The organism is Rubripirellula lacrimiformis (assembly GCF_007741535.1).
GTDB classification, from domain to species: Bacteria; Planctomycetota; Planctomycetia; order Pirellulales; family Pirellulaceae; genus Rubripirellula; species Rubripirellula lacrimiformis.
On record NZ_CP036525.1, the window covers coordinates 1326444 to 1787816 of the forward strand.

Genomic DNA, 461373 nt, shown 5'->3' on the forward strand with positions numbered 1-461373 from the left:
GCCAATTGTTGGCTGGCCCCGACCTGATCGGCATCCAGCCCAACATCGGTTCGCTGCTGAACGATGGCACGGAACTGAACGTTTCGCCACGCGAACTGGTTTTCCGGTTCGATGACAACGCGGACATTGATCCCAGCACGCTGTCGGCCATTCGGATCACGCGAGCCGGCGAAGACGGCGTGTTCGAATCGGCAAGCACGACTTCGGATCTGGGAACCAACGGTGCCGCGCTGGTTGAATTCCGTGCAGTGCAGACCGGCAGCCTGGGCAACGGCTTGCAGCTTATCTTCACGTCCAGTTCGCGGACCGGATCCAGTTTGCCGATCATCTCGGTCAGCGATCAGGTGGTATCGGTCAACGTCAACAGCAACCCGAATCAGCCGACCCGCATGGGCGATTTGATTTCGGCACTGAACAACAATGCTGCGTCGTCGTCATTGATCGAAGCGATTCAAGTCAGTGGCGCGTCCCAGACCAGTGTCGCTGGTGTGCCCAACAACCTGACGCTGACATTAGTCGGTGCCAATTCGGCCGAAGCGGTGACGGACTTTGGCACCAATGGCGCCGTTCGCGTGCGTTTGGTTTCGCAGTTGCCCGGCGTCGATGGCCTCGGCACGCAGGTGATGGTCGAACGACGCGACTTTGGTGGTCAAGCCAACCCGGTCGTCGTGGTCACCGGTCAAGAAATTCGAGTTCAACTGAACAGCAACTCGCAGTTTCCGTCAACGACTGCTGATTTCATCAACGCGATCAACGCCAACCCCGATTCGTCGGCGCTGGTTTTGGCTGTTTTGCAAGAAGGCAATGTCAGTACCGTCATCGGGGCCGGCACCACGCCGCTGCCCAATCTGTCGCTTAGCGGCGTGACGGACGTCGTCGTCGAACCTGGCTATGTCGGTTTGGGCGATTCACCACGCGAAGTGGTGTTCCGATTTGCCGAACCGTTGCCCGACGATTCGTACCAGATCGATATCCTGGGGACCGGATCGGTGGCGCTTCGAAATGCGGACGGCGAACTGTTCCAGGACGGAGAGGATCTGACCCGTCGTTTCCAAATCAATTTGGGGCCGAAGGTCGTCGCAGTTGTGCCTGAACCGGTACGACGCAATGCCATCACCGGCGCGTTGACCCCCGACGTGGGCAAGATCGAAGTTCATTTCAACGAAGATGATCTGAACAAGGCGTCAGCCGAAAATGCAAGTTTTTATCAGCTGGTCTTCACCCGTGACACGGCGTCGAATCTTGACGACGTGATCGTGCCGTTGACCAACAAACCGGTCTACAACAGCATCACCAATATCGTCACGTTGGATTACGGTCGGCCGCTGTCGCGATTGCCCGACACGGCCAACCCCGGTCAGTTCTTGACCGGAGCCGCTCGACTGCGTGTGGGCACCAGCGAAGGCTTGGCCGTCGCGCCAACGGTCATTCCGTTGGTTGCCGGTGTCGATGAAGCGGGTGCGACCTTCGATTCCGCGTTCAACTTGGACAGCCAGTGGTCGGTCAGTGGGACCACCACGTCGTCGGCTCGATTGAGTGGCGAGATTTTCAATTCCACCCCATTTGATCTGACCTTGCCCGGTCCGGATCTGCCCGGGACTCGCCAGATTCGTCCGGACGATCCTTCGCGTTTGACGCGAACGGTCCCATTGGACTACCTGCGAAATGGTGCGGATACCGTCGACGGTATCTCGGTGATCCAGTACGACTTTGTGTCGTCTTACTTGGGGGATGATCCGACATCGCCAGGGATCAACGAAGACAAAACGTACTTCAACATCATCAGCGAACAGCAGAAACAACGCGTTCGCGAAGTGATGCAGCTGTACAGCGAATATTTGGGCATCAGTTTCGTCGAAGTCGAAGGCGGCCCGACCAGCCAGGCATCCATTTCGATTGCCGTGGGTGATTTGTACGGCACCGTCACGACGCTTGATAACGCTGGCACGGTCAGCGAGCAAGGCGGATTGGCTGTGGCCACACGCGACCGCAATGGCGACGGCATCGCGGATCTAGGCGTGATGGATTTCCAAGACTTTGACGAGTCGACCGACGATCAATTTGGTGGCGAATTCTTTCGCGGTGGAATGTTCGTTGTCGGCCAGTTGCTGGGCTATGGATATGCCGACGATCTGCCTCAACCAGTGACGCAAAGCACCAGCTTTATCTTCGCACCGGGCACTGACAACGAACCCGCATTCCCTAGCGTTGCGGACATCGTTCACGGTCAATACTTGTACCGTCCCGACAGCACCGACATCGACTTGTACAAGTTCACCTTGGCCAGTCGTGGTTCGTTGTCGATCGAAGCGTTCGCCGAACGTTTGGCCGACCCGAGTTTGTTGGATACGACGCTGCGTCTGTACCGCCTTGGCGACGACGGCAGCTACGTCGAAATTGCTCAGAACGATGACTACTTCAGCAACGATTCGGCCATCGATATCGATAACCTATCGGCTGGTTCCTACATGGTGGGCGTCAGCGCGCGTGGGAACAACGACTACGATCCAAGCATCGAAAATTCAGGCTTCGGTGGTCTGACCGAAGGCGAGTACGAACTGGCGTTGAAGTTCACTCCGGCAGCGACCAGCGGTATCCGTGACGCGGGTGTCGGATCCACATCGCAGGTTCTCGATGGTGACGGCGACAATCGTGCCGGTGGCGTATTTGACTTCTGGTTCGTCCCCAACGACAGCAACAACACGCTGTACGTCGACAAGGCCGCATCGGCAACCAGTGGCGCCACGGGCACCGTGGGTAGCCCTTACCGCGAGATCGATCAAGCGATTGCCGCGGCCCGGCCTGGCGATACGATTCGCGTTGTCGGCAACGGTGGTGTCGATGGTCGCATCGAAACGGTACAGGACAACTATGCCTACAAGGTTGGTTTCTCGAGCAACGGTTTGCCGTTGGAAGACGGTTCGTCGCTGAACCTGCCCAAAGACGTGCGGATGATCATCGACTCGGGAGCGATCCTGAAACTCTCCGGTGCCCGAATTGGCGTCGGCAGTGTTTCGCCGTTGATCGATGCCAGCAATTCTTCGCTGCAAGTGCTCGGTACCCCGACGTTGATCGGATCAAACGGACTGCCGGCACGGGACGCTACCAACAGCCTGATCCCGGGCAGTGTTTACTTCACCAGTTTGAACGACAGTTCGATTGGCATGGGGGCTTCGACCACAACGGGGCCCGCGGCGCGGCCTGGCGATTGGGGCGGGATCGATTTCCGCGGCGATTTGGACAGTGCAGATGAATCACGTCGCAACCGCGAAGAAGAAGGCGTGTTCCTGAACCATATTCAGTTCGCTGATATGCGTTACGGCGGTGGTGCGGTTTCGGTCGGTGGGCTTCAGGTACCGATTTCGCCGGTCGACATGGCGGTCACTCGAGCAACGATCATCAATTCGCGAATCAGTGACAGTTCCGATGCGGCCATCGCAGCGACGCCTGACACGTTCGCCGAAACTCGATTTACCGAATCGAAATATCAGTCCGGCGGCGCCTTCACCCCGGATGTTTCACGCGTCGGGCCCGAGATTCACGGCAACGTCGTGATCGACAACAGCATCAACGGTTTGTTCGTTCGGGTCGGTACCCGCACCGGCGATGTGGTCGAAAAAGTAACTCAGGCAGCCCGCTTTGATGACACCGACATCACGCACATCCTGACTGAAAACTTGATCATTCAGGGAACGCCTGGTGGTCCACTGTTGCAGTCATCGGCTCCATCGTCACTGTTGGTGCGATTGCAATCGACCACCACAGGCAACGTGCCGGCGGCGACTTACGCCTATCGGATCACGAACGTGGACAGCCAGGGGCTGGAATCTGCGTCTAGCCAAACGACCGTTTCGGTGACGACAACGGCCACCGGCGGCATTGCTTTGACTCAGTTGCCAACCACGGGTGCTGGGTCGGACTTCGTGTCGCGTCGTTTGTATCGTGCATCGGTGGATCCGATCACGGGTTTGCCAGGCGAATTCCGACTGGTCAAACAGTTGAACGCTAGCGATACATCCGCGACCGATACCGCAGCGGCCGGGACAACGTTGCTTTCGACCGCGACGCAGGTGCTGCGTAGCCGCTTGGATGCCAGTTTGGTGATTGATCCGGGAACGGTCGTGAAGATCGATGGTGCCCGTATCGAAGCTCGCTTTGGCGGCAACCTGATTGCCGAAGGTTCGGCCAGTTTGCCGGTCGTATTCACGTCCTTGGAAGACCAGCGATACGGTGCTGGTGGAACGTTCGACACCAACGATCGTGGCGATTCGGGCGAACTGAATCCTGGCGATTGGGGCGGGATCTATATCGGTGCTGCATCATCCGCCAATATCGACCAAGCGGTCATCGCTGGTGCCGGTGGCACGACTCGCGTCGAAGGTGGTTTTGCTTCGTTCAACGCCATCGAAGTCCAGCAAGGCCAGTTGCGATTGGCGAACACTCGTCTGGAACAGAATGCCGACGGACGTGGTCAGTTGAATGGGGATCGCGAAGGTCGTAGCGACAATGCATCGGCCACCGTGTTCGTGCGTGCGGCTGCCCCCACGATCATCAATAACCTGTTCATTGACAACGAAGCCAGCGCGTTGTCGTTCGACATCAATTCCTTGTCCAGCGTCGAAGTGAATGATGCCGGGCGAGCATCCGGTTTGATCGACAGTTCCGAGGTTGTTGGCAACTATGGTCCGTTGGTCCAAGGCAATGTGCTCAGCAATAATGCGATCAATGGGATGGTGGTTCGTGGTGGTCAGCTAGCCACCGCGGGTGTTTGGGACGATATCGACATTGTCCACGTCGTGACGGATTCGATCGAGATTCCGAATCAACACATCTACGGCGGACTGCGGCTGCAAAGCGATGCACGCGGTTCGTTGGTCGTGAAGTTCCAAAGTGCCGCTGGCGAAACCGCTGGCATCGTTGTGGGCGGATCCTTGGCGACCGCGTCAGATCAATTCCGTGACATCGCCGACCGCATTGGTGGATCGCTGCAGGTGGTCGGGCACCCTGACTTCCCTGTCATCCTGACGGCTCTGGCCGATGACACCGCCGGCGCTGGATTCACGCCGTCGGGCTTTGCTCAGATGGATACGAATAACGACGGTATTTCGGGCGTCGATTTGTCGAACCAAGACGGTCGACTGCCGACCGGTCCCGAAGTCGATCAGGGCACGTTGATCGACAATGACGTCGATCCAACGATCGCCGGATCCTTCTCGTATCAGCCTGGTCCCGGTGGACAAGTCCAGACTGCCACGACAAGCGTTCAAGGCTTGACGCAGTTGTTCCAGTCCCAGTTTTCGTTGTTCGATTACGGGAACTTCATTGACGTGGGTGCCGATGGCGCCGCGATTGGATTGGGAACGACCACCGTGACCCAGCAACCGACCCTGATCGGAGACGACCGGGTCGCTAGCGAAGGGAATTTCCAGGGCGCCAACGGGTTGGTCAACTGGCGAATCGAACAGTACTTCAATGACGGTGGCGTCGATCTGGTTTCGGAAATCAGTTTCACCAGCGATACACCGCTGGGTGATATCCGATTCATCAACTACTACGATCCCGTTATCGGAACCGATGCTGGCGACGTGCTGTTCACCGAAGGAACGCCGGGCACCAATGATTTCCGGGTCACCATCTTGGACGGCCCCGAGGAAATCGGATTCCGCCAATACGGCGTCTTCGAGCCAGGACCAGGTTTGCAAGGTGCGACCTACGAAGGTTGGATTGCGGACGACTTCCCCATCTTGATCACCGCGCCTGAATTCAACTTGGCGTTCACACCGGCCGGTACGGTCAACGCTGCCAACGTGCCCGTATTGAATGACCCACGTTTCCCCGCACCGAACTACGGTCCTGGGATCCTGACATCCGCGATGGGATGGTTGGTGGACCCCAATGCGACCTCGGCGACGATCACGACCAATTTGCAAGTGATCGCAGAGGTCTTCGGGACTCAGCCCAATCAAGTCGAATCTGGACTTTGGAACGGCATCGTCATTCGCGAAGCGGCATCGGATCGCAACGTGTCGGCAATCGCCGAACAGGAACCTGTGCGTTCGGGATTCATCGATTCGAATTCGATCCCCAGCCAGTCACAATTCTTGGGTGAACTAGCCCCCAACGAACAATCCGGTGACGAGAACCGACGCTTAGGATTCTCGGTCGCTGGCGCGGTTACCGAAAAGAGTGATTTGGATGTCTATTCCTTCGTCGGTCAAAGCGGCACCGAAGTGTGGTTTGATATCGATCGCACCGGAGCCCAATTGGACTCGGTTGTCGAATTGATTGATGCCAATGGACGCGTTTTGGCTTCGTCGAACGATTCCTTGTTGGCCGAAACCAACCCGTTGGCGTTGTTCACCGCAACCGGTGTGAACCCCGATGCGGCTCAACCTTTGTCGGTTGTTAGCGAGCGATTGGAAGCACAACAGATTCGAATTTCCGAATCGATTGTGGACGCCACCAGTGGAAACTTGGCCCTGTCGATTGCTGGCGTCAGTTCGCCGGTCCTGGTCTCGCTGGAATCGTTCTTGCAAGATCCCGCAGCGGCCATTGGCGGTGCGTTGGAAACCGCTTACCCGACTCAGTTGGGTGAAATCTCTGCCACCCTGCTGCGTCGTGCACCACGGACTGTGGACCCGAACAATCCTTCGGTGATCACTCGCCCAGGCGACGATTTCGTCATCCAGTTGGTATTTGATGGATCGAAATTCGCTGGACGCCAAGTGCCAGCGATTAGCGTCACGACACCGTTGGTCGTGGGCGCCACCGTGACTGCGTCGGTCGATAGCGTGCTGCTCAATTCGCAGTTGCAGGATGCCTACAGCAGCAATTCCAAAGACGCTGGCATGCGAATCATTCTGCCGGGCGAAGCAGGAACGCGAAATCTGTATCACATTCGGGTACGCAGCAGTAACACGGTCAACCCGTTGGATTTCAATGCTCTGAACGACCCAAACAACGTCAAGGGTGGTTTGTCGACGGGCAGTTACGAGTTGCAAATCCGATTGCAGGAAGCCGACGAACACGCTGGGACGCAAATGCGTTTGGCCGACGTTCGCTATGCCGTGGATGGTTTGCAGATCATCGGTCAACCATTGCATTCGCCGCTGTTGGGTGAAGACTACGAAGTGGCCGGCGACAACGATTCGTCAGCCACCGCCCAACCGCTTGGATACTACGGTGCCGGCAGTGTTGGCGAAGCAGGTCCGCTGCAGAGCGATCGCTTGGCCAAGTCGTTTGCTGGTGAACTTTCCTCGGCGACCGATGTGGACTGGTACAGTTTTGACATCAACTACGAGAACCTGACACGCGGACCAAACGATCCGCCGTTGTATTTGTCGACCGTGTTCGATTTGGACTACGCCGACGGATTCGCTCGTGCCGACATGGCGATCTACGTCTTCAATTCGGCCGGGGAACTGATCTTTGTCGGTGGCGACAGCAACATCGCTGACGATTTGCCGGGTGTTGCCAGCGGCAACAATACCGACGACCTGTCACGCGGCAGTGCCGGTACTTTGGACCCGTACATCGGTGCCGCCGAATTGGTCGAAGGATCGTACTTCATCGCGGTCGCCAACCAGGGATCGGTGCCACTTCCGATCGACCAGTTCTTCAATCCAAACAGCGCCAACCCGCTGCTGCGTTTGGAACCGATCGATTCGGTCACTCGGATCGCCGAAGACCGTATCTATCGATCGACCCCATTGGGGATGGTTGATGACACCGGCAACTTTGGTATCGACAATACCGGCCAAGCGTTCTTGTTAAGTTCGTCTGGTACGACGTTGATCAACCAACAGCCGATCACTCGTTCCAACGGAACGACCATCGCGGCTGGAACTCTATTGGCCATCAATTCGTCGACCGGCGGATTGTTGCTGGATGCCCAGGGCGATCCGATTGTGGTCGGCAACGCTGGTGGCGGAACGGCATCGGCGCCGACGGTTCCCGTCCTGTTCGATGGCAACTCGATCGTGCCAAACACGTTCGACGATGCTTTGTTGTACGTGAACACTGCCAACGGCTTGATGCTGGTCAACCCATTCACCGGTGCTAGCTATGGCACGGTCGGTACGTTTGGTGACGAGATTCGGGACATCGCGTTCCGCAGCAACGGCGAACTGTTCGGTTACAGCGATAACGGCAACCCTGCGATCGGCGATGATTCGTGGTTCTATCACCGCATCGATACCGGCACAGCGACGTTGAGCGCACCGCTTAGCGTGGGCGCCGGGATCGATACGTACAATGACTTGGTCGGCGACCTGATCCTGGAACAAGCTAGCGACGATGGTTTGGAAGTCGAAGCGATCACGATTCGCGAGTTCCAAGGTAGCGAAATCGGATATTTCGTCGGCAACCGGCCCGTCAATCGCCAAGGGCTCAGTTACTTTACCAACATGCTGTACCGGTTCGATGAAGAGACTGGTTTGGCGACCGGGCCTCCCTTCGACTTGAATGAAGCGGACGCAGGTGCGGGAACGACCCCACGTGAAAACGGTCAAATCAACACTGCCCCGTTGGCCGCTAATGGCAACCGATTGGGTATCACCGCGGCAACGGAATTCAATGCCGCAGGGGTAAATGTGGCTAGCTTGGTGGATGGCGATACGTTCGTCGTTTCCAATGGTGCCGAACGAGTGACGTTCGAACTGGACCAATCGTTCACGTTCACACCCAACAGTGGCGTGCCGGTCCGCGACGGCGATACCTTCACGATCGATGGCGTGACGTTCGAGTTTGATTCCGGACAACGCGTCGTATTGGACAACGTTTCCCCGGCTGGAACACTGACCGCAGGTTCAACCGTTCGGGTCACCGGTGCCAATGGCCAAGTCAAGACGTTCCAGTTCGTTCGCTTGGGGCAAGCCAGCACTGGCAACGTGCCTGTGTCGCTGGTCACCGCGCAAGGTGCCTCGCGAACGACCGCACAAATCGCATCCAGTTTGGCGTCGGCGATCAACGCCAACATCAGCGGCGCAGGAGCCTTGGCCAGCAACGGCGAAGTCTTCTTCACCGGCACCAATGATGTGACCCTGACTTCGGGTGGCAGCGGTGTTTCAGTGGCTGGTGGATCGGGCACTACCGTCGGCAACATTCCGGTCACCGTATCGGACAATGCAGGTCCGGAACAATTGATCGCTGCGATGGCCGAAGCTATCCGCGAGGCCGGTATTTCGGTGTCGTCCAAGGGAACTCAGTTGTCCTTGCCAGCGGCAACCGTGGCCAGTGTCGGTGTTTCTTCGCCTGTCACTTTGACCGGGTCGCCCGGCGTGACCAGCGGCAATATCGCGATCTTGCTGTTGCCAACCGATGATCCGGATACTTTGGCCCAGCGAATTTCGTTGGCTGTCGAAGATGCCAGCGACAGCAACGCGTTGCCCAACGTTTCCGCAGTACCCGATGGCCGTTCGATTCTGTTCGAAGGGGGAATCGTCGAAGCTGCGTCAGGCAATCTGACCGCCGGCGGTGTCGCTCCGGTCGGAAACGCACCCGAGGGTGGCGGTATCGTTACCGGCATCGAATTGGTCAACAACGTTCTCTATGCGGTCACTGATAATGGTGGTCTGTTCCGTGTCGAATCGGCCGAACTCAATAGCTTCGGGAACCGCCAAATCGGTTCCTACGTGTCGACAGCGACGGACCTGGTCGGTTTGAACTTCACTGGCTTGCGAGCCGGACCTGTGACCTCGGTAGGTGCCGACGGTCAGGCCCTCAGCAATCTGTTGTTCGGTATCACCGCGTCGGGTGATCTGTACGCGTTCAACACACGCGGTGAACTGCAGCCGATCTTTGCCGGCGGCCGTACCAGTATCAATACTGGCATCGGTGGCGCACTAGGCCTTGATTTCGGCGTGGTCGACTACAACCTGTGGCACGTCACCGGAACCCGCGGCAACGATGCCGGCCACGGTATCAACGCTCTGGATGGCGGAACACGAGCCGGTACGGTTGGTGGATCCAGTTTGGTCTTCAACTACGAAACCAACGCCTTCGCAGGGAACTACCCGTCTTTGGCCGAACAGCCTGTCATTCGCGATGCGAATGGTGGAATCGTGAACCCGCGTCAAGACGGTGCCAGCTTCGATCGCACCTACAACGTACCGGGCGGCGCCAAAGGCGTCGTGCAAAGCAATCCGTTTTCGTTGGATGGCGTCGCATCGGCAGATCAACCGACGATGTACTTCAACTACTTTGCCGATACGCCGGATGAAACGGATCGTTTGCGAGTGTTTGTGGTCACCGCCGATGGTGTCGAACACTTGGTCGCATCGAATAGCTTGGCCCGCGGTACGGGGCTTGCTGATGACGAGTTTGACGATCCATCCACCGGCATCTACGACGATGACATTGATGTCGACGTTCAACAATTGTTCAATGCAACGGACACTTGGCGTCAAGCTCGTGTGCCGTTGGGCGAATTCGCCGGGCAAGATGGACTGAGTCTGCGGATCGAGTTTTCGACCAGTGGGACTTCGCGTACCAGTTCGCAATCACTGCGTGTGACGGCTGGCGATCTGTTGCTGGAAGGCCAGACCTTGGTGGTCAACGGCGAGACATTCGGTATCGATTTGGCTTCGGCCGTTTCGACTCCGTCGGGCAACGATTTGGCTGCGTTCTACGCAGACCCAGCGGCTCGGGCAACGGTCACCATCGATGGCCAAGTCTATGTTCTCAACGATGGCGTGCGTACGGTCACTGCGGATGAGATTTCGGTTCCTTTGACGCTGCCTGTTTCGTCGTTGACGTCGGATCAGATCGCCGCGTCGCTTGCCGAAGCGATTCGCGTGACACCGCCGGCCGGTCCTGTGGTCAATGGGGTCAACCTATCGGATGGTTCGGATACATCGCCGACCGACGTGTCCCGCAATGACTTGATCTTCGAAGCAACGCCGCTGCCATACAACGGCGGTGCGATGACGATCAATGGTGTCGGACGACTGGGCAATGTTGATGGAACCGGTGTTCCAACCAACATCGAAGACGTCGATCTGTTGCAACTAGATGTGACCGCGGGCACGACGATCAGTGTCGATGTGGATCTGGATTTTGATCCAAACCTGAATGCTGCGATTCGCTTCTTTGATTCCAGCGGCAACGCTTTGGATTCTCAGGTCATCAACAACACTGTCCGCGACACCGTCGAATACACCGCCGCCTTTGACGGCACCGTCTACATCGGAATCAGCGGTCGTGGAAACGAAACGTACGATATCCGTGTACCGGGAACCACTCAGACCGGTCAGATCGATAGCTATATCGCGACGATTGAAGTGACGCCTGCGTTGAGCGTTCAAACCCAAGGGAACTTGGTCGAAACGGTTGGCCTGCAGTCGATTTCGGCTTCGCCGGCATCGCTGTTCAGCGTCAGCGGACAATCGGGCATCGAAGGGATTCCCGTCCGTATCAGCCGGTTCATGTCGCCTGCCGAAGTCGCTGGCGAAGTGCAACGTGTCATCGCCGATCAATTCTTTGACGGCAACGTCGGCGCCATTCCAGTCAGTGGAGCCACGTTGCAGTTGGCATCGCTAAGCGTGAACGATTCGGGCCCATTCGTAAGTGCGACGGACCGTTACGCCGATGGATCGCTAGCCGGTGTGATTGATGGCACTCGGAACAATGAATCCGAGGGCATCTATCTGGATGACTTTGTGATCGGTTTTGCCGAACGTGGCGAGATCGCGACCAGTTCGAACGTGGTCGATTCGGCCTTCGTGACGGATACTCGTTCGCAGTTCCCGAACCCCGACGATCCCGTTAGCGCCCTCAACACAGGGTCCTATCAGGTCGAAATTCGTAGTGCCAGCGAATACATCAACTCGGCACTCGAAATCGCTCCTGCCAACCCTGGCAATCTGCTGAAGCATTTCCGCACGTTCGACACCAACGATCGATTGAGCGATTCGCGAACGATCCAGGCGTTGTCGGCTGACCAACTTCGCGATGGGCTGACGTTCTCGATCAACGACGGTCGGTCGACCGTGACGTTCGAGTTCAATCAAACCGAATCGGCGGGCGGAGTCACGCCTGGCCGAGTCGAAGTGCCGTTCACCCTGGAAATGATCCAGCCTGGAACCGAAGAAATCGATCCTGTCACCGGGTTGGTGATTCCGGGCACGGGAACATTGCGTCCACAGACCGCGTCGGAAGTGGCCGCCAACATCATCGCGGCGATCAATCGTGCCGATGTGCAGTCGATCCTGGACGTACCAGCTCTCAGCGCCGCGGGTGTCGATGGCGGGTCGAGTTCGGTGATCAACCTGTTCGGCGAAGTGGTGGTGGATAACCAGTCGGGCGCTCTTGCCTCGGTCACGCACACGCAGCTCAGCGGTGATGACAACCGCGATCGCGATGGACAAGGCATCATCCTGATCGAAAGCAGCCGGTTCTTGTACAACCAGGAACACGGCATCAAGATCTCGCATGGTTTGACGGCTAACGTCGACGGCACCGATACGCCATCGATCGTTCGCTACCCGCGTAACTTGGTCGAATTGAACAGCCAAAGTTTGACGCCGGGTGTCATCATCCAAAGCAACATCTTGGCGTTCAACGACCTGGGTGGGCTGCAGATCGATGGCATCGGTATTGGTGCCAACGATACGGCAAGTGATCCCGTTGCGTTTGATCGAATCGTCAACAACACGATCATCGGAGGTGACATCCGTGCTGGATTCGAGTCGCCACCGCAAACGTTCAGCGGAACCTTATTCCCACAGGGCGTGATTTCCTTTGCGGATACGGTGGTCAGTTATGTTCCCGATCTAGGTGGCAATCCACCTGCGACGGTCTATCGCGATCCATCGCAAGCACTCGGAGCCCCTGATGGCAACGGCCGGGGACCTGAACCCGTCGACGGCCAATCGACGGTGTCGCTAGGTGCCGGCGGATCGCTGACCCTCGGGTTCCGTGACAACCTGTTGACCGGCAGCGGTGACTCGCGTCCTGACCTGATCGTTTACGAAACCGGCGCGATCGAATCGGTTCGCGTGGAAATCAGCCGCGATGGTATTCAGTTCGAATTGCTTGGCCAGTTGGGCGGCTTGACCAACCAGATCGACATCGATGCGTTGGGATACGGCACTCAAGATCGATTCGCCTTTGTGCGATTGACTGACATGCGTCAAGGCGACACCACCGGTGCTGCGTTGGGTGCTGACATCGATGCTGTGGGTGCGATCAGTACCGTTCCTGTTGAACGTTTCACCGCTGGTGGAACCGGGATCGAATTGGTCGGCAATGCCGCACCGGTATTGTTGAACAACGTGATCGCCAATACCGTCGACGCGATCACGCTGGATCCGACCAACACGCTGCCTGTGTTGGGTGGGAACACGTACTATCGCAACACGTCCAACGTTCCGACCGGTGTTTCGATCGGTCAGTTTGCACAACAGATCGCTGATTCCGAAGTGATCTTTGTGGGGGCATCGGATCTGATCTTTGCACCGGCCGCCGGTGCTCGGATCATCGATAGTTCGATCGATTCGTTGGAAGACCGATCTAGCTTGACCGCGGTCAAGAACCCATTGGGACTGCCACCATCACCGATCTTGGCTCCGCGTTTGGACGTCAACGGCCAGCTTCGAATTGACGACCCAGCTGTCGAAACCCCCAGCGGTTTGGGCGAACGAGTGTTCAAGGATCGTGGGGCATCGGACCGTGGCGACCTGGTTGGACCACGCGTCGTGTTGCTTTCGCCACAGGCTCCTAGCCTGGGACTGAATTCTGGCAACGTCAGCGTCTTTGGCGACAACGTGCCAAGGTTCTTCGAGATCCAGTTGATCGACGGCATCGCGCCGGCCGATGTGACACCGGGTACGGGCATCGACGACCGCAGTGTGTCGAACCAATCGGTGCTGTTGTTGAAGGACAATGTTGCCTTGGTCGAAGGCGTGGACTATCGATTTGGTTACAACCCGACAACCAACGTGATTCGGTTGACGCCGATCGCGGGTGTGTGGGAACCGAATTCGACTTACGTCATTCGAATGATCGATTCCAGCGATGCGATTGTGGCTGCGTCCAACGGTGTGTCGTATGTGGACGGTGGTGTGCTTAGCGTTCGCGACTTGGCGGGTGGTTCGACTGATTTTGAATATGAATCCGGCATCCGACTGCGAATTCCTACCGGCACGATCGAAAACGGTGCCGGCGACGGAGTCGAGTTCGAAGTCTTTGACGGTGTCAACACAATCACGTTCGAACTGGACGATGACGGGCTCAGCGATACGGCGAATGTTGCAGTCGCGATTCCGCTTGCCGGAAACGACTCGCAGATCGCCGAGGCGCTTGCAGCAGCAGTCAATGATTCGATCTTGAACCTGACCGCCAATACCAACGCCAACATCGTTCAATTCCTCGGTTCCAATCCGTTGTCCTCGGTCACCGCTGACAACAATACCTATGCGATCAGCGGAGCCATTGGCACCCAGATCGGGTTCGGATTGCAGGTGCCTTTCGATGGTTCCGCGGTAGCCGATTCGATGGAAGACGGCCAAACGTTCGTGATCCGACGCGGAGCGGATACCGAAGTGGTGTTTGAATTCGATTCCAACGGGTCGTTGGAAAACGAGGATGCCAAGGGTGTGACAATCAGCGCCGGTGCATCGTTGGATCAAATCGCGGATGCCATCGTGCGTGCCGTCGGCGGTGCCGGATTGGGGCTTAGCCCCATGAACGCAGGATTTGGACGTGTCTTCCTAGGTGGCGACGCCAACTATTCGTTTGACGCAGCCGATTCGGTACTGACTCAGTTGGGAATCCCTGGTCAGGACGCGACGCTTCCGATCATCATTCCGATCGATCAAACCGACGATCAAATCGCTGGTATCATCGCCGCGGCAATCAACGCAGCCGGCTTGCCGGGTGTCACCACATCGGTGGTTGATTCGCGAATCTTTGTCGAAGGTACGGCGGGAATCAGCGGTGTGGGGTCTGTCGACACCGTCACGATTCGGGATGAAGTTGGCAACCTGTTGCAAAGCAACCAGTCCAATGGACGCACCGAGTTGACGATCTTCGTCGGCGGCGGGTTCGATTACGGCGATGCTCCTGCACCGTACTTGACCCTGGATGTGGACGGAGGCCCACGTCATGCGGTCGATAACACTTTGACGCTTGGATCAGCCATCTCGGCCGATTCGGATGGCAAGTTGCCCAACGGCGATGATGACGATGGTGTCCAGATCGGATCGGTTCGCGGTGGGTTCGCCACGAACGTTTCGGTTTCGATCAACAACACCGATGCCAATCGAACAAACTTCTATCTGGATGCTTGGTTCGACTGGAACGACAACGGCGTATTCGAAATCAGCGAAGTGCAGCGATTTGGTTCCGTCGGAACCGGTCGGTCCGTGGTCGGTGTCGGCGTCAATAACTTGTCGATCGACGTACCGGCTGGTGCATCGGTTGGCGAAATTTACGCTCGCTTCCGTTTAAGCGACCAAGACAACTTGGGATCCACCGGAGATGCATCGGCTGGGGAAGTCGAAGACTACAGCGTCTTGGTTTCCAACAATCCGTTCCAGAACCCGGCGTCACGTTACGATGTCAACGCTAGCGGGGTGGTGACACCTTTGGACGCGTTGCAGATCATCAATGCGATCGATCGCTATGGAAGCCAAAGCATCCCATTGGATGTGCTGCCGCTGCCAATCAACCTGCCACAGTTCCCCGATGTCAACGGTGACGGCAGGGTTTCAGCGTTCGATGCACTGCAAGTGATCAACCAGTTGTCACGACTGCCCAACACAACCGGTGGGTCGGGTGAACTGGTCGGCGAAGGTGAATTGGCCGGCTACTCGGCTGTGGCTAGCGGCGTGCTAGCGTCGGGTGCCACTTTGGTGGGCGATGAAATGATCTCCCGAGCCACCGTGGAGCCGGATGTCGCAGCGGTTGATCCCGCTGTGACCAAGACCAGCGTGTTCGACAATCCGGCGGTTTCGCAGTTGGATTCGATCGTGGATGCGTTGGCCGAAGACACGCACGCATCGCGGTCCACCGGCGACGAGGATCCGATCAGCGCCTTGGATCAACTGTTCGCATCGCTGTAGTCATCGTTGGTTGCGGACCGTGCTCGATACGGACCGTGCTCGATACGGACCGTGTCAGCCGACATTATCGATTTTTCTCCCGTCTTTCAGTCGCCGGTGATTTGCATCACCGGTGACTTCGGGTTGGGGGGGATCGGTGCGGCGAACGGTTCCCCGTGCTGAAAATCGGCGGTGCTGAAAATCGGCGATGTTGGAAATTGGGACGCCCAAATTTCGCATTTGGGTTTTGCCGTTGGTCGGTCGTTGGTGCATGCCGCTGGCTAGCGGCGGCCATGTCGACGAAAAAAAAGAGGGTCGAAAATTTGGCAGCAGATTAGAATGGGCGTGTGCCAGCGGTCGACGTGAGTTTGCCGATTGCGAAAACTCCATCGATTGACCGTGATATTTCGGTTGATCGCGAGTCTAACGCAGGGAAGCACACCGATGTACCGATAAAGGTGATGGCCTGATGTGGCCTTTGCCCCTGTGACGCCGATTGGGTGTTGGATCGCCACTGCTGACTTTTCTTACGCTTTTCCCCTGATGTGCTGATGCCGCGAAGGTGCTCGCCAAAACGACGACAACCGGTGCGTAGAGGTCGGCTGGAAAAGCTGGAATCACGCCGCATGATGGCTGCCGATTCGATCGGAGTGACGCCATTGGATACCGGTGAATTCTTGCTCGGCACAGTGACCGTGACACCGGTCTTCTTTGAAAGCAACGGTGAGATTGATCCCGAGAGCCAGGATTGGACGACTGCCGAAATCGATGAAGTGTTGGCGAAGGTTGGCGAGGGTGTGAATTGGTGGAGCGATATGCTCGATACGATGGACACCGTTCATACGCTGGATTTCGTGATCGATGAAACCTTCGCACGCGATCCGTTCGAATCGCCCTACGAACCGATTGATCGAAATACGAACGCGCTGAACGAATACATCGGTGATTTTGTGACTCGCCAAGGCTATGGCGATTCGCGATCCATCGAAGAGGCCGTGCAGCGATTCAATCACGATCAACGGATCAAGCACGACACCGACTGGGCTTTTACCATTTTCGTGGTCGATTCGTCCGATGACCCGGATGGATTGTTCGCATCCGGTGGCAACTTTTCGGCGGCATTTGCCTACGCCGGCGGTCTGTTTGTTGTGACCCCTTCGACGCGCCCTGCATCCACCATTGCGCACGAAATGGGGCATATCTTTTGGGCTCGCGATGAATACCAAAACGCGAGTTCCTGGACCGACCAACGGGGATACTACGACGCCCAAAACTTGAACGCCGCTGACAATCCAACGCCTGGATTTTCGCAACAAGACAGCATCATGCGGGGCGGCGTTCCACTGACGGCGGCGTTCGAATCGCTTACCACTCCGGCGTCGACGCTAGCGATGGTCGGATGGCAGGACAGCGATGGTGACGGCGTCTTTGATGTTGCCGATGTGCCATTGGATTTGGATGGCATCGGATACTGGGATGCCGAACAGTCGCTTTACGTTTTCAGCGGAAATGCATCGGTCGCGGCGCTTCGAAATCAGAATTCCTCGGGCCCGCAAAGTGACATCTCGTTGGCGGAAATCAGCGAACTGCAGTACCGATTGGATGACGGTTCGTGGTTGGTCGCAGACACGCCCCATTCGCAGACGGCGATGTTTGATCTGACGATCTCGATTGCTGATTCTTTTGATTCGATCCAGTTTCGGGTGATCGATACGTCGACCGGAATTGCCAGCCCGATCATCGGCGGCACGGCCGCTGTGCCCGCGATCACAGCGGCGGGGATCACCGGGGTCGCTTTCATGGACGAAAACCAGAACGGCGAAAAAGACCTAGGCGAACCGGCATTGGCCGCCACCGGCGTCCGCGTGCTGCACGCGGATGGTTCGCCATTGTTGGTCGGCAACGTGGATGCGGCCGACTTTAGTGATGGGGCGATCCCCGAGGAATCGTTCGTGGGCGTCACCCTGGCAGCCGACGGATTGGTCTCCTCTGCGGAAGTTGCGGCGTTTTTGCAGGATGACGCTGCCACCGATCGGGTTTTTCATTCTTACGATCTACAGCGGTCCGCATGGATCCAGCGGTGGTCGTCCAAGGTTGCGTTGAATGCAAGCTTTGACGAACCCGTCGGCGAGGTAACGGTGTCGTTGATTGGTGTCGGAGATGCCAGTTACGGGCGTGTGGAAGCCTATGACGCATCGGGCACCTTGATCACGCGTCAGACGTCGGCTGTGATCGGCGACGGCGAATCGATGACTGTGCAGGTGACTGACCCGCGTGGTCAGATCGCCAGCGTGCGTATCTTTGGTCACGCCGACACGTCGGTTGCCATCAAGTCCATCGATTTCGGGTTTCAAGCCCAATCCATGACGGAGCTGTCGGGTGGATTTCGTTTGCCCAATTTGCCTGATGGCGATTATCAGGTGGTTTTGGATCCCGAGCGGGCGATCCATTCCTTTGGTTCCCAACCGTTGAACGTGTCGGTAGTCGCCGGCACCAGTTCGATCCTGATCGCTGCGGCCCAACGCGTCGACAGCCCCCGTCACAATCTAGCGATCGCCGAGGATGCGAATCAGGATGGCGAGATCAACGCCACCGATGCGTTGGTGATCATCAACGATTTAGCCCGGTCTTCACCGCGCCTGTTGGCCGTCGACGATACCGAAGGGTTCGATGTCGATGTCAACAACGACGGCGCTGTTTCGGCCTTGGACGCCTTGGTCGTGATCAACGCTCTGGCACGTCAACGCAATCAGGCGGGAAATGGCGAATCAGAGGCAAACGGGGGGCCCGACAGTGCCTTGATGACCGATTTGGCGTTTCGCGATTTCGAAGCTCGTTCCGCCACCACGACACCCGATCCGTCGACGCAGCTAAGAACAACGGATTCAGGAGGGATTCCCCTTCTTGGCCCGTTTGCCCAGGCGGAAAGGATTGCCAATCCGCTGGCTATGTTCAACTTTGACGATGGTATCGCCGTTAATGAAAGTGTGGGAACGCGCGAATCCGATACCGCTGATGGGGGCAAGTCGTCGGCGGCTCGTCGGCAACGCACTGCGATCGCACACCATGCCGATGTCCCGGTCGAGACGTCGGATCGAGTCCAAACGTCGAAAGTTGACGAGTTGGACAAACGAACACTTCGGCCACAGGATTGGTTCTTTCGGGGCATTGAGCCAAATATATTGGAACCTGAGACCGATTGGATGGTCTAAGGGCCATGCGCAAACCCTGTTGACGAAGAAACCAAACTGTTTGTTGATAAACGGGGGAGACCAGGTAAGATGGGTCCACTAATCGCTTTTTTCGGACGAACCCCGTCCCTAGTTGAATTACGCTGGCGCCCTGGCCGGGTCTAGCTCAAAGTCCGACACCGCGTCGGCGTTCAATTCCCCACGATTCCACTGCATCTTCCCGAGAAAACAGATGAGAAATCTGCGTCACTTGCTTAGCCGCTCCGGATTGCTTTCAAACGAGAAGCGGCACCGACGCTCCGAGAAACCTCGCCGGAGCGACGTGACCCAGAGACGCCTTGGGAACGAGCTCCTGGAGAAGCGGGAGCTCCTAGCTGGCGATATTCTTGCCAGCCAGCACAACTATTGGAACGGCTACGACGTCAACGACGATCACCAGATCACGTCGCGTGATGCGTTGGCGATCATCAACCAATTGGGACGTCAGAATTCTGGCGAATCCGAAGTGGCCGGCGCTGATGGCCCACAGATGTTCTATGACGTCAACGCTGACAACGCGGTCACCGCGGCTGACGCATTGTCGGTGATCAACGCGCTTGGACGCGGTGAGGAAGCTGGCGAACTTGTCGAACTGATGCTGAACGCACGTACGACCGGTGACGAAGCGATCGCGACGGATGCGGGTGGCGCGATCAACGTCAACGTCGGCGAAGCATTTGACCTGGAAATCACTTACGACGATTTGCGGCTGTTCAACAACCGCTTGGGATCCTTCCAGCTGTTCACGGACATCGAAGCTTTCGATTCCAATGGCGATCCAGTGGCTGGCGTGATTTCGCCAGTCCTGAACGAGACTCAGCGGCTGATCATCGACGAAGACATCAATACCGTCGCATCGACTGCAGTCGTCTTTTCGATCCCCGAGCTGCCGCCGGGAGCTCAGGCTGGTGCTACGCTGACGTACACCGCGTCGATCACGGACTTCGCCAACAACACGACTGACGAAGTTTCGAGCGCGTTGCAGGCGTTTGGATACACCACTTCTCAGTTCGAGATCTCGTCGCTGACCTTCGACAATGCCGATCTCGGTTTTGAAATTCACTTCACCGGTGACGAGTTTGGCAACATCGACTTGCCGAACATTTCGGTCGATGTGATCGAAAGCAACGCTGCCGATACGATCAATACGCAGACCGTCGAATTTGCGCCGTTCTTGCCCGACGGCGTCACGCCCAACAGCGCTGCGGTCCAGTTCAACATCAACTCATTCAGCCGCACCTACAACGACAACGAAGAATATTACTCGTCGTTGAACCGCGGCGGTTTCTCGGTCGACACTGGGTTCACTGACATTGGCGGCTTGGCCAATAAGGTTCCGTTGGAAGGCGGCGGTATCCCCGACGTGACCGACGATGGCAGCTTCATCGAACCCTTCGACGCGTTCAGCGTTCGTGTGTTCATCAATCAACCGATCAACGGACTGCGTCTGCAGTTGACGCCTGGTGAAGATCGCGAAGCGACTTTGCTGTACGGTCGTGACGATTTTGTTCCGCAAGACTTGGTCTTGATCGAGGACACCGATACCAACAACAACGGCACCGCTCAACTGATCGTCAACGCGATCGGCACTGTCGTCAGCGAAGGTGCTTTCTCGATCGATCCGGCTTCCGTCACCGTCAGCGAAGCGGATGGTACGGCGACCTTCACGGTCAATCGTACGGGCGGAACATCCGGTGCCGTAACGGTGGACTTTGCGACCGCCAACGGAACGGCTACCGCCGGTTCGGACTACACCGCCAACAGCGGCACGCTGAACTTTGCCGACGGCGAATCGAGCAAGACGGTGACTGTTTCGATCACCGACGATTCGGACGTGGAAGGCGACGAGAACTTTACCGTCACGATCAGCAATGCGACCGGTGGTGCAACACTGGGAACCGTGCTGACATCGACCGTGACGATCTCCGACAACGACGTCGCAGTTCCCGGGACGTTTGCAATCGCACCAGCGACCACCACGGTCAATGAAAATGCGAACACGGTGACCTTCACTGTCACTCGATCCGGGGGCACCGATGGTACGGTGACCGTGGATTTCGCAACCGCTGATGGAACCGCCACAGCCGGTTCGGACTACGCCGCCAACAACGGTACCTTGACGTTTGCCGATGGCGAATCGTCCAAGACGATTACGGTTTCGATTACCGACGACAGCACCGCTGACGAACCCAACGAAACGTTCACGGTCACCCTTAGCAACGCCACCGGCGGTGCGGCCCTCGGCGGTGTGACTGCTTCGACCGTAACGATTGTTGATAACGACAACACCGTGCCGGTTCCCGGCGTGTTCTCGATCGCTCCGGAAACCGTCTCGGTCAACGAAAGTGATGGCACCGCAACTTTCACCATCAATCGCTCGACCGGCAGCGACGGCGCTGTCACGGTGAACTTTGCGACCGCCAACGGAACCGCCACCGCAGGTTCGGATTACACCGCCAACAGCGGCACGCTCAACTTTGCTGACGGTGAATTGTCAAAGACCGTCACCGTCGCGATCACCGACGACGCCGATGACGAACCGAACGAAACATTCACGGTCAGCATCAGCAGTGCCACCGGCGGTGCGACTCTTGGGGCCGTGACCACATCGACGGCCACGATTGTCGACAACGACGCAACTCCGGTTCCCGGTGTATTGTCGATCAGTCCGGAAACGGTTTCGGTGAATGAAGACGTTGGCACAGCAACCTTCACCGTGAATCGAACCGGCGGCAGCGATGGCGCGGTGACCGTCAACTTCGCGACCGCCAACGGATCGGCAACGGCTGGTTCGGACTATACGTCCAACAGCGGCACGCTAAGCTTTGCCGATGGCGAAACATCCAAGACCGTCACGGTTGCGATCACGGACGATTCGGACGTTGAATCCAACGAAACCTTCACTGTTTCGATCAGCGGTGCCTCCGGTGGTGCAACCCTAGGGTCTGTGACAACGTCGACTGCCACGATTGTGGATAATGACGCTGTCGTCGTTCCGGGCGTGCTTTCGCTTTCGCCAGCTACCGTTTCGGTCAACGAAGACGCTGGCACGGTGGTCTTCACCGTCAATCGGACCGGTGGCAGCGATGGTGCTGTGACCGTCAACTTCGCCACCAGCAACGGATCGGCGACTGCCGGTTCGGACTACACGTCCAACAGCGGCACGCTAAGCTTTGCCGACGGTGAAACATCCAAGACCGTATCGGTTTCGATCATCGATGATTCGGCTGATGAAGCCGCCGAAGACTTTACGATTTCGATCGGCGGCCCAACCGGTGGTGCAACTCTGGGGACCGTAACCACGGCGACCGCGACGATCGTCGACAACGATGATCCCGTCAACAATCCGCCCACCAGCGCCCCTGTGACGGTGACGGGTGTGGAAGACACCGCATCGACCTTCACGTCATCGACATTGCTGGCGAACGCATCGCCGGGAACTGGCGAATCGGGTTCACAATCGGTCAGCATCAGCAGTGTTGCTGCAGCGTCCACCGAAGGTGGGCAGGTCGTTCTGAACTCAGGCGGCAATGTCAGCTACACGCCGGCAGCCGATTTCTTCGGGTCGGACACATTCAACGTGACCATCACGGACACGGGATCGCCAGCCAAGTCGGCCACATTTATCGTCACGGTGGTTGTCGCATCGGTCAACGATGCACCGACCGCGGTTGGTGAATCGGCGTCCGTGTTCTCGGGCACCACGACGAACATCTCGGTGCTGGGCAACGACAGTGCTGGACCAGCCAACGAACCGCAAGGTTTGACGCTTGTTTCGGCCACTTCGACCGGCGGAACCACATCGGTCAACGGTGACGGAACGATCGCCTTCACACCGAACGCCGGTGTGACCAGCACGACGATCAGCTACACCATCCGTGACACCGAAGGGGCGACTGCGACCGCCACGGTCGATGTGACGGTTCAAGATTTCATTCCTGCGGTGATCACCGGCTCGGTCTTCATCGACAGTGCGTCCAACTTGGATGCGGTGATCAACCAAGGTGCTGCACCGGTTCTAAACGGTGTCAAAGACGACGGCGAGCAAGGGTTGGCTGGGATCGTGGTCCGTTTGACGGATTCGACCGGAGCCACCGTGGCCGCAGTCCAGACGGGTGCCGATGGTCAATACCGATTCGAAAACGTCGCACCGGGCGACTACACGGTTGTCTACGATCTGCCGAACACCTTGTTGCCGATTGGCGAAACCTTCGCTCCGATCAGCGTCGCATCCGATGGAACGACATCGGGAAGCGGACCGAACATGTCTCTGCTGGGAACCCAGGGTTCGGCGATCGAAAATTCCGACATCTTGGCATCCAGCTATCTGCGAACTCACCAAAACATCGCTGAAATCAGCCAGGGGGGACGCGAAGGTGGCTTGGCATCCCTGGACGGACTTGGCGGACAAGAGTTCTTGATTCTTGGCGCTGGCTACGACGGTGTGGAATCCGCGGAATTCGTCCTGTCGGACTCTGGTGACACCGCCTTGCTGGTCATCGTCGAAGAAGGCGAGTCGACACCTTCGGTGGCACGTTTGTCAGCCGAATACTTTGTCGTCACCCCTGACGGTCGCGGAGTTCAATTCTTTGGCGGCCTAGACGATTTCGATTTCGTCCCATCGTCGAACGAAGCGATTAGCGAAGAATTTTCGAACTTCCGCAGTGCGATCGACCGCGCCATGGCGGACATGTAACAGACGATGGGGTGTCGCAGATTTTGCGGCAGACGTCCCTGATACAGCATTTCCTGATAAAACAATGACCCCGGGCCCGGTTGGATTCACTCTCCGCCGGCCCGGGGTTTTCTTTTTATCCTGGATCCTCGGTTGATCGACGACACCATGCACGTGATTCGATTGCGAAAGCCTTGGCAGAAAACGGCCGCCGATGGCATTGTGTTGCGGGTGGATGTCCCCGAGCCACCGCACGACTTCGATGTCACCAGAGACGACGAGAGCGTTGGCGTGGTGGATTACGAGCGGCGGTTCAATTCGCCCACCGGTTTGGATGCAACCGTCCGCGTTTATCTGCGCATCGATGGTTGGGAAGGCGAGTTAGTGGACGTGCACTTGAACGATCGGTCGCTTGTATCCGACGTGGACTCGCTACAATTGCGGATCGATATCACCGATTGGGTGCTTTCCGCCAACCGATTGGTGATCCGGTTGAATGCAAATGACCAGATCACCGATCCGCGATTGTCCGGGGAAGTCACGCTAGCGATCGAGTGATCGGAGCACCGATCACCAGCCCCGCTACACCTGGTGTCGACAAACCAGCCCGCCCTGCCCTGCCCCCTTGGGGACGCATGTATCCACATCACTGACGATCCTTGATGAAATCAGAATCCGTTCCGCTGGCGATCGTTACCGGAGGTTCGGCAGGACTGGGAACCTACATCGCCGCCGCGCTGTTAAGAAACCGATACCGCGTTGTGATCGTGGGTCGCGACGCCGATCGTTTGGATCAGGCTAGCCGGCATTTGATTTCGTTGATGGGCACCGTGGTTGGGACCGGGGCCACGCCGACCGATTCGGGCCAACCTGGCCTCGGTCAGGTGTCCGCCGAATCGATGCTGGTCGCCGAGATCGCCGATGTGGGTGACGCGGACCAGGTCGCCGCACTTTTTCGGCGAGTTCAGGATCGATTTGGCCGCCTGGATGCATTGATCAACACGGTCGGCGCCAGTGACCGCGGGTTGATCGAAAATCTTTCGACCGATCGTTTGCAGGACTTATGGCGCCGGAACGTCGTGACCGCCTTGTTGTGTTCTCAGGCGGCGATTCCTGCACTTGAATCATCCGGTGGTGTCATCGTCAACATCGGATCATTGGCGTCCAAGGTGGGCGCTCGTTACATCGGCGGCTATGCGATCGCCAAGCATGGGTTGGCCGGATTGACCGGCCAATTGCGTCTGGAATTGAAGTCGCGGGGCGTTCATGTTGCGTTGGTGAGCCCCGGACCCATCCGCCGCGACGACGCGGGGGCACGTTACCAACAACAGTTGGACGATCGTCTGCCTAGCCAAGCGGCCCAGCCGGGCGGCGGTGCACGCCTGAAAGGTCTGCCGCCGGAAAAAGTGGCTCAGGCCGTGGTTCGATGCATCCAGAATCGGAAGCCAGACGTCGTCATGCCAGGCTATTTGCGGCCTTTGATCGCCGTCGGACACGCGTTTCCCCGCTTGGGCGATTGGTTGCTGTTGAAGTTCACGTCGTCCAAGTCGGAACGGTAGCGCGGCATCGTGAAACGGGGCACGCACGGCGGGTTGTCGCCGATCGTGAAGCTGTCGATACTAAGGTCCTTCTTTAACACCTTATTGTGCTTCTCTTGCTTAGATGGAATCGTCTGATGAGTGCCTTTTCTGATATTCCCCAGATCCAATACGAAGGTCCCCAAAGCGACAATCCGCTGGCATTTCGTTGGTACAACCCCGATGAAATGATCGAGGGGAAATCGATGAAGGAACACCTTCGATTCTCCATCGTCTATTGGCACACATTCCGTGGTACCGGAGCGGATCCGTTCGGTCCAGGAACAGCCGTGCGTCCTTGGGATGACGGCACCGATTCGGTTGAAAATGCTCAGAACCGGGCTCGCGTTGCATTCGAGTTGTTTGAAAAGCTGCAGGCACCCTACTACGCCTTCCATGACCGGGACGTTGCACCCGAAGGTTCGTCATTGGCGGAATCCAACAAGATCTTTGACGCCGTCGCCGACGTCTTGGAAGAAGAACAAAAACGCAGCGGTGTCAAACTGTTGTGGGGCACGGCCAACATGTTCTCCAATCCCCGCTTTATGCACGGGGCTGCCACGACCTGCAACGCCGATGTGTTCGCCTATGCCGGCGCACAAGTCAAAAAGGCGATGGAAGTAACGCACCGTTTGGGAGGCGAAAACTACGTCTTCTGGGGCGGCCGCGAAGGCTACCAAAACCTTTACAACACCGACATGAAACGAGAACTAGACCACTTGGGCAAGTTCTTCCACATGGCGGTGGATTACGCCAAGCAGATTGGCTTCACCGGCCAATTCTTGATCGAACCCAAACCGAAAGAACCGACCAAGCACCAGTACGACAGTGACGCCGCCGCGTGCATGAACTTCCTGCGGTCCTACGGACTGGAAAACCACTTCAAATTGAACCTGGAAACCAACCATGCGACGTTGGCCGGGCACACGATGATGCACGAAATCGATTATGCCGGAATGCAAAACGCATTGGGCAGTATCGATGCCAACACCGGCGACATGTTGCTGGGCTGGGACACCGACCAGTTTGGAACCGACTATTACCTGACCACGCAAACGATGTACTACATCCTAAAGCATGGCGGTTTGGGCAGCGGCGGCGTGAACTTCGATGCGAAGGTGCGTCGTGAATCGTTCGAACCAATCGATCTTTTCTACGCTCATATCGGCAGCATGGATGCCTATGCGAAGGGCTTGAAGATTGCCGCGGCGATTCGTGCGGACAACGCAATCGACGGGTTCATCAGCAAGCGATACTCGTCGTTTGATGAAGGCATCGGTGCCAAGATCGAAGCCGGTTCGGTTGGCTTGGCCGATCTGGAAACCTACATGCTAGAAAAGGGCGAGGTCTCGCCGAACGTCAGTGGACGTCAAGAGATGCTCGAAAACTTGGTCAACAAGTATATCGACCGAGTCTAGTTGTCTGTCGCTGGCAACAGCATCCGTACCGCCCAAAAGGGCTCGGTGGATTGGTGGATCGAAGCGGGCCTTCGATTCATCAAGCTGTTTCTTTCCCCGTCGAAGCTATCCTTCTCGATTGCCCGGGCGGGGATCCTACGGAAATTGCCTGGCAAATGGATGCCGTTTGCGATGGTTTCTGGTCTGCATGCGGTCCAGTCTGCAGACCTGCATCGGGATAGGTTCCCAGCGTGGCCTGAACAGGTTACGCCCGTTCGTCGAATCCGGCCCAGTGAATGTCTGGCCCAGTGAATTTCTGGCCAAGTGAATTTCTGGCCCAGTGAATTTCCGGATCGAAGTGGAAGGTCCGGTATCGATGGACCCCGTTTCCGTGTTTGAAAAACGTGCCGACTGTCCGATCGTCGACTGCAATCACGATTCGCCAGGTTAGATGACCACGCTCGATCATCCGGTTGATCTGAAACAAGTGCGATTTTGATCTCACCGCCGATCACTCAGGTTGACGTTCGGGAGATCTCCGGTCGACGTCGCTAGGATCGGGGCGCAAATCGCGTTGCCATCGGCATTCTCAGCCACGGCAGTTTGCCTAGCAAAGTTGGTTTGTCCGCGAGCGTCTAGGATTGGCGGAATTGCGTAGCTGGCTTAGTGTGTCACGTCCCGCGTGGTTGCCGATCCTAGTCGCGGAGAATTTTTAGCAGCGTTTGGGCGATCGTCGATTTTCGCGTTTGAACCTTGCTTGACGCCCGCTGGCCGTGGGCACGATCGGCGTGCGTGTCTGTGAATTTGTGGGCAAAGGTGAACTTTGACGATCAAAAATAAACGTTTCCTGTTCCTGATCGAAGCCGCCATGGTGCTGCACCGGTACGGCACCCCATCGCATCGATTGGAGCGATCGATGTGGAAGGTCGCGACTTCGATGGGCATCACCAGCGTGTTCCTGTACACGCCGACGGCGCTGGTGATCTCGTTGGAAGACGACGAATCGGAATGCACGGTCGTGCGTCGCGCGGACTCAGGCCAAGTGGATGTCGACAAGTTGATTTCGTTGGACGATCTGTTGACGAAGGTCGAAGCCGGGACGGTGTCAATCGACAGGGCCCGCAAGGAAATGGTTCGGATCGACGAAGCCGCTAGTCAGTTTGCAGGGTGGGTCTACGGGTTGGCCAATTCGGTTGCCTGCATGGTGGTCGCCGTTTTCTTTCAAGGGTCCGCTGACGAAATTGTCATGTCGGGCGTGGTTGGATTGTTTGTTGTTGCCCTCGAATCGATTCATCGACGGTGGCAACTGGAACCTGGGTTGTTGGAACCTGTCTCTGGGATGGTTGCGGCGGTGACGGGATTGATGGCCGCTCATTTCCTGTGGCCGATGGACGATCGGTTGGTCGCCTTGGCGGGGCTGATCGTTCTGATTCCCGGTTTGCGTGTCACGATCGGTTTGACCGAATTGGCGGTCGGGCACCTGTCGGCTGGCGTGGCGCGGTTGGCCGGGGCGCTCGTTTCGCTTGCGACGATGTTCGTGGGGGTCGCGCTGGTCTGGCGGGTGGCGGGTGGATGGCGATGGATCCCGGACCCGCACATTCCGGTTCCATTGTGGTGGTCCTGGATTGCGTTGGCGGTGTCGCCTATCGCATTTGCAATCGTGTTTCGCGCTGGGTACCGGCAATGGCCCATCATCGCCGCGGTATCGATCTGTGGGGTCGCGACCAGTTGGACGGTGGCACCGATCTGGGGCGCCGAAATTGCTTCGTTTCTGGCATCGTTGGCGGTCGGCTGTGGCAGCAATCTGTATGCCCGAATCGCCGACCGACCAGCCATGGTGGCGCTGACTCCTAGTATGCTGATCCTGGTGCCTGGATCGCTTGGCTATCGTTCGCTAGCGGCGTTGTCGGATCAACAAACGATCGAAGGGATCCAGTTTGGCTTCGCCATGTTGGTTGTTGGTCTGTCGATCGTCGGCGGGCTGTTGATGGCCAACCTGGTCGTGCCACCGCGACGGATCCTTTAGCCGTGATCTGCGTTGGTCGATGCGAAACACGGGACCACCATGCCTGGCTATTCCGCAGTGTCTTCGTAGATCGGTAGGTGCCGGTAATACACTTCTAAGTTCAATAAGTTCATCGTCGTCACGTACAGGCGGCCAGCGTGAACGCTCCATCGATCCGGCACGGGACTGACCGGGTCCCAACTGCCGATGGCGGGGCCGTCGTCCAGTTGGCTCTTTAGCAGGACCGGGTTCAGCGATTGGTTCCAACGTTCCCAGTGGCTGCCGCCCATATGGAACATCACTTGGGTTGCGTAGTACCAGTAATAGGCGTCCCGCTGCGGTGACACAGCGGTGCCCATTTGCGGTGGGTATTCCAGCAGGTAATCCGCAGCCGACCGCATCGCCGGGGTGTCTCGTTGCCAACCGGCGTACATCCGCATCAGCATGCCAACCGCTGTCATCGTTGGCGTGGCGAATCGGCCATGGCGCTGGGTTGGCGTGTCGGGAGCGAACGGGTTGTACCGATAGCGATCATCCCGATCGGGGCTTTGTGCCATGTCCAGCCAGGTTTCGATTCCATCATAGGTTTTCGGTGATACCTCCAAACCAGACAATTGGCCGCTTTTGAGCGCCATCATCATCCATCCGGTGACGCTGGTGTCGGAACTGACTTGCGGCGAATAGCGCCAACCACCACGGCTAAGGTGCTGAGTCGCCGCGATGTAGTCGAGGCACATCTGGGCGGGTTCGCGGAGCGATTCGTCTTGCGTCATTCCATAGGCTTCGCAAAGCGCCAACGCGGCAATGCCATGCGAATAGAACGCGACATTGCGGTTGCTAAGCGGGTCTTCGGATCGATACAGATCACCATTGGTGCGTTGATTGTCGATCAGGAATTTCAGGCCACGGCTGACCGAGTCGGCGTACTGGTGTTCGCGGTGGGTGTAGCCGGCACCTTGGAATGCAAGCAGGCACAGTCCGGTCGCGGCGGTATCGCTGCGCAGAACCACATCGGTTCCATGTCCTTGCAGCGACCAACTTCCGTCTTCGTTTTGGATGCGAGACAGGAACGCCAATCCTTTTTCGATTGCTTCTTCGGTGGCAGGTCCGACCATTCCGGCCGGCGTGGGGCTGGCGCCGCCTTCGGTTCGCATCACACGTCGGCTGAACGATTCCACCGCAGCGACTTTGTTTCCAAAGGGTGTGATGGGCCCGCCCACATCGCGTCGACGTCGTGTGCCGGTCGTCAAATCCATCGCTGCAATTTCGGGTGGTTCGATCGACGGCACAACGCCTGTGTTGCGATTGGGAAGATCTGCTAACCCGATGGGACCGGTTTCCATTGGAAGATCGAAGTTGGGGCCGGCCATCGACAAAACGGCCAATGACGATACGTCGGGGGAAACCGATGGGCGTGTGGGCGACGAAGCCAACGGTCGCTCGGCGATCTCTGAACTAGCCGAACTTGGATTGGCGGCGGTGGCAACCGATTCGCCGCTGGCGGTGGGTGGGCCGGCCGGTGAAAAGCCCATTCCGGCGGACGTTCGATTGGCTCGGCCCGGGACGCGCATCTCGCGACCAGCGGTGATCTCGGGGGATCCGGCTGCCGCGGTCGGATTGCGGCTGGTTCGATCGCCCGATGATAGATCAGCCGAACGTGAATCACTTTGTTGGGCGCCTGGTGCATCGCCCAACGAAAGAACGGCACCGGTGGACTTGTTGTCCCGTGACATCGGTGTTTCGATCGGTGTCATCATGCGATCCGCGTCGGGGGTTAGCCGTGCGATCGCAACGGCCGGCGGCGCCGGCGCTGAACCCGCCGGTTTCGGCCGCTGAGCCGTGGATGGGTCGCGGCGCGTTCGCTGCAGGCCTGCGTCACCGACCATCGGCATCGCCTCGCTGCGCTGCCGCGATCCGGCGCGTGACGGTTCGCGGTTTGCATTGGTGCTAACCGTGTCTGGCGACGGCAGTTGGAACTGATTGGGCGACTTCGCCGAGTTGCGTGAATGATCGGTGGGGCGATCGACCAGACGTTCTTGCACGTTCGCAGTCACGGCGACGTCGGGTGCCACGGGCGGTCGTTCGGACGTGGGCATGGAATCCGAGAATGCGGCTTGCCGCCGCGCCAGTTTGGCTGGTGCATCGCTGGGTTGTGGCAATGACTCGGACAGGTCTTCGCGTTTGATCAAGTGGTCTCGGCTCGGCCGTGCGATGGGATCGCGCGGCATCGGCATCTCTAGCTGCGGCGCGGTATGGGCGACCGGTGGAAGCTGACGTTGCTGGCGCGGTGTGACAGGCGACGCTGTTTCTGTTTCGGCAGGTTGGGACCAGTCGGGCTGAGTCGATCGTTGGTCCGGTTTCTTGAACAGGTACTCGGGGACGGTACGCTTGACGGGAAGACGTTCTGGTTTGACCCCGGTAAATGCGTCCGGGAAATAGTGGCTGAAAATGATGACGTTGATGGCCAACATCAACAGGACCAAGTGCACCAGGACGCTCATCAGGAAGCCCAGTTGCAGCGATTTCTGGACGTACTTGGATGCGAATCTTCGCACCACAACATCCAACCCAAACGCGGTCAGGGGCACCGCAACGATGTAGGTCCGGGCATTCCATTGCCACCGTGCGTCATCGAACGACAACTGCGTCGCGATCAGGTACGTCACGACGGACGCCAGCACCGCAATCGACAGGTCCAACGGCCACATCCGGTCGGAAGTGTTGTCGGCGGATTCAGAGGAGTAAGCGTCAGAGGTCACGAAAAACTGTTGTCCCAAGGAATGCGATTTCTAAGTGCCCGGGCCCTCTTGGGTCGTCACGGCATAGTCGCTGACGCCGGTTCGGTTGCAGGCATCCATCACGCTGACCACGGGTTGGAATGACGTTTCCCGGTCCGCCCGAATCACGACGGATTGGTTGGTGGGATTGTTGGCGACCGCGGTTTCCAGGACCCCCCTCAGTTCATCCAATGTGGTGGCTTGCCCGCCAACATAAAACGTACCTGTGGCGTCAATGTCAACGATGACTTCCCGTGGTTTGCCAGTCATCGGCACCGCGCTGGTTGCCGACGGCAAAACGATGTCCAGTCGCCGTTCTTCGTCCTCGAATTCGCTGGTCACCAGGAAAAAAATCAGCAACAAAAAGACCACATCGATCAGTGGGGTCAGGCTAAGCGTGCTGGCGACGGAGGATCGCTTGATTTTTACAGCCATGCATCAACCCGTCTTGGCTTGGTCGCGAGACTTGCCGGTTTGTTTGGGCAGTGGTGGAGCCGGTGGGGCCTCGTTCAGGGTGTCGTGCATTCGCAGAGTCCCATCCGAATTCATTTGGCGTCGTCCAGTGAATCGGGCCAATCCGGGCGCGACATCGAATGACAATTGTTCAATGCGGTGGAACAGTTTGATCAGTCGGTTTTCCAAATACAGTGCCAACATGGCCGCGGGAATCGCCACCACCAACCCGGCCAACGTCGTCACCAGGGCGGTGTAGATCCCTTCGGAAAGTTGCTCGCTACGGCTTCGGTCGGCGGTCAATGTGGTGGATTCATGAAATGCCACGATCATTCCCCACACCGTTCCTAGCAATCCCATTAGCGGCGTCGCAGCAGCAGCTAGCGTCAGCCATCGAATCGGCGATGCCTGGTGGTCAGCTTCGCGTTCGATGGTCTCGCTAGCCGCACGCTCGATGTCCGCCAACGGTTGGCCGGTGCGCCGCAGCATTGCCATGATGACCCGGCTCGCCGGCGATGGCGATTCGATGCATGCGTGGTAGGCGGCGGTCGGATCAAATTTTGAAATCGGATCCAACATGGCCGCCAACTGTTTCCGCAGCTTCATCGGGATGATCCGGCGACGGCGCAGACTGGCAAACCGTTCCACTGCCAAAGCGACCACCAAGAAACTCATGATCCCGATCGGAATCATGAAAGCGCCCCCGCGGGAGATCAGCGTCAGCAGATCGATTCCCGACGGTGCCGCACCGGGCGGTGTCGGGTCGGGTTGATCTGTCATGATCGATTGGATCTCTGACGCATCGATGGGCACGTTGGCATCGATCGACCGAGGGTCACGAATCACCGGGCCGGTCGGGCCACCGTTTTGTGCCACGGACACTGTCGCATTCGCAGCCATCATCACGACGACGACGCCAGCTGTAACCAGGACGGTCCAGCTAGTCGGGCGGCAAAAGCGATGGGTTTCGGTCTTAGATCGCATCACTTGGTTAAGGCCTCTAGCCGCTGGCTCGATTTTTCGGCGAGTTCGTGTTGAGGGTGGTTTTCGGCGACGTACTGGTAGAATCCTTCGGCCAGTTTTGTTGCCTTCTGTTTCGCCGCCTGGGTCTGTGCTGACTGTATCAGCAGTTCGCTGCAGCGACCGGCTTCGAAGCCGCTTTTGGCCTGCCAGTTCTTGATCGATGCGGGAGCCTTCTGGGCGCCGAACCCAAACATCACTCGCTGGAACTCGGGAATCGCTTGATCGAACTTGCGATCCGCAAAATGGATTTCGCCCATCATGAAGCGAGCCCTAGCGGCTAGTTCGCTGCGATAGTTTTCCGCGACTTCGCCATAGAATTTCAGGGCGCGGTCATTTTCTTGTTTTTGTTGATACGCAAATCCCGATTCGTAGAACACCTGCGGCAGGTAGTCCGACGCAGGGAATCGCTCGCGAAGTTCGTTGTACCACTGAATGGCTTCGTCCCAATCTTTCAACTGAGCGGCGCTTTGCCCACCATGCAACAACGTCAGCTCGCGGACTTGGCGTTCTGCGTTTCCACGAACCGATTGCGATGTGTCGTTGTTCTTGCGGATCCGTTGCTTCGCTTGGCGATACCCTTCCAACGCGTTTGGGTAGTCGCCTTCTTTGAACCTAGATTCCGCAACCATCATCAAGGCATCAAAGCTAAGCCTGCCATCGGGGTGCCGCTGGGCTTGTTTGGCAAACGCTTCTTCAGCAGCATCAAAGTCGTCGACTTTGAAATGCGACCAGCCGAGGCGATAGAGTGCTTTTTCGGAAAGTTCAGGGCTGTCGGCACGTTCCGAAGCAATCAGGAATTGGTCGGCAGCCTTCTTCCATTGACCTTCGACGTAGTGACGTTGTCCAAGGAAATAGGATGATTCGGCAACCAACGGGCTGTCCGGGTAGTCCACGGTCAGTTGGCGAAAGTGGTCGGCTGCGGCGGTGTCGTCGCCAACTTCTTGCATGGACCAACCCAGTTCGTAAAGCACTTTGTCCATCGACGGGTACTGGGGAACTTCACTAACCAAACGTTGCAAATTTTTAGCGGCCTGGGCGGGCAGCTTTTCGGTTTGGTCGATGAGCGCTAGTTCGTACAAAGCATGTCCAAGGTTGACGCCGCTTGGTTGTTTGGCCAAGTACTTCTCTAGATCTGCCCTGCCCTCTTTGTACTGCTTGCTGTTTCGGTGCGCGATCCCGCGAGTCAGCAGGGCATCGTTGGCCAATGGATGATTGGGATAGCGATCAATCATTTGGTTGACCGCCTTCATCGCCTGTTCGTAATCGCCCGCCTGAAGCAACGAGAATGCTTTGCCGTATTGGGCGTACGGAAGCAGGCCGGGGTCGCGTGTCGCCCCCAGGATCTGGTCAAAGTAAGTGTTGGCGTCCGAGTGGTTGCCGGCGGTGCTAGCCGATTGGGCCAGCTTGTAACGCGCTTGGTCGGCCATCCGTGTGTCCGGCGCGGCGGTGACCATTTCTTTCCAGGTCGCGATCGCCGCATCGCTTTGGCCGGCAGCCATCTGGGCCTGGCCAACCATCAATCGGGCTTCGGCCGCACGCGGCCCTTGGGGATCGATCTCGGATGCGGCAGCAAACGCGATTGCGGCTTCGGCGGGCCGTTTCAACATCAGTTCGGCCTGGCCGATCAACAGGTTGGCATCCGCCTTTTGCGCTGGCTGGGGAAACGATCCCAGTTCCGTCTGCAACATCCGAATCGTGTCGGCATACGTTCCCGAGGCGTTGGATGTCGTCGCCGCACGCAAAACCCAAACGGGGCGTTGCACGTTGTCTTTGGGAGTCGAGGCAATCAGGTTCTCGTACGCCTGCGCCGCTTGCTTGGTGTTGCCGGTCTGCAGGTGCCCTTCGGCGGCAACAAAACGGACATCCGAAATCAGCATGTCGTTTGGGAATTTTTGGACAAACTCGTCCGCCAGTTCGATCGCTTTCTTGGGCTGGTTGATCTGTAACGCCGAGAAGGCCGCGTTGTAGAGGGCCCGCGGTGCCAACTTGCCATCCGGCGATTCACGATACGCCTGTTCGAACAATTCCAACGACTGCTGGATGGTTTGCGGGTCCATCGAAAGCGATTCAGCCAAGTCCAGTCGCACCTCGGTCGCGAAATCGCCTTCCAGTCCTTTGTCGATCTGCTGTTGGGCGATCTTTGCCGCTTCGCTCGGTTTGCCCTGGTCGATCGCGATTCGGGCTAACCAGTGACTCGCTTCGGTAGCCGCAGCAGGGTTGGTTTGCTGCAGTACTTTCGCGAAACGTTTGGCGGCTTCATCGATGTCGCCGCTGCGATAGATGCTTTGGGCCGACGCTAAGGTGGCCGATGCCGCGTATTCCGATTCAGGAAATTGGCTTAGCAGTTGCTCGTATTTCGCGGCGGCCTCGGCTGCCTGGTCCGCTTGCGCTAATGCAAAGGCTTGGCGAAAGATCGCGTAGGCTTGGTCTTCGGGCGAATCGGTGGATTCAATCGCTTGCTGCAGCGACTTCACTGCGGCGAGGTGTTCCCCACGCAGAATTGCCAAGTCGCCCAACCGCAAATGGACATCGGTCACCAGTTCGCCCTGGTCGCAACTGCTAAGCAGCTGTTGGTACGACGAGATCGCATCCTCCGGTTGGTTCAGTTCTTCCTGGGCGACGCCTCGAGCGTACAGTGTGTCGCACCGGAGCGGCGAATCTTTGGCCTCCGGAAGGGCTAGCAGTTCATCGTAATAAGCGATCGCACGGGGGATTTGTCCCAGTCCGTAGGATGCTTCGCCACAGTAGAAAATCGCACGATCAGAGAACCTCGATTTCGGGAACTCTTTGCGTAGCAGTTGGAACGTCGCCAAGGACTGTTTCAGCCGATCCATGTCGCGTTGGGCGCCGTCACCCGCGGACGCATACAGGCACCAACCGTAGTTCGCCAAGCTTTCTTCGCGCAGGTCGTAGGTCTTGTCCTGAATCGCTTGGGCAAACGCTTTGGACGCTGCCGCATAGTCCGGCGGCGCCGTTTGCATGTGGCAGACCCCTAGATAGTGAGCCGCTTTGGACGCCATCGGATGATTCGGGTAGGCAGCCAGGAACTTATCCCAACCCTGGATAGCCAGTTCCAGTGCACCGCCGGTTTGGAAGTTTGCCGCGTCGGCGTAAGCCGCCATCGACGCCTCGTCCGACGCCGTCGTGGAATCCGCTGCGCCGTTTGGCGATGGATCCTGCGCGATCACATCGTTGGCCGACGGAATCATCCATAGGGCTGCGATGGCGACCAAACCCGCTCGGATCACGAATGATCCGCCAATCGATCGACGGCCATCACGGGAATGAAGCGTCTTCGGTTCGAATGCGGCGCTGTCGCGTCCGTCGTTCCACTGCTTGCTAGGAATCGCAGCGACCGGGGGCATGACTGACGGCCTGATCACAAACTCTCTCCGATACCATAGCAGTGACAAGAATCCAGACCGCAGCAAGCCATGCGTACCGCGTCAGGGAATCAACGTGCGATCGCTGGAATGGGTCTCCCCACCGCATCGCCTTTGTATTCTAGCGGCCTAGCAAATGGTTCGATAGTTCGACGGCGCCGCTTGCCTAGTCCGAAAAGGTCGCCAATTGCCGTGTTTTGCCTATCTGGCCAACCTTCGCCGATCGGATCATGAACCGATTGGGCTGCCGGTCCGTATGGTGTTTTTCCAGCGGTATGTGAATTCGGCTAGTTGCGACGCCCTGTCCGTCGCTGCGGGTTCCCACCGGCAGGATGCAGCCCGTTGGGGGCTGCTTAGACGCTGGGGACTGTCGGGCTTTTGTTCCTGTTTTGGCGGTGTGGGAACCGTTCTTTGGCCGAAGTAAATTTTGGTATCCGAGTGAACTTGGTCCCCGAGTGAAACGGGACCCCAGTGGTTGCGGGCCCCAAGTGGATCCTGTCCCCGGGTGAAACTGGGGCGACGCGCCTATCGACTCGGGGCCGCCTATCGACTCGGGGCCGCCGATCGGATCGGATGGGTCAGCGGATTCCCGCAAATGCCTATGGGCTGCCGAATCGCGATTTTGTTTTTTTTGCCACCTCTTAGTTACTCAAGACGCAACATGTCGAACCTTCACTGTCTGATCACCGGCGGCGCCGGATTCATTGGGTCTCACCTTGCCGAGTCCCTGCTGGGACAGGGGCATCGTGTGACGGTCGTCGATGATCTTTCCACCGGACGGGCAACCAACCTCAGTGGCATCATCGATCATCCCGGGCTGACCTATGTCGAAGGCACTGTCGAAGACGAAGCGTTGGTGGCGCGGTTGGTCGATAAGGCGGACCGCGTCTACCACTTGGCCGCGGCGGTCGGTGTCGCGCTGATCGCAAGCCAGCCGATCCAAACCATCGAACGAAACATCTACCCGACCCAATTGATTCTGAAACGCTTGGGCGAGCGAGCGTCGCGGGGTGACTTTGCGCCCTGCTTCATCGCCAGTACCAGCGAAGTCTACGGTAAGAATCCGAAAGAGGTTTGGACCGAAGAGGACGATTTGGTGTTCGGTTCGACAACCAAGCCGCGATGGAGCTACGGGGTGTCCAAGGCGATCGATGAATTCTTAGCACTGGCGTTCCACAAAGAGAACAAATTGCCGGTCGTCGTGGGGCGGTTCTTTAACGTCGTCGGCCCGCGTCAGACGGGCGCCTATGGCATGGTGCTGCCACGATTTGTGGACGCAGCGCTGCGTGGCGATCCCTTGGTCGTGCATGACGACGGGAAACAGATCCGCTGTTTTGCACACGTGGGCGATGTCATCGGCGCGGTCACCAAATTGGTGGATACGCCGTCGGCAGCCGGGCGTGTGTACAACATCGGCAGCGACGTGCCAGTGTCGATCCTGGAACTGGCACAGCGTGTGATCGCGCGAGTGAATCCGGAATCGAAGATCGATTTTCAATCGTACTCAGACGCCTACGACGAGTCGTTCGAGGACATCCGCCGTCGTGTTCCCGATCTGACGCGAATCAGCGACACCATCGGCTATGCCCCGACAAAAGATCTGGATGCCATCATCGATTCGGTGGCCGAGCACCAGCGAACACTATTGGGCTGATAAGGTCTAATGGAAATCGCCTGCCGTCACGGCGTTTTCCAGCAGCCGATCGGTTGCGCCTCGTTCACACTTGCGACCCTGAGAAAGAAATATGGATCCGAAAGCTCTGATTCGCCAAACGATTGCATCGACCGAATTCGTCTGCAATGCCTATCTGAATGACCTTACCGACGATGAACTGATGCATCGCCCGGTCGAGGGAGCCAACCACATCAATTGGCAGTGGGGGCACCTGATCGCTTCAGAGCACATGTTGGGACAGATGATTCCGGGGGTGACGATGCCATCGCTTCCAGAGGGGTTCGCCGATAAGTACAGCAAGGAAGCGGCCGCTAGCGATGATGCGTCCGCATTCGAAGACAAGGCGACACTGTTGTCGGTTCAACAGCAACAGCGGCAAGGCTTGCTGGCTGTCTTGGATGGGATCAGCGACGAAGCTCTTTCCGACCCGGCGCCCGAAGCGGTCGCAACCATCTTTCCTAATTCGGCTGCGATCATCTTGTCGGCCGATAGTCACTGGATGATGCACGCCGGCCAGTGGGCGATTGTGCGTCGGTCGTTGGGCAAACCTGCGTTGTTTTGATCCGCGATTTTGGTCACACGATTTCTTCGTTATCGTCGGCCAAGGCGGACAGAGTGGCTTCGGACCGTTTTTGCAGCCGTTTGATCTTTCGCTGAATCTGGCGGGCTTCGGATTGCACGTCCGAAAGCCGCCGCTGCAGTTTTTGGATGGATCGATCGGGATCGCGATGCAGGAAGCGTTGGAACATGTCCAATAGTGTCAGTGCCCGCAGCGCTTTGACGGCGGTGCCGCGAAGCCGATAGACGCGGGCCAGTTGCGTCAGTTGCTGAAGTTTCAGCAGCTTGGTTGCACGCATCCACTGCAGCGTTCGCATGAACGAAAACACTGGCAGCGAAATGATCGCCAAGTCGATCCAATGTTTCTTGCAATACGCCAGTTTCTTGTCGGCCACCGACAGCATCAGGATGAATTCCAGTGCGAATGCAAACCAGATGACCCCGGTGCCGACATGCAAGATCAGACGCAGCCAGGTGTGCTGTGCCACTTGGGCTTTCAAGAAAAATTCGATCACCAGAACAGGCAAAATCAGCATCGCGATTGCGATCATCGGGATGCTGAAGGTGCGCTCGAGTCGCTCGCGAAGGCGGCGGTTGGTCTGTCGCCATCCCAACCCGGGCAGCCACAGTCGGCCATTCATTTCCGGGCTTCGTGCGCCAATCCTTAGCGATGGGCATAGGCAGATCAGCAACGCAAAGGCCTGCGATTTCCAGGTCGACGACGTCCACGGTCGGGTCGTCCAGTGCCAGACTGATTCGGCGATCACCACGGGCCAGGAAATCGCCATGATCAGCCCTGCCAGTTCGATGATGCGGTGACTGACCACTTCGTTGGTGATCATCGATCGCAATCGCGTCGTTTCTGGATTGCTGGGGTCCAGCGACGTCAGTGCGTTTTCGCTGAGGTTGGGGATGTCGACCCAGACCACGACCAGGATCGCCTGGGCAACCAAGAAGCTTAGCGATAGCCCAAACATCACCGGCGCAATGCGTCCGGCGATTTTGAGGCGAATATCGGTTCGGTGGAGTCGGTTCATTCTACTTTCTCCAGGCCGAAACGGTCTGCAACAGGGGCGCAGAAGGTCAGTCGGCCTTCGGCGGTGCTTTGACGCTGACATAGGCCATTCGCAGCGCGTGCAGAGCTTCCGAGAGCATCTTTGCTTCGTCGTCGGAAAGGTTGCCCTTGGTCTTCACGCCCAACATCTCCATCGTATCGATGTAGTGTTTAGCATAGGGCTTGTTGATCGTGGGTTGGCCCGTGTTGGGGTCAGGGAACTGCCCCAGCGTCGCCATCGCCTGGGTGAAAAGCATCGAAATCAGAACTTCGAACGATGCCGGTGGTGGTGGCGGGATTTCGTCGGTCGCAGGTTCGGAAACTTGAGCAGACGGCTCTCTGGCTGCCGTTTCCGTCTCCGGCGGCGCCGCTACTTCAGCGGGCTCGCTTGCGTCGGCCGCAGCCTTTTCCTTCGCGACTTGTTCTTTCCAATCGTCGTCGACGATGATCTTCGGTTCTTCGTTGTTCTCGGATTCAGTCATCTGAAAGTCTCCAGGAAGTTAAGGCGGATCAATGAATTGGGTTGCCACCGATGCAGCCCCGCGGCGGGTGGCTGCCGGCGGGTCACGGAAATTGGCGGCGGTGATCGCCGTGCAGGGGGCGTCACAGAGTGGTTGTCCTGCGGCGGTCGAGTTCGCCGTTGCCGGTTGTTCGCAACGATTGGGTTCGCATCGCCGACGGTTCACGCGGACTACGCGTTCGCACAGGGAACGGTTCACGGGGGGGCCCGATTGAAATCGAGCCCCATATCCCAGTGTCCCGGTGACCCATCTCCAAGCGAACGGTGTCTTAGCGAACGGTGTCTCAGCGAACGGTGTCTCAGCGAACGGTGTCTCAGCGAACGGCACTCTGGTGGCAAACAATCTAGCTGCCGATCACGCACTGCGTGTCGGCGAAGCGAATGCTGGCCTTACGAGTTTTCTTGCGACGAACGGTCCGACGCTGGCTGTTCGCTCTGGTTCGATGTCCCGGCTTCTTTGGCGGCCCGGCTTCGTTGTCGTTCGATCGCCGCTTCGATGAATCCTGCAAACAAGGGGTGAGCCTTGAGCGGTTTGCTCTTGAATTCCGGGTGGAACTGAACCGCGACGAACCACGGGTGGTTGGGGATTTCAACGATTTCGACCAAGCCACCGTCGGGGCTGGTGCCGGCGAATCGCATACCGCCCGCTTCGAATTGTTGGCGATACAGATTGTTGAACTCGTACCGATGGCGATGTCGTTCGTCGACCGTGTCGGCGTCGTAGGCTTTTCCGGATCGGCTGTGGCGATCCAGTTTGGCTCTCTGGCTGCCCAATCGCATCGTGCCGCCCATCTGTGTAACGTTTTGCTGTTCGTCCAACAGGCAGATCACCGGATGCTTGGTGTCTTTGTCGAATTCGCTGCTATGGGCACCGTCCAGGTTCATCACGTGACGCCCGTACTCGATGACGGCGCACTGCATGCCCAAGCAGATTCCAAAGAACGGGATGCCGCGTTCGCGAGCGAACTTGATCGCTTGCACTTTGCCTTCGATCCCGCGTTCCCCAAATCCACCGGGCACCAAGATGCCTTGGTAACCGCTAAGCAGTCGTTCGGCGCCTTCGCGTTCGATATCCGAACTTTGGATGCGTCCGATCCGGATCTGCGTCTGGTGCTGCATCCCGGCGTGGTCAATCGATTCGTAGATCGATTTGTACGCATCCTTGTGTTCGGCGTACTTGCCGACCACAGCGATCGAAATTTCGTGACGTGGATTGCGAAGTCGGTGCAGCAGTTCCGTCCACGGCGAAATGTCTAGTGACTGAGCCGTGTGCAGTCCAAGTTTTTGGACGATCAGTTCGTCCATCTTGTTTTCGACCAGCGACAACGGAACTTCGTAGATCGAAAAATCCTTGTCCTTTTCCTCGATGACCGCTTCCACGGGCACGTTGCAGAACAGTGCGATCTTTTCGCGATCGTCGCGGCTGATCGAGTGCTCGCATCGACACACCAAGATGTCTGGCTGGATCCCGATTTCGCGAAGCTGGCCGACGCTGTGCTGGGTAGGCTTCGTCTTCAGTTCGTCGGCTGCTTTCAAGTACGGCACCAACGTCAGGTGCATGTACAGGCAGTTTTCGCGGCCGATGTCCAGCGAAAATTGGCGAATGGCTTCTAGGAACGGCAGACTTTCGATGTCGCCCACCGTGCCACCGATTTCGGTGATCACGACGTCGACGTCATCGCCGCCCATCCGCTTGATCACCGATTTGATTTCATTGGTGATGTGCGGGATGACCTGAACGGTTTTGCCCAGGAACTGGCCTTTGCGTTCTTTTTCAATGACCGACAGATAGATCTGCCCGGTCGTGTAATTGCAATCTCGCGTCAGCAATCCCGACGTGAATCGCTCGTAGTGGCCCAGGTCCAGGTCGGTTTCGGATCCGTCGTCTAAGACGTAGACCTCGCCGTGCTGATAGGGGCTCATCGTGCCAGGATCGACGTTGATGTACGGATCCAGCTTCTGCATGCGGACCCGCAAACCCCGCTGTTCAAGCAGCATTCCGATCGAGGCACTGGTTAGCCCCTTGCCGAGAGAACTGACCACGCCGCCGGTTACAAAGATGTGTTTCGTCATGGAACGAGATCATAGCGAACCGAGTCCGATTTGTGACGGGGTTTCCGGCCCAGGTTTTGACGGATTGATTCGATCCGCCGCAGGTCCCCCCCGCAAAACCCGAATTTTACTTGCTCTGGGCTATCCATTCGGGTTCGTCCCCCTGAATCGCTTGGCCGCACGCTGGAATGCGTCGGGGGCGGGCTGTCGGCCGGGTGATCCGCTGGGTGATCCGCTGGGTGATCCGCCGGGTGATCCGCTGGGTGATCCGCTGGGTGATCCGCTGGGTGATCCGCTGGGCGGGGGAAGGACGCGAGCCAATCGGTCCCGTGTCGCCCCTTACCGGTCGGATCACGCCCCGTGCCGCCGATGCCATCCAGTCCGATGCCATCCAGTCCGATGCCATCGAGTCCGATGGTCCCCGACCCGATGATGTGCAAACCCTTGGATTCTTCGAAGCAGTCGAACCCTATGATGCAGTGGAGGACCAGGGAAAGACAGCAAGGGGCGCGGTGAATGGGGGATACCCGGCGTCGGCCGGTGTGGCCAATCGGTGGCTAGCGGGCCGCCAGTCTGGCGGCGAAGGCTTCTAGGTCGGCTGCGGTGTCGATGCCGGCGGTCGCCGATGGGACGCGAGTGACCAGGATTTTTTTGCCTGCCTCGATCGCTCGCAGTTGCTCTAGCTTTTCGGTGGTTTCCAACAGACTGGCCGGTTGGGATTCGAACCAGCCCAAGAATTCACGTCGATAGGCGTACAGTCCCAGGTGGTGCCAGTAGATCGGCGGCTCGTCGTGGATGCGGTCCGCTGGATCGCAGTCGCGAACAAATGGTACGGCGGCCCGGCTGAAGTACACCGCCCTGCCCCGCCCCGCCCCGCCGGGCAGCAAATCGCTATCGGCCCGATAGCCGCCCATCACGATTTTTACACAGTTCGGTGTGCTCAGTTGGTCGAGGCTGCGAATCGGCGTGCCCGCGGTAGCCATGTCAGCCGACGGGTCGTCCATCAGTAGCCCCGCGACCGAATCGATCGTCGCCGGGCTGATCTCCGGTTCATCGCCTTGAACGTTCACAAAGACGTCGACCTCCGGCATCTGCCTGGCAACCTCGGCGATCCGGTCAGTGCCGCTGGTGTGGTCGACGCTGGTCATGATCCAGCGGCCGCCGAAGGACTCGACCTCCTCGGCCATCTGGGGGGCGTCGACGGCGACGACCACGCCGTCGCAGCGTTGGGACCGCATCGCCGCGTCATAGGTATGGTGCAGCACGGATTTGCCGCCCGCCCTGCGAAGCAGCTTTTCGGGCAGCCGTGTCGATGCGAGACGAGCAGGAATGACAATGTGGCAACGGGCCTGGGACATGACAGGGGACCATTCGGAAGCAAAGTGGCAAGTGAACCGGCTGTGAATTTAGAGGGATTCGAGGAATCAAGGCACGGCAGATTCGACAAAATCAATGGTTTGACACCCCGGCTGCTCGTCGATACATTCCGACTTCAACGATGGACGGTGATGCTTTCGGTGTTTTGCCAAAGCATGACAGGGAACTTCGGTGCAATTCCGAGACGGCCCGGCCGCTGTAATCGATGGGAGAAAACGCGTGTTTTGCGTATTTTTTCGCCGCCACTTCAATCTGATTGCCATTGCGAATCTTGCCCACGCTCTTCACCGAAGATTGTGGGAAAGGACGCGAGAAGGCGAAGTCATGGCGGGGCATCGAGTAGTCAGAAGACCTACCGACCATCGGGCGCGACGTGACTTTCTTGGGTGAAGTCCGTGCCGAGAGCTGAGCCGTCATGATGCCGGCGAACGATGTCGTTGGAATTCCCGATCGCGGGTGCCAGCCCATCGAACAGGCTTGCGTACCGTTCAACCTATTTTGCCGTTTTGCAGATCCGCTGCGTTTCGAGATCCGTCGATTCCTGTGGGTGATCGCGTGCGCCGTGACGACTGATGCATGGGGTGTCTAGATGACTGGACCGAAGTTTGCCGGAGAGGCACGCGGATTCACGTTGGTCGAACTTCTGGTGGTGATCGCAATCATCGGCGTTTTGGTCGGGTTGCTGTTGCCAGCGGTGCAGTTTGCTCGTGAATCCGCCCGGCAAACCAGTTGCCGCAACAACCAGCACCAAATCGGACTGGCTTTGCACGCCTATCACAACATGCATCGATCGCTGCCGATCGGGTGCCTGGGATGGCGCCCTTGGCGGGGACCGATGACGAAAAAAAATCTGGCCTGGTCCGCGTTCCTGTTGCCGTTCGTCGAACAGCAATCACTGTATCAGTCGATCGATTTTGATCTTGCCTTTGACCATCCCGACAACGCTGTGGCTGCGGCAACCCCGGTCCAGACCTATTTGTGCCCCACCGCGATCCCGCGTGGCGGACCCCGTGGCGAAACCAGCTATGGCGGTCTGTATGGGGAATTGATGGTCGACCGTCGCAGCGATGATGGCATGTTCCTGTATGACCGAGTGATCGCGTTTCGTGATTGCCTCGATGGGCTCTCCAACACCATCGCCACCGGCGAAGACATGTTGGGACCCGACAGTGAATGGATCAACGGTGGCAACGTGTTTGTGCAGTCGCATCCGATCAACGATCCAACCGTCTGGATCGGCGATAACGAAATTCGATCGCTGCATCCGGCCGGCGCGATGGTTTTGTTCGTCGATGGTTCCGTCCATCTGCTCAACCAATCGATCGACGAGGTGCTATTGGGCCAGTTGATCACGCGAGCCGGAAGAGAAGTCTTGACGTCTGAGTTCTAAACATCCTGTCACTTGCTTTCTAGAAGAACTGATCCGATGAAATTTCATATGTGCCTGATGGCCTGCCTGGCCTTCGCCACAACTGCAACCGCCGACACCGTCACCTTCGAAGGTCTGCTAACCAGCCCGGACTCGTTTTACAACGGTGAACCTGCTCTCCCAGGTTGGACCGCGGGTGAGGTGTTTTTCAATAATGAGAAATCGACTGCTTTCGAGTACTGGGAAGGGTGGAGCTATTCCAATGTTATCGATGTAGCGACTCCTGGTTTTGAGAACCAATATGCATCGGCCGCAGGGGGCGGATCGAATGGATCGGGCGGCACCGTGGGGGGGCAAACCTATGCTGTCGCTTTTGAAAATGGTGCTTACTTCAATCTTCCCGAAATGACCGTGGTTCGTTCGGCGGATGTCACCAATGCGACTTATGCGAAATTGTCGATGGAAAACGGCGATGGTTTTGCCAAAAAATTTGGCGGCGATACCGGAAACGATCCCGACTTTTTTACCGTCACCTTCGAAGGATTTTCGCAGGTCGACAAGGCGGGTACGTCCACCGGAACGGTCGAGTTAGCGTTGGCTGATTTTCGGTTCGCGGACAACGCCCAGGACTTTATCTTATCGTCCTGGCAGAACTTAGATTTGACCGGACTTGGCAGTGCCCGTTCAGTAGCTCTTTCATTTGCGTCGTCGGATGTCGGCAGTTTCGGGGTCAACACACCGAAGTATCTGGCCTTGGACAATTTGACGATCGTCGCGGTGCCTGAACCTTCGACCGGACTAGCAATCGCCGGACTGGCGATCGGCGGATGGGTACTTCGTCGCCGCCAACAAAGGGACCAACAAAGGCAACAAAGGGACAGCCACCAGGCCGGGACCAACAAAGGGACAGCCACCAAGCCTAATCGGCCGCCTCCCAAAAGGGCCACCCACTTTCCGGTTCCCAGAAGTTCCCTCTCAAAAAGGGCCACCCACAAACTGGAATCCGTTGGGAGTGGGGGCGTCCTGATTTTCGACGTTGTTTAGCCTCTTTCTCTCGCTTGCGGAGGCGTCGGGAAGGGCTCGATAGCGTAAAGGCAACAAAGGGACAGCCACCAAGCCTAATCGGCCGCCTCCCAAAAGGGCCACCCACTTTCCGGTTCCCAGAAGTTCCCTCTCAAAAAGGGCCACCCATAAACTGGAATCCGTTGGGAGTGGGGGCGTCCTGATTTTCGACGTTGTTTAGCCTCTTTCTCTCGCTTTTGGAGGCGTCGGGAGGGGCTCGATAGCGTAACCACCTTTCACTGCTGCCGACCGCGCAGCAGCGAACCCCAATGACGCCAGAGAGGCTTTTTTAGAGAGACTTTTAGGGCGAAGAGATGCCCAGCGGGTTCTCTCGGGCGCACAGCCAACCCTGGCCGCGACGAGATGCCTCGCTAGCGAGGCTATCAGGCGTGCCGGCTGCACGTTTGAAGATGCGGCCAAACCGCCGGACCGCATCACACCATCCGGGTGCATCCGTGCCGATCCGCTTTAAAATCGGTCGCAGATGATTTGGGATGCTGCCGATCTTGTCCGCACGCAGTTGGCGGCCCGTCCAATCCAGCAGTTCTAGATAGTGCGGCATTGACACTTTCAGGAACCCCTTGCAGCTAGCCCGGCGTCCCGATTCATCCAGGTCTGGTCCAGGTTCATCCACCCGTTCGTCGATCTCGACCGGGCTGATCCAACCGCTGTGACGTCGGTGACGGCTTCGTTCCCACTGATGCATGCTCAGTCGGCGTCGATCGTGTTGTTCTTTCCAGTCATCGATCCGTTCCTTGACGCCGGTGTATTTGCTGGACTCCGGTGTTTCGGCAATGGCTGCTCGGACAGGGTTCAAGTCGACGTAGGCGGCGCATGCCAGCAAACTTGCTTCGTCCAGTAGAACTTGTGCCTTGAAGCGACCTTCCCAGAAGTGGCCGGTGACATCGTCCTCCGCGTTGCTGCGTCGAGCAATGTTTTCGGACGTGCAACGCATCCACCAGCTGATGTCAGATAGACGCTGGCGTCGTTCCGCCAGTACGTCCGGTTGATTGAGAATCGTGTCCAGTTCGGGCTGGCTTGGCTCAGCAGGCGAACCATCCTTGTCTCGCCGTTTGGGGAACAAACGTAACCACCGGCGAGCGACCTCGTCGTCCGACCAGGCTGCCGTGATATCGGGCCGACTTCGAAGCACAAGGTGAACGTGATTGTGCATGATCGAAAACGTCAAGCAATCGATCGCAAATACCGATGCCAATAACTCTAGGCGGTCGCGAATCCAGCCTCGGCGATGCTCATAGGACTGGCCACTGAGGGGATCTTCGCCACACAAAAAAGCACGCCGGACGCACCGCTGGGTGCAATGCACCACCTGCACTTCGTGTGGATTAATCACCTTACCACGGGCTAGGCGAGGCATCACATCGACTCCGCAAGACGAGGAACCAGGGAAGAAATGCATCAACAATTGAGATTGTCAACGATTTCGACCCACCCTGTCAAGAAAATTTTGCTTATGTCCCATTGGTCTCGAAAGAGAGACTAGGTGCCTGTCCCTTTCTTGTTGCTGCCTGTCCCTTTCTTGGAGAGAGACTCGGTGCCTGTCCCCTTTTGGGGGCGGGGAAGAAGGACTTAATGCCTGTCCCTTTTTGGGGGGCGGTTAGACCCAGTGTGAGTTTTCTTCGGCGGGGACCTCGTCGGCGTCTAGGAATGCTAGGTGGTCGCGTTTGAAGAACCGGTTTAGCAGAGATCGCAGTGGCACTAGCAGGACGATGAAGACGGGGAACATGATCTGGATCGGACCGTACGGGATCACGTTGACGATGCACAGCACGACGAGGGCGACCAGTTGCACCAGTGTGAATAGGTGGATGGTTCGCGTCGGCACTCGGCGGGTGTAGTGATTGATCGGGTAGAGCGCCGAGTCCATGAACAGGTAACCCAGTCGTTCGATAAACTGGATGCCACGTAACGACGCAAAACCCATGAACAAAAAGATCCCGTACAGGGCCGCCATCGGGACGTATTCCAGGAGCGGCAGCGCCAACAGCGTGCCTGCGATCAACGCATGAATGGCAACACCCGTCACTCGGTTCTCTTGCACATGAATGATCTCTTGCCGCTTGTCGCCACCGCTAGCGACTTCCTCCACCGATGCTAGTGCTCGCATATGAGCTAGCGTGCGAACGGTCGCTGCAACCATCCATGGCCAACCAAAGAGTGAACAGAAACCGATCAGCCCGCCGACAACCGCTAGGTCCAGGTGATACGTGTCACCCTTGGTCAGCTTGTTTTCGGGGCTGTTGAGCAATCGGACGGTGATGTTCTGCGATAGAAAAACCAACACGGTTGCCAACGCCGCCGGCAACGCCGCTGCAAACTTGATCCATGTCGGGACGGCGCCCAAATTTACGAAGATCGATCCGCTAGCGGCTTGTGAGTCCCCACCGCTGACCGTCAATGTTTCTAATGTCGACGCGTCACCCAATGTCCACGCGACTGCGATCATGCACACCAACGCGATCGAAGGCCCAAAGTCCGCCAGGAACTCTCGGATCCAAGGCAGCAGATAGCGGCTGGTGCGAATGCTGGCTAGCGTCATGGCGATGTAGAAAGTGCCGACGGCCAGAACCAGTGCCAACAGAGCCTTTTCGTGCGACACCGCTTCGTCGGCGCGGAACTCGAAAAACAAAGCTTGGATGGCTTTGTAGATATAAATCAACGACATCAAGACCGAGAAAATCTCGTCGGTGAACCGCGTAAAGAATCGCATCATGTTGCTGACGTTGAACACCGCCAACAGCATCGTCATCAGCGCCGTCCATAGACCGACCCATCCGTAAACGCCCAGGAACTGGTCGCCATATCCCATGTCCCCGCAAAGTTCGTACAGGATGATCGTGAAGACCAGCAGCGGTCCGATACCGCCCAAAATGATCAACGGTTGACCCGCGAACAACGCGTAAACGAGCCCACAGAACGCCGTCGACATCAGCATCTCGGGGGCGCCGATCGAACCGCCCGTTTCCAGCCCCATCAGTCCGCCGAAAGTCACCGCCGGTGCCAGACAGGCAAAGAACATAAAAACGATCGACGCGATCGATTTGACTTGGAATCCGGATTTGAAATCGTCGATGTAATGTGGCAGCCGACGACGGATATCGGAGATCAATCCCGCAAACGGCCACCCACCGGCACGCAGACCCGCAGGCACTTCACGCGGTCGCGGCGGCGCTGCCAACACTGTGCGATTGATATGCCGTTCGATTGCATCCAGCACGTCCTGCTGAGACGTCGCATAGGTCGTTTCAAAGTGGAAAACGTTATCCGACATCAATCGCGCGATCGACGAAAGCGTATCCAAATGCTGGGTCGTCTGATCCATCGACCCGATCATCAAAAAGATGTAACGCGTCGCGATGCCGTCGGGGGCACCCAGGTTGACGGCGTTCTTAAGTCGGACGAACACCAATGACGATCCGCTAATCGCTTCGTCATAGAAATGGGGGACTGCACAGGCGTGACCGATCACGGTGGGGACCGCGCGTTCGCGCTGTAGGATCCCGTCGGACACCATCTGCCGTTGCTGTTCAGGCAGTCGTCCGGTTTGGACCAGAAAGTTCACCGCCGACTCGACGATCTCTTCCATGTTGCGCGCTTCGAGGTTCAGCAGGCAGCTGCCCTCGGAGATCGATTGAAAAAGAAATTTCACGGAACGGTGATCTTTTCTGCGGGATGCGGACGAAGTTTGGACGCTAGGCAACCTAGCAAGTCGCTGGGGCCGGTGTTGGCGATGCCGAGATCATCGAGACGTGCCGAGGCGAATGTGGTCGACCAGTTGCTGGATCGTGGACTCCAACAACGACGTTCCTGAAAACGTCACGCCCAAGCGGCGAATCTTGGCTGTGTCGATCTCGTGTTTGGATTGTTTTGCAGTCCCGGTGATCGCGGAATCGCTGCCTGAGAGTCGACGGGCAATCGTGGCCACTTCGTGAGTGCTGATCAGGCGGTCGCTGCACAGAAAGGTTTCGCCGGCAACCGTTTCGTCGGTCTGAATCAGAGTGTCGATCGCTGTGGCAACGTCGTCGACGTGCACCGACTTGCTGCCTCCGCTAGCGTCCACCGATCGGCCGGCAACGATGTCGCGGATGATCGCATACCACTTGGACGATTCCACGGGATCAGCGACTCCGTAGATAGCGGTCGGACGCAAAGTGCAGACGTTCAGCTTGCCCGAAAACCCATAGGCATGAACGATCGTTTCAACCGATGCTTTGTAGGCACCGTACAGAGACGATGGCCACAAGGGATGTGTTTCATCAATCGAATCCCCTGGCAGGATGCGATCGTGGACGGTGCCGGACGAAACAAAGACAAATTTTTGGACCTTTGCAGCGGCAGCCGCCTCGATCAATTGCAGCGATCCAATCACATTGCTTTGGAAGTACTCCACGGGATCGTCGGGGGCATCGACGAACGATGCGCCACTTCGTTTCAGGCCCGCGTGGATGATCACATCGCTTTCGGCGGCCAGTTGATCCGCTGCATCACGGTCGCCTAATCGGCCTTCGATCCACCGGATGGCTGACGGATTGGTCGGGTCGTTGGGGGATTCCCAAAGTGGACGCTCGGTATCCGGACGCCGCCATGCGACGACTTGATGCCCAGCAGCGAACATGTGTTTCGAAATCGATCGGCCCAAGAATCCGGTGGCGCCGGTCAGTCCTATTTTCATCCTTAAGGTCAGCCCATGAGTCGGGAGCGAAGGCAGTCGGCTATGACTTTCGATCGCTAGTATGGCGAATCAGGCCTAGGCTGTGAGTCTGGCCGGATCGAAGGGGGAAATATCTTCCCGGCAGCACCGATCAGGGTCGGTCGATGGTTGCTGTGCCGCCGCGAAGGCGATTTTAGCTGCCGACGGTGGCCAAGAAGTCCTCGGCATCCGCATCGGTGCTGAGGGCTGATTCGATTTCCGCAGCACGGTCTTCGTCGGACATTTCACGGACCTGTTTCGATGGAACACCCTCGGCCAAAACGCGCTGGGCATCGATTTTCAGCTCGCGTAGTTCGATCACTTCTTGTCGTAAATCGTTGAACACGTCAGCGAAATCGGTCCAATAGTCACCCTCGCGGAAGCTGAGTGGTGACTCGCTTTCGTCGTCCACTAGTCGCTGCATTTCGCGGCGCAGACGGAAGATTGGGCCTGCGAATCGATTCGTCAATCGAAGCATGTCGTAGGCCACCAACGGCGTCAGCAAGATCAAGCCCGGCGCCCAATAGATGGATTCGTCGAGACATCGGAAAATCGCCTCGCTGATCGTCGTGTCCTGGCGGGACATCGATTCGGTGAACAGCAGGATGACTGCAAAATATACCGTGCATCCGATGCTATAGAGACCGGTTCGACGCAGCAAAGAACCCTGCACGTGGTGGTCAATCAGCAGTTGTTGACGCCGAAACTTTGGACGCGGTTCTGATGTCATCTGGTCAATGTCTCTTGGTCGTCGATTACGATGGAAAACGCTGGAACCGCAACTTGGCGGATACTTCCGGATCAGTTGCCAATTGCGCCGGCAATCGCGTCACCCGACGAATCGAAACTATCGCGTGTGGCGTCCGCTAGAAAGGTAACGGAGGTCATGCAGACCGCGATGATCAGAGCCAGCATGACGGCGTACTCGACAGCGGTCGCTGCGTCTTCCTCGACCATGAATTCGAAGAAGGTGTTTTGAAGTTTGCCCAAAGACATGGTCTGACCATTAAGACAGGTTCGAAGCAGTTGGATGGGAAGGCGTCTGCGCCCCGCGGGACGCCTTGAACATGTTGCTATGGAAACCCTAGTGCGCGCCGCTGCGTAAGGAGAGGTAACGCTGGTGATCAGAGCAGTGAAGGTGCCGAATATAGACGGTTTTGAGTGGTTTTAACGGTCTTGACGGTTCTACGGCTCCCCGGCGGTGTAACCTGTCGAAAGGGCGTCCATTTGCTAGTCTATGGGGGGCTAGGCTGGAACGAACGATCCGTCCGATTGAACCGGTCCGCATCGTTGGTGGGTCGGCCGGTCGGGGGCATCTTGAATGCTCCTTCCCCCCTCTGATGTCGGTTCGTTGACGTTTTACGATTCTAGTTTTCGCTCACTTTGCAACCTTTTTGACATGCTCGGACCGATCTTTTCTCGCGAAGCGACCGTCATTCCCAAACGGCCAAAGACCTATTTGGTGCGAGCGGTGTACGTTTTGTCGCTGTTTCTGCTGCTGTGCACCGGCTATCTGGTCCTAGACGGATCTCGGTCACTATCGGGCAGCGGTGATGCCGCTCGATTCGGCGGTTGGATGTTCACCTTGTTGGCACCGCTGCAGTTGCTGGTGTTGGCCAGCATTGCCGCGGTCGGTGCCGCCAGCAGCGTGGCCCAGGAAAAAGACCGACGAACATTGATCCTATTGCTGCTAACCCGGCTGTCTGGCTTCGAAGTGGTGGCCGGAAAGTTGGCCGCGACTCTGTTGACGCCGTTTTCGATGTTGATCTGCAGTTTGCCTCTGTTTTTGTGTCTGCCACTGCTCGGTGGGGTATCGCCCCAGCAGGTGATCAGCGTTTTTGCGGTCACGGCTGCCAGTATTTTGTTGGCCGGATGTGTCGGCACGGTGGTTGGGATGTGGCGGGAGAAAACGTTCCAGGCGATCGCATTGACCGTGCTGGGACTGCTGATGTACGTCGGATTGGGCGAAATCGTTTCCGAGTCGCTACCGCGATTGGCCGAGTCGGCAAAGCTAGCGATCAGCCCGCCGCGAGCGCTCGCCGCGGCCGCATCCCCGATGTCCAGCCTGTCCAGCGAAACCGCTTTCGGAATCCTTGGGTTCGTCGTCGTCGCCTGCACGTTGTCATTGATTGTGCTGACGATCGGCGTGATCAAGGTTCGAGTCTGGAATCCGTCCCGCGAAGTCCGAATGCGGGCTCCGGAACCGGAGTCGTCGGCCGAAGCAATGTCGCAGTCCGTCGACGCGGTCGGCACCGCCGATGCGACCCCCACCAGTTGGAAGGTCCGTGCGCCTCGCCCGGTCTGGGACAACCCGATCCTGTGGCGAGAAGTTCGCACCTGGGCCTACGGACGAAAGGTCCTGGTGATCCGCATCGCGTTTGTGCTGCTGTTCCTGCTAACCGCGGCGGTTCTGCATCTGCAGATCGAAAGCGGTGTGGCGATGGAGATGGGCGGACGTATCGGTCGCGCGCTGCCATCGGTCACCCTGCCACTGGTCGCGTTGGGAGTCATCAGTTTGGTGTTGGTCAACGCGTTGGCAGTCACATCGGTCACGGGCGAACGCGATGGGCTAGCCCTCGACCTGTTGTTGGTGACGGATCTTAGCCCCGGTGAATTCGTGTTCGGGAAACTGTTGGGCGTCATGTACGTCGCCAAAGAAATGATCCTGCTGCCGATCGCGCTGGTGATCTACTTGGCCGTCAACGGCGTCGTAACATACGAAAACATGGTGTATCTGATCTTGGGCGCGGTCGTTCTGTATGTATTCGTGGCCATGCTGGGGATTCATTCGGGCCTGAATTATGTGGCCGGTCGCAGCGCCACTCTGGCCAGTCTGGGGACCGTGTTCTTTCTTTGCGTCGGGATCGCTGTATGCATGACGATCATGGTCAGTTTCCGGGGCGCGTTCCAGCTGCAACTGGCACCATTCTTGGTCATGATCTTGGGTGGCGGTGCGGCGTTGTTCGCTTCGTTGGGGTGGCGTAACCCGTCGTCGGCCATCTTCATGGCATCCTTCGGTTTGCCCTTGGTGACGTTTTATGCGATCACTCAGTTCCTGTTGCAGACCGACCACCTGTACGTGTTCTTTGCAATGTTGGTCGGTTACTGCTTCACGACGGCGGCGATGATGATTCCGGCGCTTAGCGAATTCGATGTTTCGTTAGAACGGGATCGCGGCGCGGCCGGAGATTCAGCTTGAACGCGATCGTTACGGTTTGGCCTTGGCTAGCCGCCATGGCGGTCTTGATTCTATTTAGCGCTCTGTTCAGTGGCAGCGAAGCGGCCCTGTTCTCGTTGACGCCACGCAATCGCAAAAGTTTGAACCGTACCGGCATTGGTGGCCGAATTGCCGCCGCTTTGTTGGAGGATCCCGAACGCTTGCTTTCTGCGGTGTTGTTCTGGAACCTGTTGATCAACATGACCTACTTTGCGATCGCAGCGATCGTCGGTGGCAAGTTGGAACACGATCCCGAGGGTGGCAATTCGGTCGCGATCGCGTTCACGATCGCCGCCTTGATGACGATCATCTTTTTCAGCGAAATGCTGCCGAAGAGCTTGGCCGTGCTGGCTCCGCTTCGCATTTCAACCTGGATAGCGCCGCCGCTGTTGTTGGCTGTCCGAATCGTCAGCCCTGCCCTGCCCTTGGTCGCGGTCACCAACCAAGCCGCGAGTCGATTGATCTGGCCATCGTTCCAACCCGAGCCAGAGATCGACTTGACGGACATCGAACGAGCGATCGAATTGGGCACCGACGATGCGGCGCTCCTGCAACGCGAACGGATGGCTTTGCGAGGGTTGGTCGAAATCGCCGAAACCCGAGTGAACGAACTGATGCGTCCGCGTAGTCGTTTGTGGCTGTGCAATGATCTGCATGACCGCAACGCGATTGTCGACGGACCGTTCCGCAGCAGTTACCTGATGGTGATGGATGAAGCTCAGGAGATGATCGTTCAGGCGGTCGGTGTTCGCATGCTGCGGCCCAGTCATATGGACGATTTGGCGAGTGTCGCTGAACCGGTGATCTATGTTCCCTGGTCGGCTTACGTGTCCCAAGTGTTGGACCAGTTGAACGAAGAAGACCGCAGTGTGGCGGTGGTGGTCAATGAGTTTGGCGAATTGGTGGGGGCGGTTTCCATTGACGAAATCATGCACCGCGTTCTAGCCCCATCCCATGATGAAGATTTTTTGGGCGAAGCGTCGATCCAAGAAATTGAGACCGGTCGTTTTCGCGTTTGGGGGTCGGTCAGCGTTCGCTCGCTGGCCAAACGTTTGAACATCGACGTCGACGGGGAAGGCGTCACCACGGTCGCGGGTTTCATCGGGCGATTCAATGAGCGATTGCCCAGATTGGGTGACAACGCACCGATGGGCGCATTCCATTTGACGGTGATCGAACAAGAAGACGAAGGTGTGTGGATCGAAGCGTTGGCGCACGACTATCCAGGAAATCGCGAGGTGACGTCGTGATCTTGGCTTGCCTGCTGTTTCTGATCGGTTTGCTGCTGAGCGCCTTTTTCAGCGGAAGTGAAACCGGGCTGTACCGCGTTTCGCGGACTCGGTTGGTGTTGGACGGACTAAGCGGATCGCGAGCCGCCCAGGGGATCATTTGGTTGTTGAACCATCCCGCCATGTTTGTGGCGACGACGTTGGTGGGCAACAACCTGGCAAACTACTTAACTTCGCTAGCGATCGTGATGGGCGTCGCATCGATGTTCGGTGCCGGTTCGAACGCTGAATTGATCGGGCCGATGTTGATGACCCCGATCGTGTTTGTGTTTGGTGAACTGTTGCCAAAGTATCTGTTCTATCACGCTCCCTATCGTCTGATCACCGCGACGCGTCCGTTGTTGCTGGGGACGGCGGTGTTGTTTTCGCCCGTGTCAATTTTGCTAGGGTTGTTGGGGCGAGCGCTGCAGTCGATCACGGGGCAGACACCCTTCCGTCTGCGTTTGGCGATGGCGCGTGGCGAGCTGGATCAAATCCTTCGCGACGGTCACGAGGCCGGGATTTTGGCCGCCGGTCAACGGTCATTGGCCCAGCGATTGTTCGAGGTGGGAAACCAGAATGCTGTTTCGTTTGGTGTCCCAGTCGATCGCTTGGCGATCGTGCCGGCACCGGTCGATGTGGTCGAGGCTCGCTATCAAGCCCGCCGGCGAAATCATCCCATCGTGCTGGTCAAACACAGTACCCGCATCATTGGATTCCTGTGGTATGCGGATCTATGCGTGCGACAGCCACAGCTTGATCTGGGGCCGGTGATCCGCGGCAAAGTCAGCGATCGCCATCTGAAGATATTGCTGCGTCTATACGATGCGGGCAGCGATGTGGCGGTGTTGTACGACGACCAGAACGAAGTGCGTGCGGTTGTCACGCGTCGGCAATTGCTGCAGCCGCTGATCAAATGACCGAGGCATCGTTTTCTCTGTCTGATCTTTTGCGGGCAGGATACTGCTAGGACCGCGTCCTAGGCAATTAGCCGTCGGACCCAAGCTTGGCGTATCCCAAGCTGGTCATCACTTGCAGCATCTCGTCACACGTCAAATAGCGACGATGGTGTTCGACTTTGTACTGATCGATTGCCAAAGCCAATTCGCGGCCCTGTTCCGATAGTCCAAGGTGCGCACTGCCGAATTGACGACGCTCGCTGCGAGCGGAAACGTTGGAACTCGAAGATCGGCGATCAACGAAGCCGTCTGTTGATTCAGCGTTTGATTCGTGGCTTGGGGCGCCGACCACAAATGGAAACGATGATTCAGCATCCCTGCTGGAAAGGTTTTGTAGTGACATAAATTAGCTCGGCGCAAAGAAATAGCGTCAGTTTCAACCCGTGCATAGACTTTCACTCAAAACACTACGTCACAAATCCGGATCGGAACGAGCAATTTCATAACCTTCACCGGTTTCACACGCCCAGATACTGGTTGACGGTTCCGTTTATTCCCATCAAATACGACGTTGCGGGGCTCGCAGGATTCCCGTGAAATCTTTCTGGCCGACCAGCGATTTTCCGTTCGGCTGCGGCGGACCCAGACGCCTTGGCTGCCTCTGAATTGGCGGCCATCAGGGATGCCAATCCTTCCAATCGATATCAGACGGATATTCGTTGTCTTCTGACCGGCTGCGCATCGATCGGATTCAGCGGCGGCAGTGTGTCGTGTGTGTCTGCCGATGACTTGGCGGTCGCGTCAACTTGTTGGCGGAAGGCTTGACGCAGCGCATCCCCCTTCCAGTACGCCGCTTTGTTCGCAGATCCATAGATCGATTGGTGCAGCGATGCGACCGCGTTCGCCAGATCCTTGGGTGCACGGAAATGGGGCGGCTGTGTGTTTTGCCACGCCATCCAGGCGACCTCGGCCGCAGCAGCGTCGTTGCGTTTGCAGGCGCCGACCAGATTGCGGGCGGTCACTCGCGACGGTGGATTGCATCGTTTCCAAAACGCACGCAGGAAACTTTCAATGCGGCGGAATTGCCAACCGGCCAAGGCGGCGATCCCTACAGCGATGATCCACCCATACGACCAGTGAACCGTTCGTTGTGCAGGTTGGTCGGGGTTTGAGACCGGAGTCGTTGGGGTGACTTCAAGGGTGACCGCAGGCAGCGTTTGCGAGCCAAATTCTTCGGTGGTGGGATTCCACCATATGAATTTCATTTTTGGAATCGAAAGCGTTCCGCTGTCCTGGATCATGTACGTGATCGTGTCTCGACGGGTTCCGGTAAATAGGCCGCGTTCGGTCTGGTCGTCGACCACCGGCGGATCGGTGTAGACACGGATTCCCTCCGATGCACTCTTCGACGCGGGGGCGAACGCCATCCCGGATATCTGGTCGGCCGTTTGCGTGATGGTCCGATGAAAGACGTCCCCTGGATGGACCGGAGGCGGCTTCGGAAGATCGGCGGAAGATCGATTGGGTTGGGGGTCCCAAGATTCCGTCACCGTCATTTTCGCGGTCGTTACCAGGAAGACGGATTCATCGTGGCCGGGTGGTCGTTTGATATTGAACTCGGTCGCGGGGGTCTGTTCGACATGGTCGACTTCCGGACCTGTGAACCCATCCCGATTGGTGAATCGAACTTCGAAGCTGGGGATTGAAACCTTTCCATCGGCCTGTGCGAACAATGCGAACTGATGGGTTTGAACGAACCATGATTCATCTCCGATGTCTTCGGATGAAACCACCGGCGATCCAATCTTGATCAGCAATGCGCGGGGGATGCGAGGGATCGAAAAACTAGCCGAGTTGGCAAAGGGGCCTTTGCCGCGCAGCTTGACGAAAAACGGGATCCGTTGGCCGACCCATGCTTCGGTCTCCGGTGCATCGACGACTACTCGGTCGACGTCCGCAGCAGTAGCGACCCCAATGGGGGTTCCGGTGACAAGTCCGGTGGTCAGTGCGGTCAAAATTAGGATGGTCCGTGACCGCGATGCGATGCGGTGAATTTGGGTCCGTGGCGTATTCACTGGTCAGCACCCTCGCCTTTTTGAGCTTGCTGATACGCAAATTTGGATCGCAGGAAATCGGCGGGATTGGTTTGGACCTGACGCAACCAGACCGCTTGCACCGATGCATCCGTGCTGGCTTGGTCGCCATTCACATTGGTGTCCTGGCCCTGCTTGGATTTGTCTTTGTCAAAGACGATCTTGTCAGCTCCCAGGGTTTGTTCACCCATGTCACCACCTTTGCCGTCGATCAGTTTAGATCGTGCTTCGGCGAGGTCGCGATTGTCGATTGCCTCCTGCCAATCCGGCCGAAGTTTCAGCGCATGTTGGTAGCTTGCGATCGCTTTGTCGTATTTGCCCAGCATCAGCCAGGAATTGCCGAGGTTGTATAGCGAATCGGGTGACGAACTTCTCGCGAACGCCTGGGTCGCCTTGTCGAATTCGCCGGCACGATACCAGGCAACTCCCTGACGCATCGGATCGTCAAAGACCTTGGCGGCCTCGGCAAATTTTTCCGCTCGCATCAATCGCTCGCCTTGTTGGTTGGGTGTCGACCATAAACCAACCCACGTCAACGCAATGATCATCATGCTAATTCGGATCATGGAGCACTCCCGGCCGGTACATTCGATTCGTCGGTTGTCGTCACTTTTCGCCGAAATGAAATCGCCACGATTGCGGCGATCAACGGTGTCAGCCAATAACCGGATTCTTGCCAACGGACGCTTTCGCCGGCGATCCCTGCGGCCCCCCAGGTCTGTGTGAATTCAATCATCTGTTGGATGTCGGTGTCGTCGACCGTCCACGGTTGGACGGTACCGCCAACGGCTTTGGCGACCGCAGCGATCAATTTCGTTTCGGGCGATTCTTCCAAGCCCAGTGCAAGAAACTGGATCGGCGGGGATCCGACTTTTCGATAAGCCGCGGTGACCTGTTTCGGATCGATTTGCACCGTGTCGGCGACGACCAGGATGGACCCGCCGGATGATTGCTGTTGCAACAAATCGCCGGCTGCGGCAATGGCCAGGTCCAGTCGGTCGCCAGCGACGGGCATCACCTGAGGGCTGATTTCGGCGGCCATCTGTGCGACCACCGCGGTGTCATGGGTGGGCGGCAAAACCAAGTGAGCCGAACCGGCGTACGCGTACAGCCCCAGCGGATCAGCCTTTCGGGCCTGAGCCAAATCGCTGATCTTTCGCTGTGCTCGTTGCAGCGCGGTGGATGACAGGTCGGATTGTTGCATGCTGTCATCTGCCTTCAAGACAATGACAATCGGCTGGGCATCTTTCGCAAACGGGTTGGGTTCTAGCATCCAACTGGGGCCTGCGATCGCAATCACCGCTAGGATCCAGCCAGCCAGGGTCGCGTAGGGTGTTAGGTCGCGGCTGGTATGTTGGCGGACGATTAGGGCTTCCAGTAGGTCGCCGTCGATCTGCTGGCGCCACCCCCGCAGCGGATCAGAGAGTCGCTGCCAAGCCCACCACAACAGAATCGCAAGCGGAGCCATCAGCAGCCACAGTGGGCGGATGAAATGGAATTCGCTGAGAGCATCGATCACGAATCCACCCCCAATTTTCCGGTGACCGGATCGACGTAGACGGTGGCGCTGCTGCGACCCGGTGGCATCGGTTTCGGTCGCCGGCAGGTTGCAATCAGTTTGCTAATCAACGAAAGAGCCAGTGCCAGCGATAACGGCAAGTAGTAGATGTCTTTGCGAGGGCGGAGGCTGATCGTTTTGATTTGACGAGTTTCGATCTCGTCTAGCTGGTCGTAGATTTTGATCAGGTTCGAACGGTCGGCGGCAAAAAAGTAGGATCCACCTGCCGCGCTGGCGACGTCGCGTAGCGTTTGTTCGTCTAGTTTGTCTTCGCCAACCGTGGTCGCATCCCCGATCGCAATGGTATGGATGTGGATATCGCGTTGGGCGGCGACGCGAGCCGCTTCGATCGGTGGGGCTTTGCTTTTCGTGTCGTTGCCATCGGTCAGTGCGATGATGGTCTTGGCCGGCGCGTCGCTGCTATCGAATAAGTTGACGCCCAGTCCGATGGCATCGCCGATCGCTGTGCGTGGTCCCGCCATGCCGACCTCGCATTCGTCCAGCAATTGGCGACAGAGTTGCAAGTCAGTCGAAAAGGGTGCCTGCAGATAGGCGGCGTCTCCGAACACGACCAGCCCGACGCGGTCGCCTTCACGCTTCACCAAGAATTCCCCGAGCACCTGTTTGACGGCCGTCAATCGATCGACCTTTTTCCCCGTGTTGTCGGTAAAGTCCTGTTGCTGCATCGATCCCGATAAATCGACCAATAGCAGCATGTCACGCGTTGGTAAAGTTTTGGAGATGGGTGGTTCGATCCATTGCGGCCGCGCGAGCGACACCAGAACCAAAACCCACAACGTTCCAGGTAGGATTCCCCATCCGGTGGACCGGGACGCGCCGTCGGGGCTTCCGCTGGTGGCGATCGCTTCGGCTAATCTTTCACCGAATGGGACCTGAACGGAAACCTGTTTGCGATGCCGCGGCGGCAACACCGCGCGCAGTATCCACGGCAACGGCAGGAGTACAAAAATCCATACGTAGTGAAACGTCAGCATCCGTCATCCCTCCTTGTCGGCGATGCCGGATGGTTGTGGCAACCGGTGGTGCGCAATCCAGTCCGCTGCGTACCGCCTAAGCGGTTCGATGTCCTCGGTTTGGCCCGTTGGTCGATAGATAGCACCGATCAGCTGTTCGCGGATCGATGGTGTTAACTCCGCAGGCGACGTGGCGGCCAGCCATTGCGACCAACTTGTGTCGTGAAGTTCTGCGACCACCCTGCGTGGGGCGATCGCTAGCGCGGTCCGTCGCAGGATTTCGGAAATGTCGGCTATCGTTTGGGCACTTTCCAGTTCCTGCTTGGCAGCACGTCGATACGCATTGGCCTGCCACGCAACCCAGGATCGGTAGGTGGCTGCCATCACTGCGACAAGGATGACCGCAAACACCAAGTACCATCCGGGTGCCGGAGGCCACCAACTGGCGTCGGGCGGAACAACGATATCGTGCAACCGATCTAGGTTGGTGGCATTGTCCATCGTTACCCTGGCCGGTGGCCTAGCAAGTTACGTATTTGTTCAGCGGCCGGCAGGTGCGTTGATAGTGGCAGCACTGGGACACGCAGCGATTGGAAGATCGTTTTCCAGTGGTCCAAGCGGCGTTGAAATGTGTCTTCGAAGTGTTGGGGGAATCCGCCCGATTCCGGGATGTGCCACGTTCGCCCACGGTCGCTGGCAACCATGCCAGGGGAACCCGACAGTGAGTATCCCAGTGGATCGTAGACCGCGATGATCAGGACGTCGTTGTGAGCGGACAGGTTGGTTGCCAATTTTTGAGTCTGCGAATCCGCACCATCCAGGTCGCTGATCACGACGACCAAGTGGTCGTGTTTGGCAATCCGGACGACGTGTTCCAGGACGTCGTTGAGCCCCACTTTGGTCGGCGGTTGATCGGTGTCTGGTGACGGGGCTGTGTTCGATGTCCGGGCTGTGTCGGGTGACGGCAGGACGGCGGATGCTTGGCTGGTGCGGGAACGTTGGTTGGCGCCGGCGGTTGGAACACGGGTGATTGGAACACGGGTGATTGGAACACGGGTGATTGGAACATCGGCGAGTTGATGATTCAGTTGAACGGTCTGGTGCAACAATCTCAGTACACCGCTTCGTCCGCGTTGGGGGCGGACCTCGGTGATACCGGATTCGTTGAACACCAATCCGCCGACGCGGTCGCCGCCGTCTTGGGCACGCCACGCGCTGAGGGCGGCAACCTCTGCGGCGGCTACTGACTTCATCACACGCTGGCTGCCGAAGAACATCGGCGTTCTTTGATCGACAACCATCAGCACCGGTCGTTCGCGTTCCCCGCTGTAGACACGAACGTGTGGCTTGCGCAGTCGGGCGGTCGCTTTCCAGTCCATCGTGCGGATGTCGTCACCCGGATGGTATTGCCGCAGTTCCTCGAACGCCAAGCCGCGGCCGCGCAGCCGGGACGTATGACGCCCAGCCAATAGCGAATGGACCGGTTGCCGTGGCAGAAACGAAAACCCGCGCGCATCGCCTTTAGAAGCAGCAGTTCGTCAAAGCTAATCGTGACACGCGCTTTCATCGGGCACCTTTAAACGGGAACCACGTTCTGCAGCAGTTCGTCGATCACGTCGGACCGCGTCACGCCTGCGGCTTCCGCTTCGTAGGTGAGGTGCACCCGGTGCGCCAAGCAGGCGGGGGCGACGGCGCGGATGTTGTCAGGCGAAACAAAGTCCTGGCCAGCCAACCAAGCGTGGGCACGCGCGGCGGCATCCAGTGCCAATGTGCCGCGTGGGCTGGATCCCAGTCGAATCCACTTGGGCAAATTGCCTTCGTACTGCTGGGGATTTCGAGTGGCCAGCACCAGGTCGACCATGTACCGTTCGGCCGCCTCGGCGACATGGATCGCATGGACTTCTTGGCGAGCTTGGAAAATCACTTCCTGAGACGTTTGCGCGACCGCGTCGGAATGCTGTCCTGATTTTTCGCCACGGACAAGTCGCAGAATCGCAGCCTCGTGATCGGCCGCCGGATAGTCGACGCGAACATACAGCAGGAATCGGTCCATCTGGGCTTCGGGAAGCGGGTACGTTCCCTCTTGCTCGATGGGGTTCTGTGTGGCCAACACCAAGAACAATTCGGGCAACTTGTGAGTCTGTGACGCGACGGTCACCTGACGTTCCTCCATCGCCTCTAGCAGAGCCGCCTGGACCTTCGCCGGCGCCCGGTTGATTTCATCGGCCAAAATCAAGTTGCCGAAGATCGGGCCCTGCTGAAATTCGAAGGTGCCGTTTTGCTCGCGATAGATCTCGGACCCCGTCACGTCCGATGGCAACAGGTCGGGCGTGAATTGGATCCGGCCGAAGTCGCTTTCGACCAAATTCGACAACGTCTTCACGCTGCGAGTTTTCGCCGTTCCGGGAAGCCCTTCCATCAACACGTGACCATCGGCCAACAATGCAATCAGAATCCGCTCGACGACGTCTTGCTGGCCAATGACGGCGGCATTCATCGCATCGGAAATTTTGCGTATCGATTCACGCAAGTCCATGGAAACCTCTTGTGGCTGCGCCGATGGGTGACGTCAAAAATGCAGATGGATCGCCCCCAATGCCGCGCCGTCTTTCGAAAGCTGATCTTGGCTGGAACCATTTCGTATCATTTGGCCGCACCATCTTGGCCGATCACGATGTCTTTGCACAGACGTATGCACGCGAAGTTTAAACCTGCATTTGTGGGTGGAAACGCTCAGTCCTAAGCACCGCCCGTTAGCGGATCGATGACGTGGGCGTTGGTTCGCTGGCCATCCGCTGTTGAACGTCTTGCAGTTGATCGAGCTGTTGGATCTGTTCCAACGACGACGTTCCCAGTCGGTTGGCGGCAGCCAGTGATCGGCGGGCCAGTTCTGCGTCGCCACTTTCGATCGCCAACGACGCGATCTCTAGGTGAGGTGCGGCGTCGTCGGGGTTTTTTTGGATCGCGCGGACAAAGCAGCGGCGGGCTTCGTCTGTGCGGCCAAGTTTTCGCATCGCGATCCCCTGCAACATATCGACCTGTGCTGGGGCGCCGTCGATCCCTACCCCGTCCTGCAATCGGTCCAGCGTTGCCAACAGCCGATCGTAGCGTCGTTGGCCCAAGTAGATCTCGGCCGCGTGCAGTTGGACCTCGGGATAGTCGGGCTGCAGAGCCAGAGCGCGATGATAGGCGGCAAGCGCCTCTTCGTCCTTTCCGCCGGCGCGAAGGCAGTCGCCGCGAAGGCACCATGCTTCCGGCGAATCTCGCTTGGATTGTAACGCCAACACACTGTGGGCGTCCGCGTCGGCGTCACGCCCAACGTCAAGGTACATGCGTCCCAGTCGTTCGACGAACTTGGGATCACGAGCGGAGAGGCGGACGGCTTGTTCCATCTGTTGGACGGCCAATTCGCGTTCGCCACGATTCCAATAGGCTTCGGCCAACCCCCAGTGGGCCCGGTCATCCGCTTTGGAAACCTGCAGCGCGTCGATGAACAGTGACTCGGCGATGTCCCAGCGACCTTGGTGGATGGCTTGGAACCCCTGACCGGATAGTCGGCGAGCGGCGATCGATTGCCGACTCTCGCCAAATCTTGCGATCGCGCGGCATCCGGGAAGGCAAAATACCCCCGCCACGACAATCGCCAAGCAGATTCGAAGAGGCAGCGGTTTCATCGGGCAGCCGAAAAGAGGAACAGATACAAGGTCGGTACCAAAATTCAGCGCCAGACGGCAAGATGGGTGGATCGACGCCGGTGTTTGCTCACCGGCGATTCCCGTGCCCCGAAACCCGGTTTGATGTTCACCCATGCCCGCGACGTTTGAAGCTTTGGGATTGAAGTTCTTGTATCCCGACAACTGGAAGATCGCCGAACGTGCATCCGACGAAGGCATTGAAGGGACGACCTTTGACCTGCCGACCGGCGGTTTCTTTAGCATCGAACGGGCGCGAGGATTGGCGTCCAACGACGAACTGATCGAAAACATCCAAGCGGCGATCGCCAAAGAATACGGCGAGGTGGAAGTAGACCCCGTCGAAATGGACGACGCCCTTCCCGGGGAACAGACGGTCGATTTCAGGTTCTATTACCTGGACCTTGTCATCGTTTCGCGGCTGATGATCGCGCGCATCGACGACTGGAAATTCGTCATCCAGATGCAGGCCGAAAGCCGTGATTTCGAGGCCAACGAATTGGTGATGGCCGCGATCCTGAAACAAATCCGCGGCTAGCTGCCTATGGGTAGGCTGAGAAAACGGCGGGCCGGTTAGACCAGGTCGTGTTTGCGTTTTTTGCGGCGGTTCTTGCTGCATTCGCGACAGACGCCTTGAATGATCATCCGGTGGCTGGCGACGCGGAAACCCAGGTCGGCTGCCACATCGTCGCGGATCTGCATCAGCGTTTCGCTCTGGAATTCCAGCAGCTTGCGACAACGGGTGCAATAAAGATGGTCATGCTGGGGATAGCCATAATCCAGTTCAAAGACCGTTCGGCCGTCCAACTGGAAACTGTTCAGCAGCCCCGCATCGACAAATTCACGTAGCGTTCGATACACGGTCGCAGGGCTGACATAGTTGTCTTCCCCACGACGCGGCAGCCGGTCGATCAATTCGTCGGCGTCGAAATGGTCGTGTTCGCTAAAAACGCGGTCGATCAAAAATTTCCGCTGGCTTGTCTGCCGGAGCCCACGCGTCTGCAGGTATTCTTCGAATCGCTCTTGAGGTGAGAGCGAGACGTCTAGTGGTTGCAGGGATTCGGGCGAAGCAGACACAGCGGATTCATCAGTTCTCGAGACGCGGATGGAACGGCAACGTTACCAGCATACAGGACTGGAGCCAAAATCGGCGTGCTTTTCACGAAAAGCACGTTTCCAGGGCAATGTGGTTCTTGTCGGCCGTCCCGCTAGGCAGGCCGCCGGATCAGGCGAACTGGTCCAACATTCGGTCGAGGGCGGCATCCATCTTTTCGGGGGTCTCGTAGCTGCCGTCGGCGATCTGTCGCCTCAGTTCAGCCACTCGATCGATCCGAATTTCGCCGCCACCGGCCACTTGGCTGGTGCCGTCCAGGCGATTGATGCCTGTCGATGCGGCCGCGCTGGTGCTGGAAATGTCCAACTGATCCACCGGGGTGGCCGTTGGCTTACCCGTCGGTGCGGGCGGAGCCTGAGCCGGAGTGCGTTGGGCGCCGGAGGTCTGTTGGGTCGTAGAAACCCGAAAAGGGCCGTAAATCTGCATCGTGGAATTGCTCCCATCTGGGACTGGAACCTCCACCCACACGTTTCTTCCGCCCACCACAGGGGTGGACGTGTTTCCTTAACGTGCAAGATGGATGCGAAAGCGCAAGGGGCGACCGGGTCAGCACCAATCAAACCATCCTGGCTTGATTGCCGTCTAGACCGTTTCCGCATCGGTCACAAGCGCCGCTATCCTTGTCCCAGGATGCAATCCGTCAGCGAAAAGAGACTTTTCAGCGCGAAGCGGGCGGAAACAATGATCTCATCGTCGCCGTCACCACCACGCCTCCAGCTCTTTTTCTAAAAAGCATCACTCCCTGGGACACCGCAGAGAGTATCAGAGCCGTGAAACAGCAAGCAAGGTCAATAAATGACGCTGCAGAACGGACTTTGACGTGTTTTTGCCTTGCTAGCAAAATAAATGCCGTTGCTCCAAAGTTTTTTTTGGAAACGACCTGGCGGCCAAATGCTAGCGGATCGGCCCCGCCTCGGCCCAGTCCCGGCGATCTCACGGCCGAACGGTTGGTTTCGTCCGCCGCCGCGGCCCGGGTCTACCGGCCGGTTACCAAAGCCGTAGGACGCTGACCAAGTTGTGTCGTTGGTCGGTCCACAGGGGAGCATCGGCCAATGCGGAGACGTCGGCTGGCTGCCCCGTTTCTAGTTCGGGGGCACCCCAGATCGGGTCGTCTCGATCGCCCAGCAGCATCCAGGTGGCGTGCTGAGTGGACAGACGGGCGTCGCCCTCGCTGATGACGGCGCGGCTTTCGAGCCCCGCGTCGTGTGCCAGATGGTGGACCAGCGGTACCAGATCTAGGTGGTTGTTGGATACGTGGATGGCCAACACGCCGTTGGGGGCAAGCCGGTCGCGGTACAGTGCGATCGCTTCGCGAGTCAGCAGGTGGGCGGGGATCGCATCGCTGCTGAACGCGTCTAGCACCAACAGGTCGAATCGCTGGTCAGTCATTCGTTCCAACACCAGCCGGCCGTCCCCCAGATGAATCCGGCTGATGGCAGGGCTATGCGATAGAAACGAAAAGTGTTGGTTTGCGATCTCGACGACGTCGGGGTTGATTTCGATCATGTCGAATTGATCGGTTTCCCGACCGTACGATGCCAGCACGCCACATCCCAGGCCCACGACTCCCATGTGCATCGATGGTTGGGATTGCTGCATCGCCGCGATCAAACGTCCAATTCCGCTTTGACGTCCGTAGTAGGTGGTCGGTTCGTGGGCGCCTTCGCCGCTCCGCTGCATTCCGTGGATCGTGCTGCCGTGAACCAGCCGAATGCCAACATCGTCTCGAAGGACTTCCAAGGTGCCAAAGAAGTTGCGTTTGGACGTGATGGTTTCATCGCCGGGGGCCATTGCCATGCTGATCATCGGCAATGCCATCAACGCGACCGCACCAAAACGCAATCGATAGGCAACGGACCAGTCATAGTCGGTCCGCGACCAACCACGACAGGCGAAGAACAGCAGGAACGACAACGACGTGACCAGCGACAACATGAACGGCAATTCGATCGCGGTATTCAGCAGCATCGGGCAGGCTACCGCAACGATCAGCCCGCCGACGGCGCCGCCGGCCGATAGCAACGCGTAGTATTGGGTTAGGTCCGATGCGCTGGGTTTGGATCCGGCAACCTCGCCATGGCACAGCAGGCATACGCCAAGCAGCATCGTCATGTACATCGTGACTTCGACGACCAATTGCAAAGATCCCGGCAACATCGTTTTCGCCTGGATGCCCAAAATGGCAATCAAAGTCATCGCGGCGATCCACTTGGGTTTGTACCACTGTGGCGAATCGAAACAGATGATGAAACTGACCAGGTACAGACTTAGCGGCAGCACCCACAGGAATGGAATCACGGCCACGTCCTGGCAAACGTGATTGGTGACCACCAATAGCATCGTTGATGCCAACGCGGGCAGCGCGATCCAGATCAATCGCCGTTGCCAGCCGATGGCGGGGGATCGCTCGCCGCCGGTGTCTGATTGTGAACCGTTTTGCGTGTCGGTAACGGATTTTTGTTGTGCCGTGGAAACTCGAAACAATCCGATCGCGACGACGCCTTGCACCAGCACAAATCCACAGAACATCAGCGACCAAACCATCGATTGATTGGAAACCGACAAGACGGGTTCGACCAAGAATGGATAGCTAAGCAGCGCGACCAACGATCCGGCATTGGACAGTGCATACAAGCGATACACGCGGTCCGAATTGTCTTGATAGCTGAGCCACGCTTGGATCAGCGGGCCGGTGCTGGAAAGGACAAAGTACGGCAGTCCGACTTGCACCGTTAGCATCCACAGCAGATGCAGGATGGGAGATTCGTTGCCCATCGGTTTCCAGGCATCGGAGGGTTCGATCGGCAGAGTGAATGCGGCTGCGCACAACAACGACAGGTGAATGCAACCTTGCAGCCACGGTCGAAAGCAACTGCGCAGCACGTGCGCGTACAGGTAACCGCCGAACAGCAGAATCTGAAAAAACAGCATGCAGGTCGTCCACACCGCCGGGGTTCCACCGAACCAGGGCAGCACACACTTGCTGATCACCGGTTGGACTTGAAAAACCAGAAAGGCGCCCAGTAGCGTTGTGATCGCGAACCAGACGATCGAGATCGGTTGGCGTGTGATCGGTTGTGACGATAGCGAATGCCCGCAAACTGGTTGCCCGAATTCCGGTTTGGGGGGTGATGCTGGAAGTGACGATTCGGAGGTCATGAATAATCCCGTGCAAAGGTTGGACAGCGGTAAAATCTAGGTTACGAAGTGGGCTTGGGAACGTCGTCGCCACAATTCGGTCCGCCGGATGACCGATCGTGGGGCAGCCTGCTAGACTCTCTGCCCCCACCGCCTTCCCCTCGGCATCACCGCCTTCCGATCACGAGTATCTGATTTGTCGATTCAGTCCCCCCGCGACGAAGCCTCGATCAGGGTCCGGCAACGGGTCTACGTGGATGCCGGTCGGGCGGCCGTTTGGGGGTTGGGCGTCAACATGGTGCTGGTGGTTTTGAAGCTAGCCGGCGGAATTGTTTTGGGGTCCGCTGCGTTGATCGCGGATTCCGTCAACTCGATCGGCGATGTGGCCAGTGCGATTGCGGTGCGCGGTGCCCTTAGCGTTGCCCAGCGGGAAGAAGACGACGACCATCCCTATGGCCATACCAAAGCCGAATCGATCGCGGGGCTGTGCGTCGCGTTGTTGGTGACCTTTAGCGCGGGGCTGCTGGGGCTGGAAACGTTGAAGCGTTTCGGCGGCGAACTGCGAGTTCCCTCGGCCGCGGCCGGCGTGATCGCTGCGATCTGTGCGTTGGTCAAAGAGGTCATTTATCGGTACACGCAGCGTGTGGCCAAGCGATTGGATTCGTCGGCGTTGCGGGCAGCCGCCTGGGACCATCGCAGCGATGCCTGGGCATCTGCCGCCGTCGCGGTGTCGCTATTTTCGGCACCCTACGTCGGTACCGCGGCGCCGTATGTCGACCCGATCGCGGCGGTGTGCGTCTGCGTTCTTTTGGTCGTGACCGGAATCCGGATCTTTTCGTCGACGGCCCGCGAATTGATGGACCAGCAAGCCGGGGACGAGATTGTCGATCGGGTGCGTGAGATCGGCGGGCGAGTCGACGGTGTCCAAGACGTCGAAAAGCTAAGAGTTCGCAAAAGTGGTCTCGAGTATTTCATCGAGATCCACGTGCAGGTCGAAGGGCACATCACGGTTGCCGAAGGCCATCGGATCGGACACGATGTGAAAGATCATCTGTTGATCGAAATGCCACGGGTGCGAGACGTCCACGTCCACATCGAACCCTACGATCCCCGCCGGGGCTGACCCGGTGCCGCCTGCTTTGTAGCCATGGTCGATGGGGGATGGCGGACCGGGGAATCGAATCTCGGCCGCTTGTGATGCGGCCCGGTCGATCGTCGGCTGCATCGTGCAGTCTGTCTGTGCAGGCGAACTGTCTGTGCAGGCGAACTGTGGGGGGCGGCTATTTAGCGTTGGCCATCGCGGCCAATTGGACGGTCGCCCTGCCCTGCTCTTTTTCCAAATACGGACGCCCGAACTTCACGTTCACGTGATCCCAGGGCAATTTGTCCATCAATTCGTACTTTTCGTGGATGTGTTTGTCGGCATCGATACCGGCGTCGCTGATCGCATCCCACCAACGCTGTGGATCCATATGTTCGGTCCATCCGTCCATGCGGGCACCGCGCTGCCACGCCAACCGAATCGCTTTGCCCATCCGCCGATCACCACGGCTGAGCACGCCTTCCAGTAGGCTGGTTTCGATGTCGTGGCACTTGATCGCGACGCTGCGGATACGACGACGGGCACGCATGTATTGGTGTGCCCATTTGAAGTACTCGCGTCGCTGCATTCCGTTCCACTGGTAAGGCGTGTGCGCCTTGGGAACAAAGTTCGACACGCTGGCGGTGACTCGAGCAAAACGGCCGTTGACTTCTTTGCCGACGGTGGCGATCTGTTCGGCCAAGTCGACGATGCCTTCCAGGTCGACCGGGCGTTCCCCCGGCAATCCACACATGAAGTACAGTTTGACGCTGTCGAATCCGTTGGCAAAGGCAACGCGGCAACCTTCGATCAGGTCCGTGTTCTTGATCTTTTTGCGGATCTGTTCACGCATGTCATCGCGAGCCACCTCGGGAGCCAAGGTCATGCTGCGGCGTCGATCGCTGCCAAGCAGGATGGGGAGCGTCCGCAACTGATCGTTGACTCGCAGGCTGGGAACGCTGATGTTGACATTGTGCGGTTTGAAAACTTCGTGCATCCGATTGACCAGATGTTCGAAGTGCGGATAGTCGCTGCTGGACAGCGACAGGATGCTGATCTCGTTGTACCCGGTGTTCTGATAACTTTCCCAAGCGGCGTCGACAATCGTTTCGACTTCGCGGGTACGTAGCGGTCGTTTGATGACCGTGCTTTGACAGAATCGGCACAGGTGTGGACAGCCCCGCATGATCTCGACCGCGATCCGATCGTGCACGCATTCGATGTAGGGGACGATCGGTTGGGTTGGCAGCGGCATTCCGTCTAGGTCGCTGATCGTGCTAGGTGCAATCGTCTCGGGCACGTCATCCCGGTTGCGATGCAGGGCAACGATCCGGTCGTTGGCGTATTCGGGTTCATAGAAACGCGGGACGTAGGCACTGTCGATGGATTTCGCCACTACGGCCAGGGCTTCGGTGCGTTGGTCGCGGCCCTCTTGGCCGGTCGCGTAGGTTCCGTCGCTGCGGCGGTAGCTTTCTTTGAGGTCCATCCACAGATCGCAAACCGTCGGCAAAGTGGGTTCGCCGTCACCGATGATCAGGACGTCAAAGTAATCGGCCACGGGTTCAGGGTTCTGGCAGCAAGGGCCGCCGGCCAACAGCAGCGGATCGCCGATGCAGCGATCGGTGGATTCCAGCGGGATCCCACCTAGGTCGATCATCGTCAACACGTTTGGCGAACTGATTTCGTACTGCAACGACAGCCCGATCACATCAAATTCGGATAACGCGGTGAATGTTTCCAAGCTATACAGGGGAATGTCGTGCTTCCGCAGCAGCGATTCCATGTCTGGCCAGGGCGTGAAAACTCGCTCCGCACACCAGTCGTCGCGGCGGTTCATCAGAGAATACAGAACTTGCAGCCCATGGTGGCTCATCCCGATCGTGTACGCGTCGGGGAACCCCAGACACAGTTTGCCACGAACCTGGCGATGGTCTTTGACGACCGTGTTTCGTTCGCCGCCGACATACTGTGCGGGGGTTTGGACGTGAGGCCAAACGCGAGCTTCGAGTCGTTTTCGTCGTGAATGGTTGATCATGGCTAGTCAGGCACTCGGAGGCAGGTCGCGGGCGAATGGCGTTCTGGGCGTTAGTCGTTGGCGAGATTACATTAGAGTGTGTGCGACAAACGGCACTTGATGCAAGGCAAACTTACAAAGGACGGATGACGGTGAGTGAATTTGAAGTGGTCGGAAAAGTCGCTGATTTCGAAGACAACGTAGGCCAAGCGGTCCCGGTGGATGGACGGATGGTCGCGGTATTTCGCAAAGGCGACCAGTGGTACGCGATCGACGACCTGTGCCCCCACATGGGTGCATCATTGGCCGAAGGGCATGTCGAAGATCACAGCGTGACCTGCCCCTGGCATGCTTGGCGGTTTTGCATCAAAGACGGCACCTGGGAAGACAACCCGCGTGTCAAAGTCGACTCATTCGAGGTCAAGATCGACGGGGACGATGTGCTGGTGCGAGAAATTCCTAAGGTGGACGCGAAAGAAGACGAGAACGAGGACTGATCCAGCCCGCTGTGACGGCGGCGATTACCAGGTTTCGCCGCGCAGGCGTGCGATTTCCATCGCGTCCTTGTCGCCGCGTCCGGACAGGCAAACGACCAGGTGTTCTTTCGGCGACATATCGGCCGCCAAGGTCATGGCCCGAGCGATCGCGTGCGACGATTCTAGGGCCGCGATGATTCCTTCGCTGCGTGCCAATTTGTCGAACGCGTCCATGGCTGCGGAGTCATCGCATTCCAGATAGTCGACTCGGCCGGTGTCTTTCCAATAGCTGTGTTCGGGGCCCACACCGGGGTAGTCCAATCCAGCGCTCATGGAATGAACGTCGCAGGTTTGCCCGTCTTCGTCCTGCATCACATAGCTGTAACTGCCGTGCAGCACGCCGGGGCTGCCGAAAGTCAGCGGGGATGCATGGTCGCCGGGGTGGTGGCCGCGACCGCCTGCTTCGACACCCACCAACCGGACGCCCTCGTCTTCAATGAACGGATAGAACATGCCCGCCGCGTTCGATCCGCCGCCAACACAGGCAACAACACAATCGGGCAACCGGTCGAACGTGTCACAGCATTGTTCGCGAGTTTCGCGACCAATGATCGCTTGGAAATCGCGGACCATCATCGGGAACGGGTGCGGGCCGATCACGCTGCCGATGATGTAGTGCGTGTTTTCGACCGACGACATCCAGTCACGCATCGCTTCGTTGACCGCATCGCGAAGCGTCTTTGATCCACTTTCGACCGGGCAGATATTGGCCCCCATCAGCTTCATGCTGAAGACGTTCGGCTTTTGCCGGCGGATGTCTTCGGCACCCATGTAAACGGTGCATGGCAGGCCGAAGTGGGCGCATGCGGTGGCGCTGGCCACGCCATGCTGGCCGGCGCCGGTTTCGGCGATCACGCGGTTCTTTCCCATCCGCAGGGTCAGCAGTGCCTGGCCCAGGGTGTTGTTGATCTTGTGAGCCCCGGTGTGATTGAGGTCTTCGCGTTTGAGCCAGATTTGGGCGCCGCCAACCGCTTCGGTCATTCGTTTTGCGTGGTACAGCGGGCTGGGGCGACCGACAAAAGTCTTCAGCAGACCGCTCAATTCACGTTGGAATTCCGGGTCTTTTTTGGCTTTGTCATATTCCTCGGTCAACTGGTCCAGCGCCCGAGTCAAGGTTTCGGGGACGAAGCGACCGCCGAAATCGCCGAAGCGTCCGCGAGAGTCGGGGACGGCGGCCGAAGCGTGGGCGGTGGGGTTGGTCATGATGGGGGGCCGTGTCGGAGGGCAAATGGATCGGCAAACGAATCTTAGGCTGGGCAAGCCGAAATGGCTTCGAAACGCAACCTGCAATCACTGAACCTCGATTCTCGCTTGGACTTAACATTCGGTCAACGCGACGCCCCGCCAATCGGATCCCGCTTCCTGTGATTCGTTGGTCCGCCGTGGTGTCAATTGCTGCGGCACCCTCATTCGCGGTTTACCGGAGCGGGCGATTTGAAATTTGGCATTTCGGGGCATCCGACTTCCTCGAAGTCAGCCCACTAAGTGTCCGGCCCGGCATCCCTCGATTGCAGGCTGAGTGTATGGTGAGGATGCGTCGAAGGAGGTCCCGCGTTGCCTCCGCCTATCCGTCCATTCAAGCCGTCCTGAATACTTGTGCCTGAGCTTCCTGAAGTCGAAACGATGCGTCGCGGAGTCTTGCCGATCGTCGGTAGCCGCATTGAATCGGTCGAACGTCCGCCCTGTCTGCGGCGACCGATTTTGATGAAGCCGCGAATCGATGCGATCGATCGCCGTTTGCAGGGGAAACAGATCACCGATATCGGCCGCCGAGGCAAGCGGGTGATGGTCGGGATCGAGGACGGTCAGGTGATCGTGATCGAGCCGCGCATGACCGGATTGGTGCTGTTGGCCGATCCGCCGACGACCGATCACTTGCGTCTGCGGGTGACCCTGTCGGGTGGGCCCAGCGAGCAACTGTTGTTCTGGGACCGCCGCGGGTTGGGGACGGTGCGACTGCTGCGAGCCAACGAAATTGCCACGGTGGTCGATGCCAGGTTGGGCGTCGATGCGCTGCAGATCACGGCCGATCAGCTGCAAACCAAACTGCGTGCTAGTCGCCGACCGATCAAGGTTGCCCTGTTGGACCAATCCGCCGTGGCGGGCATTGGGAACTTGTACGCAGCCGAAATTCTGTACCTGGCCGGTGTCGATCCGCGGGCACGCTGCGACCGGTTGACCAAACCGCAGTGGAAGCGGATCCAGCAAGCGACCGGCGAAGTGCTGGAATTAGCCATCCAACACGAAGGCAGTACGCTTAGTGACGGGACCTATCGCAACGCTTTGAACGATGCCGGCGGGTACCAAAACTATCACCGTGTCTACGATCGGGCCGGCAAACCCTGCCGACGCTGCGATTCGGGCGACATCCAGCGGATTGTTCAGGGCCAACGGAGTACGTTTTTCTGCCCCGTTTGCCAGCGAAAAAGCGGACTTCACCCGAGCGTCCACGCCTAGCAAACCGCTTGTTTGGGTGGCGATACCGGGATTGCCGTTCGCATCGTTGCCGGCGGTCGATAGAATACGGGCACTCGATTTCGGGCGATCGCCCCCATGCCTTAGAGGATCCGATGACGTTACCACAGAACCGCCGCGACTGGCTGCGAACCGCCACGATGCTATCGGTAGCCGGGATCTCGGGATCATCGGCGATGGCAGCATCCGACGACCGACGCGGTCGTTGGGACGATTCGATCACCAAGGGGCTCGATTGGCTCAGCCGTACCCAGTCCTCACGCGGGCAATGGAACACGCAGGTTTATCCGACCGCGATGGCGTCGCTTGCCGGCACCGCGATGATCGCCAGTGGCAGCACCACCACGCAGGGGCCCTACGCCAAAGAACTGGCACGGGCATCCGACTTTCTGATCAGCAAGGCTCGTGGCAATGGATTGATCGGCGACCCGCAAACCGATTCTCGCTATACCTACGGTCACGGTTTTTCGATGCTGTTCCTGTCCCAGATTTTGGGCGAAGAGGGACTGCTGGACCGCCGTGAAGAATTGGTGGATGTGTTGACCAAGGCTGCGGAGTTCAGCGGGAACGCACAGACTGCTGCCGGTGGATGGGGATATGTTTCGGCTCGGGAAGGCAACGATTTCGACGAAGGGTCCACCACCATCACCCAAGTCCAAGGGTTGCGGGGATGTCGAAACGCCGGGATTCCGGTCAGCGCCAAAATCATCGACTCGGCCAAAGACTACATCTATGGCTGCAAGAATCCCGACGGTGGTATCAGCTATAGCAGTCGCCAAAAAGGCAGCAGTCGGCCCGCGATCACCGCCGCCGCATTGGCTGCGCTTTACAACGCCGGTGACTACGACAGCGAACATGTTCCCGAAATGCTGGAATACACCAAGGGCCAGCTCCACGACATCAGCGACGGTACCCGTGCGTTCGGGCACTGGCACTACACCTATCTGTACTACAGCCAAGTCGTCTATCGCCAAGGCGACGAACTTTGGAAACCTTTCCGCGATCGGCTATACGATCGGATCGTCAGCGAACAGCGTCCTGACGGGTTCTGGGAAGGCCAGATTCATCCGGTCTATGTGACCGCCTGCAACCTGATCATGATGCAGTTGGATCGCGGATACCTGCCGATCTACCAACGCTAAAGTCAGCCGACATCGGTCGGACGCTTAGCAGGCGATGACGATGACGGGAATCCAAAAAGGGACGGATCTTCGGCGAGATCCGATCCCCGACGTCTCCAACGGGGCAGAGCCCGAGACAAAGCCTTAGCGGGCAATGTCGTAGGCGAATACCAAGTCCTGGTCGCGGATGATCAGCATCCCATCGGCGATCACCGGATGCGCCCAGATGGCGCCCTTGTTTCGTTCCAGGCTGGTTTTTCGCGGCAATTCAAGTTTGCCATTGGGTTGCCAGCCTTGGCGGCTAGGAGTCACCAAGAAAAGGCTGCCGTCTTCGTCGTTGTAGCAATACAGTCGGCCGTCGGCGAACGCGATCGATCCGCTTCGATTGGGTCGGATCTTTTCTTCCCACAAGGTTTCGCCGGACTGCAGGTCTTGGGCCATCCAAACGCCGCCGTTGGCTTTGGTGAACCCATAGATCACACCATCGACCAGCACCACGCCGCCGTGATGATTCCGCATCGTTTTGTCAGCCAAGTGGTAGACGGTTTCGACATCCACGCTGCCCTGCCCTGCATCGGTCAGGTTCAACAGTGTATTGCCGGCACCATAATCGCTGGTGTGGTAGATCTGGTTGCCCTGTACGATGGGCGTCGGAATCACAGCGACCGAGTTGCCGGTCGATGCATCGGAGAACGCTTGGCGGCCCGATTCGACGTCGAACGCGTACATGCCAGGCTTGCTGGCAGTGACATAGAAAGTGCTGCTGCCGACGGTGGCTTTGATGGCTGAAACGTACTGCGCCGGTGCGTTGACCGCTTGGCTGGCCCAGACCTTTTCTCCGCTGTTGCGATCCAGTCCGACCATGAAATTGGATTCGCCCGGAGTCACGATGACCCGTTGGCCATCGACAAGTGCCGATTCGCTGTAACCCCAAGCCGGAATTCGCCCGCCGTAGGTTTCGACCAGATCGACCTTCCACTGAACGGTCCCGCTGGATTTTTCGATCGCGGCCACGACGCCGACATCCGACAAGCAAAAGATTTGGTCACCATCGACCGTTGGCGTGCCGCGCGGGCCTCCGCCCCAACCGTGATTGTAGTCATCCCCGTTGCTGGCCCGCGAAATGGGCGTCTTCCAAATCTTCGTTCCGCTGGCGGCGTCTAGGCAGATCGCAAAGCAACCGGTTTCGTCCGAACCCAGCGTGTACAGGCGACCGTCGACGACTGCGGCGGTGGAGTAGCCGCGACCAAGTTCATTGGACTGCCACTTCAGCTTGGGGCCATCATCGGGCCACGTCTGCATCAGTTGCTGAGGGGCGGCGTGTCCGTCTCGGTGAAGTCCACGCCACTGAGGCCAATCGCGTTCGCCGGCGGACGCACGGCCTGCCACGGCTAACGAGAGTCCGATGCAGCCTAAGAAACAGTGACGCAACAAACCGGCACGCAGGGGGGAAACGTTCCGCGAATTCATGGGCGGTGATGCATTCAAAGGAAGGTGGGAAGGTTCAGGAGGGGCATGCAGTATAGCAGCAACCCATGTGCGGGGGCGAATTCTCGCTGGGAAGCCGAGAGTCATCGATGCTGCCGAACCTGGCGTCGAACGGATCGCCGGATTTCGAATTTCAGCGTCCTGTTCGGGACGGATCCCCCATCAATGGGCCGTGGAGGTTGCAGTGTTGGTCTGCAGCATCACCATGTCCCGATACCAGCCGCCTTGCCGAATCAGTTCGTCATGGTTTCCGATTTCGACCAATTCGCCGTTTTCCAAAACGACAATCTTGTCGGCGCTGGTGATCGTGCTGAGACGGTGGGCGATGACGAACGCGGTGCGGTCCTGCAACAGTTCGGCAAGGCTGGCTTGGATCAGCCGCTCGCTTTCGCTATCCAGGTTGCTGGTCGCTTCGTCCAGGATCAAGATTTTGGGGTCGGCCAACACGGCTCGGGCAATCGCCAATCGCTGGCGCTGGCCACCGGACAGTTTGACTCCCCGTTCACCGATGATCGTGTCGTATCCCTCGGGCATCTTGCGGATGAATTCATCGGCCGCGGCGGCGGTTGCTGCCGCGATCACTTCGTCCGTCGTCGCTCGTCGGCGAGCATAGGCGATGTTGTCACGGACCGTTCCGTCAAACAGGAACACGTCTTGTTCGACGATTCCAAGCAGGCTGCGATAGCTGGACAATTCGATCTGACGCAGGTCTTGGCCGTCCAAGCAAATCGTACCGGCGGTGGGGTCATAGAACCGAGCGATCAGATTGGTCAGCGTCGTTTTTCCGGCTCCGCTGCGGCCGACCAACGCCACGGTTTGTCCGGCTTCGACTTCGAAGGAAACATCGCGAAGCACCGTTGGTTTGGTATCGGGGTACGCAAAGCTGACGCTGCGGATCGAGATCGCACCACGAACTTCGGCTCGTTTCAGCGTGGTCGCCTCGCCAAGTGTCGGCAATTCGTCTTCGATCTCTAGCACATCTAGCACGCGATCCAGTCCGGCAAGATTGTTTTGGAACGTCACGGCGCTGCCCGCGATGGTCGCCAACGGATCTAGCAACATGGTCAGGTAAACCAGAAACATCATCAGGTCCCCCAGCGTCAGATCGCCCTCGATGATCTGGTAGCCGCCGTACAGCAGCAGTCCGGTAGATGCCAATGGAATGATCACTTCCCAAATGGTTTCGATGATTCGCGTCCACCACCAAGTGAATAGCTGCTGGCGGACCAAGAAGTCGCCTTCGCGAACAAAACGGGACGATTCACTTCGGCTGCGGGAAAAGGTTCGGACTACACGGATGCCGCCAAAGGTTTCGGTGGCTCCCGCGTCGATCTTCTGTCGCTGTTTCCGGATGTCGCGGTACAGCGGGCGAATTCGATTGATCCAAGTGCGGTGCGTTACCCAAACGATCGGCAGCAGCAGTAGCCCACCGACCATCAGTTTCCAGTCGACCAGCATCAGAATGACCAGGCTGCCGACGAACTGGATGATCGCTCGCCACGGGTTGTACAGCATGCTGAAGATCAACTCGGCAACACCGCCGGCGTCCTCGCGGATCAGGCTGGCCACGCCACCACTTTTCATGTCGTAGACCTGGTGCAGCGGCAACTTGATGGCGTGATCGAACACGCGTCGCCGAATCGCGACCTGGGTTTGGTTCACCGCTTTGGTCGCCGTCCAGCGGCTGATCAGCGATACCACAGTGCCCAGTCCGGTAACGACGACCACGACGCCGGCGATCGCAAACAGCAAACCCATTTGAGATTCGGGGTGCGGCAGCACTTCGATCCAGGGTGGCAGCGGTTTCGGTGGCGTCGACAGTGCCGAGTCGATGGCCAGTTTGGTTCCAAAGGGCGGGATCAACCGCAACGCGATTCCGATGGTCAAAAACGACAGCGCCGTAACGATCTGGCGACGATGCCCGCTGACGAGCCCCAGGAATGACTTGAAAAGTTCCCAAAACTTACGTTCACGCGTGCCCAATTTCTTGGGGTTTCGGTCGCTGTGCGGGTTGGCGCTGGGGCGTTCCTTCGCCGCGATTCGTCGGCGAACGGTGTCACGATACTGTGCAAAACGGCTGCGGCTGGGGTCGGTAGGCATAGGTTAGTAGTAGTACCGATTCGATGATTCGACAAGGCGCCGAATCGGTTTCATGTCCCTCTTGGCGATCGAATCGGATGGGGGGAACCTGGATGCCAAAGGCACTGGGAGTGCGAAGCTGCGGTGTGGGAATGACGGCGCTCCAACGCGGGCGGGCGCCACGCTAAGATTGTGGGCTCGCAAAACTCGTTACAGTGTCGAGTTCTCCCCCCCCAAAAAAACATCCGCCCTCCCCACCTGCCTCGCGATCCTTCCATGACTTTGATCGATTATCTCGTTCTTGCGATCTACTTTGCTGTGATGATTGGCATCGGCCTGTGGGCGATGCGAGGCGTCAAAGACCAAGAAGACTATTTCATGGGGGGACGTGGCTTCGGCAAGTTGCTGCAAACCTTCGCCGCCTTCGGCGCCGGTACCGGCGCCCACGAACCGGTCACGGTCGGCCGCACGGGGTGGACCAGCGGATTGAGCGGAGTTTGGTCGGCATTGATGTGGTTGTTCGTGACGCCGGTCTATTGGATCACGGCAGTCTGGTACCGACGCATGCGACACCTGACGCTGGGGGATTGGTTCGTCGAACGGTATCAGTCGAAATCTCTAGGGGCTGCCTACACGTTGTTCGCCATCGTGTTCTACATGTTCTATCTGTCGACGATGTTTTCGGCCGTCGCCAAGTTTGCCGTGCCGCTGTTGGGTGTGGAAACCGGATGGTTCGGGTACGACCTGAAGTACACCTTGGTTCCGGCCATCGCGGTCGTCGTGATCCTGTACGGGGTGTTGGGCGGTTTGGCGGCCGCCTACATCACCGACCTGATTCAAGGGTTGTTCATTATTCTGTTGTCGGTGTTGTTGATCCCGTACGGATTGTGGGCGATCGCGGCACGTTTTGGCGGTCCCGGCGAAGACGGTCTGATGGACGGTTTTCGGATCATGCACGAACGTGTTTCGGGCGACTACTTCAGCTTGTTTGCTGGGCCTAGCAGCGGCGAGTTTCCCGTTCAATACATCTTGTCGTTGTCCGTCTTGGCTTTGGTCGGCATCGTCGTCCAACCGCACTTCATCGCCACCGGTGGTGGTACCGCCAAGACCGAAGACGAGGCTCGGATTGGCTTGGTCGTGGGCAACTTCCTGAAACGGCTTTGTACCGTTGGCTGGGCGCTGACGGCGTTGATTGCCTTGGCCCTCCTAGCCGGCAACGCAGAGATCGCGGCCGACCCTGATCGTGTTTGGGGTGTCGCGGCGCGAGAAATTCTAGGGCCGCTGAATCTAGGTTTGGTCGGTTTGATGTTGGCATGCTTGTTGGCTGCGATGATGAGCTCGGCCGACTGCTACATGATCGTGACTTCGGCATTGGTGGTCCGGAACGTCTATGCCCCTTACATCAATCCAGGCGCTGATGAAAAACGTTACGTGTTGGTCGGGCGGTTGACCGGCCTGATCATCATCGTGGGGGCGGCCGTGGTGGCGATGCGGTTTTCGGATGTCTTTGGCCAGTTCAAGATGGCAATGGAATTGCCGATTTTGTTTGCCGCACCTTTTTGGGTTGGCATGTATTGGCGGCGAGCCAACCGCACCGCGGTGTGGGGCACGATGGCGTTTTCGTTGGTGTTCTTTTTTGTGTTGCCCTATGCCCTGCCGCGTTTAGCACCCGCGATGCATCAGTGGCCATCGTTGTCGGCGACCACGGAAATCGTGACCACGACCGTCCAACGCACCGCTACCGAATCGGACGTTGCCCGGCACGAAGCGTTTTTAGAAGCCGGTGAAAATATTCGTGCCAATGGCGGTGACCCCACAACACTGGGGGCCGCGCCCCCGGTCGCTGTCCTGGGCCAGCCGATCACGATTGTCACCCAGACCGGCGGGAAACCGATCTATTGGGCTGACGGATCCGACCCCGTCGGTGAACCGGAAATCGAAACGGTTTCGCAAACGAGCAACGGCAACATCGATGTCTTGATCCAACGCCAAATCGGCCAACGAGTCGGTCGCGGCTCATTGAACTTGGATTTCTTGCTGTACGACGCGGTCGGAATCGATCTGGGCGGTGCGTCCAAAGCAACCCTGGAAACTCTGCGGCTGCCGACCCGAGTGTTGCTGCCCTTTGCTGTCCTGATCATGCTAAGTCTGTTCACCCGTCGCGATGATTCTGTGGCGCTGGATCGTTACTTCGCCAAGATGAATACGCCGGTGCTGGCCGATCCGGTGGCCGACCACGCACGCTTGGAAGCTGCCTATGCGGCCAATTCCAATCCACGAAAAGTGTTCCCCGGAACCGACTTGGAATTCGTTTGGCCCACGGGCAAAGAAGTCTTGGGGTTTGTTGCCGCGTGTGGTGTCTGTGGCCTAATCATCGGTTTGTTGATTTGGTTGGCTGGCATCGGTGCATGATCGGATGACCTCGCTGTGCCCGTTCGTCCTTCCTCTGTTTGAAAGTGTCTTGTGATGCGTAGCCGATCCGGCGTCTTGCTTGTTTTTGCGGTGTCGCTGATTTTGGGCTCGGTGCGATCCCATGTCGCCGCACAGGCCCCCACGTTTCCGTTCAACGCAAAGCGGATTTTGTTCTTGGGGGATTCCATCACCTATGCCGGCCACTACGTCGATGACATCGACGCGGCGCTGCGGGTCAACGGATATTCGCCAGAGATCATCAACCTAGCACTGCCCAGTGAGACCTGTTCCGGACTGACTGAACCTGATCATCCGTTTCCGCGGCCGGACGTTCACACTCGCATCGATCGTGCGTTGGCCGTCATCAAGCCGGATTTGGTCGTTGCCTGTTATGGGATGAACGACGGGATTTATCATCCGCTAAGCGACGGACGTTTGGATGCCTACAAGAATGGCATTGGAGGAATCATCGATAAGGTTGCCGCCAGTGGTGCGAAACTGATTCTGCTGTCGCCGCCGCCATTCGACCCCGAACCACTACGCGGCAGCGGAAAATTGGTGCCGGTTGATGCCAAAGAATTTGGGTACAAGGCGGTCTATGAAGACTATGACCACGTGATGGAAACCTATGCCGGATGGTTGATGGATCAATCCGATCGAGTCGCGATGGTCATCGATCTTCGCAAACCGATCTTGGACTACGTTGCGGGCAACCGAGCGGTGGATCCGAAATTTGCGATGTCATCCGACGGTGTCCATCTGAACAAAGAGGGGCATCAGGTGATCGCCGATGCCGTTCTGGACGCATGGGGATTGTCGCAGCGAGAGACGGCGGATGCATCGCTGCTGGCTCAGGTGGCCAAACAACAATCGATCATGAAAGCCGCCTGGCTTAGCGAAGTCGGGCACGATCGACCGGGGATCAAAGCCGGGCTGCCGCTGGACGAAGCAAGGTTGAAAGCCGACGCGGTCCAAAAATCACCCTGAAGTCGGCTGCCCGCAGCTAAATCGTCTAACCGCGTGGGCAACGCCCCGTGCGCGCGTGCTGGAGACGCGCGGCCCGCTGGGCACGCGGCTAAACGACGGTGGTCGATGCATCGCTTGTGTCCGCTCCGCTGCTGAATCGTTTAACCGCGTGGGCAACGCCCCTCGCGCGTATGTTAGAAACGCGCGGCCCGCTGGGCACGCGGCTAAACGACGGTGGTCGATGCATCGCTTGTGTTCGTTCCGCTGCTGAGTCGTTTAACCGCGTGGGCAACGCCCCGTGCGCGTGCGCACGCTAGAGACGCGCGGCCCGCTGGGCACGCGGCTAAACGACGGTGGTCGATGCATCGCTTGTGTTCGTTCCGCTGCTGAGTCGTTTAACCGCGTGGGCAACGCCCCGCGTGTGCTAGAAACGCGCGGCCCGCTGGGCACGCGGTGAAACGACGGTGGTCGATGCAACGCATGCGTCCGCTCCGCTGCTGAATCGTTTAACCGCGTGGGCAACGCCCCCGCGCGCGTATGCTAGAGACGCGCGGCCCGCTGGGCACGCGGTGAAACGACGGTGGTCGATGCATCGCTTGCGTCCGTCCCGCTGCTGAATCGTTTCACCGCGTGGGCAACGCCCCGCGCGCGAGCGTGTGTTGAGACGCGCGGCCCGCTGGGCACGCGGCTAAACGACGGTGGTCGATGCATCGCTTGTGTCTCGTCCCGCTGCTGAATCGTTTAGCCGCGTGGGCAACGCCCCGCGAGCGTATGTTGGAAACGCGCGGCCCGCTGGGCACGCGGCTAAACGACGGTGGTCGATGCAACGCTTGCGTTCGTCCCGCTGCTGAATCGTTTAGCCGCGTGGGCAACGCCCCGTGCGCGTGCGCACGCTAGAGACGCGCGGCCCGCTGGGCACGCGGTGAAACGACGGTGGACGATGCATCGCTTGCGTCCGCTCCGCTGCTGAATCGTTTAACCGCGTGGGCAACGCCCCGCGCGCGTATGCTAGAGACGCGCGGCCCGCTGGGCACGCGGTGAAACGACGGGATACTAGGAGCTGGCGCTACGGTAACTCAGCAGGGCTTGTCGAAAGACCCAGCGGCTGGCCAGCAGACTTAGCATGGTTGCGACCAGCGCCCATCCGGCCATCATCCATTCTTCTTGGGTTCGTGGGCTGATCGGTTGTGCCAGCAATCGGGCGGGAACGTTGACCACCAACAGAACGGGGATCACGAACGTGAAAAAACCGTACAGTGGTGTGCCCCACCCTCGGTTGTACATCTCCATCGGGTAGCGGCTGAAATTGGTGATGTAGAACCAAAAATTGTACAGTGTTTGGTTTCGGCCTAGCCAGATGCTGGTTGCGCTAAGACAGATCATCAGGCTGTACATCATCGCGACGCCACAGCCCAAAAAGAAGATGTACAGCACGATCGATACCAGCGATGGGACCATCGGATCGACTTCGCGAGTGGCCAGTTCGAACAACGATACCCCGGCGATCAGCAATCCGGCGGCAAAGTTCGACAGCGCGCTCCAGTCAACGCGGCGAAACGAGACCAGGAACTGAGTGTCGATCGGTTTCAGCAGGGCGAAGTCGAGCCCACCGGTGCGAATCAATTCGCTGAACTCTTCGGCGTTGGGCATGAAGAACGCTTGGACGATGCTGTTGATGAACCAGGTCGTGGCAATGAACAGAAAGAACTTGGGGGCGTCCCAACCACTGTCTTGGCCAATCGATTCGGTGTGCTGGAACAGAATCAGATAGAAACCGACGTTCATCGCCGTCCAACCAATGCTGCTGACGCATTGGAGGAAAAAGTTGGTTCGAAACGTCATGTCACGCACCAGGCTGTTGCGCGCGAACGTCAGAAATACTTTGCGGTAACTCGGTTGGACACCTTTCATGGATCTAACCTCCGAATCCGCTGTAACGCCGGATGCCACGTGCGTAGGCAACACGGCAAACGATGATGAAGAACGTCATCCATGCAGCCTCGACGGCCATTTCCAACGGAAGTTCTTCTTCCGGGACTTTGCCCAAGAAGACCGCGGCTGGGAAGTAAGCCAAGTACTTGAATGGCAGGAAATTGACGAAGCTTTCGATCCCCGGCGGCAACATGGTCAGCGGGAACATGTGTCCCGACAGAAAGAAACTGAACAGCATGAACACGAACAGCAGCGACGAAACTTCCAGAAACCAAAATCCGATCATGCCAATCGCGGCTTCCATGAAGAACCCGATCAGGAACCCCATGATCAGGGAAGCGACAAAGGAAGTAATGACCATCGCCGATGGCCAACCGTCCACGAAATAGCCGCGGCATAAAAAGAAGACCAATGCGAATGGCAGCGTCGCGACGGCGTAGTAAGCCAATTTGTGGGCGACACGCGTCAGCAACAGAAACCCGATCAGATCGACCGGCTGGATCAGGTACCGCTTGATCTCGCCTTCGCGAATCTCTTTGGCAATTCCCGATGCCAATCCCGGCATGCTGGAAAACGCTCGTGCGATCATGGTCAGCAGATAGTAGGCGACGATTTCACGGAATCCAAATCCGCCTATCTCGGCCGCGTTTTCGCCTTCGGCTTCGCCGATCGAATCGAACACCGCGTACCACAGGAAAATTTGTGTGATGATCGGCAGGAACCGCATCAGGGTGCCCAACGCGAAATCGCCCCGGTACACCAGACGTTCGCCCAGCGCCGTCGCCAGAATGGTCTTCCACATCGATAGACGCTGGCGCAGCCCAAATCGAAACGGCAGTGGTGTGGTGACGGTCGATGGCGAGTTCACGGTCAACTGGCTCTCTTCGGAAGCGAACTGAGGCTTTGGTGATACTCGCTAAGTCTGTTTTTGGCGAGGGCACCGGTAAACACGTCTGCCGGGTGGTCGCCGGCGGCGGAGGGCGTCCAGGCGAGGGATAGGCAAGGCAAACCAGATGCTGGCAATGTATACTCTTCGATCGATTGCCCGCCCTGCCCTGCCCCGAATCTCCCCCAGGTACCCCCATGATTTCGATGATCCGTTCCGGCGCCAGCCTTTTTTGCTTGGCTTTGTTGCTGACCCCCGCATTGGCTAGCGATCCGACGACGATGCGGTTGTGGGAAAACGGTGCGCCGGGCGTCACGGCCCAGGCCGATGGCGATACCCCCGAATTGATCGTGACCCGTGTCGATTCGGACAAGCCAACAGCCGGTGTCATCATTTTGCCAGGCGGTGGATACGGCGGTCACGCGATCGATCACGAGGGGCATCAGTTTGCCGAATGGTTCCAATCAATGGGTGTGACGTCGGCGATTTGCACCTATCGCCTGCGTGGCAAAGGGAACGATGGGAAAGGCTATGGCCACCCGGTCCCCATGATGGACGCCCAGCGTGCGATCCAGACGATGCGGGCGATGGCCAAGCAGTGGAATGTCGATCCCAACCGAATCGGCGTGATTGGTTTCTCGGCCGGTGGTCACCTCTGTTCGACCGTGTCGACCAAATTTCATGACGCAGACCCGGATGCGGTGGATCCGATCGATCGAGTTTCTTCGCGTCCCGATTTTTCGATTCTGTGCTATCCCGTCATCACGATGGATTCGTCCTTCACCCACGCCGGCAGTCGCCGGAATTTGTTAGGCAGCGATCCTGAACCGGCCTTGGTGGAATTGATGAGCAACGAAAAGCAAATCACGGACAACACACCACCGACTTTTCTGTTCCATACCGTGGCCGACCAAGCGGTACCGGTCCGAAACTCGCTGGCCTATTTCAATGCTTGTGTCGACGCAGGCGTGGTTTGCGAGATGCATGTGTTCCCCAACGGACGCCACGGTCTTGGGTTGGCCAAGGGTGTACCGGGCGCATCGCAGTGGCCAGCGCTGTGCGAAACTTGGTTGCGACAACTGGGCATGGTCACGAAGTAGGCCGTCGCTGGTCGGCTGCTGCTGTCGATACGGCGGCCAATGCGATGACCGTTCCAAATCTCTAAACGCTGGTGAATCTCTAAGCGCTGGCGAACAAACGTCCGCGCGGACGTGGTGCTTCGGCGCCGGGATGATCGGCGGGATTCCCAGCGAAACCCGTCGACGGTCGTTCCTTTTCGATACTTTGCAGAGTCGACGCAAAATTGCGTTTGGAATCACCCAGGCAGGCGGCGGTTAGCCGGCGGACTTCTTCGGGGTCAGTGATCTCGGACAGCGGACGGACCTCGGATGCGGTCTGGGAAAGCACCAGAATGCGGCCGCCTAAGCGGATCATGGTCAGGCGAGTCCTCGCGTCGATCGCGGAACTCCCCAAGTGTTCCATCACTTCGTTGGGGATCGCGCCGGGAGCGATCGATCGGGATCCAAATTTCCGAGTCAGCCAGATCATCGCCGCAAACAACCCCAGCACCACTGCCAGGCTGGATGTGACGGTCACGGCGGGAATGGCAAATTGATTCTGCTTGGCTTTCGCCGGTTGGTCAGCGGTGTCGGCAGACTGCGGCTTGGCGTTGAATGTCGGAAACTGGGATCGCGACGCCGAGGCGGTCACGATCGAATCCGATTCGGGATGATCCAGATGCGAAACCTGGGCAATGGAACCCGATGCCAGCGAGCTGGGTGTTGCCGGACCCAATGTGCCTGCCCCAGTCGTTGCCACCTCGGACGTTACCGGGCCACGCGCGTAGACCGATGGGTGTGTGGTTTCTTGGGCAACCGCGCCGGTGGCGAGGTTCGCGGCGGCAAAGATGATGCCGGCGATCGAGTACCAGCGAATTTGGGCAAACATGAACAAGTCCCTTCGGTCACAGATGTAGGCCGAAAGCGGCGAATCCATTTCGCTAGGCGCCGACCAGTTCTGTTACTCGTATACAGAAATTGTCGTTCATCACCAAGACTTCTCCGCGAGCGATCAAGCGACCGTTGACAAAAATGTCGACGGGGTCGCCGGCTAGCTTGTCCAAGGCGACGACGGAACCGCTGCGAAGTTGCAGGACTTCTTCGAGTCGCATTTGGGTGCGGCCCAGTTCGACCCGCAAGTCCATTTCGACTTCGCCCAACAAATCGATCGGTTGACGTTCGTGCGGAGCGTCGTCCTGAGTCAGATCGCCGAGTGCAAACGGTTGGGGGTTGGCATCGGCGGATACCTTTCCGCCGACCGCTTCGTCGAGTGAATCGGATGCCTGATCGAGAAGTTTCTCGATATTCTCCGTGTTCAGTTTCTCGTTTTCGCCGGCCGCCTGTTCAGGCGCAGCCTGTTTCGCATCGGGATCGGCTGCTGCGGTGGGGGCAGAGTCGGGTTTGTTTTCGTCGTTCGGATCAGCCACTTGGGTGTCCTTCCCTGGACGATTGGTGGATTAGCGGTCGGAAATCAGAATCGGTGATCCGATTCTGTTTCACGCGTGAAACCAGATCCGCTTGGAAAGTGCGTCTGTGGTTACTGTTCCATCAACTGGAACGATTTGAAACCGACGCCAAGCAGCAGGTCTTCTTCGAGCAAGTGGTTACATTTCGTCAAAATGCCACGTTCTAGCAAGCCCAAATTGTTTTCGCCCAGTTCTTCCATCGAACTGTTGCGGATCTTCATTCGGATCGCATTACGCAGTCGGCCCTCTTTTTCGCTGAACTCGGAATCCATTTTGCTTTCGTTTTTATTCCGGATCAAACCATAGAGATCCAGTTCGACGCGGTAAGTGCGTTCGGTATCGTGCGGGCTGAAGATTTCGCCATACCTTCCCAATTGGAATTCGACGACTTTGTCTTCGTCGGACGCCTGTTCTTCCGCCTGAACCTCACCTTCCTGGACCGATTTGATCAGTTTGGCTTCGGCAAGGGCGCTGACGTCTTCGGCGCTGGGCACAAAGAAAAAGAACATGGCGGTTTCCAGCAGGACCACCACGGCAACAAACGCGATGATCATCACGCGGCTGCCACCACCGGCTGCCGGAGCATCCGGGGCTGGTGATTCTTCCGAATCTTCGGTTTGGGTTGTGTCATCGGCCATTATGGATTCTCCGAGCTTGATTCGCCAACTTGAATGGTTGCCGCATTTCGTTCATCGGCAGTTCCCGCTAAATCCTCAACCGTTTCATCCAGCATGAAGACTTCGACACGGGGATTTCGTGCGATGGACGGTCCCTGTCCGCTGCGGGTCATCGGTTCGCTGTCGGCGGCCGATGAGATCCGGAAGCGATGGGGGTTCAGTCCCGACTTTTTGATCAGGTATCTCTGCACACCAGCGGCTCGGCGGATGCCCAGCATGACGGCTTCGTCGGTGCCTTCGGTGCGTGCGGCAAACTCTGCCGAAACGTGTCCGCGGACTTCGATCTTTTGTGGTTTGCCACGTAGTTGAGTTGCTAAATTGTCCAGAATCGACATGGCGGTCTTGGACAAAACATCCGATCCGATCTCGAAGAACACCACCGATCCAACGGCGGTAATCTGACCGGGGCGGATGATTCGAACCATGGGTTCTTCGCCGGTAGGTGCCTTTTCGGGCACGCCGCCGGTCGCCGTGTCTTTCTTCTTGGCGCGGCCGGTCGTCGCTAGCGGTGTGAACGCGGTGGTGCGAGGACGCGAATCGCCGGGTGCCAGCGAATCACGTGTCTTGGAGTAGCCAAATTCTTGCTGCATCGCGTCGACCATCGCCTGATACGATTCTTCTTCTTTGATCTCGCTAAGCGACACCAACATGATGAAGAACGTCAGCAACAGACTCATCATGTCGCCGAACGTGACCACCCATTCGGGAATCCCGATGACATCTTCTTCTTGGTCCATGATTATTCCGCGTTGCGTTGTTTAGGAGGCAAGAAGGTTCGCAGTTTCTGGTCAATCGCTCGCGGGCTTTCGCCGGATTGGATTGCCATCACACCACGAATCGCGATCTCTAGGCTGACCATTTCGTTGCGGCTGATCAGTCCCAGTTTCTCGGCAAAGGGGCTGAAGAATACGTTGGCCACGATGGCCCCGTACAAGGTCGTGATCAACGCGACCGCCATCCCAGCACCAATCCCGGACGGATCCGACATGTCTTGAAGCATCATGATCAGACCCATCAGGGTTCCGATCATTCCGTAGGCGGGAGCAAATCGGCCCAGTTGGTCCATGATGCTTTTGCCTTCGCGGTGCCGCGTCTGGATCGCTTCGACTTCGGTGCGAAGCACTTCTTCGACGACTTCCGGTGTGCTGCCGTCGACGGCCATCTGGATGCCGGTCTTGACCAATGGGTTTGCGATCTCTGCCACTTTGGATTCCAACGCCAACAGTCCATCGCGACGGGCCGTTTCGGCCAATTCGACGATCTGTTTGATCAGTGATAGGCGGTCTTCGCCCTTATTCAAAATCACCTTCAACGCGATCAGCGGCGACTTCAGCATGCTGCCCAGTGGGAAACAAATCAGAGCCGCTGCTACCGCACCACCGACAACGACCAAGAACGACGGGATGTCGATGAAGGCTGAAAACGGTGCGTTACCAAGCGCAATCGAGGCGATGATCAAACCGATGGCTAGGATCAGACCGATGAGGCTTGCGATGTCCATGATGAGTGCTTTTCGCGATCAACGCGGGAACAGTGTAGGAATCAAGAGAGAGCGGACCGGCGAAGTTGCCAACGCTACGGTGTCTGTCGCTGGGGCATCGGCATGAAGTGTTTTTTTTGTTGGTAGTCGACCGCACGTTCCACCACATCATCCATCGATTCAGAGACCACGATTTTGTCGCCCGTGGTCAGTGTGATGAACGTGTCGGGACGCCGTTCGACATATCGAATCAGTTCGGCATTCAGCACGAATGCCTCGCCATCAAGACGAGTCAGCTTGATCATGAACAGTACCCCAGTGCGTGATCGTTGGACGCTTGTATCAGGCGAAGCCAGTCCAGCGAGGAAAGAGTGCCTCGTTGTTTAGTCGCCACTGAAAGCTAGATCACGTTGAGCGCACGAGACGGGTGTGGCGAAAAAGAAACGCCATCTTCCCTGGTTCAACCGATCGTCCCCACTGGCACAATCGATAGGACCCGAAGATCAAGAGCCAATGCCGTCTGGTCTGGCACGAGCGCGCACGAGAGTGCGGCCGCTAGAAAGCCGTGGTTTTCGGGAGTGCGACTCGGATCCGAGTCGCGCGTGGGAGATTACGCCCAAGTCCGTTGGTCGTCTGAAACGCAGATTTCGCGAGCGATCGAAAGTTCGAGTTCGAGTGGAAGTTCGAGTGGAAGTTTAAGTTCGAGTTTAAGTTCGAGTTCGAGTTCGAGTTCGAGTTTAAGTTCAACACCGCAGCGCGATTGGAAAGCACTTCGTCGAACTTGAACTCCGCCGCCACAATCCCAAGAATCTCGCCCTGCCCCCCGCCAGCCAACCGGGCAGAACCGATCCGCAGCAGAAGTTGTCCGCAGCGGTCGTCTAACTTCGTTTCGGTCGATAAAGGTCCAAATCGGCACGACCGGCCAATGCCGCATAACCGGCTACGATCTCTTTCAAGCCTGTGAAGAATGTCAGTTCGGATAATTCTTGGTCCGCCATCGATTCGCCGATTTGAAACAGATACGGGACGGGCAGTTCAAAGCCCAACTGGATCCCACCGTTGGCATCCGCACCGCCGGAGCCGCCGGAGCCGTCGGAGCCGTCGGAGCCGTCGGGGGTAGCTGGATTGCCGGTTGCCAAGATCACCGCTTCGACGTCCAGGGTTTCGACTTCACCATCTTCGCTGCGCAGCGTCAGTCGGAAATCAGGCGGGATGTCGCTGATGTCTTCGTCCGGTTCATCGGCGACCACGTCAACGGTTTCGATCTTTGTCACGGTCGCCGGGCAACGCAGGCGGCCGCGTAGCAGATCGGTTTCCAACAACGGCATCAGACCTTGTTGGATCCATTGATCGTAGGTCATCGGCAGCGTTTGGATCGAATCGACGTCCTGTGCTTGCAGTGCCGAAATCGCTAGCGGCGAAAGTGACCGGTCGGGCAGCATGGGCAGCGGTTGGTCACCCATTTGCCGAAACGAGGATGCAACATCAACGGCTTCGATGATCGTGACGTCATAGCCCATGAACCGGCCGTAGAGAGCGGCTTCGATTCCCAGTGGCCCGGCGCCGATCACTGCAATCGATCCCGGCGGGTCAAGCGTCATCGCATCGTCGGCGTCATCGATTTGGTGATCGTCGGGTGTCGATTCGGAAGCGGAATCTTGCGTCGGCAATTCGTCGGTGGGGCCGTGGTCGGCTTGGTCGGATGGATGCTGCGGCTGGTCGGGATCGTTCATCGGTGGGTCAGGTTATCGCTGTGGAGTGTGAGATTGCTGTTTGCCGACTCGAAAGGTCGACAGATCGATCGCTGGTTTTTGTTGGGTGATCACATCGGCTAAGGCGACTGCGGTCCCGGGCGAAAGGTGCAGTCCGCTACGGAAGTGACCCGAGGCAACATACAGGTTGGGGTGATCGGGAACTTTTCCGATCATGGGAAACCCATCAAAGGTCAATGGACGATACCCCGACCAAGCTTTGACGAAGGTGGCCGATTCCAATTCGGGGACCAGATCGATGGCGAATGAACGCAGCATGTCCAGTGTTGCTTCGTCGGTGCCGGGTTGGAACCCGACTTCTTCCTCGCACGAACCGATCAATGTCGACCCATCGTCACGGCACATCACATATCGATGTCCGACATTGACGATGCTAGAGAGTCGTGGTTTGTCCGTCTTCAACAACACGATTTGTCCGCGAATGGGGACGATCGACTGTTGCAATTGCAACATCTCGGCAACCCGGCCGGTCCAGGATCCGCCACACACCACGATCGCATCGGCTTCCAGCCATTGCCCATTGCACCGAGCGGCGCTGGACTGGTCGGAGCTTCGCAAATCGTCGACCGTCGAATCTTCGACAAAGGTGACGCCGCATTGCTGACAGGCTTTCGCCAACGCTTGCAGGTAGTGCGGTGCACGCACTTGGTGTTCGTCGGGAACCCACCACGCGGCTGCCGCCGGACGACCGGCGTCGGTTTGGCGCCCGATCCAACGGGCGATCGCAGGTTCACGCCGGGCGACTTCCTGGGGATCGACCGGTTCGCAGCGGATATCTAGCCCGTCCCAGTATCCGGTCATCCCGACCATGGACGCACGCTCCCCCGGTGTGTCGGCAAGGTACCACCCGCCGCAGCGTCGGAAACCAGGATCGATTCCCGTGATGGATTCCAATCGCCGCGCCCATTGGGGGAACAATTGATGGGACAGGCCACGCAGTTGGTCGATGGGATCGGTTGCTTTGGCCAGGTTGGCCGGTGGCAGAATTCCAGCCGCCGCCCATGACGTGGCTTTGCCAACTTTGTCACGTTCAACAAGCGTGACCGATTGGCCTCGTTGGGCCAGTTCCCATGCCAAACTGAGTCCGACGACGCCGCCGCCGACGATCAGGATGCGATGATTCATGATGGGTGTCCTGGGGGGGATCCGGTTGGCAGCACCGATTCAATCGATTTCAAAAGCAGGTCCGTCGACGCATCGGCGTGGGATTGCTGGGACCGAAGCTGCTGGCAAAGCCGTGTCAGTTCGTCGATTGTGTCGATGTCTTCGCGAGGTTCAAGCAGGACCACCTTGTGTCCGGATTGTCGAATGCGTTGCAGTGTGATGGGAAGCACACGATCGGTGCTCCACGGGACATCCGAAAACCAGGTGTGGATCGCCGGCAACGTTTCGCTGCTACCGCGAATGCCGATCAGGTAATAGCCACCATCCACGGCGGGGCCTAAGACGACATCGGCGTGTTCCAGCGTCCGCCATGCAGCGTCGATGGAAGATTGGTTTAGCAGTGGGCAATCGGCACCGATCAGGATCGCCGAATGGGGATGATCGGTTGCGGCAGTGGATGGATCGGTTGAATCCGCCGTCAAATGGGTGCGAAACCAAGCTTCCATTCGGTTGCCAAGGTCACCCGGGCATTGGAATTCGACGTCCCATTGGTTGCCAACCTGCCATGCTTGGATAGCCTGCTGCAGTGCATCGGCATCGCTTCGGTCAGCGAGGACCAGAGACCGGGCGGATCCGCATTTGGGCAGGGCATCGCAGAGTTGACGAACGAAAAAACGATGAAGATTGGCAGCTTGTTCATAGCCGATGGTTGCACCCAATCGCGTCTTCACTTTGCCCGGGTGCCAGTACTTCATCATCAGGCCCAACCGCTGGTTCCCTAGCGGGATAGCGGCGGTGTCAGAACAATCGGCGTCGTTTGACAACGCAAAGCCTCGATTTTGCGGATCACGGATGGGCAGGAATACGTCGCAACCGGACGGAATTATGACTAGACTGCAGAAAGGGCGTGTTGGGAAGTCTTGGGGAATGCGTTGATTCGCTAAACTTGCCCTGCCAAACCTGTTATCTTGTCACACCATCGCATAACTCTCCATGGGGTCACGGCCGGCAGCCCATGTCGCAGCAACAGCTCACTTCGCAACGATTTCTCGAGATCGTCGCTAAAAGCGGCCTCGTTGATTCTAAAGCCACCGATCGGCTGATCGCGAAGGTGCGCGAAAAATTAGAGGGTGGTCTGCCTTCGAGTCCCAAGAAGCTTGCCGGGCTGTTCAAGAAAGAAGGACTGCTGACGGCTTGGCACATCGAAAAGTTGTTGGCCGGAAAATACAAAGGCTTCTTCCTAGGCAAGTACAAGCTGCTCGGTCACCTGGGCACCGGCGGGATGAGCAGCGTTTATGTTGCCGAACACATCCAGATGGGTGACAAGCGGGCGATCAAGGTCCTGCCCAAGAGCCGTGTCAAAGATGCGACGTATTTGGCCCGATTTCAACTGGAAGCCAAAGCGATCGCGTCGCTGAACCACCCCAACATCGTGATGGCCTACGACATCGATAATGTGGACGACGTCCATTACATCGTGATGGAGTACGTCGACGGTTTGGATCTGCACCAATTGGTCAAACGGGATGGTGCCATGGGATTTGCCTTCGCTGCCCAAATCACGGCCCAAGCGGCGCGGGGCTTGGAACATGCCCATAGCAAAGGCGTCATCCATCGTGACGTCAAACCGGCCAACTTGCTGATCGATCCCGAAGGCAAAGTACGCTTGCTAGACATGGGGTTGGCATTGGTTGCCGCCGGCGATGACGAATCGTTGACGGTTGCCAACAACGAAAATGTGCTGGGGACCGCCGACTACCTGGCTCCCGAACAGGCGCTCAATTCGCACGGCGTCGACCACCGCGCCGATATCTATGGACTCGGCTGTACGCTTTATTATCTGTTGACCGGAAAGCCACCCTTCAGTGATGGCACGCTGGCACAGCGGATCGCCAAACACCAGACCGAGATGCCGACTCCGGTTCGCCAAATTCGCCCGGACTGTCCCGGCGAACTCGAAGGCATCTGTACCAAGATGATCCAAAAGGATCCAAAGTACCGCTATCAGTCAGCCGGCGATGTCGCCGAAGTGCTAGAGAAGTTCGCGGTCGCTGTTCCCGAAAAAGTCCGAATCGCAGCTGGCATCGCCCAACGTGCGAACCTGGACGGATCAGGGTCGTCTTCGATCTCGCTGGAAGATTTGGAACGGTCGGGCATCGGCAACGGCGATACCATCACCAACAAAAACGACGATACCTTAGCCGCCGCGCGAAGCGAGTTGCTTCGTGGCAAGGGCCTCAGCGCAAGCGACAGCGGTCGATTGGTCAACGTGAACCAACGGCCGGATTTGATCGATGGCAGTTTCTTGGACCTTCAGCTGGAATCGGGGTACCGCCCGGACAGCCGCGTCGGGGCCCGCACTGGTTCGCGCTCGGGCGGCGCAGGTTCTAGCCGAAGCGGTGGTTCGAAATCTGGCGCTCGGCCACTGGATAGCAGTAATTCGGACGTCCACCAGGATCGTGGTTTCGGTGACCCGTCACGATCCAGCAGCGGTCGACGTCCCAATCTAGCGGGCAAATCCGGGATGGACCCGATGTTGGTCGGCGCGTTGGTGACGGCGCTGTTCATCATCGCGCTGGCGATCGGATTCTTTTTGGCCCGGGTGACAAGCTAGCCGCCGATGACTGTTGTTCTTGATCGGCCTTACCAATTTGTGCCGCCCCATCGCGGCAATGCGTGGCCTTCGTTCATCCAGACCTTTCGCATTGTCGATCTGTACCTGGCTCGCAAAGAAGGCGTGGTCCAACACGAATGTCGTGGGCTGGATCATTGGCGTGCGTCGAAGCAGCGCGGGGACGGTATCCTGCTGGCCCCCAACCATTGTCGTTACGCCGACCCGTTGGTGATCGGTTGGCCGGCCCGCCAACTGGGAAGCCATGTGTTCGCGATGGCGTCCTGGCATCTTTTCAATGTGGGGGCATTCGATTCGTTCGCGATCCGAAAAATGGGTGGCTTCAGCATCAATCGCGAAGGCAGTGACCGCGCGTCGCTGGAGATGGCGATCGAAGTTTTGGCGGCAGCCGAACGTCCGCTGATCCTGTTCCCCGAGGGGACCACTAACCGCACCAACGACGTGCTGAAGCCGCTGTTGGAAGGCGTTGCCTTCATCGCCCGCGCGGCCGCGCGTCGCCGCGATAAGGAATGTGGTGGCCAATTGGTGATGCACCCCATCGCGATCAAATATTTGTGTGTCGGAAAGATCAACGATTGGGCTCAGACGCAACTGTCCCAACTGGAAACGCATCTGGGTTGGCGTCGCCCCGTCGGCGCTTCCATCTTGGATCGTACGATCCGGTTGGCCGAAGGATTGTTGGCTCTGAAAGAAATCGAGTACTTCGGCACCTCTCAAACAGGCGATCTGCGAACGCGGCGCGACCGCCTGATCCTGCACATCCTGCAGCAAAGTGAATTGCGATTGGGACTGTTCCCTGCCGCCGACACCCACGCAGACGGTGCCCGTTTGGGTGATTCTGTTTCGAGCGATTCCGTGAAGGGTCACCTCGCTTCGGCCGGGCCTTCGGGTTTGACCGTCGAAAGTTTCGCGACGCGAGCCGAGTTCGATTCGGACATTCGCAGTCGTGTGCGTGTGATTCGAACCGAGACGGTGACACAGTATTTTCGCTGCATCGGTGAGGGAGCTGCCGATCAATTGCAGGAACGATATCAGCGTGAATCACGAGCCGCCAATCTTGCCCAAGACCTGATGTCGTACCCGGATTGTTATCTGGATGCCGACCAAGTGACCGACACCCGAATCGTCGAAACCATCCAACGGATGCAGGAAACGTTCTTCGGCCGGGCGGATGTTCGTGTGCCGCTGAAAGCGGTGATCCAGTGCGACGAGGCGATCGTGGTCCCGCCCCAACGGGCACCGCGCGGTCAAACGGACCCGATCATGGACCAGCTCGGTTCCCGGCTAACGTCGCTGGTGGATGCGTTATCGCACGAGGCGCGAAGTGCAAAAGACGCGGGTCTGATCTAGCGAATTTGGATCTTGCGATCTCCCCCGCTTGGGTAGTGTCGGGTTCGATGATTGTCGGAATGAAAAGTCTCGAGGAAGCCACGCCATCCTTGGATTCGCCGCTCGTCAACGCCCGGAATCGTCATCAAGCAGTGCGATTCCAGGTGCCAGTGTCCGTCCCCTCGAATCTTGGCACGCGGTATTCAGGTTCGATACCGGGATTGGCCCGCTGCGTCCGTGGTGGCCAGGCGCTATCCGGGCAAGGCACTTGTCGGGCCTTGCCGGGATGTCGACGCGTCGCTGCTGTGATGCGACTTCCTAGATCTGCCATATGCCGTTTCGTACTCGAATGATTTCATCTTTTGAGGGTGTTTCCTCGGATTTGGGTTTGTCGGGGAATAATTATGCTGTTTTTGCCCTCTACGGCGGGGTAGATTCCCTTTGACGCGGTTCGTGGAATCCTGCTAGCCGCATTTTCGTCGGCAATCACCATTCTTTTCTTTCATTGCTAGGAGTTGCGATGCGTAGGTTCGTTCATTGGGTTTTGTTGGGGGCATTTGTCGTGGTCATGGTCGGTTGTGGTGCGTCTAGCACTAGCAGCAACGCAGCGGCTGATCCGAACGAGATGACACCCGAGCAGAAAGCGGAGTCAGATCAGTACACCGAAGAATTTTGAATCGTCTTGGGGGCAAGCCAGCAGCGACTGTTGGACTGTGATTTTGCGCCGATGCAATCGTCGGCATTATTCTTAGTTTGATTGGGGTGTTTTCTTATGAAACGGGTTTCCAGAGAAGGTTTCACGTTGGTGGAACTGTTGGTGGTGATCGCCATCATTGGCGTGTTGGTTGGATTGTTGTTGCCAGCGGTCCAGGCGGCTCGCGAAGCCGCACGACGGATGAGCTGCAGTAACAATTTCAAACAGATGGGGTTGGGGCTGCACAACTATCACTCGGCGTTCAATGCGCTGCCGCAGCAATTGGGTGGAACGACGGCTCAGTATGCCGGCGCACCGAACATCATCAATCGGAATTATCTAAGCGGTTTGGTTCCCCTGACGCCGTTCATCGAACAGCAGGGTTTGTGGGAAGTGATTTCGAATCCTTACGATTCCGACAAAGACGGAACGGTTGACTTTCCAGCCATGGGGCCAGGCGGTTGGTTCACACAGTACGAACCCTGGATGACCAACATTCCGACGTTACGTTGTCCAAGCGACCCTGGTGTCGGTTTGCCCGCGCTGGGGCGGTCGAACTTTGCGTTCTGTCTGGGCGACGGAATGAACCTGGTTCACTCCGGCGGACGCAACGAGGCGGGGCACTATCAGCAGCACTCGGACATCTTCAATCCCGAGGCCAACATCAAGGCGCGTGGACTGACTGACAACACGGGTTGGGCCACCAGCGCCCGCGCTCGTAATCGCGGTATGTTCTGGTCACGTCACACCACTCGTTTTCGTGACGTGTTGGATGGTTTGTCAAACACCGTGGCGATGGGCGAAGTGGCCACCACCATCGGTGCACGCGAATTGATCGCAGAGTTCCAGTTGAACGCGGGAACGGACATCATCACCAACCCCTCGTTCTGTGACGCCGGGATTGATCCGCTGCGGCCACAGTTCTGGCAAACCGATGCGAACCTGCCAGGGAATCTAGGTACAGGGAATCAGATTCGTGGAGGTCGTTGGGCCGACGGTCGAATCCAATACACGTCGTTCATGACGATCAAACCACCGAATGGTTTGAATTGTTTTTCAGGTAACGACGCAACGCAGGGAATTTCGACGGCTAGCAGTCGACATCAAGGCGGAGCTCATATCTTGATGGGTGACGGTTCGGTGCAATTCATTACCGAAAGCATTGATGCCGGAACCCAAACCGCTGCGCCAGCCACCAATGGTGAAGGAAGCCCCTATGGGATTTGGGGAGCAATGGGAACACGCGGTGCGAAGGAAGTCGTCGACCTAGGCAGTGTTCTGTAGGGCAGAATGTCCTGGAATCAAAATTGAACTTAGGTTCATCTAGAAACCTTCGCACTGGTTTGACAGTGCGAAGGTTTTTTCGTGGTTGCTGGGCGGCCTAAACTGTAGCTGCACCTGTTGCGTCACCCATCCCGAAACGTTCTTTCGAAAGTCAACACAAATGATCATTGGCGTGCCCCGCGAAATCAAATCAGACGAGTATCGAGTAGCCATGCTGCCGGTGGCGGTGGAGGAAGCCATTGCACGAGGACATCGTGTATTGGTCGAAGCAAACGCAGGCTTGGGCAGCGGGATCGCCGACCACGACTACCTTCGCTCGGGCGCCGAAATGGTTGGCGAAGGGGCGGACGTTTTCGCACAAGCGGATTTGATCGTCAAAGTCAAAGAGCCGTTACCGGTGGAGTTTCCGTTGGTCCGCAGCGGACAAATGATCTTTACCTATTTCCATTTTGCCGCCAACCGAGCTCTGACCGATGCGATGGTCGACAGTGGTGCAACCTGTTTGGCCTACGAAACGCTTCGCGATCAACACGGGCGATTGCCGTTGCTGACACCCATGAGCGAGGTGGCGGGGCGGATGAGCATCCAGGAAGGCGCCAAGTATCTCGAGAAACCACAGATGGGTCGGGGCATTCTGCTGGGCGGCGTGCCTGGGGTTGCGCCGGCACACATCACGATTTTGGGGGGCGGTGTCGTGGGCGCCAATGCGGCGCGGATTGCGGCCGGGTTCCAAGCGGATGTTGCCATTCTGGACGTGGATCTGGATCGTCTGCGATACCTGGACGATGTGATGCCGGCCAACGTGAATACGTTGTACAGCGATCGACACAACATTCTGGAACAACTCGAACGTGCCGATTTGGTGATCGGGTCGGTGCTGATTCCCGGTGCCAAGGCGCCGCGATTGGTCCGAGCCGAAGATCTAAAACGGATGAAATCCGGCAGCGTTGTGATCGATGTCGCCGTTGACCAAGGCGGGTGCATTGAAACCAGCCGACCGACAACTCACAGCGAACCTACCTACGTGATCGATGAAGTGGTTCACTACTGTGTCGCCAATATGCCTGGTGCCGTGGGGCGGACCAGTACATTCGCGCTGTGCAACGCAACCAAGCCCTGGCTGTTGCGTTTAGCGGACGGTGGGATCGCATCGGTGATCCAGTCGGATAGTCCGCTGCGAGGATCGATCAACGTGCATGCGGGAAAAATCGTGCACCCAGCGGTTGCGTCTGCGTTTGATCTGACCTGCCATTCACTGTGAACGCGTTTGGATCCGATCCGGATTGTCGCGGATCAGGTGATCTGAAATCAGGATCGCCTGATGGTCAGTGCCTGGGGCCTTGATTCGGATTTGGCGACGAACGTGGTCGGCCTTTGAATTGCAATTTCCCCCAGCTGGTGATTTGCTGATCCACCACAAAGTGTTCATGGAAAACAGGCATCAGTTTGTCGGGCATATCGAGCCATTGTTCGTACGTTTCGCGTTCGTGGTCGATCATCTGGGCCAATGCGTCACCTTTGTCCCAGCACCGCCGCACCCAGCGGTTGGCGACGACTTTGTGCACGAAAGCAAGGAACGGTGTTAGCCACGGTTCGACGACATACAGATGTCCGCTAGGACTCAGCACGCGGCGAACCTCGGACAACGTGGATTCAAGATCCGCGGGCAAATTTGGCAAATGGTGCAATCCGCCCTGGATGATCACGGCGTCCAAAGATGCATCGGCAAACGGCAGACTGCGGCAATCCGCCAGATGTAGTTCGGCTGGTTCTTTGCGGTCTGCGCCCCAGTACTGTTCCAGCAGTGTCAGTGACAGGTCCACCCCGGTTAGGTTGGTGAACCCCAGATCGGCAAGTGCGATCAAGCCCCCGCCACGACCACAGAAAAGTTCCGCTAGCCGGGCGTCGGTCGGGTGATCGTCGGTGATGCCGAACTTCTTCAACCGACTTTGGAACTTGCTGATTTCCTGCTCGGGAGTTTCGAAGCGACGGTAGGCTTCTTCCCAAAGCGGATCACAGCAGGTCACGCCGGCATCGACGTGTCGATGGATGGTGGGGGCAACGGTCATCGGTCGGACTTCGCGGTGGATTTGACGGTTGGGGGGCCAGACGGTTTCGTGTTCAGGCTGGCAACAAAGTGCAAACCCCGTTCGAACAGCCAGCTGAGTGGTGGTGGGTAGAGTCCGAGTTTCTGTCGCGATTCGGTGATCTCCAGCTGGGCTTGGTCATACAACGCCGTCCAGTCATCCGGGGTGAGGTAGTTGCAAGGAATCTCTACGCCGTGCCGTGAATTGCCGATCTGGTCCATGAAGGCCAGCGTTTGCTGGGCAGCGATGCCACGCAGGAAATGGTCCTTGATCACCACTCGGTCGCGGGCCACACGCGCCGCTTCGACCAGCACTCTGGCTGGATCGTGGGTGTGGTGAAGTACGTCCACCAAAATCGCAACATCGACGCTGTTGGTGGGCAGTGGGATCGTGGCCCCATCGAACTCGGTGACGTCGATCAGAGTGTCGGGGCGGACAAGCACGTCCATTCCGCAGATCGAAACATCTGGACGCGCCTTCACGATTTCCGACGATAGCCAACCGTCCCCACACCCGATGTCCAGGACGCGGGCGCCGTCGGGAATCAGTTCGCAGAAATGTCGTCGTAACACGTCGACCCGTCGCCGGTGAACGTATTTTCCATGGTACCAAGCGATCGGTCCATTCATCGCGTGGTCGACTCCCGTGCATCGGCAACCGTGATTGGTTCGGCGGATGATGCAGGTGCAAAGTCGGCATCCAGTTCGCTGGCAGGACGTTGTCGTCGATGCATCCGCAGCACACCGGCCATCAATGCCGACATCGCTGTTTGAAAACCGATTGCAACAAAGGTGACTCCGGGGACGACCAACCGCATCGTCTGTGGATAATCCAGTCGTCCAAAGTCGACCTTCCACCACTGGACGATCACCGCCACGATCATTGCGATCCCGGCCGTCATGGTGATCAAGCCGAACCCCAGGCCGCGCTCGACGGTCAACGTTTCTAGCCGATCCAGCGGTGGCATCATCCCTTCACGGGCAGCAAAAATCCTGGCCAGTGTGGCCAGCATGACGCACTGCCATCCCAACAGGCCCGCCAGACTAGCGACCAGCAAGGTATGCACGTCCAAGGCCGCGCCGGCGATGCGAATTTGAGGGATCGCCAAGGCGTATCCGACAAACGCGATCAAGATCAGCAGAAGGCCCGGAAAGAAGAACGTCCATTTGGGACTGAAAACGAGAAACAGTCGAAGCGTTCGCCATCCGTCACGAAACGTTCGCAGATGGGGGCCGTGTTCTTGGCGTCCATCGGGGTGCAGAGTGATGGGCACCTGCGACATCGATGCGCCGTAGAGTCCACTTTTGATGATCATTTCGGTCGCGAACTCCATCCCCGGCGAACGCAGGTCCAGTCGGTCATACCACTGGCGAGTGAACCCGCGCATGCCGCAATAGACATCGTTGATGGGGATGCGGAACATGATCCGCACCAACCAAGACAGCGCGGGGTTGCCGATCCAGCGATGCAAAAACGGCATCGCGCCGGGCAGGACTCGCCCGCCGCCGCGTGGCAGTCGACAACCTTGCACCAAGTCAAACCCTTCACGTAGTCGGTCGACGAAAGCAGGGATTTCAAGGAAATCGTAGCTGTCGTCGGCGTCGCCCATGATGACGAAACGACCGCGGGCCGATTCGATGCCTTGCATCAACGCCGCACCATATCCTCGCTCGGCCACGTCGACCGTGCGGGCACCGAGGGATTGGGCAATCGATTTGGACGCGTCGGTGCTGCCATTGTCGGCAATCACAACTTCGCCGCAGATCCCAGCCTGCTGCATGGCGCTGGTCGCCTTTTGGATGCAAACCCCGATGGTATCGGCTTCGTTCAAGCACGGCATGACGACCGAAACTTCAATTTTTTCGCTCACGTTCCTACCTTCTGGCACATTCCAACGTCTTTGCTGCATCGCGACTCAGGATCTGCCCCTGCGACAAGGTCGGGGACAGGGCCCGCTGGCTCTGTCTCTGGGGTTCCGATCCTAGTCGAACGTCCACCCGTTCGTCGCCGCCATGCACGATCCGAGCGATCGCCAGAAGAAATTAGACAGGCGGGATAAGGAAAATTCTTTGCAAGCGGTATTGTCGACGGCGCTCTGCAATTGGTAAATCCCCCACGGTGACCCCCCCGTTCTGGAGAGCTGTTGATGCGATTTCCCTATCATGATCTTTCGATCGTCATTCCAACCTATCGGGAATCGGGCAATCTGACAGCGTTGTTTCAGCGTATCGAGAGTGCACTGGCGACGACGGATCTGAATTCTGAAATTCTGGTCGTCGATGACAATAGCAATGATGGGACCGAGCAGTTGTGTCGGGAACATCCCTCCTCGATTCCCATTGAATTGATTGTTCGGCAGCAGGAACGAGGCCTATCGAGCGCCGTTTTGCGAGGTTTCGAATCGGCACGTGGCGAGGTCCTATTGGTGATGGATGCCGATTTATCGCATCCACCCGAGTGCATTCCTGCGATGGTGGACACGTTGTTGGCGTCATCTACCGAGTGCCCTCGCGTCGACATGGTGATCGGCAGTCGCTATGTCCAAGGCGGGTCCACTACCGAAAATTGGGGCTGGGCCCGGTGGGTCAATTCGAAGATTGCCACGGCTCTTGCCCGCCCGTTCACATCCGCCAACGATCCGATGGCTGGCTTCTTTGCGATGCGAAGAACCGCGTTCGAAGAGGCGTCCGGACGCTTGGATCCGATCGGTTACAAAATTGGACTCGAACTGATCGTCAAGTGTCACTTCGATGTGGTGAAGGAAGTACCGATTCGGTTTACCAACCGGACCGTCGGCGAAAGCAAGCTGTCGCTAAGAGAACAACTGAACTATTTGACTCATCTGAAACGGCTTGCCAGCTACCAGATGGGGCGATCGGGCGGCGGCCAGCAGGAATCGGATTCCACGAGCGATGAATGTCCATCGGTGGCCGGAACGATTCGTCCAGCAGAACTGAAAATCACCAACGAAGAAGTTCGTCGCGATTTTGGTTCGAGGGCGGCGTGATGATGGCACCGTCCTCGGATTGCGATGGCAGGGTGACCGATCTTCCCGATCAGTCGTCAAGTCGTTGGTGGCGAGAAGCCACGCTTTGGATTCTGGTCGCTGTTGCTGCGGTAGCCTACCTAAGCAGGATGACCGATCGGCCACTGCGGGGCGAGGAAACACGGCGTGGTTTGGTCGCTATCGAAATGATGGAAAGTGGCGACTGGATCGTGCCGCGAGAACAGCAACGCGAGTTCCTGAGTCGGCCACCGCTGCAGAACTGGATCATCGCCGGTGTCGCGATGCTGCGAGGCGAGGTCGACGCATGGTCGGTCCGTTTCCCCAGCGTGCTATCGCTGCTGCTGATGATTGTGTTGCTGTACGGCTACACCCGCCAATTTTTGTCGCCCTTGGGGGCGTCGTCGGCTGCCTTGTGCTACGCGACATTCGGGCAAGTTCTGGAGATGGGTTGGCTTGGCGAGACCGAGTCGATGTACGTCACCATCGTCGGTGGATCGCTGATCCTGTGGCATTGGGGATGGACGTATCGTTGGAATGTCACGCTGACTTGGTCGATCGGGTACGCGCTGGCGGCCGCCGGGATGTTGGCCAAGGGGCCGCAGGCGCCGGTGTACTTTGTGGTTTCGGTCGTTGGGTTTTTGTTGTGGCAACGCCAATGGCGACAGCTCTTCACATGGTCGCACGCCGCGGGGATCGCCGTCTTTTTGTTGATCTGGAATGCATGGAACATTCCGTTTTGGATGCATGTCGGCACCGAGTCGATGATTCAAATGTACCGAAACGATATTTCGCTTCGCTTCAACGACAACAGCTGGACTCCACTGCTGGTTCACGTCGCAACCTACCCCTTGGAAATCGGGGTCTGCCTGTTGCCTTGGTCGCTGATTTTGTTCGCATTTGTCATGCCCGGATTCTGGAAAGATTCGCGACGGTTTCAATCACACTTTGCATTTCACATCCTCGCGATCTCGTTGACCTTTTTGTCGGTGTGGTGGGTGGTCGGTGCCAAGTCTCGCTACTTCATGCCGATGTACCCATGCTTTGCCGTATTGGTGGCCATCACCATTCAGCGATGCATGGATTGGCAGCAGGCATGCTCCGCGAATCGTCGGCCGCTATGGATTGGCAGTTATCATCGATTCAAGCTGGGGTCGTTTGCCGTCATGATGATCGCAATGATCGGATTGGTGGTCGTCATGATCCGGCCACAAGTTTTTGCTTTGTCCGTTGATGCGACGCATTTGGTATCCATGTTTGGGGCCACGGCGATCTGTGCAGTGTTCTTGTTTCGGGCACTGAAATGCGAACCAATCGAGCCAACCGCGCCATCGAATCAACGCACCATGGGGATGGCCGCCGGCCGCGAATTCCAAGGTCTGGTTGCGATGGGGGCGTTCGTGTGGATCGGTTACTTTGGCATTGCGATCGACCCGATCATTCATAGTACGCTGGCCATCGGCGACCAAGTTGCCAAGATCCGATCAGAGGTTCCGCCGCAGCAGACACTGCGAAGTGCTGGGACGATCGCACACGTCTTCACCTACCACTATGGGCAGACGATACCGGTCGTCGCCACGGAAGCAGAGTCGTGGTCGCAAGATGTCCAATACGTTTGCTATTTCAAAGATCGCCGACCGGCGGATCTTCGCAGCGAACAGTGGGTACAGGTTGCCGAAGTGCCTGTGGAAAATGACAAGGAAGACCCTCGGTCCATCGTCGTTGCACGACGCGTGAACACGAGGCTTGCCGAAGTTCCGGTTCAACAGGATCGGATCCAACGCTGAGTTCGACATTCGTTTCGAAGATGAGGAAATGATGGATCAATCGAGCCATGTTCCGCGTGACGCGAAGAACCGTTCGGCCTTGAATAAGCCGACGACGGAACCGTCCATGACGATCCCGATGATTCGCGATGCAGTGCCAGTCCGATCGACTGATTCTGTATTCGGAAGCCTGCGTCTATTGACGTTGCTGTGGGGATCCATGGTGGCGGTGTTGATGATCCCGTTGACCACATTGATCGATGTGCCCATCGCGACGTGGGTCAGCGAGAACCCGATGCCGGGCTGGGGACAAAACGTTCTGGGTGTCGCCGCATTGTATTCCCAAGGGCTGGGCGTGCTGTTGATCATCGGGTTGGTGGTCTTTGCAATGCCCAGTCGCCGGCGCGGCGTCGCCCGATTGGCGGTCCTGGGGTTGGGGGCGGGTTTGTGGGCAAACCTGGCAAAAGTGTTTGTGATGCGTCCGCGTCCGGGAAGCTTGCAATTCGATGCACTCAACAACGAGTTCGCCTGGATCTGGAACTTCGATTGGACGCTCGTTCATTTAGCCACGTTCGATCCGGGGACGCGTGCATTCCCCAGTGCATCCCTGGCCACCGCCACTGCGTTGACCGTTGGGTTGTGGGGACTGACGCCCAAGGTTCGCCCCATCGCGGTCTTCTTGTGTATCGGCACGATGTTGCAGCGGGTTCTGTGCGGGGCTCACTTCGCAAGCGACCTGTTCGGGTCGGCTGCGGTGGCGCTTGCGTGGGCGTTCATCTGTGGCCACCCAAGATTGCTTGGATCCGTGTTTGACCGAATCGAAGGTCGAGTCCGATTCTCGCCTCAGACGGCTGTAGCAACCGTTCCAGCCGGCGCCGAAGCGACAACCGACTCAGCCTCCTCTGCCGACCAGGCACGTGCTGCTTAGGACAAGTTGCGAGTTGCGAGTTGCGCGGCGGATTACCGTTCGAAAACTTAAACTCGAACTCGAACTCGAACTCGAACTCGAACTCGAACTCGAACTCGAACTTAAACTCGAACTCGAACTCGAACTCGAACTCGAACTCGAACTCGAACTCGAACCATTTTCGCTACCCGGACTTCTGCGATAGAAACGGCACGAACGAACTGCCCTGCCCCATTCGTTATGCCCGGATCGCTGGCTTGGTCCGTTTGGAAAGCAGAATCGCGGCGGCCGATCCGATCACGCATGCCGATAACGGTTCGATGACCATGCGGTATCGATAGGCTGGGATTTCGAACACGCCTGTGATGACCGAAAAGTAGGCCATCATCAACAGGATCCAGATGCCTGCCGGTCGTGTCGGCGAATGGACCACCAATACGACGATGCCTGCGGCGATCACGAACATCATCAGCGTGTTGGCCCACAAAATGTTGCTGGCCCGAAAGCGAACCAGTTGGTCGATCAGGGGTAGGTCGTACTGCCAGACGTGTTGTCCGAAAAACTGGCCACGATTCCCTTGCTGTGGTAACTCCGTCGCACGAGTCCGCCAGAAATTCAGCACCCGGCTAAGCGTCGGTACGACGAAATCGGTTGGCGCCTGACGGATGGCATCGATGGCAACACGCTTCATCAATTGGTCGGCCTGTGGGTCCGACAATCCCGACTTGATCAACCCGCCCGATACGGTCCACGTCAATTCGCGATCGTCGGTGACGCCGACACGATCCAGCCGCCGGGTCAGTGTCTGGCCCGCATCGGTGTTGGGGATGGGAAGTCCCGCACAGGACCCGTCTTGGAACGTAACGATCCATAGGTTGCGGCCAACGAACTCGGTCAGGAACGGCTTGCCAAACATGACTTGGTTCCGAATCAGCCAGGGCGACACCGACGAAAGCACCACCGCACCGATGATCAACAGGTGCATCAGACGGGCTGAGTGGGACACTCGCTGCAGAGCGATTCGTGGATTGTGCTGACGATGCCTCAGCCGACTTCGACGCCAATGGATCAAAGCGATGAACATTACGTGAGGGATCCATAGCAACAACACGATCGGGCGTGTCAACAATGTCAACGCAAAGGTCACTCCCAACCAGATCGTCGACCCAACGGATTCTCGATCAACGTATCGCTGAACCGCCGATAGATTCATCATCAACAGAAACACGAAAAGCGTCTCTGACAAGATAGCCGCGTTGAACACGAGCGCCGAAACACAAGGAAGGGAGACCAGCAATGTGATCGGCAACGCTCGCGGAAGCCTCGTGATCCGCACGCTCAATCGGGCCGCGATCCAAGTCGACAACAGCGATAGAATTCCTTGGATTGCCGCCGTCCAGAACAACGCATCGGCGCCGGCGGCCGAGCGAATCGACGCTAGGAACCAGGGGTAACCCGGCGTTCGAAATGCAATCCGATCGCCCATCAACAGCAGGTCGCCGGACATCACGCTGGCGCTAAGTCGCCAATACTGGGCCGCATCCATTTCGATCGATACCGGTCCACGTGCCACGATGGCTGCCGTCTTGGCGGCTAGCAACAATAACAGCAGTGTAGTGATCAGGGGACGCAAAGCGATACCATCGTGGTGGAAGAGTCCGACCGGATCGAATCGTCCGGCCGGACGATGTTTACTGTGCCGCTTCGATCGATGTCGCACTCATGCCGGGGAAGTTCCGGATATCGATCCGTGATCGCAGTACTGCCGCACCGGGGATGACCGGCGTCGCCAACGCAGACGGCGAAAGGTACGAGTCACGCCGTGCCGAAGGTCGGTCCAGACGTCGGACGGAATTGGTGTGACCGGGGTTCTCGACATGCAACACGAACTCTTCCATGAAGTAGTCTTGGGCCAGCAGGACTCGATTCCAATGACCAATCAATTCGTGATGCGGCGTGTACTTTCCAAAGATCCTGGCTTCGGTCTGTGCCTGCAGCGATTCGACCTTCTTCCATTGGTGGAACAGCCGATTGAAATGCCTTGGGTTCTTTGCCGGCACCAATAGCCGACCTGTCTCGTCATCCCAGCGGTCGACCAATCGTTCGTCAAAACGATCGATTCCCCGCACGTGCAGAACCGCTCGTTCGAATGCCTTGACTTCGTTTCGGTATTGCTGGGCCAGCAGATAAAGCGGCGCGTTATCGTCAGCCAACGCACTGGATGGAGACGTCATCAACGTGCTCAGCAGCACTATCACAGTAGCAATTCGGATCATGGTCAGGACTCTCGGAACTTTCAGGGCAATCGGAGGGATGATCGACGATGCCTGCATCGCGTGTGCCAATCAAAAAACACGGGGGTTCTAGCTTGATCCTGACCCTCGTGTTGTCAAGTTGATTTCGGGTGTGGCGAGATCGATCACGCCCTCGCGAAAGTCGTAGTGGGTTTGCCGATTGAGTGAGCCGTGATCGCATTCGCGGCCGGGAATCCCCCGCGAATGCCCGTGGCCTGACGGCCAGCGGCTGACCATTGCCGTTGAAAGTTCGACTTAATCGACAAACTGACAAGACTTTCGTGAATCACAGCGAAGCACTAGTGCTTCTTGCGTTTCTTCTTTTCGCGTCGATCCCTTAGTCGCTTGGCCTTGTACTTGGCCTTGGACGAGATCGGTTTGGGACCGGCTGTGGCTTCGCCGCGGGCGGTATGGTTTTTGACCGCTTCGAAGTACAGCTGCCGATCTTGGAGGTCGACTTTGGTGATTCGCACGGTCAGTTGGTCACCGAGCCGAAAGCGGTTGCCCTGCTTGTGACCGCTGAGGATGTTCCCGCGTTTTTCGAAACGGTACTTGTCATCGGGCAGGGTCGTCACAGGAATGAATCCGTCGACGGGCAGCTTGACACAGCGGGCGTGGATACCGTCGGCAAACACGCGGCTGATGACCGCTTCCATCGTTTCGCCGATATGCTTTTTCAAGAAGTGCAGCAATTTCAGCTCGATCAAGTCGCGTTCGGCTTGGGCGGCGTTGCGTTCCATGTCGCTGCAATGATGTCCCAGTTTCAGCAGCGTCGGGAACGGATCGTCCGGCGTCTTGTGACCATCTAGCAGCTTCTGCACCAAGCGGTGGACCGTCAAATCGGGATAGCGACGGATGGGGCTGGTGAAGTGGCAGTAGTGTTCCATATCGAGCGCGTAGTGGCCGTCGGTTTGGGGACCGTAGACCGCTTTGTTCATGCTTTTCAGCACTGCAAAGTTCACTGCGTCTTCCAAGGGAGTGCCGGCGACCATGTCCAGGACCGCTTGAATTTCGAAGCGGCTTTCGACGTTTTCGACCTTCAGCCCCAGATCTTTGCAGAACATGCCCAGCTGTCGCAGCTTTCGTCGTTCGGGCGATGGGTGGATCCGATGCAGGTAGCCCAACCCCAGATCGTCCAGCCATGTTGCGACGGCTTGATTTCCGGCCAACATGAACTCTTCGATCATTTGGTGGCTTTCGGTATTCTCGGTACGGAAAGCACCCTTCACTTTTCCGGACTTGTCGAATTCCAACTTGATGTCGGGCATGTCCATCGAAAGTGCACCGCGTTTGAAGCGAGCCTTTCGCATCTGCATGGCCAATTGGTGCATCCGCGTCAGCAGATCGCAGACCGGTTGCCCCCACTTCTCGGTGTACGATTCCGGCGACGCCAAGAACTGATCCACCTGTTCATAGTTCAGCCGCATGTCGCTGTGGATCGCGGCGTTATGAGCTTCGGTGTGCGTGATCGTCAGGTCGTCCAGCATCTCGATCTCGACTGTCTTGACCAGTCGGACTTTATCGGGCTGCAGGCTGGCCAAGTGATTGCTGATGATTTCGGGGATCATCGGGATCACACGATCGGGCAGATAAACGCTGGTCGCGCGAGCCTTGGCTTCTTCGTCCAAAGCACCGCCCACGGGAACAAAGTGGCTGACATCGGCGATATGCACCCACAGCCGCCATCGCCCTTCTTCACGTTCCAGCGAGATCGCGTCATCGAAGTCACGAGCATCGAAGGGGTCGATCGTGATCGTCAACAATTGGGTCAGATCTTTGCGGCCTTCAGGGACCACACCGTCGTCGAATGCGTCGGCTTGTTGGCGGGCTTCGTTCAGCACCGCTTCGGGGAACTCGTCCGGCAGCGCGTATTGCCGCATGATCGACAAGGTGTCGATGGCCGGATTGTTGCTGCTGCCCAATCGTTCCAGGATGACCGCTTCGCCACCGGTGCCATCGTCGGCGGGGTATTCCACCATTTCGACGAACACTTTGTCGTCGTCGGACAGTGGCAGTCCCCGGACATCGCCGACCGAAACGGGTTGTTCGTAGGGCGTGCCGTCTAGGAACACGAACGGCTTGCCGCTGATGAACCGGAATGTGCCGGTGAATTGACGGCGGGCTCGCTGCAGCACTTCGGTGACGACGGCTTCGTTGCCACCTTTGCGGCTGGGACGCACTTTGACTTCGACCAAGTCGCCTTCGAGCGCGCCGGCGGTCGATCCCGGTGGAACGAATAGGTCTTCGGACAGCTCTGACTTCGAATCTTCGGCGTGGTTGGGCCGGACGAATCCAAAGCCGCCGCCCATGGCGCGGCGAAACGTTCCGCGAACCGTGTCGCTAGGGCCGCCGATGCTGCCGGCACTAAACACCAGGTGGTTGGATCCGTAGACCAGTCTGCCTTCTAAGACCAGTTGTTTGACGACGCGTCGCAGTTCGCGATAACCGTCGCCGTCTAGATCCAGTTGCGAGGCCATCTGTTTGGGTTTGCAAGGCCGGTAGTCGGCCGAGACGACCAATCGCATCACGCGATCGGCCAATTCATTTGATATATCCATTGCCCAAGGATATCCGAAATCTTTCCGGTGAAAACAACCAAACGCACCGTCATGGCAAACCAGCCGCTGAAACGAAGTCGCGTTCGGGGCGTTTGCATCCATGCATGGGGACCGTCTTGATCGGGACAATCCTCGCAAACCGGCCCATCGGTTGGCGTTCGCGGGGTCGGCTGGCTACGTGCACAGCCGGATCACAGTGACATTCGCAAGGAAAGAACGGTTTTTACGGTTTCGTGCGCCAGGTGAAGCTAGGTTTTAGGGCCTTGTATCTAGAGGGGGGGATCGCAGGATCGCCCCAGCAATGAGTTACTTTCACCGTATCGAGCGATTCCATGTCGGCAGATTTTGAAGATTCACGTCAAGCAGAGGCGTTGGCGAAGCTGCGCCGCCTTGGCGGATTCGGCGCACTTGGTTTTCTGGGGGCCGCTGCCATCGGCGGTCTCGCAGTTTGGGTGTTCCTGTTCTGCCGGATCGAGGTCCCCAGCGGCAAGATCGCTGTGTTGACCAAGAAGACCGGGCAAGAGATCAGCAACGAGATGGAGACGGTTCCGGCGAGCCAATCCGGGGAGTTCAAAGGCATCGAGGAAAAGGTGCTGACCGAAGGACGCTATTTCTACAATCCTTGGAAATGGGATTGGGATGTGGTCGACCAAGTCGAAGTTCCCGAAAACCGACTGGGCGTGCGGATCCGCTTGTACGGCGAAGACCTGGGCTATGGAAATCTGATCGCCGAGACTGAAAACCAGAAAGGCATCTTTGCCGAAGTGCTACGCCCCGGTCGTTACCCGCACAACGCGATCGTCTACGAGTCAGGTACCGAACCGAAACCCAATCGAAACAACTTCATCGAATTGGTCGAACTGCATCAGCCCGTCGTGATTCCCGCGGGGTTCATCGGCGTGGTGACGTTGTTGTCGGCTCCACCAGCCGATGATCCCAATCAATTGATCGTCGAGGCTGGTAAACGAGGAACACAGAAGGCGACGTTGGATCCCGGGGTTTACTACATCAACCCCTACGTGAAACGTGTCAATCTGGTGGATTGCCGTAGCCAACGATTCAATCTTTCCACCGGTGGCGAAATGGGTTTCCCCAGTCGCGACGGGTTCTGGGTCAAATTGGACGGCCGGATCGAATTCCGTGTCGACCCCGAACGGGCCGCCGAAGTGTTCGTGACTTACAACGATGGATTCAACGACCGGGGCAACGATGCCGTGGTCGAAGAAGAGATCATTCAAAAGATCATTCTGCCCAATGCACGCTCGTTTTGCCGATTGCGTGGCGGCGACAACTCGGGCCGGGATTTCATCCTGGGCGAAAAACGACTGGAGTTCCAGGAAGACTTTCAACAGACCTTGGAAAACACCTGCGAAAGCCAAGGAATCGAAATCATCCAGGCGTTGATCACACGGATATCACCGCCGCAGCAAATCGCTTTGCCGGTCCGGCAACGCCAGATCGCAGTCCAAGAATCGGAACAGTACATCAAGCAAATCGAACAGCAACTGAGCGAACAGCAGTTGAAGGTCGAACAGGAACTGGTCAAGCAAAAGCAAGTTCTGATCGCCGTGGAACAAGAGGTCGTCAAGCTGACGGTGGAAGCACAGCGTCGCCAAGAAGTCGCGGTCATCGAAGCCCAGCAACGCAAAGCGGTGTCGGAGGTTGAATTGGCAGCGGCAGCCGATCAAGCCGAAGCGATCACGGCAACCGGAAATGCTGCTGCCGAGGTGATCAATTTTGAAAACGAAGCCCAAGCCGCGGGATGGAAACGGTCCGTCGAAGCGTACGGCAATAGCGGTGATGAATTTGCCCGCTGGGTGATGCTCAAGAAATTGGCGCCCAGCTATCGACAGTTGATGGTCAATACGGCCGACAGCCCGCTGATGGACATCTTCAGCGAATTCAACAACATACCGTCCGGCGACAACCCATCCGGTCCTCCCGCCGACGCGGCCATCGACCAATCCAACGAATCACAAGCGGGAGAAGACGAATGAGTTTACGACGAGGCAAGTCCTTAGCCGCATTGGCGTTCAGTTCATTGTGGATGTTGGTCGCATTGTACGTTGGGTTTCTGTGGTTCATGTGCCGCGTGTACGTGCCCGACGGACACAGCCTGCTGTTGCGTTACAAAGGCCCGCTGATTTTCAATACAGCCGGCGTGCCGGAACCGGGCCGATTGGCTCGCGCCGGTGAAATCGGTGTGCTGGAAGAAATGCGCGGACCAGGCCGTCACTTCTACAACCCGGTCTACTGGGAACGCACGATCGTTCCCGATCAAATCGTCTTTCCCGGACAGATCGCAGTGGTGACCAGCAAAGTGGGGACTCCGCTTCCGGCGGGCGATTTTTTAGTCGACGGTGATCTCGATGGCGACGATCGAGCGAACCAGAAAGGCATCCTGCGGAAAGTCTTCGGTCCGGGACGTTACCGTGCGAATCCGTACGCGTTTGAGTTCAAAATCGTTGGCCGCGAAGTCACCAACGTGGGACGCCAAGAGAAAACCAGCGGATGGGTCGAAATCCCTACCGGCTATGTCGGGGTGGTCACGATGCAGACCGACAATCCCAAGATGGGGCTGGCGGCCGGGACCCAAAATGATGTCATGCAACCGGGTCTGTATCCGGTCAATCCGAAAGAACAGCAGATCGACATCATCAAAGTCGGGTATCGCGAAACCAGCATTCAGGTTTCTGAACAAAAGGATTCGCAGGAACGGCTGACGTATGACGAACACGGCGAACCGATGGCGATCGCCAACACCGGGATTAATTTCCCCAGCAATGATGGCTTCGATATCCAATTGGACTTTTCAGCGATTTGGGGCGTCCTGCCCGTCAACGCTGCGGATATCGTTCGGACGTTTGGCAATATCCAAGCGGTCGAAGAAAAAGTGATCGAGCCACAAAGCGAAAGCATCTGCCGCAACAACGGGTCCAAAATGGGAGCCGTCGAACTGTTGATCGGCGAGTCGCGTGAAGAGTTTCAAACCTCGGTCAGCGACGAATTCAAAGCGGTCTTGGCCAGCAAGAATATCTCGCTGCTTTACGGTTTGGTTCGGCACATCTATATCCCCAAGGAAGTGCGTGAACCGATTCAAAAGGGGTATGTCGCCGACGAACTGCGTTTGACTCGCGATGAAGAAACCAAGACCGCTCGAATCGAGGCCGATTTGCGTGAAGCCGAGAGCCGGGTCGAATTGGAAGCCGAACGGACGCGTGTCGACACCGATCGGCTGCGCGCCAGTGTGTTGGCCGAAGGCGAAAAGAAGGCCAAGGAAATCGAAGCCGGCACCGGGAAATTGGTCGCCGCGATCGATCGCGAAACCGCCGAACTGGACGCCAAAAAAACGGTTCTGCTGGGACGCGCTGAATCGTCGGCGAAACAGATCAGTGCCGAAGCGACCGCGGATAAATTCCGATTGGCCGTGGAAGCCTTCGGGTCGCCGGCTGCTTTCAATAAATGGGAATTCGCCGAACAGTTGCCTCAGGATCTAGAACTGAAACTGTTCTACGCCGGCGAAGGAACCTTGTGGACGGATCTGGACAAGATTCAACCCACCTTGCCGCTGAAGAAATGATTCGGTTGCTGAATCGGCGTGGCGATCGTCTTTCAATCGCCACGTCGTTTCGGAAACACCACCGCAACCAGGGTCATTCCGGTTCGTAAGCCAAGTTGGATGCCAGCCATCGTTCGACTTCTTTGATCGGTAAGCCTTTGCGTTGGGCATACGATTCCATTTGATCCTTGGTCATACGGTCGACGCTAAAGTAGCGAGACTCGGGATGCCCAAAGTACAGCCCGCTAACCGATGCACCGGGATACATCGCATAGCTGGACGTCAATTCGATGCCCGTGTTCTTCTCGGCATCCAACAGGTCAAACAGAGTTCGTTTTTCAGTATGGTCCGGACAGGCTGGGTAACCGGCCGCGGGGCGGATGCCGCGATACTTTTCATCGATCAGTTCGTCGGTCGACAGATCTTCTTTGCTGCCAAATCCCCAATCGGTTCGAGCGCGTTGGTGAAGCATTTCAGCGAGTGCTTCGGCCATTCGATCGGCCACCGCTTGGACGATGATCGACGATTCGTCGTCGAGTTCATCTTTGTATTGCTTGGACAATGCCTCGGCACCGATCCCGGCGGTCACGGCAAAGCCGCCCAAATAGTCTTCGCGGCCACTGTCGACCGGTGCGATATAGTCAGCCAGTGATCGGTAGTCGGTGGTTCCCTTTCGTTCCCATTGTTGTCGCAGACAATGGAATCGTTTTGCTTCGGTCGTGCGTGACTGGTCGGTGTAGACGATGATGTCGTCGCCATCGGAGGCGGCTGGCCAGAACCCATAGACGGCTTTGGCGGTCAGCAACTTTCCAGCGATGATCCGGTCGATCATCAGGTTGGCTTTTTCGTAGACCTCTTTGGCGATTTCACCCACCGTTTCGTCCTTGAAAATCTTGGGGTACTTGCCCTTCAATTCCCAGGTCGAAAAGTACGGGGACCAATCGATGTAGGGGCGGATCTCGGCCAACGGCACGTCATCGAGCACACGCGTGCCGACGAACGATGGCTTGTCGATGGCGACGGTGTCCCAATCGGTTGCGAATCGTTTTTCGAGCGCCTCGGCGTAGGGGACCAATTTTTGTTGACGGTCGCGATAACTGGCTGCCAATTTTGCTTGTTCCACCACGTTGGCGGCAAGGTAGCCTTCGCGGTGATCTTTGCTGAGCAATCGTTCGACAACGTTGACACTGCGGCTGGCGTCCATGACGTGCAGCACAGGTCCATCGTAGGCTGGGGCGATTCGGACCGCGGTGTGTTTCGCGCTGGTCGTTGCACCACCTACCAACAGCGGCATGGTCATCTTGGCGCGTTTCATTTCGCGTGCAACATGGGCCATTTCGTCCAAGCTTGGTGTGATCAGTCCCGACAGCCCGATCATGTCGACTTTGTGTTCAACGGCGGCCGCTAGGATCTTTTCCGACGAAACCATCACGCCCAAATCGATGACTTGATAGTTGTTGCATTGCAGCACCACGCCGACGATGTTTTTGCCGATGTCATGGACATCGCCTTTGACGGTGGCGATCAGGAATTTCCCGCGTGCGTCGTCATCGATCGTGCCGTCGATGCGTTTTTCTTCTTCCATGAACGGTTCCAGGTAGGCGACCGCTTTCTTCATCACGCGCGCCGACTTGACCACTTGTGGCAAGAACATTTTGCCTTGGCCGAACAGGTCGCCAACCACGCTCATGCCAGCCATCAGCGGGCCTTCGATCACATGCAGGCAACGATCGTAGTGCTGGCGAGCTTCTTCGGTGTCCTCGACGATGTACTTGTCGATCCCCTTGATCAAGGCATGCTTCATCCGTCCGGCGATCGGTTGATCACGCCAGGCTAGGTCTTCGCCCGATTTCTTTTTGCCGCCGACGCCTTTGACGGATTCGGCAAAATCAAGCATCCGGTCGGTGGCATCTGGGCGTCGGTTCCAGAGCACATCTTCGACGTGTTCCAACAGGTCTTTGGGGATCTCTTCGTAGACTTCCAATTGCCCCGCGTTGACGATGCCCATGTCCAAGCCGGCTTTGATGGCGCGGTACAGGAACGCACTGTGGATCGCTTCGCGGACAACGTCGTTGCCTCGGAAACTGAAACTGATGTTGCTGACCCCGCCGCTGGTTTTGACGCCCGGGCATTCCTTTTTGATTCGCGAGATCGCGTTGACGAAATCGTTGGCGTAATTGTTGTGTTCTTCCATGCCCGTCGCGACGGTCAGGATGTTGGGGTCAAAAATGATGTCTTCGGGCGGGAAGTCCGCTTGGTGGACCAACAGGTCGTAGGCGCGTTTGCAGATGCGAACCTTGTTGTCTTCATCGGCAGCCTGTCCGTCCTCGTCGAACGCCATCACGACGGCGGCAGCACCGTACTTGCGAACCAATTTGGCACGCCGAATGAATTCTTCTTCGCCGTCTTTGAGCGAAATCGAATTGACGATCGATTTGCCCTGAACATTGCGCAGTCCGGCTTCTAAGACTTCCCACTTGCTGCTGTCGATCATGACAGGGACCGACGCGGCTACGTCGTCGCCCGAGATCAGCCGCAGGAACCGTGTCATCGCTTCGGCCCCGTCCAGCAGCGCATCGTCGAAGTTGATGTCGATGATGGTCGCACCGTTTTGGACTTGTTCCCGCGCTACTTCGACGGCTTCTTCGTACTTTTCGCCGCGAATCAGGTTGGCAAATTTCCGGCTACCGGTGACGTTGGTTCGTTCGCCGACCATCGTGAACGGGATTTCCGGACGCATGGTCATGGGAAGCTGACCCGACAACCGGGTGTAGACCGGGCCCGGTGTTTCCTGCTTGGGTTTCATGCCGGCGACCTTGGCCGCCATCGCTGCGATGTGGTCCGGGGTGGTTCCACAGCAACCGCCCAACACGTTCAACCAGCCGTTGGCAGCATATTCGCCGACCTTTTCGGCCATCGCCGCAGGGCCGAGGTCGAACTGGCCCATCTCGTTTGGCAAACCAGCGTTGGGGTGACAGCTGATCGGAATGCCGGCGACCTGAGAGAGTTCTTCGATGTGAGGACGCATCACGTCGGGACCGAGGGCGCAGTTCATCCCGACCGACAAGAGCGGGAAGTGGTTGATCGCGGTCCAAAACGCTTCGACGCTTTGTGCACTGACGAAGGTACGGCCACCGTCGGCAAAGGTGCCCGACGCCATCACGGGGACCCTGCGCCCACCGGCGTCAAAGTAGTCCTGGATCGCAAACAGACAGGCTTTCAGGTTCAGGGTGTCGATCGCCGTTTCGGGCATCAGAATATCGACGCCAGCTTCGCAGAGCGATTTGACCTGGGCGCGATAGCTATCGGCCATTTCCATGAACGTGGTTTCACGGTGCGCCGGGTCGTCCTTGGTGCTGATGGCCAGTTGGCGGGTGGTTGGGCCGATCGATCCGGCGACGAAGCGAGGCTTGTCAGGGGTCCGCTCGGTCCACTGGTCCGCTGCTTTGCGGGCACAGGCGACCGCCGCGCGGTTGATTTCGTCGACCAGTTCTAGCGGCAGGTTGAATTCGATCATCCCGACCGGCGATGCACCAAACGAATTGGTCTCGACGATGTCGCTGCCGGCTTCGTAGTAGGCCGAGTGGATGGCCGTGATCTTTTCCGGATGGGTCAAACAAAGAATGTCGGAAAAATTCTTCAGGTCCCGATCGTGTTCGGCGAACCGATCCGATCGGACGGCCGCTTCATCCAGCCCCAAACGCTGAATCATGGTCCCCATCGCTCCGTCAAGAAGCAGGATGCGTTGGCGGAGCAGATCGTTTAGCAGGGCGCTGGTGGGGTCGGCTGAAATCATGGCTGACGCTGTTTCACGGAAGGATCGGAGAGCACATCTGGAAGTGACTAACGGGACTAATCTTCGTTCTGAAACGGTTTGATCACAACCCAAGCCTAGGGGGAATTGCTGTTTCGTCTTGCTTGATCGTTCAACTTTCGCTATTCCGCAGAACCCTAAAGATCCGGAAGCAACGTTCCGATGATAAAGAACAGGGCCGTAAGGTCCGGGTTCATGGCATTTCAGCGAACATCCGAATGATGCTGCTCGGCGACCTAAAAGCGAGTTAGCGGCATTTTTGTTCACCCTCGACCACCAGGAAGCATCGTATGACCGTCTCGCCAAAGCGGCCTCTAGACGGCAATCGCCAATCCAAAACTGATCGAAATCAGGAAGCAACTGGCTTCGCGAGTGATGCTTCGGCACTGCCGCCTGTCCTGTTCAAGCTTCCGAATGTCGCATCAGAAACGAAGCCGGCTGTCTCTGCCCAACCAAACAATCAGTCGCCTTCGATGCCATTGCCAGGTTCGACAGGTGTGCAATCGACCCCATTGGGGGCGTCTGACGCCGTTGCCGGCGCTGTCCCCCCCTCCAACAACGTGCCGCCCAACGGCACGTCGGTCAGCAGCGCACCGGTCAACAGCGCACCGGCCAATGCCGGTGCTCCCGCCAATCGGCAATTTGCACCGCGTGATCCCATGGCCGGGATCCAGGTCACTGCCCCTGATCCGGCACCCGTGCGACAAGCCGCCATTGCACCCGCACCGCAAATCGCAGCGCAGCAAACCGCAGCGCAGCAAGCCACAGCACAGCAAGCCACAGCACAGGCGATCGCCGCACGACCAGCCCCCGCGCCGTATGGCGCAGGGCAGCACGTCGCAGGGCATCAAGATGTCGCTTATCCGACAGCGGGCCAATCCGAAATCGGTCAGCCATCGGCGACCGCGCCAGCGTCCGACTCTGGACCGAACAATCCACCGCACGACGCACCTGGTGCCGAGCCGCAGCGGCGGGCTTTTGCCGGCCGATCGTCGGCGGACATGGACGTTCGCCCCGCAGGACGAACTTGGGCCGAAGCCGTGATGGCACACCGGGCCGTGTTGAGCCTGTTGGCCGTCGTGATCGCGGTTGCCCTTTGGACCAGTCGTGGGACATCCGATTCGACGGACGTCGATTCGATGGCCGAAGTCGACGAAGCGTTCGAGATCGAAACGGGTGACTTGGCGACCAGTTTCCCATCGGCGGATTCGTTTGCGACTTCGTCCGCAGCGGCTGGTTCGTCAGCCGGTTTGCCACGTGCGGCGAATTCATCGTCCGCAGCCATCGACGACAGCAGCGAAGAACATGCATCGGTGGCGCTGAACGCACCGGAGCCTACCACCGCGGACGCCGATACCGTTTCCCGCAGCATCAGCGATCGTGACCGTGCCGATGCAACTCCATCGTTCGGTCAGTCCAGTGTGCCAGCATCGACGGTCTCTAGCCGAACCCCCAGTGGTTTGCCTTCGCTAGAAGATCTGGTTTCCGGCCCAGATGGCACTGACTGGGAAACGCCAGCCAGCACCGCCGCACCGACCAACGCGGCCCCACCGGTCCGTCAAGGCGAAGCGGAATTCACGGGCCCAGAGCCGTCGCGAACTCCGGCACCGGTTCAAGACTGGTTGAAGTATTTGCCACAGACGGCGCCTCCCGTCAGCAGCGTTGAGTAGTTTCCTGCTGCGTCCCCCCTATCCATTCGTTCTCTACTTAGACGTGTTGTCATCATGAGCTTGACTGACCAGGCTTTCGTAAAAGCGTTCGCACGACGCAATCGAAACACCGACGCATCGCCCCAACAAGCCGCAACATCCAAGCCGTCATCGGATGAGTTGACTCTAGACGAACGAGTCGCTGATTCGGCCACGTTGTGGGTCGACCCGACGGAAAACAAGCTGGCCCGAGGCGACTCGCCCGCTCCGGCAGTGCCGCGGCCTCATATCGATCCGTCGCCCGTCGTCGCTCGTCCCGAGCCGGCCTGGGTGATCCCCGCGGATTCTGTCGCATCGCCATCACCGGTCCCGACGCCAGTTCAACCACAGGCACAGGCGCTGCAACCTTCACCGCCGGCACCCGAAGTGGCCGCAAACGCAGCGGTCGACAATATCGCCGAACTGGTGTCATCGTTGCAGCAAATTCATACCGCCTATGGCACGATTGATTCGTCCGAAGAACTGATGTGGGTCGAATCGACGACCATGCCTGCGACCAAGGTCCGGCCAACGGAAGACGCCCCCGCAGAAATCGCTCAGCGGGCTGCCGCAGCGCCTGCCGAGATGCCAACGACTGAGTATCCAGCGACTGAGTATCCAGCAACTGAGTATCCAGCAACTGAGTATCCGGCCACTGAATCGCCAGCACCCATAACGCCAGCACCCGCGGCTTCCGTTGGCGTTGCCACCGGTGCACCGGCTAGTGAACGCGATTTGTATCCCAGCAAAGCTGCCGCGGCGAAGACCGTTGTCGATCCGCAGCCAGCGGCCAAACCAGAACCGCTGGCCGAACGTCCGTCGTTCCAGGCCGCCTGGGAAGTCGATGTATTTGACATCCCTAAAACCGTTGCCGATCTGTTCTTTGACGAAAGCCTGTTTCAGAACCTGTCCGATCGGATGGGGGAAGCCGTTGCGGGTGGACTTCGCACGATGTTGGTGACCAGCGTTCAACGTGGCGAAGGACGAAGCAGCGTCGCCATCGGAATCGCCTTGGCCGCCGCCGCGTCGGGAGTCCGTGTGGCGCTTGTCGATGCTGATATCGATGAGCCAACCTTGGCCGACGATTTGCGATTGGATCTCGAATTTGGTTGGCTGGATACGGTTCGCTGTGGTCTGCCCATCCGCGAAGTCGCCGTGCATGCCGTCGAAGATTCGTTGACATTGATCCCATTGGTCGATGTCGAACGGGCCCAAACGGCCAGCGCCGAAGAAATCAGTCTGTTGGTGGAAGACCTTCGCGATCGATTCGATCTGGTCGTCATCGATGGACCCGCTGGGGATTCCAGCCGGCTGCGTCCGTTCACAACAGCGATCGACAGTGCGATCATCGTTCGTGATGGGAAGCGGACCAACCAAGCCGCCGTCGAATCCTTTGCTTCGCGTTTGACTCGGTCTGGCGTCCAGGGCGTGGGCATGGTCGAAAACTTTATCTAATGCAACCTAGCTGCATGTCGGCTAGCAGCAGCCATCGGACCCGCAACAATCATCGCCGATGATGTTCAATCCGATGACGGTGCTCGGGCGTTGGGTGGCTTTTGCGGACGGGGCTGTGTCCGTTTCCGCTGGTGTTTCGCCGGCGGCATCGGACTCTGTCGCGGACATCAATCCGATGAACGATGATGCGTAGGGTTCTGCGATCATCCGCATTCGAGTCCCACGCGTGGTTGGCGATCGTTGGCCGCGCAGGAAACGTTGCCCTTGATCGTCGACGACTTCACTGAACGGGCCTCGATAGATGACCGCATCTTCGCAGGGGCCATCGGTGATGGGGGATCCCTTGTAAGCGATCACCGTGGCGGATCGGAATTCGATTCCTTGGACTTTCTGCCACGCCTCTTTCTGCAGCACGGGCATCTCGATGCCATGAAAGCCTGCGTCTGCGAACGCGTCCATGAACTGACGTTCTTCCAACGCGCCGGAGATGCAACCGCTCCACAGTACCGGATCCCGCTGCATTTGAATCGGGACCGGTTGGTCGCTGACGATGTCGCTGATGACCGCTCGGCCGCCCGGTTTCAGAACACGAAAGATCTCGGCGAACAAGGCTGCCTTCTCGGCTGAATCGACCAGGTTCAACACACAGTTACTGACGACCACGTCGACGGAATTGTCCGCAATCATGGGCCGCTGCGTCCGCATTTCGGCGATGAATGATTCCAGACGCTGGAGTCCGGCTTCGTCGCTAACCGGTTGTTCCTTCAAGTAAGCGTCGACGGCATCGCGGTCGATCGCCATGTCCTGGATCTTGCCTTTGCAGAAATGCACGTTGTCATAGCCCACTGCCGCCGCGACGGCGGTTTGGCTGCGGCGGGCCAGTTCCAGCATGACGTCATTCATGTCGACGCCGATGACTTTGCCGGCGGCGCCGACCACTTGGGATGCGATGAAACAGATCTTTCCGCCACCGCTGCCCAAGTCCAAAACCGTCTCGCCCGCGCGGACGTATTTCGATGGATCACCGCAGCCGTAGTCACGGTCGATCACTTCCTGAGGGATCACCTTCAAGTACTTTGCGTCATAATCCACCGGGCAACACAGTTCGGCTTCACGAGCTTCGGCAGCGGCAGAGTATCGTTGGCGGACGGCTTGTTCGGTGTTCATCTGGCAGTCGCGAATTTTGAGGGGGGGAATAGAGAGTCACGTCGCTGTGGGATGCGATGCATCATTGGGACAGAACCCACCGCGGTGATGCGGTGACAGTCCGTCTTTACGTGATCACAGCGCCGCCGCAACTACTGCCCGCACCGGCGGTGCATCCGTAACAGTGGTCGGCGATGGCGATCGGGCGGTCGACAAAGTCTTGGATCGATTCGACATCCCAGATCGTGGTTGGTGTGCCGCCACTGATGGGGATCTCTAGCATTTGGTTGAAATCACAGTCGAAGATCTGGCCATCCCAACTGATCGAAACCAGTGATCGGCACATCACTTGTTCGGCCGCCGCCGGATTGAAGTTGTCCGCCAACAGTCGCATGTAATCGTCCAGCTTGCCGCGTTTGGCTAAGTAGGTCGCGTAACGTTTGATCGGGATGTTGGTGATGCACAACAGATGATCAAAGTCGATGTCGAAACGTTGCTTCAGTTCGCGTTTGTAATCCGTTTCTAGCGAATGTTGGTCGGGCGGCAGCGAGGGACCGGTGGGGTTGAAGACCAGGTCTAGTCTGCGCTGGGGATCGCCTTTGCCGTAGCCGAGTGCATTGAGTTGATGCAGCCCAGCGATGCTTTTCAAAAACACACCATCCCCGCGTTGGCCGTCCACGTTGTCTTCGAGGTAACAGGGCAACGACGCGACGACATCCACGTTGTGTTGAGCCAAGAAATCAGCGGCCCACTCGTAACCCGGTTGCGACAGGATCGTCAGATTGCAGCGATCGATCACCCGGATGCCGCGGCTGCGAAACGATTCGACCAGCCTGCGGAAGTGAGGGTTCATCTCGGGGGCGCCGCCGGTCAAGTCGACCGTGTTCAGCGATTGGCATGATCGGGAAAGTTCGATGATTCGATCTGCCGTTTCGGCCCCCATGTTTTCGCGTTTTTTGGTGGGGCCGGCTTCGACATGGCAGTGCGTGCAGGTCTGATTGCACAGTTTGCCAAGGTTGATCTGTAGTTCCGTGATCGCACGCCGGGTCAGCGGCGGGCCGACCGTTGCCATGGTTTGTTGGAACGGCGGGACCACTCCGGTCGGCAAACCGGCGTCAATGATGGGTAACAGTGAACGCATAAGGCCCGCGGGAAATGAATGCTTGCGAAGATGAAGGTGCCGTTAACATGGTACCACTAGGATTCAATAATCAATGGGGGCCGCCATCCGCATCCACACCATCGTTCTCCGGTCCGGAATCGCTGGGGGCGGCCGAAACCGTTTGGGCGATCAGTGCGATGACGGCATAGACGCGGTGCCCCATCTGCCATCGCCACGGACCGTGGAACTGGGAACCGGCGATGCGGTCACACACCGCTGGTGATAGTCGGTGCATCAAAACGGCAGCGTTCAGTCCGGTAAAAAAATTCCGTGCTTCGATCGCAGTTCGAACCAACATCGGCAGTTGGGCCGGCGATACGCGTGCGAGGTCGGGCAACGTGTCGGATGAAACCACGTCGGTGATCAGGACGATCGTGCCGCCCGGCCGAGTCAACCGAGCCAGCAGATTCAAATGCCCATCACGGATCGCCAACACCGCGTCGGCAAATCGGGGATGCGACGCAGGAACACGTCCAACGACGGTGTCGATCAACTGCGATACCAAGCAGGCGGAAACGACGACATCACAGGGTTCGATCGAATCGACTTTGGGATTCGCCGCGATCTGAATGAATCGATCCCAATCGGCATCCGACGCGGTCGCCGCGTCGCGGGGCAAACTGTGTAACGCTCCGCTAAGATCCACCGGGCACTTGACCGTGATGCGCTGCGCCAGGGGATGCGGCAATCGAGACATGCAGCGCGTGATCGCGTCCGGATCGATGTCGGCCACCGTGATGGACCAATACGCTGCATCCAGGGTAGGCAAATCGATGTCGTTGCCGTTCCCCACGCCCAGGATCAGCAGGCTGTCAGAATCTACGCGGCCGGAGTCCTTCTTGTCAGCGTCCTGATATCCCGCCACTTCGTTGGCTGCACGTCTTTGGCCGGCGACTTGGGTTAGCAGATGGGTGACTTGTTGGCGATGCTGCGCAAACTGGTCCCAATCGTCTCGAGTCCGTTCGTTGCGTTGGCGTTGGATTCGGGCGGATGACGTGATCGATTCAGATCCTGTCAACGGACTCGCCCTCGTTCGGCGTTGTTGCAGCGTTTGACGATCTGACGTCCCATCCACCCGGGTGCGGGTTGGATTTTTACCGATCGGAAGCGACGAGGCGAATTCGACATCGGTGGGCTCTTGGGGGGGGATGTTGGAATTCTAAATGTCGCCGGCGGATTGCGCCGCGGCGACGGTTTGGATGATGTGCGACGTAACTGTCACGCCAGCCCGATCGCATGCCGACAACCGCATGCACAGCCAGCGCCGGTCGGTACAGCTTATCGGGTTCGATGGCCGGGTGGGCCTACGGCGCCCCGGATGTCGGAAAGATCGCATATCGGTAAACTTGGGCCTGGTTTGTTCGATTCCATCGAGAACGTCGCCGCGTTTTCACTGATCTCACCACCGGCTTGCTTCGCATGACAGATTCGCTCCAGTTCACTCCCTTGGATACTTGGCACCGTCAGGCCGGGGCCAAAATGGTGCCCTTCGCCGGGTACGAGATGCCGATCCAGTATTCGTCGATCGTGACCGAACACCACGCCTGTCGAAATTCAGCGGCGCTCTTCGACGTGTCGCACATGGGGCGGCTGCGGTTCGACGGTGATGGCAGCGAATTATTGTTGGACCGACTGCTGACGCGACGCGTTTCCGATTTGAAGCTCGGTCGGGTTCGCTATGGTTTGATCTGCAACGATGAAGGCGGCATCCTGGACGATGTGCTGGTTTCGAATCTAGAAACCCCGTCACAGCGGCGTTTCCATCTGATGGTGGTCAACGCATCGAACCGGCAAAAGATCATCGATTGGATCACGCCGATTCTGGATGATTTCCCGACCGTGACGATGTCGGACCGGACGCCCCTGACGGCCATGATCGCAGTCCAAGGTCCCAAGGCGATCGACGTTTGCAAACGGTTGTTCAAGTTTGATCCCAGTCGGCTGAAGTACTATCAGGCAGCCATCACCGACCAGTTCGCCAAGCCTGCGATCATCAGCCGGACCGGATACACCGGCGAAGACGGGTTCGAATTGGTGGTCCGCGCCGAGGAAGCCACGCGAGTTTGGGAAAACCTGATGCTGGTCGGACGCGACGAGGGCTTTGTCGCCGCCGGGTTGGGTGCCCGCGATACGCTGCGGATGGAAGCCGCGATGCCGCTGTACGGACACGAACTGAACGAAACGATCGATCCGATCACCGCAGGATTGTCGTTCGCCTGTACGCTAGAAAACCATAGTTTTATCGGCGAAGAGGCGATCCGAAAGGTTGCCGCCGATGGTCCCGCCCAGGTGCGCATCGGACTGTTGCCTGAAGGAAAGCGTCCCGCCCGCGAGGGGTCGGATGTGTTGACCGCCGAGGGTCAGAAGATCGGGACGGTCACCAGCGGTGGTCCATCGCCGACTTTGGGACACCCGATCGCGATGGCTTACGTTGACGCACAGCACGCGGCATTGTCGAATTACCAGATCGACATTCGTGGCAAGGTGGTCGCGGCCAAGCCCACTGCCCTGCCCTTTTATCGCCGGCCCGCTGCTGCGTCCTAATGCGGCGACCAAGCCACCGCCTTTACCGAACACGCCTCTCTTTTTGATCCGTCCCAAGGAACCCACTGATCATGTCTCGTGACCCATCCCAATTGTTGTATGCCGAAACCCACGAGTGGGCGGACTTGGTGACGGATGCAGATCAGTCGATCGCCACGGTCGGTATTTCGGCGTTTGCTATCGAACAGCTGAACGATTTGGTTTACATGGATTTGCCCGAGGTCGGCAAAGCCGTGGTTGCCGGCGAAGAATTCGGCGAGGTTGAATCGGTCAAAGCGGTCAGCCCGCTGTACAGCCCGGTGACGGGGGAAGTGATCGAAGTCCACGCCGATCTGCCGGATCAATTGGACCAGCTGAACGACGATCCCTACAACTTCGGTTGGATTCTGAAGGTCAAATTGGCTGATAACGATGGACGTGATCGTTTGATGGACCACGCTGCCTACGAAAAACAATGTGCGGATGCGGGCTAGTCGATTGCGAAACCTTCGACGCGTTCAAAACTGTCTCCGCCGGGGCGGTGTGTTTCGGACACTCGCCCGGCTTCTAACCCTGGTGGCTGTGCCGTATCGGCCGGCGGCTGATGCGATCTGCGTATCCGGAGGTCGGCACTGATGTCGTTGGACGAGGGTCGACTGATCGATTTAGCGGCTGGCGATGCGGCCGAGAATATGTCGCTGGATCAGGCCATGTTGGAATCCGTCGATCAGGGTGGACCGCCGACATTGCGTTTGTACCGATGGCGAAAACCGACGTTGTCGCTGGGTTATTTCCAGCGATACGCCGACCGGAAACAACACTCGGAAAGCAGCCAGTGTGTTTGCGTGCGTCGAGGGTCGGGCGGCGGTGCGATCCTTCACGATTCCGAATTGACCTACAGTTTGGCTTGGCCGATTGACCCTCGGCAAACCGGTGCCAATACGCGGCTGTATCGTCTGACCCACGATGCGATTGCCCGTGCGATCGCTGAATTTGGGCTGCGAGCGGTGCCCCACTCGGTTGCCGGAAGAAACGACATTTCGTCTGGATTGGCAGCGTCCGCGGAGTCGGGCCAAGCCGATCGGGATGACAATCCGGCACGATCAGTGGCCGAAAAACGCCCCGATCCGTTTCTTTGTTTCCAGCGGCGTACGGCTGATGACCTGATTGTCAGCGGGTACAAAGTGCTGGGCAGCGCCCAGCGAAAAGGCAAACGGGCGGTGTTGCAGCATGGCAGTCTGTTGGTTCGGGCCAGTCCTTTTGCCCCTGAATTGCCGGGGATCTGGGATTTAGGTGGGGCAACCGATTCGGTCCAGCAAATCGCCGCGTGCGTGGCCAGCAATCTGTCGCAGACTCTGCAGATCGCTTGGAACAAGGCTCCGTTTAGCCGGGCTGAAGTCGTCGCGGCCCAAAAGATCGCACAGGATCGTTACGATAATCCGGATTGGCTTGCCCGTCGTTAGGTGGGTCATGTTCACCTAATGTGGGCGGGTCTTGTCCGCCGATTACTATGTAACGTTGTGTCGATTTGCCGTGTTTGTGCCTAACCGGGATATTCTCCGCCTTGAAAGCGCTTAGAATAGAAATGATCTCGGGGCCCAGCGGCGTGAATTCCTTCGATGATGGTGGCCAAATTGACATCCATTGTCATCGACAAGTGTGTCCCGAGAATGAGTCGACGACCTTGCTGATACCAGCTGCCGATTCGACTGATGTCGTTTCTAGGCCTCGGAAAATTTTCTTAGCCATTGCCGAGCTTGGGTCGTTGTTAACTGTGCCAACAGAGGGTGATCGATGCAGGTGAAGCTGAAGGTCCTAACCGGGAGTCACGAAGGCAAGGAAATTGCCGTCTCTAGCGAGAAATTTCTGGTTGGACGTAGCGAAGTATGCCAATTGCGCCCTAAGAGCGAATCGGTCAGTCGCAAGCACTGCATCATCGTCTTGAAGGACAATCGCGTTCTGGTTCAAGACTTGAAGAGTCGCAATGGGACGTTCGTCAACGACAAACGTTTGCCCGTCGACAAAGCCAAAGTACTCAAAGGTGGCGACGAACTTCGAATCGGCAAATTGCTATTCGAGGTTGTCATCGAACATGGCCTGCAAGCGGCCAAGAAACCCGAAGTCGCGGACGTCGGTGATGCCGCTGCTCGTACCGTCGAAGCCGGATCGCAAGACAGTCGGTTCGAAGCCGTCGATGTTGGCGATTGGTTGGACGAAGCCGATCAGATTGACCGTGTCCGCAAATTGTCCGATCCCGAAACCCGACAATTCCATTTGGATCAGAGCGTCGATTCGGCGGACTCTGGGGATCCAAGTTCGGACAACAAAGATTCCGATGGTGACAGCACGGACCTGTCCGTCAGCGAGTCAACGACGGCAAAGAAACGGCCCGACAAAAAGAAAAAACAAGCACCGGGCAAACTGCCTGCCGATATGAAGAAGGCGATGACGGACAATTCACGTGATGCCGCCGACAACGCGTTGAAGCGGTTCTTCAGCGGTCGCTAATGCTGCGTTCGCACCAGAGGTGCGGTATCGGCGGCAAGCGAATGTTCGCTCGGGGGCCGTCGTGGAATTTGCCCGAATTCCCTGTGATTCATTTGATCGCGATCGAGGTTTTTTCGATGGACGAGTCCAACGCCGCCTTGGTCGAACAGTTCTTTGCCTGTGACGAACAAGCGTTTGACAAGTTGGTCGGACGCCATCATTCGTTGGTGTTCCGCGTTTGTCTGCGGATGCTAGGTCATCGACAAGATGCCGAAGACGCCACTCAAGAAACGTTTTCGCGGATGGCCAGGTATTTAAGCCGGTGGGACCAGCGGCGTCCCTTGGAACCGTGGTTGGTGACGATCGCTGGGAATCGTTGCCGTTCTTTGATCGCTGGAAAACAGCGACGTCATGTTTTCCCGCTTGCCGACGATCCGGCAACCACGTCCGCCGCTGAACAGCAAAATGCTGATCAGTTGGCCGAAGAAGTGGGGCTGGCGCTGGCACAACTGCCGGCCGAACAGCGGATGGCGTTTGAACTGTTCCACCAGCAGTCGATGGGGTACGCCGACATTGCAGCGAAGATGGGACGGCCCGTCGGCACGATCAAAACGTGGGTCCATCGTACTCGCAACCACCTGATCGAATCGCTTTGTCAGCGAGAGGTTCTTTCGGCCAACGGAGGTGTATCGTGAACTCGAGGCCGGAAGATTCCCCACGCGAATCGATCGACGGTTCGCCGTGCGATGCGTTTGAAGATTCGGTGCAACGATGTCTGGACCAACGGCAATCGCCGCTGGCCGATGAACGTTTGGTGCAGCATGCGCAGCTGTGTTCGCGTTGCCATCAGCGGCTGCAGGCTTGGACGCAGGTCCAGTCTTACGTGACGCGATCGGAAACCGGGTTGGATAGCGTGGCGGGCGGCACGGCACTGCACGCACCCATCGGTCGCACCGGCGGGCTATCGCGTCGATTCGGTGGGCTGATGACTGCTGCGGTCGTCGCCGGGCTGACGTTGACCGGATGGTCCTACTATCGCAGTCATTCCGCGGATCAGTCCGTCGCCGACGCATCGATGTTGGGCGATGCTCGTTTGATGTCTGTGGCCGATGGTTCCGATATCCATTTGGCAGGCGACGATCTTTTGTTTTGGTGGCAGGGGGTTCAACAGCGAGATTGGATTCAGCAGACGATGCCTGCCGTTCGCTCGGTCCGCGAGGGCGTCGCACCGGTGGGGCGATCGCTGCGTCGAGCTGTCACGATTTTGGCCACTGGCAGCCAGGGGCAAACCTCATGATCACTTTGCGAACGGCATTCGGTGGGCTCGTCGCTTCGGTGCTGCGATCGCCGTGGGCGTGGTGGATGCTGTTGGTGACTGGAACTGCATTCGGTGGTCCCGTGGCACGGGCGGAACAGATTTTTCAGCTTCGAAACGGGATGGTGCTGCGCGGTTTGATGGCCGAGGTTCCAACCCTGAAGGAAGGTTTTGGGGCCGCCGCGGCGGGCCAGGCCAATGTGTCGCCGATCTGGTTGATCGATGACGGACTGCGTCGTGTCTACATTCACGGCAAAGGAATGACGCAGGGGAATCCGATCGATGTCGCCGATCCAACGCAGGGGATCGACCTTTGGCAACCGACTCCGCTGGGCGGGAAAGCTGTCGCGGGTTTGGGGTCGATCTTGGCGGTCTCGCCGTTCAACGAATACGGGCGCCGACTGTTGACGATGCGTGGCCCCGAAGGCCCGGTGAACGTGGTCCAAGGGATCAAAGAACTGAATTCTCGCTACACCAAGTTGAGCGCGCTGAAGGGAAATCCGTCGTTGTTGTGGGATATGCGAGTCGCGACCGCGTCGATCGATTCAGCAACGCTGAAGCGGATCTTTGACAGACGCATCCCAGCCGATGATCTTGACGCGAAACTGCAGACAGTGCGTTTCTTCCAGGACGCGAAACGTTTTGATGACGCGAAAGAGGCTCTGTCTGCAATCGAGCCGTTCCCGGCGGACATCGATCGTGACGCGATGCTGATCGCGTTGACCGAACAACAGGCTGGCCAATTGTTGGACGAAGCCAAAGTTCGTGCGGCCGCCGGTCAGTACCAGTTGGCTCGCGGGATCCTTTCAAATTTCCCGACACAGGCCGTGGGGCGAATCACTCGTATCCAGGTCCAAGACGAACTGAAGAAACTGGACGATTCTGCTGGCGAAGCGGCCGCGTTGAGCCAGTTGCTGCGTGATCATGTTGCCAAGTTAGTGCCGGCCCAAGCCGAACCTCTGGCTGGCATCGTTGACGAAATCAGCCAGGGCCTGTCGCCTGACACGTTGTCTCGGCTGAGCGATTTTTCACGGTTGGGGAAATCCGAAGATGTCGCCTTGGATGATCGGGTGGCGTTGGCGATTGCGGGTTGGTTGTTGGGCAGTGGTTCGGGGGAACAGAATCTAAGCGTGGCTACCGCACTGATCAAAGTACGCGATTTGGTCGCCGAGTATCTGGGACCGGCCGATCCGCTTCGCCGCCAAGCGATCTTGGAAACTTTGGCGACCCTGGAAGGTGCCCAACCGGAATACGTTGATCGGATGCTGCCGTTGTTGGCGCCGCCGCTGGATTGGCCCGCAGGATCGGCTGTCGAAGGTGTTGACGGTTTTTACAGCGTCGATACCGAACGTGCACGGTACGCGATCCAGTTGCCGCCCGAATACAACCCACTGCGTTCCTATCCGTGCGTGTTGGCATTGCACGGTGCAGGCGGCTATGCCGAGGACGAAATCGATTGGTGGGCCGGCGCGGTTCGCCCGGACCAAGTGGCTAGCCAGCCAGCGCAGCAAAACGGCGAACCGGTCCTTCAAGATCGCCAACCCACCAAGTCACGACTGGGGCACGCTTCGCGCAACGGTTTCATCGTGGTCGCCCCGGTCTGGAGCCGCACCGGTCAGGCAGTCTACGAGTACACGCCGCAGGAACATGAACGAGTGTTGGCGGCGATGCGGGACGCGATGCGGCGGGCGTCGATCGATTCCGATCGGATCTACATCTCTGGCCATGGCGAAGGGGGAACGGCAGCGTGGGACATGGCGCTGGCGCACCCGGATCTATGGGCCGGCATGATTCCGATCAGCGGATCGCCGTCAAAGACCGTGCATCACTTTGAATTGAACGCTCGTTACCTGCCGATGTACATCGTGATGGGCGAATTGGACGCGGTTCGTGCCGACGGATCGATCATGGACGACTACATGTCTTTCAACCACGATGCGATGGTTGTGATGTATCGTGGCCGTGGCCGCGAACCATTCTTTGACGAAATCCCGAGACTGTTTGAATGGATGCAGTCGCCTGCCCATCGTCGTCGTGATCCGCCCCAAGAAATCGCGGTTTCGACGATGCGAGCCGGGGACCAATTCTTTTGGTGGTTAGAACTGAACGATCTGAAGCCCGACGTGCAAATCGATCCGATCCTGTGGTCGACCGCATCACGAATTCGATCCGGCAAAGTCAACGCTTCGATTGGAACGGGCAATCAAGTTCGTATCAGCGGGCCGGCGGAACGGTTCACCGTGATGTTCCGACCCCAGCCGGGAATCGACATGGCTGACGAGATCGTGGTTCGCGCGGGCAATCGGCCCTATCGGTTCCAGTTTGATGGATCGTTGGAAGTATTGCTGGAAGATGCGCGTCGCCGGGCGGATCGAAAGCGGGCATTTTGGTTTCGAGCCACCATTCCCTAGCGTCGTTCGCCCAACGAACCACTGTCCGGTTTGCTACTGAATCCCCTTTTCGCACCATCTGAATCTGTGCCATGAAACGTCGTGAATTTTTGCAAGGCCCGGCCTTGGGAGCTTGCTCTGCTGCACTGGTGGCCGGCGCCGCGTGTGCCGATGAAACGTCCCCCGATTCGGCGGCCCGCGATGACGCTGGATCGGCTGGAACTTCGCGTCGGCGTGTCCGGCAATCCGTGATGGGGTGGTGTTTCAAAGATACGCCACCGGTTGAACTCGCCAAGCACTGCCAGCGAATCGGGCTCGAGGCCATCGAAGGGATTGGTTCGGCCGACTACGACGCGGTGACCAAAATGGGGGTCAAGATTTCGCTGGTCAGCAGTCATGGATTTGCCAAAGGCCCACTGGATCCCGAAAACCACGCGATGGTCGAGGCGAAGCTGCGCGATGGGATCGATTTGGCAGTCCGCTATGGGGCCCCCAACGTGATCACGTTCACCGGCATGGCCAAAGCAGGGATTTCGGACGCCGCGGCTCGCAAAAATTGCCTGGCGGCATGGAAACGCGTCATTCCCTATGCCGAACAAAAGGGGATTGGGATTGTCTTGGAACATCTGAACAGCAAGGACGATTCGCACCCTATGAAGGGGCACCCCGGTTACTGGGGTGACGACCTCCATTTGTGTGCCGATTTGGTCCAGGCTGTCGGTTCGCCAAGATTCCAGTTGCTATTTGATATCTATCATGTGCAAATCATGAACGGTGATTTGATCCGGAATGTGAACCGCTATCACGAGATTGTGGGGCATTATCACACCGCCGGGAATCCTGGCCGCGGAGAACTAGACGATTCTCAAGAAATCCAATATCCAGCAGTGATTCGTGCGATAATGAACACGGGATACGATGGCTACATCGCCCAAGAGTTCATTCCGACTTCCGCGGATCCGATCGCCTCGCTAGAGCAAGCATTCACGGTATGTGACGTTTGATCTTGGCTGGGGCAATGGCGGATGGAAGATGGGATGGGTCATGGGACAGTGGAACCTAATCGTCTGTGGTCGTGTCCTAAAACGGATCCGTGACGCCCCGCCGCCCTACCCTGCCCTGCTGTGAAACTTCTCTTGTCGAAGTCGAAGTTTTCACGCGATGACAACCATGACGATCACCCCTACTGAATCCACCGGACTTGATGTCGAAGATTTTCGACGATTGGGGGTCCGCCCCAATGAGTTACGGTTGTCGGTGATCCGTCGTGCCGCGGCACGGACCACGCGCGCTCTGGCACGCCAACAACTGCGTCAGCCCAGCCAACAGCATTCGATTCAATTAACTCGGGTGGCGGTGTCGGCCTATCGGTTGTTGGACCCGAGGCTGCGTCCCAATGCCTACCAACGCGCTCATGTGGGCCGGATCCTGCCGAACACGCTAAGCGGTGCTGGGAAGACCCATTTTCTGGACCAGCCCAGCAGCATCGGCCAGACGACGCAGGCTTTTGATTTGGCGGCTCAACAATCTTCGGTGTCCGAAGAGGTCGCGGAATTGGCTTCGCAGTGGTCCTTGGCAGGGAATGATTTCAACGTCACTGCCCTGCCCTCGTCCGTGGATGACAAGGTTTGGATCAGCAAGGTCGGCGACCACGACTTGCTGCAAACCAGCCCACGGTCCAGGCAAATACGACGGTTGAAGAAGCGGGCTCTGCATCCGTGGGTGTGGTTCTCTGCGGCGGGTTTAGTGGTCGGAACCGTATTGGGGTTCGTGACGCTGGCGCCCCAGTGGAATCCGGTGTCGTTCCGAATCGAAGAACCGGGGCCAGCCGCGGTGGTGGATGCCGTTGTGGCGGGCGCCGAAGCGGCGACCGGAGCCCTGCCCGTACCCAGCGTTCCTGCAGTGGCCGGCGTTCCTGCAGTGGCTGGTGTGCCTGCGGTAGCCAGTGTTCCTGCGGAAGCTGGGGCAAAGGATGCGACCTTGCCAAACGTCGCTGGCGTCATGCCTGGTGTGGGCGGATCGGATACCGGTAGTTCCGCAGGTCTGCTTGCGGATCCGTTTGTCGCAGCGGTCGAAAGAGTGGCTGCCGAACGAGCGGCAGCGGCAACGTCGGTCTCGGGGGCTGGCGCTACGGGAATGTCGGTGCCACCAACCGCCGATTCATTGTTGCAGTCCGCGGACATGGTTCCCGATTCGCCGCAGGGGGCTGCCGCCATCGAAACGCCGAGCGCCGTTGGCCCCACAGCTAAAAATACAAAAAGCGTCCCGTCCGTCTTGCCGCCCAAGCCGCCCGTTTTGCAGGCTGTTCCGCCACAGCCGCTGATCGCCGAAGCCATGCTTCGGCTGGTCGGACTGTATCCAGGTTTGGAAATGGATGTTGTCGGTGGGCCGGATGGTTCGCTGACGCCCGAATTGTGGCAACTGTCCAAAAAGCTGACCCCCGGTTCGCCCGATCACTGGGTCTGTCTATGGTCGATCGCGCGACTGGAATGGGCGACCAAGTCGCGACGCCAGATCGCGGTGCTGTTGGAACCGCTAAGCCGATCTTACCGATTTGATGAACTCGATTTTATGGCGGAAACCTTCGACGCATCGCTGCCCGTTTCCGATTTTCAAATGATCGATGACCATCGCTGGACCGAAGGTGTCGCGCTTTGCGATGAACTGTTGGTAGGCGAACGGATTCTGCGTGGTGATCAATTGGCCAAGCGGTTGACCGCCTTTGCCGCCGAAGGCGACAGCGATAGCCGGTTGCAGTTGGCGAAACAGTTGTCGGCGTCGGCCAAACAGATGAGCCGGCTTCGCGAAACGATCCAGCGCAGCCAGCCAGACCAGACCGCAGACTATCTTGCTGCGATTGGTCGCTACGATGGGCTCTTGCGTCGGCAATGGACCGCCGAATCGATCGCCGGTTTGGTTGAGGCGTCGGATGTGCGCGTCGCCGCTGCGGCGCGTCGTGAACGCGACTTGATCAAGCCGCCGGCTGGCTTGGGGCGTGACGGTCAAGTCGAATCAGCCGTCAAGGATCCGGACGCGATGGTTGACGTCGCCCAGTTGTGGTTTCGTGCTGCCGAGCGTTCGACCGGTCGTGCCGCTGATTCGATGCGAATGCATGCGATCGATTGGATGCAGGATGCGACGGTGCATAGTTCCGGTCTGCAACAGTTAGAGTGGCGGCGGGCGATCGAAGAACACGTGCTCAGTTTGCCGGTGCATCTGCAGCGGCGATTTGCCGTCGACCATTCGCAAGATGCCGATTCGTCGATGAAGCCAAGTTCCGGCATAGGGACGAATCCGAGTCTGGGGGATTCGATTGCTGGTGGGAATGATGCGGCTGGATCATTAGCGGCTGGCACGAAAGCAAACGGTGCTAATCTGCGTGGTCGGATTCTGTCTGCCGATGGTACCGATCTTGGCGTTCAAGTCGACTACCAACTTGGGGTAGCGATCACGCCCAACATGATGGCCACTTTGCAGGAACGTTCGGCGGTTCCCGCGGCCGGAGCGACCATTCGATTGGTAGGCGAGCTGGTCATTGAACGGGACAGCGCGGTCGTTGTTTCGGTTGCCCCAGACTCCGATCAATCGGTGATGGTGGACGGGCAGATGGTGGATGTGGATCCGCTGGACGGCAAAGCCGAATTGGAACTGTCGCTTGGACGCCACCGAATCCTATGGTCGGTGAATACCGATCGGGTGACACGGCCACAGGCATTGGGCGTTCACTACCTGACCGATGGGGGCCGCGTCGCCGTGCAGCCGGCCGACGATGACGGTGCGAAACCTGCAACGACGCGGTTGACGGTTAGCGTCTTGCGCAGCAACGGCTAAAGGAAACCTTTGGGGTTTGCTTGTTCCGCTATTCTTTTTTTGGCCCTCGCTGCGCGGGGCAGCAATGGCTCGACAGGGCACCTATCGTACAAGGGTGTCTGCTGGGATGGGCACCGCCCTACAATCAGTCAACGTGGTTTCGGAAACTCAACTTAGGATAGATGCGGTATGAACGCCATCATGGCTCCCCCCCAAGCAACCACACTCGCAGAACTGCTCGAAAGCGGCTGGGAATCCAAGTCGGTCAAGCAAGAGATCCGTGACAACTTCACTCGCATGTTGGCCGCTGGCGAAGAACTGTTTCCCGGAATGATCGGCTATGAAGACACGGTCATCCCCGAAATCAATCTGGCGTTGTTGGCCGGCCACGACATGCTGTTCCTGGGCGAGAAGGGGCAAGGCAAGAGCCGCATGATGAGGATGTTGACGCGGTTCTTGGATCCCTGGATTCCGTACATCGACCATCCGGATTTGCCGATTCACGAGGACCCGACGAAGCCAATCACTTCGAGGGGCAAACGTTTGATCGCCGAACTGGATCCATCAGACATCAAGATCGCTTGGTGGAACCGCGACCAACGTTATGCCGAACGTCTTAGCCCCGGAACCAAGTTCGCAGATATCATTGGCGAGATCGATCCGGCGAAGCTGACGGGCGGTGTCAGTATGAGTGCGGAAGAGGCTTTGTCGTTCGGGTTGATCCCGCGAATGCATCGCGGCATCTTTGCGATGAACGAGCTGCCCGAACTGGATGAATTGGTTCAGGTGGGGTTGTTCAATATTTTGGAGGAACGCGACGTCCAGATCCGCGGCTATCCAATCCAATTTGATATCGACGTCGTGATCTTATTCTCGGCCAACCCTTCGACCTACAACCGCAGCGGCAAGGTGATCCCGCAATTGAAAGACCGTATCGGCACGATCGTGCAGACGCACTATCCAGCCGAACGGGACCAAGGGATCGAAATCCTGCAGCAAGAGGTCGGGCAACAGCTTGACGGCGACTATCCGGTGTCGGTGCCTTACTTCATGTACCAAGTGGTCGAAGAGATCACCAACCAGGCACGCAAAAGTAAGTACATCGATCAGGCTTCGGGTGTGTCCGCTCGGTTTTCCCTGGCGAACTTTCGCACCATCGTTGCATCAGCTCGTCAGCGTGGAATTGTCCACAACGAAAAACCGGCAGTGCCACGCATCAGCGATCTTGGGCATCTGTATGCCAGTTCGCTGGGCAAGTTGGAATTGGATTTGATGGGGACGCATCAGATGAGCGAACGGCAGGTGCTGGACGCCGTCGTTGCCGAAGCAATTCGAGTCGTCTTTGGCGAGTACGTCGAAGAGCACGGGTTGGCGGACATCGCTGAAATCTTTCGTGGCGGTGTCCGTATCGAAGTCGGTGACATGTTGCCCAGCAGCGACTATGCCCAGCGGCTGAAAAGTGTTCCGCCGGCTTGGGACAAGGCGTTCGAAGTGAACGCGGGCGAGAACGAGGCTGTGCGGGCAGCCTGTGTCGAATTTGTGTTGGCTGGTTTGTATAGCTTGGACAAAATCAGTCGCAGCCAGCGGCATGGCAAAATCCAGTACGACGTCTGATCCGGTTCGACGTTTCGCGTTGTCCGCCGTTCCCCGTCAATCGCACCGTTCCAAACACCCCGTTCCAAATCACACCGATCGGCTGTTCCCGATTCACCGTCGCCTACCCGCATCCGCGGCCACAGGCGGCTCGGTGGCCGCAGCCGCAACCTCCTGTCAGGTCATCTCATGAAGTCTCGTGTCGGTGGTGTCATCCATGCGTACCAAAAGTACGATCCGGTATCGTTCCCGTCACCGACCAGCGAGCCGCCGGATCTGGTTTCGCCGGCGTTCGAACAGGCCATGATGTATGGGAACTATCGTGAACTGACACCCGAGGAACTAGCCAGGGCTGTTCGTTTGGACCCCAGCCAGATTGCTGGCTTGGGCCCAAGTTTGGATCAACTGCGAGCGATGTTGGAAGAACGTCGTCGCAAAATATTGGAAACCTACGAGGCTCGGACGGTCCAAAAGAAGGCGCGGCGGGCGTTCCTGAAATCAACCAAGAATGTGCGCGTGCCCAAGACGCAGGAAAAGGCATTTCGGCAAGCGATCAACTACGAACAGCCCTACATCATCGAACAGATCTGGTACCGCGCCGATGGTGAAAATCCATCCTTGGCCAACGACCTGATGAACATCTCGGCTCGGATGAGCGACAAGCACCATCTGGAAGAATTGGAATCGAATTACGATTTCACAGGGAACGAGTCGATGTCGATTCCCAAGGCGCTGCAGATCAAGGAAGAACTGGAAAAGATCGACGAACTGTTGCGGCAGCTTCAGCAGGCAGCCAAGGACGCACAAATTGGCATCATCGATCTAGAGATGTTGTCCGAGTTTGCTGATAAAGGCGACATGCAGAAGTTGGAAGAGATGCAGCAGCAACTCGAAAACATGATGCGCGAACAAGCCGAGCGTCAGGGGTTGGAAAAGAATCCGGACGGCAGCGGAACATTTCGGCTGACACCACAGGCTTATAAGATTTTTCAGGGACGCCTGTTGCAGCGAATCTTTAGCGAACTGGCTCCGTCGCGAACCGGGCGTCACCAAGGGGACGTCGTGGGCGAAGGTGCCGTCGAACTACAGCAGACCAAGCCCTACGAATTCGGTGACAGTGTCGCCAACATCGACCTGCCGCAGACCGTCATCAATGCGCTGCTGCGTCAAGGCGACGAACGTCCGATCCGTTTGCGCAGCGATGATATCGAAGTCCACAAGACTCGCAATCATCCCAAGTGCGCGACCGCCGTCATCATGGATATGAGCGGTTCGATGCGTTACGAAGGGCAATACATCAACGTCAAGCGAATGGCACTTGCGCTGCAAGGGTTGATCGCGACGGAGTATCCCGGTGACTTTCTGAAGTTCATCGAAATGTTTACGTTCGCGAAACTTCGAACGCCCGGCGAAATCATCGAACTGATGCCCAAACCGGTGACGATCCATGATCCCATTGTCCAGCTTCGCGCCGACATGAGCGATCCTGATATCGGTGAATCCATGGTGCATCCGCACTTCACCAATATCCAGCACGCTTTGCAGTTGGCTCGCCGTAACCTTGCCACCTGCGATACGCCCAATCGCCAGATCGTTCTGATCACCGATGGGTTGCCGACGGCGCACTTCGAAGAAGAACAGCTTTATATGCTGTACCCACCACATCCTCGCACCGAAGAAGCGACAATGCGAGAGGCAGCGATGTGCAACAAAGAGGGGATCACCATCAATATATTTTTGATTCCCAGTTGGTCGCAAAGTCAGGAAGACGTCCAGTTTGCCCAGCGTATGGCCCAGTCGACCAACGGCCGCGTCTTCTTTACCAGCGGCAATGACCTGGATCGATTTGTGCTGTGGGATTACGTCCAGAACCGACGAGAGATCATCGGCTAGCGGCCCTCGGAGCAATGCGTGGCGGACTTTGGAATGGGGTTCGCCAGTTTTCGTTCACGTGCAAGGATGTCTGCCGAAATCCACGACGTCCGTTCTTGTTCCAGCGACCCAGAGGCGAGTGGGCGTCAAGCGATCCGCACGATCGCTACAAGCCGCAGGGTTGGGAAGGTCTCCGCGATGTCAGCGCCGTGTTTGCACGCGTCGCGACCGGATCACGTTCGGCTATGAGCTAGTTTTGCGAAATGGAAGTCTGTGGTTCAATTTTGCTTACGAGTTCACTATGTCTAGTTTGCGTGTGGTTGCGGTCTGTGTGTTTGGAATGGGTGTCCTGTACAGCAGCGGGTTCAATCCCTTTGGTGAAACTGCGGTTGTCGAGCCCGCGAAAACCTTCCAGCAGGATCTGGCCGAAGTGTGCGAGGGGTTGCCGCGATCGGTGTCACCGGGCACGCAGTTGCAAGAGATCAACTTGGTCAACGATCAACGTCTGGAGATGCGTTACGTGATGGACGATGACGCGGTGGTGGCGTTCAAGAATTCGAACGGCCAGAAAGCCAGAGATTGCGTTGAAAGCTTCGTTGATTCCGACCCGCTTAACGAGCTTGCGACGACCGAAGGCATCGAAGTCGAACACATTTTTGTCGATCAATCGGGCAGCCTATTGCTGGCGATGAAGTCCAGTGGCGGTCACGATGGCCTGAACCTTCCCGCCCAAGTAACGACTCAAAAAACGCTGGAAACCCCCACCGGTTTGCAAGCCAACCCGTTCATCAAGTAGCGGCGCCCCAAGACACATGCTGGTTACGGGAAGCGAGGGGGGGGGCAAGCCGTGCGAGGCTACGTGCATTCGGCGACTGCCTGGAAAGGCCGTCCTGCTTAAGATTGTCGTTGCCCTGCAGACATCTTGTCGCCATGCACACTGAGCCGCCGCTAACGCGTGATCGTCAGCAAGTCGTCTTCGAGTAGGTGGCAGTACGCGTCGTAGCGACGGGCATCGATGCGGCCATCGGCGACTGCGTCTTTGACGGCACAGTCGTCCTCGCTGAGGTGCAGGCAGTTGGGGTACCGGCAGGCGCTGACATAGGGGCGTACATCTGGCATCAGCCCTGCGACTTCGCCGGCGGAGATGTCCCAGAGTTGAAATTGGCGGATCCCCGGCGTGTCAAAGACCGCGCCGCCACCGGCTAGTGGGATCAACTGGGATGATGTGGTGGTATGGCGTCCTTTGTCGTTGTCGGTGCTGACGCGGCCGATCGCCAATCCCAGTCCGGGCTGGACGACATTCAGGAGGCTGCTCTTGCCGACGCCGCTTTGGCCTGCCAACGCAGTTTGTTTGCCGTGCAGAAGTTCACGCAGATAGTCGACGCCCATTCCCGATTCAGCGGACGTCATCAGGACTCGGTAACCCAATGCGGCATATGCACCGATGATCGGCTGCAGAGGCGCCGTATCAACCAAGTCGACTTTGTTGATCACGATCACCGGTTCGACATCGCACTGTTTTGCGGTCAACAGGAAGCGGTCGATCAAGACCGGTTTCAGCCCTGGTTGCGCGGCACTCGCGATGATCAACAAGTAGTCGATGTTGGCGACGATGACGTGTTGTTGTCCGCGACTGGTCCGGCAAATGATCCCGTGTCGATCACCGACGCGTTCGATCATGCCATCCTGAGGCGACTGAGCGCGAAACCAGACATGGTCGCCGGCGACCACGGCCGATCGGCCATCGATGCTAAGCGACTTCAGAACTTGGCGGATCGCACATTCGTACATCGTGCCATCATCGGTCATCACCTTGCTTTTCAGACCATGGGCACTGATCACGCGGCCGGTCATCAGTTCCGCTTCGGCAATCGCGGCGTCTGCTTCGCTTTCGGCGATCACCGTTCGTTTGCGAGTCAGGTCTCCCTTGCCGCTGACTCGCTCGCCATGCGATAGATCGGCCAGTTCTTTCCCGCCGGCAAAGTCCCGAGTCAGATCGCCTTGGCGAACACGACCTTGGTGGTGTTTGCGAAAGTCGGTGCGCTGCTTCGAGCTTTTCTTTTTCTTTGCCATGCGGAAAGGGGCCTACTGAACGGCCGGTCCGGGGCTGTGTTCGGCGGCACTTTCGGGGGCCATCGTTTGTGCCACCCCGTCGGTTTTCCGCGTTCGCACTTGGATCGATTCACCGATCAGTTCGGTCAATTCGGCTTCGCCGAGTTCTTCGTGTTCCAGCAGCGCCCGAGTGATCTTTTCCAGTTCGGCGCGGTGTTCACGTAGCAACTGCTCGGCTTTCTGGTCCGCTTCCATCAGGAGGCGAGCGACTTCTTCGTCGACCAATTCTTGCGTATGTTCGCTGAACTGACGGGTTTGGTGGATTTCGCGTCCCAAGAATGGATCTTCATCGCTGGTCTTGTAGCTGACCGGTCCGATCTTGGCGCTCATGCCCCAGTGCGTGACCATCCGGCGGGCGATGCTGGTCGCGCGTTCGAGATCGTTTTCGGCACCCACACAGGTCTCGTTGTAGATGATTTTCTCTGCTGCGCGGCCGCCCAGCAACACGATCAACTGGTGATCGAGTTCGCGTTTGCTGATGCTAAGACGGTCTTCGTTGGGAACGTACTGGGTCACACCCAGTGCTCGACCACGCGGGATGATCGTGACCTTGTGCACCACGTTGGCGCCGTCCAGATGCCAGGCTGTCAGGGTGTGGCCGGCTTCGTGATAAGCGGTCTTTTCCTTCTCGCTATCCAGCAGCACTTCTTCCCGTTTGGCACCCATCAGGATTTTGTCGCGGGCGTTGTCAAAGTCCGCCATGTCGACCACTTTTTTGTCGTGGCGGGCGGCCCAAAGGGCAGCTTCGTTGACCATGTTGCGGATGTCCGCGCCGGTCAGGCCCACCGTGCCAGCAGCCAAGCGATGCAAATCGACATCGTCGGCTAGCGGAACATCACGGACGTGGACCTTAAAGATTTCTTCGCGGCCCTTCATCGTGGGACGCCCGACAGTGATGTGTCGGTCAAATCGGCCGGGACGCAGCAATGCAGGGTCCAGCACGTCGGGTCGGTTGGTGGCGGCAATGACAATCACAGCCTGGGTGCCACCGAAGCCGTCCATCTCGCCTAGGATCTGGTTCAGCGTTTGTTCGCGTTCGTCATGTCCGCCACCCAAGCCAGCGCCACGTTGACGACCGACCGCATCGATTTCGTCGATGAAGATGATCGCCGGGCTGTTTTCTTTGGCCGTCTTGAAGAGGTCCCGCACACGGCTGGCCCCCACACCGACGAACATTTGGATGAATTCGCTACCGTTGACGCTGTAGAACGGGACACCGGCTTCGCCCGCCACGGCGCGTGCCAGCAAGGTTTTGCCGGTACCGGGAGGCCCGTTTAGCAGCACTCCTTTGGGCACCCGGCCGCCTAGTTTTTGGAACTTTTCAGGGGTCTTTAGGAAGTCCACGATTTCTTGCAGGTCGGCTTTCACGCCGTCCAACCCGGCCACCTCTTTGAACGTGACCATTTTGTCACTGGCTTCGAAGCGTTTCGCCGGACTCTTGCTGAATCCCGATAGAAAGCCACCGCCCATCATGTCGCTGCGACCACGCCGCAGCATCATGAACAGGAAGAACAGCACGCCCAAAGGCAACCCAACCATCAACAGGAAGTAGACGATCTGTTCGGTGTTGTCTTTGGATAGGTACCCGTATTCGACGTTGGCTTTTTCAAGTTGGTCCTGCAACTGGACCACCCAACCGGCGTCGGTCGAACGGTTGAAAGCGAACTTCTCTAGGTACTTCTCTGGTTCGCCGTCTTCGTCCTTGCGAATCTCTTTTTCCCCGTCCACTTCGACCGCAGGTGCTTCGGGGCGGATCTTGAAGGTCCCGTAGACCTGGTTTTCGCCAATGCGAATGTTTTCGACGTTGTCTTTGGCCAATTGCGTTTGGAAAAAGCTGGCCGAAACCAAGGACCGCTCTTCTTCGCGGTTGTAGAACAGCATCACCACCAATGCGGCCAGGATCAGCGCGATCAGCAGCGAATTGTTTCCACGGCGATTCTGCTGGGGATCCTGGTTGGCGTTATCGCGGCCCGAGTTGTCTGGGCCCGAACTTGGTTTGCCCGAATCAGGTCGGCCAGAGTTTGGTCGGCCAGAGTTTGGTCGGTCGGGGGTCGGCCGATTGGGGGCGCCATTGTCGTCTGACTTCTTGTCCATTACTTGCCTTCGGGCCTGCTCTGTTTATTCGATATCGAGTGGAGACCCGATATTATTCACGTGCGAAAAGACTACTCAAACTGAGGTTCGCCCCAATTGTAGTGGTTCGTGTCAAAAGTGACTAACCGACGATGGTGTCGGAGGACACGGCGCGGCGGATTCGCTGGGATCCCTGGGGGGAATCCGCCCAGTTGGGGTCCACAGTGTGGCCGGTTAACGCAGCCTTCACCAGATCATTGATGACCGCTTCTTTGTCACATCGACGGATTTCGGCAACTTGGTGGGCAGAATAGCCGTCGCGGAACAGTCGCCACGTCCAGTAAGCGTCGCCAACGTCCGGGGCGTCCGCCAGTTGGGCCGATTCGGCGCCCGACGTGGGGGATGCATCCGGGGTGTCCGCCGCGATGATCCCAGATGGGGCCGTTGGTGTCGCGGGGGTGCCGGCCCCGGTCGTTGCCGGTACAGAATCGCTGGTCGCAGAACCAGCGGACTCAGGCACGGGGGGCGGATCCGCTGGTGACGGTGTTGCCGCGGCCGATGTTGCCTGTGCCGATATTGCCGCGGCCGATGTTGCTGGGGCCGCGTCCGAATCTTTCGATCCCCCATCCTGATCCCCGTCCAGCGATGGAGATTCCAGTTCGACACAGGGGCTGCCCTCGATTTCGTCCAAGGCGGTGCTGATCAGCTGAATCAGGTCGTAGCCGAATTGTTCGATCGTCGCCGAACCGACGCCGGCGATGTTTTCCAATTGAGCGGAATTTCGAGGTGATGCCTGTGCGACTCGCTGCATGGTCGAGTTGGTCAAAACACGGAATGCCGGGATCCCCAGCGCCGCGGCTGTCTTGCGACGCCATCGTTTCAGAGTTTCCAGGACTTCGGCCGTCGTGGCTTCGGAAGCGTCGGGCGGCGCAGCGTCGGCGTCCGGGGTGGTCGATTCGGAATCGGTGCCGGCCGATTCGGTTTGCACGTCCCCCGATTCGATCTCGCGTGATGCCCGCGACAATCGCTTGGCCAACGGCGGTGATAGGCGGACCGATGGCGGCAGCGGCGCGTTGCCCAACATCACCTGTTTTCCAGCTTCGGTCATGTGGATCGTTGGTCGCCGTTCGTCGACTTCTTTTTGTTCTAGCAATCCCGATTCGGTCAACGCGTCCATCACCGCCACCACTTCGGACTGTTTCAGTTCTGACAACAGCCCGTAGGTGCTGAGCCGGTTCAGTCGCCACTGTTGCAGTTTTTTGCTTTTGGATCCGCACAGCATCTGGGCGACCAAGATTTTTCCGAACCGTCCGTGCATCCGTGTCACGCCGCTAAGCACTACTCGGATGCCGCGCAGCAGCGAAACCGGGTCGACGCCTTTCATGGCGATCGTCAGCGAGACATCGGATCCGCGTCCGACGCTGCCATCGTTGGGGGCACATCGGTCACAGGTGCCACAGTTGTCGGCTTCGGTTTCGCCGAAGTAGCTCAGGATGACTCGTTGGCGGCAACCCGACGTGCGAGCAAACTGGATGACCGATTCAAGTTTTTCGGTTTCCGCAGCTTTCCGCTGTGCGAGTTCGGCGAAGTCGATCTGCAGTTCGTCAAAGCTGCGGTCACGGTCGGTGAAATGCACCGCTCGGCCCCGGAACGGCGGCACATAGTCAAACGCTTTCAGGCGTCGCAGTTCCCGCAGCGTCCGTGTCAGTTGGTCCTTTTTGACGTCGGCCATTTCTTGCAGTCGAGCTGGGCGAACGAAGACGTCTTCGTGTCGCCGACGGCCAACGATTTTTTCAATCGCCAACATGACCTTGCGACGAATCTTGGCTTCTTTGGGTAAATAGTCCAGCATCGATGGTGCATCGCTGTCGATCCGCAGCATCGCGTAGTTGGCGTTCGGATCGAGTCGCCGCAGCACACCGGATTTCGCCAGCAGAGTTTGCGCGGTTCCAATCGATTCGCTGCCGTCTTTGACGTCGATGGCTTCGCGAACTTGGTCCAAAGTCAATTCGATCGGGTCTTCTTCGCGTGTCAGCAGGAATTCGTAAACCTTGCGGACGGTTTCTTTGGACGGATAGCGGTTGTCGATAAAGAATTCTTGGATGTATCGATCGCTGTACGAAAACAGCAAACGGCATTCACTGTTCAATCCGTCTCGCCCTGCCCTGCCCGCCTCTTGGTAATACGCTTCCAAGCTGCCTGGCATGTTGTAATGGACGACATACCGGATGTCCGACTTGTCGATGCCCATGCCAAACGCGTTGGTGGCAACGATCGCGGACAGTTTGCCCGACATGAAGTCGTCTTGGACTTTGCGGCGTTGCCCAGGGTCCAGTCCGGCATGATAGACACCGATCGGGCGGCGCACCTTTTCCGGCAACCAGTCGGCCAGTTCCTCGCATCGTTTGCGTGTGGCGGCATAGATGATGCCGGACCCGGTTTGTGATTGCAGGTAAGCCAGCAGTGTGTCGTTCTTTTCCTGATCCGTCTTCGCGGGCGAAACACTAAACCGAAGATTGGTACGGGCGAACCCGGTCACAAAGGTTTGGGGGTGATCCAAACCCAAGATTTCGATCACGTCGTCGCGGACCAGTGGCGTGGCCGTCGCGGTCAACGCGATCGTTTGGACGTTGTTCAAGTAACGTCGCCGGAACCGACCCAAACGCGAATAATCGGGCCGGAAATCGTGCCCCCATTCGCTGACGCAGTGGGCTTCGTCGATCGCCAACAACGTGATGCCAGCCGATTCGGTCGCTTCTAGAAAACGGCTGTTGCGAAGTCGTTCGGGAGCGACGTAGACCAGGTCCAATTTGCCCGCCGCCATCTCGTTCATCACATCGGTCTGCTGCGAGGCCGACAAAGTGCTGTTGATCAATCGGGCCGCGATGCCCAGGTTCTGAAGCGCGTCGACCTGGTCCTTCATCAGCGCGATCAGCGGCGAAACGACGATGGTCGTACCGGATCTAGCCAAGCTGGGCAGCTGGTAACACAGGCTCTTGCCCCCGCCGGTGGGCATCACACACATCACATCTTTGCCGCTGGCGACGGCATCGACGACTTCTCGCTGGCCAGGCCGGAAACTGGTCAGTCCAAAACGGCCTAGCAGTGCAGTTGGATCCGAGGTGTCAGCCATGACGATCAAGGTTTTTGAGCAGGGATGGAGCGAAACCGATGATTCAGGCGTGTTTTGCTGGATGATCACATCCCAGCCAGGCCCCAATCGCCGCAAACCACAAGTATAGGGCGTCAAGACGATCGCCACGAGACAAGCCAGAGGACGAAATGCAGCAGATCGCAATCACCGGCATGGAGAGCCCCGAAATCGTATCGCCGCCCGGCCAACGCCCAGCACGCTGGTTTTGGGACGCGCGGCCCGTTGGGCACGCGGTTAAACGATTGGTGGTGGCGGTTTTGGTGTCGGGTTGTTAGGTGTTGTTCGTTTAACCGCTTGGGCACCGCCCAGCGCGCTGGGTTTGAAACGCGCGGCCCGCTGGGCACGCGGTTAAACGATTGGTGGTGGCTTTGGTGTCGGGTTGTTGGGGGCTGTTCGTTGAACCGCTTGGGCACCGCCCAGCGCGCTGGGTTTGAAACGCGCGGCCCGCTGGGCACGCGGTTAAACGATTGGTGTGGCTTTGGTGTCGGGTTGTTGGGGGTTGTTCGTTTAACCGCTTGGGCACCGCCCAGCGCGCTGGTTTTGGAAACACGCGGCCCGTTGGGCACGCGGTTAAACGATTGGTGGTGGCTTTGGTGTCGGGTTGTTGGGTGTTGTTCGTTTAACCGCTTGGGCATCGCCCAGCGCGCTGGGTTTGAGACGCGCGGCCCGCTGGGCACGCGGTGAAACGATTGGTGGTGGCTTTGGTTTCGGGTTGTTGGGTGTTGTTCGTTTAACCGCTTGGGTATCGCCCAGCGCGTTGGTTTTGGAAACGCGCGGCCCGTTGGGCACGCGGTTAAACGATTGGTGGTGGCTTTGGTGTCGGGTTTTTTGGGTGTTGTTCGTTTAACCGCTTGGGCATCGCCCAGCGCGTTGGTTTTGGGACGCGCGGCCCGTTGGGCACGCGGTTAAACGATTGGCGGTGGTTTTGGTGTCGGGTTGTTAGGTGTTGTTCGTTTAACCGCTTGGGCACCGCCCAGCACGCTGGTTTTGGGACGCGCGGCCCGTTGGGCACGCGGTTAAACGATTGGTGGTGGAGGTTTGGTGTCGGGTTGTTGGGTGTCGGGTTTTTTGGGTGCTGTTCGTTTAACCGCTTGGGCATCGCCCAGCGCGTTGGGTTTGAAACGCGCGGCCCGCTGGGCACGCGGTTAAACGATTGGTGGTTGGGTTTTGGTGTCGGGTTTTTTGGGGGTTGTTCGTTTAACCGCTTGGGCATCGCCCAGCGCGCTGGTTTTGGGACGCGCGGCCCGCTGGGCACGCGGTTAAACGATTGGTGGTGGCTTTGGTGTCGGGTTGTTGGGTGTTGTTCGTTTAACCGCTTGGGCACCGCTCAGCGCGCTGGTTTTGGAAACGCGCGGCCCGTTGGGCACGCGGTTAAACGATTGGTGGTGGCTTTGGTGTCGGGTTGTTGGGGGCTGTTCGTTTAACCGCTTGGGCACCGCCCAGCGCGCTGGTTTTTGGGACGCGCGGCCCGTTGGGCACGCGGTTAAACGATTGGTGTTGGAGGTTTGGTTTCGGGTTTTTTGGGGGCTGTTCGTTGAACCGCTTGGGCACCGCCCAGCGCGCTGGTTTTGGGACGCGCGGCCCGCTGGGCACGCGGTTAAACGATTGGCGGTGGTGGTTTTGGTGTCGGGTTGTTGGGGGTTGTTCGTTTAACCGCTTGGGCACCGCCCAGCGCGTTGGTTTTGGGACGCGCGGCCCGCTGGGCACGCGGTTAAACAATTGGTGGTGGCTTTGGTGTCGGGTTGTTGGGTGTTGTTCGTTTAACCGCTTGGGCATCGCCCAGCGCGCTGGGTTTGAGACGCGCGGCCCGTTGGGCACGCGGTTAAACGATTGGTGGTGGAGGTTTGGTGTCGGGTTGTTGGGTGTTGTTCGTTTAACCGCTTGGGCATCGCCCAGCGCGCTGGTTTTGGGACGCGCGGCCCGCTGGGCACGCGGTTAAACGATTGGTGGTGGCTTTGGTGTCGGGTTGTTGGGGGTTGTTCGTTTAACCGCTTGGGCATCGCCCAGCGCGCTGGTTTTGGGACGCGCGGCCCGTTGAGGCACGCGGTTAAACGATTGGTGGAGGTTTTGGTTTCGGGTTGTTGGGGGGGCGTTTAACCGCGCGGCCCGTTGACGCCATCGCCTCAGGTGGGACTTTGGCACTAAGATGGGATCGGTGGTTCGACCGTGTGCACCACCATTTGCAACGGATGCTGTTCCGCTTAACCAGGACGTCTGATGGACAACGAAGGAACTTACATTTGCGATAGCTGCGGCGAAGAGATTGTGATTCCGCTGGATCCTGTCGAAGGTCGGTCGCAGCAGTATGTCGAGGACTGTCCGGTGTGCTGCAACCCCAGCGTGATTCACGTCGACTGGGTCGACGACGAACCGCGGGTGTGGGCCGAGGCCGAACAGGACCACTAAGCAGGACCACCGAATCGGGCCCCTGGCCCGGACCCCTGGCCCGGGATCAACTTCGTCCCAATCCGTGGCTGCGGATCGGATCGTTGATTCCAACCGATTCGCTACCTTCGGATCTGGCAGGCGTTCAGAATCGATTTTCGTTTTGCTTCGGTTTTGCTACTCAACGGACCTGTCATCTGGTTCAAGGTCGCTGTCGCAACCACGGGGTCGCCCTGATGGAACAATTGGATCTTGGCGATCTGCAAACATGCCGCGTTGGATCGGGCGCTGTCGCGGCGCACCAGTTGTTGCAGAGGCTGGATTGATTCGTCGAACAGGCGGCGTTTGGTCAGCAGTCCGATCAGTCGAACCAGCAGTTCTTCGTGCAGGATATGCCATCCGATCGTTCCACCTGCTTTCTGGAAGATGGACCAGGCCGCAGATTCCTGTTCATTGGCAATCGCCTCGCTGAGCGATCGGATCAAGATTGCGGCATTGTGTGGCGTGCTGGCCGTCGCGTTTCTTGCCACCGCAGCGCGTACGGATGGGGTTGGATGGGAATACAAATGCGGGTTGGCTCGGATTTGACGTAGTGCCGAGTCATCCTGATACGCCTTGCGATTCTGTAGCGTCATTTCGGCATCGGCCAAAGCATGGCGAGTGCGAAACAGAGAGCCGACGATCAGCAGTGGATTGAAAGACCATCGGAGCTGGCCAATGGTGCCGTAGCGTGAAAACAGATCCCAGCCTTCGCAGTCCACTTTTCCGCTGCGAAGCATGTACACGCCGAACGGGATCCCGACGATCACGCCCAGCAGATGCAGAACGGGTGTCGACACACTGAAGTGATTGAAATAGGCGCCTAGAAAGTCGCAAGCGATGTAAAAGAGGCCGACCTGAACGATCTTGAAATCGATCTCTCGTACAAATACGTAATAGATGAACAGGAAGTGCATATCGTTCATCGGCGCCCAGATGATGGCGATCACCATCAACGCAAAGATCACTCCCGATGCACCCAGGGCGCCGCCGGCCGATACGGTGAAGTAACCGGCTAGCTGCGTGATCATTCCATCGAAAAACGCCAGTTGGAAATACAGGATCGCGAACCGACGCCAGCCGATCTTTCCTTCGACCACCTGGCCAAAGCACCACAAGAAAATCATGTTGCCGACTAGGTGCAACCAGGACGCGTGCATGAAAACACCGCTGATCCATTGCAACGGGTGGATCCAATGGAATTGGATGATCAACCAATCGTAGTGCAACGTATCGCCCATGCCGGTCGCCAAAAATAACGCGACATTCAAAACCATCACGATCCCGGTTGTGATGGGAAGGTACGGCGTGGGCGCATCGGTGCCGTAGGGCATCAACAGCATTTCAGGTCCGCAGCGTCGAAAGGATGCAACGTGAAGGACCGGTCACATGCTTTCGCGGCGAGACGGATCCACATCACCGGGGTGGTTGGGAACCATCCCCATCCATTCAGGCTCGGTCAGAGCGCCGGCAGGGCGGAAAAACGTGGAACGATTTTTTAGGCCGCAATCAGCGGGCGGCTATTTCAGCTGCCGCATCACGCTTTGCACGATCTGCTGGATCGTGTCGGCGGGCATGCCCAAGGGTTGATCATCGTCCAGCGATGACGAATCGTTGACCAAGGCATCGATTTGACGCTGGGTCCGCTGGATGTCTTCGCGCTGAGCCGCTGAGATCGGTACGCGTCCGGGGCCCAAATCCCAGCCACGTGATCGTGCACCCGCACGGAAACCTTCGGGGAATTCGCCCAGGCTGATCATGGCGTCAAACAGAGGCAGCAGTTGGTACTGCAGTCGCATGGCTCGTTCGATTTCGCCCGCTTTGACACTGCGGTAAATCGCGCCCGTCAATTCGGGCACAACTCCGCTGGTCGCATTGGTGCCGCCATCACAGCCGGCAATCAACATCGGCACCAAGGCCGCGTCCCAACCGGTCAGGAACGTGAATTCTTCTCGCATGGGGCGAATCGCGGCAATCATTCGCATCATGTTGGGCAGGTCGCCGGAACTGTCTTTGATGCCGACCACGCGGGGGCATTCCGATGCCAGTCGGATCACCGTGGGGACATCGATCGGCGATGCAAACAACGGGATGTTGTACAGCGTGACATCGATCGAAACGTTATCGGCGATCTCGCGAAAGTAGGCGTAGACGCCTTCGCTGGACAACCGATAGTAAAACGGTGCAACGATGGCGACGGCGCGGGCGCCCATCGCGCCGTAGGCGTCACAGGCTGCGATCGTTTCGCGTGCGTTGGCTTCGGCGGCACCCGCCAATACGGGCACACGGCCGGCGGCCTGTTGGATCACCACTTCGGCGATTCGGCGGCGTTCGGCGGGAGTGAATCGAACAAATTCGCCGGTGCTGCCGTTGGGGTACAAGCCATCGACACCGCTTTCGATTAGCCAGTCGACATAGCCGCACAGCTTGTCTTCGTCGACACGACCGGACGCATCCACTGGGGTGATGTTGGGTGTCAAAATTCCAGAAATGCGTTCAGCCATGTTTGGTCGCAACGAGGTCAGACAGAGGAAGTGAGGTGGGCCGGGTTGGTCCTGGGGCGGACGCAGGGTCAGGCACCTGTGGGGGGGCGACGCCGAATCTTCGCTGTCCCGGTGAGGGAATCGCTGGGGGGGGGGGCAGCGGTCAATCGGCGGACGTTTAGAACCAGCCGATCGCGACAAGTGAGTATCGGACGACAAGGCCAGCGACAACGACGCTGACCATGCTCATCAGTTTAATCAAGATATTCAGGCTTGGCCCGCTGGTGTCCTTAAAAGGATCGCCCACGGTATCACCGACCACGGCGGCCTTGTGCGCTTCGCTGTTCTTTCCACCGTAATTTCCCGCTTCGATGTGCTTTTTGGCGTTGTCCCACGCGCCTCCGCTGTTGGCCATAAAAACGGCCAAGCAAAATCCACTGGTCAGACAACCGGTCAACAGACCGATCACACCACCGACGCCCAGCACCAATCCGGTTGCGATCGGCAACCACAGACCCAGCAAACTGGGCAGGATCATTTCACGCTGCGCTGCTTGCGTGCTGATCGCGACGGGCCGTTGATAATCAGGTTTGACCGTCCCGTCCAAGATGCCAGGGTTTTCGGAAAATTGGCGACGGACCTCGATCACCATTCCTTGTGCGGCGCGGCCGACGGATTTCATCGTCATCGCGCAAAACACAAACGTGCTCATGGCGCCTAGAAAGACTCCGATCAACACGCGTGGGTTCATCAGAGTTGCGTCGTAATAGACCAAAAAGTCGTGCAAATCCGCCTTCAACAACGGCACCCGTCGACCCGCCACGGATGGGGCAACGGCATCTGCCACCGGTTGAACCGCCGCAGGCCTAGTCGCAGCAAGGGCCGCAGGATCGTTCGAATCGTTTTGTTCGGAAGTATCCAACGATGCGGGCACGGGCTGCGGCGCAAAATTGGTCGAATAAGACGGCATCAGCAGAAACACATCGTTCTGGTCGCCCGTTCGCTGGACGGCAAGCGTGTCGTTGATCATGTGATAGCCATCGCCCAATTGTTCGCTGACCACGTGGTCGTCGCCCCAACGTTGGAATCCATCTCGCACACTTTCGACATAAGCGGCCAGCAGGGCCAGGGCCGTCAGGGCTGCCGACCCGATCGCGAACCCTTTGCCCGTCGCTGCGGTCGTGTTGCCAAGGCTGTCCAGTGCGTCGGTTCGATCGCGAACCACGTCCGGCAACCCGGCCATCGAAGCGTTTCCGCCGGCGTTGTCGGCGATCGGGCCGTAGGCATCGGTGGCCAACGTGATCCCCAGCGTGCTTAGCATGCCAACCGCTGCGATGCCGATTCCGTAGAGTCCCAGCGAAAACCGGGTGGAGTCGCTGAAGTCGCCACCATTGGCAAACCCAAACGCCAGCAGCATTGCCGTGCACACGATCACGACGGGCGCCCAGGTGCTTAGCATCCCGTCGGCGACGCCACTGATGATCAGCGTTGCAGGTCCAGTCTCGGCCTGCTTGGCCAAGTTTTGAGTGGTGGCGTACTCGTCACTGGTGACTCGCTCGGTCCATTGCCCGATCGCCCAGCCGGCGACCAATCCGACCACGATGCTGACCGAGATCCCCGGAACCACCCCCAACACCAAGGTGCCTGGGACCGCGGGCATCAACGCCCAGGTCACCGCAACGGCGGCCACGGATACCAACACAGCCGACAGGTTGATCCCTTTGGCTAATGCTTTCAGAAGTGACTTCTGTGACAGTTCTTCACCGGTCTTCACTGCATAGATGCCGACAATCGAAAGCAGGATCCCGGTGGCTGCGATCGCGATCGGCAACAGCATCGCGTGCAACTGCGCGGTGGTGGTGTCGGTTCCTGCGGGTAACAGTTCGCTGCTGCGAAACGCCGCCACGCCCAGCGCCGATGCCGCAAGGATCGATCCGCAATAGGATTCGTACAGGTCGGCTCCCATGCCGGCAACGTCCCCCACGTTATCGCCGACGTTGTCAGCGATGGTGGCTGGATTTCGTGGCGAGTCTTCTTTCAGGCTTTGTTCGACTTTACCCACCAAGTCGGCGCCCACGTCCGCGGCCTTGGTGAAGATGCCACCACCGACACGAGCGAACAGTGCTTGCACACTGGCGCCCATTCCGAACGACAGCATCGCAACCGAAATCTGTTGCAGGTTCATGGCCGCATCCTGGCCAGCCACCATCGGGATGCCCCAGTACATGATGGCGAACCAGCCACAGACATACAGCAGCCCCATGCCGACCACGGTTAGGCCCATCACGGCGCCGCTGCGAAAGGCGATTTGGAGCCCATCGTTGAGCGAATGTTGGGCTGCCGCGGCGGTTCGGCTGCTGGCCCGGGTTGCGGTTTTCATGCCGAACCATCCGCACAGCCCGCTGAACAAACCGCCCGAAAGAAATGCGACGGCAGCGAATTCGTGTTGGACTCTTAGCCCGAACGAAGCGATCGCCAGCAGCAGCGCAACGACGCCGAATACGATCGCAACCCATTTGAATTGCTGTCGCAGGTAGGCATCGGCTCCGCTGCGCACACTTTCGGCGATCTCGCGCATCGCATCGTTGCCTTCGTCGGCCCGCATCATCTCGGCATAGAAACGCCAAGCCCAGGCTAAGCCTGCGATCGATGATGCGGTCGCAAAACACCAAACGGAAAACGCAAACATTGCTCCGCCCTTTTGTGGATGTCCAACATGGTCAGCAGAACTCGTGGCATCAGAACTCAGAACATCAACGCGACCGAGCGCGCCGAAGCCCATCCCTTGAACCTTAGCGTTGACAACCACCGCTTGCCACAGCTTGGCGATGGAAATGTCGCATCCACCGCGCGCCCCTTCGCGGTCGGGAATCGGCCTCACTGGATAGCCATCCAAAGTGGCGCTGCTCAGCTAAATCCACCGAGACCGGCGACAAGCAAGGTGATAGGAATTGAACTTCATCGTGAAAGTGAAAAATGATTCAGTGTGCCCCGCAAGGAATATGTTCTCGGAACTACTGGCTGACGACGGCAGGTCATCATGCATCGGCCGAATTCAATTGGTGTACCGAACAGGGAACGTTGACGATCGATGGGACGCAGTACCAGGTCTGTAAACAGGGGATGTTCAGCGGAAAGTGGGCTTTGGAATCCGGCGGCGAAGTGGTGATGCACGCCAACAAACGAAGTGTCCTGACGCGCAGTTTCGACATTTTTGTCGGCCAGCAGGTTTACCTGATGTCAGCCGCTTCGATCTTTTCGCGGAAAATGGTCATCACCGGCAACGGGGCCGACGGAATGATCGCAAAGGTTCATGCCTGGACCCGCCGCGCCAAAATCACCGGCGTTGTTCCTGATTTTCGGGTGGCGTGCTTTGGTTTTTGGCTGACCGCGTTGATGTGGCGACGCGAAGAAAAGAGCGCCTCCGGCTAGGCATCGGACCGTTCCCACCCGCTGCCCCCTGTGGGCGGGTTGGGGGTTTGGCCGCGGATTGGCGATTCTGCCCCCCCCATTTCCGTGCCGATGCGGACTGGATCCAGGCAATTCGTGCGTATTGCGATGATCGTACCGGTTACGGGCTTTGTGGCGACTGGAAGAACGCCTTATCCTTAGGGAACGCGGCAGCGTTTCGTTGACCATCCCGAACCCGACATTAGTCTGAATCAAACTCTGCCGACAGCGCTGGCGATACCCGCGATACTGAGTTGGCGAGGTGTGGATTGCGACGGATTCGGGAACGCTGTTTTTTTCTTCGATTTGACTCTTGATGGCTGCGAGATTGAATGCCCGCTGATGATTCGATTCGAACCGATGCATCGACGGTGCACCGATCCAATCGATCGGCAGCAACGGCTGATTCTGAACCCGCCGCGTCCAGCGAATCCAATGCGTCCGATTTAGGTCCCAACCCGGCCATTGAAGCGATCGCAGAAGCCAATACGGTGATCCGTGGGACACCGCGTGAAGCGTCCGGGATTGGCGAACCGATCGATCGCACGCCGACGTCGGTGGCGAAGGTCTTGTTGGGGCAACGGCTGAATCACTTCTTGTTGGAAGCGATGATCGGCGGCGGCGGCATGGGAGCCGTCTTCAAGGCCCATGACGAACAGCTCGATCGTACCGTCGCCATCAAGGTGATCCCGTTTGTCGGCGAAGATCCCGACCTGCAGCGACGGTTCCGAAACGAATCCCAAAGTGCCGCCAAGCTGGATCACCCGCGGATTGCCAAGGTGTTCGACGCGGGCAGCCATGGGCGTTGGCACTACATCGTTTTCGAATACGTCGAAGGCACCAACATCCGCGACTGGGTCCAGACCAATGGCCCGTTGTCGATTGACGAAGCCGTTCTGTACACGGTTCAATTGGCAGATGCGTTGCAGCACGCATCGGAGCGAGGGATCGTTCACCGCGACATCAAGCCATCCAACGTGCTGATCGCTAGCGATGGCAAGATCAAACTGGTCGACATGGGATTGGCCAGATCGGACAACCTGGATGTCAGCGAGGACATGACAGCCAGCGGTGTGACGTTGGGAACCTTCGATTACATTTCGCCGGAACAGGCGCATGATCCTCGCGATGCTGATTTGCGCAGCGATATCTATTCGCTTGGTTGTACCCTGCACTTCATGTTGACCGGTGCCCCGCCCTACCCCGGCGGCACGATGTTGCAAAAACTGCTTAGCCACGGCAACGCTCCCCCGCCGGATACTCGCGCACTGCGTCCCGAAGTCAGCGGGAACTTGGTGGCGGTGATCCAGAAGATGTTGGCCAAGAAACCAATCGATCGTTATCAGAACGCGCACGATCTGATTGCCGATCTGCATGTCGTTGCAGCCCGTGACGGACTGACGCGATCGCGGCAGGCGGGATCGGTTGTCGACATCGTTCCCAACGCGATGGTGGGCTGGTTAGAACGCAACCTGCCTTGGATCGCCGCAGCCGCGCTGCTGGTCGCGACCGCTGGATGGCTGCATCTGGAATCTGCTGCGACGCGTGACGACGTGGTCATCCCCAGTTCGGCGACCCTGCCCCAGCGAATCAGTGCGCCGCCGATTGGCGGCACCGGGGGCGACGGTGCGGGCCGCGATGGCGCGGGCAGTGATCCTGCGACCGGTCGATCGGTCGGCACCACGACCACTGGCACAGGCACCAACGGGGCGTCGGCGCCTGCGTCGGATGTCGGACCCACACCCGCCAATCCGCCGGAAACCCCATCGGGGGCAACTCCGTCGCCGGCCACCAACCCACCCAAGGACCGTGCCGGTTCCCCGACGACCAGTGACGCGGCCCGCCAGATGATCGAAGGGCTAGCCAGGACCGGGCCGAACGGGCTGACCGATTTTCCGATCCCCAGCGAATTTCTGGTTCCCACGATGACGCCGCCAACGGTGCGTATCGAATCGTTGCCCGATCGATTGATCGATGGGTCAGTGGTTCGTGACCAGGCGTCCAGCCCGAACGGGAAAAGCTTAGACGGCGATGGGGCGTCATCCGATCGGATGGCCGCTCGTCCCGACGAAGACGCGGTGGTGGTCGATCCGTCGATGAACTTGTCCACACCCACGTTGGTGCGAGTAGTCGGTCCGGACCTGGATCCGGCGATCGATCGGGACAGCAGCGGGGCGGCGCTGGCGCCATCGTTGGCACGGGCGATCGAGTTGGCCAATCAGTTTCAGATCACGCATGTCGAAATCGCGGTTCCGGTCCTGTACACCCCGCCGGTTCGAATCGATATCGATGATCTGTGGATCACGTCCTCTGTTGGCGGTGGCAGCGTGGTCGTGTTCCAGTCGCCCAAACGGGTGACCATGCAATCGGCAAAAATGATCTCGGTTGGATCGCATCCGATCGAGTTCAATGATCTGCATTTTGTTTGGAACGTTCCCAGCGACGAAATCGATGGCGGCGCGGTATTTGAAGTCAACGACAATCAGTCGATCGAATTGACCGACTGCAGCATCACGGTCAACAACCCGGCGTTTCGTGACGAGGTTTATGCGTTCGACATCGTGACCGATCCGGAAAAATTAAGCTCGCGGCGATCACGCAGCTCAGCGGGGGATTCATCCACCGGCACGTCCAACAACGCGTCGGCGACCGAGGATGCAGCCGATGATTTTCCATTGGTCGATATGAAACTTTACAACGTCGTTATCCGCGGACAGATGACGATGGTGCACATGGACTATGCCGCCAAACTTTGGCTAGATTGGGACAACGGGCTGTTGGCCGTGACCGATCGGATGATCGATACCGCCGGGGCTCGCGTGTCGCCCCCGTTCGGGGCTGGCGGTATCAAACTGTCGTTGATGCGGTTGACCGCGCACACACCCAAGGGCGTGATGCGGACCCGGTTGGGAGTCAGCGGAGCATTTCCGTTTGGTGTCACGCGGCAAGCGCGAAAGAGTCTGTTCATCGTCGATCCCGCATCTCCGCATTTCGAGGTCACGGGGTTGCCCGACGCCGACCTGGATATGGACTGGCTGCGTCTGGACGGGTCCGGGAACGCCTACGTCGTCGACCCCTCGCTGAGCGATCCGATGCTGCGGGTGTCAACTTCCGACGGTCAGGTCCAGACGACGCGGATGAGCGAACTGTCTACTGCCCCTCCATCGTGGGCTGATGAACACCGCCCTAGGTGGTCGGTCCAATGGATGACGACGAGATTGACGGATAAATCGATGAGCCAGCGGCGTCCTGCCGATTATCGTCAAGATGATACGGCCTCGCCGCCGGGATTTGACGAGAAATCCTTACCGACACTGCCTTTGATCGAGAGCGTGTCGTTTTTTCGGCCAGACCATCCCATTTCGACCCTATTTGCCGAGTCTGATCGCGATCGAGACACATTTTCGGTTTCCGCCGATTTGACTTTTCACCGCCCGTAATACTTAATGTGGGTGCCGGTACTGCCGCGGATTCCTTGCGGATGGCTGCCGATTCCTACCTTACGAAGCCCACCTGACTACGACCCACACCCTTCGGAGTGAATGCATGAAACGATTGGCAATGATGTTTGGATGTTTGATGATGCTTGCGACGCCAGCGATGGCGATCAGCGAGTTCGGCAAACAATGGAAGAACGAATACCTTGGCGACGGTGTCGACGACGAGTTCAAGTCGGCTGGCCGCAAAGCTGGCTGCTACGTCTGCCACGTCAAAGGCGAAGATAAAAAGAAAGTCCGCAACGAGTACGGCAAGGCTTTGGGCGAATTCTTGGACGCCAAAGACTTCCCCAAAGACTACCTGAAGGATAACCCCGAAGAAGCCAAAGCCAAGATCTTGGAAGGCTTCAAGAAAGTCGGCGAAAAGAAAAGCTCGGACGGCAAGACCTTTGCCGAGAAGATCAAGGCCAACGAACTGCCTGCAACCGACGCCGGTCTGTAGTCGAACCAACGGTTTTCTTCGCAAACTGCGACTGAAAATTTGATTTTTAAGTCCGCTTGCCGAGATCGCCGGCAAGCGGGCTTTTTTTATGCGCCCCCCCCCCGCGTCCGGCCGACCATCAGGATCCGTTCCAACGCTGTGAAGCGTTTCGTAGCGGAAGTCGCCAAGACTTTCGGTGATCCCACATGCTAGTGCCGCGCGGGCGAATGGACCTGGTTTGGAAAGCCGACGCGTTCGCCAGCGCGTCGACGTGGAATCCCTCGCCAGCGCGTCGGGTACCATTTTGCCACGCAACCCTCATTCGTCGCGGTCTGCCTGTTTCCCTCCCCCACCTTCTTTCGCTTTTGATAAGAGTATTTGTGATGCATCTGCGTGTTTTGTTGACTTGTTTGTTCGTCGGTTCGCTCGCTGGCGGATTGGTGGCTGCTGATTCACCTGTGTCTGAATCTGGCGATGGCTATGTGTCGTTGTTCGACGGAAAGTCTTTCGATGGATGGAAGAAAGCGGACGAAAATCCGGACAGCTGGAAGGTCGAAGACGGCAAATTGGTGTGCCAGGGGGATCGCTGTCACCTGTTCTATGTTGGACAAGAATCACCCTGGAAGAATTTCCACTTCAGCGCCGAAGTGATGACCACGCCTGGCAGTAATGCCGGAATCTACTTTCACACCCAGTATCAGTCACAGGGTTGGCCGAAAGCTGGATTTGAATGCCAGGTCAACGTGTCGCACAAGGATCCGAAAAAATCCAGCAGCCTGTACGCGGTCGAAAATGTTGCCGACCCAGGAGTCCAGGACAACGAGTGGTACACCCAGGAAATTATCGTCCGGGGCAACCATGTTGTACTGAAGATCAACGGTCGAACGCTGGTCGATTACACCCAACCGGCCGACAAACAGGCTTTCGACAACAACTTTGACCGGTTGCTGGGCGAAGGCACTTTTGCTCTGCAGGCGCACGATCCGGAAAGCAAGGTTTACTTCCGAAACCTGAAGGTCAAACGGCTACCGTAGGTCGGCAGCCCACCGAGGGAGACGGGAACGTTGGGGCAGCGGAAATCGCCTGTCCCACCCGCCTTACCCCGCGTGATTCGCCGGTAGTGCCCCAGTCGCGAACTACTGCCACACCGATTGGTCGTAGACTTCGCGATTGCCGCGGGAACCGATGGCGTGACGAATCGACGCGTCCAGGCTGTCGGTCATGAACTGGACCGATCCGTCGCACATCAATGCATGCACGCCGCCGGTGTGGAAACTGCCGACCGACGATTCCAGCACTTCTTTGGGGACGTCTTGCAGATTGATGCCGTGTTTCAGCGACATCAGCACTTCGGAAAAATCGGTGCCCGTGCCTCGATCAAAGTCGGGGTGGTACAGCGAAAAATGGTCACAGATGCCACACTCGTTGAGGTCGATGTAACGAGTTTCGGAAATCATCACCGTGTGGCTCAGCCCGTCTAGGATTCCTTGGAACCGGATCGTCGGTGGCCACGGTGCTTGGCTGGGATTGGTGACACAGTCGGTGACTCGCAGAACTCCGTTTCCGGCTTCCATCCCCAAGTAGGTGGACGTCGAATACGTATCACGATCGATATTGCTGCCGGCGTTGCCCAGATAGCTGTTCATGGCTCGCGATTCGATCAGACCACCATCTTCGGACAGATAATCGGGGCCCGGTTGGCTGGGGCAGCGATAGGTGGGAACCAAGGTCTGCGACAGTTCCCGCAATCGTTGGCTTTCGGGGGTGTTGGACGTTGCCCAGCCCTCTTCGCCCTGTGGGGTTCGATCCCACAGCGCGGTTTGCTCGATGAATGGCAACAGGTCCGTCGTCCAGCTTTGGCCCCATCCGCCCTTGGCGCCCCAAGGCAGTGACCGGTAGGTGGATTCGTAGTTGTGCATGCCCAGACCGATCTGGCGCAGATGGTTCTGGCACTGGACTCGTCTAGCGGCTGCGCGTGCGGCCTGTACCGCAGGCAGCAACAGGCCCACCAAAATGCCGATGATGGCGATCACGACCAACAATTCGACCAACGTGAACGCCGTGCGCGGGCGGATACGTCGGCTTGGTTGACCGCTGAGGCGTTTCGAATGGAAAGTGAGCTCTTGCAAGCTGGTGGCCTAGTCACACGCACGGGGGCAATCTGCGAACGATTGGCCGCCTAAATGCGGTTGAAGGGAGTCTTCCGTCGATAGGAAACCAGATCGTGTTCCATTCGGTCTGGCACAGCCCCATTTTTACCAGCCTGGAAGGCCGAGGGAACCTTCAATCCCCCGAAAAATGCGGATCGCGTCCGCCATCACCCGGGGGAAACGCTTTCGCGGGCAGGCACTTTGTCGATGATGATCGCTTCGGGGTGGTTTGCATTCCGCACACCGTGGGGGGTGGGTTGTCGGGTGGGCTACATCCCTAGCATTGCGTTGACGAACCCTTGGATGGCAGGGTGGGTGGCTTTTTTGACTCGAAGCCGGTCACCGGGCTGCAGGGCGTAGTCAAATTCGGGGCGCACCGAATAGGCGTCATCGTCCATTTTGCATTCCAGCGGGATGCCCGCGATGGACGTTGCGGAATGGCGGAACAGGGTTGCTTCGATCGTACCGAGCTTCTTTTGAACGCCGGTTTGCTTCAGCAGGTTGCTGATATAGACACTTCGTCCGTCGGTCGGCAGCGGCAAAACACGCGTCGGCGGCGAATCGCCGGGCACGTGCAACACGATCCCGCCCTGGGATCTGGCTTGGCGGACCGCGTTGTAGACTTCCTCGGCTTCGGTCGACGGCAGCTGTGGGACGCCTTCCATGCCCGCGTAGCCATCCAATTCCGATGACGGGTGGGAAAACGGGCTGCTTGGGATGTGAATCGTCGAGCAGCCGGTTGTCAGCATGACCAAGCTAGCCCATGCGACGATGGCCCCGGTTCGGCCCAGGACAGCCGCCCCAAGGGTGGTGGAAGACTCGTGGCGGCGTGCTAGATGGAATGTCATGGGGAGTGACTGGAGGGTTGAGGTTTCTGGTCCGAATTCGGCTTCGGCAATTTTGGCAGACTTTGTCGGTGAGGAGGTCTGTTCGGTCGATCGGCAATTTTCAGACTGGCCGTGAATGAAATTCGATCAAACGTCCAAAAAGATCCCAAATCGCCTCAAGTGGGCCCCCGTCTGGTGTATTCCCGTTCTGTTTTCGGATCCAACGGAATCCTGCTTCACGAAAATCGAAACAGACTGTATAGTGCTGGGCTTCTCGAAACACCAATCCATCGATCATCCATAGCAAATCAAGAGAACCGTAATGGCACGGCAATGTGAAGCGTGCGGCAAGAAAGTCCAAATGGGCAACCGCATCGAAACCCGCGGTAAGGCTAAGTACTTGGGCGGTGTCGGTACGAAAATCACCGGAATCACGCGACGAAAGTTCGTCCCGAACCTCCAAAAAGTCCACGTAACGACGCCTAACGGCGAGAACAAGACTTTGCGAGTGTGCGTTCAGTGCATCCGCAGTGGTGTGGTTCGTAAGACGGTCAAGACCAAGCCGTTTGACGTTGGTAATTCGGGCAAAAAGTAGCCTGCGTGGCAGGCTTTGGCCTGCCTCTTTTCCCGCAATCAACGCTTGAAAAGGCCTGCTTCGTGTCACTTACCGATGACGACGTCCGCAAACTAGCACTCCTGGCGCGGCTGGAATTGTCAGCCGCCGAGGTCGAAAAGGTGCGTCCACAATTGGACAGCATCCTGGGGTTTGTGCGCAAGTTGTCTCAGTTGGATACCGAAGGTGTCGAACCGATGACGACGGCGCTGGACGTCGATAATCGGTGGCGTGAAGACGTGCCGGTTGAAAGTCTGCGCCGCGATCAGGCGCTCGCCAACTCGCCATCGCACGATGACGAGTGTTTTCTGGTGCCGCCTGTGCTCGGTTCGGTCGGCTCGCGGAAGTAATCGGCCGTGGCTGAAAGGTTCTGATGGACATCGCCGCAGGACCCGAGTCGCTGTTGCCGCCGTTGGTCGCCATCTCGCTGGCGATTGCATCACGCCGCGTCGTGTTGCCCTTGGCCGCCGGTGTCTTTGTCGGAGCGGTATTGCTCTCCAGACGTGTTGCTGACGGCAGTTGGGCACCGATCCCCTCTTTGCGGCTCGCCGACGGTCACGTGCTGCTTTCTTGGCGACCGCCGGATGGCAGTTGGTGGGAATCACCGGTCATTTTCATCCAGTCGATGTACCATTCCGTGGTCTCGCTGTCGCACTTTCAGGTTCTGGTTTTCAGCTTGCTGCTGGGGGCGATGGTCGGCGTGCTGGAAAAAGGCGGTGGAATGCGAGCATTGATCCAGCGTCTGTCGCAGCGTGTTCGGACCCGCTGTGGTGCGCAGGCGATGGTGGCAACCTCGGGGCTGGCGATCTTCTTTGACGACTATTCCAACACATTGCTGGTCGGCGGGACGATGCGGACCACTGTCGATCGGTTCGGCGTATCGCGAGAAAAACTTGCTTATTTGGTCGATTCTACGGCGGCGCCGGTCGCGGGTTTGTCGGTCGTCAGCACCTGGGCGGCGATCGAAATCAGTTACATGGCCGACGGTTTGACGGCCGCCGGGATCGAGGGCAATTCGGCTGCGTTCGAGATGTTCATTCAGTCGATCCCGTACCGGTTCTATCCCTGGTTGGCGCTGGTGATGGTCTACCTGGTTTCGCTGACAGGCCGCGACTTGGGGCCGATGAAGCGGTTCGAATCGGATGCGGCCCAGTCGATCGGTCACGCCTGTTCCGCAAAGTCCGACGTGCTGTCGGCTGACACGAAATCGGACGGCTGGTTGTGGATGGCGGCGGTCGTTCCAGTCATCGCGTGCGTGATCGCCGTGGGAATCGTTCTGGTCATGACCGGAGTCCGTGCCTTGGGACCGGATGCAATGGGAACGGATGACGGTTGGTTGCGTTTGGCCGGGCAGGTGCTCGGAAACGGCGACTCCTACGTCGCGCTGATGGTGGGCGGTGGCGTGGGGTTGGTGATGGCTGTCGTGATGCATCTAGGGATGGGGGGCTGTGATGCTAGCACGGCCGGTTGGGCTGCGCTTGCAGGCGCAGCTCAGATGTTGCCTGCGATGCTGATCTTGTGGTTCGCTTGGGCGCTCTCGGCGATGACCGAACCCGACAATCTGGACACGGGCGGCTACTTGGCCAGCGTGTTGTCCGACCGGCTGGATCCACGATTTCTGCCGACGGTGGTGTTTCTGTTAGCCGGTGCGATCGCGTTTTCGACCGGCACCAGCTGGGGCACGATGGCGATTCTGACTCCGCTTTCGATCGCGCTGGCTTTGAAACTAGATCCGGCTGCTGGCCAGCATGGTGCCGTTGCGTTGTCGACCTGTGGGGCGGTATTGGCCGGAGCCATCTTTGGCGACCATTGTTCGCCGATATCCGACACCACCGTCTTGTCCAGTCGAGCCAGTGGATGTGACCACCTTTCTCACGTTCGAACTCAGATGCCGTACGCCATCGTGGTCGGTCTCGTTTGTATCGTGACCGGTACTTTGCCATCGGCACTGGGCGTGTCGCCATGGATCTGTTTGACCGCCGGCAGCATCATTTTGACGGCGATCGTGTTTCGCTTTGGCCGAATTCCCGAAGTTGACTGCGGCGAATAGACGGCGGGCGGCCAGATTCACCCGTGCATCCTTTACATCGGATTGAATGATCTACCACGGATCGCCGATAGAAGACGTTCGAGAGGGATTGTCGAAAACCATCGCATTTTCGGCAGCCGGGTGACGAATCGATGATATTTTTGATTCGATTTTTGGAATATTGGACGACATGGCATCGGTCTTGCACTATTCGGCCAGGAAGACATAGGGAAGTAAGATGTCGTCATGCCAACGACAGATTTCGAATTCAAAGGACGGATGATGAAACGATACCACTGGGTCGCCTTGACGGCCGCGAACTTCGCCTTCCTGATATGGGCCTCCCTGGTATGGGTAGGATCGGCGACGTCCCAAGACTTCGATACACCGCAGACCCGTTTGCGTCCCATCGGGGCACCCAGTGCCGTGGATCAGTACATCGGTCAGCCCGCCGATCGTTACGCCGGCCGGGCCGACCAGCAGACCCCACCGTCGGCATCCTTTGCCATCCGACCTGCGGTCCAGTACCGTGAAACTGCCTACAACGCTTCGCCGGGATCTTATGCGGCCAGCCCGATCGGGACTGCGTCCTACGGTTCAGGTGGCGGCTACGATTCCAGCGTCCGTCAAACCGCGATGCAGCAGATGACGTTGCCGTCCGGTGCCACCACGGGCCCCGGCGGGCCGGTTGCCGGGACATCGCCTGGTTTCACGTCGCCGCCGTCGACTGGGTTTCCGGTGACGCCACCGCCCGCGATGACCGCTTCGCCTGGGGCACCCCAGTTCACGCCGCCAACGACTTCCCAGCTGGGGGCAGCGCCCAATAACGGGGCCCCTATGAACGGATCGCAACCACGAAGTCTGCCTTCGTTCCCGTCACAGTCCGTGCCGTTGGCCCAGCAGTCGATCGGATCCAGCAGCGATTTGACGCCAATTCCACAGCCGCAGATGTCCGGTGGTGGATTCGCAACCATTTACAACTGCCCCAACGTCAGCGCCCCAAGCAGCTATTCGGCCGCCAGCGGGATTGGCTGTGGACAAGTCGGGTACCAAGCGCCCACAGGGTACGCGCCATCCACTTTGGTGCCGATGACGAACGGGACTCTACCACCGGGAACGATCCCACCGCCGGGACAAGTGGCAGCCCCGATTGCCGTCGCGCCGGCCAACTCAGCACCCGTTGGCCCACTGTTGAACTTCGGCCAGTCGGTCAACCCTGTCCAGGTCGGACCTGGTCTGCTGGGGCAACCGACCGCCTATGTTCCCGGCCAATACGTTCGCAACTGGTTGCGTTACTTGACGCCTTAGATCTCGGTCGATTCTGTGTGCGATTGACCGACGAAACCAGCGTCCCGTGTATCGCACGAAGCCTGGTGAAGCGTTTCTTCAAGAGTTGTTCTGTTGCAAATTCATACGTCATTGAGCCCTGCGGATCCCATTCCATCGGCCGCTGCCGACGTGGCGATTGTGATCGATGTTCTACGCGCCACCTCCGTTGCGACGACGGCATTGCAATCGGGGGCAAAGCAGATATTGGCTTGCCGCGAAATCGATGCGGCTCGCGCGTTGGCTGCATCGCTGGGGCCACAGACTTTGTTGTGTGGCGAACGTGGCTGTCGCCCGATCGAAGGTTTTGATTGCGGAAATTCGCCTGCCGAATACACGGCCGACCGAGTGGCAGATCGGACGTTGATCCTGACAACTACCAACGGAACCCGCGCGATTCAATCCGCGTCATCGGCTCGCACCATGGTGTTGGCTAGCTTCTTGAATCTGTCGGCAGTCGTTCAGCACGTTCATCGCTTCGAAAGCCTGCACGTGGTGTGCGCCGGTACGGACGGTCAAGTCACCGGCGAAGACGTATTGCTTGCCGGCGCAATCATTGACGGGGTTCTGCTGCACAGGACCGATGCGACCGATTCCGATGCCCCTTCCCCGCTCTGTGACGCATCCCGAATTGCACGCCAGTTTTGGTGTGGATCGCTGCCGAATCCAGATCCGGATACGCTGCGGAAATGCTTGGAAAACACGTTGGGTGGACGAAACCTGATTCGTGTTGGATACGCCGACGACCTATCGCGATGCGCTGCCATCGATTCCGGTCCCATCATCCCCTACCGAACGCAGCTAGAACCGGCCACGTTCCAGGTGATGTAGGTCATTGGCCCAGTGGTTGGCCGCGAACGTAGAACTGTCGACGGCGAAGGTGCACGTGACCGAGACATTTATCAAAGCTTCTCCGAATCACTGGAAGCCTGACGATTTTGATTTGTCCAGTGTCCGCCTTGACGCTTCTTTGCTGCATATCACCAAGACCATCTGCTTGCTGGAATCTCGATGCGACGATTACGCCGAGTACCTGCAGGCGATCTTTCGCGATCGCGACGCCAGTTGGACTTCGGCGATTGAACGTTGGAACGTCGAAGAATGCCAACACGGGTTCACACTGCGCACTGTCTGCGAATCCACGGATCCCAATTTTCAGTTCGACGAATCAATGTCGGCGTACGAATCGTTGGTTTCCTATCACGAACCGACGGGCGAATCCGTCCGCGGTTGTGTCGCTGCCGAAATGGTTTCTCGATGCGTCGTCGAGGCGCTAGCGAGTGCCCTGTACCGTGTGCTTGCCGATGCGGCGACGGATCGGAATGTGGGCGCGGTATACACCGCGCTTGCACAGGACGAGGCGAGGCACTACGGCATGTTCATGAAGATGCTCAGTGCCGAAGCGAGGGCCGATCCCAGCATCGGGTTCTGGACGCGTTGTTCGTTCGCCCTGAAACGGATGCTGGAACTAGAGGACGGGCAAATCATGTTTGCATCTTGCATCGTCGCGGGGCGGTCCCAGCAGCCGATCCGAAGACGCCGCGAAGCCAACTGGTACCTGGCGAAACTCTATCGTCTTTACCGTTGGAAACATCTACGATACGCGGTGCGAATGTTGTTGCCGGTCATCGGTGTCCGCGCGAATCGATGGCTGGTGTGGCCAGCGACGGCGCTGATTTGGACTGCGGTCAAGGTTCGTCTGTGGTTGGCCCAGATCGCAAACCGTGTTTCCTTTCTTCCCGCTGACGCCGATTGATCTATGCCTGACTCGCTAGACCGACTGCAACAGTGGTACCAGTCGCACTGCAACGGACAATGGGAACATTCCAATGGGGTGTCGATTGAAACGCTGGACAACCCGGGATGGTCGCTGCGAATTGATTTGTCCGGTACCGAATACTCCGGCCGCAAATTGGACAGGATCGACAACGGCATTTCGAGTGCAAAGCGGACGTGGACGGCGCGCTGGATTGAAAACGATCAGTTCTGCGCAGCCGGAGGTCCGTCTACTTTGCCATCGCTGATCGAAAGCTTTTTCGAATGGGCGGATTCGCAGTGAAATGAAGTCAGTGAAGTCATCTGGATCAAGGCGCAGAGCAACGTCGATCGGGAGACCGCGGGCTGCGTGCACTGCCTACTGACCTACTGACCTACCGGCCCGCGATTCGATTTCGCTCTTGTGGGTGGCACCGGGGGTTTGGTACGCCTTGGGTTTCACGCACACGCCCGATTCCCCATGGCAGATCCGAAACCTAACGACCAAGCGAAGGCCGGTTCACCGAAACGGAGTGATACGGTCACGACCGCTTTGATGGCGGCAGCTGCCCTGGTAGCCGTCGGCGGGTTCGCCATGTTGTTTTCGCTGTGGTGGCGGTCCGGGGTTACCGATTCGTACGAAGTGTTGCGAGTGGCGGCCCAGGAATTCGTGGCCGGCCGACCCATCCTGGCTGGTGAACTGGCGCAAACCGTTCGTTTCGAAGGCGAGCCAGAGCCGCTGAAGACGGACCCCGATACGGGGGATCCGATCGAGCTGCCGCCGCCGGAGGAAGAGGTGCCGCAGATTGCCGACCCCGACGTCGAGCTGACTGCCGAGGAAATTGAGGCTCAGGCCGCAGCCGATATCCATCAAGAATGGATTCGACTGAGAGATTTCCTGATTGGCGCCGGAAGGGTCGCTCAGGTTGAACAAGTCGAAGATATCCGTGAACGTCGTCAACTGCTGATCGATGCGATCAAACCGCTGGAAGCTGCACGCAACAACGGGTTTCCTGTGGGGCGGCAGACCGAAGGCTATCAAATACTGGGGATGGCACAGTACCGACTGGGACGATTTTCTGACGCTGCCGATTCGCTGCTCGCTGCGGTAGAACGGGATCCAACGCTGCGGCGCCAACTTCGTCCGATCATCGCTGAGGTTCAGCTACGATCCGGTGGGGTGGCGGTAGCCGCGGCACTGGACACCATCAACGAACACTTGCGTGACGGATCGCTGACCCATCGCCAGCGGTGGGCGGCCACGTTGATCCAATTGCGGTCGCTGGTCGAATTGAAGCGGTTCGGCGAGGCCAACACCCGGATCACGGAATTGCTAGCGATCCCGTTTGTTTCGGACGTGACTCTGCAGGCCGAACAGGTTGAATTTCGTAACGAGGTTTCCTTGGTAGCAGCCATCATCGAAGTGATGAAGGCGACCGGGCGGTATGGACCATTCCCGGCGACGGAATTCGAGGACCGTAGCGACGCGATCAAGGATTTAGCGCAAACCGACGAAGAACTGGGACGATTGCAGCGAGAATCGGGACCACAGACTTCTGCCAAGGCACGGTTGTGGCTAGCCCGCAGCCTATTGGTGCAGGGAAGACAAGACGAAAGCCTCAGCCATCTGACCGCCGTTCGCAGTCAGCGACCGTTCGGCGCCATGGCAATTTTAGGCGGCTTGGAAGAAATCGAATTGCTGGCGCGGCTGCGGCGCGGTGACGAAGTCTTGCAAACGACGCGGTACATGATGCGAGAAATCGCGGATCCCAGCGGCTTCGATGCCGATGCGGTCACCTTCAAAGCTTTCAAACGCAGGCTGTCTTCGGCGATCGAAAACCTGCGTCGGGGCGGCGACTATCCCAACGCCATCGACACCGCTCGCAGTCTGCCACCGGTGATCGATGTGGCGGATGCGTTGAGCGAGGAAGCGATCGGGTATGGCGAGTGGGCAGAGGCAACGATTCGTGATGGGACCGATGTATCGGGGGAACTAGCCCGCTCGGCCTCGATCCTAGCCCGTTCACGATTTCGGGCCTCCGGCGATGCGTATGCCCAATCGGCACAGCTGAATTTTGATACCAAGAAATACCTGCCGGCTCAGTGGTCGGCGATCGATGCGTACCAAAAGGGCCGACATTTCCGGCGCAGTATCCGCTTGCTGGAACCCTACCTGCGGTACGAAGAACGACAGAAATTGCCACGCGGTTTGGTCGCCTACGGTCGTGCTCTGTTGGCCGAAGGGGCCGAAGACAAAGCGATCCAGGCAGTGGAGACATGCATCGTCGAATATCCACGAGATCCGCTTCGGTATGACGCCCGATTGCTGGCTGCCGAAGCGCATGCCGAACGCCAAGAACTGGACAAGGCGCGTCAATATTTGATGGATAACCTGCAGGACGGGGAACTGACGCCGCAAAGTCCGGCGTGGCGTGACTCGTTGTTGCGGCTGGGCGAACTGGTCTACGAACAGGCCTACCAGGGCCATCTGGCCGCGGAACAGGCCACCGGCGAACAGGCGATTCAATTGATGCGAGAGAATCAACCGGTTCTGGAGGAAGCGATTCGGTATCTCGAAGAAGCGGTCGAACGCTACGAAAAGCCCGCGACCTTGAATGCCGCTTACCTAGCGGCCAGATGTCATGTGTTGGCAGCCAACTGGCCGCGTATCGAAGCCGAGTCGCCCGAAATTTTAGAAGCTGCCAAGCGTTCCCTGCGAACCCGTGCCGATCAAGAACTGCAAATTGCCTTGGACAGCTTTACCAACCTGCGAAGCGAATTGGTGATGCGGGAAGAAGAAGTCCAATTGCCACCCAACGAAGAAGCGATGCTGCGAAACTGTTATCTAGCAGAGGCCAGTACGATGCGTCAGATGGACCGGTTGGAAGATGCTAGCACAGCCTATCGAACCGTCGAACTTCGCTACATGAACGAACCGACTGCGTTGGAGGCGATCTTGGGGCGAGTCGCCTGTGCCAAGGATTTGGGCCGCACCAAGGAAGCCGATCTGTTGATCCGCCAAGCGTACATCGTGTTGGGACGAATCCCACCGGACTACGATGATCGCTTCGCCGACACGACCCGTTTCGACCGCAAAGGGTGGGAACAGTACCTGACATGGATGAATAATCGAATCACCGAGGGCGGCGTTTAGCGATGCAAAACCGCGGTTTGTCGATTTTCGTGAGCCGTTACGCGATAGCGTCACCCGGAAAACCGGGGCGATCGCCCAAACGGCTGACATGAAATTTGAAACTCGATTCGATCGACGAGCCGCTAGCCCCAGTATTACGAAGGAATCGGACAATGAAGGCTGATGAACTAACCTCGCTGGTCCAGCAACGTTTCGAAGCGTTGATGGAACTGTTGGACATGGGGCAGTTGCAAATCACCGCGATCAACGAAAATCGGATGACGGATCTGATGCGGATCCTGAGCGACAAACAGCCTGCGATCGCTCGCTTGACCGAAATCGCTCGTCAACTGGCGACGGCCGTCGACGATGATCCTGAACAGCGTCGATGGTCCTCGGATGCGGCTCGCCAGCATTGCCGAACCATGCAACAGCAGTGCGAATTGATGCACCAGGAACTGTTGGCGATCGAAGCCGACTGTGAAACTCGGCTCACCGAAACTCGGGATTCGGTTCAAGAAAAGCTAACGCGTTTTGAAAGCGGCCGCGTCGCTGCCAACAGTTACGCCCGGTCGCAAACGATCGATCAATCGGGCGGCAGCTTGGATTTGTCGAGCGACTGAACGGTTTCAAACCATTTCGGTCAAACTCGTTACGACCGACAAAGAACTTTTTGAAGGGGCGTGCGAGCAAAAAGTGCCCGCTGAAACCTAAACCGCTCTTGCGTCGGATGTCCGCTGCAAGGTATCAGCCAAGATGAAGTTTTTGTGGGTCATGGATTGACCCAGACGACAGACGAATTCGTCACCGAAGGAATCGGAAACCTACCATGACAAATCATTGGATCGACCCGAAGACGAGCCATTCTTTAGCCGTTCTGGTGGAATCGGTCACGGTTCCTTTACTGATCGAACACGCGGGACCCGTTTGCCTAGAACTGGACATCGACACGCAAATGAAAGTGCCTGCCGATCCGGGACGCACGGTCGATTTGGTGCGAGCCCTGGTTGGCCAATCACTGGCCGAAATGTCCGACGGTGGCGATCTGACGATCACCGCCTGCGAAACCGCTGATGGGGTCGAACTGGAATTCGCCGATACCGGCAGCGATGTGGGGCGACGCCCCCAAAGCCGTCCGATGGCGGTCGCCGCGATCGGTGCCAGCGTCGAATGGCAGAATTGCCCTCAGGGTGGTGGCAGTGTGACCGTCAAGTTCCCTCGCGCCGTCGCTGCGATGCCTCGTCGCCGGGCAGCCTAGAAGGAAACGATCGTCATGCAGGGCATCTTTGGCGGAACGCCGATCCAAGCACTCGAGCACACGTTGACCTTTGCTCAGCGACGGCACGAACTGCTGGCGGGCAACCTGGCCAATATGGATACGCCCGGCTACCGATCGCGTGACTTGGACACGAACGAGTTTCAGAACGCGCTGGCTGAATCGATCGACAACGCCAACCGTCCTGTTTCGCATTCATCCGGTCCATACACTCGCGATGACCTGTATTCAGGCCCGCGTGCAGCGACCGAACAAGTGGTGTTCCATGACGGCAGCGATGTATCACTGGAACAACAAGTGACCGAATTGGCAAAAAACCAACACTTGCACGGTTTAGCGATCACGACCATGCGAAGCCAGTTCGCCCTGCTTCGCGCCGCGATCACTGAACGCGCATAGGACTGAGCGATCAAAAGGTGTCTGACCCCTTTTGATCGCACGATCCCTAGGCCCTCCGCCGAGGGCCACAGCGAACGAAAACCCGATCTCTACGACGTCGTCCCCAACCACTGGTTGTTCCATGTTAAAAGCACTCGACATCAGCACATCGGCTCTGATTGCCCAGCGGACACGGTTGAACGCCGTTTCGGGCAACATCGCCAACATGTCCTCGCTGACCGACGAAACAGGAAAACCGAATCCGTACAAGGCTCGCGAAGTGGTTTTCCAAACCGACGACTCGCTTTCGATTTCCGGTGCGGCAGGTGTCAAAGTCTCCAAAATCCAAACCGGCGATGCCGAACCGCTTTACAAGTACCAACCGAATCATCCGTTGGCGATCAAAGACGGCAAGCATGCCGGGTACGTGGCCTATCCCAATATCGATTTGACCACCCAGATGGTCGACGCGCTGGAATCAACGCGTGCCTACGAGGCCAACGTTGGGGTGATGGAAATCACCAAGAACCTAAGCCGCGAAACGCTGACGATCCTGGCTTAAGCCCCTGCCCCGCTGATCGGGGCGAAAGAAATCGATGAGACCGATCGCCGGAATCCAACCGCCACAACGTCCTCAGTCGCCATTCGGGAATCAATCACCCTACGGCGCTGTGAACAAAGGCGGTATGCCGGGATCGATCGGTGCCGCGGGCGGTGCCGGTGCTGCGACGGGGCCGGATTCGTTCGCCAAACTGTTGACCAACGAAGTCAAAAACGTCAACTCGATGCAAGTCGACGCCAACGACATGGTGCATACGATGCTGACCGGCGGCAACGTCAACGAAGCCGAAGTGCTGACCGCCGTTCAAAAGGCTGACTTGGCGTTCCGAATGCTGCTGCAAGTACGCAACAAGTTGGTCGAAGCGTATCGCGAAGTGCAACAAATTCAAATCTGATTCATCACCACTGCATCTGTTCCTGAATGAACTTTCTGAAGCAATCTACCGATCAAGCTCGCCAAGTATTCGCATCGATGCCGGTGCAATCGCGCGTGATTACCGGCATGTTGGTCGTTGCCATCGCTATCGGTTTGGCGTTTCTGGTCCGAGGTGACGCAACCGCCGGACGCGAATACCTGTTTGGCGGCAAAGTGTTTAGCGATCAAGAACTGGCCGCGATGGAGATGTCGTTCAGCCGCGCCGGACTGAATGATTGGAAACGTGATGGCACCCGGATGATGATTCCGGCCAGTTCGAAAGACATCTACGTCGCCGCCATGGGCGAATCGACCACGCTGCCGATGTCCTTGAATACCCATGTTCAAGAAGCGATCAAAGCGACCACCGTTTTTGATTCCAGCGAACTGCACAACGCGCGTTTTGATGCCGGACGCGAAATGGACCTTAGCCGCAGCATCGCGTCGATGGCCGATATCAAAGCGGCGACGGTCGTGCATGACCGCGGTGAACGACAAGGGTTGGGACGCGAAATTTCGCAGACCGCCAGCGTGTTTATCCAGCCCGAAGGCACCGCACCGCTTTCCAAACACCGCCGAATGGCGATTCAAGAACTGGTCAAAGGCGCCTATGCCGGCATGAAGGTCGAAGATGTAGTGGTCACCGATGCCAACGACCTTTCGGGATCATCGATCGCGGATGATGACGATCCGGTGCTGCGTAAGAAGCGAGAATATGAATCGGAAACCGAGAAAAAAGTTCGCAATCTGTTGATTGGGTTTCCAGCCCAGATCGCGGTTTCGGCCGAGGTGGATCCGACCATGGACGTCGAGAAGACGACGTTGAAATACGACGCCGAACCAACCAATCTGTCCAACAAGCAACGCAAGATTGAAACGACCAACACCAAGCAACCACCCCAAGGCGTTCCCGGTGCACAGCCCAACGCCATCGGGAATCGGTCAGCCAGTTTGGCCGATAATGTCGAAACGATGAAATCGAAAGAAGACGAACGAGAGACGCGCGGAGTGGCCGGACAACAATACGAAAATTCTCGCGTCGCGTCGCTGCAGATCACCCGCGTGCGAGTGTCCATCGGATTGCCACGTAGCTACTACGTCGCCCTGCATACTCAGAAATTCTTGGCCAAAGAACCGGACAAGACCATCGACGATGTGCCGCCAATGGATGAGACGACGTACGAGACCTTGAAGTCGGAAACGACCACCAAAATCCAAAGCGCTGTCGCTCCGCTGTTGCCCGAGGTTTCAGCCGGTGCCGATCGTTTTCCTTTGGTCGAAGTATTCGACTACTACGATCTGCCTGGGCCACCGGCCATCGAACCGGACACCACCAAGATCGCATTGGCGTGGTTGGCAGAGTCCTGGCAAACGATCGCGTTGGTGTTCTTAGGTTTGGCTGCTCTGCTGGTTGCCCGTTCTGCCGCCAGCGGTGCTGCTGATTCGACCCCGCCAGAGTTCCGCGAAGGATTCGGTCTGGATCTGCCCGCACCGGCGCCCGAAGTCGAAACCCCCAAAGACGACCCGGACACGATGACGATCACCGGCGGATCGCTGAAAGACGAACTTCTGCAGTTGGTCGAGGGGAATCCCGAAGTGGCCGCCAACGTGATCCGCGGCTGGGTCGGCGAAGCTGCCTAGCAAAGCCGCACCGCCCGGTACCCCGTCGCTCCGCCACGGGTACGCACGGGGCGTTGCCCCATCGTTTAACCGCGTGCCCATCGGGCCGCGCGTCTCGCTACGGTACGCACGGGGCGTTGCCCACGCGGTTAAACGATTTGTCTCGGGCGGTGCGTTTCCCCGATCGTTTCACCGCGTGCCCATCGGGCCGCGCGTTTCGCTGCTGCTACGCACGGGGCGTTGCCCACGCGGTTAAACGATTGATCTAGAGCGGGGCGTTTCCCCAATCGTTTAACCGCGTGCCCATCGGGCCGCGCGTCTCGCCGCTGCTACGCACGGGGCGTTGCCCACGCGGTGAAACGATTTGTCTCGGGCGGCGCGTATCCCCATCGTTTAACCGCGTGCCCATCGGGCCGCGCGTCTCGCCGCTGCTACGCACGGGGTGTTGCCCACGCGGTGAAACGATTTGTCTAGAGCGGTGCGTTTCCCCAATCGTTTCACCGCGTGCCCATCGGGCCGCGCGTTTCGCTACGTGTACGCACGAGGCGTTGCCCACGCGGTGAAACGAATTGATCTAGAGCGGTGCGTATCCCCAATCGTTTAACCGCGTGCCCATCGGGCCGCGCGTTTCGCTGCTGCTACGCACGGGGCGTTGCCCACGCGGTGAAACGATTTGTCTACAGCGGTGCGTATCCCGATCGTTTCACCGCGTGCCCATCGGGCCGCGAGTCTCGCTACGGGTACGCACGGGGCGTTGCCCACGCGGTGAAACGAATTGTCTACAGCGGTGCGTATCCCGATCGTTTAACCGCGTGCCCATCGGGCCGCGAGTTTCGCTGCGTGTACGCACGGGGCGTTGCCCACGCGGTGAAACGATTGATCTAGAGCGGTGCGTTTCCCCGATCGTTTCACCGCGTGCCCATCGGGCCGCGCGTTTCGCTGCGTGTACGCACGGGGCGTTGCCCACGCGGTGAAACGATTGATCTAGAGCGGTGCGTATCCCGATCGTTTAACCGCGTGCCCATCGGGCCGCGCGTTTCGCTGCTGGTACGCACGGGGCGTTGCCCACGCGGTTAAACGAATTGTCTCGGGCGGCGCGTATCCCGATCGTTTAACCGCGTGCCCATCGGGCCGCGCGTTTCGCTGCTGCTACGCACGGGGCGTTGCCCACGTGGTGAAACGATTTGTCTCGGGCGGTGCGTTTCCCCGATCGTTTCACCGCGTGCCCATCGGGCCGCGCGTTTCGCTGCTGGTACGCACGGGGCGTTGCCCACGCGGTGAAACGAATTGTCTAGAGCGGTGCGTATCCCCGATCGTTTAACCGCGTGCCCATCGGGCCGCGCGTCTCGCCGCTGCTACGCACGGGGCGTTGCCCACGCGGTGAAACGATTGATCTAGAGCGGGGCGTTTCCCCAATCGTTTAACCGCGTGCCCATCGGGCCGCGCGTTTCGCCGCTGATACGCACGGGGCGTTGCCCACGCGGTGAAACGAATTGTCTCAGGCCGCGCGTTTCCCGATCGTTTCACCGCGTGCCCATCGGGCCGCGCGTTTCGCTGCTGGTACGCACGGGGCGTTGCCCACGCGGTGAAACGATTTGTCTAGAGCGGTGCGTTTCCCCAATCGTTTCACCGCGTGCCCATCGGGCCGCGCGCCTCGCCGCGTGTACGCACGGGGCGTTGCCCACGCGGTTAAACGATTTGTCTCAGGCCGCGAGTTTCGCTGCGTGTACGCACGGGGCGTTGCCCGCGTGGTGAAACGATTTGTCTCAGGCCTCGCGTTTCGCCGCTCCGGCTTGCATCGCGGTAGCTAGCATTCGCTTTTGCCGGATCTGCGTCGCTGCGCTCCTTGTTCCGGCCTACCTTGCTGCTCACGCCATCCGGTATCAGCGTGTTCGCAGCGCGTCCGCAAAACGCTTCGGTCGTCTCGTGGTTGGATTCGCTTCCACCACCGGGCGGAACTTTTTGTTTCGCTCTTTCCATTTTCGCTCAAGTTTGTCTAGAAGATAGTTGTCGATGGAAATCGGCGGCGTTGGCAAACCGTATCTGAGGAAAATGGCTTGATGGCAGGCTCAACACAAATCGATGCGACGAACCGCGATGCCGCGCTGCGCCGCGTCGCGATCGTGTTGAGCAGTTTGCCCGCGTCGGTTGCGGCAAAGTTGATGGGAACCATTGACCAAAATTCCAAACAAACCATTCGCCGCACCATGGCGACCCTGGCCGATGTGGATCCATTGGAACGGCATCGCGCGTTGCAGGCTTTCAAGGTATCCGTGCAGAAGCAACCCAGCGGCGGAGATGAACTGGGGATATCGGGTGATGCCAGCGGTGGGCAACAGGACGATGCCTTTTTCAGCCAGGGTCCAGAGACGATGCAGCGGCCCGCCATTTTGAAGAATCAACAGGTCCAGCGGCCAGCCGACCCGTCCTCTCCCTTGGCATTTTTGGGTGACGTCGAAGACGACCGCCTGGTCGAACTGCTATCCGGTGAACACGCGCAAGCCGTGGCGCTGGTCTTGGCCTCCATCGCACCATCGCATGCCGCGCGAGTCCTGCCGCGGCTAAGCCCTGCCCTGCGATCCGAAACGTTAAGCCGGCTAGGACGTTTGGCCGAAGTTCCTGAAACCGCGGCATCGGAAATCGCGAGCCACTTTCGATCGCGGTTGAGCCAGATTCAGTCGTCGCCGTCGCCGGGGTCCACCGGCAAGCGAGCTTTGGATGCGATTTTAGCCGCCATGCCAGGCATGCCAGAGAATCAACGCAGCGTCGATCCACAGCGATCCGTTTCCGCCCACAACGCGATGTCGGAAGCATCACGATACGCTGGACATGCCGGTCGTCAGTCGATGGTCGATCCCGCCGGTGCGGGTCGCCCGGGTGCATCCGGTGGCTATCGCGGTGCGGTCCATGCCGAAGCCGTCGATTCGGCTCTGAGCATTCAACTGGCTCAGCACACGATGGGTGCCCAGTCGCCCGCCGGACGCGTGCCCAGCGATCAGGTGGGGGCGAGTGCAGTCCCATCCCACAGCACTCCTGCCCATGCGGCCCCGTCTCACGCAACCACTTCGCACACAGCCCCATCGAATGTGACCCCATCGAATCGCCCGCCAACCGCGGTGGGAAATTCAGACGCGGCGACCCCGTTTCGGACGACCGACGAAATCCATGATCACTTGTTGACGTTGTCGGCCAAGGAACTGTGCGGAGCGCTTGGGCGAGTCGAGACACGCGACGCGATGTTGGCGCTATGTGGATTGCCCAACGCGAAAGCAGAATCGGTGCTCAGCGTGTTGCCGCGTGATCAAGCAAAGACGGTACGAGGCCAAATGAATTCGTTGAACTCCCTGAACCTGCGGGATATCGACAAAGCCAAAGAACGAGTCGCGATCGCATCCCTGCCCTCGAACGTTCCCGGAAACGTAATGCAGGCTGCGACTTCGCACCAAGTTGCCGCCGCCGCGGCCTGATCCGAGATGGTTTGTGATTCCGCAATTCCAATCCGTTGAAACTGCGACGCGTCGGCGGCCTACCGTCACCAAGCTGATCCGAAACACGCTTCATTCCATTCACCATCCTTTCGCCTGATCCACTATGGCCAATGTCCTGAAGTCCACGTCGGTTCCCGAACGAACAAAAGCGGCGCACGATATCTCGGGTTTGGCTGGATTCAATCTCAGTGATTTGGCGGACGAGGGCCGGTCGCGGTTGGATCAGTGTCGAACGCAGGTTCGGAAGATGCTGGACGACGCCAAGGTCGAAGCCGAAAAGCTGCGTCTTGAAGCGGAAGAACGCGGCTACCAAGAAGGTCTAAAACGGGCCGATGCCGATATCGAAAAGCGAGTCCAGAAGGAATCCGAAGCACGTGCAAAGGAAAGCCTGTCGTTGATCAATCAGGCCGTCCAAAAGATGCACTTGACCTACGACGGTTGGATGAACCGGTACAGCCAGTCCTTGCAATCGATTTCGTTGGCGGTCGCCGAACGGATCGTGCGACGAAAACTGGTGGACGAGCCAGAGATTCTGGTCCAGTGGGCCGAAGAGGCGCTGACCAGCACACGGACTGCGACCAAGTTGACGTTGGCCGTGCACCCCGAAACACTGGCGCAGCTTGGCGATTCGTTGGACCAAATGCTGGCCTCGCCCAGTCTTCCTGAACAGACTCACGTCGAACCCGACGAATCCTTAGCACGTGATTCGGTCGCCGTTCGCCAACTCGGTGGCGAAATTCAAGCCGGCTTGGACGCCCAGTTGTCACGATTACAGGAACTGTTGTCATGACGTCGGCTATCACCGCGAAATACCGTTTGAATCCACCGGTGTTGCCGGGGATCGAGTCCACGGCGGAGATGATCAGCAAGGCGACGACTCATCAAGTTCGCGGCCGCGTGTCGGCTGTGATCGGCGAGACGCTAGAGATCGAGGGCATGACGGCGCCGATCGGCGCCATCTGCGAACTCAGCACCAGCGAAGGTTCCACCATCCGTGGTCGGGTGATCGGTTTTCGTGGGGTGCATCCCGTGTTGGCACCGATGGAACGCCTTTCAGCGGTTTCCGCCGGTGACCCGGTGCGATTGATCGACCGGACGGCCAAGCTTCGTGTCGGGCCCTCGCTATGCGGACGAGTCATCGATGCCTTCGGTGATCCGATTGATGGGAAACCGCTGCCCAACGATCTGGTCGTCGTGGATGCTGATCGTAGTCCACCGGATTCGCTGGACCGTCCTCCGATCGACGAAATCCTGCAGACCGGCGTGCGCGCGATCGACACGATGTTGACCTGCGGCCAGGGGCAACGCCTCGGGATCTTTGCCGGGTCCGGTGTCGGGAAAAGTACTTTGTTGGGGATGTTGGCCCGGGGCACCACGGCGGACAAAATCGTGATCGGTATGATCGGCGAACGAGGTCGCGAGGTGCAAGAGTTCATCAATCGATGTTTGGGCGACGCTGGCTTGAAACGCAGCGTGGTCGTTGTCGCCACGAGCGATCGACCGGCCGCCCAACGAGTTTCGGCCGCTTGGACAGCCACTGCGATTGCCGAAACGTTTCGCGATCAAGGGGACAATGTCCTGTTGTTGCTGGATTCCGTCACTCGGTTTGCAATGGCACAACGCGAACTGGGACTGGCCGCGGGCGAACCGCCGACCACGCGTGGTTATCCCCCCAGCGTCTTCAATATGCTGCCCCGTTTGGTGGAACGAACCGGACGGACCACGAAGGGATCGATCACAGCGTTCTACACCGTGCTGGTCGAAGGCGACGACAACAACGAACCCATTGCCGATACGCTTCGCGGATTGTTGGACGGACACATCATGTTGAGCCGTGAACTGACATCCGAGGCACATTGGCCGCCGATCGACGTGCTGGAAAGTCTCAGCCGGTTGCAGGCACACCTGATCACGCCGGAACTATCGTCCGCGGTATCGACCGCGCGGCGTCACCTGGCCCTGTACCGGCGCAACGCCGACTTGATCTCCATTGGTGCCTACCGCGCCGGCAGCGACGTCGATATCGATGCTGCGATTGCGATGCGTGAACCGATGAAGATGCTGCTGACGCAGCAAGCCGACGAAAACGCACCGCTCCAACAGTCGCATGTCCAGCTAACGCAATTGATGCAAATGCCGATCGCTGCGCTCAATGCCGCCATGGCCGGTAAACCAGCACCTGCCCCCCATCCCGCATCCGCCAACCCCGCATCCGCCAACCCCGCTGCCGGAAATCCCGCTGCCGGAAATGCCGAAGCTGGAAAAACAGCCGCAACCTAACCACCGTCGGAACCATCCGTGACGGCTTTCGTCGTGGGATTCGCCAGAATTCGTCGCCAGACTTCCTTCACATGCAAGGGTTTCTGACGAAGTCCACTGTGTTTGTGATTGTTCCGACGTTCCTAAATCGATCCCTGTCCACCTGGGCCTAACAACGTTTCGCCAAAACTTGGTTGGACGGCTGTCCCTGGACGACATCGCCGATCCCGCCATTTCGTTTCCTTGCTATCGAGTTTTCTTGTGTCGTTCCAATTCCGATTTGCATCGATCATGGATCTTCGTCGTCGCCAACGCGACGAAGCCGGTGCGGCGGTGGGGAAAGCGAATCAGGCGATCGCAAAAATTGACCAGCAGTCGGACGAGGTTCGCAGGCTTCAACAGGAAATTCGCGACCAGACCGCCAGCGGACGAGTGGGGGAAGTTGCGGTCGAACGTTTGCTTTCCACCGGACGCTACGAAATGCAACTGCAAGCCGATTTGGTCCAGTTGCAAGAAACTCGAAACGAATTGGTTCGCGAACGTGACCGCCGACAAGCGGCTTTGGTCGAAGCCGAAGCCGAGGTCAAGCGATTCGAACGGTTGGAATCCAATGAACGGGATTTCTATCAATCTGAAATGCGTCGTCACGAACAGGCCGATGCCGACGAACGCAGCAATCAAGCCTACATTCTGGCACGACGGAAACCGGCAACATGATCCAAAAACTACTCAACGCCTTTGTCGCTTTCAGTGTCGCGACGGTGATTACCCAGTTGATCCTGTTTGGCTATATCCTCACTCGCGGTCATTTCAGCAGTGAAACGGTGACCAAGGTCATCGCGTTGGTCAACGGAATTGATATCACCGGGAACCGGCTGCAGCAGATCCTTCGCCAAAGTGAAGATCGTGAACAGCCGGACTTTGACGAGATTTTGGAAGCTCGAAAGTTGGAAGGCTACGACTCGGATATTCGAATTCAAAGTCAGCAGACGTTTCGCGACGAGCTAAGCACCAAGTTGGCCGATTTGCGGACCGAACAAGATCGATTCGACGAACGCCGCACGTCGTTCAAGGCAGAACTTCAACAAATCCGCGAAGGTTCACAGAAAAAAGGCCTGCAAGATGTGCAACGTACGCTTCAGGCGCTTGATCCGGTTCAGGCAAAAGAGCAGCTCTTGATCATGTATGACGATGAAAGAATCGATGACGTCGTCACAATCATTCAAGCTATGTCCGGAGAAAAACGAAAAGACATACTGGCGGAGTTTGTTTCGAAGGACGAAACGGAAAAACTTGCCGAGATCCTTCGTCAGATTGGCGAGGGAATGCCAACCACATCACTGATCAATCAGGCAGTCGACGGGCTCTGATCGCACAAGCCAGGAATTTTTCCCCGGCAGGTACGGTTCAGCCACGTCGCCGTGCCGCGATCCCGGGGGGGAATTCGATCATGAGTGATCTAACATCCAATGCTGCGCGCTCATCCGCGTCATCATCGATCACGTCCGTTGCGAATCAAAATCTGCAGAACCTTGCTCGCGGCGGTGTCATCCGTGGTGGCGGTATGGTCGATGCATTTGCGGAATTGTTTGCGACGATGGGTGCATCGACGGCGCCTGTGGCACCTGCGACGCCCACAACCCCGACCGTCACGAACAACGATTCGGGCACCCTGGGCCGCGAACCGGTCGATGGTCAGCAACAAGAGGAATCCGATGACGAAATCGATTCGGATGCACCTCTGCTGGACGACGCATCCTTCTTGATTGACACGGTTTCCGAGTCCAATGTGCCCGTTGCTGCGGTGCAGGCCGCCGATGGAAACAAACAGCCAAACGCTGCGGACGAAGATTCCCAGGACACGTCGCAACTGGAAACTGCCATCGCCGTGACGACCGATCAAGTATCGGCCAATACCAACTGGCAAGATCCGTCCGCCGCCGCACCCGAACCGGCCGCCGCGAATGAACGCCGCGTTGCTTCGCGAACCGATCAGAACACCGATCAGGCGACGATCGGCGATGGGAATGGTTCGTTGCTAGCGGACCAAGCCACGACGGATCCATCGATCGCACCGACGATTTCCAATGATCTTGCCGGTGCATCGGGGGCCGAAGCATCCGCCCTGGATGGTGGAGCGGTTCAAGAGGATGGGAAACACGAATCACGGCGCGATCGGCGGGGACGGGGTGGGGACGCCCAGAAAACCGAATCGAACCATGGTTTGTCCAACCCGTCGTCGGCCAACGGGGCGGCGCGGAACGAATCCAATTCGATTCCGCCCGTCTCTGCATCCACCGATGTTCAGCCCGAAAACGCCATGCCGGATGCACCCGAATCGGTAAAGCCGTCGGACATTGCCCATCGCGCCGCATCGTCCGCGGTGACAGCCGCAGCGGCGACAGCACAGCAAAACAATGCATCGTCCTCGGCGATGCGCCGCGGCGCAGGCAACGATGCGATCGGAGCATCATCACGCAGCGAATCAATGATGGTTCCTCCGCCCGTTGGATCCCGCGCCGATGCGGCTGCCAACAGCAAATCGGCTGGGGACGCCAAAACGAACCAGGCCGATACTTTGAATCGCATCAAATTGATTCAGCGAGTCAGCAAGGCGTTCCAGCATCTAGGGCCCGAAGGTGGGGTCGTCCGGTTGCGATTGGCTCCATCCGAAATGGGGACCGTCCGGGTCGAAATGCGGATCCAACAGCGCAAGGTCGAAGCACGCGTGGTTGCGGATACCGAAGCGGCAAGTGCAGCCCTCCGCGAACATTTGCCGGAACTGCGCAGTCGCCTGGAATCGCTGGGCATGAACGTCGAAAGCATCGAAGTCGAAACCGATGCGTCGGCCGGTCAACATGATCCGTCGTCGTCCTTTCATGATCAACAAGCCCCTTGGCAGCGTCAGCCGCGTCCATCTCGACAAGCACCGACAAATGAAACACAAGTTTCACGGCCCGCGTCGCCCATCCTGGCGACCGCTAGCGCGGGAATTGGTACCGGGGTGGCGTCGGGAGTCGATGTACGGCTTTAGAACGTTCACGCCGAGACAGGCTTTCATCGGCGGGGGGGATAAATTGACCTCGCTTCCATCGCTGATGAAGCCGTAAAACGCATGCGACTACTTTTCTGCTGCCATCCACCCTCATTCGAATCCAATCCGAGAATCTCATGTCGCAGATCGGGCAAACCGGCGCAGCCAGCTTCACTTCGCAAGAATCTGTCGGAGCCGTCGCCGAACAAAATCCCTACGGCGATCTGGATATCGATTCGTTCATGCAGCTGCTGATCAGCGAAATGCAGAACCAGGATCCGTTGGAGCCGATGAAAAACAGCGAAATGGTTCAACAGATTGGCCAGATTCGCGAAATCGGTGCGACCGATGCGTTGACCAGCACCCTCAGTGCGCTCTCGTCCAGCCAAGAATTGGTGACCGCTAGCGGTCTGATTGGCAAGCAAGTCACGGGGCTTGCCGACGATTCGTCCGCAGTCGACGGAATGGTCGATCGCATCACTGTCGAAACCAACTCGGAAAACGATTCACGTTCGATCAAAGTTCACGTGGGTGGAAAGACGATGAACATAAAGAATATCCGGGAAATTCAAACTGGGTAATATTTGCGGGTTTCCGATTTGGGCTCCTGCGGATGAATCGTTCGACACGCCACGGGGAGACCGAAGTCCATGGGACTGACATCAGCACTGACGACCGCGCTTACAGGCCTTGCAGCGGCAGAAACTCAGATCGATGTGATCGGTAACAACCTCGCCAACTCACAAACCGTTGGCTTCAAGTCATCGAACGTTGTGTTCGCAACCCAGTTTCTGCAAACGCTCTCTCTGGGCGCTGCACCCACCGCCAACAACGGCGGTACGAACCCTCGCCAATACGGCCTAGGCGTTCAGGTGGCCGAAATCGCGGCCAACCACAACCAGGGCACGATCGAAATCAGCAGCAGCCCTTCGGACTTGGCCATCCAAGGCGATGGATTCTTCATCGTCGAAGGCGCCGATGGCGAACGGCTGTATTCGCGAAACGGGATCTTCAAACTCAATAGCGATGCAGAACTGGTCAACAGCACCGGGCAACGTTTGCTTGGCTACGGCATTGACGAACAATTTCGATTGGACTCATCCTCGCTGGTGCCGCTGTCCGTTCCACTGGGAACCGAAAGTGTTGCCAAAGCAACCGAGAACGTGACCTTCGAAGGCAGCCTGACTCCCGAAGGAGATCTGGCCACGGTATCGCAGGTGATCGAGTCGGTGAAGCTTGGAACCGCACAGGTGCCGCAACCCGATGCATCGGGTATCTCGATCGGTACCGCTCCGCTTTCGGACTCTACCAGCATCACCACTGACATCAGTGGCGTCGGAACCCTAGCCGCCGGTACCTACCAATATCGCGTTGCGTTGGTGGATTCCAGCGGGAACGAGTCGACGGTCAGTTCGCCGATCAGCGCCACCGTCGGCACCGGTGGGGCGATCTCGCTAGGGGACCTGCCAAACGATCCATCGGGTGATTACCCCAACGTCAATATCTATCGCACCGGTCCCAACGGAACCGAATTTTTCAAACTGGGATCGGCAACGGCGGGTGGAACGTTCAACGACAACGGTTCGACAGCGCTAAGTGCGGATGCCGTCAGCGATGGAACTCTGACGGGGAACTACACCTACATGGTGACCTATTCGCGTCCCGGCGAAACCGAGAGTCGCCCCAGCGTGCTGATCGGTCCACAGAATGTCGTCAACGGCCGCATCACGCTATCCGATTTTCCAACGCCGCCGGTGCCAGGCGTGGACGATACTTTCCCTGCCTTTACCGAAATCAATATCTATCGAAACTTGTCGGGTGACCAGAATAACTTCTACTTGGTCGATACCGTTGCACCCGGTGACGTCTATACAGACAGCAGGTCGGATGCCGAAATCGCCGACCTGACCGTCGCCGAGAATCAATTGATTGATTTGGATGGACCCACCATCAACAGCAGCACGTTGTTGACCAGTGTGCTGAAACGGGATGGGCTGACCTACCAAAATGCGTTTGAACTGGGCACGCTTAGCTATAGCGGCCGCAAGGGTGGACGTGCGCTGGGCACGAAAGAGTTCGAAGTGACTGACACATCCACGATTCAAGACTTCATCGATTTCGTAGAGGCTGCTTCTGGGATTCAGACACTGCAGATCGATTCCCAAAATCCAATCGTTAAGTCAGAGAATCAGATCGCTGGTGAATCAGGCGAATTGGTGCCGGGCGGATATATCGATGACGGCACCCTGCGTTTCGTCAGCAACACTGGCGAACTGAACGCGTTAGAAATCGACTTGGCCGCGTTTCGGATCAAAACGACCGATGGTGGCGTCGCCACACCCAACCTTGGCTTCGGCACCATCCAAGAAGCCGTCGGTCAGAGTGCGGCTAGTGACTTTATCGTTTACGATTCGCTAGGCGTTCCGATCAATGTGCGTGTGACGGCGACATTGGAATCCAGAACCGACGAACAGACCGTCTATCGATGGTATGCCGACAGTCCCGAAAATCAGCCCCTTTCTGGTAACAGTGTGACCGTGGGGACGGGGTTGTTGCGATTTGATGGAAATGGCAGTTTCATTTCGGCGACCAACGACCGAATCGCCATCGAACGAAACGGGATTCCAAGCCTTTCGCCGTTGCAGTTTAACCTGGATTTCGATCTGGTCTCTGGTCTGGCTACCCAAAACGCGACGCTGGCGGCGACTCGCCAAGACGGTAGCGAACCGGGCGTGCTGAACAGCTATGTTGTCGGCGAAGACGGAAACATCCGAGGCGTCTTTAGCAACGGCGTGACACGTGACTTGGGACAGGTCCAGTTGGCACGATTCGCCAACCCGGTCGGTTTGGAAGCACGTGGTTTGAACCTGTTCGCCAAAGGCGTCAACACCGGTTTGCCGGTCCAAGGGGCACCAGGCGAAAACGGTATCGGCAGCGTCATCGGTGGTGCCTTGGAACTTAGCAACACCGACATCGGCAAGGACTTGATCGAATTGGTGTTGGCCAGTACCCAGTACCGCGGAAATAGCCGGGTGATCACCACTAGCCAGCAGTTGTTGGACGAATTGTTGAACCTGAAACGATAGCCGGATCGTTGATCTGTGCGTGGGAATCTTGCTGGAAGGCGAGCTTCCTGTGACGGAACTCCGGAATCTAAGATTCTTTTTTTCCAGCGGCGTGAGATTCTGTCACCCGGGTGGACTACAACCATTAGAAGGTAATTCTTTGGGTTGATAGGACACGCCGGATGTTGAATCCCGAGACACGACCGAGTTTGATCGTCCGCTTGTCGGACCAACAGGATCAGTCTGCTTGGTGGTCGTTCGTCGAACTGTACGAACCCTTTCTAAAGCACCTGGTCGCTCGTCAGGGTGTTCCGCCGGCGCACCAAGGGGATGTCGTTCAACAGGTGTTGGTCGCCATCGCCGGTTCGGTGTCCGGATGGAAGGATGATGGCGGCGATGCCTCGTTCCGCCGCTGGGTCAATCGTGTTGCCCGCAATGTCGTGATCAAATTCATGACTCGCCAACGACGGCAAATCTCTGGGCAGGGTGGCAGCGACGCTTTGGCCCGGATGGACCAGCATCCCGACCGAATCGATCCCGCCATCGAAAGTCAGTATCGCCACGAATTGATCGTGTGGGCGTCGGGGCGGGTGCGAGCCGAGTTTGCCGAAACCAGTTGGATCGCATTTTGGGCGACCATGATCGAAGGCCGCGATGTTGCCGAAGTGGCGGAGTCGATCGGAGTATCGACCGGCAGCATCTACATGTCGCGCTCGCGAATCGTTCGTCGGATCCGCGAAACGATCGACGAGGTGTTGCAATGAAATCGGATCACCCAAGCGAAGCGATGTTGGCCGCGTCGATCTGCCAACAGGCAGACCAAGCGACCGAGGACGCGGTCGCAGCCCACCTTACGCAGTGCCCGCAGTGCCGAATTCGATTGGATGCGATGGCCGTCGGTGACGATGCCGGCCAGGAAATTTTTGAAGTCCTGCGCCGCGAATCCGATGCGGCCAAGTCCAGCGGCACGATCGACCAAGTGCGTCGATTGGAACATGAATCGATCGTTGACTTTGCAGTCGCCTTTCTAGAACCCTCGACACGATCTGATGCACTGGGACGCTTGGGGGAATTTGAAATATTGTCCGTGATTGGTCACGGCGGCATGGGAATCGTGCTGAAGGGGTTCCAAGAGGAACTGAACCGGCCTGTGGCGGTGAAGGTGATGTCGCCACATCTAGCGACCGTGGCCGTCGCTCGCAAACGGTTCTTGCGAGAGGCTCAGGCCACGGCTGCCGTGGTGCATCCCAACGTGATGCCCATCTTGTCGGTCAGCGAGTCGTCGTCGCTGCCGTTCTTGGTGATGCCGTTTGTGGCCTGTCATTCGCTGCAGCAGCGGTTGGATGCCGACGGCGCAATGCCGCTTGTGGATACGCTGCGGATCGCTGTGCAGGTGGCGCACGGCTTGGCAGCCGCGCATGCCCAGGGGTTGGTTCACCGCGATGTGAAACCCGCCAACATCCTGCTGGAACGAAGTGTCGATCGCGCGATGTTGACGGACTTTGGATTGGCACGCGCCGCTGACGATGTCACCGTGACGCGTTCGGGGGTGATCGCGGGAACGCCGCAGTACATGTCTCCCGAACAAGCCCGCGGTTCAGCCATCGATGCCCGTAGCGACCTGTTTTCGTTCGGCAGCGTGATTCACGCGATGGCGATCGGCCGGCCCCCGTTTCGAGCCGAAACCAGCTATGGAATCTTGCGGAAGATTACCGACGACGATGTCCAACCAATGCGCGACCAATCAGCGGATGTTCCCCAGTGGTTGGATCGTTTGGTTCAGCGTTTGCTTTCCAAGGATCCCGCCGATCGTCCGCAAAGCGCGGCCGAGCTTGCCGAAACGTTGGAGACCTGTTTGGCGCATGTCCAACAGCCCACGCTGAACCGGCTTCCCGATTCCCTCGTTCTGCCAAGGAAACCCCGACCCATGAATCGAAACACCGTGGTGATCTTGGCCGCCACGCTGGCGATTGCCATATCGCTGCTGTCGATGTGGTTTCGGATGCCCACGCGAAACGTGCTTCCCGCACCCCAACCATCATTCGTCACCATGCCAACGGTCCCTGTACCAATCGTCCCCGTGCCAACGGTCAGGCCAATGGAACCAGAACCGTCGATCGACCAACAGATCCAATCGTTGCAGAACGAAATCGATCAAATGCAGTCGCAGCTTGATTCCTAGCACGCGATCTGTCGTCGTGGGATTCGCTAGAACTTCCTGATCCGAGTGTTGCTTGGAAAGGAATCCTGGCGAGTCCCACAACACGATTTTGATGGCCCTCCGTCACCCTTTTCTCACCACTGGTTCGAGGATGATCCCGATGAAACGTTTTTTGAAACTGGCTTGCCCACTCCTTTGCGTGTTCTCACTCGGTGGTTTCGCACACGCCCAGGGTGGCGGCATGGGTGGCGGCATGGGCGGGTTTGGTGGGATGCAGCCGATGGAGGTCGTGGTTCTGCTAGGGGATAACTACGACTTTCAGTCACAGCCATTCGTCAACGCTCAGGAAATCGTGCGAGCGTTCGGGCCAGATGACAATGGCATGCTTCTGCAGGGTGCGCCGACGCTGGAGAGTGTCCGCGTGGACGTCACCAGCCCCATTCCTGAGTCAGCACAGCGGTCGCTGGTGGCGGAATACTTCCCAAGCAAGTTGGAAGGGCCGGCGTTGGATGAATTCAAGAAGAACACCAAACTGTTGGCGCTGCGGTTCGGGATCAACCAGGTCGACTTTGTTCCAGTCGATGGTGAGCAAGACAGCGACCGCGTCGCGGGGACGTGGCTGCGAGAACCGTATTTTTCGGAAGTTCAGTTGGCCAAAGAGTCGAGGATGCTCTATTCGATCTCGACGGTGATCGCGTCCGCGGGGGACAACGAATCGCCATCTAGGGTGAGGCTGGATTTATATGCCGTCAAGAAGAATTCGCAGGCCAACGGCGCTGATCCACTTGCCGAAATGCCGGGGATGGATTCGATGATGGATGGAATGTATGGCGACACGATGGGCATGGATTCGGGCATGGGCGGTATGGATATGGGGATGGGGATGGATATGGGCATGGATATGGGCATGAGTGAGATGAGTGGGGGCATGGGCATGGGCATGGGAGGTAGGAGGACGCCTAGCCTCGAAGATTTGTCGAGCAAAGTCGCCAAAAATGAGTCGCAGCGGGGGCACTTGAAGAAACGAATCAACGCGATCGTTGCGGAAGTTGCCCATCTAGCAGATGAGGATTCCGGAGCCCTGCGTCAACAGTTGACTGAGGTCGTACGAGCCGACTTCCAATTGGAAAACGAGAACCAAATGTTGAAGTACCGCGAACTGGAACTAAAGCTGAACCGACTGCGAGGCAGCATCTCGAAGCAGATGCAGCGGATCGACCAAACGGTCCAGCAGCGAGTGGAATCGTTGTTATCCCAGCCCTAGTGCAGGTAGGCTGCAAAAGAGGCCGCAGCAGCTCACTCCGTCTTGCCCCTTCTCCCCCCCGCGATGAATGCGAGTTCTGCTCGCATTCAACATGGGGTAGAGGGACGGCACGAACAGGACCGATTGCAAATTGAACAATGCAAATTGACCATCGAAAAAAACACCGCAGTCCTGTCGTCACGCGGAAAATTTGCATTTTGAAATGTCCATTTTGCAATTTGCAATCTTTACCCCCGGTTGAGCGTGGGAACCGTGGCAAGGCCGCCGTTGCCTATTCGTGTGATTCGTGATTTGGCTTTTTACAGGCTCACCACATCGCCGCCCAGTTCGAACTAGGGGCGATGGATTCCGTCACGTTGGCATGTCGCGGAACTAGTGGCCGGCGGGTTTGGATTGGCGAATGAAGTGAATCAGGTCACTGAGTTGCTCGGGTGACATCACTTCGCCAAAGTTATTGGGCATCAAAGACAGCCCGCCATCACGCCGCTGCTCGATCGCGTCGACATCGATGGAAATTGGTTTGCCCGTCGCATCGACGATGGTGACTGAATCGTCGGTTTCCGAACGGATCAAACCGACGATCACCCGCCCGTCGTCGATCAACACACTGGTGGTTCGAAACGCCTGGTCCACATTCAGGTTGGGCACCACGATGTCTTCCAGCAATCGGGCGACGCTTCGCGCGGCGGCGCCGTCTAGCTGAGGACCGACGACGGCACCGACCCCTTGGATTTGGTGACAGGCGACACAGTGTTTCTGGAACATTTGTTGACCCGGTTCCAATTGGCCAGAGAGCTTCGGTACCGATACGTACAGTTCCGCCAAAAGCTTGCTGCTAGCAGAATCCATGTCGACGCCGTCCGTGATCGCGGCGATTCTGGTCTGTTGGTCAGGCGTGGCTTTGGCCAGTAACGGTTGACTGACACCGGGGTCGGCCAGCACGGCTGCGCCGATCCAACCGGCTTCTGACATCGCGACCAATCGTTCCACGTCGGCGCCGCTGGAAACCCATGCGGTGGCAAACTGGATCTGCTGTGCGACCGACAGTCGCTTGCAAACGGACTGCGTGACCTTTGCAATGGCATCGGTATCCCCCGATCGGACGGCGGCGATCGCTTCGCGGATCGATGATCGGGCGGGTTGCCAGCGGCAGACGGACTGAAGGGTCAACGCGTCGCCTGGTCTACCCTGGACGCTGGCAATCGCACTGGCAATGGATGCTTGGGCGATCGGTCCGTCGATTCCACGATCCATCCGCTGCTGCAGCGGCGGGATTAGTTCTGTCATCCCCAGCCGCTTCATCCATTCCACGACGGTGGCGACGGATGAATCTTGATTGGCAAAGGACAGTGATTTTGGCGTCGCCGGATCAAACGCTATCCATGCATAGGCGGAACCCGAATCGCCGTCGATGACCCTTAGTCGAACATGGGTCCCCTGGATGTCAGTGGTGTCCCACTGGATCCACTTGGCGATGTCGCTGCGCGGTGGAAACGCTTCGCGAATCACTTCGCCATTTTCCGCGGTGACCAATTGGACGCGGTTCTTTTGATGGTCGTCGTTTTCGGGATGGCTGTTATGCCCGGCCAGCCAAAACGAGATTGAATCGGACGCCACAAAGTAATCGCTGGACATATCGCCGGTGTACTGCTCGGACCGTGACAAACTGCTGCGCAGTCGCCGTGTTTGTTGGTCGTCGCTGGTTCGATCTTCGAAAGACCAAGCGGCTCCGTCGCTTGTGGATCCATCGTCCCTGGTCGACCACTGCACCATTGGGGCGGCGTCGTTCATCCGGCGAACTTGGTCCATCAACAGTTCGATCGCCCAGTCGTGGATCGCGGGGGAAACGTGTCCGGGACGGGCGCCATCCGCCTTGCAGATCAGATCCAGTAGCCGCCACCTTTGTCGGGACGTTCCATCGGTCATTCGACGTGCGATGGCGACACACGATGGCAAAGAATCCCGACCCGAATACGTGGCTGCGTGCATCAAGTATCGTTCGGCATCCGCATCATCGGGATGTTCATCCAAGTATCGAAGCAGGATCTGAGCCGACGTTTCGTTAGGGATCGTCAACAGGATCGGCAACCAGGCGGGATCGATTTCACCGGCCCATACCGGCGAATCGATGGGCTCTCGCATCATCAAGGAACGCAGGGCGATACGAATGCTGTACTGCAGAACGGGATCGGTGTCGGGGACCTCGGCTAACAATCCAGTCAACGGTTCGACGTTGCCGAAGCCGCCATGCAAACCAGCAAACTCCGCCGCAGCCCGTTTCACGTGCGCGTTGCGATCACGCAGCGCGGTCGGCAGCAAAGATATAAATTTCGTAGGGGCGTCCGTTTCGCACGCCTGATGCCAAGCCGCCACGCGTACCAGCGGTGACGAATCGCCGATGTCGGCAAGAATCTGTTCGGCGGACATGGCCACATTCGCCGCATCGGTGGCACCCGAATGGTTGGGCAGCGTGACGCTGTTGTTGGTGGCATGGTCGGTTGCCGCACTGCTTTGCGAACCACCCGTGTATCGAATCTGCCAAATGCGTCCGCTGCTGCGGTCGCGTCCCGGGTGTTCCAACGGGACTTCGTAGTGACCGATGATCTTGTTGTAAAAGTCGGCGACATAGATGTGACCATCGGGCCCCATCTGTAAATCCACTGGTCGAAACCACGGGTCGTCGCTGGTCATGAAATCCGGTTGCTCGATTCCGCGCGCGGTTGCACCCTGGAACGACAGCGCGTTGCGATTCAGTCGCGATGTCATCACGTTGCCGCTGATGAACTGTTTGCGTAGCGGTTCGATGGGGGAATTCGGGGCGACATACACCAGGCCGGAAATCGCCGTGCTGCCGTGCAAATGGTCGATCATCGGGGGCAGGAACCCCAATCCGTTGTCGGGGCGACCAAAGCTGGGATAGCAGGCTCCGCGGATCAACTGGGACACCGGCTTGCTGTGGCAATCGGCCGAATACAGATAGCCCCAATGGTCCCGGGTCATGCCAAACGGATTGACCTGGCCTTGGGTGTAAAGTTCTACACGGCTGCCGTCGGGGCGGAATCGGAACGTATTGCCCGAATGCAGGGCGACGGTGTTTCCATCGGTCCCGGCGACACTGCTTTGATTGTTGAATCCATGGCAGGCATAGATCCAGCCATCGCCACCGTCACGCAGCGAATTGACCAGCCCATGCGTATCGCGAGTGGTGTCAAAGGGGCCAAGGACGACGTCGCGACGATCGCAAACCCCATCGCCATCGGTGTCTTGCAAATACCACAGGTTCGGGATGCTGAAACACAGGCAACCGTTGCCATAGGGCAAGATTCCGATCGGGATACTCAACTTGTCAGCAAACTTCGTGAATTGATCGGCCCGTCCGTCCCCGTCGGAATCTTCCAGGATCATGATCGCGTCCGACGGTTCGGTACCCGCCGCTGCTGGGTAGGGGTAATCGACGCTTTGCGTGACCCACATCCGGCCGCGGTCATCGATCGCCATGTTCAGGGGTTTGGCAATGTCGGGTTCGGCGGCAAATAGCCTGATTTCGAAGCCTGGTGGCAGATGGAAACCGAGTCGCTCGTCTTCGGGAGATCGCCAATCGGTCGGACGCACGCCTTCGCCGTAAACCTCCGCGGCGGTGGCCGGTTCATCCACCACCAAAGAAGCGACCTGAAGATCCGCGGCATTGGTTGTGCCCAGAAGAACGCACAAAACGAGAACGCACAAAACGGGAACGCTTAGCACGGGAACGCTTAGCACGGTGGCGATCGCCAACTGGCAATGAATACGACACAGGATCATGGGCAGTCTCGTTGCGAATCAACGGATTCCCCGCGACGATCGATTGCCAGTTTCAGCAGGCCATCGAAAGGGGGAAGGTTGTGGGGTGGGCGGTCCGCTTTGTCGGCTGAAACCGTCGTTTTGGTGGGGAATCCGTGCTCTGCAGGTCGTCGGAGGGTTGGTTCGGCAGGCCCACCGTGTCTGGGCAGCGGATGTGGGATCGAGTCGTTCCCACACGCCTAGGATAACCGCTGGGATGGGGCATCGGGGGCGGTAACGACGGCGTATCTGGCGGCCCGACCCAGGTCGTCTCTGGTCGCTCCACCCAGGTATCCAAACGGGCGTCCACACGGGGGGCATGCCGGTCCAGTGGATGGCCCCCAAGCCCGTCACGGATGGCCGCTTTGCCTCGTCACTTTTAATGGGCTGTTCAGATAGGCTTGGGGAAGCGAAATTCAGGGATCAACGAGTTTTCCGATTCCCGATGTTCCCGAAGTTTCCGTGATGGCAAAAGCACCTAAGACCGCGATCCAACCCACTCGCGCCGACGACTACCCCGAGTGGTACCAGCAGGTGATCAAGGCTTCGGATTTGGCTGAAAACTCGCCAGTTCGTGGGTGCATGGTGATCAAGCCTTGGGGGTATCGATTGTGGGAGAACATGCAGCGGGCGCTGGATGACATGTTCAAGGCCACCGGGCACCAGAACGCGTATTTCCCGCTGTTTATCCCGATGAGCTTTCTGGAGAAGGAGGCCGAGCACGTCGAAGGATTCGCCAAAGAGTGTGCCGTCGTCACTCACCACCGCTTGGAAGCGGACCCCAATGGCGGATTGCGTCCGGCCGGGAAATTGGACGAACCGCTGATCGTGCGGCCAACCAGCGAAACCATCATCGGTGCGACGTACGCCAAATGGGTCCAGAGCTACCGGGATCTGCCCATCCTGATCAACCAGTGGGCTAATGTCGTCCGCTGGGAAATGCGGACTCGGATGTTCCTGCGGACCGCAGAATTTCTATGGCAAGAGGGGCACACCGTTCACGCCACCGCCCAGGAAGCCATCGAAGAGACCGAGCGGATGGTCGATGTCTATCAAGACTTTGCCGAAAACTGGATGGCCATGCCCGTCGTGGTCGGATCCAAAACGGCTCACGAACGGTTCCCCGGCGCCGTCGACACGCTTTCGATCGAAGCGATGATGCAAGATCGCAAGGCACTGCAGGCCGGTACCAGTCACTTCCTAGGCCAGAACTTCGCCAAGGCACAGGAAATCGTCTTCCAGTCGGAAAGCGGCGAACGTGAATTTGCGTGGACGACATCTTGGGGCGTATCGACTCGTCTGATCGGTGCCTTGATCATGACCCACAGCGACGATGACGGGTTGGTCCTGCCACCGCGTTTGGCGCCGGCTCAAGTGGTCATCCTGCCAATCTATCGGGACGATGAACAACGCGCCGACATCTTGCAGTACGTCGAATCACTGAAGACTGAATTGATGGCCCAAACCTACGCCGGTGCCCCGATCCGAGTCGAGATTGACGATCGTGATATCCGCGGTGGCGAAAAGAAATGGCACCACGTCAAACGCGGTGTGCCGATTCGATTGGAAGTTGGCCCAAAAGATATGGAGAAGGGCGCCGTCTTCTTTGCACGTCGCGACCAACCCAAGTCGGCCGGGATGGATCGGACCGAATTGGTTTCGTCGATCGGCGATATCTTGGCCCAGATGCAACAATCGTTATTCGATGCGGCCCTGAAATTGCGTGAAGACAATTCACGTGTGATCACCAACGAAGCAGACTTTCGTGCCTTCTTTGAATCCGATGACGAAGACGCGATCGACGGTGGATTCGCCTACTGTCACTTCGCCAGTGAAGACGAAGTCGAACCGCTGCTAAAAGAACTGAAGGTCACGATCCGCTGCGTGCCGCGGGAAGACAATGACGAACCGGGAACCTGTTTCCTGACCGGCAAGCCAGCGGCCAAGCAAGCGATTTTTGCCAAGGCCTATTAAACCAACCAAGCGATTTCTATCGGCGGTTGATGATCAGATGCTTGGCTTCGCGTAGCAAGCTTTTCATCGCCGCGGCTGGTTGGTATCCCTGGCGGGAGGCAATGATTTTGCCTTCCGGAACCCCGATCAATGTCGTTGGATAGGCATCGATTTTGATGCGGTGCAGGGTCGACGAATTCTGTTCGGGCGACAACTCGATCGCGACAAAGTCGCCCGCTAAATCCTGCTGGACCGAACGATCACGCCACGTGTCGTTCTTCATCGCATTGCAATACTTGCAGGGGTCCGTGGTGATGTAGATCACCATCGGTACATTTCGACGACGCGATTCGGCCCAACCCGATTCCAGCGACGTATGCCAACTGATCGTGGGGCGGATTTCACTCTGCTGGGTTGGATAGCGTGCGACCGTGGTCGACGCACGCTGGGGCATCTCTGCCCAACCGGCCTGCGCAGACGCAAGCGAAATGACGATTCCCAATCCCACAATGACCATGAATCTTTTCACGGCAGAACTCCGGTGACTAGGCGGACTCGGTAAACAAGTCCGCAGCGGATGGTTGTTCGAACGACGGCGAAAAACTAAGTGCTTCGGAGCCGCGCAACAACCGCCTCTAAAGGGTGGGATCCAGCGATTAACCCGTCCTTGTCACCGGTACCTGATCGTGCGATCAGTGAGATCTTTGGTAGATCGCGGTCAGCAGCGACTCGGTATCCTTGAACTTTTTGCCGCTGGCGATCGTTTCGTCGATCAATTTGCGAGCGTCGGTTTCGCTGTGACCCAATGAGATCAGGGCATCGAAAGTTTCTGCGGTAATCTGTGATCCGCCTTCGATTGCCTCGCCCGCCGCGTCGCGATCGACCATCAATGCGAAGCGTGGCATCTTGCGTCGCAGCTTGGCAATGATCCGTTCGCTGGTGGCCGGGCCCACGCCGGGCAGCGCCGATAGCTGTTTGGTGTCCTGCTGTTCGATCACGGTGGCCAGTTCTTTCACCGGCCGGACCATGGCTCGAAGTGCTTTCTTGACGCCGACTCCGTCAACGCTGCAGAACAGATCAAAGAATTGCCGTTCGGGTTCGGTCAGGAATCCGATCAGTCGAGGAGTCATGCGGCCGCCCTGCAGGCCGCCTTCGATGTAATCCAGCGTGTGGAAACGGACTTCTTGTCCGATCTTGCCCTGCAATTGCCGTCGGGTGTAGTCGGCGACCAGCACCTCGTATTCGAATGGAGCCGCTTCGATTGCGACAGAGGTTTCGCCAACGCGAGCGAGTTTGCCTGAGATTGCAATGATCAAGTTTAGTTTTCCTTGGGAGGCACCGTGTTCCTATGGAAAATCGCGTCCACAGCTTCACGGTGTTGGCAGTTGGGTGACGGCCTGTTGATTGAATCCAGTTTCAAATTTGAATGTTAGCCGCCAGCCCCGGTTCTTGGCTGACGAAACCTAGGCGAGTGCCTAAGCTGCTAACGAAATCGACAAACCGTTGACCGGCGCCGCTAAGCGCCGGTCAGTTTTTCCATCATGGAACCTTGTCCCAAGTGGTGGCCACAGATTGCGATCGCCAAGGCGTCAGCAACGTCGGCTGGTTCGGGAATGGTGGTCAAATGCAGGTGGGCTTTGACGGCCAACTGCATTTGTCCTTTCGATGCCCGTCCGTTGCCCGTCATCACTTTCTTGACTCGCGTGGGCTCAAAGTGAGCCACCTGGATTCCACACTTGGCGGCAGCCAAGCAGATGACGCCGCGGGCATGTCCCATCAAAATGGCGGTGCGAGGACGTTCATAGTGCGAGAACAATTGTTCCAATGCCATGCTGGTCGGGCGATGCAATTGGATGACTTCCAGCACCCCCGAATAGATCTCGTCCAGTCGGGATTCGATGCTGGATTTGGCTTTGCTACGCACGATGCCGGCTTCGATCAGGCGGGGTTTCAGGCCATCGAATTCGATGACACCGTAGCCGGTCGTGTTCAGGCCAGGGTCGATCCCCAGGATGCGGCGCGGCGTTTCGGCCGGAGGTTTCCCAGCGTCCGGTTTGCCAGCGTCCGGGTTGCCAGCGTCCGGGTTGCCAGCGTCCGGGGTCGAGGCCTGGGAACTCACGAAGTCCGTTCCCAACTGGTGCCTTCTTTCTTGTCCAACAATGCGACGCCCAGCTCGGTCAATCGATTTCGAATGGCGTCACCGGTCGCATAATCCTTGCGCTCGCGAGCCTCTTTGCGAAGATCGATCAGCAGGTGCATCACGTCATCAAGCAATTGTGCGTCGGCTTCGTTGCCGCCGCCGGCTGCGATCGGAGGCTTGGCGAACAGGCCCAAGGTGCCGGCCAATTCGCGGATCACCGTGGCTGCCTTGACCAGCGATGTGGTGGCCGCTTGGGCGGGATCGGACGCAGCGGTCAGTTGGTGGGCGTCGATGTGACGGTTCAGAACTCGGATCGAATCAAACAGAGCGCTGATCGCCAGTCCGGTGTTGAAGTCGTCGTCCATCGCGGCCAAAAAACGTTGGCGGATGCCATGGATTTCGGTCAGCAATTCGTCGCCGGCGGGATCGAATTCGCCAGCCACGCGGCTGGTGGCCGGTTGCAATTCGTAAAACGAAACGCCTGGGATCGACGATGTGATTTCGTCAAATCGGTCAAACAGACGATAGAACGCTTCCAGGGACGTGCCGGCTTCTTCCAGGCCTTCTTCCCCGTACACGATGGTCGAACGGTAGTGGGTTCGCAGCAAAAAGAACCGAATCCGTTCGCCCGTGTGGTGGCGGATCAACGTGGACAGTCCGCCGGCACCTTTGCTGCGGCTGATCTTTCCAGCAGCGGCTTCTTCGGCGGACGTTTCCGCGGTGGCTTCGCGATCGCTCTTGCCGCCAACTTTGCCTTTCTCGCCGGCCCGCATCAGGCCGTTGTGCATCCAGTACTTCACCATCGGTGCCCCGTGGCAGCAACTGCTTTGGGCGCGTTCGTTTTCATGGTGCGGGAACATCAAATCCAGTCCGCCGCCATGGATGTCGAACGTGTCGCCCAGAATCTCGTGGCTCATAGCCGAGCATTCGATGTGCCAACCGGGGCGTCCTTTGCCCCACGGGCTGTCCCAAGCAATTTCGTCGCCTTTGGCACTCTTCCAGAGGGCGAAATCGCCGGGCGATCGTTTTTTGGCCGCCGCACCGCCGCCTTCGCCTTGTTGGGCGTCGACCGATCGGTTCGACAACTGGCCGTAATTGGGGTCCTTCATCACGTCAAAGAACACGTCGCCATCGACGGCGTAGGCGTGGCCTTTTTCTTCCAGGGTCTGGATGAAGCTGACGATCTGCGGCATGTGATCGGTGGCACGCGGCAGATAATCGATCTGATTGACGCCCAGTTCTTTCAAATTGGCCAAGTAGTCCGCAGTCATTTCGACCGCAATTTGGCTCATCGGGATACCGCGTTCGACGCTTTTATTGATCAGCTTGTCGTCCACGTCGGTGATGTTGACGACCAGGGTGACGTCGAAACCGCTGTAACGCAGGTAGCGTTTGACGGTGTCGAAAATGACCGGGCCGACCATGTGGCCGATGTGGGATTCGGCGTAAACCGTCGGTCCGCACAAATAGATGCCAACTTTGGGCGCCCGCAGCGGGATGAACGGTTCTTTGGTCTTGGACAGCGTGTTGTAGACGCGAATTTCCGGCTTGGTCTGGCTTTCGGGCATGGTCGTTTGGGCAGCAGGTGCGGTGCTCATGGTCAGATATCGCCGGCGGGGGCGCAGGTCAGTTCAACATAGCGGATGGGTCAAACCGCGGATTATAGGGAACTTGCCCCGATCGGCAGAGACCGTTTTTTTTCGCGGCGGTGGATTGGCGGATTGAGATCCGAAGCGCTGCCGCAGCCCCCCCCAATCCTCGCTTTGGGGGGCGTTTTCGGCGGCCACGATCAGCGGCGTGGTTCAAGCACGACGATTCAGCATCACGATCACGCGGGCGGCGATCGCGGCTGCGGTGCCGATTTCACCGATCCCTTCCCCGGTCTTGGCTTTGATGCTGATCTGGCCGATTTCGATGTCCAACGCCTCGGCAATTCGCGTCCGCATCGCGTCGATGTGCGGCGCCATCTTGGGGCGTTCGGCCAAGATGATGCAGTCCAGATTGACGATTTCCATCCCGCGATGATGGACTCGGCGGATCGCTTCGTGAAGGAAATCCATGCTATCGCGGCCCTTGTTCTCGGGGGCGTGGTCGGGGAACAGTCGCCCGATGTCCTCTTCGGCGATGGCCCCCAGCAGGCTGTCGGTGATCGCATGCAGCAGCACATCGGCATCGCTGTGGCCGATCGAATGAATTTCGGCGGGCACGTCGATTCCGCCGATCCGAAGCGGACCGCCGTTGCCCAGTCGGTGCGAATCGTAGCCAAGGCCAACTCGAAATGGGGGGGGCGTTGCAGTCATCAAGATTCTCTGGGCCTATGGGCATGGGGCATGACGTCTACAATGATGCCGCTTCCGTCATCCAAGAACCAGCACCCCTCACGCACTCGCCATTCGCATGTCATTGATCGAAGTCCGCAATTTGACGAAGGCTTACCGCGTCTTCAAAAAAAAGGAAGGTTTGGGCGGCAGCGTCCGTGGTCTCTTTAAACGGGAATACAAAGAGGTCGAAGCGGTCAAAGGCATCGACTTGGATGTCCAGCAAGGTGAATTCGTCGCGTTCCTGGGGCCCAACGGAGCCGGCAAGACGACGACGCTGAAACTGTTGTCGGGCGTGATCAACCCGACCAGCGGAACCGCATCGGTGATGGGGTATGTCCCCTGGCAACGCAAAAATGAATACCGCCGCCGTTTTGCATTGGTGATGGGCCAAAAGAATCAATTGTGGTGGGACCTTCCAGCCAACGAATCCTACCGCCTGCATCAACAGATCTATGGCGTGCCGGACGACCAGTTCAAAACGACGCTCGACGAATTGACGGATCTGTTGGACGTGCGACGACTGCTTCGCCAACCGGTGCGTGAATTGTCGTTGGGCGAACGGATGAAGATGGAACTGATCGCCGCGATGTTGCATAGTCCCGAAGTGCTGTTCCTGGACGAACCGACGATCGGTCTGGATGTGATCGCCCAACACAACATTCAGAATTTCCTGAAGTACTACCAGGAAAAACGCAAAATCACGATTCTGTTGACCAGCCACTACATGAAAGACATCGCCGCGCTGTGCAAACGCGTCGTGATCATTGCCGGTGGGCGGATCGAGTACGACGGATCGCTGTCAGGGATCATCGACCAGTTCAGTGGGTTCAAAATCTTGACGCTGCAGTTCGCCGAGGGGCATCGGCCGGATCTGTCGGGGATCGGCGAAGTCCTGGACGAAACTTGGCCCAAGGCAAAAGTCCGGGTCGCCCGCGCCGACGTGCCACGCGTCTTGGCCGATGTGCTTCGAGACAATCCGATCGAAGATGTTGCCGTCGAAGACCTGCCGCTCGAAGACGTGATCGCCAAACTGTTTCGTGCCAGCAGCGAAAAAGCGTCGGCGCAGGAAGCCGCCGAAAGCCAATAGCATCCCCACGCCGATGATTGCCCCGCCCTCCCCTGCCCTGCACCGGTACACAAGTCTGCCAAACGCTCCCGTCGTCGTGGGGGCTGCGCCGCTTAGTTTCCGGAGCTGTCACTTGGCCCGCCCAACAAGGCTTCGCCCGGCCCGCGGATGTCGCTGTTGGGAAGCCCGTCCGGGAAACGCTTCTTGATCGATTCGATCGCCGTGACCGCGATGTCGATGTGTTTCCGTTTGCTGTCGTCATAGAACGCTTTTGCCGCGCCGGGCAGTTTCGGTTGCCCGTGCAGCGGTTTGTCGGAAACACACAGCAGCGTTGCACTGGGAATTCGATAGCGAAAACCGTTGGCTGCGACGGTGGCCGATTCCATGTCGACCGCGATCGAACGACTCGCCCGCAGATCATCCATCGTCCGTTTCAGCGTCAGTTCCCAATTGCGATCTGCCGTGGTGTAGACCGCACCGATGCGATATCGCTGGCCCGATTCATCCAACACGGCCGCCAATGCACGGTTCAGTTGAAAACTGGGGCTGATGGGCACCGATGGCGGCAGGGCCACGTCTAGGATGTGGTCCCCTCGCATGTATCCGGACGCCAGCACGAAGTCGCCGATGTCCTGGTGATTTCGCACGCCCGCACAGTGACCCACCATCAGCATGGCGTCGGGACGCAGCACGGCCAAATGGTCGGTAAAGTTCTTGGCATTGGACGGTCCCACGCCGATATTGACGATGCTGATGCCGCGGTTTCGAGTGTCCTTGTGATGGTAGGTCGGCATCTGGACGTCGTCGCGAAACGGACGCACGCAGTCGGGAAATCTTGCCGCGAAGGCTTCCATGTGCATGTTGTAGTTGGTCAGCAGGACGTACCGCTGAAAATCTTCGGCCCGTGTCCCGGTGTAGTGTTCCAACCGAGCGATGGAAAGTTCAGACCGTTCGGGACCGAACAAGAAGACTTTCTTGCGAGTCAAATCGAAGTCGGTTTCGTCCAGCAATTCCAACAGCTTGGGCGAACTGAGGTCGATCCGGCGACGTGAGCACTCGATCGTGATCTCGGCCCCGCGGCGAGCCAATTTGAATAGTTCGCGGCGCAGGTACCAACGGTAGGCGCTGGGTCTGGCGATCTTGCCCGACAATTCGGGGTTGTGCTTGGACCAATGGCGAAACACGGTGATCTTGGAATAGAAGCCGTCGCTGAAGTTCTGTTCCATCTGTTTGCACGACGCTTCAATTTGTAGGCGAAGTGCGTCGTCGGCAAGGCTGGCGTCAATCTTGATGGTGTTGCTCATGCCCCAATTGTGAACGATCGATCGTGGTCTGAACACTCGCCCAAGATGGCGATATACGGTACACCATGGTCTCTTGAAATCGCTTGGCCCGGTTCCACCAGTCGCCGTTTCCAAGCGTCCTTTCACCGATACGATTTTTTCCACTGAATTTGATTTACGACATGAAGTTGGTTTCCTGGAACGTCAATGGCATCCGCGCGGCGATGGACAAAGGGTTGCGGCAGTATGTCGAAACCGATCATCCCGACATCCTGTGTCTGCAGGAAGTCAAGGCACAGCAAGAACAAGTGGAACTGCAGTGGGCCGACGATTTGGGCTATTACCAGATTTGGAATTCAGCGCAAAAACGGGGCTACAGCGGTACGTCGATCTGGAGCAAGGTAAAGCCCAAGAAAGAAGTTCTGGGGATCGGGATCGACGATCACGACAGCGAAGGACGAGTGATCACGGCAACCTTTGACGATTTCCATCTGGTGAATGTCTACACCCCCAACGCCCAACGGGGATTGGCCCGGTTGGACTATCGGATGCAGTGGGATCACGATTTCTTAGAGTACGTGAAAAAACTGAATCGGCGCCGCCCGGTCATCTTCTGTGGCGATGTGAATTGTGCTCACCAAGAAATCGACTTGGCCAACCCCAAAGCGAATCGCAAGAACGCGGGTTTTTCAGACCAAGAGCGGGCTGGATTGAATCGAGTGGTCGAGGCTGGTTTTGTGGATTCGTTTCGGCATTTCGATCCTAGCCCTGAAAAGTACAGTTGGTGGACCTACCGCATGAACGCTCGCGCCCGGAACATCGGGTGGCGTTTGGATTACTTCTGGGTCGCTGACAAGCTCATGCCGCGAGTCAAGGCGGCGGCGATTCGAGATGACATTCACGGTTCCGACCACTGCCCGGTCGAACTGGTCCTCCAGCCAGCTTCGCCCTCGGCCTAACAGCAAACAGGGCAGGTCCTTTTTGCGGCGGCGGGGCGGAAAAGAGTCCTGACACCTTTTCGGGCTAGGGTTTGTCGTGCGGAGTCCATCCCGGACGGCCTCGGCGGTTCTTGCGAACGGTCTGTTCCCATGCCGCGAATTGGTCTCGCATCCGTTCCAGTTTGTCGGGCCGTTGTTGGCTCAAGTCATGCTTCTCGGAGAGATCGTCACCGAGGTCAAAGATCCATTCTCGCGTCGACGTCTTCCCGCCTGCGGATGATTTGTGTTGACGAACGTATTTCCAATCCCCGTCGCGAACACCGCTCCATACCAACGGATCACGCGGCTTTCGCCAATACAAAGTGCGCGCCAGCGGCGGTTGTTTCGATGCAGCCAGAGCGAAGACGTCGATTCCATCCAGCTTGTCGGAATCCATTTGCGTGGGACCCGCTGCGGCCAGGATCGATGCCGTCAAATCAAACGTGATCGTGACCTGATCGCTGACCGTCTTGGCCGGCAGATGCCCGGGCCACCGCGCGATCAGCGGAACCCGAATGCCGCCTTCGAATGCTTGCCCTTTGGAACCGCGCAGCGGGGCATTGCGGCTGGCGGCGGTTCCCCCGTTATCACTGGCAAAGATCACCAGGGTGCGATTGGTCAGCCCGGATTCGTCCAGCGCGTCCAACACACGCCCGATGCCTGTATCCATCTGTCGAACCATCGACCGATAGACGCCTGGTGGATCATCGCCCTGGTTCCACAGTGGAGAATCCGGTGGCAATGGATCCTGCGGTGCGAGGCCCGGCGGTTGATACGGCGTGTGAGGCGCCGTGTACGGCAGATACAAAAAGAATGGTCGTTCGGCCTCGCTTCGTTGACGAACATACTGCACCGCTTGGTCGGTGATCATGTCGGTAAAGTAGCCCTGGCGTTCGACGGGCTGGCCGTTGTGAAATAGGTTGTAATCCGCGGCCGAATCGATGTAGTGGTAATAGTCCATCAAACCGCCAATGCAGTACAACGCTTCGTCAAATCCGTGCATCTGCGGCGAAAACTGCGATTCATATCCCAGGTGCCACTTGCCAAATAGGGCCGTGTCATAGCCGCGTGTGGACAGCCGGTTGGCCAACGTCGGTTGATCCGCCGGCAATCCCAATTGGGACACCATCTGCAATCGCACGGCATCGTCGTAGCGGCCAACATTGCCGACCCCGATGGCGCACTCCATCCCACCGACGCGTTGTTGATATCGGCCCGTCAGCAGTGCGACGCGTGTGGGCGAACATTCCGGTCCGTTGGCGTAGGCCTGCGTCCAACGAACGCCTTGCCGTGCCAATCGATCCAGTACCGGACTGGCCTTGGGATCATTGCCGTAACAACCCAGGTCGCCATAACCCAGGTCATCGGCAAGGATCAAGACGATGTTCGGCGGTGTGGCGTTGTCAGGCGCTGCCGCCGACACCACGGCGCTGCCGATACCGATTGCAAGGATCTGCAACAGAAACCCAAATTTCATGACGGGTGCCTTCAAGGGATAGTCGTTCGGTACGCAAAATCGGTCGCAGACGCACGTGTCACTAGGGGTTTTTGTCCTGGCTGCGCGTTGCATCAAGCAGGAATTGGTCTCGCAATTCGATCCAGCGATCCTGCATGGCTTTTACTTTTTCGGGATGCGCAGAGGCGAGGTCGTTTTGTTCGGCGCGGTCATTGGCAAGATCGTACAGGGACCAGTTCGCCTTGTCCGTCTCGTTAGCAGCCTCCTTGGATTGTCCCCACGGAAACTCTCGCGAAGCATTGGAGTGAATGATCTTCCAATCCCCTTGTCGCAAGGCGCGATTGCCTTCGTGATAGAACCAGACATCTTCATGCAGCGTCGTGTCGTCGCTCTGCAATGCGGACTTCAGACTCTTGCCGCTGATCGGTGGTGCGTCGTTGTCGGGAAGTTCAACACCCGCCAAATCCAAGATCGTTGGTGCAATGTCAATGACGTGCGCGATCGTGGAACGAAGCTCGTTTTTCGCAGCAATGCCGTTGGGCCAATGGGCGATAAAAGGAGTGGAGATGCCGCCTTCATGAACCCAGGTCTTGTGTCGGCGAAAAGGAGTATTGGCGGCGCTGGAAAACCCTGGCCCCAAGCACAAGTACGTGGCAGCGGACCCGGGCGCGGCCGACGGATCATGGCCTTCGCCACGCACCATCATTTCGGCGCTTGCACCATTGTCGGACAGGAACAAGATCAACGTGTCCTGCATCGCTTTCATCGAACGCAATTGCCCGAGGATACGACCGATTTCTCGGTCCATCCGATCAATCATCGCGGCATGGATGGCCATCTTGGTGGCTTGAAACCGTTGCTGCTGGGCGGTCAGTTGGTCCCATGGCAACGGACGATTGATCTCCCCGGGACCCAGCAACGCAATCTGATCGGGGAACGCGTAGGGTGGCCCCACGTTCGGTTCCACCGCAGATAGTTCCGCATTCGTGATGCCCAAGTTTCGTTGGCGATCGTGTCGTTCTTTCCGTAGTGCATCCCAGCCTTGGATATAGCGATCTCGATAACGATCGATATCTTCGGGCAACGCATGCAGCGGGAAATGGGGCGCATGGAAGGCGACGTATTGAAAGAACGGACGGTCGGAAAATTCCGTCTCGTGCTGCTGCAAGCATTCAATCGCGTGGTCCGCCGTCGCAATCGTGCGATAGAAATCCGGATCACGATCCTGTCGCTTGATCGAATCAAAGAATCCCGGGCTGCGAGTCGCTTCATTGGAAAGGTCGAATCCGTTGGCCGTCGGTTTGCCATCGACATGCCATTTCCCCGAGTGATAGCTGCGGTAACCCGCCGGATGCAGATATTCGGCAATCGTTTGAGCCCACTCGGGGCGTTTGCCGCCGCCGCCAAAGCCTCGGGGAGCACCGGGCATCGCGTCCCTGCGGATCTGTTGCGGGTAGTACCCGGTCAGCAGCGATGAACGTGTCGGCCAGCAACGAGCGGTGTTGTAGAACTGTGTGAATTTCAAGCCACCGGCGGCCAGGCCGTCCAGGTTCGGTGTGGCAATTTCGCCGCCATAGCAGCCCGCGTCCGAGAAGCCCATGTCGTCAGCAATGATGACCAGGAAATTGGGGGACCCCGCGGATAAGTGAGCGGCCGACATCGTGGCGATCGCGATGGCCAGAATCCAAGACGGCATCAGAACGTACGGACTGCTTGACTTCATTTTCTTTTCAGTCGATGGAGTGGTGGGTTAGCCGGCCTAGTCTAGACCGGTTCGGAATCGATACTAGGAATCCCTGCCATACAGCGGGCCGGCCAATTTGCCGCCGATTTTAATCCATACTGAGTCGAGGAGTGCGTCACGACGGTAACCAGTCCTCTGGTCGGGATCGCGATTTCGTGCTAAACCGCGCTCCTGAAATGCACTTCGTTCCCCATCCTTTCGATCCAACATGCCGCTCGTATCGCTTGACGACCTTTCCATCGGATTTCGTGGTCCATTACTGCTAGACGGCGTTTCGGCGGTGATCGAACGAGGCGAAAAGATCGGTCTGCTTGGTCGTAACGGGGCCGGAAAGACCACATTGCTGCGGATGTTCGACGGCGAAGTCGTGCCGGACCATGGTGGGATCACCTTCGCCCCCCACGCCAAGGTGGCTCGGCTGACCCAGGATGTGCCGCGGGATTGGACCGGCACGGTGACATCCATCGTGATGGCGGGCCAACCCGGCCGCGATGATCCAGAAACTCATTGGCAGGTCGAACACGCGGTCGAATCGACGCTTTCGAAGATGGAATTGGACGGAGACGCCTTGTTCGAAACCTTGTCCAGCGGGATGAAGCGACGCGTCCTTTTGGCCCGTGCGATCGCCATGGAACCAGACGTCCTGCTGTTGGACGAACCCACCAACCACCTGGACATCGAATCCATCCTGTGGATCGAAAATTTCCTGAAGCGGTTTCGTCAAACCCTGGTCTTCATCACTCACGACCGTTCGTTCCTGCAGAGTCTGGCGACGCGGATTTGGGAGATCGATCGTGGACGTTTGTTCGATTGGACTTGTGACTACACCACGTTCTTGCAGCGGAAAGAAGCAGCGTTGCAGGCCGAGGAAAAACAGAACGCTCTGTTTGACAAAAAGTTGGCTCAAGAAGAAGTCTGGATCCGCCAAGGCATCAAGGCTCGCCGGACCCGTAACGAAGGACGTGTGCGGGCGCTAAAACAGTTGCGGCTGCAGCGTGGTGATCGACGCAGCGTCGAAGGCAAGGCGAAGTTGAACTTGCAAGAAGCGGCCCGCAGCGGTGCGCTGGTTGCCGACGTCAAAGAGATCTCGTTCAGCTATGGCGATCGAGTCATCTTGAACGACTTCTCGACCACGTTGATGCGTGGGGACCGGGTCGGAATTATGGGACCCAACGGTGCCGGGAAGACGACCTTACTAAAACTGTTATTGGGACAACTCGAACCCGACCAAGGCACGGTCAAGTTGGGAACCAACCTACAGATTTCTTACTTCGATCAACTTCGCGATACGCTGGATCCGGAAAAGACGGTCCAAGAAAATGTCGGCGAAGGCAGCGACAAGGTGCTGGTCGGCGACAAGTCGAAACACATCGTCGGCTACCTACAGGATTTCTTGTTCACACCCGAGCGGGCCCGGACGCCGGTGAAGTATCTGTCCGGCGGGGAACGGAACCGGGCTCTGTTGGCCAAGCTGATGACCAAGCCCGCCAACGTCATCGTATTGGACGAACCGACGAACGATTTGGACAGTGAAACGTTGGACCTGTTGGAAGAACAACTGATCGATTTCAGCGGCACGGTGCTGATGGTCAGTCACGACCGGACGTTCTTGAACAACGTCGTCACCAGCACGATCGTGTACGAAGAAGGCGGCGTGAAAGAATACGACGGCGGCTACGACGATTGGAAAGCAGCCGTCGCTCGACAAGCTGAATTCGCCAAGAACGAACCAACATCGAAGCCCAAACAAGCGGCGTCATCCGCCGACAAGCCAAAATCCAAACCAGCCAAGAAATTGTCGTTCAAAGACAAGCATGAACTGGACAAAATGCCCCAGCGAATCGAGCAGCTGGAGTCGGACATCGCCACGATCAACTCGGTGATGGCAGAACCGGATTACTACCAAAAAGGCGGCGACAAGATCGCATCGGACGCGGCGAAGTTGAAAGAGCTGCAACAGGAGCTGGCCACAGCCTACGCCCGTTGGGAAGAACTGGAAAACCACTAGGGTTCTGTCTTTGGACGGAATTCAGGCGTTCGTGGGTTCGGTGAACCTTGCCGGTGCTGCAAACCGAATACGCGGTTTGCACGTCCGTCCGGTTTGGCTCTTTGTGCACTACTTGGCCAGTGCGTTGGACGCGCCTTCGATGGCTGGCTTTTCGATCGCTGGCTTCCCGATCGCTGGGGGCCCGGCGGCCGAAACGGCCGTTGGTGTTTCCGTTGGGGGTGCAATCTTATCGCGGATGTCGATGAAGATGCGGAATAGCGTCGGCACAAACACCAGCGTGAAGATCGTCGATACCAACAATCCACCCAGCAACACGCTTCCTAACCCGCGGTACAACTCGCTGCCCGATCCGGGGAACAGAACCAGCGGCAGCAGTCCTAGGACCGTGGTGGCGGTTGTCATCAGGATCGGTCGGACCCGAGTTCGCACGCTTTCCAAAATCGCATCGTGAGATGGGTATCCCTCGTCGCGGATCAGATTCAATGCTTGGTGCACGATCAGGATCGCGTTGTTGACGACGGTGCCGATCAGGATCACAAACCCTAGCATCGTTAAGACATCCAACGACTGCGGTGTTCGGCCTTGCCAATCCAGGTACACGCCCAGCGCCCGCAGTCCCACAATTCCGCCGACCGCTCCCAACGGCACGCTCATGATGATCACCAGCGGATAGACCCAGCTTTCGAACAAGGCGGCCATCAACAGGTACGTGATCAGCAACGCCAACAAGACATTCCAACGCAGCGCCAGCCAGGTGTCGCGAAGTTTGTCCGCCGTACCGCTTAGCGCGATCCGGTAACCACCATCGAGGACGCCACTTTCGCGGATCGGCGTTAGCACTTGGTCTTCGATCAGCGAGAGAGCTTCCTCCAGCGGCACGTCCGCGGGCGGCGATACTTCGATCGTGATCGCTCGCTGACGTTCGCGGTGATTGATCTGTTCAGGACCGCTGGAAATTTGGATGTCGGCTAGCGCTGAAAGCGGAACCAACTGACCACCGGGAGTCACGATCGGCAGCCCGTCCAGGTCTTGCGAAAATCGGATCGAATTTGGATCGCCCATGATGGTCAGGTCAATCTTGTCGCCACCGATGAAGTAGTCGCTGGCCAATGCTCCGTCGACCAATGCATTGATGGTGTACCCCAGCGTGGTTGCGTCGACACCCATCTGTTCGGTTTTCAGCAGTCGCGGAATGATGTGGACTTCGGGATTGCTGAGGTCCAGGCTGGGGACGGGCCGGGCCTGGGTCTCGGGGATCAATGGCTCGCCTGCGTTGCCCGCCATGATGGTGCCCATGATTTGGCCACCGATGCCGACTAACTTTTCCAGTTCGGGACCCGTGATTTCGATGTCGATCGTTCGTCCGGCGGTCAAACCCTGTTCGAACAAACTCGATTGCTTGGCGATCACGAACGTGCCGGGCAATTTGGCACCGGCCTGTTGGATCAACGGAATCAGTTCGCCGCTGCGTGTCGGATCAACGCTTCGCACACCCATGAACACCGATCGACCGCGGGCGACAAAGAAAAAGTCATAGATCGCCGGGAAGTCTAGTTCGGCCGCCTCGGGACTATCGGGATCGATGTCCCAGTACGGTTCCAGCACCGTTTCCACGGTCTCGCCCATCCGAGTCAGTTCGTCCAGGTTGTAACCCGGGGGCGGCAGCACGATTCCAAAGACCAGGTTACGGTTGCCCATCGGCAAATATTCGACCTTGGGCCAAAGCGAATAACTGACCACACCGGTCGTGATCAACAGCGCCATCACCAATCCGATCTGGCGAATTCGGCTGGCCTGCGTCCAACGGTTCAATGCAACCACGGCGTTGACGAAACCGCCAGAGATTCCCATTAGCGGGGCGATGATTCGCGACGCAAATGTCTTGGTCCCCGTCGATGATGCCCCGGCGGTTTCCATGTCTTGTCCACGCAGCAGCCGCGCCGTCAGTGTCGGGATCAACGTGATGCTGACGATCAACGACAATCCCACCGCTGCGCTAATCGCAAGGGCGATGTCGCGGAACAATTGCCCGGCTTCCTCTTCGACAAACAGAACCGGCAAGAACACTGCCAAGGTGGTTAACGTCGATGCCAGCACAGCCCCCCAAACTTCTTTGGTTCCACGGACCGCGGCGACTCGCGGTGGATCTCCGTTTTGGTAGTGCCGATAAATGTTTTCCAGAACCACTACCGCATTGTCGACCAACATTCCGACCGCGAACGCCATCCCGGCCAAACTGATCACGTTCAGCGATCTGCCCCACAGGTTCAACATCAAAAATGTGCCGACGATACTGATCGGAATGGCTAATCCAACGACCAAGGCACCGCGAGCAAACGCGAATCCGCTGTAGATGACCAGGACCAGCGTGACGGCAAAGAAGCCGGGGTGTACGAATGCCGCTGCGATCGAGGCCGCTGCGATCAGCGGCACCATCAGCAAGGTGCGCACATTCAGATGCAGAAACAGCATCAGCACCAGCATCGTCAGGGTGCCACCCACGATGATGTTCTGGTTGACCAGTTGAACCGATGCGGTGATGTATTCGGATTCGTCGTAGACCTGGGTCAGTTGCAACTGTTTGGGGGCCAAGACGTCGTTGTTCAATTCGTCCAACGCGACCTGCAGATCGGCCATGATGTCCATCACGTTGCTGCCGGTTTCGCGGATCACGTTGATGGCGATCGATGTATCACCGAACCGTCGCACGACGCCGTCGGGTTTCTTGAACCCCAAACGGATCTCGGCCACGTCGGCGATCACCACTGGTGCATCGTTTCGTGTTGCCAACACCTGTTGGCCAACTTGTTCGGGCGATCGAAACTGATTCAGCGTGCGGACGACATAACGGCGTTTGTCTTCCCAGAAATCGCCGGCCGATGTGTCTTGGTTTTGCGTCCGTAGGACACGTCGGACGTCGTCGATCGTCAGCTGGCGAGCGGCTAGTTTTTGCGGATCGATGATGACCTGCAGTTCTTCTTCTAGACCACCCAACACGTTCGAGTTTGATACGCCGGAGACGCGTTCGAAACGGGCCTCGATGATGTCCTCGGCGAATCGACGCATGCCCGGGACGTTCAAATCAGGCGGTAACAACTCGCCGATTTCGGGGTGATCTTTGGACGCTTTTCGTAATCGCGCCAAACGCAGTCCGGGATTGTCGGTTTTCAGCACCGATTCCAATGCCGGTTTGCTGTCGGGATGCTGGGCGACGAAGGTTTCGACGTCTTGCCGTGTGGGCTGGATCGCGCTCAGGATGAACCACGCGATCGGCCGATCGGATGCATTGCTGGTCGAAATGACCGGTTCGTCCGCCTCTTCGGGATACTCCGGAACCTGCTGTAGGCGGCTGTTGACCTTCAACAGTGCCTCTTCCATGTTCGTGCCGACAATGAATTCCAACTTGATGCTGCCGCTGGAATCCATCGCCTCGCTGGTCATCTTGCGAACGCCTTCGACCGATTGCAGTTGTTCCTCTTGTTCTTGGATGATTTCGCGTTCGACTTCCTGTGGGCTGGCACCGGGCCATCGTGTTTCGACGGTCAACGTCGGGACCTGGACCTCCGGCGTCAGTTGCATCGGCATCCGAACGACGGCGATCAAACCAAACAGGATCAGCAACAGTGCGCCGACGGCGACCTTGACCGGGTTGTCGACGAAGGCTTGGATCAAGTTCATGGGTTTCGCGGGGGCGGGGGAACGATGGGCGGGGACGACGCAGGCGGGGGCGGGGACGACGCAGGCAGGGAACGATGCAAGACTGGAACGATGCAAGACTGGAACGATGCAGGGCGACGGGACGCTGACCTTGTTTCGCTCGATCGCGAATGGTGATCCAGCAAGTTTTTCAAGACCTAGGGGGCCGATTGTGTTTCGCTGATCACAACGCTTTGTCCTGGGCGAAGTCGTTCGTTGCCGCGCGTGACCACCAAGTCGTCGACTGCCAAGGATCCCGGCGCTATCGGCTGGATCGATATCCAGCTGCCGATCGATGGCCCCGTGCGAACAGGCACCAGGGTTGGGGTGGATCCGACGACTTTGAACACGGCTGCCTTGTCGCCATCGAGACGCAGCGCGTCCTTGGCGACCAGCATCCGCGATTCGGATTTACCCGTCGGCATCGTTACCCGCGCCAACATGCCCGGCAGCAACCGATGGCCGGTATCGTTGGGCGGGTTCTTGACCAAAACGCGAACTGGGAACGTGCGCGATCGGTTGTCTGCCAGCGGAATGATTTGGTCGATGGTGCCGGGGAACGATTCGTCCGGGAACGCATCCACCACCACTTCACAATCGGCACCACGGCGAATGAACTGGATGCTGGATTCCGGCACGAAGACTTCGACTTCGATCGGATCGATCTCGACGACTTCGGCGACAGGATCCCCTTGCCGTGCCCATGCCCCCGCTTCGGTCAATTCGCTGGTGACATACCCGTCGAAGGGCGAACGGATGGTGTATTTTTTGATTCGGTCCTTCAACCCGGCCACGACTTGTTCTTGCATCGCGACCCGGGCTGCGGCTTGATCAATCTTTTCCTGCCGCGGGCCTTTGCGGACCAGGTCCAGCGAACTGGCCGCTTCGGAAAGGCGCGCTGCAGCGGTCAATGATTCGGCGCGAGCGGCTTCGAATTCATCTTGAGAAAGTCCGGCGCTGTTGGAAAACAATTGTTGGGCGCGGGCCAGTTTGGCTTGCGTGTATTGGCTGCCCGCTTCCGAGGCTCGCATGGTGGCTTCGGCCAAAGCAATCTCTTCGGGACGCGATCCGTTTTTTAGCTCCAGCAGCTCCGCACGACGCAGGTCCAATTCGGCTTCGGCGCCCGCCAATTCGATATTGATCGTGTTGGTCAGCAATTGGGCCAGCGGTTGTTTGGCTTTCACCGCCTGGCCGGCATCCACCATGAACGCTTCGACACGCCCGTCGACGGCGCTGCCGATGATCGCTTGCCGGCGAGGCCGGATGTTGGCGACGAACGACTGGCTGGATGCGACATCTCGCCGGATCACCGGGGCGACCACCACGTTGGCCGGTCCCCCCTGAGCCGATGCCTGGGCAGCCCCTAGTGTTTGGCCGGCGACCCAAACGATCAATAGAGCGGTGGCCGGAAGGTGTCGATGGTGGGAATCGGCAGGCATGGCGAATCGTGGGTGGGGCGGAAGCGGAGGACAAGTCAAACAGTCTGGTTGGTTCCCCTTGCCACGTCTAGTTACATCGGGCGTGGTTCCCGCCGCGGTCGCGCTGCCCGTTTTTGTCGGGAATGCGACAATCGCCGATGGATGGGCCGGCGACAACTGGACCACCAGAAACTGGTCCAAAAGAAAACGGAAACCTGGCCCCGGTCGCTGGGCGACAAGATGCGGGCGAACCGCGACGAACCGATCGACTATTCCTCTTCGTCTCGCGCTGCTTTCTTAGCTGCACGGCGGGCCAGGTGTTCGGCAGCCAGATCTTCCATCGTTTTGACTTCGTCCGGTTGGGCTTTGTCAAAACGTGCGAAGTACAGTTTTTCGATGTACTTGTTCAGCGGCAAGCGACCCGGCATGTTCGGGTCTGGCTTGGCGGGTTGGCGAATCCGTTTGACGTCCATGCCTAGTTCACGTGCCATTTGCACGTGAGCGTGAGAGAGGCCGAACTTTTTGCGGATCGTGATCCACGGTTTGAATTTGTTCGGGATGCGTTTGGGGTTTGCCATCGGTCGTTTCAAATTTTGCCCGCCACATCCGGGCGAACATCGTGAAGAAGGATTTACGGACAAACTACCACATCGTCGAATTTTATTCGTCCGTAACGCAGCCTTCACTGGCGCTTTTGACGGTCTTGATGTACCGGTACAGCGTGCCGCGAGTGACCTTCAGCGGTGGTGCTGTCCAGGCGGCTTTGCGTTTGGCCATTTCCGCTTCGTCGACATCCACATCCAAGCGATTGGTTTCGGCATCGATGGTGCAGATGTCGCCGTCCTGCAGCAGCCCGATCGGGCCACCGACTTGAGCTTCGGGGGTGATGTGGCCGACGATGAAACCGTGGCTTCCGCCGCTGAATCGTCCATCGGTCAACATCGCCACGTCGCTGCCGAGTCCCGCCCCCATGATTGCGCTGGTGGGCGTCAACATTTCGGGCATGCCGGGGCCGCCTTGGGGGCCTTCGTATCGGATCACGACCACATCGCCCTTTGCGATTTTCTTTTCTTCCAGGGCATGCAGCATGTCTTCTTCGCTGTCGAAACAGCGGGCTGGGCCGGTAAAGGTCAGGCCTTCTTTGCCGGTGATCTTGGCAACTGCGCCTTCGGGGGCCAGCGAACCGCGCAGGATGCGGATGTGCCCGCTTTCCTTGATCGGTTTCTCCACGGGCATGATGATCGTTTGACCTTCTTTCAGGCCGGGCAGGTCGGCGACGTTCTCGGCCAGCGTTTTGCCGGTCACCGTCATGCACGAACCGTCCATCAATCCCTTTTCCAGCAAGTATTTCATCACGGCGGGGGTGCCGCCGATCGAGTGCAGGTCTTCTTGCACGAACTTTCCGCTGGGCTTCAGGTCGGCCAGCAACGGAATTCGGTCGCTGACCGATTGGAAGTCATCGATGGTCAACGGGACGTCGACGCTGCGTGCCATCGCGATCAGGTGCAGCACTGCATTCGTGCTGCCACCCAGGGCCATGACGGTGACCATCGCATTTTCGAAGGCCGCACGGGTCATGATGTCACGCGGCTTGATGTCTTTCTTTAGCAGTTCCAGCATCGCTTCGCCTGCTCGCCGGCACTCGTCTTTCTTTTCGGGATCGACGGCCGGGATGCTGGCCGAATAGGGCAGCGACATGCCCATCGCTTCGATCGCGGTTGCCATCGTGTTGGCGGTGTACATGCCGCCACAGGCACCGGCGCCAGGGCAGCTGCGGCGGATGATTTCGGCCCGTTCTTCTTCGGTGATCGTGCCAGCGACGTATTCGCCGTAGGCTTGAAACGCCGACACGATGTCTAGTTTTTTGGTTCCGCAGAGCCCTGGTTTGATGGTTCCGCCGTAGACCATGATCGAGGGGCGGTTCAGGCGACCCATCGCGATCAGGCATCCCGGCATGTTCTTGTCGCAACCGGGCAGCGCGATCAGGCCGTCGTACCACTGGGCGCCCATGATCGTTTCGATCGAATCGGCGATCAGGTCGCGGGATTGCAGGCTGTAGCTCATCCCGTCGGTGCCCATCGAGATTCCGTCAGACACGCCAATCGTGTTGAAACGCATGCCCACCATGCCGGAATCGACCACCGACTTTTTGACATCCGCGGCCAGGTCCAACAGGTGCATATTGCACGAATTGCCCTCGTACCAAACGCTGGCGATGCCGACCTGCGGCTTATTCATGTCCTCGCTGGTCATCCCGGTGGCGTACAGCATCGCCTGGGACGCACCCTGACTCTTGGGTTGAGTGATTTTGGCGCTGAATTTGTTGAGCGATTGATTCATCGGGCAAGCGAGGTTCAAGAGGATGCGGAGGTTGGACGGCTAGAATATGATTGCCCTAAGTTATGGTTGTCCAGGGCGATTCCGGCAAGGAACCGCCCCATCCGATGCATTTCGGATCAGCCAAACGGCCTCGAAACTCGGGGTATTGCTGATTTTTAATCCCCGGGGCTGTGTTTGATCGCTCCCGCACGAAGACCGATTGAGGCGAAATCATGTTCGGACCAGGATTGTTTCCAATGACCGGAACCCCGCTGAAGAACCATCGACCGCTTTTGCCGCTGGTGTTGGTTTTGTGTGCGGCTTTTACCGCCACGGCCGACGACGATTGGCAGTCCCGATCGCTGCCGCTGTTCGACGAGCATTCGTTGGCCGGTTGGGAAGGCAACGCCTATTGGTTTCGAATCGAAAACGACGAATCCGGCACGGCGGCCGTCGTGGCTGGACGTTTGGACCAAAAAATTCCACACAACGAATTCCTGTGCACGACCCAGAACTACGACAACTTTGAACTCCGCTATGAGGTCAAGTTGGTCGGCAAGGGGCAGAACGCAGGCGTCCAGTTTCGGTCCAAGCGTGTGAAGGGGACCACCGAGGTTTCCGGGTACCAGGCCGACGCCGGCCAGGTGGGCGATCGCCCGGTGTGGGGAGCTCTGTATGACGAGTCTCGCCGCCGAAAAATGCTTGCCGAAGGAAACGCCGACGAAGTTCGCCAATGGGTCAAACAGGACGATTGGAATCAGCTTCGCGTCGTCTGCCGCGATCGACACATCCAGATTTTTCTGAACGGTGAAAAATCAATCGACTACACCGAAACCGATGATTCGATCCCCGGCTACGGTGTGATCGGGTTGCAAATCCACAGCGGTCCGCCGACCGAAGCCTGGTACCGAAACATTCGCGTTCAACAATTCCAAGTGACGAAATGAGTGACGACGGCAGGATCCGATTTGTGTACTTCGACCTTGGCAATGTTTTACTTTCCTTTGACGAAGCCATCGCGCACGCCAATCTGGCGAAACTGTTTGGTGTTTCCGCTTCGCATGCGAAGACCGCCGTCTACGACAGCGGGCTAGAGAATCGTTTCGAACAGGGCGTCTATTCGCCGGGCCAATTCGCCACCGAGGTCTGCTTGGCGATCGGGGCAACCGGGAATCCGCCGACGCCCGCCCAGATCTGTGATGCGATCAGCGACATGTTTACGCCGATCGATGGGATGCAGGGCGTGATGGCGGCGGTCAGGGGGTTGGGGTTCGGCGTCGGGATTTTGTCGAACACTTGCCACGCACACTGGGATTGGGTCGTTCGTCACGATTACGACGTGGTGCTAAGACGCCCGGACGCGACGATCCTGAGCTACGAAATCGAATCGATGAAACCTGACGGGCGTATCTACGAAGCGGCCGAAGCGGCTGCGGCAGTCGATCCGTCGGAAATTCTGTTCATCGATGACAAGCCAGAGAACGTCGCCGCGGCAGCCCAACGCGGGTGGCAAGCAAAACAGTGCTTCGGCGGCCGCGAAGCGGTGGGGGTGTTGGGCGAAATGGGCGTTTTGGCTTGATCGGCCACGCTATGGGCTTGGGGTGGGGGATGCCGGTATGATGACGGTTGGATCCTCTTCCCCGCTCTATGATTCGCCGATTCATGACTCAGCCGATCGCAACTTCGCCCTTCGAAAACGCTTCCGTCACGGCCGCTGACGCTTCGCCCCGGACCGTTGCGGTCATCGACATTGGGGCGACCAGTATTCGCATGGCGATTGCTGAAATCTACCCCGATGGCCAGTCGCGGACGCTTGAAACATTGGTCCAGTCGGTCGAATTGGGCCACGAAGCCTTCGACAATCGGCGGCTTTCGCGGCGCAGTATCGAAAAATCCGCCTCAGTGTTGAAACGGTACAAACGAGTGTTGCGCGAGTACGGCGTCACGTCGCCCAAGGACGTGCGAGTGGTCGCAACCACGGCGGTCCGCGAGGCGTTGAACCGTTTGGCGTTTGCCGACCGGATCTTTGTGGCCACTGGATTCAACGTCGATTCGATCGACGAAGCCGAGGTCAATCGAATCACCTACATGGGCGTCATGCCGCATTTGCGCGCCCATCCCGATCTGGCCGACGGCAAATCGATCGTTGTCGAAGTCGGTGGGGGCAACACCGAAATGTTGATCGTCCGCGGCGGGAATGTGCTGCACAGTCAATCGTTTCGCTTGGGGTCGCTGCGGCTGCTGAAAACGTTGGAAGGTGTGCGGGCAAGCGCCGTGCGACGCCGTGCGATGTTGGAAAGCCATATCCGGCGTACTCTTTCGCAGATCACCGACGCGATCAAACGCGACACCGCCATTCACCTGATCGCCCTCGGTGGCGACATGCGTTTTGCAGCGCACCAATTGTTGGACGATTGGGATGGCAATTCGTTGGCAGAGGTCCCGACCGCGCGGTTGGCCAAGCTGACGGAAAAGCTGATGTCGCTTAGCGAAGACAAAATCGTCAAACGTTATGACGCTAGCTTCATCGAGGCCGAAACGGTGGGACCGGCGCTGTTGGCCTACACCCTGTTGGCCAAGCACTTTGACCTTCCGCACGTCTACGTTTGTGATACCAATTTGCGGGATGGTTTGATTCACGACATGGCGGTCGGCGGCAGTTGGACGGCCGACTTTCGAAATCAAATCGTGCGTTCGGCGATCTCGTTGGGCCGAAAATTCGACTTCGATGAAACGCATGCTCGAAATGTGGCAGAGCTCTCTCGCAAACTGTTCGACCAATTGCAGGACGAACATCAATTGGATAGCCGCCACGAAGTGGTCTTGTTTGTGGCGGCCCTGCTTCACGAAATTGGCATGATGGTCAACGTGCGCAGCAATCATAAGCACGCCCTGTACCTCATCCGTTACAGCGAACTGTTTGGGTTGTCGCGCGACGAGTTGTTGCAGGTCGGTTTGGTTGCACGCTATCAGCGTCGTGCCTATCCCCAGCCGTCGCACGAAGGGTATGGAACGCTGCCCCAACAGGAACGCGTCGTGGTATCCAAATTGGCTGCGATCCTGCGGTTGGCGATCGCGTTGGATGACACTCGCAGCGGCCGAGTGCGGGAAATCAACTGTGTGGCCGATGCCAAGCACCTGGTCATCAACGTGCCCGGCTTGGATGATGTTTCGTTGGAACAGATGGCGATGCGAGAAAATTCAGGAATGTTCCGCGACGTGTTCGGGCTGCCTGTAATCCTTCGTGCTGGAAAATTGGAGTAGGCGACGATGTCGACATTCTTCATTCACCCGTCTGTTGTGACCGCTGGCAATGTTTCGCTCTGCGAACCCTGTCGGTTGGTCGCCTTGTGTTTATTCAAAGGACTTCTTTTGACTTGGTTGATCTTGCCGGGTGATGCGGCCGCAGCGGACCCCTACGCGGCGGCGCGAGACCGATTGGTGCGCGAGCGAGTCGCAAGCGCCGGGGTGACCGATGCCCGGGTTCTGGATTCGATTCGAACCACTCCGCGTCACGAATTCGTGCCCGTCAGCCAGCGGGAGAGAGCCTATTTCGATATGGCCTTGCCGATCGGCAGTTCGCAAACCATCAGCAGTCCGTTCATCGTGGCATCGATGACCGAAGCCCTGGATCCGCAGGCGACCGACAAGGTGCTGGAAATCGGTACCGGCAGTGGCTACCAGGCTGCCGTGCTAAGCCCCTTGGTGGAACACGTCTATTCAATCGAAATTGTGCAGGAACTCGGGGAACAAGCAAAACAAACGCTGACGCGGTTGGGATACCCGAACGTCTCGACGCGTATCGGTGACGGATTTTTGGGTTGGCCCGATGCGGCACCGTTCGACAAAATCATCGTCACCTGTAGCCCCGAATCGGTGCCCCAACCGTTGGTGGACCAGCTTCGCGAAGGTGGGCAGATGATCATCCCGGTGGGCGAGCGGTATCAACAAACGCTGTACCGGATGACGAAACAGGACGGCAAATTGGTGCGGCAGCCGCTGCGCCCCACGCTGTTCGTGCCGATGACCGGCGAAGCCGAAGACGAACGACAACTGAAACCCGATCCGGCAAACCCAACGGTCATCAATGGCGACTTTCAGCAAGCCGCCCAAGGGGACCAGAAGGACCTGGTCGACTACGTGCCCGGTTGGTACTACGGTCGACAGGTCCAACGAGTGTCCGAGAATGGGGCGGATGGCACAGAAGAGAATTCGGCAGCCGGGGACCAGGCGTTTGCTCGGTTCACCAACCAAACTCCCGGGTTAAGTTCGCACCTGTTGCAGGGGATCGCGATCAGCGGGTTGGATGTGTCGATGATCCGATTGGCGGGCAAGTGTCGCACGTCGGATGTGCAAAAGGGACCGACTTCCGAGGCCATGCCGATGGTGGCGATCACCTTCTATGACAAACTAAGGCAGGATCTAGGCACGTTTTGGATCGGGCCTTTCCGAGGTTCGCGGCCTTGGCGATCCAGCAGTCGCTTGGTCCGTGTTCCACCGCAAACCAAAGAAGCCATCCTGCGGGTGGGGTTGTTCGGCGCCACCGGTACGGCAGATTTTGACGAAGTATCGATCCAAAAAGTGGATTGATAACGGCGGGGGCTGACCCCGCATTGGCAGGGGCTTAGCCCTTGCGGACTTCCTATCTCCCCAGGGCTGCCTGGACGGCAAAATTTACCAGGGCTGCTTGTTTGCGCCATTGGGGTCTGTATCCTTTGGTTACAGCCGGCTCGATCGAAGGGGGGGACGGCAGAGTGTCGGTGATCGCCCCTTGGAGCAAACCGTAGGAGAATTTGTACAACCATGAAGTTTTCGCATTTCTTGGCAGTCGCGGTTACCACGACAGCCCTGGTAGGGATGCCCACGGCGCAAGCCGGTGGGTCTTGGGGAGGTTCTTCGGGAGGCGGTTACGCTTCATCCGGAGGCGCTTCCGCAAGTTCGGGCGGCTCAGCTAGTTCAGGCGGATACGCCAGTTCAGGTGGCGCACGCACCGGATTTTTCGCACGGCTAAAAGCCCGTCACGCATCGATGGCATCCCATGGTGGATCCTCGGGCGGTTCGGCATCTTCCGGCGGTTCGGCCTCTTCGGGCGGACGCACCGTTGCCTACGCATCGTCGTATTCCAGCAGCAGTGGTGGATCGTCCGGTGGCATCAGCGCCGGATCATCCGGTGGCAGTAGCGGCGGATCACACGTGGGTCCTCTGCGCCGATTGATGGCCAAAATTCACGCTCGCAAAGCAGCGCGTCACAGCGCCAGCAGCGGCGGGTCCTCGGGCGGCGTCAGCTACGTCGGTTACTCGTCGAACTCGTCCGGCGGATCAGCTTCCTCGGGTGGTTCAGCATCATCCGGCGGCAGCAGTGGTGGGTACGCGTCTTATGGCGGATACGCACAACCGGTCGTCAACTCTGTCTCGCTGGATTCTGGCTACGGATACGAATCACCTGTGATCGAATCGGCCTACCAGTCGTATTCGCCCGTCGGTGAAACGATCATCGGCGAAACCATCATTGGTGAACGGGTCATCGAAAGCGGATCGTCCGACGATGACGCGACCAGCCAACCGGCACCACAAGCCGACGAGGCTCCTAACAGCGAATCCACCGACACCGACAGCGATTCGGCGCGTTACGAATCAGCCAAGCCTGCCGTCGATTCAGACGCAGCCCTGCTGACCGTCTCGGTTCCTGAAAGTGCGATTGTCACGGTCAATGGACACGCGACCACCAGCGACGGAAACGTTCGCCAGTTCATGTCACGTGGACTCAAGGAAGGCTTCGTTTACACCTACGTCGTCGACGTGAAGTACGAAGTCGATGGATCCGAAAAGTCGGAATCGAAGTCGGTTCAATTGCGTCCCGGCGACATCGAAACCGTCGAGTTCGAAACGCCTGAAACGGCTGCCGTCGCAACGGAAGATCTGGCCGGTACCGAACAAGAAGTCATCACGACCGTGAAGCTTTACGTTCCTGCCGACGCCGAAGTTTCGCTGGCCGGTAACCCAACCGATGGCGAAGGCGACGTGCGAACTTTCCGCACCAAGCAACTGAAGCCTGGACAGCAGTGGTCGGACTACACCGTCGTTGTGACATCCGTCGTTGATGGCCAAAAGGTCAGCAAAGAACGAACGGTCAATGTCCACGCCGGTTCGGTGACGGAACTGCGGTTCGATTTCAACGGTGGCGAACTGGTCAGCCGTTAATTCGGCTGGCGGGCAACCGTTCGAAGTTCTCAATCAAGCCGCGTCCCTCGATATCACGGGGGCCGCGGTTTTTTCATGGCCGCCCATCGATGGCCAAAACGATGACTTCGATCATTGCCCTGGGGCGCACCACACCGCCCTGCCCTGCACCGCTGACTGCCCCGCCCGGTCCCATTTGGAACCATCCTGGCAAACTGGCCGCCGTCGACCACTGGCTGTACAACCCAGCGCTTCGAGTTAACGTGGGGGGGGGGGGCGGTTGGACGCTCCGTGAAAGCTTTCGGACCGTTGGCACACTGGTTTTAGGATCCACTGGTTTCTTGCTCCGCTGTTCCCGTGTTCCGCTCGTATCGTGATCCTCGCAAACATTGTGGCTCTATGACGCCCCGCCGTCGTTTGATTCTAAGCGTGCTACTGGTTGGCCATCTGTTGGCGGTTGTGTTGCCGCCGTTGTCTTTTCAGACGCGCGGACCGATCGGTCTGTCGCCGGTGATTGCAACTCTGTTTGCACCATTGGAAGGTTACAGCCAAGCACTTTACATGGACCGGGGATATGCGTTCTTTGCTCCCGATCCAGGGCCCAGCCATTTGGTCCAGGCTGCGATCACAGGCAAGGATGGCAATCGTGTCGAACAGATGATCCCTGACCTTGAACAGCAGTGGCCACGGTTGCTGTATCACCGGCACTTCATGCTGTCGGAGTTTCTGACAGAGATTTATCAGCCGCCGGGGCCGCCGCCCGAGTTGGTTGAATTGGATCGGCAGGAAGCCGAAAACTGGGTTCGCGCTCGGGCACGCTACGAACATTTTCGTCAATCGATGGTCGATCATCTGGAATCCAAAAACCCGGGCCATCAGGTCGCGATTCGGCGGATCGAGCACGTGATTCCCGACCGCGAACAATACCTCGAAAACCCGATCCCGTTGGACGACCCGCAGCTGTACCGTGTGCTGTTGGATCGACCCATCCTATTGGATGATCCCGCGATGCAGGGGCGCGTTGGCGATCTGACGGCACCCGACCGGCCACCCGAAACGGTGCCTCCGCCCGCCGCTGCCACCCGCGATAAATCGAATGGGCAGCAACCGGTCGATGGAAACATTGACGATGCCTCGGATCTGGATACCTCGGCTTTGGATACCCCGGGGGTGGATACCCCGGGGGTGGATACCTCGGGGGTGGATGCGAGGGCGGACGATCCTGCAAAAGAACCATCCGATTCGCTCTCTGTTGCCTGGCCCAACCGGACTTCGGTGGCTTGTGAAATCAATCGGTCAACCATCCCGTTCGACCGAAAATCGCTGCGGCCCATCCATCGATGGGATGACGCGAGTGGGTTGTCGGGGGCGAGTTCGGCCCATAGGTTGGGCGGAGGGATTGCGTGATGAACGATTCTGATTCATCGGTCGCCGCCAACGTCGATTCGGGGTTGGTTTCGAGGGTTGCCGGATCGATCCGCGGCTGGGCAATGGGCAGCATTGCCGCCTGGGACCAGTTTTGGTTCACGCCGCGTCTGCCGCACATGGCTGCCGTGTTGCGATTGCTGACGGGCCTGATGCTGTTGTATGGCCACTTGGTGTTGGCGACGGATCTGATGTCCTTCGTTGGTGACGACGCCTGGGTCAACAATCAGACGGCGCGGGAATTCCACGACGGTGCCTTCGGGTATTCGGATTGGGGACGCAGTTATCTGTGGTACCTCAGCAACCCGTTGGTGTTGTGGTTGCACCAGGTGTTTGCGATCGTCGTTACCGCATGTTTTGCCGCCGGATTGTTCACCCGTCTGACCGGCCCCTTGGCTTGGTTCGTCCAGTTGATGTTCTTGCATCGTTTGACGGGGGCGTTGTTCGGCCTAGACCAAATCGTGACCTACGCGGCGATGTACTTGATGCTGACACCCTGCGGCAGCTGGCTCAGCGTTGACGCTTGGATTCGTCGTCGCTTTGCTGATCGGATCACAACCAGCCCGCGATTGGCGTGGATGTTTCCCGCTGCGACGGCGTCCATCGCGGTCAATGTGGCGACCCGGTTGTTGCAACTGCATCTGTGTGTGATCTATCTGTTTGGCGGGTTGGCCAAGGCACGTGGCACGACGTGGTGGGACGGGACGGCGATGTGGTACGCCGCCGGCAACTATGAATACCAGTCCTTGGATCTGACTTGGATCGCAAATTTCCCCAGGTTGGCAGCCGCACTTTCGCACCTGACGGTGTTTTGGGAACTGAGCTACGTGGCGCTCGTGTGGCCACGCATCACCCGTCCGATCGTCCTGGGCATCGCGTTCGCGGTCCATGGTGGCATCGCGATCTTTTTGGGGATGATCACGTTTGGATCGATGATGATCGCGGCCAACCTGATCTTTGTGCGTCCCGAGTTTCTATTGCGGATGATCGGTCGGCCGGTTACCGATGATCGCTCGTCATCCGATTGGGACGACATCGATGCCGAATCGGACGAAGTCTGGTCAGACGAAGACTTGGGCCTCGATGAACTGGCGGAAAAGTCATCCATTGGCCTCGGTTCGTCATTGGATCTGGGGTCGTCGCTGTCGGCGCTGGATCAGTCCGGGTTAGATCCGTCCGGTCTAGACATCGGTAGCGAGTTGGCGCCGGATCAGGGGTCCGGAATGGATGGACCCGCCGGAACCGACAGCGGATCGTTGGCGGAGCGGACTGCGAAACTGGATCGTTATGAACGCAAGCTGCGGCGTGCTGCGAACAAGTTGCAATCCAAAAGCAATCGGATCAAAGGTTTGGAAGAGAAGTATCGCCAGCGGGTTGCCAAGCTGAAACAACGCGAAGCAAAGATCAAAGGACTGGTCGATCGCAAGCGTGGCAAAAATCAGGACGGTTCACCGGAGTGATGCCTGACTCCCGATAAGAAAATCGTCGCCCGCGGACACCGGTCGCCCGCGGACACCGGCAATAAGCTATCTCCACCGCGTGGCTGTCATGCGTCCAGTCCGAGAGGCATGACAGCCTCGTGCCGGTGGCCATCGGCCACCGGTGGGATGATTGTCTTTCGACGCAGGCCCTAAGCCAAGTCGATCAGGCTTTCGCCTGTCATCTCCGCTGGTTTGGGCAGTCCCATCAGTGCCAGCAGAGTGGGGGCGATGTCGGCCAAGCGTCCACCTTGTCGCAGTGTTTTGCCTTCCAGGCCTGGTTCGACCACGATCAGCGGGACGTCAAAAGTGGTGTGGGCGGTGTGCGGACCACCGGTTTCTGGATCAACCATTTGTTCGCAGTTGCCGTGGTCGGCGGTGACAACCAACGATCCACCCTTGGCCAGTGTGGCCTCGACGACTTTGCCGACACAGGCATCGACGGTTTCGACGGCGGAGACCGCAGCGGCCAGGACACCGGTGTGTCCGACCATGTCGCCATTGGCAAAGTTAACGACGATCAGATCCGCTTCGCCCGTTTCGATCTCGGCCAGTACCTTCGACGCGACTTCTTCGGCCGACATCTCGGGTTTCTGGTCGTAGGTGGAAACATCGCGAGGCGATTGGGCCATCCCGCGGTCTTCTTCGTTGAACGGTTCGTCGCGATAGTCGTTGAAGAAGAACGTGACGTGCGGATACTTTTCCGTCTCGGCACATCGGAATTGGTGCAGCCCCAAGGAACTGATGTATTCGCCAAGGATGTGAGGCATCTTCGCTGGTTTTTCGAAGATCACGTGGACGGGCAATCCGGTTTCGTAGCCAGCCATGGTGGCGAAGTACAGGTTGTCGATCTTCTGACCGCGATCGAAGCCACCGCCTTGGATGTTGGACCACTGGGCATCGTCGTAAACGAATGCCTTGGTCAATTCGCGCGGACGGTCGCCGCGGTAGTTCATGAACACGACTGCGTCGCCAGCTTGCACCAGGGCGGGGCTGCCGGTGGCCGGGATGATCGTGGTGGGTTCGACAAATTCGTCGCCGGTGACCGACGGGGTGGTCGGGTTGTCGTAATAGTTTTGCACCGCCTCGGTGCCCGATTGGGCGGTGCGATCGGATCCCTTGGTCAACAGGTCATAGGCTTTCTGGACACGGTCCCAGCGGAAGTCACGGTCCATGGCAAAGAAGCGACCGATGACACTAGCGACATGCCCGGCGCCGATCTCTTCGCATTTCTTTTCGACTTCGCCCACGAACTTCACGCCGCTGGTGGGCGACGTATCGCGTCCATCGGTGATCGCGTGGATGGCAAGGCGGTCACGGCCTAGCCCGGCGTCCTTGGCGACTTGGATGAACGCAAAGGCGTGCTGGATGTCGCTGTGCACGCGTCCGTCGGACATCAGCCCCAAGACGTGCAGTTTGCCGCCGCTGGCTTGGACGTGCTGTACCGCGGCGGTGATGGTCGGGTTGGTGAAGAACGCGCCGCTGCGGATCGCCCGCGTGATCCGCATGACTTCTTGATCGACAATTCGTCCCGCACCGATGTTCTGGTGGCCGACTTCGCTGTTGCCCATCACTCCGGCGGGCAGCCCGACGTCTTCGCCGGACGTCTTGACCAACGCATGGGGGTATTCGTTCATCAACCGGTCGGAAACCGGCGTGTTGGCTTGCACGATGGCGTTGGTGGCATCGGCATCGCGATTCGGATTCTCACCCCAGCCGTCGCGGACGATTAGGACGACAGGTTTTCGGCGAACTTGCACGGATCGATTCCTCTGGTGGAGCCGCGGCGAAGGACCGCGGCGCGGGTGATAGATTTGCTCGTTCAAGTTAGCCCATCGATGGCAATTTCGGAACTCCCGGGTTGGTTGGGGGGGCAGGACGACAGACGGACAGTCGGCGGCTTCGTGCAGCGGTGGAGATGGATTAGGCTGGCGGGCGATTTGCCGTTTTCCACCATCCCGCTGGATGCACCCTGTCCATGGCCTCGCTTCGTTTCGATGTTTCCGCAGCTAGTAGCGGACCGACTAGGCTGTCCGCGGACCGGATCCAATCGATCGCCGGTCAGCTGGATCGGACCCGCGCAGATTTTCTTGCCTCGGCTCGGGACGATGCCGATCCGGCGGGGTTCTTTGGATTGCCCGAGCAGCAGTTGGCGGCGTACCTTCGCGATCGCCAACAATCGCCCTTGGGACGCATCTTTCACGTTGCCAATGGGCTGCATCACCACTTCGACGCCGTGGTGGTGTTGGGGCTTGATGACGTGACGTTGGGCGCTCGGGCGCTCCGCGATGCCTGCTGTGACCCGTACCACAATGAACGTTCGCGAGCCGCTCGGGGCAGCAAGCCACGGATGTACTTTGGCGGCGACGCATTTGACAACGACGCCGCGGCGTCGCTGATCGAGCGGATTTTGGAGGGGGGATACGGCGACACGCCGGCCGAACGGCGATGGGCCATCGTGGTGGTCGATCGCAGTGGCGAATCGTTGCCCACCGCGGTGGCGCTGCGGCAGTTCTTGGCGGCGCTGGAAATGTCGCTGGGGGCCGAAGCGGCCCAGTGGCTGGGGCGACTGGTGATCCCGATCACTGGCGGCGATGGTCGGCTGCGTTTGTTGGCGACCGAAATGGGCTGTGAAGAGGTCTACACCATCCCGGCTGGGTTGCCGTCGGGGTTCGATGTTCTGTCGCCAATCAGTTTGATGCCGGCTGCGATGCTGGGTCTGGATTGCATCAAGCTGCTGGAGGGGGCTGCGGTGATGAACGAACATTTTCGTGCCGCCGAGCCTGCCGACAACATGGCCATCCAGCATGCCGCGGTGCAGCTTGCATGCGGGGATGCCGGTGCCCGACCACGTTCGCAGGCGATCGTTTGGTCCGAAGCATTGCGGACCGTCGCCAGATGGTGTCAGTCGATCGGCGATCACGGGAACGATCACGGGGGACATCCACCCAGTCCGGCTGCCTGCGAAACCTATCGGGGATCGGGAATCCACCATATCATGGTCGACAGCGATCGCCACGACGTTTTGGGCGTGGGCCGCCTGGGGGTGGGAAACAGCCTGCGTGACCAAGACGGTCTGAACGCGATCGCCGACCAAACGTTGACCGAACTGATGCAGTCCGCCGCTGGTAACCACCGCGACCGCAGTGCCCAGTCCGGCGAATTGACCACCATCACGACCCTGCCCACAATCGACACCTTTGTGCTGGGCCAATTGTTCCAGATGTGCATGATCTCGGCTCACCTGCAACGTCAGTTCATTGGCGAACCTAGTTCGCCCGGTCCTGATTCTGGTTCGGCCTAGCGTGATTGTTTTCCCCATTGTCCGACCCGTCCATCGTCTCCCCGTTCCCTGCCACCCGTTTCGTAGTGATCCATGTCTTCAGTCGACCAGCTCTTTGCCGATCTCCGCCAGCAAGGCCGCAAGGCGTTGATGCCATTCATCACCGCAGGCGATCCTGATATCGAAACAACGGCTGCGATTCTGCGAGCGGTCGGTGCGGCCGGAGCCGATTTGTGCGAAGTCGGTGTTCCCTATAGCGACCCGGTGGCCGACGGTCCGGTCATCCAGGCTTCCTATCAACGTGCCTTGGATAAAAAGTTCAAACTCGCACAAGTCTTTGACATGGGCGATTCGCTGGTCGGTCAGATTCAGACGCCGTTGGTCACGATGGTCAGCTACGCGATCATTCATCGGGTTGGATTGGCCAAGTACGTCCAGCGGGCCAAAGCGGCTGGATACGCCGGCGCGATCGTGCCGGACTTGTTGGTCGAAGAAGCCGCTGAGTTGTCGACCATTTGCAAAGCTGCCGATTTCAGTCTGATCCAATTGGTCACCCCCACGACTCCGCGCCATCGTCAGGTGGCGATCGCCAACTCTTCGTCCGGGTTCCTGTACTACGTCTCGGTCACCGGGATCACGGGCGAACGGACGGCCCTGCCCGAAGATCTGACCAGCAATGTCCAGTGGCTGCGCGGCGAAACCGATCTGCCGATCTGCATTGGGTTCGGAATCAGCAGCCCCGAAACGGCGGCCAAGCTGGCCCCGGTCGCGGACGGGCTGATCGTCGGGTCCGCCGTCGTCCGGCGAATCGCAGCGGCGGCTGATTCAGCGTCGGCGGTCACGGACGTCGCCGATTTCGTCAAACAGCTGCGGACGGCAATCGACGCAGCCTAGCTGCTCTGCCCGAGAATTCTGTTAGCCGTTTGGGCGACAGCGGCCTGCTGATTGAGTGAGCCGCGAAGCGTGAGCGGCCGGGAATGCCCATTGGCCTCATCGCAAAGGCCCCCGTGGTTTTCGTGATCTACTGCGCCGCGACGCCGTCACTTCTTTTTCCCACCCCCGCGCAAGCCCCCTTCATCGCAGCCTAATGCGATCAACCGGCACAACCGGTCCTCTTCTCTAGCTCGCATAGCTTTTCTAACCGGCAAAGTGGCCGGAATTGCTCAAGTTGACCCAATCTGCGTGCTAGGTTTTTTTGCACACCTTCCTCAACTGGGTCGAGTCAAGCAGCCGGGGGGGCAGCTTGGCAGCCACTGACCCACTCGCCTACTACCAACATCGAATTTTCGGGGATCTTCATAGCATGGCCGTTTCCAACGCAGCACCGACCACTGAAGAAAACATCATCACCTTGGACCGTCGCGGCGACGAACGACGCTCGGGGGACGCCGATGCCATCGATACCGGAGTGATGAAGTCGCCTCGCCGCAAAAAGCAACGTCGACGTCACATCGACCCCACGACTTGCGAACGCGATTACAGCGGACAAGAGATCGAGTTCATGAAGGCCATGGACGACTACAAGCGTGACTCGGGCCGCATGTTCCCGACCTGCAGCGAAGTACTGGAAGTGATCCGAGGATTGGGATACTGCCAACTCAGCGATGACCAAGCCGAACAACTTGGTCTGGTCGTCGACGAACCTTCGGATATCGCGACGGAAGAAGACGTCTGCGAAGACGAAGTCTGATCCAAACCGATTCCCACTCTGTGTCAATCTCGCCTTTTCGGTGACTGAATGTTGACAGAGCTTTGAATAGTGAACAGCCTAGGTCTCTGAGGCGCGTCTTAACCGCGACCGGGTCTTGGGCTGTTCTCGTTTTTGTCTTGCAGAGCACTTGTCGTTGTCAAAGCTGATTCCCCTAAGTCGTCGTATCTTGGCCTACATCTGGGCGTCTCCCTACACCCTGTTGGGGGTGACGATCGGATTGTTGTTAGGCGGCCAGTTTCGATGGTTCGAAGGCGTGATCGAGATTCACAGCCGGCGGATCGCGAATCTGTTGGAAGGCCTGTGGGTGCCCGCCATGGCACTCACACTCGGCCACGTCGTGTTCGGCCATGACGGCGACGCGCTGGAAATGACTCGCGTCCACGAACGCGTCCACGTCCGCCAATACGAGCGTTGGGGACCAGCATTCGTCCCAGCCTATCTGATCTACTGGTGGCTGCTGCAAAGACGCGGGCAAGACGGATACCGCGAAAACCCATTCGAAATCGAAGCCTACGAAGCCGATACGCCCCAGTGGCACTGAGCCTTTCCAAAACTTCAACTCGAACTCGAACTTAAACTCGAACTTCCTTCCACCGCCCTGGATCCCGAACACGAGACCATGGGAGGGTGGAGGAAATAGTTCGAGTTCGAGTTCGAGTTTAAGTTCGAGTTAAAGTTTTTTGATGCGAGTGGGGGTTGATTGGCAGCGTGTGTGGCGACATCGCTCATCAATCGAAATGGCGAACGGTTATTGGCTGGATCGATCACCAGCTTTCGACGGGCAGTTCGTCTTTAAGGTGGGTCATCGAATCGGTTAGTTCGGCCATCAGTTCTTTTTTGCCCAGGCCTAGCGTCAGTGGCTGGCCGACGAACATGTCACAAAAGAATGGCACCAATAACGCTTCGCCCTTGGGAAGAGCTTTCCCTAGCCCATGCATGAACACGGGCGTGATGGGAACGTCGGGGTGTCGTTTGGCTAGGTGTGCGACACCGCTTTGGAAGGCTGCGAGTTTCTCTGGCTCGCCGCGACTGCCCTCGGGAAACAACAGCACGATGGCGTCCTGACGCAGCGCTTCGGAAATCGCTTCCAAGGGATGTTTGCCGTCTTCGCGTCTGGCCTTGGTGCGATCGATCGGAATGATGCCGACGATACGAGTGGAGAACCAACGACGCAGCGGCCGTGTCAAGAAATAGTCGGCTGCCGCGACAGGGCGTACCATGCCCAGGCGTCCGAGTCCCAGCACGTTCATCAATGCGAACACGTCCAAGTGGCTGTTGTGGTTGGCGACGATGATGGCCGGACCATGCTGGGGCAATTGGTCCACTCGCCGGACATTCGTGCCCAGCACGATCATCATCAACGGTCGAACAATCAAAGCAAAGAATGCATATCGAAGCGGACGATTCATCAGCCGTAACAGTAATAAACAAAGTGCAGGAATAGTGGTGCGGTGAAGATCAACGAGTCTACGCGATCCAAGATCCCTCCGTGGCCGGGCAGCGTTGCGCCGAAGTCTTTGATTTTCAGGTCTCGCTTGAGCGCCGAAAGACATAGGTCACCGGCGAATCCGGCCAACCCAATGATGATGCCTGCCAGGACGGATCGTGGCAGGTCCATGATCGTCAACCGCGGTCCCAGCCATGCCGCCAGTGCAACCGTCGTCGCGACGCCTCCGATCAAACCGGCCCAGGTCTTGCCGGGGCTGACCAACGGCGCGACCTTGCGGGTCAGCAGCGTTCGCCCCAAAGATTTCCCCCACATGTACTGAAAGATATCGTTCAGTTCGGTGACCAGAATCAAGAACATCAACAGCCCCGGGCCAGCGCTCGTCATCGAGATCTCTGATGGATAGGCCGCCGGGAATCGGGCACCCTCGGCTGGCTGGATCGCCAATAGGTAGGCCGCATGCGACAGGCTGAACACCGTGATCATCAAAGCCCAGTGCAGCGATCCGGCGGCTCTTAAGAAACCGTCGGTTTGACCGATCATCCACATCCGCGTCGGCAACCACACGAACATCAACACCGGGATGAAAACGATGAACATGCCGTACCAAGCCGATGCGGCAAAGTAGTACTGAATCGGTACCGCCAAGTAGGCATAGAACAGCACGCGTCGATCGGCTCGCCGCGTCGGCGTCATCGACAGGAACTCTTTCAGACCCAGGAAGCTGACAAATCCCAAGAACGCCACCGTTGCCGTTGGCGACCAAACCAGTGTCACCGAGAACAGTCCCACGATCGTCCACCAAGTTCGGACGCGGCTGCGAAGTTCGCGATAGTCGCGATCCGGTTTGACCCGCTGGATCAGCAGCGTCAGGACGCTGGAAACCGCCAGTGCTGCAAACAGGCACAGGATCGTGGTGCGGACTTCGGGGGCCAGGTGGTTCATCGCGATGGGTTCCAGAAAGATGGTACTTCATGAACATAGATCCCCTGCACTGAAAAATCTGCGCCGCGCCAGGACGAAAACAGGCACTGGAACGATTCAGCCCACCCACATGTGTCGCCGCATGGCAGATTTGACGCGACACAGCAGGCTGGGATTTGTCCCGAACATTCTTTCAGTGCAAAGCGGCAAGCCATGATGGATCATCCCAACTCGGTTGCGTCCAAATCGTGGATGCTGCGTCCATGCCGGCACCGCGTGTCTTTCGTGAATGCGTTGGGCGTCTCCGTGACCGGTTGTCTGCTGTTTCTGGTTCTGTACGGGGGCGCATCCTATTTGACGAGTTTGCGCACGGACGTTGGGACGTGGCGGTATTCTTGGGAACAGTACATTCCGCTGGTGCCGATCATGGTCGTGCCGTACATGTCGATCGATGTCTTTTTTGCGATTTCGCCGTTCCTGTGTCGGGATCAGAAAGAGCTTCGGGTCTTGGCTTTCCGGTTGGCTGCGGTGATCGCCGGAGCTGCGTTCTGTTTTGTTGTGTTTCCGTTGCAATTGGCGGTCGAACGTCCTGTCGCAAGTGGCTTCTTTGGCGGCATCTACAATGCGTTCACTGCGCTGGATCGGCCCTACAACCTCTGCCCGTCGATGCACATTGGGCTGCGGACCGTTTTAGCGGCTCACTTCGTCAGACATTGTCGGCGCCGCTCGACGAAAGCGGTGACCCATGTGTGGTTCTTTTTGATCGGGTGTTCCACGCTGTTGCTATGGCAACATCACGTGATTGATGTGGTGGGTGGATTCGTGTTGGCATTGATGGTGATGTACGCGATCGATGGCAAGCCATGGATTCGACAGCGCGGCGGTGACGCATTGGCAAATTGGCAGGGCGCGATCTGGTATGGATCGGCTGCGATGTTGTCTGTGTTGCCGGTGTTGGTGTGGCCGAAGATCGCTTGGCTTACTCTGTGGCCGGCCACCGCGTGTGGGTGCATCGCGCTGGGGTATGCCTGGATAGGTCCCGCGGTGTATCGCCGATCGAAGGGACGCATCAGTATGCCTGCCAAGATTCTGTTAACGCCTGTTCTGTTGGGGCAATGGTTGTCGTGGCGTCACTATGCCAAACAAGCAGAGATGATGAATTATGTTTGTGACGGAGTTTGGATTGGCCGTCAGCTAACGGATGTCGAAGCACGCTTGGCCGCGGGACATGGCATTGCGGCCGTCATCGATGTCTGCAACGCCTTCGACGAACCCGCATCGCTGCTTGCCATGAACCGCCTGGAAGTTCCTGTGATGGATTTGACCGCGCCTAGCGACGAACAGTTGCAGGCGTGTTTTGAATTCATTCAGCGTCATCGGGACCGGGGTGTGTTGGTGCATTGCAAGGCCGGATATTCTCGAAGTGCGGCTATCGTTGCATACTGGATGGTCCGTACCGGCCGCGCCGAGGTGGCCGAAGATGCGTTTGCAGCACTGCGGCAAATTCGCCCCGCCGTGGTGATTCGGCCGGAAATTCGCCGCGTCTTGCGCCCAACTTGTTCCCCATCCTTTGTCGCAACGGCCTGATCATGCCCAGCATCTATGACCTGAAACCACGTTTTCAGAACCTGCTGCGCCCGTGCACCGCTTGGTTGGCCCGCCACGGAGTCACCGCCAACCAGGTCACCATCGCGGCGGTGATTTTGTCCGCCATCGGCGGCGGTCTGATCGCTGCGTATCCGACTCGCCCTTGGGCACTGTTGTCGACGCCGGTGGTGTTGTTGGTGCGGATGGCGCTGAACGCAGTGGACGGGATGTTGGCTAGAGAGTTCGGCATGAAGAGCCGCTTGGGGGCGGTGCTGAATGAACTGGGCGACGTGATCAGCGATGTGGTGCTGTATTTGCCATTGGCGCTGGTGCCAATCGTTCCGGCGTGGGCCGTCGTCGCTTTCGTGTTGCAAGCGGTGATCGTCGAATTCGCGGGAGTCGTGGCCATCCAAATTGGCAGCCCACGCGGCTATCAGGGGCCGCTGGGTAAAAGCGATCGAGCGTTCTGGATGGGAGCCATGGCAACCTTGTTGGCTTTCGACATCCTGAGTCCCCGCTTGGCCATGATCGCCTTGGTTTTGTTGACGACGCTGGGCCTGGTAACCATGGTCAAACGCGTTTCGGTGGCGCTTCGGAATCAGCAAGAAACCGTTTGATAGGCCAGGGGACGAACCCTCTCTGATCTTTGTTGGCGAGTTTGCGCGTGATCGATCGCTGGGAAGAGGCACTGATGAAATGGCGACGGCAAGTGACCGTTCGCGGAGTTTGTTTCAGCAGTGTTCTTTCATTCGAGGATCTCGGTCATGCGAACGTCGATTGAGTCGTCTTTTCTAGCCAGCGACGGTCAGGAAATTTTCTATCGTGTGTGGGAACCCAGCGCCGCGAGCGATCGATCGGTGTTGCTGTTTCATCGTGGTCACGAACACTCGGGCCGTTGGCAGGAATTCGTCGACACCTGTGGCATGGATGATGCGTGGTGCTTTGCTTGGGATGCCCGCGGTCATGGTCGAACGGTTGGCCCGCGTGGCGCAGCGGAAAGCTTTGCACGGATGGTTCAGGACGCCGAAGATTTTGCTCGGCACATCGAACAGTTCTATGGACTGAAAATGAATCGAATGGCAGTCGTCGGGCAAAGTGTCGGAGCGGTGGTGGCGGCGACTTGGATCCACGACTACGCGGCACCCGTGCGAGCCATGGTGTTGGCGACACCAGCATTGCGGATCAAACTGTACGTGCCCTTCGCGATTGAGGCACTGCGGATTTGGAACAAGTTACGCCCAGGCGGATTCATTCGCAGCTACGTTCGTCCGGGCATGCTGACCCATGATGCCGCCCAGGCGGATGCCTATGCGAACGATCCCTTGATTTCGCCACAGATCGCAACCAATGTTCTGTTGGATCTGCACGACGCGTCGCAAAGATTGGTGGATGACGCAGCCGCGATTCACACACCCACGATGGTTTGGGTGTCGGGAAAGGACTATGTGGTTGACCAGAGTCTGCAGCACCGGTTCTATGATCGGCTGGCATCGGCGGACAAACGAATCGAGGTTCTAGATGATTTTTATCACAGCACGTTTTGGGAGGCAGGCCGAGACGATGTGATTCGTCGCACGGGCGATTTTCTTCGGCAGCGATTGGACGGCGGTGCGGATGTCGTCCCCAACGAAACCGCATCCAGTGAACCTGTCTTTGGCGAAACCTTGTCCAGCGAAACCTTGTCCGGCGAAACACCGCCCAGCGAAACACTTTCCCGCGGGTCACGGCATCGGTTTCAGCAATGCGAACAACCGACGTCGCTGCTTCGGCAAGCTTGGTTTGGAATTCAGAAGTTGTCGCTCGCGACCTTGGGGCGGCTCAGCCGCGGAGTGCGAATCGGATGGCAAAGCGGTTTTGACTCGGGGCAGTCTCTGGACCACGTCTATCGAAACCGTGCCGAAGGGATCACGCCGTTGGGCCGGTTGATCGATCGGTGCTATTTGAATTCCATCGGTTGGCAGGGCATCCGTCAGCGAAAGGTGAACATGGAATCTTTGTTGGACGAAGCGATCGCTGAACAATTCCGGCTTCACGGCAGCGTTACGATCTTGGATATCGCCGCCGGTCCGGGACGATATGTGTTGGACACGATGCGTCGAAATTCATCGATCCCGATTCGAGCCATCCTGTGTGATCGTGACGCGGATGGAATTGCCCAAGGGCGTCAGTTGGCCAAAGAAATGTCGTTGGCCGATCGTGTCGAATTTCGCCAAAGCGATGCCTTTGACCCCGGCATGATTGCCGCCGCTGTGGGGGATGATCCGATCCACATCGCGATCGTGTCCGGATTGTACGAACTGTTCCCCGAAAACGATCCGGTTCGACGATCGTTGGCTGGCATCACCGACACCTTGGTGGATGGCGGACGGTTGTTGTACACCGACCAGCCTTGGCATCCCCAGCAGGAAATGATCGCCCGTGTGCTGCCCAATCGTGACGGCAATCCGTGGGTGATGAGATGCCGAAGCCAGGCCGAAATGGACGCCTTGGTCGTCGAAACCGGATGCTGGCGCGACCGGATGCGAATCGATCGCTGGGGCATTTTTAGCGTTGCACTAGCGACCAAAGAAAACATCGGTGGGCGGACTTCGGATTCGCCTGTTCCAAACGAATCCGATCACGCAGCCTGTGCTTGATCGACCACCGTGGGCAGACCCATCACTTGCAGGGTGTTCGCAGCGTGATGATGCCGAGCGACTTTCTGGGCGTGGGCGATCGAACGGGCTTGGATGTCGGCACGGTGCTTAACGAACTGTTGGATCAGTTCGGGAATCTCGGCCCGGTCTTGGTAAATGAAACCGATCGAACGGTGGCCACCGGCCAATCGCACTTGGTCGGCCAGCCAACAACCGTCTGGAACGATCACTGGCACGCCGCGGACAAGCATTTCCAACAGCACGCCACTGCAGCGGGCGACATAACGCTGGGGATCGTAGAGGAATAAACCCAGGTCCGCAGTGTCCAGCCATCGATGGTAGTCGGTCGTGGACAGGTTGGATGTCATGATTTCCAAGGGGCCTGTGACCGGTCCGCCTTGGTCGGTTGCGGCGACCGCTTGATGGTAGTGGCGGTGCATGGACGCGGGGATCATCGATTCCCATCGATCGGCTGGCATCTGCATCGAAAGTTGGATTCGTCCCGATTTCAACAGGGTGGATTCAATTCCGCTGATCAACGATGAAATCGACCCACGCCCTTTCTCGGCTCGCGGCAATCCTGCAAAGACCGCTTTGACGCTTGGGTGAGTCGATGGAACGGCGACCCGGCGCTGACGTGTTGGATAGGGGATCGAAAGCACAGGGCAACCGCAATCGGTTTCTCGTAATTGCGAGGCCAAGGCGGTGGTGGTCGCGTGCAGGTGGACTTGGTGCGGTTGGATTCGTTGGATCGTGTCGCGAAGTTGGCGACCGATCGATTGCAAAATGGATTTTCGGTCGGCCGTGTCGTTTTCGTAGGCGGCAAAGTGAAAGATCACATCGATTCGCATCGCCGGAAGATCGATCTTTGATACCGCGTCGGCAAGCGCCAACATCGCGAAGTCGTCACAGGTATTGATGACCAATGAATCCGCCGATGTCGGTTGGATCTGTTGCATCAATCGCACAAAATCGGACGACCATTGGGCGATCATGTTGGCCGGTCGTTTGGTCGGTGGGTTGATCCAGTCGGCCAAACTGGTTTGCAGGTTCTGAAGACGACTGCCGCCGATGGGCTTTCCGGAGACGTTTCGCTGGACCTTGCTTTGGCCATCGACGCCCAGCGACCAGCGAACCATTCGTCGCGTCTGGAAAATCGGCACGGTCTGGCACGATGGTGGAACCGACTTGGTTTCCTGGAATGAATGGTGCGTGGCCAGGACGCACTGATAACCCATCGATTGGGCTCCGTCGATCAACAGCGTCGCCAGTTCGAAAAAATGCCCGCCGATGCTGCGGATATTGTCGTCGACCAGAATCAACCGTGGCGCACCGGACGTGACCGAAGCGTCTGACCCACGACCATGGGGTGCGGTACCGCTGGTTCCCGCGCCGCTGGTACCGGTACCGCCGCCGTCGTTCGACGGGGCCGAATCGGGCCGCCTTGTCGCGGATCGTTGGCGGGAATGGGGGAGCGAAGAAGTCACGTGGCGTCCTTTCCGTCATGCTTCCATCGGGCAATCTGATCGTCTCGGATCGTACTCGAATCCCATCGTTTTCACCAAGATCATCATGGCGGTTGGATGGTTTTCACATTGACGTTGTCAGGTGGCGGCGGATTTTCGTACGTTTCGCCGCAGGTGGATTGACTCCGTCGGTCCATTTGCCCCTTCGACCTGCCAGCCGTGCGTCATCGCGAATGTGACGCGGCCAGGGTCGCTACGAAAACGATGAATTGCGAGGCACGGATGCACGCCCCCGGAAACCGCTGGACGATTTTGCTCGTCGTCGTCGCTGTTTTGACGACATTCGGATGCCGAGGTTCGAAGCCGTTTGGACGCTTTGTTCAAGTGACGCAAGAGCCACAGAATGGCGATATGTCTGTTGATCCGCCCCGCCAACGCCTGGCAACCTCCAAATCTAGCGGTGATGTCGAAGTCACCGTGACGACTCGGGATGACGGAACTTTGCCGACCGATCGTTATGTCGCCGACCGTTCACGGACCCGGAATTCGGCCGATGGATCGGCACGCGATCAAATCGCCCGCACTGAAACCAGTCGCCAAGGGCAAAACGGTCGACTGGCATCGAGCCAACAGATGCAGTCCGAGGCAAGCGAGATGCGAGTGCCGACCATGGACACAGGCAAAAATCCGGTCGCCGATCGAGTCGCCGCTGCGTCCCCCCCAGCCAAGCAAAACTCCGACGGCAAACCCGGTTCCCCATCGACGGATGCCCAAATCAGCGATCAAACCAAACAGGTCGCCTACCAACTGGACAGTGGCAAACAGCCAAAGTCGGAACCGTCCAACCGGGCTGCGATCGAATCTGCTGCGCAGGATCATTCGGATCTGATGGCCGCCTTTAGCGACTATCCCCCCGAGGTCCAACGCGAAGCATTGCGGCGGCTCGTCGCCGCAACCGCTCGCACCGCCCAAGAAACTTCGCAGCCCGATTCACTGCACTCTGCACTGACTCGAAAACTGGACAGCCTTCCAGTGCTGCCCGCGGCGCTGACCGAGCGTCCCGAAGAAGTGCCCGTTCGATTGGCTTCATCCGACCAGCGTGCCGGACGACAAACGGACGCCCATCAACCCACATCGATGTCCCTGTCAGACGAACCGAGTTCCGCTGGCAAGACGGCACCGGTTGCGTCAGTGGCCGCCATCGTTGCGGACGACGATCACGATCATCCCGCCGGTGGTCATCCCGTCACCGACGGTGAAGCGGCGAAGCCAGAATCAGGCGTGGTGCAATCGATCGCCGACGCCCCGGCGAAGACTCAGGAGCCTGTGCAGACGGTTTCTGCGTCAAGCCAAGCCAGCGAAGGCAGTCAAATCGCACAGGCATCGGTGCCCGCGGATACCGAAAATTCGGATCCCGCGTCCAAGGACGCCCACGCGACCGCCGCTACGCCGACGCCTGCGGCTTCCTCGGCTAGCCAGGGAACCGATTCGATGTACGCCACGTTGGTCAAACGACTGTCGCAGGCACCGCCGGGCGAAACCGAATCTCAGCGATCCAGTCGGATGATCAAACTGCGCCACTTGATGGTGCTGTCCGGGGACCTCGATTCGGCCGTCCAGAAGATCGAAGGCATGTCGGAATCCGAGCAAGAATTTTTGCGTCACCAATTGTTGGGATTGTGGACCATGGTCGATCCCGATGGGCATCCGGTTCCCAGTCGCCGGATCACCACTGCCCTGCCCCAACTTCGCGAAGCCACCAAATTCGCGGCCGCAGCAACCGATTCGTTGGAAGTCCGGTCGCTGGCGTTCTGTACCGAAATCGAATCCTACGGCCAAATCAAACGCTTCCAAAGCAATCGTTTTTCCGCGGGCCAGCAGGTCATTCTGTACTGCGAAATCGAAAACTTTTCGGTCAACAAGAACAGCGACGGATTCGAAACTCACCTACAGGGCAGCTATGACGTCTACAACGCGGCCAACGAAAAGGTGGTCAGCCAGCTGTTGCCGGCTGATAAACAGGTTTCGGCAAACTACTTGCGAGACTATTTCATCGCCTACCAAATGCACCTGCCAAACCAGTTGGCCACCGGCGCCTATCGGTTGCAGTTGACGATGGAAGATGTCAACGGCAAGAAATACGGCCAAACCAGCATCCAGTTCGAAATCAAGCAATAGCCGCGGTCTGGCCCAAGCGACGCGGTGATTTCGTTCGCCGTTGCGACGCAAGGTTCCCCCACGATTCCGAACGTTTTCGTCGATTGAATGAGCCGCCAGGCGATAGCCACGGTTTCGTCGCGCATGAACCGGGGCTATCGCCCAAACGGCTCACACTCAGATTTGTGAGCCGCGACGCGTGAGCGGCCGGGAATCCCCGTGAATGCCCATTGCCTCACGGCCAACGGCTTACCATTGCCGTTGAAAGTTCGACTGACTCAACAAACCGTTGACGACGTCCGCTACGAAAGCTGCCCGGGGATACTGCTAGCCGAGGTCGATCGTGTCCAGGACGTGATAGCTGGGGCCTTTCTTGTCCAGAAAACTGCCGATCAAGTGGACTTCGTCGATTCCCATCATGCCCAATTGGGTCGTTTCATGATCGCGGATACGCTGGACGACCGCCTCGCTAGCCCGACGGCTGCCGCCTTTGGTGCGTCCCAGGGTAAGGTGGGGGACGTAGTCGCGTGGTTCGCGTTTGAATCCCAATTCGGCCAGGTCCAGTTCCAAGGTTTCGACGATTTTGGTCAGCGATCCGCTGGGGTCTTCGATGCCGCTGACGATCGCACGTGGACGATCCATCGATGGCAGAGCGGTGGTCCCACCAAAATGCAAGTCGAATGGCTCGAATTCCTCGACCACGCCTCGGATGGCGTCGCAAATGCGTGGGACTTCCACATTTTCCACTTCACCGAGAAACTTAAGCGTCAGGTGAAGATTGTCGGTGGGCACCCACTTGATCCCGTCGTCGGGTTCTTTGAGCCGACCGATCAATCGGATAGCAGCTTTGGAAACTTCGCGGTTAAGCGGGATGGCGATAAATGAACGTATGGTTTGCATGGTGATGATCGTACACAAAAATCAGTCAACTTTTGATCCGCCATCCTTTCGTCCGCACCGATTTTTTCGAGGCGGGCATTTGCAGACGATCGCTACGATCGGGCGCGATCCAAGTATTCAGTTAACGCCGACGGCGATCCGGGTTTCGGTTTCCGATGGCGACTGGATCGTCTTGCACGAGGATCTGCCGGTGGTGGATCCCTCGAAAAACGATCTGCCGCAGGCGGCGACCGACGGACAGCCATCGGTATTGTTGGTGCACGGGCTGACCGGATGCCATCAAGCCCCGTACATGATCCGATTAGCCGATCGGTACACCCGGATGGGGATGCGAGTGTTCCGGATGGACATGCGTGGGTTTGGTTCGGCGGTTGATTGGAGCGCAAATTTATCGCATGCCGGCCGCAGCGACGATTGTCGGGCGGCGCTCGATGCGATCGCCCAACGTGTGACCGGCGGGCCGATGTACGCCGTCGGGGTGTCGCTGGGGGCCGGACAATTGCTTCGCATGGCGGGCCGAATCGGGGCGGGACTGGATTCGCGTCCGGATTGGGGCGATCGGTTTGCCGGGCTGGCCGCGGTTTCGCCTCCCTTGGATCTAGCGCGATGCAGCCAGAACATGCAGCGATGGTCGCGGCGAATCTACAACCGATACTTCATCCGGTCGTTGCTAGCACGGATACCGCCGGGAGTCCGCCGGCGTGAGGATTTTGCCCTCTGCAACGCTGGCCGCCGCCCACGAACCCTGCGGGAACTGGACGATCGCTTCACCGCTCCGCTGAGCGGATTCAGCGGTGTGGACGACTACTATGCCCAGTCATCTTCGCTGGGCGTGGTCGGGCGGATCGAGGTGCCAACCCTGGTTTTGACGGCCGCCGATGATCCCATCGTGCCGGTGGAATGTTTCACCGATGACCTTGGCATTTGGTCGCCGTCGACGCAATTGATCGTCACCCCACGTGGCGGACACGTGGGGTTCATTGATCAAGGCGGATCCAGTTGGATGGACGATGTGCTGGCCGGGTGGCTTGGTCACCTAAACGCAGGCAAAGTGTCCGGCTAAGTGTTACTTAGTGGTCCAAACCGGGGTGGGTTCGATCTCGTCGGCGACGGGGGACCCCATATCGGCTCGGCCGCTGCCTTCCAGTCGGCTGATGATTTCGACGGTCATGTCGCTATCGCAGGTCAATTGGCAGCTCAGGCGAACACCCGGATCGCTGATTTCACGAACTCGCAACGTTTCTTTTTCGGCTTCGGTGATCTTGTCCGGTTCGCCTTCGACAAACTTGACTCGGCACGATGTGCAGCGAGAGTGACCTCCGCAGGCGTGCAGTTGATCGGTGCCGGCGTCTTCGGTCAGAGCTTTGACGAGCCGCTTTCCGGCGGGAACATCGAACGATCCGATACCTTGAACAGTCAGTTTGGGCATGAATGAATTCCTGTGGGGGAGTACTAAGGGAAGCTATTTCGGTTTCCCATCCTAGCGACGAATTGAAAAGGGCAAAGTGCCATCGAGGTTCGCATCGGACAGTGGTAGACTAGCGAATTGGCCCCGAACGCTAGCGTTCACTTCGGGCAAAATTTCCCGCAATCGACGCTCCCGACTTCGCAGGGGGGGTGATCGTTTCTGCGGTCATGACGACAAAATAGTTTTCTCACGGTGGAATTTCACGGTATGGATTTGATGTCCGACGACGCGATCAGTGCCTTCGGTTTGTTGGTGACTGAAGCGATCGAAAACCTCGTCGATTCGCACGATGGATCCTTGGACAAACGTGCCGCGATGCTGACGGTGGATTCGCCGACGTTTAGCAAAGACGGCGGGCAAATGGTTTTTGCCTTCAAGGTCAGTGGCAATCGCCAACCCCCGGTGGCCGCTTCGATCGAGATTCAGCGGCAAGGTGCTGAAGAAGACGATCAAGAATTTGATTTTTCGCCGCTCGGCACGGCGCTCGACGCCCTGCCCCGCTGTCAATGCGATGGATTCAAAGCCGACCGGCACTGTTCTCACACGCTGGCGATTGCTTGGTGGCTGCAGGAGCAGATGGCTCGCCGCAGTGTGGCGGATGTGTTTGAATTCTTGGGCGAATTGGAAGTCGATTCCGAGGCTGCTGGCCGCGAATTGGTCGGCGAATTGATGAAGATCGCCCGCGAGTCGGCGGTGACCGACCAGGGCAGCGAGGCGACGCGAATTCAGTGGCGGATCGGTCTGCCACAATCGCGTTACTATTGCCCGATCTCGATCACGCCCTACGAACAGCGGCCCAGGAAGAACGGAAAGGGATGGACCAAGGGTAAGGAAACCCGCAGCTATGACCTGCTTCGCCGTGATTTCTCCGGTGATCCGATCGATGGCCGCGTCACCGCCCTGGTTGCCAAACCTAGCTATTCGTTCGAAGAAGACCACTTTGGCGAATTTCGTGCTCTGCAAACCTTGGTCGGACACGACAGCGTTGCCTGGGACGATGGCGATGCGATGGCGGTCGCCGTCATGTCGGCCGAACTGTCGTTGACCCTAGACCCCGTCGAAATCGAAGACGACGGCGATGACGACAACGAAGCGCCAACAGAAAAAAAGACCAAGTTTCGCCCCAAACTGGTCGTGTCGGGGATCAAGATCGACCCCGAGGAATGTCAGGTGGTCTTTGGACATGCCAGCCCGGTCGATCCGATCGTTGTCCTGGCGGACCAGAAATACAACCGGTTGGTGATCTGTACGCTGCGGGACCCTCGCGCGACCCGTTTGATTCAGTTTCTGCTGCGTGCCGATTTTTCGGAAACCCTGCTGGACGCCGAAGAGGCCGCCAAGTTTTCCGTCGGCAGCACGGTGGTCGATTCGTTGGTGCGAGTCGAATTGCCGCCGCAATTGGCCGGACCGATCGTTCCTGTCCACGCCGAACTGGTCCTGGAACTGCGTCCCCGTCCGGGCGCCGGACTGTGTTTGGCGCTGGCGATGTACGAGCCGCGTTTCCGCGAACTGGCCGTGCCGGGCAACCCGCCCGCCATCGTGTCCTGTTTGACCGAAGAAGGCCCCGTGCGGCTGGAACGGGATCTGGTCATGGAGAAACAGTCGGCCGACGCGGTGGTCGAACACTTTGAATTGAATCTGTTGTCCAGCGATGGCAACTATCGATGGGTCGCCACATCGGACGAAGCCGCCCTGGATCTGTTGGCATCGTTGTACCAAGGCGGCGAATTGACGCCGCGACTGATTTGGCCCGAAGGCGAATCGATCCGCGTCCGTGGCGAGATCACTCCGTCGGCGCTGCGAGTCCAGATCGACGACCGTCGTGACTGGTTCGGCCTGACCGGATCGGTCCAGTTGGATGGACGCGAAGTGCCGTTGGCTGAATTGTTGGCCGCCGTGCGAGACAACCGATCGTTGGTCCAAGTCGGCGATCGCGAATTCGCCAAAATCAGCGAAGCATTCCGCAAACGGTTGCAACAGTTGGGCGACACGGTCGTGGCCGAACGCGGTGCACTGAAGGTTGCCGATGCGGCCGTGCCGGCCGTCCAAGAATTGATCGGCGACGATGTGCCGATCGAAGCGACCGCGCGATGGCACGATTCGATTCGCCGGCTAGAGTCGTTGTCGGATTGGACTCCGGAAAAGCCCGTCGGATTGGACGCAACGCTGCGTGATTATCAATTGGAAGGTTATCAGTGGTTGGCACGGTTGGCGTCTTGGGGCGTCGGTGGTGTGCTGGCCGATGACATGGGGTTGGGGAAAACGGTCCAAACCTTGGGCGTGCTGTTGGACCGCGGTCCAGGCGGGCCGGCGTTGGTTGTTGCCCCGACCAGTGTGGGGGACAACTGGGTTCGCGAAACCGAGCGATTTTCGCCCGATTTGACGGCCCATCTGTATCGTGACAGCGACCGTGACAAACTGATCGAAGCGGCCACCGAAAACGATCTGATCGTTGTCAGTTACCAGTTGTTGCAGCGGGATGCCAAACGTTTTGCCAAACGAAGCTGGCACACGTTGGTGTTGGATGAGGCTCAGTTCATCAAAAACTCGCAAACCAAGACCTCGCAAGCGGTCCGGATGATCGACGCCGATTGGCGAATCGGATTGTCGGGAACCCCGCTGGAAAATCACCTCGGTGAATTGTGGAGTCTGTTTCGGACGCTTAGCCCCGGATTGTTGGGGTCTTGGGACCGGTTCCGCAACCGATTCGCCGATCCGATTGAACGGCACAAAGATGACGAACGACGATTGTCATTGTCGCGGTTGGTTCGTCCATTCATCCTGCGTCGGACCAAGAACACGGTGTTGACGGAATTGCCGCCACGCACCGAAGTCACGTTGCAAGCCGAATTGAGCAAGCCCGAACGGCGCTTGTACGAAGACGCTCGCGTGGCCGCCTTGGCCGAACTGAGCAACACCGGTGGCGAAGATGGCCAAGCCGGTCAGCAACGCATTCGTACCTTGGCATGGCTGACTCGACTGCGGCAACTTTCCTGTCACCCGCGCTTGGTCGATAAAACCTGGAAGAAGGGGTCTGCCAAATTGGACCTGTTCACGACGCTGGTGGACGAACTTCGCGAAGGCGATCACCGCGCCCTCGTGTTCAGCCAATTCGTCAAACACTTGGGATTGGTCCGCGATGCGCTCGACGAACGGGGCATCACGTATCAATACCTCGATGGCGCCACGCCGGCCAAGGAACGACAACGACGTGTCGATGCGTTCCAAAATGGTGAGGGGGATCTGTTCCTGATTTCGCTGAAAGCCGGTGGTACCGGATTGAACCTGACCGCGGCCGACTATGTCATCCACTTGGATCCATGGTGGAACCCCGCGGTGGAAGATCAGGCAACCGACCGTGCTCACCGTATCGGTCAAGAACGCCCGGTCACCGTGTACCGTTTGGTCGCCGAAAATACGATCGAAGAACAGATCCTGGAACTGCACGCGGACAAGCGAGAGTTGGTGGCCGGAGTCCTGGATGGGACCGACCACGCAGCCCGTATGGAAACCAAGGAACTGATCGAACTGATCCGCGAAGGCGTGTCAGGCTGATCGGCAAGATGATTGTGCGTTTTGTTTGTAGTACCGGCTGTAGCCGGAGTTTGTTGGCTGCCTGTGCTCGATTCGCCAGCCCGACACCGCCTAAAGGCGGTACTACGAACGGAGCGAAATAGGGTTAAGGCAATCGGCGGCTTCGTCTAATTTGACTTTTTCGGTTCTTTCAGCGCGCACCTCGGGTCGTTCATCGCACTACCGTAGTAGATGCCATGAATACCGAACCAATCACTCTACTGCCGCAAACGCCCACCGCCGAAATGGATCTTTCGTCGTTGACCGATGGCGATTTGCTGGACGCCTGGATCCGCGACCAGCATGCCGCCGCGCTGACCGAAATCATCCGTCGCTATGGGCGGATGGTGCTATCGGTTTGTCGCCGCCGCTGTATCTGCGATGCGGACGCCGACGATGCATTCCAGGCGACGTTTCTGTACCTGGCCAAAAATGCCAGTTCCATCCGTCTGGCCGCGGCACTGCCCGGTTGGCTGCAACGAGTGGCCCAGCGTTCGGCATCGGCCACGCTGCCCTGTCCGTACAAGGTCATCACCCCGATGTCAGGAACCAGTCAGTCCGACGTGGATCCCCCCAGTCGTGACGAAGATCCGATGGTCAAGCTGTCACGGCGACACGATGCCATCGCCTTGGACGAAGAAATGGCCGATCTGCCGGCCCGCTATCGTTCGGCATTGGTGCTGCATATCTATCAAGGCAAGTCGCTAGAACAGTCGGCGGCCTTGTTGCAGACCACCGTGGGGGCCGTGCGAGGATACGTCCAGCGTGGCAAGAAGATGCTAGGCGTGCGGCTTCGTCGACGCGGCATCGTGCCCGCGGTTGCGATCGCTTCGGCCGCCTCGTGGACGATTTCAGATGCCGCCCTGGCTGCTGCGTCCGCGCCGTTTGTCGATTTGGATCCATCACAGAAATTGCCGGATTCACCTGTCGACTCGGCGACCCTGGATTCTCTTCTCTCGACCTCTCCTCTCGCTAAAGGGTTCACTTCGATGTCCTACGCAATAGCCTCGATCGGCTTGTTAATCGCTGTTTTGATAGGCGGTGCTGTCCCGCTGATGGGCGATCAGGACGACACTGCCGCAGATGGTTCCACTGTCGTTTCGATTCCTCCCTCCGATACCGGTCAGCAACCGTTGGCCCAGTTTGACGCTGCAGCCGTGACGGAAGAATCATCCGGCGGAACCATGGGGGCTGAATCGGCCGGCATGGGCTTTAGCGGTGGAGGTATGGAGATCGGTGGTGGTGAAAACACGCCGGCTGCTGCACCCACGACTGCACAGGCCGGTGACGGCTACCGCTGGAAGACGCAGTACCAAGTTCCCAAGGCCGAAAGTCGATTGGCGCAGCGTTGGCGTGATGCGTTGGACAAAGAGGTCACTTTGGATACCGAGACGACATTGGACCAGTTGCCGATGCGGTTGCAGGAACAAACCGGACTGCCCGTCCGGCTTGACCGCCGCGCGATCGCATTCGCAAAGTTGAACGCCGATGAGGTCAAGCTATCGGTCAGCGGCAAGGCGATTCCGCTGCGTTCGATCCTGCGAAATGCACTGAACCCGGTGGGCTTGAAAGTGATGGTCGAAGACGACTCGCTAGTGGTCACCGCCGATACCTTAGAACTCGCTCGCCAAGGAATCGGGGTTCATCAGTGGGTGAACGTCGACAACGAAGCGATGGACAAGACCATGGCGGCACTCGCCAAGAAAGTCAGCGTCAACTTCGTCGAAACTCCGCTAGAAGAGGCCGTAAAATCGATCAGTGATCAGGTCGGATTGCCGATCATGATCGATCACCGTGCTTTGGATGAGATCGGCCTGACTGGACAAGAGCCGGTGACCTTGGCGGTTGAAGAACAAACGGCATCCGCCGCCCTGCGTTTGATCCTGGACGATCAGGATTTGACGATCATGGGGACGTCGAGCTACCCGATGATCACGACCGAAGAAACTGCTGAGCAACGTTTGCTGTCGCGTGTCTATTGGCTCGAGGGCATCGGCGGATCGGAGGACGACTTTGATACGGTCATCGACCTAGTCCAAACCATCATCACGCCGGATACATGGGACCTGCTTGGTGGCCCGTCGACGATGAAAGAATTTGCCGGTACTCGCCCTGCGATTGTTGTCTCGACCACTTATAGGCAGCATCAGCAGATCGAAAAGCTGTTGGATGTGTTTCGCGCACACCATCTGGGCCCCAATCCGGTCGCAACTCCCATCCGAGTTCCAGATCCATACCAATCGATGTCAGGCGGCGGAGGTGGCGGCGGTGGCGGCGGTGGTTTTTTCTAAGCCGCGTACGCGGACCCTCGACCGATAGATCTTTCGTTATGCTAAGCAGGTCGTCAGGAACCATTCCTGGCAATCATTCAACTGCACCGCACATGCGGTTGTGACTGCGAACGCCTAGACGAGATGCCAGCGATGTCCAACGCATTCCCATCCCCCACGATTCTGATGCTAGGGGTGATGACGGTGCTGTCAACGACGTTTTCAGTCGCTCGCGGTGCGGGGGGCGATCGAGCCCGCAGCGACGGGGATGCCCGATACCTGCACCACATCGACCTGTACGACATCAACAATCGCAAGATCACCAGCGAATCGACCCTGCCCTATTCGCCTCTGAATACCTGTGGTCGTTGCCACGATTACCAGTCGATTTCGCACGGTTGGCACTTCAACGCATTCGACGTTTCCGCTCTGCCGGGCCGCGACGGTGAACCGTGGATCTGGACCGACGCCCGCACGGGGACTCAGCTGCCGCTGACCTATCGCGATTGGTCCCATTCGTTTGACCCACGCGACGTCGGGATTTCGGCCTGGGCGATGACCCATAAATTTGGTGGCCGACTTCCGGGCGGCGGAGTTGGCGAAGCGGAGCGGCAACTGGCTTCTGCGCAACCGCCCTCCACTGCTGCCGACGACGCAGACGACGCTTCCGCGCAGCCAACCGATACGGCGGCCACGATCGGTGATCGCTGGGCATTTTCGGGGGCCTTGGAAATTGATTGTCTGGCCTGTCATGCCATGCCCGGCGTGTACGACATCAGTGCTCGCCGTGCACAAATCGAAGACGAAAACTTTGCGTGGGCACCGACCGCCGCGCTGCGTTTGGGCGAAATAAAAGGATCTGTATCGCGGATCAAAGATGGATCGGACCCCGACGACGAAGCCATCCAATCCAAGCTGCCCGTGGTCACCTACGACCCACGCAACTTTGCCATGGACGGGACGGTGTTTGTTGATCTGGTTCGTCAGCCAACATCCAACGCCTGTTATCAATGCCACAGTCAACGGACGGTGGGGGACGACGGGATCGAGCAACGTTGGATCCATGACGAAGACGTCCACCTGCGTGCAGGGATGGACTGTGCCGATTGTCACCGCAACGGAATCGACCACGACATCAGCCGCGGATTCGTGGGCCAAGATCACTCGCAGCCCTGGGCAATCCAGACGCTGTCCTGCCAAGGCTGTCACTTGGGGGCCCCGGAATCCGAACTGGAATCGAAATCCGAACTGGATTCGGACTTCGCTGGCACGGCGTTGATGCGATCCGGGCGACTGGGGGCACCGAAACCGTTGCACGAAGGGTTGCCACCGATTCACTTCGAAAAACTCGCCTGCACAGCCTGTCACAGTGGACCGGCGACGCGTGAAGAAGCCGTTCGGATGATGACCTCGCTGGCTCACGGGCTGGGTGAAAAAGGACATCGCACGGGAAGCGAACTGCCAGCCATCGTCGGCAACGTGTTCACTCGCCGGGATGACGGGCGAGTCTATCCGCACAAAGCGATGTGGCCTGCCTACTGGGGAACCCTGCAGGAAGACCAGTCGATCGTGCCGCTGAATCCCGAAGATGTCTATCAATGGACTCGCAAGTCGCTGCGTGTGCGAAGCGACTTTGTCGAAGAAATCCTGCAGCCCAAGTTAAAGTCGTCTGAGTTGACCGAGTTGTTGGGCGCCGATCGAGCGAAGGTAAAGCCCGATCAGTGGGACGAGGACGAACAAGCCAAGGTGCAGCAGCGGCAGGCCGAATTGGGGGAAGCCGAGTTTCAAGAGAAGGTTGCCACGGCCTTGATGGCCATCGAGTCCGAGCTAAGCGAAAAGCCCGCCGCGGCCGAATCCGGCCCTGTCACGGTCGTCTACGTTTCCAGCGGCCGTGTCTACGCTCTGGAATCCGAGGCAGCTGAAAAGGGATCGGATGATGCGGATGATGCGGCTGATGAGAAGGGCCCACCGAAGCTGCGCCAGTTGGATGATGTCGATGACGCATCGACGGGAATGGTTGCTTGGCCGATGGCTCACAACGTGCGGCCAGCCGGTTGGTCCTTGGGGACCCAGGGCTGTACCGAATGTCATTCCGACGGCGGGATGATTTTTGCTTCGACCGTCACCGCAATCGGCCCCGTCGCCGGTGACGGGACCAAGATCACGATGGCGTCGCTGCAAGGAGTGGATCCGGTGCAACGGCAAGCTTGGAACCAAATGTTCGGTGGTCGCAAGACGTTCAAGTACTTCGTTGCCGGGTCGTTGGCGACCCTGTTGGCCGTCATCATCGTCGGGCTGGGGATGCTTGGCAGTCGTTTGTTCTATCGGCAACCCACCAGCGGAGGACCCCAGGCATGATGCTGTTACTGAATCGAATTTTGGCTTTGGCTCTATTGGTGATCGTCGTCGTGCTGACCCTGACGGCGCTGCCATCACTGGGCGGGCATCCGTTGGGCGCAGAAGTGTTGCTGGCGCACATGGCGGCCAGCGGCGCGATGGTGTTCGTCTTGCCCGCCTATGCCGTGGTGGGATTGATCGGCATGGCCCAGCACCCATCGTCCAATCGACTGCGGTCCTTTGGTTTTTGGGGGTTGGTCGTCACCGGCCTGTTGACCATCGCGACCGTGTTTGTCTGCATGTTGCCATTCCCATCGACCGACCAAATGCACCAGTTGATCTTCTGGCACTCATTGGCCGGCTATTCGATGGCCGTGGTAGCAGTCGTCTGGGTAACCGGCTGGTTCACCAAAACCCGTACGGTTTAAATGTGCGAAACGGACGCGTCGTACCCGTGATTCGCTGGACGTTCGGCCAATGCCGCCTACTTTGTCACCGTGACAGGTAGTTGGCTCGATCAGTTGATCGCTTGTTCAAGTTTGATTTTTCCAGCCACGTAGTGGCGACAGCCTTTTGCCGGCGGCCCCCGGCCCCCGGTGTCTGCAGACACTGGTCTTTTTCCCTGCCTAGATCGCCGCCAACGGCGGCGATCTAGGCAGGGGAAAAAGGATGCGTTTCTATCGAGTGGCTCCGGTGGCCACCGGCAAAAGGCTGTCGCTGCTTCGCAGCTAGGGATCCGGCGTTGGCCCGTGTGCTCACGTGCCGCGGCTCACTCAATCAACAACCCGCTGATGCATCGACGTCAGCCGCGACCTTTGCTGCACGATCGCGTTCAAAAAGACGCGGCGGATCGCATCGTAGCCGCGGTCGTTTGGGTCTTCGATATTGCTATAGAACCAATAATGCGGGTCGTCGGCGTCGTAGTTCGATCGCCAGAATTGGCGACAGTGGGATCCGTGTCCCAGGAATGTCTGGTGCAGCCCAACGACGTGAACATGATCGTGTCGGTCGGCAACTTCGCGAATGACATCGTTGTACTTGGCATGGATGTCCAATCCGTCCGGCCATGGCGGCAAGAAAATGCTGGGGGCATCACCGACGCCATCGGTCGGGTCATAGATATCAGCCAGAAAGATCTCGCATCCGGCCGGAAACTTTTCGGTGATACCAACCATCATCGTTTCCAGCCGTGTGCGGAAACTTTTGATCCAAGACTCGGCCTGCTCGGTTGTCGCCCCGTACATGGCACCTTCCGCAGGCGGCCGGCGACCATAGCTGTGGATCAGGTCATTGCCACCGGTGGTCATCACGACCAATCCGAAAGTGTCGCCGGAGTGTGTGGGCAATTGGTTGGCGATCACGTCGGCGTGGTCCAGAGATGTGGATCCCGAGACGGCAAAGTTTTCAGCACTCAGGTTAGGCAGGACTGACGACAACGATTTGCCGACCATGTCCTGATATTCGTCCGGCGGATTGGTACGCAGCCGCTGAAAGAACGTGTGGCTGGTGTTCTTAGCGCCCAGGCCTCTTGTGATGCTGTCGCCAATCCCGACCAGTTTTATCGAACGCTCGGTCCACGGGGCATCGAATTCAGCGGCATCGACGCTGGGGCCGGCCGGGCCCGAGCCGATCGGGCGACGAAAGGTCAGTTCGATATAGACCGGCACGCCGACGATGAACATCACGCCGGCTAGCAGCATCAGTCGCCGACGCAGACTCGGTCGGGGTTTCTTGACTGTCGGTGCATCGGATTCTAAATCAGGCATCACGCTGGCCAACAAACGGGGCAATCGAAACAAAGTGCCGTACGGATCGTCGACGTCCAGTTTAGCCCAGACGGCGGTGGGTTTCCGTCAGACCGACCGAGTACAAAGAGACCGCTGCGTTTTAGCGAAACCCTGTTCGATGCAATCGACGTCGCCAGATGCCGCGTGTTCGTTCACGCTCGCTAAAACGAAAGGGGAACAGTGATTCCGGACGCGTCGCCTAGGGCGCCGAAGGACCGGGGCGAGAATCGTGTGGAACGATACCGCATCAAACGTCGGCGCACTTCGGCGTGCGATTCATGATTGGCGATGCTGCCGAAACCCGAATCGCTGTGCTGGGTTGCTGATTCGCGGTGGCAGCGGTACCGGACCAGAACTTCGTTGGAAACGATGATCGACGCACCGCCGTAGTGGGCGCGCAATTGAAAATCCGTATCGACGCCAGTTCGATTCCGTTTCCCTTCGCCAAAATCACCGTAACCGCCCAGTCGACGAAACGCCTCGGTGCGGACCACCAGCGTTGGGTTCTCTAGAAAGTAACCGCTGGCATCGTGGCGAGGATATCGCGATGTGCGCAGGTAGCGTGTTCGGCCTTTCGAATCGGTGTTGGTCTTGTTCGATGCGCCGATGACGATCGTAGGGTCGCCAAACAGTTCGGTGGCGGATCCGACCATGTCGGCTTGCGCCAAAGTCAGCAGTCGACAGCTTTTCGCAATTCGCTCGGGCAGACTGATGTCGTCGGCATCCTGAACGGCGATGAATTCGGCGTCGGAGTTTGCGGCGATGTTATTGAACGTCGCAAAGGGGCCGAGGTTACGAGAGTTTCGATAGAACCGGATGTTGGGATAGTCGCTGAGGCTGCGAAAGAAATCGTTCGTTGATCCTTGGCTATCGTCATCGACCAGATGGATGGTGATTTCGGCACCAGTTTGACGCAGCAGGCCAACCACCGATTCAGTGACATAGTCCAGCGAATCACGAAACGGCAGCACGACGTCGCAGCGATGACGAGGCTGCAGCTGGGGAACCGCATTGCGATGGATGGTGGCAAGTTGGGGGCCATCGCTGTCGCGAAGTCCCAAACTGGTCCGGTCCGTACTCTTTTCGCCCGGATCCATCACTCGATCCTCGGCCGAAAATCGAGCGATCAGTTCCAGGTCGGCGCGAGGGTGGTAGCGGTCCAGCCCGCCGCTTTCCAACAGCGAGAATCTGCGGACGACCACGCAGCATTCGTCTTCGGTCGTTTCCGTCAGCAGTTCGCCGCCATGTTCCTGCATCCGCGAAATGAGTGCCGTCAAATCGCGTGGGTAGCGGCCGGTCAGGGTATCCGCAAAGGCGACGTAGTTGCACTTCAACGAAGGCAGCAGCTGGTCGATCTGTTGCCAGGGCGCGGCGGAGGTTTCGGCCGGATGCTGTTTCACCCGCCAATGATGATCGAAGTCAGAGAGCCGATCGAGCGTGGCGCTCGGGCCCACCAAGTGGATCCAAGACTGCACGTCGGATTGATCGAGGATGCCGTGGACCGTGGCTGCGATGTCAGCATTCGAATCTTGCTGGCTGCAGACTAGGATGACGTCGCAGGTCATCGTCGTTGGGACAACGCGGTCGAAGCCTTCGTTTTCGATTGCCTTGGCGGCCCAGTGCTTTAGCAGTCCCGCCGGTTGGTTGGTTTCGGCGGTTGGGAAGTCGATTTCGCATGCGGATAGGACAAGCGAAGCGATGACCGGGTTGGACTCGGGGGCAGAAAGTGGTGACCGACGGACGCAGATCTCACAGGCGGATTGATCCACCTGGCATGCAGCCGCCGATGCACCGGTCAACCGGCGAACGAAGTCGCAGGTCGCTGATTCCGATTGCCCGTGTCGACGAACGTCGATTCGAAACGGGCATCTTTCGACGGCATTGTTCAAGCCAGGGCCGGTTCAACACACGGGGTGGCGCGTAGTTGGCCTTTGAACTTTCCAGCGACGCTAGGACACTCTCCCGCGACCCCGCCATTTTCTGCACGCAAAAACTTCAGTTCCCAACCACTGCCATCGTATTCCCAGATCGCAGTCCCCATTGGGGCGGCGCGATTTCCGCTACTGCCCAGAATGATCTCTCGGTTTGTATCCCACATCGGTCGGCCTCGTTGAATGAAATGAAAATCGTGTCATGGCCCCTGCTTGGGTGATGGTACGCTGGCCGGATGGGCGGTGCAACGTTCATGACAGAGCTTCTGCGAATATCAGCCACGGTTTTTTGTCGTGGCGACCACACAACCGATCGGCCGTGTCTAAGGAATTGACCGGGCAACACGGAAACCGATCGAGTAGTAGCGAATCCCGGGGGCCGAGTCACCCTCGCGCAACAACCGCACCACGCGTTCCAAACTCGCGTCCCATTCAGGGCCGCGAAGTCCGAATCCTTTCTGGTCATTGGTCGGGCCGACGCACCATTCGCTGACATTGCCAACCATGTCGAATAGTCCGTTTCGATTTGGTTTTTGGCCGGCGACCACCTGGGCATGTTGTAGGTTCAGATCGTCGACTCGGGCATATTCATTGGCCAGTTCATAATCGTGCCCATAGTCGAAACGAGTCTTGGCGTCACCGAAATAGGCGGTCTCCCATTCGTCTGCGGTCGGCAAACGATAGCCTTTGCGCGAACGGTAGTCGTCGTACAGCAAGACGGTTTCTTGCTCCTCTTTGGTTGGCGGGTGGCATTGATCCTCTTCACCCATCCCTGCTTCGGTCGTTAGCCATCGGCAGTAATCCGCAGCGTCGAACCACCTTGCCTGGATCATCGGGCAATTGGGGTCCGGAGCCATCGTCGGGTTCACATGGTCCGGATGACGCCACAATTTGAACTGTTCCAGCGTGACTTCGGTCATCGAGATTTCGAACGGATGGTCCCCGTTATCGATGCGGATCATGGTCTGCCCCTTCGGATTGATCGACCAACGCAACGATTCATCTTTGGGCTGTTCGGCAATGCGAAGTTCTTGTTCTTTGATCCAATCCCTTGCGGTCTGGCCATCGTCTAATCGCGTCAGCAACCAGCGCGATGTTGAATGTTGTTCTGGATCCGCGGCCGACAGGAAGGTTTCGCGTGCAAGTTTTCTGCAGCGGTTGATGAGGTCAGCATCCGGTAGGTCGATGTTTCCCTTGGGCAGCGATTCGCCTTGATGGTCGGCCGACCAAGCCGAAGTTCCCAGCATTTGCAGGAGCGCCGTCTGCACATGGACGTCGTCCTGTTGATCATACAATTTCAGAATCGCCGCTGGAGAAACACCCATTTTGACCGCCCGGTGAATGATACCGCTGCGTGTGTTGGCGTGATCGCTTTGGCGAAGCAGCGGCAAACAGGGTTCAATGATCCCGAGTCGGCATAGGTAGGCGGCCGCGTTGGATTGGCGGTTGGATGCCGCCTGCCAACTTCGTGGTGTCGAATCTGGATGGATCGGTGTGTCGATCACGGCCCGCATTCGGGGTTCCAGCAAAGTGGCTGAATAGCGATCAACCAGCGGCAGGAAAGATTCGACTTGGTTGGTGTTGGCATCCAAGAAAAGGTCGACCAACGCGTCGCAGTCATCGGCGACCAAATCCTGCAGCATGTTCAGAGATTCTTGTCGCGTTTGACTCGGTTTGTCCTGGCGATAGATTTTCGCTAACTCGGGGACCGCAACATTGCTGGCGCTGGCCAACGCCGAAACCACCGCGTTGTAGTCTCGTGGTTGCTCGATCGCATGACGAATCGACTGTTCAATATAGAAAGTCTGTATCGGCTGCCATCGCTCACGCGACTTAGGACCGATGGGCGGGTCCAAAGTCGCTAGCGCCATTGCCGAACGTAGTCGTTGCAAATCGGGTTGGCTTTCGTCGCCCAGGAATTGCCAAAGCTGTTCGTTGATCTCGGAAAGCTTGGGATTCTGTTGCAACTCACTTCTCAAGAACGACAATTGCTGAATGTCGATCGAACGAATATGGTCTTTCAGTTCGTCAAGTGTTTCTTGATCATCGGGATGATGCCGAAGAAGCGCAGCCCGGGCGTGCAGTCCCTCGTTCGTGTCGACCGGCGAATCCTCGGCGATTCTTTCCAACGCCGGCGTGCTGTAGCGCTGGTAGTCCTGCAGGCTGTTTAGGATCTCCGGTGCATTGGTCGTATCGGCGGTCGCCAATTGTTCGACCAAAGCATTTGCCTTGGCGTTGCCATAGGCTTCAAAACCGACCAGCCCAGCGATCGCCGCTGCCAGACAAAACGCGGTCGATCCGATGGTGTGGCGTCGGGTCGAAACGGCCATCATCCGCTGTTCATTCGCGGTTCGATGCGACTTCGAGGTCAGGAACAAGTACGACATCCATTCCCACCAATTGGGAAGGTTGCGTTTTTCGGGGCGAGAAATCCAAACGTCCGTTTGATTCGATAGCCGTTGGGCTGCGCGTCCCTGGATCGTTTGCTGCTGACGCCGTTCCAGCCAGCGCCGAACTGCTGGCACCAAAAAGTCATGCGTCAGTTGGTAGTAGCGTTCTTTCGATGATTGATCGTCGATCGAGTCGCCTAGCGGGTCGGTCGGTGTGATCAGTCGCAGATCGCCATCAAGGATCGAGATGACTTGGTCAAAGTTGCGCGACTCCGATGAGTGTCCGGTCACCGAACGTAGATCGGATTCGGAACGCATGGCTCCTTTGATGTTCGTCCCTGCCTCGGGCAAGAGGGCCATCAAAATGGACTCCGCCGCACCCAAATGGGCTCGGATCCCGGGGGCTGCTGATTCGCCAAGGGATTCTTCTAGGAATCGAATCCCGACGCCTTCGGTGCCTCCCATTTGGGTCAGCGTTTTGAGGTCCCAATCACGACTCTTCATGATTTCGGCAAAGGTGGCCAACTGAACGGGGACGATTTTTTCTTTCTCTGCCAGCCCGTCGATCGCTTTGTCCAAAAACGCTTTTTGGCTGGACGTCAGATCTTCCAGTCGAGCGGGCAATCGTGAGTAGCCACATCCGTATTCGGCCAAGACTCGCCGTGCATGCCGACGGTCAAACAAATCGACCATCGCTAGGTTGTGTCGTCGCACGAGGTCGATTTCCAACTGGTCGGCCAGTCGGCTAACGCCAATCCAGTAGTCATCGCGGACCAGCAAGATGCACTGCAGATTGTTTCCGTCGCACTGACGAAGCGCCAGCATCAGTTCGGCCCGTTCTTCGTCGCCCCGCGCGTGCAGCCATTGTTCAAACTGGTCCAAAATGATCAGTACTTTTTGGCGATCGGTGTGGGAGTCATCGCGGCGGAGCCACGAAAGACTGGCGACTAGATCCAAGTCCGTCGGCATCTCGGCACAGCGAATTCGCAGCATGCGAAGCAGTTGTTGTTCGGTCCGGTCTCCCGAGCATTCGATCATCACGGTGGTGACTGATCGAACCAGGATCGGCAATAGGCCCGCCTGGACGAACGACGATTTTCCCGATCCTGATGTTCCGTAGATCACACCAACACGGAAACTTTCGGCGGGATCCGTCGATTCGATTCGGCGACGCCAAAACTGGATGCTGTCGGGTACGCCATCGCGGCCGTAGGGGCCTGGCAACAGTTTGTGGAAAAATGCTGCGTCTTCGAATTCAAACGAACGAAGGCCCCGTGGAACGATGCCGACGAATGCGTCGAAGGTCGACGTGGATGATTCGCCCGGGCGAATCTCTGCCCGATCAGGGGTCACGGACGAAAGAGAATCCGTGTTGGACTGGTGCTGGATGAAGTGTTCGAGATCGTTGGCGAAATCCTGCGCGATCAGATAGCGTTCGGTGGCCCGCTTGGACAACAAACGCAGACACATGCGTTCGAGTTCTTTGGGAATGTTTGGATTGCGTTGACGCAGCGGTTTCGGATCGGCATGGCAAATCAGGTCGATGACTTGTTGCGCTTCGCTGGCAACGAAGGGGCGTCTGCCGGTCAAGATTTCGTACATCACCACGCCCAGGCTGTACAGGTCGCTGCGGCCATCCACCAAGTGGCTTTCACCGCGCGCTTGCTCGGGACTCATGTACGAAATCGTGCCGACCCGCCCGACGTATCCTTCCCACCGATCTTCCCGCAGCGCCAAACCGAAATCGTTGACAAAGCACTGTTCATCCCGGTCGATCAATAGGTTTGCCGGTTTGATATCACGATGAACCACGCCGGCGCTGTGGATGCCGGCCAACGTTTCGGTAACCGATTTGATCAATGCGATCGATTCGGTGATCGACAGTGGTGATCGTTTGATCCGTTCGGAAAGCGTTTCCCCGTTGATGTACTTGGTGACGACGTACAGTTGTCCATCGGTGTTGCTGACGTCATAGATCGGCACCACGTTGGGATGGTCCAAACTGGCCAGGGTCCGGGCCTCGGCCATGAATCGGATCACATCAATTTCACGTCGCGACCGGTGCGCGTGGATGACTTTGATGGCGACTTTGCGTTCCAGGCTATTGTCGATCGCCAGGTAGACTCGCGCGAATCCACCAGCCCCCAGTTCTTCGATGATCGTGTATCGGTTGGCGGGGCCGAAGTTCTTCTCTAGCCCGTTGGTCTCGAAACTGGACGACCCATCATTGGCGACCCCATCGGGACCGATGGATCGTGTTTGGGAATGTTGACGCAGCAGATGGTCGCCATCCAGATCGCTATCGGGAGGCGCTTCGGTGTCGGCCGACGTCGCGTTCACTTGCGTTGGTTCTTCGGCATCCGAACCGACGCTCATTTTGGGGCGCTCGCTAAGTCCGGAGACAAAGGACGGGTCGGTGGGATCGGAAGCATCATCGGGTGCAGGCATGATGCGGCTATTGTATCCGAGTTCAAAAGGCTAGATCGCGTGCGGGCATCCGATGCTCCGGCATTTGCTGTTCGTCGTTCGCGTACGACATCCATTACTGTACAGAAGGCACTCTGCGGATTGGTGTCGTGCCCCCCGGCAAGGTAGAGTCTAGCTGCTGAGAGTTCTACCACTCAATGACCAGTGCAGCACACCACTGCAGCCACCCGACTTGCCGACCGTTCCATGGCAGCCCAACGTTCCGCGTCAGCCTAGGCCGTTGGATGGGGGGATGCCCAAAAGTGGGTGTCGTGCTGTGGATTCTATTGCAATCCTTCGGTCGTTGGGCAACCGGATCGTGGTTTTGGGTGGAATGGTTCAGGCACCGACGGACCACCCAATCCGAAGTGGTCAACATTCACCTAGCGGAATCGTAGCTCATGCCAAGTTTGTCTCCCCTGTTTGCGTTGATCATTGGGATCGATGACTGGCTTTGGCCGAAGATGCCTGGGTTGCGAGGCTGTGTGAACGACGTCGAACTGATGCGCCGGGTGTTGCAGGATCGTTTTGGCGTTCCCGATGAAAACGTTCTGACGTTGACCAATCAGGCGGCCACTCGCGACGCCATCACGAATGCCTTTCGAACACAGTTCATTGATCGTGCGAAGCAGTGGCGGCAATCGGGCGGCAAGGATCCTGAGCCGGCGTTTGTGTTTCACTATTCTGGTCATGGCAGCCGAGCACGTGATGCCTCCGGCACCCAACCCGATGGTTTGGACGAAACCATTGTTCCCTACGACAGTCGGGTCGGTGACGTCTATGACATCAAGGACTGGGAACTGGCTCAGTGGCTAGGTGAACTGACGTCCTATACCGAGAACGTCACGATCATTCTGGACTGCTGTCATTCGGGCAGCGGCACCCGCAGCATTGATTCGCTGGGAACACGCCGGTTGGGGCCCGTCGATTTGCGGAACCAGCCACAAATTCGCCCCCCCGGCCAGACCGGTTTGCCGGTTGGCCCCGGTCATGATTGGAACGCCCATCGTTTGAAGGGCGCGAATTGGAACAGCGGGAATCAGATTGACTTGAATTCCACCGCAACCCGTAGCGCCCACGATGACCAGGATTCGGTCTCGGGAAATTGCAAGTACGTGTTGTTGGCGGCCTGCCGAAACTTCGAATTCGCCGAAGAGTACACGATCAACGTTTCGCCGCCGGTCGACTGCGATGTCCCAGCATCGACCACCGAAACCGATTCGCCGACGGCGACCAAGAATGCAGGGAACGCCGAACCCGCAGCGGATGCGAACTCGCTCGCCAAGGCTGTCAAAAAGCACGGGGCGTTCACCTGGTTCTTAGCCAAAGAATTGATGAGCCTTTCGGATGGTCAAACGACCACCTATCGCGATTTGCAGCAGCGCGTGCAGTATGAAGTTCTCAATCGCTATCCAAGTCAATCGCCGCAATGCGAAGGGGATCGTGATCGAATCCTGTTCGGCGGCGTCAGGCCGCGACGTGATACGTCGTTGTTGATCAGCCGAGTGGATCAGGATCGCGTTTGGGTCGACGGGGGGGCGGTGCATGGATTGGTGGTCGGGCAATCGATGGATGTGTATTCGCCCGATGCAAAGACATTCGCCAACAGCGTCCCCATCGGTCGTCTGCGCGTGATCAATGTGGGATCGGTTCACAGTGTCTGTAGGGTCGAAACCGGTGAAGCCGTCTTGCACGGCCGCGTCCCCATGCCCATTCCTAGCAGTTCGCCACGCCGGCATCAGGTTGCTGTCGCGGTCTCTGATTCGGCAGTCCGGGCGGCGTTGATCCGGCGACTGGGGGCAAACGATATTGATCCCTACATCGAGGTTGCACAGTCGGTCGACCAGCTGCCCAATTCCCATCACACAGACGGCGCCGATTTCTGTATCGTCGAATCGGGATCGCAATTGCAGCTGCGAGGTGCCGACGGTCGATCGCTAGTGGAACCAAGTGACATCGCCGACGTATCCAAGGTCGTCCAAAACCTGGCTGCGATCTGCCGATTCAACAACGCCCTGGGCCTATCGAATGCATCGCCCGATTCGGCGCTGGATGGCAAAATATCGGTGCAGTTCTTTCTCGCTGGCGAAGCCGACCCCGCCAGCGACGACAAACGGCGACGTGTTCGATCAGTGCGACCGGTGCCAACCACGGCCGAGGGACTGCCGATCGTGGAAATCGATACACCCATCGCGATCGAGGTGGTCAACCACAGTGATCAGCCGGTGTTCGTCGAAGCGATCAGTTTCGGACACGACTACGCCATCATTCCGTTGACTGCCGAATTAACGGCACCCGGGAATCGCAAACGCGTCGGGCCGGGATCCGCGTTATGGTTTGGCCGCGATATGTCGGACCTCGAGATTGTGTTTATGTTGCCTCAGGATGCGGACCAGGCCAACTGCTTTGTCGAGGTTCGTGAATCCTTGAAGGTCATCGCCACGGTCGAGGAAACCGACTTTGACGTGCTGAAACAGGATGGGTTGGCAATCCCAACGAATACGGCGACACGCTCTAGCATGGCGCCCGGTTCGGCACTGGACCACCTATTGAATCAGGCGATGGCGGGTTCACGGGCGCTGGGAGCTCGCAGGAAACAAGACGCCACCAGCGACTGGACAGCCGTGGTCCAGCAGTATGTGGTCGCCAAGCCGGATTCGCAGTGCGCCCAGACATTGGCAGGCGGCAGCAGCGTTTGGATCGACGCCTACGACACGTCCGTTACCGCGCCCGAGGGATTCGATTGCCAGGTGCAGGTGGTGTCCAGCCACTCGGCGGCTCGTTCGGTCCACGATGATCCCGCGCAGCACAACGGCGCCGGCCAGGACGCAATGCCCAGCCAGCGACGGGATCGACCCAGCGGTCCGCTGTGGGAATCCGGTGCGCTGCGACCGTTCGCCTTTGCCGCCAAACGATGCGCAACCCCGGTCGGTGATGCGATTGAAATCACGGCGGATCCGGATGCGATGGAATTGATCTCGGATGATCGACCGATTCAGATTTCCATCGCCGGATCCAGTGGTGTCGACCAGCCTGTTGCCGGCCAAGCGACGCAAGGCCGTGGACGATGGATGGCGATCGCGTGGGACGCGGGCTGTGCTTACCCGGTCGGACAGGGAGATTCGCTGGCCGACATTTCGGTGTCTTGGTTGCCGCCCGCCGCGAATGGGGAACCGGCTGGGGATCACGAACCGGTGCAAGCGGTCCGGCGTGGTCTGCTAAGAACGATCCGCTTGTATCTGTATCAGGTTTGCGACTGGGAATCGCCCGAGCTGGGGCTGCATGCGGTTCGCTTGGTCCCCGCCGACGACGTTGGAACAGATCGGCTGCTGCGTGGTGAACGCACGGTCGATTCACCGCATGGGCAACTTCGGTACCGGACTTGGACGGCCGCTGACAATCCGAACGCTGGCCCCAGCGATGGTCGACGGGTCTTGTTGGTCGTCCATGGTTTCTCGTCATCCAGTCAGGCGGCGCTGGACGATCTTCAGGAAATCGTTGGCGACGAAATGTCGGACTACGAAGTTGTGTTGGTTTTCGATTTCGAAACATTTCATACGCCGATTGCCGAGTCGGCCAAGCAGTTGGCCAAGGCCTTGGTGGATGCCGGGATCGCTGCCGATGACGGAATGAAGTTGGACGTGTTGGCGACGGGGATGGGAGCGATCTTGGCCCGGTCGTTGATCGAGCAGTTTGGTGGCCACGCGTGGGTGGATCGTTGTTTTCTAGCGGGAGTCCCCAATGATGGGACGGCGCTGATGAAGGCAAAGTCAGCATTGCCTTGGATCGGCACCGCGATCTTGAACTTGGGCGGGCCCCATCCAGCCGCGTTGTTCTTCAGCGCGGCACTGAAAAAATTGGAAAGTGACGCAGCCGCGCTGGCTGACTTGGTTCCAGGTTCCGGATTTTTGCGAGGTCTCGAAGCCGCCGCCGGTGCGGTCGATCCAAAGTTGCCCTACGAAGTGATCGCCGGACTGTATCAAGTGGCAGATCCCAATCAGGCATCCGCCGACGACTGGTCCAGTCGATGGATCGCGGCCGGGCTTGTCGGGGTCGGTCTCGGCGCTCGGGTCTTGTTTGCCGATGGCCACGACTTGATAGTCAACTCGTCCAGTGTCACGTCAGTGCCGGTGAAAGATCTTCGGATCCATACCGTGGATTGTCACCATTTTGCTTACTTTCGATCGGATGCTGTTGGACAAGTCCTTTCCCAATGGATGGATAGAACATGAACCGATCGACCCGACCTATCGTGTTGTTGGCGTTTGCCGATCCCCGCCGCGATCTTGATAACCTCAAGAAGGAATCCAGCGGTATACGTGACTTGTTTTGGCGGTTCGATGATGTTGTGGAGGTGATCATTTTGGACCACCCCACGCTGATGCAGATCACGCAAACTTTTCAACGATATCGAAATCGCATCGTCGCGTTCCACTACGGGGGGCACGCCAACGGAATGGAACTGCTGTTGGAAGACGTTCAGGGCGATACCCAAGTGGCTGGTGCATTGGGGTTCGCCCAGTTGTTGGGGCATCAGTCGGGTTTGAAGCTTGTCTTTTTGAATGGGTGTTCCACCGAGGGGCAGGCCGAAGGATTGCGGGCGGCCGATGTACCCTGCGTGATCGCGACCAGTCGTGCGATCAACGACGAAGTGGCGACTCAGTTTGCGATCGTGTTTTATGGCGCACTGGCCAGCGGCGCCGACATCCAAGCCGCCTTTGGCGAAGCGTCGGCGACCACGCAAAGTGCACATGGGGATCAAACACGCGGGTTGTACGCTCGCAAATTTCTGGATCAACAGCCGGCGGGCATCGTATTGCCCTTGCCTTGGAATCTGCACTCGCACCAAGACCGAATCAACGATTGGACTTTTGACCTGGAATCGCGACGACGCCGGCGCGGCGCCAAAGGTGACACCGCTGCCGAAACGGCGATGGTTCGCCATCTGCAAACCCTGTTGGATCGTGTCAAACAGTTCTGGGTCACGGGTTTGTTGGACAGTTCGCTGCAGCGATCCGAGCGGATCGAGTTAGCGATGGCGGACTGCAGCGATGTGGTCGCCGATTCGTGGAATTCGGTCGATGTTGGTGCGTTGCCGACAACCGATTTTGTCGAATCGGGAGATCGTATCATGGACGTTTTTCAGCGGACTCGCCAATCGTTGATGATCCTGGGGCATCCCGGCGCCGGCAAAACGACCGCCTTGTTGGAATTGACCGCAGGCCTAGTCGATTGGTGTGAAACGGAATCCGATCAGCCTGTGCCAGTGGTGTTGCACCTTTCCACTTGGAACTCCAAATTCGGTTCGCTGGTCGACTGGATCGAAGATGAAATGAGCCGCAAGTATCACGTCGCCAGCAAGCACGGTCGGCGATTCGTTGATACCGAACAACTGATCCTGATGCTGGATGGTCTGGACGAGACTGCCGAAAATCTGCGTGACGGATGCGTCGAGGCGATCAACGACTTTTTGGACCACCAGGGTGTGCCCGGAATCGTCGTGTGCTGTCGTGTTGACGAATTCAATCAACTGGTTCAACCGGTTCGATTGGCCGGGGCGATTTGTCTGCAACCGCTCAGTGAAGAACAGATTCATTTGGCGTTGTCGGATGGTGGGCCAGCCAGCGTGACACTTTCGAAACAACTGGAGCAACATCCCGACCTTCTGAACCTGGCCCGTTCACCGCTGATCTTTGGCATCATGCGGGAGGCGTTCAATGAAGTGGATGCGCAGGAATCGATGCACTTTGAATCCCAACATCAATGTCAGGCGATGGTCTTCGATCGATACATCGATCGAATGATTCGGACTCGATCCAAGGAAACGGACAGCTACACGCCCCAGGAATGTTTGGCGGGACTGCATCGTTTGGCCAAAATCGTTCAATCCAAGCGAGAGTCGATCTTCATGATCGAAAATCTGCAGCCGACGGACCTGACATCGACCTGGTCTCGCTTTGCGTACAGCGTGTCGGTGTCGCTGATTTTTGGAACCCTATCGGGCTTGGTCACCACGATCTTTTTCTGGACGCTGGCCGGCATCAGCGACGATTCCTTCGACGCATTGGAGCACGGGCTGGGATGGTGTGTGACGCCGATGTTGATGGTCTGGTTTGTGGGGGTGGGCCTGTTAGAGCCTTGCTTTGAAGTCCCCAAGGCGGAATTGGCATCGCGGATGGCGGTCGCAGCGCATGGAGTGAAAAAGGCGTTGCTGTTTTTGGCTTTCTGGCTGTTGATGACGCTGGCTGCCTATTCGATCACGCAGCATGTCCCCATGTTTCTGTTGCTGGTGTTCACCGGCGTATTGGCATCGGCGATGGTCGGTGCGTATGGGCGATCCCAAGAAGTGTTTGCCGCGGTTCGTCCGGTCGAGGCCGTCGGGATGTCCATGGGAAACTCGGCGCGTGGCATGTTCGTGGGCATGCTAGTCGGGGTGGGAGTTTGGTTGATTCATGGATTTTGGAACAAAACCAATTTGCACTTTTGGTACCAACCGGAGTGCGCGCCGTCGGTCGGACGCTGGATTTACCTGATCGTGCTAACGACATTGGGGATCGAAGGCGGCGGGATCACCGGCGGTATTGTGCCGGCAACGATCGAAGGCAAAACACGATTGAATCAGGGGATGCGTTTGTCGCTGATCAGCGCCCTGAAAGTGGGCTCCGCGGCCGCGTTGACTCTTGGCGTCACGGTGTACCTGATCTCGATGTTGATTCGCGAGCGGACGACCGCCGATGCCGTATCGCTCGGGTTGTCGATTGGGCTGCTGGCGTTTTTCTGTGTGGGCAGTTGGTTCGGTGGTTTCGAATGGTTGAAACATGTTGTGCTGCGAACCGTGATGCGGTTCAGCGGTCAATTGCCACCTGGGTTGCCGCAATTTCTGCAACAGGCGCGACGCTATCGATTGATGCACCGAGTCGGCGGCGGGTTCATGTTCCTGCACCGTACCTTGCAGGAGCATTTCGCCGCTAGCACGCCCGTGTTCATTGACCGGTCGCGTCCTTCGGACCCGACGCAAGTTCGTCCATGATGAACCGGTCGGCCCGACGCAGTCCAACCGCTCGCGAATGGTTCCACACGCTGCTGACCTGTCCGATGTGTTGAACCAGACTGGGCGACGGATGCCAGATCGGTATATCGTTTTGGATGGCCCAGTACCCGATACGTGTATCGATACCGGCGTTCCCATCGACAACATTCAGTTCGCCCCGATCGGCCGCGTTTAGTAGTTGCCGTGCGACCACCGTTGGGAAGATCATTGCCAGCGCGCCGTATTGCCAAAGGCCGGGATGGGGCCGCCAATGGTTCGTGGATTGCATATCTTCGGTGGATGTGTACAGCGACACGATGCCGGCGCTGTCCTGGGGCCACAGCACCATTTCCACGTATTCGCGGATGCTGGAAACGGCGGGAAACAGCACATCGTCCTGGACGATCATCACCGCGTCGGCGTCGGCATCGGCGTCGGCATCGGGGGCATCGCTTAGCATCGTGCGGAGTGTTTCGCACCAGGCTGGCCAGGCGCCGATCGGGCGGGGGCGTTGGATTCGGACTTGGGATTGTTCGTCCATTGTAAGTTCGACCTCGCCGTCGACGAACAGCATCGGGGCCTGCCAACCGCTGGCGGTGATGCTTTGGATGCACCGCGTCAGTGTCGGTTGGCGTCGCGGTGCCGTGGTCATTCCGACGGTCCACCGGATTCCGCGTGTTGGATCGGCGGGAGGCTTGGTCTGGATGGGAATTGGCAGCGCGGCCGCCAATTCGTCGACCGAAACGTGAACGGGTGAGTGTTCGATTTGGGCGTCATCCACACAGTCGTCTTCGTCGGGATAGACGATGGGCAACTGGTCGATCGCTTGGCGGCACAGCCGGCGAGCCTGGTCTGCGATCGGCCCATCGGGCGACGACTGCAGCAACGTTTCGCCGATCGAGTGGATGATCGACGCGATCACGGGATTCCAGTCCTGGGGGCTGGGCACAAACGACTGGCAACATGCGTGGCAGGTTTCGCGATCGACGGTGGCCGATTCCCCGCTGGCGAAGTCGGCTACGGTCGCGATCAACCCGCAGTGGGCTGTTTCGGAACTTCGATCGTTCGGATCAACGGATTCAATTCGACTGCGATGCGGACAGTCGTCGGCGTGGCGTGGCATGGCTATTCCCACTGGTCAATCGATTGGCCCATGAATTCAAACAGTGCTTCGTTGTGAGGGCGATATCGCTGGCGCAGGATCTCCGCCGTGGGCGAATCCAGTGGTGGGACCGTGTAGGGCCGCATGTGCGATACGATCGTCGGCAACCGCTGTGGTTCCAAGCCCAGGAACTGCAACATCGTATCGAAATGCTGCTGTGGATCCGCATTCCACTGCTCCATCACCATCAGATGGATTTGGGATCGCGGGAAGTGTCGCAGCAGAGAATCGATCTGTTGAAGATACATTCCTCGGTTCAAAATCCCGTACCAACTGGCGCGGGTGGTTTCGAATTCGGCCTGGATGTTGTCTGCGAACGATGCGCCGGGCAGCAGCCAGTCCCAGTCGCGGGATTCGTCAAGTTCCTGCGTGTAATGGTTGAACTGGCTGAAGGCGCGGGCAACAGGGTCTCGAAGCGTCACGATGATCCGTGCATCGGGGATCAACGCAGCCATCCGGGAATGTGCCAGCGGTGAACAGATCATATTGGGGGTGGCGTCGATCCCTTTTCGATCCGGATCGGTGAAATGGCTCTGGTACCAATCGATGCCCCGCGACCAGTGGTCCATGAAAAAGTCGATTTCTTTGACTTCTTTGCCAGTGTCGGGGCTGATCGCCGCTTGCACATCCGGGTGGGCGGTCAGGCAGGCGTGCAGCGTCGAGGTTCCACATTTCTGGGCGCCGGCGATCAATAGACTGGGCATCGGCATGGCGAGTGGAGGTGTCAGGGGATTCGTCCGACTGGACGCAGGTCGGTCGGCAGCGGGGATGGGAGTGCTGGCCGGGTCGGGTGGCAGCATCTTTCTGGCCGGGTGGCCGCCGTATCATAGCCGCCGCGAATCGCGTCTTGGTCGCCGGGAATGGTGGTCGGCGAGAGTCGGGAAAAATGGTAGAGTCGGTGCTTCGAACTGGATTTCTTCCGACCCCCTTTGGCCAACTTCCCTGATGACCGTCGATACCTACGCGATTTGCCCCTGTGGAAGCGGCAAAAAGATCAAATTCTGCAAGTGTAAAGATTCTGTCCACGAGCTTGACGAAGTCATGAACATGATCGAGGGGGGGCAGGTTGTCCCGTCACTCGATCGCTTGTCGAGCATCCTTGCCGAAAACCCCGATGCAGCTTGGGCGTTGGCGGTCCGCGGGCGGTTGTTGTTGGATCTTCGCGAGTACGATTCGTTGGCCGAGAATGCCGAGCGATTCATTCGGTTGCAGCCCAGCAACCCGTTGGCGCTGACGCAGTTTGCCGCCGCACTGCTGTTCAAGGGGCAGCCCGAAAAAGCAACCGCAAAGATGCTGGAGGCGCTGACCGAAAGTGGCCGCGACGTAGACGCCTTTGTGTTGGACGTGTCGTCGGTCCTGGCCTATTCGCTAGCCCAGGGCGGCCTGTTCCTGACCGCGCGTGTCTACGCCACCTTGGCCATGATGGCGTCTGGCTACCAGGGCGGCCAAACCGCGATGACCGTGCTGCGACAATTGAATTCGGCACCGTCGATCAGCCAGTTGATGAAGGCGGTTCCCGAACCGATCCAGCGTCCCGAAGATGCGGAATGGGGCGAACGGTTCGACGAAGCATCCACGTTGCTGCGAAGCAATAAAGTGATTCTGGCAGAATCCAAGTTCGAATCTTTGCGTCGAAGCGTGCCGCAGCAGCCTGCGATTTTGCTTGGACTGCTGACCTGTGCCATTTGGCGAGGCGATGCCGACGCACAGTCCGATCTGCTGAAGAAATTGTCCACCTGCGAATCGTTGGACTTCGAACAACGAGCTCGATTCTTGGCGATGTCGGCATTGGCCAAGCCAGGTGCCCCGGACGCTTCGGTCGAAACGTTGACGTTGTCAGCCGACATCGACCAAGCCGACGAAGTCGAAATGGCTCTGATGTCCAACGCTCGCTTCGTGGCACTGCCCGCCGACCTGTTGCAGGGCATGCGAACCAGCGAAGACGATGTGCCGCCCAAGTCAGGGTTCCAAATTTTGGATCGCGACAAACCGGAATCCTTGGACAAGTTGCCGGCCGTTGATGATGTGCCCGAAGCCATCGCAATGGTCTTTGTCTATGGTCGCCAAACCGATCGCGCCGCCCGAATCGAAGCGGTCGAAGTTCGCCGCGATATCGTCGACGAAGTACGATCACGCATCGATGCCGAAGTCAGCGGATTGACCTGGACCGAAAACCAAGGCGATCCATTGCCGCTGTTGGTCGCCTGCCAGCCAGCGATCGCGATGCTGCGTTTCCAAGCAAAGCCCGCGGAAGCCGAAAAGCTGCAGAACGAACTGACCGAGACCCGCATGGCGGATGCGATCCTGTCGTTGAAACTGCCGTTGCTAGGCGGATCTTCGCTACGAGATTTGGTCGGTGATGAATCGAAACTGCTGGAACGGACCGCCGTCGTCCGTCTGGTGCAACAGTTCGATGCGATCGTTTCGAAGAGCGAATCGGTGGTCGCGTCGGTGATCGAACAAGCCGGCCTGAAAGCGCCGGACCCGATCAAGCCTAGCGATGATGATATCGAATCGGTCGCAAACGAAGACTTGAACCTGGTCGATCCATCGGGTTTGAATTCCGAGTCGTTGATCTATCTGTTGCAACGCGCCCAGCAAGTCTCGGCGACGCCTGCCACGCGTCGATTGGCGGGACGTCTGATTGACGCGGAACTGACCGAAGAACAGCAACCGGCCAAACTGCTGGCGTACATGTCGCTGGTCAACGCGGCCGAAAACAGCTCGGAAGCGTTGGAGTTGTTGGAGAAAGCCAAAGAGTTTGCGGTCAGCAAGGGAATCCCGACTTCCAATCTGTTGCTCAGCGAAGTCGGATTGCGATTGTCGGCCGGCGACGGTCCCGGTTTCCAAAGCACGCTGCAGAAATTGACGACCGAATACGGGAACGAACCTGAGGTCATGGCACGTTTGCAACAACTGTTGATGCAATACGGTCTGATCAATCCAGACGGATCGCCCCGCGGTGGTGGTCCCCCACCCGGACCACAAGGTGGCGGCGGATCCCAAGGCGGTTTGTGGACTCCCGACGGTGGCGGTGCACCTGCTGGGCCAGCACCCGAAGAAGGCGGTGGTGGCGGCAGCAAGTTGTGGGTTCCAGGAATGGACTGATTCCTCGTTGGTCACCGTTCCAGGCATCCGCCCGTAGCGAAAGTGATCAACGGTTTGTCGATAGAGTGAGCCGCGACGCGTAGGCGGCCGGGAATCCCCCGCGAATGCCAGTGGCCTCCCGGCCAGCGGTCGACCTTGCCCGCGGCGGACGCCCCAATTTTTCGTCGTAACGATCCGGGCCGCGCTGCCCAGCAGTTCGGTCCACTTTCAAAGGTGTAACTGTGACGCTGGGCGTATCGAAAGTGGACGATCAGTTCATGCAGGCCGCATTGGATTTGGCACGGTCCGGCCAAGGGCATGTCGAGCCCAATCCGATGGTAGGGTGCGTGATCGTTCGCGATGGCTGCGTGGTCGGACAAGGTTTCCACGGGCAGTTCGGTGGCCCGCACGCCGAGGTTGCTGCGATTCGCTCGCTTGCAAATCCGGCCGATGCACGCGGCGCGACCGCCTATGTGACTTTGGAACCATGCTGTCACTTCGGGAAGACACCCCCCTGTGCCGACGCGCTGATCGAGGTGGGGGTTGGGCGAGTGGTGGTCGCGATGGAGGATCCGTTCGACCAAGTTTCGGGCGGCGGAATCGCTAAGCTGCGCGCCGCCGGGATCGAGGTAACGGTGGGCACGCGATGTGCCGAGGCTGGGGACTTGAACGCGCCGTTCCTGAAGCGTGTGCAATCCGGATTGCCATGGGTGATCGCAAAATGGGCCATGACGATCGATGGTCGCATTGCCACCGTTGGCGGCGAAAGCCAGTGGATCACCGGTGCGTCGTCACGAGCCGAAGTTCATCGCTTGCGCGGGCGAGTGGACGCCATCGTGGTTGGCATGGGAACCGTGGTCGCAGACGATCCGACGTTGACCGCACGACCGGCCGGGCCGCGGGCCGCCGATCGCGTCGTGTACTGCCGAAATCGGTTGCCCAGTCTGGATAGCAACCTGGTTCGGACCGCCAAGGACCATCGATTGATCCTTGTCGTTGGCCCGGAAATCGATCGCCAATCTCTCGATCAAGTCCGGGCGGCGGGTGCCGAAATCATGCCGGTCGATGCTGTTGATTTGGCTGCCATGGCCAGGGCCGGCATCCAAGCGATCGGGGAAAGCGGCGCGACAAACGTGATGTTAGAAGGCGGCAGCGAACTTTTGGGAAGTTTTTTTTTAGCGTCTCTGATCGACGAATGTCACGTTTACGTCGGTGCCAAGGCCTTCGGCGGTGCGGCGGCTCCGGGGCCCGTGGGCGGCATTGGGGTCGCGGAAATTGCCCAGGCGACGAACTTCAAACTGCGGGCGATGGATCAATTCGATGACGATGTGCGGCTGATTTACCGCCGATTCGCCGATTGATTCTGAAGCATTTACGGGAAGTCCCCTTCATTTCTTCGCGAAATTTTGGCGATACTTGCTGTTGGACTCGTCGGCCTGCCCGATGAGGGTCGGCCCATGCGTCCACCATACCAATCGTACCCAAGCTGCTTGATTGCGGCTCCCGAATGATTCGGGGAAAGTGAGGGTTCAGGGATGAGGTGGCGTTTGCTGTTCGCCTTAATCGGCTTGTCCATTACGGGCGTGACGTCTTTTGCACAAAGACCGCCCGGGGCTGAGGGTCTCGAATCGGATCGAGCGAGTCCCAGTGACGCCGGCTTCTTTGGCGGCGCCGGGGTTGCCCGGTTCCAACTGATCCAAGGGCGTCTTTGCCTGGATCCGCCTCGGCACCGAAAGGGATCTCAAAAGTTCCAAGCTGCCGATGTCTACGAGAGTATCACCGTTTCGGCCGAACGTGGTATTCCATCTTTGCACTACGTCTATCAGTCGCCGCATCAGCACCTGATCGTGAACGTCAAAGATGCAGATCGGGTGCGGCTCGAATCTTGGTTGCCCGGCGAATCGCAGCGAGCAGTGATTCACCACAGTCGGCGCGGTCCGATTGTTTGGGAGTCTGTGACCGGTGATCCAAGTCGCGGTGATGGGAGTGACAGTGACGCACGTCACCGAGTGACCGGGACAACCTTCTTGCATTTGCGACAGCGGTCGCCCGCACAATTCGACAAACACTTTGGCGAATTGATTCAGCGGATTCTTCAAGGCACTTCGCTAGCTCAGGTGGCCGAACAAGCCCAGCAGGTCATGTTGGGAAACTGCCGCAGCAACGGCCCCCAGTTCCGTCGGGGCGACGTTGACAAGCAAGTCCAGAAGTTGAGATCGCCCAGACGCCAGACTCGCGCGATCGCTCAACGCCAGTTGCTGTTGTGGGGCACGCCGGTGGTCGCTGTGCTGGATTCGATACCAGCGACAAATCTTGACGCAGAACAGCGTGATCGACTGCGTACCGTCCGTGATCATCTGCGCACGCCTATTCCCGATACGCCACGATCATTGGCAAAGCTGTTGATCAACGATCCTGGATATTGGGCGGTGATCGCAGACGATCTACCCGCGTCGGACCGTCATTTGGCGCAGTCTCGATTCCAGCAAATGGAATGGTCGGTATCGTTCGAACCCGTCGATCGATTAGCCATCGCCGACCCGGATCCCGACCGGCGAATCGCAACCGCACCACGCTGACTCTCACTCGTTCCCCGTAGTGGGATTCGCCAGAATTGCTTGACGTCCAATTGATCGCTCGGGGAACTCTGGCGAATCCCACGACGTTGCGACTTGAACTTTCGAAGGCGGATGGACGCGATGGGGTCGGCAGCGACGTGCAATGGTTGAGGTTAGAATGACGACCGGTAAAGTTCAGTTCATACTTCTATTTCGTTGAGCTCACGGCAATGGAACCGCATCGAACAACGCTGCTTGGCACGCTGGCCACTGTCCTGATGGCCCTTTCGCCTTGTTCGGCGGTCGCTCAAGGTGTTGCCAATGAGGATCCGGTTCAAACGGAACCGTTCGCCTACTCGAGTGCCGAGCCCACGCTTTTCTATCAAGTGGTGATCGAGGCCGACTACGGCACCCAGTCGCGAAAGATGAAGTACGAAGGAATCCTGATCTATCGCATTGCAGAGGAATCGCCGGATCGATTGTCGATCCAATGTGAATGCATTTGGAAGTCGGGTGCGAGCTATCAAATTCCCCGCGATAGCATGTTTTTTAAGTTGGCATCGCAGTTTCGATCGGGCCCGATCGCCGCGTTGGAAATGGACTCTAAAGGCAAAATGCTGAAATCTTCGCGTTCCTGCTTCGTCCTTGGGTTGCCGATTGATCTAGGGCAAATCGCTTTTCCTCGTCTGAGCGACCAGGATACTTGGGAGTCTGCCGAGCCGGTCACTTTGGTGGCAAGCCAGAACGTCTACGGACAGGTCCAGTTGCTGCCGATTTCACCCGAGTATCAAACTCCATTTCATCTCCAGCAGACTCGTTCGCAAGAGGATTCGACGACAGAGAAAGTGGCGATGTTGAAGTTGCAGCGAACCTGGAAGAAACGCGGCGAACCCCAGGTCTCTTTTGACGAAACGTATACGATGCACGGGGACACATTGAATCCTGAAATTCAAATTTCAGGTTCGCGGAACGTTGTCCTGTCTGCTGATCGAGGGTCTCTGGATTCGATGCAGCTGTCGCTTCAGGTCCTGTGGAAAGAACCCAATCGTCAATTGACCGTCCCCTATTCGATCGAATTGAAACGATTGTCCGAGCAGGGGATACGCCAGTACCAGGAACGCAAGAAAGAAGCCGTTGCGAAGAAACAGGCACAAATGGCAGCGTATCAAAAAGTGGTCGATGCGATCCCCGAAGTTTCCGCACGTGATGAAGTTCTGCAGATGATCAAGACAGGGGACCAGAAAAGTTTTGATCTGATGGTCAGCAAGCTGCACAGCGAAGAGGTGAAAGACGACTACGAGCTCGGGCGTGCGATCTACGGTCAGTTCCTTCTGCGAGAGCGGATGCCGTACCATGCGGTCGAGGTCATCAAACGACTGGCACCGGAGCTGGAGAAAACAGCAGTCATCGCAAAGAAGTATGCCACGTCGTACAGTTCGTTTGATCTCAGTTTGACCGGTGACACGATCGCTCCATCGATGCAGTTGACGAGGAAGCAATTGGTCTGCTTCCCGTCACACAGTCGATTCAAACCGGCTCATTTCTACGGCGCGGTGGAGGATGTATTGGTTTTGGAAACCCGCGATCGCACACCAGAGTTGATTGCGATCAAACGCGATTTATGTCGCCTGCCCTCACCCGATTTTATCGATCCCAATGTCGAAACAGAAGTCGATTAGCCCACGTCAAACACGTCGTGGGATTCGCCAGAATTCCGTCACGTGCAATCGCGCCGCCCAGGGGATTCTGTCGAATCCCACGATGGGGTTTGTGGGAATTCTTACGAATCCCATGGCGTTCTGGGGATAGGTTCCGGGCAAAGCTAGACTTTGACGCGGTCCTTTTTCTGGTTGTTGTCCAAGCGTTTGGCCATCGCTTCGGTCTTCTTTCGCTCGGACTTCATCAATTGGGCGCGAGGGTCGGGTTGCTTCGACCACCATTGAAGGATCTTATTGAACCATTCCACGTGCATCTCCTATCGCTAAGAATAGCTGCAGTGACTCATGAACAGCCAGTCTTTGGGCTCACGGCACTGCTTTGCAGGATACGCGATTTGTACTCGCTGAAATGCTTTAAACCACAAATATTCGTCCAATTGGCGAAGTGTTTCCGAGTGGTTTGGTGCCCACCTATGTCTGCGGATTCGATTCGCTTGACGCGTGATTTGCTGTTTCGAATCCGGGATGCGATAACTTCAAGCTAGAAATCGTGTGCTTCGCAGGCGGATTCGCGCCGCGAAGCGTCGTAGCCCATTCCCATCCATGACTGTCAAAACGATGACTGTATTCCAAACTCGTCGACAGGCCTTCGCGTTCATGGGCATTAGCATCGCCGTCGTGGTCGCGTGCATTGCATCCATTGTCGTCGCGGACGTGTTCATGCCAAAGAATGCAGCTGGGCAAGAAGGTGTGGTGACGTTCTACCGATGCTTTACGCCCATGATCGTCGTTTGGTCGCTGCTTGGCATGGGGGCGTACTGGGCAATGCCTTCGCGTGATAACGCTAGCCAATAGGCAGCGGGCATCTTGATCTTCGGGTTCTCGCACTCGATGTCGTGGGGCGGAATCGTCCGTTTCATGTGGGACGCGCCGAAATGTCTTTCTAGGCTGCCCCGTCGGGACCTTCGTGCAGCAATACGAATGGGAAAATTCCGGAATCGTGTCCGTCGCTGAATGCGATGTTGTAGGCATAGCTGCCGACCGGACGCATGGAATCGATTCGCAGCGGTTTCGCTTCGGCAGCACTTAGCACCGGCAACCCGATCGGTCCGCTGGTGTCTTTTGCCTTCTCGGCGAGTCCGCGTTTCTTTTCGCGGCAGGTCGCGCACGGGCACGCCTTGCGAAGCTGCGAATTCGTCCAAGCGGTCGCGCTGCCGTCGTTCCAGGTGATCGTGATTCCGGTGTCCCCGTCACGCTGGATGGATTCGGGAACTCGGTCGGTTTCCGTCGGCTTCGGTTGGTGGCCTTGGGGATCGCGTGGCAGCATGGAATTCATCAGCAGGCAATAAGGGAGGCAGCAGCCGACTGGCTAGGCTGCAAACTCGGGGCGGACGATGCGCAGCATCAAGTCTGTGGCATCACCCAAGGTCCAGCAAGGAGTGGTTGTTTCGCATCGGTGGCCAGCCAATCGCATGGGGGCGGTCATCGCCGACGGGCGGTGATTTCAGTTGCCTGCCGGCGCGTCGCGGCGATCGATCAATCGTTTGGCTTTGGCCTGGAACCGAGGCAGTGATTCCGCTGGCACACAGCGAACGCCAATTCGCATCGCCAATCGGTCGCGAAGCAGGCCCGCCAATTTCGAGCCGCCTGAATCGTCGGTTTCGATTTCAACGGCCAACTGATCCATTTGCTGGTCTCTTGTCACGATCATGCGGAACTCGGCCGTCGGTTCGACCTGTCGAATGATCGCTTCGACACTGGACGGAAAAACGTTCACGCCACGGATCACGATCATGTCGTCGGATCGGCCGATCACGCCTCCGTCCAACCATAGAAATCGTGTGTCGCGCTGCGGTGGCCGCGAGGCTTTCACCACATCGCCGGTGCGATAGCGAATAGCTGGTCCGCCCAGACGTCCCAGATTGGTCAGGACAAGTTCGCCCGTCTCGCCGTCTGCAACAGGTTCGCCGGATGTCGGGTCGTCATCTTGGAATCGAAGGACCTCGGCAATGAACTCGGTCTCGATCACGTGAATGCCTCGTCCATCGCGGCTTCCAAATCCCCAGGCCCCGACTTCACTGGCGCCGGTATGGTCGATCACGCGGGCGCCCCAAGCGGATTCGATCGTTGACCGAACCGCAGGGATCGAACCGCCCGGTTCACCGGCAACGATGATTCGATTGACGGAATTTTCAGCCAGGTTGATCCCGGCTCGTTGGGCGACGTCCACCAGGTGCAGCGCGTAGGTCGGGGTGCAGCACATCAGGGTGCATCCGTAGTCGTCGATCATTCGCAATCGATGCTCGCTAGAAATGCCACCCCCCGGAACGACGGTCGATCGCCGTTTGACCAGTGCGTCGTGCGCCGTCCAGAATCCGATGAACGGTCCGAACGAAAACGCCATCAACGCGACGTCCTGTGCGGTGACATCGGCGGCATCCAAGACAAAGTCCCAGCACCGCAGCCACCACTGCCAGTCTTCGACGGTGTCCAGCACCGCCATCGGAAAGCCACGGGTCCCGCTGGTTTGGTGCAGCCGAGTGTATTGGCTTTTCGGCAGTTCGAAAATTCGTCCGGGCATCCCTGGCTGCGACGCAATCAGGTCCGATTTCTGTAGGGCCGGGATCTGGCGTATTTCATCGATTCGTTGCAGCGGCCGCGAAACACCATGCAATCGGTCGGCATAAAAGGGGCTTTGGGACGCGTGATCCAGCAGCGCATTCAGCTTGGTCAGTTGGATCGATTGCAGTTCACCAAGGCTCAGTGAGTATTCGGATGCGGTCGCTGTGTTTGCGTTCACCGTTCGCCTTAGGAGCTGGGGAGGATCGATTGTGAAGAATTCGTGAATTGCGTCTGCCGGCCCATCTTAGCGATCCACCGAACTGGATAGGCCGACGCGAGGCAAACTTCAATAGATGCATCGTTAGCGGGGACCATTTTTACCGCAGGCAGCCATTCTTTGGATCGCCGATTATGAAGGGAGCGTGAAGACTTCGTGGGATCGCAAAATGGCCGTTGCCAATGGTCCGGGGGAAGCCGATCCTGCTTGTATCTGCATCGACATCGGCCAACGATGCGGACCAGCACCTGCCGAAACCATGGACCGGCTGTGCCACTGGATTTTGAACGCTTGGTCGGCAAACGATTTTAGCAAATGAAACGCTCTACCGGTTTTACCCTGATCGAGCTGTTGGTGGTGGTCACCATCATCTTTCTATTGGCCGTGCTGATGCTGCCAGCGATCACGAACGCTCGTGAAGCCGCTCGTTCGGCCCAGTGCCAAGCCAACTTGAAGAACATCGGCATCGGGCTGTTCAAGTACAGTTCACGCAGTCCCGGCGGCCAATTCTGTTCAGGCGCCTATGACTTTCGTCGCGACGGATGTCCCGACACCTACGGTTGGGTTGCCGATATGGTCAACACCGGCGAAGCCAACTTGAACGAGTCGCTTGATCCGTCGAACCCTTTGCTGGGTTCCGAAAAATTGAACGACTTGTTGGGCTATGACACCACCGATGGTCGTGGCGGTGCCGGCGCCGACCGTATGGGGGCCGGGTTGTGCGGACAATCCAGTTGGAAGGGGTTCAGCGATGGCACGGCAACCACGATGGGCGGAAGCGACCGTGGCAGCGAGAGCCGGGCGGAATTGGTTTCTCGCTATTTCGTCCAAGGCGGATTCAGCACCAACTATGCGGCCGGTTGGCACTTGGTCCGCGGTATGGTCAAGACCGAAGGTGTCGATGCCTCGGGCAATGGCCGATCGGATTACTTGGCAACCGCAACCAGTGGCGGATTCGATGGAAATGGATCGCCAACGCCCCCGGACTTCAAAGCTTTGAACGGAACGCTGGGCCCAATCAGCCGCCGCGAAATCGATCGATCACGCATTCCGTCTAGAAACTTTGGCTTCATCGGTTGCGCGGGACCGGGCGACATCGACGAAGCCGTCTTGGCGATGGATATTGGTCACGGCCAAGACGGTCGCCGCCAATACAGCCCCGACAACGACGAAGCGGTCACGTACATCACCGCGGGTTCCATTCTGGCTGAATCGTTCAACGACGGGCCTGCGATCTACGATGCGTCGTCGCGATCGGTTCGTTTGATCCAAGCGGGCGCCCCGTTGATCGGAAACCAGCTTTGCGAAAAGAACGAATCCACTACCGATGGATGTGCATCGGCATGGTCTTCCGACATCGCGTCCGCGACCGCCTACATTCCCGTGCTGGACGGTTCCGATGTCCTCAATGCACCGACCTACTTGCAGGACACGCGCGACTGGTTCGCCGTTCACGCCGGCTCTTTGAACGTGTTGATGGGCGACGGCAGTGTCAAAGTTTTCTTTGATCTCAATGGCGACGGATACCTGAACCCGGGTTTCCCGGTTGGCCGGAACCAAGATGGATCCGAGGCGCCGTTGACCGACGACGAAATCGCGTCCGTTGGCTATGCCGATTCGACGACCGAAATGTCACAGGATCAGTTCTACGGCGGCGTAATCTGGAACGAAACCTATTCCAAAGGTGCATTCGAAGAGTAACCGAAGTCCTGAAAATTGGATTTCCCAAGTTTGCCGGGGCGCTCGGCCGCCGGAATCTTGGGCAGACGGGCATGGATGGTTCGGGACGTTCGAATCGACGATCGATAGGCAAAGCATGAACGTTCTTGGTAGACGGCTAATCATCGGCGGAATCACACTGGCATCGATTGCCGGTGTGTCTGGTTGGTTGGTGGCATCGGTCCGCTACGAACCGCACGGCATTCCGAAAGCCCTGCGGCCTGCGTTCAAAGCGAAAATCGCCGAAGTCCAACAGCGAACGCAATCCGTCGCCAAGGATCCGTCGGCGTTCCCCATCGCGGCGGTCGATCAAACAACGTTTCACTTTGGAATGTTGGACCCGCATTCGACCGTTCACCACGCATTCGAAATTCGCAACGAAGGCGAAACCCCGTTGACCGTCGGTGTGCGCGAAACCAGTTGCAAATGCACCGTCGGCTCATTGGGCAGCCCTGTGTTGCTGCCGGGCGGGAAGACAAACGTCACGTTGACTTGGCACACCGGATATCAGGTCGAAAGCTACGAACAGACCGCAACCATCACGACCAACGATCCGTCCAAGCCGACGATCCAGTTGAAGGTTCAAGGCCAGGTGCGGGCTGAATTGGTGGTCCCAACAAAACTTGTCTTCCCCAAAGCGGACCCCGGTGAAGTTCCGGAGGCAAGCTTGTTGGTCTACAGCCAAATTTGGGACGACTTTTATCTGGCATCAGCCGAAAGCGATCTGCCAAGTTTCCATTGGCGAGTGGATCCGGTTTCGGTCGACGATCCAGAACTGCATGACAAGGATGCCAAGTGGGCTTGGCGAGTCCATGTCTCGGCCGCCGGAAGTTCGCGTGGAAAGTTTGCGGGCGAAGTGAAGTTGCACTTCCAAACTCCCGATTCCGATCTGCCGGTCACTCGCGTGGTCAACCTTTCCGGCAGCGTCCGATCACCGATCTGTTTTTATAGCCCCGATATCCATCAACACGACGGTTTGGAAATCGGCACCCTGCCCAACAACCAAGATCACCAATTCAAGTTGTTGGTTCGCAATCGCGGTCCACAGGATCGCAACGTCCAGGTCATCTCCGTCCAGCCACCGCAGTTAATGGCGGAACTGAAACCGATGTCCCGCCCGGGCGACTATCGGTTGATCTTGACCATGCCATCGGGAGCGACGCCGGTGGTTTTCAATCGAGACCGACAACACGGGTATGTCGAAGTGGGGGATCCGGATGATCCAACCTATCGAAACTGGTTTCCCGTCTACGGCGCCGGCGTCCAAGTCGACGCTCGCAGATGACGCGATGCTTGCCAACATCGCAGATGTTTTCGCTGTGATCCCAGCAAGGCGAGTCATCGGCACTCCCGTCCGTCAACGATAGGCATCAGCGACGCGCGGTGAACGACGGGATTTTGCACAGAAGTCGCTGGGTGGCGTTGCGGGTGCGGCGGCATAAGATGGAACATCACTGCTTGCCACCCTTTCCCGATCTTCCTTTGAAGCCTAACTATGGACTCGCACACCGACGAAGAGTCAATCTTTCCAGCGACCGGGCGTGTGGCATCGGTGGATTATGGAACGGTCCGAATTGGGATCGCCATCTGTGATCCTGATCGGATTTTGGCCAGCCCGTTGGAAGTTCATCCGGCTGCGAACTGGGAAAAAGACGGCGACTATTTCCGTGATCTGGTCAAGGACGAACGGATCGTCGCATTTGTGGTCGGGTTGCCGATCCACTGTGACGGTCAAGAGAGTGACAAGAGTCGTGAATCGCGACGGTTCGCCAAATGGCTGTCCGACGAAACCGACCTTCCGGTTCGATTGTTTGATGAACGCTTCACGACTGCGGCCGCGAAATCCCGCATGGCGGGTGCTGGTTACACCCGTGCCAAGAAGAAAAAGCGAGTCGATGCAATCGCCGCGCTGGTGCTGCTTGAATCGTTCTTAGAGGCCTGCCGGTACCACAACGACGTTGCCGGCGAACCGGTCACCTCTGCAGCGACCGGTGGCGATGGGTTGGACGACGAGTGACCACACTTCGGTGATGCCCGGCGACTTTCCCGTCTTCGAACTAAGCAGCTTCGCAAATCGACAATTGTTCGATCAGAGTTTCAAAGCGACGATCTGCTTCGTGGCGGCGCTCGACTCGTTCGCTGAGGCTCCAGCTGGATCGAATTTGAAGTACTCGGCGAGAAATCTCTGCGTCCGAAGGAAGCGTCTCAATTTGAGCGGTGGTGGTGTTTTCCGAGACGGTTGGTTCGCAGGTGATAGTCAACATGATTTAGATCCTTCCTGATTTGTCATTCGTCCAAACGTTGGACATTTTGGCCGGCCACTCGTCGGCTTTGTGATGAGGCCTTATTGCAACCGCCGTGCCAATCGTTGGAAGTGACACCGGAAAAACTTGCGGAGTTCGCCGGATTTACGGGAAATGCCGTGTGTAGGGGCTTTTTTTGTGTTCTCGCTTTCGATTTCTATCTGGTCGATTTTTGGCCAGGCAGCCACAACGATTGTTCAAAGACTTGCAAATCCTGCAATTCTTGGTCGGGGATTCGCATGACATGCAGGCCTTCGGTCATTCGGACGCCCGTGATTGCGATTTGCAGTGAAATCCAGCTTTCGAGGCAGCATTTGCCGCGAATTTCGCAGTATTGCAGCTGCCCAGCGGCGTCATACAGCATCCCGTACATCAGTTCCCGGCCGCCACGACGGGCCCAAACGAGTGAACCGTCGGGTTCAAAATGTAAAAGCGGCAGTTTCTGCAATCGATTGGATGCGTCTTCGAAACTGGCTGGAATCGGCTGCCCCTGCTCGCCATACAAATAAACATGAAATTGGCAGATCAGGGGATCGGATTCGGGATTCGGAGCGACGGGGTCCTGGGTCATGTGATTCCGGGGGGAAAGGAGCAGCGTGAGATTGCAGGGGATTGCGGCGGTTGTTGGCGGGACGCTGTTCGATCACCGCAGTGTGTCTGCAGGGAATCGAATGGGTGAACCGCCCATCGATGAATCACCCGTCGGGCGACATCGCAGTCCATCGTAGGGGATTCGCCAGGTGTTGCCCGTCCGAGGCATCCTTCGGCGTCCAGGAATTCCCCAGCGGGGCAGAATGCCACATCGCCCGTGGGATCGGCGCGGCTTGGCTTGGTCGACAAACCGCTGGCCAGTCGACTCCATCCGTGCAGGCCAATGGGGCTGGCCTGGTTTCGTCTGTTGGCGGGGGGGCCAGCTGCCGGGGGGCCAGGGACTTCTAGCGAAGCCAGCCACCGGTGCCACTTTTGGTAGCGCCGCAGATGCCTGCTTGGAACGCTTGGCGATTTGCCAAGCATTTCAGCGGTCTACGAATTCGACGGCGTGTTGGGGGCTGGGACACCACCGGGGCCGGGTTTCAGCTGCAGTGCGTTGGGAGCGGCTTTGCCCTTGCTAACGGGGCGTTCGACGCGTTGCTGGGGCGGGACGACGACACCGCAGGAAACGATGAACTGGATCGCTTCGTCGATGGTTAAATTCAGGTCAATGGCTTCGCTTCGTTTGACCGTGACGGTGAAACCCGTCATCGGCATGGGGCTGGTCGGCATCAGCACGCTTAACATCGGTTCGCCGATCGCCTCGGAAATCTCGCTCATGCTATTGCCCGTCACAAACCCCAGCGACCAGATGCCTTGGCTGGGATATTGGATCGCGACGACGCGGTTGAATTCGATATCACGTTCGCTGAACGCAAAGTCCGTGACTTGCTTGACGCTGCCGTAGACCTTGTTGACCACCGGAATGCTTAGGATCGTGCGGTCAAATGCATGGACGAACCAACGGCCAAGTCCAAAGGTGAAAAGCCGACCCAGGAAATACAGAGCGGTGGTGAAAACGATCAGGAAAACGGGCACGACCAGCGTGCGTGGCATGTAATCCAATTCGACATAGCGGTGCCAGTAGGCTTTCGCGCTCGCCGGCGGCGGGGAAAATGGCCCGAAGTAATCGACTCGTTCGTCGACGATCGTTTTGACGTATTCGGGAAAGAACCGGCGGCCGGTCGAATCGGGAACGTACCGCTGGCCTTTGTAGGTGAACCCGTCGAGTCGTCGTTCGTTGATCGAAATGGCGCCCGGTGGGACCTCGGTCAACGTGTCTTCGATCTTCCACACGATCGCTTGGCGGATCCGATATTCGATTGGACCTAGCACGTAGCTTTCGATGGTATTCCAGGCCCAGATCAACACGACGATGGTCAACAGAGGCGGCAGAACGACACCGAGACCACGCAGGATGGCACGACGAAATCCGGCACCGCGAGTCGAGCCAGGATCGACGTCTGGATCGTGATCAGAATGGGAAGTGAGATCAGAACTCATCGGATCCTTGAAATGTTGGGGCTTCGAGCATGTCGGTTTGCCCGACCAAGCGGTCGCCGACCAGCGGCTGTGGGGGACCGCCAATCGGGCGACTCAGATACTATCGGCTTGGGCGTGCACGGTTCTTCGGCAGCAGGTTTCGGTCTAGAAAAGTTTGATACCCCGCAAACCGGTTTCAGCGGCCACGAACGGCCCGGGCCACCACCGCCAAGGTGATCCGCGACGCTCCGCCAATTTTCAGCACTCTGGCAACCTCGTTGGCCGTCGCGCCCGTCGTCAAGACGTCGTCGACTACCAAAATATGCCGGTTGGCGATTTGGGGCGATCTAGGGGAAGCATAGCTCTTTCTGACCAAAAACGCACCGTGAACATTTTTTTGCCGCATCTGGTCGTCCAGCCAGGCTTGTTTTGCGATCCGGCGACTGGTTCGCAGCAACCGCCGACAGGGGCATCGCAGCGGGGCGGCCACACGTTGGGCGATGGTGACGATGGCGTTGCCGCCGCGAGTGAGTTGGCGGCTGAGGTGGGATGGAACAAAGGTGACCATGTCGGGTGGGTGGTCGGATACCGCGGCCGCCACGCGATCGCCCAGTCGCCGCCCCAGTGCATCGGCCAAGGGGGCGTTATGGACGTATTTGGCGGCCACGACCGCATCGGTGACTCGGTCCCGGTAGCTCCAGAGCGCAATCACCTCGTCAAAATGATGCTGCTGGGTTTGGCATTCTTGGCAGCGGGCGTCGGCGTCGGTGCTTTCGTTCGAGTCGATTCCGCTACTGAATTCTTCGCGGGCGATTTCTTCGCCGCCGGTTCGCGACGTGGGGTTCACGGTGACGCTGCGGGGCAGCCCACAGTATCGGCAGGCTGTCCGCATAGCGGTTTCGGAAAAACGCAGCGCCGTGTCACAGGTTCGGCAGAAATCTTGATCTTCGGCGACGGAATCATTGCACAGCCGGCAAACCGGTGGCAAAACCAGCTCCAACGCAGCTTTTCGGGCTCCCGCCGCGGTGTCTTTCACGATCGCCAACCAAGACCGTCGGGGCCCAGAAGTGTCGGGTTCAGGGCCCTGCGGAGAATTCTTTTCCAATTTTTCCATCGCAACGCGAACCTCAGTGGACGGGGACCGTCTAAGAAGTCGAGGATCCAGCGGTAGAGGTCTAACCGCTTCGTTCGGTTTCAATCAACGGTTTTGGTGGTTCCCTTTTGGGGATCCACGAAAGTTTGCTGGTTTCCTTTTCGCTTTCGGTATACTCTGAGATGCGAAGGCAGCAGTGGTCAGTTTTTGATCAGGTCTGCTTCCTAACCTATCGTCTTTTTTTTGTGCTCCGCAGCCGCGCCCACAACCGGGTGCCACTGGAGGTTGAAATGCGTTTCGAACTAATCGTCGCCGCCGTCACACGCAACGTGGTCAAAGCCATGGTACGTGAGATCACCGTCGTACGCTCGTTCGTCAATGCAACGATCCTCCATCGATGGCTGCATCAAATGCCAGAAGGGATCGCGAGTTATTTGATTGACTCGACGACCCCCGATGATTTTGCCGCGCTGATCAGCGCTCGCGGTACAGATAGCAAACTGCTATCCGCACTAGCGGGTTCTAAACGCGGCAGAGTCCAGCACCAACCCTGTTTGGTGTTGGCAAGTTGTCCGGCCCGATCGTCGCGCGGCTAAACGCCACCAGCGACCAATCGGAACCATCGGACAAGAGTGCTTGGCGAATCCCCATTCGACCAAGGGCTCTTCAATGATGGACCAGTCCAGATGACTTGCATCGACCCAAGCCGCCGTTCCCTGATCGTTTTGGATCATGGTTTTTCGGCAGCCTTGGCCGTTGCATTTGTCTTGGTTCGTTCGTAATCGACCCGTTCTCGCTCGTTGCGTTTTTCAGGTCACCACGGCGGACTTTTGTTTTCGTTCGCGATCGCCCATTGGCGTTTGCGTCAAACAGAGCACCCATTGAATCCGTTTGCCGAACAAACGGTTCACTCCGCTGGCCGATACCCGTACCGAGTTTGGATTTTGATCCAAGCCCGCCGACGGGAACCGCGGCCAAGCGGAACCAAGAAAGAGACACCCGTTATGAACTTCACCGAAAACAGCATCTTCGCTTTCGAAACTCGCACCGTTGCAGAACTCGTTTGTGCCGCTCAAGGTGGTGACCGAGACGCGTTTGGCGTCTTGTTTGAACGTTACCGACCCACCATCGTTGCGTTGGCAATGCGTCGAGTCCGGAATGCCGACGAAGCCGAGGAATTGGCCCAGGACGTATTCATCCAAGCGATGCAAAAGATCGACCAGCTTCGCGTCCCCGAAGCGTTCGGTGGATGGTTGCGTCAAATCGTTCACCGCATGGCGATCAACCGAGTGACCCGTTCTCGCAACGCCCTGGCTTGTGATCCGGAAACCTTGGAATCGACCTGCGTGGCCGAAGGAGCGCCGGATGAACTTGCCGAGCAACGCGAAGAAGCGAAAGCGATTCGCGACAGCATCGATCGGTTGGGGAACTTGGATCAACAAACGTTGAAGGCGTTCTACCTGAAAAGTATGTCGTTGATCGAAATGAGCGATCAGTTCGATGCACCCGTGGGAACGATCAAGCGACGTTTGCACGTGGCACGTAAGCGACTGGCCAAGGAAATGGACGTTTTGCAGGCCGCCGTTTGAGCCCGTCTCCGATGCATGACCAACTTTGAAAAGAACGTCGGTTGAATGTCGGACCGAAACGCGAATTTCACAACGCAGCCGGTTGGTGAGGGGACTTCCCTGGCCAACCGGCTGTATCGATGAGAGGTCATCCCATCGGTCAGCCGCCACGCGCTAGTGAACGTCCGGCTTCCAACAGCCTCGGACAGGCGAAAGCATCATGCCGGTGGCCTCGGACACCGGATTTGGCATCCCCCAATCATCTTCTTGGCCGGCAGCGCCAACCGTGGGGGCCGCCACACGGCTGACGAAAGTGCCCGACTAGCGGTCAAGTAAGTGCCATTGGGCGCTAGCCACGCCCGCCTTCACAGCAGGTTTCGCAAATCGTATGACAGCGACTGCATTGCAGTTTGGCGCGGATTTCGATCAGCGTGCGGCCGCCGCACACCGGACAAACCCGCCCGCTGTCGCAGTTGTCCCCAAACGAGACCCCGGCCGAGTCCACCGAATCCGAGTTCTGGGACGGGGACGAAATGGCATCGGAACGCGAGGGGGGCTGTTGGCTCATCTCACTATCGTTGTCGCTCTCCGCAAGTTTCGCAATCGGCCGGCCGCAGCTTGCGGGATTTCAGAATTGCGTGCGGGATTTCAAGGCTCGGATCGGGAATCCGATCGCCGCTGGTACTCGGTTTGCCTTGGCCGACGTAAAACAGTCGGTATGAATATCGTCATTTTGCATTGCCATTTCCGACGCGGCGGCGTTACCCAAGTCGTCGAAAACCATGTGCGATGGTTGCGCCAAGATTCAAACATCGATCGTATCGTGCTGGTTTCTGCGGGCCGCACCGATGGACTTGGGCCAGCAACGCGATCCGCGGTGGAGACGCTTTCGGTTGCCGGTTTCGATTACGACGGTATCGATGCCGAGACAGCCGACGTGTCCGTCGTCGATGACGTTGGGGTGCGAGCCGACGCGATGGAGTCGCGGCTAAGGGAATCGTTGGGCCGTATCGGGCTGTCTGCCGACGACACCGTTTTGCATTGGCACAACCACAGTTTGGGAAAGAACACGGCGGCGCCGGCGGTGGTCGCCCGATTGGCCGATCATGGCTATCGCCAGTTGTTGCACATTCACGACTTTGCCGAAGACAATCGACCGGACAACTATGGCAGATTGATCATCGCATCGGGGGCGAATGGTCCGGCGGATTTGGATCGGTTTCTGTATCCCCGGGGCGACAAGATTCACTATGCGGCGCTGACGCGTGCCGATGCGTCGGTGATCGCTGGATTGGGGATCCCCACGCAACAAACGCACTGGTTGCCCAACAGCGTCTGTCTTCCTGAATCGGATTTGCCGTCGCGAGACGATGCACTGGCCAAAGTAACTGCGGCGATGAAGTTGCCCGCCGATGCCAGATGGTCGGTCTACCCGGTCCGTGGGATCCGCCGCAAGAACGTGGGGGAATGGTTGTTGCTGTCGCGTTGGTTGCCCCCCCATCACTATTCGGGGCTGACGTTGATGCCGGACACGCCGATCGAACGGAGTTCGTATTTGCGATGGAAGTCGTTGGCCGCGGACGTGGCGCCGCGATCCGTGTTCGATGCTGGCCATCATCCCGAGGTGTCGTTTGCCGAAAATTTGGCTGCGGCAGATTTGATTGTTTCGACCAGTGTGGCCGAGGGGTTCGGGATGGCGTTCCTAGAACCTTGGTTGGCCGGGCGCGAAGTGATCGCGCGTCGATTGCCAGCAGCCGCGGACGATTTTCAGCACACCGGCGTATCGCTGCCTAAGTTCTACGATCAGATTGCTATCCCTGGTGCCACCGATTGGCTTCGTCAATGCGAACAAGAAACGGCCGTCGCAATGCAGTCCGCTTGGTCGGGGGTGCCAGCGAAATTTAGGCCATCGATCCAGCCGGCCACCGAGTCATCATTGATGTCACGCGAATCAATCGACTTTGCTCGCTTGACCGTACCCCGCCAGATCGAGGTGCTGCGCCGTATGGTCGCCGATGCGGGGTATGGTCGTGAAGTCCAGCATCACAACCAGCGGTTGCTGGAACATCTTCGTACGCCGGCAAACGAAGACTTGGTAGCCGCCAATCGCGATGTGATCGCGGCACGCTACTCGATCCAGTCCGTTGGCCAACGGTTGGTCGATGTGTACCAATCGATTTTGAACCCTGCGAAACAAATGCGGCCAGCCGTTCAGGCCGAAGCGGTCGGTCCTGCGGGAACAGCGGATCCCACAACCAACATGAATTCATCCAGCGCGATCGATCAGATCAGCGTGTTGCGTCCCTTTTACCCTTGTCGAACGGAAACTGAAATTGATGGCTAGTCCCGCATCGTGGCGACAGGCGTTCCTGGATGATCGCCGGCCGATGGAGCCGACGGCAACGGAAGTCAACGCGTCGCTTCGCCCACTGGAGAATGTCCGCGCGGTCATTTTTGACGTCTACGGAACGCTGGTCATCAGCGGCAGCGGCGACGTCGGGTCGGCTGATTCGGATGGTGACGGTCGTGACGCCATCATGGCCGATGCGATTGCGTCGGTATGGGGCGATTCATCCCCCGACCCGATGCCGGGGATCGAACAGTTGCAGCAGCAGATACGCAGCACCAATGCGGCAAGGGTCAGCGATCAATGCCCCCAACCAGAGGTGGATATTGTCGATGTTTGGCGTCATACGATGGCTGATTCCGGCGTCGATGTGACCCCCGAGGATAACGATCGATTGCTGCGATTGGCCGCCTCCTACGAGGCCCAAGCGAACCCGACTTGGCCGATGCCGGGAGCCCAAAAGTTGCTTTCCGAGCTCAACACCAGTGGCATTCGAATGGGAATTGTCAGCAACGCACAATTTTTTTCGCCAAGTTTGGTCGAAGATTTATTGGACGGCTCATCGCTGGATCAGGGCGGCTTTGACCTGAATTGTTGCGTGTTTTCGAACCGATTTCGGCATGCCAAACCGGGGCCGAAACTATTCGATGTTTTGCGAAACGGACTCGCAAGAGTTGGAATTGCGCCCCACGAAGCGGTTTATGTCGGCAACGACATGCTCAACGATATCTGGGCTGCGTCGATGGCAGGCCTCAAGACGGCTTGGTTTGCCGGCGATGGGCGAAGTTGTCGTCCGCGGCAAAACGATCCACGCTGCCGGTCTTTGCGTCCCGACGTGGTGCTGACGGACCTGCTGCAGTTGCTAAGTTGTTTGCAAAGCATCTAAAAGCGGCCCAGGCTGTTAAGGTTGCGGGGGGATCATACCAGACTTGTTTTTACTGGCATTGGAATTTCATGGGCGTTCGAATCGGCTTCGTTGGAACTCGCTTTTCCGGTACCGACGGTGTGTCGCTAGAAAGTGCCAAGTGGGCCAAGGTCCTCTGGGACCATCGACATACCAGTCACTGGTACTCGGGACTAAGTGACCGGGACGAAGACACGTCCATGGTGGTTCCCCACGCGTATTTCGGGCATCCCGATATCCAGTGGATCAATCGCAGAGCGTTTGGGACGCGAACGCGAACGCCGGATGTGACCCAGCGGATTTACGCGCTGGCCGACTATCTGAAGCGGACGCTGTACGAATTCACGCGTCGTTTCGATTTGGATCTGCTGATCGTCCAGAATGCACTTTGCATTCCCATGAACATTCCGTTGGGTGTGGCCCTGACGCACTTCATTGCCGAGACCGGGTTTCCCACGATCGCCCATCATCATGATTTCTATTGGGAACGCGACCGGTTCAGTGTTTCGGCAGTGACCGATCTGTTGTGGATGTCGTTCCCCCCCGCACTGCCGCAAATCCAGAACGTGACGATCAACTCGTTCGCCCAAGAAGACTTGGCGCACCGACGCGGTGTGTCATCGATTTTGGTTCCCAATGTCTTGGATTTCGAGAACGAACCCGACGAACCGGACGCCTATGCGCGTGGGTTCCGCCACGACATCGGAATTGCGGACGATGACATCATGTTCCTGCAACCGACACGGGTGGTGCCGCGGAAAGGAATCGAGCATGCGATTTCTCTGGTCGCGGCGCTCAAAAACAGTCGCTGCAAATTGGTGATTTCGCATGCCAGCGGTGATGAAGGCGACGAATACTTGACGGCGCTGTGCGAGATGGCCGAATCGCAGGGCGTGGATCTGCGACTGTGTGATACATCGGTGGGTGACAAACGCGGATTGAATCCGGACGGATCCAAAATCTACACGTTGGCAGACGCCTATTCCCAGGCGGATTTCATCACCTACCCAAGCATTTACGAAGGGTTTGGAAACGCGCTGCTAGAGGCGTTCTATTATCGCAAACCCGTGCTGGTCAATCGCTACTCGATCTTCGTTGCCGACATCGAACCGAAGGGTGCGAAAGTGATTGCGATGGATGGTTATCTGACGAAAGACGTCGTGCAAAAAGTCCAGCGAATCATCGACGACCCCGAGTTCCGCCGCGAAATGGTCGACTTCAACTACGAGATTGGGAAAGCGTTTTTCAGCTACGGAGTGCTGCGACGCAAGTTGAGAGCGCTGGTGACCAATTTCACTGGATTGGACAACTTGTAATTTCTTTGTCGCCGCTGCGCACGACGTGTCGGCCCTACACGACTGATCAAGATGGATATGGATGCGACGACGCTTGGCCTTATCAAGTCGATTTATGGGGAGCTTCCCGAGGGCTTAGTCGAAGGGTTGCAGCAGTTGCTGGCTACCGATTCGGCACAGCATTCCGATTCTTCGGACGAAGTGCCGGCTTTGTGGTCCGAGCGGGATGTGGTGTTGATCACCTACGCAGATCAGATCCGCGACGCCGGTATGACTCCGTTGAAGGCGCAGGGCAACTGGCTGCTGGACGAAGCCTTGGATGATGTGATTTCGATCGTCCACTTGCTGCCGTTTTGCCCGTTCACCAGTGACGACGGTTTTTCGGTCGTCGACTACTTGGCCGTTGATCGAAAGTCGGGCACCTGGAGCGACATTTCAAACCTGGGTGATTCATTCGATTTGATGTTCGATTTGGTGTTGAATCACGCGTCACAAAAGCATGAATGGTTTCAACGCTATTTGGCTGGTGACCCCGAGTTCGCAGACTTCTTCATCAGCCAGGATCCAAGTGTTGACCTTTCGGCCGTGGTTCGTCCGCGAAGTCTGCCGTTGTTGACACCCTTCGAAACCGAATCCGAAACCCGCTATATCTGGACCACGTTCAGCGCCGATCAGGTGGATTTGAACTACGCCATTCCACGCGTCATGTTGCGGATGATTCACACCCTGGTCGAGTATGCGCGGCGCGGCGCTCGGATCATTCGCTTGGATGCGATCGCATTTTTGTGGAAAGAGGTTGGCACCAATTGCTTGCACCATCCGAAGACCCATGCTGCTGTTCAATTGATGCGACGGATCATGGACCAAGCGGCCCCGGGCACGTTGATTCTGACCGAAACCAATGTGCCGCACGCCGAAAATCTTAGCTACTTTGGTGGCGGCGATGACGAGGCGCATATGGTGTATCAATTCAGTTTGCCACCGTTGCTTCTGGACGCCATCCACAGCGGTGATACCGGCGTGCTGCGGGACTGGATGAAAACACTGTCGCCGCCTTCACCGCAAACCACGTTCTTTAACTTCACCGCATCGCACGATGGAGTTGGCGTTCGCCCGATCGAAGGCATTGTGCCGACCGAACGTGTGCAGCAGTTGGTCGATGTGGTCAAGAGTCACGGTGGTCGGGTCAGCATGCGATCCAATTCCGACGGTAGCGAAAGCCCCTACGAATTGAACATCACCTACATCGATGCGGTGGCCGATCGCAGCAAGGTTTCGCCTGCCGATCATTCGCGGCGGTTTTTGGCCACGCAAGCGATCATGCTGTCGATGCAAGGGATGCCGGCGGTTTACTTTCATTCTCTGGTCGGGTCGCCCAACGACATTGCCGCCGTCGAAGAATCCGGACAGAACCGCCGTATCAATCGGCACAAATACCAGCGGTCCGAACTGGACAATGCCCTGGACGACGCGCATTCGCTGCAGCGCCGAGTGTTCGATGGCATGCGACGATTGCTGGACGTTCGGTGTCAACAACCGGCATTCCACCCCAACGCCAAACAAGATGTTTTGGATCTGCCCAGCGATGGGCTGATCGGGTTCCTTCGCACCGCTAGTTCCGGTGATCAGATCCTGGTACTAGCGAACCTTTCGTCGGTGCCGCAGATGGTCGATGCCGGTGTGATTCCGGCCGACATGGGCTACGACGAATTGGCTCAGGAAAGATTGTTCACCGACGATGGTGTTCCCATGCGGCCATTCCAAGTGCGTTGGATCAGCAATCAGTAGACCCATCGCGGCTTGGAACGTTCCAGCAGAGAAGTCTGGCGAATCCCACTCGTACTTCGGTATTCCATCTCAGCTAGACGTTCGGGCAAACGTCGTAGCGGAAGTCGTCAAGACTTTTGTAAATCATGGCGAGGCCGAAACTTTTGACGAGTCCCGCTACCCGAATACCGAGGTGCAGCGAGGCAGCGCCCGTGATTCAGTCGATGACTGTGGCGCCCAAAAGTTACGAACGTTATCCCTTACGGGGCCGGCTGGGTCGGCGGGTTTTCCAAGTACGACATCAGTTCGAAGACTTCGTCTTTGGTGTACTGGTCCATCAACGCCTTCGGCATCATCGACACGCTGGACGGTACCATCGCTTCGATGTCATCTTGGGCAACGACGATGGGCGCCTTGGCTTCGGCGCTGGGCATCAGTGACACGTTGTCATCGTCCTCTTTGACCAACACGCCGGTGATCGTTCGGCCGTCGACGGTCAGGATTCGCTGCATCAAGTACTTTTCGTCGATCTTGTGCGACGGGTCTAGGATTTCTTTCAGCACGCCCATTCGGTCGCCCTTCCAGCGTGTCAGCACGTCCGTCAAATCGGGGCCGATCACACCGCCCTGTCCGGAAACCTTGTGGCATCCCGCACAGGATGCTTCGGCGAAGATCCGTTGGCCAATTTCGGGGCTGCGGCCAACCAGGCCATTTTCCATTTCGCCCTGGAAGTCATCGATCGTCCATGATTGGACGAAGGTGCGATTGCTGCCGATAGGGTTGGCGGGTTCCACGGGGTCTTTCAGCCATGCGTCCAGGTCTTCGACGACCACCATGACGCCATACATGCGGTACCAGTGCTGGGGGAAGGTGCAAACGAAGGGGTATTCGCCAGGTTCGGTAGGTGCCGTGAACGTCAACCGATAGACATCATGAGCCGCGACCATCGGTGTCGCTTCCAAGACCATGTCGGATTCGGGAACGTAGGGCAGTCCACCATTGACGCCCGATGGACCCGCTTCCAGGCCTTTCTGAGCGACTTCTTTCAGTGTTCCCGGAGTCGAGATCACTAGGTTGTGAGGCATCAGGTCGTGGTTTTCTAGAACCACTTGGACCGGGCGTCCTGCTTCGACAGCGAAGTACGTGATGTCGTACCGCATCTCTTCTTCGACCGTTTTGATACGGATCATTCGAACCGTGATCGCACCCAATCGACTGCGTGCGTCGCGAGCAGCATCCGCATCCACCGTCGCCATCAGGCTATCGGCCAATTGCATCGCGTCGGTGAACTCGCCACTGGTTCGATCCTTGGCCTGCGTCGCTTCGGCAATCGATACCAATTGACTTAGCAGGGCTGTGGCGGTCGCTTGGTCACGGTCGTCGCTATCGATTCGCAGCAGTGTCTTGACGGCCACCGGTCGCAGTTTTTCGTCGCCGACCATGGGGGCGACCAGTTGAAACGTTTCGCCGGCGTTTTGTGGGATCAGACCCAGGGCCCGCACCGCGGCCGATTGGACGGCCGCCGTGGACGTCTGCTGGATCGTCGCCACGACCGACTTGCGAACCGCATCATCTCGCTTGGCCGTCGGCATCAGCGATACCGAGTTCAGCCAAGCCAGGGTCGTGTCGTCGTCCTTGGATGCCATCTGCATCGCAAGGTCGCGTTTGCCAGCCATCACCAATCCAGCGAACCCTGCCGACGCGGCAAAGGCATCATCCGATGATGTGGCGTCGATCAAGGCATCGGATTGCTTTTGCATATCGCCGACGGGAAGTCCCAGCAACAGTTTGGCAAGTTCGCGGCGGGTGCGTTGAACCGTTTGGTCGTCACCGTCCACCCGCGACATCGCGTCGATCAGTACCGATACGGATCCAACGTCATCCAGTTTGGACAACGCGGCCACTGCTTCCTCGCGGAATTGAGCCGGCATGCCTGGTCGTGACAGGATTGCCGAGTAAACCGGAATGTACTTTGCGTCGTCTGTCTTTCGCGGCACCATCAACAATCGGGCGTTGTCCAGACGCTTCAATTGGTAGGCCACGATCCGTGGGCTCTTGTCCAAGAACACCACGGGAGCTTCGGCTTTCGCCTTTGCCGTGTCCGCGGCACCACCATGATTGTGGTCATCGGCCACCACAGGGGTGCCGCAGGCAAGCATCAGCAAACAAACGTAAAAACGCATCACAGAAATCCGGTTCAGTCAATCAAGTTGAAAAGCAATGGTCGTCGCAGCGGTTACTGTTCCAGTCGCCGCATGGTTTCGTCCAGCGTGTACTGCAGGTAATCGTCCATGTCGTACTCCAGTACGCCCAAGGCCAATTCAACAGCATCGTCACCGGACAAGAAACTGACCGCACGGACGCCTTCGAGTCGAACACGTGGGTGTTCGTCTGCGATGCACTGTGCGATCAGATCAGCATGGTTAGGAACCGCGTCGATCCAGAACGACAACACGCGAGTCGCTGCGGCGCGGGCGCGATGGTCCTTGGCGTTCAACAGTTGACCCAGCAGTTCTTCGTTGACGCGGTTGTGCGTCTGATGAACCCAAAGTGCTTCGGTCAGTTGGTGCTCGTAATTTTCGTCCGATGCGTCCAACGAACCGATCCAGGTTTGCAGTGCGCCGACCACTTCGTCCGAATCACGCGATGCCAGTTCACGACGGACGCGATAGCGGGTGCGGTCTTCCGGAACTTTCAACAGTTCTAGCAGGGCTGGGATCGGTTCCCCGGAAATCTTTGCTGGTTGCAACAGTGGACGTGTCTTGTGTTTGACACGCCAAATCCGACCGTGACTCTTGTCGCGGCTTGGATCACGCAAATTGTGCTGCAGGTGACCGATCAGGGCGTTGTGCCAATCGACCAAATAGATGGACCCGTCCGGGGCGATCTGAACATCCACGGGGCGGAAGTTGCCGTCGTCGCACATCAGCAAAGGTTCAATTTCTTTGCCGACGAATCCGGATCCCTCTTCGCGAACTTCGTGATTCAGGATGCCGCGATCACCGATCACGTTGGTGACCAAGAAGTTGCCTTGCATTTCAGGTGGGAAATGGCGGCTGGAGATCATCGCACATCCGGACAACGGACGAGTCCGTTTGGGATAGAAGGTTGGGAACGAATACTTCGGATCGCCACCGGCCATTTCGGCAACGCGGCGGTGTTGGCTGCCGCCTGGGTGCTTCAACGGGTAATCGATGCGGCCGGAAATCGGTGCGGCCCAGTACGAATTGCCGGGGGATGCGTCGCCGATGAAGTTTTGGCCCCAACGATCGAACACGTGGCCCCAAGGGTTAGCAAAGGCAAAGTTGCTGAACACGCCCAACTTTTCGCTCTTGGGGTGGTAGTTCCAGATGCCTGCTTCACCCAGTCGGGTCAACCCATAGGGGCTTTCGACTTGCGAAAATTTGAACGTGCCTTCTTGGAAATAGAGGTTACCACCCGGTCCCCATTCGAATGCTGAAATCCCGTGGTGCGAATCGGCGGTATCAAAACCGAACAGTTTGCGAACCACGTCATCGGCCTTGTCGTCGCCGTCGGTATCACGCGCGACAAGGATGTCGGGCTGTTCGGCAATGTAGGCCGCCATCGGCGGTCAGTTCGAAACCGGTCGGTTGGTGCAGTCCGCCCATGAACGTCTTGCAAACATCCGCGTCGCCGTCGCCATCGGAATCTTCCAGGATCAGGATCTTGTCGTCCAGTTTCGTTTTCGGTTTCCAGTGTGGGTACGACGGCATCGTTGCAACCCACAGACGACCTTGATTGTCGAAGTTCAGTGCGACCGGGTTGGCCAGTTCAGGGAACTGTTCTTCCGAAGCCACCAATTGAATTTCAAAGCCATCGGCCAGCTTGAACAGTTTTTGTTGTTCGGCCGCGGTTCGATAATCCAGCGATCCCAGTTTGCCGCGTTTTACGTTGGGGTCGTTGGGAATGCCGACGTTGGTTTTGGGAGTGATGAACGGCAAGGTGTTGGAGTCGTCCGCTTCGTCAGGCACGCTTTGTCCAGCCGCAAGTTTCCAAATGCGAGCGTCTCGGATCGCAGCCATCTGGTCCAAGATGGCTCGTTCACGTTCCATCACGTCCGTGTTGTTGTACGTGCCGTCGCTGCCCGCTTTGCCGCGTCCACCGTAAATCGAAAAACCATTGACGGCTCGGTAACGGTGCCACCAATGGAAATTCTTGTCGTTGATTTCTGCCAATACCTTCGGGTCGACCGAAGTCGGTCCGCCGTCGCCAAAGATGGCTTGGTTCAAGATCGGCCCGAACGCGGCGTAGCCGTCGGCGTTCAGGTGGCATCCGTTGAGCGTCAGACGCGCGTCGGAATCTTCAAACAGCTTTTGGGTCGGGGTGAAAACATCCGCGAAGACAACGTCGGTTTCGTCGGCGGCTTGGCGGAGTGCTTCGGTGTACATCGCCAGGCGAACGTTATGAGCTTCGCCGTTGGGAAGGTTCGGATCGCCCGTGTTTTCGAATGCGATTGGCGATACCAGGACGACCTGCGGTGCACCCTTGCCGTAGTCTTTCGACTTTGTGTCGTTGACCAGGTCAATGATCTGTTGACGGAATTTCGATACTCCGGCTTCATCAGCAAACGATTCGTTGTAGCCAAAGAAGTAGACGATGACCGAAGCGGAACTGTGTTTCAGATGATCGTCGGGCGAACCGAAGTTTTGCGACCGGATTCGGTCCTGCGGTTCGTCGCCTGGAAAGCACAGGTTGCGGACGACCAAAGATTTGTCGGCGAACCGCTGGTGCAGCAGCGATTCCCATTCATTGTTGTGCTGCAGGCGTTCGCCCAACGCATTTCCCACCAAACAGATGTGTTCGCCGTCACGAAGTTCAAGTTCGGCGGCTTCGGCGGGGGCCGATGGGCCCATCACCATGGCTGCGATTGTCCAAGTGGCAATCAACGACTTGATGTGGGCGGCCGATGGAAGGCCAAGTAAGCATCTATTCACAGGTTCAATTGACTCATGTAGGTGGAATCAGCAAAGTTGGGACCGACAAGGGGGCCGAGGCATCCGGTGGGCTGGTGGAGTTTCCGAAGCCGAGAGCGGCAGCAAGGAGATCTGTATTATGGTCTAAGCCGCCAACGGCATCCGTCTAAATATAGATCTCTGGTCGGGGCATTTCATGCACCCTTATTTCTAAATCCAACGCTTGGGGTTGATCGGACCCCCGTCTTGCCGGTTTTGATTGTCGTTCCCGTAGCCGAATGATTGTTCAAGTCGGCGGCCATCGATAGTAGTTGTTCAGACCGCGAGGATGTAGGCGAACTAGGAACTGTGCGCCATTTAACAAGCTGGTGGCGCATTCGCGTACCGCCCGGCCGCCGCCAGGGTGGCTTGGAACCGAGCCGCAAGCTGCTGGAAAGTGGCCTGCCGAGATTCGCCCAACCCAGACTCGTTTCCGGTGGTCCGCCACGGGGGTGATTGGCAATCGCCGATGCGGATCAGCGAGCGATCAGAAGTTGCCGATGGGAAGCTGCCGGTCAGAAGTTGCCGGGCAGAGAGTCTGCACATCGGATCAAACGCCGCGGCACCGATCGAAACCGGCGGGCGAATCGGATGCAGGCGGGGATCAGACCGAAGCGGCAGAGCGACTCTGTCCGCGGTAGCGTCGGCCAGCGGCACGGGGGATTGCCATACCCGATTCGGGATGCCGAACAGATGTGGCCGCAGCGGGAATCCCGCGGCTGCTTGATTGCGTGGGAGACTGATTTCCCCGGCGCTGTAGCGTCGAACCCGTCGGGGGTCAGGAGGCAACGTCGACGCGGTTGACCACTGTTAGGCCAGCGGCCACTACACGGACGGCTTCTTGCGCAAGTTGTTTGTGATAGAAGCTGCGAACGCTTCCGCTAAGTTGCAGCTTGTTGTTGGTTCGGTCGACTCGCAGGGTTCGCAAATCGCGAACCGAGTTGTTCGCCAGAACGGCTGCGGCGGCTTCGTGGGTAAGGTCCTTCTGGGCAGTTTCAATCATTGATTCAATTCCTTGATGCCTTGGATGGGGACGGGATTGAAACACAGTCCACAGAAATGGTGGCCAAAGATTTTGGCAAGGTGACACCAATTTGCGGGTCGAAGATTGTGCGGATCGCGACATCCAGTCATCGCATCCTGGATCCGCGCAATCGTGGGTTTCGATCACTCCTTTAAATATGCCACACGAATTGGAAACTGCCTACGGGAAACACGATCGAATTTGCGACTTATCGTCGCACCGGAGCAAACAAGCTGTTGAACGCAGTCGCAAAGCCAAGCTGTTTCCATTGCTAGCGTTCTAACCAGCCGTGGAACTGGCGGCCATCTTTTGTTGCAATCGCAACCTCTATTCCTATGCACCGCAAGCCAGACCAACACTGCAGCCTTGCGACTGTGGGACACGTTGTCTGTTTGCGTGTTCACCTACGGACGGTCATCGGTGTGAACATCGTCACGACTGGGCCACGTGTGTCGATTGTAGGGATCACTGCGTGCCAACCCGCAGTTGAGTTGGTGTTTACCGCTGATGGGCGTTTGACGGGCCACCTTTGCGGCCTACCCATTTGGTACGGCGTGGTCAAAGAGGGCACTGGACGCGCGATCTAAATAGCGAAAAGCAACTAAATGGGATTGCAAAGATGTGGCTTGATTTGATGATCGTAATGAGTTGTGGTGGTGCTGGTCTGGCCTGTGGCTGGGTCATGCACGCGACCAATGCAGGTGCAAGCGTCGCAACTACCAGCCCCGAATCTGTTGGCGGCGTCGAGACGGGATCCCCGGCAAGCAGTGGTGATGACGGTGAACCGTCACGCGAAAAAATCAACGAGGTGGCCGACCGGCTCCGCGCCTACGCACAGACGATGGCCGAAGACGTCGATGCGCACCAAACGGCTGTTCAAGCCGTCAACAACAGTTTGACATCGGACGAATCCAAGTCGCCCGAATCGGTCTTTCAAGCCATCACGCAGCTGATCGAAGCAAACGAAGTGATGCAGTCGCAGTTGCGAACTGCCCAAGATCGCATTCATGCCCAGTCTGCCCAGATTCAATCGGCCGAACGCCGTGCCATGACCGATGCGCTCACTCTGGTTCCCAACCGCGGTGCGTTTGACAAGCATTTGGCCCGTCAACATGACCTGGGCGGGATCAACGCGGGGACGCTGGCCGTTTTGGACGTCGATAATTTCAAGAAGTTCAACGACGTATGCGGTCACCGTGCGGGCGACGAAGTTTTGAAGGTTGTCGCCAATATGCTGCATTCCAAGCTAAACCAATACGGGATCGTCGCTCGATTTGGTGGCGAGGAATTTGCGGTGATCTTGGACGGTTGCCCCATCGAACGAGCGAAAGAGTTGGTGGAAGCCGCTCGAGCCGAGATTGCCGAACGCGATATCTTGTTCGAAGACAAGCGGTTGCGTGTGACGGCGTCCGCCGGCGTTGCCGAATTGGCCGAAGGTGAGTCATCGGCAAGTTGGCTTGAACGTGCCGACAAGGCGCTTTATCGATCGAAAAAAGCCGGTCGCGATTGCGGGCATTGGATGGATCATCAAACGCCTGTGAAAATCGAACCATCGATCCCGTTGCCGGCTCCGCCGACCGTCGCAACGACGCCTGTTTCGCCTGTCGCGGCGGTTCTTAACACAGCCTCGACGGCCTCCGTCAAAGGTTCCGCTGCCCAACCGAAGCCGAAAAAACACATGGGCCTGCCTGGCCGTGCTGATCTGGCTGGTGCATTCGACGAAATTCGCAACCGCACCCAGTCGAACGTATCGATGTTCGTGATGGCCATTCGTTGCAACACCGAAGCAAACCCCACGGCGATGCGTTCGTTGATGCAGATCGTGCGTGCGACGCTGCGATCGGTGGACCGGCTTGGTTGTGATGACGAGTCAACGTTCTTGGTGTTCATGCTAAGTGCGGATGAATCGACTGCCGAAGCACGCAGTCTGCAAATTTGCCGGTCGGTCTCTGCGATCGGCTTGGACAGCGATAGCGGAGTAGCCCATCCGGTTTCGATCGGTGTTTCGCAAGTGCGATCCGACGAAGGATTCGAGGGCGTGGTTGAACGCTGCGTCGCGTTGGCTGTCGAAGCCAAGGATGTCGATGGCGACCCTGTCCGAATGGAATCGTTTGTTTGATCGGCAAGCGTCGTTTTTGGCTCACGAAATTTGTAGCCAATCGATAGGGAGGAATCTCCTCCTATAACGACGATTAACGATGAACTGTGGATGTGGGTTTGCGTTTGTCCGCGAAAATCTCGGACTCGGGATAGATCCGCCTTGACCCGAGTAAACGTCACACCCTATCCTCCCAAACATGTTGAGGGTTCGGAAACGAACTCGCCAACGTTGGCACTTTGAGTCGCACGCGGTCCTGCACTGGCATTCATTTTTCCGATTGCTGCGGACACGTTGATTCCCTATATCGTATGGATGCGATAGACGGACCAGCTGCGTCAATGATTCAAGTGACATGTTCATCGTGTTGACCGGCAAGGATGCTGTCACTCGATCGGACTCCAATCCACCGGCTCCCGGAACTGAAGCGCGTTGTCCTCCGCCCCCCTAGGATATCGTACTTTCCGGGAGCTTTTTTTATGCGCCGACACCATCGCTAACGACCTTTTACAAAGGCGTTAGCGATGGTGATCGATGTCCACGAATTGTTCGCGCTGTTGATTCCGTTGCGCTGTTGATTCCGTCAATCAGCCCGGCTCCGTCAGGCCTGGCCGATCGGTGACTGCGGGCAACCGTTCAGGGATCGGTCACGAACCGGTACCCGGCATCACGGATGGTCAGCAAGTGAATCGGCGTGGTGCTATCGGGTTCGATGATCTTTCGCAGTCTGGCGATGAATTGATCCACCGCTCGGGTCTGCAGGTTGCCCGAAATTTCCCAGACTTCGCTTAGCAGTTCGTTGCGGCTGATGACGCGGCCCTGATTCTGGACAAAGTAGTGCAACAGTCTCAGTTCTTTGGGGGTCATGCGAACCAGTTCCCCATCGACTTTGACTTCGTGAGTCTCGAAGTTGGCTTCGACGTTCCCGAAGACCGCTTCGGTGATGGTTTCGTGAATTCGTTTGGGGGGTGGTGCGGAGGTCGCACGGCTGCTGGTCTGCAGCAGGTTCTTGATGCGGCTAAGCAATTCGTCCAATTCGAACGGCTTGCTCATGTATTGGCTGGCGCCGACATCAAATCCGCGAGTTCGATCCTCGGCCAAGGTGCGTGCGGAAAGCATCAGGACGGGAGTGGTGATTCCAGCGTCGCGGATGGTTTCGCAAACCGTGTACCCGCTCATCCCGGGCAGCATCAGGTCCAGCACGATCAGTTGGATCGATTCATTGGCACTGTCGACGATCCGCAGTGCGGTCGGTCCGTCTTCGACCAAGGTGACACGATAGCCCTCGGCTTCGAGGTTGTATTTGATACCGACGCCGAGGTGCTTTTCGTCTTCGACAACTAAAATATGGCAACGCATGTTTATTGCTGTGGGGTCATTCGCGGGTGGGATTCAATACGCTAGCCGTCAACCGAGGCGGGGGGAACGACCCCTTTCAGGGTCACTTCGAACTCGGTGCCCTGCCCTGCGGGACGATCGCAGACCCGCACCGTCCCCCCGATCGCCTTGGCGACCGTTCGAACCAAGTACAGCCCCAACCCGGTGCCCGGCGTGCTGCGTTCCAGTTCGTTGCCCAGTCGGACAAAGCGGCCAAAGATCTTTCGATGTTGGTTGGCGGGGATGCCGCGTCCATTGTCGGTGATCGAAACCTTGACCTTGCCATCGGCGTTTGTTTCGGTGGTGATCACGACTTTGGGTGGCGATCCGCCGTATTTAACCGCGTTGTCAATCAAGTTGCGAAATAGGATTTCCAGCTGCACCAATTGGCTGCTGATGGTAATTTCAGCTGAACGCAGTTCTACCGTCTCCGGTGGCAGTCGGTAACGCATGCATGCCGCTGCCCCGCATTGGGCTAGCAGTTCGTCCAACCGAATCTGTTCGTCATCGGCCGGTTCGATGCCGCGTTCGATCCGGGCGGCGTCCAGCAGGTGGTTGATCAGCGAATCCAGCCGTTCGACGTCATCCAGCATGAATCGGTGAAAGTCTTGGCGTTGCTGTTCGTCGACCGTCCGCCGGGTCATCGTTTGTAGATACAGTTTCAAGGACGCGATCGGGCTCTTCAATTCGTGGGTGACAGCGTCGATAAAGTTCGATTGGCGACGGTTCAGGTTGAACGCTTTGACGGTCAGCGTCAGATACGCGATCACACCGGCCAAGACGCCGGCGATCAAAAGCGTTCCGGTGGCCAAAATCGTGCCAAATACGGCTCGCGATCCCAGATTGCCGGTGGCGGCCAACACGTTGCCCAGGATCCAGACGCCAGCCAGAACGACCACCATGACGATCATCACCACGCCCAGGGTGATGGGGGCACGTAGCGAAATGGGCGAACGGAGCGATCGGCGCTCGGACATGAATGGTTCTGGGGCTGATAGAGAGTGGGCGGGTTGGCGTCCGGACGGGTTTAGGTCCAGATCGGCAGGTCTGGATTTCAGGCAGCGGTCCGACGGTCGGGCGAAAAATTATGGGATTCGAAAACGAAAATGCCCCTTCTGGGCCTGACGTTGGGGCGGACTGTCGCAATAATGAAACATCACAGGCGGACAGACTTCCCTAGATGTGTCGGTTTTGGAGAACCACCGATGAGCGCCGATACACGCACGCGACGCTTTCCCGAACGAACGATTCGGCAGGTCCGTCTCGATTGTACCCGGGGTTTGATCCGAGCTCGGTTCTGCCCGGATCGCAGTGAAGTGATTCAATTGCGATGCATCGACGATCGCCTGGAATCGGACGACGCCTTCGGCAACCAATTGTGGTACTTCGAAGGGGTGGGCGTTGATAGTCGCGATCATCGGCACAACGTTTATGGAGTCGTGGAATACTCGTTGCAGTTCGGACTGCACGAACTGGTCGAAGACGGTGTCTTTGAAACCGAGCATCAACGCGAACGGTTTCGGCATCTTTACGAACAAGAGGTCGATCGCCCGTCTTGGCGTCACCCAGCCCATCGTTGGTTGGCCGCGGGATTGATCGCGGTCACATCGGTCTGGTTAGCGTTTCTCCTTGTTCGCAATTTTGCCGCGTGATTGAATCCACCTCGCATTTGGACCCATCGTCGCATTCATCCAAGACGGCGCCTGCGATCGTTGACGTCCGCGGCTTGGAAAAGACCTATTCGACTTTGTCGGTCCGTGGTCGCAAACAGGTTCACGCCCTGCGGGGTGTGTCGCTGGAAGCCAGACCCGGCGATGTGTTTGGGTTGCTAGGCCCCAACGGTGCCGGCAAGACGACGATGATCAAAATCCTGTTGGGCGTCGTCAAGCCGTCGGGCGGTTCGGCGTCCCTGTTCGGACAACCGGTGGGCAGCAGTGCGGCTCGTCAACGCGTGGGCTATCTGCCCGAATCTTTGCGAGTCGATCTGCACCATACGGCGCGGTCGGCTCTGCGCTACTACGGGCGACTGAGCCGGATGAATTCGGCCGACATCCAACGCCGCAGTGACGAACTGTTGGAATTGGTCGGGCTGCAAGGACGTGATCAAGAATCCGTCCGACGTTTCAGCAAAGGCATGTACCAGCGGCTGGGGCTAGCGCAGGCGTTGATGCATGATCCCGACCTGTTGGTGTTGGACGAACCGACCGACGGATTGGATCCCGTTGGTCGCAATGAAGTCCGCAAAGTCATCGAACGTTTGCGTGATTTGGGAAAGACCATCTTCCTGAACAGCCATATCTTGCAAGAAGTCGAAATGGTGTGCACGCGAGTGGCGATCATGGCGGGCGGGCAACTGCTGGCGATCGGTCCGATCGACGAACTCGCGTCGCCCGGCGATGCATCCAACCTGTTCTTTGACGTGCGTTTGGAAGGCGACCCCGACGAAATCATACCCATCGTAGCCGATGCGGTTTCGCCATCGGATCGATCGACGTTGTCAGTGGCGGCGCGTCGCAGCGGCGAAGCGACGCACCGGATCACGATGGGGGCCGCCGATCAAATGGCGGTCGATCGAGTGGTCGACGCACTGCGTGGGCGCGGCGTGTCGATCGTGCGTTTGGAAAACAGACGCCCCAGTTTGGAAGACACGTTCATGCGATTGGTCGGTTCGGCCGCAGCCTCGCAACGACCAGAACCCGGGCAACAATTCTGATGCGACCATATTTTGCTGTGATCGGGGATTCGTTTCACGCCGCCCTTTCGTCGCGTGTCCTGTGGGTCGCCTTTGTCGCGATCTGGTTGCTGCTGGCATTCCTTTCGCCGATCGGGTGCCGCGAAGACTACACGACAGACTTTCGCGGCCAGGATTTTCATAACGGGACGCGAATGAAGGCGATGCTGGCCCAAGGGTTGGTGGATCCCGATTCGCAGTCGGCCCCGATCGGGCGCATCGCGGCCGCGATGCCAGAAGATTTGCGACGGCAATTGAAACGAGTGGGCGAAGGCGACGAGGTTCGGATTCGATTGTCGGTGCTGGCCGACGCGCTGAACGAATTGCTGGTCGACCAATCCTGGTACGACGCGGCAGCTTGGAAATCGACGCTGCGGCTGCGGGAACTACGCGATTTGGACGAAACCCTTGAAGGCGATTTGACCGATTCATTGGATCGACGCCGGGCCCGATTGCGGATCGAAGCGGCGATGCCCGGCGTGTTCGAATCGCGGTCATCGCGGTCGATGTATCTGACCTACGCAGGCATGGATTTTCCCGCCAACTTGGCCGTGGACAAGACACAGTTTCAAACGTTGATCAATCAATGGGTGCTGCCAACGATCATCAACTGGTTGTTGGGATTCGTGTTGATCTTTTTGGGGATCCTGGTCACCGCTTCGATCATTCCCGACATGTTGCAGCCGGGGTCGTTGCACTTATTGCTTAGCAAGCCGGTGTCGCGATCGCTGTTGTTGATCAGCAAGTTCATCGGTGGTTGCGCCTTTGTGCTGCTATGTGTCACCCAATTGGTCTTGGGGCTGTATCTGGTCGCGGGGCTGCGTTTGGACATCTGGAACGCCCGGCTGTTGTGGTGTATCCCGGTTTCGGTGTTCCTGTTTTCGGTTTTTTACAGCGTTTCGACACTCGCCGGATTGCGTTGGCGTTCGCCGATCTTGGCGATCGGAGTGACCACCATTTTTGGTGCGATCTGTTTGGTGACCGGGGTGATCGGAGGGCTATTCGATGGGCTGGTGACGCGTCCGGATCGGTTGCAGCACATGGTGACCGCCGGTGGCAATCTATTCGCATCCACTCGCGGTGGCGGTCTGGTCCGCCATGACGCCGACGAAAATCGTTGGGTCGAACTTTTCGAAAGCGACGCGATGAACCAGGACCGAGTTGTGCCGCCGGTCAGGCTGGATGACGACACGATCGTGACCGCGCGAGTGCGTGGTGGACGCTTCAATCCGTTCGGTTCGGGGGCGCTGGATTTGTTGGTGCTCCATCAAGCGGACGAATGGGTGCCCGAGCCAAGCGTGCGATTGCCGACGGCCACCAGCTGGTTGTATGCCAGCGGTCCGGATTCTGTTTTGGCGATGAACACCGGCGACCTGTTGATGACCAGCCGCAACCAGATCATGAAGGCCGCTGGCAAACGAGTATCCAACGAAGACACCGGCAGCGATTTGCCCCAGCTGGCCGCCGAAAAAGCCGATTCGTGGTTGTCCAAATTGTCGAACATGATGGGCGGTCAAACGGAAGGGTTTGCACCCGTTTTGCCAGAGGGGATGGCGATCACGCCGCCGAGAGCCATCGCGGTTGATCCACAGGGTGAATTTTTGGTGGTCATGGTGCGGGGGCGATTGGTGCGTTTGGACCGTCCGGATAGTCCAGTTGGCAATCAAGCCGAGGGCCAAACCGGACGTTGGTCCGAAACAGCCCAGCACGTGTTGGATGGCGAAGCGTCGCGGCGGGGAGTGATCGCCATCGAAGGGGATGTCCTGCTGCTCGCTCGCGCCGAGGATCCCATTTTATTGTTCGACGCTGAATCACTTCGGCCGATGACCACCGTAGAGGTTCCCGAGTCGATGATCGGCGTTGGGGCAGTCGGGTTGGGCGACGGTAAACGGTTCGCCTATCTGACCGGCGATGGGTATTGCCGATTGATTCGTCCGGTCGATGGCAATGCCGACGGGGAATCGAAGGGCTATGAAATCAGCCAGCCGATGGGGCCATCGGAAGTCGAGTCCGTCGCTTTTGATCGCCGTGATTCGCTGCTGTATTTGGCTCACCACACCGACCAAGTCGATATCTATTCGGTAGACGACTTGAAGGTGCAAACCCGTATCCGTCCGCTATTGTCGCGCTGGCGGTGGGCCAATCGAATGGTCGTCACCCCGTTGCGAACGGTGATCCCACAAACGGGCGAATTGGGCGAAACGATCGCGGCCATGGTCAGCGGCCAATCGGCTATTTCGGTGTCCGAAAATTCCGAGGACGAAGAACTGGTTCGCTACAAAATCGCCCGGCCGGTGATCAGCTGTTCCGTGTTCATCGTCGTGATGCTGACGATCAGTTGTTACTACTTTTCGACACGCGACTTCTAACGGGCTGGCTGCGGTCCGCCTTGGGGGATGCCCCAGCCAGCGATGGTTGCCGGTTGTCGTCCGGTCCGATCATTTGCCGCCAACGCGGTACAGATTGCTTTTGGTTCGAATCAGCAAGGATTGTCCCAACGGCACTGGGCTGGCGACCGTGAACGGTTCGTCGTCGTCAAGTTCGTTGGACGCAACCACTTTGGGCTCGGGCGACGATAGTGGCCCGATCACGTGGGTGGTTCCGTCTTCGCCGGTGACGTACAGATGATCGCCAGCGACCAATGGTGAACTGCTGAAACTGATCCGCGACTTGGGCACCTGGGTCGACCAAATCGTTTTGCCAGTCTGGATGTCTAGGCAGGACACCGTTCCGCGTGTTGTTTTGCCATCGCTAACCAGGTAGACACGGCCATCGCGGATCGCCGGTGTCGGTACATCGCTGCCGATGTCATCGCGGAACCAGACAACGGCGTCTCGCTCGCGTCCGGCGGCTACCAGTTCGGCGTCGACCGTGGTCAGTGTTTCGCCGCGTGAATAAGGGCACACGATGTACTTGCCCTCGGCAGCAGGAGACGAGATCGAACGAAAGAACTTGTGGTTGGTCGGGTTGAAACCACCGACTTTGCCAAGCAGGTGACCGTCGTCGGCGGAATGCAGCGTCAGGTGGTCGGCGCCCAGCACGGCGATCGCCGGCTTGTCGCCAACGGTCACGGCGATCGGGGTCGAGTAGCTTTGGGCGGCTTCCTCGGGGGCACCTAGCATCCGGTCCTGCTTCCAAAGTTCATCGCCGCTGTTGCGGTCAAAGGCGACCAAATAGCTTGGTCCCGACTGCATCACCGCGACGACGACGGCCGACTTGGTCAACATGGGCGACGATCCCAGGTCCCACCACAACGTGTCTTCGCCGTAGAGGTCCTGCAAATTGACCTGCCATACGATCTTTCCGTCGCTGCTGACACAGCCCAGATCACCGCTGCGGAAGTAAGCGATGATTTGATCGCCATCGACAACCGGCGACGGGTTGCTGCCACCACCCTTTTTGTGCTTGTTCCCGCGGTCGGGGCCCATTTCTGTTTGCCATTGGATTTGGCCGCTGTTGGTGTCGATCGCCATCAACACGTTTTGGCCTTCGATTCCGGAGGTCAGGTAGGCCGTTTGACCGGCGACCACCGGCGTGCTGCTTCCTTTGCCCGGCAACGGGGTCTTCCATGCGATCCCATCGGATTCGTTCCATTCCAGCGGGAAATCGGTGCCCTCGGCAACACCGTTCTGGGAACTGCCACGCCATTGTGGCCAACTTCCATCGGCATGGGCGGATTGCCAGTCCAAGCAACCCGCGATGACGATGGTCGCTATGGCAACCGGGCGAATAATGGACGAAAGGAAAGTCAGGTTCATGGCGGGATTCCGAAGGTGGATCGATTGGTGGGCTTTTCAAGCTTATCCCCAATCCGGGCGAAGGTGGAAGCCGAGACGGCCAATGTTCCAGCGAATTGGGTGGCCCCACCCAGTGGCTTTCGTGAGCAACAGGGAAACCAGAGCAGGGAAACAAGGGCAACCGCGACGACCGAGGTCGGCTAAGATCATAGCGTCGGCTAGAATGTGTATCGACAGACATGGTGGCAGGATTTGCCCAAAGACCTAACCTGGATGGAGCCGTGCCTGGCCTGGATGCGGGCGTGCCTGGATTGGGCCCCACGTGGATTGCGACCGATGCCTGCCCTGATTCGTTGTTCACCTTCCCCGACTTCGCTTCCACCCAAGTTTTCAAATGCATGCAGGGAATGATACCCGTGGAACGGCAAGACTTGACTTGGCTGGTCGATACCTCCGTATCGCCCGAAACATGGTCGCCCGAAACATGGTTGCCCAAAACATGGTCGGCTGTCATCGCTGGGAATCGGGCTTGGTCACGGATCCTAGCGTGATCTGGCCGCGATCGATTGGGTTGGGGGCCAGCATGATGTTGGCGATCAGCCTGATGTTGGGCGGGCCGTCGCTGGCAATGCAGAACGTACCGTCCGGGTCCAGCGTCCCGAAACGGGAACAGCTAGAACAGAACCAACCCCAGCCCGGCCAAGCACCGCTGGAACAGCGTTCGTTGTCCGATGCCCCAGTCGATGAAGGCGGCGATGGAGGCGGCGATGGCCCCGGCGACACAGCCGCCGACCAGCGAGCGGATGCGGTCCGCCGGGCGGTCGATGATTTGTCCAAGGATGACTATGCCGTTCGCCAGCAGGCCACGATCGAGATGTGGAAGGGACGTGACTGGTCCCGCGAAGCCGTGCAAGATGCGGCCCACAATCCAGACCCCGAGATCGCTGGGCGGGCGCAGTGGATTCTTCGGCAATGGCGTCGTGGTGCATTGCCAGATACACCACCGGAAATTTCTCGTTTGTTGCAGTCCGGCGACCAACCGGCTGCGATCGAACGTTTGTTAGAAGGCGGCCAGTTTCTAGCCGCCGTCGTCGCGGTCGAAGAGTCCGCTGGGACAGTGGACCGAGAACTGATTCAGCGGCGGATCAACATCGGCTTGATGAGCCGGTTTCCGATCTATGTTCACATGGCGATCCAAAGCGAATCGTTGCCGCACTTGCTGCGTCTGATCGATTTGGTGGCCGATTCGAACGAAACCGCTGCCTGTCGATTTGAACTGATGCAAATCATGGGGCTGCCGATCACGGACGAAAACCTTTTGCCTGAATCGGCTGCAACTTGGCCGCCGAACCAGCGATTGATGGTGATGGCGATGTTGTTGGTCAAACTAGAACGGTATGACGATGCGATCGCCGTCGCCAAGCAAAGCGGAGACGCCGAACTGCTTTTGACGTGTCGGATGATCGCGGGTCGTTGGCGCCAGATCGCCGACGAACGTCTCGCGGTGGCCGAAGCGGCCGAGCCCGGGGCGATTGAATACTGTCTCGATTGGTGTCAGGTCATGATGGCCGCCGACCGCTGTGGTGATGATGCCCTCTTTGAAACCGCTGCGGACCATTTGATGTCGCCACAGATCGGGGATCATCCGGCCTCGATGAACGTGCGCTGGAAATATTTGCTAAGCCATGGCAAGGTCGACGAAGCGCTGTCTGTGTTGGATACCATCAGTCCCGATGCGGCAGCCACCGTTGCGATGGACACCTCTCGCGTTTCCCATGCTTTTGATGTCTTGGGTTTTCCGCTGGACCGTGTCGACTCGGATTACGGGAAATGGATCGACGAGGCGCTCGATGCCCAACGCGATGCCGGGACAGAACAGTTGTCGCCCCAAGTCCGACGTTTATTGGTGTTGATGCAATGCTTGTTGTCGATCGGCCGCGAAGACGTGGCGCGAATCATCGCCAAACGCGTTGCCGATTCCGATGGACGAATTGGAATCCAGCGACAGCATCGGCTTGCCGAGTACGTGCTGTCGACATTGACGCTTGTGCAAAACGTGGATTGGATGCCCGAGCTAGCGATCGAAGCTGAATCGCGTTCCGTTTCGGCTGACAGTATCGATATCATCGCGCGAACGATGGACGAGGTGGATGGAACGACGGTTGAAATCTTGATGGATGCCTTGTTGAAAATGGATCCAAATCAGCCCGCCGAACCACGATTTTTTGCGGCCTATGAACTGCTCAGCGGACGCATCCCGGCGGGGTTCGATCCCGCCACGGACTTCGCCAAAATCTTTGACTTGGTGACGCGTCCACGATCGGTTCGCACGGTTCGTGGCATGCGTCAGAATCTATCGATCCAAGCCAATATGAACATTGCGATCATGTTTTCGCGACACGGCGAAGCTTCCTTGGCGTTGGCTTGCATGACTAAATTGGCTCGGTCGGGTGACACCGACGCGTTGTTTCGAATGGCTGAACAAGCACTCGATTCGGGACGCGGCAATGACGCACAAATCCTGTTCGATGCCGTCTACCGCAAATTCGAAAAACCCGTCCGTGTCGGCGGATCGGGTGATGTCGCCATGGCGGCCAAAGCGTTGGTGGGAATGCTGAGCATCGCCCGCCGCAGCGGAGATCAGCAGCGCAGCGAAGAATTGCTGAAAGAGATCCGTCTGGTGCTCTGTTCCCCATCGTCCAACCTGCGTCATGCCGTCGCCAGCTACTTGGCGGATCGCGACGAAATCGACTTGGCACTGGAAGCCTACGGACGCATCCTGCCGGTCAAAGCGTTCGGCAGCAACGATTCGGTGGATCTGTATTCGGTGTCGCGAGTGTTTGCGTTGACCGCTCGACACACGGATCCCGAGGCTGCTGCCCGCTGGTTCGATCTGGCCATCTTGCGGTCGATCGAATCCGATGATTTTCGGCCTAGTGCCTTTGCGACTTTGCCGATGTACGTGCACCGTTGGTCCTTGGAAGCCGCCGTTCGTGATGGCGATGTCTCGCAGGCTCAGAATCAAGTCGAAAGGTTGCTGCAGTTCAATGCGATGGACGTCGATCTTGCCGAACGGTTGCTGCCCAAGATGCGCGAGGCATCGATGGATGAATTGGCCGATCGTACGTTCAGCCGAGTGATGGACCGCGGGACCGAGTATGTCGCGGAATTTTCACGTGATGCGATGACCTGCAATAACTTGGCTTGGGTTGCGGCGATGAACGATCGCCGACTCGATGACGCACTGCGGCTATCGGAATCCGCCGTCAGGATGGAACCCGATAGTGCCATCTTCCGCGATACGTTGGCGGAAATCTTGTTCCTGCGAGGCGACAAGCAAGCGGCACTGGCGATCGAACAAGGGTGTTTGCTGGACGACCCCGGTCAATGGCATTTGCACGAACAGATCGAACGATTTTCGAAGTAACCGACCTCCGTCGGTTGTGCGTCGATCGTGCGTTGATCGAAGATCGGTTTTCCGTCAGTCCCAGTTCATCGCTGCGGCGGCTGATCGTTTCGACAACGCTTCGAATTCACCCACGGCGATCGACGCGTCCATCATCGGAAACGTGATCGTGTGATTCGCCGGGCCTGCCGCAGCGGTGTCGACCGACAATTTGGCCATCGACCAACGGCGGTCAAAAAACGATGACCTCAGTTCCACCGATTGGATTCGGTTGTGGAACGTCGTGCTGGTTTTTTGGTTCAACAGGCCGCTGCGAAACATGACGCCATTGTCAAATCGGTAATAGCCCAGCGAGCGAACGTAGCAGCGTGAATGAGTGATCAGCAGGACCGCCGCGACGAGTCCGATCGCGATGCCGCCCCAGCCAATCGCCCAGGTGGTCCCGATGCCGATCAGGATCGATGCAATGACGGCGATTCGAGTGGTTCGGCGAACCGCCCGCGGAGCCGCTCGGGTCCATGAAATCAATCCGTCGTCGGGGATTCCCGTGCGAATCTGAGACAGCAATCCCGTCACCTGGCTTTCGTGGATCACCGGGATAAACCAGCGACGGGTAATCGTGGTCGCTGCGTCTTCGCCCTTTTTGCCAGCGCCGCCGGCGGTTTCGATCCGAATCGACGCCAAACGCATCCACCGCATCAACGGGGGGCGGTGCACGCTGATGAATTGAATTCGTCGTCTTGGCACCGTGGCTGATATCTTGGTCAGCAGTCCACAGGAAACTTGAAAGTCCTCGCCCGTACGTTCCAGACGGTAGCCATAGAACCGCAGCACGTACCAAGCGGTGCCCAGCAATCGGATGACCACCAGCAAGGCCAGTGCTGCGACGGGGATCAATAACCACGGCGTCCCGTTCCAAACCTGTGCCGGGATCCAGCGATCCAGAGCCGTGTATTCAGGATCCAAGTCTTGGCTGCTTTGAAAGAAAAATCCGAGCGCAACGCTGACCAGGATCAGTCCGCGGTTGCTGGCCAATCCGGCTTGGATCAAATGCGAAACTGGGATCGTCAAAATCGTTTGCGATTGGGGTTCGCGAGATTCCCGATCGATCGTTGTGTCAGCCGGATGGTCGGCTTCGGTGGTCGCCGAAACGCTATAACCGCGTGACGAGATTTGTTGTTTTAGGAAGTCGACGTCCGCCAGCGATAGAACTCGCATTTTGGCTTCCGGTTCGGTGCCGCTAGCCGTTTCGACATGAACTTCGGCGACGCGAAAGATTCGGTGGAACGGGCTCTGGACCAAATCCACATTCTGGATGCGATCGACCGGGATATTGCGCACTTTTCGAAACAGGATGCCTTCGGTGACGATCAATTCGCCATCGGTGATCTGGTAGCGAAATGTCAGGTAGCGGATCATCGCGAATGTAATCGCCAACCCGAAAATGGCAGCCACGATCAGTGCGGCAAAGAAGCTGCCGTTGACGGCCGACCAACCAGCCACGATGGCCGGGAAAAGAGACTGTCGAGACATCGACAGCAATTGAAACAGGATCGACAGGGGATGCAGTCGTCGAGGTTGGTCAAAGCTTGGCTTGTGCCCTGCCCCATCGATTGGACGCGGTGTCGTGTTCGGGCGCGGTGTCGGATTGGGATCCGATGGCGGATCCTGCCCCGCGCCGCTTGTGGGATCCGTCACCGCAGTTCTCCGTCGATAGGAGGCTGCACGGATGCAGAGGTGCCGGCGTCGGCGATGCCGCTGTTGCTTGGCGTGGCTAGACGATCCGATACCAGGTTGTCACGCAACCAAGATGCCGACTGATTCGTGATGCCATCCAATTTGACGGACGCGTTTTGGGTGCCGGCGGTATGGATGACCAACGTCGCCAGATCATACCGACGCTGCAGTGGTCCCTGTTCGATGTCGCTGTGCTGAATTCTGGATCGGGGCACGATGATCCAATGACGCCACCAAACGCCTCGGCGTATCTCCAGCCCTTCGTCGTTCACTCGCCAAGACGCATGACGGTATGCCAGTGCGGGATAGATCCAGCCTGCCCACACCGTCACTGCGGCAATCAGCACGACGGCGAATGCTGCGATCGCCTGGATCAGGTCCCAGTGATCTTGGATCGCCAACCAAAGTCCGAAAGTCGATAGCAAGACCAGGCATGCGATCAGCGCAGCGATGCCACCCAGCAATCGATCCATTTTTAGATGGTTCGGTGCCAAGGGGTGAAACTGTTCGTCTGCCAGTGGGAAATTGTCCAATGGGCTCTTCCTGATCGGATTCGTTGTCTAGAACCGGTCAGTTATAGCGTGCCGGTGCAAAGTTTGCGGACCGTGACTGACCGCCGGACCGAAATCGGCTGACATCAAAATTCCGTCGGCCAGCGGCGCGGGGAAGCACCTTGGGGCGGTCTAGAAAAACAGGCACCCACGTGATCACGCGGGTACCTGTTCGTTGTTTTCGTAGATGCGATTCGCTTGGCGGGAACGTTGGGATGCCGCCGAGCCAACGGCTAGAATCCGATGTGGATTCCGGTGCGATGATGGTGCCGATAGACCGGCGCTGGGCGATGGTAGTGGTAGGCACGTGGTGGTGGGTAGTGTGGCACCACGTATCGTTCTTCGACGACCACGGTAGGTGGTTGCGGTGCGTAGACAGGCTGCGGTGCGCGAGCGACGCGTTGGACGCCCGTTGGCGCTGCTTGCATGGCACTGATGACGTTCTCGCTGACGCCTTGTTGATGCAGGGCGATGATGTCGGGAACCTGCAGCGACGTTTGCACGCCACGTTGGCTGATCTGATTCATGATGACGCTGTCGCTTAGCCCACTGCGGCTCATCGAAACCACGTCGGCGATCGACACCGACGACTGGACGGCAACGGATTGCTGTTGTTGTTGGTAGTAGATGCGTTCTTGTTGCTGGGCGGCTCGTTCTTTGTCCGCTGCATTGCCGAGCAAACCGCCAGTGACGGCTCCGATCACGCCACCGATCGCAGCACCAGCACCGGCTTCGCCGTTGTGGTCACCGATCAGGGCACCTGCGACCGCGCCGCCAAGTCCGCCCAACGTGGCACCGCGTTGTTGAGCCGCCTGGCCGTACAGAGAACTCGGAACGGCAATCATCATCGCGGCGACAGCGATAGAAAACACAATGCGGGTCATGCAAATCGGCTCCGTCGGTTCACTGGGCCGTGTCAGGCCAGCAGGAACCGAAATGGCGTTTGGGGTGTCGGGGGGGATTCAGGTCGAACGGATCAGCAACCGTCACCCGAAAAAGGCAGAATCTTTCCAGACGACTTCGCTAACGTTCATCAATAGTGAACTTCGGTTCTGCGAAGCAATCCCATTCGCGATGTCAGCGCTTGGAATGCGGTGTCTGGGATGCGTGATTGCCGGATCGGCGTCGCTTCGCTCCTTGATCCGGCCTACACACCTCTACTCGGGGGCGGGCGATTTGCGGCCGACGATGCGGGTGATCGCTTCGATAAAGTCCTGAGCCCCGTCGAAGTCGCGATAAACGCTAGCAAATCGGATGTACGCCACTTCGTCCAGTTTTGCGAGGTGCCGCATGACGATTTCGCCGACTTGGGCCGACGTGACTTCCGAGTCAAAGCTAGCGTAGATATCGGCTTCGATGTCTTGGACGACAAGTTCGATCGTGCTGCTGCTGATTTCCCGTTTCGAACAGGCGCGTTCGATGCCTCGTCGGATTTTTTCGCGGTCCAGTGGTTCGCGAGTTTCGTCACTTTTGACCAGTCGGACACTCAACTTTTCGATCTTTTCCGCCGTTGCAAACCGCCGTTGGCACGATGTGCAGACCCTTTTACGGCGGACCATGTAGCCACCTTCGGCGGCTCGGGTGTCGAGCACGCGATCGTTATCAACGTGGCAGTAAGGACAGCGCATGGATTCCCTGAAAAGCTCGGACGCTGTGGGCACGTACCGAAATGACGCGTGAGTGTCGGTGCGATATAGTATCAGCACCATCACGGAACCTGACAACCGTTCGTTCCAACGTCTATTCGGCAACGGGACGTCGATCAAGCGGTACGATGTTCTGATTATTGGCTTTCCCAATCCGGGACGATCCGTTTTGGGGGATCAGTACGATGGGAGTGCGTAACGACCGTTTTTTAAAATCCGCCCGTTCAACGACCGCAGGAAACATCGTCGATGTCGACAGACAGCAATCACGATCCATCTGAAACGACGCCGCCAGCTGGACAAGGCAGTTCGGGAGCGCCGCAACCGGGTGCCCCAGCGGGACAGCCCGCCGCCGGATCGCCCAGGGGTGCCACCGCAGCGGAGAAGTTTCAAAAGGAGGTCGCCGCCAAGCGTGCGGCCAATTTAGAAGTCGAAGAGGAAGACGAAGAAACGCTGTGGTCGGGTGGCTACACCCCGAAAGCAATGTTGGGAACTTGGATTCTGATGGTCATCGCTAGCGTTGGGCTGCTGGTGCTGCATGGGGTCGTTCCCGAGTTTCCGCTTGGCATCGCGGTCGCTCTGATCGGGCTGGTTTGGGTCTTCGGATGTCTGCTGTACGCCTATCGCCGGTTGGGATTCCATTACGAACTGACGACCCAGCGTTTCATTCACCAGACGGGATTGCTGAGCCGTCAAACCGACCGGATCGAAGTGATCGACATCGACGACGTTAGTTTCGCACAGGGGCCGGTGCAGCGAATGTTTGGCGTTGGCAATATCGAATTGACCGGCAGCGACCGCTCGCATCCGAATTTGTCTATGATAGGGATCGCAAAGGTCAAGGATGTGTCGGGGTTGATCGACGACGTGCGCCGCAAAGAACGTCGGCGACGAAGCCTCCACATTGAACAGATTTGACCGTGCGACTCTGGCGACATTGCACGTTTGGCAAGATCGACGAACTAAGAATGGTTCTTGTCGCCAACAAGACCCTTTTCACGAGCAGGTTGGCATGTTGTTGAGGACGATGTCGTGACCGACTGGTACTTTCAAACGCGATCTTCCGAGGAAGTCGGTCCGCTGCGCCCCAGCGAACTGCTGGAAAAGGTTCGCAAGGGCGAGGTGACTCGCAATTCGATGTTGCGAAAGAACAGTTCGACCTGGTTCTTGGCTTCCGAGGTCGGCGGATTGTTCGAAGCCGCGATGCGACCAACGATCGAATACTTTTGCCCGCAGTGCGAAGCCGAGGTGGGGGAACCACCGACGGTTTGCAATCTATGCGGTTGCGAGATCTACAAGGCGATCACCAAAATCACCGAGAACTCGATCACCAATCGTGCGGATCATCCAAGCACTCGCCAAGCGAGCCGGAAGGTTCGCGATTGGATTCGAAAGAAGGTTGGGAAAGACAACAAAAAAACCGGCGAGAATAACTAGCCGGTTTCCTTGTTGATCTGTTGGACTGTTTCATCAGACGTTCGGATGCTCATCGAACATCTGTCGCGGTGTGTTCTTCCCCCCACTCACCACGCTGTCATCAGCCCTTCGTATCGAACGCGGCCGCGTCGCCGGTGAGGCCTCGTGTCAAACGAGACCTCCTAGCGAACTGGCTCTTCTGGTGAACTGGCCCTAGTAGCGGATCTCGGTACCGAATGAGATACCTGTGAACAGGATGTCATTGTCGGTATCGATCGATCGGCCGGTTCCGCTGTTGATTTGTGGGCGGACCTGGTTGGGCGCCGATGCGACTCCGGTCAGGTACCACAATTCCAGGCCGGCTCGTACCGACAGGATTTCGCCCAACTGGTAACGGATGCCCGAACCGAATTCGAACATACCGGCGAGGTCGGTGGTGCTGTCGCCAGCACGGGCCAGTGTGCTAGCACCATCACGGACAAGCACGTTGCTGTCCGCACTGTTGGCATAGAGACCCGCACGAGCGCGGATGTCGGTGAATCCGTGTCGGCTGATCGGGTACAGCAGGTCCATGCCGACTTGCACTCCGAACAGGTCGTTGCGAGTGCGGCTGGTCAGGCTGCCCGTTTGGGTCGCCGTCGTGCTGAAGTAGTTGTAATCTTCGTCGTAATTGATGTAGCGACCACCGATCAACAGCTTTGCCATTTCCCAACCGACCAAGGTCTTGTTGGCTTCCAGGCTGTAGTAGTCAGCCGAATAGGTTTGCGTTTGCGAGACCGCGTCGGTGAACGACGGCAGCGCGACACCGGTTTGGCTAAGGAACGAATTGATTCCGCCACCGGGGCTGTTGATTTGGCGAGCCAAGTCCCATTCGAAGGGGCCGGTGAACGAGATTTCGTATCCGTTGACGCAGTCGCCGACGGCGCCGATGGTGATCCGTGTGCCAAGTTCTTCGTCCATGTCGCTAAGCCCGAAGTTCGGGCTCAGGGTGAACGATCCGATGTCCGGTGCCATGTATAGCCCTTCGATCGAAATGTATCGATAGGGTTGGCAGGGTGTGCACGGGTCGGTGAAATTGGGGCCACAAGTCAGGGCGCTGCTGCGACGACCGCAGCTACCGCCACAGGCGGTCCCGCATGAACCGCAGCTCGAATATTCCATCGCACTTGTGAACGCTGAACCGCCACAGGATCCGCCACAAGCGGTTCCACAGGAACTGCAGGCTCCGTGGTGGCCCACCTGTTGGACCAATCCCGGAGCATGGCTGCCGACATCGCCCGCGGTTCGATAGCCTGCCGTGTCAACGACTCGGAATGCTTCGGATCCATGGGTGAACAAACCGTTGGCGACACCCGAGGATGCACCGGAGTTCTGACCCGCCAGTGTTTGTGCACTGACCAGGCTGTTCGATGCGATGCTGAACGCGACCGCGCTCAGCAGCGTCATCAGGACGCGTGGGTAAGTTGATTGTGTCTTCATGATCGAACCTCGTTAGCTATCGGTGCGATGAGCATCGCAGTGGGGTGAATCAATGGAATGTGTGTTCGGTGACTGGCAATCGCCTGCCTATCGAACAACCAACTCGTCTCGAACGGGAACCAAGCACGTTTTTCGGACCATGCGAATGATCTTCTTTGCCGAGTCCTCGCTGCCGCAGCGGCCCGTCACGACCAGTTCGTCGTGGCGGTGGTGGACAACAACGTCAGCGTCAGGAAAGACACGTTGGATAGATTGGTTTAGCATTGCCGAGCGATCGGGAGCATCGCTTCCGCTGGCGTCCAGCGGTTGGCCTACATGGATGTTGAACGATCGCATCCTTGGGGATTCCCCCGCCGATTCCGGTGCCGCCCAAACCACTAGTTTGGTAACGCCGGTGCCCGTGCCAATCAGTTTCAGCTGATTGGGGCCGGACGCGAATGCTTGGCAGACCGAGCGATCGGATACCTCGATGTTGCGGACGACGCCGCCGAAGGTAAGGGATCGCACCTGAGCCTGGCTAAGGTGCAGCGAGACCGACTTTTCGTTGGTGGTCGGTTTCGATTCTGCTTGGATGGTCTCGATCGGCGAAATGGCCGATTGCACCTGTGCCGTTTGGGCCGATCGGTCACGCCCCAACGAAACAGGCACCGCGGTGACGGCCACTGGTGGACGATACCGTTTGCTGGAAAGGTTCTGTTGCTGTGCAGGCACCGAGATGACCGAACGGTTCCGCTTTGGTTCGATGATCTTGGCGTCCGAACCGGGATCCATTTCCATCGCGGTCAGTGGCTTGTCTAGGTCGTCGATTACGATCGGTTGAATGTCCGACGGTTTGATCGATCGCGAATCCGAAATGGATTCGATCACTGGGGACGTCTTGGCAGCGGCGTTCTCTGAAACGTTGCTGCTGGCTTCGTCGGGACCGGCTTCGTCGTGATTGGCCCAACCATAATTCGGTCGGGTGATTCCGGGCGCTGCGTCCTGCGGTGGTGTTTCGATGGCCATGGTCGGCATCGGATCAGCTTCCTGCGCCACCGATACGGCATCTTCATCGATGAAGTTGTCGTCGGTGAACGAGAAGAAAACCGGTTCCTCGTGCTGGACAACCACTTCGGCAGGTGATTGCATCGACGTTGGGATCGGTGCGACGTGCATCTGTCCAACGGACACCGGTTCCACCTGCGCCACTTGTGACAGTTCAGGTTCGTCGGTCGCATCGCCTTCGTGATCGGTTTGCTGGGCCGCCACGGGCATCGGAGTCATCGGCATCAGCACGATCGAACTCTGCTGCGACGGATCGGCGGCTAGGTCGACTGCCGCAGTGGCGGTCGACGAAGGTACCGCGATTGGCAGTTGCAAGTTGCTGATCGCTTGCAGTCCGCTTGGACTTGCCGGTGGATTCGGCGACACGTCTGCGATATCAGCATCGATCAGATCGTTGTTTTCGTGATGCGCCGATCCGATCAATTGATTTTTTCGGATGCCTACTTCCGTAGGCTTTTCGATCGTCATCGCGGCATCTTCGACGCGGCGTGGCTGTCCGCTGTTGACCGGTTTCAAACCGATCGCGGCACCGATCGGCATCAGCCGAACCGCGTTGTTTTCGCCGCCGGACGCCAAACGAATCGATTCAATCGACGCGTTGGGTGCTGGCTCGCAAAATGGGTTGTCCTGTACCGTCGTTGCCGAGTGAAGCGGTAGCGGCGGCATTGTCAGCGGATCTGCGGCGAAAGCTAGGTTTCCACCAAGCACGGGAGTCCCGCAGCTTAGTAGGGCTAACAAAACAGCACGGCGTTTCCGCTTAGCCAGATTCACCAAATATGTACGTTGGTCACGCATGCCGCGTCCTTGCGTCCGAGCGATCTAGGTCGATGCACCCCCCTCGGCACACCCACCGACGTCAGAGCAAAGGCGCACTGGAACGTCGGATGCTTGAAGTATCGGATCCCTGTTGACATGACATTAACGATTCTGCTGGATCCAATGCGTCTGACGGTTCCTTGCATTGTCCAGATCGACCGTGTTGTTCTGGAAATCCACGCCACATTGGCCCGAGACGCAGCCCTATCGGAACGACTTCGTGGACCCTTGGTCGCGACCATCCAGCCGGTCCGATGCAGCTTGTGATCGGTCCACCAGCGCGGTTTTTCGCAGAATTTGGCCTTGCGCCGACGTGGTTCGGTGACGACATCGCCCCCCCGCGGTAGCCCACGCGGCCCCCATTCGACGATCGCCACCGGGCGGCAGGCCCCAGATCGTCTCGGAGCCGATCGTCGGGTGGGGGGGGCTGTGGGGCTGGCGATGCTACTGCGGCCGCTTGGGGGACGTCCGGGCTAGGATTGCCGTTGGCGAATCGCTTCATAGGCGATCACCGCGGCCGAGACCGAGATATTCAAACTATCGATCTTGCCGGCCATGGGGATACGGATCCCGGGCACCGGATCAGGTTTCCCATCGGCGGACGGAATCGTCTTCCATCGCTCGCCCAGTCCGTCGGCTTCGCTTCCCAGCACGACTGCGACCGGTCCATTCCATCGGGTGGACCACAGCGGGGTGGACGATTCGACCCTGGCGGCCAGGACTCGAAATCCCTTCGCAGACAGGAACTGGGCAACTTGGGATTCGCTGCCGACCGCTGTCGGGACGCGGAAAATGGCTCCCAAACTATTACGAATGGCGTTGGGGTTCAGCGGATCGTGGCAATCCGACAATAGCACCGCATCGATCCCCGCGGCGTCGGCACAGCGAAAGACGGCTCCCACATTTCCGGGTTTTTCGATTCGGTCTAGCACCAGAACCAGCGGTTGTGGCGGTAGGGCCAGCCGATCCAGGTTCCAGTCGGGGCGTACAAATTCGGCCACCACGCCGCGATTGGATTGCCCAAAGCTAATTTTCTCTAGAATCCCGTCTGAAACCCAGTTTTGTTTTTGGGCAGCCGCCGGGTGGTTCAGGACACGTTGGATCGCCGAGTCGTCGGGATTCAACGGATCCGACTCGCTGGTGTAGAACCCGCACAGATCCATCCCCGATTCGACGGCCTGGGCCGTTTCACGCCATCCATCTACGATCACACGGTCGGCTTTCCGCCGATACCGATTTTCGCGTAGCCGGATCAGGTGCCGAACGGTTGGGTTGGCCGGACTTCGCAAGACGACCGGCGCAGACTCACTCATGGTTTTCTCTGTTATCTTGTTCGGTCGACTCGGAAATCCCGACATTACTTCAGTGGCGGGCACCCGCTCATACGACACTTGGCGCTCAACCGGGCGACTGAATCCTAAACCGTTCAACCTGATCAAAACAGCATGAGTCCATCCGTGCGAATCCAGCCGGTCACTTCGAGGCGAGATCGCAAAGCCTTTTTGCAGCTCGAACGAGACCTGTATCGCGGTGATCCTAATTGGGTGCCCCCGTTGTGGTTCGAGCAAAAGAAGTTGTTGGGATTTGCGAAGCATCCGTTCTATGACGACGCCCTGGGACAAGCCTTCTTGGCCCGCCGTGGCGACGAAGTGGTGGGCCGGGTTCTGGCGGTCGTCAATCATGCTCACAACCGTCGGTACAAAGAAAAACGCGGGTTTTTTGGCTTCTTTCAGTCGATCGATGACGAAAGTGTCAGCACGCCGATGCTGGACTTTGCGTCCCAGTGGTTGGTCGATCAGGGCATGACGGACGTTCGCGGCCCGGTCAATCCAAGCCTGAATTACGACTGCGGTCTGTTGGTGGACGGATTCGATACGCCGCCCACGTTTTTGATCCCGTACAACCACGAATATTACGGACGATTGATCGAAGCGGCCGGATTCGAGAAGGTCCAGGATCTGTACAGCTACGAGGCGCACATCGATACGCTGGAGGATCTGGATCCAAAACTTTTGTTTGTGATCAACGAAGCGACACGGCGTTTCAATGTCAAATGCCGTGCCATCGACCGCAGCAGATTCGCCAAGGATGTTCGATCTTTCTTGGAAATCTACAACCTGTCGCTGCAGCAAACCTGGGGCTATGTCCCGATGAGCGAGGCTGAAATCAGTGTTCAAAGCGGTGGTTTGAAGCACTTGATCGTGCCGGAATTGACCAGCATTGCCGAAATCGATGGCCAACCGGTGGGCGCCGGATTCGGATTACTGGACTACAACCAAGTGATCAAAAAGATTGATGGACGCCTGTTCCCGTTCGGTTGGTGGACGTTGATGCGAGGCAAGAAGTCCATCGATCGCTTGCGTTTGATCAGCACGAACGTGCTTCCGGAATACCAGAAATGGGGATTGGGTTTGGTCACTTTGGCCCGAATCCTGCCCGATGCGATGAAGTATGGTATCCAAATCGGCGAGTTTTCTTGGGTATTAGAAAGCAACTCGCTTTCTCGAGGTACGATCGAACGTGGCGGAGCCACTCGGACCAAGGTGCACCGTTTGTACGATCGTTCGATAGTCCCTGGTCAGGGCGGGCCGCGGCAATCATAATCGACCCCCACGTCTCTTCATTCCCCTCCCCAATCATTTGATCCATGCCCCAAAGCACTGTTGTCATTACCGGGGTAGGCGTGGTTTCGTCGATCGGGATTGGTGGAGACGCATATTTTGACGCCCTGATGGCGAAAAAATCTGGGATCACGTCGCTTGCCGATCGCACCGACGAAGGTGCCAAGCCGCCCCCATCGGACCCCGACGGTCAATTTGCTGCTCAACCAGCCGGTTTGTGGATTGGCGGCCCGATCGTTGATTTCGATCCAAAACAATACGTGCGGCCGCGAAAAGCACTGAAAGTCATGTGCCGCGAGATCCAGACTTCGTTTGCGGCTTCGCAAATCGCTGTCGATCACGCTGGTTTGGCAGACGTGTTCCCGGTCAGTCCGCAGCCCGAACCAAATCGGGCAGAACCGAATCAGCCGGTACCGAATCAAACGGTACCGAATCAAACGGGCCAAATCGCGTCGGCGGAACCCGCAACCGACGACGCCGCGGCCGCTGGTCTTCGCACCGGCCCCGCACCGGCACCCCTTTTGCCTGCCGATGTCGGCACCGTGTTCGGCAGCGAAATGTTTTATGGGCCCGCGTCCGAAATCGAAGACGCGATGCGATTGTGCATCAAGGAAGACGGCAGCTTTGACACCGCCAACTTTGGGGCCGCGGCGATGAAGCAGGTTTTGCCGCTTTGGATGCTGAAATATCTGCCGAATATGCCGGCCTGCCATGTCGGGATCGCTTTGGGAGCCCATGGGCCCAACAATACGCTGGTTCTGGGCGAAGTGTCCGGTCCGGCGGCAATGATCGAAGCGGTGGGCTGTTTGCGACGCGGCATCGCTCGCGTGATGATCGCCGGCGGCGTGGGTACACGAATCAACACCACTCGCATGAACTATCGCGGTGACCTGCCGATCGCGAATGTTTTTGATCCCGTTCATCTCAGTTCCCGTCCCTACGACCCCCAGTCGCGTGGGATCGTCGGTGGCGAGGCTGCCGCATCGATCGTGTTGGAAGATGCCGAATCGGCGGCCAGCCGCGGTGCACCAATCGTGGCCCGAATCGTGTCCTATGCGTCTAGGTTCGTGCCGTCCGGCGGAATGAATCTGGCAATGCGTTCGTCGACCAATTCGGAACCCAAAATTCGTGGTTCAGCCCAGGCGATTGAACTGGCGATCCGCGGCGCGTTGGAATCGGCCGGCCTGTCGGCCGCGGAAATCGGCTTGGTGGTCGGTCATGGAACTGGCGATCCGATCATGGATAAGGCTGAAACCGACGCGGTCAAAGCCGTTCTTGCGGACGTTCCATTGATGGCTCCCACGGGGGCGCTGGGCCACACCGGTGCCGCTTGTGGTGCGATCGGTGTCGTCACCGGGGCGCTGGTGATTTCCAAGGGAATGATTCCGCCGACCCTGGGGGCCGATTCGGACGGTACCGACCCGTCGGTGGTTCAATCTGCCCAAAAACTGCAGCAGGACTACGTTTTGTGCCTCTCGCACACGTCCGAAGGCAGCGCGGTCGCGATCATTTTAGGAAAATCCTAAGACCGACTCGGTAACCATTGCGAACTGGGCGGTAAATGCTAATACCCCCAGGAGATCGCGATGTCCGAGCCTGATCACTATCCAGCCCACGAAACTTCTCGCGCCGGCGTTTCGCCGGAAGAATTTTTCGTGCAGCAAATTGCCGAGCACCAGGATCGCCTGTTTGGGTATGTGTTTTCGCTGTTAGGTGACCACAACCGCGCCAGCGACGTGCTTCAGGAAACCAATTTGGTGCTGTGGCGGAAAAAGGCCCAGTTTCAAGCCGGCCAACCGTTCCTGCCCTGGGCATTTGCGATCGCACGGTTCCAGGTGCTCGCTCACGTCCGTGACCGCGGGCGGGATCGCTGCATTCTGGATGCGGAACTGGTCGAACAGTTGGCCGAGCAATCCGAAGCCAGTGCCGAACAATTGGATGGGGTTCGCCAAGCTTTGCGGCAATGCATCGCCAAGTTGCAACCGAATCACCAAGACATGATCCGCCGACGCTACTACCGCAGCGCATCGATCAACGAAATTGCCGAATCGTTGGAATTGGGAGTCAGTGCGGTCAAGGTTGGCCTGCTGAGAATCCGGCGACGGTTGGCCGAATGTGTGCAAACGCAAATGGCACAGGAGAAGTGAAAATGATGAACTCGAAAAACAATCCTGACATCGACGAACTGGAATCGTTGCTGTTCGACGCCGACAGTGGCGAATTGGACAGCCCAGGCGTTCTGCGTGCACGTGAAATTCTGAAATCCAGCGAAGCGGCCCGTCAATGGTTCGTCCATGACCGAGTGCTATCAGCCGCCATGTTTCTAGAAGGTTCGTCGGGACTAGGGGATGAAATCGACTTGCCGGATGATGCTCTTTCGCGAATCGATCCCGCATTCTCGGCCGCCGGTGAAGCCCAACCCAACGCTGCCAAACTGCCCGCCGACAAAGCGAAGTCTCGGATCCCATGGCGAATGCTATTGGCGATTGCAGCGACCGGGTTGTTGATGGTGTGGGTGGGGCGATGGTCGGTGTTGCCAAACGATGTGCAGGGTTCGTCCAACGGCAACAGCGATCTTGGTGGCCAGACTTCCATTGCCACCACCGGCACGCAGACAAACCAAAATTCATCGGCGTCTGATCGAAGTCCCGCGGATCATCGATTGGTTGCTAGTTCAAGTCCAAAACAGAGTGCCAATTCGCTTGGCCAAGGCGAGCCGACGTCGCAAGGGATTGCTTTGGTGACGCGGTTGGTCGATGCCCAGTGGCAAGATTCAGAGGACTCGTTTCGCGTCGGTGACGCGGTATCGCCAGGCCCGATGTCGTTGAAATCCGGGTTCGCCCAGATCGAGTTCTTCTGTGGTGCGACGGTCGTGCTAGAAGGCCCGGCCGAGTTGGAAATGTTATCGGCCACCCAGGCACGGTTTCGTCACGGGCGGTTGCGTGCTCAGGTGCCTCCCGCAGCACGCGGTTTTGAAATCTTGATGGACGAGATGAAAGTCGTTGATTTGGGGACCGAGTTTGGCATCTCGCTGTCGCCCGACCATGCGGATGTCCAAGTTTTTGACGGCGAGGTCGAAGTGCATCGGCCGGAGCACCAAATGAAATTGTTAGAAGCCGGGCAAAGCTTGTCGCGTCGCAGAGACGGGTCGGTGGGCGATTCGGTGACCGCACCAAATGACTTTATCGATATTGAAACCTTGGATGTTCAAGCCGAAAGCCAAACGACCATTCGGCGGGATCGTTGGCGAGCCTATTCGGAGAAATTGCGTCGTGATGATCGTGTGATTGCTTACTACGCGATCGACGATGGTCGTTCGTGGGCTCGCAAACTCCCCTGCAGCAACCTGCCGGCCAATCCAGACTTGGCCGGTGCGATTGTGGGTGCGGCGCATGTCGAAGGTCGATGGCCTGGGAAATCGGCGATCGAATTCAAACGCCCCGGCGATCGCGTGCGAGTCGACATTCCAGGCGAATTTGGTTCATTGACGATGGCCTGCTGGGTTAAAATTGACAGTCTGGACCGTTGGTACAACTCGTTGTTTTTGACCGACAACTACGAACGTGGAAAACCACACTGGCAGATTCTGGATACCGGCCAGTTGTTCTTCTCTGTCCGCGTCAGTGATGAAAACGTCCAGCAAGAACACCGCGAAGTGGTCTCGCCGCCCTTCTGGAAACCTTCGATGAGCGGCCAGTGGTTGCACCTAGCCACAACGCACGACGTCCACCTGCGTCGTACGACTCATTATCTGAATGGTGAAATGCTTAGCGAAGCCACCATTCCTAAGAAACAGTTAGTGGTACCTACTCGGATCGGGAAAGCGTCGATCGGAAACTGGTCGGTGCCGACTAAGCCAGATGCAAAGTTTGCGATTCGAAACTTGAATGGCAGCATTGACGAATTTGTCGTGTTTTCCGAAGCCCTGGCGGCGGACGAAATCCAGCAGATGTATGAAAACGGAAAGCCTTGAATGAGAAAATCAATGATCAAGTCTCGAAAGTTTGCGACCCGGCGTAGGGCGCGTTCCATCATCGGCGCCGTTTGCGTGGCAGTCGGTTTGGGCGGTGTCGCGATGACATCGATGGCTGAAACTCCAGCCAAGTCCGAGCCCAAACTGCATGCCGATGCGGACAAGCACTTCACGTTGAAGGTGTTGCCCCTGTTGAAGGAAAAATGCTTTGGGTGTCACGGCAGCGATCCCGACGACCTGAAGGGTGACTACGACGTTCGCACCCGCGAAGCAACCATGGTCGGTGGTGAATCCGGCGAGGTCGCCGTGGTCGAAGGTGATCCCGAAAACAGCATCCTGTATCAGGCTGTGATGTGGGATTCGTTGGAGATGCCGCCCAAGGAAAACGATCGGTTAACGGACGACCAAACTGAGATGGTGCGGCGTTGGATCATGGACGGTGCACCATGGCCGGACGCTGAGACGCAAGATTCCATCATGTTGGAAGAACGCAAAGTCGCCGTCAACGATGATGGCGTCTTGATTTCAACCAGCGGTGGATTGGCTGATCAGTGGACCTATCGGCGCTATGAACCGGAAGACATCTGGGGGTTCCAGCCTGTCCGCACTCAGTTCGATCAAGATACGATCGACGGCTTTGTCGACCAACAATTGCAGGCTGCACAGATTCGTGCCGCTGGGCAAGCCGAGCCGCGTCTGCTGGTGCGACGTGCCTACTTGGATCTGTTGGGGCTGCCACCAAGTCCGGATCAGACGGAACAGTTTTTGACCGCTTGGGAACAAGATTCGGATCAGGCTTGGGCCAATTTGATCGACCAATTGCTCGACAGCCCGCATTACGGTGAACGTTGGGCACAACATTGGTTGGACGTCGTTCGTTATGCCGATACCGGTGGCTTTTCGAACGATTATGAACGGTCCAACGCGTGGCGTTATCGCGACTATGTCATTCGTTCATTCAACGCCGATAAACCGTACAACGAATTTGTTCTGGAACAGATTGCTGGCGATGAACTTCGACCGGACGACCCCGAGGCCAGGATCGCCACAGGCTTTCTGCGAATGGGGCCGTGGGGCACCGCGATGATCCCACAAGACGAAGCCCGGCAGTTGTTCCGCGATGACGTGGTGCACAGCATTGGGCAGTCGTTTTTGTCGATGCCGATGCGTTGCTGTAAGTGTCACGACCATAAATTTGATCCGATCCCGACACAGGATTACTACCGCATGTATGCCGCCATTTCGGCGTCGCAACCGGCCGAAATCGAAGCGGAATTTTTGCCATCCGAGAATCAGGTTGGATTCGACGAGGGCAAGACGCTGGTCACTCGCTTGCACGAATTCGCCGACGGCGAACGTCAGGCGTTGATCGACAAGCAGGAAGCGGCAGCGAAGAAGTGGTACGACGAAAAAGGGTTGCCGTACAAGGACGAAAAGGCACGCAAGGACGATCCCGATGATCAGAAACCACCGCGTTACGCCGGATTGGACGAGTCCGAAAAGGGGCGTCTGAAAGTTCGTCAACAAGACGCTTGGATTTGGAAACGACGGTTCGAGCGATTCGACCCGATGACGCAAAGCGTTTTCAATGGTCCCGACTATTGGCTGGATGCAAAGAAGTTGCGTCAGCCCAAAAAGGTGGACCCGAAATGGCGTCCGGAATCGTTTATCCATACCGGTGGATCCCTGTCCGCCAAGGGCGCTGCGGTCACACCCGGCGTGTTAAGCGGATGTGGTGTCCCTGTGGAAGGGGCCCCCATCGATGATCCGTTCGCGCTGACCACCGATGTCGAAGGGCGACGTTTGGGGTTGGCGAAATGGATCGTCGATCCACGCAACCCGCTGACCGCTCGTTCCTTTGTGAACCGGTTGTGGCAGTATCACTTTGGACGTGGATTGGTCGGGACCCCCAATAACTTTGGCGTCAAAGGTTCCAAACCGACTCACCCCGAACTGTTGGATTGGTTGACTGGACAATTCGTCGATGGCGGTTGGAAGTCCAAGCCGATTCATCGCATGATCATGATGTCGGACGCATACAAGCGATCCACTTGGCATCCCGATCTGGAAGGTTTGGAATTGAAAGATCCGGCGAACGACTTGTTGGCCCGATTCACACCACGGCGGATGACTGCCGAGGAAATGCGAGACAGCATGTTGTCCGCTAGCGGCGAATTGAATCCGGAAATGGGTGGGTTGCCCATCATGCCGGAAATCAATCTGGAGGTTGCATTGCAGCCACGGATGATTCAGTTTTCGATTGCACCGGCCTACCAACCGTCGCAAACACCGCAGCAGCGAAACCGTCGAACGATCTATGCCTACCGAGTGCGAGGACAGGCGGATCCGTTCTTGGAAGTGCTGAACCAACCGAACCCGAACGAGTCCTGCGACCTGCGGGATGCGGCCGCTGTGTCGCCGCAAGCGTTCACGTTGATGAACAGCGAATTGATGACGGATCGAGCGATCGGTTTGGCGAAACGCCTGATGAAGGATGCCAATGACTTGCCTGGTCGTATCGAGCTGGCTTTTCAATTGACGATGGGACGCGAGCCCACCGCCAACGAGCAAACGAACTTGCAAAGTTATGTTCGTGACATGGTGACTTACCACCAAAATCACGAACCCGGCGACGTCAGCTATCCGACCAAGGTGGTTCGTTCGTTGGTCGAGGAATTTTCGGGTGAACCGTTCGAGATTGACGAACTGCTGCCCAATTTTGAAAACTATTCGCCCGATTCCAAGCCGGCAACGGTGTCCGAGGAAACGCGAGCACTTGCCGACGCTTGTCTGCTTTTGTTCAACGCGAATGAGTTCGTCTACATCTACTAACGATCACCGTTTGCCAGTGCAAACCACTCACGAGAATATCAATCATGCACCGAATACCACGATTGCCACGTCGCGACTTTTTGTACGGTCTGGGATCATCGCTGGGGGCGCTAGCGCTGACCGATCTGATGGCGGGCGACTCCTTGGCTGCTGCGGCTGCGAAGGCAGGACCGTTGTCGCCGAAACCACCGATGCATCCGGCCAAAGCAAAAGCCGTCATCATGTTGTTCATGGAAGGTGGCCCCAGCCAAACCGATACCTTTGACCCGAAACCCGAACTGGACCGACTGCACCTGTCGGAATCGAAGCGGACCGAAGGATTGGCCGGCGGTAAACGGTTCTATGTGGGAAGCCCGTTCAAGAGTCGCAAGGTCGGCCAATCAGGACTGGACATGTGCGACCGGTTTGTCCATCTGGCCGAAGCCGAAGTCGCAGACGAACTTTGCGTCTACCGCGGCTGTCAGGCAGAATCGCTGAACCACCCCGAAGCCCTGTTGCACATGAACACGGGTAGCAGGCTGGGCGCGGATCCGGCGGTGGGTTCCTGGATGACTTATGGGTTGGGCAGCGAGAACCAGAATTTGCCCGGCTACGTTGTGATGACCGAATTGGCGTTGCCACAAGCTGGATCGACAAACTGGTCCAACGGTTTCCTGCCAGCGTATTTCCAGGGAACGCGATTGCGAACCGAAGGGTCGCCCATTCTGGACCTGCGACCCGCCGGTCACATCACCCCGGATCACCAACGTCGTGCTTTGGACGAATTGGCGCGGCTGAATGCGGATCACCTGAAACGACATGCGGAACATGCCGATTTGGCGGCCAGGATGGAAAGCTATGAATTAGCGTTCCGTATGCAAGCCGAAGTGCCCGGGATCGTCGATCTGGCCAGCGAATCGGAGCAGACTCGCGAAATGTATGGCTTGAACCGTAGTGAAACGGCGACCTTTGGACGCCAATGTCTGATGGCCCGACGATTGGTCGAACAGGGTGTCCGGTTCGTCCAGATTTTCTCTGGCGGTTGGGATAGCCACGATTATCTAGAACGCGGCCACTCGTCGCGGATTGCCAGCGTCGATCAACCGATCGCCGCCTTGATCAAAGACCTGAAACGCCGTGGCATGCTGGACGAAACCCTGGTGGTTTGGACCGGCGAATTCGGACGCACGCCCGATAATAACTATCGCGGTGGGGTGACTTCCCTAGGCCGTGACCACAACGTCGATGCGATGACGATGTGGCTGGCCGGCGGCGGAACCAAACGCGGGTCGATCGTCGGTGCGACCGACGAAATCGGTGCGAAGGCGGTCGAATGTGTGCACCCGATTCGGGACCTGCACGTCACACTGCTGCATTTGATGGGGCTGGACGACAATAAATTGACGTACTTCCATGGGGGGCGTTACAAGCAATTGTCACAGTTCGGCGGCGAGTTGATCAAGGAACTGATTGCCTAGTGGCACGTCCCGGCCGATCGCCATCTTCGCTAGGATACCTTCGGTTAGAAAGGAACATGATCCTGCAACGAACTTGGTGGTGTGATGGCTTGGGAACTTTCGGAATTCGGTCAACGTCTGGGACTCGGTAGCGGTATCGGCGAACTGATGGACGACCTTGGGCACGCCATCGCCAAAGGCGGTGATCGTGTTTGCATGTTGGGCGGCGGCCAGCCGGCGCATATCCCACAGGTCGAAGAAGTTTGGCGACGCCGCATCCAGGAAATTGCGGATCAGCCTGGGGCCTTGGAGCATGCCCTGGGAAATTACGAACCGCCCGCCGGGAACCCCGGCTTTCGTGAAGCGATCGCCGGTTTGTTTCGCCGCCAATTCGGTTGGGATATCTCGTCCGAAAATGTTGCGGTCACCCCCGGCGGGCAGACCGCGTTCTTTCTTTTGCTGAACGCATTGGCCGGACGCTTCGCCGATGGCCGACACAAAAAGGTGTTGCTGCCGTTGGTGCCCGAGTACATCGGGTACGCCAACCAATCCGTTGCCGACGATCTGTTTGTCGCGGTGCGTCCGCTGATCGACCGACTGGGGAAACATCGATTCAAGTATCGAGTCGATTTTGATCGGCTGGTTGTGACCGATGACATTGCAGCGATTTGTGTGTCGCGGCCCACCAATCCCAGCGGCAATGTGTTGACGGATGACGAAATCGATCGGTTGGCAAAGATCGCCAATCAACATCAGATCCCGTTGATCATTGATGGTGCCTACGGTGCCCCTTTCCCGAACGTGATTTTCACGGACGCCGCACCGGTTTGGAACAAGGATCTGATTCTGACTCTAAGTCTGTCAAAGATCGGGCTGCCCGGCACTCGCACCGGGATCGTGATTGCACAGAACGACTTGATTCGTTCGATCGCATCGATGACTTCGATCGTGGGGCTGGCCAACACCAACGTGGGGCAGTCGATTGTGACCCCGTTGGTCGAAAGTGGCGAAATCTTGGATGTGTCGAACAACATCGTTCGGCCGTTCTATCAGCAGAAATCGATCGAAGCACTGCAGATGGTGGATGATCTGTTTGACGATGCGATCCCCTATCGCGTCCACCAAAGTGAGGGGGCGCTCTTTCTATGGATCTGGTTTGAAGATTTGCCGATCACATCGACCCAACTTTATCAGCGGTTGAAGCTTCGGGATGTGCTGGTCGTGCCCGGGAACCACTTTTTCTTCGGCGATGATGATCCGTCGTGGGCGCACCGCAATCAGTGCATTCGGGTGACCTTCACGATGCCCAAGGCGATCGTCCATCGCGGTCTGCAAGCCATCGCCGAAGAAGTTCGGACAGCCTATCAAGGCGAACCCGCAGCCATGGAAGACTAAGAGTGCGATCGGTGGATGCGGCGGCGTGGATCGACGGATCAGACCAGGTATAATGCCTGCAGATCTCGGTTCCCGTCCTTTCCGCATCCTACCGTTCCAGGCTGTCTTGATGACCAATCCTCCGTTACCCAAGAATCAGAACAAGTCCTCTGTCATCAGCCGTCGCGGTTTGATGACTGCCGCTGCGGCCGCCACCGGCGCCGTTGCCACCGGTGCGGTCGCCAATGCCCAGGAAGCCAAGCAGGCTGCCGCCGGCGCCGTCGATGCCAAACAGGGGCGGCTGAACCAATCGGTTTGTAAATGGTGCTTTCCGAAGATGTCGCTAGAGGATCTGGCCAAAGAAGCAGCCGCGATGGGAATGGTCGGGATCGATTTGCTAGATCCACCCGATTTTCCAACATTGAAAAAGCATGGGTTGGTCTGCACCATGGTCCAGTCCCATCCGCTGTCCGATGGACTGTGTGACACCCAATTTCACGACATGTGCATTGAAAAAATCAACGCTGCCGTGGAAGCCACATCCGCAGAGGGGTGGAAGAACGTCATCGTGTTCAGCGGCAACGCACGCGGGATCGACCGCGAAAAGGGTATGAAAAACTGCGTTGACGCGCTTCGCAAGGTGGTTCCGGTGGCCGAAAAGGCGGGCGTGACCCTGCAAATGGAACTGCTCAACAGCAAGGTGAACCACGCCGATTACATGTGCGACAACAGCCAGTGGGGCGTCGAATTGGTCAAACGGGTCGGCAGCGATCATTTCAAGTTGTTGTATGACATCTACCACATGCAAATCATGGAAGGTGACATCATTCGTACGATTCAACAGAATCACCAGTACTACGGTCACTACCATACCGCCGGCAATCCTGGTCGCCACGAATTGGACGATACGCAAGAACTGCTGTATCCACCGATCGCGAAAGCCATCGCCGACACGGGATACCAAGGCTATTTCGCGCACGAATTTTTGCCTGTGCGTGATCCGATCGCGGGACTCCGCGACGCGGTCGCTCAGTGCATCGTCTAGAAACCACCAAGTGGGCACCACGCACGCACCACGCGGGGGAGTCCTGTCACCATGGCAACGTTACGGATGCGATGGACGTTCTTGGTCGGGGCCGTTGTGATCGAAGGCACCAGGGGCGGCCCAGGTTGGATCCGTTTGGCGACCGATTCATGTTTTGAGTCCTAGGTAAGTTGCAATCGCCAGTTACTTGTGGTTGAATCGGAGTTAGGCGAGCACCTTTTGCTTGCTTCCGTTGCCGAGGTGCGAGAGAACCATGCACCATCGGCCCGTGGTCGTTTAGGAGTTGACGATTGATGATGCTCGAGGGAGTGAGCTTGCCCTATTCCCACGAAATGAAATCAAGATGAGCGCCAACCGAAATATCACTCGAATCCAGCGTCTAACCACCGGCGGGTATTTGGTCCGCGTCACGCGAAAAGGCAAGATGCATTCGGACTACTTTTCTGATGTCGACTACGGCGGGAAACGAAAAGCTCTGTTGGCAGCCCGAGAATTCCGAGACCAATTGGAATCGAAACTGAAGGGCTACACGTCCAAGCAAATCGCCAAGAAAGAACGCGCCAATAACACTTCTGGGGTGGTCGGCGTCCGCTATGTGGAAGAACTCGATCCACGTTGGGAATCACAGCCCGTCTACGGCTATTGGGTAGCCCAGTGGAGTCCCTCGAAAGGGGTTCGCAAGACCGCCCGTTTCTCGGTCGAAAAATATGGCGACGACGAGGCTCTGCGCCTGGCCATCAAGGCCCGCAACAAGGGCGTCGCATCGATGGAATCCTAGTCGTCGCTTGGGGCGTAGGATCAAGGGGAAGATTCCGATCGTCAAGTCGGTTCCGGCGAAGTTACCCGCGGTGTGTCAGGCGGCGTCTACGGGGGGCCGGAAACGGATCGTGGTCGCTTCGCGTTCGCTAGCCGACGCGTCGTTTCTGGCTGTGACGCTGTCGGGGTCGGGCGAACCCATCCACTGGGGATCGCCTTGGCTGTACAGCACCGTCGCCGGTTCGGTGGGGTCTTCTTGGCACTGCAGCGCGTGATAGATCAAGGACGATGCCGTTCGGGTCGCAAACGCTTTTTTGCTCGTCGGCTGGATCACGATTCGCAGCGATTGGCGAGCACGAGTCATGGCGACGTACAGCAGGCAGAGCGCTTCGGTCATGGCACCCTCGGCTTGGCGACCAAACGCGCGTTGCCAAGTCGCCGGCAAAAAGTGCCAGGACGCGCTGCCGATGTAACGCGACAATCCCTTCGGTGGCGAACTGGGGGTGTCGATGTCCGGCACGCAACCGCCGCGGGCGCGAGTCAACGCGCCATCGAGTTCCGGCAGGATCACGGCATCAAATTCCAGTCCTTTGGATTGGTGAACCGTCATCACGCGGACCGGCGCCGCTTGCGGACGTTCGACTCGTTTCTCGCGAACCATCCGGACAAAGTCACGCAGCCGCGGCGCGGGGTTCTGCTGATACCCGAGTGCCAGACTGGTCAGTTGTTTCAATCGTAGTGTTTCGCGAGCATCACATAGTGGCGCCAATTGGCCCGCCAGGAATTCAATCGTTTCCGGGATTCCTCGGTCATCACACATCGCACGCACGAAGTCCGCGCCAAAACCGGGCACCTTGGCCAACGGGGTTGCCGAAATGTGGAACGCCCATCGTCCATCGCCGGGATGTTCCGCCATCATGAGCGCCGACAGCACCATTTCGACGGCTGCCGAATCGGTCAGCGGGTTTCCACCCTCTTGGCTGACATCGACGTCCATTTGTTCCAACAGGTAGATCAGCTGGGCGACACCACGATTGGTGCGAGTCAGGATGCCGATCGATCGGTCCGGGTTGGCGGCATTGATCTCGGCAGCGATGCGGGCTGCGTCTTCGAAACACGCCCGTTGGCGAGCTGCCGAATCACCGTTTTCAACTGCGCTGCAGGTTTCCAGTTGAAAGTGGCCTGGCAGATCCGATTTGGCGGTCGAGTGAACTGGGAATCGCCGTGCGAAGTCACGCACTGCGACCGCTTCGTACATCGCTTTGTCAGTCGGGTCGCGGGAATCTGCGGCGTCACAGATCGAATGACGCCCCAGGTTTTTGAATGTTTCGTTGACGGCGTCGACAACAACGGGGCTGCTGCGAAAACTGGTGTTCTGTTCGACCTCGGTGATCCCCGGGACCTCGTCGGCGACCGCATCAAAGATCTCGGCCACACCACCACGCCACCCGTAAATGGCTTGCTTGGTATCGCCGACACAAAAGAACGACTTGGGGACGGTTCGTTCTTCGTCACCGGAATGGTTCTCACGCGGTGATTCCACCGCGGCACAGCGCATCGCCATCGGTCGCAGTACACTCCACTGCACCGGAGAAGTGTCCTGGAATTCGTCCAGCAGCAAGTGGTCCACGGCGCCGTCCATCCGCTGTGCCAATGAATGTTGGTCCAGTCGCGAAAACTCTGCGGCCAACCGAATGGCGACGTCTTCGAATCCGATCGATCGACCGGACTGTTTCAGTTGTCCCACATGGTGATCGTAGGCACCGATGACCGTTCCGGTAGCTTCGTTCTGGGCACTCATTCGCGACAGCACATCCGATTTGGCCGCCGCGTAGGCAACATCGAATGCTTCGTCAACGCCTTCGGGGAACGGAGCCCGGTAATACAGCACTTCGCCATGGCTCCGACGCGCCGACGCAATGTTGGCAATCATGGTGTCGCCGGCGAACGCATCAAACTGCCGCAGTTCCAGGACTTCGGCCATCTTTTCCAGTTTGTCGCGATGCCGTTTCTGTTTGGGTTGGGCCATCCGCATCACACCCGCCGCACGGGTGATCTCGGCCGATTCGGGCAGTTTCGGAGCGATCAATTTCTTCCACACATCCGGTCCGGCGAGCCGTTGGCTACCGTAGGCAGCCTCGACCACCTGCAACAGTTCGCGGGCGATCGATCGCTTGATGTCTCCTTTGCCCAGCATCGATAGGACGGCCATCATTTCGCCACGGTCCAGCATCGCGATGACGGAATCGACGGCCCGTTCGCGAAGCCATGCCTCTTCGATTTCGTCGGTCAATCGCCAAGCCGGTGGCAGGCCTAGTTCGAACGGGAACGATCGGGCTAGTTGCGAAAACAGACTGTCTAGCGTGCAGATCCGAAGCCGGTGAATGTTCTTCAGCAAGGTCTCTAGCAGCTTTAGACAAACGCTACGCGGCAATGTGGGGATACCGACCTGTTGGCGCAGCGCGTCCAGGGCATCGGGATCCGATTCGTCGGCCGCCCGTGCCAGCGACAGTAGCACCCGTTCCAGGATCTCGCCCGCAGCTTTGCGTGTGAACGTGGTGGCAAGGATCGTTTCGGGCGCGGCACCCTGCAACAGGATTCGAAGCAGGCGCGCCGTCAATCGATACGTCTTTCCGGTTCCGGCCGATGCGCGGACAAGGGTAGGACGCAGATTGCCATCGTCCATCGAATCACTCTTGGGGCTAGGTTTGGCGGTCGTCGAAAGTGAATTCACGTCGATGTTGGGTTGAGAGTCCGTCATGATGGGTTCTCCGCTGCGTCCATCGCGTCGGCTGCTGCCATCATTCGGCTGGCGACATCGGTCTGCAGGATCATCGAATAGTCATCGAAGTCGACTGATCCGGACGTGGGAGCAAATTCTTTGGCCCAGATTCCACGAATGCAATCGTGGATGATCTGTTCGGCTTGGTCCATCAGCGGTTCAGGAAACTCGGCCAAATTGATGCGAGTTTCGTCATCCTTTTCGCTGACGTTGAAGTATCCCAACGCGACTTCGCGTGGCGGCGCCTCGATCCCCAGAAACGGAATCATCATTCGATAAAGTGGCAATTGCAGGTCGATCCAACGGAGTCCCGAAGCGGTCTTTTCCAAGTGTTTCTTTTCGGGTTTATGGCCGTGCGTTTTGTAGTCCAGGATGGCCCACCGATCGGTCGCGGCGTGATGATCGATGCGATCAAACCGGCCTCGCAGCCCCATCCATTTTCCATCGACTTCGATGCCGGACCCGTCTTTTTCGCTGACAGAGGCTTCGGATGCGTGGATCGTCCAACCGGCCGCCCTGCGTTCGGCCTGGGCGACGGCGACCGCCTGCAGTCGTCGCTCGGCTTGGGCGACTTGGATCGCGACCGCTGTGGATGCGTCGGATCCATAGAATTCGTCGGTGTATTCGTGCAAGTGTTCGATCAATCGCTTCGTAATACGGTCGGCACTTTCCTCGTCCCGATCGCTGGATTCGCCGAATCGTTCTAGCGCGCCGTGGACCAGGTCGCCGAACTGGTTGGCTGCCAATTCCGTGGTCGCATCATCCAGCGGTTTCAGACGCAGCACATGCCGCAGATAGAACCGGTAGGGACACGCCAAGTAGTCGCGAAACGCTGTCACGCTCATGGTTTTGACGATGTCATCGCTGCCCGAAAGATCGAACTCGGGAATCGGTAGACGCGACCCTTCGGACGGTGTTCCCGTGGTCGCCGGCGGTTGATCCCACTGATGATGAATCGGAAAACTTGGCCTTTGCTTTTCAAGCAACATGCGAACGCGTCGCGCTGAATCCTTGGCCGGCGCAGCCGCCAACAACCGGCTTGGCGGAGTCGGTGATCCATCGGCGCCGGACTTGCCGACGATGAAACGAATGTCTTGGCGAGTGGAAAGCATCAGATGCATCGCATACACGTCGCGGGCATAACGACGATCGTTGTCCATCATTCGCAGCTTGGTGCGCAGCGAACCGGGCAGAAACGGGTCCGCCGTGGTGGCGCCGGGGACGAATGGATGGTTCAGACCGACAACGGTCATCGCGGGCGAATCGTCCAGAGCCAAGTCCAACCAGCCTAGGATTTCGACGTCGTCCGGTTTCGCGGTGCCGACAATTCGAACATCGCCAAGTCGAACGGCCAGCATTTCGATCGCCGCGGCGCCAGGCATCTCCAGGTCCAAGCCATCATTCAGATCGACAAAACGCTGGATCAATTTCAGGGCTGCATCCAGCGCGATCGACGTGCGACTGCGATCGGCGCCGGAATCAATCGCGGGATCCGATTCACCATCGGTGTCCGGTTCCTGGTCGGTGACTGCTTCGATCGGATCGGCCTTCGTTTCGCTCGCGCCGACTGGACCAGCGTCAAAATCGGTGGGCTCCAGATTTGCGGAGTCCAGATCCACGGATTCGGGATCCGTCGGTTCGTCGATGCCATACAAAGATCGCAGCCATTGGCCGATCCATTGGCTCCACTGTGCGATCGGTCGTTCCCCCCCCCCGCCGGTTGAAACGATGCCGCCGGTCGATGCCGATCCACCACTTGATGCGGCAAAGGGGGCCAGCCACTTTTCGATTTGTTTCGCCATTGCGATCGCCAACGGCGCCGACTCGACCGCTTTGGGAGGCAGCGGTTTGTCGATGCGAACCGGAAAGTGATCACCCAGCAAACGATCTAGCTGTGTCAGCCAGCGGTCCGCGTTGGGTTCACCCAGTTCGGCAGTGATCCATCGGTTCACATCGGCATGGCGTACCAAGGCGGCGAGGGATTGCCAGGTTCGCCGCTGCAGGTGAGTGGCGGTCAGGCTAAGCAATCGGCCAATCGACGTTTGCGAAACGGTCCATCCGACTTGCCGAAAAGTGTGAACGCCGCATCCGCGAAGGTGCATTTCAATCGGGCCAACCTGGGTCGGGTCGGTCACGCCCACGGTGACTTGGTCTGCCGAATAGCGATCGGCGAATTCGGCCAAGGTTTCCGACACCGCTTGCGCTTGATCGGCCACGTCGCCGGCCGAAACCAAGTGCACATCCAATAAAGGCAGCTGATGTTCGATCCAGCGATCGGTCACAACGCAGCCGAATTCGTCAAAGTGATCGGCTTGGGATGGTGGGGCCGCAATGATCGAAAAGACTTCGCTGTCCAAATTCCGCAACATCGAAATCAACGCGTCGCTGAGATCGCTGGTGCCGATCAATACGACCGATTTGCGAGTTTGGCAGCGCTCGTCGACCAACGCCAACCGGCGCTGGGCATGCGGGTCGGACACGCCGGCTTCGTCCAACGCCAACAGGTAACGCTTGCAGACATGGTCCAACAGTTTCCAGCGTCGCTTCTCGGACTCCGATTCAGCAGCCTCGTGAACATCGTGGAACGACAGCCCGCTGGCGGCAAGTTCTTCGTGCAGCCGACGCAACATCCCGGCCAGTTCTAGCCATGGCGACAAGGGTTCGGGGGGCGGGACCACCGGAATCAGTGGGCTCAGTTCATCGGATCGCAATTGGCGAAGAACGTTGGCCCAGGCAAGCGTTTGTTCGAATTCCAACGCCAGCGGCAATGTCGGTTCGTACAACCGTTCGGCCAACTGACCGATCGTGATCATTTCGGGGCGGCGAAAGGATTGCCCGTTTGCAGCCGCATGCCGCTTGAGTTGTTCGCCCAATCGATCCGCCGCGCGCGACGACGGCAGCACGCACAACAACCCGGACAGGTCCAACGCCGCGCCATCGGAAAAACGGTTCGCCAACCAGTCGACCGTGTTGTTCAACAGCGGTTGGTCCCATCCGACATAGACGCTTTCACAGGATGTGGAGAATAGTTTCACAGCAAATTTGTTTCACGAAGGGAGCATGTTCATGGTTGGTCTGCATTCATACGTCTGATCGTGTTTCTTTGGTAAGAGCGAATCGAGCAGACGCTTTGGTATCCATGCAGCCTATGCGGTTCTTTGTTTCGTGGCGAAATTCGATTGTCGGACACCGTTTTGACACGTTTGGTCCATCGGAGCCATGTTTCGCCAAAAAAACTTTTCAGCGGTCGGTCGTGAGCCAAAATCAGCGGAATGGGTCGGGAAATCACGGTGTTTGTGCAACTGCCAGGTAGGCATCTGTCCATCGGTAGGGTTTGGCTAGTCAGGAAAAATTTGCGGGTCGTATTGAATGTTCGGGCATGGATAGCCGATAGAAGCGACTAGGAGTTCCCACAGAACTAGCCGTGCGCATGGAGGCGCACAGACATGATTCTTTGGACAATCAAACTGTTCACCACTCTCCGGCGAGCGATCGCCGGACGACGTTATCCACACCAACTTGCTTGGGCGGTCGCTTTTGGCTTGCTACTCGGGATCATCCCGCATGGCAATCTGCTGGCTGTCTTGCTGTTGATCCTTGTGCTGTCGTTGAAACTGAATCACGCCGCTGCCGGTTTGACGGCGATCGGTGTGTCGTTCTTGGCCGCAAAGCTGGATCCACTGTCGCATGAAGTTGGCAATACGGTGTTAACCAACCCTGCATGGGCCGACACGTTGGCCAGTCTGTGGGCGTTGCCAATGGTTCCCTGGACCGACCTGAACAACACTGTGGTGATGGGCAGCTTTCTGATCGGGGCGGCGGCGCTATTGCCGGTGTTCCTGATCACGTATCCCGTCTTTCGGATGTTCCGACCGGCCGACGAAGAAGCCGAAGCCGACGTCGCGGTTGTCCCCAGCAAGGCGTCCGAACGTTCGTCTGCGGCGGGTACCGAATCGGGCCGTCATCCGGAATTTCATCCGGTGGCCGTCATCGATCGTGGGCATCCCTCCGTCGCTCGACCCCATCAGGCTCCGCTGCCAGCGACCGATCCCATGGATCGACCGCAGGCGTCGTCGAACCTGGTAGATCAACCAACACGGTCGCAGTACACCGAATCGGGACACCGGATCGATTTCCAAGAATTGGATTCACCCGCTGGCGGCGAAGAGCGTCAAGTTGCGGTGGAAACACGAATCGAAGTCATTCGGATCAAGGAAGCTTCGTCCGAACCTTCGCACTATGGTGCACCGCCGGTTGACCCTACGGGGCAGCCCGCAACCGCCAAATATGACGACAACCAACCGATGGACGAAGCACTGAATTATCTGCTGCGTCAATTGCGTGACTCACAGCAAAGGAAATCGGCATGATTCGCTGGCGTTTTGTATTGACCCGGTTGATCGTGGTCGTAGCCGTCGTGTTCCTGCTTGGGTGGGGACTGGGGCCACTTGCCAAATACATCACCGTGCGTGGTGTGGAAATGGTCACCGGCGCAAAGGTTGAAATCGCACAGACCAGCGTGGGACTGTTCCCGCCATCGGTCCACTATGAAGACGTGCGGATCGCTGATCCACGCGACGACAAAGAGATGCGAGACGCCATTCGTGCCGAGTCGGTTGACTTGGTGATCGATGGCCAAGCATTGATGCAGCGACGATGGGTCGCCAGCGATGGTCGCATCACAGGATTGCAAATCGGTTCACACCGCGAAACGTCGGGACACATCGAAACGACCGAAGTCGTTGACGATTCGGACGACGGACCATCCTTGTTGGGGCAACTGTTGGGCGCCCAAGTCGACAAGCTGGGGGATCAAGCCGAAGGCTTGGTCGACGACCTGGAAACGCTTCGCCGCAGCAAGCAGATTCGCCAACGCTGGGAAACCGAGTACGACGCGATGGTCGTTCGTGCTCGCCAACTAGAACAAAAAATTCGCAGCATCCGTGATCGTGCCCGCGGTATCGACAATCCGCTTCGGGACTGGGTCGAAATCGAACGCACTTTGGCCGAGGCAAAAGCGGCTCGTGCCGACTTGGCCGCCGTACGCCAATCGATCGACGCTCTGCCCGGACGATTGCAATCGGACCTGGCGTCACTCGATGAAGCCAAGCAGATCGATATCGCCAAAGTCGATCAGTACGTCCCTGGTGACCTCAGCAACGCGTCGGACTTTGGTGTCGAAATCATTACCGATGCCGTCCGCGATCAGATCCAGCAAATCAAATCCTATTTGGACGGTGGACGAGCACTCGCCAACTACACCGTGGTCGCACCGGAAAGCGTTCGAGTCCGCGGAGTCGATCATGACTTGGAACGTGTCTCGAAACCCAACCTGATGATCCGACACTGCGAGGTCAGCGGACTGATGCGTGCCAGCGGCAACGTCTATTCGATGACCGGGATGGTCGACAACATGACGCCCACTCCGGAATTGTTGGGCGAACCAACCAGAGCCCGTTTGCGTTTGGAAGGCCCCGAAGTGGTCCGTGTCGAATACGTGCGCGACCGCCGCAACCATGCCAACGTGGATTTGGTCACCCTGCACTGGCCCGAAATGGAAGCCAAGTCGATGCGGATCGGCAACCCTGCCGAAGCCGGTTTGGCGATCAACGGTGGCAAGCGTGAACTGTGGGTCCAAGTTCGCACCGAAGGCGATCTGATCGAGGGTCGACTGGTCAGCAAACAAACGGGCGTTCAAATGGACCTGAACGTTGATCCAAAGTTCAACGACGCCGCCGGTGTGGTTTCCATGCGGGACAGTTTGGCGGCAGTGGATCGTATCGAGATCGATGCTAGCTTTGCTGGGACTTGGCGCGATATGGACATGAAGCTCAATACGAACCTGGGCCAGGTGATGCGACGGGCATCCCAGGACGCTATCGATGGCCAGATTCGCGAAACGAAGCAGAAGATGACGGCCAAGATCGAAAAGGCTCACGCCGAGCAAACGATTGCACTTCGCCAATGGCTTGGATCGCAGACGACCGAGGCTCGATCATTGTTGGCCAGTGCTGACAAGTCGATCGAGGAAATGAGCAGCAAAGTGCTATCGGAAGTCGGGGATGCGGAAGCTCTTCTGGGAAGCCGACTTCGCAGCGCACTGGAGAGCAAGCTCCGCTAAGTCGGCCGTCACCGCACGAAAGCTGGGGGCCAATCGACGCACTTCGATCGAGGCGCCCTCTGGCAAACCGAATTGCAAGGCTCTACAAAAGAACCGTTGGTGGGTGTTGTCCGAGAGGATTTCACCCACTTTTTTATGGTTTTGGCCAAGCGGTCGATTTCGCAGGTGGTGATATGAAGTGGCGTGGACGTCGGCAAAGTGAAAACATGGTCGATCGCCGCGGTGTCAGTGGAGGCACCGTAGTCGGAGGCGGAATTGGCATCCTGATCTTGGCGATGATCGTCGGCCTGTTAGGGGGCGATCCGCGGCAAGTGATGCAGCAGGCCAACCAAGGCGCCGCCCAAGCTCCGGCGGCCGGCGAAGGCGCCGAACTGTCGCAATTGGACATCGATCGAGGCGAGTTCGTCGCCACGGTGCTGGCCGATACCGAAGATGTCTGGACAGAATTGTTTTCCCAAAGTGGGCTGGTCTACGAAAAGCCTCAGCTGGAATTGTTCCAGCACGGCACGCAAACCGCCTGTGGATCGGCGACCTCGGCCGCCGGCCCGTTCTATTGTCCTGCTGACCGCAAGGTCTATCTGGATACGGCGTTCTTTGACCAATTGGCCCAGCAACTCAACGCGCCCGGCGATTTTGCACAGGCTTATGTGGTCGCCCACGAAGTCGGTCACCACGTCCAGAACCTGCTAGGCAAAACATCCGAGCTGGATCAGATGCGGCGTCGGCTGTCCGAAGTCGAATACAACAAACAGTCGGTGCGTTTGGAATTGCAGGCTGACTTCTACGCTGGCGTCATGTTCCATCACGCCCAGCGACAGAAGGGGATCTTGGAAGAAGGCGACATCGAAGAAGGCCTGCGAGCCGCCGCGGCGATCGGCGACGACACGCTTCAAAAGAGAAGCCGGGGAACCGCCAACCAAGAAAGCTTCACGCACGGCACCAGCGAACAACGCGTGCGTTGGTTCATGAAGGGCCTGCAAACCGGCGACCCCGAACAGGGCAACACGTTCGAAGTCCAACAGCTGTAGTCCGCAGCCGAATCGTTTTACCACGCGAGTGTCCGCCGTGCGCATCGTTTCACCGCGTGGGCAACGCCCCGCGCGCCGGTGCGATGAAACGCGTGGCCCGCTGGGCACACGGTGAAACGAACAGGGGGACGATGTACCACGCGAGTATCCGCCGTGCGCATCGTTTCACCGCGTGGGCAACGCCCTCTTTATCCTACACATCTATTTTAAGCCTTTGATTGCCAAATAGGCTTCGTGGTAGGCATGGGCTTTGAGCAGTCCACGCCAGATGGTCGTCGAGCCTGGAGGTCCTTGCCCGTGTTGGTCTACGTAGCCACCTAGTTTGGCAATCACTCGACAAAAATCTTTCAGCGTCGGTGGGGTATCGCTGTGCAAAACACCGCCTTCAACGACCGTCATCACCGCTTGCCAAAACGTCGCATCGTAGATCGCCCCGCAGCTTGCCTCCGGAGTGACACGCGAAGCGCTTTTAAGTTGCTCGACTCGGAATGCCGTGATCATCAAGGCGGCCACAGCGTTCAAATATGCGTCAATACTTTGATACTTCAGCTTCTCTATCCTCATCCCGCTCTTGAGCGTCTTGAAAAAAACCTCGATGTCCCAGCGCCTGCAGTATGCTGATAAAACTAGCTCGATCTGAGCCAAACTGGTCACCGCGAGTGAAGTAAAGAGTACCCAGTGGATCGGCTCGCACCCCACCGGAGGATCAAGCTCAACCGCTTCGACAACTTGAAGCTCCACGCGAGCAACCTTTCCGCCGGGACGCTGCGGGCCATGCACTTGAACCGTCTTCGCACGAACCGAGATCGTTGCCGTGCGGCCGTCGCGGTTGCTTCGGCGTTTGCGGCTTTCACCGCTAATTAACGACTTTCGTGGCGAAACACTGACTTCAAATTCGTGCGAAAAAGGGACTTCGGCAATCGCCTCGCTCAGCACCTTGGGTTGTTCAGCAGAGCCAAGATAGACTCGCCGATCCTGACATCCGCGGATAACGAAATCATAGTTTTCGGCCAGATCATTGTTCTGGATGAGCAACTCGTAGATGTCTGATTCGCTGTCCGAGACGCCGATGTAATGAGTTTGAGGGTTTGCCAGAGCGATCTGTTCGCCGCTTTGCATCAGTTCAAGCCAACGAGCGCTTTCCTTCTCTTCAAACGCCATGGTCCTGATCTCGCGATCGCGTTGAGCTTTGCCCACGTTTTGGCGAATCGAGTCACGTGTCCAGATAAGTTGGTCAACGCAACCCAAGACGAGACCATCGAGAGTGACGGCATAAAGCGGATGCAGAAAGAATCCCCGCTTTTTTACGTCCTCCAGAGGCCCGGCACCGACGACTTGACGCGAAGGTTTGGTGAGATCGCAAACGGTGGTGTCCTGTGCCAGCACGACGACATCGTACTTGGCTGACCGCTCCATCGTGGCTTGATTATGGGGCTGCAGAATTGCCATCCAGTTCACACTGGGGGTGTTGAAAAGCCGGTAAGTGGCTGTGAGGTCTGCAACTTCTCCGCACGCCGCCGGTGTCGAGGGCGCTACCTGATCGAACTGCTCAAGAATTCGCCTGAAGCGTTTACTTCGACGCTTGTCACCCAGGTCCAATGTCCGAGTCTCTTCCTCAATCCATCCTGGACACATCGAATCATCTCCGTCCCTTGAAGAAATGTCAGGGACGGAGTGTCTCAAGAAAGATGTGTAGGATAAAGAGGGGCAACGCCCCGCGCGTCGGCGTGATGAAACGCGTGGCCCGCGGGCCACACGGTGAAACGACAGGGGACGATGCACCGCGCGAGTATTAGCCGTGCGCATCGTTTCACCGCGTGGGCAACGCCCCGCGCGCCGGCGTGATGAAACGCGTGGCCCGATGGGCACACGGTGAAACGACAGGGGACGATGCACCGCGCGAGTATCCGCCGTGCGCATCGTTTCACCGCGTGGGCAACGCCCCGCGCGCTGGTGCGGTGAAACGCGTGGCCCGCGGGGCACACGGTGAAACGACAGCGGACGATGCACCGCGCGAGTATCCGCCGTGCGCATCGTTTCACCGCGTGGGCAACGCCCCGCGCGCCGGCGTGATGAAACGCGTGGCCCGCTGGGCACACGGTGAAACGACAGCGGACGAAGTACCGCGCGAGTATAGCCGTGCGCATCGTTTCACCGCGTGGGCAACGCCCCGCGCGCCGGCGTGATGAAACGCGTGGCCCGCGGGGCACACGGCGAAACGACAGGGGGCGATGTGCCGCGCGAGTATTAGCCGTGCGCATCGTTTCACCGCGTGGGCAACGCCCCGCGCGCCGGTGCGGTGAAACGCGTGGCCCGCTGGGCACACGGTGAAACGACAGGGGACGATTCACCGCGCGAGTATCTGCCGTGCGCATCGTTTCACCGCGTGGGCAACGCCCCGCGCGCCGGCGTGATGAAACACGTGGCCCGACGGGCACACGGTGAAACGACAGGGGACGATGCACCGCGCGAGTATCCGCCGTGCGCATCGTTTAACCGCGTGGGCAACGCCCCGCGCGTCGGTGCGATGAAACGCGTGGCCCGCTGGGCACACGGTGAAACGACAGGGGACGATGTGCCGCGTGAGTATCCGCCGTGCGCATCGTTTAACCGCGTGGGCAGCGCCCCGCGCGTCGGCGTGATGAAACGCGTGGCCCGCTGGACACACGGTGAAACGAACAGGGGGACGATGCACCGCGCGAGTACTAGCCGTGCGCATCGTTTCACCGCGTGGGCAACGCCCCGCGCGCCGGTGTGATGAAACACGTGGCCCGCTGGGCACACGGTGAAACGACAGCGGACGATGTACCGCGCGAGTATCCGCCGTGCGCATCGTTTAACCGCGTGGGCAACGCCCCGCGCGTCGGCGTGATGAAACGCGTGGCCCGCTGGGCACACGGTTAAACGAACAGGGGACGATGCACCGCGCGAGTATTAGCTGTGCGCATCGTTTCACCGCGTGGCCCGACGGGCACACGGTGAAACGACAGGGGACGATGTACCGCGCGAGTATCCGCCGTGCGCATCGTTTCACCGCGTGGGCAACGCCCCCGCGCGTTTGGGGCGTCCATCAGACGCCGCTTGGGATGCTCCGTTGCCTGGCACAGCTAACTCGCTTGCAGCGCCTAGCCGGGCATCGCGACGGCGAAGCAGACTTCGCATTTGTTTCGGGCCAATTGCCGGATGACGACGGACTCGGGCTTCCACGATTCGACCTTGGCTTTCCAGCGGCTAATGGATTCGGACGCGTCGTAGTCGCCCAGTTTCAACGTGATCAGCAAGCCGCGGAAATCGCTTTGGCGGTTGGTGACGATGTTGCCAACGGTGACCAGCGTTTGATCGGGTTTGACGTTGGAATCGACCAGCATCCACTTTGCCCCACGAAATTCGCGGCGTGGCAGGTCTCCTCCGCGAGCCTGGATGTGTCGGAAATTGGGATGCTCGTCGATGCGTGGATCCATCTCGGCCGGGTCGACCCCGATCACTCGCATCCCAAGTTCCAGCAACCGGCCACATGCTCCGCCCGGTGCACTGCCGATTTCGACTGCCAGGTCGCCCGGCTGCATGTCGAACCCCGACCATGTGATCGCTTCGGCCGCTTTGTAGTAAGCTCGCGAAACCGGTGGGTCGGCGGGATTGATCGGTTGCACGGCGCCCGGCCATCTTGTCGGCCAAGTGGTTGCGGTATGAGTCCCAAAGAACCAATGCGACGGTTCCACCAGGACGACATCGAGCACCGATTCCCCAGGCTCGGCGATCCGATTGGCGGCGTCGCAGCGTACCCACTTGTCGCTCAGTGCGGCAAACACCTGCTCGGACACCAGCCCCGCGACCTCGTCGATTCCCGGTTCAAATCCAAACCGGCCGATCGCCGCTCGATCCTTGCTCCACACATGCAGTTGATCAAAGGGACGGCCTGCGTGATCGGAACCCTCCAGGGACTCGATCAACTTCTGGATCTGTTCGCTACCGTCTTGGCTGCGTGCTTGGCCGATCGACCACGACGATGTGCGGGCAAAGATTCCAGTCGGCAAGACCCGGCTGGAATCGTGCTTGGCCGTTACAAAACCAGGACGTGAGAACGCCAAACGCCATCCTTCGGCCGCAATCGATTGTTTGACGGCCAGTTCGGCGCCGTGGGCGCAGGTGATCATCGCGAATGATGGGGAAGCGTCGTTAGCAGGATTCATCGGTTGGTTCGGTGATCGGGGGTGAGAACAGAATCGGACGGCGTGGCGCGAACGTCACGCCGGTTCGCGGGGGGGGCGCCTGTTTTCTATGACGGATCCGTATTCAGGGCGGTCGACGCGGTGAACTTTTCGACTCGTTGTCGGATCCCCGGGATCAGCCGCGCCGCGTTCTGGTGGTACAGTTTGGCCAGCACGTCGTCGGGCAGTTCGACACCGTCGATTTGCCACATCCCCTGCGGCGGCGGGACTTTTTCGCTGTAGGGAAACGATTCGTCCCGGGTTTCGAAGAATCGCCAGTAGAGTCTCAGGCGGGCTTCGGGCCAAGGACCATCGGTGCCAAAGAGCAGTCGGTCGGCATAGCGGATCAGGAACTTTCGTGCGGTGTAGGGTTGCCGGCCCAGTTCCGAAATCCGGGACGCTGGTTCAATCGACAGGTTGGGATAGCGATCCAGCCACGCCGATACCAGCGACAGATCTTCGGCATTGTTGGCGATGTGGGCACCGATAAATTGAGTGTTCGGGTGCCGCTGGATCACTCGATTGCGGGCATCCAACAACTCCATCCGGCTGGGGAATTCACTGCCATGAAAGCTCCAGTCCGGGTGCCGGCTCAGTTCTTCCCAACGCTCGTTTGTTTCATCGATCGGATCAAAGAAGGCGGCTGGGTCGGCGGTGTGGATGATGATCGGAATGCCCAATGTGCCGCAGACGTCCCAGATCGGATCCCAGCGAGGGTCGTCGATTTTGATCAGGCTGCCGTCTGGATTTCGGTACTGTAGGCCAAAGCGTTTGAAAATCTTCAATCCGCTGGCACCTTCGGCAACGGCTTGGGTGATCGCTTCGGCGGTTCGCTGGGCGAATCCTGGTCGGTGGCAGGCCCAGGTGGCCGGATCCTCTTTTTCGCCTTCGCCTTGCCAATCGATGTGCGTGTAAACCACGAATCGATCGCGATAATCTTTCCACAGAAAGTCACGATGTTCGCGAAACTGGCTGCCCAGTTTTCCGTCTAGCGAGACGCAAACGGCGATCCGGTTGCGATCCATCACCGCCACGAAATCGTCGAGTGCACTTTGGCTGCTGCGAAGCTTGTAGTGAAAGTGCGTGTGGACATCGACGACCGGATACTTGGCAGCCGTTTTCAGGTGGGATTCGACTTTCAGCTGGCTATAGGGACGGAAATTGCGAAGCAGCAGTTCGCGGCCGTCGCGACCATCCAAGATCGACATCGGTTCAGCGGCGGTTTCCACCCGATCGGGCGATAATGAAGTCGGGCGGTGCGAGTCGGCATTGGGGGGCGTTTGACGGGGAGTCGTTTGTGCCTGTGCCTGTGCCTGTGCCTGTGCCTGTGCCTGTGTGCTGGCCGCCAGGAATCCGAATGTAAAACCGCAACCCAGCGCCAGGTTCAAAAGCGACACGTTCGATACAATGCAAATTCGGCACAGTGACACAGCAGAGATCATCGCACTATTCATGGTCAACGATTACGTTTCGGTTGGCGGGATGAGCGTTTCGTCGTTCGAAACGCTGCGAAAACGATGGGGTCGATGCGGTTTGCAAACAACTTAGATGCAGAACATGAATCACGAGCAAACCGAAATTCAATCGGTGGACGGACGATCGACCAGCCAAAAACTGTCGATGCGGGCGACCACGCCGCCCGCGGAGGTCCCAGGGTACCGGCTAACACAGTTTTTGGGATCCGGTGCCTTCGGGCAAGTTTGGGTGGGCATCGACCTGAACACGGGCCGCAGCGTCGCAGTCAAATTCTATCTGCACCGCGGTGGGGTGAATTGGTCGTTGTTGAGCCGCGAAGTGAAGAACTTGGTCACGTTGTCGGCCGATCGACACGTCGTCCAGGTTTTGGAGGTGGGCTGGGACGCCGATCCCCCTTACTACGTGATGGAATTGGTCGGTGGTGGGTCGCTAGAGGATCTGTTGGAGCGGCGTCCGCGGCTGCCGGTGACCGAGGCCGTGGCGATGTTTCGCAAGATTGGCGTCGGCTTGAATCACTGTCACGGCAAGGGGGTGCTGCACTGTGACATCAAACCAGCCAACATCCTGTTGGGGGATGATGCCGAGCCACGCTTGGCCGACTTTGGCCAAAGCCGGCTGTCGCACGAACAGACCCCAGCCCTGGGAACGCTCTTTTACATGGCTCCCGAACAAGCCGATCTGAATTCTACGCCGGATGCCAGTTGGGACGTGTACGCCGCAGGGGCCATACTGTACCGGATGCTGATCGGCACGCCGCCGTACCGCAGCGAAGAGGTTGTCGAACAGATCGATACCGCCGGATCGTTGCCAAAGCGGCTGGAACGGTATCGGGAAGCCATCGCTAGCGGCGCCGTTCCCGACGGCCATCTGCAGCACCGGGGTGTCGACCGTCCGCTGGCCAGAATCATTTCGAAATGCTTGGCGGTGGACCCCAAGGCTCGCTATGCCAACGTCCAGCAGATTCTTGACGATCTGGCCAAGCGTGAAACGTCGCGCACGCGTCGGCCGTTGATGTTGCTGGGAATCGTGGGGCCATTGTTGGTGTTGTTGGCCACGACGTTCTTTGGATATCGCAGCATCAAACAGGCCAGCACCAGCACGATGGGGGCGCTGCGGACCGAGGCGTTTGGCAGCAATCAGTTGGCGGCCAGCTTTGCCGCTAGGACTTTGGAAAGCGAGATCGCGCGTTACTTTCAATTGGCTCGAGACGAAGCCGCCAATCCCGAATTGACGCAGCAGCTGCGCGATACCTTTGCGTCTGCCGAGGTTCAGCAAACCTTGGCAGAAATTGCAGCGATGAAAACACCCGCACTGACCCACGGAAAAAGTGCTCCCCGCGACCGGTTGTTGGACAATCCACAACGCATCGATTTGGATAACGTCTTGTCCAAGCGATTGGCTCGGTACATCGGCGACAACGCCAGAGATCGACGGTTGCAACTGGCAACCATGTTCATCACGGACACCGAGGGAACGATCCTGGGGATTGTGTACGACGACACCGTCGACGAGTCCGAGAATAGTGCGGGACGGAACTTCTGTTATCGAACCTATTTCCATGGCGGTCACGTCGATTTTTCCAAGTCTGATGTGACCATTGGTCAGATCCCACCGCTAACCTCGACTCACCTGTCGGCCGCATTCCCCAGTACCGCCACACGGCTGTGGAAGGTTGCTGTTAGCACGCCGATTTATCTTACGGATGATCGCAGCAAGCCGGACGCGATCTTCGTTGTGACGATCAACTTGGGTGACTTTGAATTGCTGCAAAGCAAGGAAGGGGCTAATCAGATCGCCGTCTTGGTCGAGGCTCGCGAAGGTGATTCGCGAGGCACGATTCTGCAACACCCGTTGATGGATGCACGCCGAGTCGCCGGGCTAAAGGGCGAAGCGAAGAGTTATCAAATGTCGACCGTGTTGATGGACAAACTGCTTAGCGGAGGCGATGCTGACTACCTGGATCCGTTGGCCAAATCTTTGGACGGACAGGCCTATGCAGGTCCCTGGATCGCCGCCATGCAGCCGGTCGAACTACCGGAACTGTCGAGCGCCGGTGACGAAATCCTGGCTGGGCCACGCGGCACCTTGGGATCCACCGCCGACCTGTTGGTGTTGGTGCAATATCGTCTGGAAACCGTGATGGCGCCCGTCCACCAGATGCGGTCTGCCCTGCTGGTCGAAGGGGCCGCCGCGCTGGCCTCGATTTTGATGGTCACGTTGACGCTGTGGTTCTTCGTCCGCCGAGTCGCCATGACAGGAACCGACGTCGCCGATTCGGACGTCGGGCATCCCACGATCCCACGCGGAAGCACCGAAACGATGCCCGCAAAGTAATCCCCGCAGTTTCCTTCCCGCAGTGTCTGCACCGTCGTTGGGGGCAAAGTGCAGGCAGCCGTGGCGGCGTCCTAGCCGAACAGGACTTCGTCCTCGGGCGCGGTTCCGGTATCGGTGCGAGCCGAATAGAGACCTAGTTTCTGAAGAATCGCCAAGGTCGCAAACGCAGGGTTGGTGGTCGAGTAGCGTTTCCAAAGACGGCCTGGTTCGCGAGTCAGGCGGAAGAACCATTCCAGCCCGTTCCGCTGCATCCACGGCGGGGCCTGTTCCAGCATCCCCGCATGGAATGCGAATGCGGCGCCAACGGCCACCAAAGGCATCGATAGGCGGTCTCGCATTTCGTAAGTAAACACTTCTTGACGAGGGCATCCCAAGCCGACGAAGCAGAGGCCCGCGCCGCTGGCGTTGATCGATTCTGCCAATTCGTCGCGTTCATCTGGCGTCAATGTTCGGAATCGAGATGCTTGGCGGCCAGCGATCACCAAACCAGGGTACTTTTCGCATAGCCGATCAGCGAACTGGTCCAGCATTTCGGTGGTGGCGCCAAACAGGAATATCGGAACGTTGCATTCAGCGGCGGCTTGGCAAAGTCGCAGCGTTAGTTCAGGACCGTAGACGCGGTCCGGCAATTCGCACCCATGCAGATGGTTCAGTGCCCAGCGGACGGGTTGCCCATCCGGACAAACCAGATCGAACTGGTTCAAACGGTATTTGTGGTTGGCATCGCTGACGCCCGTCATCACGCCGTGGACGGCAAGCGCGGTGACGGACATCGATTGTCGACGCTGTCCGGCGGAAATGATTTTCGCGACGGCAGCTTCGTAATCGATGGCGCTGACGTTGATCCCGACGACGCTTCGTTTGCCTAGGTCAATCATGGTCGGTTGCGACAAATCCGGATGAGTCTGCGGTGGCACGATGGCCAGCATGGGATGGAAGGGATGGATGATCGGCATCGCGGTTTGGACCGCCAATGCGTTCGTCGACGCCGGCAACGCTATCACGCAGTTGTCCGATCATCGTGCGAACGTCAAAGGTTTCTGCGTACAGTTCAAGCGCCCAGCGGACGATTGCAAGTTTGTCTTTGACCGCCATGTTCATCGCCGGAAAATACGACATGTCATGATCGTCTTCGCTGCCAAGAAAATCGGGGGGATGCAGCAACAGTGACGGTGGCGTACCTGTCATTCGGCAAAGTCGAATCGCGGTGCGAAAGTAAGTCTTCGCCGCCAAGGTCGAGAAACTAGCCAGGTAGGTGAAGTAACTGAAGTGAATCGGCGTCCGTGTCCAGGGCATCACCGTGACCGGCATTTCCCAAAGCTGCGAATCATCGATCGTTCGCAAAAACGGTCGATTGGGCTGCCGCAGCGACGAGAAACCGCCGTAGAGCTTCTTGGCCCGTTCGCGCTGTTCGCCCTTCAGGTCGCTTTTGATCAGAAACGCCATCCTCGCGATGGGGGCGATGGATGTGGGGAAAATCGACGCGTCGTAGGCATAGTCCAGTTCGCTAAGGACTCGCAAAACAGAGTCCGGGCAACTGAACCCCGGACCGCGGAATCCAAGCGGACGGCGGCCAAGTGATTGTGCGATCCGCTGATGCGTGGTTTCAATCTCGCTGACGATCTGTTCCTGGTCCATCGTGTGCATCCACGGCAGATGGTTCAGCGAGTGGTTGGCGGCTTCCCAGTCGGCAAGACGATCAAAGGATTCAATCGCATCGATGTTGGATCGACCGACATCATCATCGGATAGATCGCGGCCAACGACGAACACTGTTAGCGGCAACTGGGAATCGCCCAGCACATCGACAATTCGGTCGATCACCTGCGGCAGATAGCCTGGGCGTTGGGCCCAATCTTCGCGACCGGCTGCGCGCAAGTACGCCCACTGGTTGTCCAGATCCATCGACAAGCTTGCAATCGGTCGGGTCATGGGTCCCGCCGGTTGTTCGTGACGCTGTTGTTTGTGGCCGACATGCCCATCACGTGCCGAACCGCGGCCAGGCCTCCGGCAGCCGCCCACTGCGGGGTTCGGTTGGCGACCGACTGTTGGGCGGCCCGTCGCATTTGGCACATCGCATCGGCGGAGACCTGAAAGTACTGATCCAGCACGCTGGCAAGTTCACCATCGATCATCGGGTCGTATCGGAAACCATTGACTCCGTTTTCAATCAACGTCGTGACGGCCTGCGCATGGATGCTGCCGACAACGGGAAGTCCCACATGCAACGCCTCGTTGACCACTAGCATCCATTCGTCGGCCAGGGTCGGTGCCACCAGACATCCGTATTGGGTCATGTCCAACGATAGGTCGCTGGGGGTTCGGTTCCCCAACACCTTCAGTTCCAAGTTGTCGGGCGTCGATTGAGATTCGATTTGCGATTGCAGGGGCCCGTTGCCGATGAATGTCAGTTCGATCGGTTGATCGGGACGTTGGCTGGCATAATTGGAAATCTGCGACATCAAGGGCAGGACTCCCTTTCGTTGGCTCAGTTGCCCCACGACCAGCAGGCGATTTCGGGTTCCCGGTTCTTGGGGACGCAGCGGGCCGCGATGAATGGATCGATCATCGGCGGCGTAAGGCAGCGGAAATAAGTTTTCCTCCGGTGCACCGGATTGTTCTAGATAACGTTTGCATGACGGGCCGTTGTAGGTGATCGCGTCGGCACGCCCGATCAGCCAGCGACGCAGATAGCTGCGCAGGATGCCACGGCCCAATTCGGTTCGCTCGCTCATGTAAGTGCAAAGCACCAGTTTCGTGTCTGGGTTGCGTTTGCAATGCAAGGCGGCGCCGGCCGATCGGGCACCCAGTTCTAGCGACATCACCACATCGGGGTTCAAGCGGGCAAGCTGAGATGCCGTGTCGTAAGGGAGATGGACGTACAGTGGGTCGTCAAACCCCGCGGTCCGGTGACGCCATTTGCGACGCAGTGTCCACGTTTTCTGGACCGTGACGTCCAGGTCGGACCAATCTGGTTCGAAGTCTCGGTTCGGTTCAACCGGGGTGCTTAGCAGCACATGGAAGTCTCGGATCGATGCCGCCAGCGACTCGAGCACCCGGACTTGATAGAGCGGGATGTAATGTGTCAGAAACACCACTCGTGCATCGATCAACGAACTTTCAATTTCGGTCGAATGGTCGGAGCGTGTTTGAGGCAACATCGCACTCCTACTCACTTCCGCGTCCTAGGATCGGCACCTTCAGTGTCTGGATGATCAGCCGCACGTCTTCGATCAAGTTGAATTCGTCGAGGTAGCGGAGGTCCAGTCGCATCCATTCGTCGAAATTTTTGACTTCGCCTTTCTTGATCTGCCAATAGCAGGTCAGGCCGGGGCGAACATCCAAACGGCGGCGGTGCCAGGGTACACAGGCACGGCTTTCCAGCCATGGTAACGGACGCGGGCCGACCAGTGACATTTCGCCCTTCAGCACGTTCCACAATTGCGGCAGTTCGTCGATGCACGAGCGACGCAAAAAACGTCCGGTTCGGGTGATCCGAGGATCGTTTTCGATTTTGAATGCTGGCCCGTCGCGGTGGCTATGTTTGCGTAGATCGGCCTGCATCTTTTCGGCGCCGACGACCATCGTTCGCAGTTTGTAGATCGTGAACGGTTTGCCGTGGCGGCCTTCACGGGTCTGCTTGAAAATCGGCGTGCCGCGATCTTCCCATCGGATCTTGGCCATCGCGGCCAGGATGATGGGGCCACAGACCACTAGCCCGGCAGACGATGCGACGATGTCGAAGGCCCGTTTGAAAAACAGACGGCCGATCGGCGGTTGCGCAAACATTTCGTGCTGCATCACGCTGGGTTCGCGGTCGCTGTTCCATCGCTGGCCGCCGTTGCCGCCGTTGCCGTCGTGTTCGGCGATCACGCCTGCGCTAGCAAATTCGGGGCTGGGCGGGACCGGATGGGCGCGGTCGGTGCGGCGTTGGCTTCCGCCGGTGGGCGGATCTTCATCGGGGGTAAATCCGTCGGGATCATGAACTCGCAGGTTCAGTTCGACCTTTAGGTTGTTGCTCCGCAACAGATGGTCGATCCGATCCATCGCCGAACGACCGCCCATTTCCGGAGTATCGACCAGAAGGACACCGAACATGCCTGGGCCAATGATGCCCTTCTGGTCGGTCATCCGAAGGTTTCGGTGTAACAGACGAAGAAGTCGACGAGCTTGAAGACGATGTTTTTCAGTCGTCAACAGCCGGATGGTGATGATGCAAAACGGAATCGATCGGCGTGATGCCCGAACGCGTTCCTTGGCGATCTCTCGATGGAACAAGGTCTCGCTAAGCAATAGGGGATCTCGAACGCCTACCATGGGCAGACGTCGTCGAAAGTCGTAAATCCAAGATCCAAGCACTTAGGGCTGCTCTGCTCAATCGGCTTCGACGTGCGGCCTGCACGTGTCAGCGGTTTTGTGGGTGGGGCAAATCGTTTGTCGCGATCACAATTCGTGGCCAACGAAATGTTTCGTGAGCGGAAATCCGCCTGGGGGCACTGCAAATCAGTCCGTGGTTTATCGAGGTCGCGCGATCGCAAACTCTTCGTCAACGGCGTCCTCGAGGTCCCCTCCGCGTCCAAACTCTGAATCCGAGTCTAGTTGCGAAGTGGAAAGCTTGCGCGATGCTTTAGGACGCTTTTCCGGCAAATCAAGCTGGCTCGGCTGCGCTGCGTTCGTGGTCGCGACCGTCTGCGGCCCGCTTCGTAGCAACGCCTGCAGCATTCCGAAACAGACCCCCAGGATGCCGCCGACGATGGTCAGCAGGAATCGTGGTGGGCCGACCTTTTTCAGGTTCAGCGACGCCTGTTGGATGACGGAGACGTCCGACATGATTTCGTTGTCAAGTTCTTGCATCATGCGAGAACTTTCTAGGCTTTTCGAATGGCTTAGGTAGTTCGTTTCAGCGATGTCGGCGGCCCAGTTCAATTCGGCTAGCACCACCGCGTCCTGGTTCAACCGACGCAGTTCTTCACGAGCTTGGGCTAGGCTGGACGTCAACGAGTCCCGTCGGCTGGCGTATCCGGCCGCTGTGGTTTTGGCGGTTTGCAGATCCGACTCTAGACTCATTCGCAACGGGTTTCGGCCTTCGACCGTTTGTTCACGATCGGCTTGTGCCGAGTCGACCATCTCTTCGCCTTGGTCGATTTTGTCCTTCAGGATTTTGTAGCGTGGGTGACTGGCCGTGACCTTGGACAGTTCTTCGCCGTCTTGAATCTTGTAACCGTACAGTTGGGTGCGCATCCCATCGACGGCATTGTTGGCGACCTTGGTGACTTCCATCGGAATCCACTCTTCGATCGACGTCAAACGCGCGGTCAGCGATTCCGCCTTGCTTTTGGATTCCGCCAACTCGCTGTTGGTTTGGTCCAGCGATAGTTCCAGGTTCAGGATTCGTTCACGCAGCGACGCCTCGGCCGATGCCGCGCTCATCCAACCCATTTCGTTTTTTGTCGTTTGCAGTTTCTTTCGCGCATCCACCGCCGTCGCGTGGCTGAGCGAGGTTTGCTGTTCGAAGAAATCTAGCGAACCGGTCGATTGGTGAGCCTCGACGTGATAGGCGCCGTATTCGTCCATGTACGCCTGGACCACCTTTTGGGCCACCAGCGGATCGGAGTAGTTTGCGGAAACTGACACGGTATAGCTGTTCTTGGGGACCGCAATCGTGACGGCATTGGTCACCTTTCTAACCGCGGCTTCATGAGCCAGTTGGCGATCGTATTCGGTGCGGTCCATCCCGCTGACTGGGTCGTCGGTGGATGCCGGAACCGCCGATTGGGTCCATTGGCCGATGCGGTTGCCGAGTCGATCGATCCAGGTTCTTGGGAAGTTGATCTCGCGGGCGCCGATCCGGCGGACGACCCGGTCGGCGACCTCGCGGCTGCTAAGCATCTCTGAAATGCTGGCGACCTCGGATGAACGGCTGTCCTGCAGTGACACCACTTGGGATGCGTCGGCAGTCGGGTCAATCGTCAATGCTCCGCGACCCAGACGGGCATAGAACATCCCGTCACTGATGTACTGATTGGGCATCGACCACAACAATCCCGCGATCACGACCGTGACGATCGCAGCAGTGGTCAACACCGACGGCATTCGGGTGACCATCGTCTTCGCAAGGTCGGCAGGCGTCAGCGCATCCCAGCCACTGGTGGAAGTGTGGGAATGTGCAGAGTCGCGTCGCGAGCGGTTCAGACGGTCCATGCGAAATGTCGATCCTGGAAAAATGTACTGGGGCAGTCGATTGGTTTGGCGTCATTCGTTGGCGACTGGGGTCGCCGTCGGTGCAAAGACGCCACTCGTTTCAACACTCTCACCCACAGGGTGGTTTGCGTGCCCCAGTCGCGTTCGGGGGGATGCAGGCACGTTAAGATGCGGGGGAAAGGCGGAATGTTCAGGATGTACAAGCAAACGCTCCTATGCCACTCAAATCGCGTAGGACCGCAAAAATACCCGCCCTTTTTGTAAATAGAATGTCGTTGATTCGGATTAGGTACGCAACGATTTCGTGTTGGTGAACTTCGTAAGGTGGCCTTCTGCACCGTCTGGCGGGGATTGCGGGTTCCCGCTGTTCCGCTGGTGTCTTAGTGATCAGGCGGACATCCTTTGTTGAAAAACTTCCGTCGCTTTTGCATCATGATTCGCGTGGCGGCTCCTGTCGGGCAATGCGCACGAGTCGCCGCAAAGTGGGTTGATTTTCCACTTTCAGCTACGAGAACCCCGTTTTCATCGACGAAAGTGATGAACAGGGCTGGGGTGCGATCGGCTTCCAGATCGAACCCGCGGTTGGGCGTGCTGGAGTTCGGGGTGTGTGTGCCTACCACCGGGTGGACATCTGCTGGCACTCGGTACGGTTAGGGGCGGGGGAATGTGTTTCCCCAGACTTGCCGTCTTTGCGTTTGAACTTTTTGATAGTTGGTCTCGCTTTATGTCGATCTCTCGCGTTCTTGAACCCAAGGCTTCGGATCTCAGCCAAGAAGCATGGGACTATCACAACATGGACCTGCTGGCCGTGAACCAGCGTTTCGTGACGGACCTAATGGCTGGCGATTTGTCGGCCGGCAACCGCAACGCACCCGGTCCGGCCGCCGAGACGCCATCCTTGGTGGGGCCCCGTGTGATCGACTTGGGATGCGGTACGGCGCAAATTCTGATCCTGCTGTGTCAGCAGCACTCGGCGGTCGAAGCGATGGGGATCGATTCCGAGGTTGCGATGCTAGAGATTGCCAAGGTGGAAATCGACATTGCGGGCATGTTGGACCGGATCCTGCTGCAACACGCGGACGTGACCGACATGGACGTTTTCGAGGATGGGATGGCTGATGCCGTGATTTCGAACACGGTGATGCATCATTTGGATCAGCCGGAACTGGGTTTCGCGACCGCGGTGCGTCTGGTTCGGCCGGGGGGGCGATTGTTCGTCCGCGACCTGTTTCGGCCGGATACCGAAGACCAGGTCGAATCGCTGGTCGAGGCCCATGCGAATGGGGAATCCGATTCGGGCAAGCAGATGTTGCGGCAATCGTTGTGGGCCGCGCTGACTCTCGACGAGGCTCGGCAGATTGGCAGCCAACTAGGGGTCGACCCAGAATCGATTCAAATGACCAGCGACCGTCACTGGACAATTGACTGGATCAAGCCTGATTTAGCGGTCACCGCTTGAATTGATTATTTACGATACTGCTCTGTCGCGTTGACGTTTGGTCCAGATCCACTTTGGAAACGACGGCGCGTGAACCGCTGCGGGGTATGTTGGACGTTTGTTTGGGTGGTCGGCCGTTTTGTGCGGCGATCGCTACCGATGGAAAGAATCGAATCCTATGCGTACATATTTGCAGCTGTTAGACGAAGTTCTGCATCACGGACTTGACCGAGATGACCGAACCGGCGTCGGGACGCGAGGGCTGTTTGGTGGCCAGATGCGGTTCGACCTGTCCGAAGGGTTCCCACTGCTGACGACCAAGAAAATCCACATTCGTTCGGTGATTTACGAGCTTTTGTGGTTTCTGAAAGGCGATACGAACATCAAGTATCTGCAGGACAATGGTGTCAAAATCTGGGACGAGTGGGCCGACGACAAGGGTGACCTTGGACCGGTCTATGGGCACCAGTGGCGGTCCTGGGGGACTCCCGATGGTGGCACAATCGATCAGATCGCATGGGTGCAGAACGAGATTCGCACCAACCCCAAGTCGCGCCGGTTGATGGTGTCCGCTTGGAACGTGGCGGATGTCCAGCACATGGCGTTGCCACCGTGCCACTGCATGTTCCAGTTCTATGTCGCGCGCGATCGATTGTCCTGTCACTTGTATCAACGCAGCGCCGACATGTTCTTGGGCGTCCCCTTTAACATCGCCAGCTACGCCCTGTTGACGATGATGATGGCCAAAGTGACTGGGCTGAAACCGGGCGAACTTGTCCATACGTTGGGCGACTTCCACCTGTACCGCAACCACTTCGAACAGGCTCGCGAGCAACTGAATCGGCATCCGCGGCCATTGCCAACGATGCAAATCAGATCGACTCCTGATTCCGTGGACGGTTTCGAGTTTGATGATTTTGTCTTGGTCGACTACGACCCGCATCCAGCAATCAAGGCACCCGTGGCCGTTTAGGTCGATTTGGGCTGCTGGGCAGTCCTGCTGGTTCGGCTGCTATACGGCAGCGATGCTTTTTCGCGAAGCTGCGGCAGGTTCGGGGGGACGCGTCGTTTGCGGTCACCTGGGCGGCTGGGCCGGCTTGGGGTGACGTGTGGGTTCGGGAGGTTTCGTGGTGATTGGAGGGGGACAGATGGACGGAAAGGATGGGCAGGATGGCGATTTCGCGGGAAACGCGGTTGCTGGGGATCCCAGCGGTCCCGTGATCACGGCGGTGGTCGCCATGACGCCTAGTGGCACCATTGGATTGAACGGCGATATGCCGTGGCGATTGCGAGCGGATTTGCAGCGGTTCAAGCGGATGACGATGGGGGGCGCCTTGATCATGGGCCGCAAGACCTATGATTCGATCGGGCGGACGCTGCCGGGACGTCGCACGATCGTCGTCACGCGCAGTTCGCAGTGGTCCGCGGCGGGCGTGGATCGTGCGTCCAGCCCCGACGAAGCGATCCAAATGGCTGTTGGGCAGCCGATTTATGTGGTGGGAGGGGCTGAAATCTATCGACAGCTGCTGCCAAAGTGCCAAGAAGTGTGGTTAACACGGGTTTGGTCGTCGGTGGTTGGCGACACCCAACTGTCGATCGACCTGTCTGATTTTCGGGTTTTAGAGCAAACTCGAGTGCCCTCATCACCCCGAGATGAGGTACCAACTGAATTTATTCGCCTCTTTCGGTGAAATTCCTGGGAAAATCTTGCCCCGTCCCCATTGAGCAAAAAGGGGGCCGGTCTGTATATTCCGGGATTCTTGGCGGGACCATTGCATCGATTTTGCTCCGGTTACCGTCTCCACTCACCTACCTGATGAAACTTTCACCGGAGTCTGGTTATGCCCCGTTTGATGGGCGTTGATATTCCCAACGACAAAAAAATCCAATACTCGCTGACCTATTTGTATGGCCTGGGGCTGTATAGCGCTCGCGAGGTTTGCGAAAAGTTGGGGATCGATCCGGATCGACCGGCAAGCGACCTGAACGAGGATGAGCTCGGTCGCATCGCCGCAATGCTGGAGCGAGATTACACCGTCGAAGGTCCCCTTCGTCGCCAAATTGCCCAAAACATTAGCCGCCTTCGCGAAGTGAAGTCGTACCGTGGCATGCGTCACCGTGCGAGTCTTCCTGTGCGAGGTCAGCGCACCAAGACCAATGCCCGGACCCGGAAAGGTCCGCGTAAGACGGTTGCCGGTAAAAAGGGCGTCAAAGACCTCCGTTAATACGGTTGTCTTTAGTCAGTGTCGTTCGGTTTGCTCGCCCTTTTGCGGCGAGCCGGTGCCGGCAAGGGCTAGCACTAGGCGTTTATCGCCGAACGATTTTATTCAAGCCAAATACCTTTCAGCCATCACGAGACCTTTGCAGTGGCAAAGACCAACAAAAAGAAACGCGTTCGTCGCAACGTATCGAGCGGTATCGCGCACATTCACGCGACCTTCAACAACACGACCGTGACCATCACCGACCCCAAGGGCGATACGCTTTGTTGGGCAAGTGCGGGCACGAGCGGTTTCAAGGGGAGCCGAAAGAGCACTCCGTTTGCCGGTCAATGTGCTGCTCAGCAAGCTGCTGAAAAGGCCACCAAGTTTGGCATGCGTGACGTCGAAGTGAAGGTGAAAGGTCCGGGCTCGGGTCGCGAAAGTGCGATCACATCGCTGCAGGCCGCCGGTTTGAACGTGAAGTTGATCGAAGAAGTGACGCCGATTCCGCACAACGGATGCCGTCCTCGCAAAAAGCGTCGCGTCTAGTTCTGTCGACTTCAGGTTTGCCGGGCGCTGGTTTTTCCATCAGCTGCTTGCAAACTGCGTTCACCTCAAGAACGTCGATCGTCGGCGATGACGACTCTGCCCGCACAGGGTTCCATGTCATTCGCCGTGTGTCCGTTCTTTACCGTTCAAACAATCCACTCTCATATCTGGTCCCACAGGACTGAGGTCACATGACAATGCATATCCGTTGGCGTGGCATGGAACTTCCCTCCGCATTGGAAGTTGACCGTGATACCCTGACATCGTCGTACGGCAAGTTTGTTGCAGAACCATTTGAGCGTGGCTTCGGCTCTAGCGTCGGCAATAGCCTGCGTCGAGTGTTGCTTTCCAGCTTGATGGGCAGCGCCGTTACGCAAATCAAGATTCGCGGTGCCCAGCACGAATTCACTTCGATCCCCGGTGTCGTCGAAGACGTTACCCAAATCGTTTTGAACGTGAAAAGCTTGGTTGTTCGCAACCACAGCGAAGCCACGCGAGTGATCACCGTCGAAGCCAACAAGGCGGGCGTGATCACCGGTGCTGACGTGCAAACCGACGCCGACGTCGAAGTCATCAACAAAGATCACGTCATCGCGACCCTGACCGATGACGTTCCGTTCATGATGGAAATGGTCGTCGAGAATGGCCGCGGTTACGTGCCTAGCACCGAACACAGTTCGGTCGATCACGAAATCGGCATCATTCCAATCGATGCGGTTTTCAGCCCGATCACTCGAGTTCGTTACGAAGTCGAAGAAACTCGGGTTGGTCAGAAGACCAACTACGACAGGTTGAACCTGGAAATTTGGTCCGACGGTTCGGTTAGCCCCGAATTGGCATTGGTCGAATCGGCCAAGATCCTTCGCAAGCACCTGAACCCGTTCGTCCAGTATCGCGAACTGGGGCCGAGTATTTTCTCGGCTGCTCGTGGTGGTGCCGGATCGCCCGAAGCCCAGCTGGAAGCGAAGCTGAACATGACCCTTGGCGACCTTCGGTTGTCGGTTCGTGCGAATAATTGCTTGGAAAGCGAAAACATTCAAACGGTTCGGGACCTGGTCCAACGAACCGAAGATAGTCTGCTAGAAGTTCGCAACTTCGGCGACACAACTCTGAACGAGACTCGCGAGAAGCTCGCTCAGTACGGATTACACCTCGGCATGCGAGTTCCGAACGCTCCATTGTTCTAAGCCCTGCGGTTTGGATCACGGGACGGCGGATCGTATCGCCCCCTTCACATCACCCTGAAAACTTTTTGACGGACATATCGCCATGCGTCACCGCCGACGAGGCCGCACGCTCGGTCGCAGCCCGAGCCACCGTAAAGCATTGTTGAAGAACCTCGCCAGCGCTCTGTTTTTGACAGAACGCGATGCGACTTACGACGACAACGCACCCAAGGTTGCCGGCCGCATTACGACCACGTTGCACAAGGCCAAAGAGGTTCGTCCTCTGGTGGAAAAATGCATCACGATCGCCAAAAAGTCGCTTCCAGCGGCTGAAGAAGCTCGCAAGTTCGAGCCGAAGGGTGAACGTGGCAGCGACGCTTGGAAACAATGGCGCACCAGCGACGAATGGTCCAAATGGGCCGCTGCTCGTGCTCCTGTCGTGACCGCGCGTCGTCGCGTTGTACAGTTGATCGGTGACAAAGAAGCCGCCAAGATTCTGTTCGACACGATCGCCGAACGTTTCGTGGATCGTCCCGGTGGATACACCCGTGTTCTGCGTTTGGCCACGCCTCGCTTGGGCGATAACGGCGAACGTGCGATCCTGGAATTGGTCGGTAAGAACGATCGAGTCAAGCGATCGGCCGAACGTCCTTCGTTCGAAGACGAAGCACCAGCACAAGAAGAAGCGGTCGCCGCATCTAGCGACGAATAGGCCTACCCGTTTCGGGTAACCGCCGCAAAGAATTCAAATGCCTCGTTCGTGTTGATCACGAGCGAGGTTTTTTGATGCGCGGGCGATGGCGGCTATTGCGGCGGCGGAGGCTATTCCGCTGGCGGAGGTGATTGCGGATCCGGGCTAGTCGGTCGGATGCCCCACTGCCCCAGGCCGCTGGGATGTCCAGATCCGCAGGCTTTGGGGGCGGGCCCCATCGCTAGTTGGATCGGCCGATGCGTGGAGGCATCAGTGTCCTTAAGCTTCGATGCCTTGGATTCGTCGCCAAGTGCGAAGTTGCGGATCGATGCCAATCCGCGCGGTCAAGGCTCGCCAGGATTTGGCGGTTTCGGCCAACGATTCGGCCGGAGTCGACTTTCCGCCGAGGCATCGGATGACCTGGTCGTCCAGTGCGGCGTAGTACTCTGCCGCACCCATGACTTGGATCGTCGGCAACGTGACGGGGGTGTCTAGTTTTTGCGTCAACCACTGGGCGTATGGATCGCTAAGGTCATGGGCGTCGCTGATCCGCACGGGGGCAAACGGTGCGATTTGACGCCTCGCCGATTCGCTGCTTTCGCCGCCGGTGATCCACTGCACAAAGGTGCGGGAGGCATCGGTTTGGCGACAATTGGTGGTGATTGCGATCACCGAAAGCCAAGGATCGAACAGCGGTTTGTTTTGGTTCAGCGGATTGGTGCCGCCCGGCAACGGGGCCACACGGATCTCGGATTCGTTGCCCGGTGGACGAGTGGGGAATCCGATTCCGCCGGCGATTTTTTGGTCAAGCAAGTCGGACCAAACCTGGTCGGGAGTCCGGCGTGGCTGTGGGTAGCGGGCGACGGTTTTTGCCATCAACGCTAGCGAATCAATGTAGGTTTCTTCATCGATCGTGGGTGCGAAGTTTTCGCGATTGAACAGCCATCGCTGGGCCGAACCGGCTGCACGCCACAGGAACATCGCGGCTGCCCATCCGGGCGCGGTTGGTTCGCCAGCTGCCTGATTGGCTTGCTCGCCGACCCATTGATCGTAGTCGTGCCAGGTTGCGATCGGGCTATCCGGCGCCGTGGATTCGGTGGTCAACAGGGCTGGCAACGTGGACGCCAGCGGCAATGCGTAGGCGTTGTTTCCGAATCGAACCACACCGCCCCGCAGCGCTGGATACAGGTCGTCGATCAGTTCCTGCATGTCGTCGCTGGCCATCGGCGCGATCGCGTCATTGGCTACCAATTCGGCGACTGCGTTTAGCGGCACGACGACCACGTCACTGTTTTCGGCGGCGGCGATCAGGTCGGCGATCGGGGCGCTGGAATCGCGGCTGGTTTGGGTCGTGGTGATCTTCAGCGGTTGATCGCTGACCGAACCCCAGCTGCGGTTGATCGCATCGGATTGGATTTTCGTCGCGGCCATCGCGATCCGCAGCGGAATGTCGGTTCGCAGCGGCTCGCTGATCGGTGCCGGTGCATCCGAGGGGCCGCATCCTTGGACTGCGGCCAAGCAAGCGGCAGTCCCCAAGATCGCGTTTCGGCGGTTCAACATGGGGGGGCCAGTTTTGGACACGCGGATCACTCGAACGTTCAAAGGGAGGGCTGGGACGAATGGGGACGTCGTAGCTGCAGTCGTCCACCGTACGTACTATGATGCATCCCTGTTCAAATCGAACGGAGGACTGAGCGGAAAATAAGTGTCTGGCCCCCTTTGTGCAAAGCACCCGCAAGGCCGGTTCCCGGCAAATGGGGGCGGACACTTTTTCTACGCACGATCCTTCACCACAATCGTTCGGCCGCTCGCATGCGTGATGAGCGACTCTTTCTTCTCTTGTCTTCGCGATCCAAGCAAAACATGAACTATTACCTCGGAATCGATGTCGGAACCAGCGGCACCAAAACTCTATTGATTGATGCTGCCGGGGCGGTGATTGCCGAAGCGGATGCCGAGTATCCGATGCACCAACCCAAACCGGGTTGGACGGAACAAGATCCCGAAGATTGGTGGAAAGCGACTGTCAAAACGGTTCGGGCCGTGATCAAAAAGTCCAAGGTCAAACCGGATCAGGTCAAAGCGATCGGGTTGAGCGGTCAGATGCACGGCAGCGTCTTTTTGGACAAGAACGACAACGTGATCCGCAACGCCCTGCTGTGGAATGACCAGCGGACATCGGCCGAATGTGACGAGATCACGGCGGCTGCCGGCGGCCGAAAAGGGTTGATCAAAATGGTCGCCAACCCGGCGCTGACCGGGTTCCAGGCGCCCAAGGTGTTGTGGCTTCGCAACAACGAAAAACGCAACTTCGACAAACTGGCAAAGGTGTTGTTGCCCAAGGACGACATTCGACGGCGACTGACCGGCGGATACGTCACGGAAGTCAGCGATGCTAGTGGGACTTTGTTCTTGGACGTCGTCAAACGAAAATGGTCCACGAAGCTGATCGGCAAGTTGGGGTTGGATGCGGACCTCTTGCCCGAAGTTGTCGAAAGTGACCAGGTCACGGGAACGTTGACGGCGGAAGCGGCCAAGAAGCTAGGGCTGACCACCGATTGTAAAGTTGTCGGTGGTGCCGGGGATTGCGCCGCCGGCGCGGTCGGCAACGGCGTCGTCAAAAGTGGTGTGCTAAGCACGTCGATTGGAACCAGCGGCGTGATGTTCGTGCACAGCGACCAACCGCAATACGACGCAGACGGTCGCCTGCACACGTTCTGTCATGCGGTCAACGGAAAGTGGCACATGATGGGCGTCAACCTGACCAGCGGCGGATCGTTGCAGTGGTGGGTCGATTCGGTGCTGCGTGGATTGGCCGGTGTGCCAGACGCCAAACGCTACGAAGCGGCGACGGCCGAGGCGGCGGCGGTGGTTGCCGGTAGCGATGGCTTGTTGTTTTTGCCCTATCTGAACGGCGAGCGAACGCCGCATGCTGACCCCAATGCACGCGGCAGCTTTGTCGGGATGAACCTAACACACACACGCGGCCACATGACACGCAGCGTGATGGAAGGGATCACGTTCGCACTGCGTGACAGTTTGGAAATCATCACTTCGATGGGCGTGCCTGTGCGTCAGGTGCGTGCGTCCGGTGGCGGTAGCAAGAACCCGATGTGGCGGCAAATGCAGGCCGATGTCTTCGGCAAAAAAGTCACCACCTTGGCCGTCGAACAGGGGCCGGCGTTTGGCGTGGCGCTGCTAGCGGCCGTGGGTGATGGTGCCTACAAATCAATCGAACAAGCCTGTGCGGCAACGATCAAAGTGGCCGACGAAACCAAGGCTGATCGGGCGGCGGTCAAAAAATACGATCAGTTGTTCCCGATCTACCGCGATCTGTACGGCCAGTTGAAAGAATCGATGGGCCAATTGGCAAAGTACCAAGCATCCTGAGCTTGGCTGTGACTGTCCGCGTGTGCCTGGCCGTTTCCGGCTGCGTTTGTTTCTTTAGAACCTGCTTCATTGAATCCCTCTTTTGAGATTGAGATTTCCGACTATGAATCGATTGCTTCTACCGTTGATCGCTTTTGCTTTGGCGATCGTGCCAGCCGCTTGGTCGACCGCCGATGACAAGCTGAAATGCCTAATCATCGACGGCCAAAATAACCATGCCGCGTGGCCGAAGACGACTGCGATGATGAAGTCTTTTCTGGAGGACACCGGCCGCTTTACTGTCGATGTCGCGCGGACCCAGTTCACGTGGAAAGGCGGCGATCTGTTGAAGCAGTATCCGCTGGACGATGGAAAGAACTATCAGGATCTGCCCGAGCCCAAGACGGATCCGAACTTCAAGCCAAATTTTGCCGACTACGATGTCGTGCTAAGTAACTTTGGTTGGAAGGCGGCCGCGTGGCCAAGTGAAACCAAGACTGCGTTGGACGATTACATTCGCGGCGGCGGCGGACTGGTCATCGTGCATGCGGCTGACAATTCGTTTGGCGACTGGGATGCGTTCAACGAAATGATTGGGCTGGGCGGATGGGATGGCCGGAACGAGAAGTCTGGGCCATACGTGTACCTCGACAACGATGGCAAGGTCGTGCGTGATGAATCCAAAGGCAGCGGCGGCGCGCACGGGCCTCAGCACCCGTACCTGATCGTGATCCGGGAACCCAATCATCCGATCACCAAAGGTTTGCCTCGCGCGTGGATGCATGCCAAGGACGAGTTGTATCAGCAGCTTCGTGGCCCCGCGAACAATATGACGATCCTGGCCACTGCCTATGCTGATCCCAAGTTCAACGGGACCGATCGTCACGAGCCCATGTTGATGACGATCGACTACGACAAAGGACGTGTTTTTCATACTCCGATGGGACACGATGACGGTTCGGTCGGGTGTGTTGGGTTCATCACCACCTTGGTGCGAGGCGCCGAATGGGCAGCCACGGGCGATGTGAAGCCGGTCCCCACACCAGATGATTTCCCGACGATGACCGAAGTGAAAGTTCGTGATTTCTAGTCACCCGGTCGCCTGATCGGCACCGGCCATTCTTGCGGCTCCGCGGTTTTAACGGCGTAGAGCCGCATCGAAAACTGTTACACTCAGCGGTCTTTCGCGATCGCTGACATCTATGGCAGTATGACTTTTCTTCCATGCCGACTGCTCGTAGCCCTCTTCTTTCTGTTCAGTGCTGCGGCGATTGGCCGAGCAGCGGATAGGCTGGTCGACCATTTTCCCCAGGCATCCGCCAGTGGTTGCATGGCGTGTCATGGCGATATCGAACTGATCCGCGAAGCCGATTCGGACATGATGAAACAGATCATGCAGCAGGGGCCCGCCATGGGCGATCCGGCCGGTTGCGTTGTCTGTCACCGCGGTGACCCCAACGAACGGGTCGATAAAGACGTCGCTCACGGCGAATTCAGTGGCGAACCGTTTTACGCCGATCCCGGCAGTCCCTGGGTCAACGAACAAACCTGTGGCCAATGTCACCCGACCCAGGTTCGCGTCCAGTGGCAAAGTTTGATGATGACCGAGGCCGGCAAGATCCAAGGGGTGTGCTGGGCCTTTGGTTCGCTCACCGGATACAACCACCGCTGGGCCAACTACGCAGTCGAAAACCCCGATGATCCGGCGGCACGGTTGGGCACCGATGCCTATCGCCAATACATGGAACATCTAACCGCGATCGAACCCGATGTGTTCGTGTCCAAGCATGAACCGCTGCCCGATGCACTCGGGTACGACGAACTGGACAAACTGAACGACGATCCCACCTTGGCTGCATTCACCTACATTCGCCAAGAATGCCAACGTTGCCACCATGCGGTCAAAGGCCGTCAAGAACGCGGCGACTTCCGCGGCATGGGATGTTCGTCCTGTCACATTCCCTACGGCAACGAAGGGTTTTACGAGGGCGACGATGCATCGATCCCACACGACGATCCCGGCCATATGCTGGTGCATTCGATCCAAGGCACACGCGAAGCCAAGGTCACCGTTCACGATGAAACCTATTCAGGGATCCCGGTCGAAACCTGCACGACTTGTCACGATCGTGGCAAGCGAATCGGTGTTTCGTTTCAAGGTTTGATGGAATCGCCCTACCACGCACCCTACGCGGCCGATGGGGGTGACCAGCCGAAGCTGCATACGAAACATTACATCGCGATGGAGCAGGACGTCCACTATCAGAAAGGGATGACCTGCCAAGACTGTCACACTTCGATGGATGTGCACGGCGATGGATTTTTGGCAGCCGCCAACTTGGCCGCGGTCCAGATCGAATGCAGCGATTGCCACGGGACACCGGAAATGTATCCCTGGGAACTTCCGTTGGGCTACATGGACGAGTTTGAAATGTCACCCGCCCAAGGCAGCCCCCGAGGCACGGCGACGCAGTCGTTGCCGCATACTCAACAGGGGTCTCCCGTGGACGTTCGCGATGGGCTGTTGCTGACCGCACGCGGCAATCCCTACGAGAACGTGGTTCGCGTCGGTGATGAAATCATCGTGCATACAGCGGCCGGGAAAGACATCGTCATGAAGCCGCTGAAGAAGTTGGTCGACGAGAAAAAAATCAGTCAACGCGGGCTGGTTTCGATGATGGGCGTATCAAAGCACTTGGACCGCATGGAATGTTACACCTGCCACAGCAGTTGGACGCCCCAGTGCTATGGATGCCACGTCAAAATTGATTACTCCCAAAAAGACAAGTGCCCGGAGTGCAACGAATCGAAGGAGAACTTTGATTGGGTGGCCGCTGGTCGCAAACATATGGAACCCGAGCATGCCGCCGACCGTGGCGAGACGGGATATGACACGGTGATCCCCGGCAAGATTACCGAACAGCGGTCCTATCTGCGTTGGGAGGAACCGATGTTGGGCGTCAACGGCGAAGGCCGAGTGACACCGCTGGCCCCAGGCTGCCAGCCATCGGTGACGTTGATCGGGCAAGACGGTAAGCCGATTCTGTTGAATCATATCTTCATGACTCAGCCGAACGTCGAAGGTGGCGGTGACGAAGGACAGCTTGCGATCGACATGAGCCCCACGCAGCCGCATACGACGACCAAGGAAGCACGGACTTGTGAATCCTGTCACGCGTCGGACAAAGCACTCGGGTTGGGGATCGGCTCGACTCGCCCTTGGGACCAGCAGCATACGGTCGACCTGGAAACTGTCGACGGAAAGATTCTGCCTCAGAAGACTCAGCCGCAAATGGAGCCGATCGAAAATCTTGCCAACGACTGGTCCCAGATTGTTGACGAGGATGGGAACCAGATTGGCACCGTCGGTCACCATTTCAAGTTGTCACGGGCGCTGAACAAAGAAGAAATGGATCACATGCGCCGCGAGGGAACTTGCATCGCTTGTCACAAAGAGATCCCCGAAGCGTCGTTGGCCGTCAGTCTGCTGCATCACGTTGCCGAGTTCACCGGTCAGTTGCCCAAGACGACCGATCAGCACGATGCCTTGGTCAACAAGATCGTGTTGACCAGTGCGTGGGGGCAAGCCCTGTTGGCGCTGGGTGGGATGGCGCTGGGTGCCATCGTGGTCGGCGGTTTCGGCTACCGCCGAATGAGAGCCAAGCGTTAGGAAAAAACTCCGTAGGACGGCCTTTCCAGGCCGTCGGGTGTGTGTTTGGTGCATCGCGACGGTCTGGAAAGGCCGTCCTACGTTCGCATAGCGTCCGCCGTTTGGCTTAGCGTTGACGAACGTCGACGAATGGTGGTCGCCAACTAGGGGCTAGCGACGCGTCGTCGACGTCCACGCCTGCTTCGACGTCACCCCGATGATTTCGTAGGGGGTGATCGGGAATCGAATTCAACGATGCCAACGGAATGAACTGGACGCGGCCGTCTTCGAACAGAACGTTGATTCCCACACCGCTGTGTCCCGCTGACTGGTCCACGGTCGCGTCGCTGGCGGTCCTGGTCTGCGGCGCGTCGGACATGACTGCGAAACTGGATCGCGATTCAAAACGTGGCGGCTTGAGCGCTTCTTTTTCGATCACGCCGAGCGTGTAGGCGTAATGGCCGCCTGCGTTCTGTTGAATCGACCGAAGTTCATTCGGGGATGCTTGGTGAAGCCGTTCGATTGGCACCAGCATGTTGGCAGGCGAATCGACATTGGGCGAATCCAACGATGGGCACCAGCGGATCGAATCATCGTCCAGCAATCCCGCTTCGTGAAGACGGACCGCATACACACCGGCGAATGCTTCGGGGCCCGAATTGGATACCGCGGGCAATCGAGACTGTTCGCTTCGGCTGACGAACTGGGTGATGGCCGTACCGAAGTGGCGAAGCTGATCTTGGCAGGATGATTTGCGTGCTTCGAACCGGCCTTCGGCGATCGCAGGCAACAATAACGCTAGCAGGATCGCGGCAGCGGCCGACCCGGCTGCCCAATCCATCCACGACCAACCGTTTTGGCTGGGCGGTTCGATGTGAACTTGCATCGGTGCCAGCGGGGCCGGTTCGATGGCGTTTTCGGACGCACCCACCGCCGATGTGGCCGATTCGTCAGCATTGCCCGGCGGCGGTGCGGGCATGGGCGGCAGACTGGCCATCGTCCGTGCGATCCGATCCGATGGCGGCAATTCGACCGGCGGCATCTGTTCCAGTGGCCGCAGTTTCCGCTGGATTTCCGCCAGCATCCGTCGGGCTTCGGGATCCTCTTGAATCCACTGGTCGACACGCCGCATTTCATGCGGTTCAAGTGCGCCCAGAATGTATCCCAGAAGATCTTCGTGCATCGCGGCTGATCATTTCGCGTAATGAAGATGCCAAAAACGGTGGACCAAAGCGGGCCAACGTCAGGCGGCTTTGAATCAGTACGCGCCGACCCGGGTCAAGGTTCGCGCAGTCGGCTGGAATCGGACCGACACGGTGGGGGCTGTTGTTCCGTCCCCAGTGATCTGTTTGTGTTTCGCCAATCAGCCATTTTGCCGATCCCGACCCACGTTCCTATTCGGCTGGCGAATCGTGGGTTTCGTCCCACAGCAGGCCTAGACGCTGGACAGCGGCATGCAGTCGGCTCTTGACCGTGCCAACGGGGATTCCCAACGCATCGGCCGCTTCGCGGTACTTCAGGCCCTGGTAATACACCAATTGGACGACCTGCTGCATCGATTCCCCCAATGATTCGACCGACTCGTGAATCCAGCGGCTGTTTTCTTGTTCGGTGGCGACCAGGATGGGGTCGGGCGAATTGCCAACCAGTTTCTCCGACCAGCCGCCGCCCGATCGATCTTGGTCGGTGATCGCCGTGCGGTCCAGGCTGACCATCCGGTGCCGCTTATTGCGGCGTTGGACGTCGATCGCTTGGTTGGTGGCGATCGCGTACAGCCAGGGGCGGAAACGGCGGGCAGGATCGAATTGATGACATTTCAGGTGGACCTGCAAGAAAGTGCCCTGAAACGCATCCTCGGCCAATTCAGCATCGCCGATGTAACGACGCAGGTAGCTGTAGATTTCTCGTTCGTACCGGACCATCAGCGTCTCGTACAGGCTGCGATCGCCCGTGGTTCGGTACTGGGTCATCAGGTCTTCGTCCGAAACGTCGCTATGCATTTCAGCATTTTCGCAATTTGCTACGGCAACAGCCTTGGCAGAAGCGTTCATGACGGCGACCTAGTTGGACGAAAGTGGGATTGGATGAGTCGTTCGATCGATTTCCTGCAAGAGCCTAAAACAGAACGCGTTAGACAAATTGCCAACCCGCGAAAAATTCACGCTAACGGGCCAGGAAGTTCCGGTCAGGGCCAGCAGTGCGCCGATCCGCCTCCAGTATCCACGAAAATCGCCCCGCGTCAAAACCCTTCCCTCATTTGGTGGTGCATCGTGCCGTTTCCAGGCTTCATTTCGCACCGGAATCCCACACACGGGGGGTAGGCACTGGTTCGTGCCTGTCGCCGATACTACAACCAGTCGGGTTCGACGTACTTCGCCCGATGGGAATTTGCCGTGAATGATTCAGCGGATCCGCCCTCGCATTATCGCTGGGCTCGACCGGGCGACATCAACGCCTTCTTTGGGTTGATGTTGGACAACGTCGCCGGTCTGTTGCTGATGGTCGGTCTGTTGGCTGGATTCGGGTTCCCCGTTGATTTTGCCGTCTCGGCGATGGTCCCGGGCACTGCCTTGGGTGTGCTGATCGGTGACTTGGCGTTCTTTGCGTTGGCATTTCGTTTGGCTCGCAAAACTGGACGCGATGACGTCACGGCGATGCCGTTGGGGTTGGATACACCGTCGACTTTCGGGATCGTGTTGTTCGTGCTGGGGCCATCGTTCCTGCAAGGCCAAGCGATGGGGTTGGATCCGACGGCGGCTGCCTATCGGACTTGGCACATCGGGATCTGGTGCATCGTGCTAAGCGGTGTGTTGAAGTTCGCGCTGGCGCCGGCGACCAATTGGGTGCGGCGCAGCATTCCGCGGGCCGGTCTGTTGGGATCGTTGGCGGCGATCGCGCTGGTGTTGATCAGTTTCTTTCCGCTGATGGAAATCCTGGGCCATCCGCTGCCGGGCATGTTGGCGTTGGTGATCGTGTTGACCAGTTTGGTCGGTCGCATTCCCCTGCCCGGTCGCACGCCGGGGACATTGGGCGCGTTGATTGTCGCAGGCATCGTTTACTATGCGTTGTGTTTTGTTTCCGGTTCGGGGTACGTGTTGCCTGAACCTGTCGCGGTGAATTGGTTCCCGATCCGGTGGATGGAAAGTTGGCAATTCGCATGGCTGGCCAATTTCGGCGACGCCCTGCCCTACCTTCCCATCGCGATGCCGTTTGCGATTGGGACCGTGGTTGGTGGCATCGACTGTACCGAAAGCGCGGTGGCCGCCGGCGATACCTATGACACGCGGACGGTTGTGGGCATCGAAGCGCTGGCGACCTTGCTGGCCGGATTGTCGGGTGGTGTGATTCAGACCACGCCCTACATCGGACACCCGGCGTACAAGGCGATGGGTGGCAGGGCGGCGTACGTTTTGGGCACCGCTGTGTTAGTCGGTTCGGCCGGTTTGATCGGGTACTTCGGTTGGCTCAATGCGTGGATCCCCGCACCGGTGGTCTATCCGATCTTGGTGTTTATAGGACTGGAGATCACCGCACAAAGTTTTCTAGCAACGCCGCGTCGACACTTCGCCGCCGTGGCATTGGCGTGTTTGCCTGCGCTGGCATTCTTGGCGATCAATTTGCCGTCGCGAATCTTGGGGGATCAATCCCTGAAGTCGGCGGGGATCGGGATCGACACGCTGGCGGACGAGGGGCTGCGACATGATCTGCAGACGCTGACGATGCTGAGCAGTGGTTTCATTCTGACCAGCCTGTTGTGGGCCTGGACGTTGGCCGCTGCGATCGATCGGCGGCTGGTGTTGGCGGCCAAGGTTCTAGCGTTGGCGGGCGTGTTGACCTTGTTCGGTGTGATGCATTCGCCGTTGGTGGGAAGCCGTCTGTTTCTGCCCTACGGTCCGGAAGCCTGGGGCGACTTGGTGTTGGACGCGGCCAACCGAAAATACGTGCTGGAGTTCGCAGCCGGCTATTTTGCCTCGTCCGCGTTGCTGTTCGCATGGTCGTTCCTGCCGACGATCGGGCCGCCGCTTGAATCGGATTCGGAACACGAGTGAAAACAGGTTCAACCACCCTCAGCAGCCCAAACCAGGCCGGGGGCAACTGCGATCTAAACGAGTGATCGAAACGGGCGATCAGGCGAACAGGTCGCGGCCCCGGTTCAGCGGCGCCGCGACCGCGATCAATTCCGAGTCGCCTGGAAGTTGCTCGATCAATTGGTCGGCCTCGCTTTGGCTTTGGCACCACACGAAAACGCCGGGCCCCCAACTGCTCTGTCCGATTCCGCCAACGCCACCTTGGTGGTCGGCTAGGCGGGTCAAGTTTTCAATCAACTCGGTGACGGGCCTGCCATGGTACGGGCCGCCTTGGACGTCGGCGAACAGCATCCCGCTGGCGTGATTGTATCGCTGGACCGAATCGCTGAACCGGGCGAAGTCGGCGGACTCGGCAGCTGGCAAGATTTCGCATTGCAGGATTTCCAGCAGTTGGGACCGGCGCTCGCCCGCGGCAGATTCCAATGCCGCAAACTGCTGTTGTTCGGCGTCGCCGCTGATTGTTTCCATCGGTCGGCGCGGTTTCAATACGATGGCTCGCCAAGCGGTGGGCAGTTCGATCCGCTGTTGAACCGGGTTCAGGTCCGTCGGCGATTCGGCGTTTTCGAAAATCATGCCGCCGCCAAAGTAACCATGGACACCCACCGCGGATCGTTTGCCACGATCCGCGACGTCCACCGCGATGGACCTAGGGTCCAAATCCAGATTCAAAAAACAGCAAAGTGCTTCGGCGATCGCAAGCGAGGTCTGCGTGCCGCTGCCCAGCCCGCAGTGCGACGGCGGCAACCGCATCGCTTCGATGCGAACCGTTGGCAAAGCGTCGCCGCCAATGTGATCGATCAGGCGGTGGGCGATCTCGGTCGCCCGGGTCGCGATTGTGTCGCTGGCCCCGAACACGCCGTCTGCGGCGATTCGAATCTCGGTGGCGGGGGCGTCCACCATCACACCCATGCCGCCGAAGGGGGCGACGGTATCGAGTAGACCAAAGTGCAGTCGGGCACCGGTGATCACACGGACGCAGCGTCGCTTGGACGTGCGTTTGCCGCCGATGATTTCAGCGGACGTTTCAGGATCGTGTGATTCCGGACGCTGTGATTCAGGCGAGTCGTTCATCGATAGTCCTTCGCAGCAATTCGAAGGCCTCCTGTTCGGCCGGTCCTGCCGTTTTGTCGATCAGGGGTGTCAGCCGGCGCAGTTCATGGCGAATTTCGTCGGCCGGCAAAATATGCGTGCGAGTTGCCAAAATCGCGGCCTCCAAAACCGCATGTTTGGCTCGATTGAATCCAAAGAACGGACGAACGATCTGGCTCTGGATCACTTGGCAAACCATCTCGCTGCGCAAGTCGTCGTGTTGGATCGAATCGGCTTGGACGGCGAACCAGCGATGGCAGTCGTTCAGCGGCCACCAATCGGTACTGTCCAATTGCCGTACCAGGCTGGCAACCTGCGCGTCGTCAACCGAACCAACTGCGGCTTGGGCGATCAGTCGTGCGTCATCAGTCACATGGATGACCGCGACCTTGGTTTCCAACAGATTGCCGAACGTGCGTGACGAAACAAATGGACGCAAAGTGAACGTGATTTGCGTCGGGTCATTGCCGGTCAGGTCGCCCTGGACGATGGGGCCCATCGGTGCCAGGTTCACTCGCCCGTCACGATCCACCGTAGTGACAATCGATTCTAGTATCACGGCGCTGTCGATGGCTGGGGATGGTCCTGGGTGCTGCGGACGATGGCGATGAAGTTATCGATCATTTTAGCACCATGATCCGACAGCACAGATTCGGGGTGAAATTGCATCCCGAACACGGGCCGGTCGCGGTGTCGAATGCCCATGATGACGCCGTCGGCGGTGGTTGCCGTGACCGACAACGGTGCTGGGATGGTGCTGGGATCGATGGCCAGCGAATGGTACCGCCCGACACGCATCGGGGACGGGCAGTCAGCAAAAATACCCTGCCCATCGTGGTCGATCAGGCTGGCAATCCCATGCATCGGTCCGCATCGATCCACCACGCCGCCAAACGCGACCGCGATGCTTTGGTGACCCAAACAGACTCCCAAGATCGGAATTTCGGCCGACAGTTCGCGGATCACTTTGACCGAGCATCCGGCATCTTCGGGACGCCTGGGCCCCGGCGAAACCACGATCGCATCGGGTGCCAATTGACGGCACCGGGCGACGTCGATCTGGTCGCTGCGGATCACCTGCGTGGGGCATCCGGATCGACGAAAGTACCTGGCCAAGTTGTGGACGAACGAATCGTAGTTGTCGAGCAGTAGGATCACGATCGACAGGCCTAGCGGCGCGGCTTGGCGAATTTGATCTTCTCGATCAGCTTGACGACCTGGTCGCCGTCTTTGTAGCCGCTGACAGCCGTGATGGCTTCGATGACGTACTCGTAACGCAGGTTATAGTCAGTGTCGATCTCCAGTTCGGGGCCTTCATCCCCAGCGACGGGAGCATTGCCACCGATCATTCCCACCACATTGCCACGCAGTTTGTCGAAATCGGTACCCAGGTCGATTTCGTTCATCGACATTGACGTTAGTTTGCCCGCGTCGTCGGCTCGCAATCTTAGTTTCAGCGGTAGGTCGGTCGGGTCTGATGCGCTGCCACCGGCTAGCGGCATGCGAACGCTAAAGTCGCCTTCGAGTTCGACGATCTTGAAGGTCATGACAAAGAAGATCAGCAGCAGAAAGACAATGTCGATCATGCTGGTCATGTTCAGTTCGTTCTTCTGACGTTCTTCACGGTTGCGAATCTTCATGAACGATCCTCCTTCACACGCAGTGCAAAGTTTTCGAGTTGCTGTTCTTGGGCAACCCGGATGATTTCTTGGACATCGCCGGCTGCGGTGTCTTTGTGGGCGCGGATCACGATGTTGGCGTCACCGATTGATTTTCCTTCGGCCTTGATCACCGAAATTTCGCGGTTCAAGCCGATTCGCAGCGTTTCGGCGGTGTAGTCTTCCCCGCCCAAAATGATCTCGCCGTCCTTCGCCACGTGCAGCACGATGGGGAATTCCAGCGGGACTTCGGGCGGTTTGACCAATTGGCTGCTAGGCAGCTTCACGCGATCGTTCGATTCGGTCTGCGCGAAGTTGATCAGCACCATGAAAAAGGCGATCAACTGGAACGTCATGTCGATCATCGGCGTCAGGTCGCCTTCGGCTAGATCGACATTGGTTTTCTTGACACGCATCGGTTCGTTCGCCAGTTACCAGAGCTATTGGGAAAGTGAAGCCGCCAAGACCGACTACTTTTTGACCGCTTGGGGTTGGACATCTTCAAACCGGCTCATCAAGTTTTCGCTGGTGACGCCGACTTCCAACAACAAACGGGAAACCCGGTTACGCAGGATGTTGTAGGCCGCGATTGCGGGAATCGCGACGGCCAGTCCAACCAGTGTGGTGAACAACGCCGTCGAAATACCTGCAGCCAAGTCAGCCGGCTTCGGGGTCGATCCGCCAAGTGCGATCACTTGGAACGACGAAATCATCCCTTGGACCGTTCCAAACAAACCGATCATGGGGCTCAGGTTGCCGATCAAAGCCATGTAGCTGAGCCGGTGTTCCAGCTTCATGCTTTCCTCTTCGCCGACTTCCTGCATTCCTTCCAAAGCCTTGTTGTAACCACGGCTCAGCTTGGCCAACCCGGCCGACAAGACCTGTCCCAAAACCGATTCGTCGGTTCGAGCCATGTCGTAGGCGCCTTGGAAATCTTTTTCGTTCAGCCGTTCTTCGAAACTATCCACCAGTTCCTGCGGGCACAGCGTGTCGCGTCGGGCCGCCAACATGTTCATCACGAACAGCGACACGAGGGTCACCGACAGCGCCAAAAAGATCAGCAGGTAACCGAGCCCCAGCGAATCGTAAGTCCACTTCAACAGGTTTTGGCTTTTCTTGGGCGCGGCAGCATCGTCGCCATTCGCATCCGCATTGCCGTTGTCGTCGGCAACCGGCTGGTCGACGGGGCCATCGACGGCTTCGTCAACCATCTCGGGCACATCGCCAAATTCCGCCGCCGCATCGTCTTGTGCGACCGCGATGTTGGCGATGGTGAATGGAGTGGCCAGAGCGACCAACAGGATGATCGGGCAAATGAGACTGGACATGCCAGTTCGCGAACCGCAGGCAACGGACATCAAAGAGTCTCTCCGAATCAGAGCGTGAAAGATGAGGGGGTTTCAATTTTGGACGACGCGTTGTTCGACTCAGTCTGGTCCGAACAGGCTTGAACCTCTTCGAACCAGGATACTCTAGCAGTCCCCGAGTGACAGCCAGCGGCAATCCACTGCCGCCAAAGTTCACGGGGCAAGCACGGGAAATGACGGTTACAAGGCGCCGGGGTAACGTTGTTGGAGTTCTTGGCGAGCTTCGGCAGCTCGTTCGGGTTTGCCCAATTGGGGCCACAGTTCGACCAGACGAAGCAATGCCTCGGCATGCGCGTCGGGTTGTCCGGAAAACATCAAATGGGTGTGCAGGTAGGCTAGCACCGATCCTTCGTCATCACCGGCGACCTCAAAACAAGCACCCTGTGCGTTGTAGATCCGGGCCCCCATTTCAATGTCGCTTGGATTCAGGTCGTCGATCAGTTCATTGACCAGTTTTAGTCCCGCGTCGGCTTTGCCGCTTTGGGCCAACGCGACCGCTTTGCCTGCCTTCGACAGGTCCTTGGTTCGCAGGGTTTGCGGCGTCTGTGCACTGAGGTCAATGATCTTGTCGAACATTGCGATCGCCGCGTCGTTTTGGTCCTGGCGAACGGCCACCATCGCTTGCAGGTAGACCGATTCGATCTTGGTGTCGGGCGATGCGGCCTGTTCCATGTATTTGTAATACTTCGTCGCTTCGCTGTAGTTGCCAAGCGCCAATGCTAGGTCGCCCAGCAACTTCGCAGCATCGAATAGGTGCCACGAATCGCGATACTCGCCAATGAATCCGATCACCATCTTGGCGGCCGCGTCTTTGGGTTGACGTCCGGCCAGCGCCAGTTTGCCGTTACACAGCGCGTTGTAATACGCATAGTCGGCGGCGATGATCTTTCGCTTGATCGTCTTGGGATCCACCTTTTTCAGTTCTTCGATCGCTTGTTCGTATTGTCCATCGATCGCAAATTCACGTGCTTGGGTCAGCGCGCCTGGATCACCCTCGTAAAGAATCTTTTCGATGTCCGCGGCCAGAAAGGTTTCGGTGTTCGATCCCCGTTTGATCTGGACGCCTTTGGAACTGGTCTGGGCGACGGTCCCCGAAATGTTTTTGCCCGACGTGTCGTACAATCGGTCGGATTGGGCCGATGCAACGGATGCCATCGAGATCGACGATGCGATCCCCAAACAGATGCACAAGAATTTGGAAAACTGATTCATGAAAAGCGACCGTGGGTCGGATGCGTAGCTGGGTAAATGGATCGACAGAGCGAATCACGAAGGGCGTCACAAAGACGCTGCAGTGATGATTCGCTAGGTCACTGTGTCTCCTGGCACGGGTTGCCAGATGACTGAGTCGCCGCGCTGCTGTTTTCGCTAGGGCAATGGAGGAAGGCCCGCCGGGTTTTGCCCCAGATCTTTTTGGATCAGCCGCAGTAGCTGATCGAATTTCTGGCGCTGAACCGGGCCGCCCAACTGGGGATACAACGCGGCAACTTTCGTGATGTCACTGACGGATTGTTCAATCACACTCTTTTGGTTGATGGTTTTGCCCCACAGGTATCGGCACAGGGCGACGTGGTATCGGGCTTCGAAGAACGTGTCGCGAAACTCTTCTTTGGAACTGGTCAGCTGGCTGATTTTGCCCCAGCCCCAGATCACGTTCTTTTTCGTCTTGGGATCGGGACGACCGCCATTCAAAGCCGCCTTGAACGCGCTGCCAGCAAACTTCGGCGGCAACGTGGATGCCCACTGTTCGTACGATTGAGCCGCTTCCATTTGGGCGTTTAGCATGTTGGGATTTTTACGAAGCAGCGGATCGATCGTATCGAGAGCTTGCTTGTAATTGCCTAGCAAACGTTGGGCTCGGGCCAACTGATAGTCGACGGTCAGCGGTACGTCGTTCGAGTTCTTTTTCAGGCGTTCGAAGGTATCCGACGCGGTCGTCAGCAATTCGGCTGCCTGGCCGGTCGCTTTCTTGGTTCCTTCGCCCATCGCGGCTTCGGCCAACTGCATCACCGTTTGTCCGATCCACTGCAGCGTGGCGTCGTCCTGGGTGGTAGCGGAAATTCGTTCTAGGAAGATGCGGAACGCACCGATCAGTTTGTTCTTCTGTGCCGGGTCGGCGGTTTCAAGCTGTTGCCGAATGTCGGTTGCCATCCGCATGTAGATGGCGCTTAAGCGTTGGCTTGCGTCGTCGCCTTTGACACTTTCACGCAGCTTGTCCATCACATCGCTAGCTTCCTTGACCAGTTTGTCGGTGTCGCTTCCCGATGCAGTCATCTGTTGGACCAGTAAACTAAGCTGAGTGCTGTACAGGTCGCTTTCGAACGTGTCGTCTTTGACGCCCAAACGCTGCGATACGGTGGCCGGTCCGTACTTGGGGCTGTTCATGATCTTCGATGCGTCCGCGGCGTTGTCGGATCGCAGATAGAGTTTGGCTAGAACCAAGGCCGCCTTCATCGCTTCTTCGTCGGCCAAGTTCCCGCTGATCGCGTCTAGCCCCGACTGAAGTTCGTCGATCGCTTGTTTTTGATATTCGAGGGCCTTCGTTTCATCTTTGTCCGCTCGTGCTTTGCCACTTTCTTGGTACAGGAACAACCCCAGCTTTCGTTGCATCAACGATCGTGTCGGGCTGGGCTGCATCGCGTTGATTCGCGTGCGGGCATTGTCCCACTGTTGATCAAGCAACGCTAAATCAATCACCAAACGTTGAAAGATCGGCGTCTCTGCGTGCTGTGGCCATACCGAAAGGGTAAAGTCCGCCAATTCGTTGACCTTCGAAATTAGGAACGGATTCGACGGGGAATCGACCAATAGGTTTTGCAGTGAACTGCGAGCGATCATGGCGCCCTTCATGCCCATTTCAGTACCGGGCGAATTCTTTGCCAAGAACGTGCCCACGACGATCGCATCGCGGTAACGGCCGTCTTGATACTGCAGGAACGCGGCAAGTTGGCGAGCGTTGTTGGCGACTTCGATATCCGAATCCATTTGGACCATCGACAGTCCACGACGCAGGATCTGGGACGCCAGGCTGCGATGTTCGGCTAGTTGTGTGGTCAGCGATTTTTGTTGATCGGCGTTCTTGTCTTTCACTGCCTGGTTCAACATCGTTTGGATGTTTTCGGCAGCTTGGTACAAATCGATCGCCTTGGCGTAGGCGTCTTCTAGGCTGTCGGGATCTTCGGCGGTTGGCAGTTCAACGGCTTCGGTTTTGCCGGTGTCGATGCCTAGGTCCGCGAGCAATCGGTTCGTTTCGGCGATGTGATCGCCTTCGGATTTCGCGACCTTGTTCAGCAGTTGGCGGCCTTCGGACTCGGCCCGCTTGACGTCATTGGGTTTCAGGTTTTGGGTGTCTTTCGATTTCGCCAAGTACGACTTGGCCAGGTCCACCTGCAACTGCAACGCAGATGGTGTGCGGCGTTCATCGGGGCGCAGCGAATCAACGATCGGTTGGACACGATCGATCGCCGTTTGGTACTTCGCCGGATCTTCGGCTAGCGACAAACGCACCAGCCCGCTGGCAGCTTGGAACTGCGAATCGCGTAGTTCGGGGACATCGGGCGTTTCCAGCATCCGCAGAAAACTGTCCAGTGCCTGGGCCGAATTGCCCAGTTCTTCTTCGACCATTCCTCGACTTGCCAAGGCGTTGGCCCCGGGGGGGAAATCGTCGTATTTCTCGCTGAGGTCGGTGAACAATTTCAACGCTTGCTGAAGCTGTTCTTTGCCCTGTTTGCCGGGGTCCTTGAACGTCTTGGCAGCCTGCAACCGGGCTTCGCCGGCCATCGACATGCTTTGCAGGAACTCGCCCCGCAATTGGTCCCGCAGGTTGATCAGTTCGGGGTTGGCTTTGGCGTCAATTTTGGCCCCCCGCATCTGCTGCAGCTTTTCGCGATGCGTATCGACGATTGCGTCGAAGGTCGCGGCGGCGGATTCGTAGTTTTCGCGAGCCTGTTTCCGTTGATCGTCGCTAGCGTCCTTGGTCATCGCCAAAGTCGCCTGAAACATCTGCAGCGTGCCGAGCTTCAAACTGGCTTCGGAATGACGGGGGTGCGTCCCCTGTTTCAAGAATTCGCTCAGTTCGGTGGTGGCGTCCTGGAGGTAGGCGCTGCGAGCGTCGGTGGCGCGGGACGCGCGGGCTGCGTCGATGTAAGTCTGTGCCTTTTCCAGTCGGACGGCTTTCTTGAATTCCCCATCGACGCCTGGATACTGGTCGATACGATCGAGATACTCCAACGCCGTGTCAAAGTACTTTGCCGATCGCAGCCGAGCCAAAAATGTTTCGGCCGGTTCGCCAGCGATGGTCGGTGCGGGCAACGAAAGCGTTCCCCAGACCACGGCGCAGACAGCCATCGCGAACACCCGGCGACAGGACGCCAGCGATCCCTTGATTTGCGGCCGCGATGATTGACAGCGATTGGGCATTGCAAGTCGTTGGTTCAAGACGGATAAGCGCGATCGACAGGCCAACGCGGGGATCTTGGGTCGATTGCGAAAAATGAAGATAAGGCGGTGGCAAACTCAGGCCGAATGACCGATCCGGTCGTCTGCCCCAAAATTCACTCCGGACTACGTCAATCTTAGCACGGCGCGTTGGTAAGCCATTAACACTAGAGTAAGAAGGGGCGAATCTGCCTTCAAGCGTGTCCCACGCACTTCACCCGATCTGAATGGACAATCCGGTGCGAATCCCTTCCGAATTTAACGATGACAACCTTTATCGTAGCCGTCACGGACGGGAAAGTTCGACCGGTTCGATGCGACGTTTGTTTCGTCTCGTCATCGGATTGGCTCTGGTCGTCGTCGTGATGAAGCAAGCTTCCCAAGAAGCGGTCTATCGACCGTTCTTCGGGGGGGCATCCACCGTCGACCAAAATCCGCCGCCGGGCTACCGCATCGGAGGGGGCAACGGCCAGCTTGAAATCCCGATGAACCAAGCGGCATCAAAGTTGGACGCGGTCAGCGCAGACGATGCGCAAGCCCTTGCCGGTGGTGGGCAACCCGAGCGTGGTTTGCCAGACGATGATCTGCTTGCCAGTGATCTACTTGCCAAAGATCTGGCCAAAGTGGTCGATGGCAGCGTTTGGCGAGGTGGCGACAACGACGCGCTGTACCGGTTGCTGGATCGGGCAACGCGATACCCGGACGCGTACTCGATCCAGGCCGCCTACCCCCGCGCTGCACCGACCGCCCCATCGGACGGCGATTCTCAATCGGGTGTGTCTCGCGTGGCCGTGGTGCCACTGCTGCAACAGCCCGACGTCTTTCGTGGGCACCGTGTTGCCATCGCCGGGAAGGTGTCGCGTGCCCAGCGGATCGAATCGGGACCCAACGACTTTGGGATCTCTGGATATTGGCAGGTCTGGTTGCGGCCGATCGACGGCGCCGACCGTCCCTTCGTCGCCATCGTTCCCAAAGTGACCAGTCGCATCGCAGCGGTGGGCCCCGATGCAACCTTGGAAGACGGGCCACCGGCGCAATTGGTTGGTGTGTTCTTGAAACGGTTGGCGTACCAGTCATCCGTGGGGGCTGATCTAGCACCGGTGATCGTGGGGCGACTGCACGCCGAACAGGATTCCGAAGGATCGAATCGCGCCAATGGAAATGGTCCCCAAGCAAATGATTCCGATCCGTCCCAGCAGGGTCTCGGTGGCGCAGTCTGGGCTGCCATCGCAGCGGCCTGTGTGTTGGGAGTTTTGTTGGCGGCGTTTGCGACATGGCGATCCCGTTTGATGACGCAGCACGGTCGTCAATTGAGGGCCGCTGGCCGACCGACCAACGATTCGTTTTTGCAGCAACTCAGTACCAACGGTGACGACAAAGCCGACGGTGATCACGCCGAACACGGAGAAAACGGATGATGAACGTGTCTGGAAATGAATCCCACCCGACGCCACAGCCGTCGGTGGCACGCCGATCGGCATCGCTGTCGTGGGCGGATTGGATTCGGCGGTCTTGGATCGTCGTTGGTGCATTGCTGGGGGCGGTGATTGCGTGTCCGGCGAAGGCGGAGGAAGTGTTTGATTTGTTGGGCGGATTTGATCGCACGCGGATCGACGCTTGTTACCCCGTGGTCGATGACGATACGGCCGGTGAATTGGCCAAGCTAAGTTACCGATTGCAACGGATCGCACCCACCGCATTGGCAGGTCGTGCGACGCCACTGGCATTGGGACCTGATGCGCAATCCGACGACATCGACATCGGCAGTGCGGTGCGTTTCGATGGAACGATTCAATCGATCGATCGGATCCCGGTTCCACCGGCGTTGGTCGAATATTTGGAATTCAGTGTGGTCCGTTCGGTCCAATTGCAGGTCGATGACGCGGCGATTCGCGTTCTTTCCCCTGGCTTGGTTTCAGAGGCAAAGGTGGGGGATCGGGCCGGTGGCGTGGGCGTGGTGATCCAGCCCGGCCCCAAGGTGGATTCGCCGCAAAGTCCAGACGCTGATCCGATGGTGCTGGTTGCCGGACGAATGGATTGGATGCCCAGTCAGTCGCCATCGGTCGGGTGGCAATTGCTGGCTGAAACCGGCGTTGACCTCAGCGGGGTCGCAGCCCTTGCCAGTCGAAACCGCAAACCATTGACGGCTGCCGACGGAGACGCGTTCTACGCAATCCTGGCGACATCCGAGCAAATCGGTCGGCGGCAGGACGTGCCGGTCCCAGCCACCGTCGACGCGATCGAATTATTGACCGATCCCCAAGCGATGGCTGGGCAATGGATTCGGATGGAATTGGAAACGGTCCAGATCACGCGCGTCACGGTCACCACCGAAAACCGTATCGCCCAACTGCATCAGGATCACTATTTCCAGATCGACGCGGTGGCCGATCTGGGCAACGCGGTGGTCAAAATCGAAGATGACAACCATGGTTTGCCGGATGCGGTCTTCGAAAATCGCTATCCCGTTTCTGTGGTGACCACTGAATTGCCCGCGTTTTTGAACGAAGCGATCTGGCGTCAAACCGGGAACCAGTCCGTGCTTGCCGAAATCAATCGTCCGGTCGCAATCGACGGTTTCTTTTTGCGTTTGTGGAGTTACCAAACGCAGTACATGAAGCAATTTGGTGGCGAGGATCAGTTCGGGCCGTTGATCGTTGCGGCGCGGGTGACCGATCGTGCGCCCGCCTCGGCCGACCCGGTTGGTGTTTCGATCATCGGTTGGATTGCGGCGGTGGCGGTGTTGGTCGTTTTGGTCGCGACTTTTTTATGGCATCGAATCACATCGGCGGGAGATCGAAAGATTCGTGAACGGCAAAAGCGTCGCGAATCCGAAGATTTAGATTTTCCAAACCCATGAAAGATCGTGTTTCCGATGCAGGGATGGGCGGGATACCGAAATCTTCTGGAACTCGTCCACTTGACCCGTTCGGCGTAACGGGCACCATATCGGGACTGAATCAAACCCCAATCATCCCCCCCCTCTTTTGAAGGTCTTCGTCATGCGCCGAGCCAAAATCACCGTTGTTGGAGCTGGAAACGTGGGTGCAACTTGTGCTCATTGGTGTGCCGCGGCTGAATTGGGCGACATCGTCCTGTTGGACATCCCACGCACCGAGGACATGCCACGCGGCAAGGCGCTGGACCTGATGCAAGCGTCGCCCATCATGGGATTTGATTCGAACATCGTCGGCACCACCAGCTATGACGACACCGCGGGCAGCGACGTGATCGTTGTGACGGCAGGTATTCCGCGTAAACCGGGGATGAGCCGCGATGACCTGTTGGCGACAAACGCCAAGATCGTCACCGACGTTGCCGAAAACATCAAAGCCACCAGCCCTGATGCCGTTGTGATCGTCGTCAGCAACCCGCTGGACGCCATGGTTCAGCAGATGTTCAAGGTCACCGGCTTTGATGCTGCGAAGGTCTGTGGCCAAGCCGGCGTTCTGGACACCGCTCGCTATCGCACGTTTTTGGCGATGGAATTGGGCGTTAGCGTCGAAGACATCAGTGCCCTGTTGATGGGGGGGCACGGTGACACGATGGTGCCAATCCCAAGCTGCACCAGCGTCGGCGGGATCCCCGTGACCCAATTGATCGATTCGGCACGATTGGAAGAAATCGTCGAACGTACCCGCAAGGGCGGCGCCGAAATCGTTTCTCTGCTGAAGACCGGTTCGGCTTACTACGCACCGGCAGCGGCCTGCACACAAATGGTCGAAGCGGTTGTGAAGGACAAAAAACGCGTTATCCCAGTAGCCGCTTATTGCGACAAGGAATACGGCGTCGGTGGTTACTACGTCGGCGTGCCAGTCGTGATGGGCAGTGGCGGAATCGAGAAGGTTATCGAACTGAACCTGACCGAGAAGGAAACGGCTGACTTCAATAACAGTGTGCAAGCGGTCAAGGACTTGGTCGCGACCATGGATGGCCTGCTTTCAGCTTAGTGCTGATTGCTGTCTAGCATGAAAACGATCGGCCTGGCCGATTGTGGTGGAAGGATTGCCCCATTGAAGTGAAGGAGTCGCTCATCGACGTTGACACCGGTCATCGTCCGCCTTTACTTTTGGACTGACGGGTCGGCATCGCGTGCCGAACACCCGTCGGAATTCCTTCGCATTCCTCAACCATCCAGGCAGCGGCATGAATCGTTTTGAAAAGTCGATGTCATGGGATTTGTCCGCTGATCAAGGTCGGGATCACCAACCAAGTGATTCTGGACCAGGGGCCGATTCGGATCACCCCGGGCAATCTGGCGACGCCGGCCACTTTCAATCGAACTGGGATTCCAGTGGCCACCACCACTTGGCTCCGTTGGGCGATTCGGCGTGGGGCCAGGTGCGGTCCAAACGGTCGTACTTTCTGCCGGTTCATTACACCCCCGGCTATCAATACCCGTTGATCGTGTGGTTGCACAGCGACGGATTCAACGAGAATCAAGTCACCCAAGTCATGCCGCACATCAGTTTGCGGAACTATGTCGCGGTTGGGGTTCGCGGCAATCGCGCCGCCGATTCCATCGGTCATCGGTTTGATTGGCACGACAGCCCGGCCGGGATCGGCAATGCCCACGACGCCGTTGTGGATGCCGCCGATGAAGCCAGCGATCGATATTCGACGAACCCAACAAGAATCATTTTGGCCGGCTATGGGGCCGGTGGTTCGATGGCGCTGCGGATCGCCATGCGTGACCCACGCCGTTTTGCCGCCGCAGTCTCCGTCGGTGGCCGGATGCCGCAAGGGGCGATCCGAAATCCGAACCAGCTTCGCCGACGGCGGATGCCCATGCTGTGGCAATGGTCCAGCGACAACCCCGATTACACCGCCGATGGTTTGAAGACCGATTGCCAATCGGCGATGGCCGTGGGGGCACGTGTCGAGATTCGACAGTACCCCGGTGAAGACGAAATGGACACGGTGGTCCTTTCGGACTTGGATCGTTGGATCATGCGTCAGGTCGTTTCGGGCACGGGTCAGGACGATGATCGTTGGGAATCGACTGCGACGGCCTACTCGGCGAACTAAATTCGACCGGCCAGCGATCGAAAGCGGGCTGCGGCGAAAACACCGGGTGGGAGCCATCGACCCGACGGCATCGGCCGAGGCAAATTCCGCTATCACTGCCCTGCAGTACCATTCCATTCGCTGCTGGCCTGGCCAATTCAGCCGCAAACAGATTCAGCGGGAACGGGATTCAGCGGCAAACAGATTCACCGGTCACCCGATTCACCGGTCACCTTGGGGCCACAGCCGGGCATCTTGGGGCCACAGCCGGGCGATTGGGTGGTATCCGTCGACGATTCTGATTCCGGCGTTTCGGGGGATGGCCAAGCGAATCACTCTTCTTGTGCATGTGCCCCCGTCTGCCATGCTTTTTGCGATACACTAGCGATTCGCTGCGATGTTGGATTCCTTCGCCGTGGCAACCCGCCCACCTCCCAATCTCTCCTGCCTTTCGACCGCTGAGCGTGACGACTCATGAACTCTGGTGATTCCTCCCGCGACGACCAAGCCGATACCGATTTGTCGCCTGATTCAACGGGTCCATCCCCGTTGGAATCGGCGAAATCGAAACAATCGGCCACCCCAACCAAAAATTCCAAAGGCCTGAAGATCTTAGTCGTCGATGACGATTTCGAAATCATCGAGTCGGTTCGTTACGCGCTGGAAGGCGCCGGATACGACGTTGTTGTCGCCAGAGACGGGAATCAGGGGCTAGCACTCGCCGAACGCGAGAATCCCGACTTGATGGTGTTGGACATGATGATGCCCAAGCGAAGTGGTTTTTTGGTCCTGGAAAAACTTCGGCGACTGCGTGACGAACCGTTGCCTGTAATTATGATCACGGGTAACGAAGGCAGTCGCCATAAAGCTTACGCCGAACTCCTTGGCGTCAGCGATTACATTCGCAAACCATTCGCAATGGATCGGTTGGTCGACGCGGTCGGCAAACTCCTGGACGCTTAGCAATATGTACGAAGAACACCTGGCACGTCGCATTCTCACTTACGCGGCGATCTGTGGTGCGTTGGGGGTAGCCATTGGTGCGATCGGGGCTCACTTCCTGCCTGGTTTTCTGGAAAGCCGTGGCTATCCGCAAGACTTGATTGATAAGCGCAGCGAGCAGTTTGGAATCGGTGCTCGCTACCACATGGTGCATGCTTTGGCGTTGCTGGGATTGTCTTGCGTCAAACTTGGTCAACCGATCATTCGACGTTGGGTTTCTCGCATGTTCCTTATTGGGATCGCGGTTTTCAGTGGGTCGCTGTACCTGTTGGCGATTACCGGCAGCAAGATGTTTGCGATGATCACTCCGCTGGGCGGGATCGCGTGGATCGTGGCCTGGGCCGGTCTGGCTTGGATCGCCCAACAGGGCAAAGTCAAAGAGCAGCGATTCCACCAGATTCGCGGAAAAACGCCGTAGTCATCTCTGGCCTACTCGTCGATCTTTGCCCAAGTCGCTAACGTGTCTAACCAGAGGCGGCGAATCGATGGTTGTGCGTTCCCATCAACGCTGTTTTCGGTCGCCTGCGAAAAATTCGAGCCGTCCCTGATCGCTTGAATCGTATCTGTGATGGAATCCCGAAACGCCCAATGGGTTTTGTGATGATGGCATCCGCGGACCAATCTGAATTGACGTTTCCCCCGGCTTGGAATCGTCGTCACCTGTTGGATATGGAAAGTCTGTCGGCGGACGAAATCCGTGCCTTGCTGGACACCGCCCAGCATCTGAAAGAAATCACCGGTGGCTGCCGCGACAAGATCTCGCTGCTGACCGGGAAGACCTGTGCGAACCTGTTTTTTGAAAACAGCACGCGGACCCGCAACAGTTTCTCGTTAGCCGCCAAACGCTTGGGGGCGGACACGGTCGAATTCAGTTCGTCGGGCAGCAGCGTTGCTAAGGGCGAAACCTTTGTCGATACGGCCAAGACGATCGAAGCGATGGGCGTCGATTGGGTGGTCACTCGCCACGCGACTCCCGGCACACCGCACCTGCTAGCCCGCGAAATCAACAGCAGCATCATCAACGCTGGTGATGGCCCCCACGATCATCCGACTCAGGGATTGTTGGACATGCTGACGATTCGCCAGCATCGCGGATCGATCAAGGGGCTGACCGTGGCGTTGGTCGGCGACATCGCCCACAGTCGTACGGCACGAGCCAATATCTGGGGGCTCAGTAAACTGGGCGCCACCGTCATCGTGTGCGGCCCGCCGACCTTGGTCAGCCCGCGGTGGCGCGAACTGGGATTCGAAGTCGCCCATTCGTTGGACGAAATCCTGCCCCGCTGCGACGTGTTGAATCTGTTGCGGATTCAGTTCGAACGGCAAGCGGCCAGACCCTTTCCCAGTGTTCACGAATACGCCGCTCTGTACGCGATGAACGCGGCGCGGATGCGTCGTGCCAAGCAAGACATTTTGATCATGGCACCGGGCCCCATCAATCGTGGCGTTGAAATCACGCCCGAGGTCGCCGATGGTCCACAAAGTGTCATCCTGGAACAGGTCACCAACGGGATCGCGGTCCGCATGGCCGCCCTGTGGCTGACCGCTGGTGCAAACAACGATTCCCATTGATAACCAAGTTATGACTATCCCCGAGACTTCGTTGTTGATCACCGGCGGTCGAGTGATCGATCCTTCGCAGTCGATCGATCGTGTGGCCCGTTTGTTGGTCGTCGATGGACGCATCGAAGCGATCGATCCGGCGGACAGTCAGATCCCCGAATCGGCACGCCACATCGACGCAAGCGGTCGGATCGTCGCCCCCGGCTTTGTGGACTTGGGCGTCGAACTGCGCGAACCAGGGTTCGAAGAAGACGAAACGATCGCTTCGGGAAGCGACGCAGCGTTGGCCGGTGGGTTCACGTCGATCCTGGCCTGCAGCAGCACGTCGCCCTGCATCGATTCGCACGGGGCGGTCGAATTTGTAAGGCAGAAAGCGGTCCAGGCCGACGGTGTCCGCGTTCACGTCATCGGTTGTCTTAGCAAGAACCGAGATGCCAAACAGATGGCGGAACTGGGGCTGCTGCACGAAGCCGGTGCGGTCGCATACAGCGACGCGCCGCGCCCGATGCCCAACGATGCGTTGCTGAAACGGGCACTCGAATATGCCCAGATGTTCAATCTGCCGATCATCAATCGCCCGAATGTGATGACGCTTTCCGAAGGCGGTGTCATGCACGACGGTCAGGTCGCGCTGGTGCTGGGGTTGAAAGGGCTGCCGACCGAAGCCGAGGACTTGGCGGTCGCACGCGATGTTCGGATTGCCGAAGCGACCAGTGGTCGGCTGCACATCGGGCCTGTCAGTACGATGGGGTCTGTCGATTTGATTCGCCGCGTGAAAGAACGCGGGATCCCGATCACCGCATCGGTGTGTCCACACAACCTGTGCCTGGATGATTCTCAGCTGCGATCGTTCGATTCGCGTTTCAAGGTCCATCCGCCGCTGCGCAGCCCGAAACATATCGAAACGCTTTGTGCCGCCGTTGCGGATGGAACCATTGATGCCATCCAGAGCGGTCACATGCCGCGAGCACGCGAAAAGAAGATGGATGACCTGGATGCCTCGCCATTCGGTCTGTCGTCATTAGAAACGACGCTGGCGACCATCTCGACATTCATGTTGGGACTGGAGGGATTCGATTGGTCTGCGGCGATTGATCGGCTGTCGACGGCGCCGGCTAGGATCGCGGGTGTGCCGGGCGGCGATTTGAAAGTGGGATCGTTGGCCGACATCGTGATCATCGATCCGGATGAAAAATGGATCGTAGACGGGCATCAGTTCCGGTCGCATTGCATCAGCACGCCGCTAGACCATTTGGAACTGACCGGCCGCGTGACTCATACCCTGGTCGGCGGCCGAGTGCGTTTTGCGCTGCGACCCGAAACGGAACACCTAGCCTAGCTTTCGTGGCCAAGATTCATCCGGGATCCCCAGCCACAAAGTAGCGACACCCCAATGCCGGCGGTGGTGTTCTTTGTCCCGTCTTGCCAGCCACGAAGTGGCGAAAGCCCAATGCCGGCGGCCTTGGCCGCCGGTGCCGCGTCGGAACCACGAATCCTGCACTCCAATCGCCGCCCAGTGGCGGCGATTGGAGTGCAGGATTCGAACAAAATGCCGGCGGTGGCGCTGTCGCAGCCTTAGTTCTTGATCGCGGTCATGTAGCCGCGGTCGGCGATCGTGTCGTGGTAGTCGCCGACGGTGAAACCCATCGGTGCCATCAGGTCGCCATACTCTTTGGCCGAATAACATTTGCCTTGAGTGATGTTGGCTAACAGGGCTGAGTATTCGGCGACGGGCAGCGGGCCGGTTTTGTCGTCGCGAATGAACGCTTCGTGGATCACGACCAGTCCGCCACTGGGCAGCGCATCGGCTGTTTTTCGTAGCAGCATTTCGACTTCGGGAAAGTCCCAGTCGTGCAGGACGTTGGACAGCAGCACAACATCCGGTGCTTGCGGCCAAGCGTCGTTGAACATGTCGCCGCTGACCACGTCGACGCGGTCTTGCAAGCCGTGCCGTGCGATCTCTTCAGTCACGATTTTGTCGACAGGCGGCTGTTCAAAAACGGTTGCCTTCAGGTGATCGTGAGCCGCAGCGATCGTGGTCGAATAGATCCCCGATCCACCACCCACATCGAGCACGTGGTGGCGGTCGGCAAGTTCGGACGTTAGCGACTTGGCAAGGGCTTGCCCGAACGACAGGCCGCGGCAGTTCATCATGTCGGTGAACCCGCGTGCAAATTCTGGATCCAGCATCGATGCGTGCCAGTCGCTGCCGTCATCGTTGGCTTGCCAATTGCCGGGCTTGCCGCTGCGCAGGACCTTCAAGTGATCCTTCATGATCGACGACTTCGCCAGTGGTTGGTAGTAAGGCCCCAGGAACCATGGTGACGATGAAACCAGATGTTCGCGTCCCGTTGTCGTCAGGCAATGCAGGCCTTGATCGTCGGTTGCGATCAATTCCATCGAACGACACAGGGTCAGCATCACATCGGTGGGCCGATCAAAGATGCTGAACTGATCTAAAATTTGATCAGTGCTTGCCGGGCCGTTCTGGTCCAGCCATGTGAACAGATCCAATTCCAAAACTGCAGCCGCAATCAAGTCTGCGGCGTATTGTCGATCGCGATACCTCAGCAGCAGTGTGGGAGCGGTGGTGGGAGCCTGGCTGAGTGGATGTGGCATTGGTCGAAATCTTTTGCGGGTGACAGTGGGCTGTTGTGCTCGGGGCGGGGGCAATGCAAGGCGGATGGCAGATCGGACTGCCTAACCCGTCGGATGATCGAAGTGGATTGCAGACGTGGTCGCTCCCTCCGGGGGCACCTGCTCCGTCGCCTCTCCCTGGGCCGGAAGCGTGACTTCGACCTCCGTCGGCCTGGGTGTTTGTCGGTTCAAATTCAGATAAATCAACACACCAATCAGCGGCAATCCCATCAACATCATCACGATCAATGATGTACGAAGCGCACTAGCGATGACGGCAGCATTCTGCACGCCATCGGAGTGTTCAGGGGCTTGGGGGGGAGTGTTTGGGGGTTCGGTGTCGGTCATGGAAATGTTTTGTGCTGCGGCTGATCGCGGTCGATGTTAGCGCCGCCAACCTTTCGGCGGCGTGTCGCCGAGAAGGTGACTGCAGCGGCATTGTTATCTGGTTTGTCCTTGGCGTGAAGCATGCAGTGGCATCGGGCGGGCATCCCGTCGTTTCCGCCGGTAGCGCAAGTCGCCAAGACTTTCGGTGATTTTGGGGGGGCGGCAGGGCCGAAAGTCTTGGCGACATTCGCTACGGATGGGTGTCCAACGGGTTCTCCCGTAGCGCAAGTCGCCAAGACTTTCGGTGATTTTGGGGGGGCGTGGCAGGGCCGAAGGTCTTGGCGACATTCGCTACGGATGGGTGTCCGACGGGGCTTCCGGTAGCGCAAGTCGCCAAGACTTTCGGTGATTTTCCGGGGGGCGTGGCAGGGCCGAAAGTCTTGGCGACATTCGCTACGGATGGGTGTCCGACGGGTTCTCCCGTAGCGCAAGTCGCCAAGACTTTCGGTGATTTTCCGGGATGCGTGGCAGGGCCGAAGGTCTTGGCGATATTCGCTACGGATGGGTGTCCGACGGGTTCTCCCGTAGCGCAAGTCGCCAAGACTTTCGGTGATTTCCGGGGGGCGTGGCAGGGCCGAAAGTCTTGGCGACATTCGCTACGGATGAGTGTCCGACGGGGCTTCCGTAGCGCAAGTCGCCAAGACTTTCGGTGATTTCCGGGGGGCGTGGCAGGGCCGAAGGTCTTGGCGACATTCGCTACGGGTGGGTGTCCGACGGGTCTTCCGGTAGCGCAAGTCGCCAAGACTTTCGGTGATTTCCGGGGGCGTGGCAGGGCCGAAAGTCTTGGCGACATTCGCTACGGATGGTAGGGCCGCCGGGTGCCTAACGTTTCACGCCGGGTTCGATGTTGTTCTGGATGTTGGTCCGAGCCGCTTCGATCGCTTGCGCGACTCGCGACGATTCGCTTTCGATGTGCGTTCGCATTCTCGCAATCTCGGCTTCCAGTTTCTGAATCTGCTTCAGGTTCGCTTGGTTGTCTTCTTGCAGTGCCTTTTCCCGATAGAACAAATCGGTCACATCCATCGGTTCGGAAGCATTGACGTTGAATTGTTGCTTGAATTCATCTACCGCTGCGCGACGGATCGACTGGACTTCTTGTTCGGCCAGCGCACGATGTTCAGCTGCTTGCTGATGCAATGATTCCAGCTCTGCAGGATCTACTTTTGCCAAGCCAAGATTTTTCAGCATCGCATCCAACGCTTCGATGTTTGCATCCAACATTTGCTTTCGATGGGACGCATCCAATTCAGCCAACTCCAGATCTTGTTCGCGTCGGATCCGTTTGAGTTCCTTTTCTTTTTCAAACGCGGCCACTTCTATATCGTCGTCGAGTTGTTTTTGCTGGCGTGCGGCAGCGATTCGACTCTCTTCGATTTCGGTGCGTAGGCGATCCACATCTTCGGCAGCGGAGTTCAGGTCCGCCAATTTGCCAATTTCTTCGATCAGGGCGTCGCGCTGCTGAGTCAGTTCCTCCAGTTCGGCCTGCAACTCATCGCGTCGCGCTTCGTGCTCGGCTTGCATCATCTGCAACTTGACATTGTGTTCTCGCGTCGCGCGGTCCAATTGCACGCTTAATTTTTCTTGCGACTCAGAGACTTGCCCGATCACTTTGGCATACTGCTGGCGTCGTTCGTCGGCGAACTTATTTGCTTTGGCCCATTCCGCCTTCTCACGCTCGATCTCCAGTTCAAACTCTTTCATCCGTTCCAGATGCAGTTCTCGCTGGCGGCAATCCTCTGCTTCGGCTTCTTTCAGTTGCAATTCGTATTGCAGTTCCTGCAACTGCACTTCTCCGGGCGAGATCGGGCCGCCTTCTCGCGCTGTCAATTGCCGCATCAGCTCGACGCAGTAATCCTTCGCCTCTTGCGCTTTCAGCCCCTGAACCTCGCTCTCCGAATACGTCAAATTATTGGCCATCGTTTTTTTAGCTCAAAGTTGCAATGTGGAATCAATGCCCTACTGGTCGAGACTGAATCTTACTTGCAGGGAGCATCGAGTCCAGCAGCAGAACCAGATCACTCAGCAAATCCGGTAATGCATTGCATCGAAAGTTAGCAGGGCCGAAGGTCTTGGCGACATTCGCTACGGATGAGTGTCCGACGGGTTCTCCCGGTAGCGCAAGTCGCCAAGACTTTCGGTGATTTTCCGGGGGCGTGGCGGGGCCGAAAGTCTTGGCGACATTCGCTACGGGTGGGTGTCCGGATGCGTGGCGGGGCGGAAGCCCCTTGCGAGATTTGCTACGACCGATTGGCGTATTTGGGATCGGGAAAGCGGTGGCAGTTGGTTCGCTTTAAGAACGAAAGCGTCCGCCACACTCGATTCCAGCTATCGGCTTGAAACAACCGTAACTGCGGATACCCAGGGAGCAGGCAATTTGTGTAAGGGTACTTAGCAAATTGGTCGACTCCTACGAGCTTCTTCCTCTCGGGGTTCCTCGCGATGTATTCGGCGACCGCCTCAATGGCGCCCAGCTCCAATTCATCGTCCTTCAAAACATGGTCGTAGGCTTGCGTCTGCAGTTGGTAACCGATCCGCCGGAAGCAGTCGTTCAGGTCCGAACGCAAGTGTTTCGCCGCCAGGATCTGATCAGAGGATTCCGCCAGTCCGCACCAGAGCAGATGCATGTGATCTGGCATCAAGCAGAAAATCGGACACGCGATCTGGTCGCGAAATGCCACGTGCGTCAGCAGTTCGCGGAACTTGTAAAGGAACCGGGCATCCAGCCAACCTTCTTTCCGGTCCTGGATTGCGAATGTCCAATGCACCCAGGCATGCCCCAAATAGCATTCCGCAGGCAGCCTTTTCAGTCGTTGCTTACGATTGACCATCCCAACATCGTAACGAATGTCGCCAAGGCGTTCGGTGATTTTTTGGGGGCGCGGCGGGGCCGAAAGTCTTGGCGACATTCGCTACGGTGGGTGTCGGAGCTGTCTTTCGGTAGCGCAAGTCGCCAAGACTTTCGGTGATTTTCCGGGGACGCGGCGGGGCCGAAGGTCTTGGCGACATTCGCTACGGGTGGGTGTCCGACGGGTTCTCCCGGTAGCGCAAGTCGCCAAGACTTTCGGTGATTTTCCGGGGGCGCGGCAGGGCCGAAAGTCTTGGCGACATTCGCTACGGTGGGTGTCCGGGGACGCGGCGGGGCCGAAAGTCTTGGCGACATTCGCTACGGTGGGTGTCCGGGGGCGTGGCGGGGCCGAAGGTCTTGGCGACATTCGCTACGGTGGGGTGTCCGGGGGCGTGGCGGGGCCGAAGGTCTTGGCGACATTCGCTACGGTGGGGTGTCCGGGGGCGTGGCAGGGCCGAAGGTCTTGGCGACATTCGCTACGGTGGGTGTCCGGGGGCGTGGCGGGGCCGAAAGTCTTGGCGACTTGCGCTACGGATGGGTGTCCGGGCGCGTAGCGGGGCCACGGGGCTTGGCGACTTGCGCTACGGATGGGGGGAGTGGCGATCGGCGGTGGGACGCGCCGATCGGTGGGGTCACGCTGGGAAGCGGAGTTTGGCTAGCGGAGGATTGCTATGAAGAATTTCGCCCGAGTCCGAAACCTTCAAGTAATAGGACGCGCCGATATGGACTCGCGTTGTGAAGGCTGAATCCCCCGTGGGGTCCAGCTTTTCCCAAATGTTGACTCGATAGTTGCCATTGTGATGCTGGCAGACCTCGACATTATGCAGACGGGGTGGCTTGCCGATTTTGTCCAGAATCTGCGCTTTGATTTTCTCCGTATGGTCGGATTCCGCTACGGGGTCATCTTTCTGTGGGGCTGCTTGATCGACTTTTGCCATGATTTCCTCGGCCACTAAAATGCGATGGGATGCCGAACTGTACAGCGACCATGCCATTGGGTGCCACCCGTCAATCCGCGAATCGCCCCAAGATCAACGCCGGGATTGCCGCTTGGTTTGCGAATCCAATGGAAAAGCACGGTTGTGCGAATTGCCGCTTTTTCAACTTAGGCATCCCCCACGCTGACTAGAACCGGTCAAACCGCGTCATTACCGTACCGCTGTGCTGCCGATTGGCTGCGTCGGTCGGTGCCAGAACTGACGGAACGATTGTTCTCTTTGGCGGTGGTCGGCGTTCAAACGATGGCGGTTTTCCGATTCGGCCTGTTGATTGGCTGGCGGTGGGTAGCTGGTCATCGATCGGTACGGCAGCGGGCCAATCGTTTGCCCCGCCAACGTGTTCAGGTCGGCGTCTTTATCCCAGCCCACATTGTGCATGACAAAGTCGCGGACCCATCCGTCCGGCACCGGTTCCGGGGGTGCTGCGAACGACAGTCGGATTTCATCGCCCGCACCGATCACGACCATCCGGTCGTCCCACTCGGCAAGCAAGTCAATGCAGTCGCCGCGGCCGGTCAACTTGCCTCGCAGCGGCGGCCATCGCGGTGACGAAGATGTGTTTTGGTAGTCGTAGGTTTCGGGGCTGCGGGGGTGGGGTTGGCTGCGAGCGGAAAAGCCGTGGAAATCCACGGATGCCGAAACCAATTCCAGCGGTGTCGATCGATAGGTCGCTGGTTCCTGCTGCGTCACCAACTCGGCCGCATCCCAGTAGATCTGTGCGGACGTTCGGACTCTTAGACGAGGATCATCGCGATCGACGATGTCGGTGACGTCGATCACGATCGTCTTGGTTTTGCCGCCGGGGAACCCTGCGAACGGGATCGCGTTTCGCCAACCGTCTTCGGCCTGATCGTCGGGGACCCATACCGAGGGAAACTCGATTGCCGCCAGGTCGTCGTTTTGGTCAATCTGGATGTTTAGCGAAGTGTCTGTGGGCAGGATCCAGCCAGTCATCACCAGGTAAACCGAGCCATCGTTTGATAAAGCATCGAACTGCAGATCGACCCAGTGTGGCGGGCACAGACCCTGGCGAAGTCGGCGATCGAACCCTTGCATGGAATCGCCGTCGATTTGGGCCAGCGACGATAGCACGTCGTTGCCGTTGGTGTCGACGGCCGCCACGGCGGGGCGACGGTCCTGCGGATCGAAGGCAAAGATGGTCGGTGTTGCCAGATTGCCGGGGCCGACCTTTTCGTTGGTCCACACGTCGACGTCGGCTGGGTGGTCGACCGCCGACAGTTTGATCTCGTCAAAGTAGGCGACTTCCCACAGTTCCTCGGTGACGCGGAATTCGTAGCGACCATCGCGCGGTCGGATCGATCGTCCGTCGATCTTCAGGTATTCCCAAGGTCGATCCTTGGCGACGATCCCGTCGGCGACCTGCAGACCCAGTGGGGCGGCCCATAAACAGTCGGTCACAAATTGAAATTGTTCGCCGTCCCATGCGTAGAGGTAGGGGCACGATCCTTTCAACGTTTGTTCTTCTTCGACCAGCGTGTCGGGCTGGATGTCGCGTGTGGTTTGGGTGAGTCCGTTGGGCAGGATGGCTCGTAGATCCCCAGCGTCGTCGAACCCGTCGATGCCAAAGTGGGTGGAAGGCGATTGGACGATGCGGGCGCGATAGTGCGGTCCAAATCGCAGTTCCAACACGCTGCCGATCGCAAAATGATTGACGCGTCCGGTCGCGTTGTCGTCGATACCCTTGAATCGGACGTTGATGTGATGCCCCGGCGAATCGGTTCGGTTGATCGCGGTTTGGACCGTGCCATCGCTGATCAACGCAAAGTCCAATACCCCATCGTCGTTGAAATCACAGGGCGCGGTTCGAAACGTTTGGACGGTCGTCGATGGGGTGCGTGTGGATTCGTCACCGTTGTCATCCGGGGTGTCGTTGGCGTGAAGCCCGGGGCCGGATTGACCGAATCCCCAAGGGCCGATGGGAGTGATCGCATTGTTGGTGATCAGATCCAACCAGGAATCATTGTCCAGGTCGGCAATCGACATCTCGCTTGCCGATGCCGCCGACCTTTCGATCCGGTCGATGGTCCAGGCACCCGCGTCGGCAGTTTGCGAAAACACGATCGCCGCTTCCTCGGGGCCGCCAACGATCAGGTCCCAAGACACATTGCCATCGACGTCTTCGATGGCGATCGCCGATGCGCCTTCGATCACAGGGATTTCTTCCAAAATTCGACCTCGAAACTGCAAGTGAAGCAGGTTTTCGATGATGCCGACATGGCCGCTTTCGTGTGTCGTCACCAGATCTAGGTCCAGGTCGCGGTCCAAGTCACCGATCGCGATCGACGTCACCGCGTCGGATTGGCCGAACGGGGCTCGTGTCGTCGGCAATTCAAAGAACGTGCGATTGCCACGATTGACGAACATGCGAACGCCGTCGTCTTGGGTTGCGAATACCAAATCCAAGTCGCCATCGGCGTCCAAGTCACCTGCAATCGCTGTTTGGACTCCGGTCACATCGGACAGGCCGGTATCGGAATCGATCACCAGCAATCGTTGGGCGTCGCTGGTGTCGGTGCGTCCGTCGACGGCCACCAGCGACACGCCCTGGTCACCACAGAGCACTAGACAGGGCAGCGTGTTATGGCGGTTTGCCACCGATTTGCCGCTGGAACGCAATCGATCGGGGCTGCTGCTGTCGACCATGAACAGGTCGGCGATCACGATCGTCGTGGGAACAAAGGCAATCGATGTGGATGCGGCTTCGGTCCACTGCTGGTCGCCGTCGTTTCGCAGCAGGTACAGCTTCGCGCCCTGGCCGTCCGTCGCCGGTCCGACGGTGACGAGGTCCGAATCGAGGTCCAGATCAAAATCGATCGTCGCCGCGATGGCTTGGTTCTCGGGTGCATCGATTGGTCGCCGATCGAACTGGATCGGCGATCCGCCTTGCGCGACGGGATCTGCAGCGGCGATCGCGGCCGATACGCGGCGGAGCGAATCGAACGACAAGTGATCCAGCGGGTGGGGCGCAGCCAAGCGGCGATCCGTCTTCACGATCTCGGTCCCGTTCAGCACGTTGAACCACTGCAGCATGCGAGTTTCGGCGGTTGACCAATCGTCGGATTCGATCGCGGCCGTGATGCTGGCGACCAATTCATCGGGAGTCATGCCAATCGCGCGTGTTTCGCGTCCGACCAAGGGTGCAACGGCGCTGGCCAATTGGCCGGTCAGCAGAACAAATTTCCCCGCTTCCTTGTCTTTGGTTTCGATGCCCAGTCGGGCGGCTCGCAGCGCAAAGAACAAGTTGTCAGGATGTCGATCCGACAGCACCTTCAGCGTGGCGGACGCGGTTGCCAACGTTTTGGTTGGCAGTCCATCGATCGGGTCCTCCATCTGCGTTAGGACGTCGATCATCGAACCGCCCAGGATTCTGGCCTGCGGTTGGTTGCCCAGGGGGCCTCGGATGGCGTCGGACAACCGGGTAAAGATTTCGCGGCGCAGCGATTTGGTCATCGATGCCGGCAACAGCGAAGCTTCCCGCAAATCGATTCGCGTCCGCATCCAAAGCGATTCGATGTCGCCGGAGGATGCCGCATCGTATTGGTCGATGGCTGAACGCGCCCCCGCGATGGCGCTGGGAAGTTGGCTTCGGGCAGCCTGTTTATCGGTTGCCGCTAGCGAGGGATTGGCGACCTGGGCGGCCAAATGGTCGACCCGCAGGATCCGGTTCAGGGCGCGGTTCAACAGAATCGATTCGTCGTTTGGCGATTGGCTAGCCAAAATATCCCAGGTTTCGTCAGCCGATTCCGTTTCCAGATTTTCGGTAGCTGCTAGTGCCGATCGGTTCCAGGATAGGGATTGTTGGGCGGATTCGCCCGTGGCTTGCGGGCCGGTATGATTGCCGTTTTGGCCTTCGTGGTTGTCACCGGGGCGCAGCCAAAGGATGATCGCGGCCACAGCAATCACTGCGATCGCAGCTGCAATGATTTTTGTTTTTGTGTTCGTCGGGCCTGTGTCGCTCATCAATGCTTTCCCCTGTCCCATCCTTTTCGATATCCTGTCTGTCATGAACGTAACAAAATTTATCGATGTTTCAGGTGCCTCGCGAGTTGGATTGGTCGAAGGCGACCAACTTTATCCGCTGCAGTTGGGCAATTCGTACCGCAATCTGTCTGACCTGTTGGCTGCCGACAGCCCGATATCGGCCGTCGGTTCGTTGACACGCGACGCCGCGATCACGATCGACGATTCGATCCAGTGGCTGCCGCCAATCGATCAGCAAGAGGTTTGGGCGGCTGGCGTGACCTACAAACGGAGCCAAACGGCGCGGATGGAAGAATCCGAAGCGGCCGCGTCGTGCTATGACCGGGTCTACAACGCCGATCGCCCCGAATTGTTTTTCAAGGCGACTGCCCACCGTGTTTCCGGCCACAACGGATGCTTGCGAATCCGCACCGACGCGACCTGGAACGTTCCCGAGCCCGAAGTCACTTTGGTGCTCTCGCCGCAATTGAAAATTGTGGGTTTGACGGTCGGCAATGACATGAGTTCGCGGGACATCGAAGGTGACAACCCGCTGTACCTGCCGCAGGCGAAATGTTACGACCAGTGTGCCGGGCTGGGGCCTTGGATCACGCTGTACGATTCATTACCGCCGGTCAGTGAAATTCAAGTCGATCTGAAAATTTCGCGGGACGGAACCGTGGTTTTCGACCAACAAACCGGTGCCGACCAGATGGCTCGCAAGTTCGAAGATCTGGTGGGCTGGCTCGGCCGCGACAACAGTTTCCCCGACGGTGCGTTCTTGATGACAGGAACCGGGATCGTTCCCACCAGCGATTTTACGTTGGCCGCCGGCGACGTGGTCGACATCACGATCGGCGGCGTGGGCACCCTGTCCAACACCATCGTCCAAGGTTAACGGCAAGCCAAGTTCGCACGCCACTGCGACGATGCCAACCATTTCATCATTCATCCACCAGGTTATTTCGATATGACGACATCTACTGCTACCGTTCGCCCTGTGTTGATCGCTGGCCAATGGCGTGACGCCAAAGTTGCGGGCACCTTCCAGGCGACCGACCCGAACAAAAACACCAAACTGGAAGCCGAATTTCCCGTCAGTTCGTGGGCGGATTGTGACGAAGCACTCGATGCGGCCGTCGACGCCGCTGCCCAGCTGCGCAAGCTGCCCACCGCCAAGATCGCCGAGTTCTTGGAACGATACGCCGACCGCATCGAAGCGGCCAAGGACGCCTTGGTCGAAGCCGCTTTCTCCGAGACCGGTTTAGGGAAAAGCCCACGCCTAGCCGACGTTGAATTGCCGCGTACCAGCAACCAGCTGCGAGCTGCCGCCAAGGCTTGCCGCACTGGAAACTGGGCGATGGCAACGATCGATACCGCCGCCGGCATTCGCAGCGTCTTCGAGCCACTGGGGCCCGTCTGCGTCTTCGGTCCGAACAATTTTCCGTTCGCTTTCAACAGTGTCTCCGGCGGAGACTTTGCAGCCGCCATCGCGGCTGGCAACCCAGTCATCGGCAAAGCCAACAGCTCGCATCCCGAAACGACTCGCTTGTTGGCCAAAGAGGCGGCGGAGGCGTTGGCGGAAACCGGGTTGCCGGCGGCGACTGTTCAACTGATCTATCGCACCAGCCATGCCGATGGCGAACGATTGGTTTCCGATCCTCGCACGGGAGCCACCGGCTACACCGGCAGTCGTGGAGCCGGTCTGACGTTGAAAGCAGCCGCCGACAAGGCTGGCAAACCGATCTACTTGGAACTGTCCAGCGTCAATCCCGTCGTGATCACGCCCGCCGCCCTGGCCCAGCGCGGGGACGCTATCGTCAGCGAGTTCATGACCAGTGTGTTGATGGGAACCGGTCAGTTCTGTACCAACCCCGGCATGGTGATGTTGGTCGCCGGCGAAGCGACGGACAAGTTCATCGCTGCGGTTACCGAAAAATTCAGCAGCTCGCCGGCCGGCACGCTGTTGTCACCTGCGGTCGCCAACAGTTTGGCGTCCAGCGTGAAAACGCTTTGCGATTTTGGTGCTGAACTGTTGACCGGTGGCGGCCAGATCGAAACCGATCGATGTGCGATGGCCAATACGCTGCTGAAAGCGACGGCTAAGGATTTCTTGGGCAACCCCGAAGGATTTCAAACCGAAGCATTCGGAAACGCCAGCCTGTTGTTGGTCGCCGACAATGTGGATCAGCTGTGCGAAGCGATCGGTCATCTAGAAGGCAACCTGACCGGATGTGTGTACACCGCCGAAGACGGCAGCGACGAAGACGACTACGCGGCGATCAGTTTCGAACTGGCACCCAAAGTGGGGCGACTGTTGAACGACAAAATGCCGACGGGCGTGGCGGTTTCGGCTGCGATGAACCACGGTGGACCCTACCCTGCGACCGGACACCCAGGCTTTACCGCCGTCGGCGTTCCCGGTTCGTTGGTGCGGTTCGGCAAACTGACGAGCTATGACAACGTGCGACCGGATCGATTGCCAGCCATCCTAGGCAACAGCAATCCAACGGGCGAAACATGGCGATTGGTCGACGGCCAATGGTCGACCAGCGATGTCAGCTAGTCGCTAGCCCGCTTCGTGCGTCGTGGGATTTGCCAGAATTCCTTGGCATGAATTGCATTTCAACGCGTGCTTCTGCGACCGAGCAAGCACGCGAAGAAGTTCGAGTTCGAGTTCGAGTTCAAGTTCGAGTTCGAGTTCGAGTTCGAGTTCGAGTTCGAGTTCAAGTTCAAGTTCAAGTTCAAGTTCAAGTTCAAGTTCAAGTTCAAGTTCAAGTTCAAGTTCAAGTTCAAGTTCAAGTTTGAGTTTGAGTTTGAGTTTGAGTTTGAGTTTTCTGACGGGATTGCTGCCTCGACTTAAACTCGAACTCGAACTTAAACTCGAACTTTCTTTCTTTCTTTCTTTCTTTCTTTCTTTCCCGGTGCAACCTCAACCGCCGGCAGCCAACCATTCCGAGTCCACCACAACATCATCGCGGTTCAGCGCCGACCATTGAAAGTCGCCCGTCGGATCGGCTATGCCCGTGGTTTCGATCGCCCAGTCGATGATCCGTTTGGGCGCGATGCCAAGTTCCCGGAAATGGCTCAGCCGAGTGTCGCCGTGCCGCTTGGCCAAACGTCGACCATCGGGGCCACGCACCAGCGGTACGTGGGCGAAGTGCGGCGGTGAGTGCTGCAGAACGCGATAGATTTCCAGTTGGCGAAAAGTGCTGGCGATCAAATCGTTGCCGCGCACCGCTTCGGTCACGCCCATCGCCGCATCGTCCACGACGACGGCCAACTGGTACGACGGTGCACCGTTTTTCTGGGTGATCGCAAAGTCGCCCAGATCGGTTGCGGGGACGCAGGCTTGGGATCCCATCACCAAGTCATCAAACGCGACGGTCTGGGTGCCCGCGCGAAAACGCCAACAGAATGTGTCGGGGGGCGGGACTTCGTCGCCCCGCTGCCATCCCGCGCACGTGCCCGGATAGATCGGGCCTTCGTGTTCGAAGTGCGGCGCCGAACCGGATTCTTCGATGTCCTTTCGCGTGCACGTGCATGGATACACTCGGTCGGCTTGGATCAGTCGGTCCAAAGCATCCCGGTACAGATCGATTCGCTGCGTTTGGACATAGGGCCCATGGGGGCCGCCGACGTCGGGGCCTTCGTCCCAGCGGATCCCCAGCCAGCGCAGGTCGTCGATGGCTTGCTGTGTCGCCCACGGTTTGATGCGGGGCGAATCGACATCTTCAATCCGCAGGATCATGCCAGCGCCGCTGGCCATGGCCGACCAGTGTGCCAACAGATAAGTGCGCGCGTTGCCCAGATGTTGAGCGCCGGTCGGTGATGGTGCCAACCGAGATTTCATCATCGTCAGGTGTCGCTTTCTAGCCGCTAGGGAGAAACGCGGAGCAGCATTTCGTAGCGAAAGTCGCCAAGACTTTCGGTGATCCTTTCAACGGCAATGGTGAGCCGCTGGCCGTGAGGCCACTGTCATTGGGGGGGATTCCCGGCCGCTCACGCGATCACGGCTCACTCAATCGAAAAACATTTCGTAGCGAAAGTCGCCAAGACTTTCGGTGATCCTTTCTAAGCGGCCCGGCGGACGCCCTCTTCGGGGCCGATATGTTGGCCAAGAGTTTCAATTTCCAGCTTCAAAAGCTTTCTGGCGATCCGGCCAGCCGATGGACGGTCGGCGGGATCTTCGGCGACCATCGCTTCGACCAAATCCGCGATCGGTTCCAGCGTACTGCGGCTGGCGGGATGAGTGTGTGTCAGCCACTGCCAAAGCATACGCCCCATCGAAAACACATCGGCCGCCGGTAGTGCAGCGTGATTGCCCGCCAAGGTTTCCGGAGCCGCGTAGGCAGGCGTGCCACGGAATTGAGTCGGGGTGACGGTGTGGATTCGCGATGCAAAGCCCAGGTCCACCAGGGTCACGTGTCCACGCGAACCAACGATGATGTTTTCGGGCTTCACGTCGCCGTGGACCCAACCAGAACCGTGCAACGATTCAAGCGCCTGTGCGACTTGGCGAACCAACCACAGTGCGACGGGCAACGGTTTCAGTTCGGATGCGTCCAGGTGCGACTGCATCGTGACGCCGTCCAAACGTGGCATCACCAAATACGGGGACGTGCTAGAGTTTGACGCGTCCAATACGGCAACCAGGTTGGGGTGCACGATGGACGACGCGGCAGCAACAAATTGTGTGATCTGACGGCGGCTTTCGATATCGGTGCCCGTGGATCGTTTGATCACGTAGTCCCACCGTGGGCTGCCGCTCGCGTCGGCCGGTTGGGCCAGCGATAGTTCCGTTGTCGCAGTCTGGTGCAACGACTTGCCGACACGCCAAATTCCTAAAATGGTCGGCGAGGTCGACGAAGTGGTCGCGGCAGCTGTCGTTTGGGAACGCATAGGAGAAACGTTCGTCACGGGGCAATCCTTTGCTCGGCATCGATAAACGGGAGTCATCCTATTATCGACCACGTAGCGGTGCTGAGGCGAGCGAGGCCAGCGCCATCGACACAGCTTACCGGTCTTGCCTAACCAGAACCTGCAAAGCCGATTCCATCCCCGACGGAGTGGGATTCGCCAGAATTCCTTTCAAGCACGCAGTGGTTGTGAATCCCTCTGCCGACCCTGACGCGGTTCGCCTTGCGTTACGAAAAGATTTCATGGACCACCCGCGAAGGCTGCGTCACATTGGAAAGTCGTTGCGGCAGGCCTTGGTGAAAGAACGTCAATCGTTTGTGGTCGATCCCCAATGCATGTTGCAGCGTGGCGTGCAGATCATGAGGGCTGACTTTGTCGGTGACCGCTTCGTAGCCGATCTCGTCGGTTTCGCCCAACGTGAATCCAGGTTTGACGCCGCCGCCGGCCAACCACATCGTGAACGCACCCGGGTTGTGGTCGCGTCCGATCAGTTTCATTTCTTTGCCGCCGCGATTCTCTCGCATCGGTGTGCGACCGAACTCGCCGCCCCACACCACCAACGTGTTCTCCAGCAGTCCGCGTTGGTCCAGGTCGTTCAGCAGCGCCGTCATCGGTCGATCCACTTCGTTGCAGCGATCGGTGAACCCGACGTTCAAGGCTTCGGCGGCACCGGCGCCGTGCGAGTCCCAGCCCCAGTGGAATAGCTGGATGAAGCGCACGTCGCGTTCGGCCAGCCGGCGAGCCAACAAGCAGTTGTTGGCAAACGATTCTTTGCCCGGTTCGGTCCCGTAGGCAGCATGGGTCGCGGCTGTTTCCTTGGACAGGTCGAACGCTTCGGTGGCGTGCGTCTGCATGCGGAATGCCATCTCGTACTGGGATATCCGTGTCAGCACCTCCGGATCGCCGGTCTGCTGGAAGGTTGCTTGGTTGATCTGTTCCAACGCATCGAGTGCACGCCGACGCTGTTGCCGCGACACGTCATCCGGGTTGGACAGGTACAGCACCGGATCGCCTTTGGATCGGCACTGAACGCCTTGAAACACCGATGGCAGAAATCCGGATCCCCATACGCTTTTGCCGGCCGATGGCGTTTTGCCGCCGGAGACCAAAACGATGAACCCCGGCAGATTCTCGTTCTCGCTGCCCAGCCCGTACATCGTCCAAGCACCGAAGGATGCCGAGCCGAGGTTTTGGTTGCCGGTGTGAAGCAGCAACTGCGCCGGGGCATGATTGAACTGTGTCGTCTGCATCGACTTGATGAAGCAGACTTTGTCGACGACCGATTGGAATTGTGGCAGTCGGTCCGAAACCCAAGCGCCGCTGTCGCCATACTGTTGGAACGGGAACTGGGGGCCGAGCATCTTGGGAACGCCCTGGATGAACGCAAACCGTTTCCCCTCTAAAAAACTGGTCGGCGTGTCTTGTCCATCCAGCGATTGCAGGTCCGGCTTGTAATCAAACAGTTCCATCTGGCTGGGGCCACCCGCCATGTGCAGGAAGATCACGCGTTTCGCACGGGCGGGAAAGTGCGTTCCCAGGTGGCGATCGTTGGCCGCGATCAGCGGTTGATTCTGGCCGCTGCCGAGCCACATTCCGGCCAGTCCGAGGGAACAGTCCTTCAGGAAATGGCGTCGAGTCGCCCAGCGGGCCACGCCGGCGCGGATCGAATCGCGGTCCTGATTCGGGTGGTTGATGTCGCTCATTTGGTCAGTGCCTTGTCCAGGTTCAAGATCGTGTTGGCGACGATGCTAAGGGTGGGGAGGTCGATGTCGTCGTTGTTGTCGGCCCCATCATCGCTGGATGACGTCGGTGGGCTGCGAAGATCGGTGTACAGCGACAGCAGTGCGGATCGTTCTAGATCGTTCGGCGTCTGGCTGGTCACGCTGCGGAACATGGAATCGATCGCTACTTCGACCGATTCGCCGGATTGATCGATGGCGTTTTTTGCCAGTGCTGCCGAACACTCTTGATAGACAGGGTCATTCAGCGTCACAAGAGCTTGCAGCGGAGTGTTGGTGTCCAGTCGACGGGCCGAACAGAGGTCACGAGTCGGTGAGTCGAATGTCAAGAAACTCGGGTACGGGCTGGTCCGACGCCAATACGTGTAAAGGGCTCGCCGGTAGCGTTGGTCGCCTTCGGATGTCTTCCACTGTGCCCCGCTGTAAACGGCTTGCCAGACACCGTCGGGTTGCGGTGGCATCACCGAGGGGCCGCCGGATTCGTCGGACAGTAGTTGGGACGCAGCCAGTGCTTGGTCGCGAATCATTTCGGCCGACAGTCGCGTGCGTGGGCCGCGAGCAAAGTAGCGGTTCCGTGGATCGACCGCCATGTTTTGATCGGACGCGTCGTGGGTTTGACGATAGGTGGACGACAGGACGATGTCGCGAAGCAGTGGTTTCAGATGCCAGCGATGTTCGTTGCGAGCCAAGTCGGCCAAGTGATCCAGCAGCATCGGGTCGGATGGGGCCAAGCCGCTGGACCCGAAATCCTCTTCGGTCTCGACCAGGCCGCGACCGAACAGTTGAGCCCAAATGCGGTTGGCCCAAACACGTGCCGCCAACGGGTTGCCTTTGGAAACCAACCAGTTGGCGAAGTCCAACCGATTCTCGACGACCGCTGCAGCCTGTTGGTTCGGGGCCTTGGCGTCGTCGATCAGTGGGGCCGACTGGGTGAACACCGCCGGGATGCCCGGCGTTACCGCGTCGTCGCGTTCCATCCAATTGCCGCGAATGAAGGTTCGTGTGACTCGCGCCGCTTGACTGGGCCGCGATCGAACGATCGGCAACGACGCACCGGAGATCTCGTCGGCCTGTTTCTTCGCCTGGTCCAAAGCCGAAGTGAACTCGGATAGCTGCGGATTCGCCAACAATTCCGTCAACGCGGGATCGTCGGTGACGGACCAACGAAAGTCGCGTATCGGCGTCGCTAGGTTGCCCGTTGTCGATTGGCTCTGCTTCATCCGCAGTCGCAGGTTCTGATGATCGGCAAGCTTCACCGGTTCCTTGAAGATGAAACACGCCCAACGCCGGTCGTTCAGTTTCGGGTGCTCGCCCACGCCGCCGGAGTTGCCCTGCAGCGAATCGCGAGGATCCGTTGACTGAGTCAACGCATCGACAAACACGTCGGCGATCGCAATGTCCGTCGATTTTTCTTGGTCGCCTTGGTTGTCGACCACGGCCACGCGCAGGTGAGTCAGCAATGATCCCTGTCCCGGTGCATTGCCCGGGTCGGGGAAAATCTCTAGTCGGATTCCCGTGATCGTGTCGCCATCGATTGCCGATTCGGCGTTCTCGTCCGGCGATGTCGGTCCAGCCAAATCGATGGTGTACTCCACACCGACCGGGAAGGTTCCCGATGCGGTTTGGACGTGGTCATCGTTGATCTTTAGCTTTCCACCAGACGACGTGGCGTTGGTGGGGGTGGCGGGCGTCCACGGGGTGTCGCCGCAGCGCTGGCGACCGAAGTCGTTGCGTCGCTGGCGAGCGCTTTCATATTCGCGTTGGACCGTGAAAGCGTGTTCGATGTCGTCGGGGTTCGTCGGGACTTTGAACGTGGGGTAGTCGTCGGGAAGATCGGCGTCCAGCGAACTGTCGAACAACGCCATGCATCGGTAGTACTCGTCGTGTTCCAACGGATCGTAGGGGTGCGAATGACATTGGACGCATCCAAACGTGGTTGCCTGCCAGACGGTCCAGGTGGTGTTGACCCGGTCGATGATCGCGGCAACGCGGAACTCCTCGTCGTCGGTGCCGCCTTCCGTGTTGGTTTGGGTGTTGCGATGAAAGGCGGTGGCGATCAAATCGTCGGCGGTGGGGTCGGGCAGCAGATCGCCAGCGAGTTGTTTGATGGTGAATTCATCGTAGGGCATGTCGCGGTTGAATGACCGGATTAGCCAGTCGCGATAGGGCCACATGTCGCGGTGCGGATCTTTTTCGAAACCCATCGAATCGGCATACCGGGCCAGGTCCATCCACATCGATGCCCAGCGTTGGCCGTATTGGGGGCTGGCCAGCAGTCGATCGACTTCGGCGGCATAGATTTGGTCGCGGGCGGCTTCATTGGCGGCGGATTTGCACGCCGATTCGAACGCACCGATCTGTGCGGGCGTTGGCGGCAATCCCGTCAGGTCCAGCGACACGCGCCGCAGCCACTGGTTCGGCGGGGCCGGGGGCGATGGGGACAGCCCCTGTTGGGTTCGTTTGGTTTCGACGAACAGGTCCAGTTTCTTTTTGGCCCAGGAAGATTCGGCCACCGCAGATGGCGAATCGCCTGGCACCGCCGGCGCATCAAGTTTCAGTGGCGCCATCGACCACAGATCACCCCACTTTGCACCTTCGCTGATCCAACGCCGCAGCGTTTCGACGTCTTCGGCCGGCAGCGGTTCGGGGTGTTCGTCCGCCGGCGGCATCCGCATGTCGGCATCGTCGGTCGTGATCCGCTGGATCAAAATCGATTCATCGGGTTCACCCGGTTCGACGATCCATCCATCGGGCGGCAGGACGCGGTCGGCGTAGACGAACGAGACATCACCGGCCTGCTTCACACCGCCATGGCAAGACGTGCAGTATTGGATCAGGATCGGTCGGACGTCGCGATTGAAGTCAATCGGTTCGTGCTCGGCGGCCCCGGCATGGCTGGCAGGCGTCGAGACTGCGACAGCGATGATCAGGCCGAAAAAAGCTGCAATTCGCATGAGCGTCGATGAGTGGATGGTGGGGTGGGCGGCGAGGATCGCATTGTAACCGAATCCGGTCGCTTTCCGATGTTTTCCCTCAGCACCGAATTTTGCCGGGACCGCAGGGGGGGGGGCGGCAGCGCACGGGCGTTGCCAGGAAACGGATGGGAGGACAATCGCGCGAGACGATTCGATTCGAGACGATTCGATTCGATTCGAGGGGGACGGGCCTGACGCGTGGTCGATGCATGGCTGTCGACCGATCCAGCATTCGATACGATTGTTGCATGAACCAATTCTTTCAAGCACTCGACCCCGATTCGATCCAGACTCATGCCAAGGGCCCCAGTGGTTCGCTACCGCTTTCGGACGAAATCCTTCGTCAGTGGACTAGCGGCGACATCTTTGGGCTGACCCAAAGTGTGGGCATGGGCTTTGATCCACGCCGCGTTCTCGGTGACCAGTTCCTGATTCTTAGCACCCAGGGTGGCGTTCGGGCGCCCGATGGGACGCCGATCGCGCTGGGATACCACACCGGACACTGGGAAGTCGGTTTGTTGGTGCAGGCGGCCGCCGAACAGATCTGCAAACACGAAGGCGTCCCTTTTGCGGCCTTCGTCAGTGACCCCTGCGATGGCCGTTCCCAAGGCACCAAAGGGATGTTCGATTCACTGCCCTATCGCAACGATGCTGCGATGGTGATGCGGCGTTTGATTCGTTCCCTGCCACAGCGCAAGGGCGTTATCGGCGTGGCGACCTGCGACAAGGGGTTGCCAGCGATGATGATGGCGCTTGCCGGCACCGGGCACCTTGCCAATGTGATTGTTCCCGGCGGTGTCACGTTGCCGCCCTCAGTCGGGGAAGATTCGGGTAAGGTCCAGACGATCGGTGCGCGATACACTCGCGGCGAGATGAGTTTGGAAGAGGCGTCATTGGAAGGTTGCCGATCCTGTGGAACCCCCGGTGGTGGATGTCAGTTCCTGGGGACTGCGGCCACCAGCCAAGTGGTCGCCGAAGCGATGGGGATGACGGTGCCGCACGCGGCGCTTGCGCCCAGCGGTCAACCGATCTGGACTCAACTGGCACGCGATTCGGCGGACGCTTCGCACGGCATGGTCCAGCGTGGCGAAACGATGTCAGACATTTTGACGGACGACGCACTGTTCAATGCGATGTTGATTCATGCCGCGGTCGGTGGCAGCACGAACCTGCTGTTGCACATCCCCGCGATCGCACACGCCGCCGGTCTGAAACGCCCTGACGCGGCCGCGTTTCGCGAAATCAATCGGATGGTGCCACGGTTTGTCGACTGTTTGCCCAACGGACCGGTCGGCCATCCAACGGTGCGATTGTTCCTGGCCGGCGGCGTTCCCGAAGTCGCTTGGCACCTGCGAAATCTAGGGCTATTGAAGACTCAGGCCCGTACCGTCGCTGGGATGACCTGGGACGAAATCTTGGATCAATGGGAATCCTGCGAACGTCGCCAAGTTTGCCGCGACCGTTTACGCGATGCCGACGGGATCGATCCCGACGAAGTCATCATGACTCCCAAGGTTGCCAAAAGTCGTGGTTTGACCAGCACCGTGTGCTTCCCGTCGGGCAATCTGTGTCCCGAAGGTTCGGTGATCAAAGCGACGTCCATCGACCCTACCGTGATCGACGCCGATGGTGTGTACCGAAACCGTGGCCGGGCGCGAGTGTTCGTGTCCGAACGCGACGCGATCGCAGCGATCAAGGGCCAATCGGAACCCGCGATCCAAGCCGGGGACGTGATTGTGTTGATCGGCCGTGGACCGATCGGATGCGGGATGGAAGAGACTTACCAGATCACGTCAGCACTGAAATATCTGTCGTTTGGAAAACAAGTGGCGTTGGTGACGGACGCTCGGTTTTCGGGGGTCAGCACCGGTGCGTGCATCGGGCACGTCGGCCCCGAAGCGTTGGCGGGTGGTCCGATCGCCAAAGTTCGTGACGGCGACGTGATCGATATTCTGATCGATCGCAACGAACTGACCGGCCACGTGAATCTGGTCAGCTCGGACGATTCGATGACGGCCGAAGAAATATTGGCCAGCCGGACTGCGCACCCCGATTTGCAGGTGGAACCCGACATGCCCGAGGACACTCGGTTGTGGGCCGCCCTGCAACAGGCTGGCGGTGGGACCTGGGGCGGCTGCGTGTATGACGTCGACGAAATCGTCCGCCGGCTCACCAAGGATTCCTAGGCGTTCATCGACCGATTCAATCCAGCGCGAAGCTCCCGTGTCTCACTTCTAACGTCGTGGACTTTGCCAGACGTCCCCCCCTTTGTATCCCCAAGTTTCGGTCATTCAAACGGCTGATTCCGCGGGGAATTCGGCGAACTGAACCGCTCGCGATTCCGGCCCGTCCGTTCGTGGGGGGGCCTGGGGCCGGCTGCCGGCGGAATCTAACACGGCCCATCTGGCCCCACGAAGGCGGCTACGGTTGGGATCGGCCCGCTTAGGATTCCGCCCTTGCGGGTCGGCATTTTGGCGTGATAATCGACGCCTATCGAAAAACTAACCGCTTCCCGATTCATTACAGAACAGGTATCCGTCATGCCTTTGGTCCCACTTCGTGTTGTCCTCGATCACGCCGCCGAAAATAACTACGGCGTCGCTGCATTCAACGTCAACAACATGGAACAAATCCAGTCGATCATGGAAGCGGCTGAAGAAACCGATTCGCCGGTCATCATTCAGGCTTCCCGCGGTGCCCGCGCCTACTCGCAAGACGCTTACCTGCGTCACCTGATGATCGCAGCGACGGAACTGTACCCGCACATTCCAATCGTCATGCACCAGGACCACGGCAACAGCCCTGCGACCTGCCAGTCGGCGATCGACAACGGTTTCACCAGCGTCATGATGGACGGCTCGCTGAAGGAAGACGGCAAGACCCCAGCCGACTATGACTACAACGTGAAGGTCACGTTGGAAGTCGTCAAAGCGGCTCACGCCCAAGGCGTCAGCGTCGAAGGCGAACTCGGTTGCCTAGGATCGCTGGAATCCGGCGAAGGCGAACAAGAAGACGGTCACGGTGCTGTCGGCGAATTGACTCACGATCAACTGCTGACCGATCCCGACGAAGCACAACGTTTCGTCGAAGAAACCGGCGTGGATGCGTTGGCCGTCGCCATCGGCACCAGCCACGGTGCGTACAAGTTCACCAAGAAGCCAACCGGCGAAGTCTTGGCAATGGACCGAATCGAAGCGATTCACGCCAAACTGCCCAACACGCACTTGGTCATGCACGGATCCAGCAGCGTTCCGCAAGAACTGCAAGACATCATCAACCAGTTCGGCGGCAAGATGAAGCAAACCTACGGCGTGCCCGTCGAAGAAATTCAACGCGGTATCAAGAGCGGTGTTCGTAAGATCAACGTCGATACTGACTGCCGAATGGCCATCACCGGTGCGATCCGCAAGGTGTTGACCGAAGATCCAGGTGCATTCGACCCACGTGCTTATCTGAAACCAGCTCGCGTGGCCATGAAGAACGTCTGCGTCGCTCGCATGACCGCCTTCGGCCAAGCCGGTAACGCATCGAAGCTGCGTGCTTCGATGGGCACCACCGCTTAGTTCGGTACCGCTTATCAGGTCGGCGACTCTTTGATTCGCCGTTTGGACAGTCGCAGGTCATTGATTTCGTGATCCGCGACGCGTCAGCGGCCGGGAATCTTCCGCCCGCGAAAACGCCCAATACGAAGCCGCGTCGTTTCCGTCGACGCGGTTTTTTCATGCGCGGCCAGGTGCCCGTGCGTTGACTTATCAGTGGTTCCCGTTGATTTGGGTGACGCCAGAGAGGTTTGTGACGTTGAAGACCTTTTCCAAGCTGATCGATGCGTTGGACCATCAGGTTGCCATGCGTGGTGATGGTGATGCGGTGGTCGCATGGGACCGCGACGCAGGCCAATGGAAACGGGCGACATGGCAGCAGTTGGCCGATCAGGTCCAGGATCGGTCGCAGCAGTTCGAAGGTCAGTCGGCGATCGTCGTCCCGTCGGATCATTCGTACCAGCAGATCGTGGACGTCTTGGCTGTGATGCGGTCCGGCGGCTGCGAAATTTCGGTCGATGGAAGGCTGGCCCCCCAGGTTCAACAGGACCTGATCGCGCGTGCGATGCGTGCCCCGATCGAACCGGACGTCGCGTTGGTGTTGTTCACCAGCGGCACGACGGGCACGCCCAAGGGCGTGATGTTGACGGATGCCAATCTGGTCGGCAACGCGGCCGCCAAGCTACAGGCGGTGCCACAGCGTCCCTGGGAAAGCAGCCCCAGATGCCCCAGCGGCTCGGGCAGCGCGGGCAACTCGGTCGGCGCGGGCGGGGACGTGCGATTGACGATGTTGCCGATCTCGCACGCCTATGCGCGAACCTGCGATCTGGGCACGTGGCTGCTAAGCGGTTGCACATGGGCGGTCACGATGGGGTACGAAGGGCTGCGCCATTTGGCGCCCATCGTTCGTCCGACCCTGGTCAACACGGTGCCGGCGACCGCATATCGGATCTTGGACGAAGGTTTGGAGCCGCTGGGGCTGGACCGTTTACGGTTGCTCGGATGCGGTGGTGCTGCGATTTCAGTCGACGCATTCCAGCAATTTGGACAGCTTGGTGTGACCGTGATCCAAGGCTACGGTCTGACCGAAACGGGACCGGTGATCTGCAGTGCGACGCCCGACAATGCCCGGCCGGGAATGGTGGGCGATTTTGTCGATGGCTGGGAACATCAGATTCGCGGTGGCGAACTATTCGTGCGTGGGCCGCACGTCATGAAAGGCTACTGTGGTGACGCGGCGGCGACTGCACTGAAGATCGACAGCCAGGGATGGTTGCGAACCGGCGACTTGGTCCAGCATGATCAAGCAAGCGGCCAGCTGCGGATCCTGGGGCGATCCGACGATGTGATCGTGATGGACAACGGTCGAAAGATTTCACCCAGCTGGATCGAACGTGATGTCCAGCGAATCGCGGGAGTGCGAAACGCATTGCTGGTGTGGCGAGGTGCGTTGGAATTGTGGATCGATTGGGATCCACAGGCCAGCGGAGCGGCAGCCGATCCCAACGATCCGGTGCGTGCGGTGTTGCAGCAATACCCCGAGGCCAAGCGAGCCAGTATCCACCGATTCAACCCGCCGCTATCACGCGATGACGGAGAACTGACGGCCAAGGGAACGCACTGTCGACAGCGGGTCCTACAGAACCGATTGGGTCACGGCGGGTAGCCAGACGCTGCTGGTGCCATGCCGGCAATCGCAACCGCGATTTCTAGCCACGAAGTGGCGATAGCTGATTGCCGGTGGTCTTGACCACCGGTACCCGGGGTCGCCGACCTTCTCCCTTTTTCCCTCGCTCGGATCGCCGCCAAAGGCGGCGATCCGAGCGAGGGGAAAAAGAAAGTAAGGTTTATCGAACCATTCCGGTGGTCAAGACCACCGGCAAAGAGCTGTCGCTGCTCCGCAGTTGATGATCCCAGGTGCAACTCGAACTCGCGTTTAAACTCGAACGTCAAGCTCACGTGCCGACGATGCGCGTGTCATCGTCGGCGACGGACCGATCGTCCCGCAGGGACTAGGCCGGGTCGTAGGCGTCGCTCCCCAGGCCGCGGCCACGTGGGATCAGCATGCACATCAGGATCCCTAGCATGTACAGGAATACCAACGGGATCGCCAACGCTACCATGCTGGTCACGTCGGCTGGGGTGACGACCATGGCGATCACAAAGATCACCAGCACGGCGACTTTCCAGCTGTCGACGTAGGCCTGCGTTTCCAGGATTCCGATTCGCTGAACAAACAGCATCACCAGGGGCAGTTGGAACGCGATGCCAAACCCAAGCGGCAGCATCAGCACGAAGTTGACGTAGTACGAAAGCCGCGGCTCGATCGCCACTTCCATCGATCCATTGAATGCCAACAGAAAGGCAAGCACGTAGTGCAGCACCAAGAAAAACGCCAACACGACGCCTGATATAAACAGCACCACGCTTAGCGGAAGGTAGATGTACACGTACCGTCGTTCATGGTCGTGCAGTCCCGCGGCCACAAACGCCCAGATGTGATAGAAGATCATCGGGGATGCAAAGATGGCGCCGACGATCAGCCCCGCTTTGACCCAGATCATGAAGGGCTCTTCCATCTTCAGCGAACTGAGCCCCGTTTTGTTTTGCCGCAACTGTAGTCGTGGTTGCAGCTGGCTCGGATCGGGAAGCGACCCCAAAATGTCGGCCAGTTGTCGAGGTTCGACGGTGACCTGTTCCAGCGGGGCATCGAGGCCTGCGCTGGCGGCGTCACCGCTTTGCGCGGATGTCGTAGCGGACGGGATGATCAGCGAATCCATCGTCAGCTTTTGGAATTCCTCGGGGACGTCGTAGACAATTTCGGCGATCAGCGAACCGCCGGCCAGGAACGTACGCAGCGGTTGGACTTCGTCGGCATGCGGGTCGTATCCCATTTGGTGCAGGTCCCGGTCCGCCTGGAATTCGCGGATCGCGCTTTCCAGCGGCCGTTGGATGAACAGGATGACCGAGTCGGCAAAGAACAGCCCAATGATCAATCCGCCCGCCAGCCACAAGATGGCTTTCACCAAGCACTGACGCAGTTCATCCAGGTGTTCCCCGAATGTCATGGTCGAGTTATCAAACAGGTCGTCTTTGGGGCGAGCCAATCGGTCCACGTATCGTCTCTCACATCGGCCAAACTCGAAGATCTGGCGACAAAGAAGGTTGAGGTAGGTTTCTGGGCAATTTTGCGGGAAAAATCCGCGTTGGGGCCTCGCGAAAACGAGGTAGTCTCTCAATATAACAGCCCAAGTCGAAAACGCTCGTACTGCTGGGCTATCGAAAGAGTCTATTTCGCTGCTGTCACCGAAAAAATCATTTCAATGCAACCATATCCACTGTCGTTCCGGCCCGTTCTAAAACAGACCATCTGGGGTGGACGCCGTTTGGGGTCACTTTTGGGCAAACCCATCGGCAGCGACGAAAATTATGCCGAAAGCTGGGAAATCGTCGATCACGGCGATGATCAAAGCGTTGTCACCGACGGCGACTTGGCTGGTCAGACCCTGGCCCAAGTGATCGCCGGCCATCGCCAATGGCTGTTGGGGGATCAGGTGCCCCAGGGATCGTTCCCCCTGCTGCTGAAATATCTGGATTGCAACCGCGTGTTGTCCGTTCAGGTCCACCCGGATGATGCCTACGCCAAACAGATGCCTCAGCCCGATCTGGGGAAGACCGAAGCCTGGTACATCGTCGCGTCGGATCCCGGTAGCCAAATTTACGCCGGATTGAAGTCCGGCGTCGACCAATCGACGCTGCGGGAGGCGATCGCGGCGGGCCAGACCGAAGAAACGCTTCACACGTTTCATCCCGAGGTTGGCGATATCGTCTTTATCCCGGCCGGGACCGTGCACGCCTTGGGATCCGGGTTGGTGGTGGCCGAAATCCAACAGTCCAGCGACACCACGTTTCGATTGTTCGACTGGAACCGAGTCGACGATGCCGGAAATGGCCGGCCTCTGCACATCCAATCCAGTTTGGAAGTGACCGATTATCAGCGCGGACCAGTCGCGGCGGTCCGCTGTGATGCTCTGGCCACCGGCTGGCAAACGATGGTCAGCTGCGACAAATTTGTGCTGAACGTTCTGTTGGGGGGCACCGACACCATCGGCGGGGACGGTCGATTCCACCTGGTCACGGTCCCCCGCGGTCGGGCGACGCTGGTCGACGGAAACCGAAGATATCCGCTGGAAACCGGGGCGACCGTGATGCTGCCGGCGGCGATGGGAGCCTGCGGGATTTCGGTTTCGGCGCCCGATTCGACCGTGCTGGCGTCGCATTTGCCCGATTGAACCGAATGACCGCTACCGGGGAAAACGTTTTGAAGCTTTACGGCGACGTCCGCTAGCCCAGGCTGGGGCCTCTGTCCGATTGCTATCAAATAGACCTTGGTGTGTTTCTGTGGCTCGCTTTGGTCGGATCGCTCTTACGGCGGCTGGCGTTTGGTTCGTATGATCGCCAGTCGGGATCGCGAGATCGATGCCCTTCCCTCGCTTTCCTGTGGAACGTTTGCCATGACGAATGATCGGACTTCATTCCCGCTGGGCCTCGTATGGGCCATTTTGCTTGTCGGGCTGGTATCCGGTTGCCGTGGCGGATGGTTGCCGCCTGCGGGAACGATGAACCAGCAACAAGCCAACGCGATCGCACATGATCCATTCCCGCAGCAAGCGGTCGGGCCGAGTGATCTGGGGGCTCGCCCACCGGACTACCAACAGCCTCTGCCTGCCCCGGTCAGCAACCGATTGGTCCCGGATTCGATGCCCTGGCTGGGCCGCTAAGGATCCATCTCCACTGAACGTTCGGGCAAATGGCGTAGCGGAAGTCGTCAAGACTTTCGTGAATTACAGCGTCCAGATCGTCTCTTTACGAATTTCAGGCATGGAGAAAAGACCAAAAGAAGTTCGAGTTCGAGTTTAAGTTCGAGTTTAAGTTTTCGGGCCGTCATTTCTGCCTGCAACTTAAACTCGAACTCGAACTCGAACTTTCCTTCTCGGCGCAAGAATCCTGGCCTCGCCAGCGGGTGGTCTCTACACCCAATTGCTAATTCTCGGCTCCCACTTGCACTGATTTTCCTGCTAAATTGCCGAGCCACTACGTTCCGAGGCCAAGGTTTGGTAGGTTGGGTTGATTCCATCCGGTCCATTTCGCAAGTCAATCATGCCTCGCAAGAACGCTAAAAAACGTCCCGCCAAGTCCGCCAGTTCACCCACGGCCCAGCGGCTGCAGCGAGTTTTGGCCGGTGCGGGGTTCGGTTCACGCCGCCAATGCGAGGAACTGATCGAAGCTGGCCGCATCCACATCGATGGCGTGGTTGCCGACAAGTTGGGCACGACGGTCGATCCCGACGTCAGCAAAATCTTGGTCGATGGCGTCGCCCTACGCAAACAAAAGACCGTGTATTACGCGGTCAACAAGCCTGTCGGCGTGGTCACCACCAACCGTGACCCGCAGGGGCGACCGCGAGTGGTGGACCTGGTGCCGCCGGACGAACGCGTCTTTCCCGTCGGCCGATTGGACCTCAGCAGCGAGGGGCTGATCCTGCTGACCAACGATGGTGAACTGTCCCAAAAATTGACTCACCCCAGCATCGGTGTTCGTAAGGTTTATCGCGTTGTCGTGGCTGGCAAGGTCGAAAACGAAACGATGCGGAAGATGCGTCAGGGCATGTACATCGCCGAAGGTTTTGTACAGGTCGACGGAGCCAAGTTGGTGAAGGCCCGTTCGCGTGCGACGGAATTGGAAATCACGCTTAGCGAAGGCAAAAACCGCGAAATTCGCCGGATCCTGGCGCGGCTGGGACACAAGGTCCAACAGCTGAAACGGATCGCCGTTGGCCCGTTGCGACTCGGCGACGTACCACCGGGGGCTTACCGGGTGCTGCGACGCGAAGAGGTCGACAAACTGTGGTCGGCGGTCGAGGCGGCCGAAAAGGAATCCGCGTCCCGACCACCCAAGAAAAAGGCTCCCGCATCAGCGGCGAAGGGTCGCGCGGTCAAAAAGAAGTTCCCGACGAAGTCGGCGGGGCCATCAACCCGTGGCCCAGCGACCCGTGGCCCAGCAACCCGTGGCCCAGCAACCAAGAAGACGGGATCTCGGACCACTGCATCACGCAGTTCGGGAACCAAGCCGGACGGCATCCCAAAGGGCACCCGCAAGCCAACCCGAGCGGCTGCTGGCGAAGCGCCCAAGTCGTTCCAGTTGCCGGCCAAGGCGTCGACCGGCGGCATGGTCATTGGTGGGGATGCCAAGCCGATCGTCGACAAGACCAAGCAAAAAGAACATGTCGTCAAGCCGCGTCCCAAGGGCGCCAAGCGAAAAGAGGCGACCGGTGGCGATGCGGATAGCCGATCCGGTGCTGCAAAGTCGGGTGCTGGGAAGCGCAGAACCGGCCGAGGATTCAAAGGAAAGGCTGGCGGCGGTCGGCCCAACAACCAACGACGAACGAAGAAACGCTAAGCGATGTCAAAACTGCATGCTGACCACTATGCCGACGCGATGACACAGGTCGACGCGGCGATCATTGAAAACGAACTGGTCGGCGAACAAACTTACCGCGTCCGGTTGGCCGCGCCCGCGATCGCTGCGTCCGTGGTGCCCGGCCAATTTGTGATGATCCGGCTGAAGGGCCTGAATTCGCCGCTGATCGGTCGCGCCTTGGCTGTCTACGATGTGGTCTCGGATGCCTCGGGGGATCCACACTTCATCGATTTGGTGTATCTGAAAAAGGGCGTGCTGACGACGGCTTTGGCCGCATCCCAAGTCGGCACCGAAGTCACTCTTTGGGGCCCGCTTGGCAACGGTTTTTCGAACCGAACCTGCGACCGGTTGATCATGGCCGTCGGCGGGATCGGACAAACACCGATGCTGTTGTTGGGGCAGGAAGCGATCGGATCGCGGACCTTCGGACTCAATCGCGATAGCGGCTGGGCCACCAGTGCTGAATTGATCTACGGCGCCCGCCGATCCAGTTTATTGGCCGGCGTGGAAGATTTTCAGGCGGCTGGTTTCGATGTCACGTTGTGCACCGACGATGGTTCGGTGGGCCAGCAGCGATTGGTGCCAGATGTCTTGGCGGATCGGCTGCGTGATATCCCGCCGGGGACGTCGGTGCGAGTGGTGACCTGCGGCCCCGAGATCATGATGCAGAAGGTTTCCCAGGCCTGTGCAGCGGCCGGTGTCGATTGCCAGGTATCGATGGAAACGCCGATGGCGTGCGGCATCGGCATCTGTTTCTCCTGCGTCGCCCAAGTCCGCCAAGACAACGGAGAATGGGATTACAAACGGACCTGTGTCGAAGGCCCGATCTTTGACGCCGAAAAGATCTGCTGGGAATAACCGCCGAGTGGTCTGGGACACCTTGGCTTTAGGGGGCGGCACCGTTAGCCGTTTTGACGCCAGCGGGTTGTCGGTTTAGTAACCCGCTGCGTGAGCGAGGGATTCGATGGGATCCCTCGCTCACGCTTCGGGTTGTGATGGGATCCCTCGCTCACGCGTCGGGTTGTGATTTGCGCGCGAAGTTCAGGGAAACGACTAAATCAACAGGCTGCTAGCCACGGTTCTTACCGACAGCCCACAACCGCTTCACCCCGACATGAAAGCGGGGGTGAAGCAACGATGGCCAGCTAATTGTTACGGCTTGGGTGCTGCGGCTGCCATCACTTCTAGGTCGTCTCGGCTGACTCGGTTGCAGAAATCGCCGAACGATTCGCCGGCATCCCGATTCGCTTTGTAGGCCGCAAAGACCGCGACCATTTCGTCGACGATGATGTCGTCGGGCACTAGGTCCTTGTAGACGAAGGCCATTCGGTTTCCCAACCAACCGCCACCGACGAACAGCGTGTACTTGCCCTTGGCTTTGCCGACCAACGCCATGTCGGCGTTGTACGGTCGGGCGCAACCATTGGGGCAACCCGTCATGCGGATCGTGAAGCGTTCTTTTTCCAGGCCCAACTTGGCCAGCGGTTGTTCCAGTCCATCGATGATCGATGGCAGTCGTCGTTCGCTTTCGGTGATCGCAAGTCCGCAGGTGGGCAGTGCCACACAGGACATCGACCAGCGCCGGACCGTGCTGGTTTCTTCGGTCGTTGGGATGTGGTGTTCTTTGATCAGGCCGATCAGTTTGTCTTTGTCCGATTCGGCGATGTCCGTGAAGATCACGCTCTGGTGGCCCGTCATTCGAATTTCAGATTTGAATTCGTGACAGACCGCACGCAGTCCGGCCTTCAGTTGGTGTTTGTCGTCGTCATACAGGCGGCCGTTTTCGATGTTCAATCCATAGGACCATTTGCCATCGCCCTGGTCTTGCCAGCCCATGTGGTCGTCGACTTCGTGCACATCGTCTTCGGTGCAGTCGGCTAGTTTTTCGCCGTAGTACTTTTCGACTTCGGCGCGGAACTTCTCGACACCCCAATCGGCGATCACGTATTTCAGCCGAGCGATCTTGCGGTCGGCGCGGTTGCCATTGTCACGTTGAACTTTCAGCACGCACTGGCAAACCCCGATCACCTGTTCCGGGGTCGCAAACGCCATTCGCTTGGCCAATGCCGGGAACGTTTTGGCGGCCGACGGTGTGGTGCCCATGCCGCCACCGACTAAGACGTTGTATCCGATCACGTTTCCGTCACGGACGACGGCCAGCAATCCCAGGTCCTGGGTGTAAACGTCGATGCAGTTGTCGTCGGGAAGGGCGATACCGATCTTGAATTTACGAGGCAGGTATGTCGAACCGTACAGCGGTTCCACCGGGTCACCACTCAGTTCGCCATGGACGGCTGCGTCCGGATCGGGACCACCGCCTGCGAGCGACTTTTCGCCCGAATCGGTATCGGTGATCCAAAGTTCGTGATAGGCCTTGGTTTGTGGCGCCATCGCTGGCACCAGTTTGTCGGTCAGGGCTTGGATCTGTGCGTGCACGTTGCTGCTGTGCTTGGCCGGGCAGCACATGATGTTGCGGTTCACGTCGCCACAGGCGGCCAAGGTCGAAAGGGCCAGCTTGTTGATGCGGTCGATGGTTGGACGCAGGTCGTCTTTGACGATGCCGTGCAGCTGGATCGTTTGACGAGTGGTCACCTTCATCGTCGCATTGCCGAATTCTTCGCACAGATCCAGCATCGACAAGAATTGCTGAGACGTGATTCGTCCGCCGGGAATCCGCAGGCGAAGCATCATCGAATAAGCTTTCCCCCCACCCGACTTTTTGGCCGTCAGCCGCGCATCTCGGTCGTCCTGTTGGTACGAGCCGTGGAACTTCAACAACTGCAAATTGTCTTTGTTGAAGTGATCGATCGGTTCACTGATCTCTTCGCCGATCGTGCCTTTCAGGTAGGCGCTGGCCTCTTTGATTTTTTCGACGGGGCTTAATTTCGGTGTGTCGGTAGACATCGAGACACAAATCCTGTGTGATTTCGTTTTCGAGGGTAGGCCTGGCATGGCCGGGCGAGGCGATTGTCCGAACGTTGCTCGGATCCAAGGCGGATGCGTTAGAGTTTCCGCAGACCCTGCCTTCACCGCAACTATACAGGTCGCCGCCATTTCTCACTATGGCGATCATTTTCGACGCTTTTGATGGGTACCACTGATGACAGCCAAGCTATTGGACGGCAAACGCATTGCCGCCGAAATCCGTGATGAAGTGGCCGAGCAAGTGCGACAGTTTGTCCAGGCGGGCGGTCCGACGCCCTGTTTGGTCGCTGTCCTTGTTGGGGAAGACCCAGCTAGCCAGGTGTATGTTCGCAATAAATCTCGGGCTTGCGAGAAGTCAGGGATCGAGGGACGGACGATGCGGTTGCCCGCAAGCACCACTCAGGACGAACTGGTCGACGTCGTTCGCGGGCTCAACCAAGACGATTCGGTTCACGGGATTCTGGTCCAGTTGCCGCTGCCGGCCGACGGCAATGGCGGATCCGGATTCGACGAACGATCCATTTTAGACACCGTCGATCCTCGCAAAGATGTCGACGCATTTTCGCCGGTGAACGTGGGACTGCTGATGCAAGGTCGTCCCCGTTTTCTGCCCTGCACCCCACACGGGATTGTGCAGATGTTGCACCGCGAAAAAATCTCGGTCGCTGGCAAGCACGTGGTCGTGATCGGACGCAGCGACATCGTCGGCAAACCGATGGCGATGATGTTGGCCCAGCGGGACGGTTCGTGCGGGCGGGATGTCGCCAACGCAACCGTCACCATCGCTCATAGCCGGACGGCGAACCTTGCCCAGTTGTGCCGTGGGGCGGACGTCTTGATCGCTGCCGTCGGCGTGCCGGAAATGATCAGTGGCGACATGGTTGGCGACGGTGCGGTCGTGATCGACGTGGGGATCAACCGCGTCGAAGACGGCCAAGGCGGCTACAAGCTGGTCGGCGATGTCAACTTTGAACAGGCCCGCGGAAAGGCATCGGCGATCACGCCGGTACCCGGTGGTGTTGGCCCGCTGACGATCGCCATGTTGCTGCACAACACTTTGTTGGCGGCCAAGGGAATCCACGCCAAGGCATAGCCCGCGGCACCTGGTGAATGATGTCTGATGGAACGGGGCTTGGCGGAACGGGGCCTGCCGCCCAACGCCACCTACTTTACCGCTAGTCAGGTGGTTCCCCCAGCCGCGTGCGCGTTAGAGAACGTCCGGCTTGCAACAGCCTCGGAGAGGCGAAAGCATCATGCCGGTGGCCTCGGCCACCGGATTTGGCATCCCCCGAGAAGATCAAGATTGCATCCGTCATCGCTAACCGTGGGGCCCGCCCCACGGCAAAGAGCTGCCGCCGCTACGCGGCTAAGCTGAACGCTCTCTAACGCGCACGCGGCTGATCGCGGCGAATGCCTCTCTTAACTATCAAGTAGACGGCATTGGCCTGCCCGCCAGCGGGGGCCATGATCGCGGCCGTTACTTTTTCGTCGCGTAGCCTTGGGGATGGCTTTGGTGCCATCTCCAAGCGGTGTCGATGATCGATTTGACGTCCGTGTATCGGGCTTCCCATCCCAGCAGTTCTTTGGCCAGACGTGCATCGGCAACCAGTTCGGGTGGATCGCCCGCACGCCGCTGGCCCATCACTTCGGGAATCGCGTGACCGGTGACTTCGCGGCAGGCGTCGATGATTTCACGAACGCTGGTGCCCCGTCCGGTGCCCAGATTCACGCATAGGCCTTTGCCGGGTTCCAGTTTTTCCATCGCCTTCAGGTGAGCTTCGCCCAGGTCGTCGATGTGGATGTAGTCGCGGATGCAGGTCCCGTCCGGGGTGGGGTAGTCATCGCCGAACACGGTGATTTTTTCGCGTTGTCCAAGCGCGACTTGCAACACGATCGGGATCAGGTGCGATTCAGGATCATGGTCCTCGCCGATCGTCGCGTCGGGACGGGCACCGGCGGCGTTGAAGTAACGCAGTGCCGCATACGCAAACCCGTAGGCCGCCGCGTAGTCCGCTAGCGCCTGTTCGATGACCAGTTTCGTGAACCCGTAGGGATTGATCGGTTGTTGAGGTGTGGTTTCGGGGATCGGCACAATGTCGGGTTCGCCGTACGTCGCCGTGGTGCTGCTGAAGACGATCTTCTTGACGTCGGCTTCGCGCATCGCATCCAGCAATTCCAAGGCTGCGATGACATTGTTGCGGTAGTACAACGACGGGTCGTTGACCGATTCGTTGACCAACGCAAAGGCGGCGAAGTGCATCACGGCGTCGATCTTTTTCTCTCGCAGCGTCGAGACCACTTTTGCGCGGTCCGCCAGATCGCCCTGCACCAGCATCCCTGCGGGGACCGCCGCCGCATGCCCGCGTGACAGGTTGTCGTAGACCGTGACCGTGTGGCCGGCGTCGATCAACAGACGAACCGCGTGGGAACCGATATAGCCGGCGCCACCGACAACCAAAACATTCATGACAATACGACTGGTACGAGGATTCGGAAAAAGCGGAACCAAAAGCGACCGATTGGTGCTGGGGGGGCCGCGATGTCGAACAGGATAGATATTCGGGTAGGTTGCCGAAAGGCTGACCTGATTGCGACCGAAACACTCTACCAGTCTTCTCGATGGGACGGTTTCGATGGCAAAGCGGACTACGAAACTTCAACAGTTAGCACAGACCGGTCCGACGCCGCGTGCTGGCCGAGCCACGGAGACGCTCTGTGCTGACTTTCTTAATTATTTGCGTGGTGAGTGTCACCTGGCGGCCAATTCGATCGATGCTTACGGCCGCGACATGCGACGATTCGTTACCTGGGTCGGAAAGCGACGACTCGGCGATTTGAAGGTTGGCGATCTGTCGTCGTACATGGGCGAACTGCGGACCTTCGACTTGGCGCCCGCCTCGGTCGCCCGAAACATTGTTGCGGTACGAACGTTCTTTAAGTTCTTGCAGCTCGAAGGGATCGTCCAGGACAATCCAGCCGAACTGATCACAACCCAGAAAATGTGGCAGCGCATTCCCAGCGTGCTGACCATCCGCCAAGTCGACGCGTTCCTCCGCTCGCCCAAGAAGACGGACAAGTATTGGCAGCGAGATGTCGCGATGCTGGAAGTTCTGTACGCAACCGGATGCCGTGCATCGGAGGTCTGTACGTTGCGGGTGCGCGACCTGTCTTTGGCCGACCGTCATCTGCGGTGCGAAGGCAAAGGCGGCAAACAGCGGATGGTGCCGATCGGATCGGGAGCGATCAACGCGATCAACCGATACTGTGAAATGTTACGCGGTGAATTGGCGGCCAAGGTGCCGCATCCACCGGAGGAACTCTTCCTCTCGCGAAGCGGACGTGCACTCGATCGCGTCCAGCTTTGGCGGTTGGTCAAGATGTATGCGCAGCGCGTCGGAATCGATTCTAAGATCAGCCCTCACTCGCTGCGACACAGCTTCGCGACTCACCTTCTGGCCGGCGGTGCCGACCTTCGCCAAGTCCAAGAGATGTTGGGCCACGCCAGTATCCAGACCACTCAAATCTACACACACGTCGAGCATTCAAGATTGAAGAAGGTCCACCAGCAGTATCACCCGCGGGCATGAAGATCGATCACCCGTCGTGGACTTCGCCAGAAGTCCGTTTTGGGGATGAGGGCGAAGGGAATTCTGGTGAATCCCAATGCCTAGCGGGGGCTAATCGTTGCCGGTCCAATCGGGGTCGGCAATTTGACGGGTCATCGCAGCGAGTCGGCTTTGAGTGTCCAGCATGCGTTGCCAAGCGGATAGCTTCAATGCAACCTCTTGATTGGCCTCGTCGGTTCGCGCCGATTCGATCAATCGATGCAGACGCGATTGCAGGTAGTCCAGGATCTCGCAAAGCTGAGCCTTCTGGCCTGGCGATAGATCATCTGGGATCGCTGGCACCTCTTGGATCTGAATCACTTCGGCCGGGAACGGACTCTTCGATTCATGATTCAACTGGACAACGATCGAGCTTTCGGACGACGCCATTTCGCGACTAAGCGTTGGGTTGTCGGTTCCCATGGCGGCCAGGCGAGCCGCGATTTGCGACTCCGATCCGACCAGCATCAAACTGCGTCCCACCGCGATCAGGTCCCCGTGCCTCAGGATCTTCAATTGGCACTCGGTGCCGTTGACCTTGGTCCCGTTGGTGCTGTCCAAATCGGTCAGCACCAAGCGGTCGTTGTCCCGTTGGACTTTGAAGTGACAGCGACTGACCCGTTCGTCGTTCAGCTGGATATCGTTCCCTTCCTCGCGGCCCACGGTGAAGGGAGGTTCCAGCGTTTCGTAAACTTTGCCGCGGTCGGCGCCGTGGAGGATCTTGAGGGTTACGCCCGTCATGGGGCACTCCAGAGCAGGATGAAGGTCAGGATGAGCGTCGTTGGATTTCGCCAGTATAGACGCCCAAGAGTCGTCAGTCAGGTGTTTTTGCCGCTCGAGTGGGTACGTCTACCAAACTTGAGCGATCACGCATTTCAGGTAGTCGCTTTCGGGACACGAGATCGCGACAGGGTGATCCGGCGCCGGACCGCGATTTTCGAACATCACGATGTCGCGCCGTCTTCGTCGTCCGACGTCCAACAACATGTTCAAAAAGTCCGATCGGGATACTCGGCCGCTGCAACTGCAGGTGGCTAGGATACCGCCCGGTGGAAGGAGGTCGATTGCGGACGCGTTGAGCCGTCGGTAGGCTCGGATTGCGTTGTCGACTTGGTGCCGTGATCCCGCAAACCGAGGTGGGTCCAAAATCACCGCGTCAAACTGATCCCCGCGTTCGCCCATGGCTTTCAGTTCGTCAAAGCAGTCTCCGTTCTGAAACTGGATGTTTTCGATTTGGTTTTTATCCGCTGCGACTTGTGCCGCATCGAGCGCCGCTTGGCTGCTGTCCAGGCCCAAAACGGACTTGGCACCGTGCTTGGCAGCCACCAGTCCAAAACCGCCGTGATAGCAGCACACATCTAAGACGCGTCGACCGGCCAGATAACCCGCAGTCGCCAAATGATTCAATCGTTGGTCCAGATAACCGCCCGTTTTTTGGCCGCTCCGCAGGTCAACGGCTAGGTCCAGGCCGTTTTGGCGATAGTTGACCGGTTCGTCGATTCCCGTTTCGTTGTGCCAGTGTTCGATCGCCTCGATGCCCTCGTGTTTTGCTGTTTTGGGATCGACCCGAACCATGATCGCCCGGCATCCCGATGGGGAATCAGCCAGTCGGGACTTCAGATGGTCCAGGATTTCGTCCTTCCAACGCAGCAACCCCCCCGCGGTGAATTGCACGCCAACGCAATCGGCATAGCGGTCGATGATGACGCCGCTTAGCAGATCGGATTCGCTGAAACACAAACGTTCGGCTTCGTCCGGCCCGGCGGGAGAGGAAAGTTGCCGACGGGCGATGGCCGCATCCAGCCGGGATCGCCACAGATCACCATCGATCTGGGTGGCTTGGTCATAGGCGTACAAGCGAACTCGCAGCCGGCTGGCCGGGTTGCACAGTCCGCGAGCCACCCAGTTGCCGTCGTGATCGAGCAGGTCGACAACTTGTCCACAGGCCAGATCGCGTCCTTCTTCGGCCAATGCGTGTGCGTGAACCCAGGGGTGACGAGCCAGGAATGGGAACTGACGCGATGGTTTCAGGCGAAGAGGAATCGGTTCGGCGGAGTACGTCGGCGAAGCGGATAGGTCAGTGTCGGACACGAAAACGGGACCGTTGGGCGATGGATGGTGCGAACTTGGAAACGCGAGTCGGTGTCTACGATGACGGATTTCCCCTGTTTGAAGAATCCCCGTGGCGAATCTGTGGCGAAAAATAGACAGAATCGACGCACCATTTTCGCTTACCGGTGTCCCCCTGGGGCCACAAAACCTTTCCTAACCGTTAGAATTTATGATTGGTTGGCTTGCTTGCCGAAAACAGTTCAGTCGGCCGACCTACCAGACGATAAACCAATAAACCAACCGCTGATAAGAATCGCAGAGAAAGGTTCAAATTCATGACTCACGTCGTTGCTCAGCCCTGCTCGGGCTGCAAATACACCGATTGCGTGGTCGTTTGCCCCGTGGAATGTTTCTACGAAGGCGACCAAATGCTGTACATCCATCCGGAAGAATGCATCGACTGCGAAGCCTGCGTTCCCGAGTGCCCCGTCGAGGCGATTTTCCACGAAGATAACCTGCCTGACGAATGGAAGAGCTATCTGGAATTGAATGCCACCAAGTCGGAATCCGGCGAATGCGAAGTCATCACCGAAAAGAAAGAGCCGTTGGTCGACGAGTGATGTCCTAGGCATTCGGCGCGTGAAGCAGCCGGATTGCCGCCAACGATCAGCTCAACACGATCAGCTCAACACGAAAAGCCCGACACGAAAAGCCCGACACGAAAAGCCCGACGGTTCATCACCGCCGGGCTTTTTTTAGGGATCGATGGGATGCATCGGTTTCGAACCCGATCCGCGCTGTTCGGCGCCGATCTCAACAGGCCGCCGGCAGGAACGTTTTCCAGCATTCGTAGCGTGGGTCTTCGATCGATTCGACCAACAGCGGGTTGAAACGCGGTTTTGCCGGACGGGTTCGCAGGTTCATGTTCGCTTGCTTGGGCGTCCGACCTCCCTTGCGAGAGTTGCAGCGCAGGCAACAACAAACGATGTTTTCCCAGGTGGTGGGGCCACCGTGCGATCGTGGTACCACGTGATCCAGACTTAACTTGTTCGTCGGTTCGTTGCGGCCACAGTACTGGCAGGTGTGGTTGTCGCGGGCAAAAAGGTTCTTGCGGTTGAAGCGAACCGTTTGCACCGGCAACTTGTCGAAACGGATCAACCGAACGATCCGCGGCACCTGAAGTTCGAACCCGACAGCTTGGATATAGTCCTCGCCCGGTTGCTTTTCCATCGACGTCATTTGGCTGACTTCGCACCAGCTTTCGAAGTCATAACTAAGATAGCTGCCATCATCTTGGTCGATCACCTCGGCGCATTGACGGTACAGCAGCGTAAACGCCCGTCGGACGTTGACCACTCGGACCGCCATGTAAAAACGGTTCAAGACGAGAACATTGGTATCGAGCACACTCTGTGACATGGTTGCTTCGGTCCCTTGCGGTTTCTCGGGTTGCTGCGGTGAATCGTAAAGCGGAGGTTCTGAATGCTGGCGAAGGAAATCGGGCGAGATCGGTTTCGCCCATTCTACGGTCGACTACCGGATCAGTACAAAATATTGATGGATCGATGATTGCAGCGGATCGTGGCACCTGATTCGCTCAGTTCGACACCTCGGCACAGCCGCCAGGTTCGCTAGATTGCGGAATCATCTCGGGCCACAGGCCGACAACACCTCCATCATGATTCGATCACATGTGACTGTAACACCCTCACGCACCATCTGCCGGTGCTTCACACAATGTTCACCCCGTCTTGAAGGACCATGATGGATCTTGTTGCCAATGCCGCATTTTGGCTGATCGCCCAGACGGAATCGCCCGTTGCCGAGCCCCGTTGGTGGCAAACGCCGCTGGAATGGATGGCTCAGATGGGCCAATGGCTGGGCCCGACGGGGACGTTTTTGCTGGCTTTTTTGCTGATTTTGATGTGTTTGATCGCATGGGGGGCCAATCTGATTTCGTTGCCTGGAAATTGGATCGCGGTCGCAATGTTGGCGGCCTACGCCTGGTTGGGGCCAGAATCCGGGCGGTCGGCGATCGGGTATCCCGCCGTTGCTGCGGCCTTTGTGTTGGCTCTATTGGGCGAAGTTTTTGAGTTTGCCGCCGGTGCGGTGGGGGCTCAAAAGGCCGGTGCCAGTCGGCGTTCCACGATTTTCGCGATGATCGGTTCGATGGTCGGCGCTATCGGTGGTGCGGTGGTCGGAATCCCGGTCCCGGTGATCGGTCCGATCTTGGCCGCGATTTTGTTCGGTGGTTTGGGGGCGACCGCCGGTGCGATGTACGGCGAGTGGACCGATGGCCGCAATTGGCGAGAAAGTTGGACGATCGGTCACGCGGCATTCTGGGGACGTACCTTCGGCACGCTGGGGAAATTCATGGCTGGCTTGGCGATCGTCGTCATCGCTGTGGCAGGCGTGCTGTTCAAATAGACTTCGATTTGCAAGCTAGCAATCCAACCGGACTTCTTCGGCATTGCGAAACGATTTGCGTTTCCCCTTCGGCGAAACCGATTGACTCGCACGCGATTGGTTTCTTACTGTCGTCGCGATGACACCTAGTCGACGCACGACCGACCGTCGGCGGCGAGTCCTGTATTCGACTCACCAAGCCGACCAAACCAATTCGACGGCTGCCAGCCGCCGCCAGTTCGAACAGCTGCGCGAAGCGAGGCGGCCGACGGCAGCTTATGGTGCGCGGGTCCAGCGGCGGATCCGCGGTCGTTGGTTTTCACTGGTGCCGATCAAACGGCGCACTTCGTTGATCGTGGCCGGTGCGATGTCAGCGGCGACCTTGTTGTTTTGTCTGCTTCACTATGCGGCCGTTGCGTGGCCGACGTTGGTCTATCATCCCGAAGTGGCGCGGCCGTTTCGTTTGGACAGTCCGGACAGTTTCGGACGCTGGTACATGGTCGCGATGTTGACGGCATCGGCCGGCGTGTCGTTGATGATCTACCAGCTTCGTCGCTACCGATTGGACGACTATTTGGGCCGATACCGGCTGTGGCGATTGGTGCTGATCGTGATGGTGTTGGCTAGCGTCAACGCATTGGTCGGGCTGATTGATTGGACCGGTGCGCTATTGGATTTGACATTCGGAAAACGGGTCGCGCTATCCGGCGGCGACTGGTTGCGCGTGGTCGTCGGTCTCGGCGGCGCGGTGCTGGCACTTCGCGTGCTAGCCGACGTGCGACGATCGCGGTCGTCGTTGGTCGCCATGATCTTTGTGTGTGCTGTGTTGTTGTTGCCGCAAGCGGCTAGATGGAACGTGATGACCGTGGATTCGGTCGGCAAGTGGGTGTCCGTCACGTCGGCGCCTTTGGTGGCGACGACGGCGATCTTCATCGCGCTGGGCAGCTATCTACGGTTGCTGTACCGCGAGGTCCGAGAGATCGAGGACAGCATGACGCTGCGTGAACGTCTGGACCAATGGAAGTTGCGTGTCTTCACGCGACCTGAATCCGACGACGTCGAAGAAGTCGACTCGGATGCCGAACCGGCGCTGACGCGAGCCGAGAAGCGACGCTTGGCGAAGGAAGCTGCCGCCGAAAAAGCGGCTCAGCGGGCTGAGCGAGACGCCGAACGTCAGGCTCAGCGCAAAGCAAAACGCGATGCGGAATCCGACGCCGTCCCAAGTGAATCCGATGGTGATGATGCATCGGAACCACAGGAGCAAAAAGTCAAACGTGGCTGGTTCGCCGGACTGCGACGCAAACCCAAACCCGAATCCGCCGACTCTGATTCCGACGAATCGGACGATGCCGATGCGGCAGACCAGTCGACCAACGACGCAGCGCCCACGCGAGTCAAGCGAGATGCGGCGGTCCAAAGAGAAGTGGCAGCCGAACAAGACGATGCGGCCGAGCTAGACGATGCTGATGAATCGAAACCCAAACGTCGCTGGTTTGGGCTGCGTGCCGCGAAGGGACCCGTGGACGAAACCCAAGACGATGTCGATGCGGACACCAGCGAGACTAACGAAGTCAGTGACGATGATGCGGATGCCAAACCCGCCAAACGTCGTCGCTTTGGGCTGCGGCTGAAACCCAAGTCCGTCGCTGCCGACACTGATCCGGAAACCCCGTCGGCGGATACCGGCACCGAATCGGAATCCGAAGATGGCGAAGAAACGCCCAAACGTCGATCCGGTTTAGGCGGATGGTTTGGACGCAAAAAGGCAGCAGCCGAATCTGATGACGGAGCCGAAGGTGCCGATCCAGTCGACGAAGTCCAGAGCCGCTCGGATGCAAGTTCGGGTGACGACGAAGAATACATCGATCCCGATTCGATTGACTGGAACAGTTTGAACAAGTCCGAACGTCGCCGGCTGAAGAAACTGATCCGCCGCCAAGATCAAGCCGCCTAGCAACGAGCGATCGATTCGTACCGGAGGCGAACGGAGCCCAGGGCTCCGTTTTCGCCGCGTGTGCATCGCTGGAATTAGCGATTGTGATCGACCGGCGGCCGGCCCTTACGCTTTCGGGCGAGGGATCTTGCTGCCACGGATTCCCTTGCGACCTTTGCGGCCGCCTTTGCCACCGGAACGGGCGGGTTTCTCTTCTTCGATTTCCGACAGCGGTTTGCCGATGTTGTCTTTCAACTGCAGCACGCGATCACGCAGGCTGGCGGCCCGTTCGAATTCCAACCCCTCGGCGGCGGCAAGCATTTCTTGCTCCAACGCCTCGACGTACTCCAGCGTGATGTAGGCGCCGTCGGACTGGGCTTTGGCTTCCGCGGTCGCCTTGCGCCGCTTGCTGGCATCGGCTTCGATGCCTTGCCGGATGGCTTTACGAACGGTTTGCGGGGTGATGCCATGCTTTTCATTGTATGCCTGTTGGACCGATCGTCGGCGTTCGGTTTCGTCCATCGCCAACTTCATCGAACGGGTCACCTTGTCGGCATACAGGATGACTTTCGAGTTGGCGTTCCGGGCTGCCCGCCCGATCGTTTGGACCAGGCTGGTTTCGCTGCGCAGGAATCCCTCTTTGTCGGCGTCCAGAATGGCGACCAGCGATACCTCGGGAAGGTCCAAGCCCTCGCGAAGCAGGTTCACGCCGACCAAACAATCGAATTGACCGCCGCGCAGATCTTGCAACAGTTCGACTCGTTCAAACGCGTCCAGTTCGCTGTGTAGCCAGCGACAACGCACGTTCTGTTCTTGAAAGAAGGTCGCCAGGTCTTCGGCCAAACGTTTGGTCAAAGCGGTCACCAAGACGCGTTCGTCGATCGCTGCCCGTTTGCGGATTTCTTCCAACAGATGGTTCACCTGCCCGCGCGCCGAAACGACTTCGACGACCGGGTCCAACAGTCCGGTTGGGCGGATGATCTGTTCCACCACTTCGCCGCTGGTGCGTTCGAGTTCATAGTCGGCCGGTGTTGCGCTGACGAAACAGATCTGTCCGGTGCGGGCCTCCCATTCCTCGAACTTCAGCGGGCGGTTGTCCATCGCGCTGGGCAATCGGAACCCGTGCGACACCAACGTTTCTTTGCGGCTGCGGTCGCCGGCATACATCGCCCGGACCTGCGAAACGGTCACATGAGATTCGTCGACAAACGTGATGAAGTCGTCGGGGAAAAAGTCATACAGCGTGTCGGGAGTCGCACCGGGCGGTTTGCCCGATAGCGGTCGGCTGTAGTTTTCGATGCCCGGGCAGTGACCCACTTCGGCCATCATTTCCAGATCGAATCGCGTGCGGGCCGATAGTCGCTGGGCTTCCAACAGCTTTCCCTGCGATTGAAAGGTTTCCACCTGCTGGGCTAGTTCTTCCTTGATCACTCGCAAGGCAGCTTGGATACGGTTTTCGGGCATCACAAAGTGGCGTGCCGGATAGATGTAAAGGTTGTCCAGTACTTTGATGGTTTCACCGGACACGGGTTTGATCATCGAAATCTGTTCGATCTCGTCACCCCACATCTCGATCCGATAGGCGAATTCTTCGTAACTAGGCCACAGTTCGATCGAGTCGCCGCGGACGCGAAACCGGCCTCGTTCGAACGCGATGTCGTTGCGTTCGTAAAGGATGTCGACGAATTTCAACAGCAGGTGATCGCGGCGTGTTTTCTCGCCGCGGTGCAACGCCACAATTTGGGCTTTGTATTCTTTGGGCGAACCCAACCCGTAGATGCTGCTGACCGATGCAACGATGACAACGTCGCGGCGGGAAACCAACGAACTGGTCGTGGCCAGTCGCAGCCGATCGATTTCTTCGTTGATCGACGAATCTTTTTCGATATAGACGTCACGCTGAGGGATGTAGGCCTCGGGCTGATAGTAGTCGTAATAGCTGACGAAGTAGTGAACGGCGTTCTCGGGAAAGAACTCTTTGAACTCGCCGTAAAGCTGTGCCGCCAACGTCTTGTTATGACTTAGGATCAATGCCGGTCGGCCGACGTTGGCGATGACGTTCGCCATCGTGAACGTCTTGCCCGTCCCGGTGGCTCCCAACAAGACTTGTTCCTTGCGGCCAGCCTTGAAATTCCGCGTCAACTGTTCGATCGCTTGCGGTTGATCGCCGCCCGGCTTGAAGGGTTGGTGCAGGTGGAAATCCGCCAATGGCAGACCCTGGTCGTCCGGTTTGGCGGCGGCGGATCTTTTGGCGGCGGAGGTGGGCGAAGGTTTCGGCATCGTACTCGTTCGGGGCTAAGCAATGAGCGATCGACAAGAGTTCGGCGCTTCGTGGGCATCACACCGGCGGGAACGCCCCCCGGCGGGTGATGTTGCCAAACGTTTCTCGAACACACGATCCTAAGCGGTCGGTGATCCAATCTCTGGCCCAATGGTAACGCCCTGGACAACCCCGCCGAAGTGCCGGCATTCGGATCGCCGCCTATTCGCTGCTGGTCGCGATTCGCGGGGCCGCCGGTGGCGGGCGGATGAAACTGTTCTGACGCAGTGTTTCCAGCGTTTTCGGGCCAATTCCATGGACCCTTGCTAGGTCGTCGATGCTCTGGAAATCGCCGCGAAGCGAGCGGTCGCGAATGATCCGTTCTGCCAAAACGGGGCCGACACCTGGGATCAGCGATAGTTCGCGTGCGGCCGCCCGGTTCAAATCGACTTCCATTCCGATCCGGTCAATCGGCGGGAACTGGGGTGCCGGCGATCGTGTCCCGATCGCAGCAGCAATCAGCAGCGAAAACGCGACGGTTCCCGCAATGGTCCGCTGGACTCGCGTTCTGGCAAATGGCGACTCGACGCATTCCTGTCGCTCCGTCATGCTTCGGTGGCCCCGCGGTGTTGACGCGTATCAGACGCTGGCTACGTCCAAAGTGTCTGCCTACGCCGACTGTTTGTTCTGACGATATTATCAGGCATCATCACCGTTCCGACAACGCTTTGTTTCGCCGAAGGCCCGTGCAATGAAAAAAGACTATGACGTCGTCCAGCCCGATGCCGCGATGGAAAACGATGTGCGATCGCTGGTTCGGTTGTCGATCGCCGAGGACCTTCGCGATGCAGTCGACTGGACCACGGTGTGCTTGATCGACCCGGAACGGCGTGGCGGATGCCAAGTGGTGCCTCGCAAACCAGGCATCTGTGCCGGGCTGGCCACCCTGCCCTGGATCATTGACGAATTCGACGCAGACCTTCGCTGCGACATCCATTTCAAGGATGGTGATTCGTTTGAACCGATGCAGCCGCTGGCTAGCATCGAGGGCAATGTCCGCGACCTGTTGACCGCCGAACGCACCATCTTGAATGTGATGTGCCGTTTGTGTGGAATCGCCACGCTGACACGCACCTATGCGGATGCGATCGCAGGAACCAAGGCTCGGCTGTACGACACGCGAAAGACCACGCCGGGGTGGCGGCTGATCGAAAAGTACTCGGTCCGATGTGGCGGTGGAAACAATCACCGCACCGGTTTGTATGACGGTTTCCTGATCAAAGACAATCACTTGGCGCTGGCAGGCGATGGCGACAAGCCGATGTCCGCCAGCGACGCAGCCATGCGTGCGCTAAAGTGGCGTGGAAGCCAGGTCGATCGTTTGACGGCGCCGTCCATGGTCGAAATCGAAGTCGATTCGCTGGACCAGTTTCGTGACGTGTTGCCGGTTGGCCCCGACATCATCCTGTTGGATAACTTTTCGCTCTCGTCGCTCAGCCAGGCGGTGGCGATCCGTGACCAGGCGCAGTCGCCGGTGGAACTGGAAGCATCCGGGAACGTCAAAATTGATACGATCGCCGCGATTGCTGCGACCGGTGTGGACCGAATCAGCAGCGGTGCATTGACCCATCAAGCCACATCATTGGACCTCGGTTTCGACTGGTACGACGCAACTGCAAGCTAGGGTTTCAACGGAATCGGTGTTGACCTGTCCAGTCACTGGGCAGGATTCGACAACCGATTGGACGAACCGTAACCGCTGATGCTTGCTTTCCGACATGCAAAACCGTATGCCGATTACCACCCAACGACGTTGGTGGGACGTGCTGCAACCGACATTAGATGCCGCTGGGGTGATGGCATCGCTGGCCATCGTCAAATGGCTTGCGCGTGGTGGTGTGGACGAAAAATCTTTCGCGATGGGTTTGATTGCCATCGTGGTGTTTTTGCTGGTTTCGCAGCTGACCGGATTTCATCGCCGCACCGATTTGGGATCCCCGAATCGCGAACTGACGCGTCTTGTCGCCACCTGGGTGATCACGGTGATGGCTTTGGCTGTGTTGGCGTTCGCGACTCGCTACGGACAACATTTTTCGCGTTCGGTCATCCTGGCTTGGATCGTGCTGGCACCATCGCTGGTGGGTTTGGGGCGGATGTGTCAGCGCATTCTGCAGCAGGGATTGCTTCGCCGCGGCGTCGGTGTTCGCAGGGTGGCAATCGCAGGTTTCAATGATCTGGGATTCCAAACAGCCCGAAACATCAGTGGCGATCCATCTTTGGGGCTGCAGATGGTTGGGTATTACGACGATCGCATCGAGCAGCGCAGCAGTGACGAAGTCGATGACGATGGGGGCGATAGCGCCAGCATCATGCCTGTACCGATCGATCAGGTCCGTGGAAAACTTACCGACATGGTGGCATCTGCGCAGCGAGGCGAAATCGACACGGTGCTGATCACGCTACCGATGCGTGCCGAAGAAAGGATCCGGTTCCTGTTGGACCAGCTAAGTGATTCGACTGTTTCGGTTTACATCGTGCCCGATTTCTTTGTGTTCGAATTGCTGCATTCGCAGTGGACCAGCATCGGTGGCTTGCCCGCAGTCAGCGTTTTTGAAAATCCACTGTTCGGCGTCGATGGTGTTATCAAACGATTGGCGGATGTGGCGTTGGCGACCAGCGCATTGATCGCCGCAGCGATCCCGATGATGGCGATCGCAATCGCTGTCAAAATCACCTCATCCGGTCCCGTGTTCTTTCGACAACGCCGATATGGATTGGATGGCAAAGAAATCTTGGTCTGGAAATTCCGTTCGATGGCGACGTGCGACAACGGTGCCGTTGTGAAGCAGGCAACCAAGGGCGACGCCCGCATCACGAAGGTGGGTGCCATTCTGCGTCGAACCAGTCTGGATGAACTGCCACAGTTGTTCAACGTGATCGAGGGCACGATGTCATTGGTCGGACCGCGTCCGCATGCGTCGGCTCATAACGAACAGTACCGAAGCCTGATTCGCGGCTACATGCTGCGTCACAAGGTGAAGCCAGGCATCACTGGGCTGGCTCAGGTCAATGGTTGCCGCGGCGAGACCGAAACGTTGGACAAGATGCAGGCCCGCGTCGACTGGGACCATCGATACATCCGCAGCTGGACGCTGTGGCTGGATATCAAAATCATTGTCCGGACCGTGCTGGTCGTTTTGAAGCAAGACGAAGCCTACTAGAGAACCCCGTCATCGCGGGACCTTCGGACCGATCGCGGGTGCACGCCCGAAGTGGTCTTGTTTCGCAGCCCATTTAGGCTTCGATCCGCTGACCGTTTTCGTCGATCGAACGCTGAAACAAATCCAGGATCCGCTGGGTGTCGATGGCCTGTTGTTGGAACAATTCCAGTGGGCCGTCGCCGATCAAACGGGTGATCATCGATCGTTCTTGATGTCCATCGAACGATTCCGAGTCTACCTTTCCGGCCGCATCATGGATCCAGCATCGCGCGGGTTTGTCGGGCCATGGGCGAGTGAAGTCGTCGCAAATCAGTGACGAGTCGCTGCCAGCCACTTCGAACCATTTCCGAGTTGCCGTGTCATACCCGCAGGAAATCGTGGCGGTGATGCCGCCGGGGAACCACATCATCGCCGTCAACCGCTGGGACACACCGTCCACCATGACGGCGTCGGCTTGAACAGCGGTTGGCATCTGGCCAGCGGCGAAGCGGGCTAGTCCGCCGGCGTACCAACCCAAATCTAAGATGCAACCTCCGCCCAACGACGCATCCAATCGGTGGTCGCCCGACTGAAACGGTTGGTAGAAAGAAACCGATGCGCTGATGTGGCCAATCTTGCCAAAGCGTCCATCGTCGATCCAGCTTCGAAACGCATCGCTGCGCGGATGATGCAGCCATCCGGTCGCGTCGAGCCAACGCACGCCCGCTTTGCGGCACGCCGCTGTGACTTCGTCCGTCTCGGTTGGCGAAACGGTCAGTGGCTTTTCACACAACAGGTGCTTGCCAGCCTGGGCGGACGCGATCGACCACTCGGCATGCAGCGACGGGGGCAGCGAGATGTAGACCGCATCAATGTCATCTCGGCCAAGCAGTTCAGCATACCCTTCGACCGCTGTGCCGATGCCGTACTGGTCGCCGTACCAACGGGCCCGTTCCCCCGATCGGCTAGCGATCACCGTCACTTCGACTCCGTCGGTCGACTGTAGATCGGCAACCAATCGACGAGTGATCCGGCCGGTGCCGATGATGCCGAAACGAGTGGGCGATGGTTTCATGAGATCCAGATTGAAACGAAGAAAAGCGTGGATGGACAAACGGACGCGGTCGTCGCCAAGCAACACGATTCGATGGTTGCCGGCTACCAAACGGCAACCAAGCCAACCAGGGTGGCAGGCGTCGTCGGCGATAGATGACGGGTTGCACCAGCGAATTTGCCGTTCGGTGCGGTCGACCTGGGCTCAGTTTAGAACTGTGTCCAGACTGTCCACAGCCCGGTGACCAACATGGCGGCGGCAGATAGCCACAGCATGATGTCCCATAATGTGCCCGGTGTCAGTCCCTGCGGACACCGTTGGTATCGGAAATACAGAGCCGCGCCGGCCAGCATCGGCAACATGATCCCTTGGGCGATGCCGCTTAGCAGCACCAATTGCGCCGGTGCGGGGAACGCCAGATAGATCACCAAGCACAGAATAGGGAATGCGCCGCTGAGCCAACGGATCCATTTTTGGCGTGTGACGTCGTCATCATCGATCAGTCCGATCACGCGCATCGCATCAGAGAACGTGCGTGCGTGGCTGGCATTGGCAACGAAAAAGGTCGAATACAGCACCGCAAAGGCACCGAACAGAAAAATGGCCGATGCCCAGGTCGAAAATACGGGAACGAACATCACCGCAAGCGTCCGTACCAAGTTGTCTTTTTCGGGATTCAATTCGACGCGGTGCAGGATCGAAGCACCCAACAGATAGAACGCGATCGTCGCGAACGTATAGACCACCATCGCCCCCCACGCATCGACTCGCATCACACGCATCCAGCCAGCCGCGCGTGCTGTCCATTCAGGTGATCCGTCGTTGGTCCCCACGAACTTGCCGTAACCTTTTTCAAGGCACCAATACGGGTACACCACCAATTCGGCCGCGCCCACGCCGATGATCCCGAACGTGGCCAGCGCCGTGCCGATCGGCCGCGCGTCGCCCGATGCGGTTGGGAAACCGAACTTCAAACCACCGATGAATTCCGAGAATCGAACACGGAAATCAGGTTGGTCCTGCAGCATGAACAGGTTGACGATGGTCAATACCGTGAATGACGCGACCAGTACGGTCGAAAGTGACTGGATCATTCCGTAGCGTCCGTTCAGCAGAATGATGCTGGTGACGACCGCCATGATCGTCGCCCAAATCGCCGCGTCGTAGGTCTTCGCATCTTCGCCAAAGGTGGATCGGAAATCGTTCCATCGTGATTGAATTTCGGCGTCGTTGGTCGTCGGTGTCAATCTCGCGGATGCTTGGGGATCGTTTTGAATCTGGAGATCGCGATTGGCATAGGTTTCGAACCGCAGCAGAGTTTCGTCGTCCGCGATCTGGTTGTACTGCGAACCCGCTTCGGTGACCGGCATGCTGATCGCCAGTGCCTGACCCACACCGCCGACGATCCCGCCCAGTTGGCTGATGCTGCATAGCCACATCACCAACCAATACCAAACCAACCAGTTTCCGCGACCTTGGATGCGCGGGCCGGGGACTTCGTCCAACGCCCGCAGCGTGGTTTTGCCGCTGATGATCGCATAACGCCCGAATTCGATCTGAGCAAACACCTTGACGACGCACCCCAGGATGATCAGCCACAACAGGCTGAACCCGGCTTCGGCGCCGGTCTTCGTCGTCGCGATCAATTCACCGCTGCCGACGATCGAACCGGCAACGATCAATCCCGGGCCGACACAGCGAATGATTCGTAGCGGATCCGTGGGCGGTGCCACCGGGGAATCAGCATTTTCCGATGTCGAAGCGGTCATGGGCGTGGCAAAGGCAGGGGGGCAAAGCGGGATGATTTGCCGTTTTAGCAGGTTTCGTAGCGCGGCGTGGGATGAAAACGCTGGCCCCGCGTTGCAATCCAAGTGACTTGCCAACGATAATGGGTCCGGCGGATCGTTCGTCCATTTCGGCTCACTGAAATCACCTCACTCGTAATCAGCACGACCGCCGCATGGCCGCCTCTTACGCATTGGACACCACGATCGCGGTCGTCACGCCCGAGAACATCGCGTTCAACTATCAGCTTGCTGGGCCGTTTCGCCGTTTGCCGGCTTACCTGATCGACGTCGCCGTCCGCTGGATTTTGATCTTTGGCTTGGTGATCGGCATCTACCTGATCGGTGGGCTGATCGATTTTGCATTGCTAGGACCGTTCGCGATCGCTGCCGGTTTTCTGGTGTACTTTGGAATCAGTTGGTTCTACGGCACGCTGATGGAAACGTATTACAACGGACGCACGGTCGGGAAATGGGCGTTGGGAATTCGAGCGATTGATGTCGATGGTCGGCCGATCAGCGGCAAGCGAGCGTTTCTGCGCAACCTGCTTCGGATCGCCGATCTGGCCCCCATCGCTGCGGTCAGTACGTTTTCCGAGACGGTGCCCCCTGCCTTCATTATTCCCACCGGCATGGTCGGGCTGGCGACAATGTTGGTGACCCGCCGGATGCAAAGACTTGGCGACTTGGCGGCGGGAACGATGGTGATTGTGGATGAACGCAGTTGGCGATTGCCGATCGCGAAAGTGGGTGATCCGCGTGTTCCGGCATTGGCATCGTTTTTCCCCGGCGACTACCGCGTGTCACGAAGCATGGCCAGAACCCTAGCGGTGTATGCCGAACGCAGGCACTATTTGACGTCGGCCCGGCGCCGCGAAGTCGCTCGGCATTTGACCAATCCGCTGATCGAACGATTTGATTTTCGCAGCGATATCGATCCCGACCTGTTGATGTACGCTCTGTACTACAAAACGTTTCTGGCCGACAGTTCAGCGGAATTGCCCGATCTGGGGCCGTTGGCTGGCTATAGCCCGCTACGTCGCGATGCCAATAAACCGGTGCCCCACTTCGACGGAATTCCGACCGCCGAAGTGGTCACCGACACAGGGGCGTCGCAACCGATGACCGAGGCCGTTTTGCCGTCCGGCGGTTCGCTGCCATCCTCCACCGCGGCGCCATCCACCGCGGCGCCTCCATCACCTGAATCCCCATCGCCTGAATCCACGTCGCAGTCGCCTGCGCCAGGGAATGCATCGGAGTCGTCGTGAACGTAGCCACACTGCTGGAAAAACGCCGCGTCCAATGGTCGGAATTGGAAGCACTTTGTGACGCGATGGAAATGCGCGGACGTACCGACAAAGCGGGTGCCGCCCATCATCGCGGTGCCGAAGGTGTTTCGCGGTTTTCGGAACTGTATCGATCGGCCTGTGCCGACCTAGCACTGGCCGATGCCTACCAATTGCCGCCGGGCACGGTGACGTACCTGCACCGCCTGGTCGCTCGATCCCACAACCAACTGTACCGTGCAAACAAGTTCGAACCGACTCGCTGGGGCGATGTGATTTTTCGCGAGGCCCCGCAACAGATTTTTCGCGATCCCTGTGTGCGGATCGCCACGATCGTGTTCTTTGGATTGTTCGCGCTGTCGATGTACATCGGCCGCAACGAGACACTGTTTCCAGGATTTGCCGAAGCGATGGTGGGATCGGCCCAGTTGGAACAGATGGAAGAAATGTACGAAAAACCGCTCAACGGTTCGCTGGATCACTACGTTCCGATGGCCGGGTTTTACATCATGCACAACACCGGAATCGGTCTGCAGTGTTTTGCTTATGGGATTCTGATCATCCCCTGTTTGTTCATCCTGGCTTTCAATGCCGTGACTCTAGGGACCGTGTTTGGATACATGGGACGCGACGGTGCCGTTGGTGGCGATAACTTCTATCACTTTGTAACCGCGCACGGCCCCTTCGAATTGACGGCGATCGCGTTGTCCGCAGCGGCCGGATTGCGATTGGGGGTCGGTTTGTTCTACACGGCCGGCCTGACTCGAACGGACTCATTGCGTGTCAATGCGATGCGGTCGGTGCCGGTGATGGTTGCCTCCGCGGTGCTGTTCACTTTGGCGGCGTTTACCGAGGGGTTCTTGTCGCCCAGTCCCCTGCCCTACTTTGTGAAGGCTGGCTGGGCGATTTTGTCGTCCGGTTTGATCAGTTTCTACTTTGTGGTGCTCGGTTTTCCACGGGATGGTTTTCAGCTGAAACCCGCGCCGGAGGTGTCGTCGCCGTGGTCATTCCCGGATCCCGTGGACGAATCAATCGCACCGGAGCAACGGCATGCAACTTGATCAAACTCATGTCGTGATTCGACTACGAACGCTTTCCGAAATCGGTGATTTAGCGTTGGTGATGATCCGTCGTTATCCGGCCGCGTTGTTGGTGGGGTTCGTGCTCGGTGCCCTGCCCTGGGCGATCCTGAACGCGGCGATCCTCAGTTGGATTCCGATCGTCGAATCGGGCTATGGTTTGGACGACGAAGAGGCGATGTCGGAAATCATTCGCTATCTAGCCTGGATGGCGTTGTTGGTCGTCGCCCAAACTCCCGCCGCTGGTGTACTGACGACTGTGTATTTAGGCCAAGCCGTGTTCGAAAAACGACCCACATGGAGTGCCGTGTTTGCCGAGGCGAAACGTCAATTTGGTCGCTGGTTTTGGACTCTAGGTGTTGTTCGGATGGCGGTGCCGGCGATGGTGGTTTGCTTGATCCGTTGGGGGCAACCTGCGTCCGCGTTTTGGGACGTTTTGGTGCCCGTCAGTTTGCTGATCTGGATCGCAGTGGTTCGGTCCAGCCGTCCGTTTTTGCCAGAAATTCTGTTGTTGGAACAGTGTCCGATTCGTAGTCCCGATGAACTGGTCATTACCGCTCGGCGGCGTTCGACGTCGCTGCACGGACCGATGGGCGGCGACCTAAGCGGTCGGTTCATTGCGGTATCGTTGGTGCTGGGCGTGCTGTTGCTAAGTGTGCTCTATTCGTTGATGTGGGCGCGTGGGATCAGCATCGGAAATTGGGCGTTTTTGGATCTGTGGGTGCTGCTGTTGATCTATCCGGTCGCCTTGTGGACCGTGGCCGGGATCAGTGTGCTGGTCCGGTTGCTGAACTATTTGGATACGCGGATTCGTTTGGAAGGTTGGGAAGTCGAATTGGCTGTTCGGGCCGAAGCGATTCGTCAATTCGGAGACCCCGTCGACGCACCGGTAGTCGAGGTGACACAGTGATCGGCAGGTTCCCATTCGCGGCCTCGGTGGCCAGAAAACTCGTCTCTGGAAGATTCGGGATGAGCACTTCCGCATTGTTTCGCTGCACCTGCTTGGCCGCGATCTTGCTGGGCGGATCACCGGTGTCGGTCTCGGCTGCGGAAGTCGCCAATTCGCCGGTTGCCAATTCGCCAGTTGCCAGTTCGCCAGTTGCCAATTCGCCAGTTGCCAATTCGCCAGTTGACCGCGCGTCCGTCGATGGCGCGTCCGTGGATGCTGCGGGCGTGAGCGTCAAGGTCGACGATTCGGTATCCAGTTCGGTCTGGTACGACGCGGATCAACGCAGCGTGTTGCCCGTGGACGTCACCCCACAGGTCGACGACACGTTGCACCGAGACAGTCGCTGGTTGCCCAAGCCAGAGCGGGTGGTCAAACCAGACGCGCCGCAGGCGGCCCCAGGGACGACGTGGAATTCGAATGGCTTGTTCGGGTCTGGAATGTCACTGTCCAACTTGTTGGGATGGTTGGTTTTATTGACGTTGTTCGCACTGGGTATCGGACTTGTGATTTACGCGATGAGCAAAGCGGAAATCGACTTGATAACGAATGCTCGCTTGCGAGCGGTCGATGATCAGGGCGACGGAACCCCGGACGAACAGACGTTGCAGCGAATCAAGCATCTGCCTGCTGAATTGAGACGAACGGACGTCAATTTGCGCAGCGAGGCTCAACGGTTGATGGAAGCGGGCCAGTACGACCAAGCGATCATTTTGTTGTTCGGACACCAACTGTTGCTGTTGGATCGGGTCGGAATGATCCGGCTGAATCGTGGCAAAACGAATCGCAAGTATGTCCGCGAAACCCAGGCGACCGTTCCCGATCTTGCCCGGCGTTTGCAGGCGACGGTCGACGGATTCGAAAAGTCCTACTTTGGCCGGCATGCGGTCACGGCAAACGAATTTGCGATGTTGTGGGAATCCAACGAACGCATGGAAAACGTGCTTCAAACACGTGTTGGAGGAGCGATATGATGCGAAACACCATGGCCGCCGCGACGGTCCTTTGCTGCGCCATAACGCTGGTCGGTTGCAGCGAAATGGAAACCCAATACGGTCCGTCCAAAGGCACGACCGGTCGCAGCAGTTTGAACGGTTTCGGCGCGCTTCGCAGCGGATTCGAATCCAGCGGATATCGCAGTCGCGATGTTTCCCGATTGACCGACCGAGCGAGACGCACCGACGTCATCGTGTGGACTCCCGCGGCGTATCGCAGCATCGACGACAAGGTGACTCGTTGGTTCGACAAGTGGTTGCGAAGCGGCAACAAGACGCTGGTTTACGTCGTGCCGGATAGCGGCAGCGAAGCCGATTACTGGACCCAGGCGGGACCGCTTGCATCGCCCGAACTGCGGATGGAATTTCATAAAAGAGCGGCTCGCAGCATCAATGAACGGGCGCTGTGGCGTCTGAATCGTGAAAAGCTGACCAGCAACGGTTGGTTCGAAATTGAACCTTTGACGCACCGCAACGAAATCAATTCGATCTCCGGCCCTTGGGCGTCCGAGGCCGACGCAGGAGATGCCGAATCGGCGTTGCCGACCGAGTTCGTCGTTCGCGCTTTCGATCCTGATAACAACGTGCCAGCCACGGGCACTTCGGTCGGGTTCCGTTCCGCCGGGGCCACCGGGCCAGGTGCGACGGGAATCATGGCGTCGACTTCGACAAGTCCCACTCGCACCGAGCTGACCTTTCGCACACTGTTGGATGCGGGGGATGGTGAACCGATTGCTGCGGAAGTGCTCTCGGAGGATTGGCGGAATTCAAAGATCATTGTGATCGCCGGCGGATCGCTGCTGACCAACTTTGCCATGACGCATCCGCGGAATCAACGCTTGGCTGCCCGGATCATCGAAACCAGTCGTCCGGCGTCCGTCGACCAGCCGGTGGCAGGTTTCCTGACCAGCGATTGGATGGGAGTCCCGGTCAGTGAAACCAAACCCGGCGTGCCCATCGCGACGGGAATGGAACTGTTGACGGTTTGGCCGCTGTCGTTGGTGACCATGCATGGTGTGATGCTAGGGTTGGTGGTCTGTTTGATGCTGTGGCCGATCCTGGGACGTCCCCAGCGAGTTCACGCACCGGACCAAACCAGTTTTGGACATCACTTGGATGCGGTCGCCGGACTGATGAACCGAGCCGGCGGGGAAGCCTACGCGCGTGGCCGCATCAGCGAGTACTTTCGACGCATCCACGGTGAAACCTCCGGCCCATGGGTGATCGCTGATCCGGTGGATGATCGCCCCCAGGCTGCCCCGCTGCCGAAACTAGGGATCCGTCGGAAACCGGCTCAGCCCCCTGCTGCCGCAACCACCAGCGACGCAGCCACCAGCGACTCAGCCACCAGCGATTCAGCTACCAGCGACGCAGCTTTTGCTGACGAGGCTCAGCCATCGGCCAACCTGCCCAACGAAGATCCGTCCGGCGAAGATCCGTCCGGCGAAGATTCGTCCGACGACGCGCAGCCGGATCCACCTGCCACGATCGACGATCCGATCGTCGACCATGGGGCCACGACCCCACCTAAACCAGCCAACCCTGACACCCCGGACAAGGAAATCCTTTGAGCAGTCTTCCCCCCACCCCACCCGGACACGAAGAGCTTGGCCCCCACGGTTCGCCCGCCCAGAGGGAACCTGGATCATCGCTTGGCAACGCGCCGGCGGCACCGGTCATGTCACCCAAGTTTCAGCCCGTTCGTGAGCTGTACGACCAGATTGCCGCTCAGATTGGCAAGCTTTATGTCGGGCAAGACGAGTTGGTGCTAGGGACTTTGACCGCGTTGTTTTCCGGCGGTCATGTGTTGATCGAATCCGTTCCCGGTCTCGGCAAGACGTTGTTCGTGCGGGCCTTGGGGCAGACTTTAGGATGCGATTTTGGACGCATCCAGTTCACGGCCGACCTGATGCCATCGGATATCACCGGCGCGCCGGTCTATGACATGCAGAAGAGCGAGTTTCGGTTTCGTCCGGGACCCGTGTTCACTCAGTTTCTGTTGGCCGACGAAATCAACCGCTCACCGGCCAAGACGCACGCGGCACTGCTGGAAATCATGCAGGAGTACCGTGTCACCGTGGACGGCACCAGCCACCAAGTGCCGCGACCTTTTCTGGTGATGGCGACGCAGAACCCGCTTGAAAGTGAAGGCACCTACAACCTGCCCGAAGCCCAGTTGGATCGATTCATGTTCAAGCTTCGAGTCGACTATCCAACGGCCGACCAGGAAGCTGAAATCTTGAAACTGCACAGCCAGCAAATCGACTTGAACCAACGGCTGCGAAACGAAATCCAAACGGTGACCAGTCCCGAACAGATTTTGGAGGTGATGCAGTTGTGTGGGACCGTTCGTGTCGAAGACAGCTTGGTCGACTACATCAACAAGATCGTGCGGGCGACCCGTTCCTGGCCCGCGTTCCATATCGGCGCGTCACCGCGAGCCGGTTTGGCACTGATGCAGGCCGCACGTACTTTGGCGGCCTTCGGTGGTCGTGACTATGCCGTCCCAGACGACGTGGTCGAAATCGCGACCCCCGCGCTTCGGCACCGTGTCGAACTGACTGCCGAATCCGAAATCGAAGGCCGCACCGCCGACGAAGAACTCGGTTCCCTGATCCGCGGCATCGAAGTGCCGCGTGATTGAATTGCCGCGTGACTGATTCTCTGTGATGCCAGCCTATGGCCCGTCCGTTTCATCCCCACCCACTTTTTTGTTTTTGCTATGACGCAGCCGTCTGACCCTTTTTTTGAGCCCTATGACCGAGATGAAATCGCGTACGGGGATGCTCCCACGGCTGCCGTTGCTGCATTCCTAGATCAAGTCGGCGGCGGCGGTCGGGCGTTGGATTTGGGCGCCGGTGCCGGCCGCGACACCGTGGCGCTGGCGGCGGCCGGTTACGATGTCACCGCGGTGGACCTTAGCCGTCGCGGCCTGGACCGGATCCAGGAACGCGCCGCCGCGGTTGGGTTGGCTGATCGAGTGGTGACGAAACAAGGTGATGTGCGTGAACTGTCGCTGCCGGCTAAGACATACGATGCGATCGTGGCCACCACGGTGCTGGACCATATTCCGGCGGCCGACGCGAGTGTCTTGTGGGACAAAATGACTCGAGCGCTGACCGATCGTGGGATGTTGTTTGTCGAAGTGCATACCACGGAAGATCCTGGCAGTGATCAATCGCCCGGTCGGGAAAGCCAGGCTCCCGTCAGCGAGACCGCGGGGGCGGTCATCAACTATTTTAAACCCAACCAGTTGGCGTCTTGGGCGGTGCAATCCGAGTCGCAATTGCGCGTACTTCGATACGAAGAACGCCAGGAATGGGACTACACGCATGGCCCCGAACATTTGCACGGCAAAGCAATTCTATTGGCGGTCCACGCTGGTTCTTTCCCCGCATGGCACGGACAGCCCGCGGCGTTTCCACGCAGCGGGACCTAAGCGATGACGGACCATGAACAGGCTGCGGAATCACGCAAAGATGATCTGGCCCTGGTACGCACCGACCTGGCCAACGAGCGGACTCTGTTAGCCTATAGCCGGACCTCATTGATGATGGCCGCAACCGGTGTGACGCTGGTGAAGTTCTTTCCCGAGGTGCTGCGGATTCGATTGATCGGTTGGGCGCTGGTCGCGGTCGGAGTAACGATCGGTACAGTCGGCGTGACACGCTTTGTGAACCTGCACAGGCGTCTGCACCGGAGCGGGTGACGTTTGCGTGCGTGTGTTCCCCCTCACCCCAACCCTCTCCCCCATCGCTTTGAACCTCGTTCCTCGGATCAAAGCGACGGGGGAGAGGGGGCAGGAAGTTGGCGGTAACCGTGAGCCGCTGGCCGTGAGGCCACGGGCATTGCGGGGTGCCTGGCCTCTGCTGCTGCCTCCGCCTCTGCTCTGGCTCGCTTGGCTGGCGAGTCGTTAGTTGACGGAGTCGTAGGGGCGGGTGCTGATGACGCCTTCGGTGGGGCTGCTGGCGGTGCCGTAGAGTCGACGTGGGATGCAGCCGGCCAGGTAGGCGTCCCGGCCGGCGAGCGTGGCGTGCTTCATTTTCCGTGCCATAAAACAACCCCCGTCCCCTTTGATTTCGCCTGAGAACTGGAAAGAATGATTTCAGGTTTCAAATATTCGGTAGCCTTTTCTTCAAGGAGGAGTGAATGACGATCAGCTTCAAAGAAAGTAATTTGTATTCAAAGGCATTCAAGACCGAAGGATTGTCTGTAGACGCTAAGAAAGCTGCAAATCGTCTTGAATCGGTGCTCGATCGATTCCGAGAGACTGCTGCAGTTCTGGCAGAGGACGTCGCACGCTCAGTTCCACAGTTGACCGATCATAGCATCCACCATCTCGACGCACTGTGGACGACCGCCAGCCAGATCGCGGGTGAAGAGTGGGCGTTGAATCCTCTTGAAGCTTTTGTTCTGGGCGGGGCGTTCTTGATCCATGACCTTGGAAACGCAATTTGCGCATTTCCGAATCGGATCGAAGATTTGTATGGAGACAGGTGGAACGACTTGGTCGCGAAGAACCTGATCGAGAAGCATGGTCGTCGTCCAACGAAAAAGGAGGTTTCGAGCCCGCCGGACAAAATCAAAAATCTCATTGTACTTCAGCGACTTCGTCAAGAGCATGCAAATGCGTGTGTCGCTTTGGCAACGAAGGGCATCCACTTCAGCGATGGCCCCTACATTCCGCTTATTGAAGATCGCGAGATCTGTGGTCAGCTCGGACGCTTGATCGGAGAGATTGCTGCAAGTCATCACTGGCCAATCGAAAAGGTGGCGAGCAAGCTCAATCAATTCGCTGCTCTTTCGGGCGTGCCTCAAGACTGGCAGGTCGATGCTCTGCTAATTGCCTGCATACTGCGATGTGCGGACGCTTGCCAAGTCGATCGACGTCGAGCCCCACCACTGCGGCAGGCTGTCTTTCAACCAGAAGCCGCGAGTCGCAAGCACTGGATTGCACAACAGCGATTAAATCTCCCAACAGTTCGGCGAGGTTCTGGGGTTCTTGAATTCCGTTCAAACCAGCCCTTCGCCGTCGATGAGAGAGAATCATGGCAGATTGCTTTTGATTTGGTTGCGAAGAATGCCAGTAAGGAGTTAGAGCAAACCAGTGCGTTGCTCAAACGCGAGGGTCGCAGGGAGTTCGCTGTACGACGAATTGCGGGGGCAGAAAGCGTGGCTCAGTTCAGTAAGTACGTGGAGACCGAAGGGTGGCTTCCAGTCGATGTATCAATTCAGATCACGGATGTAGCAAATGTGGTTGATCGCTTTGGTGGACAGGCACTGTATGGCGAGAATACGTCAGCCCCCGTGCGAGAACTCATCGCCAACACCGCTGACGCAGTTCGTGCACGACGCAATGTTGTCACCGGTGGTCACGCACCTTCAGAGGGGAAGATAACGATCCGTCTTTTTGAAGATGAACATGGTTGGTGCTTGGAGGTCGTCGATGATGGGTTAGGAATGTCGCAGCAAGTCATGACGGGGCCGCTGCTTGATTTTGGAAGCTCTTTCTGGACTTCGGATCTCGCGTTGCAGGAACTTCCCGGCCTGCTTGCTTCCGAATTTAGTCCCACAGGAAAATTTGGTATTGGTTTCTTCTCGATCTTTATGATCGCCGACTCCGTTTCTGTGACGTCGCATCGCTTTGATCAAAGTCATTCAGAAGCAGTAACGATCGAACTTGAAAAGGGTCAGTTGACGCCATTGTTGCGAAAGTCAACGGCGAGCGAGATTTGTCCTCATGGTGGCACGCGAATCAAAGCTCGACTAAACAGAAGCCCCTGGACTGAGAAAGGCCTTGTCGGGAAGACGCCAATCTCATCCCGAGAGAATGCACTGGTTTCACGCATCGCATCAATCGCGCCGACAATCGACGTTAACATCGATGTGCAGGTCGATAGCCAAACGTCTGTCAGGACTGTGGTTGCAAATGACTGGCTCGATCTCTCATTTTCAAAGCTGTGGAATCGCCTCTGTGATGGGCGTGGGGATCGAATGCAGGCGACAATTCCTGAGACCGTGAGATTCGTTCGTCGAGATGAGTGCCTTGGGAGAATTGCATTTCATGAGCCGGACTACTCAACCAAGTGTGCAGTCACGGTGGGCGGGCTGAATGCAGGTTGGCTTGAAGGTGCTTGTGCTGGCGTTTTGCTCGGAAGAACGGATTTGATGTCTCGGAATAGTGCAACGCCTTTCGTTGATGGTCTAATGCTTGCGGATGAACTGAAAAGATTAAAGGACGCTGAGCCAAATCCTTACGATAAGCCTGCAGTGCATCTCACGGCGATGATGCGACATATCGGTGTTGTTCCATCGAAGCTCCCAATGTTCATGACGTATGAATCCGACGCCATGACAGGTGACTCTCTCTCCGATTGGGCGGCGAAATTTAAGCCAGGCGAGGAAGTGTTAGTGAACCTCACCGGCACGTTTGAACATGACGATGGCCTAGGGAATTCTGGGACATTGCGTCTGTATCGGAAAGATGTTGACTTCGATCTGAAGTCGAACGTTGTCCTAGCTCCCGAGCTGAATACCGTCAGCCTGCTCGCAAAATTAGAACTTGTGCCCAAGCTGGGGAAATCGGGGAAGCCCGTCAGCATGCTTACGGTTGTTCAAGAGATCTTCGCGAACGCGTGGAAGGTTGGCGTTGCCGACATCGAACCGAGCTGGATGGAGTTGGAAGTCGGCGACTACTATGCCCGAGAGTCACACGACATCACGCTTGAGGTTGCAGTCTTTGAGCGACCGAAACGTGTCTAAGTTGTCCCAAGGGTTTCCGAGTCCCAAAAAGGGGGTGGGGGTAGTTTCGAGCATCGAGGGATGCGAACGACCGGCGATAGCTCGTCACTCTTTTGCGAATCCAGGTTGTGCACCGGATCGAAGTCGTCAATTGGGGGGGGGGGCGGTGAGTGCTCCAACATCCGATGCACCGAGTGCAACGACACTGCCATAGGCCTCCGCAAGGTGCCCGTTCTCTTTGGCGTACTGAACGCCGCAATCCGCTTCAGTAAGCACCCAGGGCGATTGCGTTGCGCTGGGCATTCAGGGGAACTGAGCGAGGTTTTGTGTCGGGGCTGCTGAATCGCCTCGGCTGGAGGAAACCGTTCGCCATGGGACTTGGCCTCTGCTGCGCCTCCGGCTTACTTTGTCGGCAAGTCGTTAGTTGGCCGAGTCATAGGGGCGGGTAATGATGACGCCTTCGGTGGGGCTTCTGGCGTCGGCCTCGCTCCCTTTCCGAGCAAGTTGCGGAACTGGGCGTCAGCTAAACGCTAAAAGCCTACAAATCGACGCCTAAATCTCAAAAAACACCTTGCCAAACTGAATTGCGACTTATACTTATATTATATTTGGCCGATGGAAGATTTACAACCACCTGAGATTCCTCCCCGGCAGGAGGTCCGAATTTGTCTGTCTGCGTTTCGTGATGCGCACGTGATTTTGCCCCGGTTGTCCGGGCGAGCTCGGCTGCGACGGCAGGCACTGAAGTTGCAGTGGTGGGAGTCAAGTGATGGCCAAGTTTTAGATGTCGAGGTTCGCCGAATTGGCGAAACCGCGTTTTGGGAACTGCTTGTTGACGAAGGATACGCGGTGGCTGCTGGCTATCGTGTGATCTTCACCCAGGCCGAACCTACGCAAGCGATTTGGATTCTTTCAGTGATGACGCTGAACGAACCATTGACCGACTTTTTGATTGAAATCCTCCAGATGCGACTGAACGTTGTGTTGGAGCGGATGCACATTAGCCGCGCCAACCCGTTTGGATTGCCCAACTAAGACATAGATCATGAGCACGACAAAAACTATCGAAGCTCCACTTGAAAATACCAATACTTCGCTGATGCGGATGATTCTTTCGTTGCACGGAACTCAACAAAAAGCCTTCATCGCCGCGCTGACTGAATGCAGTGACCAGCTTCGCACCAATTCCGAACGTCTGATGGCGATCATCGACAACCCCGAGTCTCTTCCTGGCGACAAAGGCCGCGCGTGGCACACGCTGTTGGATCAGTTTCGTTTGCTGCCTGATACCGCGGGCCGCTATGGCATGGACCTCGCTCAATCTGAATCAGGTGCCGCAGAGAAGTTTCCTGCGTTGCAAAACGAAGTCGAAAAGATGGATTCGCAAGAGGCTCAGTTCGCTGGCCGCTTGCGACAAATCATGAAGAGCAAGCACATCACTCAGAAACAACTTGCCGAGCGAGTCGAATGTTCGCAGCCGGCGATCTCTCAAATGCTTAACCGTAAGTGCCGTCCTCAACGATCGACGCTCGAAAAGATCGCGGTCGCGCTGCAGGTGGATATTCGCGAGCTGTGGCCTGACATCGAAGTCGTTGATTACTTGGATTCGGTGGCTGCCTTTGAGCAGGACGGCCAAGAGATGAGCGAGGCGATGGCTAAGGCACTTCGCGACAACCCGCAACCACGATCAACCATCGAGGGTAAGCCGCTGCCGTCGTGGAAGGACAGCGTCCAATCGGATGAGTGAGTTCCAGCTCTATGCCGATGCATTCACCGAAGCCGACCGAGGCGACTTGGTCGGCTTTTCTTGTGGTGAATCGAAGTCCGGAAGTTTCTGCACCGAGTGGATCATGGGCTCAGGAGCCTTCGACTCGATGAACAAAGGATCGTCGGTGTGGCTGTACCGCTTGAAGACCGGCCAGGTCGTTGGTTACGGTTCAGTTGGCTTGGTCAATTGGCGATGGCCAATGCCTGGTGGAAAGTACACGCGATTGCTGTATATCCCCATGCTTGGAATCGACCAAAAGTCTCACGGCCAGCCTCCCGATCCCGATTGGCGTTACTCTCGCCAGATCATGCAGCACCTGGTTGCTGAAGCCATTCGAATAAATGGTGAACGGAAAAAGCCAGCGGAGTATTTGCTGCTGTTGGTTGACCCAACCAATGAGGCCGCGATACGTCTCTACCAACGCTTTGAATTTCATCTGATCCCTGACGTGACTTATGGCGCAGGCTTGAGCGTTATGAAGCACCGATTGGCGAGATGATTTGCTCGCAGTTCCAAAAACCGATAGCCACTAATAGTCGCCTCGTCATTGCACTTCTGGGGACTGGAGTTCAACTACAGAGGCACGGAAGGGCACGGAGGTTTTTTGGCTGGATATAAGAGATTTTGGCCACATCGTTCCTCTGTGTATCTGTGTCAATCCGTTTTGCAATCAGATTCACCCCCGTCTCCTTTTGAGTTCCGCGAACCATCGGCAAGCCATCGAACACACCTGCTACCACTTCGTCGCTGAACTTGTCGCGACGAAGTGGCACGGATGATCGATTGGACGCGACTACTGCGTGTCCGACGAGCGACTCGGCTCCTTCATGTTTTTCATCATCTTTCCCTTCATCATGCCTTCCATCTTCTTCTTGCACATGGGACACATCATGTCGGATTCGGCTTCGCCCATCTTCATGGATCTCATCATCGCGATCTCCATCATTGGCATTGCCTTGCCAGGCGTCTCGCCGAGCATCGAACGCTGGTCCGCCGTTAAAACTTCCGTCGCCTGACGCTGAGCTTGCTGGGCAATCGCTTTTAGTTGCTGTTGTTGTTCGTCCGTCAAATTCAACTCTTCCGCTCTAGCCATCAGCAACGGCGGACTGTCAGCGGTCAACTTGATTCCTTTTAGTCCAGTGATCATGGGGCATTCCATCGACATTTTCTTGCCGTTCTCGCCGCTCGCTTTCGAGTTCTCCTGTGCCCCTGCGGGGACTTGATACGAGAATGCTAGCAGTGAGAGGAGCGTTACTCCAACGCCTACACCGAGGCGAAATTGAAAAGTGGATCCGGTTTTCATCGCATCTATCCTGTTTCTTAAACGGTCAAAAAGTTCCCCGCAGCGACGCGGGAGTGAACGAGAAGCGATCGTCGTTCGATCCTTCTCTTTGATGTGATTGCAAATGGCATACCGTGCAGGGGTATTCGCCTCAAAGGATCAAAGGGGACGGGGGTGGTTTCGAGCTCGAGGGGCGCGAACGACGGGCGATAACTCGTCATTCTTTTTCGAAGCCATCGATTGCACCGGAGCGAAAAAGATCAAATGGGGCAAACCTCTTTGATGAGTGACCCGCGTCCCGGAGAACCTGTCTATCCGTTGGTCAAGCAAGAGAAATCGGCGAAGTGCGGAGTCAAGACCGAGCGGCTGAACGCCTGATGAGACGGCAGCTACATGGAAAAGCTGCTTTCAGTCAGTGAGTGACCGTGCCATCGCCCTGGGTGGTTGCCCCTCACCCCATCCCTCTCCCCCATCGATTTGAACCTCGTTCCTCGGATCAAATCGACGGGGGAGAGGGGGCAAACAAGGGGGAGATGGGCACGGAACCTTGGCGGTAACCGTGAGCCGCTGGCCGTGAGGCCACGGGCATTGCGGGGTGCCTGGCCTCTGCTGCTGCCTCCGCCTCTGCTCTGGCTCGCTTGGCTGGCGGCTCGCTTGGCTGGCGGAGTCGTTAGTTGACGGAGCCGTAGGGGCGGGTGCTGATGACGCCTTCGGTGGGGCTGCTGGCGGTGCCGTCGAGTCGGCGAGGGGTGCAGCCGGCCACGTGGTTGTCGCGGCCGGCAAGCGCGTGGCATGCTTCATCACGCGAACCGCACCCCGTCTCATTTGATTTTCCTCCGATCCCGAATGGGCCCCGGAATACCTAGCCACCTCCCCATTTTCCTACCGGCATCGCCACCGCTCGAGTTCTCACCGCTCGTGACCACATTGATTTCCGGCGGCCTCGGCAAACTGCTTCACTACTAGGATTTGGGTAACTTTGATCGCTTCGTTTCTTGCGATTTAGGCGCCGTGTCACATCGAATGCATCATCTCAGTCGTCATGCTGTGCTTCCGCAGCCCGAGTGAATTCTGCAGATTGCCAGGGCAGTTTTGCGGCCCCGGCCGAAATCTGACGATTCCAAATTTTGACAAGTCCGTCCTTGCCAATCGCTGCGATCTGTGTGCCGTTGGGAGAGAAGTCGACATCTGCGACCTGAGTTGATAGACCGTACAAGGCTAGTATCTCGTCGCCCTTGATGGCGTCATGAATCCGGACAGTTCCACTGGCGTCACCGCTGAGAAGTTCGTTTCCGTCGCTACTGAACTTCAGACAGCGGACGCTCT

The 461373-nt window shown here is 58.1% G+C and carries 335 protein-coding genes, 1 pseudogene and 1 riboswitch (2 of these 337 running past the window's edge); of the genes and pseudogenes, 188 read left to right on the forward strand and 148 right to left on the reverse strand.

Annotated elements, in window-relative coordinates; translation table 11 throughout:
• From K227x_RS04630 to K227x_RS04660, 7 genes are all read left to right on the forward strand, one after another.
• On the forward strand, window positions 1–16061 hold the 3' portion of the coding sequence (locus tag K227x_RS04630) for a GEVED domain-containing protein (protein WP_145168334.1). It extends 160 nt beyond the left edge of the window; the window shows 16061 of its 16221 coding nt (coding positions 161–16221); the start codon falls outside the window, past its left edge; the stop codon is at window positions 16059–16061.
• A 605-nt stretch (window positions 16062–16666) separates the two neighbouring features.
• Window positions 16667–19252, forward strand: coding sequence for a dockerin type I domain-containing protein (locus K227x_RS04635; RefSeq protein ID WP_218933776.1), 2586 nt, complete (start codon window positions 16667–16669; stop codon window positions 19250–19252).
• Window positions 19253–19553: 301 nt separating this feature from the next.
• The gene (locus tag K227x_RS04640) at window positions 19554–23966 is read left to right on the forward strand and encodes a Calx-beta domain-containing protein (RefSeq protein ID WP_218933777.1); all 4413 of its coding nucleotides are present in this window, start codon (window positions 19554–19556) and stop codon (window positions 23964–23966) included.
• Between the two features lie 132 nt (window positions 23967–24098).
• Window positions 24099–24503: a hypothetical protein gene (locus K227x_RS04645; RefSeq protein ID WP_145168340.1), complete on the forward strand. Its 405-nt coding sequence runs from the start codon at window positions 24099–24101 to the stop codon at window positions 24501–24503.
• A gap of 104 nt (window positions 24504–24607) precedes the next feature.
• Entirely contained in the window at window positions 24608–25504 is an 897-nt protein-coding gene (locus K227x_RS04650) for an SDR family NAD(P)-dependent oxidoreductase (protein ID WP_145168342.1), read from the forward strand.
• Between the two features lie 116 nt (window positions 25505–25620).
• Window positions 25621–26940 (forward strand): xylose isomerase, encoded by a 1320-nt coding sequence (gene xylA / locus K227x_RS04655; RefSeq protein ID WP_145168344.1) that lies wholly within the window; start codon window positions 25621–25623, stop codon window positions 26938–26940.
• A gap of 802 nt (window positions 26941–27742) precedes the next feature.
• The gene (locus K227x_RS04660; RefSeq protein ID WP_145168346.1) at window positions 27743–28945 is read left to right on the forward strand and encodes a threonine/serine exporter family protein; all 1203 of its coding nucleotides are present in this window, start codon (window positions 27743–27745) and stop codon (window positions 28943–28945) included.
• Window positions 28946–28992: 47 nt separating this feature from the next.
• Here K227x_RS04660 and K227x_RS04665 read toward each other — a convergent pair whose 3' ends face one another.
• The 4 genes from K227x_RS04665 to K227x_RS04680 form a co-directional block, all read right to left on the reverse strand.
• The gene (locus K227x_RS04665) at window positions 28993–31683 is read right to left on the reverse strand and encodes a prenyltransferase/squalene oxidase repeat-containing protein (RefSeq protein WP_246146511.1); all 2691 of its coding nucleotides are present in this window, start codon (window positions 31681–31683) and stop codon (window positions 28993–28995) included.
• A 30-nt stretch (window positions 31684–31713) separates the two neighbouring features.
• Complete coding sequence (locus K227x_RS04670; RefSeq protein WP_145168348.1) at window positions 31714–32136, reverse strand: ExbD/TolR family protein; 423 nt, start codon at window positions 32134–32136, stop codon at window positions 31714–31716.
• A 3-nt stretch (window positions 32137–32139) separates the two neighbouring features.
• Window positions 32140–33036: a MotA/TolQ/ExbB proton channel family protein gene (locus K227x_RS04675; RefSeq protein ID WP_246146513.1), complete on the reverse strand. Its 897-nt coding sequence runs from the start codon at window positions 33034–33036 to the stop codon at window positions 32140–32142.
• 101 nt (window positions 33037–33137) lie between these two features.
• Window positions 33138–36542, reverse strand: a complete 3405-nt coding sequence (locus K227x_RS04680; protein WP_145168352.1) for a tetratricopeptide repeat protein — start codon at window positions 36540–36542, stop codon at window positions 33138–33140.
• A gap of 679 nt (window positions 36543–37221) precedes the next feature.
• On the opposite strand from K227x_RS04680, the gene K227x_RS04685 reads away from it, so the two are divergent.
• Together K227x_RS04685 and K227x_RS04690 are read left to right on the forward strand one after the other, a co-directional pair.
• A complete protein-coding gene (locus K227x_RS04685) occupies window positions 37222–38214 on the forward strand; it encodes an NAD-dependent epimerase/dehydratase family protein (RefSeq protein ID WP_145168354.1) in 993 nt (330 codons plus the stop codon).
• 91 nt (window positions 38215–38305) lie between these two features.
• The gene (locus K227x_RS04690; protein WP_145168356.1) at window positions 38306–38797 is read left to right on the forward strand and encodes a DinB family protein; all 492 of its coding nucleotides are present in this window, start codon (window positions 38306–38308) and stop codon (window positions 38795–38797) included.
• 13 nt (window positions 38798–38810) lie between these two features.
• On the opposite strand, the gene K227x_RS04695 is transcribed toward K227x_RS04690, so the two are convergent.
• From K227x_RS04695 to K227x_RS04705, 3 genes are all read right to left on the reverse strand, one after another.
• Window positions 38811–39830, reverse strand: coding sequence for a potassium channel protein (locus K227x_RS04695; RefSeq protein WP_145168357.1), 1020 nt, complete (start codon window positions 39828–39830; stop codon window positions 38811–38813).
• Window positions 39831–39876: 46 nt separating this feature from the next.
• On the reverse strand, window positions 39877–40329 hold the full coding sequence (locus K227x_RS04700) for a DUF1844 domain-containing protein (protein ID WP_145168359.1): 453 nt from the start codon (window positions 40327–40329) through the stop codon (window positions 39877–39879).
• A 428-nt stretch (window positions 40330–40757) separates the two neighbouring features.
• A complete protein-coding gene (locus K227x_RS04705) occupies window positions 40758–42440 on the reverse strand; it encodes a CTP synthase (protein ID WP_145168361.1) in 1683 nt (560 codons plus the stop codon).
• 194 nt (window positions 42441–42634) lie between these two features.
• Between K227x_RS04705 and K227x_RS30245 the strand changes: the two genes are divergently transcribed.
• Window positions 42635–43012, forward strand: a complete 378-nt coding sequence (locus K227x_RS30245; RefSeq protein ID WP_218933778.1) for a hypothetical protein — start codon at window positions 42635–42637, stop codon at window positions 43010–43012.
• Here K227x_RS30245 and kdsB read toward each other — a convergent pair.
• Window positions 42977–43777, reverse strand: a complete 801-nt coding sequence (gene kdsB, locus K227x_RS04715; protein ID WP_145168363.1) for a 3-deoxy-manno-octulosonate cytidylyltransferase — start codon at window positions 43775–43777, stop codon at window positions 42977–42979. The two genes, K227x_RS30245 and kdsB, sit on opposite strands and share 36 nt — an antisense overlap.
• A 128-nt stretch (window positions 43778–43905) precedes the next feature.
• A riboswitch (cobalamin riboswitch) is annotated at window positions 43906–44170 on the forward strand.
• Between the two features lie 215 nt (window positions 44171–44385).
• On the opposite strand from kdsB, the gene K227x_RS04720 reads away from it, so the two are divergent.
• Entirely contained in the window at window positions 44386–45186 is an 801-nt protein-coding gene (locus K227x_RS04720) for a DUF1559 domain-containing protein (RefSeq protein WP_145168365.1), read from the forward strand.
• A 36-nt stretch (window positions 45187–45222) separates the two neighbouring features.
• Entirely contained in the window at window positions 45223–46209 is a 987-nt protein-coding gene (locus tag K227x_RS04725; protein WP_145168367.1) for a DUF4465 domain-containing protein, read from the forward strand.
• A gap of 319 nt (window positions 46210–46528) precedes the next feature.
• Here K227x_RS04725 and K227x_RS04730 read toward each other — a convergent pair whose 3' ends face one another.
• From K227x_RS04730 to K227x_RS04750, 5 genes are all read right to left on the reverse strand, one after another.
• Complete coding sequence (locus K227x_RS04730; RefSeq protein ID WP_145168369.1) at window positions 46529–47605, reverse strand: transposase; 1077 nt, start codon at window positions 47603–47605, stop codon at window positions 46529–46531.
• Between the two features lie 240 nt (window positions 47606–47845).
• On the reverse strand, window positions 47846–49897 hold the full coding sequence (locus tag K227x_RS04735; RefSeq protein ID WP_145168371.1) for a PTS sugar transporter subunit IIA: 2052 nt from the start codon (window positions 49895–49897) through the stop codon (window positions 47846–47848).
• Between the two features lie 90 nt (window positions 49898–49987).
• Window positions 49988–50920 (reverse strand): NAD-dependent epimerase/dehydratase family protein, encoded by a 933-nt coding sequence (locus K227x_RS04740; RefSeq protein WP_145168372.1) that lies wholly within the window; start codon window positions 50918–50920, stop codon window positions 49988–49990.
• A gap of 172 nt (window positions 50921–51092) precedes the next feature.
• Window positions 51093–51668, reverse strand: a complete 576-nt coding sequence (locus K227x_RS04745) for a hypothetical protein (RefSeq protein ID WP_145168374.1) — start codon at window positions 51666–51668, stop codon at window positions 51093–51095.
• 71 nt (window positions 51669–51739) lie between these two features.
• Window positions 51740–51934, reverse strand: a complete 195-nt coding sequence (locus K227x_RS04750; protein WP_145168376.1) for a Flp family type IVb pilin — start codon at window positions 51932–51934, stop codon at window positions 51740–51742.
• Window positions 51935–52337: 403 nt separating this feature from the next.
• Here K227x_RS04750 and K227x_RS04755 point away from each other — a divergent pair, with 403 nt between their 5' ends.
• Genes K227x_RS04755 through K227x_RS04765 form a run of 3 tightly spaced genes read left to right on the forward strand, consistent with a single transcriptional unit; the run spans window position 52338 to window position 56343 of the window.
• Entirely contained in the window at window positions 52338–54137 is a 1800-nt protein-coding gene (locus tag K227x_RS04755) for an ABC-2 transporter permease (RefSeq protein ID WP_145168378.1), read from the forward strand.
• The gene (locus tag K227x_RS04760; protein ID WP_246146517.1) at window positions 54134–55405 is read left to right on the forward strand and encodes a CNNM domain-containing protein; all 1272 of its coding nucleotides are present in this window, start codon (window positions 54134–54136) and stop codon (window positions 55403–55405) included. Before K227x_RS04755 ends, K227x_RS04760 begins: the two co-directional genes overlap by 4 nt.
• Complete coding sequence (locus K227x_RS04765) at window positions 55402–56343, forward strand: CNNM domain-containing protein (protein WP_145168380.1); 942 nt, start codon at window positions 55402–55404, stop codon at window positions 56341–56343. Before K227x_RS04760 ends, K227x_RS04765 begins: the two co-directional genes overlap by 4 nt.
• Window positions 56344–56410: 67 nt before the next feature.
• Here the strand turns inward: K227x_RS04765 and K227x_RS04770 are convergent, their stop codons facing one another.
• The 9 genes from K227x_RS04770 to K227x_RS04810 form a co-directional block, all read right to left on the reverse strand.
• Complete coding sequence (locus K227x_RS04770; protein WP_246146519.1) at window positions 56411–56725, reverse strand: hypothetical protein; 315 nt, start codon at window positions 56723–56725, stop codon at window positions 56411–56413.
• A gap of 301 nt (window positions 56726–57026) precedes the next feature.
• Window positions 57027–58397, reverse strand: a complete 1371-nt coding sequence (locus K227x_RS04775) for a BatD family protein (protein ID WP_145168382.1) — start codon at window positions 58395–58397, stop codon at window positions 57027–57029.
• On the reverse strand, window positions 58394–58981 hold the full coding sequence (locus K227x_RS04780) for a tetratricopeptide repeat protein (protein ID WP_246146520.1): 588 nt from the start codon (window positions 58979–58981) through the stop codon (window positions 58394–58396). Before K227x_RS04780 ends, K227x_RS04775 begins: the two co-directional genes overlap by 4 nt.
• Window positions 58978–59934, reverse strand: coding sequence for a vWA domain-containing protein (locus tag K227x_RS04785; RefSeq protein WP_145168384.1), 957 nt, complete (start codon window positions 59932–59934; stop codon window positions 58978–58980). Before K227x_RS04785 ends, K227x_RS04780 begins: the two co-directional genes overlap by 4 nt.
• Entirely contained in the window at window positions 59931–60926 is a 996-nt protein-coding gene (locus K227x_RS04790; RefSeq protein ID WP_246146522.1) for a VWA domain-containing protein, read from the reverse strand. Before K227x_RS04790 ends, K227x_RS04785 begins: the two co-directional genes overlap by 4 nt.
• A 45-nt stretch (window positions 60927–60971) precedes the next feature.
• Window positions 60972–61448: a DUF4381 domain-containing protein gene (locus tag K227x_RS04795; protein ID WP_145168388.1), complete on the reverse strand. Its 477-nt coding sequence runs from the start codon at window positions 61446–61448 to the stop codon at window positions 60972–60974.
• A 2-nt stretch (window positions 61449–61450) separates the two neighbouring features.
• Entirely contained in the window at window positions 61451–62416 is a 966-nt protein-coding gene (locus tag K227x_RS30250; protein WP_246146530.1) for a DUF58 domain-containing protein, read from the reverse strand.
• A gap of 107 nt (window positions 62417–62523) precedes the next feature.
• On the reverse strand, window positions 62524–63483 hold the full coding sequence (locus K227x_RS04805; RefSeq protein ID WP_145168390.1) for an AAA family ATPase: 960 nt from the start codon (window positions 63481–63483) through the stop codon (window positions 62524–62526).
• A gap of 217 nt (window positions 63484–63700) precedes the next feature.
• Entirely contained in the window at window positions 63701–64621 is a 921-nt protein-coding gene (locus K227x_RS04810; protein WP_145168392.1) for a tetratricopeptide repeat protein, read from the reverse strand.
• 133 nt (window positions 64622–64754) lie between these two features.
• On the opposite strand from K227x_RS04810, the gene K227x_RS04815 reads away from it, so the two are divergent.
• A complete protein-coding gene (locus K227x_RS04815) occupies window positions 64755–65177 on the forward strand; it encodes a hypothetical protein (RefSeq protein WP_145168394.1) in 423 nt (140 codons plus the stop codon).
• 35 nt (window positions 65178–65212) lie between these two features.
• Here the strand turns inward: K227x_RS04815 and K227x_RS04820 are convergent, their stop codons facing one another.
• From K227x_RS04820 to K227x_RS04830, 3 genes are all read right to left on the reverse strand, one after another.
• Window positions 65213–65716, reverse strand: a complete 504-nt coding sequence (locus tag K227x_RS04820) for a Fur family transcriptional regulator (protein WP_145168396.1) — start codon at window positions 65714–65716, stop codon at window positions 65213–65215.
• Between the two features lie 148 nt (window positions 65717–65864).
• Window positions 65865–66179 (reverse strand): flagellar biosynthesis anti-sigma factor FlgM, encoded by a 315-nt coding sequence (locus K227x_RS04825; protein WP_145168398.1) that lies wholly within the window; start codon window positions 66177–66179, stop codon window positions 65865–65867.
• Window positions 66180–66740: 561 nt separating this feature from the next.
• Entirely contained in the window at window positions 66741–68912 is a 2172-nt protein-coding gene (locus K227x_RS04830; protein WP_145168400.1) for a fused MFS/spermidine synthase, read from the reverse strand.
• 175 nt (window positions 68913–69087) lie between these two features.
• Here K227x_RS04830 and K227x_RS04835 point away from each other — a divergent pair, with 175 nt between their 5' ends.
• Complete coding sequence (locus tag K227x_RS04835) at window positions 69088–70014, forward strand: cation diffusion facilitator family transporter (RefSeq protein WP_145168402.1); 927 nt, start codon at window positions 69088–69090, stop codon at window positions 70012–70014.
• Between the two features lie 157 nt (window positions 70015–70171).
• Here K227x_RS04835 and K227x_RS04840 read toward each other — a convergent pair whose 3' ends face one another.
• Window positions 70172–72007 (reverse strand): TIGR03960 family B12-binding radical SAM protein, encoded by a 1836-nt coding sequence (locus tag K227x_RS04840; RefSeq protein ID WP_145168404.1) that lies wholly within the window; start codon window positions 72005–72007, stop codon window positions 70172–70174.
• A 131-nt stretch (window positions 72008–72138) separates the two neighbouring features.
• Between K227x_RS04840 and nirD the strand changes: the two genes are divergently transcribed.
• On the forward strand, window positions 72139–72483 hold the full coding sequence (nirD, locus tag K227x_RS04845) for a nitrite reductase small subunit NirD (RefSeq protein WP_145168406.1): 345 nt from the start codon (window positions 72139–72141) through the stop codon (window positions 72481–72483).
• A gap of 24 nt (window positions 72484–72507) precedes the next feature.
• Here nirD and trpB read toward each other — a convergent pair whose 3' ends face one another.
• Complete coding sequence (trpB, locus tag K227x_RS04850; RefSeq protein WP_145168408.1) at window positions 72508–73725, reverse strand: tryptophan synthase subunit beta; 1218 nt, start codon at window positions 73723–73725, stop codon at window positions 72508–72510.
• A 393-nt stretch (window positions 73726–74118) separates the two neighbouring features.
• On the opposite strand from trpB, the gene mutM reads away from it, so the two are divergent.
• Window positions 74119–74979, forward strand: coding sequence for a bifunctional DNA-formamidopyrimidine glycosylase/DNA-(apurinic or apyrimidinic site) lyase (gene mutM / locus K227x_RS04855; protein WP_145168410.1), 861 nt, complete (start codon window positions 74119–74121; stop codon window positions 74977–74979).
• Window positions 74980–75173: 194 nt separating this feature from the next.
• Window positions 75174–76139 carry a prenyltransferase/squalene oxidase repeat-containing protein gene (locus K227x_RS04860; RefSeq protein ID WP_449314268.1) on the forward strand — a complete coding sequence of 322 codons (966 nt, stop codon included), beginning with the start codon at window positions 75174–75176 and terminating at the stop codon, window positions 76137–76139.
• Window positions 76140–76262: 123 nt separating this feature from the next.
• On the opposite strand, the gene K227x_RS04865 is transcribed toward K227x_RS04860, so the two are convergent.
• Window positions 76263–77588 (reverse strand): PQQ-binding-like beta-propeller repeat protein, encoded by a 1326-nt coding sequence (locus tag K227x_RS04865; protein WP_145168415.1) that lies wholly within the window; start codon window positions 77586–77588, stop codon window positions 76263–76265.
• 180 nt (window positions 77589–77768) lie between these two features.
• Window positions 77769–79706, reverse strand: a complete 1938-nt coding sequence (locus K227x_RS04870) for an ABC transporter ATP-binding protein (RefSeq protein WP_145168417.1) — start codon at window positions 79704–79706, stop codon at window positions 77769–77771.
• 255 nt (window positions 79707–79961) lie between these two features.
• On the opposite strand from K227x_RS04870, the gene K227x_RS04875 reads away from it, so the two are divergent.
• Entirely contained in the window at window positions 79962–82097 is a 2136-nt protein-coding gene (locus tag K227x_RS04875) for a sodium:solute symporter family protein (protein ID WP_145168419.1), read from the forward strand.
• 54 nt (window positions 82098–82151) lie between these two features.
• Entirely contained in the window at window positions 82152–83084 is a 933-nt protein-coding gene (locus K227x_RS04880) for a GDSL-type esterase/lipase family protein (protein WP_145168421.1), read from the forward strand.
• A gap of 1032 nt (window positions 83085–84116) precedes the next feature.
• Here K227x_RS04880 and K227x_RS04885 read toward each other — a convergent pair.
• Both K227x_RS04885 and K227x_RS04890 read right to left on the reverse strand, forming a co-directional pair.
• Window positions 84117–84974, reverse strand: coding sequence for an ABC transporter permease (locus K227x_RS04885; RefSeq protein ID WP_145168423.1), 858 nt, complete (start codon window positions 84972–84974; stop codon window positions 84117–84119).
• A 4-nt stretch (window positions 84975–84978) separates the two neighbouring features.
• Window positions 84979–85797 carry an ABC transporter permease gene (locus K227x_RS04890; RefSeq protein WP_145177285.1) on the reverse strand — a complete coding sequence of 273 codons (819 nt, stop codon included), beginning with the start codon at window positions 85795–85797 and terminating at the stop codon, window positions 84979–84981.
• Window positions 85798–86078: 281 nt separating this feature from the next.
• Between K227x_RS04890 and K227x_RS04895 the strand changes: the two genes are divergently transcribed.
• Entirely contained in the window at window positions 86079–86981 is a 903-nt protein-coding gene (locus K227x_RS04895; protein WP_246146533.1) for an alpha/beta hydrolase, read from the forward strand.
• 79 nt (window positions 86982–87060) lie between these two features.
• On the opposite strand, the gene K227x_RS04900 is transcribed toward K227x_RS04895, so the two are convergent.
• The 9 genes from K227x_RS04900 to K227x_RS04945 form a co-directional block, all read right to left on the reverse strand.
• Window positions 87061–87828: a FliO/MopB family protein gene (locus K227x_RS04900; protein ID WP_218933779.1), complete on the reverse strand. Its 768-nt coding sequence runs from the start codon at window positions 87826–87828 to the stop codon at window positions 87061–87063.
• A gap of 52 nt (window positions 87829–87880) precedes the next feature.
• On the reverse strand, window positions 87881–88366 hold the full coding sequence (fliN, locus tag K227x_RS04905; RefSeq protein ID WP_145168429.1) for a flagellar motor switch protein FliN: 486 nt from the start codon (window positions 88364–88366) through the stop codon (window positions 87881–87883).
• A 110-nt stretch (window positions 88367–88476) separates the two neighbouring features.
• Window positions 88477–89043: a dihydrolipoamide acetyltransferase gene (locus K227x_RS04910; protein WP_145168431.1), complete on the reverse strand. Its 567-nt coding sequence runs from the start codon at window positions 89041–89043 to the stop codon at window positions 88477–88479.
• Complete coding sequence (locus K227x_RS04915) at window positions 89043–89819, reverse strand: OmpA/MotB family protein (protein WP_145168433.1); 777 nt, start codon at window positions 89817–89819, stop codon at window positions 89043–89045. The genes K227x_RS04910 and K227x_RS04915 overlap by 1 nt, the downstream gene beginning before the upstream one ends.
• Before the next feature lie 2 nt (window positions 89820–89821).
• A complete protein-coding gene (locus K227x_RS04920) occupies window positions 89822–90583 on the reverse strand; it encodes a motility protein A (protein WP_145168435.1) in 762 nt (253 codons plus the stop codon).
• 74 nt (window positions 90584–90657) lie between these two features.
• Window positions 90658–90867 carry a flagellar FlbD family protein gene (locus K227x_RS04925; protein ID WP_145168437.1) on the reverse strand — a complete coding sequence of 70 codons (210 nt, stop codon included), beginning with the start codon at window positions 90865–90867 and terminating at the stop codon, window positions 90658–90660.
• Window positions 90868–91440: 573 nt separating this feature from the next.
• The gene (locus K227x_RS04935) at window positions 91441–92295 is read right to left on the reverse strand and encodes an FAD-dependent oxidoreductase (RefSeq protein ID WP_246146534.1); all 855 of its coding nucleotides are present in this window, start codon (window positions 92293–92295) and stop codon (window positions 91441–91443) included.
• 12 nt (window positions 92296–92307) lie between these two features.
• On the reverse strand, window positions 92308–93459 hold the full coding sequence (thiO, locus tag K227x_RS04940; RefSeq protein ID WP_145168439.1) for a glycine oxidase ThiO: 1152 nt from the start codon (window positions 93457–93459) through the stop codon (window positions 92308–92310).
• Complete coding sequence (locus K227x_RS04945; protein WP_145168441.1) at window positions 93456–94262, reverse strand: TIGR04282 family arsenosugar biosynthesis glycosyltransferase; 807 nt, start codon at window positions 94260–94262, stop codon at window positions 93456–93458. The genes thiO and K227x_RS04945 overlap by 4 nt, the downstream gene beginning before the upstream one ends.
• A gap of 287 nt (window positions 94263–94549) precedes the next feature.
• Between K227x_RS04945 and K227x_RS04950 the strand changes: the two genes are divergently transcribed.
• The 5 genes from K227x_RS04950 to ald all read left to right on the forward strand — a co-directional run bounded on the left by K227x_RS04950 (window position 94550) and on the right by ald (window position 100638).
• Complete coding sequence (locus K227x_RS04950; RefSeq protein ID WP_246146540.1) at window positions 94550–96052, forward strand: serine/threonine protein kinase; 1503 nt, start codon at window positions 94550–94552, stop codon at window positions 96050–96052.
• Window positions 96053–96058: 6 nt separating this feature from the next.
• Window positions 96059–97420: a lysophospholipid acyltransferase family protein gene (locus K227x_RS04955; RefSeq protein ID WP_145168445.1), complete on the forward strand. Its 1362-nt coding sequence runs from the start codon at window positions 96059–96061 to the stop codon at window positions 97418–97420.
• Between the two features lie 499 nt (window positions 97421–97919).
• Window positions 97920–98075, forward strand: coding sequence for a hypothetical protein (locus K227x_RS30255; RefSeq protein WP_218933780.1), 156 nt, complete (start codon window positions 97920–97922; stop codon window positions 98073–98075).
• Between the two features lie 96 nt (window positions 98076–98171).
• Window positions 98172–99377, forward strand: a complete 1206-nt coding sequence (locus K227x_RS04960; RefSeq protein WP_145168447.1) for a DUF1559 family PulG-like putative transporter — start codon at window positions 98172–98174, stop codon at window positions 99375–99377.
• Between the two features lie 160 nt (window positions 99378–99537).
• Window positions 99538–100638 (forward strand): alanine dehydrogenase, encoded by a 1101-nt coding sequence (gene ald / locus K227x_RS04965; protein WP_145168449.1) that lies wholly within the window; start codon window positions 99538–99540, stop codon window positions 100636–100638.
• A 64-nt stretch (window positions 100639–100702) separates the two neighbouring features.
• On the opposite strand, the gene K227x_RS04970 is transcribed toward ald, so the two are convergent.
• The 3 genes from K227x_RS04970 to K227x_RS04980 are packed head-to-tail and all read right to left on the reverse strand — an operon-like array spanning window position 100703 to window position 103334.
• Window positions 100703–101446 carry a class I SAM-dependent methyltransferase gene (locus K227x_RS04970; RefSeq protein WP_145168451.1) on the reverse strand — a complete coding sequence of 248 codons (744 nt, stop codon included), beginning with the start codon at window positions 101444–101446 and terminating at the stop codon, window positions 100703–100705.
• Window positions 101443–102093 carry a class I SAM-dependent methyltransferase gene (locus K227x_RS04975; protein WP_145168453.1) on the reverse strand — a complete coding sequence of 217 codons (651 nt, stop codon included), beginning with the start codon at window positions 102091–102093 and terminating at the stop codon, window positions 101443–101445. Before K227x_RS04975 ends, K227x_RS04970 begins: the two co-directional genes overlap by 4 nt.
• On the reverse strand, window positions 102090–103334 hold the full coding sequence (locus K227x_RS04980; RefSeq protein WP_218933781.1) for a glycosyltransferase family 2 protein: 1245 nt from the start codon (window positions 103332–103334) through the stop codon (window positions 102090–102092). Before K227x_RS04980 ends, K227x_RS04975 begins: the two co-directional genes overlap by 4 nt.
• Window positions 103335–103610: 276 nt before the next feature.
• Here K227x_RS04980 and K227x_RS04985 point away from each other — a divergent pair, with 276 nt between their 5' ends.
• The 3 genes from K227x_RS04985 to K227x_RS04995 all read left to right on the forward strand — a co-directional run bounded on the left by K227x_RS04985 (window position 103611) and on the right by K227x_RS04995 (window position 107162).
• Window positions 103611–104471 (forward strand): polyprenol monophosphomannose synthase, encoded by an 861-nt coding sequence (locus tag K227x_RS04985; protein ID WP_145168456.1) that lies wholly within the window; start codon window positions 103611–103613, stop codon window positions 104469–104471.
• On the forward strand, window positions 104471–106255 hold the full coding sequence (locus K227x_RS04990; protein ID WP_218933782.1) for an ArnT family glycosyltransferase: 1785 nt from the start codon (window positions 104471–104473) through the stop codon (window positions 106253–106255). The genes K227x_RS04985 and K227x_RS04990 overlap by 1 nt, the downstream gene beginning before the upstream one ends.
• Window positions 106256–106361: 106 nt before the next feature.
• Window positions 106362–107162, forward strand: a complete 801-nt coding sequence (locus K227x_RS04995) for a phosphatase PAP2 family protein (protein WP_218933783.1) — start codon at window positions 106362–106364, stop codon at window positions 107160–107162.
• A 217-nt stretch (window positions 107163–107379) separates the two neighbouring features.
• On the opposite strand, the gene K227x_RS05000 is transcribed toward K227x_RS04995, so the two are convergent.
• The 3 genes from K227x_RS05000 to K227x_RS05010 form a co-directional block, all read right to left on the reverse strand.
• On the reverse strand, window positions 107380–108774 hold the full coding sequence (locus K227x_RS05000) for a hypothetical protein (RefSeq protein WP_145168462.1): 1395 nt from the start codon (window positions 108772–108774) through the stop codon (window positions 107380–107382).
• A gap of 58 nt (window positions 108775–108832) precedes the next feature.
• Window positions 108833–109417 carry a hypothetical protein gene (locus K227x_RS05005; RefSeq protein WP_218933784.1) on the reverse strand — a complete coding sequence of 195 codons (585 nt, stop codon included), beginning with the start codon at window positions 109415–109417 and terminating at the stop codon, window positions 108833–108835.
• A gap of 317 nt (window positions 109418–109734) precedes the next feature.
• The gene (locus tag K227x_RS05010; protein WP_145168465.1) at window positions 109735–111993 is read right to left on the reverse strand and encodes a ribonuclease R family protein; all 2259 of its coding nucleotides are present in this window, start codon (window positions 111991–111993) and stop codon (window positions 109735–109737) included.
• Window positions 111994–112325: 332 nt separating this feature from the next.
• Here K227x_RS05010 and K227x_RS05015 point away from each other — a divergent pair, with 332 nt between their 5' ends.
• Both K227x_RS05015 and K227x_RS05020 read left to right on the forward strand, forming a co-directional pair.
• Window positions 112326–113990 carry an SPFH domain-containing protein gene (locus K227x_RS05015; RefSeq protein ID WP_145168467.1) on the forward strand — a complete coding sequence of 555 codons (1665 nt, stop codon included), beginning with the start codon at window positions 112326–112328 and terminating at the stop codon, window positions 113988–113990.
• Window positions 113987–115573, forward strand: a complete 1587-nt coding sequence (locus K227x_RS05020; RefSeq protein WP_145168468.1) for an SPFH domain-containing protein — start codon at window positions 113987–113989, stop codon at window positions 115571–115573. The genes K227x_RS05015 and K227x_RS05020 overlap by 4 nt, the downstream gene beginning before the upstream one ends.
• 73 nt (window positions 115574–115646) lie before the next feature.
• Here K227x_RS05020 and metH read toward each other — a convergent pair whose 3' ends face one another.
• Window positions 115647–119348, reverse strand: coding sequence for a methionine synthase (gene metH / locus K227x_RS05025; protein WP_145168470.1), 3702 nt, complete (start codon window positions 119346–119348; stop codon window positions 115647–115649).
• Window positions 119349–119656: 308 nt separating this feature from the next.
• Here metH and K227x_RS05030 point away from each other — a divergent pair, with 308 nt between their 5' ends.
• Window positions 119657–121036 carry a hypothetical protein gene (locus tag K227x_RS05030; RefSeq protein WP_145168472.1) on the forward strand — a complete coding sequence of 460 codons (1380 nt, stop codon included), beginning with the start codon at window positions 119657–119659 and terminating at the stop codon, window positions 121034–121036.
• Between the two features lie 54 nt (window positions 121037–121090).
• A complete protein-coding gene (locus tag K227x_RS05035; protein ID WP_145168474.1) occupies window positions 121091–122509 on the forward strand; it encodes a division plane positioning ATPase MipZ in 1419 nt (472 codons plus the stop codon).
• A 21-nt stretch (window positions 122510–122530) separates the two neighbouring features.
• On the opposite strand, the gene K227x_RS05040 is transcribed toward K227x_RS05035, so the two are convergent.
• The 3 genes from K227x_RS05040 to K227x_RS05050 form a co-directional block, all read right to left on the reverse strand.
• Entirely contained in the window at window positions 122531–123676 is a 1146-nt protein-coding gene (locus tag K227x_RS05040; RefSeq protein ID WP_145168476.1) for a methyltransferase domain-containing protein, read from the reverse strand.
• 106 nt (window positions 123677–123782) lie between these two features.
• Complete coding sequence (gene arsS, locus K227x_RS05045) at window positions 123783–124796, reverse strand: arsenosugar biosynthesis radical SAM (seleno)protein ArsS (protein WP_145168477.1); 1014 nt, start codon at window positions 124794–124796, stop codon at window positions 123783–123785.
• A gap of 70 nt (window positions 124797–124866) precedes the next feature.
• Window positions 124867–125835 (reverse strand): hypothetical protein, encoded by a 969-nt coding sequence (locus K227x_RS05050; protein ID WP_145168479.1) that lies wholly within the window; start codon window positions 125833–125835, stop codon window positions 124867–124869.
• A 401-nt stretch (window positions 125836–126236) separates the two neighbouring features.
• On the opposite strand from K227x_RS05050, the gene gcvT reads away from it, so the two are divergent.
• The 12 genes from gcvT to K227x_RS05110 all read left to right on the forward strand — a co-directional run bounded on the left by gcvT (window position 126237) and on the right by K227x_RS05110 (window position 141603).
• Entirely contained in the window at window positions 126237–127361 is a 1125-nt protein-coding gene (gene gcvT, locus K227x_RS05055) for a glycine cleavage system aminomethyltransferase GcvT (protein ID WP_145168481.1), read from the forward strand.
• 71 nt (window positions 127362–127432) lie between these two features.
• On the forward strand, window positions 127433–127834 hold the full coding sequence (gcvH, locus tag K227x_RS05060) for a glycine cleavage system protein GcvH (RefSeq protein ID WP_145168483.1): 402 nt from the start codon (window positions 127433–127435) through the stop codon (window positions 127832–127834).
• Between the two features lie 141 nt (window positions 127835–127975).
• The gene (locus tag K227x_RS05065; RefSeq protein ID WP_145168485.1) at window positions 127976–128803 is read left to right on the forward strand and encodes a lipoate--protein ligase family protein; all 828 of its coding nucleotides are present in this window, start codon (window positions 127976–127978) and stop codon (window positions 128801–128803) included.
• Window positions 128804–129134: 331 nt separating this feature from the next.
• Window positions 129135–129848, forward strand: a complete 714-nt coding sequence (locus K227x_RS05070; protein WP_145168487.1) for an FHA domain-containing protein — start codon at window positions 129135–129137, stop codon at window positions 129846–129848.
• 116 nt (window positions 129849–129964) lie between these two features.
• The gene (locus K227x_RS05075) at window positions 129965–130522 is read left to right on the forward strand and encodes an RNA polymerase sigma factor (RefSeq protein ID WP_218933785.1); all 558 of its coding nucleotides are present in this window, start codon (window positions 129965–129967) and stop codon (window positions 130520–130522) included.
• Complete coding sequence (locus K227x_RS05080; RefSeq protein ID WP_145168491.1) at window positions 130519–131124, forward strand: hypothetical protein; 606 nt, start codon at window positions 130519–130521, stop codon at window positions 131122–131124. The genes K227x_RS05075 and K227x_RS05080 overlap by 4 nt, the downstream gene beginning before the upstream one ends.
• On the forward strand, window positions 131121–133553 hold the full coding sequence (locus tag K227x_RS05085; RefSeq protein ID WP_145168493.1) for a carboxylesterase family protein: 2433 nt from the start codon (window positions 131121–131123) through the stop codon (window positions 133551–133553). The genes K227x_RS05080 and K227x_RS05085 overlap by 4 nt, the downstream gene beginning before the upstream one ends.
• Before the next feature lie 71 nt (window positions 133554–133624).
• Complete coding sequence (locus K227x_RS05090) at window positions 133625–134536, forward strand: TIM barrel protein (RefSeq protein WP_246146541.1); 912 nt, start codon at window positions 133625–133627, stop codon at window positions 134534–134536.
• Between the two features lie 166 nt (window positions 134537–134702).
• Window positions 134703–137363, forward strand: coding sequence for a hypothetical protein (locus tag K227x_RS05095; protein WP_145168495.1), 2661 nt, complete (start codon window positions 134703–134705; stop codon window positions 137361–137363).
• A 168-nt stretch (window positions 137364–137531) separates the two neighbouring features.
• The gene (locus K227x_RS05100; RefSeq protein WP_145168497.1) at window positions 137532–138956 is read left to right on the forward strand and encodes a magnesium chelatase; all 1425 of its coding nucleotides are present in this window, start codon (window positions 137532–137534) and stop codon (window positions 138954–138956) included.
• Between the two features lie 168 nt (window positions 138957–139124).
• Window positions 139125–140828, forward strand: coding sequence for a vWA domain-containing protein (locus K227x_RS05105; RefSeq protein ID WP_145168499.1), 1704 nt, complete (start codon window positions 139125–139127; stop codon window positions 140826–140828).
• Between the two features lie 280 nt (window positions 140829–141108).
• Window positions 141109–141603: a hypothetical protein gene (locus K227x_RS05110; RefSeq protein ID WP_145168500.1), complete on the forward strand. Its 495-nt coding sequence runs from the start codon at window positions 141109–141111 to the stop codon at window positions 141601–141603.
• 152 nt (window positions 141604–141755) lie between these two features.
• On the opposite strand, the gene rsgA is transcribed toward K227x_RS05110, so the two are convergent.
• The 3 genes from rsgA to K227x_RS05125 all read right to left on the reverse strand — a co-directional run bounded on the left by rsgA (window position 141756) and on the right by K227x_RS05125 (window position 148125).
• Window positions 141756–142880, reverse strand: a complete 1125-nt coding sequence (gene rsgA, locus K227x_RS05115) for a ribosome small subunit-dependent GTPase A (protein ID WP_145168502.1) — start codon at window positions 142878–142880, stop codon at window positions 141756–141758.
• Window positions 142881–142892: 12 nt separating this feature from the next.
• Window positions 142893–145013, reverse strand: coding sequence for an ATP-dependent zinc metalloprotease FtsH (gene ftsH, locus K227x_RS05120; protein WP_145168504.1), 2121 nt, complete (start codon window positions 145011–145013; stop codon window positions 142893–142895).
• Window positions 145014–145134: 121 nt separating this feature from the next.
• Window positions 145135–148125, reverse strand: a complete 2991-nt coding sequence (locus tag K227x_RS05125) for a RecQ family ATP-dependent DNA helicase (RefSeq protein ID WP_145177294.1) — start codon at window positions 148123–148125, stop codon at window positions 145135–145137.
• Between the two features lie 2238 nt (window positions 148126–150363).
• Here K227x_RS05125 and K227x_RS05130 point away from each other — a divergent pair.
• A complete protein-coding gene (locus K227x_RS05130; RefSeq protein WP_145168506.1) occupies window positions 150364–150552 on the forward strand; it encodes a CPXCG motif-containing cysteine-rich protein in 189 nt (62 codons plus the stop codon).
• A gap of 101 nt (window positions 150553–150653) precedes the next feature.
• Here the strand turns inward: K227x_RS05130 and K227x_RS05135 are convergent, their stop codons facing one another.
• The 3 genes from K227x_RS05135 to K227x_RS05145 all read right to left on the reverse strand — a co-directional run bounded on the left by K227x_RS05135 (window position 150654) and on the right by K227x_RS05145 (window position 155742).
• Entirely contained in the window at window positions 150654–151913 is a 1260-nt protein-coding gene (locus K227x_RS05135; RefSeq protein ID WP_145168508.1) for a rhomboid family intramembrane serine protease, read from the reverse strand.
• A gap of 177 nt (window positions 151914–152090) precedes the next feature.
• Window positions 152091–153074, reverse strand: a complete 984-nt coding sequence (locus K227x_RS05140) for a dihydrodipicolinate synthase family protein (RefSeq protein ID WP_145168510.1) — start codon at window positions 153072–153074, stop codon at window positions 152091–152093.
• A gap of 157 nt (window positions 153075–153231) precedes the next feature.
• The gene (locus tag K227x_RS05145; RefSeq protein WP_145168512.1) at window positions 153232–155742 is read right to left on the reverse strand and encodes a sodium-translocating pyrophosphatase; all 2511 of its coding nucleotides are present in this window, start codon (window positions 155740–155742) and stop codon (window positions 153232–153234) included.
• 287 nt (window positions 155743–156029) lie between these two features.
• Here K227x_RS05145 and K227x_RS05150 point away from each other — a divergent pair, with 287 nt between their 5' ends.
• The 4 genes from K227x_RS05150 to K227x_RS05165 all read left to right on the forward strand — a co-directional run bounded on the left by K227x_RS05150 (window position 156030) and on the right by K227x_RS05165 (window position 161455).
• Entirely contained in the window at window positions 156030–156485 is a 456-nt protein-coding gene (locus K227x_RS05150; RefSeq protein WP_145168514.1) for a hypothetical protein, read from the forward strand.
• A gap of 350 nt (window positions 156486–156835) precedes the next feature.
• On the forward strand, window positions 156836–159943 hold the full coding sequence (locus K227x_RS05155; RefSeq protein WP_145168516.1) for a serine/threonine-protein kinase: 3108 nt from the start codon (window positions 156836–156838) through the stop codon (window positions 159941–159943).
• Between the two features lie 106 nt (window positions 159944–160049).
• Complete coding sequence (locus K227x_RS05160; protein WP_145168518.1) at window positions 160050–160442, forward strand: hypothetical protein; 393 nt, start codon at window positions 160050–160052, stop codon at window positions 160440–160442.
• A 362-nt stretch (window positions 160443–160804) separates the two neighbouring features.
• Window positions 160805–161455 carry a 3-keto-disaccharide hydrolase gene (locus K227x_RS05165; RefSeq protein WP_145168520.1) on the forward strand — a complete coding sequence of 217 codons (651 nt, stop codon included), beginning with the start codon at window positions 160805–160807 and terminating at the stop codon, window positions 161453–161455.
• A 102-nt stretch (window positions 161456–161557) separates the two neighbouring features.
• Here K227x_RS05165 and K227x_RS05170 read toward each other — a convergent pair whose 3' ends face one another.
• Window positions 161558–162550, reverse strand: coding sequence for a DUF1559 domain-containing protein (locus tag K227x_RS05170; RefSeq protein WP_246146543.1), 993 nt, complete (start codon window positions 162548–162550; stop codon window positions 161558–161560).
• A 290-nt stretch (window positions 162551–162840) separates the two neighbouring features.
• Window positions 162841–163419, reverse strand: a complete 579-nt coding sequence (locus K227x_RS05175) for a hypothetical protein (RefSeq protein WP_145168522.1) — start codon at window positions 163417–163419, stop codon at window positions 162841–162843.
• Window positions 163420–163720: 301 nt separating this feature from the next.
• Here K227x_RS05175 and rpmB point away from each other — a divergent pair, with 301 nt between their 5' ends.
• The 26 genes from rpmB (at window position 163721) to K227x_RS05305 (ending at window position 191775) form a co-directional block, all read left to right on the forward strand.
• A complete protein-coding gene (rpmB, locus tag K227x_RS05180; RefSeq protein ID WP_145168524.1) occupies window positions 163721–163993 on the forward strand; it encodes a 50S ribosomal protein L28 in 273 nt (90 codons plus the stop codon).
• 62 nt (window positions 163994–164055) lie between these two features.
• The gene (gene gatC / locus K227x_RS05185; RefSeq protein WP_145168526.1) at window positions 164056–164361 is read left to right on the forward strand and encodes an Asp-tRNA(Asn)/Glu-tRNA(Gln) amidotransferase subunit GatC; all 306 of its coding nucleotides are present in this window, start codon (window positions 164056–164058) and stop codon (window positions 164359–164361) included.
• A gap of 23 nt (window positions 164362–164384) precedes the next feature.
• A complete protein-coding gene (locus K227x_RS05190) occupies window positions 164385–166061 on the forward strand; it encodes a Na+/H+ antiporter NhaC family protein (protein WP_145168528.1) in 1677 nt (558 codons plus the stop codon).
• 225 nt (window positions 166062–166286) lie between these two features.
• On the forward strand, window positions 166287–167348 hold the full coding sequence (locus K227x_RS05195; RefSeq protein ID WP_145168530.1) for a hypothetical protein: 1062 nt from the start codon (window positions 166287–166289) through the stop codon (window positions 167346–167348).
• A 93-nt stretch (window positions 167349–167441) separates the two neighbouring features.
• A complete protein-coding gene (locus K227x_RS05200; RefSeq protein WP_246146545.1) occupies window positions 167442–168197 on the forward strand; it encodes a 2-phosphosulfolactate phosphatase in 756 nt (251 codons plus the stop codon).
• A 55-nt stretch (window positions 168198–168252) separates the two neighbouring features.
• On the forward strand, window positions 168253–169122 hold the full coding sequence (locus K227x_RS05205) for a ferritin-like domain-containing protein (protein WP_145168535.1): 870 nt from the start codon (window positions 168253–168255) through the stop codon (window positions 169120–169122).
• 3 nt (window positions 169123–169125) lie between these two features.
• Complete coding sequence (locus K227x_RS05210) at window positions 169126–169425, forward strand: immunity 53 family protein (protein ID WP_145168537.1); 300 nt, start codon at window positions 169126–169128, stop codon at window positions 169423–169425.
• Window positions 169426–169602: 177 nt separating this feature from the next.
• Window positions 169603–172275: a tetratricopeptide repeat protein gene (locus tag K227x_RS05215; RefSeq protein WP_145168539.1), complete on the forward strand. Its 2673-nt coding sequence runs from the start codon at window positions 169603–169605 to the stop codon at window positions 172273–172275.
• Between the two features lie 152 nt (window positions 172276–172427).
• Window positions 172428–172877 (forward strand): hypothetical protein, encoded by a 450-nt coding sequence (locus K227x_RS05220; protein WP_145168540.1) that lies wholly within the window; start codon window positions 172428–172430, stop codon window positions 172875–172877.
• A 206-nt stretch (window positions 172878–173083) separates the two neighbouring features.
• Window positions 173084–173512, forward strand: coding sequence for a sensor histidine kinase (locus K227x_RS05225; RefSeq protein WP_145168542.1), 429 nt, complete (start codon window positions 173084–173086; stop codon window positions 173510–173512).
• 15 nt (window positions 173513–173527) lie between these two features.
• Window positions 173528–173929, forward strand: coding sequence for a flagellar basal body rod protein FlgB (locus K227x_RS05230; protein ID WP_145168544.1), 402 nt, complete (start codon window positions 173528–173530; stop codon window positions 173927–173929).
• 121 nt (window positions 173930–174050) lie between these two features.
• On the forward strand, window positions 174051–174470 hold the full coding sequence (gene flgC, locus K227x_RS05235; RefSeq protein ID WP_145168545.1) for a flagellar basal body rod protein FlgC: 420 nt from the start codon (window positions 174051–174053) through the stop codon (window positions 174468–174470).
• Between the two features lie 34 nt (window positions 174471–174504).
• The gene (fliE, locus tag K227x_RS05240) at window positions 174505–174864 is read left to right on the forward strand and encodes a flagellar hook-basal body complex protein FliE (RefSeq protein ID WP_145168546.1); all 360 of its coding nucleotides are present in this window, start codon (window positions 174505–174507) and stop codon (window positions 174862–174864) included.
• Between the two features lie 26 nt (window positions 174865–174890).
• A complete protein-coding gene (locus tag K227x_RS05245) occupies window positions 174891–176525 on the forward strand; it encodes a beta-cystathionase (RefSeq protein WP_145168547.1) in 1635 nt (544 codons plus the stop codon).
• A gap of 642 nt (window positions 176526–177167) precedes the next feature.
• Window positions 177168–177389 (forward strand): hypothetical protein, encoded by a 222-nt coding sequence (locus tag K227x_RS05250; RefSeq protein WP_145168548.1) that lies wholly within the window; start codon window positions 177168–177170, stop codon window positions 177387–177389.
• Window positions 177390–178564: 1175 nt separating this feature from the next.
• Complete coding sequence (locus tag K227x_RS05255) at window positions 178565–179971, forward strand: FliG C-terminal domain-containing protein (RefSeq protein ID WP_145168549.1); 1407 nt, start codon at window positions 178565–178567, stop codon at window positions 179969–179971.
• Window positions 179972–180095: 124 nt separating this feature from the next.
• The gene (locus K227x_RS05260) at window positions 180096–180782 is read left to right on the forward strand and encodes a FliH/SctL family protein (RefSeq protein ID WP_145168550.1); all 687 of its coding nucleotides are present in this window, start codon (window positions 180096–180098) and stop codon (window positions 180780–180782) included.
• Window positions 180779–182272 (forward strand): FliI/YscN family ATPase, encoded by a 1494-nt coding sequence (locus K227x_RS05265; protein WP_145168551.1) that lies wholly within the window; start codon window positions 180779–180781, stop codon window positions 182270–182272. Before K227x_RS05260 ends, K227x_RS05265 begins: the two co-directional genes overlap by 4 nt.
• Before the next feature lie 240 nt (window positions 182273–182512).
• Complete coding sequence (fliJ, locus tag K227x_RS05270) at window positions 182513–182968, forward strand: flagellar export protein FliJ (protein ID WP_145168552.1); 456 nt, start codon at window positions 182513–182515, stop codon at window positions 182966–182968.
• Window positions 182965–183621, forward strand: a complete 657-nt coding sequence (locus tag K227x_RS05275; protein ID WP_145168553.1) for a hypothetical protein — start codon at window positions 182965–182967, stop codon at window positions 183619–183621. Before fliJ ends, K227x_RS05275 begins: the two co-directional genes overlap by 4 nt.
• Before the next feature lie 80 nt (window positions 183622–183701).
• Window positions 183702–185285: a flagellar hook-length control protein FliK gene (locus tag K227x_RS05280; protein ID WP_145168554.1), complete on the forward strand. Its 1584-nt coding sequence runs from the start codon at window positions 183702–183704 to the stop codon at window positions 185283–185285.
• Between the two features lie 137 nt (window positions 185286–185422).
• On the forward strand, window positions 185423–185866 hold the full coding sequence (locus tag K227x_RS05285; protein WP_145168556.1) for a flagellar hook capping FlgD N-terminal domain-containing protein: 444 nt from the start codon (window positions 185423–185425) through the stop codon (window positions 185864–185866).
• A 69-nt stretch (window positions 185867–185935) separates the two neighbouring features.
• Entirely contained in the window at window positions 185936–188371 is a 2436-nt protein-coding gene (locus tag K227x_RS05290; protein ID WP_145168558.1) for a flagellar hook-basal body complex protein, read from the forward strand.
• Between the two features lie 161 nt (window positions 188372–188532).
• Window positions 188533–189114, forward strand: coding sequence for a sigma-70 family RNA polymerase sigma factor (locus K227x_RS05295; protein WP_145168560.1), 582 nt, complete (start codon window positions 188533–188535; stop codon window positions 189112–189114).
• Window positions 189111–190532: a serine/threonine-protein kinase gene (locus K227x_RS05300; protein ID WP_145168562.1), complete on the forward strand. Its 1422-nt coding sequence runs from the start codon at window positions 189111–189113 to the stop codon at window positions 190530–190532. Before K227x_RS05295 ends, K227x_RS05300 begins: the two co-directional genes overlap by 4 nt.
• 139 nt (window positions 190533–190671) lie before the next feature.
• Window positions 190672–191775: a hypothetical protein gene (locus tag K227x_RS05305; protein WP_145168564.1), complete on the forward strand. Its 1104-nt coding sequence runs from the start codon at window positions 190672–190674 to the stop codon at window positions 191773–191775.
• Window positions 191776–192147: 372 nt separating this feature from the next.
• Here K227x_RS05305 and K227x_RS05310 read toward each other — a convergent pair whose 3' ends face one another.
• On the reverse strand, window positions 192148–195576 hold the full coding sequence (locus K227x_RS05310; protein WP_145168566.1) for a PVC-type heme-binding CxxCH protein: 3429 nt from the start codon (window positions 195574–195576) through the stop codon (window positions 192148–192150).
• Between the two features lie 483 nt (window positions 195577–196059).
• Here K227x_RS05310 and proS point away from each other — a divergent pair, with 483 nt between their 5' ends.
• Window positions 196060–197568, forward strand: a complete 1509-nt coding sequence (gene proS / locus K227x_RS05315) for a proline--tRNA ligase (RefSeq protein ID WP_145168568.1) — start codon at window positions 196060–196062, stop codon at window positions 197566–197568.
• A 16-nt stretch (window positions 197569–197584) separates the two neighbouring features.
• Here the strand turns inward: proS and K227x_RS05320 are convergent, their stop codons facing one another.
• The 5 genes from K227x_RS05320 to ispF all read right to left on the reverse strand — a co-directional run bounded on the left by K227x_RS05320 (window position 197585) and on the right by ispF (window position 201987).
• On the reverse strand, window positions 197585–198076 hold the full coding sequence (locus tag K227x_RS05320) for a thioredoxin family protein (protein WP_246146548.1): 492 nt from the start codon (window positions 198074–198076) through the stop codon (window positions 197585–197587).
• A gap of 163 nt (window positions 198077–198239) precedes the next feature.
• A complete protein-coding gene (gene ruvA / locus K227x_RS05325) occupies window positions 198240–198863 on the reverse strand; it encodes a Holliday junction branch migration protein RuvA (RefSeq protein ID WP_145168569.1) in 624 nt (207 codons plus the stop codon).
• Window positions 198864–199063: 200 nt separating this feature from the next.
• On the reverse strand, window positions 199064–199558 hold the full coding sequence (gene ruvC / locus K227x_RS05330; protein ID WP_145177302.1) for a crossover junction endodeoxyribonuclease RuvC: 495 nt from the start codon (window positions 199556–199558) through the stop codon (window positions 199064–199066).
• 104 nt (window positions 199559–199662) lie between these two features.
• Window positions 199663–201285 carry a cysteine--tRNA ligase gene (gene cysS, locus K227x_RS05335; protein WP_145168570.1) on the reverse strand — a complete coding sequence of 541 codons (1623 nt, stop codon included), beginning with the start codon at window positions 201283–201285 and terminating at the stop codon, window positions 199663–199665.
• 204 nt (window positions 201286–201489) lie between these two features.
• On the reverse strand, window positions 201490–201987 hold the full coding sequence (gene ispF, locus K227x_RS05340) for a 2-C-methyl-D-erythritol 2,4-cyclodiphosphate synthase (protein WP_145168571.1): 498 nt from the start codon (window positions 201985–201987) through the stop codon (window positions 201490–201492).
• A gap of 97 nt (window positions 201988–202084) precedes the next feature.
• Here ispF and K227x_RS05345 point away from each other — a divergent pair, with 97 nt between their 5' ends.
• Window positions 202085–203095 (forward strand): ABC transporter ATP-binding protein, encoded by a 1011-nt coding sequence (locus K227x_RS05345; RefSeq protein ID WP_145168572.1) that lies wholly within the window; start codon window positions 202085–202087, stop codon window positions 203093–203095.
• Between the two features lie 92 nt (window positions 203096–203187).
• Here the strand turns inward: K227x_RS05345 and K227x_RS05350 are convergent, their stop codons facing one another.
• Complete coding sequence (locus K227x_RS05350; RefSeq protein WP_145168573.1) at window positions 203188–204378, reverse strand: phosphorylase family protein; 1191 nt, start codon at window positions 204376–204378, stop codon at window positions 203188–203190.
• Between the two features lie 161 nt (window positions 204379–204539).
• Here K227x_RS05350 and K227x_RS05355 point away from each other — a divergent pair, with 161 nt between their 5' ends.
• On the forward strand, window positions 204540–205316 hold the full coding sequence (locus tag K227x_RS05355) for an exodeoxyribonuclease III (protein ID WP_246146555.1): 777 nt from the start codon (window positions 204540–204542) through the stop codon (window positions 205314–205316).
• 64 nt (window positions 205317–205380) lie between these two features.
• Here K227x_RS05355 and K227x_RS05360 read toward each other — a convergent pair whose 3' ends face one another.
• Window positions 205381–206811, reverse strand: a complete 1431-nt coding sequence (locus tag K227x_RS05360) for a sulfatase-like hydrolase/transferase (RefSeq protein ID WP_145168575.1) — start codon at window positions 206809–206811, stop codon at window positions 205381–205383.
• Between the two features lie 61 nt (window positions 206812–206872).
• Window positions 206873–208450: an arylsulfatase gene (locus K227x_RS05365; protein WP_391540442.1), complete on the reverse strand. Its 1578-nt coding sequence runs from the start codon at window positions 208448–208450 to the stop codon at window positions 206873–206875.
• A 292-nt stretch (window positions 208451–208742) separates the two neighbouring features.
• Here K227x_RS05365 and K227x_RS05370 point away from each other — a divergent pair, with 292 nt between their 5' ends.
• Window positions 208743–210542: an ATP-binding cassette domain-containing protein gene (locus tag K227x_RS05370; protein ID WP_145168577.1), complete on the forward strand. Its 1800-nt coding sequence runs from the start codon at window positions 208743–208745 to the stop codon at window positions 210540–210542.
• A gap of 108 nt (window positions 210543–210650) precedes the next feature.
• Here the strand turns inward: K227x_RS05370 and K227x_RS05375 are convergent, their stop codons facing one another.
• The 4 genes from K227x_RS05375 to ilvD all read right to left on the reverse strand — a co-directional run bounded on the left by K227x_RS05375 (window position 210651) and on the right by ilvD (window position 217996).
• On the reverse strand, window positions 210651–214220 hold the full coding sequence (locus K227x_RS05375) for an efflux RND transporter permease subunit (RefSeq protein WP_145168578.1): 3570 nt from the start codon (window positions 214218–214220) through the stop codon (window positions 210651–210653).
• Window positions 214221–214396: 176 nt separating this feature from the next.
• Window positions 214397–215677 (reverse strand): efflux RND transporter periplasmic adaptor subunit, encoded by a 1281-nt coding sequence (locus K227x_RS05380; protein WP_145168579.1) that lies wholly within the window; start codon window positions 215675–215677, stop codon window positions 214397–214399.
• 248 nt (window positions 215678–215925) lie between these two features.
• A complete protein-coding gene (locus tag K227x_RS05385; protein ID WP_145168580.1) occupies window positions 215926–216234 on the reverse strand; it encodes a hypothetical protein in 309 nt (102 codons plus the stop codon).
• Window positions 216235–216316: 82 nt separating this feature from the next.
• Window positions 216317–217996, reverse strand: coding sequence for a dihydroxy-acid dehydratase (ilvD, locus tag K227x_RS05390; protein ID WP_145168581.1), 1680 nt, complete (start codon window positions 217994–217996; stop codon window positions 216317–216319).
• 236 nt (window positions 217997–218232) lie between these two features.
• On the opposite strand from ilvD, the gene K227x_RS05395 reads away from it, so the two are divergent.
• The 7 genes from K227x_RS05395 (at window position 218233) to K227x_RS05425 (ending at window position 227040) form a co-directional block, all read left to right on the forward strand.
• On the forward strand, window positions 218233–218922 hold the full coding sequence (locus K227x_RS05395) for a 3-keto-disaccharide hydrolase (RefSeq protein ID WP_145168582.1): 690 nt from the start codon (window positions 218233–218235) through the stop codon (window positions 218920–218922).
• Window positions 218919–219554 (forward strand): HAD family hydrolase, encoded by a 636-nt coding sequence (locus K227x_RS05400; protein ID WP_145168583.1) that lies wholly within the window; start codon window positions 218919–218921, stop codon window positions 219552–219554. The genes K227x_RS05395 and K227x_RS05400 overlap by 4 nt, the downstream gene beginning before the upstream one ends.
• 68 nt (window positions 219555–219622) lie before the next feature.
• Window positions 219623–221239 carry a Ppx/GppA phosphatase family protein gene (locus K227x_RS05405; RefSeq protein ID WP_246146556.1) on the forward strand — a complete coding sequence of 539 codons (1617 nt, stop codon included), beginning with the start codon at window positions 219623–219625 and terminating at the stop codon, window positions 221237–221239.
• A 6-nt stretch (window positions 221240–221245) separates the two neighbouring features.
• Entirely contained in the window at window positions 221246–222565 is a 1320-nt protein-coding gene (locus K227x_RS05410; RefSeq protein ID WP_145168585.1) for a protein-L-isoaspartate(D-aspartate) O-methyltransferase, read from the forward strand.
• 213 nt (window positions 222566–222778) lie between these two features.
• The gene (locus K227x_RS05415; RefSeq protein ID WP_246146558.1) at window positions 222779–224176 is read left to right on the forward strand and encodes a TIGR03000 domain-containing protein; all 1398 of its coding nucleotides are present in this window, start codon (window positions 222779–222781) and stop codon (window positions 224174–224176) included.
• Window positions 224177–224554: 378 nt separating this feature from the next.
• Window positions 224555–225562, forward strand: coding sequence for a hypothetical protein (locus tag K227x_RS05420; RefSeq protein ID WP_145168586.1), 1008 nt, complete (start codon window positions 224555–224557; stop codon window positions 225560–225562).
• Entirely contained in the window at window positions 225562–227040 is a 1479-nt protein-coding gene (locus K227x_RS05425) for an HTTM domain-containing protein (RefSeq protein ID WP_246146559.1), read from the forward strand. Before K227x_RS05420 ends, K227x_RS05425 begins: the two co-directional genes overlap by 1 nt.
• 170 nt (window positions 227041–227210) lie before the next feature.
• Here the strand turns inward: K227x_RS05425 and gpmI are convergent, their stop codons facing one another.
• Window positions 227211–228818, reverse strand: coding sequence for a 2,3-bisphosphoglycerate-independent phosphoglycerate mutase (gpmI, locus tag K227x_RS05430; protein ID WP_145168587.1), 1608 nt, complete (start codon window positions 228816–228818; stop codon window positions 227211–227213).
• 218 nt (window positions 228819–229036) lie between these two features.
• Between gpmI and K227x_RS05435 the strand changes: the two genes are divergently transcribed.
• The 4 genes from K227x_RS05435 (at window position 229037) to K227x_RS05450 (ending at window position 232593) form a co-directional block, all read left to right on the forward strand.
• Window positions 229037–230362 (forward strand): glucose-6-phosphate isomerase, encoded by a 1326-nt coding sequence (locus K227x_RS05435; RefSeq protein WP_145168588.1) that lies wholly within the window; start codon window positions 229037–229039, stop codon window positions 230360–230362.
• A 72-nt stretch (window positions 230363–230434) separates the two neighbouring features.
• Window positions 230435–231235, forward strand: coding sequence for a tryptophan synthase subunit alpha (trpA, locus tag K227x_RS05440; protein ID WP_145168589.1), 801 nt, complete (start codon window positions 230435–230437; stop codon window positions 231233–231235).
• Between the two features lie 409 nt (window positions 231236–231644).
• Entirely contained in the window at window positions 231645–232031 is a 387-nt protein-coding gene (locus K227x_RS05445; protein WP_218933786.1) for a hypothetical protein, read from the forward strand.
• Window positions 232032–232185: 154 nt separating this feature from the next.
• Window positions 232186–232593 (forward strand): hypothetical protein, encoded by a 408-nt coding sequence (locus K227x_RS05450; RefSeq protein ID WP_246146561.1) that lies wholly within the window; start codon window positions 232186–232188, stop codon window positions 232591–232593.
• 223 nt (window positions 232594–232816) lie between these two features.
• Here K227x_RS05450 and K227x_RS05455 read toward each other — a convergent pair whose 3' ends face one another.
• Both K227x_RS05455 and K227x_RS05460 read right to left on the reverse strand, forming a co-directional pair.
• Window positions 232817–233461 (reverse strand): lysophospholipid acyltransferase family protein, encoded by a 645-nt coding sequence (locus tag K227x_RS05455; RefSeq protein WP_145168590.1) that lies wholly within the window; start codon window positions 233459–233461, stop codon window positions 232817–232819.
• Window positions 233461–234444 carry a phosphatidate cytidylyltransferase gene (locus K227x_RS05460; protein ID WP_145168591.1) on the reverse strand — a complete coding sequence of 328 codons (984 nt, stop codon included), beginning with the start codon at window positions 234442–234444 and terminating at the stop codon, window positions 233461–233463. Before K227x_RS05460 ends, K227x_RS05455 begins: the two co-directional genes overlap by 1 nt.
• A 192-nt stretch (window positions 234445–234636) precedes the next feature.
• Between K227x_RS05460 and K227x_RS05465 the strand changes: the two genes are divergently transcribed.
• From K227x_RS05465 to K227x_RS05475, 3 genes are all read left to right on the forward strand, one after another.
• Entirely contained in the window at window positions 234637–236010 is a 1374-nt protein-coding gene (locus K227x_RS05465) for a phosphatase PAP2/dual specificity phosphatase family protein (RefSeq protein ID WP_145168592.1), read from the forward strand.
• 2 nt (window positions 236011–236012) lie between these two features.
• On the forward strand, window positions 236013–236627 hold the full coding sequence (locus tag K227x_RS05470) for a CDP-alcohol phosphatidyltransferase family protein (protein WP_145168593.1): 615 nt from the start codon (window positions 236013–236015) through the stop codon (window positions 236625–236627).
• Window positions 236628–236774: 147 nt separating this feature from the next.
• Window positions 236775–238646 carry a bifunctional alpha/beta hydrolase/class I SAM-dependent methyltransferase gene (locus K227x_RS05475; protein ID WP_145168594.1) on the forward strand — a complete coding sequence of 624 codons (1872 nt, stop codon included), beginning with the start codon at window positions 236775–236777 and terminating at the stop codon, window positions 238644–238646.
• Here the strand turns inward: K227x_RS05475 and K227x_RS05480 are convergent.
• Window positions 238628–240133, reverse strand: a complete 1506-nt coding sequence (locus K227x_RS05480; protein ID WP_145168595.1) for a glycosyltransferase — start codon at window positions 240131–240133, stop codon at window positions 238628–238630. The two genes, K227x_RS05475 and K227x_RS05480, sit on opposite strands and share 19 nt — an antisense overlap.
• 390 nt (window positions 240134–240523) lie before the next feature.
• Here K227x_RS05480 and K227x_RS05485 point away from each other — a divergent pair, with 390 nt between their 5' ends.
• The gene (locus K227x_RS05485) at window positions 240524–242290 is read left to right on the forward strand and encodes a hypothetical protein (RefSeq protein WP_145168596.1); all 1767 of its coding nucleotides are present in this window, start codon (window positions 240524–240526) and stop codon (window positions 242288–242290) included.
• Window positions 242291–242596: 306 nt separating this feature from the next.
• On the opposite strand, the gene thpR is transcribed toward K227x_RS05485, so the two are convergent.
• Window positions 242597–243169 (reverse strand): RNA 2',3'-cyclic phosphodiesterase, encoded by a 573-nt coding sequence (gene thpR / locus K227x_RS05490; protein ID WP_145168597.1) that lies wholly within the window; start codon window positions 243167–243169, stop codon window positions 242597–242599.
• A gap of 79 nt (window positions 243170–243248) precedes the next feature.
• Here thpR and K227x_RS05495 point away from each other — a divergent pair, with 79 nt between their 5' ends.
• On the forward strand, window positions 243249–244232 hold the full coding sequence (locus K227x_RS05495; protein ID WP_218933787.1) for a YheT family hydrolase: 984 nt from the start codon (window positions 243249–243251) through the stop codon (window positions 244230–244232).
• A 3-nt stretch (window positions 244233–244235) separates the two neighbouring features.
• Here K227x_RS05495 and K227x_RS05500 read toward each other — a convergent pair whose 3' ends face one another.
• Window positions 244236–244598, reverse strand: coding sequence for a 2Fe-2S iron-sulfur cluster-binding protein (locus K227x_RS05500; protein ID WP_145168599.1), 363 nt, complete (start codon window positions 244596–244598; stop codon window positions 244236–244238).
• A 255-nt stretch (window positions 244599–244853) separates the two neighbouring features.
• Here K227x_RS05500 and K227x_RS05505 point away from each other — a divergent pair, with 255 nt between their 5' ends.
• The 4 genes from K227x_RS05505 to K227x_RS05520 all read left to right on the forward strand — a co-directional run bounded on the left by K227x_RS05505 (window position 244854) and on the right by K227x_RS05520 (window position 253245).
• Complete coding sequence (locus K227x_RS05505; RefSeq protein ID WP_246146563.1) at window positions 244854–248192, forward strand: DEAD/DEAH box helicase; 3339 nt, start codon at window positions 244854–244856, stop codon at window positions 248190–248192.
• A 215-nt stretch (window positions 248193–248407) separates the two neighbouring features.
• A complete protein-coding gene (locus tag K227x_RS05510) occupies window positions 248408–250501 on the forward strand; it encodes an RNA polymerase sigma factor (protein ID WP_145168601.1) in 2094 nt (697 codons plus the stop codon).
• Between the two features lie 177 nt (window positions 250502–250678).
• Window positions 250679–252838 (forward strand): hypothetical protein, encoded by a 2160-nt coding sequence (locus K227x_RS05515; RefSeq protein WP_449314269.1) that lies wholly within the window; start codon window positions 250679–250681, stop codon window positions 252836–252838.
• On the forward strand, window positions 252835–253245 hold the full coding sequence (locus K227x_RS05520) for a hypothetical protein (protein ID WP_145168603.1): 411 nt from the start codon (window positions 252835–252837) through the stop codon (window positions 253243–253245). The genes K227x_RS05515 and K227x_RS05520 overlap by 4 nt, the downstream gene beginning before the upstream one ends.
• Window positions 253246–253590: 345 nt before the next feature.
• On the opposite strand, the gene K227x_RS05525 is transcribed toward K227x_RS05520, so the two are convergent.
• From K227x_RS05525 to K227x_RS05540, 4 genes are all read right to left on the reverse strand, one after another.
• On the reverse strand, window positions 253591–254583 hold the full coding sequence (locus K227x_RS05525) for an SGNH/GDSL hydrolase family protein (RefSeq protein WP_145168604.1): 993 nt from the start codon (window positions 254581–254583) through the stop codon (window positions 253591–253593).
• Window positions 254584–254765: 182 nt separating this feature from the next.
• A complete protein-coding gene (locus K227x_RS05530) occupies window positions 254766–256493 on the reverse strand; it encodes a glycosyltransferase family 2 protein (protein WP_145168605.1) in 1728 nt (575 codons plus the stop codon).
• Window positions 256490–256702 carry a hypothetical protein gene (locus K227x_RS05535; RefSeq protein WP_145168606.1) on the reverse strand — a complete coding sequence of 71 codons (213 nt, stop codon included), beginning with the start codon at window positions 256700–256702 and terminating at the stop codon, window positions 256490–256492. Before K227x_RS05535 ends, K227x_RS05530 begins: the two co-directional genes overlap by 4 nt.
• 156 nt (window positions 256703–256858) lie before the next feature.
• Window positions 256859–261373: a bifunctional serine/threonine-protein kinase/formylglycine-generating enzyme family protein gene (locus tag K227x_RS05540; RefSeq protein WP_145168607.1), complete on the reverse strand. Its 4515-nt coding sequence runs from the start codon at window positions 261371–261373 to the stop codon at window positions 256859–256861.
• A 419-nt stretch (window positions 261374–261792) separates the two neighbouring features.
• Between K227x_RS05540 and K227x_RS05545 the strand changes: the two genes are divergently transcribed.
• On the forward strand, window positions 261793–265623 hold the full coding sequence (locus K227x_RS05545) for a caspase family protein (protein WP_145168608.1): 3831 nt from the start codon (window positions 261793–261795) through the stop codon (window positions 265621–265623).
• Window positions 265620–268421, forward strand: a complete 2802-nt coding sequence (locus K227x_RS05550; protein WP_145168609.1) for an NACHT domain-containing protein — start codon at window positions 265620–265622, stop codon at window positions 268419–268421. Before K227x_RS05545 ends, K227x_RS05550 begins: the two co-directional genes overlap by 4 nt.
• Here the strand turns inward: K227x_RS05550 and K227x_RS05555 are convergent.
• Together K227x_RS05555 and K227x_RS05560 are read right to left on the reverse strand one after the other, a co-directional pair.
• Window positions 268375–269544: a hypothetical protein gene (locus K227x_RS05555; RefSeq protein ID WP_145168610.1), complete on the reverse strand. Its 1170-nt coding sequence runs from the start codon at window positions 269542–269544 to the stop codon at window positions 268375–268377. The two genes, K227x_RS05550 and K227x_RS05555, sit on opposite strands and share 47 nt — an antisense overlap.
• A 2-nt stretch (window positions 269545–269546) precedes the next feature.
• Window positions 269547–270383: a sulfotransferase family protein gene (locus K227x_RS05560; protein ID WP_145168611.1), complete on the reverse strand. Its 837-nt coding sequence runs from the start codon at window positions 270381–270383 to the stop codon at window positions 269547–269549.
• Between the two features lie 145 nt (window positions 270384–270528).
• Here K227x_RS05560 and K227x_RS05565 point away from each other — a divergent pair, with 145 nt between their 5' ends.
• From K227x_RS05565 to K227x_RS05580, 4 genes are all read left to right on the forward strand, one after another.
• A complete protein-coding gene (locus tag K227x_RS05565) occupies window positions 270529–272691 on the forward strand; it encodes a tetratricopeptide repeat protein (protein ID WP_145168612.1) in 2163 nt (720 codons plus the stop codon).
• Window positions 272692–272912: 221 nt separating this feature from the next.
• Window positions 272913–274031, forward strand: coding sequence for a bifunctional diaminohydroxyphosphoribosylaminopyrimidine deaminase/5-amino-6-(5-phosphoribosylamino)uracil reductase RibD (ribD, locus tag K227x_RS05570; protein ID WP_246146565.1), 1119 nt, complete (start codon window positions 272913–272915; stop codon window positions 274029–274031).
• A 222-nt stretch (window positions 274032–274253) separates the two neighbouring features.
• Window positions 274254–275249, forward strand: coding sequence for a hypothetical protein (locus tag K227x_RS05575; RefSeq protein ID WP_145168613.1), 996 nt, complete (start codon window positions 274254–274256; stop codon window positions 275247–275249).
• A 209-nt stretch (window positions 275250–275458) separates the two neighbouring features.
• Window positions 275459–276907, forward strand: coding sequence for a hypothetical protein (locus K227x_RS05580; RefSeq protein WP_145168614.1), 1449 nt, complete (start codon window positions 275459–275461; stop codon window positions 276905–276907).
• A 143-nt stretch (window positions 276908–277050) separates the two neighbouring features.
• Here the strand turns inward: K227x_RS05580 and K227x_RS30260 are convergent, their stop codons facing one another.
• The gene (locus tag K227x_RS30260; protein ID WP_218933788.1) at window positions 277051–277194 is read right to left on the reverse strand and encodes a hypothetical protein; all 144 of its coding nucleotides are present in this window, start codon (window positions 277192–277194) and stop codon (window positions 277051–277053) included.
• 310 nt (window positions 277195–277504) lie between these two features.
• On the opposite strand from K227x_RS30260, the gene K227x_RS05585 reads away from it, so the two are divergent.
• On the forward strand, window positions 277505–277741 hold the full coding sequence (locus K227x_RS05585; protein ID WP_218933789.1) for a hypothetical protein: 237 nt from the start codon (window positions 277505–277507) through the stop codon (window positions 277739–277741).
• 88 nt (window positions 277742–277829) lie between these two features.
• On the opposite strand, the gene K227x_RS05590 is transcribed toward K227x_RS05585, so the two are convergent.
• Entirely contained in the window at window positions 277830–278222 is a 393-nt protein-coding gene (locus K227x_RS05590; RefSeq protein WP_246146566.1) for a DUF971 domain-containing protein, read from the reverse strand.
• A 168-nt stretch (window positions 278223–278390) separates the two neighbouring features.
• Window positions 278391–279686: a phenylacetate--CoA ligase family protein gene (locus tag K227x_RS31065; RefSeq protein WP_246146568.1), complete on the reverse strand. Its 1296-nt coding sequence runs from the start codon at window positions 279684–279686 to the stop codon at window positions 278391–278393.
• 354 nt (window positions 279687–280040) lie between these two features.
• Between K227x_RS31065 and K227x_RS05600 the strand changes: the two genes are divergently transcribed.
• The 3 genes from K227x_RS05600 (at window position 280041) to ruvX (ending at window position 283461) form a co-directional block, all read left to right on the forward strand.
• Entirely contained in the window at window positions 280041–281426 is a 1386-nt protein-coding gene (locus tag K227x_RS05600) for a DUF1559 family PulG-like putative transporter (RefSeq protein WP_145168616.1), read from the forward strand.
• A gap of 115 nt (window positions 281427–281541) precedes the next feature.
• On the forward strand, window positions 281542–282729 hold the full coding sequence (locus K227x_RS05605; protein WP_145168617.1) for an Ig-like domain-containing protein: 1188 nt from the start codon (window positions 281542–281544) through the stop codon (window positions 282727–282729).
• A gap of 210 nt (window positions 282730–282939) precedes the next feature.
• Entirely contained in the window at window positions 282940–283461 is a 522-nt protein-coding gene (gene ruvX / locus K227x_RS05610; protein WP_145168618.1) for a Holliday junction resolvase RuvX, read from the forward strand.
• 40 nt (window positions 283462–283501) lie between these two features.
• Here ruvX and K227x_RS05615 read toward each other — a convergent pair whose 3' ends face one another.
• From K227x_RS05615 to K227x_RS05630, 4 genes are all read right to left on the reverse strand, one after another.
• Entirely contained in the window at window positions 283502–283708 is a 207-nt protein-coding gene (locus tag K227x_RS05615; protein ID WP_145168619.1) for a hypothetical protein, read from the reverse strand.
• A 196-nt stretch (window positions 283709–283904) separates the two neighbouring features.
• Window positions 283905–284318, reverse strand: coding sequence for a hypothetical protein (locus K227x_RS05620; RefSeq protein WP_145168620.1), 414 nt, complete (start codon window positions 284316–284318; stop codon window positions 283905–283907).
• A gap of 452 nt (window positions 284319–284770) precedes the next feature.
• Window positions 284771–285781 carry a DUF502 domain-containing protein gene (locus tag K227x_RS05625; RefSeq protein ID WP_145168621.1) on the reverse strand — a complete coding sequence of 337 codons (1011 nt, stop codon included), beginning with the start codon at window positions 285779–285781 and terminating at the stop codon, window positions 284771–284773.
• A gap of 175 nt (window positions 285782–285956) precedes the next feature.
• Complete coding sequence (locus K227x_RS05630) at window positions 285957–286796, reverse strand: ComF family protein (RefSeq protein WP_218933790.1); 840 nt, start codon at window positions 286794–286796, stop codon at window positions 285957–285959.
• 347 nt (window positions 286797–287143) lie between these two features.
• Between K227x_RS05630 and K227x_RS05635 the strand changes: the two genes are divergently transcribed.
• From K227x_RS05635 to K227x_RS05665, 6 genes are all read left to right on the forward strand, one after another.
• The gene (locus K227x_RS05635; RefSeq protein WP_145168623.1) at window positions 287144–287449 is read left to right on the forward strand and encodes a hypothetical protein; all 306 of its coding nucleotides are present in this window, start codon (window positions 287144–287146) and stop codon (window positions 287447–287449) included.
• 408 nt (window positions 287450–287857) lie between these two features.
• Window positions 287858–288442: an RNA polymerase sigma factor gene (locus tag K227x_RS05640; RefSeq protein ID WP_145177325.1), complete on the forward strand. Its 585-nt coding sequence runs from the start codon at window positions 287858–287860 to the stop codon at window positions 288440–288442.
• A gap of 697 nt (window positions 288443–289139) precedes the next feature.
• Entirely contained in the window at window positions 289140–290765 is a 1626-nt protein-coding gene (locus K227x_RS05650; protein WP_145168625.1) for a glycosyltransferase family protein, read from the forward strand.
• Entirely contained in the window at window positions 290758–291654 is an 897-nt protein-coding gene (locus tag K227x_RS05655; RefSeq protein ID WP_145168626.1) for an HAD family hydrolase, read from the forward strand. Before K227x_RS05650 ends, K227x_RS05655 begins: the two co-directional genes overlap by 8 nt.
• 68 nt (window positions 291655–291722) lie before the next feature.
• Complete coding sequence (locus K227x_RS05660) at window positions 291723–292988, forward strand: glycosyltransferase family 4 protein (RefSeq protein WP_145168627.1); 1266 nt, start codon at window positions 291723–291725, stop codon at window positions 292986–292988.
• 51 nt (window positions 292989–293039) lie between these two features.
• Window positions 293040–294755 (forward strand): sugar phosphorylase, encoded by a 1716-nt coding sequence (locus tag K227x_RS05665; protein ID WP_145168628.1) that lies wholly within the window; start codon window positions 293040–293042, stop codon window positions 294753–294755.
• A gap of 239 nt (window positions 294756–294994) precedes the next feature.
• Here K227x_RS05665 and K227x_RS05670 read toward each other — a convergent pair whose 3' ends face one another.
• The 4 genes from K227x_RS05670 to K227x_RS05685 all read right to left on the reverse strand — a co-directional run bounded on the left by K227x_RS05670 (window position 294995) and on the right by K227x_RS05685 (window position 300710).
• On the reverse strand, window positions 294995–296917 hold the full coding sequence (locus K227x_RS05670; protein ID WP_145168629.1) for a c-type cytochrome: 1923 nt from the start codon (window positions 296915–296917) through the stop codon (window positions 294995–294997).
• A 53-nt stretch (window positions 296918–296970) separates the two neighbouring features.
• Complete coding sequence (locus K227x_RS05675; RefSeq protein ID WP_145168630.1) at window positions 296971–298320, reverse strand: PVC-type heme-binding CxxCH protein; 1350 nt, start codon at window positions 298318–298320, stop codon at window positions 296971–296973.
• Window positions 298274–299689, reverse strand: a complete 1416-nt coding sequence (locus K227x_RS05680) for a DUF7133 domain-containing protein (RefSeq protein ID WP_145168631.1) — start codon at window positions 299687–299689, stop codon at window positions 298274–298276. Before K227x_RS05680 ends, K227x_RS05675 begins: the two co-directional genes overlap by 47 nt.
• Window positions 299690–300485: 796 nt before the next feature.
• Window positions 300486–300710: a BON domain-containing protein gene (locus K227x_RS05685; protein ID WP_145168632.1), complete on the reverse strand. Its 225-nt coding sequence runs from the start codon at window positions 300708–300710 to the stop codon at window positions 300486–300488.
• Between the two features lie 640 nt (window positions 300711–301350).
• Between K227x_RS05685 and K227x_RS05690 the strand changes: the two genes are divergently transcribed.
• The gene (locus K227x_RS05690) at window positions 301351–302850 is read left to right on the forward strand and encodes a GGDEF domain-containing protein (protein WP_145168633.1); all 1500 of its coding nucleotides are present in this window, start codon (window positions 301351–301353) and stop codon (window positions 302848–302850) included.
• Window positions 302851–303465: 615 nt separating this feature from the next.
• Here the strand turns inward: K227x_RS05690 and K227x_RS05695 are convergent.
• Window positions 303466–304188, reverse strand: coding sequence for a response regulator transcription factor (locus K227x_RS05695; protein WP_145168634.1), 723 nt, complete (start codon window positions 304186–304188; stop codon window positions 303466–303468).
• 41 nt (window positions 304189–304229) lie between these two features.
• Complete coding sequence (locus tag K227x_RS05700; RefSeq protein ID WP_145168635.1) at window positions 304230–305183, reverse strand: sensor histidine kinase; 954 nt, start codon at window positions 305181–305183, stop codon at window positions 304230–304232.
• 228 nt (window positions 305184–305411) lie between these two features.
• On the opposite strand from K227x_RS05700, the gene K227x_RS05705 reads away from it, so the two are divergent.
• The 3 genes from K227x_RS05705 to K227x_RS05715 are packed head-to-tail and all read left to right on the forward strand — an operon-like array spanning window position 305412 to window position 309306.
• Window positions 305412–305858 carry a hypothetical protein gene (locus tag K227x_RS05705; RefSeq protein WP_145168636.1) on the forward strand — a complete coding sequence of 149 codons (447 nt, stop codon included), beginning with the start codon at window positions 305412–305414 and terminating at the stop codon, window positions 305856–305858.
• Entirely contained in the window at window positions 305855–306919 is a 1065-nt protein-coding gene (locus tag K227x_RS05710) for an ABC transporter ATP-binding protein (protein ID WP_145168637.1), read from the forward strand. The genes K227x_RS05705 and K227x_RS05710 overlap by 4 nt, the downstream gene beginning before the upstream one ends.
• Window positions 306919–309306 carry an ABC transporter permease gene (locus tag K227x_RS05715; protein WP_218933791.1) on the forward strand — a complete coding sequence of 796 codons (2388 nt, stop codon included), beginning with the start codon at window positions 306919–306921 and terminating at the stop codon, window positions 309304–309306. The genes K227x_RS05710 and K227x_RS05715 overlap by 1 nt, the downstream gene beginning before the upstream one ends.
• 69 nt (window positions 309307–309375) lie before the next feature.
• On the opposite strand, the gene K227x_RS05720 is transcribed toward K227x_RS05715, so the two are convergent.
• A complete protein-coding gene (locus K227x_RS05720; RefSeq protein ID WP_145168639.1) occupies window positions 309376–310695 on the reverse strand; it encodes an outer membrane protein assembly factor BamB family protein in 1320 nt (439 codons plus the stop codon).
• Window positions 310696–310955: 260 nt separating this feature from the next.
• Between K227x_RS05720 and K227x_RS05725 the strand changes: the two genes are divergently transcribed.
• Both K227x_RS05725 and K227x_RS05730 read left to right on the forward strand, forming a co-directional pair.
• Window positions 310956–311225 carry a hypothetical protein gene (locus K227x_RS05725; RefSeq protein ID WP_145168640.1) on the forward strand — a complete coding sequence of 90 codons (270 nt, stop codon included), beginning with the start codon at window positions 310956–310958 and terminating at the stop codon, window positions 311223–311225.
• On the forward strand, window positions 311222–314101 hold the full coding sequence (locus tag K227x_RS05730) for a hypothetical protein (protein WP_145168641.1): 2880 nt from the start codon (window positions 311222–311224) through the stop codon (window positions 314099–314101). The genes K227x_RS05725 and K227x_RS05730 overlap by 4 nt, the downstream gene beginning before the upstream one ends.
• A gap of 54 nt (window positions 314102–314155) precedes the next feature.
• Here K227x_RS05730 and K227x_RS05735 read toward each other — a convergent pair whose 3' ends face one another.
• The 4 genes from K227x_RS05735 to nrdR form a co-directional block, all read right to left on the reverse strand.
• Entirely contained in the window at window positions 314156–315778 is a 1623-nt protein-coding gene (locus tag K227x_RS05735; RefSeq protein ID WP_145168642.1) for a PH domain-containing protein, read from the reverse strand.
• Complete coding sequence (locus K227x_RS05740) at window positions 315775–316350, reverse strand: PH domain-containing protein (RefSeq protein WP_246146570.1); 576 nt, start codon at window positions 316348–316350, stop codon at window positions 315775–315777. Before K227x_RS05740 ends, K227x_RS05735 begins: the two co-directional genes overlap by 4 nt.
• Before the next feature lie 251 nt (window positions 316351–316601).
• Window positions 316602–317252, reverse strand: a complete 651-nt coding sequence (locus K227x_RS05745; RefSeq protein ID WP_145168643.1) for a glycine zipper domain-containing protein — start codon at window positions 317250–317252, stop codon at window positions 316602–316604.
• A gap of 273 nt (window positions 317253–317525) precedes the next feature.
• On the reverse strand, window positions 317526–317996 hold the full coding sequence (gene nrdR, locus K227x_RS05750; RefSeq protein WP_145168644.1) for a transcriptional regulator NrdR: 471 nt from the start codon (window positions 317994–317996) through the stop codon (window positions 317526–317528).
• A gap of 267 nt (window positions 317997–318263) precedes the next feature.
• Between nrdR and K227x_RS05755 the strand changes: the two genes are divergently transcribed.
• Together K227x_RS05755 and K227x_RS05760 are read left to right on the forward strand one after the other, a co-directional pair.
• Window positions 318264–318932, forward strand: coding sequence for a PH domain-containing protein (locus K227x_RS05755; RefSeq protein WP_145168645.1), 669 nt, complete (start codon window positions 318264–318266; stop codon window positions 318930–318932).
• Between the two features lie 114 nt (window positions 318933–319046).
• Window positions 319047–319451, forward strand: a complete 405-nt coding sequence (locus K227x_RS05760; protein ID WP_145168646.1) for a GYF domain-containing protein — start codon at window positions 319047–319049, stop codon at window positions 319449–319451.
• 192 nt (window positions 319452–319643) lie between these two features.
• Here the strand turns inward: K227x_RS05760 and K227x_RS05765 are convergent, their stop codons facing one another.
• Together K227x_RS05765 and K227x_RS05770 are read right to left on the reverse strand one after the other, a co-directional pair.
• The gene (locus tag K227x_RS05765; protein ID WP_145168647.1) at window positions 319644–320909 is read right to left on the reverse strand and encodes a hypothetical protein; all 1266 of its coding nucleotides are present in this window, start codon (window positions 320907–320909) and stop codon (window positions 319644–319646) included.
• Window positions 320910–320996: 87 nt separating this feature from the next.
• Window positions 320997–322748 (reverse strand): pilus assembly protein N-terminal domain-containing protein, encoded by a 1752-nt coding sequence (locus K227x_RS05770; protein WP_145168648.1) that lies wholly within the window; start codon window positions 322746–322748, stop codon window positions 320997–320999.
• Between the two features lie 117 nt (window positions 322749–322865).
• Between K227x_RS05770 and K227x_RS30270 the strand changes: the two genes are divergently transcribed.
• Window positions 322866–323036: a hypothetical protein gene (locus K227x_RS30270; RefSeq protein WP_218933792.1), complete on the forward strand. Its 171-nt coding sequence runs from the start codon at window positions 322866–322868 to the stop codon at window positions 323034–323036.
• Between the two features lie 206 nt (window positions 323037–323242).
• Here K227x_RS30270 and K227x_RS05775 read toward each other — a convergent pair whose 3' ends face one another.
• A complete protein-coding gene (locus K227x_RS05775) occupies window positions 323243–324082 on the reverse strand; it encodes a TrmH family RNA methyltransferase (RefSeq protein WP_145168649.1) in 840 nt (279 codons plus the stop codon).
• 132 nt (window positions 324083–324214) lie between these two features.
• On the opposite strand from K227x_RS05775, the gene K227x_RS05780 reads away from it, so the two are divergent.
• From K227x_RS05780 to K227x_RS05820, 9 genes are all read left to right on the forward strand, one after another.
• The gene (locus K227x_RS05780) at window positions 324215–325372 is read left to right on the forward strand and encodes an N-acetyltransferase (protein WP_145168650.1); all 1158 of its coding nucleotides are present in this window, start codon (window positions 324215–324217) and stop codon (window positions 325370–325372) included.
• A gap of 44 nt (window positions 325373–325416) precedes the next feature.
• Window positions 325417–326916, forward strand: coding sequence for a beta-ketoacyl-[acyl-carrier-protein] synthase family protein (locus K227x_RS05785; protein ID WP_145168651.1), 1500 nt, complete (start codon window positions 325417–325419; stop codon window positions 326914–326916).
• A 60-nt stretch (window positions 326917–326976) separates the two neighbouring features.
• On the forward strand, window positions 326977–327537 hold the full coding sequence (locus K227x_RS05790) for a sigma-70 family RNA polymerase sigma factor (RefSeq protein WP_145168652.1): 561 nt from the start codon (window positions 326977–326979) through the stop codon (window positions 327535–327537).
• A gap of 2 nt (window positions 327538–327539) precedes the next feature.
• Window positions 327540–329363 carry a LamG-like jellyroll fold domain-containing protein gene (locus tag K227x_RS05795; protein WP_218933793.1) on the forward strand — a complete coding sequence of 608 codons (1824 nt, stop codon included), beginning with the start codon at window positions 327540–327542 and terminating at the stop codon, window positions 329361–329363.
• 12 nt (window positions 329364–329375) lie between these two features.
• Window positions 329376–332195 (forward strand): PSD1 and planctomycete cytochrome C domain-containing protein, encoded by a 2820-nt coding sequence (locus tag K227x_RS05800; RefSeq protein WP_145177331.1) that lies wholly within the window; start codon window positions 329376–329378, stop codon window positions 332193–332195.
• Window positions 332196–332239: 44 nt separating this feature from the next.
• A complete protein-coding gene (locus K227x_RS05805) occupies window positions 332240–333652 on the forward strand; it encodes a DUF1501 domain-containing protein (protein ID WP_145168654.1) in 1413 nt (470 codons plus the stop codon).
• An 84-nt stretch (window positions 333653–333736) separates the two neighbouring features.
• The gene (locus K227x_RS05810) at window positions 333737–335026 is read left to right on the forward strand and encodes a valine--pyruvate transaminase (protein WP_145168655.1); all 1290 of its coding nucleotides are present in this window, start codon (window positions 333737–333739) and stop codon (window positions 335024–335026) included.
• 109 nt (window positions 335027–335135) lie between these two features.
• Entirely contained in the window at window positions 335136–336050 is a 915-nt protein-coding gene (locus K227x_RS05815) for a hydroxypyruvate isomerase family protein (RefSeq protein WP_145168656.1), read from the forward strand.
• A 343-nt stretch (window positions 336051–336393) separates the two neighbouring features.
• The gene (locus tag K227x_RS05820) at window positions 336394–336828 is read left to right on the forward strand and encodes an AP2/ERF family transcription factor (protein WP_145168657.1); all 435 of its coding nucleotides are present in this window, start codon (window positions 336394–336396) and stop codon (window positions 336826–336828) included.
• 75 nt (window positions 336829–336903) lie between these two features.
• Here the strand turns inward: K227x_RS05820 and K227x_RS05825 are convergent, their stop codons facing one another.
• Window positions 336904–339567 carry a UvrD-helicase domain-containing protein gene (locus tag K227x_RS05825; protein ID WP_145168658.1) on the reverse strand — a complete coding sequence of 888 codons (2664 nt, stop codon included), beginning with the start codon at window positions 339565–339567 and terminating at the stop codon, window positions 336904–336906.
• Window positions 339564–342623 carry a PD-(D/E)XK nuclease family protein gene (locus K227x_RS05830; RefSeq protein WP_145168659.1) on the reverse strand — a complete coding sequence of 1020 codons (3060 nt, stop codon included), beginning with the start codon at window positions 342621–342623 and terminating at the stop codon, window positions 339564–339566. Before K227x_RS05830 ends, K227x_RS05825 begins: the two co-directional genes overlap by 4 nt.
• A 411-nt stretch (window positions 342624–343034) precedes the next feature.
• Here K227x_RS05830 and K227x_RS05835 point away from each other — a divergent pair, with 411 nt between their 5' ends.
• From K227x_RS05835 to ypfJ, 3 genes are all read left to right on the forward strand, one after another.
• The gene (locus tag K227x_RS05835) at window positions 343035–343958 is read left to right on the forward strand and encodes a TIGR03546 family protein (protein ID WP_145168660.1); all 924 of its coding nucleotides are present in this window, start codon (window positions 343035–343037) and stop codon (window positions 343956–343958) included.
• Window positions 343955–345709, forward strand: a complete 1755-nt coding sequence (locus tag K227x_RS05840) for a TIGR03545 family protein (protein WP_145168661.1) — start codon at window positions 343955–343957, stop codon at window positions 345707–345709. The genes K227x_RS05835 and K227x_RS05840 overlap by 4 nt, the downstream gene beginning before the upstream one ends.
• 173 nt (window positions 345710–345882) lie before the next feature.
• Window positions 345883–346737 (forward strand): KPN_02809 family neutral zinc metallopeptidase, encoded by an 855-nt coding sequence (ypfJ, locus tag K227x_RS05845; RefSeq protein ID WP_145168662.1) that lies wholly within the window; start codon window positions 345883–345885, stop codon window positions 346735–346737.
• Window positions 346738–346938: 201 nt separating this feature from the next.
• Here ypfJ and K227x_RS05850 read toward each other — a convergent pair whose 3' ends face one another.
• The 3 genes from K227x_RS05850 to K227x_RS05860 all read right to left on the reverse strand — a co-directional run bounded on the left by K227x_RS05850 (window position 346939) and on the right by K227x_RS05860 (window position 352399).
• The gene (locus K227x_RS05850) at window positions 346939–348771 is read right to left on the reverse strand and encodes an IS4 family transposase (protein WP_145168663.1); all 1833 of its coding nucleotides are present in this window, start codon (window positions 348769–348771) and stop codon (window positions 346939–346941) included.
• 1091 nt (window positions 348772–349862) lie between these two features.
• Window positions 349863–350927 (reverse strand): SAM-dependent methyltransferase, encoded by a 1065-nt coding sequence (locus tag K227x_RS05855; protein WP_145168664.1) that lies wholly within the window; start codon window positions 350925–350927, stop codon window positions 349863–349865.
• Between the two features lie 86 nt (window positions 350928–351013).
• Window positions 351014–352399, reverse strand: a complete 1386-nt coding sequence (locus K227x_RS05860; RefSeq protein WP_246146571.1) for an amidohydrolase family protein — start codon at window positions 352397–352399, stop codon at window positions 351014–351016.
• Between the two features lie 103 nt (window positions 352400–352502).
• Between K227x_RS05860 and K227x_RS05865 the strand changes: the two genes are divergently transcribed.
• Window positions 352503–354755, forward strand: a complete 2253-nt coding sequence (locus K227x_RS05865) for a serine/threonine-protein kinase (RefSeq protein WP_246146572.1) — start codon at window positions 352503–352505, stop codon at window positions 354753–354755.
• A gap of 71 nt (window positions 354756–354826) precedes the next feature.
• Here the strand turns inward: K227x_RS05865 and K227x_RS05870 are convergent, their stop codons facing one another.
• The 5 genes from K227x_RS05870 to K227x_RS05890 all read right to left on the reverse strand — a co-directional run bounded on the left by K227x_RS05870 (window position 354827) and on the right by K227x_RS05890 (window position 360956).
• On the reverse strand, window positions 354827–355633 hold the full coding sequence (locus tag K227x_RS05870) for a WecB/TagA/CpsF family glycosyltransferase (RefSeq protein WP_145177334.1): 807 nt from the start codon (window positions 355631–355633) through the stop codon (window positions 354827–354829).
• Window positions 355626–356687: a polysaccharide deacetylase family protein gene (locus K227x_RS05875; protein ID WP_145168667.1), complete on the reverse strand. Its 1062-nt coding sequence runs from the start codon at window positions 356685–356687 to the stop codon at window positions 355626–355628. The genes K227x_RS05870 and K227x_RS05875 overlap by 8 nt, the downstream gene beginning before the upstream one ends.
• Window positions 356684–357916: a glycosyltransferase family 4 protein gene (locus tag K227x_RS05880; protein ID WP_145168668.1), complete on the reverse strand. Its 1233-nt coding sequence runs from the start codon at window positions 357914–357916 to the stop codon at window positions 356684–356686. The genes K227x_RS05875 and K227x_RS05880 overlap by 4 nt, the downstream gene beginning before the upstream one ends.
• Window positions 357917–357923: 7 nt before the next feature.
• A complete protein-coding gene (locus K227x_RS05885; RefSeq protein ID WP_246146573.1) occupies window positions 357924–358886 on the reverse strand; it encodes a sugar transferase in 963 nt (320 codons plus the stop codon).
• Between the two features lie 384 nt (window positions 358887–359270).
• Complete coding sequence (locus K227x_RS05890) at window positions 359271–360956, reverse strand: GumC family protein (protein ID WP_145168670.1); 1686 nt, start codon at window positions 360954–360956, stop codon at window positions 359271–359273.
• A gap of 724 nt (window positions 360957–361680) precedes the next feature.
• Between K227x_RS05890 and K227x_RS05895 the strand changes: the two genes are divergently transcribed.
• The 7 genes from K227x_RS05895 (at window position 361681) to K227x_RS05925 (ending at window position 367022) form a co-directional block, all read left to right on the forward strand.
• Complete coding sequence (locus K227x_RS05895) at window positions 361681–362415, forward strand: class I SAM-dependent methyltransferase (RefSeq protein WP_218933794.1); 735 nt, start codon at window positions 361681–361683, stop codon at window positions 362413–362415.
• A gap of 157 nt (window positions 362416–362572) precedes the next feature.
• Window positions 362573–363367, forward strand: coding sequence for a thymidylate synthase (locus K227x_RS05900; protein ID WP_145168672.1), 795 nt, complete (start codon window positions 362573–362575; stop codon window positions 363365–363367).
• Between the two features lie 175 nt (window positions 363368–363542).
• Window positions 363543–364085, forward strand: a complete 543-nt coding sequence (locus K227x_RS05905; RefSeq protein ID WP_145168673.1) for a dihydrofolate reductase — start codon at window positions 363543–363545, stop codon at window positions 364083–364085.
• A gap of 162 nt (window positions 364086–364247) precedes the next feature.
• Window positions 364248–364619 carry a 30S ribosomal protein S13 gene (rpsM, locus tag K227x_RS05910; RefSeq protein ID WP_145177337.1) on the forward strand — a complete coding sequence of 124 codons (372 nt, stop codon included), beginning with the start codon at window positions 364248–364250 and terminating at the stop codon, window positions 364617–364619.
• Window positions 364620–364760: 141 nt separating this feature from the next.
• Complete coding sequence (gene rpsK, locus K227x_RS05915) at window positions 364761–365144, forward strand: 30S ribosomal protein S11 (protein WP_145168674.1); 384 nt, start codon at window positions 364761–364763, stop codon at window positions 365142–365144.
• Between the two features lie 191 nt (window positions 365145–365335).
• Window positions 365336–366331 (forward strand): DNA-directed RNA polymerase subunit alpha, encoded by a 996-nt coding sequence (locus K227x_RS05920; RefSeq protein WP_145168675.1) that lies wholly within the window; start codon window positions 365336–365338, stop codon window positions 366329–366331.
• A gap of 82 nt (window positions 366332–366413) precedes the next feature.
• Window positions 366414–367022, forward strand: coding sequence for a bL17 family ribosomal protein (locus K227x_RS05925; RefSeq protein ID WP_145168676.1), 609 nt, complete (start codon window positions 366414–366416; stop codon window positions 367020–367022).
• A gap of 258 nt (window positions 367023–367280) precedes the next feature.
• Here the strand turns inward: K227x_RS05925 and K227x_RS05930 are convergent, their stop codons facing one another.
• On the reverse strand, window positions 367281–368561 hold the full coding sequence (locus K227x_RS05930) for an extracellular solute-binding protein (RefSeq protein WP_145168677.1): 1281 nt from the start codon (window positions 368559–368561) through the stop codon (window positions 367281–367283).
• 303 nt (window positions 368562–368864) lie between these two features.
• Between K227x_RS05930 and xylB the strand changes: the two genes are divergently transcribed.
• From xylB to K227x_RS05945, 3 genes are all read left to right on the forward strand, one after another.
• Window positions 368865–370391, forward strand: a complete 1527-nt coding sequence (xylB, locus tag K227x_RS05935; RefSeq protein WP_145168678.1) for a xylulokinase — start codon at window positions 368865–368867, stop codon at window positions 370389–370391.
• Window positions 370392–370494: 103 nt separating this feature from the next.
• Window positions 370495–371460 (forward strand): ThuA domain-containing protein, encoded by a 966-nt coding sequence (locus K227x_RS05940; RefSeq protein ID WP_145168679.1) that lies wholly within the window; start codon window positions 370495–370497, stop codon window positions 371458–371460.
• Between the two features lie 120 nt (window positions 371461–371580).
• Window positions 371581–374040 (forward strand): multiheme c-type cytochrome, encoded by a 2460-nt coding sequence (locus K227x_RS05945; RefSeq protein ID WP_145168680.1) that lies wholly within the window; start codon window positions 371581–371583, stop codon window positions 374038–374040.
• 106 nt (window positions 374041–374146) lie between these two features.
• On the opposite strand, the gene K227x_RS05950 is transcribed toward K227x_RS05945, so the two are convergent.
• Window positions 374147–375202 carry a hypothetical protein gene (locus K227x_RS05950; protein WP_145168681.1) on the reverse strand — a complete coding sequence of 352 codons (1056 nt, stop codon included), beginning with the start codon at window positions 375200–375202 and terminating at the stop codon, window positions 374147–374149.
• Window positions 375203–375413: 211 nt separating this feature from the next.
• Window positions 375414–376070, reverse strand: coding sequence for an RNA polymerase sigma factor (locus K227x_RS05955; RefSeq protein ID WP_145168682.1), 657 nt, complete (start codon window positions 376068–376070; stop codon window positions 375414–375416).
• Between the two features lie 417 nt (window positions 376071–376487).
• Between K227x_RS05955 and K227x_RS05960 the strand changes: the two genes are divergently transcribed.
• Window positions 376488–378068, forward strand: a complete 1581-nt coding sequence (locus K227x_RS05960; RefSeq protein ID WP_145177340.1) for a permease — start codon at window positions 376488–376490, stop codon at window positions 378066–378068.
• Window positions 378069–378146: 78 nt separating this feature from the next.
• Here the strand turns inward: K227x_RS05960 and K227x_RS05965 are convergent, their stop codons facing one another.
• The 8 genes from K227x_RS05965 to K227x_RS06000 all read right to left on the reverse strand — a co-directional run bounded on the left by K227x_RS05965 (window position 378147) and on the right by K227x_RS06000 (window position 386640).
• Window positions 378147–379178: a GHMP family kinase ATP-binding protein gene (locus tag K227x_RS05965; protein WP_145168683.1), complete on the reverse strand. Its 1032-nt coding sequence runs from the start codon at window positions 379176–379178 to the stop codon at window positions 378147–378149.
• Window positions 379162–379755, reverse strand: coding sequence for a DUF447 domain-containing protein (locus K227x_RS05970; RefSeq protein WP_145168684.1), 594 nt, complete (start codon window positions 379753–379755; stop codon window positions 379162–379164). The genes K227x_RS05965 and K227x_RS05970 overlap by 17 nt, the downstream gene beginning before the upstream one ends.
• Window positions 379752–380354: an anthranilate synthase component II gene (locus K227x_RS05975; RefSeq protein WP_145168685.1), complete on the reverse strand. Its 603-nt coding sequence runs from the start codon at window positions 380352–380354 to the stop codon at window positions 379752–379754. The genes K227x_RS05970 and K227x_RS05975 overlap by 4 nt, the downstream gene beginning before the upstream one ends.
• An 11-nt stretch (window positions 380355–380365) precedes the next feature.
• Window positions 380366–380836, reverse strand: coding sequence for an ExbD/TolR family protein (locus K227x_RS05980; RefSeq protein ID WP_145168686.1), 471 nt, complete (start codon window positions 380834–380836; stop codon window positions 380366–380368).
• Window positions 380833–381270: an ExbD/TolR family protein gene (locus K227x_RS05985; protein WP_145168687.1), complete on the reverse strand. Its 438-nt coding sequence runs from the start codon at window positions 381268–381270 to the stop codon at window positions 380833–380835. The genes K227x_RS05980 and K227x_RS05985 overlap by 4 nt, the downstream gene beginning before the upstream one ends.
• Before the next feature lie 54 nt (window positions 381271–381324).
• Entirely contained in the window at window positions 381325–382182 is an 858-nt protein-coding gene (locus tag K227x_RS05990) for a MotA/TolQ/ExbB proton channel family protein (RefSeq protein WP_246146574.1), read from the reverse strand.
• Window positions 382183–382401: 219 nt separating this feature from the next.
• A complete protein-coding gene (locus tag K227x_RS05995; protein WP_145168689.1) occupies window positions 382402–383433 on the reverse strand; it encodes a tetratricopeptide repeat protein in 1032 nt (343 codons plus the stop codon).
• A gap of 156 nt (window positions 383434–383589) precedes the next feature.
• The gene (locus K227x_RS06000; RefSeq protein ID WP_145168690.1) at window positions 383590–386640 is read right to left on the reverse strand and encodes a hypothetical protein; all 3051 of its coding nucleotides are present in this window, start codon (window positions 386638–386640) and stop codon (window positions 383590–383592) included.
• 332 nt (window positions 386641–386972) lie between these two features.
• On the opposite strand from K227x_RS06000, the gene K227x_RS06005 reads away from it, so the two are divergent.
• The 8 genes from K227x_RS06005 to K227x_RS06040 all read left to right on the forward strand — a co-directional run bounded on the left by K227x_RS06005 (window position 386973) and on the right by K227x_RS06040 (window position 395569).
• Complete coding sequence (locus tag K227x_RS06005) at window positions 386973–388076, forward strand: hypothetical protein (protein WP_145168691.1); 1104 nt, start codon at window positions 386973–386975, stop codon at window positions 388074–388076.
• On the forward strand, window positions 388073–389518 hold the full coding sequence (locus tag K227x_RS06010; protein WP_145168692.1) for a hypothetical protein: 1446 nt from the start codon (window positions 388073–388075) through the stop codon (window positions 389516–389518). Before K227x_RS06005 ends, K227x_RS06010 begins: the two co-directional genes overlap by 4 nt.
• A 142-nt stretch (window positions 389519–389660) precedes the next feature.
• The gene (gene mdh, locus K227x_RS06015; RefSeq protein ID WP_145168693.1) at window positions 389661–390608 is read left to right on the forward strand and encodes a malate dehydrogenase; all 948 of its coding nucleotides are present in this window, start codon (window positions 389661–389663) and stop codon (window positions 390606–390608) included.
• 196 nt (window positions 390609–390804) lie between these two features.
• Window positions 390805–391686 (forward strand): alpha/beta hydrolase, encoded by an 882-nt coding sequence (locus K227x_RS06020; RefSeq protein WP_145168694.1) that lies wholly within the window; start codon window positions 390805–390807, stop codon window positions 391684–391686.
• 453 nt (window positions 391687–392139) lie between these two features.
• Window positions 392140–392628, forward strand: coding sequence for a response regulator transcription factor (locus tag K227x_RS06025; protein WP_145168695.1), 489 nt, complete (start codon window positions 392140–392142; stop codon window positions 392626–392628).
• Between the two features lie 4 nt (window positions 392629–392632).
• Window positions 392633–393085, forward strand: coding sequence for a DUF423 domain-containing protein (locus K227x_RS06030; RefSeq protein ID WP_145168696.1), 453 nt, complete (start codon window positions 392633–392635; stop codon window positions 393083–393085).
• A gap of 182 nt (window positions 393086–393267) precedes the next feature.
• Window positions 393268–394239, forward strand: a complete 972-nt coding sequence (locus K227x_RS06035) for an aspartate carbamoyltransferase catalytic subunit (RefSeq protein ID WP_145168697.1) — start codon at window positions 393268–393270, stop codon at window positions 394237–394239.
• Window positions 394240–394255: 16 nt separating this feature from the next.
• Window positions 394256–395569 carry a dihydroorotase gene (locus K227x_RS06040; protein WP_145177343.1) on the forward strand — a complete coding sequence of 438 codons (1314 nt, stop codon included), beginning with the start codon at window positions 394256–394258 and terminating at the stop codon, window positions 395567–395569.
• A gap of 236 nt (window positions 395570–395805) precedes the next feature.
• On the opposite strand, the gene K227x_RS06045 is transcribed toward K227x_RS06040, so the two are convergent.
• The 6 genes from K227x_RS06045 to K227x_RS06070 all read right to left on the reverse strand — a co-directional run bounded on the left by K227x_RS06045 (window position 395806) and on the right by K227x_RS06070 (window position 405078).
• A complete protein-coding gene (locus tag K227x_RS06045) occupies window positions 395806–396849 on the reverse strand; it encodes a methyltransferase (RefSeq protein WP_145168698.1) in 1044 nt (347 codons plus the stop codon).
• 81 nt (window positions 396850–396930) lie between these two features.
• Window positions 396931–397215, reverse strand: coding sequence for a hypothetical protein (locus K227x_RS06050; RefSeq protein ID WP_145168699.1), 285 nt, complete (start codon window positions 397213–397215; stop codon window positions 396931–396933).
• Between the two features lie 861 nt (window positions 397216–398076).
• The gene (locus tag K227x_RS06055) at window positions 398077–399171 is read right to left on the reverse strand and encodes a coiled-coil domain-containing protein (protein ID WP_145168700.1); all 1095 of its coding nucleotides are present in this window, start codon (window positions 399169–399171) and stop codon (window positions 398077–398079) included.
• A 320-nt stretch (window positions 399172–399491) separates the two neighbouring features.
• Window positions 399492–400160, reverse strand: a complete 669-nt coding sequence (locus K227x_RS06060) for a hypothetical protein (RefSeq protein WP_246146575.1) — start codon at window positions 400158–400160, stop codon at window positions 399492–399494.
• 571 nt (window positions 400161–400731) lie between these two features.
• The gene (locus K227x_RS06065) at window positions 400732–401094 is read right to left on the reverse strand and encodes a hypothetical protein (protein WP_246146576.1); all 363 of its coding nucleotides are present in this window, start codon (window positions 401092–401094) and stop codon (window positions 400732–400734) included.
• 153 nt (window positions 401095–401247) lie between these two features.
• Window positions 401248–405078 carry an FG-GAP-like repeat-containing protein gene (locus K227x_RS06070; RefSeq protein ID WP_145168701.1) on the reverse strand — a complete coding sequence of 1277 codons (3831 nt, stop codon included), beginning with the start codon at window positions 405076–405078 and terminating at the stop codon, window positions 401248–401250.
• Window positions 405079–405121: 43 nt separating this feature from the next.
• Here K227x_RS06070 and K227x_RS06075 point away from each other — a divergent pair, with 43 nt between their 5' ends.
• From K227x_RS06075 to K227x_RS30275, 3 genes are all read left to right on the forward strand, one after another.
• Window positions 405122–405976 (forward strand): fumarylacetoacetate hydrolase family protein, encoded by an 855-nt coding sequence (locus tag K227x_RS06075; RefSeq protein ID WP_145168702.1) that lies wholly within the window; start codon window positions 405122–405124, stop codon window positions 405974–405976.
• Between the two features lie 72 nt (window positions 405977–406048).
• Complete coding sequence (locus tag K227x_RS06080; RefSeq protein ID WP_145168703.1) at window positions 406049–407644, forward strand: aldehyde dehydrogenase (NADP(+)); 1596 nt, start codon at window positions 406049–406051, stop codon at window positions 407642–407644.
• A gap of 66 nt (window positions 407645–407710) precedes the next feature.
• Window positions 407711–407941 carry a hypothetical protein gene (locus K227x_RS30275; RefSeq protein WP_218933796.1) on the forward strand — a complete coding sequence of 77 codons (231 nt, stop codon included), beginning with the start codon at window positions 407711–407713 and terminating at the stop codon, window positions 407939–407941.
• A 69-nt stretch (window positions 407942–408010) separates the two neighbouring features.
• Here the strand turns inward: K227x_RS30275 and gluQRS are convergent, their stop codons facing one another.
• The 4 genes from gluQRS to K227x_RS06105 form a co-directional block, all read right to left on the reverse strand.
• Entirely contained in the window at window positions 408011–408934 is a 924-nt protein-coding gene (gluQRS, locus tag K227x_RS06090; protein ID WP_145168705.1) for a tRNA glutamyl-Q(34) synthetase GluQRS, read from the reverse strand.
• A gap of 218 nt (window positions 408935–409152) precedes the next feature.
• On the reverse strand, window positions 409153–409980 hold the full coding sequence (locus K227x_RS06095) for a protein kinase domain-containing protein (RefSeq protein WP_145168706.1): 828 nt from the start codon (window positions 409978–409980) through the stop codon (window positions 409153–409155).
• Between the two features lie 245 nt (window positions 409981–410225).
• Window positions 410226–411701 (reverse strand): DUF1501 domain-containing protein, encoded by a 1476-nt coding sequence (locus tag K227x_RS06100; protein WP_145168707.1) that lies wholly within the window; start codon window positions 411699–411701, stop codon window positions 410226–410228.
• Window positions 411698–414691 carry a PSD1 and planctomycete cytochrome C domain-containing protein gene (locus K227x_RS06105; protein ID WP_145168708.1) on the reverse strand — a complete coding sequence of 998 codons (2994 nt, stop codon included), beginning with the start codon at window positions 414689–414691 and terminating at the stop codon, window positions 411698–411700. Before K227x_RS06105 ends, K227x_RS06100 begins: the two co-directional genes overlap by 4 nt.
• A 269-nt stretch (window positions 414692–414960) precedes the next feature.
• Between K227x_RS06105 and K227x_RS06110 the strand changes: the two genes are divergently transcribed.
• From K227x_RS06110 to K227x_RS06120, 3 genes are all read left to right on the forward strand, one after another.
• The gene (locus tag K227x_RS06110) at window positions 414961–416898 is read left to right on the forward strand and encodes a YjhG/YagF family D-xylonate dehydratase (RefSeq protein WP_145168709.1); all 1938 of its coding nucleotides are present in this window, start codon (window positions 414961–414963) and stop codon (window positions 416896–416898) included.
• A 354-nt stretch (window positions 416899–417252) separates the two neighbouring features.
• Window positions 417253–418275: a class II fructose-bisphosphate aldolase gene (fba, locus tag K227x_RS06115; RefSeq protein ID WP_145168710.1), complete on the forward strand. Its 1023-nt coding sequence runs from the start codon at window positions 417253–417255 to the stop codon at window positions 418273–418275.
• A 235-nt stretch (window positions 418276–418510) separates the two neighbouring features.
• Window positions 418511–419917: an AMP-binding protein gene (locus tag K227x_RS06120; protein WP_145168711.1), complete on the forward strand. Its 1407-nt coding sequence runs from the start codon at window positions 418511–418513 to the stop codon at window positions 419915–419917.
• A 346-nt stretch (window positions 419918–420263) separates the two neighbouring features.
• Here K227x_RS06120 and tatC read toward each other — a convergent pair whose 3' ends face one another.
• The gene (gene tatC, locus K227x_RS06125; RefSeq protein ID WP_145168712.1) at window positions 420264–421367 is read right to left on the reverse strand and encodes a twin-arginine translocase subunit TatC; all 1104 of its coding nucleotides are present in this window, start codon (window positions 421365–421367) and stop codon (window positions 420264–420266) included.
• Between the two features lie 207 nt (window positions 421368–421574).
• Between tatC and K227x_RS06130 the strand changes: the two genes are divergently transcribed.
• The 4 genes from K227x_RS06130 (at window position 421575) to K227x_RS06145 (ending at window position 425589) form a co-directional block, all read left to right on the forward strand.
• Complete coding sequence (locus K227x_RS06130) at window positions 421575–422543, forward strand: type I phosphomannose isomerase catalytic subunit (RefSeq protein ID WP_145168713.1); 969 nt, start codon at window positions 421575–421577, stop codon at window positions 422541–422543.
• A gap of 222 nt (window positions 422544–422765) precedes the next feature.
• Window positions 422766–423032, forward strand: a complete 267-nt coding sequence (locus K227x_RS06135) for a membrane or secreted protein (RefSeq protein WP_145168714.1) — start codon at window positions 422766–422768, stop codon at window positions 423030–423032.
• A 379-nt stretch (window positions 423033–423411) separates the two neighbouring features.
• The gene (locus K227x_RS06140; protein WP_145168715.1) at window positions 423412–424710 is read left to right on the forward strand and encodes a pseudouridine synthase; all 1299 of its coding nucleotides are present in this window, start codon (window positions 423412–423414) and stop codon (window positions 424708–424710) included.
• Between the two features lie 3 nt (window positions 424711–424713).
• Window positions 424714–425589 carry a dihydroorotate dehydrogenase electron transfer subunit gene (locus K227x_RS06145; protein ID WP_145168716.1) on the forward strand — a complete coding sequence of 292 codons (876 nt, stop codon included), beginning with the start codon at window positions 424714–424716 and terminating at the stop codon, window positions 425587–425589.
• A 294-nt stretch (window positions 425590–425883) separates the two neighbouring features.
• On the opposite strand, the gene K227x_RS06150 is transcribed toward K227x_RS06145, so the two are convergent.
• Complete coding sequence (locus K227x_RS06150) at window positions 425884–427635, reverse strand: NADPH-dependent assimilatory sulfite reductase hemoprotein subunit (RefSeq protein ID WP_145168717.1); 1752 nt, start codon at window positions 427633–427635, stop codon at window positions 425884–425886.
• A 196-nt stretch (window positions 427636–427831) separates the two neighbouring features.
• Here K227x_RS06150 and folD point away from each other — a divergent pair, with 196 nt between their 5' ends.
• Complete coding sequence (gene folD, locus K227x_RS06155; protein ID WP_145168718.1) at window positions 427832–428749, forward strand: bifunctional methylenetetrahydrofolate dehydrogenase/methenyltetrahydrofolate cyclohydrolase FolD; 918 nt, start codon at window positions 427832–427834, stop codon at window positions 428747–428749.
• A 384-nt stretch (window positions 428750–429133) separates the two neighbouring features.
• On the opposite strand, the gene galE is transcribed toward folD, so the two are convergent.
• The gene (gene galE / locus K227x_RS06160) at window positions 429134–430123 is read right to left on the reverse strand and encodes a UDP-glucose 4-epimerase GalE (protein WP_145168719.1); all 990 of its coding nucleotides are present in this window, start codon (window positions 430121–430123) and stop codon (window positions 429134–429136) included.
• Window positions 430124–430289: 166 nt separating this feature from the next.
• On the opposite strand from galE, the gene xerD reads away from it, so the two are divergent.
• Complete coding sequence (gene xerD, locus K227x_RS06165; protein WP_145168720.1) at window positions 430290–431243, forward strand: site-specific tyrosine recombinase XerD; 954 nt, start codon at window positions 430290–430292, stop codon at window positions 431241–431243.
• Window positions 431244–431333: 90 nt separating this feature from the next.
• On the opposite strand, the gene K227x_RS06170 is transcribed toward xerD, so the two are convergent.
• Together K227x_RS06170 and K227x_RS06175 are read right to left on the reverse strand one after the other, a co-directional pair.
• Complete coding sequence (locus K227x_RS06170; RefSeq protein WP_145168721.1) at window positions 431334–432002, reverse strand: FHA domain-containing protein; 669 nt, start codon at window positions 432000–432002, stop codon at window positions 431334–431336.
• A gap of 108 nt (window positions 432003–432110) precedes the next feature.
• Window positions 432111–433352 (reverse strand): class I SAM-dependent rRNA methyltransferase, encoded by a 1242-nt coding sequence (locus K227x_RS06175; RefSeq protein ID WP_145168722.1) that lies wholly within the window; start codon window positions 433350–433352, stop codon window positions 432111–432113.
• A 296-nt stretch (window positions 433353–433648) separates the two neighbouring features.
• On the opposite strand from K227x_RS06175, the gene K227x_RS06180 reads away from it, so the two are divergent.
• Window positions 433649–433933 (forward strand): 4Fe-4S dicluster domain-containing protein, encoded by a 285-nt coding sequence (locus K227x_RS06180; RefSeq protein WP_145168723.1) that lies wholly within the window; start codon window positions 433649–433651, stop codon window positions 433931–433933.
• Window positions 433934–434126: 193 nt separating this feature from the next.
• Here K227x_RS06180 and K227x_RS06185 read toward each other — a convergent pair whose 3' ends face one another.
• Window positions 434127–434732, reverse strand: coding sequence for an HNH endonuclease (locus tag K227x_RS06185; RefSeq protein ID WP_145168724.1), 606 nt, complete (start codon window positions 434730–434732; stop codon window positions 434127–434129).
• Between the two features lie 342 nt (window positions 434733–435074).
• Between K227x_RS06185 and K227x_RS06190 the strand changes: the two genes are divergently transcribed.
• Window positions 435075–435740 carry a DUF456 domain-containing protein gene (locus K227x_RS06190; protein WP_145168725.1) on the forward strand — a complete coding sequence of 222 codons (666 nt, stop codon included), beginning with the start codon at window positions 435075–435077 and terminating at the stop codon, window positions 435738–435740.
• Window positions 435741–435858: 118 nt separating this feature from the next.
• Complete coding sequence (locus K227x_RS06195; RefSeq protein ID WP_145168726.1) at window positions 435859–437673, forward strand: hypothetical protein; 1815 nt, start codon at window positions 435859–435861, stop codon at window positions 437671–437673.
• Window positions 437674–437778: 105 nt separating this feature from the next.
• Here the strand turns inward: K227x_RS06195 and uvrB are convergent, their stop codons facing one another.
• Window positions 437779–439932, reverse strand: a complete 2154-nt coding sequence (gene uvrB, locus K227x_RS06200; RefSeq protein WP_145168727.1) for an excinuclease ABC subunit UvrB — start codon at window positions 439930–439932, stop codon at window positions 437779–437781.
• A gap of 202 nt (window positions 439933–440134) precedes the next feature.
• Window positions 440135–440521, reverse strand: a complete 387-nt coding sequence (locus tag K227x_RS06205; RefSeq protein WP_145168728.1) for a ComEA family DNA-binding protein — start codon at window positions 440519–440521, stop codon at window positions 440135–440137.
• Window positions 440522–440663: 142 nt separating this feature from the next.
• On the opposite strand from K227x_RS06205, the gene nadC reads away from it, so the two are divergent.
• Complete coding sequence (nadC, locus tag K227x_RS06210) at window positions 440664–441596, forward strand: carboxylating nicotinate-nucleotide diphosphorylase (RefSeq protein WP_145168729.1); 933 nt, start codon at window positions 440664–440666, stop codon at window positions 441594–441596.
• A gap of 106 nt (window positions 441597–441702) precedes the next feature.
• Window positions 441703–443133, forward strand: a complete 1431-nt coding sequence (locus K227x_RS06215; protein WP_246146578.1) for an undecaprenyl-phosphate glucose phosphotransferase — start codon at window positions 441703–441705, stop codon at window positions 443131–443133.
• A 73-nt stretch (window positions 443134–443206) separates the two neighbouring features.
• Here the strand turns inward: K227x_RS06215 and K227x_RS06220 are convergent, their stop codons facing one another.
• Window positions 443207–444187: a Gfo/Idh/MocA family protein gene (locus K227x_RS06220; RefSeq protein ID WP_145168730.1), complete on the reverse strand. Its 981-nt coding sequence runs from the start codon at window positions 444185–444187 to the stop codon at window positions 443207–443209.
• Window positions 444188–444375: 188 nt separating this feature from the next.
• Window positions 444376–445935 (reverse strand): Nramp family divalent metal transporter, encoded by a 1560-nt coding sequence (locus tag K227x_RS06225; protein ID WP_145168731.1) that lies wholly within the window; start codon window positions 445933–445935, stop codon window positions 444376–444378.
• Window positions 445936–446126: 191 nt separating this feature from the next.
• On the opposite strand from K227x_RS06225, the gene K227x_RS06230 reads away from it, so the two are divergent.
• From K227x_RS06230 to K227x_RS06265, 8 genes are all read left to right on the forward strand, one after another.
• Window positions 446127–447218, forward strand: a complete 1092-nt coding sequence (locus K227x_RS06230; protein WP_145168732.1) for an RDD family protein — start codon at window positions 446127–446129, stop codon at window positions 447216–447218.
• Window positions 447215–448297 (forward strand): stage II sporulation protein M, encoded by a 1083-nt coding sequence (locus K227x_RS06235; protein WP_145168733.1) that lies wholly within the window; start codon window positions 447215–447217, stop codon window positions 448295–448297. Before K227x_RS06230 ends, K227x_RS06235 begins: the two co-directional genes overlap by 4 nt.
• Entirely contained in the window at window positions 448287–449225 is a 939-nt protein-coding gene (locus tag K227x_RS06240) for a hypothetical protein (RefSeq protein ID WP_145168734.1), read from the forward strand. Before K227x_RS06235 ends, K227x_RS06240 begins: the two co-directional genes overlap by 11 nt.
• A 59-nt stretch (window positions 449226–449284) precedes the next feature.
• A complete protein-coding gene (locus tag K227x_RS06245) occupies window positions 449285–450235 on the forward strand; it encodes a DUF4129 domain-containing protein (RefSeq protein WP_145168735.1) in 951 nt (316 codons plus the stop codon).
• Window positions 450232–451827 carry a hypothetical protein gene (locus tag K227x_RS06250; protein WP_145168736.1) on the forward strand — a complete coding sequence of 532 codons (1596 nt, stop codon included), beginning with the start codon at window positions 450232–450234 and terminating at the stop codon, window positions 451825–451827. Before K227x_RS06245 ends, K227x_RS06250 begins: the two co-directional genes overlap by 4 nt.
• A 107-nt stretch (window positions 451828–451934) precedes the next feature.
• Window positions 451935–452900: an AAA family ATPase gene (locus tag K227x_RS06255; RefSeq protein WP_145177355.1), complete on the forward strand. Its 966-nt coding sequence runs from the start codon at window positions 451935–451937 to the stop codon at window positions 452898–452900.
• A 78-nt stretch (window positions 452901–452978) separates the two neighbouring features.
• Window positions 452979–453695, forward strand: a complete 717-nt coding sequence (locus K227x_RS06260) for a class I SAM-dependent methyltransferase (RefSeq protein WP_145168737.1) — start codon at window positions 452979–452981, stop codon at window positions 453693–453695.
• Window positions 453696–453698: 3 nt separating this feature from the next.
• Window positions 453699–453965: a DUF202 domain-containing protein gene (locus tag K227x_RS06265; protein ID WP_145168738.1), complete on the forward strand. Its 267-nt coding sequence runs from the start codon at window positions 453699–453701 to the stop codon at window positions 453963–453965.
• 204 nt (window positions 453966–454169) lie between these two features.
• On the opposite strand, the pseudogene K227x_RS06270 reads toward K227x_RS06265, so the two are convergent.
• Window positions 454170–454310, reverse strand: a pseudogene (locus tag K227x_RS06270) (thiazole synthase); the annotation flags it as partial.
• 95 nt (window positions 454311–454405) lie between these two features.
• Between K227x_RS06270 and K227x_RS06275 the strand changes: the two are divergent.
• The 4 genes from K227x_RS06275 (at window position 454406) to K227x_RS06290 (ending at window position 459264) form a co-directional block, all read left to right on the forward strand.
• Window positions 454406–457018 carry an HD domain-containing protein gene (locus tag K227x_RS06275; protein WP_145168739.1) on the forward strand — a complete coding sequence of 871 codons (2613 nt, stop codon included), beginning with the start codon at window positions 454406–454408 and terminating at the stop codon, window positions 457016–457018.
• A gap of 594 nt (window positions 457019–457612) precedes the next feature.
• Entirely contained in the window at window positions 457613–458032 is a 420-nt protein-coding gene (locus tag K227x_RS06280) for a hypothetical protein (protein ID WP_145168740.1), read from the forward strand.
• A gap of 10 nt (window positions 458033–458042) precedes the next feature.
• On the forward strand, window positions 458043–458744 hold the full coding sequence (locus K227x_RS06285; protein ID WP_145168741.1) for a helix-turn-helix domain-containing protein: 702 nt from the start codon (window positions 458043–458045) through the stop codon (window positions 458742–458744).
• On the forward strand, window positions 458737–459264 hold the full coding sequence (locus tag K227x_RS06290; protein WP_145168742.1) for a GNAT family N-acetyltransferase: 528 nt from the start codon (window positions 458737–458739) through the stop codon (window positions 459262–459264). The genes K227x_RS06285 and K227x_RS06290 overlap by 8 nt, the downstream gene beginning before the upstream one ends.
• Window positions 459265–459558: 294 nt before the next feature.
• On the opposite strand, the gene K227x_RS06295 is transcribed toward K227x_RS06290, so the two are convergent.
• Window positions 459559–460068 (reverse strand): hypothetical protein, encoded by a 510-nt coding sequence (locus tag K227x_RS06295; RefSeq protein ID WP_145168743.1) that lies wholly within the window; start codon window positions 460066–460068, stop codon window positions 459559–459561.
• Between the two features lie 1012 nt (window positions 460069–461080).
• A protein-coding gene (locus tag K227x_RS06305) for a WD40 repeat domain-containing serine/threonine-protein kinase (RefSeq protein WP_218933798.1) crosses the window boundary here: on the reverse strand, window positions 461081–461373 show its end. The gene runs 3289 nt beyond the window's last position; the window shows 293 of its 3582 coding nt (coding positions 3290–3582); its start codon lies off the right edge, out of view; it ends in the stop codon at window positions 461081–461083.

Excerpts from the sequence above, each read along its gene's own strand:
- K227x_RS05435 (WP_145168588.1), top strand. The coding sequence starts at position 229,037 with ATGGCCTCGCTTCGTTTCGATGTTTCCGCAGCTAGTAGCGGACCGACT.
- K227x_RS05150 (WP_145168514.1), top strand. The coding sequence starts at position 156,030 with ATGATTCAGTGTGCCCCGCAAGGAATATGTTCTCGGAACTACTGGCTG.
- K227x_RS05855 (WP_145168664.1), bottom strand. The coding sequence starts at position 350,927 with ATGAATCCTGCTAACGACGCTTCCCCATCATTCGCGATGATCACCTGC.
- K227x_RS05100 (WP_145168497.1), top strand. The coding sequence starts at position 137,532 with ATGAACGCCATCATGGCTCCCCCCCAAGCAACCACACTCGCAGAACTG.
- ruvX (WP_145168618.1), top strand. The coding sequence starts at position 282,940 with ATGGACTCGCACACCGACGAAGAGTCAATCTTTCCAGCGACCGGGCGT.
- K227x_RS06130 (WP_145168713.1), top strand. The coding sequence starts at position 421,575 with ATGCAACCATATCCACTGTCGTTCCGGCCCGTTCTAAAACAGACCATC.
- K227x_RS05130 (WP_145168506.1), top strand. The coding sequence starts at position 150,364 with ATGGACAACGAAGGAACTTACATTTGCGATAGCTGCGGCGAAGAGATT.
- rsgA (WP_145168502.1), bottom strand. The coding sequence starts at position 142,880 with ATGGCAAAGAAAAAGAAAAGCTCGAAGCAGCGCACCGACTTTCGCAAA.
- K227x_RS06190 (WP_145168725.1), top strand. The coding sequence starts at position 435,075 with ATGATGGATCTTGTTGCCAATGCCGCATTTTGGCTGATCGCCCAGACG.
- K227x_RS06065 (WP_246146576.1), bottom strand. The coding sequence starts at position 401,094 with ATGGCATGGTCGCTGTACAGTTCGGCATCCCATCGCATTTTAGTGGCC.
- K227x_RS06195 (WP_145168726.1), top strand. The coding sequence starts at position 435,859 with ATGACACCTAGTCGACGCACGACCGACCGTCGGCGGCGAGTCCTGTAT.
- K227x_RS06170 (WP_145168721.1), bottom strand. The coding sequence starts at position 432,002 with ATGACGGGCGTAACCCTCAAGATCCTCCACGGCGCCGACCGCGGCAAA.
- K227x_RS05560 (WP_145168611.1), bottom strand. The coding sequence starts at position 270,383 with ATGCTGCCACCCGACCCGGCCAGCACTCCCATCCCCGCTGCCGACCGA.
- K227x_RS04700 (WP_145168359.1), bottom strand. The coding sequence starts at position 40,329 with ATGACTGAATCCGAGAACAACGAAGAACCGAAGATCATCGTCGACGAC.
- K227x_RS06100 (WP_145168707.1), bottom strand. The coding sequence starts at position 411,701 with ATGAGCGACATCAACCACCCGAATCAGGACCGCGATTCGATCCGCGCC.
- K227x_RS05880 (WP_145168668.1), bottom strand. The coding sequence starts at position 357,916 with ATGTTGCCTCAAACACGCTCCGACCATTCGACCGAAATTGAAAGTTCG.
- K227x_RS05035 (WP_145168474.1), top strand. The coding sequence starts at position 121,091 with ATGAGCTTGACTGACCAGGCTTTCGTAAAAGCGTTCGCACGACGCAAT.
- K227x_RS04910 (WP_145168431.1), bottom strand. The coding sequence starts at position 89,043 with ATGGCCGATGACACAACCCAAACCGAAGATTCGGAAGAATCACCAGCC.
- K227x_RS05860 (WP_246146571.1), bottom strand. The coding sequence starts at position 352,399 with ATGAATAGTGCGATGATCTCTGCTGTGTCACTGTGCCGAATTTGCATT.
- K227x_RS04740 (WP_145168372.1), bottom strand. The coding sequence starts at position 50,920 with ATGAAAATAGGACTGACCGGCGCCACCGGATTCTTGGGCCGATCGATT.
- K227x_RS06220 (WP_145168730.1), bottom strand. The coding sequence starts at position 444,187 with ATGAAACCATCGCCCACTCGTTTCGGCATCATCGGCACCGGCCGGATC.
- thpR (WP_145168597.1), bottom strand. The coding sequence starts at position 243,169 with ATGCAAACCATACGTTCATTTATCGCCATCCCGCTTAACCGCGAAGTT.
- K227x_RS04825 (WP_145168398.1), bottom strand. The coding sequence starts at position 66,179 with ATGCAGATTTACGGCCCTTTTCGGGTTTCTACGACCCAACAGACCTCC.
- K227x_RS05810 (WP_145168655.1), top strand. The coding sequence starts at position 333,737 with ATGGCTTGGGAACTTTCGGAATTCGGTCAACGTCTGGGACTCGGTAGC.
- K227x_RS05195 (WP_145168530.1), top strand. The coding sequence starts at position 166,287 with ATGCCAACGACAGATTTCGAATTCAAAGGACGGATGATGAAACGATAC.
- K227x_RS06030 (WP_145168696.1), top strand. The coding sequence starts at position 392,633 with ATGTACGAAGAACACCTGGCACGTCGCATTCTCACTTACGCGGCGATC.
- K227x_RS05465 (WP_145168592.1), top strand. The coding sequence starts at position 234,637 with ATGATGGATCATCCCAACTCGGTTGCGTCCAAATCGTGGATGCTGCGT.
- xylA (WP_145168344.1), top strand. The coding sequence starts at position 25,621 with ATGAGTGCCTTTTCTGATATTCCCCAGATCCAATACGAAGGTCCCCAA.
- K227x_RS06070 (WP_145168701.1), bottom strand. The coding sequence starts at position 405,078 with ATGAGCGACACAGGCCCGACGAACACAAAAACAAAAATCATTGCAGCT.
- K227x_RS06215 (WP_246146578.1), top strand. The coding sequence starts at position 441,703 with ATGCCGATTACCACCCAACGACGTTGGTGGGACGTGCTGCAACCGACA.
- K227x_RS04755 (WP_145168378.1), top strand. The coding sequence starts at position 52,338 with ATGCTCGGACCGATCTTTTCTCGCGAAGCGACCGTCATTCCCAAACGG.
- trpA (WP_145168589.1), top strand. The coding sequence starts at position 230,435 with ATGTCTTCAGTCGACCAGCTCTTTGCCGATCTCCGCCAGCAAGGCCGC.
- K227x_RS05950 (WP_145168681.1), bottom strand. The coding sequence starts at position 375,202 with ATGCACGAAGATCTTCTGGGATACATTCTGGGCGCACTTGAACCGCAT.
- K227x_RS05470 (WP_145168593.1), top strand. The coding sequence starts at position 236,013 with ATGCCCAGCATCTATGACCTGAAACCACGTTTTCAGAACCTGCTGCGC.
- K227x_RS05815 (WP_145168656.1), top strand. The coding sequence starts at position 335,136 with ATGACCAATCCTCCGTTACCCAAGAATCAGAACAAGTCCTCTGTCATC.
- K227x_RS05350 (WP_145168573.1), bottom strand. The coding sequence starts at position 204,378 with ATGAGCAACACCATCAAGATTGACGCCAGCCTTGCCGACGACGCACTT.
- K227x_RS05930 (WP_145168677.1), bottom strand. The coding sequence starts at position 368,561 with ATGTTGAACCGCCGAAACGCGATCTTGGGGACTGCCGCTTGCTTGGCC.
- K227x_RS05615 (WP_145168619.1), bottom strand. The coding sequence starts at position 283,708 with ATGTTGACTATCACCTGCGAACCAACCGTCTCGGAAAACACCACCACC.
- K227x_RS05670 (WP_145168629.1), bottom strand. The coding sequence starts at position 296,917 with ATGCGTTTTTACGTTTGTTTGCTGATGCTTGCCTGCGGCACCCCTGTG.
- K227x_RS05360 (WP_145168575.1), bottom strand. The coding sequence starts at position 206,811 with ATGAAATTTGGGTTTCTGTTGCAGATCCTTGCAATCGGTATCGGCAGC.
- K227x_RS05780 (WP_145168650.1), top strand. The coding sequence starts at position 324,215 with ATGAGTCCATCCGTGCGAATCCAGCCGGTCACTTCGAGGCGAGATCGC.
- K227x_RS06265 (WP_145168738.1), top strand. The coding sequence starts at position 453,699 with ATGACGGACCATGAACAGGCTGCGGAATCACGCAAAGATGATCTGGCC.
- K227x_RS04810 (WP_145168392.1), bottom strand. The coding sequence starts at position 64,621 with ATGAAACCGCTGCCTCTTCGAATCTGCTTGGCGATTGTCGTGGCGGGG.
- K227x_RS05445 (WP_218933786.1), top strand. The coding sequence starts at position 231,645 with ATGGCCGTTTCCAACGCAGCACCGACCACTGAAGAAAACATCATCACC.
- K227x_RS06095 (WP_145168706.1), bottom strand. The coding sequence starts at position 409,980 with ATGCGTTCCCAAACGACAGCTGCCGCGACCACTTCGTCGACCTCGCCG.
- K227x_RS06280 (WP_145168740.1), top strand. The coding sequence starts at position 457,613 with ATGGAAGATTTACAACCACCTGAGATTCCTCCCCGGCAGGAGGTCCGA.
- K227x_RS04990 (WP_218933782.1), top strand. The coding sequence starts at position 104,471 with ATGATGGCACCGTCCTCGGATTGCGATGGCAGGGTGACCGATCTTCCC.
- K227x_RS30255 (WP_218933780.1), top strand. The coding sequence starts at position 97,920 with ATGCGTAGGTTCGTTCATTGGGTTTTGTTGGGGGCATTTGTCGTGGTC.
- K227x_RS06185 (WP_145168724.1), bottom strand. The coding sequence starts at position 434,732 with ATGTCACAGAGTGTGCTCGATACCAATGTTCTCGTCTTGAACCGTTTT.
- K227x_RS05625 (WP_145168621.1), bottom strand. The coding sequence starts at position 285,781 with ATGAGTTCTGATCTCACTTCCCATTCTGATCACGATCCAGACGTCGAT.
- metH (WP_145168470.1), bottom strand. The coding sequence starts at position 119,348 with ATGATTTCAGCCGACCCCACCAGCGCCCTGCTAAACGATCTGCTCCGC.
- K227x_RS05090 (WP_246146541.1), top strand. The coding sequence starts at position 133,625 with ATGAAACGTCGTGAATTTTTGCAAGGCCCGGCCTTGGGAGCTTGCTCT.
- K227x_RS05675 (WP_145168630.1), bottom strand. The coding sequence starts at position 298,320 with ATGGCGGCCTACATTGCCGAACAGCCCGACATCCTTGTCGCGCGTGAT.
- K227x_RS04890 (WP_145177285.1), bottom strand. The coding sequence starts at position 85,797 with ATGTGGAAGACCATTCTGGCGACGGCGCTGGGCGAACGTCTGGTGTAC.
- K227x_RS04915 (WP_145168433.1), bottom strand. The coding sequence starts at position 89,819 with ATGGACCAAGAAGAAGATGTCATCGGGATTCCCGAATGGGTGGTCACG.
- K227x_RS06225 (WP_145168731.1), bottom strand. The coding sequence starts at position 445,935 with ATGACCGCTTCGACATCGGAAAATGCTGATTCCCCGGTGGCACCGCCC.
- K227x_RS05300 (WP_145168562.1), top strand. The coding sequence starts at position 189,111 with ATGAAATCGGATCACCCAAGCGAAGCGATGTTGGCCGCGTCGATCTGC.
- K227x_RS05635 (WP_145168623.1), top strand. The coding sequence starts at position 287,144 with ATGCGTTTCGAACTAATCGTCGCCGCCGTCACACGCAACGTGGTCAAA.
- K227x_RS05275 (WP_145168553.1), top strand. The coding sequence starts at position 182,965 with ATGATCCAAAAACTACTCAACGCCTTTGTCGCTTTCAGTGTCGCGACG.
- galE (WP_145168719.1), bottom strand. The coding sequence starts at position 430,123 with ATGAATGTTTTGGTTGTCGGTGGCGCCGGCTATATCGGTTCCCACGCG.
- K227x_RS04955 (WP_145168445.1), top strand. The coding sequence starts at position 96,059 with ATGACTGTTGTTCTTGATCGGCCTTACCAATTTGTGCCGCCCCATCGC.
- rpmB (WP_145168524.1), top strand. The coding sequence starts at position 163,721 with ATGGCACGGCAATGTGAAGCGTGCGGCAAGAAAGTCCAAATGGGCAAC.
- K227x_RS04970 (WP_145168451.1), bottom strand. The coding sequence starts at position 101,446 with ATGACCGTTGCCCCCACCATCCATCGACACGTCGATGCCGGCGTGACC.
- rpsM (WP_145177337.1), top strand. The coding sequence starts at position 364,248 with ATGGGCGTTGATATTCCCAACGACAAAAAAATCCAATACTCGCTGACC.
- K227x_RS05255 (WP_145168549.1), top strand. The coding sequence starts at position 178,565 with ATGGCAGGCTCAACACAAATCGATGCGACGAACCGCGATGCCGCGCTG.
- K227x_RS05165 (WP_145168520.1), top strand. The coding sequence starts at position 160,805 with ATGCATCTGCGTGTTTTGTTGACTTGTTTGTTCGTCGGTTCGCTCGCT.
- K227x_RS04935 (WP_246146534.1), bottom strand. The coding sequence starts at position 92,295 with ATGAACGATCCCGACCAGCCGCAGCATCCATCCGACCAAGCCGACCAC.
- K227x_RS06285 (WP_145168741.1), top strand. The coding sequence starts at position 458,043 with ATGAGCACGACAAAAACTATCGAAGCTCCACTTGAAAATACCAATACT.
- K227x_RS05215 (WP_145168539.1), top strand. The coding sequence starts at position 169,603 with ATGGCAGATCCGAAACCTAACGACCAAGCGAAGGCCGGTTCACCGAAA.
- K227x_RS04870 (WP_145168417.1), bottom strand. The coding sequence starts at position 79,706 with ATGCCTACCGACCCCAGCCGCAGCCGTTTTGCACAGTATCGTGACACC.
- K227x_RS04875 (WP_145168419.1), top strand. The coding sequence starts at position 79,962 with ATGACTTTGATCGATTATCTCGTTCTTGCGATCTACTTTGCTGTGATG.
- K227x_RS04695 (WP_145168357.1), bottom strand. The coding sequence starts at position 39,830 with ATGAACCGACTCCACCGAACCGATATTCGCCTCAAAATCGCCGGACGC.
- K227x_RS05605 (WP_145168617.1), top strand. The coding sequence starts at position 281,542 with ATGAACGTTCTTGGTAGACGGCTAATCATCGGCGGAATCACACTGGCA.
- K227x_RS05565 (WP_145168612.1), top strand. The coding sequence starts at position 270,529 with ATGACCGTCGATACCTACGCGATTTGCCCCTGTGGAAGCGGCAAAAAG.
- K227x_RS04680 (WP_145168352.1), bottom strand. The coding sequence starts at position 36,542 with ATGCCCCCGGTCGCTGCGATTCCTAGCAAGCAGTGGAACGACGGACGC.
- K227x_RS06000 (WP_145168690.1), bottom strand. The coding sequence starts at position 386,640 with ATGCCCAATCGCTGTCAATCATCGCGGCCGCAAATCAAGGGATCGCTG.
- mdh (WP_145168693.1), top strand. The coding sequence starts at position 389,661 with ATGCGCCGAGCCAAAATCACCGTTGTTGGAGCTGGAAACGTGGGTGCA.
- K227x_RS05105 (WP_145168499.1), top strand. The coding sequence starts at position 139,125 with ATGAAGTCTCGTGTCGGTGGTGTCATCCATGCGTACCAAAAGTACGAT.
- K227x_RS06075 (WP_145168702.1), top strand. The coding sequence starts at position 405,122 with ATGAACGTAACAAAATTTATCGATGTTTCAGGTGCCTCGCGAGTTGGA.
- K227x_RS05015 (WP_145168467.1), top strand. The coding sequence starts at position 112,326 with ATGTCGGCAGATTTTGAAGATTCACGTCAAGCAGAGGCGTTGGCGAAG.
- K227x_RS04795 (WP_145168388.1), bottom strand. The coding sequence starts at position 61,448 with ATGGACAATGCCACCAACCTAGATCGGTTGCACGATATCGTTGTTCCG.
- K227x_RS06140 (WP_145168715.1), top strand. The coding sequence starts at position 423,412 with ATGCCTCGCAAGAACGCTAAAAAACGTCCCGCCAAGTCCGCCAGTTCA.
- K227x_RS06150 (WP_145168717.1), bottom strand. The coding sequence starts at position 427,635 with ATGTCTACCGACACACCGAAATTAAGCCCCGTCGAAAAAATCAAAGAG.
- K227x_RS05545 (WP_145168608.1), top strand. The coding sequence starts at position 261,793 with ATGCCAAGTTTGTCTCCCCTGTTTGCGTTGATCATTGGGATCGATGAC.
- K227x_RS04705 (WP_145168361.1), bottom strand. The coding sequence starts at position 42,440 with ATGACGAAACACATCTTTGTAACCGGCGGCGTGGTCAGTTCTCTCGGC.
- K227x_RS05370 (WP_145168577.1), top strand. The coding sequence starts at position 208,743 with ATGCCGCTCGTATCGCTTGACGACCTTTCCATCGGATTTCGTGGTCCA.
- K227x_RS06060 (WP_246146575.1), bottom strand. The coding sequence starts at position 400,160 with ATGTCGCCAAGACTTTCGGCCCCGCCGCGCCCCCAAAAAATCACCGAA.
- K227x_RS05945 (WP_145168680.1), top strand. The coding sequence starts at position 371,581 with ATGACTTTTCTTCCATGCCGACTGCTCGTAGCCCTCTTCTTTCTGTTC.
- K227x_RS04880 (WP_145168421.1), top strand. The coding sequence starts at position 82,152 with ATGCGTAGCCGATCCGGCGTCTTGCTTGTTTTTGCGGTGTCGCTGATT.
- K227x_RS05075 (WP_218933785.1), top strand. The coding sequence starts at position 129,965 with ATGGACGAGTCCAACGCCGCCTTGGTCGAACAGTTCTTTGCCTGTGAC.
- K227x_RS05515 (WP_449314269.1), top strand. The coding sequence starts at position 250,679 with ATGACGGTGCTGTCAACGACGTTTTCAGTCGCTCGCGGTGCGGGGGGC.
- K227x_RS05455 (WP_145168590.1), bottom strand. The coding sequence starts at position 233,461 with ATGAATCGTCCGCTTCGATATGCATTCTTTGCTTTGATTGTTCGACCG.
- K227x_RS04650 (WP_145168342.1), top strand. The coding sequence starts at position 24,608 with ATGAAATCAGAATCCGTTCCGCTGGCGATCGTTACCGGAGGTTCGGCA.
- K227x_RS05395 (WP_145168582.1), top strand. The coding sequence starts at position 218,233 with ATGACCGGAACCCCGCTGAAGAACCATCGACCGCTTTTGCCGCTGGTG.
- K227x_RS04725 (WP_145168367.1), top strand. The coding sequence starts at position 45,223 with ATGAAATTTCATATGTGCCTGATGGCCTGCCTGGCCTTCGCCACAACT.
- ftsH (WP_145168504.1), bottom strand. The coding sequence starts at position 145,013 with ATGGACAAGAAGTCAGACGACAATGGCGCCCCCAATCGGCCGACCCCC.
- K227x_RS04815 (WP_145168394.1), top strand. The coding sequence starts at position 64,755 with ATGCCCGCGACGTTTGAAGCTTTGGGATTGAAGTTCTTGTATCCCGAC.
- K227x_RS05420 (WP_145168586.1), top strand. The coding sequence starts at position 224,555 with ATGACGCCCCGCCGTCGTTTGATTCTAAGCGTGCTACTGGTTGGCCAT.
- flgC (WP_145168545.1), top strand. The coding sequence starts at position 174,051 with ATGTTAAAAGCACTCGACATCAGCACATCGGCTCTGATTGCCCAGCGG.
- K227x_RS05380 (WP_145168579.1), bottom strand. The coding sequence starts at position 215,677 with ATGCCTGCCGATTCCCACCATCGACACCTTCCGGCCACCGCTCTATTG.
- K227x_RS05535 (WP_145168606.1), bottom strand. The coding sequence starts at position 256,702 with ATGTGGGATACAAACCGAGAGATCATTCTGGGCAGTAGCGGAAATCGC.
- K227x_RS05925 (WP_145168676.1), top strand. The coding sequence starts at position 366,414 with ATGCGTCACCGCCGACGAGGCCGCACGCTCGGTCGCAGCCCGAGCCAC.
- fliE (WP_145168546.1), top strand. The coding sequence starts at position 174,505 with ATGAGACCGATCGCCGGAATCCAACCGCCACAACGTCCTCAGTCGCCA.
- K227x_RS04745 (WP_145168374.1), bottom strand. The coding sequence starts at position 51,668 with ATGACATCAGAACCGCGTCCAAAGTTTCGGCGTCAACAACTGCTGATT.
- gluQRS (WP_145168705.1), bottom strand. The coding sequence starts at position 408,934 with ATGATGAAATCTCGGTTGGCACCATCACCGACCGGCGCTCAACATCTG.
- K227x_RS04885 (WP_145168423.1), bottom strand. The coding sequence starts at position 84,974 with ATGAAAGGTGTCCAACCGAGTTACCGCAAAGTATTTCTGACGTTCGCG.
- K227x_RS05210 (WP_145168537.1), top strand. The coding sequence starts at position 169,126 with ATGCCTGACTCGCTAGACCGACTGCAACAGTGGTACCAGTCGCACTGC.
- K227x_RS05990 (WP_246146574.1), bottom strand. The coding sequence starts at position 382,182 with ATGTCCAGTCTCATTTGCCCGATCATCCTGTTGGTCGCTCTGGCCACT.
- nadC (WP_145168729.1), top strand. The coding sequence starts at position 440,664 with ATGAAAAAAGACTATGACGTCGTCCAGCCCGATGCCGCGATGGAAAAC.
- K227x_RS05955 (WP_145168682.1), bottom strand. The coding sequence starts at position 376,070 with ATGAACGCTTCTGCCAAGGCTGTTGCCGTAGCAAATTGCGAAAATGCT.
- K227x_RS05245 (WP_145168547.1), top strand. The coding sequence starts at position 174,891 with ATGAACTTTCTGAAGCAATCTACCGATCAAGCTCGCCAAGTATTCGCA.
- K227x_RS04860 (WP_449314268.1), top strand. The coding sequence starts at position 75,174 with ATGGCAGCATCCGACGACCGACGCGGTCGTTGGGACGATTCGATCACC.
- K227x_RS05890 (WP_145168670.1), bottom strand. The coding sequence starts at position 360,956 with ATGGACCGTCTGAACCGCTCGCGACGCGACTCTGCACATTCCCACACT.
- K227x_RS05010 (WP_145168465.1), bottom strand. The coding sequence starts at position 111,993 with ATGGATATATCAAATGAATTGGCCGATCGCGTGATGCGATTGGTCGTC.
- K227x_RS06020 (WP_145168694.1), top strand. The coding sequence starts at position 390,805 with ATGAATCGTTTTGAAAAGTCGATGTCATGGGATTTGTCCGCTGATCAA.
- K227x_RS04685 (WP_145168354.1), top strand. The coding sequence starts at position 37,222 with ATGTCGAACCTTCACTGTCTGATCACCGGCGGCGCCGGATTCATTGGG.
- K227x_RS05030 (WP_145168472.1), top strand. The coding sequence starts at position 119,657 with ATGACCGTCTCGCCAAAGCGGCCTCTAGACGGCAATCGCCAATCCAAA.
- K227x_RS05940 (WP_145168679.1), top strand. The coding sequence starts at position 370,495 with ATGAATCGATTGCTTCTACCGTTGATCGCTTTTGCTTTGGCGATCGTG.
- K227x_RS05070 (WP_145168487.1), top strand. The coding sequence starts at position 129,135 with ATGCAGGTGAAGCTGAAGGTCCTAACCGGGAGTCACGAAGGCAAGGAA.
- K227x_RS05905 (WP_145168673.1), top strand. The coding sequence starts at position 363,543 with ATGGACGGAAAGGATGGGCAGGATGGCGATTTCGCGGGAAACGCGGTT.
- K227x_RS06135 (WP_145168714.1), top strand. The coding sequence starts at position 422,766 with ATGACGAATGATCGGACTTCATTCCCGCTGGGCCTCGTATGGGCCATT.
- K227x_RS05895 (WP_218933794.1), top strand. The coding sequence starts at position 361,681 with ATGTCGATCTCTCGCGTTCTTGAACCCAAGGCTTCGGATCTCAGCCAA.
- fba (WP_145168710.1), top strand. The coding sequence starts at position 417,253 with ATGCCTTTGGTCCCACTTCGTGTTGTCCTCGATCACGCCGCCGAAAAT.
- K227x_RS05665 (WP_145168628.1), top strand. The coding sequence starts at position 293,040 with ATGGATATGGATGCGACGACGCTTGGCCTTATCAAGTCGATTTATGGG.
- K227x_RS04865 (WP_145168415.1), bottom strand. The coding sequence starts at position 77,588 with ATGAATTCGCGGAACGTTTCCCCCCTGCGTGCCGGTTTGTTGCGTCAC.
- K227x_RS06230 (WP_145168732.1), top strand. The coding sequence starts at position 446,127 with ATGGCCGCCTCTTACGCATTGGACACCACGATCGCGGTCGTCACGCCC.
- K227x_RS05840 (WP_145168661.1), top strand. The coding sequence starts at position 343,955 with ATGATTCGCTGGCGTTTTGTATTGACCCGGTTGATCGTGGTCGTAGCC.
- ald (WP_145168449.1), top strand. The coding sequence starts at position 99,538 with ATGATCATTGGCGTGCCCCGCGAAATCAAATCAGACGAGTATCGAGTA.
- K227x_RS05835 (WP_145168660.1), top strand. The coding sequence starts at position 343,035 with ATGATTCTTTGGACAATCAAACTGTTCACCACTCTCCGGCGAGCGATC.
- K227x_RS05500 (WP_145168599.1), bottom strand. The coding sequence starts at position 244,598 with ATGCCCAAACTGACTGTTCAAGGTATCGGATCGTTCGATGTTCCCGCC.
- K227x_RS05580 (WP_145168614.1), top strand. The coding sequence starts at position 275,459 with ATGGAACCGCATCGAACAACGCTGCTTGGCACGCTGGCCACTGTCCTG.
- xerD (WP_145168720.1), top strand. The coding sequence starts at position 430,290 with ATGGCAAAGCGGACTACGAAACTTCAACAGTTAGCACAGACCGGTCCG.
- K227x_RS05305 (WP_145168564.1), top strand. The coding sequence starts at position 190,672 with ATGAAACGTTTTTTGAAACTGGCTTGCCCACTCCTTTGCGTGTTCTCA.
- K227x_RS05460 (WP_145168591.1), bottom strand. The coding sequence starts at position 234,444 with ATGAACCACCTGGCCCCCGAAGTCCGCACCACGATCCTGTGCCTGTTT.
- K227x_RS06050 (WP_145168699.1), bottom strand. The coding sequence starts at position 397,215 with ATGACCGACACCGAACCCCCAAACACTCCCCCCCAAGCCCCTGAACAC.
- K227x_RS04720 (WP_145168365.1), top strand. The coding sequence starts at position 44,386 with ATGACTGGACCGAAGTTTGCCGGAGAGGCACGCGGATTCACGTTGGTC.
- K227x_RS05640 (WP_145177325.1), top strand. The coding sequence starts at position 287,858 with ATGAACTTCACCGAAAACAGCATCTTCGCTTTCGAAACTCGCACCGTT.
- K227x_RS05965 (WP_145168683.1), bottom strand. The coding sequence starts at position 379,178 with ATGAACGACTCGCCTGAATCACAGCGTCCGGAATCACACGATCCTGAA.
- K227x_RS05660 (WP_145168627.1), top strand. The coding sequence starts at position 291,723 with ATGGGCGTTCGAATCGGCTTCGTTGGAACTCGCTTTTCCGGTACCGAC.
- K227x_RS05775 (WP_145168649.1), bottom strand. The coding sequence starts at position 324,082 with ATGAGTGAGTCTGCGCCGGTCGTCTTGCGAAGTCCGGCCAACCCAACC.
- uvrB (WP_145168727.1), bottom strand. The coding sequence starts at position 439,932 with ATGCCGAAACCTTCGCCCACCTCCGCCGCCAAAAGATCCGCCGCCGCC.
- K227x_RS05425 (WP_246146559.1), top strand. The coding sequence starts at position 225,562 with ATGAACGATTCTGATTCATCGGTCGCCGCCAACGTCGATTCGGGGTTG.
- K227x_RS05475 (WP_145168594.1), top strand. The coding sequence starts at position 236,775 with ATGCGAACGTCGATTGAGTCGTCTTTTCTAGCCAGCGACGGTCAGGAA.
- trpB (WP_145168408.1), bottom strand. The coding sequence starts at position 73,725 with ATGACCAACCCCACCGCCCACGCTTCGGCCGCCGTCCCCGACTCTCGC.
- K227x_RS04780 (WP_246146520.1), bottom strand. The coding sequence starts at position 58,981 with ATGATCCGAATTAGCATGATGATCATTGCGTTGACGTGGGTTGGTTTA.
- K227x_RS05705 (WP_145168636.1), top strand. The coding sequence starts at position 305,412 with ATGAGCGCCGATACACGCACGCGACGCTTTCCCGAACGAACGATTCGG.
- K227x_RS05285 (WP_145168556.1), top strand. The coding sequence starts at position 185,423 with ATGTCGCAGATCGGGCAAACCGGCGCAGCCAGCTTCACTTCGCAAGAA.
- K227x_RS05765 (WP_145168647.1), bottom strand. The coding sequence starts at position 320,909 with ATGAAGACACAATCAACTTACCCACGCGTCCTGATGACGCTGCTGAGC.
- K227x_RS05155 (WP_145168516.1), top strand. The coding sequence starts at position 156,836 with ATGCCCGCTGATGATTCGATTCGAACCGATGCATCGACGGTGCACCGA.
- K227x_RS06105 (WP_145168708.1), bottom strand. The coding sequence starts at position 414,691 with ATGCGAATTGCAGCTTTTTTCGGCCTGATCATCGCTGTCGCAGTCTCG.
- K227x_RS04985 (WP_145168456.1), top strand. The coding sequence starts at position 103,611 with ATGCGATTTCCCTATCATGATCTTTCGATCGTCATTCCAACCTATCGG.
- K227x_RS04830 (WP_145168400.1), bottom strand. The coding sequence starts at position 68,912 with ATGACCTCCGAATCGTCACTTCCAGCATCACCCCCCAAACCGGAATTC.
- K227x_RS05265 (WP_145168551.1), top strand. The coding sequence starts at position 180,779 with ATGACGTCGGCTATCACCGCGAAATACCGTTTGAATCCACCGGTGTTG.
- folD (WP_145168718.1), top strand. The coding sequence starts at position 427,832 with ATGACAGCCAAGCTATTGGACGGCAAACGCATTGCCGCCGAAATCCGT.
- kdsB (WP_145168363.1), bottom strand. The coding sequence starts at position 43,777 with ATGTCCCAGGCCCGTTGCCACATTGTCATTCCTGCTCGTCTCGCATCG.
- K227x_RS04770 (WP_246146519.1), bottom strand. The coding sequence starts at position 56,725 with ATGTCACTACAAAACCTTTCCAGCAGGGATGCTGAATCATCGTTTCCA.
- K227x_RS05140 (WP_145168510.1), bottom strand. The coding sequence starts at position 153,074 with ATGGCTGAACGCATTTCTGGAATTTTGACACCCAACATCACCCCAGTG.
- K227x_RS05785 (WP_145168651.1), top strand. The coding sequence starts at position 325,417 with ATGCCCCAAAGCACTGTTGTCATTACCGGGGTAGGCGTGGTTTCGTCG.
- K227x_RS05065 (WP_145168485.1), top strand. The coding sequence starts at position 127,976 with ATGTCGTTGGACGAGGGTCGACTGATCGATTTAGCGGCTGGCGATGCG.
- K227x_RS04925 (WP_145168437.1), bottom strand. The coding sequence starts at position 90,867 with ATGATCAAGCTGACTCGTCTTGATGGCGAGGCATTCGTGCTGAATGCC.
- K227x_RS04805 (WP_145168390.1), bottom strand. The coding sequence starts at position 63,483 with ATGGACTTGCGTGAATCGATACGCAAAATTTCCGATGCGATGAATGCC.
- K227x_RS05110 (WP_145168500.1), top strand. The coding sequence starts at position 141,109 with ATGTCTAGTTTGCGTGTGGTTGCGGTCTGTGTGTTTGGAATGGGTGTC.
- K227x_RS05620 (WP_145168620.1), bottom strand. The coding sequence starts at position 284,318 with ATGACCCAGGACCCCGTCGCTCCGAATCCCGAATCCGATCCCCTGATC.
- K227x_RS05225 (WP_145168542.1), top strand. The coding sequence starts at position 173,084 with ATGACAAATCATTGGATCGACCCGAAGACGAGCCATTCTTTAGCCGTT.
- cysS (WP_145168570.1), bottom strand. The coding sequence starts at position 201,285 with ATGAGCACCGCACCTGCTGCCCAAACGACCATGCCCGAAAGCCAGACC.
- nrdR (WP_145168644.1), bottom strand. The coding sequence starts at position 317,996 with ATGCGCTGTCCTTACTGCCACGTTGATAACGATCGCGTGCTCGACACC.
- K227x_RS04635 (WP_218933776.1), top strand. The coding sequence starts at position 16,667 with ATGATGGCTGCCGATTCGATCGGAGTGACGCCATTGGATACCGGTGAA.
- K227x_RS05685 (WP_145168632.1), bottom strand. The coding sequence starts at position 300,710 with ATGATTGAAACTGCCCAGAAGGACCTTACCCACGAAGCCGCCGCAGCC.
- K227x_RS05745 (WP_145168643.1), bottom strand. The coding sequence starts at position 317,252 with ATGACCCGCATTGTGTTTTCTATCGCTGTCGCCGCGATGATGATTGCC.
- K227x_RS05820 (WP_145168657.1), top strand. The coding sequence starts at position 336,394 with ATGAGCGCCAACCGAAATATCACTCGAATCCAGCGTCTAACCACCGGC.
- K227x_RS05795 (WP_218933793.1), top strand. The coding sequence starts at position 327,540 with ATGATGAACTCGAAAAACAATCCTGACATCGACGAACTGGAATCGTTG.
- K227x_RS04960 (WP_145168447.1), top strand. The coding sequence starts at position 98,172 with ATGAAACGGGTTTCCAGAGAAGGTTTCACGTTGGTGGAACTGTTGGTG.
- K227x_RS04690 (WP_145168356.1), top strand. The coding sequence starts at position 38,306 with ATGGATCCGAAAGCTCTGATTCGCCAAACGATTGCATCGACCGAATTC.
- xylB (WP_145168678.1), top strand. The coding sequence starts at position 368,865 with ATGAACTATTACCTCGGAATCGATGTCGGAACCAGCGGCACCAAAACT.
- K227x_RS05540 (WP_145168607.1), bottom strand. The coding sequence starts at position 261,373 with ATGCCTGCACCCGATGATGCTTCCGATCCCACCGACCCGTCCTTTGTC.
- K227x_RS05870 (WP_145177334.1), bottom strand. The coding sequence starts at position 355,633 with ATGATTGACCTAGGCAAACGAAGCGTCGTCGGGATCAACGTCAGCGCC.
- K227x_RS04995 (WP_218933783.1), top strand. The coding sequence starts at position 106,362 with ATGACGATCCCGATGATTCGCGATGCAGTGCCAGTCCGATCGACTGAT.
- K227x_RS05825 (WP_145168658.1), bottom strand. The coding sequence starts at position 339,567 with ATGACGGACTCTCAACCCAACATCGACGTGAATTCACTTTCGACGACC.
- K227x_RS06290 (WP_145168742.1), top strand. The coding sequence starts at position 458,737 with ATGAGTGAGTTCCAGCTCTATGCCGATGCATTCACCGAAGCCGACCGA.
- K227x_RS05900 (WP_145168672.1), top strand. The coding sequence starts at position 362,573 with ATGCGTACATATTTGCAGCTGTTAGACGAAGTTCTGCATCACGGACTT.
- K227x_RS05125 (WP_145177294.1), bottom strand. The coding sequence starts at position 148,125 with ATGGCTGACACCTCGGATCCAACTGCACTGCTAGGCCGTTTTGGACTG.
- proS (WP_145168568.1), top strand. The coding sequence starts at position 196,060 with ATGGCAAAAGCACCTAAGACCGCGATCCAACCCACTCGCGCCGACGAC.
- K227x_RS05655 (WP_145168626.1), top strand. The coding sequence starts at position 290,758 with ATGGCTAGTCCCGCATCGTGGCGACAGGCGTTCCTGGATGATCGCCGG.
- K227x_RS05505 (WP_246146563.1), top strand. The coding sequence starts at position 244,854 with ATGTCCGACGACGCGATCAGTGCCTTCGGTTTGTTGGTGACTGAAGCG.
- K227x_RS05720 (WP_145168639.1), bottom strand. The coding sequence starts at position 310,695 with ATGAACCTGACTTTCCTTTCGTCCATTATTCGCCCGGTTGCCATAGCG.
- K227x_RS05160 (WP_145168518.1), top strand. The coding sequence starts at position 160,050 with ATGAAACGATTGGCAATGATGTTTGGATGTTTGATGATGCTTGCGACG.
- K227x_RS05770 (WP_145168648.1), bottom strand. The coding sequence starts at position 322,748 with ATGCGTGACCAACGTACATATTTGGTGAATCTGGCTAAGCGGAAACGC.
- K227x_RS05755 (WP_145168645.1), top strand. The coding sequence starts at position 318,264 with ATGTCGACAGACAGCAATCACGATCCATCTGAAACGACGCCGCCAGCT.
- K227x_RS05690 (WP_145168633.1), top strand. The coding sequence starts at position 301,351 with ATGTGGCTTGATTTGATGATCGTAATGAGTTGTGGTGGTGCTGGTCTG.
- K227x_RS05600 (WP_145168616.1), top strand. The coding sequence starts at position 280,041 with ATGAAACGCTCTACCGGTTTTACCCTGATCGAGCTGTTGGTGGTGGTC.
- gcvT (WP_145168481.1), top strand. The coding sequence starts at position 126,237 with ATGACAGATTCGCTCCAGTTCACTCCCTTGGATACTTGGCACCGTCAG.
- K227x_RS05355 (WP_246146555.1), top strand. The coding sequence starts at position 204,540 with ATGAAGTTGGTTTCCTGGAACGTCAATGGCATCCGCGCGGCGATGGAC.
- K227x_RS06180 (WP_145168723.1), top strand. The coding sequence starts at position 433,649 with ATGACTCACGTCGTTGCTCAGCCCTGCTCGGGCTGCAAATACACCGAT.
- K227x_RS05790 (WP_145168652.1), top strand. The coding sequence starts at position 326,977 with ATGTCCGAGCCTGATCACTATCCAGCCCACGAAACTTCTCGCGCCGGC.
- K227x_RS05145 (WP_145168512.1), bottom strand. The coding sequence starts at position 155,742 with ATGTTTGCGTTTTCCGTTTGGTGTTTTGCGACCGCATCATCGATCGCA.
- K227x_RS05885 (WP_246146573.1), bottom strand. The coding sequence starts at position 358,886 with ATGACCGACCAGAAGGGCATCATTGGCCCAGGCATGTTCGGTGTCCTT.
- K227x_RS05590 (WP_246146566.1), bottom strand. The coding sequence starts at position 278,222 with ATGAATTCCATGCTGCCACGCGATCCCCAAGGCCACCAACCGAAGCCG.
- K227x_RS04975 (WP_145168453.1), bottom strand. The coding sequence starts at position 102,093 with ATGAATGGACCGATCGCTTGGTACCATGGAAAATACGTTCACCGGCGA.
- K227x_RS04895 (WP_246146533.1), top strand. The coding sequence starts at position 86,079 with ATGATTTCGATGATCCGTTCCGGCGCCAGCCTTTTTTGCTTGGCTTTG.
- K227x_RS05085 (WP_145168493.1), top strand. The coding sequence starts at position 131,121 with ATGATCACTTTGCGAACGGCATTCGGTGGGCTCGTCGCTTCGGTGCTG.
- K227x_RS06245 (WP_145168735.1), top strand. The coding sequence starts at position 449,285 with ATGAGCACTTCCGCATTGTTTCGCTGCACCTGCTTGGCCGCGATCTTG.
- K227x_RS06240 (WP_145168734.1), top strand. The coding sequence starts at position 448,287 with ATGCAACTTGATCAAACTCATGTCGTGATTCGACTACGAACGCTTTCC.
- K227x_RS05805 (WP_145168654.1), top strand. The coding sequence starts at position 332,240 with ATGCACCGAATACCACGATTGCCACGTCGCGACTTTTTGTACGGTCTG.
- K227x_RS04730 (WP_145168369.1), bottom strand. The coding sequence starts at position 47,605 with ATGCCTCGCCTAGCCCGTGGTAAGGTGATTAATCCACACGAAGTGCAG.
- K227x_RS05375 (WP_145168578.1), bottom strand. The coding sequence starts at position 214,220 with ATGAACTTGATCCAAGCCTTCGTCGACAACCCGGTCAAGGTCGCCGTC.
- ilvD (WP_145168581.1), bottom strand. The coding sequence starts at position 217,996 with ATGAATCAATCGCTCAACAAATTCAGCGCCAAAATCACTCAACCCAAG.
- K227x_RS05415 (WP_246146558.1), top strand. The coding sequence starts at position 222,779 with ATGAAGTTTTCGCATTTCTTGGCAGTCGCGGTTACCACGACAGCCCTG.
- K227x_RS05985 (WP_145168687.1), bottom strand. The coding sequence starts at position 381,270 with ATGCGTGTCAAGAAAACCAATGTCGATCTAGCCGAAGGCGACCTGACG.
- K227x_RS05040 (WP_145168476.1), bottom strand. The coding sequence starts at position 123,676 with ATGAACACCGAACAAGCCGTCCGCCAACGATACTCTGCCGCTGCCGAA.
- K227x_RS05310 (WP_145168566.1), bottom strand. The coding sequence starts at position 195,576 with ATGATCCTGTGTCGTATTCATTGCCAGTTGGCGATCGCCACCGTGCTA.
- K227x_RS05650 (WP_145168625.1), top strand. The coding sequence starts at position 289,140 with ATGAATATCGTCATTTTGCATTGCCATTTCCGACGCGGCGGCGTTACC.
- K227x_RS06035 (WP_145168697.1), top strand. The coding sequence starts at position 393,268 with ATGATGGCATCCGCGGACCAATCTGAATTGACGTTTCCCCCGGCTTGG.
- K227x_RS06250 (WP_145168736.1), top strand. The coding sequence starts at position 450,232 with ATGATGCGAAACACCATGGCCGCCGCGACGGTCCTTTGCTGCGCCATA.
- K227x_RS06005 (WP_145168691.1), top strand. The coding sequence starts at position 386,973 with ATGCGACGTTTGTTTCGTCTCGTCATCGGATTGGCTCTGGTCGTCGTC.
- K227x_RS05695 (WP_145168634.1), bottom strand. The coding sequence starts at position 304,188 with ATGCGTTGCCATATTTTAGTTGTCGAAGACGAAAAGCACCTCGGCGTC.
- K227x_RS05850 (WP_145168663.1), bottom strand. The coding sequence starts at position 348,771 with ATGCGCACGGCGGATACTCGCGCGGTGCATCGTCCGCTGTCGTTTCAC.
- K227x_RS04670 (WP_145168348.1), bottom strand. The coding sequence starts at position 32,136 with ATGGCTGTAAAAATCAAGCGATCCTCCGTCGCCAGCACGCTTAGCCTG.
- K227x_RS06110 (WP_145168709.1), top strand. The coding sequence starts at position 414,961 with ATGAACCAATTCTTTCAAGCACTCGACCCCGATTCGATCCAGACTCAT.
- K227x_RS06255 (WP_145177355.1), top strand. The coding sequence starts at position 451,935 with ATGTCACCCAAGTTTCAGCCCGTTCGTGAGCTGTACGACCAGATTGCC.
- K227x_RS05715 (WP_218933791.1), top strand. The coding sequence starts at position 306,919 with ATGCGACCATATTTTGCTGTGATCGGGGATTCGTTTCACGCCGCCCTT.
- K227x_RS06025 (WP_145168695.1), top strand. The coding sequence starts at position 392,140 with ATGAACTCTGGTGATTCCTCCCGCGACGACCAAGCCGATACCGATTTG.
- K227x_RS05800 (WP_145177331.1), top strand. The coding sequence starts at position 329,376 with ATGATCAAGTCTCGAAAGTTTGCGACCCGGCGTAGGGCGCGTTCCATC.
- arsS (WP_145168477.1), bottom strand. The coding sequence starts at position 124,796 with ATGCGTTCACTGTTACCCATCATTGACGCCGGTTTGCCGACCGGAGTG.
- K227x_RS05295 (WP_145168560.1), top strand. The coding sequence starts at position 188,533 with ATGTTGAATCCCGAGACACGACCGAGTTTGATCGTCCGCTTGTCGGAC.
- K227x_RS05865 (WP_246146572.1), top strand. The coding sequence starts at position 352,503 with ATGAATCACGAGCAAACCGAAATTCAATCGGTGGACGGACGATCGACC.
- thiO (WP_145168439.1), bottom strand. The coding sequence starts at position 93,459 with ATGAATCATCGCATCCTGATCGTCGGCGGCGGCGTCGTCGGACTCAGT.
- K227x_RS05525 (WP_145168604.1), bottom strand. The coding sequence starts at position 254,583 with ATGCCTGATTTAGAATCCGATGCACCGACAGTCAAGAAACCCCGACCG.
- K227x_RS05510 (WP_145168601.1), top strand. The coding sequence starts at position 248,408 with ATGAATACCGAACCAATCACTCTACTGCCGCAAACGCCCACCGCCGAA.
- K227x_RS06055 (WP_145168700.1), bottom strand. The coding sequence starts at position 399,171 with ATGGCCAATAATTTGACGTATTCGGAGAGCGAGGTTCAGGGGCTGAAA.
- gcvH (WP_145168483.1), top strand. The coding sequence starts at position 127,433 with ATGTCTCGTGACCCATCCCAATTGTTGTATGCCGAAACCCACGAGTGG.
- K227x_RS05280 (WP_145168554.1), top strand. The coding sequence starts at position 183,702 with ATGAGTGATCTAACATCCAATGCTGCGCGCTCATCCGCGTCATCATCG.
- K227x_RS05230 (WP_145168544.1), top strand. The coding sequence starts at position 173,528 with ATGCAGGGCATCTTTGGCGGAACGCCGATCCAAGCACTCGAGCACACG.
- K227x_RS05405 (WP_246146556.1), top strand. The coding sequence starts at position 219,623 with ATGATTCGCCGATTCATGACTCAGCCGATCGCAACTTCGCCCTTCGAA.
- K227x_RS04900 (WP_218933779.1), bottom strand. The coding sequence starts at position 87,828 with ATGTTTGCCCAAATTCGCTGGTACTCGATCGCCGGCATCATCTTTGCC.
- K227x_RS05095 (WP_145168495.1), top strand. The coding sequence starts at position 134,703 with ATGACGATCACCCCTACTGAATCCACCGGACTTGATGTCGAAGATTTT.
- K227x_RS06205 (WP_145168728.1), bottom strand. The coding sequence starts at position 440,521 with ATGACGGAGCGACAGGAATGCGTCGAGTCGCCATTTGCCAGAACGCGA.
- K227x_RS05135 (WP_145168508.1), bottom strand. The coding sequence starts at position 151,913 with ATGCTGTTGATGCCCTACGGCACCGATGCGCCCACGCCGTACCTTCCC.
- K227x_RS06045 (WP_145168698.1), bottom strand. The coding sequence starts at position 396,849 with ATGCCACATCCACTCAGCCAGGCTCCCACCACCGCTCCCACACTGCTG.
- K227x_RS05920 (WP_145168675.1), top strand. The coding sequence starts at position 365,336 with ATGACAATGCATATCCGTTGGCGTGGCATGGAACTTCCCTCCGCATTG.
- K227x_RS05980 (WP_145168686.1), bottom strand. The coding sequence starts at position 380,836 with ATGAAGATTCGCAACCGTGAAGAACGTCAGAAGAACGAACTGAACATG.
- K227x_RS05400 (WP_145168583.1), top strand. The coding sequence starts at position 218,919 with ATGAGTGACGACGGCAGGATCCGATTTGTGTACTTCGACCTTGGCAAT.
- ypfJ (WP_145168662.1), top strand. The coding sequence starts at position 345,883 with ATGAAGTGGCGTGGACGTCGGCAAAGTGAAAACATGGTCGATCGCCGC.
- K227x_RS05290 (WP_145168558.1), top strand. The coding sequence starts at position 185,936 with ATGGGACTGACATCAGCACTGACGACCGCGCTTACAGGCCTTGCAGCG.
- ispF (WP_145168571.1), bottom strand. The coding sequence starts at position 201,987 with ATGACTGCAACGCCCCCCCCATTTCGAGTTGGCCTTGGCTACGATTCG.
- K227x_RS05260 (WP_145168550.1), top strand. The coding sequence starts at position 180,096 with ATGGCCAATGTCCTGAAGTCCACGTCGGTTCCCGAACGAACAAAAGCG.
- K227x_RS06080 (WP_145168703.1), top strand. The coding sequence starts at position 406,049 with ATGACGACATCTACTGCTACCGTTCGCCCTGTGTTGATCGCTGGCCAA.
- K227x_RS06145 (WP_145168716.1), top strand. The coding sequence starts at position 424,714 with ATGTCAAAACTGCATGCTGACCACTATGCCGACGCGATGACACAGGTC.
- K227x_RS05005 (WP_218933784.1), bottom strand. The coding sequence starts at position 109,417 with ATGATCCGAATTGCTACTGTGATAGTGCTGCTGAGCACGTTGATGACG.
- K227x_RS05700 (WP_145168635.1), bottom strand. The coding sequence starts at position 305,183 with ATGTCCGAGCGCCGATCGCTCCGTTCGCCCATTTCGCTACGTGCCCCC.
- K227x_RS05175 (WP_145168522.1), bottom strand. The coding sequence starts at position 163,419 with ATGACATTCCATCTAGCACGCCGCCACGAGTCTTCCACCACCCTTGGG.
- K227x_RS05995 (WP_145168689.1), bottom strand. The coding sequence starts at position 383,433 with ATGAATCAGTTTTCCAAATTCTTGTGCATCTGTTTGGGGATCGCATCG.
- K227x_RS05550 (WP_145168609.1), top strand. The coding sequence starts at position 265,620 with ATGAACCGATCGACCCGACCTATCGTGTTGTTGGCGTTTGCCGATCCC.
- K227x_RS06295 (WP_145168743.1), bottom strand. The coding sequence starts at position 460,068 with ATGAAAACCGGATCCACTTTTCAATTTCGCCTCGGTGTAGGCGTTGGA.
- K227x_RS06260 (WP_145168737.1), top strand. The coding sequence starts at position 452,979 with ATGACGCAGCCGTCTGACCCTTTTTTTGAGCCCTATGACCGAGATGAA.
- K227x_RS04920 (WP_145168435.1), bottom strand. The coding sequence starts at position 90,583 with ATGGACATCGCAAGCCTCATCGGTCTGATCCTAGCCATCGGTTTGATC.
- K227x_RS05385 (WP_145168580.1), bottom strand. The coding sequence starts at position 216,234 with ATGGCAAACCCCAAACGCATCCCGAACAAATTCAAACCGTGGATCACG.
- K227x_RS05020 (WP_145168468.1), top strand. The coding sequence starts at position 113,987 with ATGAGTTTACGACGAGGCAAGTCCTTAGCCGCATTGGCGTTCAGTTCA.
- K227x_RS06010 (WP_145168692.1), top strand. The coding sequence starts at position 388,073 with ATGATGAACGTGTCTGGAAATGAATCCCACCCGACGCCACAGCCGTCG.
- K227x_RS05190 (WP_145168528.1), top strand. The coding sequence starts at position 164,385 with ATGGACATCGCCGCAGGACCCGAGTCGCTGTTGCCGCCGTTGGTCGCC.
- K227x_RS04750 (WP_145168376.1), bottom strand. The coding sequence starts at position 51,934 with ATGTCTTTGGGCAAACTTCAAAACACCTTCTTCGAATTCATGGTCGAG.
- K227x_RS05365 (WP_391540442.1), bottom strand. The coding sequence starts at position 208,450 with ATGTCGGCCGCTCACTTATCCGCGGGGTCCCCCAATTTCCTGGTCATC.
- K227x_RS05410 (WP_145168585.1), top strand. The coding sequence starts at position 221,246 with ATGTCGACATTCTTCATTCACCCGTCTGTTGTGACCGCTGGCAATGTT.
- K227x_RS05485 (WP_145168596.1), top strand. The coding sequence starts at position 240,524 with ATGTCTGTTGATCCGCCCCGCCAACGCCTGGCAACCTCCAAATCTAGC.
- K227x_RS05520 (WP_145168603.1), top strand. The coding sequence starts at position 252,835 with ATGATGCTGTTACTGAATCGAATTTTGGCTTTGGCTCTATTGGTGATC.
- K227x_RS05220 (WP_145168540.1), top strand. The coding sequence starts at position 172,428 with ATGAAGGCTGATGAACTAACCTCGCTGGTCCAGCAACGTTTCGAAGCG.
- K227x_RS06275 (WP_145168739.1), top strand. The coding sequence starts at position 454,406 with ATGACGATCAGCTTCAAAGAAAGTAATTTGTATTCAAAGGCATTCAAG.
- K227x_RS30270 (WP_218933792.1), top strand. The coding sequence starts at position 322,866 with ATGACATTAACGATTCTGCTGGATCCAATGCGTCTGACGGTTCCTTGC.
- K227x_RS05960 (WP_145177340.1), top strand. The coding sequence starts at position 376,488 with ATGTTGGACAACGTCGCCGGTCTGTTGCTGATGGTCGGTCTGTTGGCT.
- K227x_RS05585 (WP_218933789.1), top strand. The coding sequence starts at position 277,505 with ATGACTGTATTCCAAACTCGTCGACAGGCCTTCGCGTTCATGGGCATT.
- K227x_RS05555 (WP_145168610.1), bottom strand. The coding sequence starts at position 269,544 with ATGCCACGCCACGCCGACGACTGTCCGCATCGCAGTCGAATTGAATCC.
- K227x_RS05875 (WP_145168667.1), bottom strand. The coding sequence starts at position 356,687 with ATGACCCGACCGATTGCAAGCTTGTCGATGGATCTGGACAACCAGTGG.
- K227x_RS05345 (WP_145168572.1), top strand. The coding sequence starts at position 202,085 with ATGTCATTGATCGAAGTCCGCAATTTGACGAAGGCTTACCGCGTCTTC.
- K227x_RS04840 (WP_145168404.1), bottom strand. The coding sequence starts at position 72,007 with ATGATCAACCATTCACGACGAAAACGACTCGAAGCTCGCGTTTGGCCT.